General features: G+C 42.9%; 454 protein-coding genes, 1 tRNA gene, 38 pseudogenes and 1 riboswitch (2 of these 494 cut by a window edge). Of the genes and pseudogenes, 236 read left to right on the top strand and 257 right to left on the bottom strand.

The window, feature by feature from the left end; genetic code table 11:
• From ACRQ5D_RS06605 to ACRQ5D_RS06595, 3 genes are all read right to left on the bottom strand, one after another.
• Nucleotides 1-1,395 carry the 5' portion of an outer membrane beta-barrel family protein gene (locus ACRQ5D_RS06605; RefSeq protein ID WP_091167221.1) on the bottom strand. Its footprint begins 1,053 nt before the window's first position, so only the first 1,395 of its 2,448 coding nucleotides appear in the window; it begins with the start codon at nt 1,393-1,395; the stop codon falls past the left edge of the window.
• A gap of 537 nt (nt 1,396-1,932) precedes the next feature.
• Nucleotides 1,933-3,609, bottom strand: a complete 1,677-nt coding sequence (locus tag ACRQ5D_RS06600) for a PspC domain-containing protein (RefSeq protein WP_091167226.1) — start codon at nt 3,607-3,609, stop codon at nt 1,933-1,935.
• Nucleotides 3,610-3,634: 25 nt separating this feature from the next.
• Nucleotides 3,635-3,967, bottom strand: a complete 333-nt coding sequence (locus ACRQ5D_RS06595) for a PadR family transcriptional regulator (RefSeq protein WP_090532189.1) — start codon at nt 3,965-3,967, stop codon at nt 3,635-3,637.
• A 227-nt stretch (nt 3,968-4,194) separates the two neighbouring features.
• Here ACRQ5D_RS06595 and ACRQ5D_RS06590 point away from each other — a divergent pair, with 227 nt between their 5' ends.
• The 4 genes from ACRQ5D_RS06590 to ACRQ5D_RS06575 are packed head-to-tail and all read left to right on the top strand — an operon-like array spanning nt 4,195 to nt 9,738.
• Complete coding sequence (locus tag ACRQ5D_RS06590; RefSeq protein ID WP_431199287.1) at nt 4,195-5,232, top strand: carboxypeptidase-like regulatory domain-containing protein; 1,038 nt, start codon at nt 4,195-4,197, stop codon at nt 5,230-5,232.
• Complete coding sequence (locus ACRQ5D_RS06585) at nt 5,232-7,337, top strand: hypothetical protein (RefSeq protein ID WP_431199286.1); 2,106 nt, start codon at nt 5,232-5,234, stop codon at nt 7,335-7,337. Before ACRQ5D_RS06590 ends, ACRQ5D_RS06585 begins: the two co-directional genes overlap by 1 nt.
• 20 nt (nt 7,338-7,357) lie before the next feature.
• Nucleotides 7,358-8,815, top strand: a complete 1,458-nt coding sequence (locus ACRQ5D_RS06580) for a SusD/RagB family nutrient-binding outer membrane lipoprotein (RefSeq protein WP_432328576.1) — start codon at nt 7,358-7,360, stop codon at nt 8,813-8,815.
• Between the two features lie 17 nt (nt 8,816-8,832).
• Entirely contained in the window at nt 8,833-9,738 is a 906-nt protein-coding gene (locus ACRQ5D_RS06575) for a DUF1735 domain-containing protein (protein WP_432328575.1), read from the top strand.
• Between the two features lie 193 nt (nt 9,739-9,931).
• Here ACRQ5D_RS06575 and ACRQ5D_RS06570 read toward each other — a convergent pair whose 3' ends face one another.
• Nucleotides 9,932-10,339 (bottom strand): DoxX family protein, encoded by a 408-nt coding sequence (locus ACRQ5D_RS06570; RefSeq protein WP_432328574.1) that lies wholly within the window; start codon nt 10,337-10,339, stop codon nt 9,932-9,934.
• Nucleotides 10,340-10,793: 454 nt separating this feature from the next.
• Here ACRQ5D_RS06570 and ACRQ5D_RS06565 point away from each other — a divergent pair, with 454 nt between their 5' ends.
• From ACRQ5D_RS06565 to ACRQ5D_RS06550, 4 genes are all read left to right on the top strand, one after another.
• A complete protein-coding gene (locus ACRQ5D_RS06565; RefSeq protein ID WP_432328573.1) occupies nt 10,794-11,714 on the top strand; it encodes an amidohydrolase in 921 nt (306 codons plus the stop codon).
• Complete coding sequence (locus ACRQ5D_RS06560; RefSeq protein WP_432328572.1) at nt 11,666-11,896, top strand: hypothetical protein; 231 nt, start codon at nt 11,666-11,668, stop codon at nt 11,894-11,896. The genes ACRQ5D_RS06565 and ACRQ5D_RS06560 overlap by 49 nt, the downstream gene beginning before the upstream one ends.
• 322 nt (nt 11,897-12,218) lie before the next feature.
• Nucleotides 12,219-12,662 (top strand): hypothetical protein, encoded by a 444-nt coding sequence (locus ACRQ5D_RS06555; RefSeq protein ID WP_432328571.1) that lies wholly within the window; start codon nt 12,219-12,221, stop codon nt 12,660-12,662.
• Nucleotides 12,663-12,834: 172 nt separating this feature from the next.
• Nucleotides 12,835-13,596 carry a hypothetical protein gene (locus tag ACRQ5D_RS06550; protein WP_432328570.1) on the top strand — a complete coding sequence of 254 codons (762 nt, stop codon included), beginning with the start codon at nt 12,835-12,837 and terminating at the stop codon, nt 13,594-13,596.
• 182 nt (nt 13,597-13,778) lie between these two features.
• Here ACRQ5D_RS06550 and ACRQ5D_RS06545 read toward each other — a convergent pair whose 3' ends face one another.
• Nucleotides 13,779-15,341: a glycoside hydrolase family 10 protein gene (locus tag ACRQ5D_RS06545; protein ID WP_432328569.1), complete on the bottom strand. Its 1,563-nt coding sequence runs from the start codon at nt 15,339-15,341 to the stop codon at nt 13,779-13,781.
• Nucleotides 15,342-15,678: 337 nt separating this feature from the next.
• Here ACRQ5D_RS06545 and ACRQ5D_RS06540 point away from each other — a divergent pair, with 337 nt between their 5' ends.
• On the top strand, nt 15,679-16,596 hold the full coding sequence (locus tag ACRQ5D_RS06540; protein ID WP_129567915.1) for a hypothetical protein: 918 nt from the start codon (nt 15,679-15,681) through the stop codon (nt 16,594-16,596).
• Between the two features lie 309 nt (nt 16,597-16,905).
• Here ACRQ5D_RS06540 and ACRQ5D_RS06535 read toward each other — a convergent pair whose 3' ends face one another.
• From ACRQ5D_RS06535 to ACRQ5D_RS06485, 11 genes and pseudogenes are all read right to left on the bottom strand, one after another.
• Entirely contained in the window at nt 16,906-17,706 is an 801-nt protein-coding gene (locus tag ACRQ5D_RS06535; protein ID WP_129567916.1) for a hypothetical protein, read from the bottom strand.
• 24 nt (nt 17,707-17,730) lie between these two features.
• Complete coding sequence (locus ACRQ5D_RS06530; protein ID WP_112656116.1) at nt 17,731-18,231, bottom strand: heavy-metal-associated domain-containing protein; 501 nt, start codon at nt 18,229-18,231, stop codon at nt 17,731-17,733.
• Between the two features lie 69 nt (nt 18,232-18,300).
• On the bottom strand, nt 18,301-18,690 hold the full coding sequence (locus ACRQ5D_RS06525; protein WP_091167255.1) for an HYC_CC_PP family protein: 390 nt from the start codon (nt 18,688-18,690) through the stop codon (nt 18,301-18,303).
• Nucleotides 18,691-18,860: 170 nt separating this feature from the next.
• A complete protein-coding gene (locus ACRQ5D_RS06520) occupies nt 18,861-19,541 on the bottom strand; it encodes an OmpA family protein (RefSeq protein ID WP_112656120.1) in 681 nt (226 codons plus the stop codon).
• Between the two features lie 256 nt (nt 19,542-19,797).
• The gene (locus ACRQ5D_RS06515) at nt 19,798-21,132 is read right to left on the bottom strand and encodes a sensor histidine kinase (RefSeq protein WP_431199283.1); all 1,335 of its coding nucleotides are present in this window, start codon (nt 21,130-21,132) and stop codon (nt 19,798-19,800) included.
• Nucleotides 21,133-21,136: 4 nt separating this feature from the next.
• The gene (locus tag ACRQ5D_RS06510; RefSeq protein ID WP_432328568.1) at nt 21,137-21,304 is read right to left on the bottom strand and encodes a helix-turn-helix domain-containing protein; all 168 of its coding nucleotides are present in this window, start codon (nt 21,302-21,304) and stop codon (nt 21,137-21,139) included.
• Between the two features lie 38 nt (nt 21,305-21,342).
• Nucleotides 21,343-21,507, bottom strand: coding sequence for a hypothetical protein (locus tag ACRQ5D_RS06505; RefSeq protein WP_432329974.1), 165 nt, complete (start codon nt 21,505-21,507; stop codon nt 21,343-21,345).
• 36 nt (nt 21,508-21,543) lie between these two features.
• Nucleotides 21,544-21,818: pseudogene (locus tag ACRQ5D_RS06500) on the bottom strand (response regulator transcription factor); the annotation flags it as partial.
• Between the two features lie 9 nt (nt 21,819-21,827).
• Nucleotides 21,828-22,688: a hypothetical protein gene (locus tag ACRQ5D_RS06495; protein ID WP_431199282.1), complete on the bottom strand. Its 861-nt coding sequence runs from the start codon at nt 22,686-22,688 to the stop codon at nt 21,828-21,830.
• Nucleotides 22,689-22,858: 170 nt separating this feature from the next.
• On the bottom strand, nt 22,859-23,065 hold the full coding sequence (locus tag ACRQ5D_RS06490; protein WP_431199281.1) for a hypothetical protein: 207 nt from the start codon (nt 23,063-23,065) through the stop codon (nt 22,859-22,861).
• A gap of 186 nt (nt 23,066-23,251) precedes the next feature.
• On the bottom strand, nt 23,252-24,190 hold the full coding sequence (locus ACRQ5D_RS06485) for an FAD:protein FMN transferase (protein ID WP_091167267.1): 939 nt from the start codon (nt 24,188-24,190) through the stop codon (nt 23,252-23,254).
• 728 nt (nt 24,191-24,918) lie between these two features.
• Here ACRQ5D_RS06485 and ACRQ5D_RS06480 point away from each other — a divergent pair.
• On the top strand, nt 24,919-26,046 hold the full coding sequence (locus ACRQ5D_RS06480) for a glycoside hydrolase (RefSeq protein ID WP_432328567.1): 1,128 nt from the start codon (nt 24,919-24,921) through the stop codon (nt 26,044-26,046).
• 132 nt (nt 26,047-26,178) lie between these two features.
• Here the strand turns inward: ACRQ5D_RS06480 and ACRQ5D_RS06475 are convergent, their stop codons facing one another.
• Nucleotides 26,179-26,655, bottom strand: coding sequence for an Lrp/AsnC ligand binding domain-containing protein (locus ACRQ5D_RS06475; protein ID WP_090532141.1), 477 nt, complete (start codon nt 26,653-26,655; stop codon nt 26,179-26,181).
• Nucleotides 26,656-26,806: 151 nt separating this feature from the next.
• Here ACRQ5D_RS06475 and ACRQ5D_RS06470 point away from each other — a divergent pair.
• Together ACRQ5D_RS06470 and ACRQ5D_RS06465 are read left to right on the top strand one after the other, a co-directional pair.
• A tRNA-Asp gene (locus ACRQ5D_RS06470) sits at nt 26,807-26,918 on the top strand.
• 668 nt (nt 26,919-27,586) lie between these two features.
• On the top strand, nt 27,587-30,925 hold the full coding sequence (locus tag ACRQ5D_RS06465) for a ThuA domain-containing protein (RefSeq protein WP_432328566.1): 3,339 nt from the start codon (nt 27,587-27,589) through the stop codon (nt 30,923-30,925).
• 129 nt (nt 30,926-31,054) lie between these two features.
• On the opposite strand, the gene ACRQ5D_RS06460 is transcribed toward ACRQ5D_RS06465, so the two are convergent.
• Nucleotides 31,055-31,627, bottom strand: coding sequence for a porin family protein (locus ACRQ5D_RS06460; protein ID WP_091167635.1), 573 nt, complete (start codon nt 31,625-31,627; stop codon nt 31,055-31,057).
• A 192-nt stretch (nt 31,628-31,819) separates the two neighbouring features.
• Here ACRQ5D_RS06460 and ACRQ5D_RS06455 point away from each other — a divergent pair, with 192 nt between their 5' ends.
• From ACRQ5D_RS06455 to ACRQ5D_RS06435, 5 genes are all read left to right on the top strand, one after another.
• A complete protein-coding gene (locus tag ACRQ5D_RS06455; protein ID WP_090532134.1) occupies nt 31,820-32,035 on the top strand; it encodes a hypothetical protein in 216 nt (71 codons plus the stop codon).
• A gap of 63 nt (nt 32,036-32,098) precedes the next feature.
• The gene (locus ACRQ5D_RS06450) at nt 32,099-33,850 is read left to right on the top strand and encodes a S41 family peptidase (RefSeq protein WP_369596625.1); all 1,752 of its coding nucleotides are present in this window, start codon (nt 32,099-32,101) and stop codon (nt 33,848-33,850) included.
• Between the two features lie 129 nt (nt 33,851-33,979).
• Nucleotides 33,980-34,486 (top strand): hypothetical protein, encoded by a 507-nt coding sequence (locus ACRQ5D_RS06445; RefSeq protein ID WP_091167280.1) that lies wholly within the window; start codon nt 33,980-33,982, stop codon nt 34,484-34,486.
• Between the two features lie 252 nt (nt 34,487-34,738).
• Nucleotides 34,739-35,614 carry an OmpA/MotB family protein gene (locus tag ACRQ5D_RS06440; protein ID WP_091167282.1) on the top strand — a complete coding sequence of 292 codons (876 nt, stop codon included), beginning with the start codon at nt 34,739-34,741 and terminating at the stop codon, nt 35,612-35,614.
• A 376-nt stretch (nt 35,615-35,990) separates the two neighbouring features.
• Entirely contained in the window at nt 35,991-36,533 is a 543-nt protein-coding gene (locus tag ACRQ5D_RS06435; protein WP_091167284.1) for a hypothetical protein, read from the top strand.
• Between the two features lie 87 nt (nt 36,534-36,620).
• Here the strand turns inward: ACRQ5D_RS06435 and ACRQ5D_RS06430 are convergent, their stop codons facing one another.
• Nucleotides 36,621-37,058: a DUF5990 family protein gene (locus ACRQ5D_RS06430; RefSeq protein ID WP_432328565.1), complete on the bottom strand. Its 438-nt coding sequence runs from the start codon at nt 37,056-37,058 to the stop codon at nt 36,621-36,623.
• A 137-nt stretch (nt 37,059-37,195) separates the two neighbouring features.
• Between ACRQ5D_RS06430 and ACRQ5D_RS06425 the strand changes: the two genes are divergently transcribed.
• A complete protein-coding gene (locus ACRQ5D_RS06425) occupies nt 37,196-37,852 on the top strand; it encodes a metal-dependent transcriptional regulator (protein WP_091167289.1) in 657 nt (218 codons plus the stop codon).
• A 113-nt stretch (nt 37,853-37,965) separates the two neighbouring features.
• On the opposite strand, the gene ACRQ5D_RS06420 is transcribed toward ACRQ5D_RS06425, so the two are convergent.
• A complete protein-coding gene (locus ACRQ5D_RS06420; protein WP_091167292.1) occupies nt 37,966-38,466 on the bottom strand; it encodes a hypothetical protein in 501 nt (166 codons plus the stop codon).
• Nucleotides 38,467-38,632: 166 nt separating this feature from the next.
• Nucleotides 38,633-39,617, bottom strand: a pseudogene (locus ACRQ5D_RS06415) (pyruvate dehydrogenase complex E1 component subunit beta).
• 152 nt (nt 39,618-39,769) lie between these two features.
• Between ACRQ5D_RS06415 and ACRQ5D_RS06410 the strand changes: the two are divergent.
• Nucleotides 39,770-40,114 (top strand): hypothetical protein, encoded by a 345-nt coding sequence (locus tag ACRQ5D_RS06410; RefSeq protein ID WP_091167295.1) that lies wholly within the window; start codon nt 39,770-39,772, stop codon nt 40,112-40,114.
• Nucleotides 40,115-40,120: 6 nt separating this feature from the next.
• Here ACRQ5D_RS06410 and ACRQ5D_RS06405 read toward each other — a convergent pair whose 3' ends face one another.
• Both ACRQ5D_RS06405 and pdxA read right to left on the bottom strand, forming a co-directional pair.
• Nucleotides 40,121-41,308, bottom strand: a complete 1,188-nt coding sequence (locus ACRQ5D_RS06405; protein ID WP_091167298.1) for a DUF5009 domain-containing protein — start codon at nt 41,306-41,308, stop codon at nt 40,121-40,123.
• 82 nt (nt 41,309-41,390) lie between these two features.
• Nucleotides 41,391-42,446, bottom strand: coding sequence for a 4-hydroxythreonine-4-phosphate dehydrogenase PdxA (gene pdxA, locus ACRQ5D_RS06400; RefSeq protein ID WP_091167301.1), 1,056 nt, complete (start codon nt 42,444-42,446; stop codon nt 41,391-41,393).
• 271 nt (nt 42,447-42,717) lie between these two features.
• On the opposite strand from pdxA, the pseudogene rsmA reads away from it, so the two are divergent.
• A pseudogene (rsmA, locus tag ACRQ5D_RS06395) lies at nt 42,718-43,495 on the top strand (16S rRNA (adenine(1518)-N(6)/adenine(1519)-N(6))-dimethyltransferase RsmA).
• Nucleotides 43,496-43,600: 105 nt separating this feature from the next.
• Here rsmA and ACRQ5D_RS06390 read toward each other — a convergent pair.
• Nucleotides 43,601-44,452 (bottom strand): DUF4198 domain-containing protein, encoded by an 852-nt coding sequence (locus tag ACRQ5D_RS06390; RefSeq protein ID WP_090532114.1) that lies wholly within the window; start codon nt 44,450-44,452, stop codon nt 43,601-43,603.
• 59 nt (nt 44,453-44,511) lie between these two features.
• Here ACRQ5D_RS06390 and ACRQ5D_RS06385 point away from each other — a divergent pair, with 59 nt between their 5' ends.
• Nucleotides 44,512-46,491 carry an alpha-ketoacid dehydrogenase subunit alpha/beta gene (locus tag ACRQ5D_RS06385; protein WP_091167307.1) on the top strand — a complete coding sequence of 660 codons (1,980 nt, stop codon included), beginning with the start codon at nt 44,512-44,514 and terminating at the stop codon, nt 46,489-46,491.
• A 219-nt stretch (nt 46,492-46,710) separates the two neighbouring features.
• Here ACRQ5D_RS06385 and ACRQ5D_RS06380 read toward each other — a convergent pair whose 3' ends face one another.
• The 6 genes from ACRQ5D_RS06380 to ACRQ5D_RS06355 all read right to left on the bottom strand — a co-directional run bounded on the left by ACRQ5D_RS06380 (nt 46,711) and on the right by ACRQ5D_RS06355 (nt 53,775).
• Nucleotides 46,711-48,321 carry a hypothetical protein gene (locus ACRQ5D_RS06380; RefSeq protein WP_431199276.1) on the bottom strand — a complete coding sequence of 537 codons (1,611 nt, stop codon included), beginning with the start codon at nt 48,319-48,321 and terminating at the stop codon, nt 46,711-46,713.
• Between the two features lie 209 nt (nt 48,322-48,530).
• On the bottom strand, nt 48,531-49,409 hold the full coding sequence (locus tag ACRQ5D_RS06375) for an MFS transporter (RefSeq protein WP_432328564.1): 879 nt from the start codon (nt 49,407-49,409) through the stop codon (nt 48,531-48,533).
• A 23-nt stretch (nt 49,410-49,432) separates the two neighbouring features.
• A complete protein-coding gene (locus ACRQ5D_RS06370) occupies nt 49,433-49,762 on the bottom strand; it encodes an MFS transporter (protein WP_432328563.1) in 330 nt (109 codons plus the stop codon).
• Nucleotides 49,763-49,775: 13 nt separating this feature from the next.
• Nucleotides 49,776-50,609 (bottom strand): ROK family protein, encoded by an 834-nt coding sequence (locus ACRQ5D_RS06365; protein ID WP_431199273.1) that lies wholly within the window; start codon nt 50,607-50,609, stop codon nt 49,776-49,778.
• 109 nt (nt 50,610-50,718) lie between these two features.
• The gene (locus ACRQ5D_RS06360; protein WP_432329724.1) at nt 50,719-52,566 is read right to left on the bottom strand and encodes a glycoside hydrolase family 97 catalytic domain-containing protein; all 1,848 of its coding nucleotides are present in this window, start codon (nt 52,564-52,566) and stop codon (nt 50,719-50,721) included.
• Nucleotides 52,567-53,058: 492 nt separating this feature from the next.
• Complete coding sequence (locus ACRQ5D_RS06355; protein WP_091167317.1) at nt 53,059-53,775, bottom strand: hypothetical protein; 717 nt, start codon at nt 53,773-53,775, stop codon at nt 53,059-53,061.
• Between the two features lie 54 nt (nt 53,776-53,829).
• On the opposite strand from ACRQ5D_RS06355, the gene ACRQ5D_RS06350 reads away from it, so the two are divergent.
• Complete coding sequence (locus ACRQ5D_RS06350; protein ID WP_091167319.1) at nt 53,830-54,546, top strand: SAM-dependent methyltransferase; 717 nt, start codon at nt 53,830-53,832, stop codon at nt 54,544-54,546.
• A complete protein-coding gene (locus tag ACRQ5D_RS06345) occupies nt 54,543-56,072 on the top strand; it encodes an FAD-dependent oxidoreductase (RefSeq protein WP_432328562.1) in 1,530 nt (509 codons plus the stop codon). The genes ACRQ5D_RS06350 and ACRQ5D_RS06345 overlap by 4 nt, the downstream gene beginning before the upstream one ends.
• A 152-nt stretch (nt 56,073-56,224) precedes the next feature.
• Here ACRQ5D_RS06345 and ACRQ5D_RS06340 read toward each other — a convergent pair whose 3' ends face one another.
• From ACRQ5D_RS06340 to ACRQ5D_RS06300, 9 genes are all read right to left on the bottom strand, one after another.
• Nucleotides 56,225-58,051 (bottom strand): gliding motility-associated C-terminal domain-containing protein, encoded by a 1,827-nt coding sequence (locus ACRQ5D_RS06340; protein ID WP_431199268.1) that lies wholly within the window; start codon nt 58,049-58,051, stop codon nt 56,225-56,227.
• 326 nt (nt 58,052-58,377) lie between these two features.
• Nucleotides 58,378-58,515, bottom strand: a complete 138-nt coding sequence (locus ACRQ5D_RS06335; protein ID WP_431199267.1) for a hypothetical protein — start codon at nt 58,513-58,515, stop codon at nt 58,378-58,380.
• An 11-nt stretch (nt 58,516-58,526) separates the two neighbouring features.
• Nucleotides 58,527-59,318, bottom strand: a complete 792-nt coding sequence (locus ACRQ5D_RS06330; RefSeq protein WP_431199266.1) for an acyltransferase family protein — start codon at nt 59,316-59,318, stop codon at nt 58,527-58,529.
• Nucleotides 59,319-59,399: 81 nt separating this feature from the next.
• Complete coding sequence (locus ACRQ5D_RS06325) at nt 59,400-60,101, bottom strand: LytR/AlgR family response regulator transcription factor (RefSeq protein WP_091167329.1); 702 nt, start codon at nt 60,099-60,101, stop codon at nt 59,400-59,402.
• Between the two features lie 376 nt (nt 60,102-60,477).
• Nucleotides 60,478-61,077, bottom strand: coding sequence for a tRNA-(ms[2]io[6]A)-hydroxylase (locus ACRQ5D_RS06320; RefSeq protein ID WP_218134403.1), 600 nt, complete (start codon nt 61,075-61,077; stop codon nt 60,478-60,480).
• 207 nt (nt 61,078-61,284) lie between these two features.
• Nucleotides 61,285-61,740: an FKBP-type peptidyl-prolyl cis-trans isomerase gene (locus ACRQ5D_RS06315; protein ID WP_091167332.1), complete on the bottom strand. Its 456-nt coding sequence runs from the start codon at nt 61,738-61,740 to the stop codon at nt 61,285-61,287.
• Nucleotides 61,741-61,825: 85 nt separating this feature from the next.
• On the bottom strand, nt 61,826-62,242 hold the full coding sequence (locus tag ACRQ5D_RS06310; RefSeq protein WP_432328561.1) for an FKBP-type peptidyl-prolyl cis-trans isomerase: 417 nt from the start codon (nt 62,240-62,242) through the stop codon (nt 61,826-61,828).
• Between the two features lie 110 nt (nt 62,243-62,352).
• Nucleotides 62,353-64,098 carry an aspartate--tRNA ligase gene (gene aspS / locus ACRQ5D_RS06305; RefSeq protein ID WP_091167337.1) on the bottom strand — a complete coding sequence of 582 codons (1,746 nt, stop codon included), beginning with the start codon at nt 64,096-64,098 and terminating at the stop codon, nt 62,353-62,355.
• A 265-nt stretch (nt 64,099-64,363) separates the two neighbouring features.
• Nucleotides 64,364-64,636, bottom strand: a complete 273-nt coding sequence (locus ACRQ5D_RS06300; protein ID WP_432328560.1) for a hypothetical protein — start codon at nt 64,634-64,636, stop codon at nt 64,364-64,366.
• Nucleotides 64,637-65,033: 397 nt separating this feature from the next.
• On the opposite strand from ACRQ5D_RS06300, the gene ACRQ5D_RS06295 reads away from it, so the two are divergent.
• The 3 genes from ACRQ5D_RS06295 (at nt 65,034) to ACRQ5D_RS06285 (ending at nt 69,604) form a co-directional block, all read left to right on the top strand.
• A complete protein-coding gene (locus ACRQ5D_RS06295) occupies nt 65,034-67,487 on the top strand; it encodes a TonB-dependent receptor (protein WP_369596626.1) in 2,454 nt (817 codons plus the stop codon).
• A 69-nt stretch (nt 67,488-67,556) separates the two neighbouring features.
• On the top strand, nt 67,557-68,189 hold the full coding sequence (gene pnuC, locus ACRQ5D_RS06290) for a nicotinamide riboside transporter PnuC (protein WP_431199263.1): 633 nt from the start codon (nt 67,557-67,559) through the stop codon (nt 68,187-68,189).
• A gap of 323 nt (nt 68,190-68,512) precedes the next feature.
• Complete coding sequence (locus ACRQ5D_RS06285) at nt 68,513-69,604, top strand: acyl-CoA dehydrogenase (RefSeq protein WP_431199262.1); 1,092 nt, start codon at nt 68,513-68,515, stop codon at nt 69,602-69,604.
• A gap of 326 nt (nt 69,605-69,930) precedes the next feature.
• On the opposite strand, the gene ACRQ5D_RS06280 is transcribed toward ACRQ5D_RS06285, so the two are convergent.
• The gene (locus tag ACRQ5D_RS06280) at nt 69,931-70,467 is read right to left on the bottom strand and encodes a YfiT family bacillithiol transferase (protein ID WP_090532080.1); all 537 of its coding nucleotides are present in this window, start codon (nt 70,465-70,467) and stop codon (nt 69,931-69,933) included.
• Nucleotides 70,468-70,540: 73 nt separating this feature from the next.
• Between ACRQ5D_RS06280 and ACRQ5D_RS06275 the strand changes: the two genes are divergently transcribed.
• Nucleotides 70,541-72,385, top strand: coding sequence for an FAD-dependent oxidoreductase (locus tag ACRQ5D_RS06275; protein WP_432329723.1), 1,845 nt, complete (start codon nt 70,541-70,543; stop codon nt 72,383-72,385).
• A 152-nt stretch (nt 72,386-72,537) separates the two neighbouring features.
• Here ACRQ5D_RS06275 and dinB read toward each other — a convergent pair.
• From dinB to ACRQ5D_RS06260, 3 genes and pseudogenes are all read right to left on the bottom strand, one after another.
• Nucleotides 72,538-73,657 (bottom strand): annotated as a pseudogene (gene dinB / locus ACRQ5D_RS06270) (DNA polymerase IV).
• A 405-nt stretch (nt 73,658-74,062) separates the two neighbouring features.
• Nucleotides 74,063-74,620, bottom strand: a complete 558-nt coding sequence (locus ACRQ5D_RS06265; protein WP_432328559.1) for a DUF922 domain-containing protein — start codon at nt 74,618-74,620, stop codon at nt 74,063-74,065.
• 25 nt (nt 74,621-74,645) lie between these two features.
• Entirely contained in the window at nt 74,646-75,593 is a 948-nt protein-coding gene (locus tag ACRQ5D_RS06260; protein ID WP_090534803.1) for an SPFH domain-containing protein, read from the bottom strand.
• 94 nt (nt 75,594-75,687) lie between these two features.
• Between ACRQ5D_RS06260 and ACRQ5D_RS06255 the strand changes: the two genes are divergently transcribed.
• Nucleotides 75,688-75,876, top strand: a complete 189-nt coding sequence (locus tag ACRQ5D_RS06255; protein ID WP_090534854.1) for a hypothetical protein — start codon at nt 75,688-75,690, stop codon at nt 75,874-75,876.
• 206 nt (nt 75,877-76,082) lie between these two features.
• On the opposite strand, the gene ACRQ5D_RS06250 is transcribed toward ACRQ5D_RS06255, so the two are convergent.
• Nucleotides 76,083-77,210: a CapA family protein gene (locus tag ACRQ5D_RS06250; RefSeq protein WP_432328558.1), complete on the bottom strand. Its 1,128-nt coding sequence runs from the start codon at nt 77,208-77,210 to the stop codon at nt 76,083-76,085.
• A gap of 61 nt (nt 77,211-77,271) precedes the next feature.
• Nucleotides 77,272-77,877, bottom strand: coding sequence for a C40 family peptidase (locus tag ACRQ5D_RS06245; protein WP_112658808.1), 606 nt, complete (start codon nt 77,875-77,877; stop codon nt 77,272-77,274).
• Nucleotides 77,878-78,344: 467 nt separating this feature from the next.
• Here ACRQ5D_RS06245 and pdhA point away from each other — a divergent pair, with 467 nt between their 5' ends.
• The 8 genes and pseudogenes from pdhA (at nt 78,345) to ACRQ5D_RS06205 (ending at nt 91,173) form a co-directional block, all read left to right on the top strand.
• Nucleotides 78,345-79,340: a pyruvate dehydrogenase (acetyl-transferring) E1 component subunit alpha gene (gene pdhA, locus ACRQ5D_RS06240; protein ID WP_090534807.1), complete on the top strand. Its 996-nt coding sequence runs from the start codon at nt 78,345-78,347 to the stop codon at nt 79,338-79,340.
• Between the two features lie 137 nt (nt 79,341-79,477).
• Nucleotides 79,478-81,133, top strand: a complete 1,656-nt coding sequence (locus tag ACRQ5D_RS06235; RefSeq protein WP_432328557.1) for a 2-oxo acid dehydrogenase subunit E2 — start codon at nt 79,478-79,480, stop codon at nt 81,131-81,133.
• A 299-nt stretch (nt 81,134-81,432) separates the two neighbouring features.
• Nucleotides 81,433-81,858 carry a cytochrome B gene (locus ACRQ5D_RS06230; protein WP_432328556.1) on the top strand — a complete coding sequence of 142 codons (426 nt, stop codon included), beginning with the start codon at nt 81,433-81,435 and terminating at the stop codon, nt 81,856-81,858.
• A 248-nt stretch (nt 81,859-82,106) separates the two neighbouring features.
• Nucleotides 82,107-83,516 (top strand): anthranilate synthase component I family protein, encoded by a 1,410-nt coding sequence (locus tag ACRQ5D_RS06225; protein ID WP_432328555.1) that lies wholly within the window; start codon nt 82,107-82,109, stop codon nt 83,514-83,516.
• Nucleotides 83,517-83,639: 123 nt separating this feature from the next.
• Nucleotides 83,640-84,203, top strand: coding sequence for an anthranilate synthase component II (locus ACRQ5D_RS06220; protein WP_432329721.1), 564 nt, complete (start codon nt 83,640-83,642; stop codon nt 84,201-84,203).
• A 545-nt stretch (nt 84,204-84,748) separates the two neighbouring features.
• Nucleotides 84,749-85,444 (top strand): annotated as a pseudogene (gene trpC, locus ACRQ5D_RS06215) (indole-3-glycerol phosphate synthase TrpC); the annotation flags it as partial.
• A 346-nt stretch (nt 85,445-85,790) separates the two neighbouring features.
• Entirely contained in the window at nt 85,791-88,208 is a 2,418-nt protein-coding gene (locus tag ACRQ5D_RS06210) for an immunoglobulin domain-containing protein (RefSeq protein ID WP_431199258.1), read from the top strand.
• A gap of 325 nt (nt 88,209-88,533) precedes the next feature.
• Complete coding sequence (locus tag ACRQ5D_RS06205; protein ID WP_431199257.1) at nt 88,534-91,173, top strand: PKD-like domain-containing protein; 2,640 nt, start codon at nt 88,534-88,536, stop codon at nt 91,171-91,173.
• 22 nt (nt 91,174-91,195) lie between these two features.
• Here the strand turns inward: ACRQ5D_RS06205 and ACRQ5D_RS06200 are convergent, their stop codons facing one another.
• The 3 genes and pseudogenes from ACRQ5D_RS06200 to ACRQ5D_RS06190 all read right to left on the bottom strand — a co-directional run bounded on the left by ACRQ5D_RS06200 (nt 91,196) and on the right by ACRQ5D_RS06190 (nt 94,863).
• The gene (locus ACRQ5D_RS06200; RefSeq protein WP_432328554.1) at nt 91,196-92,065 is read right to left on the bottom strand and encodes a hypothetical protein; all 870 of its coding nucleotides are present in this window, start codon (nt 92,063-92,065) and stop codon (nt 91,196-91,198) included.
• 11 nt (nt 92,066-92,076) lie between these two features.
• Complete coding sequence (locus ACRQ5D_RS06195) at nt 92,077-92,850, bottom strand: GDSL-type esterase/lipase family protein (RefSeq protein WP_431199254.1); 774 nt, start codon at nt 92,848-92,850, stop codon at nt 92,077-92,079.
• 31 nt (nt 92,851-92,881) lie between these two features.
• Nucleotides 92,882-94,863 (bottom strand): annotated as a pseudogene (locus tag ACRQ5D_RS06190) (prolyl oligopeptidase family serine peptidase).
• A 433-nt stretch (nt 94,864-95,296) separates the two neighbouring features.
• Here ACRQ5D_RS06190 and ACRQ5D_RS06185 point away from each other — a divergent pair.
• Complete coding sequence (locus ACRQ5D_RS06185; protein ID WP_432328553.1) at nt 95,297-95,449, top strand: hypothetical protein; 153 nt, start codon at nt 95,297-95,299, stop codon at nt 95,447-95,449.
• Nucleotides 95,424-96,095, top strand: a complete 672-nt coding sequence (locus ACRQ5D_RS06180; protein ID WP_432328552.1) for a hypothetical protein — start codon at nt 95,424-95,426, stop codon at nt 96,093-96,095. The genes ACRQ5D_RS06185 and ACRQ5D_RS06180 overlap by 26 nt, the downstream gene beginning before the upstream one ends.
• A gap of 123 nt (nt 96,096-96,218) precedes the next feature.
• Here the strand turns inward: ACRQ5D_RS06180 and ACRQ5D_RS06175 are convergent, their stop codons facing one another.
• Nucleotides 96,219-96,566: a hypothetical protein gene (locus tag ACRQ5D_RS06175; RefSeq protein WP_091167380.1), complete on the bottom strand. Its 348-nt coding sequence runs from the start codon at nt 96,564-96,566 to the stop codon at nt 96,219-96,221.
• 11 nt (nt 96,567-96,577) lie between these two features.
• Nucleotides 96,578-96,820, bottom strand: a complete 243-nt coding sequence (locus ACRQ5D_RS06170) for a hypothetical protein (RefSeq protein WP_091167382.1) — start codon at nt 96,818-96,820, stop codon at nt 96,578-96,580.
• A 114-nt stretch (nt 96,821-96,934) separates the two neighbouring features.
• On the opposite strand from ACRQ5D_RS06170, the gene ACRQ5D_RS06165 reads away from it, so the two are divergent.
• Both ACRQ5D_RS06165 and prfA read left to right on the top strand, forming a co-directional pair.
• Nucleotides 96,935-97,681, top strand: a complete 747-nt coding sequence (locus tag ACRQ5D_RS06165; protein WP_091167651.1) for a UDP-2,3-diacylglucosamine diphosphatase — start codon at nt 96,935-96,937, stop codon at nt 97,679-97,681.
• A 329-nt stretch (nt 97,682-98,010) separates the two neighbouring features.
• Entirely contained in the window at nt 98,011-99,084 is a 1,074-nt protein-coding gene (gene prfA / locus ACRQ5D_RS06160) for a peptide chain release factor 1 (RefSeq protein WP_091167385.1), read from the top strand.
• 231 nt (nt 99,085-99,315) lie between these two features.
• On the opposite strand, the gene ACRQ5D_RS06155 is transcribed toward prfA, so the two are convergent.
• From ACRQ5D_RS06155 to ACRQ5D_RS06115, 9 genes are all read right to left on the bottom strand, one after another.
• A complete protein-coding gene (locus tag ACRQ5D_RS06155) occupies nt 99,316-101,589 on the bottom strand; it encodes a Tex family protein (protein WP_129567962.1) in 2,274 nt (757 codons plus the stop codon).
• A 287-nt stretch (nt 101,590-101,876) separates the two neighbouring features.
• On the bottom strand, nt 101,877-103,145 hold the full coding sequence (locus ACRQ5D_RS06150) for a DUF58 domain-containing protein (protein ID WP_432328551.1): 1,269 nt from the start codon (nt 103,143-103,145) through the stop codon (nt 101,877-101,879).
• Between the two features lie 86 nt (nt 103,146-103,231).
• Nucleotides 103,232-104,209, bottom strand: coding sequence for an AAA family ATPase (locus ACRQ5D_RS06145; protein WP_112657134.1), 978 nt, complete (start codon nt 104,207-104,209; stop codon nt 103,232-103,234).
• A 104-nt stretch (nt 104,210-104,313) separates the two neighbouring features.
• The gene (locus ACRQ5D_RS06140) at nt 104,314-104,586 is read right to left on the bottom strand and encodes a hypothetical protein (protein WP_432328550.1); all 273 of its coding nucleotides are present in this window, start codon (nt 104,584-104,586) and stop codon (nt 104,314-104,316) included.
• On the bottom strand, nt 104,564-105,388 hold the full coding sequence (locus tag ACRQ5D_RS06135; protein WP_432328549.1) for a DUF4350 domain-containing protein: 825 nt from the start codon (nt 105,386-105,388) through the stop codon (nt 104,564-104,566). The genes ACRQ5D_RS06140 and ACRQ5D_RS06135 overlap by 23 nt, the downstream gene beginning before the upstream one ends.
• Nucleotides 105,385-106,158: a DUF4129 domain-containing protein gene (locus ACRQ5D_RS06130; protein WP_432328548.1), complete on the bottom strand. Its 774-nt coding sequence runs from the start codon at nt 106,156-106,158 to the stop codon at nt 105,385-105,387. Before ACRQ5D_RS06130 ends, ACRQ5D_RS06135 begins: the two co-directional genes overlap by 4 nt.
• A gap of 7 nt (nt 106,159-106,165) precedes the next feature.
• Nucleotides 106,166-107,011: a hypothetical protein gene (locus ACRQ5D_RS06125; RefSeq protein WP_431199248.1), complete on the bottom strand. Its 846-nt coding sequence runs from the start codon at nt 107,009-107,011 to the stop codon at nt 106,166-106,168.
• A complete protein-coding gene (locus tag ACRQ5D_RS06120) occupies nt 106,995-107,609 on the bottom strand; it encodes a stage II sporulation protein M (protein WP_431200958.1) in 615 nt (204 codons plus the stop codon). Before ACRQ5D_RS06120 ends, ACRQ5D_RS06125 begins: the two co-directional genes overlap by 17 nt.
• Nucleotides 107,610-107,655: 46 nt before the next feature.
• A complete protein-coding gene (locus tag ACRQ5D_RS06115) occupies nt 107,656-107,967 on the bottom strand; it encodes a hypothetical protein (RefSeq protein ID WP_431199247.1) in 312 nt (103 codons plus the stop codon).
• A gap of 87 nt (nt 107,968-108,054) precedes the next feature.
• Here ACRQ5D_RS06115 and ACRQ5D_RS06110 point away from each other — a divergent pair, with 87 nt between their 5' ends.
• The 3 genes from ACRQ5D_RS06110 to ACRQ5D_RS06100 all read left to right on the top strand — a co-directional run bounded on the left by ACRQ5D_RS06110 (nt 108,055) and on the right by ACRQ5D_RS06100 (nt 108,811).
• The gene (locus ACRQ5D_RS06110; RefSeq protein WP_431199246.1) at nt 108,055-108,207 is read left to right on the top strand and encodes a hypothetical protein; all 153 of its coding nucleotides are present in this window, start codon (nt 108,055-108,057) and stop codon (nt 108,205-108,207) included.
• Complete coding sequence (locus tag ACRQ5D_RS06105; RefSeq protein WP_431199245.1) at nt 108,177-108,503, top strand: RDD family protein; 327 nt, start codon at nt 108,177-108,179, stop codon at nt 108,501-108,503. Before ACRQ5D_RS06110 ends, ACRQ5D_RS06105 begins: the two co-directional genes overlap by 31 nt.
• A 128-nt stretch (nt 108,504-108,631) precedes the next feature.
• A complete protein-coding gene (locus ACRQ5D_RS06100; protein WP_431199244.1) occupies nt 108,632-108,811 on the top strand; it encodes a hypothetical protein in 180 nt (59 codons plus the stop codon).
• A gap of 11 nt (nt 108,812-108,822) precedes the next feature.
• On the opposite strand, the gene ACRQ5D_RS06095 is transcribed toward ACRQ5D_RS06100, so the two are convergent.
• Together ACRQ5D_RS06095 and ACRQ5D_RS06090 are read right to left on the bottom strand one after the other, a co-directional pair.
• Nucleotides 108,823-109,119, bottom strand: a complete 297-nt coding sequence (locus ACRQ5D_RS06095) for a DUF2752 domain-containing protein (protein WP_223266082.1) — start codon at nt 109,117-109,119, stop codon at nt 108,823-108,825.
• Nucleotides 109,120-109,154: 35 nt separating this feature from the next.
• Nucleotides 109,155-109,592, bottom strand: a complete 438-nt coding sequence (locus ACRQ5D_RS06090) for a DUF5684 domain-containing protein (protein WP_112657120.1) — start codon at nt 109,590-109,592, stop codon at nt 109,155-109,157.
• Nucleotides 109,593-109,721: 129 nt separating this feature from the next.
• On the opposite strand from ACRQ5D_RS06090, the gene ACRQ5D_RS06085 reads away from it, so the two are divergent.
• Nucleotides 109,722-111,149, top strand: a complete 1,428-nt coding sequence (locus ACRQ5D_RS06085; RefSeq protein ID WP_091167403.1) for an L-serine ammonia-lyase — start codon at nt 109,722-109,724, stop codon at nt 111,147-111,149.
• Nucleotides 111,150-111,153: 4 nt separating this feature from the next.
• Here ACRQ5D_RS06085 and ACRQ5D_RS06080 read toward each other — a convergent pair.
• From ACRQ5D_RS06080 to ACRQ5D_RS06060, 5 genes and pseudogenes are all read right to left on the bottom strand, one after another.
• Nucleotides 111,154-111,504: pseudogene (locus ACRQ5D_RS06080) on the bottom strand (RES family NAD+ phosphorylase); the annotation flags it as partial.
• Nucleotides 111,505-111,610: 106 nt separating this feature from the next.
• Nucleotides 111,611-112,018 (bottom strand): type II RES/Xre toxin-antitoxin system antitoxin, encoded by a 408-nt coding sequence (gene parS / locus ACRQ5D_RS06075; protein ID WP_432328547.1) that lies wholly within the window; start codon nt 112,016-112,018, stop codon nt 111,611-111,613.
• 56 nt (nt 112,019-112,074) lie between these two features.
• Nucleotides 112,075-112,686: an SGNH/GDSL hydrolase family protein gene (locus ACRQ5D_RS06070; RefSeq protein ID WP_432329719.1), complete on the bottom strand. Its 612-nt coding sequence runs from the start codon at nt 112,684-112,686 to the stop codon at nt 112,075-112,077.
• Between the two features lie 107 nt (nt 112,687-112,793).
• Nucleotides 112,794-113,552, bottom strand: a pseudogene (gene lipB, locus ACRQ5D_RS06065) (lipoyl(octanoyl) transferase LipB).
• Between the two features lie 91 nt (nt 113,553-113,643).
• On the bottom strand, nt 113,644-114,189 hold the full coding sequence (locus ACRQ5D_RS06060; protein ID WP_431199240.1) for a 4'-phosphopantetheinyl transferase family protein: 546 nt from the start codon (nt 114,187-114,189) through the stop codon (nt 113,644-113,646).
• Nucleotides 114,190-114,399: 210 nt separating this feature from the next.
• On the opposite strand from ACRQ5D_RS06060, the gene dcd reads away from it, so the two are divergent.
• From dcd to ACRQ5D_RS06045, 3 genes are all read left to right on the top strand, one after another.
• The gene (gene dcd, locus ACRQ5D_RS06055; RefSeq protein WP_090530796.1) at nt 114,400-114,936 is read left to right on the top strand and encodes a dCTP deaminase; all 537 of its coding nucleotides are present in this window, start codon (nt 114,400-114,402) and stop codon (nt 114,934-114,936) included.
• A 159-nt stretch (nt 114,937-115,095) separates the two neighbouring features.
• Nucleotides 115,096-117,813 (top strand): TonB-dependent receptor plug domain-containing protein, encoded by a 2,718-nt coding sequence (locus ACRQ5D_RS06050; protein ID WP_091167413.1) that lies wholly within the window; start codon nt 115,096-115,098, stop codon nt 117,811-117,813.
• A gap of 238 nt (nt 117,814-118,051) precedes the next feature.
• Nucleotides 118,052-120,742 carry a hypothetical protein gene (locus ACRQ5D_RS06045; RefSeq protein WP_431199239.1) on the top strand — a complete coding sequence of 897 codons (2,691 nt, stop codon included), beginning with the start codon at nt 118,052-118,054 and terminating at the stop codon, nt 120,740-120,742.
• An 84-nt stretch (nt 120,743-120,826) separates the two neighbouring features.
• Here ACRQ5D_RS06045 and ACRQ5D_RS06040 read toward each other — a convergent pair whose 3' ends face one another.
• A complete protein-coding gene (locus ACRQ5D_RS06040; protein WP_431199238.1) occupies nt 120,827-121,696 on the bottom strand; it encodes a hypothetical protein in 870 nt (289 codons plus the stop codon).
• Between the two features lie 99 nt (nt 121,697-121,795).
• Between ACRQ5D_RS06040 and ACRQ5D_RS06035 the strand changes: the two genes are divergently transcribed.
• Together ACRQ5D_RS06035 and ACRQ5D_RS06030 are read left to right on the top strand one after the other, a co-directional pair.
• Nucleotides 121,796-122,077, top strand: coding sequence for an ATP-dependent Clp protease adaptor ClpS (locus ACRQ5D_RS06035; RefSeq protein WP_090530789.1), 282 nt, complete (start codon nt 121,796-121,798; stop codon nt 122,075-122,077).
• 208 nt (nt 122,078-122,285) lie between these two features.
• Entirely contained in the window at nt 122,286-122,645 is a 360-nt protein-coding gene (locus ACRQ5D_RS06030; RefSeq protein ID WP_431199237.1) for a hypothetical protein, read from the top strand.
• Between the two features lie 170 nt (nt 122,646-122,815).
• Here the strand turns inward: ACRQ5D_RS06030 and ACRQ5D_RS06025 are convergent, their stop codons facing one another.
• On the bottom strand, nt 122,816-123,886 hold the full coding sequence (locus tag ACRQ5D_RS06025; protein ID WP_431199236.1) for a branched-chain amino acid aminotransferase: 1,071 nt from the start codon (nt 123,884-123,886) through the stop codon (nt 122,816-122,818).
• Between the two features lie 129 nt (nt 123,887-124,015).
• Nucleotides 124,016-124,968, bottom strand: a pseudogene (locus ACRQ5D_RS06020) (tryptophan 2,3-dioxygenase family protein).
• An 84-nt stretch (nt 124,969-125,052) separates the two neighbouring features.
• Here ACRQ5D_RS06020 and ACRQ5D_RS06015 point away from each other — a divergent pair.
• On the top strand, nt 125,053-125,535 hold the full coding sequence (locus ACRQ5D_RS06015; protein WP_176844445.1) for a universal stress protein: 483 nt from the start codon (nt 125,053-125,055) through the stop codon (nt 125,533-125,535).
• Here the strand turns inward: ACRQ5D_RS06015 and ACRQ5D_RS06010 are convergent.
• A pseudogene (locus tag ACRQ5D_RS06010) lies at nt 125,532-126,820 on the bottom strand (HAD-IB family phosphatase). The gene ACRQ5D_RS06015 and the pseudogene ACRQ5D_RS06010 overlap by 4 nt on opposite strands.
• 185 nt (nt 126,821-127,005) lie before the next feature.
• Between ACRQ5D_RS06010 and ACRQ5D_RS06005 the strand changes: the two are divergent.
• Both ACRQ5D_RS06005 and ACRQ5D_RS06000 read left to right on the top strand, forming a co-directional pair.
• Nucleotides 127,006-127,320: a type II toxin-antitoxin system RelE/ParE family toxin gene (locus ACRQ5D_RS06005; RefSeq protein ID WP_431199234.1), complete on the top strand. Its 315-nt coding sequence runs from the start codon at nt 127,006-127,008 to the stop codon at nt 127,318-127,320.
• 30 nt (nt 127,321-127,350) lie between these two features.
• A complete protein-coding gene (locus tag ACRQ5D_RS06000) occupies nt 127,351-127,644 on the top strand; it encodes a HigA family addiction module antitoxin (RefSeq protein WP_188834316.1) in 294 nt (97 codons plus the stop codon).
• A 7-nt stretch (nt 127,645-127,651) separates the two neighbouring features.
• Here ACRQ5D_RS06000 and ACRQ5D_RS05995 read toward each other — a convergent pair whose 3' ends face one another.
• Nucleotides 127,652-128,620 carry an NAD-dependent epimerase/dehydratase family protein gene (locus ACRQ5D_RS05995; RefSeq protein ID WP_431199233.1) on the bottom strand — a complete coding sequence of 323 codons (969 nt, stop codon included), beginning with the start codon at nt 128,618-128,620 and terminating at the stop codon, nt 127,652-127,654.
• Nucleotides 128,621-128,786: 166 nt separating this feature from the next.
• Between ACRQ5D_RS05995 and ACRQ5D_RS05990 the strand changes: the two genes are divergently transcribed.
• The 6 genes from ACRQ5D_RS05990 (at nt 128,787) to ACRQ5D_RS05965 (ending at nt 134,988) form a co-directional block, all read left to right on the top strand.
• Entirely contained in the window at nt 128,787-129,968 is a 1,182-nt protein-coding gene (locus tag ACRQ5D_RS05990) for a formimidoylglutamase (RefSeq protein ID WP_431199232.1), read from the top strand.
• 58 nt (nt 129,969-130,026) lie between these two features.
• On the top strand, nt 130,027-131,214 hold the full coding sequence (locus ACRQ5D_RS05985) for a TlpA disulfide reductase family protein (RefSeq protein ID WP_176625469.1): 1,188 nt from the start codon (nt 130,027-130,029) through the stop codon (nt 131,212-131,214).
• A 102-nt stretch (nt 131,215-131,316) separates the two neighbouring features.
• Nucleotides 131,317-131,838: a DUF4369 domain-containing protein gene (locus ACRQ5D_RS05980; RefSeq protein WP_431199231.1), complete on the top strand. Its 522-nt coding sequence runs from the start codon at nt 131,317-131,319 to the stop codon at nt 131,836-131,838.
• A 95-nt stretch (nt 131,839-131,933) separates the two neighbouring features.
• Nucleotides 131,934-132,446: a peroxiredoxin family protein gene (locus tag ACRQ5D_RS05975; protein WP_431199230.1), complete on the top strand. Its 513-nt coding sequence runs from the start codon at nt 131,934-131,936 to the stop codon at nt 132,444-132,446.
• Nucleotides 132,447-132,908: 462 nt separating this feature from the next.
• Entirely contained in the window at nt 132,909-134,411 is a 1,503-nt protein-coding gene (locus tag ACRQ5D_RS05970; RefSeq protein ID WP_432328546.1) for a TonB-dependent receptor, read from the top strand.
• Nucleotides 134,404-134,988, top strand: a complete 585-nt coding sequence (locus ACRQ5D_RS05965; RefSeq protein WP_432328545.1) for a hypothetical protein — start codon at nt 134,404-134,406, stop codon at nt 134,986-134,988. The genes ACRQ5D_RS05970 and ACRQ5D_RS05965 overlap by 8 nt, the downstream gene beginning before the upstream one ends.
• Before the next feature lie 249 nt (nt 134,989-135,237).
• Here the strand turns inward: ACRQ5D_RS05965 and ACRQ5D_RS05960 are convergent, their stop codons facing one another.
• The 3 genes from ACRQ5D_RS05960 to ACRQ5D_RS05950 all read right to left on the bottom strand — a co-directional run bounded on the left by ACRQ5D_RS05960 (nt 135,238) and on the right by ACRQ5D_RS05950 (nt 138,851).
• Nucleotides 135,238-137,043 (bottom strand): family 20 glycosylhydrolase, encoded by a 1,806-nt coding sequence (locus tag ACRQ5D_RS05960; protein ID WP_431199229.1) that lies wholly within the window; start codon nt 137,041-137,043, stop codon nt 135,238-135,240.
• On the bottom strand, nt 137,019-137,792 hold the full coding sequence (locus tag ACRQ5D_RS05955) for a carbohydate-binding domain-containing protein (RefSeq protein ID WP_431199228.1): 774 nt from the start codon (nt 137,790-137,792) through the stop codon (nt 137,019-137,021). Before ACRQ5D_RS05955 ends, ACRQ5D_RS05960 begins: the two co-directional genes overlap by 25 nt.
• Nucleotides 137,793-137,924: 132 nt before the next feature.
• The gene (locus tag ACRQ5D_RS05950; RefSeq protein WP_091167446.1) at nt 137,925-138,851 is read right to left on the bottom strand and encodes a cobalamin-binding protein; all 927 of its coding nucleotides are present in this window, start codon (nt 138,849-138,851) and stop codon (nt 137,925-137,927) included.
• A gap of 166 nt (nt 138,852-139,017) precedes the next feature.
• Here ACRQ5D_RS05950 and ACRQ5D_RS05945 point away from each other — a divergent pair, with 166 nt between their 5' ends.
• The gene (locus tag ACRQ5D_RS05945; protein ID WP_091167448.1) at nt 139,018-139,641 is read left to right on the top strand and encodes a LysE family transporter; all 624 of its coding nucleotides are present in this window, start codon (nt 139,018-139,020) and stop codon (nt 139,639-139,641) included.
• An 84-nt stretch (nt 139,642-139,725) separates the two neighbouring features.
• Here ACRQ5D_RS05945 and ribF read toward each other — a convergent pair.
• From ribF to ACRQ5D_RS05920, 5 genes and pseudogenes are all read right to left on the bottom strand, one after another.
• Nucleotides 139,726-140,557: pseudogene (gene ribF, locus ACRQ5D_RS05940) on the bottom strand (riboflavin biosynthesis protein RibF); the annotation flags it as partial.
• A gap of 168 nt (nt 140,558-140,725) precedes the next feature.
• Nucleotides 140,726-141,448: a tRNA pseudouridine(55) synthase TruB gene (gene truB / locus ACRQ5D_RS05935; RefSeq protein ID WP_432328544.1), complete on the bottom strand. Its 723-nt coding sequence runs from the start codon at nt 141,446-141,448 to the stop codon at nt 140,726-140,728.
• A 156-nt stretch (nt 141,449-141,604) separates the two neighbouring features.
• Nucleotides 141,605-142,399: an undecaprenyl-diphosphate phosphatase gene (locus tag ACRQ5D_RS05930; RefSeq protein WP_432328543.1), complete on the bottom strand. Its 795-nt coding sequence runs from the start codon at nt 142,397-142,399 to the stop codon at nt 141,605-141,607.
• Between the two features lie 95 nt (nt 142,400-142,494).
• The gene (locus tag ACRQ5D_RS05925) at nt 142,495-142,788 is read right to left on the bottom strand and encodes a DUF3098 domain-containing protein (RefSeq protein ID WP_112657074.1); all 294 of its coding nucleotides are present in this window, start codon (nt 142,786-142,788) and stop codon (nt 142,495-142,497) included.
• Nucleotides 142,789-142,879: 91 nt separating this feature from the next.
• A complete protein-coding gene (locus tag ACRQ5D_RS05920) occupies nt 142,880-143,758 on the bottom strand; it encodes a cell division protein FtsX (protein WP_091167461.1) in 879 nt (292 codons plus the stop codon).
• Between the two features lie 404 nt (nt 143,759-144,162).
• Between ACRQ5D_RS05920 and ACRQ5D_RS05915 the strand changes: the two genes are divergently transcribed.
• Complete coding sequence (locus ACRQ5D_RS05915; RefSeq protein ID WP_432328542.1) at nt 144,163-144,366, top strand: hypothetical protein; 204 nt, start codon at nt 144,163-144,165, stop codon at nt 144,364-144,366.
• 122 nt (nt 144,367-144,488) lie between these two features.
• Here ACRQ5D_RS05915 and ACRQ5D_RS05910 read toward each other — a convergent pair whose 3' ends face one another.
• The 4 genes from ACRQ5D_RS05910 to ACRQ5D_RS05895 all read right to left on the bottom strand — a co-directional run bounded on the left by ACRQ5D_RS05910 (nt 144,489) and on the right by ACRQ5D_RS05895 (nt 147,799).
• Nucleotides 144,489-146,237: an ABC transporter ATP-binding protein gene (locus tag ACRQ5D_RS05910; protein ID WP_432328541.1), complete on the bottom strand. Its 1,749-nt coding sequence runs from the start codon at nt 146,235-146,237 to the stop codon at nt 144,489-144,491.
• Nucleotides 146,238-146,442: 205 nt separating this feature from the next.
• Entirely contained in the window at nt 146,443-146,826 is a 384-nt protein-coding gene (locus tag ACRQ5D_RS05905) for a hypothetical protein (protein WP_432328540.1), read from the bottom strand.
• Between the two features lie 165 nt (nt 146,827-146,991).
• Nucleotides 146,992-147,222 (bottom strand): hypothetical protein, encoded by a 231-nt coding sequence (locus ACRQ5D_RS05900; protein WP_432328539.1) that lies wholly within the window; start codon nt 147,220-147,222, stop codon nt 146,992-146,994.
• A 55-nt stretch (nt 147,223-147,277) separates the two neighbouring features.
• Nucleotides 147,278-147,799, bottom strand: coding sequence for a DUF892 family protein (locus ACRQ5D_RS05895; RefSeq protein WP_432328538.1), 522 nt, complete (start codon nt 147,797-147,799; stop codon nt 147,278-147,280).
• A 129-nt stretch (nt 147,800-147,928) separates the two neighbouring features.
• On the opposite strand from ACRQ5D_RS05895, the gene ACRQ5D_RS05890 reads away from it, so the two are divergent.
• The gene (locus ACRQ5D_RS05890) at nt 147,929-148,396 is read left to right on the top strand and encodes a DUF4293 domain-containing protein (RefSeq protein WP_091167471.1); all 468 of its coding nucleotides are present in this window, start codon (nt 147,929-147,931) and stop codon (nt 148,394-148,396) included.
• A 373-nt stretch (nt 148,397-148,769) separates the two neighbouring features.
• Nucleotides 148,770-150,630, top strand: a pseudogene (locus tag ACRQ5D_RS05885) (DEAD/DEAH box helicase).
• A 236-nt stretch (nt 150,631-150,866) separates the two neighbouring features.
• On the opposite strand, the gene ACRQ5D_RS05880 reads toward ACRQ5D_RS05885, so the two are convergent.
• From ACRQ5D_RS05880 to ACRQ5D_RS05830, 11 genes are all read right to left on the bottom strand, one after another.
• A complete protein-coding gene (locus ACRQ5D_RS05880) occupies nt 150,867-151,187 on the bottom strand; it encodes a hypothetical protein (protein WP_090530718.1) in 321 nt (106 codons plus the stop codon).
• A gap of 234 nt (nt 151,188-151,421) precedes the next feature.
• Nucleotides 151,422-151,544, bottom strand: coding sequence for a hypothetical protein (locus tag ACRQ5D_RS05875; protein ID WP_432328537.1), 123 nt, complete (start codon nt 151,542-151,544; stop codon nt 151,422-151,424).
• Between the two features lie 30 nt (nt 151,545-151,574).
• Complete coding sequence (locus ACRQ5D_RS05870; RefSeq protein ID WP_431199226.1) at nt 151,575-152,516, bottom strand: NAD(P)H-dependent glycerol-3-phosphate dehydrogenase; 942 nt, start codon at nt 152,514-152,516, stop codon at nt 151,575-151,577.
• A gap of 545 nt (nt 152,517-153,061) precedes the next feature.
• Entirely contained in the window at nt 153,062-153,208 is a 147-nt protein-coding gene (locus ACRQ5D_RS05865; protein WP_432328536.1) for a hypothetical protein, read from the bottom strand.
• Nucleotides 153,205-155,217: a DUF2231 domain-containing protein gene (locus ACRQ5D_RS05860; RefSeq protein ID WP_431199224.1), complete on the bottom strand. Its 2,013-nt coding sequence runs from the start codon at nt 155,215-155,217 to the stop codon at nt 153,205-153,207. Before ACRQ5D_RS05860 ends, ACRQ5D_RS05865 begins: the two co-directional genes overlap by 4 nt.
• A 25-nt stretch (nt 155,218-155,242) precedes the next feature.
• The gene (locus ACRQ5D_RS05855; protein ID WP_091167483.1) at nt 155,243-156,268 is read right to left on the bottom strand and encodes a 6-bladed beta-propeller; all 1,026 of its coding nucleotides are present in this window, start codon (nt 156,266-156,268) and stop codon (nt 155,243-155,245) included.
• A gap of 204 nt (nt 156,269-156,472) precedes the next feature.
• Entirely contained in the window at nt 156,473-157,930 is a 1,458-nt protein-coding gene (locus ACRQ5D_RS05850; RefSeq protein ID WP_091167486.1) for a DUF1501 domain-containing protein, read from the bottom strand.
• A 4-nt stretch (nt 157,931-157,934) separates the two neighbouring features.
• On the bottom strand, nt 157,935-160,253 hold the full coding sequence (locus ACRQ5D_RS05845; protein ID WP_091167488.1) for a PSD1 and planctomycete cytochrome C domain-containing protein: 2,319 nt from the start codon (nt 160,251-160,253) through the stop codon (nt 157,935-157,937).
• Between the two features lie 234 nt (nt 160,254-160,487).
• Nucleotides 160,488-160,991, bottom strand: a complete 504-nt coding sequence (locus ACRQ5D_RS05840) for a hypothetical protein (RefSeq protein WP_091167490.1) — start codon at nt 160,989-160,991, stop codon at nt 160,488-160,490.
• Nucleotides 160,992-161,038: 47 nt separating this feature from the next.
• Entirely contained in the window at nt 161,039-161,713 is a 675-nt protein-coding gene (locus ACRQ5D_RS05835) for an energy transducer TonB (RefSeq protein ID WP_091167493.1), read from the bottom strand.
• 198 nt (nt 161,714-161,911) lie between these two features.
• Entirely contained in the window at nt 161,912-162,334 is a 423-nt protein-coding gene (locus tag ACRQ5D_RS05830; RefSeq protein ID WP_091167496.1) for a VOC family protein, read from the bottom strand.
• Nucleotides 162,335-162,511: 177 nt separating this feature from the next.
• On the opposite strand from ACRQ5D_RS05830, the gene bshA reads away from it, so the two are divergent.
• The 3 genes and pseudogenes from bshA to ACRQ5D_RS05815 all read left to right on the top strand — a co-directional run bounded on the left by bshA (nt 162,512) and on the right by ACRQ5D_RS05815 (nt 165,887).
• Nucleotides 162,512-163,666 carry an N-acetyl-alpha-D-glucosaminyl L-malate synthase BshA gene (gene bshA, locus ACRQ5D_RS05825; protein ID WP_090530693.1) on the top strand — a complete coding sequence of 385 codons (1,155 nt, stop codon included), beginning with the start codon at nt 162,512-162,514 and terminating at the stop codon, nt 163,664-163,666.
• A gap of 94 nt (nt 163,667-163,760) precedes the next feature.
• On the top strand, nt 163,761-163,952 hold the full coding sequence (locus ACRQ5D_RS05820) for a hypothetical protein (protein WP_090530691.1): 192 nt from the start codon (nt 163,761-163,763) through the stop codon (nt 163,950-163,952).
• Nucleotides 163,953-164,377: 425 nt separating this feature from the next.
• Nucleotides 164,378-164,442, top strand: a riboswitch (Fluoride riboswitch).
• Nucleotides 164,443-164,475: 33 nt separating this feature from the next.
• Nucleotides 164,476-165,887 (top strand): annotated as a pseudogene (locus ACRQ5D_RS05815) (voltage-gated chloride channel family protein).
• Nucleotides 165,888-165,890: 3 nt separating this feature from the next.
• On the opposite strand, the gene ACRQ5D_RS05810 reads toward ACRQ5D_RS05815, so the two are convergent.
• Nucleotides 165,891-166,637, bottom strand: a complete 747-nt coding sequence (locus ACRQ5D_RS05810) for a class I SAM-dependent methyltransferase (protein ID WP_091167504.1) — start codon at nt 166,635-166,637, stop codon at nt 165,891-165,893.
• A gap of 194 nt (nt 166,638-166,831) precedes the next feature.
• Between ACRQ5D_RS05810 and ACRQ5D_RS05805 the strand changes: the two genes are divergently transcribed.
• From ACRQ5D_RS05805 to ACRQ5D_RS05795, 3 genes are all read left to right on the top strand, one after another.
• The gene (locus ACRQ5D_RS05805) at nt 166,832-167,206 is read left to right on the top strand and encodes a hypothetical protein (protein WP_091167507.1); all 375 of its coding nucleotides are present in this window, start codon (nt 166,832-166,834) and stop codon (nt 167,204-167,206) included.
• 62 nt (nt 167,207-167,268) lie between these two features.
• Entirely contained in the window at nt 167,269-167,700 is a 432-nt protein-coding gene (locus ACRQ5D_RS05800) for a MarR family winged helix-turn-helix transcriptional regulator (RefSeq protein WP_091167509.1), read from the top strand.
• 1 nt (nt 167,701) lies between these two features.
• Nucleotides 167,702-168,673 carry a S41 family peptidase gene (locus ACRQ5D_RS05795; RefSeq protein WP_091167512.1) on the top strand — a complete coding sequence of 324 codons (972 nt, stop codon included), beginning with the start codon at nt 167,702-167,704 and terminating at the stop codon, nt 168,671-168,673.
• A 261-nt stretch (nt 168,674-168,934) separates the two neighbouring features.
• On the opposite strand, the gene ACRQ5D_RS05790 is transcribed toward ACRQ5D_RS05795, so the two are convergent.
• Complete coding sequence (locus tag ACRQ5D_RS05790) at nt 168,935-169,690, bottom strand: IS110 family transposase (RefSeq protein WP_256337409.1); 756 nt, start codon at nt 169,688-169,690, stop codon at nt 168,935-168,937.
• A gap of 276 nt (nt 169,691-169,966) precedes the next feature.
• Here ACRQ5D_RS05790 and ACRQ5D_RS05785 point away from each other — a divergent pair, with 276 nt between their 5' ends.
• The 4 genes from ACRQ5D_RS05785 to ACRQ5D_RS05770 all read left to right on the top strand — a co-directional run bounded on the left by ACRQ5D_RS05785 (nt 169,967) and on the right by ACRQ5D_RS05770 (nt 173,329).
• Nucleotides 169,967-170,476 (top strand): helix-turn-helix domain-containing protein, encoded by a 510-nt coding sequence (locus ACRQ5D_RS05785; RefSeq protein ID WP_091167514.1) that lies wholly within the window; start codon nt 169,967-169,969, stop codon nt 170,474-170,476.
• Between the two features lie 95 nt (nt 170,477-170,571).
• Nucleotides 170,572-171,267, top strand: a complete 696-nt coding sequence (locus ACRQ5D_RS05780; protein WP_091167516.1) for an alpha/beta hydrolase — start codon at nt 170,572-170,574, stop codon at nt 171,265-171,267.
• Nucleotides 171,268-171,371: 104 nt separating this feature from the next.
• Nucleotides 171,372-172,229, top strand: a complete 858-nt coding sequence (locus ACRQ5D_RS05775) for a helix-turn-helix domain-containing protein (RefSeq protein ID WP_432328535.1) — start codon at nt 171,372-171,374, stop codon at nt 172,227-172,229.
• Between the two features lie 305 nt (nt 172,230-172,534).
• The gene (locus ACRQ5D_RS05770; protein ID WP_091167525.1) at nt 172,535-173,329 is read left to right on the top strand and encodes an alpha/beta hydrolase; all 795 of its coding nucleotides are present in this window, start codon (nt 172,535-172,537) and stop codon (nt 173,327-173,329) included.
• An 83-nt stretch (nt 173,330-173,412) separates the two neighbouring features.
• On the opposite strand, the gene ACRQ5D_RS05765 is transcribed toward ACRQ5D_RS05770, so the two are convergent.
• Nucleotides 173,413-174,036: a polysaccharide deacetylase family protein gene (locus ACRQ5D_RS05765; protein ID WP_091167529.1), complete on the bottom strand. Its 624-nt coding sequence runs from the start codon at nt 174,034-174,036 to the stop codon at nt 173,413-173,415.
• A 101-nt stretch (nt 174,037-174,137) separates the two neighbouring features.
• On the opposite strand from ACRQ5D_RS05765, the gene ACRQ5D_RS05760 reads away from it, so the two are divergent.
• Both ACRQ5D_RS05760 and ACRQ5D_RS05755 read left to right on the top strand, forming a co-directional pair.
• A complete protein-coding gene (locus tag ACRQ5D_RS05760; protein ID WP_091167531.1) occupies nt 174,138-175,583 on the top strand; it encodes a TolC family protein in 1,446 nt (481 codons plus the stop codon).
• Nucleotides 175,584-175,619: 36 nt separating this feature from the next.
• Nucleotides 175,620-176,957, top strand: coding sequence for an efflux RND transporter periplasmic adaptor subunit (locus ACRQ5D_RS05755; protein ID WP_090530676.1), 1,338 nt, complete (start codon nt 175,620-175,622; stop codon nt 176,955-176,957).
• A gap of 222 nt (nt 176,958-177,179) precedes the next feature.
• Here ACRQ5D_RS05755 and ACRQ5D_RS05750 read toward each other — a convergent pair whose 3' ends face one another.
• Nucleotides 177,180-177,779 carry an RNA polymerase sigma-70 factor gene (locus tag ACRQ5D_RS05750; protein WP_432328534.1) on the bottom strand — a complete coding sequence of 200 codons (600 nt, stop codon included), beginning with the start codon at nt 177,777-177,779 and terminating at the stop codon, nt 177,180-177,182.
• A gap of 241 nt (nt 177,780-178,020) precedes the next feature.
• On the opposite strand from ACRQ5D_RS05750, the gene ACRQ5D_RS05745 reads away from it, so the two are divergent.
• From ACRQ5D_RS05745 to ACRQ5D_RS05720, 6 genes are all read left to right on the top strand, one after another.
• Nucleotides 178,021-179,085 carry a FecR domain-containing protein gene (locus tag ACRQ5D_RS05745; protein WP_432328533.1) on the top strand — a complete coding sequence of 355 codons (1,065 nt, stop codon included), beginning with the start codon at nt 178,021-178,023 and terminating at the stop codon, nt 179,083-179,085.
• 221 nt (nt 179,086-179,306) lie between these two features.
• Nucleotides 179,307-182,807, top strand: a complete 3,501-nt coding sequence (locus tag ACRQ5D_RS05740) for a TonB-dependent receptor (RefSeq protein ID WP_218134407.1) — start codon at nt 179,307-179,309, stop codon at nt 182,805-182,807.
• A gap of 23 nt (nt 182,808-182,830) precedes the next feature.
• Nucleotides 182,831-184,612: a RagB/SusD family nutrient uptake outer membrane protein gene (locus ACRQ5D_RS05735; protein WP_091167540.1), complete on the top strand. Its 1,782-nt coding sequence runs from the start codon at nt 182,831-182,833 to the stop codon at nt 184,610-184,612.
• Between the two features lie 187 nt (nt 184,613-184,799).
• Entirely contained in the window at nt 184,800-185,930 is a 1,131-nt protein-coding gene (locus ACRQ5D_RS05730) for an acyltransferase family protein (RefSeq protein WP_091167544.1), read from the top strand.
• A gap of 281 nt (nt 185,931-186,211) precedes the next feature.
• Nucleotides 186,212-186,895: a family 20 glycosylhydrolase gene (locus tag ACRQ5D_RS05725; protein ID WP_431199218.1), complete on the top strand. Its 684-nt coding sequence runs from the start codon at nt 186,212-186,214 to the stop codon at nt 186,893-186,895.
• Nucleotides 186,829-188,118: a beta-N-acetylhexosaminidase gene (locus ACRQ5D_RS05720; RefSeq protein WP_431199217.1), complete on the top strand. Its 1,290-nt coding sequence runs from the start codon at nt 186,829-186,831 to the stop codon at nt 188,116-188,118. The genes ACRQ5D_RS05725 and ACRQ5D_RS05720 overlap by 67 nt, the downstream gene beginning before the upstream one ends.
• A gap of 308 nt (nt 188,119-188,426) precedes the next feature.
• Here ACRQ5D_RS05720 and ACRQ5D_RS05715 read toward each other — a convergent pair whose 3' ends face one another.
• The 4 genes from ACRQ5D_RS05715 to ACRQ5D_RS05700 form a co-directional block, all read right to left on the bottom strand.
• Nucleotides 188,427-189,446, bottom strand: a complete 1,020-nt coding sequence (locus tag ACRQ5D_RS05715) for a M24B family metallopeptidase (protein ID WP_091167669.1) — start codon at nt 189,444-189,446, stop codon at nt 188,427-188,429.
• A gap of 50 nt (nt 189,447-189,496) precedes the next feature.
• Nucleotides 189,497-190,042: an aminopeptidase P N-terminal domain-containing protein gene (locus ACRQ5D_RS05710; protein ID WP_431199216.1), complete on the bottom strand. Its 546-nt coding sequence runs from the start codon at nt 190,040-190,042 to the stop codon at nt 189,497-189,499.
• Nucleotides 190,043-190,360: 318 nt separating this feature from the next.
• Nucleotides 190,361-191,356, bottom strand: coding sequence for a glycoside hydrolase family 43 protein (locus tag ACRQ5D_RS05705; protein ID WP_091167549.1), 996 nt, complete (start codon nt 191,354-191,356; stop codon nt 190,361-190,363).
• 185 nt (nt 191,357-191,541) lie between these two features.
• On the bottom strand, nt 191,542-192,771 hold the full coding sequence (locus ACRQ5D_RS05700; protein ID WP_176844447.1) for a DEAD/DEAH box helicase: 1,230 nt from the start codon (nt 192,769-192,771) through the stop codon (nt 191,542-191,544).
• 163 nt (nt 192,772-192,934) lie between these two features.
• Here ACRQ5D_RS05700 and ACRQ5D_RS05695 point away from each other — a divergent pair, with 163 nt between their 5' ends.
• The gene (locus ACRQ5D_RS05695) at nt 192,935-193,465 is read left to right on the top strand and encodes a GNAT family N-acetyltransferase (protein WP_091167552.1); all 531 of its coding nucleotides are present in this window, start codon (nt 192,935-192,937) and stop codon (nt 193,463-193,465) included.
• Between the two features lie 37 nt (nt 193,466-193,502).
• Here ACRQ5D_RS05695 and ACRQ5D_RS05690 read toward each other — a convergent pair whose 3' ends face one another.
• The 6 genes and pseudogenes from ACRQ5D_RS05690 to ACRQ5D_RS05665 all read right to left on the bottom strand — a co-directional run bounded on the left by ACRQ5D_RS05690 (nt 193,503) and on the right by ACRQ5D_RS05665 (nt 198,524).
• The gene (locus ACRQ5D_RS05690) at nt 193,503-193,943 is read right to left on the bottom strand and encodes a low molecular weight protein-tyrosine-phosphatase (RefSeq protein WP_091167554.1); all 441 of its coding nucleotides are present in this window, start codon (nt 193,941-193,943) and stop codon (nt 193,503-193,505) included.
• Nucleotides 193,944-194,028: 85 nt separating this feature from the next.
• Nucleotides 194,029-194,823, bottom strand: a complete 795-nt coding sequence (locus ACRQ5D_RS05685; RefSeq protein ID WP_091167557.1) for a S1/P1 nuclease — start codon at nt 194,821-194,823, stop codon at nt 194,029-194,031.
• Nucleotides 194,823-195,263 carry a hypothetical protein gene (locus ACRQ5D_RS05680; protein ID WP_091167560.1) on the bottom strand — a complete coding sequence of 147 codons (441 nt, stop codon included), beginning with the start codon at nt 195,261-195,263 and terminating at the stop codon, nt 194,823-194,825. Before ACRQ5D_RS05680 ends, ACRQ5D_RS05685 begins: the two co-directional genes overlap by 1 nt.
• Before the next feature lie 193 nt (nt 195,264-195,456).
• Nucleotides 195,457-196,853: pseudogene (gene fumC / locus ACRQ5D_RS05675) on the bottom strand (class II fumarate hydratase).
• A gap of 368 nt (nt 196,854-197,221) precedes the next feature.
• Complete coding sequence (locus tag ACRQ5D_RS05670; protein WP_091167565.1) at nt 197,222-197,881, bottom strand: DUF6624 domain-containing protein; 660 nt, start codon at nt 197,879-197,881, stop codon at nt 197,222-197,224.
• 154 nt (nt 197,882-198,035) lie between these two features.
• Nucleotides 198,036-198,524, bottom strand: coding sequence for a hypothetical protein (locus ACRQ5D_RS05665; protein WP_431199215.1), 489 nt, complete (start codon nt 198,522-198,524; stop codon nt 198,036-198,038).
• Between the two features lie 197 nt (nt 198,525-198,721).
• On the opposite strand from ACRQ5D_RS05665, the gene ACRQ5D_RS05660 reads away from it, so the two are divergent.
• From ACRQ5D_RS05660 to ACRQ5D_RS05630, 7 genes and pseudogenes are all read left to right on the top strand, one after another.
• A complete protein-coding gene (locus tag ACRQ5D_RS05660; RefSeq protein WP_090530637.1) occupies nt 198,722-199,330 on the top strand; it encodes a DUF4142 domain-containing protein in 609 nt (202 codons plus the stop codon).
• A gap of 121 nt (nt 199,331-199,451) precedes the next feature.
• On the top strand, nt 199,452-199,595 hold the full coding sequence (locus tag ACRQ5D_RS05655; RefSeq protein WP_432328532.1) for a hypothetical protein: 144 nt from the start codon (nt 199,452-199,454) through the stop codon (nt 199,593-199,595).
• On the top strand, nt 199,567-200,466 hold the full coding sequence (locus tag ACRQ5D_RS05650) for a Gfo/Idh/MocA family protein (RefSeq protein ID WP_432328531.1): 900 nt from the start codon (nt 199,567-199,569) through the stop codon (nt 200,464-200,466). The genes ACRQ5D_RS05655 and ACRQ5D_RS05650 overlap by 29 nt, the downstream gene beginning before the upstream one ends.
• Nucleotides 200,467-200,505: 39 nt before the next feature.
• The gene (locus ACRQ5D_RS05645) at nt 200,506-200,661 is read left to right on the top strand and encodes a hypothetical protein (protein ID WP_431199212.1); all 156 of its coding nucleotides are present in this window, start codon (nt 200,506-200,508) and stop codon (nt 200,659-200,661) included.
• Nucleotides 200,661-200,993 (top strand): hypothetical protein, encoded by a 333-nt coding sequence (locus ACRQ5D_RS05640; RefSeq protein WP_431199211.1) that lies wholly within the window; start codon nt 200,661-200,663, stop codon nt 200,991-200,993. Before ACRQ5D_RS05645 ends, ACRQ5D_RS05640 begins: the two co-directional genes overlap by 1 nt.
• A gap of 472 nt (nt 200,994-201,465) precedes the next feature.
• Nucleotides 201,466-202,626 carry a glycine cleavage system aminomethyltransferase GcvT gene (gene gcvT / locus ACRQ5D_RS05635; RefSeq protein ID WP_432328530.1) on the top strand — a complete coding sequence of 387 codons (1,161 nt, stop codon included), beginning with the start codon at nt 201,466-201,468 and terminating at the stop codon, nt 202,624-202,626.
• A 28-nt stretch (nt 202,627-202,654) separates the two neighbouring features.
• Nucleotides 202,655-203,356, top strand: a pseudogene (locus ACRQ5D_RS05630) (2-phosphosulfolactate phosphatase); the annotation flags it as partial.
• Between the two features lie 119 nt (nt 203,357-203,475).
• Here ACRQ5D_RS05630 and gltX read toward each other — a convergent pair.
• A pseudogene (gene gltX, locus ACRQ5D_RS05625) lies at nt 203,476-205,006 on the bottom strand (glutamate--tRNA ligase).
• A 214-nt stretch (nt 205,007-205,220) separates the two neighbouring features.
• Between gltX and ACRQ5D_RS05620 the strand changes: the two are divergent.
• Nucleotides 205,221-206,439, top strand: a pseudogene (locus ACRQ5D_RS05620) (sensor histidine kinase).
• Nucleotides 206,414-206,929 carry a DinB family protein gene (locus ACRQ5D_RS05615; RefSeq protein WP_091167586.1) on the top strand — a complete coding sequence of 172 codons (516 nt, stop codon included), beginning with the start codon at nt 206,414-206,416 and terminating at the stop codon, nt 206,927-206,929. Before ACRQ5D_RS05620 ends, ACRQ5D_RS05615 begins: the two are co-directional and overlap by 26 nt.
• 116 nt (nt 206,930-207,045) lie before the next feature.
• Here the strand turns inward: ACRQ5D_RS05615 and ACRQ5D_RS05610 are convergent, their stop codons facing one another.
• Nucleotides 207,046-207,420: a DUF6249 domain-containing protein gene (locus ACRQ5D_RS05610; protein WP_091167589.1), complete on the bottom strand. Its 375-nt coding sequence runs from the start codon at nt 207,418-207,420 to the stop codon at nt 207,046-207,048.
• 171 nt (nt 207,421-207,591) lie between these two features.
• On the opposite strand from ACRQ5D_RS05610, the gene pdeM reads away from it, so the two are divergent.
• The 4 genes from pdeM (at nt 207,592) to ACRQ5D_RS05590 (ending at nt 212,089) form a co-directional block, all read left to right on the top strand.
• Entirely contained in the window at nt 207,592-208,251 is a 660-nt protein-coding gene (gene pdeM, locus ACRQ5D_RS05605; protein WP_091167673.1) for a ligase-associated DNA damage response endonuclease PdeM, read from the top strand.
• A 182-nt stretch (nt 208,252-208,433) separates the two neighbouring features.
• A complete protein-coding gene (locus tag ACRQ5D_RS05600; protein WP_091167592.1) occupies nt 208,434-209,225 on the top strand; it encodes a succinate dehydrogenase cytochrome b subunit in 792 nt (263 codons plus the stop codon).
• 41 nt (nt 209,226-209,266) lie between these two features.
• Nucleotides 209,267-211,201: a fumarate reductase/succinate dehydrogenase flavoprotein subunit gene (locus ACRQ5D_RS05595; RefSeq protein ID WP_091167595.1), complete on the top strand. Its 1,935-nt coding sequence runs from the start codon at nt 209,267-209,269 to the stop codon at nt 211,199-211,201.
• A gap of 102 nt (nt 211,202-211,303) precedes the next feature.
• Nucleotides 211,304-212,089: a succinate dehydrogenase/fumarate reductase iron-sulfur subunit gene (locus ACRQ5D_RS05590; RefSeq protein ID WP_091167597.1), complete on the top strand. Its 786-nt coding sequence runs from the start codon at nt 211,304-211,306 to the stop codon at nt 212,087-212,089.
• A 389-nt stretch (nt 212,090-212,478) separates the two neighbouring features.
• On the opposite strand, the gene ACRQ5D_RS05585 is transcribed toward ACRQ5D_RS05590, so the two are convergent.
• From ACRQ5D_RS05585 to ACRQ5D_RS05555, 7 genes and pseudogenes are all read right to left on the bottom strand, one after another.
• Nucleotides 212,479-212,796, bottom strand: coding sequence for a 2Fe-2S iron-sulfur cluster-binding protein (locus ACRQ5D_RS05585; protein WP_091167599.1), 318 nt, complete (start codon nt 212,794-212,796; stop codon nt 212,479-212,481).
• 2 nt (nt 212,797-212,798) lie between these two features.
• Nucleotides 212,799-213,808 (bottom strand): annotated as a pseudogene (locus ACRQ5D_RS05580) (NAD(P)/FAD-dependent oxidoreductase).
• 77 nt (nt 213,809-213,885) lie between these two features.
• A complete protein-coding gene (locus ACRQ5D_RS05575) occupies nt 213,886-214,380 on the bottom strand; it encodes a LysR substrate-binding domain-containing protein (RefSeq protein WP_432329717.1) in 495 nt (164 codons plus the stop codon).
• Nucleotides 214,359-214,784 (bottom strand): LysR family transcriptional regulator, encoded by a 426-nt coding sequence (locus ACRQ5D_RS05570; protein ID WP_432328529.1) that lies wholly within the window; start codon nt 214,782-214,784, stop codon nt 214,359-214,361. The genes ACRQ5D_RS05575 and ACRQ5D_RS05570 overlap by 22 nt, the downstream gene beginning before the upstream one ends.
• A 151-nt stretch (nt 214,785-214,935) precedes the next feature.
• Nucleotides 214,936-215,475 (bottom strand): DUF4199 domain-containing protein, encoded by a 540-nt coding sequence (locus tag ACRQ5D_RS05565; protein ID WP_091167603.1) that lies wholly within the window; start codon nt 215,473-215,475, stop codon nt 214,936-214,938.
• A 110-nt stretch (nt 215,476-215,585) separates the two neighbouring features.
• Complete coding sequence (locus ACRQ5D_RS05560) at nt 215,586-216,053, bottom strand: response regulator transcription factor (RefSeq protein WP_091167606.1); 468 nt, start codon at nt 216,051-216,053, stop codon at nt 215,586-215,588.
• Nucleotides 216,054-216,364: 311 nt separating this feature from the next.
• On the bottom strand, nt 216,365-216,565 hold the full coding sequence (locus tag ACRQ5D_RS05555; RefSeq protein WP_431199203.1) for a hypothetical protein: 201 nt from the start codon (nt 216,563-216,565) through the stop codon (nt 216,365-216,367).
• A gap of 163 nt (nt 216,566-216,728) precedes the next feature.
• Between ACRQ5D_RS05555 and ACRQ5D_RS05550 the strand changes: the two genes are divergently transcribed.
• The 5 genes from ACRQ5D_RS05550 (at nt 216,729) to ACRQ5D_RS05530 (ending at nt 221,076) form a co-directional block, all read left to right on the top strand.
• Entirely contained in the window at nt 216,729-218,672 is a 1,944-nt protein-coding gene (locus ACRQ5D_RS05550; RefSeq protein ID WP_091167612.1) for a DUF1800 domain-containing protein, read from the top strand.
• A gap of 18 nt (nt 218,673-218,690) precedes the next feature.
• On the top strand, nt 218,691-218,867 hold the full coding sequence (locus tag ACRQ5D_RS05545) for a hypothetical protein (RefSeq protein ID WP_431199202.1): 177 nt from the start codon (nt 218,691-218,693) through the stop codon (nt 218,865-218,867).
• Nucleotides 218,855-219,961: a DUF1501 domain-containing protein gene (locus ACRQ5D_RS05540; protein WP_432328528.1), complete on the top strand. Its 1,107-nt coding sequence runs from the start codon at nt 218,855-218,857 to the stop codon at nt 219,959-219,961. The genes ACRQ5D_RS05545 and ACRQ5D_RS05540 overlap by 13 nt, the downstream gene beginning before the upstream one ends.
• An 87-nt stretch (nt 219,962-220,048) precedes the next feature.
• The gene (locus tag ACRQ5D_RS05535) at nt 220,049-220,243 is read left to right on the top strand and encodes a hypothetical protein (protein ID WP_091167617.1); all 195 of its coding nucleotides are present in this window, start codon (nt 220,049-220,051) and stop codon (nt 220,241-220,243) included.
• 332 nt (nt 220,244-220,575) lie between these two features.
• A complete protein-coding gene (locus ACRQ5D_RS05530) occupies nt 220,576-221,076 on the top strand; it encodes an RICIN domain-containing protein (RefSeq protein ID WP_091167619.1) in 501 nt (166 codons plus the stop codon).
• An 89-nt stretch (nt 221,077-221,165) separates the two neighbouring features.
• Here the strand turns inward: ACRQ5D_RS05530 and ACRQ5D_RS05525 are convergent, their stop codons facing one another.
• Entirely contained in the window at nt 221,166-221,651 is a 486-nt protein-coding gene (locus tag ACRQ5D_RS05525; RefSeq protein WP_432328527.1) for a YceI family protein, read from the bottom strand.
• Between the two features lie 243 nt (nt 221,652-221,894).
• Between ACRQ5D_RS05525 and ACRQ5D_RS05520 the strand changes: the two genes are divergently transcribed.
• The 6 genes from ACRQ5D_RS05520 (at nt 221,895) to ACRQ5D_RS05495 (ending at nt 227,004) form a co-directional block, all read left to right on the top strand.
• Nucleotides 221,895-222,770, top strand: a complete 876-nt coding sequence (locus tag ACRQ5D_RS05520; protein ID WP_256337411.1) for a winged helix-turn-helix domain-containing protein — start codon at nt 221,895-221,897, stop codon at nt 222,768-222,770.
• Nucleotides 222,771-223,100: 330 nt separating this feature from the next.
• Complete coding sequence (locus ACRQ5D_RS05515; protein ID WP_091167627.1) at nt 223,101-223,922, top strand: alpha/beta fold hydrolase; 822 nt, start codon at nt 223,101-223,103, stop codon at nt 223,920-223,922.
• A 143-nt stretch (nt 223,923-224,065) separates the two neighbouring features.
• The gene (locus ACRQ5D_RS05510) at nt 224,066-225,322 is read left to right on the top strand and encodes an IS4 family transposase (RefSeq protein WP_431199200.1); all 1,257 of its coding nucleotides are present in this window, start codon (nt 224,066-224,068) and stop codon (nt 225,320-225,322) included.
• A 132-nt stretch (nt 225,323-225,454) separates the two neighbouring features.
• On the top strand, nt 225,455-225,817 hold the full coding sequence (locus ACRQ5D_RS05505) for a Crp/Fnr family transcriptional regulator (protein WP_432328526.1): 363 nt from the start codon (nt 225,455-225,457) through the stop codon (nt 225,815-225,817).
• The gene (locus tag ACRQ5D_RS05500; protein ID WP_432328525.1) at nt 225,790-226,032 is read left to right on the top strand and encodes a hypothetical protein; all 243 of its coding nucleotides are present in this window, start codon (nt 225,790-225,792) and stop codon (nt 226,030-226,032) included. Before ACRQ5D_RS05505 ends, ACRQ5D_RS05500 begins: the two co-directional genes overlap by 28 nt.
• Nucleotides 226,033-226,107: 75 nt before the next feature.
• On the top strand, nt 226,108-227,004 hold the full coding sequence (locus ACRQ5D_RS05495; protein WP_091171599.1) for an SDR family oxidoreductase: 897 nt from the start codon (nt 226,108-226,110) through the stop codon (nt 227,002-227,004).
• A gap of 158 nt (nt 227,005-227,162) precedes the next feature.
• Here the strand turns inward: ACRQ5D_RS05495 and ACRQ5D_RS05490 are convergent, their stop codons facing one another.
• The 4 genes from ACRQ5D_RS05490 to ACRQ5D_RS05475 all read right to left on the bottom strand — a co-directional run bounded on the left by ACRQ5D_RS05490 (nt 227,163) and on the right by ACRQ5D_RS05475 (nt 229,198).
• Complete coding sequence (locus ACRQ5D_RS05490; RefSeq protein ID WP_091171600.1) at nt 227,163-227,345, bottom strand: LytTR family DNA-binding domain-containing protein; 183 nt, start codon at nt 227,343-227,345, stop codon at nt 227,163-227,165.
• A 310-nt stretch (nt 227,346-227,655) separates the two neighbouring features.
• Entirely contained in the window at nt 227,656-228,162 is a 507-nt protein-coding gene (locus ACRQ5D_RS05485) for a hypothetical protein (protein WP_091171602.1), read from the bottom strand.
• A complete protein-coding gene (locus tag ACRQ5D_RS05480) occupies nt 228,159-228,740 on the bottom strand; it encodes an RNA polymerase sigma factor (protein WP_091171604.1) in 582 nt (193 codons plus the stop codon). Before ACRQ5D_RS05480 ends, ACRQ5D_RS05485 begins: the two co-directional genes overlap by 4 nt.
• Nucleotides 228,741-229,069: 329 nt before the next feature.
• Nucleotides 229,070-229,198, bottom strand: coding sequence for a hypothetical protein (locus tag ACRQ5D_RS05475; protein ID WP_432328524.1), 129 nt, complete (start codon nt 229,196-229,198; stop codon nt 229,070-229,072).
• Between the two features lie 136 nt (nt 229,199-229,334).
• On the opposite strand from ACRQ5D_RS05475, the gene ACRQ5D_RS05470 reads away from it, so the two are divergent.
• The 4 genes from ACRQ5D_RS05470 to ACRQ5D_RS05455 all read left to right on the top strand — a co-directional run bounded on the left by ACRQ5D_RS05470 (nt 229,335) and on the right by ACRQ5D_RS05455 (nt 231,714).
• A complete protein-coding gene (locus ACRQ5D_RS05470; RefSeq protein ID WP_432328523.1) occupies nt 229,335-229,769 on the top strand; it encodes a hypothetical protein in 435 nt (144 codons plus the stop codon).
• A gap of 23 nt (nt 229,770-229,792) precedes the next feature.
• Nucleotides 229,793-230,254 (top strand): hypothetical protein, encoded by a 462-nt coding sequence (locus ACRQ5D_RS05465; protein ID WP_431199196.1) that lies wholly within the window; start codon nt 229,793-229,795, stop codon nt 230,252-230,254.
• A gap of 3 nt (nt 230,255-230,257) precedes the next feature.
• A complete protein-coding gene (locus ACRQ5D_RS05460; protein WP_091171608.1) occupies nt 230,258-231,079 on the top strand; it encodes a TerC family protein in 822 nt (273 codons plus the stop codon).
• Nucleotides 231,080-231,246: 167 nt separating this feature from the next.
• Nucleotides 231,247-231,714, top strand: coding sequence for a phosphatidylglycerophosphatase A family protein (locus tag ACRQ5D_RS05455; RefSeq protein WP_091171610.1), 468 nt, complete (start codon nt 231,247-231,249; stop codon nt 231,712-231,714).
• A 136-nt stretch (nt 231,715-231,850) separates the two neighbouring features.
• On the opposite strand, the gene ACRQ5D_RS05450 is transcribed toward ACRQ5D_RS05455, so the two are convergent.
• The 3 genes and pseudogenes from ACRQ5D_RS05450 to ACRQ5D_RS05440 all read right to left on the bottom strand — a co-directional run bounded on the left by ACRQ5D_RS05450 (nt 231,851) and on the right by ACRQ5D_RS05440 (nt 235,072).
• Nucleotides 231,851-232,543, bottom strand: a complete 693-nt coding sequence (locus ACRQ5D_RS05450; RefSeq protein WP_091171612.1) for a response regulator transcription factor — start codon at nt 232,541-232,543, stop codon at nt 231,851-231,853.
• 128 nt (nt 232,544-232,671) lie between these two features.
• Nucleotides 232,672-234,483 carry a sensor histidine kinase gene (locus tag ACRQ5D_RS05445; RefSeq protein WP_091171615.1) on the bottom strand — a complete coding sequence of 604 codons (1,812 nt, stop codon included), beginning with the start codon at nt 234,481-234,483 and terminating at the stop codon, nt 232,672-232,674.
• A gap of 221 nt (nt 234,484-234,704) precedes the next feature.
• Nucleotides 234,705-235,072: pseudogene (locus ACRQ5D_RS05440) on the bottom strand (DUF3127 domain-containing protein).
• Nucleotides 235,073-235,160: 88 nt separating this feature from the next.
• Here ACRQ5D_RS05440 and ACRQ5D_RS05435 point away from each other — a divergent pair.
• The 5 genes and pseudogenes from ACRQ5D_RS05435 (at nt 235,161) to ACRQ5D_RS05415 (ending at nt 239,371) form a co-directional block, all read left to right on the top strand.
• The gene (locus tag ACRQ5D_RS05435; protein ID WP_091171618.1) at nt 235,161-236,336 is read left to right on the top strand and encodes a THUMP domain-containing class I SAM-dependent RNA methyltransferase; all 1,176 of its coding nucleotides are present in this window, start codon (nt 235,161-235,163) and stop codon (nt 236,334-236,336) included.
• Nucleotides 236,337-236,834 carry a hypothetical protein gene (locus ACRQ5D_RS05430; RefSeq protein ID WP_091171619.1) on the top strand — a complete coding sequence of 166 codons (498 nt, stop codon included), beginning with the start codon at nt 236,337-236,339 and terminating at the stop codon, nt 236,832-236,834. It abuts the gene before it with no gap.
• Nucleotides 236,835-237,083: 249 nt separating this feature from the next.
• Entirely contained in the window at nt 237,084-237,323 is a 240-nt protein-coding gene (locus ACRQ5D_RS05425) for a helix-turn-helix domain-containing protein (protein ID WP_091171621.1), read from the top strand.
• A 53-nt stretch (nt 237,324-237,376) separates the two neighbouring features.
• Nucleotides 237,377-238,027 (top strand): HD domain-containing protein, encoded by a 651-nt coding sequence (locus ACRQ5D_RS05420; RefSeq protein WP_091171622.1) that lies wholly within the window; start codon nt 237,377-237,379, stop codon nt 238,025-238,027.
• 36 nt (nt 238,028-238,063) lie between these two features.
• A pseudogene (locus ACRQ5D_RS05415) lies at nt 238,064-239,371 on the top strand (carbohydrate porin).
• Nucleotides 239,372-239,485: 114 nt separating this feature from the next.
• Here the strand turns inward: ACRQ5D_RS05415 and ACRQ5D_RS05410 are convergent.
• The 4 genes and pseudogenes from ACRQ5D_RS05410 to ACRQ5D_RS05395 all read right to left on the bottom strand — a co-directional run bounded on the left by ACRQ5D_RS05410 (nt 239,486) and on the right by ACRQ5D_RS05395 (nt 243,742).
• Nucleotides 239,486-239,881: an HIT family protein gene (locus ACRQ5D_RS05410; protein WP_091171991.1), complete on the bottom strand. Its 396-nt coding sequence runs from the start codon at nt 239,879-239,881 to the stop codon at nt 239,486-239,488.
• A 126-nt stretch (nt 239,882-240,007) separates the two neighbouring features.
• The gene (gene greA / locus ACRQ5D_RS05405; RefSeq protein WP_090530524.1) at nt 240,008-240,481 is read right to left on the bottom strand and encodes a transcription elongation factor GreA; all 474 of its coding nucleotides are present in this window, start codon (nt 240,479-240,481) and stop codon (nt 240,008-240,010) included.
• A gap of 281 nt (nt 240,482-240,762) precedes the next feature.
• Nucleotides 240,763-242,037 carry a hypothetical protein gene (locus ACRQ5D_RS05400; protein ID WP_091171626.1) on the bottom strand — a complete coding sequence of 425 codons (1,275 nt, stop codon included), beginning with the start codon at nt 242,035-242,037 and terminating at the stop codon, nt 240,763-240,765.
• Between the two features lie 170 nt (nt 242,038-242,207).
• Nucleotides 242,208-243,742, bottom strand: a pseudogene (locus ACRQ5D_RS05395) (carboxylesterase/lipase family protein).
• A gap of 347 nt (nt 243,743-244,089) precedes the next feature.
• Here ACRQ5D_RS05395 and pafA point away from each other — a divergent pair.
• On the top strand, nt 244,090-245,649 hold the full coding sequence (gene pafA / locus ACRQ5D_RS05390) for an alkaline phosphatase PafA (RefSeq protein WP_432328522.1): 1,560 nt from the start codon (nt 244,090-244,092) through the stop codon (nt 245,647-245,649).
• A gap of 119 nt (nt 245,650-245,768) precedes the next feature.
• Complete coding sequence (locus tag ACRQ5D_RS05385; protein WP_091171634.1) at nt 245,769-246,395, top strand: thiamine phosphate synthase; 627 nt, start codon at nt 245,769-245,771, stop codon at nt 246,393-246,395.
• An 8-nt stretch (nt 246,396-246,403) separates the two neighbouring features.
• Here the strand turns inward: ACRQ5D_RS05385 and ACRQ5D_RS05380 are convergent, their stop codons facing one another.
• The gene (locus tag ACRQ5D_RS05380) at nt 246,404-246,817 is read right to left on the bottom strand and encodes a hypothetical protein (protein ID WP_091171635.1); all 414 of its coding nucleotides are present in this window, start codon (nt 246,815-246,817) and stop codon (nt 246,404-246,406) included.
• Nucleotides 246,818-246,971: 154 nt separating this feature from the next.
• On the opposite strand from ACRQ5D_RS05380, the gene ACRQ5D_RS05375 reads away from it, so the two are divergent.
• The 7 genes and pseudogenes from ACRQ5D_RS05375 to ACRQ5D_RS05345 all read left to right on the top strand — a co-directional run bounded on the left by ACRQ5D_RS05375 (nt 246,972) and on the right by ACRQ5D_RS05345 (nt 253,270).
• Nucleotides 246,972-247,544 (top strand): hypothetical protein, encoded by a 573-nt coding sequence (locus ACRQ5D_RS05375; protein WP_091171637.1) that lies wholly within the window; start codon nt 246,972-246,974, stop codon nt 247,542-247,544.
• A gap of 150 nt (nt 247,545-247,694) precedes the next feature.
• Nucleotides 247,695-248,288 carry a hypothetical protein gene (locus ACRQ5D_RS05370; RefSeq protein ID WP_432328521.1) on the top strand — a complete coding sequence of 198 codons (594 nt, stop codon included), beginning with the start codon at nt 247,695-247,697 and terminating at the stop codon, nt 248,286-248,288.
• Nucleotides 248,288-248,812: pseudogene (locus ACRQ5D_RS05365) on the top strand (DUF6515 family protein); the annotation flags it as partial. The gene ACRQ5D_RS05370 and the pseudogene ACRQ5D_RS05365, both read left to right, overlap by 1 nt.
• Nucleotides 248,813-248,968: 156 nt before the next feature.
• Nucleotides 248,969-249,313: a four-helix bundle copper-binding protein gene (locus ACRQ5D_RS05360; RefSeq protein ID WP_091171641.1), complete on the top strand. Its 345-nt coding sequence runs from the start codon at nt 248,969-248,971 to the stop codon at nt 249,311-249,313.
• 290 nt (nt 249,314-249,603) lie between these two features.
• Entirely contained in the window at nt 249,604-250,884 is a 1,281-nt protein-coding gene (locus ACRQ5D_RS05355; protein WP_091171643.1) for a replication-associated recombination protein A, read from the top strand.
• A gap of 192 nt (nt 250,885-251,076) precedes the next feature.
• Nucleotides 251,077-252,552, top strand: a complete 1,476-nt coding sequence (locus ACRQ5D_RS05350; protein ID WP_091171645.1) for a DUF5687 family protein — start codon at nt 251,077-251,079, stop codon at nt 252,550-252,552.
• 40 nt (nt 252,553-252,592) lie between these two features.
• On the top strand, nt 252,593-253,270 hold the full coding sequence (locus tag ACRQ5D_RS05345) for an ATP-binding cassette domain-containing protein (protein WP_431200954.1): 678 nt from the start codon (nt 252,593-252,595) through the stop codon (nt 253,268-253,270).
• A gap of 154 nt (nt 253,271-253,424) precedes the next feature.
• On the opposite strand, the gene ACRQ5D_RS05340 is transcribed toward ACRQ5D_RS05345, so the two are convergent.
• The 3 genes and pseudogenes from ACRQ5D_RS05340 to ACRQ5D_RS05330 form a co-directional block, all read right to left on the bottom strand.
• A complete protein-coding gene (locus ACRQ5D_RS05340; protein WP_431199193.1) occupies nt 253,425-253,751 on the bottom strand; it encodes a peroxiredoxin family protein in 327 nt (108 codons plus the stop codon).
• Nucleotides 253,744-254,631, bottom strand: coding sequence for a peroxiredoxin family protein (locus ACRQ5D_RS05335; protein WP_431199192.1), 888 nt, complete (start codon nt 254,629-254,631; stop codon nt 253,744-253,746). The genes ACRQ5D_RS05340 and ACRQ5D_RS05335 overlap by 8 nt, the downstream gene beginning before the upstream one ends.
• Nucleotides 254,632-254,688: 57 nt before the next feature.
• Nucleotides 254,689-255,827 (bottom strand): annotated as a pseudogene (locus ACRQ5D_RS05330) (acyl-CoA dehydrogenase).
• Between the two features lie 408 nt (nt 255,828-256,235).
• Here ACRQ5D_RS05330 and ACRQ5D_RS05325 point away from each other — a divergent pair.
• Nucleotides 256,236-256,475, top strand: a complete 240-nt coding sequence (locus ACRQ5D_RS05325) for a helix-turn-helix domain-containing protein (RefSeq protein WP_091171651.1) — start codon at nt 256,236-256,238, stop codon at nt 256,473-256,475.
• 88 nt (nt 256,476-256,563) lie between these two features.
• Complete coding sequence (locus tag ACRQ5D_RS05320) at nt 256,564-258,618, top strand: M13 family metallopeptidase (protein WP_091171653.1); 2,055 nt, start codon at nt 256,564-256,566, stop codon at nt 258,616-258,618.
• 214 nt (nt 258,619-258,832) lie between these two features.
• Here ACRQ5D_RS05320 and ACRQ5D_RS05315 read toward each other — a convergent pair whose 3' ends face one another.
• From ACRQ5D_RS05315 to ACRQ5D_RS05290, 6 genes and pseudogenes are all read right to left on the bottom strand, one after another.
• Nucleotides 258,833-260,350 carry an NADP-dependent glyceraldehyde-3-phosphate dehydrogenase gene (locus ACRQ5D_RS05315; RefSeq protein ID WP_431199190.1) on the bottom strand — a complete coding sequence of 506 codons (1,518 nt, stop codon included), beginning with the start codon at nt 260,348-260,350 and terminating at the stop codon, nt 258,833-258,835.
• A gap of 284 nt (nt 260,351-260,634) precedes the next feature.
• The gene (locus ACRQ5D_RS05310; protein WP_091171656.1) at nt 260,635-261,426 is read right to left on the bottom strand and encodes a mechanosensitive ion channel family protein; all 792 of its coding nucleotides are present in this window, start codon (nt 261,424-261,426) and stop codon (nt 260,635-260,637) included.
• Between the two features lie 366 nt (nt 261,427-261,792).
• A pseudogene (gene groL, locus ACRQ5D_RS05305) lies at nt 261,793-263,423 on the bottom strand (chaperonin GroEL).
• Between the two features lie 149 nt (nt 263,424-263,572).
• Complete coding sequence (gene groES, locus ACRQ5D_RS05300) at nt 263,573-263,848, bottom strand: co-chaperone GroES (protein WP_090530466.1); 276 nt, start codon at nt 263,846-263,848, stop codon at nt 263,573-263,575.
• Nucleotides 263,849-264,268: 420 nt separating this feature from the next.
• Nucleotides 264,269-265,030: a hypothetical protein gene (locus tag ACRQ5D_RS05295; RefSeq protein ID WP_091171660.1), complete on the bottom strand. Its 762-nt coding sequence runs from the start codon at nt 265,028-265,030 to the stop codon at nt 264,269-264,271.
• A 173-nt stretch (nt 265,031-265,203) separates the two neighbouring features.
• Nucleotides 265,204-267,941: pseudogene (locus ACRQ5D_RS05290) on the bottom strand (DNA gyrase/topoisomerase IV subunit A).
• A 296-nt stretch (nt 267,942-268,237) separates the two neighbouring features.
• Between ACRQ5D_RS05290 and ACRQ5D_RS05285 the strand changes: the two are divergent.
• Together ACRQ5D_RS05285 and ACRQ5D_RS05280 are read left to right on the top strand one after the other, a co-directional pair.
• The gene (locus ACRQ5D_RS05285) at nt 268,238-268,942 is read left to right on the top strand and encodes a hypothetical protein (RefSeq protein ID WP_091171664.1); all 705 of its coding nucleotides are present in this window, start codon (nt 268,238-268,240) and stop codon (nt 268,940-268,942) included.
• 156 nt (nt 268,943-269,098) lie between these two features.
• A complete protein-coding gene (locus ACRQ5D_RS05280; protein ID WP_090530453.1) occupies nt 269,099-270,997 on the top strand; it encodes a DNA topoisomerase IV subunit B in 1,899 nt (632 codons plus the stop codon).
• Between the two features lie 216 nt (nt 270,998-271,213).
• Here ACRQ5D_RS05280 and ACRQ5D_RS05275 read toward each other — a convergent pair whose 3' ends face one another.
• The gene (locus ACRQ5D_RS05275; protein WP_091171666.1) at nt 271,214-271,675 is read right to left on the bottom strand and encodes a DUF4019 domain-containing protein; all 462 of its coding nucleotides are present in this window, start codon (nt 271,673-271,675) and stop codon (nt 271,214-271,216) included.
• 116 nt (nt 271,676-271,791) lie between these two features.
• Here ACRQ5D_RS05275 and ACRQ5D_RS05270 point away from each other — a divergent pair, with 116 nt between their 5' ends.
• Entirely contained in the window at nt 271,792-272,283 is a 492-nt protein-coding gene (locus tag ACRQ5D_RS05270) for a cytidine deaminase (RefSeq protein ID WP_091171669.1), read from the top strand.
• Between the two features lie 51 nt (nt 272,284-272,334).
• Nucleotides 272,335-272,940: a GDSL-type esterase/lipase family protein gene (locus tag ACRQ5D_RS05265; RefSeq protein WP_431199188.1), complete on the top strand. Its 606-nt coding sequence runs from the start codon at nt 272,335-272,337 to the stop codon at nt 272,938-272,940.
• 68 nt (nt 272,941-273,008) lie between these two features.
• Here ACRQ5D_RS05265 and ACRQ5D_RS05260 read toward each other — a convergent pair whose 3' ends face one another.
• Nucleotides 273,009-273,437 (bottom strand): nuclear transport factor 2 family protein, encoded by a 429-nt coding sequence (locus ACRQ5D_RS05260; RefSeq protein ID WP_167516316.1) that lies wholly within the window; start codon nt 273,435-273,437, stop codon nt 273,009-273,011.
• Nucleotides 273,438-273,610: 173 nt separating this feature from the next.
• On the opposite strand from ACRQ5D_RS05260, the gene ACRQ5D_RS05255 reads away from it, so the two are divergent.
• The 5 genes from ACRQ5D_RS05255 (at nt 273,611) to ACRQ5D_RS05235 (ending at nt 276,681) form a co-directional block, all read left to right on the top strand.
• Nucleotides 273,611-274,144, top strand: coding sequence for a YdeI/OmpD-associated family protein (locus ACRQ5D_RS05255; protein ID WP_432328520.1), 534 nt, complete (start codon nt 273,611-273,613; stop codon nt 274,142-274,144).
• 165 nt (nt 274,145-274,309) lie between these two features.
• Nucleotides 274,310-274,504 carry a winged helix-turn-helix domain-containing protein gene (locus tag ACRQ5D_RS05250; protein ID WP_432328519.1) on the top strand — a complete coding sequence of 65 codons (195 nt, stop codon included), beginning with the start codon at nt 274,310-274,312 and terminating at the stop codon, nt 274,502-274,504.
• 168 nt (nt 274,505-274,672) lie between these two features.
• Nucleotides 274,673-275,161, top strand: coding sequence for a molybdopterin-dependent oxidoreductase (locus tag ACRQ5D_RS05245; RefSeq protein ID WP_091171677.1), 489 nt, complete (start codon nt 274,673-274,675; stop codon nt 275,159-275,161).
• A gap of 28 nt (nt 275,162-275,189) precedes the next feature.
• Entirely contained in the window at nt 275,190-276,158 is a 969-nt protein-coding gene (locus tag ACRQ5D_RS05240; RefSeq protein ID WP_091171679.1) for a hypothetical protein, read from the top strand.
• Nucleotides 276,159-276,231: 73 nt separating this feature from the next.
• Nucleotides 276,232-276,681, top strand: coding sequence for a hypothetical protein (locus ACRQ5D_RS05235; protein ID WP_091171681.1), 450 nt, complete (start codon nt 276,232-276,234; stop codon nt 276,679-276,681).
• Between the two features lie 119 nt (nt 276,682-276,800).
• On the opposite strand, the gene ACRQ5D_RS05230 is transcribed toward ACRQ5D_RS05235, so the two are convergent.
• The 4 genes from ACRQ5D_RS05230 to ACRQ5D_RS05215 all read right to left on the bottom strand — a co-directional run bounded on the left by ACRQ5D_RS05230 (nt 276,801) and on the right by ACRQ5D_RS05215 (nt 279,050).
• The gene (locus tag ACRQ5D_RS05230; protein WP_090530427.1) at nt 276,801-277,103 is read right to left on the bottom strand and encodes a DUF4286 family protein; all 303 of its coding nucleotides are present in this window, start codon (nt 277,101-277,103) and stop codon (nt 276,801-276,803) included.
• Nucleotides 277,104-277,243: 140 nt separating this feature from the next.
• Nucleotides 277,244-277,780 (bottom strand): tetratricopeptide repeat protein, encoded by a 537-nt coding sequence (locus tag ACRQ5D_RS05225; protein ID WP_431199186.1) that lies wholly within the window; start codon nt 277,778-277,780, stop codon nt 277,244-277,246.
• The gene (locus ACRQ5D_RS05220) at nt 277,726-278,745 is read right to left on the bottom strand and encodes a tetratricopeptide repeat protein (RefSeq protein WP_432328518.1); all 1,020 of its coding nucleotides are present in this window, start codon (nt 278,743-278,745) and stop codon (nt 277,726-277,728) included. The genes ACRQ5D_RS05225 and ACRQ5D_RS05220 overlap by 55 nt, the downstream gene beginning before the upstream one ends.
• Nucleotides 278,712-279,050, bottom strand: coding sequence for a tetratricopeptide repeat protein (locus ACRQ5D_RS05215; protein WP_432328517.1), 339 nt, complete (start codon nt 279,048-279,050; stop codon nt 278,712-278,714). Before ACRQ5D_RS05215 ends, ACRQ5D_RS05220 begins: the two co-directional genes overlap by 34 nt.
• A gap of 184 nt (nt 279,051-279,234) precedes the next feature.
• Between ACRQ5D_RS05215 and ACRQ5D_RS05210 the strand changes: the two genes are divergently transcribed.
• From ACRQ5D_RS05210 to ACRQ5D_RS05195, 4 genes are read left to right on the top strand one after another with little or no spacing between them, the layout of a single operon-like run.
• Nucleotides 279,235-280,089 (top strand): hypothetical protein, encoded by an 855-nt coding sequence (locus tag ACRQ5D_RS05210; RefSeq protein ID WP_432328516.1) that lies wholly within the window; start codon nt 279,235-279,237, stop codon nt 280,087-280,089.
• A complete protein-coding gene (locus ACRQ5D_RS05205) occupies nt 280,079-281,098 on the top strand; it encodes an alpha/beta hydrolase family protein (RefSeq protein ID WP_432328515.1) in 1,020 nt (339 codons plus the stop codon). The genes ACRQ5D_RS05210 and ACRQ5D_RS05205 overlap by 11 nt, the downstream gene beginning before the upstream one ends.
• A gap of 6 nt (nt 281,099-281,104) precedes the next feature.
• A complete protein-coding gene (locus tag ACRQ5D_RS05200) occupies nt 281,105-282,751 on the top strand; it encodes a sensor histidine kinase (RefSeq protein ID WP_091171688.1) in 1,647 nt (548 codons plus the stop codon).
• Nucleotides 282,752-282,754: 3 nt separating this feature from the next.
• Nucleotides 282,755-283,447: a response regulator transcription factor gene (locus ACRQ5D_RS05195; RefSeq protein WP_090530416.1), complete on the top strand. Its 693-nt coding sequence runs from the start codon at nt 282,755-282,757 to the stop codon at nt 283,445-283,447.
• Nucleotides 283,448-283,579: 132 nt separating this feature from the next.
• Here ACRQ5D_RS05195 and ACRQ5D_RS05190 read toward each other — a convergent pair whose 3' ends face one another.
• The 7 genes and pseudogenes from ACRQ5D_RS05190 to ACRQ5D_RS05160 form a co-directional block, all read right to left on the bottom strand.
• Nucleotides 283,580-284,203 (bottom strand): class I SAM-dependent methyltransferase, encoded by a 624-nt coding sequence (locus tag ACRQ5D_RS05190; RefSeq protein WP_091171690.1) that lies wholly within the window; start codon nt 284,201-284,203, stop codon nt 283,580-283,582.
• A 3-nt stretch (nt 284,204-284,206) separates the two neighbouring features.
• A complete protein-coding gene (locus tag ACRQ5D_RS05185) occupies nt 284,207-285,097 on the bottom strand; it encodes a hypothetical protein (RefSeq protein ID WP_256337491.1) in 891 nt (296 codons plus the stop codon).
• Nucleotides 285,098-285,130: 33 nt separating this feature from the next.
• Nucleotides 285,131-285,688, bottom strand: a complete 558-nt coding sequence (locus ACRQ5D_RS05180) for a metallophosphoesterase (RefSeq protein WP_431200953.1) — start codon at nt 285,686-285,688, stop codon at nt 285,131-285,133.
• The gene (locus ACRQ5D_RS05175; RefSeq protein WP_432328514.1) at nt 285,613-286,422 is read right to left on the bottom strand and encodes a metallophosphoesterase; all 810 of its coding nucleotides are present in this window, start codon (nt 286,420-286,422) and stop codon (nt 285,613-285,615) included. The genes ACRQ5D_RS05180 and ACRQ5D_RS05175 overlap by 76 nt, the downstream gene beginning before the upstream one ends.
• 15 nt (nt 286,423-286,437) lie before the next feature.
• Nucleotides 286,438-287,943: a sigma 54-interacting transcriptional regulator gene (locus ACRQ5D_RS05170; RefSeq protein WP_091171696.1), complete on the bottom strand. Its 1,506-nt coding sequence runs from the start codon at nt 287,941-287,943 to the stop codon at nt 286,438-286,440.
• A 118-nt stretch (nt 287,944-288,061) separates the two neighbouring features.
• A pseudogene (locus ACRQ5D_RS05165) lies at nt 288,062-289,157 on the bottom strand (vWA domain-containing protein).
• 188 nt (nt 289,158-289,345) lie between these two features.
• The gene (locus ACRQ5D_RS05160; protein ID WP_091171699.1) at nt 289,346-290,224 is read right to left on the bottom strand and encodes a carbohydrate kinase family protein; all 879 of its coding nucleotides are present in this window, start codon (nt 290,222-290,224) and stop codon (nt 289,346-289,348) included.
• 182 nt (nt 290,225-290,406) lie between these two features.
• On the opposite strand from ACRQ5D_RS05160, the gene ACRQ5D_RS05155 reads away from it, so the two are divergent.
• The 3 genes from ACRQ5D_RS05155 to ACRQ5D_RS05145 all read left to right on the top strand — a co-directional run bounded on the left by ACRQ5D_RS05155 (nt 290,407) and on the right by ACRQ5D_RS05145 (nt 291,433).
• Complete coding sequence (locus ACRQ5D_RS05155; protein WP_091171701.1) at nt 290,407-290,826, top strand: YybH family protein; 420 nt, start codon at nt 290,407-290,409, stop codon at nt 290,824-290,826.
• 125 nt (nt 290,827-290,951) lie between these two features.
• Nucleotides 290,952-291,254: an adenylyltransferase/cytidyltransferase family protein gene (locus ACRQ5D_RS05150; protein ID WP_432328513.1), complete on the top strand. Its 303-nt coding sequence runs from the start codon at nt 290,952-290,954 to the stop codon at nt 291,252-291,254.
• Nucleotides 291,251-291,433, top strand: a complete 183-nt coding sequence (locus ACRQ5D_RS05145) for a hypothetical protein (RefSeq protein ID WP_432328512.1) — start codon at nt 291,251-291,253, stop codon at nt 291,431-291,433. Before ACRQ5D_RS05150 ends, ACRQ5D_RS05145 begins: the two co-directional genes overlap by 4 nt.
• Before the next feature lie 39 nt (nt 291,434-291,472).
• Here ACRQ5D_RS05145 and ACRQ5D_RS05140 read toward each other — a convergent pair whose 3' ends face one another.
• Both ACRQ5D_RS05140 and ACRQ5D_RS05135 read right to left on the bottom strand, forming a co-directional pair.
• Nucleotides 291,473-291,787, bottom strand: coding sequence for a helix-turn-helix domain-containing protein (locus ACRQ5D_RS05140; protein WP_431199181.1), 315 nt, complete (start codon nt 291,785-291,787; stop codon nt 291,473-291,475).
• A gap of 14 nt (nt 291,788-291,801) precedes the next feature.
• Entirely contained in the window at nt 291,802-292,323 is a 522-nt protein-coding gene (locus tag ACRQ5D_RS05135; protein ID WP_431199180.1) for a hypothetical protein, read from the bottom strand.
• 126 nt (nt 292,324-292,449) lie between these two features.
• On the opposite strand from ACRQ5D_RS05135, the gene ACRQ5D_RS05130 reads away from it, so the two are divergent.
• Entirely contained in the window at nt 292,450-293,424 is a 975-nt protein-coding gene (locus ACRQ5D_RS05130; RefSeq protein ID WP_091171707.1) for a phytanoyl-CoA dioxygenase family protein, read from the top strand.
• Between the two features lie 102 nt (nt 293,425-293,526).
• Here ACRQ5D_RS05130 and ACRQ5D_RS05125 read toward each other — a convergent pair.
• The 5 genes and pseudogenes from ACRQ5D_RS05125 to ACRQ5D_RS05105 form a co-directional block, all read right to left on the bottom strand.
• A pseudogene (locus ACRQ5D_RS05125) lies at nt 293,527-294,452 on the bottom strand (cupin-like domain-containing protein).
• Between the two features lie 125 nt (nt 294,453-294,577).
• A complete protein-coding gene (locus ACRQ5D_RS05120) occupies nt 294,578-295,456 on the bottom strand; it encodes a cupin-like domain-containing protein (RefSeq protein WP_091171709.1) in 879 nt (292 codons plus the stop codon).
• A 259-nt stretch (nt 295,457-295,715) separates the two neighbouring features.
• Complete coding sequence (locus ACRQ5D_RS05115; RefSeq protein ID WP_091171993.1) at nt 295,716-296,261, bottom strand: fasciclin domain-containing protein; 546 nt, start codon at nt 296,259-296,261, stop codon at nt 295,716-295,718.
• Between the two features lie 100 nt (nt 296,262-296,361).
• Nucleotides 296,362-296,859, bottom strand: a complete 498-nt coding sequence (locus ACRQ5D_RS05110) for a hypothetical protein (protein WP_431199179.1) — start codon at nt 296,857-296,859, stop codon at nt 296,362-296,364.
• Nucleotides 296,852-297,481, bottom strand: a complete 630-nt coding sequence (locus ACRQ5D_RS05105; protein ID WP_431199178.1) for a coproporphyrinogen-III oxidase family protein — start codon at nt 297,479-297,481, stop codon at nt 296,852-296,854. The genes ACRQ5D_RS05110 and ACRQ5D_RS05105 overlap by 8 nt, the downstream gene beginning before the upstream one ends.
• A 184-nt stretch (nt 297,482-297,665) precedes the next feature.
• On the opposite strand from ACRQ5D_RS05105, the gene ACRQ5D_RS05100 reads away from it, so the two are divergent.
• The 18 genes and pseudogenes from ACRQ5D_RS05100 to ACRQ5D_RS05015 all read left to right on the top strand — a co-directional run bounded on the left by ACRQ5D_RS05100 (nt 297,666) and on the right by ACRQ5D_RS05015 (nt 315,147).
• On the top strand, nt 297,666-299,030 hold the full coding sequence (locus tag ACRQ5D_RS05100) for a site-specific integrase (RefSeq protein WP_091171713.1): 1,365 nt from the start codon (nt 297,666-297,668) through the stop codon (nt 299,028-299,030).
• 231 nt (nt 299,031-299,261) lie between these two features.
• Nucleotides 299,262-300,095, top strand: coding sequence for a hypothetical protein (locus ACRQ5D_RS05095; RefSeq protein WP_143020825.1), 834 nt, complete (start codon nt 299,262-299,264; stop codon nt 300,093-300,095).
• Nucleotides 300,096-300,221: 126 nt separating this feature from the next.
• Nucleotides 300,222-300,569: a helix-turn-helix transcriptional regulator gene (locus tag ACRQ5D_RS05090; protein ID WP_143020826.1), complete on the top strand. Its 348-nt coding sequence runs from the start codon at nt 300,222-300,224 to the stop codon at nt 300,567-300,569.
• Nucleotides 300,570-300,730: 161 nt separating this feature from the next.
• Nucleotides 300,731-301,600, top strand: coding sequence for a toprim domain-containing protein (locus ACRQ5D_RS05085; protein ID WP_091171718.1), 870 nt, complete (start codon nt 300,731-300,733; stop codon nt 301,598-301,600).
• A complete protein-coding gene (locus ACRQ5D_RS05080) occupies nt 301,597-302,151 on the top strand; it encodes a plasmid mobilization protein (RefSeq protein WP_256337492.1) in 555 nt (184 codons plus the stop codon). The genes ACRQ5D_RS05085 and ACRQ5D_RS05080 overlap by 4 nt, the downstream gene beginning before the upstream one ends.
• Nucleotides 302,148-303,212 (top strand): relaxase/mobilization nuclease domain-containing protein, encoded by a 1,065-nt coding sequence (locus ACRQ5D_RS05075; RefSeq protein ID WP_091171720.1) that lies wholly within the window; start codon nt 302,148-302,150, stop codon nt 303,210-303,212. Before ACRQ5D_RS05080 ends, ACRQ5D_RS05075 begins: the two co-directional genes overlap by 4 nt.
• A gap of 36 nt (nt 303,213-303,248) precedes the next feature.
• A complete protein-coding gene (locus ACRQ5D_RS05070) occupies nt 303,249-303,734 on the top strand; it encodes a hypothetical protein (RefSeq protein ID WP_091171722.1) in 486 nt (161 codons plus the stop codon).
• A 104-nt stretch (nt 303,735-303,838) separates the two neighbouring features.
• Nucleotides 303,839-304,228, top strand: coding sequence for a hypothetical protein (locus ACRQ5D_RS05065; RefSeq protein ID WP_432328511.1), 390 nt, complete (start codon nt 303,839-303,841; stop codon nt 304,226-304,228).
• A 41-nt stretch (nt 304,229-304,269) separates the two neighbouring features.
• Nucleotides 304,270-305,634: a zeta toxin family protein gene (locus tag ACRQ5D_RS05060; RefSeq protein WP_432328510.1), complete on the top strand. Its 1,365-nt coding sequence runs from the start codon at nt 304,270-304,272 to the stop codon at nt 305,632-305,634.
• 135 nt (nt 305,635-305,769) lie between these two features.
• Nucleotides 305,770-306,740: pseudogene (locus ACRQ5D_RS05055) on the top strand (IS481 family transposase).
• A gap of 1,315 nt (nt 306,741-308,055) precedes the next feature.
• Nucleotides 308,056-309,633, top strand: a complete 1,578-nt coding sequence (locus ACRQ5D_RS05050; RefSeq protein WP_091171730.1) for a cysteine peptidase family C39 domain-containing protein — start codon at nt 308,056-308,058, stop codon at nt 309,631-309,633.
• 142 nt (nt 309,634-309,775) lie between these two features.
• Nucleotides 309,776-309,979 carry a hypothetical protein gene (locus ACRQ5D_RS05045; protein WP_143020827.1) on the top strand — a complete coding sequence of 68 codons (204 nt, stop codon included), beginning with the start codon at nt 309,776-309,778 and terminating at the stop codon, nt 309,977-309,979.
• Nucleotides 309,980-310,066: 87 nt separating this feature from the next.
• Nucleotides 310,067-310,537 (top strand): hypothetical protein, encoded by a 471-nt coding sequence (locus ACRQ5D_RS05040; RefSeq protein WP_431199174.1) that lies wholly within the window; start codon nt 310,067-310,069, stop codon nt 310,535-310,537.
• A 79-nt stretch (nt 310,538-310,616) separates the two neighbouring features.
• Nucleotides 310,617-310,850, top strand: coding sequence for a hypothetical protein (locus tag ACRQ5D_RS05035; protein WP_431199173.1), 234 nt, complete (start codon nt 310,617-310,619; stop codon nt 310,848-310,850).
• A gap of 23 nt (nt 310,851-310,873) precedes the next feature.
• Nucleotides 310,874-311,620: a TlpA family protein disulfide reductase gene (locus tag ACRQ5D_RS05030; protein ID WP_431199172.1), complete on the top strand. Its 747-nt coding sequence runs from the start codon at nt 310,874-310,876 to the stop codon at nt 311,618-311,620.
• A gap of 1 nt (nt 311,621) precedes the next feature.
• A pseudogene (locus ACRQ5D_RS05025) lies at nt 311,622-312,861 on the top strand (cysteine peptidase family C39 domain-containing protein); the annotation flags it as partial.
• An 18-nt stretch (nt 312,862-312,879) separates the two neighbouring features.
• Entirely contained in the window at nt 312,880-313,791 is a 912-nt protein-coding gene (locus tag ACRQ5D_RS05020; RefSeq protein ID WP_432329715.1) for a peptidase domain-containing ABC transporter, read from the top strand.
• 54 nt (nt 313,792-313,845) lie between these two features.
• Nucleotides 313,846-315,147, top strand: coding sequence for an HlyD family secretion protein (locus ACRQ5D_RS05015; protein WP_091171737.1), 1,302 nt, complete (start codon nt 313,846-313,848; stop codon nt 315,145-315,147).
• A 148-nt stretch (nt 315,148-315,295) separates the two neighbouring features.
• Here the strand turns inward: ACRQ5D_RS05015 and ACRQ5D_RS05010 are convergent, their stop codons facing one another.
• The 5 genes from ACRQ5D_RS05010 to ACRQ5D_RS04990 all read right to left on the bottom strand — a co-directional run bounded on the left by ACRQ5D_RS05010 (nt 315,296) and on the right by ACRQ5D_RS04990 (nt 318,148).
• On the bottom strand, nt 315,296-315,862 hold the full coding sequence (locus ACRQ5D_RS05010) for an NmrA family NAD(P)-binding protein (protein WP_218134480.1): 567 nt from the start codon (nt 315,860-315,862) through the stop codon (nt 315,296-315,298).
• A gap of 1 nt (nt 315,863) precedes the next feature.
• Nucleotides 315,864-316,037: an NmrA family NAD(P)-binding protein gene (locus tag ACRQ5D_RS05005; RefSeq protein ID WP_431200951.1), complete on the bottom strand. Its 174-nt coding sequence runs from the start codon at nt 316,035-316,037 to the stop codon at nt 315,864-315,866.
• A gap of 293 nt (nt 316,038-316,330) precedes the next feature.
• Nucleotides 316,331-317,014 (bottom strand): hypothetical protein, encoded by a 684-nt coding sequence (locus ACRQ5D_RS05000; RefSeq protein ID WP_431199170.1) that lies wholly within the window; start codon nt 317,012-317,014, stop codon nt 316,331-316,333.
• The gene (locus ACRQ5D_RS04995; protein WP_432328509.1) at nt 316,945-317,451 is read right to left on the bottom strand and encodes a hypothetical protein; all 507 of its coding nucleotides are present in this window, start codon (nt 317,449-317,451) and stop codon (nt 316,945-316,947) included. The genes ACRQ5D_RS05000 and ACRQ5D_RS04995 overlap by 70 nt, the downstream gene beginning before the upstream one ends.
• Nucleotides 317,452-317,872: 421 nt before the next feature.
• Nucleotides 317,873-318,148, bottom strand: a complete 276-nt coding sequence (locus ACRQ5D_RS04990; RefSeq protein ID WP_369596634.1) for a hypothetical protein — start codon at nt 318,146-318,148, stop codon at nt 317,873-317,875.
• Between the two features lie 531 nt (nt 318,149-318,679).
• Here ACRQ5D_RS04990 and ACRQ5D_RS04985 point away from each other — a divergent pair.
• Genes ACRQ5D_RS04985 through ACRQ5D_RS04970 form a run of 4 tightly spaced genes read left to right on the top strand, consistent with a single transcriptional unit; the run spans nt 318,680 to nt 321,419 of the window.
• A complete protein-coding gene (locus ACRQ5D_RS04985) occupies nt 318,680-319,243 on the top strand; it encodes an ester cyclase (RefSeq protein ID WP_091171743.1) in 564 nt (187 codons plus the stop codon).
• Between the two features lie 49 nt (nt 319,244-319,292).
• Nucleotides 319,293-320,117, top strand: coding sequence for a 4,5-DOPA dioxygenase extradiol (gene ygiD / locus ACRQ5D_RS04980; protein WP_091171746.1), 825 nt, complete (start codon nt 319,293-319,295; stop codon nt 320,115-320,117).
• Between the two features lie 21 nt (nt 320,118-320,138).
• Nucleotides 320,139-320,819, top strand: coding sequence for an alpha/beta hydrolase (locus tag ACRQ5D_RS04975; protein ID WP_091171748.1), 681 nt, complete (start codon nt 320,139-320,141; stop codon nt 320,817-320,819).
• 21 nt (nt 320,820-320,840) lie between these two features.
• Complete coding sequence (locus ACRQ5D_RS04970) at nt 320,841-321,419, top strand: Crp/Fnr family transcriptional regulator (protein ID WP_091171749.1); 579 nt, start codon at nt 320,841-320,843, stop codon at nt 321,417-321,419.
• Nucleotides 321,420-321,568: 149 nt separating this feature from the next.
• Here the strand turns inward: ACRQ5D_RS04970 and ACRQ5D_RS04965 are convergent, their stop codons facing one another.
• The 7 genes from ACRQ5D_RS04965 to ACRQ5D_RS04935 form a co-directional block, all read right to left on the bottom strand.
• The gene (locus ACRQ5D_RS04965; protein WP_091171751.1) at nt 321,569-322,066 is read right to left on the bottom strand and encodes a PPC domain-containing DNA-binding protein; all 498 of its coding nucleotides are present in this window, start codon (nt 322,064-322,066) and stop codon (nt 321,569-321,571) included.
• On the bottom strand, nt 322,054-322,494 hold the full coding sequence (locus tag ACRQ5D_RS04960; RefSeq protein ID WP_432329713.1) for an NADPH-dependent FMN reductase: 441 nt from the start codon (nt 322,492-322,494) through the stop codon (nt 322,054-322,056). Before ACRQ5D_RS04960 ends, ACRQ5D_RS04965 begins: the two co-directional genes overlap by 13 nt.
• 144 nt (nt 322,495-322,638) lie before the next feature.
• Nucleotides 322,639-322,890, bottom strand: a complete 252-nt coding sequence (locus ACRQ5D_RS04955) for a hypothetical protein (RefSeq protein WP_091171755.1) — start codon at nt 322,888-322,890, stop codon at nt 322,639-322,641.
• Between the two features lie 146 nt (nt 322,891-323,036).
• The gene (locus ACRQ5D_RS04950) at nt 323,037-323,420 is read right to left on the bottom strand and encodes an alpha/beta hydrolase (RefSeq protein ID WP_431199169.1); all 384 of its coding nucleotides are present in this window, start codon (nt 323,418-323,420) and stop codon (nt 323,037-323,039) included.
• 175 nt (nt 323,421-323,595) lie between these two features.
• Nucleotides 323,596-324,708 carry an NAD(P)-dependent alcohol dehydrogenase gene (locus ACRQ5D_RS04945; protein ID WP_091171759.1) on the bottom strand — a complete coding sequence of 371 codons (1,113 nt, stop codon included), beginning with the start codon at nt 324,706-324,708 and terminating at the stop codon, nt 323,596-323,598.
• 55 nt (nt 324,709-324,763) lie between these two features.
• Nucleotides 324,764-326,356 carry an MFS transporter gene (locus ACRQ5D_RS04940; RefSeq protein ID WP_431199168.1) on the bottom strand — a complete coding sequence of 531 codons (1,593 nt, stop codon included), beginning with the start codon at nt 326,354-326,356 and terminating at the stop codon, nt 324,764-324,766.
• An 11-nt stretch (nt 326,357-326,367) separates the two neighbouring features.
• On the bottom strand, nt 326,368-327,258 hold the full coding sequence (locus tag ACRQ5D_RS04935) for an HlyD family secretion protein (protein ID WP_432329711.1): 891 nt from the start codon (nt 327,256-327,258) through the stop codon (nt 326,368-326,370).
• On the opposite strand from ACRQ5D_RS04935, the gene ACRQ5D_RS04930 reads away from it, so the two are divergent.
• Nucleotides 327,139-327,468, top strand: coding sequence for a hypothetical protein (locus tag ACRQ5D_RS04930; RefSeq protein ID WP_432328508.1), 330 nt, complete (start codon nt 327,139-327,141; stop codon nt 327,466-327,468). The genes ACRQ5D_RS04935 and ACRQ5D_RS04930 overlap by 120 nt on opposite strands.
• On the opposite strand, the gene ACRQ5D_RS04925 is transcribed toward ACRQ5D_RS04930, so the two are convergent.
• The 4 genes from ACRQ5D_RS04925 to ACRQ5D_RS04910 all read right to left on the bottom strand — a co-directional run bounded on the left by ACRQ5D_RS04925 (nt 327,425) and on the right by ACRQ5D_RS04910 (nt 330,430).
• Entirely contained in the window at nt 327,425-328,786 is a 1,362-nt protein-coding gene (locus ACRQ5D_RS04925; protein ID WP_091171765.1) for a TolC family protein, read from the bottom strand. The genes ACRQ5D_RS04930 and ACRQ5D_RS04925 overlap by 44 nt on opposite strands.
• Complete coding sequence (locus ACRQ5D_RS04920; RefSeq protein ID WP_091171766.1) at nt 328,779-329,417, bottom strand: TetR/AcrR family transcriptional regulator; 639 nt, start codon at nt 329,415-329,417, stop codon at nt 328,779-328,781. Before ACRQ5D_RS04920 ends, ACRQ5D_RS04925 begins: the two co-directional genes overlap by 8 nt.
• A gap of 141 nt (nt 329,418-329,558) precedes the next feature.
• Entirely contained in the window at nt 329,559-329,831 is a 273-nt protein-coding gene (locus tag ACRQ5D_RS04915; protein WP_432328507.1) for a helix-turn-helix domain-containing protein, read from the bottom strand.
• A 218-nt stretch (nt 329,832-330,049) separates the two neighbouring features.
• Nucleotides 330,050-330,430 (bottom strand): hypothetical protein, encoded by a 381-nt coding sequence (locus ACRQ5D_RS04910; RefSeq protein ID WP_431199166.1) that lies wholly within the window; start codon nt 330,428-330,430, stop codon nt 330,050-330,052.
• Between the two features lie 190 nt (nt 330,431-330,620).
• On the opposite strand from ACRQ5D_RS04910, the pseudogene panB reads away from it, so the two are divergent.
• From panB to ACRQ5D_RS04890, 4 genes and pseudogenes are all read left to right on the top strand, one after another.
• Nucleotides 330,621-331,435, top strand: a pseudogene (gene panB / locus ACRQ5D_RS04905) (3-methyl-2-oxobutanoate hydroxymethyltransferase).
• Nucleotides 331,436-331,807, top strand: a complete 372-nt coding sequence (locus ACRQ5D_RS04900; protein WP_432329709.1) for an aspartate 1-decarboxylase — start codon at nt 331,436-331,438, stop codon at nt 331,805-331,807.
• An 11-nt stretch (nt 331,808-331,818) separates the two neighbouring features.
• On the top strand, nt 331,819-331,986 hold the full coding sequence (locus ACRQ5D_RS04895; RefSeq protein ID WP_431199165.1) for an FAD-dependent oxidoreductase: 168 nt from the start codon (nt 331,819-331,821) through the stop codon (nt 331,984-331,986).
• 65 nt (nt 331,987-332,051) lie between these two features.
• Complete coding sequence (locus tag ACRQ5D_RS04890) at nt 332,052-333,002, top strand: NAD(P)/FAD-dependent oxidoreductase (RefSeq protein ID WP_432328506.1); 951 nt, start codon at nt 332,052-332,054, stop codon at nt 333,000-333,002.
• A gap of 143 nt (nt 333,003-333,145) precedes the next feature.
• Here ACRQ5D_RS04890 and ACRQ5D_RS04885 read toward each other — a convergent pair whose 3' ends face one another.
• From ACRQ5D_RS04885 to ACRQ5D_RS04830, 12 genes and pseudogenes are all read right to left on the bottom strand, one after another.
• Nucleotides 333,146-333,403, bottom strand: coding sequence for a response regulator (locus ACRQ5D_RS04885; protein WP_431200950.1), 258 nt, complete (start codon nt 333,401-333,403; stop codon nt 333,146-333,148).
• A 304-nt stretch (nt 333,404-333,707) separates the two neighbouring features.
• Nucleotides 333,708-334,382: an SDR family NAD(P)-dependent oxidoreductase gene (locus tag ACRQ5D_RS04880; RefSeq protein WP_091171778.1), complete on the bottom strand. Its 675-nt coding sequence runs from the start codon at nt 334,380-334,382 to the stop codon at nt 333,708-333,710.
• Nucleotides 334,383-334,441: 59 nt separating this feature from the next.
• Nucleotides 334,442-335,235: pseudogene (locus ACRQ5D_RS04875) on the bottom strand (L-histidine N(alpha)-methyltransferase).
• Between the two features lies 1 nt (nt 335,236).
• Complete coding sequence (locus ACRQ5D_RS04870) at nt 335,237-335,383, bottom strand: L-histidine N(alpha)-methyltransferase (protein WP_432328505.1); 147 nt, start codon at nt 335,381-335,383, stop codon at nt 335,237-335,239.
• Between the two features lie 39 nt (nt 335,384-335,422).
• Nucleotides 335,423-336,106, bottom strand: coding sequence for a hypothetical protein (locus ACRQ5D_RS04865; protein WP_218134482.1), 684 nt, complete (start codon nt 336,104-336,106; stop codon nt 335,423-335,425).
• Nucleotides 336,107-336,120: 14 nt separating this feature from the next.
• On the bottom strand, nt 336,121-337,089 hold the full coding sequence (locus tag ACRQ5D_RS04860; RefSeq protein ID WP_091171784.1) for a zinc-binding alcohol dehydrogenase family protein: 969 nt from the start codon (nt 337,087-337,089) through the stop codon (nt 336,121-336,123).
• A gap of 22 nt (nt 337,090-337,111) precedes the next feature.
• Nucleotides 337,112-337,498 carry a nuclear transport factor 2 family protein gene (locus ACRQ5D_RS04855; RefSeq protein ID WP_091171785.1) on the bottom strand — a complete coding sequence of 129 codons (387 nt, stop codon included), beginning with the start codon at nt 337,496-337,498 and terminating at the stop codon, nt 337,112-337,114.
• 49 nt (nt 337,499-337,547) lie between these two features.
• Nucleotides 337,548-337,712, bottom strand: a complete 165-nt coding sequence (locus ACRQ5D_RS04850) for a hypothetical protein (protein ID WP_432328504.1) — start codon at nt 337,710-337,712, stop codon at nt 337,548-337,550.
• A gap of 64 nt (nt 337,713-337,776) precedes the next feature.
• Nucleotides 337,777-338,433, bottom strand: a complete 657-nt coding sequence (locus tag ACRQ5D_RS04845; protein ID WP_432328503.1) for an alpha/beta fold hydrolase — start codon at nt 338,431-338,433, stop codon at nt 337,777-337,779.
• 35 nt (nt 338,434-338,468) lie between these two features.
• Nucleotides 338,469-339,062, bottom strand: a complete 594-nt coding sequence (locus ACRQ5D_RS04840; RefSeq protein WP_091171789.1) for a PPC domain-containing DNA-binding protein — start codon at nt 339,060-339,062, stop codon at nt 338,469-338,471.
• A gap of 92 nt (nt 339,063-339,154) precedes the next feature.
• On the bottom strand, nt 339,155-339,754 hold the full coding sequence (locus ACRQ5D_RS04835; protein ID WP_256337493.1) for a Crp/Fnr family transcriptional regulator: 600 nt from the start codon (nt 339,752-339,754) through the stop codon (nt 339,155-339,157).
• Nucleotides 339,755-339,770: 16 nt separating this feature from the next.
• The gene (locus ACRQ5D_RS04830; protein ID WP_091171792.1) at nt 339,771-340,634 is read right to left on the bottom strand and encodes an AraC family transcriptional regulator; all 864 of its coding nucleotides are present in this window, start codon (nt 340,632-340,634) and stop codon (nt 339,771-339,773) included.
• A gap of 201 nt (nt 340,635-340,835) precedes the next feature.
• On the opposite strand from ACRQ5D_RS04830, the gene hxlB reads away from it, so the two are divergent.
• The 3 genes from hxlB (at nt 340,836) to ACRQ5D_RS04815 (ending at nt 343,284) form a co-directional block, all read left to right on the top strand.
• Entirely contained in the window at nt 340,836-341,426 is a 591-nt protein-coding gene (gene hxlB / locus ACRQ5D_RS04825) for a 6-phospho-3-hexuloisomerase (protein WP_091171796.1), read from the top strand.
• 44 nt (nt 341,427-341,470) lie between these two features.
• Entirely contained in the window at nt 341,471-342,103 is a 633-nt protein-coding gene (gene hxlA, locus ACRQ5D_RS04820; RefSeq protein ID WP_091171798.1) for a 3-hexulose-6-phosphate synthase, read from the top strand.
• Nucleotides 342,104-342,276: 173 nt separating this feature from the next.
• Nucleotides 342,277-343,284 (top strand): hypothetical protein, encoded by a 1,008-nt coding sequence (locus ACRQ5D_RS04815; RefSeq protein WP_432328502.1) that lies wholly within the window; start codon nt 342,277-342,279, stop codon nt 343,282-343,284.
• A 946-nt stretch (nt 343,285-344,230) separates the two neighbouring features.
• Here ACRQ5D_RS04815 and ACRQ5D_RS04810 read toward each other — a convergent pair.
• Entirely contained in the window at nt 344,231-344,506 is a 276-nt protein-coding gene (locus tag ACRQ5D_RS04810; protein WP_176844527.1) for a hypothetical protein, read from the bottom strand.
• Between the two features lie 883 nt (nt 344,507-345,389).
• Here ACRQ5D_RS04810 and ACRQ5D_RS04805 point away from each other — a divergent pair.
• Nucleotides 345,390-346,055, top strand: coding sequence for a reverse transcriptase domain-containing protein (locus ACRQ5D_RS04805; RefSeq protein WP_256337494.1), 666 nt, complete (start codon nt 345,390-345,392; stop codon nt 346,053-346,055).
• A 64-nt stretch (nt 346,056-346,119) separates the two neighbouring features.
• Here the strand turns inward: ACRQ5D_RS04805 and istB are convergent, their stop codons facing one another.
• Together istB and istA are read right to left on the bottom strand one after the other, a co-directional pair.
• Nucleotides 346,120-346,866, bottom strand: a complete 747-nt coding sequence (istB, locus tag ACRQ5D_RS04800; protein ID WP_091171809.1) for an IS21-like element helper ATPase IstB — start codon at nt 346,864-346,866, stop codon at nt 346,120-346,122.
• A gap of 20 nt (nt 346,867-346,886) precedes the next feature.
• Complete coding sequence (gene istA, locus ACRQ5D_RS04795) at nt 346,887-348,416, bottom strand: IS21 family transposase (protein WP_256337495.1); 1,530 nt, start codon at nt 348,414-348,416, stop codon at nt 346,887-346,889.
• Between the two features lie 537 nt (nt 348,417-348,953).
• On the opposite strand from istA, the gene ACRQ5D_RS04790 reads away from it, so the two are divergent.
• Nucleotides 348,954-349,712, top strand: coding sequence for a metallophosphoesterase (locus ACRQ5D_RS04790; protein ID WP_091171815.1), 759 nt, complete (start codon nt 348,954-348,956; stop codon nt 349,710-349,712).
• A gap of 62 nt (nt 349,713-349,774) precedes the next feature.
• Here ACRQ5D_RS04790 and ACRQ5D_RS04785 read toward each other — a convergent pair whose 3' ends face one another.
• The 4 genes from ACRQ5D_RS04785 to ACRQ5D_RS04770 form a co-directional block, all read right to left on the bottom strand.
• Nucleotides 349,775-351,343, bottom strand: coding sequence for an RNA-binding domain-containing protein (locus ACRQ5D_RS04785; RefSeq protein ID WP_091171817.1), 1,569 nt, complete (start codon nt 351,341-351,343; stop codon nt 349,775-349,777).
• A gap of 528 nt (nt 351,344-351,871) precedes the next feature.
• Nucleotides 351,872-352,000, bottom strand: a complete 129-nt coding sequence (locus tag ACRQ5D_RS04780) for a hypothetical protein (protein ID WP_256337496.1) — start codon at nt 351,998-352,000, stop codon at nt 351,872-351,874.
• 38 nt (nt 352,001-352,038) lie between these two features.
• A complete protein-coding gene (locus tag ACRQ5D_RS04775; protein ID WP_432328501.1) occupies nt 352,039-352,332 on the bottom strand; it encodes a hypothetical protein in 294 nt (97 codons plus the stop codon).
• 38 nt (nt 352,333-352,370) lie between these two features.
• Nucleotides 352,371-352,499: a hypothetical protein gene (locus ACRQ5D_RS04770; RefSeq protein WP_432328499.1), complete on the bottom strand. Its 129-nt coding sequence runs from the start codon at nt 352,497-352,499 to the stop codon at nt 352,371-352,373.
• A gap of 876 nt (nt 352,500-353,375) precedes the next feature.
• On the opposite strand from ACRQ5D_RS04770, the gene ACRQ5D_RS04765 reads away from it, so the two are divergent.
• The 5 genes from ACRQ5D_RS04765 to ACRQ5D_RS04745 are packed head-to-tail and all read left to right on the top strand — an operon-like array spanning nt 353,376 to nt 356,770.
• Complete coding sequence (locus ACRQ5D_RS04765; protein ID WP_431200949.1) at nt 353,376-353,795, top strand: universal stress protein; 420 nt, start codon at nt 353,376-353,378, stop codon at nt 353,793-353,795.
• Complete coding sequence (locus ACRQ5D_RS04760) at nt 353,788-354,099, top strand: hypothetical protein (protein ID WP_432328498.1); 312 nt, start codon at nt 353,788-353,790, stop codon at nt 354,097-354,099. The genes ACRQ5D_RS04765 and ACRQ5D_RS04760 overlap by 8 nt, the downstream gene beginning before the upstream one ends.
• 1 nt (nt 354,100) lies before the next feature.
• On the top strand, nt 354,101-355,963 hold the full coding sequence (locus ACRQ5D_RS04755) for a molybdopterin-dependent oxidoreductase (protein ID WP_432328497.1): 1,863 nt from the start codon (nt 354,101-354,103) through the stop codon (nt 355,961-355,963).
• Nucleotides 355,929-356,228 (top strand): molybdopterin-dependent oxidoreductase, encoded by a 300-nt coding sequence (locus ACRQ5D_RS04750; RefSeq protein WP_432328496.1) that lies wholly within the window; start codon nt 355,929-355,931, stop codon nt 356,226-356,228. The genes ACRQ5D_RS04755 and ACRQ5D_RS04750 overlap by 35 nt, the downstream gene beginning before the upstream one ends.
• A complete protein-coding gene (locus tag ACRQ5D_RS04745) occupies nt 356,153-356,770 on the top strand; it encodes a molybdopterin oxidoreductase family protein (RefSeq protein ID WP_432328495.1) in 618 nt (205 codons plus the stop codon). Before ACRQ5D_RS04750 ends, ACRQ5D_RS04745 begins: the two co-directional genes overlap by 76 nt.
• A 42-nt stretch (nt 356,771-356,812) precedes the next feature.
• On the opposite strand, the gene ACRQ5D_RS04740 is transcribed toward ACRQ5D_RS04745, so the two are convergent.
• On the bottom strand, nt 356,813-357,031 hold the full coding sequence (locus ACRQ5D_RS04740) for a hypothetical protein (RefSeq protein ID WP_091171826.1): 219 nt from the start codon (nt 357,029-357,031) through the stop codon (nt 356,813-356,815).
• A gap of 303 nt (nt 357,032-357,334) precedes the next feature.
• On the opposite strand from ACRQ5D_RS04740, the gene ACRQ5D_RS04735 reads away from it, so the two are divergent.
• The 10 genes from ACRQ5D_RS04735 (at nt 357,335) to ACRQ5D_RS04690 (ending at nt 362,878) form a co-directional block, all read left to right on the top strand.
• Complete coding sequence (locus ACRQ5D_RS04735; RefSeq protein ID WP_091171828.1) at nt 357,335-357,541, top strand: hypothetical protein; 207 nt, start codon at nt 357,335-357,337, stop codon at nt 357,539-357,541.
• 21 nt (nt 357,542-357,562) lie between these two features.
• Nucleotides 357,563-357,763 (top strand): hypothetical protein, encoded by a 201-nt coding sequence (locus ACRQ5D_RS04730; protein ID WP_432328494.1) that lies wholly within the window; start codon nt 357,563-357,565, stop codon nt 357,761-357,763.
• The gene (locus ACRQ5D_RS04725; protein WP_432328493.1) at nt 357,729-358,187 is read left to right on the top strand and encodes a nitroreductase family protein; all 459 of its coding nucleotides are present in this window, start codon (nt 357,729-357,731) and stop codon (nt 358,185-358,187) included. The genes ACRQ5D_RS04730 and ACRQ5D_RS04725 overlap by 35 nt, the downstream gene beginning before the upstream one ends.
• 456 nt (nt 358,188-358,643) lie before the next feature.
• Nucleotides 358,644-359,393 carry an SDR family NAD(P)-dependent oxidoreductase gene (locus ACRQ5D_RS04720; RefSeq protein WP_091171832.1) on the top strand — a complete coding sequence of 250 codons (750 nt, stop codon included), beginning with the start codon at nt 358,644-358,646 and terminating at the stop codon, nt 359,391-359,393.
• Nucleotides 359,394-359,413: 20 nt separating this feature from the next.
• Nucleotides 359,414-360,418, top strand: coding sequence for a lysylphosphatidylglycerol synthase transmembrane domain-containing protein (locus tag ACRQ5D_RS04715; RefSeq protein WP_091171834.1), 1,005 nt, complete (start codon nt 359,414-359,416; stop codon nt 360,416-360,418).
• A gap of 95 nt (nt 360,419-360,513) precedes the next feature.
• The gene (locus tag ACRQ5D_RS04710) at nt 360,514-360,924 is read left to right on the top strand and encodes a universal stress protein (RefSeq protein ID WP_432328492.1); all 411 of its coding nucleotides are present in this window, start codon (nt 360,514-360,516) and stop codon (nt 360,922-360,924) included.
• A gap of 26 nt (nt 360,925-360,950) precedes the next feature.
• Nucleotides 360,951-361,304, top strand: a complete 354-nt coding sequence (locus tag ACRQ5D_RS04705) for a hypothetical protein (protein WP_432328491.1) — start codon at nt 360,951-360,953, stop codon at nt 361,302-361,304.
• Nucleotides 361,305-361,449: 145 nt separating this feature from the next.
• Nucleotides 361,450-362,292 carry a phosphatidate cytidylyltransferase gene (locus ACRQ5D_RS04700; RefSeq protein WP_432328490.1) on the top strand — a complete coding sequence of 281 codons (843 nt, stop codon included), beginning with the start codon at nt 361,450-361,452 and terminating at the stop codon, nt 362,290-362,292.
• Nucleotides 362,289-362,624 (top strand): CDP-alcohol phosphatidyltransferase family protein, encoded by a 336-nt coding sequence (locus ACRQ5D_RS04695; protein ID WP_218134484.1) that lies wholly within the window; start codon nt 362,289-362,291, stop codon nt 362,622-362,624. The genes ACRQ5D_RS04700 and ACRQ5D_RS04695 overlap by 4 nt, the downstream gene beginning before the upstream one ends.
• A complete protein-coding gene (locus ACRQ5D_RS04690; RefSeq protein ID WP_432328489.1) occupies nt 362,603-362,878 on the top strand; it encodes a hypothetical protein in 276 nt (91 codons plus the stop codon). The genes ACRQ5D_RS04695 and ACRQ5D_RS04690 overlap by 22 nt, the downstream gene beginning before the upstream one ends.
• 118 nt (nt 362,879-362,996) lie before the next feature.
• On the opposite strand, the gene ACRQ5D_RS04685 is transcribed toward ACRQ5D_RS04690, so the two are convergent.
• Entirely contained in the window at nt 362,997-363,218 is a 222-nt protein-coding gene (locus ACRQ5D_RS04685) for an SHOCT domain-containing protein (protein WP_091171840.1), read from the bottom strand.
• Nucleotides 363,219-363,236: 18 nt separating this feature from the next.
• Nucleotides 363,237-364,142, bottom strand: a complete 906-nt coding sequence (locus ACRQ5D_RS04680) for a universal stress protein (protein WP_091171842.1) — start codon at nt 364,140-364,142, stop codon at nt 363,237-363,239.
• Between the two features lie 342 nt (nt 364,143-364,484).
• On the opposite strand from ACRQ5D_RS04680, the gene ACRQ5D_RS04675 reads away from it, so the two are divergent.
• From ACRQ5D_RS04675 to ACRQ5D_RS04650, 6 genes are all read left to right on the top strand, one after another.
• Nucleotides 364,485-365,006 (top strand): ferritin-like domain-containing protein, encoded by a 522-nt coding sequence (locus ACRQ5D_RS04675; protein WP_091171846.1) that lies wholly within the window; start codon nt 364,485-364,487, stop codon nt 365,004-365,006.
• Between the two features lie 19 nt (nt 365,007-365,025).
• Nucleotides 365,026-366,129 carry a hypothetical protein gene (locus ACRQ5D_RS04670; protein WP_432328488.1) on the top strand — a complete coding sequence of 368 codons (1,104 nt, stop codon included), beginning with the start codon at nt 365,026-365,028 and terminating at the stop codon, nt 366,127-366,129.
• On the top strand, nt 366,119-366,451 hold the full coding sequence (locus tag ACRQ5D_RS04665) for a hypothetical protein (RefSeq protein ID WP_432328487.1): 333 nt from the start codon (nt 366,119-366,121) through the stop codon (nt 366,449-366,451). Before ACRQ5D_RS04670 ends, ACRQ5D_RS04665 begins: the two co-directional genes overlap by 11 nt.
• Complete coding sequence (locus ACRQ5D_RS04660; protein WP_431199157.1) at nt 366,433-366,669, top strand: Hsp20/alpha crystallin family protein; 237 nt, start codon at nt 366,433-366,435, stop codon at nt 366,667-366,669. The genes ACRQ5D_RS04665 and ACRQ5D_RS04660 overlap by 19 nt, the downstream gene beginning before the upstream one ends.
• A 607-nt stretch (nt 366,670-367,276) precedes the next feature.
• Entirely contained in the window at nt 367,277-367,717 is a 441-nt protein-coding gene (locus ACRQ5D_RS04655) for a hypothetical protein (protein ID WP_432328486.1), read from the top strand.
• Nucleotides 367,663-367,980 (top strand): hypothetical protein, encoded by a 318-nt coding sequence (locus tag ACRQ5D_RS04650; protein ID WP_432328485.1) that lies wholly within the window; start codon nt 367,663-367,665, stop codon nt 367,978-367,980. The genes ACRQ5D_RS04655 and ACRQ5D_RS04650 overlap by 55 nt, the downstream gene beginning before the upstream one ends.
• A 113-nt stretch (nt 367,981-368,093) precedes the next feature.
• Here the strand turns inward: ACRQ5D_RS04650 and ACRQ5D_RS04645 are convergent, their stop codons facing one another.
• Nucleotides 368,094-368,723, bottom strand: a complete 630-nt coding sequence (locus ACRQ5D_RS04645; RefSeq protein ID WP_431199155.1) for a glycoside hydrolase family 97 catalytic domain-containing protein — start codon at nt 368,721-368,723, stop codon at nt 368,094-368,096.
• Nucleotides 368,723-369,970, bottom strand: a complete 1,248-nt coding sequence (locus ACRQ5D_RS04640) for a glycoside hydrolase family 97 N-terminal domain-containing protein (protein ID WP_431199154.1) — start codon at nt 369,968-369,970, stop codon at nt 368,723-368,725. Before ACRQ5D_RS04640 ends, ACRQ5D_RS04645 begins: the two co-directional genes overlap by 1 nt.
• Before the next feature lie 429 nt (nt 369,971-370,399).
• Between ACRQ5D_RS04640 and ACRQ5D_RS04635 the strand changes: the two genes are divergently transcribed.
• From ACRQ5D_RS04635 to ACRQ5D_RS04600, 8 genes and pseudogenes are all read left to right on the top strand, one after another.
• Nucleotides 370,400-371,344 carry a DUF4271 domain-containing protein gene (locus tag ACRQ5D_RS04635; protein WP_091171854.1) on the top strand — a complete coding sequence of 315 codons (945 nt, stop codon included), beginning with the start codon at nt 370,400-370,402 and terminating at the stop codon, nt 371,342-371,344.
• Nucleotides 371,345-371,362: 18 nt separating this feature from the next.
• The gene (locus tag ACRQ5D_RS04630; protein ID WP_090530369.1) at nt 371,363-372,121 is read left to right on the top strand and encodes a uroporphyrinogen-III synthase; all 759 of its coding nucleotides are present in this window, start codon (nt 371,363-371,365) and stop codon (nt 372,119-372,121) included.
• 338 nt (nt 372,122-372,459) lie between these two features.
• Nucleotides 372,460-373,689 carry an SUMF1/EgtB/PvdO family nonheme iron enzyme gene (locus ACRQ5D_RS04625; protein ID WP_432328484.1) on the top strand — a complete coding sequence of 410 codons (1,230 nt, stop codon included), beginning with the start codon at nt 372,460-372,462 and terminating at the stop codon, nt 373,687-373,689.
• A gap of 62 nt (nt 373,690-373,751) precedes the next feature.
• The gene (gldL, locus tag ACRQ5D_RS04620; protein ID WP_091171858.1) at nt 373,752-374,552 is read left to right on the top strand and encodes a gliding motility protein GldL; all 801 of its coding nucleotides are present in this window, start codon (nt 373,752-373,754) and stop codon (nt 374,550-374,552) included.
• A gap of 40 nt (nt 374,553-374,592) precedes the next feature.
• Nucleotides 374,593-376,113 (top strand): gliding motility protein GldM, encoded by a 1,521-nt coding sequence (gene gldM, locus ACRQ5D_RS04615; protein ID WP_091171860.1) that lies wholly within the window; start codon nt 374,593-374,595, stop codon nt 376,111-376,113.
• A gap of 44 nt (nt 376,114-376,157) precedes the next feature.
• Nucleotides 376,158-376,592: a hypothetical protein gene (locus ACRQ5D_RS04610; RefSeq protein ID WP_431199152.1), complete on the top strand. Its 435-nt coding sequence runs from the start codon at nt 376,158-376,160 to the stop codon at nt 376,590-376,592.
• A gap of 35 nt (nt 376,593-376,627) precedes the next feature.
• Nucleotides 376,628-377,095 (top strand): annotated as a pseudogene (gene gldN / locus ACRQ5D_RS04605) (gliding motility protein GldN); the annotation flags it as partial.
• Between the two features lie 412 nt (nt 377,096-377,507).
• Complete coding sequence (locus ACRQ5D_RS04600; protein WP_091171863.1) at nt 377,508-377,903, top strand: hypothetical protein; 396 nt, start codon at nt 377,508-377,510, stop codon at nt 377,901-377,903.
• 83 nt (nt 377,904-377,986) lie between these two features.
• Here ACRQ5D_RS04600 and uvrC read toward each other — a convergent pair whose 3' ends face one another.
• The 6 genes and pseudogenes from uvrC to ACRQ5D_RS04570 all read right to left on the bottom strand — a co-directional run bounded on the left by uvrC (nt 377,987) and on the right by ACRQ5D_RS04570 (nt 385,422).
• Complete coding sequence (gene uvrC / locus ACRQ5D_RS04595; protein WP_091171866.1) at nt 377,987-379,807, bottom strand: excinuclease ABC subunit UvrC; 1,821 nt, start codon at nt 379,805-379,807, stop codon at nt 377,987-377,989.
• 69 nt (nt 379,808-379,876) lie between these two features.
• Complete coding sequence (locus ACRQ5D_RS04590) at nt 379,877-380,260, bottom strand: four helix bundle protein (protein ID WP_091171868.1); 384 nt, start codon at nt 380,258-380,260, stop codon at nt 379,877-379,879.
• 43 nt (nt 380,261-380,303) lie between these two features.
• Complete coding sequence (locus tag ACRQ5D_RS04585; protein ID WP_431200947.1) at nt 380,304-382,094, bottom strand: transglycosylase domain-containing protein; 1,791 nt, start codon at nt 382,092-382,094, stop codon at nt 380,304-380,306.
• Between the two features lie 86 nt (nt 382,095-382,180).
• Nucleotides 382,181-382,450: pseudogene (locus ACRQ5D_RS04580) on the bottom strand (transglycosylase domain-containing protein); the annotation flags it as partial.
• A 120-nt stretch (nt 382,451-382,570) separates the two neighbouring features.
• Nucleotides 382,571-384,907, bottom strand: a complete 2,337-nt coding sequence (locus ACRQ5D_RS04575; protein WP_431199151.1) for a tetratricopeptide repeat protein — start codon at nt 384,905-384,907, stop codon at nt 382,571-382,573.
• A gap of 26 nt (nt 384,908-384,933) precedes the next feature.
• Nucleotides 384,934-385,422 (bottom strand): tetratricopeptide repeat protein, encoded by a 489-nt coding sequence (locus ACRQ5D_RS04570; RefSeq protein WP_431199150.1) that lies wholly within the window; start codon nt 385,420-385,422, stop codon nt 384,934-384,936.
• A 183-nt stretch (nt 385,423-385,605) separates the two neighbouring features.
• On the opposite strand from ACRQ5D_RS04570, the gene ACRQ5D_RS04565 reads away from it, so the two are divergent.
• The 11 genes and pseudogenes from ACRQ5D_RS04565 (at nt 385,606) to ACRQ5D_RS04515 (ending at nt 392,929) form a co-directional block, all read left to right on the top strand.
• Entirely contained in the window at nt 385,606-385,836 is a 231-nt protein-coding gene (locus ACRQ5D_RS04565) for an AtpZ/AtpI family protein (RefSeq protein ID WP_091171873.1), read from the top strand.
• Nucleotides 385,837-385,968: 132 nt separating this feature from the next.
• A complete protein-coding gene (locus ACRQ5D_RS04560) occupies nt 385,969-386,220 on the top strand; it encodes a hypothetical protein (RefSeq protein ID WP_431199149.1) in 252 nt (83 codons plus the stop codon).
• A 14-nt stretch (nt 386,221-386,234) separates the two neighbouring features.
• Nucleotides 386,235-387,317: a F0F1 ATP synthase subunit A gene (gene atpB, locus ACRQ5D_RS04555; RefSeq protein ID WP_091171877.1), complete on the top strand. Its 1,083-nt coding sequence runs from the start codon at nt 386,235-386,237 to the stop codon at nt 387,315-387,317.
• A gap of 46 nt (nt 387,318-387,363) precedes the next feature.
• Nucleotides 387,364-387,573, top strand: coding sequence for an ATP synthase F0 subunit C (gene atpE / locus ACRQ5D_RS04550; RefSeq protein ID WP_091171878.1), 210 nt, complete (start codon nt 387,364-387,366; stop codon nt 387,571-387,573).
• A gap of 97 nt (nt 387,574-387,670) precedes the next feature.
• Nucleotides 387,671-388,165 carry a F0F1 ATP synthase subunit B gene (gene atpF, locus ACRQ5D_RS04545; protein WP_091171880.1) on the top strand — a complete coding sequence of 165 codons (495 nt, stop codon included), beginning with the start codon at nt 387,671-387,673 and terminating at the stop codon, nt 388,163-388,165.
• A 118-nt stretch (nt 388,166-388,283) separates the two neighbouring features.
• Nucleotides 388,284-388,826, top strand: a complete 543-nt coding sequence (atpH, locus tag ACRQ5D_RS04540; protein ID WP_090530328.1) for an ATP synthase F1 subunit delta — start codon at nt 388,284-388,286, stop codon at nt 388,824-388,826.
• A 42-nt stretch (nt 388,827-388,868) separates the two neighbouring features.
• Nucleotides 388,869-390,444, top strand: a pseudogene (gene atpA / locus ACRQ5D_RS04535) (F0F1 ATP synthase subunit alpha).
• 146 nt (nt 390,445-390,590) lie between these two features.
• On the top strand, nt 390,591-391,478 hold the full coding sequence (gene atpG / locus ACRQ5D_RS04530) for an ATP synthase F1 subunit gamma (RefSeq protein ID WP_091171888.1): 888 nt from the start codon (nt 390,591-390,593) through the stop codon (nt 391,476-391,478).
• Nucleotides 391,479-391,622: 144 nt separating this feature from the next.
• Complete coding sequence (locus ACRQ5D_RS04525) at nt 391,623-391,835, top strand: hypothetical protein (RefSeq protein ID WP_431199147.1); 213 nt, start codon at nt 391,623-391,625, stop codon at nt 391,833-391,835.
• Nucleotides 391,777-392,670, top strand: a complete 894-nt coding sequence (locus ACRQ5D_RS04520) for a DUF4349 domain-containing protein (RefSeq protein ID WP_091171890.1) — start codon at nt 391,777-391,779, stop codon at nt 392,668-392,670. Before ACRQ5D_RS04525 ends, ACRQ5D_RS04520 begins: the two co-directional genes overlap by 59 nt.
• 61 nt (nt 392,671-392,731) lie before the next feature.
• Nucleotides 392,732-392,929: a hypothetical protein gene (locus tag ACRQ5D_RS04515; protein ID WP_090530314.1), complete on the top strand. Its 198-nt coding sequence runs from the start codon at nt 392,732-392,734 to the stop codon at nt 392,927-392,929.
• 67 nt (nt 392,930-392,996) lie between these two features.
• Here the strand turns inward: ACRQ5D_RS04515 and gldB are convergent, their stop codons facing one another.
• On the bottom strand, nt 392,997-394,034 hold the full coding sequence (gldB, locus tag ACRQ5D_RS04510) for a gliding motility lipoprotein GldB (RefSeq protein ID WP_091171893.1): 1,038 nt from the start codon (nt 394,032-394,034) through the stop codon (nt 392,997-392,999).
• A 145-nt stretch (nt 394,035-394,179) separates the two neighbouring features.
• Between gldB and ACRQ5D_RS04505 the strand changes: the two genes are divergently transcribed.
• From ACRQ5D_RS04505 to ACRQ5D_RS04495, 3 genes are all read left to right on the top strand, one after another.
• Entirely contained in the window at nt 394,180-395,829 is a 1,650-nt protein-coding gene (locus ACRQ5D_RS04505; protein ID WP_091171896.1) for an NAD+ synthase, read from the top strand.
• A 109-nt stretch (nt 395,830-395,938) separates the two neighbouring features.
• Nucleotides 395,939-398,746 carry a S8 family serine peptidase gene (locus ACRQ5D_RS04500; protein WP_432328483.1) on the top strand — a complete coding sequence of 936 codons (2,808 nt, stop codon included), beginning with the start codon at nt 395,939-395,941 and terminating at the stop codon, nt 398,744-398,746.
• Between the two features lie 14 nt (nt 398,747-398,760).
• The gene (locus tag ACRQ5D_RS04495) at nt 398,761-399,678 is read left to right on the top strand and encodes a T9SS type A sorting domain-containing protein (protein WP_432328482.1); all 918 of its coding nucleotides are present in this window, start codon (nt 398,761-398,763) and stop codon (nt 399,676-399,678) included.
• A gap of 27 nt (nt 399,679-399,705) precedes the next feature.
• Here the strand turns inward: ACRQ5D_RS04495 and ACRQ5D_RS04490 are convergent, their stop codons facing one another.
• Nucleotides 399,706-400,200 carry a hypothetical protein gene (locus tag ACRQ5D_RS04490; RefSeq protein ID WP_091171899.1) on the bottom strand — a complete coding sequence of 165 codons (495 nt, stop codon included), beginning with the start codon at nt 400,198-400,200 and terminating at the stop codon, nt 399,706-399,708.
• A 243-nt stretch (nt 400,201-400,443) separates the two neighbouring features.
• On the opposite strand from ACRQ5D_RS04490, the pseudogene ggt reads away from it, so the two are divergent.
• The 5 genes and pseudogenes from ggt to ACRQ5D_RS04465 all read left to right on the top strand — a co-directional run bounded on the left by ggt (nt 400,444) and on the right by ACRQ5D_RS04465 (nt 404,709).
• Nucleotides 400,444-402,164 (top strand): annotated as a pseudogene (ggt, locus tag ACRQ5D_RS04485) (gamma-glutamyltransferase).
• 195 nt (nt 402,165-402,359) lie between these two features.
• Nucleotides 402,360-402,803, top strand: coding sequence for a MarR family winged helix-turn-helix transcriptional regulator (locus tag ACRQ5D_RS04480; protein ID WP_090530294.1), 444 nt, complete (start codon nt 402,360-402,362; stop codon nt 402,801-402,803).
• A 401-nt stretch (nt 402,804-403,204) separates the two neighbouring features.
• On the top strand, nt 403,205-403,546 hold the full coding sequence (locus tag ACRQ5D_RS04475; protein ID WP_431199143.1) for a hypothetical protein: 342 nt from the start codon (nt 403,205-403,207) through the stop codon (nt 403,544-403,546).
• Entirely contained in the window at nt 403,486-403,710 is a 225-nt protein-coding gene (locus ACRQ5D_RS04470) for an FKBP-type peptidyl-prolyl cis-trans isomerase (RefSeq protein WP_431200946.1), read from the top strand. The genes ACRQ5D_RS04475 and ACRQ5D_RS04470 overlap by 61 nt, the downstream gene beginning before the upstream one ends.
• A 72-nt stretch (nt 403,711-403,782) precedes the next feature.
• Entirely contained in the window at nt 403,783-404,709 is a 927-nt protein-coding gene (locus tag ACRQ5D_RS04465) for an FKBP-type peptidyl-prolyl cis-trans isomerase (protein WP_091171905.1), read from the top strand.
• A gap of 5 nt (nt 404,710-404,714) precedes the next feature.
• Here ACRQ5D_RS04465 and ACRQ5D_RS04460 read toward each other — a convergent pair whose 3' ends face one another.
• From ACRQ5D_RS04460 to trxA, 9 genes are all read right to left on the bottom strand, one after another.
• Entirely contained in the window at nt 404,715-406,028 is a 1,314-nt protein-coding gene (locus tag ACRQ5D_RS04460; RefSeq protein ID WP_091171907.1) for a cryptochrome/photolyase family protein, read from the bottom strand.
• A complete protein-coding gene (locus ACRQ5D_RS04455) occupies nt 406,018-406,926 on the bottom strand; it encodes a TIGR01777 family oxidoreductase (RefSeq protein ID WP_091172005.1) in 909 nt (302 codons plus the stop codon). Before ACRQ5D_RS04455 ends, ACRQ5D_RS04460 begins: the two co-directional genes overlap by 11 nt.
• 44 nt (nt 406,927-406,970) lie before the next feature.
• The gene (locus ACRQ5D_RS04450) at nt 406,971-408,437 is read right to left on the bottom strand and encodes an SDR family oxidoreductase (RefSeq protein ID WP_091171909.1); all 1,467 of its coding nucleotides are present in this window, start codon (nt 408,435-408,437) and stop codon (nt 406,971-406,973) included.
• A 79-nt stretch (nt 408,438-408,516) separates the two neighbouring features.
• The gene (locus ACRQ5D_RS04445; RefSeq protein WP_091171910.1) at nt 408,517-408,831 is read right to left on the bottom strand and encodes a Dabb family protein; all 315 of its coding nucleotides are present in this window, start codon (nt 408,829-408,831) and stop codon (nt 408,517-408,519) included.
• A 42-nt stretch (nt 408,832-408,873) separates the two neighbouring features.
• Nucleotides 408,874-409,266: a hypothetical protein gene (locus ACRQ5D_RS04440; RefSeq protein ID WP_091171912.1), complete on the bottom strand. Its 393-nt coding sequence runs from the start codon at nt 409,264-409,266 to the stop codon at nt 408,874-408,876.
• An 11-nt stretch (nt 409,267-409,277) separates the two neighbouring features.
• A complete protein-coding gene (locus ACRQ5D_RS04435; RefSeq protein ID WP_091171914.1) occupies nt 409,278-409,847 on the bottom strand; it encodes a hypothetical protein in 570 nt (189 codons plus the stop codon).
• An 89-nt stretch (nt 409,848-409,936) separates the two neighbouring features.
• Nucleotides 409,937-411,271 carry an ABC1 kinase family protein gene (locus tag ACRQ5D_RS04430; protein WP_091171916.1) on the bottom strand — a complete coding sequence of 445 codons (1,335 nt, stop codon included), beginning with the start codon at nt 411,269-411,271 and terminating at the stop codon, nt 409,937-409,939.
• Between the two features lie 4 nt (nt 411,272-411,275).
• Nucleotides 411,276-411,929 (bottom strand): TetR family transcriptional regulator C-terminal domain-containing protein, encoded by a 654-nt coding sequence (locus tag ACRQ5D_RS04425; RefSeq protein WP_091171918.1) that lies wholly within the window; start codon nt 411,927-411,929, stop codon nt 411,276-411,278.
• A gap of 106 nt (nt 411,930-412,035) precedes the next feature.
• Entirely contained in the window at nt 412,036-412,332 is a 297-nt protein-coding gene (gene trxA / locus ACRQ5D_RS04420; RefSeq protein ID WP_090530271.1) for a thioredoxin, read from the bottom strand.
• 180 nt (nt 412,333-412,512) lie between these two features.
• Here trxA and ACRQ5D_RS04415 point away from each other — a divergent pair, with 180 nt between their 5' ends.
• A complete protein-coding gene (locus tag ACRQ5D_RS04415; protein WP_431199137.1) occupies nt 412,513-413,412 on the top strand; it encodes an alpha/beta hydrolase in 900 nt (299 codons plus the stop codon).
• A gap of 167 nt (nt 413,413-413,579) precedes the next feature.
• On the opposite strand, the gene ACRQ5D_RS04410 is transcribed toward ACRQ5D_RS04415, so the two are convergent.
• The 3 genes from ACRQ5D_RS04410 to ACRQ5D_RS04400 form a co-directional block, all read right to left on the bottom strand.
• Nucleotides 413,580-414,410 carry a DUF6263 family protein gene (locus ACRQ5D_RS04410; protein WP_091171920.1) on the bottom strand — a complete coding sequence of 277 codons (831 nt, stop codon included), beginning with the start codon at nt 414,408-414,410 and terminating at the stop codon, nt 413,580-413,582.
• Between the two features lie 498 nt (nt 414,411-414,908).
• Nucleotides 414,909-415,778, bottom strand: coding sequence for a hypothetical protein (locus ACRQ5D_RS04405; RefSeq protein ID WP_091171922.1), 870 nt, complete (start codon nt 415,776-415,778; stop codon nt 414,909-414,911).
• Between the two features lie 422 nt (nt 415,779-416,200).
• A complete protein-coding gene (locus ACRQ5D_RS04400) occupies nt 416,201-417,445 on the bottom strand; it encodes an alkaline phosphatase family protein (protein ID WP_091171924.1) in 1,245 nt (414 codons plus the stop codon).
• Nucleotides 417,446-417,595: 150 nt separating this feature from the next.
• Between ACRQ5D_RS04400 and ACRQ5D_RS04395 the strand changes: the two genes are divergently transcribed.
• Nucleotides 417,596-418,828, top strand: coding sequence for a serpin family protein (locus ACRQ5D_RS04395; protein WP_091171926.1), 1,233 nt, complete (start codon nt 417,596-417,598; stop codon nt 418,826-418,828).
• A 37-nt stretch (nt 418,829-418,865) separates the two neighbouring features.
• Here ACRQ5D_RS04395 and ACRQ5D_RS04390 read toward each other — a convergent pair whose 3' ends face one another.
• The gene (locus tag ACRQ5D_RS04390; RefSeq protein ID WP_091171928.1) at nt 418,866-419,720 is read right to left on the bottom strand and encodes a LysR family transcriptional regulator; all 855 of its coding nucleotides are present in this window, start codon (nt 419,718-419,720) and stop codon (nt 418,866-418,868) included.
• A gap of 87 nt (nt 419,721-419,807) precedes the next feature.
• Between ACRQ5D_RS04390 and ACRQ5D_RS04385 the strand changes: the two genes are divergently transcribed.
• On the top strand, nt 419,808-420,779 hold the full coding sequence (locus ACRQ5D_RS04385; protein ID WP_091171930.1) for an alpha/beta fold hydrolase: 972 nt from the start codon (nt 419,808-419,810) through the stop codon (nt 420,777-420,779).
• A gap of 91 nt (nt 420,780-420,870) precedes the next feature.
• Here ACRQ5D_RS04385 and ACRQ5D_RS04380 read toward each other — a convergent pair whose 3' ends face one another.
• The 29 genes and pseudogenes from ACRQ5D_RS04380 to ACRQ5D_RS04240 form a co-directional block, all read right to left on the bottom strand.
• Nucleotides 420,871-421,968, bottom strand: a complete 1,098-nt coding sequence (locus ACRQ5D_RS04380) for a thioredoxin family protein (protein ID WP_091171932.1) — start codon at nt 421,966-421,968, stop codon at nt 420,871-420,873.
• A gap of 2 nt (nt 421,969-421,970) precedes the next feature.
• The gene (locus ACRQ5D_RS04375) at nt 421,971-423,752 is read right to left on the bottom strand and encodes an NRDE family protein (RefSeq protein WP_091171935.1); all 1,782 of its coding nucleotides are present in this window, start codon (nt 423,750-423,752) and stop codon (nt 421,971-421,973) included.
• Nucleotides 423,740-424,189 carry a hypothetical protein gene (locus ACRQ5D_RS04370; RefSeq protein ID WP_432328481.1) on the bottom strand — a complete coding sequence of 150 codons (450 nt, stop codon included), beginning with the start codon at nt 424,187-424,189 and terminating at the stop codon, nt 423,740-423,742. The genes ACRQ5D_RS04375 and ACRQ5D_RS04370 overlap by 13 nt, the downstream gene beginning before the upstream one ends.
• Before the next feature lie 85 nt (nt 424,190-424,274).
• Complete coding sequence (locus ACRQ5D_RS04365) at nt 424,275-424,673, bottom strand: DoxX family protein (protein ID WP_091171939.1); 399 nt, start codon at nt 424,671-424,673, stop codon at nt 424,275-424,277.
• A 30-nt stretch (nt 424,674-424,703) separates the two neighbouring features.
• Nucleotides 424,704-425,300 (bottom strand): phosphopantothenoylcysteine decarboxylase, encoded by a 597-nt coding sequence (locus ACRQ5D_RS04360; RefSeq protein ID WP_432329705.1) that lies wholly within the window; start codon nt 425,298-425,300, stop codon nt 424,704-424,706.
• Nucleotides 425,242-425,388 carry a phosphopantothenoylcysteine decarboxylase gene (locus tag ACRQ5D_RS04355; protein WP_432328480.1) on the bottom strand — a complete coding sequence of 49 codons (147 nt, stop codon included), beginning with the start codon at nt 425,386-425,388 and terminating at the stop codon, nt 425,242-425,244. Before ACRQ5D_RS04355 ends, ACRQ5D_RS04360 begins: the two co-directional genes overlap by 59 nt.
• A 155-nt stretch (nt 425,389-425,543) precedes the next feature.
• Nucleotides 425,544-425,987, bottom strand: a complete 444-nt coding sequence (locus tag ACRQ5D_RS04350; RefSeq protein ID WP_091171942.1) for a YHS domain-containing (seleno)protein — start codon at nt 425,985-425,987, stop codon at nt 425,544-425,546.
• A gap of 44 nt (nt 425,988-426,031) precedes the next feature.
• Nucleotides 426,032-426,502 (bottom strand): YHS domain-containing (seleno)protein, encoded by a 471-nt coding sequence (locus ACRQ5D_RS04345; protein ID WP_091171945.1) that lies wholly within the window; start codon nt 426,500-426,502, stop codon nt 426,032-426,034.
• A gap of 168 nt (nt 426,503-426,670) precedes the next feature.
• The gene (locus ACRQ5D_RS04340; protein WP_091171947.1) at nt 426,671-427,897 is read right to left on the bottom strand and encodes an RNA polymerase sigma factor; all 1,227 of its coding nucleotides are present in this window, start codon (nt 427,895-427,897) and stop codon (nt 426,671-426,673) included.
• Nucleotides 427,898-428,061: 164 nt separating this feature from the next.
• Nucleotides 428,062-428,397, bottom strand: a complete 336-nt coding sequence (locus ACRQ5D_RS04335) for a YciI family protein (RefSeq protein ID WP_432329703.1) — start codon at nt 428,395-428,397, stop codon at nt 428,062-428,064.
• 174 nt (nt 428,398-428,571) lie between these two features.
• On the bottom strand, nt 428,572-428,772 hold the full coding sequence (locus ACRQ5D_RS04330; RefSeq protein ID WP_091171951.1) for a hypothetical protein: 201 nt from the start codon (nt 428,770-428,772) through the stop codon (nt 428,572-428,574).
• A 7-nt stretch (nt 428,773-428,779) separates the two neighbouring features.
• Nucleotides 428,780-429,244, bottom strand: coding sequence for a hypothetical protein (locus ACRQ5D_RS04325; protein WP_432328479.1), 465 nt, complete (start codon nt 429,242-429,244; stop codon nt 428,780-428,782).
• Between the two features lie 22 nt (nt 429,245-429,266).
• Entirely contained in the window at nt 429,267-429,572 is a 306-nt protein-coding gene (rpsJ, locus tag ACRQ5D_RS04320; RefSeq protein WP_022830652.1) for a 30S ribosomal protein S10, read from the bottom strand.
• A 174-nt stretch (nt 429,573-429,746) separates the two neighbouring features.
• Complete coding sequence (gene fusA, locus ACRQ5D_RS04315; RefSeq protein WP_091171954.1) at nt 429,747-431,858, bottom strand: elongation factor G; 2,112 nt, start codon at nt 431,856-431,858, stop codon at nt 429,747-429,749.
• Between the two features lie 109 nt (nt 431,859-431,967).
• Nucleotides 431,968-432,138 (bottom strand): hypothetical protein, encoded by a 171-nt coding sequence (locus tag ACRQ5D_RS04310; RefSeq protein ID WP_432328478.1) that lies wholly within the window; start codon nt 432,136-432,138, stop codon nt 431,968-431,970.
• A 19-nt stretch (nt 432,139-432,157) separates the two neighbouring features.
• Nucleotides 432,158-432,436, bottom strand: a complete 279-nt coding sequence (locus tag ACRQ5D_RS04305) for a hypothetical protein (RefSeq protein ID WP_432328477.1) — start codon at nt 432,434-432,436, stop codon at nt 432,158-432,160.
• A 19-nt stretch (nt 432,437-432,455) separates the two neighbouring features.
• Nucleotides 432,456-432,868, bottom strand: a pseudogene (gene rpsL, locus ACRQ5D_RS04300) (30S ribosomal protein S12).
• Between the two features lie 165 nt (nt 432,869-433,033).
• Nucleotides 433,034-433,426, bottom strand: coding sequence for a hypothetical protein (locus ACRQ5D_RS04295; protein ID WP_432328476.1), 393 nt, complete (start codon nt 433,424-433,426; stop codon nt 433,034-433,036).
• Nucleotides 433,427-433,506: 80 nt separating this feature from the next.
• Nucleotides 433,507-433,758 (bottom strand): hypothetical protein, encoded by a 252-nt coding sequence (locus ACRQ5D_RS04290; RefSeq protein WP_431199132.1) that lies wholly within the window; start codon nt 433,756-433,758, stop codon nt 433,507-433,509.
• Between the two features lie 164 nt (nt 433,759-433,922).
• Nucleotides 433,923-434,612, bottom strand: a complete 690-nt coding sequence (locus tag ACRQ5D_RS04285; protein ID WP_091171959.1) for a hypothetical protein — start codon at nt 434,610-434,612, stop codon at nt 433,923-433,925.
• Nucleotides 434,613-434,861: 249 nt separating this feature from the next.
• Nucleotides 434,862-435,044 carry a hypothetical protein gene (locus ACRQ5D_RS04280; protein WP_090530234.1) on the bottom strand — a complete coding sequence of 61 codons (183 nt, stop codon included), beginning with the start codon at nt 435,042-435,044 and terminating at the stop codon, nt 434,862-434,864.
• 133 nt (nt 435,045-435,177) lie between these two features.
• Nucleotides 435,178-435,384 (bottom strand): cysteine-rich CWC family protein, encoded by a 207-nt coding sequence (locus ACRQ5D_RS04275; RefSeq protein WP_091171961.1) that lies wholly within the window; start codon nt 435,382-435,384, stop codon nt 435,178-435,180.
• A gap of 162 nt (nt 435,385-435,546) precedes the next feature.
• Nucleotides 435,547-437,919: a ribonucleoside-diphosphate reductase subunit alpha gene (locus ACRQ5D_RS04270; protein WP_091171962.1), complete on the bottom strand. Its 2,373-nt coding sequence runs from the start codon at nt 437,917-437,919 to the stop codon at nt 435,547-435,549.
• 146 nt (nt 437,920-438,065) lie between these two features.
• A pseudogene (locus ACRQ5D_RS04265) lies at nt 438,066-438,955 on the bottom strand (ribonucleotide-diphosphate reductase subunit beta).
• A gap of 644 nt (nt 438,956-439,599) precedes the next feature.
• Complete coding sequence (locus tag ACRQ5D_RS04260; protein ID WP_431200945.1) at nt 439,600-440,016, bottom strand: methionine-R-sulfoxide reductase; 417 nt, start codon at nt 440,014-440,016, stop codon at nt 439,600-439,602.
• Nucleotides 440,017-440,205: 189 nt separating this feature from the next.
• On the bottom strand, nt 440,206-440,748 hold the full coding sequence (locus tag ACRQ5D_RS04255; RefSeq protein ID WP_091171967.1) for an RBBP9/YdeN family alpha/beta hydrolase: 543 nt from the start codon (nt 440,746-440,748) through the stop codon (nt 440,206-440,208).
• Nucleotides 440,749-440,812: 64 nt separating this feature from the next.
• Entirely contained in the window at nt 440,813-441,277 is a 465-nt protein-coding gene (locus tag ACRQ5D_RS04250) for an SRPBCC family protein (protein ID WP_091171969.1), read from the bottom strand.
• 98 nt (nt 441,278-441,375) lie between these two features.
• A pseudogene (gene asnS, locus ACRQ5D_RS04245) lies at nt 441,376-442,811 on the bottom strand (asparagine--tRNA ligase).
• Nucleotides 442,812-443,262: 451 nt separating this feature from the next.
• Nucleotides 443,263-443,655 (bottom strand): DUF6252 family protein, encoded by a 393-nt coding sequence (locus ACRQ5D_RS04240; protein ID WP_431199131.1) that lies wholly within the window; start codon nt 443,653-443,655, stop codon nt 443,263-443,265.
• 210 nt (nt 443,656-443,865) lie between these two features.
• Between ACRQ5D_RS04240 and ACRQ5D_RS04235 the strand changes: the two genes are divergently transcribed.
• The 6 genes from ACRQ5D_RS04235 to ACRQ5D_RS04210 all read left to right on the top strand — a co-directional run bounded on the left by ACRQ5D_RS04235 (nt 443,866) and on the right by ACRQ5D_RS04210 (nt 448,512).
• On the top strand, nt 443,866-444,345 hold the full coding sequence (locus ACRQ5D_RS04235) for a DMT family transporter (protein WP_432328475.1): 480 nt from the start codon (nt 443,866-443,868) through the stop codon (nt 444,343-444,345).
• Nucleotides 444,342-444,734, top strand: a complete 393-nt coding sequence (locus ACRQ5D_RS04230) for a DMT family transporter (RefSeq protein WP_432328474.1) — start codon at nt 444,342-444,344, stop codon at nt 444,732-444,734. The genes ACRQ5D_RS04235 and ACRQ5D_RS04230 overlap by 4 nt, the downstream gene beginning before the upstream one ends.
• 388 nt (nt 444,735-445,122) lie before the next feature.
• Nucleotides 445,123-445,806, top strand: a complete 684-nt coding sequence (locus tag ACRQ5D_RS04225; RefSeq protein ID WP_432328473.1) for a DNA primase — start codon at nt 445,123-445,125, stop codon at nt 445,804-445,806.
• A gap of 158 nt (nt 445,807-445,964) precedes the next feature.
• Nucleotides 445,965-447,065 (top strand): toprim domain-containing protein, encoded by a 1,101-nt coding sequence (locus ACRQ5D_RS04220; protein WP_432328472.1) that lies wholly within the window; start codon nt 445,965-445,967, stop codon nt 447,063-447,065.
• A complete protein-coding gene (locus ACRQ5D_RS04215) occupies nt 447,065-447,433 on the top strand; it encodes a YraN family protein (protein ID WP_091171976.1) in 369 nt (122 codons plus the stop codon). The genes ACRQ5D_RS04220 and ACRQ5D_RS04215 overlap by 1 nt, the downstream gene beginning before the upstream one ends.
• Before the next feature lie 5 nt (nt 447,434-447,438).
• Nucleotides 447,439-448,512 carry a glutaminyl-peptide cyclotransferase gene (locus ACRQ5D_RS04210; protein WP_432328471.1) on the top strand — a complete coding sequence of 358 codons (1,074 nt, stop codon included), beginning with the start codon at nt 447,439-447,441 and terminating at the stop codon, nt 448,510-448,512.
• 81 nt (nt 448,513-448,593) lie between these two features.
• Here the strand turns inward: ACRQ5D_RS04210 and tnpA are convergent, their stop codons facing one another.
• Complete coding sequence (gene tnpA / locus ACRQ5D_RS04205; protein ID WP_091171978.1) at nt 448,594-449,028, bottom strand: IS200/IS605 family transposase; 435 nt, start codon at nt 449,026-449,028, stop codon at nt 448,594-448,596.
• A gap of 336 nt (nt 449,029-449,364) precedes the next feature.
• Nucleotides 449,365-451,011 (bottom strand): glucose-6-phosphate isomerase, encoded by a 1,647-nt coding sequence (pgi, locus tag ACRQ5D_RS04200; protein WP_091171980.1) that lies wholly within the window; start codon nt 451,009-451,011, stop codon nt 449,365-449,367.
• Between the two features lie 253 nt (nt 451,012-451,264).
• Here pgi and ACRQ5D_RS04195 point away from each other — a divergent pair, with 253 nt between their 5' ends.
• The 4 genes from ACRQ5D_RS04195 (at nt 451,265) to ACRQ5D_RS04180 (ending at nt 454,551) form a co-directional block, all read left to right on the top strand.
• Nucleotides 451,265-451,702, top strand: coding sequence for a hypothetical protein (locus ACRQ5D_RS04195; protein WP_091171982.1), 438 nt, complete (start codon nt 451,265-451,267; stop codon nt 451,700-451,702).
• A gap of 100 nt (nt 451,703-451,802) precedes the next feature.
• Nucleotides 451,803-452,895 (top strand): peptide chain release factor 2 gene (prfB, locus tag ACRQ5D_RS04190; RefSeq protein ID WP_129571506.1). Its coding sequence is split into 2 segments (ribosomal slippage): nt 451,803-451,862 and nt 451,864-452,895, totalling 1,092 coding nucleotides; the frame shifts between segments, so codons are not numbered across the junction.
• Nucleotides 452,896-453,129: 234 nt separating this feature from the next.
• Nucleotides 453,130-454,017 carry an alpha/beta hydrolase gene (locus ACRQ5D_RS04185; protein WP_431199130.1) on the top strand — a complete coding sequence of 296 codons (888 nt, stop codon included), beginning with the start codon at nt 453,130-453,132 and terminating at the stop codon, nt 454,015-454,017.
• A gap of 105 nt (nt 454,018-454,122) precedes the next feature.
• A complete protein-coding gene (locus ACRQ5D_RS04180) occupies nt 454,123-454,551 on the top strand; it encodes a hypothetical protein (RefSeq protein WP_143020834.1) in 429 nt (142 codons plus the stop codon).
• 574 nt (nt 454,552-455,125) lie between these two features.
• Here the strand turns inward: ACRQ5D_RS04180 and ACRQ5D_RS04175 are convergent.
• The 4 genes from ACRQ5D_RS04175 to ACRQ5D_RS04160 all read right to left on the bottom strand — a co-directional run bounded on the left by ACRQ5D_RS04175 (nt 455,126) and on the right by ACRQ5D_RS04160 (nt 458,798).
• Nucleotides 455,126-455,503 (bottom strand): nuclear transport factor 2 family protein, encoded by a 378-nt coding sequence (locus ACRQ5D_RS04175; protein ID WP_091165001.1) that lies wholly within the window; start codon nt 455,501-455,503, stop codon nt 455,126-455,128.
• A 47-nt stretch (nt 455,504-455,550) separates the two neighbouring features.
• Nucleotides 455,551-456,228 carry a LytR/AlgR family response regulator transcription factor gene (locus tag ACRQ5D_RS04170; RefSeq protein ID WP_223266289.1) on the bottom strand — a complete coding sequence of 226 codons (678 nt, stop codon included), beginning with the start codon at nt 456,226-456,228 and terminating at the stop codon, nt 455,551-455,553.
• Between the two features lie 3 nt (nt 456,229-456,231).
• On the bottom strand, nt 456,232-457,767 hold the full coding sequence (locus tag ACRQ5D_RS04165) for a sensor histidine kinase (protein ID WP_218134392.1): 1,536 nt from the start codon (nt 457,765-457,767) through the stop codon (nt 456,232-456,234).
• A 92-nt stretch (nt 457,768-457,859) separates the two neighbouring features.
• Nucleotides 457,860-458,798, bottom strand: a complete 939-nt coding sequence (locus ACRQ5D_RS04160; protein ID WP_431199129.1) for a transglutaminase family protein — start codon at nt 458,796-458,798, stop codon at nt 457,860-457,862.
• A gap of 44 nt (nt 458,799-458,842) precedes the next feature.
• Between ACRQ5D_RS04160 and ACRQ5D_RS04155 the strand changes: the two genes are divergently transcribed.
• Nucleotides 458,843-459,442: a hypothetical protein gene (locus tag ACRQ5D_RS04155; protein WP_091165003.1), complete on the top strand. Its 600-nt coding sequence runs from the start codon at nt 458,843-458,845 to the stop codon at nt 459,440-459,442.
• A gap of 122 nt (nt 459,443-459,564) precedes the next feature.
• Here the strand turns inward: ACRQ5D_RS04155 and ACRQ5D_RS04150 are convergent, their stop codons facing one another.
• Together ACRQ5D_RS04150 and ACRQ5D_RS04145 are read right to left on the bottom strand one after the other, a co-directional pair.
• On the bottom strand, nt 459,565-460,023 hold the full coding sequence (locus ACRQ5D_RS04150; protein ID WP_432328470.1) for a hypothetical protein: 459 nt from the start codon (nt 460,021-460,023) through the stop codon (nt 459,565-459,567).
• Nucleotides 460,024-460,217: 194 nt separating this feature from the next.
• Nucleotides 460,218-460,226, bottom strand: the final stretch of a protein-coding gene (locus ACRQ5D_RS04145) for a hypothetical protein (protein WP_432328469.1). 465 nt of this gene lie beyond the right edge of the window; only the last 9 of its 474 coding nucleotides appear in the window; its start codon lies beyond the right edge, outside the window; the stop codon is at nt 460,218-460,220.

Genomic DNA, 460,226 nt, shown 5'->3' with positions numbered 1-460,226 from the left:
GAATTTTACCCCGGCTTCCAGTTTGATGGTTTTGGTAAGCGGTTTGGTGTAGTCAGCTTTACCGGTGTAGATGCTTATGGTTGAAGGTGTTTGGTTACGCAGCATTTGTGGTTCATGCTGTATACTTCCATCAGGTAAAAAATAATCGGTATTGTACATGGCATTGGAGTTGTTTTTGAATTTAGAGTAATCCAAATCAATGCTCAGCTCCTGGCCGCTGGTATCAAGCTTAAGCCTGTCGTTAAGGTTAAGGGCGAAGTTTTTATAGGTTTGCCTGATATCTGATGTAGTGTGCAACGAAGAATCGGGCACGCCAAATTGTTTGCCGATAATTGTGCGGTTATCATTCAAGTCTTTTTCGCTGTTTGAATAGCCGCTTACCACAAAACCTATGGTATGTTTCGGGGTTAGGTCATAGTCGGCACCTAAACGATAGTTGTTGTAATGGTTGATGCTTGGCAGGTTTGATTTCTGGTTGAAATAAGTTTTATTGCCAAGCGAATCAGTAATGATACGGTCAATGCCAATATCGTGGCCGCGTTTGTTATCACCCCTGCTTAATGAGGTAAACACATTGAGATTGCCCTGTTTGTGATTAAGGTTTAGGCTGCTGTTATCGCGCCAGTATTTGCTTTTGGCACCGCCCACGGTAATACTGCCGTTTGTGCCCGATTGTGTATTCTTTTTCAATTTAATATTAATGATGCCCGAATTGCCGGCCGCATCATATTTTGCAGATGGGTTGGTAATGATCTCAATAGATTTAATGGTATTGCCATCAGTTGAACGTAATAAAGTAGCCAGCTGCGCTGCCGTAAGATAGGTTAGCTTGTCATTGATCATGACAGTTACGCCCTGTTTACCTTTCAGGCTGATGTTATCGTCCTTATCAACAGTAACGCCCGGTGCACGTTCTAAAATTTCCATGGCGGTATTGCCGGCTGCAAGTACGCTGTTTTCGACGTTCATTACGGTGCGGTCTATTTTACGCTCAATAAGGGGTTTTGTGGCGGTGATGGTAACGGCCTTTAATTCGGTGCTGCCTGTGTGCAGGTTTAAAGCAGGAGCTGTAACATGCGGTGTATTTGCAGGCACGGTGAAGCTTTTGCTTACAGCTTTTTGATAGCCAACAACAGTGGCTTTAATAATATAGTTGCCCGCTTTTATGTTGTCAAAAACATAAACACCGGCATCGTTACTTAATGCTCCTTTAACCACAGTTGAATCGGAGGCGCGTAAAAGGCTTACAGTCGCATAATCAAGTGGTTTGCCCTGCTCGTTAACTAAGGCCCCTGATACCTTGGCGGCAGGCGGAGCCTGCTGGGCAAACGATACACTACAGCTGATAGCAACAAGCAGCAGTGTATAAAATATGTTGTGTATGATAGCTTTCATTTTTAGTTCGGTTTAAAAGTAAGGGCAATACAATGCCGTTAAAGGATTGCTCCTTTTTAAAAATTTGTAAATAAGTGTTTTTAGTTTCCGGGGTGCTTTTTCCGGTTTTTTAGGGTTTAGTAATTATGAGATATAGGCGATTGTTTTCATTGTGTTAATGCTTTTGATTTAAATTTTAGCAAAACAATCCCACCTGGCTTTTAGGCCATTTTTTAACGATTATTAAATTTATGTTGCCGGATTACCCGGAAATGGTAATTGTGTTGCTTTTTATAGTAAGATGCAAAAACAGGGGTGTTGGTTACAGATTATTTTCACTTTTTAATGCAGGCATTAAATTTTTTGCCATATCCTTAATAATCCGGAAGGTAATTGGCATTTCATTTTGGCAGGGGATGGTTGCCTCCCGATTGCTTATCCTGTTGTTTAAAAGCGATTTGCCTCCTGTTTGCAACAGGAAATAAAAAGGAATAATAAGCCCGCTAAAAATTAGCAGGCTTATATATTTAAAAATACTTTTCATAGGGCAGGCGATTTTTAACGCCCAGGTGCGTTGGTAGTATCCGGAACACCTGCATCTTTTGATGCTTTTATCTTCTCCATAATTTTATCCGCTGTTGTATTGGTATCTATTTTACATTCGAGGCCATTGGTGGTCATGATATAAGTGGCGGTTGTAATGCCGTTATTCTTGTCCTGGTCTTTGCACTCATATATATTAAAGTTGATGTTGCGGTCGAGTTTTTCATCAATAACAACTTTAGCATTAAGAGGTACTTTAAGGGTGAGGTGTAATTCCTGCCCGCGCCATAAAAAGCCTTTAGGCATTTCCAGGTGCCGATCGAAATTTAAAACAGAATCTTTTTGCTCAAAACGGTAAGCTGCACTGCGGGCGTTGATCAAGGCTTCTTCAAGATTGCTGCCGCGGGCGCTGAATGTTTCGATGAGCACAGGTTGAGGAACATCACTCTTTTCAATATCAATGGTAACGTTGCGATTTGGCATATCATCGCCATTAAAATCATCATCTAAAATGATCATGCCTTTAAAGCGCTCGTTTATTTTGAGGCGTGTGCTGTCTTCATTACTTAAATACTTAGTGTCGTTCAGCTGCAGGTAATACGTGTTGTTTGTAGTTGGCTTAAGTTTAACTGTTTGCGTAAACTTACCGCCCTCGCGGAAGCCGGCCGCCGTTTTTACGCCATAATATGAAACCGCACCCAGGGATGCTAACCAGATACATAACAAGGTAGTACCAATTGAACGGTTAAATGAAGCTTTTTTAAACAGGAAGCCTATCGTTGATAAAATAATGGCTAATAAAGGTATAGTTAGTACTAAAAAGCCGCTCGCCATGAAAATACCATTGGCCTGGTGATTAGTTATGTTGAACGGAAACAGGTTGTAGATGCCCATATTACCAGCCGCAAATAAAGCGACAAGCGAAACGATTAGCGCTATGGTCATGCCAAGGCAGGCCAATAAAACAGCTGCAGCCAATAGTTTGCCAAGTAAACTGCCCGTACCCCTTAAAAAGGCGCCAAGATGTTCAAAGATATCGCTGATCAGATCGCGAACCTGGTAAATGAACGGTTTGGCTTCATGCTTAAAGTTTTGAAGGTTTTCACGTACGGTACTCAACTCTTCTTCAAAGTTCTTTTTAAAACCCTTCAAGTCCTGCTTTTCGCCTTTCATAGCCATACGGTCGGCGCGGGTAATGGCTTTTGGGACAGCCATCCATAGTATAAAATATATAATAAGGCCCATGGCGGCAAAAGGTACCAGGATAGCGAAGGCCAGCCTTACCCAGGCCGGGTTAATGTCAAAATAATTGGCAATACCAGCACATACACCACTGATGAGGTGATCATCCGGGTCGCGGAAAAGCCTGCGGCGTTCGGTATTGTACTCAAACGGATTGCCACCTGCAGCTTTGGCGTCGGTTTCGGCAGTTTCAAAATCCTGTACGCTGCCCATTTGCTCGGTAACTTCCTTAACGTCGGTCTCAACAATAACTTGTTTGGCGTCTCGTGCCAGGATCTCGTTAAACATTTCGGCAATGCGGTTTTCGATGTCGGTTGTGATCTCCAGGCTATCGGCCGAAGTAGAAAAATGACGCTTTACATCCGTCATATAATTCTTCAGCACTTCGTAGGCATCTTCTTCAATGTGAAAAACCATGCCGTTTATATTTATGATAATTGTTTTGTTCATGATTGTAGTGAGTTTGTAGGTTTTTCTATTTTCTATCGCCGATAGCTGTTTGAACAGCAAATACCAGCTCCTGCCAGGTTTTATCTAATTGTTCAAGTACCGCCCGGCCTTCGTCCGAGAGCACATAGTACTTTCGGGGCGGCCCGGAAATTGACTCTACCCAGTTATAGGTGAGCAGTCCGTTATTTTTTAAACGGGTTAAAAGAGGATACAGAGTACCCTCAACTACAAGCAGTTGGGCTTTCTTAAGTTCAGCAATTATGTCTGATGCATATGTTTCGCCCTTAGCTATGATGGAGAGGATGCAATACTCCAGTATGCCTTTCCTCATTTGGGTTTGGGTGTTTTCGACGATCATAATACAAAGATATATGTTTTAGATTGTATTATGCAATACATAGTACTATAATTATTATTCTTTTAGCTGAAACTTGGTTTTTTGAAAAAAAATGACGTTTTAAAAGAAATTACTTGACTTTTTGATAACGTAACATTACTTTTATGATTAATTAACTATTAACTGATCTTATTATTAACGAAATGAAAAAACTTCTACTCGTAAGTTTGTGCTTACTTGTGTTGTCTATGACGCAAGTATTCGCGCAAAACCGTACAGTTACTGGTACGGTTACGGCCAAAGACGACGGCCTACCCATTCCGGGAGTAACAGTAAAGATTAAGGGTACAACCATAGGTACCCAAACCAGTGCAGCCGGTAAATTCTCTCTCAGCGTACCGGCAAATTCAACGCTCACATTTTCATTCGTTGGTTACACGTCACTTGACAAGACGGTTGGAACTTCATCAATTGTTAATGCAGTTCTTGAACCCTCAGCTAAACAGCTGGGAGAGGTAGTTGTAACTGGTGCTTTGGGCATTAAAAAGGCGGCAAGAGAAACCGGTTACTCATCAACTAAAATTGGTGGTAAAGAACTTACCCAATCAAACGTTATTAACGTTGCTAACGGTTTAACTGCAAAAGTTGCCGGTTTGGCGGTATCAACCATTGATAACAGTATCGACCCTCAGGTGAGGATTACCTTACGTGGTAACAGGTCGGCCCTGGGTAACAACACCGCGCTTATCGTTGTTGATGGTGTGCCAATCCCGGGCGGATCATTATCATCAATCAACCCGAACGACATCGCCGACATTAACATCCTTAAAGGTGCCGGTGCAGCCGCGCTTTATGGTTCGGAGGCAGCAAACGGTGCGATGATCATCACTACTAAAAGAGGTACGGATGCCAAGCCTGTAATTACTTACAGCAATTCGTTCCAGCTTCAGGACGTTGGTTATTTCCCTAAACTACAAAACCAATACGGTATCTACGGGGGTGAAGGCGCTCCTTATGTTGATCCTATCACCGGTTTCTCGCTGTACACTCCTTATGAAAACCAGCAATATGGTCCGCTGTATGACGGTCACATGGTGCAGGTTGGTTACCCTGCAGGCGGTCCTAATGGTCCGGTATTGATGGTTCCATACTCTGCTCAGAAAAAAATCCTATCAAAGCTTTCTTCAACACAGGTATTGTTGAACAAAACAACATTAGCTTCTCTCAGGGCGATTCCAAAAGCTCATTTTATTTTTCTGCTCAGAACGCTTACCAAAAAGGTGTAGTGCCAAGCGATAAAAACAACCGTACGTCGGTGAGTGTGCGTGGCGCTAAAAGTTACGGAAACTTCAAAGCCGATTTCTCGGTTGAATACACCCGTACAGATATCAGCACTTACGGTACAGGCTACAATGGCTCGCTGTTGTTCACCAACCTTATCCAGTGGCCATCATTCCTGAATATTAAAGATTTCAGGGATTCAAACAATGGTACCTTCTCAAATCCAAGCGATTTTTATGATGCTTACGCCATCAACCCATACTGGATCACTGACAATTCAAGGATCAACAAACAAAGGGATGTGTTCTTGTCAAACTTAACCTTGTCATACACCGTGAACAAATGGGTTGATCTGAACTACAGGGTTTCACATAACTTTGGTATCGACCAGGAGAAATACACCCGCCGCGAGGTAAACTTTACGCCTTACAGCATCAGCGATCCGCTGGGTGCAGGTAGTGTACAAAGTACCTTTACTACAGGTAAAGCCCCGGGCCAGGTAAATGATTACTACCAATACGGTGACGGTACCGCCAATGGCGATGGCTATGCGAGGTTACAAGGAGATGCGATAGTGACTATCCATCATAAATTTTTCAATAACGACCTTGGTGTTAACTTACTTTTAGGTAATACCATTACTCAAAAATACCGTAAAGCGATGAGCACAGGTAGCAATAACCTGTTGATCAAAGACTTTTATAATATTAACACAATCGGTGGCATTGCCTCTGCTTCAGAGGGTGAGCAAAAAATTCGCCAGGTTGCATATTATGCGGCTTTAAACTTAAGCTACAAAAATTACCTGTTCCTTGAAGGTACAGTAAGGAATGAGCGTGATTCTCGTTTAAGTACTGCAAACAGGTCGTTTTACTATCCATCAGGTAAAGTGTCGTTCATCCCCACTGATGCCCTCGACTTCCTGAAAAATAACAAAGTTTTAAGCTACTTAAAATTATACGGCGAGGTTAGCCGCGTGGGTAACATCTCAATTGATCCTTACAACTTAACTGATACCTACAGCGTTACCTCTGGTTTCCCTTATGGTTCGTTAGGTGCTTTAACTGCAGGTTCAATTCACTATAACTACGGTTTGAAACCAGAGTCGATCAATGAGATTGAGTTTGGTGCTGAGGCTTCATTCTTTGACGGCCGCGTTAGTGCAAAAGCCACATATTACAAACAAAATAGTAAAAATCAAACCCTTAAAGTTAGTACCTCTGCGGCTACAGGTTATCAGCAAGTATTATTGAATGCTGGTGAAATTGAGTCAAAGGGTGGTGAATTTGAATTAACCGCCGATGTGTTAACCAAAGCTAAAAACAAAGTTGGTTTACGTTTAGGTGGTAACTTATCAATTAACGATTCGAAAGTTATATCGTTATTGCCAGGTATCAACTCGTTACAAATTAATAACAACGTTTTTGCAGTGGTGGGGCAGCCTTTCCCGGTTTACAAAGGTTCAGATCTGTTGCGTGATCCTCAGGGCCGTGTAATTGTAAGCGGTACTACCGGTTTGCCATCGGTTGATCCTACTCAAAGAAACTTTGGCCGTACAACGCCTAAATACATCCTTGGTGTTAATGCCCAGGTTAGTTACGATATCGTAACCTTATCGGGTGTTGGTGAGTTCCGCGGCGGTTACATCATCTACAACGGTGTTGGTTCAACCTTAAACTTTGGCGGTTCATCACAAATTTCAACCGAAGCAGGCCGTTCACGTTTTGTGTATCCTAATTCGGTTATCCAAACTTCGCCGGGTGTTTACACTCCAAATACCAATGTCACTGTTGCCGATGGTAACTATGGTTTCTGGCAAAGTTCTGCTTATAACACCGCAAACGGCCCAAGGGTATCGAGCGCTGCGTTCTGGAAAATCCGTGAAATCGCACTAAATTTTGACCTAACTAAATTTATCCGTACAACAGGATTCATCAAAGGTTTAAGCTTTGCATTAACCGGTCGTAACCTGGCGTTATGGACTCCGAAAAGCAACCCTTGGGGCGATCCTGAGTTCAGTAACTCTGTTGGTAACGATGTTGGTACAAACAGTGCTTCGCAAACGCCTGCAACCCGTGTTTACGGTGCTGATCTTCACGTAACGTTTTAATTAGTTTAAAAGATAAAGAGATGAAAAAATATTTTTATATAATGGTAGGTCTGGTTACCATCGGTTTATCCGGTTGTAAAAAAGACTTCTTAGAACTTTCGGTGAACCCGAATACGCCGTCGGTCACCACTCCGCAATTTACGTTGGCCGGTGCACTTAAAGTAGCGTCGGATATCGTTAATATCAATTACCCTCACTACGGCGTTTGGGCAGGTCAGTTATCACCGAGCGGTAACTACGTGCCGAGCCCGCAGTTGCAGCAATACCAGTTCACTACGGATAACTATCAGGTATTTGCCCCGCTATATGCAAACTTAACCAACTTTAACACGCTGGAAACTATTTCTGCTGATGCTTCATTTGCAAAATTCAGGGCGATTGCCAAAATCATGAAAGCGTATGATTTTGAACAGCTGGTTGATAATTATAACAACGTTCCTTACACAGAGGCATTTAACTCGTCAAAAACGCTGTTCCCCAAATATGATAAAGGAGCTGATATTTATGCCGACCTGATTAAACAAATCGATGCAGCTATCGCATTAATTGACGGTAACGCTTCAGCCACCAGCCCTGACGTTTCAGACATCGTATTTAAGGGTGATATGGCTAAATGGAAATTGTTTGCCAACACTTTAAAATTACGTTTGGCTGTTCGCGGTAAACTAACTGCTACATTACCAGCTTCGGGTGATGCTAACTATCTTAACGCAAGTGTGAAAGCCGCTACTCAACCTGGTTATGCCAATAGCGACGCGGTAGGTGGCCAGCAAAGCCCTTTCTGGAGAAGTTTTGGTTTTGATCAAAACGGTAACCCAACCGGTAACAACGCGTACTTCCGTGCTAATGCATACGAATTAGGTATATTAACGGCTACTAATGATACATTAAGGGCCAGGGCGTTTTATGCTGCAATAGCCAATGATCCGAAGAAAATCAAACGTGTTGGTATCATATTTGGCGATGATTCTGCTGTTCCGAATGCAGGTACAAGCGCTATCGGCCCGGGCTTGTTGAAATCAGCTACACAGGATGGTATCCTGATGTCATCAGCCGAGTCATACTTCCTTCAGGCTGAAGCTGTATTAAACGGAACCATTACCGGTAATGCACAAACACTTTACGAGAGCGGTATAAAAGCTTCATTTGTTGCTTTAGGCCTTAGTGCTGATGATGCTGTTACCTACTATAGCCAGCCGATTGCTAATGTTAGCTGGGCAGCGAGCACTAATAAACTTCAGGCTATCATTACTCAAAAATGGATTTCATTAACCGGTTACGGAAGCCTTGAAGCTTATAACGAGATCAGGAGGACAGGTTACCCTAATGTGCCAAGATCAATTGATTCAAAAGCAATTGGTACAGGTTTACCAACCAGGGTGTTTTATCCAACTTCTGAGTATCAGCAAAACGCCGATAACGTAGGTAAAGAAGGAACCATTGACCCATTCAAATCAAAGATTTTCTGGGCTAAATAATTTAAAACGAGATAGATATGAAAAATTTTATATATTCGAAGCTAACGGGCCTTATCCTGTTGGCGGGTGTAACATTACTTAGCTCGTGCCTTAAAGATGACAGGTACGTAGACTTTGGGGCATCAAAACCTATTGCCGAATTACCGATAAGCGGTTTGACAAATTTTAGTAAAGATGCGTTCACCGAAGCGGGTGATACTATTGTTAGGCAGTTTGCAGTTAATATTGCGTCACCGTCAATCCCGACAACTGATACGAAAGTAACTTTGGCGGTTGATAACTCGGTTATTGCAGCTTACGCGAAAATTGATAACAGCGTTTCTTATGTAGCTATGCCTGCAAACGCTTTTGTGTTTACCGATGTCTCTGTAACTATAGCAAAAGGTACCCGCACAAAAATTGTTTCGGTTACTATTTATAAAAATAAGTTAGATCCGTCTTTAAGTTACATGCTTCCAATTGTAATAAAAGACGCTTCAGGAACCACTATCAGCGGTAACTTCGGGATCCATTATTATCACGTAATTGGTAACCACTTTGCCGGCGTTTATAAATGGGATTATTTACGTTACAATAACAGTTCAGGCACAGGAACTCCATCAACTGATGCAAAAGGACAGTCGGCCACTTTGTCTCCGGTTACTCCAACTCAATTTGAAGTTGCTTCCGGATACCTGGGACTGCGTTACGAAGTTACATTTACTCAAAATGCAGGTGTATATTCCAACTTTGCAGTGGCAATAAACGCTGATGACGCAGCTGCTTTGGCTGATGGAACTTTGGCTGGAGCAAAAATATCGATCAGTTCGCCTGCCGAAATAGTGTCTGTTGATCCAATAGCTCAGAAATTTATTTTCAAGTTTAAGGTTCATAATAATGATACCGGAGCGGATAGATCGCTTCAGGATACTTATTATAAATAAAATTATTTAATGAGATAATAAAAAACAGGTCGCCAATCGGCGACCTGTTTTGCTTTAATAGATATCGGCTTTTACTTTTGCTTTCAATATGAAATTGCAAAAACTATGGATTCAAATTTGCCGGCTTTTTGAGGCGAAAATGATGTCAAATGTTGATAGGGATTTCGGGATATCTTAATATTAAATTATGTAATTATTTTTTATCCACGCTATATTTCCCTGGCCCAATAAATATCAAACCGGCAAACATAACAGCATCTTCTATGGCATGAGCGGCATCGCCCAGACCACCGCCTGTACCTAAATGCATTAAAGCGGCTACTATCATGTTTACAAATAATAGGATACAAACCGGCCGGAAAGCCAACCCGATGATAAGCAGGAAACCGCCAAAACATTCGGTAACAGCTGCAAGCAAACCCCAAACCACCGGCCAGAAATGGATGCCGACATATTTCATGGATGCGCCAAGGTGTTTCCAGCTTTCTGTGCCGCCTATCAATTTAGGATAGCCGTGATAAATGAACATAATACCCAACCCGATACGAATGATCAGTAACCCCAAGTTTTTGTAATTGCCTAAATTGCCTAAAATTGCCATTTAAAGATATTTTGTTGATATGAGGGCTTAAGGTAATAAAAATGTTGGAGGGTATTAAGATATGAGAATAATTCCCCTTTTGAGCGCGCGCGTTGGAATAACGATGGAGCTTCAATATTCACATCGCTGCTAAACACAGTCCTCCCCGCCGACTTCTATGCGAGACCACGCGATTATGCGCTTTTTCTTATTTAAGTTGATGGCCACCCAGCTCCAGTTTGCCGACGATTTAGGTAACCCTATATGTTTATTAAATAATTGATCTTCAATAATTTGTGTTCGTATAATCGAAATTGTGTTAACCCTGTTAACCCCCTTGCTGGCTTAAGTTAACGGCTCTGTTATCTCACGAAAAGAACCACGCTTGCCACTTTTATTGGGGCTCATAGCTATTACTCCCCAATCTATCATATTCAAACTATTGTGCTTATATTACTATCTCCAAACAGCCCGTATGAAAGCAAGCCTTATTTTATCACTATGTGTGTGTTCGCTGCAAGCTATAGCTCAAAAAAATGCCTTACGTACACAGGTAAATACCAAAGCCGATGCCCTGCAGGAACAGGTAATAACCTGGCGGCGTGATTTTCATGAACATCCCGAACTGGGTAACCATGAGGTACGCACTTCGGCCATTATTGCTAAACATCTACAATCATTAGGTATTGAGGTAAAAACCGGCATAGCCACTACCGGTGTGGTTGGGGTGTTGAAAGGCGGGCATCCGGGCCCGGTTGTGGCTTTGAGGGCAGATATGGACGGGTTGCCGGTTATTGAGCGTACACCTGTGCCATTTGCATCTAAAGTAAAAACTACTTATAACGGACAGGAGGTTGGCGTGATGCATGCCTGTGGACACGATTCGCACATGGCCATACTCATGGCGGTTGCGCAGGTGCTATCGTCAATGAAAGCAGACTTGCACGGAACCGTAAAATTCATTTTTCAACCCGCCGAAGAGGGCGTTGAACCCGGTCAAAAAGGCGGGGCAGAGCAAATGGTAAAAGAAGGGGTGTTGGAAAACCCAAAAGTCGACGTGGTTTTTGGCCTGCACATCAATTCGCAAACGGAGGTTGGCAAAATTACCTATCGGCCGGGCGGTACTATGGCGGGGGTTAATGATATGCAGATCATCGTAAAAGGGAGATCCGCACATGGGGCTTATCCATGGTCGAGCGTTGACCCTATCATAACCTCGGCCCAGATCATCAATAACCTGCAAACCATAGTGAGCCGCAATGTCAATATAACCGAAAATCCGGCAGTAGTTACCATTGGTGCCATAAAGGGGGCAATCGCTCAAACATTATCCCCGAATCTGTTGAGATGCTGGGCACGCTCCGCTCCTTTACCCCTGCCGACGAAAAATTACTGATTGCACGGGTAACAGAAATAGCTACCAAAACTGCCGAAGCGCAGGGAGCTATAGCTACGGTAAAGATTCCGTACAGTAACCATTATCCGGTTACTTATAATGATCCTGGGCTTACTCAAAAAATGCTGCCGAGCCTGCAGCAAACTGCCGGTGCCGCTAATGTGCTGTTGCGCCCCCTGTAACGGGCGCCGAAGATTTTAGCTTTTACCAGGAAAAGGTACCGGGCTTGTTCATATTTTTGGGCGGTATGCCAAAGGGGGCGATCCGCTGAAAGCACCATCGCACCATACACCCGATTTTTATATTGATGAAAGCGGCTTTAGTTTAGGTGTAAAAGCCTTGTGTAATATGACCATTGATTACATGAACAACAAGAAATAAGTATTCAGTATCCGATAGTTCTTTTTTATTGCTGCTGAAACAATAGCGATCAAAAAGTATTTTTACAACGGCTTATTCGTATATTGAACGGCTTTAATAGCATAGTGTGAAATCGTTAAGATCATGAAAAAGCATTTACTACCCCTTTTATGCCTGTGCATGTTTATGAGCAGTTTGCCTGGTATTGCAGCTTCGGCAAAAATGATGCTGCCCGCCGATACGGTAGCTAAATTAAAGCCCGAGGTGCGCCAGGTTGTTGAAACGGTAATAAAAGCTTCCGGCACTTTCAGTATCGAAGCAGTATCTGATCTTTACGCTCCTAATGCCGTAGTAGCCGATGAACAGCCTCCCTTTTCGTGGAACGGGCAACTGGCCGGTGTGCAATGGATAAATTCGGTACAAAAAGCGGTTAAGGATTTTAAGATCAGGGATTTTAAAGTCGATTTGCAGCGCATCAAAACTTTTCAGCAAACCGACGAAATAGTTTACCTCATAGCTCCTGTTGAATATACAGGCCTTGTGAATGGCGAACATTTTGAAGAACAGGGGCTTTTTCGTTCGTATTAAGGATAGTGAGCGGCAAATGGCTCATTAAAAGCCAGGCCTGGGTACCGCGCAACGGCATGTAAAACACCAGTCTGTATCATAAGCCGGGCTACTTTTGCAATCTGAATTTAAAATTAAGATTGACAAACTCCCCTTTAGAGATCGCCCCGGTTTTATTTATAACTTAGCTTTTATGAACGCTATCCTGCATATATTAAATGGCGATGCCGCGTTAGATGGTTTTGATCAAACCGGGCTCGACGGCGATGTTATGGTTTGGCGCGAGGTGTTTTCTGAAGGCCCTTTACAGGAAAATATCCTTTCAGGAAGTTTCTGGACCGCGCGCCGCGATTGGATTGAGAGAACATTCGATGCCCCGGCAGATGAATATCAGCATAAAGTGATAGATGAGCTTGGCAAACTAAACAGCCGGTATACCGAGATTAACTTGTGGTTTGAATTTGATTTGCATTGCCAGGTAAACCTGCTGGGCGTATTGGAAATGCTTTCGCTGAAAACCGATATGTCGGCCCCGGCCATTTATCTCATTTGCCTGGCCGATTGTGTTCAGTTTGATAATAAGAAAGGCCTGGGTGAATTAACCGGCGAACAATTTGAAGAATTGTATGATGCCCGCGAACGCCTGAACGAATGGGAGCTCGGTTTGGCCGCCGATGCCTGGAGGCTATATGTTAATAATGACCTCTCGGGGTTAGAAAAATGGCTAAACGAAAATACCTTCTGGGGTGGCCTCCCGCTGCTTAAGCCTGCACTACAGGCACACCTGAAACGGATGCAAACCAATGCGGATGGGTTGAGCTATATCGAACAAAAACTACTGGATATTTATAATGGCGGCGCAAAAACCAAAACGGCCATTTACCACGCTTTTGGAAAAATGAAAGTATTTTTGGCATGGGCGATAGTGAGATCGATATCTACCTCAATAAACTGAAGGACAAAGGGTTGATTGAGGTATAAATTGTGTCATTTCCTGACTGAGCAGAGAGAGGCTGAACATTGGGCGAAAGAGAAATTATATACCCGGCTTAAACGCTTTGCATAGCCGCTTGATATAGTGCATAGGAGATTTCTCACTCGTTCCTCGTTTCGAAATGACAACGGGATATTAACGTATTATGGAACCGTGACCGCTATTGTTGGCGACCTTTCACTCTCATTCTTCATCCTATCTAATGCTGTGACTACATAAAAATAGGTTTTACCCCTAATAACAGTATTATCGTCGTATCCAAGCGTGGGATCATATTTGATTTTGAGAATGTTTTTAGGATTGTCGATGTCTATCTTTTCGCCATCGTTAAAGCGGTAGATCACATAGCCGTAAACCGGCTCTTCGTCTTTAGCTAAAGTTGGAGTAAGCCACCTCACTGCTACACTTTTACCTACGGCTTTGGCCGTAACCTGTTGAGGGGCGTTAGGCGGTATCGAATCGCGCCAAAGCATTACCGGCGGCAGTGCAGGGTATTGGTAATAATTGTCGCGTAGCGAGTCGGTAAAGCCAAGCGGGTTGCTGGTGAGTGAGTTGGAGCTAAAGTAAACACTGCCCTGTACCCTTGGGTTGTTGCGAATAAGTTCTATTTGCTGAGGTAGTTGAGCCGGGTTTCTAAAAGCCTGAACCTTGCGCTCATTGATGCGGTAAGCCGCCTGGCCTACATATAAATGCCTGCCATAAGTATTGTCGCCCCACCAGTCGAGCAGCTTTTGAAAATCGGCAGCACGGTTGCCTATCTGCCAGTAAAGCTGCGGATTGATATAATCTATCCAGCCTTCTTTTACCCACTTGCGGGTATCGGCGTAGTTTTCATAATATGAGGAACCGCCATTGGTTTCGGAACCTTCCTCATTTTGCGCTTTATTAGCCCAGATGCCAAAAGGGCTTACGCCGAATTTCATGTTAGGATCATGCGCATGAACGCTGTCGGCAATCATATGTATCAGCAGGTCCACATTATGACGGCGCCAGTCTTTAATATTATCGTAACCCTCACCGTACTTTCTAAATGTTTCCTCGTCGTTTATTTTTTGACCGGCAATGGGATATGGATAAAAATAATCGTCCATGTGTACGCCGTCTATGTCGTAATTATCCACAACATCCAGTATTACCTGTACAATATAGTCGCGCACTTCGGGCAGGCCGGGGTTAAAAGTTTTAATGCCGCCGTAGGTAAAGAACCATTCAGGCTTTATTTTGGTAATATGCTGCGGACTAAGCGCTGCAAAGTTGCCGTCAAAAGTAGCGCGGTAAGGGTTAAACCAGGCGTGCAGCTCCATGCCGCGTTTATGTGCTTCGGTGATGGCAAATTCAAGCGGGTCATAATTAGGGCTGGGGGCCTGGCCCTGTTTACCGGTTAAATATTTCGACCAGGGCTCACGGCTTTTGGCATAAAATGCATCGGCAGCGGGCCGCACCTGTAGCATAACCGCATTGATCCCGGTTTCCTGGTGCGAGTTCAGTATATCTATAAGCTCTTGTTTCTGCTTTTCTGATGGAGCTTTGGAGTTGGTTGGCCAGTCAATGTTAACCACGGTGGCTATCCATACTCCCCTGAATTCGCGCTTAGGCTGCATTTTTACATCAACCGGTGCCGGTACAAGATCGGCCGGCTGCGCATTAACTGTTAAACTTGTAAACAGGATTATAATCAGGAGTATGAACCGTTGGTATATATGCATCAAATAGAATTAAATTGAAAGTTGCAAAGATATAAACTCATAACGTAGCAGGTTTATTATGAAGTATAAAAATTGAAGCCTTATTGTGTTTTAAACATTTTGTAGTTATTTTAGCTCAACGCCTAAAACAATTGATGTAATAATTTTTTAAAAAATCATATTTTTAGTGTTTTAACGTTCAATATGTTAACCATTAAGGATAAACGCATCTGTATATACTTGCAGGAAAGCGCTTTACATCAATTAACAGTTGATATTTCGTTAAAAACTAAACACTATAGCTAAGCTTTTGTTATACCACTTGCTTAACTATGCTAAAACTTAACATTTAATTGCTATGGAAAACCAATCTGGGCAACAACAACCTAAGAAAAACTCAAACGTCATTTATTTTCTTATTGTAGTAGTGCTTGCTTTATTGGGTACCGATGTGTATCTGTACCTGCAAAAAAACAACTCCGATAAAAAAATAGTTTATCAGCATGATGAGCAAACAAGGCTGCAAACCGAGCTCGACAGTCTTGAATCGCAGGTTGAACAGGTCACTGCAGGCAAAGCCAAAATGACAGCGGCACTAACCGCCAAAAACGATTCGTTAAAATCTACCATTAAAGTCTTGAGGGCTAAACTGGCCAAAGGTAAACTTACCGCACAGGAACTTGCCAAAGTACAGGAGGATGTAAAACAACTCCGTTATTTTGTAACCAAGTATACTGCCGACATTGATGAGCTCAAAAAACAGAACACATCGCTCACCACCGAAAGGGATACTTTAAAAACCAATTTGGCAACGGTTGCCAAAAAGGTGGATACGCTATCCAAACAAAATGAGGATCTTGGTGCTAAGGTGAAAGTAGCCCAGGCGCTCAAGCTTGCAACTTCGGATGTGGTTGCCTATAAAATAAAAGGCAGCGGAAAAGAGGTTGACGTAACCCGTGCAAACCCAGCCAAAAAACTGAAGATCAACTTCACTGTGGCCAGCAATACTTTGGCTACAAAAACTATGCATGATATTTATGTACGCGTGATTGACCCAACCGGAAACCTGATCACGGCACCTGATTCAGGAACTTTCAGCGCCGATGGCCAGGACCTGCAATACACCTACAAAACATCCATTGATTTTAAGGATGATGGCACACAATACACCATCGACTGGATAAACCCAACCCTGCCATTCCAGAAAGGCACTTATACCATTATGCTTTATGCTGATGGTGGTACTATGGGTAAAACAGGTGTAACGCTTAAATAATTATCGGCACTAATTTTTCGATTTAGGTCGGATTTCACGAATTACAAGAAGAGGCCCGGTTTGCGTAGCAAACCGGGCCTCTTCTTGTGTTTGATATTCCAAAAGGACATTATTACAATAAAGATGGAATTATGCATTACTCCAATTCGTGTAATTTGATTTAATTCGAAAAGTTAGTCATCATTAAATTTTCATCAGCGCCGGGCTTATCCTTAAATACACCTCAAATCCAATTGGTGTGCTGTCATAAATGATGTTGGGCAAAAGCCTCAACCAATATCACATACACGATGGTGAACGAAAGCAGGGTTAAAGATTAAAAAAGTTGTACTCCAGCCTGATGAGGTACATATTTTTAGTATTCCGTTGCATATCATTATAGACAGGCGTACGGTACGAGAAATCAAGCCGGCAGGTACTGTTAAAGATCAGTTGCAAAGCGGGTGCAACATCCAGATAACTTTCGCTATGCCCTGGGTTGATTTTGCCCAGCAGTTCACAATACAAGTTTAAATTTACCTGCTTGTAGTCGCGATAATTACGTGGCAAAAGCAAATAGCCGCCAGATAAGGTATAAGCCGCGGCATTACGTACTCTATTGGTTGAAATTTCATAGTTCCCGCTGTTATTAAAAGCCCGCAAATAGCTTGCCGAACCTGAAAGCGCCAGCTTATGCAGCAACTGGGTGAAAACTACACCGCCCTGTGCACCGCTGTTATCACCTTCTAAAGTGATCTCCCGGTTCACTATAGGATTGTTAATACTTGATAGCTTGGCAAAAAATGCGCCCCTGAAATGCTTTTGAACGGTATCGATAGATAGGAACCGATACTTAGCGTACACGCTGCCACCTTCAAAGTGCTGGCTTGAATTATAATAATCAGACATGTAAACCGAGCCATGCACCATCAAATGCCGGCTAACGCCATACATGGCTTCAATAGTACTGCGGTTTTTGTACGATGGCTTAAAATATCCCTGGTTTTCCACGCGAATGCCCAATGAGCCGGTTGCCATATTGCTGGCAGGTTCTGTATTTACATACAGTTCCTGCGCCGATACAGGGCGTGCCATTGCCATAAGGCAAACAGCCAATAATATCCTCTTCATAAAAAATGATGTTAAATGAAGAACTTAGATAGCTAAATGATAAACGCGGCCGCTTGCAGGGGCGGTATCCGTAACCTGGCCAAGGTATTTTTTTGATACCGATTTGGGTGCGAAACCATTGTCAACCACGGTAAAGCTCACATCGCCGGTGAATGATTTATCGGCAGCGTTAAGCAGGCGATAAGTATCGCCCCCGTAGTTAAATGCATTCTCGGCAACTTTGGTATTGGCAAAATTATAAGTGGCTTTTAAACTGTTAACCGAAAATCCAGAACCCTGAACCTTTTTGCTGATCTGCTCAAAATTTACCGGAACGTCATTTTTAAAGGTAATGAGGTAAGTGTTACGGATCAGATCAGTTTTGATTTCGCCAATAAACGGCAGTGTGCGTAATGCTTTTTCGGTTGATTTGGCGCATAGTGCGCAGGTAAGGCCGCTAACCTGGAGTTCGGCTTTGGTAAATTGGGCTTTAGCTGCTGTTACAGAAAGCGCAAATATGATGATGAATATTTTTAAAGTTTTCATGTTGATCGTATAATTAATTGTTAGAGAATAAACTATTGATAAGGTTTACCGGGTTTAACAATTAACAGATCAAATGCGGAAGATACAGTTGCGGATAAATGTGGCGATGCCCTGAACCGATGGATCGGGAGGGCTGCGGTCATAAAATTTGTCGGAAGAGGAAGATGGTAAGGCCGGAAATAAGCTATCGAACGACCAGCTTGGCAGTTCAAAGCCAAACATCTTTGCTAAAAAGGAAGTTGATTCGCCCTGGTGAGCGTCTTTTACTTTTACTTCAACCTGTTTATCCTTGCAGCATTTCATTTTGCCGCCTTTTTGGTCCATTTTGCAGTTAACCGCCGGGGCATCAATTTTTACAGATGCTACATAGTCGCCGCAAATATGGAAATTAAGAGCAAAGCCCAATACCGTAACTGTGTACAGCATAGTGAGTAATATCGCTCCTGATCTTTTTACCATACTGCAAAAGTAGGTGATTAACTTGTTGATTACAAAATGTTTTTATCAGTTGGGATAACACATTGTTTAACAAATGTGCAAATAGTGATTTTGGCATATACCAAAAAGCCCCGGCTTTGCGCCGGGGACTTTCTCTTTAAACTATTAACTGATCTTATTATTACGCTGTATTACTGGGCAGCCTGTTTTGCCTGCTCCTTCATTTTTTCGTTTGCCACAATGGTGATCTCAACCCTGCGGTTTTGTGCGCGGCCATCGGCAGTGGTATTATCGGCAATTGGTTCACTTTCGCCCTTGCCGGTCACTGTCATACGTGATGAGGCTACGTTACCCGCAACTAAATATGATTTTACAGCATCCGCCCTTTTTACTGAAAGTGTTTGATTATAACTGTCAGATCCGGTATTATCGGTATGGCCGATGATGGTAATGTTAGTTTCAGGGTTTTTCTGTAATGAGGCAGCCAGGTTTTGCAGGTTAGTTTCCGCAGCAGGTTTCAAATCTGATTTATTGGTGTCAAATAAAATACCTGAATCAAATTTAACCAAAATGCCTTCACCTTCGCGGGTTACTGTGGCGCCCGGCACTGTTTGTTTAATTTCGGCAGCTTGTCTGTCCATATTACGGCCGATAAAAGCACCTGCGGTACCACCTACAGCACCACCTATAATAGCACCTAATGCGGTATTACCGGCAGCTTTACCAATAAAAGCACCTACTGTACCACCGGCACCCGCGCCAATAGCAGCACCTTTTTGTGTTTTTGTAAGTGAATTACATCCTGAGCCTAATATGCCTGCTGTAGCTAATGCTATACCAAGGGTGGCTACTTTTAATTTAAGCGTTCTCATCGTACTTGTATAATTATGTTATACCGTACTTTTTACAAAGCAGATGCCAAAAAAACCTGATGGCAGTATTATAGACTGCTTCCTTTAAAAGAACACCCTCCATCAATCATAGCAACATTTTTTTAATGATAAGTAAAGTTAATTTCAGTGGAGTAAAGAATGCAGGATTATTGATTTTTACAACACTGCCCGATTTTTAGTACAAAGCAGTAGTAAAATTTTTGCTACAGTACAATTTGGCATGCTTTTTTGAAGTTTAGGAAATTACTATCAACGTGGCCGGGAAAATAAGTTTGAAGGTGCTCCCTTTATCTTTTTCAGAAATTACATTGATTTCAATATCATGAAAGGCCGCTATTGATTTTACAATAGGCAGGCCCAATCCAAAGCTGTCTTGTTTTAATGACTGTCTGAATTTTTTAAAGCGGTTAAAGATCAGTGGGATGGCGGCTTCATCTATACCGACGCCAGTATCAGCTATACTGATCATAAATTTATCATTTACAGCAATACCTGTTACCTTAATGCTGCCGCCCTCATGATTGTATTTAATGGCATTGTTAATAAGATTAAAAAACAGGTTAAAGAGTAAAAATTTATTGACGTTGACAAAATGCCAGTTGTCAGGCATCAACATTTCATAGCTGATGTTTTTATCCTGCAGGCGAATGGAGATCTCGTCATAAACCTCCTGTAATAGTTCGGATACCGATATCTTGTCTTCTTTTAAAAACTGTTCGTTCTCTATCTGCGAAATGAGCAGCAGCGTTTTCGTAATGCTCTTCAACCGGTTCAGGATCTTTTGCATTTCCAATAACTTGCCTTTAAGCTCATCATTGATATCCTCCTCCTCAAACATATTCTCGATTTTTGACTGAAGAATAGAGATAGGTGTCATAAGCTCATGCGATGCGTTGGAAATAAACTCCCGCTCTTTATGAAATTTATCCGCAATGGTTTCAATCATGTTATGGATACTGATATCCAGGTGCTGAAAATCTGATGTGGTAGTACGTACCTGCCGGTAGGTATGAAAATTAGGGAATTTTTGCCCTACAAGCTTGGTTTTAATAATAAGCCGTAAAGGCTTAAGTACATAGGTTGAATATACCTGGTCGGCTAATACGGTCAACAAAATCATTCCCAGCAATACCTGGAAAGCTATGTTTTGCAGCGGGACGCTGGTTTCATCCAAAGTATCTACACTTTTGCCAATTTCCAGCAGGTAATTTTTGTTCTTAACCTTAAAGGTGTGGCTTAGTATGCGATACTCTAATGTATCCCCTTCACTAAAAAGGCGCTTGCCTCTTTTTATAGTATCCAGGAAGTAATCGGGATCAACTTCGTCCAGGCTGATATATTCTTCCTTAAGCGGGAGGTAGCTGCCGTAGCCTTCGCCGTTTTCGATGTAGGTTTCAATGCCCTTGCTTTTTACAATTTGCAGCAGCTTGTTTTTTTGTTTGATAAGCTTGCTGTCGACATAATTACGGCTGATATTTTTGATCAATACAGGAACAAGCAATACAAATAGTATCACGATAACCAGCTTGGAGATGGCGTTAAAAAGGGTAAGTTTTGTTCCTAATTTCAAATACTCAGACGTTGATCTTTATTTTATAACCCAAACCACGTACCGTTTCCAGCCAGTCGGGCGGGGCATAGGCATTTAATTTTTTACGGATATTTTTAATATGCGCGTCAATATAATTGCTGTCATAGTCATTATTCACCACGCTGCCCCAAATATGCTCGCTCAGCTGCATGCGGGTAAGCGTACGGTTTTTATGTAAAATTAAATAGGCTATGAGGTCAAATTCTTTTTGGTAATGGTATTAACAACGCTGTTATAATAGGATATAGTACGTGCGGTAAGGTCGATCAGGAAACCACCCAGTTCAACAATGTTATTTTTAACACCAAACTTACGCCTGATGATTGCCTGCATACGGCTTTGCAGCTCAAGCAACGAAAAAGGCTTAGGCAGATAATCGTCGGCGCCAAGGTCGAGGCCTTTGATCCGGTCGTTGATCTCTGCGCGGGCGGTGAGTATAATACATGCCGCCTCCGAATTAGTTTTTTTGATTCCCTGAGCAGATCAAGGCCGTCATAATCGGGCAGGCCCAGGTCTATCAATATAAAATCATACAGGTTTGTGGCAATTTTTTCGGATGCCGAAGCGCCGTCAAAACAAACCTCGCAGATATAGTTATAGTTTGAAAGAAAAATTTCCAGTTCGTGGGCAAGTGCTGTCTCGTCTTCTATTATTAAAACATTCATGTATTATGACTAATAAAAAACGTAGTAAAAAGTTAAATTATAAAATGATTCGCGCCGGTTAAGCAATACTCCTTCTACGTTAACCGGGATAGAATATTTGTACGAAAATTCAAACGTATAATGCGGCCGGTTATAAGCCACCGGGATTTTGAAGCTGTAATTAAGCATGTTGAACCGGCGGTTACGGCTCGCATAACGCGGGTCATATTGTATAGAAATATTGGCGGCCTCATCCCTGAAATGATGATCAAGTGAATAGCGCTGAACAAAATTCTGCGTGCCCAGGATGAAATTAAAGGAAGGGTTAAAGGAAAGAAAATCCTGGTCGTCAAAAATGCTCCAGCTGCTTTCCCAGTATTTTGAATTGCTTATCGTTAAAAAAATGTCGTTCGATTTGCCGAAAAGATAATCAAGCACGGCACTTGTTTTCAGGTAATGCCAATCGTATGAGTTTTTAAAATTGATATCATTTGAGGAGGCCGACTTGATAACCTGTGCTGCATCCCTGGCAAAAAAGAACCGCGTATAACTTGCTGAGCCGGAAAATGCTTTTGAAAACTTGTAAAAATATCCCCCGCCCAAATCAACCTCATCAACAGGGGCATACCCCAAAACTTTAAAGGCCGAGCCATATAAAAAGATACCCGACTTGGTATTATAAATCAGATCGGCAGTAACAAAAGGATATTTTACCGGGCCGGTACGACCAAAAAACAGCACGTCGCTGCCATAACTTACCCCGGCCGAAATTGACCGCTTACGAATAATAGTATCAGAATCGGCTACTAAAGGGCGCTTACCGGCAAAAATGCGCAAATCAGTATCCGCACCAAATACGGTACCGCTTGCAGCCATAAAAAAAGTAAGCAAAGGTATTTCATCAATATGGTAAATTGTTTAACCGGTTTAACTGCCATTTCTCCTCGGTATTTCGGGCGGGCGCTCCATGCCTTCGGGGCGGCGCTGCCTTTTTGGTTTGGGCTTAGGCGGTACGGCATCTTCGTCAACGGTAGCCGGCTTAGCCTGCCGCTTTGCTTTGGCTATTTCTTTGATTTTTTCTTTTCATCCTCCAGTTGCTTTTTGGTTTTAGTCGTAGTATCAGCCGCTAATAAAGTATACGACAACGCACCCGGTTTTTTGTTACCGGCATGAGCAAGTGCATCAATGTTTTTTGTAAGGGCATTGGCAAATGATATACGTGTTGCAAATATCAATAACAGGACAATATACGCAAACCACTTTATCATTGAGGGGAAGAAAAGGTAAAAATAAGGCTCAAATAAAGGACAATTTAAATGTTTACACCAAAATGAGAAAGGTACAACAAATAACAATTCATTTGCAGGAGCACTTGTAAAAATGCCGATGCAAATGAATTATACCAGATCACAATTATGACGAAAGGTTTATGAGTGTACTTTAATGTTTGAAAGTCAGAGAGCAATATCTTTTGACGGATAAACCCGGTTTTGATCATCAATAATAACGCAGGCCACCTGGTTAAGCTGATTGATCATGTATAAGCCGGCGTTAACACCTATGGTGAGTATTGGTGTGGCCAAAGCGTCGGCAAATTCGGCGGTAGGGCTAAGGATGCTTACGCTTGTAATACCGCTAACCGGAAAACCTTTTTTAGGGTTAAATACGTTGGTGAATTTTTTATTGCTGATACTTGCATATTTTTCGGCGTTAACCGATGTAGCAAAAGCAAGATTACTGATCTCCAAATCAGCAAAGGGTTGGTTTAGCTGGCTAATGTCGGCATCGGCAACAGTCCAGGGCTGCAGGTTTGGCTGTAAGCCCCATGCAAGAAGGTCACCGCCAAAATTGATCACGCCGCTGCTCACACCGTTCATTTGCAATACATATTTAGCCCGATCGGCAGCGTAACCTTTGCCGTTTGCGCCAAAGCCGATGCGCATACCTTTTTCTTTCAGAAAAACAGTTTGTTTTACAGCATCAAGCACTATGTTTTTGTAGCTGGCCAGTGGAAGCGTACGTTTGGCGGTTTTTACCGAAGCGTTTTCGGCTGTGGTTTCGTTAAATGCGTTATCAGCCAGGTAGGTAATATCAAAAGCGCCGTAAGTAAGTTCTGATATTTGCAGTGCCCTGTTAATGAGCCTGAATGTTTCACCATCGGCTTTAACCGGGGCAATACCGGCATTACGGTTTATGTGGTTGATGCTGCTGTCATCGCTAAAAGCCGAAAGCAGTTTTTCAACTCTGTTAATTTCATCAATGGCAATGTCAATTTGCTCATCGGCCAGCAGGGGGTTATTGCCCACTACACTAATCTCAAATTTATCGCCCATTAAACGTATGTTGCGTTTGTAGACTGTTAAATTATCGGTTAAAGTTTTTATAGCCAGCATAATAATAATCTTTTAAGTATCTAAAAATGAACACACAATGCACCGTAAATTACCTTACGCGAGTTTGATCAATTACGCTACATCACTCCTTTACAAAAACTAAAGTAGCGGCGCTTTATGAAATTGAGATGAAAAAGGCTTTTTAATTAATATAATTAACTGGTTTTGACATTTTTTAACACTTAAATGATAAAAAGAGTTAAAGCGGGCAGAAGCGCTAACTTAAGAGGGCAGTGTTGAAGCAACATCGAAATAAAATATCTTTTTTCCTCTGCTTTTATAAATTTTCAGCAGGATATGGTGTTGAATATCCTGAAAGTAATATAGTCCATATAAAACCTGATTATGTCCATTTATCAGCTTGTTTTATTATCGAAAATTACGGACCAATTATCAATCAAAGAAAAGTTTATGAGAAAGAATCAAATCCTTTCAGCGATAGCTGTGACGCTGGCTTGCGCTGTTTTGTCCTGTCGTAAAAATGCTGTCCCTCCTGCACAGCAACGCGTGAATCAGCCAGTTATAAATTCCGTTCAAAGCGGGGGAAGCATAACTGTAGGAATAGGAAGCCCCTCCAGAAGATTGACCTTATAGGGGCGGGCTGCTATTTTTATAGTGGGCACCTGGTAAACGGGATAACTAATTTTACTGATGCAAGCAACTGGCTTTGGCATGACCTTAATGTAAATGTTTTTAAAATTGTACTTAGAGCTGATGGAGTGGAGGATGTGAATGATAATACAGACCCGAATAACACCGATTTTTCTAAATTTAATTTTATCGGCAATTCTAACCTGGTTGACCAGATAACAGCGTTAAAAAAAGCGCAGCTTATAAATCCGGCTATTAAAGTTTGGGCCATTGTATTATCTCCGCCTAAATATTTGAAAACTAACAATAGCGTTAATAATGGAGGAACGCTTAATGCAGGTGTAACAAATGCTTATAGCGAATTCGGCGAATTTTTGTATGCTCATATTAAAAATCTAAAAGACAATGGAATAACAGTTAATTATTTGAGCTTAATGAATGAGCCCGATTACCCGTCTTCGGGTATAGCATACGAATCGGCGGAGTTTACTACAGCGCAAGCCCAAAGTGTATATACAAGCACTGCCGGATGGCTTAAAACTAAATTACAGTCATTGAGTATCTCTGTACCTGTTTTTGCATCTCCGGATTGTATTGATGTAACCCATACCGGATCATATGTTTCGGGGCTTAATGCCTCGGGGAACGTAAGTCTTTTCACCACTCATCAATATTTAAATAGTTCGGCTGCTAACTTTTCATCAGCCTCTTCATCAGCGGGTGCAAAGGGCCTGTATATGACGGAGTGGCACGCTGGCTTTGGTATGGGGACTACACCGGATGAATTAACGGCTGCCCTTGACCTTGTTAATAAATTTCATGATGCCTTTAGGGGCGGAGCCAAAGGCTGGCTGTATTTTGAATGGGGTAATCCTGAAACTAATTTTGGCGGGCTGCTGTATACTCCCTGGGGAGCACCGGCGGTACGAAAGAAAAATTACTACGTTTTTCAACAATATACGGCTAACCTGCTTAACGAAAATTATATTCCGACAACCTTAACCGGCATAACGAACTTTGGAGCGGATAACGTAAGCGCTTTTACAACCTCAAACAAGGCCGATATTCATGTAGTTAACTGGAATACCGATCCCCAAAACAGGGTTAGGCTGTACTTTGGCGGCAATATAAGTACAATAAGGATTTACAGGACCAGTGCAACGGAAAATAACGCGTTGATTTGGAGCCAGGATAATGTGAATCAAAATTATTATGATGTTGATTATGCCGGAAAATCTTTCACTACAGTTAGGGTGACATGGTAATCGGGTCATGAATATTCCCTTTTAACGCTCGATAGTCCGTTTTTTGGTAATCAATTTGAGGTTTTCATAAAACAAACGCCTATAGCCCGGTAAAAACCAGGCTGTAGGCGTTTCAATAATTTGAGTAAAAATTTATTCCAGCGTTATTTGCCTCCTGATACTTTCTTCAAGCGAAATGAAGGTTTCGGTACGTTGAATGCCTCTTACACCCTGGATCTGCTCGTTCAAAACTTCACGCAGGTGAGTGGTATCATGACATACAATTTTAGCAAAAATGCTCCATTCGCCGGTAGTGTAATGCAACTCGACAATTTCTTTAATTGTTTTTAATTGCTTTACAGCTTCATTATACTGTGATCCTTTTTCGAGGTAAATACCCAGGAATGCAGTGATGTCATATCCTAACTTTTGCGGATCTACCTCAAGGCTGGCCCCTTTTATTACACCCATCTCCTCTAACTTTTTCATCCGCACGTGTATGGTTCCGCCAGAAACAATCAACTCTTTAGCTATCTCGGTGTATGGAGTGGTAGCATTTTTCATTAATATTGATAAAATCTGGATGTCAAGATTATCAATTTCTAAATTTTGAGCTTTTCTGTGGGACATAAATTTGAATATCTATATTGAAATACAAGTTTAATTAAAATTCGATTAAAAATAAAATATTTTTGTTGAAATATTTGCAAGAAATAGATAGTCCTATTAAATTTGTATCAAGCAAAAGGGAAATGCTTAATGTTCTTTAAAGTAAAAACAATGTTGGGTGGTGAAATTTTTGGCAGACACACCTCCTTGTCCCGGTGGCGGAGATCATGGAAAACCCGAAGCGGGCTAACCACTCTGTGAAGGTTCGAATCCTTCCCCAACAGCAAGTTTAAGTACAAAGTCAGAAGTCTTAAGTCAAAAGACTTAGAACTTCAGACTAACGACTTAAGACTTACAACACTGTAGGATGGTGAAATTTTTGGCAGACACACCTCCTTGTCGCGGTGGCGGAGAAATTGGGAAACTTTTAGCGATAAAAATAACCACTCCGTGAAGGTTCGACTCCTTCTCCTACAGCTCTTCTCATAATTTAGGTTTATAATTGGTTAGTAAAGGCCCCTGCCCATCAGGGGCTTTGCTGTTTTTACAGCTTTTTTATTTTGCATTCTCCAAAATATTGTAATCAGCCTAAGCCAATTCGCATAACATCATCCGGATAGCTTCACGGGCACCTGCCGAAAAAAGCAGGAAAGGAAATAACCTTTCTATATATGACCGGACGCAGCAAAAACCGTCAAAATCACAGTAAAAAATAATGTGTCATTTTTACACATTGCATATTGTTTCGTAAAGATTTAGTTATAAATTTGGTAGGCACCAATTTATTGCAATCGATTGTGGTATATTGCTGCCTTGAGTCCTGAAACCGATCCGAACACCAATTAACCCAATCTGCAATTAAGTCGATATGAAAAAAATCGTCCTGATGGTTCTTGTGGCATTCAGCTGCATTTACTTATCCTGTAACAAAACACGCCCCAATAAACCGCGCGTGCTTATCTTTTCAAAAACAATGGGCTTTCACCATGCATCCATCGATGCAGGTATAGCCGCTATCAAAAAGCTTGGCGCCGAAAATGGCTTTGAGGTAGACACTACAAAAAACTCGGCAATGTTTAACGAGGATACCCTCAAAAAGTATTCAACTGTTATTTTCTTAAGCACTACTGCCGATGTACTTGATTACAGGCAGGAAGCAGCCTTTGAACGTTATATTCAGGCGGGAGGCGGTTATGTAGGCATTCATGCTGCCGCCGATACAGAATATGACTGGGGGTGGTATGGTCGCCTGGTTGGCGCCTGGTTTTATGACCACCCGGGTATCCATGATAAAAACCCGAATGTACAGCCCGGCACTTATAATATAGTTGATGCCAACAACGATGCAACTAAAGATCTGCCTAAAGTATGGAAACGCACCGATGAGTTTTATAGTTTCCGCAAGCCATTGGCCACAGATGTACATGTACTCATTACCCTTGATGAAAACAGTTACAAAGGAGGGAAGCGTATGGGTAACCACCCTGCCACCTGGTATCATGATTTTGACGGGGGCCGTGCATTTTATACAGCCATGGGCCATACCGACGAAAGTTATAAAGAAACAGGCTACCTGAAAATGCTGCTTGCCGGTATTAAATATGCCATAGGCGAAAATAAGGAATTGGATTACAGCAAGGCTAAAACCCAACTGCCACCCGATGAGGATCGCTTTAAAAAGACACAATTATCAACCGGCGAATTTTTTGAGCCTACCGAAATGACCATATTGCCGAACCTGGATATTATGGTGATCCAGCGCCGCGGCGAGATCATGCTGTACAAACACGATACCCAGAAGGTGAAACAGGTTGGTTTTTTTGATGTGTATTGGAAAGCACATGTGCCCAATGTAAATGCCGAAGAAGGGATGCTTGGACTGGCTAAAGACCCTGAGTTTGAAAAAAACAACTGGATTTATATTTATTATAGTCCTGCCGATAGTTCGGTAAACCGCCTTTCGAGGTTTACGTTTAAAAACGATACCCTGGATAAAAAAACGGAGAAGGTTATTTTGGAGGTGAAAGCCCAGCGTGATATCTGCTGCCACACAGGTGGCTCGATAGCATTCGGTCCGGGGCCTGATAAAACCCTGTTCTTCTCGGCCGGAGATAACTCAACTCCGTTTGACGAAAAAGGACAAAAGTACGTAAGCAGCGGTTATGCACCGCTTGATGACAGGCCGGGTCACCTGCAGTTTGATGCCCGCCGCTCGGCTGGTAATACCAATGACCTTCGCGGTAAAATTATGCGTATCAACCTTAAAGATGACGGCACATATGAAATCCCCGAAGGCAACCTGTTCCCGAAAGGTACGCCAAAAACCCGCCCGGAGATTTATGTAATGGGCGACAGGAACCCATACCGGATTTCGGTAGATCAGAAAAACGGCTACCTGTACTGGGGCGAAGTGGGTCCGGATGCGCACAATGACAGCCTTGACAACCGTGGCCCCATGGGATACGACGAGGTTAACCAGGCTAAAAAAGCGGGTAACTTTGGCTGGCCATATTTTGTAGGCGATAACAAACCGTACCACCTTTATGATTATGCCACAGGCAAATCGGGCCCGGCGTTTGATCCTAAGCACCCGGTTAATAACTCGCGTAATAACACAGGTTTAACCGATCTGCCGCCGGCGCAACCTGCATTTATCTGGTATCCTTATGGCCCATCGGCAGATTTTCCGCAGGTTGGTACCGGCGGTCGTAACGCTATGGCTGGTCCGGTTTATTATACAGATATGTTCCCGGAAGAAACCCGCCTGCCTGATTATTACAACGGCAAGTTTTTAGCATACGATTGGATGCGCGGATGGATAAAGGCCATCACGCTAACTCCTGAAGGTGATTTTGATAAGATGGAACCTTTCTTCCCTAAATTGAAGGTAAACTCCATGATTGATATGGAAGTTGGCCCAGATGGCAGGCTTTATGGTTTGGAGTACGGCAGCGGTTGGTTTTCACATAACCCGGATGCTGGCCTGTTCCGTATTGACTATATTTCAGGCAACCGTCCTCCCGAAATTTCATCTTTCAAAGCTGATAAAACATCTGGCGTACTGCCTTTTACTGTTAAGTTGACTGCCAAAGCCGCTGATCCGGAAAAAGATAATATTTCTTACACCTGGAACCTGGGTAATGGTGTAACTAAAGAAACAACCACCCCATCGCTTAGCTATACTTACACAACAGTTGGCGATTACAAAATTACTGTTGAAGCAAAAGACGATAAAGGTGCAGCAAGTAAAAGCGCGCCGGTTAGTGTTTACGCAGGTAACGAGCAACCAACTGTTAGCATCAATATCAGTGGTGGTAATAAATCGTTCTACCTGCCTGGCGTGCCGTTCAAATATGCGGTTAACGTAACCGATGGACCTGACACCAAAGCGATAGATCCAAAACGTATTTATGTTGGGCTTGATTATATTGAGGGTTTCGACAAGGCGCAATCAGCGGCACAGCACGAGCAAGGCGAACCCGAAAACCGCGGTAAAACACTCATGTTAACTATGGATTGCAAAAGCTGCCATAAGGAAGACGGTAAATCAATAGGCCCGTCATTTGTTCAGGTTGCGGCCAGATACAAAAAAGATCCTAATGCCATGGCCAAACTCACCCAAAAGGTAATTAAAGGTGGTGCCGGTGTTTGGGGTGAAACAGCTATGTCTGCCCATCCAAACATTAAGCAGGGCGACCTTGATCAGATCATTAACTGGGTACTTTCGCTCGATAACAGCAATCAAAAACCTTCTTTAGCTGCATCTGGCACTATTATGCCTGCTCCGCCTGAAAAACAGCAGTCGGCAGCCTTAGTATTATCGGCCAAATACACTGATGATGGCGGTAACGATATTAAGAAATTAACAGGTAGCAGCATTGTATCGTTAAACAGCAGTACTTACCAGTTTAAAGGCACCGAAAAATTCAACGGGTTTACCGCCTTTAAATACAATGGCATTAACCTGATGATCTATCCGGCTACCGACGGTTGGTTTGCATTGGAGAATATCGATTTAACAGGCGTACGCTCCATTAACCTAACCAATTTCTGGCAAGCACCACCTACTGCTCCGCTTAATTTTGAATTAAGGATCGATTCGGAAACAGGAACCCTTGCAGGTAAAGGAAGTATGCCTGTGCCTGCTAAGGATGCTAAAGGCGGCGCTGTTCACCTGGTACTTACGCCGGTAACTGACGGTAAAATGCATAAGCTGTTCTTCATATACAAACCGGCAAGTAAAGCCGCTATGACAGCAGGGGTAACATCAGTTGTGTTTAGTGCGAAGTAGGGGCAAGAGCCCTAAACCACCCGTCATAGCAATTACGCGGGGGAGATAAAAACAAACGGCCCGGCAGGTTAATCTGCCGGGCCGTTTTACATTCCCAAAGTTCGTGTCCCCACGAACTCTCTATAATCTTTAAAAAATCTTAAAGCCCACACTTAGTGCCCAAAGGTTTTGGCGTTTAGCAAAACTGTCGCTCACTTTGGTTAAGCCGCCTTCGTAACGCAAATCGGCAGTGATTGAACCTATATCAACACCGGCCCCGGCCTGGAAACCAATATTGCTTTTGTTAAAATCATTGAATGCATTACCTACGTTATTACTTACGCTGGTGCTTTGATCAAGCGTGTAAGTATAAATAGGCCCTGCCATAATGCGGAAGTTCAGATCTTTTTGGCCAAATGACTTACCTACCAATAATGGCACATTCAGGTTAGTGAACCTTACCTTGCCACTAAATGCGGTATTATTATCATTTGATTCAAATTTACCGCCGGTGCCGCTCAGGTAAAGCTCTGGCTGTAAGTAAACGCCGTTGCCTACGCGGGCAAATAAACCAGCCTGGTAGCCGGTCAGGTTTTTGTCGTTAAAATTATCGGAGCCAATTTTTGAAAAATTGACACCCCCTTTTACGCCTAAAGAAAATTGTGCTTTTGCACTGATGCTTACAGCTATCAGCAATACTGCACTTAATAGATACTTTTTCATGATTTTAGATGTTAAATGTAAAGCCATAAACGCACGTTATCCTTTAAATTGTATACGGCCCTACGCTATTAATTTACTTTGGTTATAACCCGGCCCATATTTGAGCCGTATTACGTATTATCAATACACGAGCCAAACAATTAGCAGTAGCAACTTGGTATTTTTTATATTTTTGCTGAAAATAAATTGAACATGGCTGAAATCAGTATTACCAACAAGGATTGGGAACGCGTAAAAATTAAGATTCAACGTAAATACAACCACCTTACAGACGAGCAGTTAAAATACAGTGAAGGACAGGAAGAAAGCTTGATTACCAAACTGATGGACCTGGTAAACCGCGATCGCAAATATGTGGTTTTTACCCTAAAAAAGGCCCTGGTGAATATTGATACCAACCGACTGTAAAATAGACACTGCGGTTATACAAACTGGATAGCTTTTTTGTATTTTTATTTTTTTCGAGGATAAATGATGAAACAGGGTTTAGTGTTCAAAAAAGAATACAAAAGAGCAGGCTTATTTGCAGGTATTGCCTTGCTGGCCGCGGGTATAGTGGGTTTTAATGACGACCTGTTCCAGATCTCTAAGAACCTTGATGTTTTTGCCTCTGTTTATAAAGAGGTTAATATCAATTATGTTGATGATATCAATTCGGCCAAGCTGGTAAAAACCGGTGTTGATGCCATGCTCGATGGCCTTGACCCTTATACCGAGTTTGTGCCCGAATCGGAAATTGAAGATTATAAGCTGCATTACGTAAGTACCCAGTATGGCGGCATTGGCGCCAGTATTTTTTTGCGTAACGGTAAAGTATTTGTATCGGAAGTGTTTGCGGGCTTCCCAGCCCAAAAAGGAGATGTACACCCCGGCGATCAGCTCCTGAAGATAAACGATGTTGACCTTAACGGCAAGAATAATGACCAGGTGAGCCAACTGCTGAAAGGCTCAAAGGGTGCGGCCATAAAATTGTTCATCAAACGGGATAATACACCTCAGCCATTTGAAAAGAACCTGGTTCGTGACGAGATCAAACAGCCCAATGTATCGTACTTTGGCATGGTTGATGGCAACATGGGGTACATTAAACTGGATAAGTTTCTTGAAAATTCGGCTGCCGAAGTTACCAATGCCCTCGTGGAGCTAAAAAAGAAAAATCCCAGCGGTATCATTCTTGATCTTCGCTCAAACGGCGGCGGTATATTACAGGAAGCTGTAAAAATAGTGAACCTTTTTGTGCAGAAAGATGTGGAAATTGTATCTCAAAAAGGGAAGATAAAGGAAAAGAACTTTACTTACAGCACCATCAGCGCACCGCTCGAACCCGATTTGCCTTTGGTGGTATTGGTAAACAGCCATTCGGCATCGGCAAGTGAAATTGTTGCCGGCGCCCTGCAGGACCTCGACCGCGCGGTGATCATCGGGCAGCGCAGTTATGGCAAAGGCCTGGTACAGCAAACTTTCAATTTACCATACAATAGCCTGGTAAAAATTACCATTGCCAAATACTACGTGCCTTCGGGCCGTTGTATTCAGGAGCTGGATTATACCCACCGTAAGGATGATGGCAGTGTGGTAAAAGTGGCCGATTCGCTGATCCATGAATTTAAAACAAAGAACGGCCGTTCTGTTTATGACGGCAGCGGCATTTACCCAGACCTCTTTATTAAACAGGAAAAATTTGCCAATGTTACCCAGGCATTGGTGGGCAAACTGCTGATATTTGATTATGCCACAGTTTACCACGATAAGCACGCTAAAATTGCCGATGCCCGTTCGTTTACGCTATCTGACGGTGAATACAATGACTTTATAAAATACCTGGCCGATAAAAACTATAGCTACACCACCGCATCCGAAAAATTATTAACCACTTTAAAAGTTGAAGCCACGAAGGATAAACAGTTCAACGATATCCAGGCCGAGTATGAAGGTTTGAAAACCAAACTTATTGCCAGCAAAAAGAACGATCTTGTTCAACATAAAGACGAAATAAAGCAAGTACTTGAAAACGAAATAGCGTCGCGCTATTACTACGAAAAAGGCCGTTACGAAACCAACTTTAAATACGATAAAGAACTTGCGCAGAGCGTAAAAACCATGCAAGACAAAGCCCAGCTGGCATCAATATTAAAAGGCGAAGGCAGCTATAAAGTTATCGGAAAACCTGTATTGGCCATGGCAGCTAAAAAAGCAGCCGATAAAGATGACGACGACGAATAGGTTGAACACCAGTCTGTTTCAATTCAAAACACACATTGTATCCAATTAGTTACCCCTTGCAATAGGTAAGGGAGTTAAACTTTTATGGCCTGTTATTGTCATATACTTACAAACAAACAATAACACCAAATGAAAAAGATAATTTTAACAGCTGCTATATTATTAAGCAGCTTAACCGTAAAAATAGCCAGCGCGCAAATAAGCTTAAATATCAACATAGGCAGCCAACCTGCCTGGGGCCCCGTAGGTTATGACCATGTAGATTATTATTACCTGCCCGATATTGATTCTTATTACGATATCAATGCCCACCAGTATGTTTATTTTGATAATAATGTTTGGGTTCATGGGGCTATGTTGCCGCCACGTTTTGGTAACTATGATGTATATCGCAGCTACAAGGTAGTAGTTAATGAGCGCACCCCTTGGATTAGGAACGATGTTTACAAACGTAAATATGCTTCATACAAAGGCCGTCATGATCAGGTTGTAATTCGTGATAGCCACGATGAAAAATACCGTAACCATTGGGTTGAACGTAAAACCGTGCGCAGGGTTGACGTAAAACAAAAATCAAATGGTAATAAACGCGGACATGATGGTCATGACAATCACGGCAATGACCACCGCGATTAAGTTTTTGTATTGTTATAATTTTGATTGTTTTTATGAAGGACTGTCCCCCAAAAAGGACAGCCCTTTTTTCTTGCAATTCCCCTTATATCTTCCCTTAGGGGCATAGTTGGTCTTCGGCACAAAAGTTGCCCGTTTATGTCACATTTGGGTTAACTTTTATAGTTTGTTTACTTAGGTTTAGCTATAAACAAACATTATATTCGTTACTTAGTTAACCGATTTATTGTTAACCGATTTAAATCAAATTACACCATGAAATACCGAATATCCATTTTGGCACTGCTTGTAGTAGCAGTATTAGGCCAAAGCTGTGTAAGCAGCAAAAAGTACAAAGAACTGGATGCTAATTACACCCAATTACAAAACAGTACCAAAGACCTAAGCATTAAGTACCAAACCAGCGAACAGGCCCTTGCCGTAGCACGTAGCCGTAACAAAAGCCTTGAAGAGCAAATTGAGCAGCAAAAAACAAATGTAACCGCTTTGCAGGATGCTTTGAACAAATGTTTAAACTCAAGCAGTCAGGGCAATGTGAACATATCAAAGCTGGTTGATGAGATCAATGCTTCAAACCGCTACATACAACAACTGGTTAACGCTAAAAACAAAAGCGATTCGCTTAACATGGTGTTGACCAACAATCTTACCCGCTCATTAACTCCGCAGGAAACCCAGGATGTTGATGTAAAGGTTTTGAAAGGAGTTGTGTACATTTCATTATCTGATAACATGTTGTATAAATCGGGCAGTTATGAAATATCTGATAAGGCAGGTGCTACTTTAAGCAAGATAGCCAAGATCATTATGGACTATAGCAATTATGACGTGCTGATTGAAGGTAACACAGATAATGTCCCTATTTCGCAGAAAAATATCCGTAACAACTGGGATTTAAGTGCTTTACGTGCCTCATCAGTAGTGCAGGCCCTGCAAACCACTTACCAGGTTGATCCTAAACGTTTAACTGCCGGTGGCCGCGGTGAGTATAATCCTATCGCGGATAACTCAACCCCGAGTGGTAAAGCACAAAACAGGCGTACTCAAATTATCATAACACCAAAATTGGATCAGTTTATGGACCTGATAGGCAAAGCACCGGCCGATCAGCCCGCGCCGCCTAAACAATAATTGTAGTTTAGCTATCAATATTTCAAGCCACCCGGTTAGGGTGGCTTTTTTTATGCAGCTATTTTCGTATGTTTTTGCAGACAGTATTGCAAAGGCTAAAACAGGGTTACGGGAATCCCGGAAAGCTTTTATTTTCCATATAATTATTAACCGAATGATAACAAAACACAGTTTTTTTAATTTGGAATATTGCTCATTTAATTAAGACGGAAAATAACCAGCATTTGCTGTGTTACAATTAATTGAGCTTGCTTCATTACACTAAGGTTACCATTACAATGGCATTTGTTTTGAATAAATGGGGCAACAGATATTAAGACAGGTTAAACCACGGGCTTTAACTATAGTCATATAAATATAACTTATTACACGCGTTATGAAAAAGATGATTTTATCGGCAGTTATTTTGTTAAGCTGCTTCTCTGCAAAAATAGCTTCTGCACAGGTTAGTATTGGTTTAGGGATCAACATAGGCAGTCAGCCCGATTGGGGGCCTGTAGGCTATGATCATGTTGACTATTATTATATGCCTGATATTGATGCTTACTATGATGTGCCAACCCATAATTATGTTTACTATGAAAACAATGTATGGGTACACCGCAGGTATTTACCTGTAAGGTATCGTAACTACAATGTTTACAATGGCTACAAGGTTGTAATAAATGATCGTAACCCATGGATGCGCAATGCATACTACAGGGATCATTATTCCGGCTATCGCGGCCGTCATGATCAGGTGATTATCCGTAACAGTCGTGATGTAAGATATGCCAATCACTGGCGCGGCGGCGACCGCGGATGGCATGGAGGTAACCCAAACAGAGGCGGATGGCACGGTGGCGGTGATCATGGTCATGGTGGCGGTCACGGTGGTGACGGCGGACATGGTCACGGCGGTGGTCACGGACATCACTAATAAACATTATTATTTAACAAATAGGCTTCCCGAAAAGGAGGCCTATTTTGTTTCCAGGGCGTATCTATAAGTTCATTGAGGCTCAGTTTAAGGCATATTTACCTTCCAGCCTTCAAATGGTTTAACCGTAGCACAAATGGGACTGCCGTCTTTTGTTGTTCCCGGAAAGCTCGTTATAAGGAATGCAGTTGGATGATGGCTAAGCTGGGTTATCATGTCCCAGGTTACTCCGGAAAGTGGAATTTTAACCCTGCGGCTCCAGCCTCCCACCTGGCCTGCATATTCACCCACGTCGATATAAAGGAATTGACTTGCGGGCTTTCCCTGTACAAACGGCCCCGAAAATCGGGGTTCATTAATCTTCTGCGGATCGCTTTTTAATTGAATCGTCAGATTAAATTGGATATCCAGCCCATCGGATCGTTGTGTCTGAATGGTTTCATATCCGGTTCCGCTACCCTTTTGAATTCCGAAATCTACCTCCTCCGGAGGATTTTGAAGGCGAATACAAAGTTGAATATCCATATACAATTATAATACAAACCAATCTTCAAAAGTTTTATCCGGAGTATTTTCTTTTAAGCTGAGGCACTACCTAACGTTCAGGATGTAATAAGCGTTTTACTTTTGCTTATGTTTGTATTTTATCAAATTGAATACTGATGTATACGCTTTCGGAAGAAAACTATTTAAAAGCTATTTATCGCCTTGCATTACAAGGAAAGGATTTTAAAATAACGCCCACCGCCATTGCCGAATCACTCAGCAATAACCCAGCCTCGGTGGTAGATATGATCCGTAAGCTTACCGAAAAACAATTGATAGAATATGATAAAAAGAATGGTGTAAGGTTAACCCAGCAGGGCTTAAAGGATGCTACATTAATTGTACGCCGCCATCGACTCTGGGAAGTTTTTTTACTGGAGAAATTGGGTTATCACTGGGATGAGATCCATGATATTGCCGAAGAACTGGAACACATTAACGATGCCACCCTTGCCGACAGGCTGGATAAATTCCTGGGCTTTCCCGAATATGACCCGCATGGCGACCCTATACCAAAGGCGAACGGTAAAGTGCCCAAATCCTATTCTGTAAGCCTTTCTGAGCTTAAACCTGGTTCCCAAAGCCATGTTGCCGCTGTGCGCGATACCAGCAGTTCATTTTTGCAATACCTTCAACGGCTGAACATAGGTATAGGAACAAAAATTCAGTTGATTGAAAAAATCCCATACGACAGTTCGCTGGTGATAAAAATTGAAAACCGCGGGGACACCACGGTTTCGCAAAAGTTTGGCGAGAATATATTAGTAGATTAAGCTTAAAGCAGAAAGCCGAAGGCTTAAAGCTTTGGAGAAAAATAGCAGAATGCTTAAAGCTAATCTGTAAGTTAAAAAGCTTTTAGCTTTCTGCCTTCGGCTTTCAGCTCAAACTAAGGTTTCCCCGTTACTCTTGATGATTCGGCAAGTTCACCGTCAACGTCTACATCAAAGTAGAGGCGGTAGATCTCCCATTCATTTTTGGGTTTGTAAAACATAAACGTCATGCGGGCCGGTTGGCCTTCGTGTTTAAGCAGATAGCTGTACAGTACCAGGCTGTTTGAAGCCTTGCGTTGCATGATCAGGTCCTTGCCGAGATATTTGCCTATTACACTTCGCATAGAATCTATTTTGACAATAATCCCGGTAAGCCGGGTTGAATCCATCTGCTTGTTGCTTTTAAAAATATCAATCACTGCGCGGGCTGTGCCTTGCTTGTCGTATTCTTTAAAAAACTTATCAATAAAGGTTTGTACCCCGGTTACCGAAGCCGCGGCCGAAGTTGCGGTGGCAGCGGTCGCCTGGGTTTGTGCCAAGGCAACATTGCCGGTGAATACCAGCGCCGATACAATAAAAAATAAGGGTTTAAATGCTTTAAAGTAGGTGTATCGCATGTTCAAAAATGTTAATTTTTAAAAGTAGGCATTTTTTACAAATCCCCCAATAATAGCTATTAAGATGATTGAAATGTGGCAAAGCGGGCAGCTAAAATAAAGTTTCAAAAAATAAAGAGCCCGGTATTCTCATATCGGGCTCTTTACATATTTTATATTAAAACGATTACTTGGTAACGTACATTACTTCTTTAACCGCTTTGATCACCCTTTCAGGGTTTGGCAGGTATTCCTGGATCAAAGTTGGAGCGTAAGGAAGCGGAACGTCACCGCCCATGATACGCAGGATAGGAGCGTCAAGGTAATCAAACGCGTCTTTTTGTACTTTGAAAGCAACCTCGGTAGCAATTGAACCTAACGGCCAGCTTTCTTCAATAATTACCAAACGGTTTGTTTTCTTTACCGATTCGATAACTGTAGCATAATCGATAGGGCGTACAGTACGCAGGTCGATCACTTCAGCGTGGATACCTTCTTTTTCAAGTTCGGCAGCAGCAGCGATAACCACTTTCATGATCTTGCCAAAGCCAACTAAAGTAACGTCAGCACCTTCTTTAACAACTTTTGCTTTACCCAATGGGATATAGTAAGTTTCTTCAGGCACTTCACCTTTATCGCCATACATTAATTCCGACTCCATAAAAATAACCGGATCGGGATCAAGGATAGCTGATTTTAATAAACCTTTAGCATCGTATGGGTTTGATGGTACAACCACTTTTAAGCCAGGGCAGTTGGCATACCAGTTTTCAAAGCACTGGCTGTGCTGTGAGCTAAGCATACCTGCATTACCGGTAGGGCCGCGGAAAACGATTGGAACTGAAAACTGGCCACCGCTCATTGACATCATTTTGGCAGCGCCATTGATGATCTGGTCGATAGCTACCAGTGAAAAGTTGAAAGTCATGAACTCGATGATAGGGCGTAAGCCATTCATTGCCGAGCCGATGCCGATACCGGCGAAACCCAATTCAGAGATGGGCGTATCTATAACACGCTTTGCGCCAAATTCTGTCCAGCATTCCCTGGCTTACCTTGTACGCGCCGTTATATTCGGCAACCTCTTCACCCATCAGGTATATATTCTCGTCGCTGCGCATTTCTTCGACCATGGCCTCTCTTAGCGCTTCTCTGAATTGTATTTCTCTCATTATAGTAAAATGATGTTTTTTTGCGAACGCAAATATAAACACTAATGTGTTAAATGCAATTAACCGTGGTATTGGTTTGATTTTTAATACATATATTTTACATTTAAAATCGAAAAAAAACTGATAGTGTCCATTTAATTCAAAAATTAACAATGGCTTATTCTAAAAATGGCAATCAAATAACGTTTTCCGAGGATAATAGCATCGATTTTGAATATCCAATCGAGGAAATTTTTGAAGTTGACGGTATTTTAGTTGTTACATTGAAAATACCCAACAATGTTCGTGATCGTCGTAATGTTTTTGCCTTTAGCAGAACCGGCGATTTTTTATGGCAGATAAAAGATGTACCGCTCTATCACAACGGCGATTTCTGCCCCTTTATAGGAGCACTTGTCAATAAGCAAAACGAATTTGTATTATTTAACTGGTGCGATACCGCTGTTATCATAGATCCGCAAACCGGTAATGTTATCAGAACATATCAAACAAAGTAGCTTTGTTTATATCTTGATCCGGATATTGATTTTATCCAATAGCCCCGTAAGCCATACCATTACAAAAGCAAATACAATACACTTGATTAAGCCGCCGGTGCCCTGGCTCAGGTATTCGGGGTAGCCTATCCTGCTCATTTCATATATTGGATAAAACAGGAAGGGCACTATGTAACAGGTAAAAGTGTTGGTGCCGGCGGGCTCTATCACCTTAAACCAGTTGTATTTATTTTTAACATCAACCAGGAAAATAAAGAAAGCATACACCACCAAACTAATGCCGGTACAAATGAGCACCCATGAAGGGGTATCGCGCTCTTTGGAAATGCCGCCACTGAAATAGCGCACTATAAAGCCCAGGTTAAACAGGATGATAGCAATCAGGATCATGGCCACCCAAAGCATCTTCATTTCGTTATTGGCCTTGAGGCGCATGTACAATACGGAAATAAATACCCCTGCCATGGTGAACGACTGCATAGCGCCGTTGCCGGCTATCCAGATATAGCCCTGCAGCTTGTCGATAAAATCAAGAAAGCCGAAGTGCACATCCAGGTTAAAGAAAATGAAGAACATCCAGGCCGCCAGCTGTACCCATAAATGCCCGTCGGAATAGTAATAGATAAGCGCGCAAAGCATGTATGACCAGCCTATCAGGCCTAAAATACCCCACCAGGTAAAGTGAAGCCAGGTATGTCCGGGGTCGCTGGTACGATAGAGGGCTGCCATGCCTGCAAGTAACAATATACCGAAGCCCTGCAACATATAGCGTTTAGTTGGTGACGTGTCCTTGCCGTAATCTAAAAAAATGAAGAAGAAACTGAATGTAACCAGGCTTTCCCAAACGGGTTTGGGTAACAGGGTGGTAGCTTCATTATAGGTTTCCATGTTGGCATGAAAAAAACCTATAAAAATGAGCGCGAACGAGCGGCTCACTATTCGTGATAGTAGCTTGAAATTGTCGCCCTGCTTTAACCTGTTTTGAAAAGCAAAGGGAATTGAAAGCCCGACTATAAATAAAAACGCGGGAAAAATAGTATCGGCCAAACCCAGCGCATCAACATTTGAGCCCGCGTGTTTAAGCCATGTTGGGGTATTCGGAATGCCATCCAGGTCATTCACAAATATCATGAGGAACATTGTTACAGCGCGGAATGCATCTATTGAACGTATGCGGCTAAGAAAATTATTCATTCAGTCATGTAAATGCAACAAGCAGCGTAAATGTTTTAATTTAACGGTAATTAAATTGAAACATTACTATTACAAGGCTTTTTTAATCTCTGTCGCGGCTTAGCTTGCTGAATAAAAGTGGATTTTCATTAAGTTCCAGCCCTTCCTTGCGGTTCTTTACAATGTGGATAGCTGTAAACAGCGCTTCGCGGAAGGAGATCTCAGAAGCCTGGTTTTTTCCTGCTATATCATACGCAGTTCCATGATCGGGCGAAGTGCGTACAAAGCTTAACCCGGCTGTAAAATTAACACCCGTTTCAAAGGCAATTTGTTTAAAAGGGATCAGGCCCTGGTCGTGGTACATGGCCAGTACGGCATCAAACTGCAGGTAAGTGCCGTTGGCAAAAAAGCCATCGGCCGAGTACGGGCCAAATGCCAGGATATTGTTTGAACGGGCTTCTTCAATAGCGGGTATGATGATATCTTTTTCTTCGCTGCCGATAAGGCCGTTATCGCCGGCATGCGGGTTAAGCCCCAATACCGCAATTTTTGGCTTGCGCACCCAGAAATCATTTTGCAAGCTTGTGTTCATTAGCTTCAACTTGGCCAATATTTTTTCGGCGGTAATACTTTCGGCAATTTTTGATACCGGGATATGACCTGTAACCACGCCAACACGTAAAGTATCGCTTACTAAAAACATCAGCGATTCGGCAGCACCATCGTATTGCTGTAAATATTCGGTATGGCCGGGAAAGTGGAATTTATCGTTCTGTATATTATCCTTGTTAATAGGAGCCGTTACAAGGGCATCTATATAACCTTCCTTCAGGTCATAAACAGCACGCTCCAATGATTTAAAAGCGTACTTGCCTCCTGCTTCCGTAACCTGCCCTATATCAATCTTCACGTCCTCTTCCCAACAGTTGATCATGTTGGGTTTGCGGAAATGCGTTTGCGAAGGATCATTGATCACCAAAAAATTGAGCTCATTAACCTGGGTTGCGCGACGGTGGAACGAAGCCACCTTGGTATGCCCGTAAACAATAGGCGTACAATAATCATAAATCTTACTATCGGCCAAAGTTTTAATAATTATCTCTAAACCGATGCCGTTTACATCGCCAATGCTGATCCCAATTTTTAATTTATCGCTCATTATTTTTTATGATTTCACCGAGTTTTATGATTTCACCGATTTTTTTAAGCGGTGATTTCAATATTTTAACAGTGATGATTATTAATGGTTTATAAAGCTAAACGACCTTTTGCCTTTTGCCTTTCGCCTTTAACCTTCAACTTAGGCAAACCTTTTGCCTTTAACTTTTCGCCTTTAACCTATCTTTACACCTGCAAATAAAAGATTTTAAGCTTATAGTTCCTGATAAAAGCACAAATATGATTTAATTTGCTCAAATATTTGATTAATAATGACATTGGTAAGGGCAAAAAAACATTTAGGGCAACATTTTCTTACTGATAAAAACATAGCAGCAAAGATAGTGGACAGCCTGAAACCCGAAGGGCGTTTCGGCCATGTGCTTGAGGTGGGGCCGGGCATGGGTGTACTGTCTGATTTTCTGCTGCAAAAAAGCGAGTACGAAACATCACTCATTGATATTGATACCGAATCGTACGATTTTCTGAAAAAAATACCCGCAATTAGGTACCCGCCTTATCAATGCCGATTTTCTGGAGCTTGATTTTAAAAGCATTTTTCCCGAAAACTTTGCCATTATCGGTAATTTTCCCTATAACATCTCATCGCAAATACTTTTTAAGGTGCTTGACAACCGCCAGCAGGTGGTTGAGGTAGTGGGCATGTTCCAGAAAGAGGTTGCTGAACGTTGTGCCGCCAAACCAGGCAGCAAGGAATATGGTATACTCAGCGTGTTTTTACAAGCCTACTATAAAGTGGAATACCTGTTTACGGTGAAGGCCGGTGTATTTAATCCTCCGCCCAAGGTGCTTTCGGCAGTGATCAGGCTTACACGCAACGATAAACAAACACTTGATTGCGACGAGAAGCTATTTTGGCAGATAGTAAAAGCGGGTTTTAATCAGCGCCGCAAAACCCTGCGCAACGCCATATCGTCACTCATCAATAAAGAAAAACTGACTGATGAACCTGTCCTCGATCTGCGTGCGGAAAGATTGAGCGTAGAGGATTTTGTAAAACTTACTAACGCGGTTTCAGCGAGCAGGTAGGTAATCAACGTTCTGCGCCCTCTAAATCTCCCCCAAAAGGGAAGACTTACAATGACGTCTCCATATTTTTAATCCGCTACTAAACCTGCAACTGCCGCTAAAAAATCAATGCTTATTCCCAAATCCAAACTCTCTGTATGAATTTGGTACGTCATCGGTATTGCTGAAGGCAAAGGTGAAAGTAGTACTCCAATTCTCATAGTCGGCTTTTTTATCCTGCGATGGTTCAACATGGGTTGAACTGACCATATATACCCCCTCCCGGCTCAGTTTAAAAAATACCAGGCCATTGCTGTCGCTCAATAATTTTTGCGGAACGATGGTGCCGTTCAAAGTACGCACATATTGCATCACCACAGCATCCTTCATGGGTTTGCCTCTAAAAAGCACCTGAGCGGTAACATCATCGCCATAGCTTGATTTATAGGGATTTTGTTGTATTACAATTTCATATTCCTCACCCAGGGGTTTATCAAAGTCCTTACCGTTAGCTTTATCAACAGAAATAAGGGTTTTGCTTGACTGGTGATACTTTTCAACAAAGTATTGCTGACTGCTGGCCCGGGCTTCTTCGGCCATTTTATCGAGGCCTTCACTTTCAAGTGCTCTGATAAATTTATTCCTTTCCGATTCTGTTTCATCATCCCTTACCAGTTCAAAAAGTGCAAGACCGGAGTTTTGCAGCTCATAGACAAGCAGACTGCTATCGGCAGAGTTACTGACTTTTGAAAGGTCCGTTTTCTTTGAGCCTTCATACAGCATAAATTTAGTTGCCTTTGCTGTGGCAAGTTTAAATTCATTTTCGGGTTTAAACTCGTTGCCGCTCAACAAATGCAGGTTAAGCTTATCGCCTTTGTGAACGTAAAAATTATGTGGCAATAAGAAAAAATCCTGCGAACTGGCCGCAAAGCCTATCATGAGCAGTAATATAATGATGAAAATAGAGGTGCGCTTCATAGTTTTTGGATAGTATCACCAAACATACAAAGTTTTAAAAACTTCAGTAGTTTTACGTTATGATTTTTGACAGGAAAAACCTCGATAATGATACTTTGCTGGAATTTTATAAAAAAATGCTGTTTCCGCGCATGGTTGAAGAGAAGATGCTGATCCTGCTGAGGCAGGGCCGCATTGGCAAATGGTTTTCGGGTATTGGCCAGGAAGCCATAGCAGTTGGCAGCGCCCTTGCTATGAATGCCGACGAATATATTTTGCCTATGCACCGCAACCTCGGTGTTTTTACATCGAGAAATATCCCCTTGTCGCGGTTAATGGCGCAATGGCAGGGCAAACCCTCGGGCTTTACTAAAGGGCGCGACCGCTCCTTCCACTTCGGTACCCAGGAGTATAAGATCATTGGGATGATATCCCATCTCGGTCCGCAGCTTGCCCTGGCCGATGGCATTGCCTTAGCGGATGTATTATCGGGTAAAAGAAAATCAACCCTTGTTTTTACAGGCGAGGGTGCCACCAGTGAAGGGGACTTTCACGAAGCACTTAACATAGCCTCTGTTTGGAAACTGCCGGTAATATTTCTGATCGAAAATAATGGCTATGCCCTTTCAACCCCAACCAACGAACAATATAATTGCCGCGAACTGGTTGATAAAGCCGTAGGCTACGGTATTGAAGGCCGCCGTATTGACGGCAATAACCTGCTTGAAGTTTATAACACCATAACCTCACTTAATAAAGCTATTCGTGAAAATCCGCGCCCTGTTTTGCTGGAATGTATGACCTTCAGGATGCGTGGCCATGAGGAAGCATCAGGCACCAAATATGTTCCCACTAATTTATTTGAGTGGTGGGCAGGAAAGGACCCGGTTACAAACTTTGAAAAGTACCTGATTACCGAAGGGGTTTTGTTTAAAGACATGATCACTATTGTCCGTAAGGAGTTCGCCGCCCTTATTGAAACCGAAATTGAAAAGGCTTATGCCGAAACAGATATTATACCGGATGTGGCCACCGAAGTGCAGGATATGTACAAGCCTTACAGCTTTCCTGCTGTACAGCCAAAATCATCGCCGGTTACCAGTAAGCGCTATATAGATGCCATTAGCGACGGGCTTAAACAAGCTATGCGCAAACACCCCAACCTGGTGATCATGGGGCAGGACATTGCCGAATACGGCGGCGCATTTAAAATTACCCAGGGCTTTGTTGAGGAGTTTGGTAAGGCCCGTGTACGTAACACCCCCATTTGCGAATCAGCAATTGTTGGTGCAGGCATGGGACTTGCGCTTAACGGCTACAAAGCTGTGGTTGAAATGCAATTTGCAGATTTTGTTACCTGCGGCTTTAACCAGGTTATTAACAACCTGGCCAAAACGCATTATCGCTGGGGGCAGGGGGTTGATGTAGTAATACGGATGCCCGCGGGTGCAGGTACCGGGGCAGGCCCCTTCCACTCGCAAAGCAATGAAGCCTGGTTTACCAAAACTCCCGGCTTAAAAGTGGTTTACCCGGCTTTTCCGGCAGATGCCAAGGGACTACTGCTTGCCGCTATTGACGATCCTAACCCGGTAATTTATTTTGAACACAAATACCTGTACCGCAGTATCAGCGCCGATGTGCCTGATAATGATGTAATGATAGAGATAGGCAACGCTAATGTGATTAAGCAAGGCGAAAAGGCCACTATAATTACATTTGGCCTTGGTGTACACTGGGCATTGGAGTATGCAGACAAACATCCCGATCAATCCGTAGAGATCATCGATCTGCGCAGTCTGCAGCCCTGGGATCAGGAAGCGGTGGAAACCAGCGTTAAGAAAACAGGCCGGGTGCTGATTTTGCATGAAGATACGCTTACCAATGGTTTCGGCGCCGAAATTGCAGCCCATTTGGCCGAACATTGCTTTAAATATCTTGATGCTCCTGTAATGCGTTGTGGTAGCCTCGATACGGCTATCCCCATGAATAAAGCCTTGGAAGATCAGTTTTTGGCCAAGGCGCGATTGGAAGAAAGCATGGAAAGGCTGCTGGCTTATTAGGCAGGGCCCCCGAGCTATACTTCTATTCCTTTAGGTTTCATGTCGCGCTGGGCAGCACCATTAAATATTTCGTTAACTCTTGATCTTAACTGATTATTGGCGATCAATTAGGGTATAATAAAAGACTATACTGCTTATCTAATTGCCTTTGGGTTTAAGTGAATCACAATTGAGTTTTTATAACAAGCATAACTATGGTTAATATTTTAAGCGTATAAATTATTTTTCAATAAAAAAGGATTGTTCAACGGGTATTGCTGTTTGCAGTTTAGGCTCACGATTGTTGCCATATTGCCAGGCTACCACGGTAACTTTTACCGGGAAACGGCTTCTCGGCGGAATAGCTGTAATATTTAATGTATTGCCTGATAGCTCCGCCGGGCCTTCTAATACATAAAACCCTACAGGCACCTGTGCATCTGAGCTGGCATCCAATTTTATTCCCTTTGCATGTGCCTTTTGGTTGGGGACCGGTAAAAACGTAATATGCTGTTCCCTCCCTGCTGTATTGTGTGGCGGCACAAGCATCTGTGATTGCTGTACGGCCGGTTTATACTCGGCATCTCCAGAATGGGTAGCAGCAAACCACAACTCATAACTATGCGGGTTCTCCCAAAAACCGGCCTGCGGGCTCAATCTGAAAGTGGAATCATTTAACTTAATAACCGGGCCTGTAATGCGGTTAATGGCAATAGGAGTATTCCCGGCAGCATGCCCTATAGCGGAACCAGCCGGCATGCCAGCCCAAACAGGTAAGCGGGGACTGCCCCCGGGCACCGTATCATAAAATGCAGCATGGAGTTTAAAAGTGATGCCATCGGCCTCTGGTTCAAATTTCAGGTTTACCTGCTGGTGCGTATTACGCTGTTCAACCATTTGGCCATGCTGTACATAACCTATTAACTGGGGTTTTTGATTGTGATGTCTTGCCTGGTAGGTTATTGTTGCCCGAGCTGTTTCTTCATCAAAATACCAGAAAGCTTTTGAAGCATCGCCCTTGTACCTGCCTACAGGTGCTGCATCCGCGGCGGGTAATTCATTATAACGCCATTTATCAACCAGCCAGCCGGTTTTTGTCGGATCGATATCAATCAATTTCGGAACAGTACCCGGAGGTACATTTTTTGGCAAGCGGTACTCCATGGCTTTTTTAATGTAGAAGGCCAGACAGCCGGTTTTTTCAGGCGTGGCAGCGAAATGCCCCTGCGCCGGGTTGGATAGCATACTCAACGGCAGCAGCGGATGTTCCTGTCTTTCTTTTAATCCCTCATCGCCCCAGGTGTTGGCAGCTTCGTATTCGCCCATTGTTTCTAAACAAGGGACATAATCCAGGCTTTGATCTTTACTCCAGATATCGGGAGCAAAAATGTTTCTTACATATGGCCATTGCCCGCTTACTGAGATGCAAGCAAGCGTACGCGAAGGGTTCCAGACACCGAAATAATAAGGCGCACTTGCCGCTGCCGAATGTCCAATAGGGATCACCGGCGCTGTTTTCAATTCGCTATAACCTGAAATATCAGCGAGGTCATTGATCAACGCGTTAAACTGATCTCCGGCTCTTTCGTTAAATAAAAACTTGAGATTGAAAGCTGGGCTAACCCAGATCTCCGCAACACCCAGGTTGCCCATCTCCCCTCTGAATTGAGGATCTTCCAATATGGATTGCTCCTCCATATTGTTTTGAGCGAATATGACGGCCTTCACTTGCTTACAGTTTGGCGATATCCATAAAAAAGCCCTTGACGGATCCCGCTTGGTACCAGCAGGCTTAACCGCCACCGACCATTGCCAAACAGCCGCCTGTGCTACCGGCAGATCCGCCAACATCAGCGAGCTTAAAAAATAAAATAATGACAATACCTTTTCATGATTCTAATTCAATACAATTTTAGTATCGGTGCTTGCCGGCATATTAAAACACCATTGTTTATTGAAACCCTGATTTACCGGCTCGCCTTTTATCGTTACATTATTGAGTGTGATTGTATGGTGGGCAGATAATATGAGGGTTGATATAACTATCCGGGTGCTTTTCATTAATGTTTAACTTTATAAAGTTTAGCGCCGAATAAAAAGATCACCGCGTAGCAGATTATCGGAAGGTAATAAGCGTGAGCCACACTATGATTGGCTATCTGCCCCATTACCATTGGAAATACCGCGCCTCCTACTACTCCCATCGCTATAAAAGATGAAGCCTGTTGTGTATGACTGCCCAGGTTTTTGATCCCCAAGCTAAAAATGGTGGGGAACATAATGCTAAAAAAGAAGTTGATCATCAGCAGGGCGATGTATGATGTCCAGCCCAGGCTCTGTGCAACTATCAGGCACATTAAGATGCTGCCGCAGGCAAATGCCGCTAATAATTTATTGGGCGCTATATAAGTCATTAATGAAGTGCCCACAATACGCCCCAGCGCCATCATCCCCATAAAAATAATCATAAAGTAACCGGCCTTTTCATTACTGAAATGCATAATATCCACACCGTAGTTGATAAAATATGCCCAGGTGCCGGCCTGTGCCGCCACGTTAAAAAACTGTGCCGCAACTGCCCATACAAAATGCGAATGTTGATATAGTTTTTTAGATGGTTCCACGTCCACGTTAACCGCATCAGGATCGATGGCCGAAGTTTCTGCATGCGGATCTGTTAAAACCGGAATTTTTAAAAACATAAAAGCAACCGCTATAAGTATAATCACACAGCCGATAGCTACATACAGCGTTTTTACGGAAGTAAGATCGGTTGAATGTACCGTGTCCGAACCTAAAAGGAAATATGAACCAATGGCCGGACCGATCATGGTACCCACCGCGTTAAAAGTTTGCGCGAAGTTTACACGCTGGTCGCTCCGGCGCTGATCGCCCAGGGCGGCCGCAAAGGGATGCGCAACAGTTTCCAAAGTAGCCATACCGCAGCCCATAATAAATAAGGCTATCCTGAAAAAGTAAATGAGGCCGCGTTGGCTGCAGGGACGAAAAGAAATAAACCCAGGGCAAATAAAATCAACCCCAGGATTACGCCCGGTTTATAACCAAACTTCTTTAAAAAATATCCTGCGGGGATACTCATAATAAAATAAGCCCCAAACACGGAGAACTGGATTAAGCCGGATTGAGATTTGGAGAGATTAAGCACATTTTGAAAATGCTTGTTCAGCACATCGCTCATGGAATGCAGTAAGCCCCACATTAAAAATAGCGAGGTTACAAATACAAAGGTCACGATGAATTTTTTCTCGGTAAAAGCTGGTTTATTGGTCATATTGTTGTTAAAATTAATTACCCGGATGATTGGCATTAAATAAGATATTAAGTCCTCGCCTGCTATCAAAAGCCGCAGCAGCACCCATCAGCGCCGCGTCTTCTCCCAATAAAGCTAATTTTATTTTTAAACTTTCAGCATATGCTGTTAACCTGGCGGTAAGTTCATCCAGAAACATGCCCGATGCTTTTGCAATATTGCCACCGATAACAATTACATCAGAACCTTCGGTTTGGATAATATCCCGGAGGAATAAAGAAAGGTTGACCGCAAACTCATCAAAGATGTTCCTGACCACAGCGCTGTGTTTGGACATTGATATCAGCGAACTCACTCCGGTAACGGACAGCCCGGTTGTTTCATGATATCGCCCTAAGAACCATCTTGTAGAGAAGTAATCATCTGCAATGCTATCTTTATAAGGTTCGCTGCCTAGGTTTAAATCTTTCACAATACCATCAACGCACAAAGCTGAACCAAACCCTGTGCCCAGCGTAAGCCCAAGAACCTTACGGGAGCCGGCGCCAGCTCCCGCCACAACTTCCCCTTGTAAAAATGCTTCGGCATCATTTCGGAACAGGATATCTGCAGCATCTATCCTGAGCTCTTCCGACAGGTATAACTTAATATTTAAACCATAAATGGCCTCATACTTATGCAGGTCTTTGATCAGTGAAATCCCATTTTCATAATCAAATGGGCCAGGCATGGCCAGGGCAACCTGCTGAGCCGGAGATCCGAATTTTTCATAAGCCTGTGTTAATGCTTCCGCCCAGGTTTTAAGTATTTCAGTTGCCGTTCCATGGGAGTCCACAGTTAACCGGGTACGGGTATCTTCAATGATCATCTTTTTTCCAGATCGATGACCGCTGCTGTAATATGCGTACCGCCGATATCTGCACTGATTACATAATTATTTTTACGCTGTTGGCTCATGTATGATATATATATATGGATTATTTTTCCGGAGTGAGGTACACCGCCTCTCCGCCTGATGGCAGCAGGGCAAATTTTAATACTGTTTTACTATTAACACTTTTACTGCTGACCCTAACGTGCGTCTCAGTATTCACCGACGGGTCATCGCTGTAAATAGTCGCTTTATACTTTTTACCGGGTTCTAAAAAACTCAGATCAAGTTTAATTTCACGAGCATCATTGTTGGTGATAGTACCTACAAACCAATCTTTTCTGCTCCTGCGGGCTGTAGAAATGTATTCGCCGGGTATTCCCTGCACTATTTTTGTTTCGTCCCATGTGGTTGGGATCTTGTCCCAAAATTCCAGTTCGGGCTCATTATGCTCCGCCGAAGGCTTATCATACCAATACAGCGTTTGCAGCGGGCTGTAATAAATTGCGGCCAGCGCTAATTGATGGGCATGAGTAGTTTTAATACGTTTATTAAAATAACAGAAGGTATAATCGGCTGCTCCGGCAATATACCGTGTAAAAGGCAGCACGGTATTGTGCGTGGCATCGGGCATTTCCTCGTTACCACGGATCCCTTCGGCCGACATCAGGTTTGGCCAGGTACGCTGCTCGCCTGTTGGCCGCCAGTCGTCATGAATGTTTACCATGATCTGAGCAGCTGCCGCCTGCTGAATCGCCTTTTCCACCCAGGTTGTCCAGCGGTGGGAGCCTTGCTGTACGAAACCAAATTTTACGCCTTTTACACCCCATTTATGATAAACAGCAAATAAACTGTCACTTTGAGCTAATAAACCCTGCTGATTAACATATAACCAAACACCAACACCCTTATCCTTGCCATATTTGATTATACCAGGCAGGTCAAAATCAGGTATAGCAACCTTGGTAGCATCCGAGCTAAAGCTAAAAGCCGGTCCGTACCATTTCCAATCAAACAGAATATATTGCAGGTTATGCTTCACCGCGAAATCAATATTTGTTTTTGCATCATTTGTCGTCATGGCCATTACCCGCATGATTTTACCGGGTTTAATCCAATTGGTGTTGGCTATTGCCGATGGCTCATTAAGATTCAACATCATGTAATTATGTTCAATCAGGTCGCCCGGTTTTTCAGCTATCATGATTGCCCGCCATGGTGTGCCTACCGGCGAGATGAGCTGCGCCCCGCCAAACATAGAGGTTACCAGGGTAGATGGTTTATCGGCACTCAGTTTAAATTTGGTGCGCGCATAATCAATTAGCCTGGCTTCTGCCAGCGCTGCAAAAAGGCCATTAGGCAGTTCGATGGTTAACGGCCGTTCGCTTTCGCCGGGCCAGTTTTTTAGCGGCAGTTTGTAATATGGCGCTTGTGCCCAATTGGCAAACCAGGCTTGGGTGCCTTCAGGCAGGTGAAACTCGGTATTTTCTGCCCTGATGTTGTAGTAGGTTCCTTTAGGGTTTTCGGGGAAATAATAACGGAATGCTACCCCCTCGTTATAAACCCTTACCTGAACCTGCATCACATAAATGGGATTGTCATCCTTTACCAGCGTAATATTCATTGCGTTGTAATGATCACTAATCATAGCCCGCTCTCCGGTAACTGGTGCCCATGTGGTATCATGCCGGGAGGAATCAACGCCCGTGATCAACAGGTTTTCGCACCAGTTTTTATGCTGATCGACCTTCAATGCCATTGCTTTTTCTGAAAGATCATTATCCAGTTGCAGATCGAGGACTGACACCAGAATTACCGGCTTGTTTTTATAATCCAAGCTATAGTGCATCGTACGCTTCCCGGCTTCAGCTTTTTGACGGAACCTGAATATTATATTGTTATCCGGCGACCGAAGGCTAAGTACAGAATCTTTTATTCCCTGTCCCCGAACCACACTGATAAAGCAGCTTAACCACAAACCCGTAATCAATATTATTGCGTTTTTTTCATGTCAGATAGTATTTATCCAGATAAGACAAATAATTTCATGATTTATAATCATATGAAAAGCAATTAGCAGCAATAATTACAAAGAGGATTCGGATCTTACTAAGAGATAGTATGTTACAGATAAGTAAGGGTAGATAAATAGGAGCTAAAAAGTGGGAGCCCGACATGTGCGAACATGTGCCGATTGAACCGGCCACTTTTAACCACCCGTTGGGGCCTTCAAGGTTGAATTTCGGCCAGGGTATGATTCCCCTTCCGGCCGGTTCATAAAACTCTCATCTTAAAATGCCGGGGCTTGTCATAAACTCTTCAACGTTGCAAAGACTTAAGTGGGTGTAACGCTGTTAACTGCCCGGCTTTTATCCTTGCCCGATAGGGAAAGTAATGGACAACGGCACTACCGCTGCTCCCGGAATGAAAATAATTTGATAAGCTCTTACGCAGCATTCGAAATATACTTCACCAGGCTTCTTTTGGCCACCGGCAGCAGCGTTTGTTCAAGCGGAAAAGTGATATCGCTGCGTACATAATAAACCGCAGGATTGGGCATAAACTTGTTACGGTTTATGAGATGCAGTTTAATGCTTTCTGGGGTATTGGTAATACTTTGCTCGTAGGCATCAATAAAAGCTACGTTAATGCCGCGGTATTTATCATCCTTGCCTTCAAAAATAGTGATCTGGTACTCGTAGATCCGGTTGGTGCGTTCCTTGCCATTCTGTAACGAAAAATAACCGTGATAAGGCATTAGAGGGGTAATGCCCACCGGATCGATATTCACATGGCTTTCTACAAAATCATAAATATCCCTGCCGGTTTTTATAGCCGGGTCCATTTTGCCTAAGGCATAGGTAATGATCTGCTCTATCTCCTGCATGCTTTGATCATCCATAATGATCTTTTGATAAGTAAGCTTTACCGCGTCGATATCAGCCTGTGTTAAGCGTTGAGGAAAAGCCTGCTGTAACAGCGATTTATTCTTTTTAAAATCGATGAGGTTGCTGTAATGAAATATCAGGTCGGCCAGGTTGGGATATAACCGGCTGTTATCAAAGTGACTGTTAATCTCCTGAAGGTAACTTAACAGGATATATTTTTTGTATTCAAAATCAATATGACCTTCAATAAACCAGTTTGCGCCTAATTGCCTCATTTTTTCGCCTCCTTTTGATAGCTTAAATTAAACAAAAAACACCAACTTTGCAATATGCCCTATGGAACCCTTTATTTAATTCCTGTACCGCTGGCCGATGACGCGGCTGCAAAATCATTTACACCATACCTTACTGATACCATAAACAGTATCAAAGAGTACATCGTGGAGAATGAAAAAACCGCCCGTCGCTTTTTAAAAGAGGCCGGCTTGAAAACCCCGCAAAGCGAGCTGGTAATCCATGATTATGGCAAGCATAACCGCGACATGGGCAAGGCTGACTTTTTTAAAGGCCTGCAAGCAGGTAATGACGTTGGGCTGATGAGCGAAGCTGGCTGTCCGGGTGTTGCTGATCCCGGTGCTGAAATTGTGGATAAAGCCCACCGCATGGGCATTAAGGTTATACCCCTGGTTGGGCCAAGCTCTATTTTGCTGGCGCTGATGGCTTCGGGCTTCAGCGGACAAAGTTTTGCATTTCACGGCTATTTGCCCATTGATAAGGTGCTTCGTGCTAAAAAGATCAAAGAGCTGGAAAGCACAGCCATAAAGCTTGATCAAACCCAAATGTTTATCGAGACACCTTTCCGCAATAACCCCATGCTTGAGGAGATCCTGAAAGCGGGTAATCCCAAAACCAAGCTTTGCATTGCCTGCGACCTTACCTCCGCAACCGAGTTTGTGCAAACCAAAACCATTGCCGAATGGCAAAAGAAAGTGCCTGATCTGCACAAACGCCCAACAATCTTTTTACTTTATCACGGCAATAAATGACCATAAGCCAGCAGCATACCCCGGTTGTAATAGTGGGCGCCGGTCCGTCAGGTTTGATGATGGCCGCCCAGCTTTTACGCCATGGTGTTCAGCCGGTAATTATTGATAGCAAGCAGGGGCCAACCACGCATTCAAAGGCGCTTGCCGTTCAGGCACGGTCTATGGAGATTTACCGGCAGATGGGCATCATCGATAAAGTGCTCAATGATGGTAAACGGGGAGGAGGTGTACAGTTTAACCAGGACGGTGAAGAGGTTGCCAGTCTTTCGCTTGCCAATGTTGGCGAAATGCAAACGGTTTTTCCATTTATCCAGATGTACCCGCAGAGCAAAAATGAGCGGTTATTATTGGATTTTATTACCCTCAACTGCTGCCCGGTATACTGGAACACATCGCTGCTGTCACTAAGCCAGGATACCGGTAAGGTAACATTGAAGCTGCAAAGCGGCGAGGATAAACAAACCATTACCTGCGATTGGCTGGTTGCGGCAGATGGTGCCCATAGCACTGTGCGCAAGCAACTGAGCATTCCTTTTAATGGCGATACCTACCAACACCAATTTTATTTGGCCGATATAAAAATAGAGGCCGACTTTGGCGATAAGGTTAACCTGTTCCTCTCAAAAAAAGGTTTCGCGGGCTTTTTCCCCATGCCTGATGAACGGAGCTATCGTGTGGTAGGCAACCTGCCCGATGAGTTTGATAAAAAAGACGAGCTTCAAATTGAAGAGGTGTTACCTCATTTGCGGAATGTAACCCAACAACAGATCATTGTTGAACATACCAACTGGTTCACTACCTACCGTCTGCATCACCGCATGGCCGATAAATTCAGGCAGCAGCGCTGCTTTTTAATTGGTGACGCCGCGCATATCCACTCGCCGGTTGGCGGACAGGGGATGAATACCGGCTTGCAGGACGCCAATAACCTGGCCTGGAAACTGGCAGGTGTGGTTAATAACCAGCTTAAGGTATCGGTGTTAGATAGCTATGCGCAGGAAAGGATGCCGGTAGCAAAAGAGCTCCTTAATACTACCGACAGGATCTTTAAAATGATCCTGTCGCGTAACTGGTTCATTAACTTACTGAAGAAATATTTGCTGCCTGTTGTTTTAAAATGGGTATGGAGTAAACCCAACCTTCGCGAAGCCTTTTTTAAACGGGTATCGCAAACCGGTGTCTCCTATCGCGATAGCGCCATAAACCTTAACTTAAGCCATGCCAGCCACATCAAAGCAGGCGACAGGCTACCTTATCTCAAAGTTTTCGACGAAAAACGGGAGGTGGAAACCGATCTGCATGAATGGTGCAATAAACCGGGTTTTACGCTCATCTGTTTAGGCAAGCTCAAAGAGCTCGACCTGTTTACCATCGCCAAATGGATAACCCAAAACTATGGGGCCAGTCTCAACTTTTTTTACCTGCCGCCTTCGACAAAAAATCAACACATTTTCGATGCTTTCGCCATCAAAGAAAACCAAAAAAAGCACTCATCACCCGTCCGGATATGCATATCGGTTTTTTAAATGATGTGGTCGATATTGATATGATGGATAATTATTTACTGAATGTAGTGGGGGTGAAGCCGATCATCGTTCATGGTTCATAGATCATGATTGCCTGCGAATTGTTCCTGCCTGCGTATTTTCGCCATGAACTATGAACCATCAACCATGAACTAATAAACCACCATCACCCAGCCGCTCATTACATTCCCATTCTTTAAATCTATCACATAATAATAAGTTCCTGACGGAATACCCTGGCCGTTAGATCTGCCATCCCAGGCTTCAGGATAGCCTGTGCTTTTAAACAACAGGCCGCCATAGCGGTTAAATACCTGCGTTGTCGAGGTTGGGTAAGTATTCAGCGCCTCTATTGCCCAGGTATCATTAACCCCGTCACCATTGGGTGTAAAAGTATTGGGAATAACTACTTTTTTATAAACACGTACAAATACCTGGTCGGTTGCTTCGTCACCGCAGCCTGAGTTTGATACCACATGCAGGGTGTAGGTGATATCTTCCATTGGTGCAGCTGTAGGCGTAAGTTCAAGGCTGCTGCTCAGGTTATCGGTCGGCGTCCAGTAATAGCTTACGTTGGTTCCTTTGGTGCTGCCGTTAAGTGTTGTTGACTGGCCCTGAGTAATGTACCTGTTGGGCCCGGCATTGGCCATAGGCTTTTTTATAACATCTACTTGTACTGTGGCTGTCGAGGTACAAGTGCCGTTACTTACTGTTACAGTATAAAGTGTATTATCTGTTGGGCTGGCTACCGGGTTAGCGATACTGGCATCTGAAAGGCCCGTTGCCGGCAACCATGAATAGGTTGAGCCTCCGCTGGCGTTTAATGTAACCGAACTCCCCTCGCAAATTGGCTCAACCGCATCAACAGCAGCAACAGGTTGGGCGTTCACTACAACCGGCACGGTTGCTGTGACTTCGCATCCCGAGGATGATTTAACCGTAACCGTGTATGTACCCGCTGCTGCAGCAGTAACGTTATCGATAGTTGGGCTTTGAATGGCCGATGTAAAACCATTTGGCCCTGTCCATTGATAACTCACCCCGGTTGATGCACTTAGCGTTAACGTTGTGCCTGCGCAAACCGGTGTATTGGCCGTTGCTGTTGATTGAGGCGGTGCGCCAACCGTAAGTGTAAGCACATTTGATGCTGACCGGCAAAGTGCCGAATTAATATTACCCGCCTGCGCCGTTACTGCCCGGTAGTAATAAGTACCAGCCACTGACGGCGATGTTATCTGGTAACTTGAACTGGTGCTGTTTGCTCCGGTAAGATCCGTCCAGGCCCCACTGCCGTTTTTGTATTGCCATAAAACGGTATAGCCACTGGGGATGGTTGTGTTGAGTGTATAGGTTTGCGGAACATCTGAACAGGCCGATGCTGTATTGGCTGAGCTTGAAGTGCTGAAGCTGGCCTCTATCACAGGGCCATAAGGCCTGAAAACAATATCATCAATGGCAAGGTCATTGGCAGGGGCACCGCCGGCGCTGTTATTGATCATTTTGATCACGACATCGCCGACACCAGCCGGTAGTGTAAAATTGAACGACTCCTGCACCCATTGATAATTGTTGCTTGTACGGGCAATGGTGCCGGTATTAAAGCTTTGAATAATTGTTCCATCAGTTTTTTCGATGGCGAAAGTGATGTTAGGCGGGCTGATATCATTGCTTCTTAACAAATTCACCACCCAGGCCGAAAACTGGTAGGTGGTATTGGAACATAAACCGGTAATGGCGCGCTTATAAAAATAATCGGTTTTGGATACGCTGGCATTTACCACCATCATATAGCCGCCTGTATTGCCTGTATGGTCTGTGGCCGACCACCAGACATTGCCTGCACCCGCGGTAGTGTTTTCAATGGTATAAGAGCCGTCGCTGGGGAAATTGGCACTGCTATATGTATAACTGGTTGAGCCCGAATCTGCAGGCAAGGCACCAGAATGTGTTGAACTGCCTGAGCCAAAGGTGATGCTCACCACAGGATCGCCGAGGCTTTGCGCGTTTGTTTTACGAACTAATAAAATGAGAAAAAAGCTGATTAGGGGAGTAACTTTTTTGCTTCCAACGGAGTACTGTTTTTAAAAAAGCGCCTGCATGTAACTACTAACACACAGACGCTACTATCGCAACTATTATGAAAAGGGGTACTAATAAACCATTTATGGGGTTATAATTGGTTTATGATATAAATATGGGGGCAAAGCCGGTTTTTATCAATAATGTATCGATGAATAGCGCTTTTGTATTGGTGAATGTAAAAAGGATTGGAAAAAGTTTAAACCGCCTGTAAATAACCAGGTAATCAGTACCTGATCCGTTTGGATAGCTGTAAACAGGGCAGCTCCACCATGCGATAAAACAGGTAAGCAAAACTGATACTCACAGCAATGCCTGTTAAAAACTCAAACGCCCTGAATCCAAATGTTTTTGGCAGGTGCATACCCATAAAAGCTACAAGACTACTCCCAACAACATCATGAGTAAGGTATAGCGAAAAAGAGATTTTGGAAAAAAGGCAATAGCAGGGTGGCGCTTTAAAGGCAGTATTAAAAGGACAAGTGCCAGAAGGCCGGCAACCATAGGAAGCCACCCTGCACTATAAAAACCAATGGCAGTTACAGCTACGCCATATATCAAAACTTCAGTTAACCCTCTTTTACCTGTTAGGTACAGGTAATATAATATCCCAAGAGCAAAAAACGGAAAAACGTTTAACAGTGTTGATCCGGGCACGGGTATAAATAAAGGCAGTAAGCAAATCAGGGGCAGGGAGATGGCGCCCCACTTTTTTATAATAATTGGAAAGAAAACACCGATGAACAGGTAATATTGAAACTCAATCCCCAGCGTCCAGTAAACGGGGTTCAAATAAGGGCGACCAATAAAATTGTTGATATAAGCTAAGTGGGTTAATATGTTACTGATATCGGGCCGGTAATTTGTGTTTAATAAATACCCGGCCAAAATGGTCAATAATATGGAGGCTATGTAAGGGGGCTCAATGCGTGTTATTCTTTTTAAAATGTATTTGGGGAATAAGGCCCAGCTATAATTTTCAGGAATAGCCCAGCAAATTATAAAACCGGATAACAGGAAAAACATCTGCACGCCCAGCCAGCCATAGTGTAAGCCGGGCAATGATTTGCCGCCAAGATGAAACAAAGCTACCGCCAATGAAGCTATTGCCCTGATATAATCAACCTGCTGAATATGTTGCCTTGTTTTATTGTTTGCTAAAGTCATTTATATAAAAGCCAAATGCGTAAAGCTTAAAGCCAATTGATTAATATTATTGATAAGCCGATTAAGAGAATTGCGCTCATTTTACTTCTGTTTTGACCAGTTGCGTGCAAAATCATTGTAGCTTTCGCTTACCGGGAGCTCAACATTTGTAAGCCGCACCTTACGGTTTTGGATAGACCGGATCTTATTAACAGGTACGATATAGCTGCGGTGAATGCGCTGAAATTTGGCGGAGGGCAATTTCTCCAATACCTTTTTCATGGGTATCAGCGTAAGGACGGTTTTATCATTAGTGATATGGATCTTGATATAATCCTCCATACTTTCAATATATTCAATAGTATCCAGGTCTATTTTAACCATGCGGTATTCGGAGTATACATACAGGCTTTCGTCAGTTTCGTCGTCGGCGGGCTTATTTTTGTACTTGTAATAATCAATGGCCTTTTCAACGGCTTTGGTAAAGCGTTTAATATCTATCGGTTTTAAAATATAATCAATCGCTTCCAGTTCAAAACCCTCATACGCAAACTTTTTATAGGCGGTAGTAAATATTACCATGGGTTTTGCCTGCAAAGAGCGCACAAGCTCAATGCCGGTAACATCGGGCATGTTGATATCAACAAAAAGAAGATCTATTGGGGTGTTTTTTAAAAATTCGGCGCCGGTTATAGCATCTTCAAAAGTATTAACCATTTGCAATGCCGGGAAGCGTGATACATATTCGCTTACAAGCCTTAAAGCCAGCGGTTCATCATCAATGGCGATACATTTAAGCACCATAATTTAAGTTTGTAAAGTAAGTTGAACAATATACTCATTATTCAGGCTGCTTATATTTAACAAATGCTTGCCGGAATATAAATATTCCATGCGCTGTTTGATGATGTTTATGCCGATGCCGGTACCCTGGTAATCTCTTTGCCGTACACCAAAGACCCGGTTTTTGCAGTAAAATGAAATATTGCGCTCATTAATATTAATCCTGCTATAAATAGCAGCAGGTTCGCGCTTGCTTACGCCATATTTGTACTGGCCCGGGGGTATTTAAAAAAACAGTGGAAAGGCCATGAACAGTCTTAAGTTAAAAGTCTATGGTTCTAAGTCGCAAGGTAGTATACAGATCAACACTTCAGACTTTCGACTTCTGACTCAAAACTTACCCATGAATAGTTTCACTCTTACCGTAGTTCTGAATTACCTGGGCTTCATATTCCAGAAATTGTTTCCAGCGGGCTTCAACATCAATTTCTTCAGCGTATTTTTTGGCCAGCCGAATAAACATGGAGTAGTGGGTTGCTTCGCTTACCATTAGTTCGTGGTAAAAAGTGGCCAGTTGTTCATCATTAATATTTTCGGACAGCACTTTGAAGCGTTCGCAGCTCCTGGCCTCTATCATGGCCGAAAACAGCAGCCTGTCAATTAGCTGGGCTTCGCGGCCACCGCCGGTGATGATAAATTTTCTGAGCTCGTTCACATAGTTATCCTTCCGCTCGCGGCCGAGGATATAACCGCGTTCCAATATAATATCATGTACGCGTTTAAAATGATCCATTTCTTCCTGCACCAGCAGGGCCATTTCCTGTACCAATTCGCTCAGGTTTGGGTTTTGAACAATAAGGGTAATGGCATTGCTGGCAGCCTTTTGTTCACAAAAAGCATGATCGGTCAAAATTTCTTCAATATTGCTCTCTACCACGTTTTTAACCCAAAGCGGATCGGTAGGCAACTGCAGTTTTAGGATGGTTTTCTCACTCACAGTACAAAGATAGTTTTTGGAGGTGAAAGGTTAAAGGCGAAAGGTAAAAGGTATTTTTACCGTGGAAATAAAAAAATGAAGACCATCTTTATGGGATAGCCTTCGTTATTGGCGCTTGATCCGGTATGAGTACCGGTTGCCGTGTTTAGCACATCATGCCGGCAGTAAAAACCATACCAGCAAGGTTTTTCTATAGCATTAGTTAAATCAACTAAAACTAAGCAGATCAATTGTAAATACCAAAACCGAATTTGCGGGGATGCTTCCGGCCGCACTATTGCCGTAGCCTTCTCTTGAGGGAATCACCAAAATAATCCGACCGCCGGTTTTGACATACGGCAGGCCCGATTGCCAACCCTTAATAAGGCCCTGCAGGCTTTGGTTTATGGTGCCCGAGTCAAATGTAGTTCCATCCAATAGTTTGCCGGTATAGGTTACTTTAACGGTCGAGTTAGTGGTTGGATTTGCACCTGTTCCCTGGGTTACTATCTTGTAATAAACACCAGATCCATCAGCTGTAGCATGAAAAGCAGTGTCGGTACCGACATAAGCTTTAATTGCGGCATCATCCGTGGCTGCCTGTTTTGAGGCATCGAATTTGTCTTTTGAGCACGAGGTTAGGATCACCAATGGGGCGAATACGAATAATAGAAATTTCTTCATTAGTTAATAGTTCTGTTTCTGTTTGGATTAATTTGACGCGCAAAAGCTACAGAACGCTACAATAATTGAAATTATTTTGGGAAGATTAGTTAAATTCTGTTAAATCGACAGTGAACACCAATACCGAATTTTCGGGGATGCGGCCTACGCCATTGGCACCATAGGCAAGGCCCGAGGGTACAATGAGCAATATGGTGCCGCCCGCTTTTACCAACGGGATGCCTATTTGCCAGCCTTTAATCAAACGGTCTAACGAGCTTGAAAAACCGCTTGCTTTATCAACTACCATATCATTTAACAATGCGGCGGTATAATTTACAGTGACCAACGAATTTTCGTTAGGATTCCTCCCCTTACCTTCGGATAAAACCTGGTAATAAATACCGGAGGGGTGTTTCTGCACTTTGATCTGAGGGTTGGCCTTCAGGTAAACGCGTATCAGCGAATCATCTGTTTTGGCTTGTTTAGCACGGTTTAATTTCGCTGAGTTATCACATGACATTATCAGTGTAATAATAACCGCGCTTAGCAATAGAACGTATTTTTTCATGAAGGAGGGCAAATAAAAGCCCCCTTTGCAATAAAGGAGGCTCAGTGTATGTTTTGGGTTGGTTAAACCGTTGTTTTTATTTTTAGTTCGGTCATTTGTGCTTCGGCAATGGTTGATGGTGAATCGATCATCACATCGCGGCCCGAATTATTTTTAGGAAATGCGATCACATCGCGAATTGAATCCAAACCTGCAAATATCGATGCCAAACGATCGAAACCAAATGCTATACCACCATGCGGAGGTGCTCCATATTCAAAAGCATCCATCAAAAAGCCAAACTGTTTTTGTGCTTCCTCCGGCGAGAAACCAAGGTGCTTGAACATCAATGATTGCAAGCCGCGGTCGTGGATCCGGATAGAGCCGCCACCAATTTCGGTACCGTTGATCACCAAATCATAAGCATTGGCACGTACAGCTCCCGGTTCGGTATCCAGCATGGCAATATCCTCTGGTTTGGGTGAAGTGAACGGATGGTGCATGGCATGATAACGGCCGCTTTCTTCGTCCCATTCCAGCAACGGGAAGTCAACAACCCATAGTGGTGCAAAAGTATTTTTATCGCGCAGGCCTAAACGGTTGCCCATTTCCAAACGTAGCTCATTCAGTTGTTTGCGTACTTTATCGGCACCACCGGCCAGGATCAGCATCAAATCGCCTTTTTCGGCATTGAAAGCAGCGGCCCAGTTGGTCAGCTCATCTTCATTATAGAATTTATCGACTGATGACTTCAGAGTACCATCCTCATTGTAACGGCAGTATATCATGCCGGTTACACCGATTTGCGGGCGTTTTAACCACTCGGTAAGCTCATCAACCTGTTTACGGGTATAACCTGCGCAGCCTTTGGCGTTGATGCCAACAACCAGTTCTGCATTGTCAAAAATGCTAAATCCTTTGCCTTTAACAATGTCATTCAGCTCAACAAACTCCATCCCAAAACGCAGGTCGGGTTTGTCAGATCCGTATAAACGCATAGCATCTGAATACAACATGCGCGGCAGTTCAACCAAATCAATACCTTTTACAGTTTTGAACAGGTGACGGGTAAGGCCTTCAAAAATATTCAGGATATCTTCCTGGCTCACAAACGAAAGCTCGCAGTCGATCTGCGTAAACTCTGGCTGGCGGTCGGCACGCAAATCCTCATCCCTGAAACATTTTACTATCTGGAAGTAACGGTCAAAGCCGCTTACCATCAATAATTGCTTAAAAGTTTGGGGCGATTGCGGGAGGGCGTAAAATTCACCTGCGTTCATGCGGCTTGGCACCACAAAGTCACGCGCGCCTTCTGGAGTCGATTTGATCAGTACCGGGGTTTCAACCTCGATAAAATCAAGCTCATCTAAATATTTACGCACTTCCTGCGCCATTTTGTGGCGAAGCACCAGGTTGTTGCGGATAGGGTTACGGCGCAGGTCGAGGTAGCGATATTTGGCACGCAGTTCCTCGCCGCCATCGGTTTCGTCCTCAATCAGAAACGGCGGCAGCTTGGCGGCATTAAGCACTTCAATATCAGTAACGGCAATTTCAATTTCGCCGGTTGGGATTTTGGTATTCTTGCTGGCCCGTTCAATTACATCACCGGTAACTTTGATCACAAACTCACGACCAAGCCCGCGGCTTTTTTCGCGCAAGGTAGCATCTGTATCTGTGTTAAATATCAATTGGGTTAAACCATAACGGTCGCGCACGTCGATGAAAGTGGTACCGCCCAAATCGCGCGATTTTTGTACCCAACCGCATAAAGTAACGGTTTGGCCTAAATGGCTGATATTTAATTCGCCGCAGGTATGAGTTCTAAGCATAACAATGTTTTATAAAAGTCTGCAAAAGTACATTTTTGAGGCGAAAGGAGAAAGGTAAAAGGAGAAAGGTAAGAAAAGAACAGGCCATCATTAATTTTTATTGAAAGGATCGGGATATTTTGGTGTTTGATAGCCCATTCTTTTTTCAATAGCTTTATCCTTTTGAGCCATCTTTTGATATCCGCTGCAAACCTTTCTAAATCAAAGTCATCAAATTTGTATTTGGCAATTATTGCAATTGTTTCAGAAGCAAGACGTTCCGTGATTATTTTTCTCTTTCGTCGTTTTCTATCTTGATAAATTCATTGTAATCAAGCATTATATCCATATAAAGCAATTTCTCTTTTTTTGAATGCCTGATTCGTTGCTTGAAATTAAGTTCCGGATCTCTGCACATGAAAACTACTACAACCCCATTAAGAGAAGTGCCATAATTTCTTTTTTCGAAAAACTCTGTATATCCAAAGTCTGAAAGAGTATGAAGAACTTTATCAACCCTCGTTTCCCAATTAGTATCACTTAACAGGCTAAATTTCATAACTACCGGGGTTGTTTACTATTATAATGTGATTAAGGTTTATCGAAAATAAGTATCTTATCCTATAAATCCGAAGTTCCGCATCCAAAATCCGAAATCAAAACATATCTTTGCCTCAATAATTCTCAAGGGGTGCCTTGCTTTGGTTGCAAAACAAACTGCAGATTGTTCACCAAACTGAAAGACGGGCTGAGATCATACCCAGGGAGTAAGTCAATAAGTACTAAGTTTTAAGCCTTAAGTCAAAGCGACTTTGGACTAACGACTTCCGGCTCACGACTTCCCCCACACCTGATCCGGATAATGCCGGCGGAGGGATAAAGGTAAATAAGTTAAGTGTACTGCCGCGTTACCCTGGCGCGCAGATGGTTTAACTCAATTTTTGTTTTACAACATTTTGAAAAATTTATTTGTGGCTGTTATGGCCCTGTTGTTGCCTGTTATGGCATCGGCCCAGCTTTCCATTTCGGGGAAAGTGACCAATCAATCCGGCGAAGCATTGCCCGGCGCAACTATTACTATTTTAAACCCGCAGCAAAGCACCGTTGCCGACGCTGCAGGTAAGTATAGTTTTAACGATCTGAAAAAAGGCAATTATACCGTTAAAGCCAGCTATATCGGCTATCAACCTTTAACCAAAAGTGTTACACTTGCTGCTAATCAATCAATCAACTTTTTATTGGGCGGCAGTACATTTACTGCTGATGAGGTTACTGTAACGGCTACCCGCGCAGGCAAAAACTCGCCTACAACCTTTACCAATCTCAGCAAAAAAGATCTCGAAAAAAACAACTTCGGCCAGGATCTGCCTTACCTGCTTAACCAAACGCCATCGGTAGTGATCAACTCTGATGCAGGTACAGGTATAGGTTATACGGGGATCCGCATCCGCGGGTCAGACGCATCGCGCATTAACGTAACGGTTAACGGCATTCCTTTAAATGACGCGGAAAGCCAGGGCGCATACTTTGTTGATCTGCCCGACTTCGCATCATCTATCAACACCCTGCAAATCCAGCGTGGTGTGGGTACCTCAACCAATGGAGCAGGTGCCTTTGGCGGTAGTATCAACGTACAAACGGCTACTCGCAGGGATACCGCCTATGCTCAGCTCGATAACTCGGCAGGTTCATACGGTTCACTAAAAAACACCGTAAGCGTAGGGACTGGCCTGCTTGGCGGCAGGTTTAGCATAGATGGTCGCTTATCTCGCATCCGTTCCGACGGGTATATCGCCCGTGCATCATCCCGGTTAAAATCATTTTTTGTAAGCGGTGCTTATTATGGTGATAACAGTACTTTAAGATTAAACGTGTTCTCGGGCCATGAGCGTACTTACCAGGCCTGGAACGGCGTTGCCGATTATGTAATAGGCGATGATACCCGCCCGGATAACCGTACTTATAACGAACTGGGAGATATGGGTAACGGAGCCTTTTATAAAGACCAGGTTGACGATTACCTGCAAAACCATTACCAGTTGCTATACGATAAAAAGTTTTCGGATAAACTGTCGTTCAGCGGGGCCCTGCATTATACTCATGGCGAAGGTTATTACGAAGAGTACAGGAAAGGTGATGCTGTGAGTAATTATGGTTTATCACCTGTCATTTATGGTACCGATACCATTTCAACCACTAATCTTGTTCGCAGGCTTTGGCTTAATAATGATTTTTATGGTGTTACTTATGCCTTAAAATATCAGCCTACTACCAAACTGAACTTCAATCTTGGTGGCGCCTACAATGAATATAAAGGTGCGCATTATGGTAATATTATTTCTGCCGAAGAAAGTATAGGCGTTGGTCCTAACTATCAATACTATCGGGATGATGCAAAAAAGAAAGATTTTAACATTTTTGGCCGCGCCGAATGGCATGTAGACAAATTTTTGTTGTATGCCGATATGCAATACCGTCACATTAATTATTCATTTTACGGTATCGACAAAAACCTTAACAATGCCCAGCAAACAGCGCAGTTAAACTTCTTTAACCCTAAAGCAGGTGTTACTTACCAGTTTAATGAGCACAGTAATGTGTATGCCTCCTTTGCGGTGGGCAACCATGAGCCCAACCGAGATGATTATGTCGACTCGCCTCCGCAAAACCGGCCGAAACCAGAAAACCTGAAAGATTTTGAGGCTGGCTACCGCTTCAGCTCACCTGTTTTTAGTGGGGAGTTGAATGGTTTCTACATGCTATATAAAAATCAGTTGGTATTAACCGGGTCATTGAATGATGTAGGTAGCCCGGTGCGTACCAACGTAAAGGACAGCTACCGCGCGGGTTTGGAATTCAGCGGAAAAGTGAAAATCACTGATCAGTTAAACTGGAGCGCTACCGCAACCCTCAGCACTAACAAGATTAAAAACTATCACCAGTTTTTCTCTAATTATGATGATGGCTCGCTGGTTGAGGAAACATTTGCCAAAACAGATATCGCCTATTCGCCGTCATTTACCGGTTCAAGCGTAATCAGTTACAGCCCTGTTAAAGGCGGAGAAATTGCTTTCATCAGCAAATATGTAGGCAAGCAATACTTAGATAATACCATGAACCGTAATCCCGAAGGTTTTGGCATAGCGCCCGATAATGCGGCTAATCCTTATGCCGCCAACCGTTTGCTGAACAGCTTTTTTGTGAACGATGTGAGGTTGAGGTACAGCTTTAGCGTTCGCTCGGTTAAAAACATAACTGTTGGCCTGCAGGTTAATAATATCTTCAGCGAGAAGTATGAAAACAATGGCGCTACCTACCCGGATATTGAAGGCGGGCATGTAATTAACTATAACTATTACTTCCCGCAGGCGCCGCGAAACTTTATGGCATCGTTGAGTCTGGGATTTTAATGGGCAGCAATTTTATATCGACGCAAATTTTACGAATTTGATCGAATTTCACGAATTGAGGATTAGGATATGAATCATTGGCTCGACCTATTCATTGAACAAATAAAGGAAACTACCTGGCTGCAATGGCTTGCCGTTGCGCTGGGTGTTACCGAGGTGTTGCTGGCCCGCGTAAATAACATATTGTTGTACCCGGCAGGAATATTGGGTACGGCCATCTCGATATTTCTATTGATGGAAGTTCATTTGTATGCCGAATCGGTACTGAACGGCTACTACATTGTCATGAGCGTTTATGGTTGGATCTACTGGGTAAAGAAACGGAACGAGCCGCCAATTAAAATAACCTATTCTACCAAAAATGAATGGATAATAAGCTTAGCTATCAGTATTGTTGGGTGGGTAGTATTTTACTTCCTCATCAAAAACCTTCCTTCTAAGTATTTCACGCCATCAAATGTTCCCGGTTGGGATGCATTAGTGTCATCAACTGCCTGGGCAGGCATGTGGCTGCTGGCACGCCGTAAAATAGAGAACTGGATTTTTTTAAATGTCTCCAACTTCTTCGCGGTACCGCTACAGTTTTATAAAAAATTGCCGCTGTTCGCCATGCTCACCATCTTCCTGTTTATTATAGCGATATGGGGGTATTTTGAGTGGAAGAAACAGGTAGAGGCAGAGCGGTTGGTAGTTGTAGATTAGAGGTTAGAAAAAGTGTTCAATGGCCAGATTGTACCAAGTGTTCAATTTTAAAAAGTGTAAACACCCGGCGTTTTTTGAAAAACAAACATTATTGATAGTCAATACTTTACGAATTGGTTAAAATTCAATTTTAATCAAATTGAACGCCTTGGTTCTGGTAATCAGCACTTTGTGTTTTTAAGGGGCCGAAACGTTGAACACCCGTTTTTCAAAAATTGAACACTGACAAAATACTGTCAGTATCTTTTGTTATCCTGATGGTAAATTGAGTATTGCCTGTTACGCTTTAAGCCTTTTGCTTTCAGCTTTAAGCTAAATAAAAAATGCATCCATCACAAAATTTAAAACCCGAATGGGTTGATATCATACGGAAAGCAGCTCCTGCAGCTGAGCAGGCCGGCAAGCTGCAGCCCGATCAGCTGGCGCTTATTTATGAGCAGGGCTGGTTTAAATTTTTAGTGCCGAAAGTTTATTCCGGTCTGCAATTGGCGTTGCCGCAAATGGTACGGCTGGAAGAAAGTTTGGCCTGGGCCAATGGCAGTTTGGGTTGGGTAGTGACCCTTTGTGCAGGTGCAGGTTGGTTTGGTGGATTTCTGGATCCGGCTTTAGCTGCAGAGATCATGGCCAATCCGCAATTGTGCCTGGCAGGTAGCGGTGCATCAACAGGTACAGCTACCATCAGCGGAGATGGCTATATCGTCAACGGTACCTGGAAGTACGCCAGCGGTGCACATCATGCAACCCACATCACTGCAAATTGTATCATTAAAAAAGGCGATGAAACTGTTTTGAATGATGAGGGCGAACCGCTGATACTTCCTTTTGTTTTCGACAAAAAAGATGTTAGTATTTTTCCGGCCTGGAAATATGTTGGCATGATGGCTACCGGAAGTGATGCCTATGAAGTAAAAGACCTGTACGTTGATAAAAATCGCAGTTTTAAGATCGATCCGCAGTATACGGTTGTAAACGAACCTTTATATCGCTACCCCTTTCTGCAATTAGCCGAAGCAACGCTGGCTGCTAACCTTTCGGGATTAGCCATTCATTTTCTTGACCTGTGCGGACCGGCCTTTGATGAACGGATGAAAAACCCGCGTTTAACCGAGCCGCAAAAAGAATACATTCAACAACTATTGGCCGATCAGATCATTTTACTCAATGAAGTCCGCGCCGAATTTTACCAGGCCGTTGATTGCTCATGGAACAACTTTGACTCGGCCGATAATAACGGCTTGCAGGAAGTAAGTTTAATGAGCCGGAAGCTGGCCAAAGTTTCGCGCGAAAGTGTGGATAAGCTTTATACCTACTGTGGTTTATCTGCCGCCAACCCCGATACGGAAATTAACCAGGTATGGCGGGACCTTCATACCGCTGGTCAGCATTCGCTGTTAACCTTTGAATCGATTGATTAAAAGATATTCATTTAGCTCGTTCGTGACCCCGGAAAAAAATCGGAATGACATTTGAAATTTATTTAAAGATGGTGCATGGGGCTGCGTTAGGGATGGGAGCGGATACCGGCCTGTGGCTAAGGCCTTGTGCAGTATGAGCGTACAGCCCGGGCCGCAGGCAACGCCCATATTTATAAATCAATTAAAAAACGCATCCGATAATCAATAACTTACATTTACGTCATAACGTCCCTTCAGAGCCTCTCGCAGAGAGGCCCTGAGGGAACATAAACTTTATTCCGGTAAAACACACCTTTCGCCTTTTACCTTTATCCTTTCATCTCAAATCAAACCTTCGCAAATTTCTTCACCGTTTCGGTTACATGTGCCAAATGGTGGTTGCTGTGCCATGCGTACAGGGCCAGTCCTTTTTTCAGCGATATCGTTTCGCCCGAGGCCGGATGAACAAAAGTGCGTGCCCATTCGTTTTCGGTGAAACTTTCAAACAGGGCTACAAAATGCTGATGGATGCCTTCCAGCATTTTTAATGATGGCTCAACTGGCAGGCGATAATCTGGTAGTAGCGCCCAGTCGGCCTCTTCATATGGCTTTATAGTTGGATTATTTTCAGTGAGGGCAAGCTTAAAGCGGGTAATGGAATTCATGTGGCTATCGGCCAAATGGTGAATCACCTGGCGCAGTGTCCAGCCGCCGGTGCGGTATGGGGTATCCAGTTCCTGGTAATTAAGGCCGGCAATTGCATGACGCAGCTTCCCCGGCAGGGTAGCAATATCTTCAATCCAGCCGCGCATATCTTCGGTAGTGTATGAAGCCGGGGGCGCAAACTTCCCTATAGGGTATTTCATTTGTTCGTCTGTCATCATAAATGTTAAAAAAATTAAATTAGGCATTATTTTATACTACCACAAGCTTTTGGCCTATTTTAGCGTTCTGTAGATTGTTAATTTAACTAATGAAAAAAAGTTACTGGCCGTACTTTTAGTTTTTAACTGTACGCTATCCTTTGCACAAACCATTAAAACCGATATATTAGTTGTAGGCGGAAGCGCAAGCGGAACAGCGGCCGCCATACAGGGTGCACGAAGCAAACTGAAAACCATGCTGGTTGAACAAGGCCCCTGGCTTGGCGGCAGCATGACAGCTGGCGGGATGAGCATAGTTGAAGGTAACCGCAATTTACCAACAGGCATCTGGGGCGAGTTCAGGCGCAGGGTGCGGGATTTTTATAGCAAAACCCCGGGTTATGATACTGCTTACAATGCTACGCTAAGATTTGAACCCTATACCGGGGCTGCTATCCTCAAAAAAATAACCGATACGGTAAAAAACCTCACCGTAAAACTAAATACCCCATTTACAGGCATTAAAAAAGATGGCACCGGTTGGGATGTAACTATCACCCTCGACGGGAAAACCGCTACCGTAAAAGCTAAAGTAGTTATTGATGCTACCGAAACCGGCGATGTGGCCGCCAAAGCAGGCGAAACCTACGTTTATGGTTTTGAGGCTAAAAAGCAAACTAACGAAGCCCTGGCGCCTGATAATGAATCGACACAGTTGCAGGACCTTAGCTGGATTGCTATTTTGAAAGATTTTGGTGCTGCGGCAGATAAGACCATTGCCAGGCCTGATGGCTATGATGCCGCGGCGTACACTTGCCTTAAGGGTAAGAATATTAAAAAAATGCTTGATGATGGCAGGCTGCCCAATGATAAATACATGATCAAATGGGCCGAATGCGGAAACCAGTTCCTGGTTGCCCCTGATAATTTAAAGCCGGAAAACCGGGAAGCTTTTTATGCCAAAGCACGCTTGCATACTTTAGGATTGATCTACTATCTGCAAACCGAACTGGGCTACAAAAACCTCGGTTTGGGCGAAGGCTTTACTACCCCCGATCATTTGCCATATCTCCCATATTTGCGCGAGGCTGGTCGCGCGACAAAAGGTTTGGTGAGGATGATGCTGGATGATGTGTACAAACCTTACAACCGCGAATCAAAACTTTACCGTACAGCCATTGCCGTTGGCGATGCTTCCCCGGGGCAGCATTATACAGATGCCAATGCTCCGAAAGTTATTTACCCGCCTTTCCCTGCCTATGGTGTGCCGCTGGGGGCTATTGTGCTTAAAGACCTGGATAATTTACTGGTAACGGAAAAAGCCATGTCGGTAACGCACCTGGTAAATGCCAGCACCATGTATCCCTCAGTACAAATGGCTATTGGGCAGGGCGCCGGTGCAACCGCAGCCTATTGCGCCTTTTTTAAAACCACCACCCAAAACTTAAATGTGCGGATAATCCAGGGCGAACTGCTCGACTTTAAAGCCTGGATCATGCCTTTTGCGGATGTTAAACCAACCGATCCGTATTTCAGGGCGATACAACAAATAGGTGCTTCCGGACTATTAAAAGGCGTACAAAAGGCAGATGGCAATACCGCGCGTTTGTTATTTCAGCCTGATTCCTTAGTTGCCACAGCCGAAATCAAACCAACACTGGAAGAGATTTATACCCGGGGCTTTTTATGGTTTAATAAAGAGAAGCCCGGCCCGGTGTTCACGGTAGGAAACCTATTATCGTTTATCAGCGAAACCACGCTAACCGATCCGCATACTTTGGAAATTGCCATGCAAAAGGCCTGGAAAGATCAATATAAATTCAGTTCTGCTTTTGATATGAAACGGCCGGTAACCCGTCGTGAATTTGCTATACTGGCCAACAGGTTTTTTAATCCTTTTGCGCGGTCGGTGGATGTTGCGGGGAGGATGGTGAATTAGAATGTTAAAAACTATGTCATTTCGACCATCGGGAGAAATCTCATACATCAAGTTAGCAAACTGTGCATAGCCGATTGCCGGGCGTAGAAGATTTCTCCTTCGCACCAACACTCAGCCTTCCCTGCTCCATCGAAATGACATTTTTTTGATACCTACAACTCCAACTCCAACTGATCCCCCGGCCCAAGCTCCTTATCATCCCGCTGCTTAACAGGCAATTCGCCAAAGTTTGAAAGCGAAATGCCCAACAGCCGTACTTTTACATCATCAACACCTGTTGCAGCCATCAATTGTTTGGCTGTATGGTTGATCGTTTCAAGTTCGTTTACCGGTGTGGGAAAGGATTGATTGCGGGTGATCTGTTTAAAATCGTGGTATTTTACCTTGAGGGTAATGGTGCGGCCTTTCAATTCATATTTAAGCAGCCGGTTATGAACGGTGACTGCTATTTTATCAAGCTCAGCCTCCATTTCCTCAAGAGTTGTCAGGTCATAAGCGAAAGTATCTTCGGCACCCAGGGATTTAGTTTCGCGGTGGGGTTGGACTTCCCTGTTATCAATGCCGCGCACTATCTGGTAGTAAAACCTGCCCACTTTACCAAAGTGTTTTACAAGGTCACTTTCTTCCAGTCGTTTCAGGTCGGCCCCGGTGTGCAGGCCCATCTGTTTCATTTTTTGAGCGGTTACCTTGCCTACACCAAAGAATTTTTCGACAGGCAGCTGCTCCATAAAATTTTCGATGCTTGATGGCCCGATAAACTTCAGGCCATCGGGCTTATTGATGTCAGATGCTATTTTGGCTACAAATTTATTGATAGACACCCCGGCCGAAGCGGTGAGCTGCAGTCTCGTCTTTAATAGCCTGTTTAATGAGTTTGGCTATTTCTATGGCCGAGCCGATGTCCTTCTTATCGTTGGTTACATCCAGGAAAGCTTCATCTAAAGAGAGCGGTTCTATCAGGTCGGTATAACGGCTAAAGATCTCCCGGATATGCTGTGATACCTCCCGGTATACATTAAACCTTGGCCTTACAAACAATGCATGCGGGCAAAGTTGCAATGCCTTTTTCGATGACATGGCCGACCGGATGCCAAACTTCCGGGCCTCGTAACTGGCGGTGGCCACCACACCTCCCCGACCTTCGGGCAAACCGCCCACCACCAAAGGTTTACCCCGGTACTCCGGAAAATCCCGCTGCTCAACCGACGCGTAAAAAGCATCCATATCAATATGGATAATTTTACGATGGGTATTTGGTGATTGCTCCGTCATTCCGATAAAAGCAAATATAGCTGGGTTGCAGGCCTGCTGCAATTGTTGATAGCAGGCTTAGGCGTTTCTAAACTCAAGTGCTACAGCAAACGCAATGTTATTAAGTTAAGGGATTGACGGGTTGCACCAGAAGTGCAGAAGGTTTGTAGGAATCAAATAAACAGTTTTTAGTGTGCCAGAGGTACACAACCCCGGTGTTCGGTATTAACTTGCGCTCGTTTTTAACGAGTATGTAACTGGGTTTGCGTTTATAACGCACGGGCAATACAATCGCCAAACCATATTAAGCGCTTGTTGCAAACGAGCGCAAGATTGGAAGATTAGTCTTTTACAGTAAGCGCGGACGCTTACCTTTCCTATTATTCAAGCGAAGGACGCTTGAACGTGCAAAAGGAATCTGAAAAATCAACTCTCCGTATCTCCCGGCAAAAATTGAAGTTTTTGTTGAAAATACACATCCCAGCTGTGCTGTTGCTTACGATCTGTCATGTGAGCCGTGTCCTCATCATAATCGGCATTGAGCTGTTTATACTTGGCGTCGATACGGTTAAAAATGGCCATGGCTTCGTAGTTGTAATTATTGCTGAAACGGGTGTTGCTTACTATGCGTAACAGCTCCTGCTGCTCTAAAAACGCAATGGTGTAATGGCCCTGCTCATGTTTCAGTATTTCGCTGAGTTGCTGCGGCGTATTAACCCTGCTTTTATCAAGCCATGATTTATTGTTGTTAAGGATGAGCCTGATGTTAAAATTAAGCCGGTAACCCCTGCCTTCGCGCCGGGCCCGGTACCGGTAATCGATGGTGCAGTTGGTATAAGCTACAACGCCGCCGGCATTAGCCCGCGGCGTTCCCCAAAAATCATTGGCAGTTAACTGGTGAAATGACTGTGCCGAAGCAGGCGCAATCATCATTAAAACGCACATGGCCGCAGGGCCTATCACTTTCACTATATTTCTTTTCATTTAAAAAACTGGCGGTTTCAAACTTTTACTTTTTGACGTTGTCGGTATGTAAAAGGTTTAAGGCCATCATTTCTTTTAATGTATGTTGCATCTGATCGGTTGAGCCATCCAGGAAAATAACATTCCCTTTTGAGTTTTCGGAAAAGTGTTTGATGGATTCTGTCCACATGGTGAACAAAATCACCGAGGTATCCATGTTAGCTTCGGCCATTTCTTTAGCGGCTACAGTCATACCGCGGGCAACTTCCTCGCGGAACAGCGCAATACCCTGGCCACGTAATTGAGCTGCCTCACGCTCGGCCTGGGCCGAAATTTTGATGGCGTTACCCTCTGCCTCGGCAGCTTTGGTTTTGGTGATGAGCAGGGCCTGGCCTTCGTTTTCGGCAGCGGCCTTCAGGTTGTTTGATGCCACCACCTGGCTCATTGATTTCATGATCACATCATCAAAAGTAATATCGTTTAACTGAAGGTCCTGCAGGTGGTAGCCCCAGCCTTCCAGTATCACATCCAGTTGCTCTTTTACGTGTTCCACAATATCGCGGCGTAATATCAGTACCTCGCTCTGGCGTTTGGTGGCTACAAAAGCACGGATGGAGCCTTCAACCGTACGGATCAGGGCCTGCATCAGGTTGCGCTCGTCAACAAATTTAAAAGCTACGTTTTTGATGGTTTCTTCCTGCTGGTCCAATACCGAGTACAGCAGCATGGCCTTAAAATACACATTAGCCTGGTCGTAAGTTACCGCCTGGAACTCCAGCTCAACCGAGCGGTTTTGGATAGAGATTTTGGAGTAAATGTTTTCGATAAAAGGGATCTTGAAATTGAGTCCCGGGGTTAGGATGCGGCGGTATTTGCCAAATACGGTGATAACTACTATAGTGCCCTGTTTTACAGACACAAACGAGGTAAAAATAGTAATAAGGATAACAACAAAAATGATGATTGTTATCAATGATCCAAATGATTCGGGCATGGTTTGGTTTATTATGTTTAAAATAAAAGTAGCATTAATTATTGGTGTGTTATTTGTTTTTTAAAAAATGCTTATAAAAAACAACACACCTGTCATGAACTTAAAACGAACTTTTGGAGCTATATTGAGCGTGCTTGGTATAGTTGGCCTTATTTATACCGGTGTAGCTATTATAAACCATAGCGCGCAAATAACCACCATGGTGGTAATTGGTATTATCTCATTAATATTTTTTACAACGGGTATCAGCCTGGTGCGTAATACTAAGGATGAAGCAGCTTAGATGTGCACATTAGCTGCAAATTGCATAGTTTACTCACCCGGTCTACGCTTCGCTGGACCACCCTCTCTCCGGCTGTGCCGCAAAGAGGGTTGGAAAAATTAAAATCCCCTCTTTGCGCAGCATAGAGGGGTGACGAGCGTAGCGAAGTCGGGGTGAGTCCACACGTTGGCTTAATTTACCCTATGTCTTTTTTATCTGCTGAGATTTTAAATAGCCGGGTTAAGGCTGATCTCGCCCGTGTCGGATATAAGTAATCCCGCATCGGGGAAATCAGCTTCTGTAAGTTCCCTGATCCGGATAGCAGCACGGTTAAGCGAATCAAGTTCAAGCCCTTTATCATGTGCTTGCCTTAGGGATATGATGCGTCCGTTTAAAAACTCCCCCTTTTTGTTCAGCTTTACTTTTAATAATGGCGCCAGGCCGCAAACCCCTGCCACACTTACTGATTTATAAGTACAAAAGTTACCGAGACTGTAAGCGATCAGCCGGTTTTTATAAACCTCCATTGCCCGGCTCACGTGCGGGCCATTGCCCAATATAATATCCGCACCGGCATCAATAGCATTATGGGCAAAGGCATTTACATCGCCACGCTTTTCGCTGATGAATGATTCCATTGCAAAAGGAATATGTTCATAAGCTACACCCTCGCCACCACCATGAAACGATACAATGAGAATATCACACCGTTGTTTCAGTTGGCTTATGATATGGGTAGCGTTCTTTAGGTTGAGAATAGGCAGGGTATTGGCATTGGGGGCAAAAGCGCAAAAACCATATTTAACACCGTTGCGTTCGAACACCGTGGAGGGGTGGCTAAGCAGTCCGCCATAATTAATCCCTATGCTGTCAAGCACATGAGTGGTGCTCATCCGGCCGGTATCGCCAAAATCGCCTATATGGTTATTGGCCAGGCTTAGCAAGTCAAAACCGGCGTCTTTGAAAACGCCTGCATAGGCTGTAGGCATCCTGAACAGATAAGCCTTACTTCGTTGATGCAGTTTATAATGGGCAGGGTTCCCTCCGTCAAGCAAGCTGCCCTCAAGATTGCCAAAGGTTACGTCGGCGTTTCTTAGTTCGTCGGCAATAACATTAAAGCTGTTTTTAGCACTGTCGGGCGGGAGGGTATAATTATTAGGGTAAGAGGTTCCGAGCATCATATCGCCAACAGCGGCAATGGATATGGATGAATCATGCTGAACAACGGCTGTAGTTGTTGTAGCGGCAGTATCGGGTTTAGGTGCAGGGGCCAGGATTTGTTTTTTATTTGGCGGATGGTTACAAGCCTGTAAAAACAGCGCCAGGCAGGCTGCCGTAAGCAATAAAAATTTCATTATAAAAAAATCCCCTCACCGGGATGAAGGGACCAAATTAGTTTATTTATTTCAAAATCGTTTAGTTTTTGCTTTCGTCTACGTCGTCGCCCATATCGTTGCTACCCGTCGATGCCGAACCTTTAAACTCATCCTTAAATGAAGCTAACAACCTGCCGCCTTTATAAAAGAAACGGCTGTAGTAAGCGTCGTCAAGACTACTGATGGCTACACCCCTTGACGAGGCATGAGCAAATTTATTATTACCTAAATAAATACCTACATGCGAAATGCTGCGGCTGTGGATCTTAAAGAAAACCAAATCGCCTTCTTTTAACTCATCCTTACCAACAGGGTTAACCATGCTGAAAATATCGCGTGAGTTACGTTTAATATCAAGGTTAAAAACTTCGCTGTACAATTCTTTGGTGAAGGCTGAGCAGTCAATGCCTCTTCTTGAGCTTCCGCCAAAATGGTAAGGGGTACCAATCCAATCGTAAACAAAGTGAAAAAGTTTCATGTTTGAGGTAGCAGATAAAGCAACTCCCATAATTTGGGAAAAGTATGCTTTACCTAAACTTTCCTGGTCGTCTTTGTTATCATCACTGGTGCTTTGGGCACTTTTGGTTTGAGCTTGTGAAGCTACGACGCTGAAAAGTAAGGCAATAGCCAGGGCAAATTTCTTCATTTAATCAGTTTGTTTGTTGAGTTAGGACAACAAATTGTTTATTAAATCAGACACTATGTCTATCGTGCTCTACAAAACTATTTATATTTTTTAAAATTGCAAATAAATGCAGCTTATTTTTCAAAAAATATAAAAAAGTGCTTTTTATTACACACCCTTTTAATAAACAGGCTTTTGTACGTGTATTAATGTAATTTGGTTGTAATTATTTAAAGGCTTTTTTTAGTCTTTCGCGAAAAACAACCCTTCTAAAACTTCGCAAAACGATAATTTATTGCCTCTTGGTGTGTTTTTTTAAGTTCTATTTTAACCCAATGGGGTATGCCAAACTTATAAACAGCCGGTTTGTTGTGTTTAAATACACTTTAAGGCCACCAAATAAAATTTTGCAACAATTTGCTTGAGGTTTCGATATTTTGCAGGATATAATTAGATTTGCGCTTTACTCCAAAAAGGTTGTTTAATACATGAGTTCAATCGAAATAAACAAGGACACCTACCTGATGTGGTACGAACAGATGCTATTGATGCGCAGGTTCGAAGAAAAAACAGGACAGTTATACGGACAACAAAAGATCAGGGGCTTTTGCCATTTATATATTGGGCAGGAGGCTGTTTTGGCCGGAGCCATGTCTGTAATTAAACCTGAAGACAGTATGATCACCGCATATCGCGATCATGCCCATGCACTTGCTAAAGGTGTAACTCCAAACGCCATTATGGCCGAAATGTATGGTAAAGCTACCGGATGCTCAAAAGGCAAAGGTGGTTCTATGCACATGTTTGATAAAGAAAAACATTTTTATGGTGGTCACGGCATTGTGGGCGGCCAGGTACCGCTGGGTGCCGGGATTGCTTTTGCCGAAAAATATAAAGGTACCGAGTTTGTGAACATTGCCTATATGGGTGATGGTGCCGTACGCCAGGGCGCGCTTACCGAAACCTTTAATATGGCTGCGCTTTGGAAACTGCCTGTAATTTTTGTTTGCGAAAACAATGGTTATGCCATGGGTACTTCTGTTGAGCGTACAACCGCGCAGACTGATATTTATAAATTAGGCCTGCCTTATGGAATCCCTTCATCGCCGGTTGATGGTATGGACCCTGCTGCGGTACACGTAGCAATGGACGAAGCTGTTCAGCGCGCGCGTGCAGGCGAAGGACCAACCTTCCTTGAAATGCGTACTTACCGCTATAAAGGTCACTCCATGTCCGATCCGCAAAAGTATCGTACTAAAGAGGAGTTGGAAAGCTATAAAGCGAAAGACCCTCTTGAGGCTACCAAACAAACTATCCTTGCCGAAAAATATGCTGATGAAGCATGGTTTGACGAAATGGACGCTAAGATCAAAGCTATTGTTGACGAAGCTGTGAAGTTTGCTGAAGAATCGCCATGGCCGGATGCATCTGAATTATATACAGATGTTTACGTTCAAGAAGATTACCCTTATATAAGGGACTAAGTTTTAAGTCGAAAGTACTAAGTCGAAAGCCTATAGTCTTTGCGGTCAAAAAAAGACTTCAGGCTAAAAACTTCAGACTTTAAACTTCACGATAAGAACTAACTATATTTATACTGAATTTATAATACTATTAATATATGGCCGAAGTAGTAAAAATGCCTAAAATGAGCGATACCATGACCGAAGGGGTATTGGCGAAATGGCATAAAAAAGTTGGCGACAAGGTTAAATCGGGCGATGTACTGGCCGAGATTGAAACTGATAAAGCTACCATGGATTTTGAATCGTACCAGGATGGTACATTGCTGTATATAGGTATACAGGAAGGTGCTGCCGCCCCGGTTGATTCTGTAATTGCCATTTTAGGTAAAGAAGGTGAAGATTATAAGTCTTTACTTGACCAGGCTGGCAGTGGCGCTGCCGCAGAGCCTGTTAAGGAAGCGGCACCAGCTGCCGACAAAGCACCTGCCGCTACTCCGGCACCAGCCGCACCTAAGGTTGATTTATCAAGCATTCCGGCTACGGTTATCCGCATGCCATTATTGAGCGACACCATGACCGAAGGTACCATTGAAAAATGGAACTTTAAAGTTGGCGATAAAGTAAAAGCAGATGATTCACTTGCTGATGTGGCAACCGATAAGGCTACCATGGAAGTTGTGGGTTACGAAGCCGGTACCTTGTTATATATAGGTGTTAAAGAAGGTGAAGCCGCTAAAGTAAATGATATCATTGCCATAGTAGGTAAAGAAGGTACCGACATCACCCCGTTATTGCAGGATGGTGGTTCGGCCCCTGCCGCCGCTGAAGCTGCCCCTGCTGCTGAAGCTAAAACAGCTGAAGCTGCCCCTGCTGCCACAACTGAAAGTTCATCTGATGATGATAGCCGCGTAAAAGCATCCCCGCTGGCACGTAAAATAGCTAAAGATAAAGGTATCAACCTTAATGATGTAAAAGGCAGCGCTGAAGGTGGCCGTATCATCAAAAAGGATGTGGAAGAATATACACCGTCGGCTAAACCGGCTGCGGCTCCTGTTACTGAAGCTGCACCTGCTGCCGCTCCGGCTGCTGCTGCAAAAGCACCTATCGTATTGCCAACCTTTACAGGCGAAGAGAAATTCAGCGAAAGGCCGGTTACTCAAATGCGTAAAGCTATCAGCCGCCGCCTAAGCGAAAGCTTGTTTACTGCTCCGCATTTCTATGTAACCATGAGCATTGATATGGATCAGGCTATTGTGGCCCGTACCCGTATGAACGAGATTGCCCCGGTTAAAATTTCATTTAATGATTTTGTTGTTAAAGCCTGCGCTGTTGCCTTAAGGCAGCATCCTGCTATCAACTCATCATTCCTGGGTGATAAGATCCGCACTAATGAGCACGTTCACGTTGGCGTTGCCGTTGCTGTTGACGAAGGTTTATTGGTACCGGTTATCAAATTTGCCGATGGTAAATCATTAAGTCACATTTCGGTTGAAGTGAAAGAGTTTGCAGGCAAAGCAAAATCTAAAAAACTACAGCCAAACGAAATGGAGGGTTCAACCTTCACCATTTCAAACCTTGGTATGTTTGGCGTTGACGAGTTTACTGCCATCATTAACACACCAAACGCATGTATCCTTGCTGTAAGCGGTATTCAGGCTGTTCCTGTTGTTAAAAATGGTGCGGTAGTACCTGGCAACATCATGAAGGTTACCCTGAGCGCCGACCACCGCGTGGTTGACGGTGCTACGGCTGCTGCCTTCCTGCAAACATTAAAGCAATTATTAGAAGAGCCGGTAAGGCTGCTAATATAATTTATTGATTTCGAATATCGGATTTTCGATTTCGGATTTTGAAAAGCGATGGGTTTAGGCTCATCGCTTTTTTTGTTAAAACTATCCCCAAAATATGTCATTGCGAAGATATGAGCGATGAGACGGCGTGGCAATCTCTTAGCTATACACATCGACATGCATTGGCTACGAGATTGCCGCGCTACGCGCGCAATGACATAATTTTACAGTGCAATTTAGCTATGCCTGCAAAAAAATGACATAATGACCTAATGCCATCAATGAGCTATATGTTGTATATTCACAGCAAATTTTGATGTATGACACTTTATAGCTTTTTTAAGGAATTCCATTCCGGTTTCAGGTACATTGTTATTGTACTGGTATTGCTGGCCCTTGTACGTGCCTTTATGGGCTGGCTGGGAAAAAGACCATATGGCGAGGGCAACCGCAAGCTTAACCTGTTTGCCATGATCTCGGTACATACACAATTTTTGCTGGGCATCATCCTGTTTTTTATCAGCCCGATGGTGCAGTTTAGCAAAGAGACCATGAAAAATCCTATCACCCGCTATTTTACGGTTGAGCATTGGGTAATTATGCTTATTGCCATAGCATTAATCACTATCGGTCACAGCAAATCGAAGAAAGCTGCCCTGCCAGAGGCTAAGCATAAAGCCATCGCTATCTTTTATTTGATAGGGATTGTACTTATTTCGGTAGGTATTATGCTTATTCCACAGTAATTCTACGTAGCTAATAGGATTTAGCAAATAAATAATTTCACAAAAAATTTGACAATTCAAATTTCTTTATAAATTTGTGACCGCGATGATTAAAAACACACATAAAAACAGCTGGTGGCACCAATTAAATTGGCAGCCGGCTTGCGCTTTTTGATCAGAGACAACCTAATCAATTGTGAACCTAAATAGGAAACCCGGCGACCCCAATTCGCCGGGTTTTTTTGTTTTAAGATATTTGAAAAATAAACATGAGCACATTTAAAATTACTACAACTTATAAAAAGCTGCTGGCCGATACCACTACACCAGTGAGCATTTACCTTCGCCTGCGCGATGTATTCCCTAACTCACTGCTGCTGGAAAGCTCCGATTATCACAGCCGCGAAAACAGCACCAGCTACATTTGCTGCGAACCGCTCAGCGGCATCGTGCTCAATAACGGTATCCTCAAAAAACAATACCCCGATGGTAGCCAGGAAGTACATGAGGCCGGTACGTTTGATTTGATCGAGCAGCTTAATAGTTTTACCGGCAGCTTTGAAACCGATTCGTTGCCGCTAAAAATGATCACCAATGGTTTGTTTGGTTACTTTACCCACGAGGCCGTTGAACATTATGAAACCATCAAACTTAAGCAAAGCGATGATGCTACACGCCAGATTCCGGTGATGCAGTACCATATTTACAGGTACATCATCGCTATCGACCACTTTAAAAACGAACTTTACATATTTCATAACCAGCCCGAAGATGCACCAACCAATGGCGGTATCGAAAAACTGGAATACCTCATCAAAAACAAAAACTTCCCCGAGTATAGCTTTAAAAGCAATGGCGATGAAAAATCGAACCTTACCGGCGATGAGTTTATTGCCATAGTGGAGAAAATGAAGCAGCACATTTACCGGGGCGATGTTTTCCAGATAGTGCCTTCAAGGGCTTTCTCCCGTACTTTCCTGGGCGATGAGTTTAACGTTTACCGCGCCCTGCGTTCTATCAACCCATCACCATACCTGTTTTATTTTGATTTTGGCGATTTCAGGATCTTTGGCTCATCGCCCGAGGCGCAGATCACCATAAAAAATAATGTGGCTAACATATTCCCGATAGCCGGAACATTTAAACGCAGCGGAGATGATGAGCGCGATGCCGAGCTGGCCCGCAACCTCGAGAACGACCCCAAAGAATCGGCAGAACACGTAATGTTGGTTGACTTGGCCCGCAACGACCTGAGCCGCCATTGCGAAAATGTAACCGTTAAAGCATTTAAAGAGGTTCAGTATTACTCGCACCTGATCCATTTGGTATCACACGTAAGCGGAAAACTGAAGCCCGGTGTATCGGCCTTTAAAGTTGTAGCTGATACTTACCCTGCTGGCACACTGAGCGGCGCTCCAAAATACCGTGCCATGGAGATCATCGATGAAAACGAAAACATTAAACGCAGCTTTTACAGTGGTGCGATAGGTTTTCTGGGTTTTAACGGAGATTTTAACCATGCCATCATGATCCGGTCGTTTTTAAGCAAAAATAACACCCTGTATTATCAGGCAGGTGCCGGCATCGTCGCCGGTTCGATCCCCGAAAGTGAGCTAAGGGAGGTTGATACCAAGATCTCGGCTTTGAGAAGGGCTTTTGAATTAGCGGAGGAGCTGTAACCCCCTACCCCCCAAAGGGGGAACAATAGTGAATAATAATTTTGACAAATATTGAAGATATATAAAACAAAATGAAAGAAAATACAAATACCACGGAAAGCACCCCCTTTAGGGGGCGGGGGGATTCTGATCATAGATAATTACGATTCCTTTACCTATAACCTGGTGCATTTGGTTAACGAGCTCGGCCTGGAATGCGAGGTTTGGAGAAATGATCAGTTTGCTATTGAGGATGTAGATGCTTTTGATAAGATCATCCTATCGCCGGGACCGGGGATTCCTTCAGAGGCTGGTTTACTGCTGGATGTAATAGCAAAGTATGCACCCACCAAAAGCATATTTGGTGTGTGCCTTGGTCAGCAAGCTATTGCCGAAGTATTTGGCGGGAGCCTGTACAATCTTAACCAGCCTATGCACGGTATCGCGACGCCGATAAAAGTGACCGATGGCGATGAAGAATTATTTGCCGGTTTGCCCGAAAGCTTTAAAGTGGGGCGTTACCACTCATGGGTAGTAAGCGGGAATGACCTGCCCGATTCATTGCAGGTTACCGCTATTGATGAAGCCGATAATTCTATCATGGCGCTTAAGCATAAGCAATATGATGTAAGGGGCGTACAATTTCACCCCGAATCAATCCTTACCGATTATGGTAAGGAAATGATGCAAAACTGGCTTAAGGCTTAGTTTTATGAAATAATGATAACTTTGAAAAATTGATATAATGTCCCATCAGGGTCTCTCGCAGAGGACCCTAATGTCTGCGGCCATGCATGCGGTAAGCCGCAGGGGCCTCTGCGAGAGACCCTGCGGAGAGCGGGACACTTAGCGGTGCGCAGTGGCCGCGTTAGGGATTGCAGTGTAAAGCCCACAGCGCGGATGGGGATTGCGGGCCGGAAAGGCGAGGACTTGCATCGAAAAGCCCGGGCCGCAGGCAACGCACAGGATATAAAAATTAATTAAAAATATACTTAATAACCAATAACTTACAACGATGTCAATATAAGGAACAAAGCAATTACCCCCTGTAAATCTCCCACAGAAAGAGAGGCTTCAAATGCATTTAAAATCCTCTCTTCTGGAGCGGGTTGGGTGGGCTAATTGCTTGGTACCTCGCAATAACATAAATATTAGTGCTTCGATCCTATGACGATACTTGATAAAATAGTTGCCAACAAAAAAGAGAGGTTGCTTCGGCAAAAAAACGTACATCATATACCGTACTTGAAGAATCGGATCATTTTCACCGTGAAACATATTCATTCAAAGAATTTCTGCTCGATCCGTCACGTACCGGTATCATAGCCGAGTTTAAGCGTAAATCGCCTTCAAAAGGTATTATTAACGATAAGGTGCGGGTTAGCGCCGTTACAACAGATTATGCAGCTGCCGGCGCTTCGGCACTTTCAGTTTTAACCGACCGTAACTTCTTCATGGGCCGCAAAGCCGATCTGGTGAAAGCGCGTTCGGTAAACAGCATCCCTGTATTGCGCAAGGATTTTATGATAGATGAGTACCAGGTGATAGAAGCCAAGTCATTAGGCGCCGATATTATCCTGCTCATAGCCGCTATACTTACACCTGCCGAAATTGATACCCTGGCCAAACTTGCCAAAAGTATAGGCCTTAACGTATTGCTTGAGGTACATAACCTCGAAGAACTGGAACGTAGCATTAACCCTAACCTGGATGCCATTGGCGTAAATAACCGCAACCTGGCCGATTTTACCGTGTCGGTTGAAACCTCTTACAAATTGGCTAAACATATCCCCGCCGAGTTTATGAAGATTTCGGAAAGCGCCATCAGCGATCCCGAAACTATCAGGCACCTTAAATTGGAAGGTTTCAATGGTTTTCTTATTGGCGAAACTTTCATGAAGCAGCAGGATCCGGGACAGGCTATGCGTGATTTTGTGGCTTTGTTATAAGCCAATCCGGATCTTTAAAGTATTATTACATCGCTGCCGGGGGAAACGCTTACCGGCAGATCCCGTAATTGTATGAGGTACACTATCGTGCCTCTTTTATACCTGGTTGTTTTCCTAACCGGGTATTTTTTTAACCTATAAAATAAATAATTTCACCTGGGTATCATTGTTCATTTTGTTGACGTTTTATCAAACCTATTTTTAGTATTTTACGTAAAAAGGCGCACATCATTGCCGGATTGGTATAACATAACAGTATTGTTTGCCAATCTTAAAACTGTGCTCAATAAGGGGAGTTGTTAAAATGAGCCGCTTGCAGCCACATTTATTGAGTATAAAGAGACTTATGAAGAACATTAATAAGCCGTTGCTTGTACTATTCCTGTTGGTTATTTGTTCATTAGCAGGGTATAGTCAAGTTTGTACATTGAATGTAACCATATCCTCAACAGCTAATACGATATGTTCGGGAAAGAATGTAACGTTAACTGCTAACCTATCGGGTGGTACAGGCCCATTTACCTATATCTGGAACACCGGTGAAAATACGCCATCTATTGATGTAAACAAAGCCGGAACGTATACTGTAACGGTTAGTGATAAAACCCCGGGCTGCCAGCCAAAAGTTGCCAGTATTCCGATTACCGCTGTAGCTTCTCCAAATCCGCCTACGGTAGCCAATCAGGTTGTTTGCCCCAATACTTCGGCAACATTAACAGCAACGGCTCCCGGAGGAACTTACCAGTGGTATGATGCCGGTGGCAATTTCCTGTTTACAGGTAACCCATATGTAACAGGCCCAATTACTCAGGGCACCATTTTTTATGTGGAAACCACTATAGGAAGTTGTACCAGTACACGAAGTTCGGTTGTTGTTAATGTAACAGGCCGGCCAGGCATTCAGGCAGATCCGGTGTGTTATGGTAGCCCCGCAACGTTAATAGCATCGGGTGCCGACAGTTATGCCTGGTATTCAAATTCCGCAGGAACAGGAACTCCATTGAGCAACGATGCAACCTATATAACGCCCCCATTATTTGCAAATACCACTTATTATCTTTTTACAGTAATTAAAGGTTGTACCAGCTCCGGTATACCTGTAGTTGCCCGAATCAATGCGCCACCTGCAGTTCCCGTACTTCCCGCCGGTGGCTACAGCACTTGTTCCGGATCGGCTATTACGCTGCATGCTGATGCCTCGGGGGTAGCTGAGTGGTTTGATGTGCCTTCAGGAGGCACGCCGTTAATTTCAAGTCCGGATTATACAACGCCGGTGCTTACCTCTGCGGTAACTTATTATGTGCAAACACGGGTAGGCGATTGCACAAGCGACCGTATTGCGGTGCCCGTATCTGTAACGCAAATACCGGCCGCGCCACCTTCGCAGTCACCGTCTGCCTGTTATGGCACCGGTATTACCTTAACTGCCGATCCATCGCCTACCGGCACATATAACTGGTATACAGCAGCCACAGGTGGCAGTTCGGTTGGTACCGGCAATACTTTTCAAACCCCGGCTTTAACAAGTAATAAAACTTATTATGTTGAGCATACCACCGGCGGTTGCACAAGCGAACGTACCCCGATAACAATTACTGTTACCCCTGCCCCGGATGCACCGGTGGTGCCCGACGGGCCGGTAATTTGTAATGGGGCAACAGCCTCTTTAACGGCAACATCGGCACAAGGCGGAAGTTTTCAATGGTTTACCGCGGCCACCGGCGGTAACTCTATATTTTCGGGCGATACGTTTACAACTCCCGCTTTAACAGCCACCACAACTTATTATGTTCAAACCACGGTAGGAACATGTATCAGCGAGAGGTCGGCAATTACTGTGACTGTTCTTGATCCGATCCCTGCCCCTGCTGTGCAACCGGTTCCGGCAATATGTGCCGGTACATCGGCCACACTTACAGCAACAGGCTCGCCCGATGACTATGAATGGTATGACCAGGCCACCGGCGGTAACCTGTTGGTAACCGGCAACACCTATGTTACGCCGGAGCTAACTGCAAATACCTCTTATTATGTACAAAGTATAGCTAATGGCTGCAGCAGCCAGCGTACCCCGGTAACCGTACAGGTTACCCCACTGCCTACCGCCCCAACGGTTAACGGTACTGCAACGGTATGTCCCGGAGACCCTGCCAGCTTAAGCGTTCCGGCTTCGGGCGCAACCATTCAATGGTATACTGGTGCTACAGGCGGTACACCGGTGCATACCGGCAACACTTATACTACCGATCCTTTGTTTGCACAAACAACTTTTTATGCCGAGGCCGTTAATGGCACATGTGTTAGTCCGCGTACCGCTTTCACGGTGTCAATAACATCTATTATTGACCCCCAGTTCCGGTATCCTTCGGGCACGATATGTACATCGGGAAGTAATGTAAAGCCTGCTATTCTTAATCCGGCCGGTGGTACTTTTTCGTCATCACCCGGGCTGGTTTTTGTGAGTAACACCACCGGCGAAATCAATGTGGCGGCAAGTATTCCCGGAAAATATACCATTACCTTTACTTATGGAGGTTCATGCGCGGGAACGGCCAGCCAAAGCATCTCCATAGTTACAACACCGGATGCTACTTTTACATATAATACCCCTATCTGTAACGATGTAAAAAACCCGCTGCCGGTTTTCCAGCCGGGGGCAAGTGCCGGCGTTTTCAGCGAACCAACCGGTAATATCGTATTTAAGAATCCCGGCACCGGCGAGATTGACCTGGTGAGAAGCCGCGCCGGGGGCCGTACACCATAACCAATACCATAGCCGCAAGCAGCGGCTGTCCGCAAAGTATTGCTACCAACACTATAACCATTTACAATAGGGTTATCATTGATGCAGGTCCGGATCAAACCGTGAAGCAGGGCGATCCTGTACAATTGGCCGGCAGTTTTGGAGGGGGGCTACATCAGTAAAATGGAAAACAGATGGCGCGGGGACATTCTCCGATGATACAAAGAAGGACGCTGTTTACACCCCTGCCGCAGGAGAAAAAGTTGCAACACTAACTTTAACATCTAATGATCCTGCGGGACCTTGCCTATTAAAGTCAAGTAGTGTTACCATAACTATAAACCCGGTGCCTGCCGCGCCAACGGCCCCTGGTAAATCTGTTTGTACAGGCAGTACAACCACCCTCGTAGCCACAGCGCCGGGCGGAACATACCGCTGGTATAGCGATGTTACCGGTGGAACACCTCTTAAGGTTGGCCCGATATTTACTACCCCGCCAATACTAAACGATATTACTTATTATGTTGCGACAACGGTGGGCGGTATTACCAGTGCGCGTACCCCTGTTTTGGTTAAGGCTATACCCCCTCCGGCAGCACCTACGGTTGGCACCAATAACACAGCGACGGTTTGTGAAGGCCAATCTGCTATACTCACCGCAAGCGGCTCAACGGGTACTTATACCTGGTACAATGTGCCCGTCGGAGGAACTCCTGTACACCAGGGAAACCCTTTTCCTACAGCTCCGTTAACTATCAACAGGACCTATTACGTAGAAACTAAGGTTAACGAATGTATCAGTGAGCGCACTAAAGTTGAGGTAACGGTTACGCCCGCCCCGCAGGTAATAAGCAGCGCCACAGGCGATCCGATATGCAGCGGTACCGCGCTAAATTACGCGATCACCGCCGACCAGCCCGACGCCACTTTTTCATGGGACCGCCCTGCTGTTGCCGGTATCAGTAACCCAGCGGTAACGGGGCAAACATCAAGCACAATTACCGAAACACTGTTAAATAACGATGCAAACGGTGCGGCTATTGACGTGGTATATAAAATAACACCATATTTAAACGGTTGCCCCGGGCCTGTGTTTACATACACAGTAAAGGTAAATGCCACCCCTGTTGTTACAAGCGCTTCGCCAGGCCCGGTTTGTAATGGTACAAGCACCAATTATGAGGTTAAATTTAACACCCCGGCAACAAGCTTTACATGGGGCAGGGAGGCCGTTCCGGGTATCAGTAATGCCGCTGTAGCGGGCCAGGCGTCACCTACCATAAAAGAGGTGCTTTATAATACTACCAATGCGCCCGTTGAAGTTACCTATATGTTTAATTTTAAAACGGGCGACTGTGCGGGAGTTCCGTATCCGCTTAAGGTAACGGTTAACCCGGGAGCGTTAATTACCAATCCGCCGCCGCTGTCGTCTGTTATGTGTAACAACACCCCACTTGGGCTTACTTTAACATCCAATATATCTACGGCTACGTTTTTATGGAGCAGGCCGGCTGTCACCGGCATCAGCAATGCTGCTGTTACCGATCAAACTGCTAACCCTATTAATGAAGCCCTGGTTAATACCACAACAAACCCTATCCAGGTTTCTTATACCATAACGCCTGTAGCATTTGGCTGTCCGGGCACTCCAGTTAAATATACAGTAACTGTAAGGCCCCAGACATTAAAAATAGATGGGCACAGCAACAGCCCCGTTTGCGAAGGCAATGATATTATACTGCAAACCCAGCCTATAGCTGGTGCAAAATATTTGTGGACCGGTCCCAATAATTTCAGACTGGAAACTCAAAGCCCAAGCACAACCATTCCAAACGCCACAGCTGCTAACGCGGGTCCTTATAATTTGTATTTGATAATTAATAACTGCCCGGGCGAGCCAAGTGATCCAATAGACGTTAAAGTTAACCCGCTTCCAATTGTTGATGCCGGCCCCTCGCATAATGTATGTGTTAATGATCCATTTATACAACTTGCCGGCGATGTGATTAGCGTATATAAAACCGGCATTTGGAGTACTAATGGCAGCGGTACTTTCTCTAAACAGGATGAACTGAAAGGACAATATTTTCCATCAACTGCAGATAAGAATGCCGGTTCCGTTACTTTAACCCTTACATCAACAAGTCCTGATGGGTGTTCAGCCGTATCCAAAGATGTGATATTTAAGTTTGCGCCGGATCCTGGTGCCGATGCCGGGCCGCCAAGCATTGATAATGTTTGTAACCAAAACCCTATGGTAGCGTTAAGCGGCCAGCCGCTTTCGGGCACTACGGTTAAATGGACTTCAGCATCGGGCTTAGGTAAATTTATTCCTTCGGATGATGTATACGCTCCAACCTTTCAACCCGACCCGATTGATATTGCCAAAGGCTCGGTTAAATTGATACTTACCGCAACCCAGGCTGATAATTGTCATACGCCTACTGATGATATCACCATCAATTTTGTTCCACCGCCAACAGTACAGGCAGATGCAGCCGGCGATACAAGATATGTATTAAAAGGGCATACCATTACTTTAAACCCGGTAGTAGGCAGCGAAAACGTAACCTATGAATGGACACCGGCCACCGGTCTGGATAACCCTACAGCTAAAAACCCGGTAGTAACAGGTGATCAGGATATCATTTATCAACTGAAAATCACCGATAAGTCAAACGGCTGCGTTAACAAGAGCACTGTTGCGGTTAAGGTTTCGCCGGTAATAAACGTTAGTAACACCTTTACACCAAACGGTGATGGGGTAAATGACTTTTGGGAAATTAAAGGCTTAGTAGCATATGAAAATTCTACCGTTGATGTTTACAACCGCTACGGGCAACTTTTATTTCATTCTGTAGGCTATCCTAAACCCTGGGATGGCACTTACCAGGGAAAACCGCTACCGTCCGGTACTTACTACTATATAGTAAATACAAAGATGAATAACATTGTTATTTCGGGCTATGTAGTGATTTTGAGGTGATGGAATGCGATTAACAAACAATTTAATGAGTTACCGACGCTTGATTGTTAACCAATAAGTTTTCAGCCGCCCTGATACTGCATTTTTGATATTTTACATAAGCCGCAACTGCCCGCTTCCGAATGCTTGATTGCGATTCGTTATTGATATAGCCTGTTATTGCATCATGGAGAGTGTAGGCCTCGGGGCACATGAGCCCGGTTGTTAAAAGCAGGGGATTAGCTTTGGCAGTACTAATAAAATCGCCAAAGTATTTTTTGCTGATACAGGCCAAAATGATGCAATCCCGGGTTTTGCTATCTGCATTTTTAAATTCGTTGGGTAGTTTGAAGTCCATCAGCCCATCATGACCAATATAAGCCAGCAATTGCGCATTGCCATTAATGCCTATAACCCGTCTGTTATAATGTATGGTATCCTTTAATTGGCCCGCGCAACTAAATAAAAAATCTTCGGTAGTTTTTTCAATAGCCTGGCCATCCCAGGCATCGGCTACTAAATAAACCTTTTTTGTGCGATGCCGAAAGATGAGCCTTTCCAATATTATTGGGCCTCTTTTTTGTTTTTTAAGCAATTGCCAGTCTTTACTTTTTTTAAAATAGGTGCGCACACCGTTATCGCTGCCCCAATATAAATTGGTTTCGGGATCCTGACCATTTCCAATTGCGGGCGGCACAGGTACTATTCCCTGATATTTATTATCGCAAAGGGCAACAAAAACATGGATTACTTTAAAAGCGGTATCAGTATAAGCAATGGTTTTAAATTTGGGCACAGCCGCATGGCTGCTACCAGTTTGGGCAGGCTGTTTTACAGATGGTTTGCACGAGCAAATGAATAAACATATCGATACCGTAAAAATCCGGATCTTGATATGTGCTATGTAACCCATCGCCTGTTTATTTAGAAATAACGCTTTATTATTTTATTGATAGCCATACCCCAAAACTGCCCTAAAGCCTCGGCCCCCTTTTTATTGGGGTGAAGATAAAAAGTACCTTGTTTTCCATTCTCCGGGATGAGGTCAGTTAAATGATTTTTTTCGAAGTAGGCGAACGCTTTGGTATCGCCCACAAAAACCTGTTTGGGATTTGTAACTGCATATGCTTTTATAAGCTCATCTATCATCGGCACATAACTCTGCAACCTGCTCAGGCCTTCCTGTAAATATTTGGAGCCATTATAGGTGTTAGGGCTATACCATAACGGGTGCTGGAAAATGATAACCGCTTTTGGAAAATCGGCTAAAAGTTTATCAGCTATGGTCTTTAAATTTTTTTGATAATCTCCGGGTGATACAGGCGCGCCATGCGGCCCTTGTATGGCACTGTCATTTGTACCCAGTTTTATCGAAAATATCAGTAAAGCATCCTTATTGGTAAAGGCGTTAGCAGCTTCTTCAACTCTCGCAAAAGTACCTGTGCCTGGCAAAAAATCGAGCGTAGTGTAGCCACTATGGCCCTGGTTACTGAAGCTTACTGTGCCCAGGTTCTTTTGTTTTTGCAGATAAGCCACTGCCGTGGCTGGCGGCGCTTCAGTTGCCGGATTGGCCAGCTGCACACCCTGGGTTATGCTGTTGCCTATGAATACGATGTTTAAATTTGGTTTTTTATGCTGCGCGAATGTTATTGCCGAGGCAACGAATAACAGAACAATAGCTAACAGGTATTTTTTCATTTATAAATTGAGTATTGAAATTAAAAAATCGTTACCACTTTATCCCCATATTCCAGAACATGAAAGCCCATTTATCAACCTGGCCATTGATGAGCTGGGCTGTACTTTGTCCTGCTCCGTGGCCGGCATTGGTTTCAATGCGGATGAGTGTTGGTGCTGTTCCCTGTTGGTATTCCTGCAGGCGTGCCGCAAATTTAAAGGAATGGGCGGGTACTACACGGTCGTCATGATCGGCGGTAGTAACCATGGTAGCAGGGTAAACGCCCGGTTTAAGGGCATGGTATGGTGAGTAGTTATAAAGATATTTAAACATTTGTTCCGAATCTTCGGCGGTACCATAATCATAGCTCCAGCCGGCCCCGGCAGTAAATTTATTATACCTCAGCATATCCAGCACACCAACAGCAGGGAAAGCTACTTTGAACAAATCGGGGCGCTGGGTTAGCATTGCCCCAATCAGCAGGCCCCCGTTTGAGCCGCCCGAAACGGCAAGATAATCTTTGGAGGTATATTTGTTTTTGATAAGGTATTCGGCCGCGGCAATAAAATCATCAAACACATTTTGTTTTTTAGCTTGATGCCTTTGCGGTGCCAGGTTTCGCCGTACTCGCCGCCGCCCCGCAGGTTAGGCACAGCATAAATACCTCCATGCTCAAGCAATATGATGTTTGATGTACTGAAAGCAGGGGTTAAGCTAACGCCAAAACCACCGTAAGCATACAGCAAGGTTGGGTTTTGCCCGTTAAGTACCGTCCCTTTTTTATAGGTGATGATCATTGGGATCTTTGTTTTATCCTTCGAGGTATAAAACACCTGTTTTGATTCATACTGTTCAGGATCAAACTTTGCCCCCGATTTTTTATAGACAGCGGAGGTACCGGTTTCAATATCCAGCTTAAAAATAGTAGGCGGGTATATATAATTTGTAAAAGTGTAATAGGTAACCTTGTCTTCTTTTTTTGTGCCGAAACCCGATGCGGAGCCTATTGATGGCAACTGGATAGTACGTTCAAGTTTGCCATCCATATTATATTGCTGGATCAGCGAGGTGGCACCCTGCAGGTATTCGGCAAAAATTTTGCCTCCGCCGGTAGTGGCGCTTAACACGTTTTTAGTTTCGGGGATAAGGTTTTTCCAATGGGTGATACCCGGTTCGCCGGCATCAACAGTAACTATTTTAAAATTGGGCGAGTAGATATTGGTGAGGATATAAAGCTTGCTCCCCACATTATCCAAAACGCTGTGCTGGTTATCAAAATTGTTCACAACGTTAATGATCTGGCTGCCGGGTTTACTCAGGTCCCGGATATAAAGCTCGTTGCCGGTTGTTGAAGTGGCGGCTGTGATCACCAAAAAGCGTTCATCCTCGGTAAGGTAAGCGCCTATGTAACGGCGAGGGGTTTTATCACCGCCGAAGATCAGCTTATCGGTACTTTGAGGTGTGCCCAGCTTATGGTAATAAAGTTTATGAAATTGTGTCATACCCGAAAGCTGGCTGCCTTCTGTCGGCTTATCATAGCTGCTGTAATAAAAGCCATCGGTACCATGCCATGCCAGTCCGCTGAATTTTACATCTTTCAGGGTATCACCCACAACGCTTTTATCTTCGGTGTTAATAATGATAACCTTGCGCCAGTCCGAGCCTCCCTCAGAGATCTGGTAGGCTGCCAGCTCACCGTTTTTGCTAAACTCGATGCCTTGTAAAGAGGTAGTACCATCGGCAGAGAATTTATTTGGGTCGAGAAAAACTTCGGGGGCGCCGTTATCGCCTAATTGGCGATATAGCACATTCTGACTTTGTAAGCCGTCGTTTTTATAAAAGTAAATGTATTTACCTTCCTTAACAGGGGCGCTGTACTTTTCGTAGTTCCATAAAAACTCCAGGCGCTTATGAATGTCGGCGCGGTAAGGGATCTGATCGAGATAGTTGAACGTTACCTTATTTTCTTCCTGTACCCAGGCTTTGGTATCATCGGCATGGTCATTCTCCAGCCAGCGGTATGGATCGGGCACCTGTGTGCCAAAATAGGTATCAACAACATCAACTTTTTTGTTTTAGGGTATGGAAGTGTTTTTATAGTCATTTGTGCATGTGTATAGCTGCAAAATAAAACAGCTAATGCTAATAAACAGAACGTTTTTGTCATGGTTGTTTAAATTACAGGCAACTAAAGATAGCCATTCAGGTTACATTGCCGCAAGGCAATAACGGTTCAAAAGGTTAAAAGTTGTTAATTTTACACCCGGTTGCTGTTTAATTGCCCGTGGCAGGCTATATTAGCGGCGTGAAAAAACTGTTGTAAAATAAGGGCAAATTATTAAAAATTACCCCCTTTAACTTTTTGCAGTTGATAACCCGTGTGATTTTTAACCCGGAAGCGGAGCTTGTTATCACCGAAGTATCAATAATAATGCGTTTTTTTACACGTTTGCTTTGCGGTTAAGGATGCAGCGGCAACTAACGGTAATACAGTTACATAATAACAAACATGAAACAAACCCTTACTTTTTTACAGCAGGCCTTTTAATGCTGCTGGCATTTACTTCAAAAGCTCAGGATACCAACGATAAAGATGACGAGAACCAAAGTAAAACTTAAACCTTATGTGGGCTTAGGTATGGGTATTTCTTATCCGTTAAGCGATTTCCAAAAGGTGGATTATAAAAATAATAAATCGGGCTTTGCAAATAAGGGCGTTACCTTCCAGCTTGACGGAGCATATTATATCTACAGAAATTTTGGTATCGGTTATACTTTTTCATACCAGGACCAAAGCAATTTTTCATATGATGACGACCTGATATTATCGCAAGGCTATACAACCGATTTTAAAGCCGACCAGGGAACCGTAACAGCCGATAAACGTTACCGTAGCTTTAACCTGTTAGTAGGCCCGCAATACACCTTTGTATGGCGAAGCCTGTCATTTGATTTAAGAGCATCGGCAGGTGCTATCAAAAGCCAAACATCACCGCAGTTAACCATTAGTGTTACCGGTGTTGACGCGCAAACCGGCAGCATTACCCAGCAAAGTGCTAAAGGCTATGCTTTTGCTTACGGCGGCAGCGCGGCTATCAGGTTTGATATGGGTGCCGGCTGGGGTTTATCGCTTAAAGGTAATTATGTTAAATCGCAGGGATATGATGTAACAACAACCGGGCGTACGCTTAATGTAGGCCGTTTAGTCACCAAACAGCCAATTACCGAAGGACAAATTGTATTTGGCTTGTACAAAGCTTTTTAATTGAAGCTAAAGGCGAAATGCATAAAGCTTAAGGCTAAAAAACCTTAATAAGATTATTCTCTTATAAACAAGAAAAGCAGATCATTGATCTGCTTTTCTTGTTTATAAGGTGTTGATAGTTTGTTAGTTAACCGTGATCTGCTCTGGTTTGTCGGCTACGATTTCGGGCTGACCTTTAAAAAACTCAAATGTGCCGGTTGCGCATACGTGTTTTCCTTTTATCGTAGACAGGTCGAGCTTTATTTTATTGCCCTTTATCGCTATGGTGTATTTTTGCCTTGGGTAAGCCGCGCCTAAGTTTAATAGGGTAAGTGTGTCGCTCACCGCTTTGTACGAGTAAACAGTATCGCACAAAGTGCCTGTTTTGCCTATATTAGCCTTGAAATCAGCCATGGTAAAGCCTTTTGACTGTGCAGATGCCTTACTGGCAAAAACAATCATGATCAATGCCGGCAGTAATATTTTTTTCATTGCTTAATATATCAGTGCTTTGGCGCTTGCTGGTCTTCGTCTTTTTTATCCGGAGCAGGGGCATAGCCATCTTCAAAATTTAAAGTAAACGCTGATTCTGATGCCCTGGAGGCCGCGTTCAGTCCGGCTACATCCGGTTCGCTTTTATCAATTATTTCGTTACCGGTATCCTGGCCTTCATTCTGCTCATATTCATTGCCGGGGTCTTTATCTTCCTGCGCATCGTCAAGATTTGGGTTTTCGGGGATTGCCATAATTTTAATGTTTAATGTATGCTGAATAACCACTAAGATACGGCGTTGTTTGCTGGTTATTGTGTAACAATCTTTATCTTTTCTGTTTGGCTGTTAAAACGTACTTTTGCCGATATGCCGGTTCGCGACAAACTCTATTTTGCTTCTGATGTTCATTTAGGCACAGGCACATATGCCTCAAGCCGCCAACGCGAAGATAAGATAACGCGCTGGCTCGACAGTATTAAGCATGATGCCGCCGAACTATTCCTGGTGGGCGATGTTTTCGACTTCTGGTTTGAATACAAAACCGTAGTGCCCAAAGGCTACATCCGTTTCCTTGGCAAACTTGCCGAACTTGCCGATGCCGGTGTAAAGCTTTACCTGTTTAAAGGCAACCACGATATGTGGATGTTTGATTATTTTGTAAATGAACTGGGCGCAACTATCATCAGCAACGAATTAAAAATTGAGCGCGGCGGAAAGAAATTTTTCATTCATCATGGCGATGGGCTTGGTCCGGGGGATAACTTTTATAAGTTTTTGAAAGGTTTTTTCAGGAGCCGGTTTTGCCAGTGGCTGTTTGCCCGCATTCACCCAAACCTTGGCGTGGGAATCGCCAATAAATGGAGCCGCCACAGCCGGGATACCAATGCAAAGAAAGAAAATCCAAAACCAGGCGAACAGGAATGGCTGGTAAATTTTTGCCGTGAAGAATTAAAGACTAATTTTTACGATTACCTTGTTTTTGGCCATCGCCATATGCCGCTTGATATTCAAATGACCCCTCAAAGCCGTTATATTAACCTTGGCGAATGGATTTCATATTTTTCTTATGCGGTTTTTGATGGTAATGAATTGAGGCTGGAGTATTTTGTTTAGTTCATGGTTAATAGATCATGGTTCATGGTTTTTGATTGGACTAATTGATATTGATAGGGTGGCTTTGCTATGATCCATGAACTATGATCTATAAGCCGAGCTACCTATGGTCCATAAACTATGAACCATTGGCGGGGTGCTCTATGATCTATGAACCATCATCTATAAACTAAGAAAAACAACTTACAATCCGCTGAATTAAAATATGCAGTAAAATGCGTACTTTTGTGCACTTTTTTGCAGTAAGCCTGTAAGCCGCCCGAAACGTTAAATCTTTCATAAGCCGGTTCAATATCAAACAGTTTTAGCTGCATTATTATTTATAAAATATGTTAGATAAATTAGAGCTGATATACGAGCGCTGGAAAAATGTTGAAGGTGAGCTAAGCAATCCTGAGGTAATGCAGGATATGAAGCGTTTTGCCCAGTTGAATAAAGAATATAAAGATCTTGCCAAAATTGTTGATGAGTATCATATATACCGCAACATTATGAGCAATATCGAAACCAATAAAGAGATCCTGGCTACCGAAAAAGATGAAGAGTTTCGTGAGATGGCCAAAATGGAACTTGACGAACTGCTTGCTCAACAGGAAGTAAAGGAGGAAGAAATTCGCCTGATGCTGATTCCTAAAGATCCTGAAGATTCTAAAAATGCTATTGTGGAGATCCGTGGTGGTACCGGTGGTGATGAGGCAGCCCTTTTTGCCGGCGATCTTTACCGCATGTATATGCGCTATTGCGAAAAACGCGGCTGGCGTACCGAGCTGGTGGATTATACCGAAGGCACCAGCGGCGGTTATAAAGAGATTGTATTTAACGTAAACGCCGAAGACGCTTACGGAACCCTTAAATATGAATCGGGCGTACACCGTGTACAACGTGTGCCTGATACAGAAACACAAGGCAGGGTGCACACATCAGCAGCTTCGGTGGTTGTATTGCCCGAAGTTGATGAGTTTGATATCGACCTGCAGGTTAGTGATATCCGTAAAGATTTGTTCTGTGCTTCAGGGCCTGGTGGTCAGTCGGTAAATACTACCTATTCGGCTGTGAGGTTAACCCACATCCCTACAGGTATTGTTGCCCAGTGCCAGGATCAGAAATCACAATTAAAAAACTACGATAAGGCTTTACAGGTACTACGTTCAAGGGTGTACGAAATGGAGCTGCAAAAGCACCTGGAAGAAACATCAAAAAAACGTAAAACCATGGTGTCAACCGGCGACAGGTCGGCCAAGGTACGTACCTATAACTATCCTCAGGGTCGTTTAACTGAACACCGGATCGGTCTAACTATTTACAACCTGCCTGGCGTATTGAACGGCGACCTGCAGGAAATCCTTGAATCGCTTCAGTTTGCAGAGAATGCTGAGAAGCTGAAAGAAGGTACAGTAGCGTAAGTTATAATCAGATATTAAATAGAAATCCCCAGCCGTAAGGTTGGGGATTTTTTGTTTAGGAGAAATCTTTAAGAGCGAATCACTTTAAAGAGAGGGCCTGTCAGTCTGCGCGCGAGTCTTCGACAGGCTCAGACTGACAGGCCCTCTTTTGTTATTTTACCTTCAGAGTCCACGGATTTAAACACTCAGCATGACACCCATTTGAATTGTTGTTGCTGGCACGAACGCATATTACAACTTAAACTTACCCTTCAACGCAGCCAGCTTCAAAGCCATATCGGTTTCCGGTTCTTTTTCAACCCTTTTATTAAAGTTGGGCTTGTTGTTATTCCCTTGTGGGCGGCGGTCATCGTTCCTGCGCTGGTTCGGTTCGCTTTTGTCGTTCTCTTTCATGGATAGGGCAATACGCTTGCGGTTCACATCAACCTCGGTAACAGTTACCTCAACCTTTTGATGTACTTTCAGTACTTCGTTAGGGTCTTTAATGTAGCGGTTGGTGATCTGGCTCAGGTGAACAAGGCCATCCTGGTGAACGCCGATATCAACAAAAGCACCAAAGGCTGTAATATTGGTGACGATGCCCGGCAGCTTCATGCCAACTTTCAGATCGCCGATGGCATTTACACCTTCTGTAAAGCTGAAAGCTTCAAACTGCTCGCGCGGGTCCCTGCCCGGTTTGGCAAGTTCGGCCATGATATCATTCAGGGTTGGCAGGCCAACTGTTTCGGAAACATATTTTTGTAACGGAATGCTTTTGCGCAGGGTTGGGTTGCTCATCAGGTCTTTCACCGTACACTTCATATCAGTAGCCATTTGTTCAAGCAAACCATAACGCTCCGGGTGAACTGCACTGGTGTCTAACGGGTTTTCAGCATTGTGGATCCGGAGGAACCCTGCTGCCTGCTCAAATGCCTTATCGCCCAAACGCGGAACTTTTTTCAGTTGCTCCCGACGTTTAAAAGCGCCATTCTGGTTGCGGTATTCTACAATGTTCTGCGCCAGTTGCGGACCAAGGCCTGATACATAAGCCAGGATCTGTTTTGAGGCTGTGTTTAACTCAACGCCCACGGCGTTCACGGCGCTGATCACCGTGTCATCTAATGAGGTTTGCAGCTTGTTCTGGTCAACATCGTGCTGGTACTGGCCTACACCAATTGATTTTGGGTCGATCTTTACCAGCTCGGCCAATGGGTCCATCAAACGGCGGCCAATAGATACGGCCCCTCTTACGGTTACATCATAATCCGGAAATTCTTCCCTTGCCACTTCAGATGCCGAATAGATAGAAGCACCGCTTTCATTAACCATTACAATAGTCACGCCCGGTAAATTCAGGTTGCGAACAAATACTTCTGTTTCGCGGCCAGCGGTGCCGTTGCCAATAGCAATAGCCTCGATATTATATTTCTGGAACAGGTGCTGTACTGTTTTTTCGGCTTCGCGGGCCTGGCCTGCACCGGTGTGTGGGTAAACGGTGGTATTTTCAAGCAGTTTGCCCTGCTCATCCAAACAAACCAGTTTACAACCGGTACGGAAACCTGGGTCAAGCGCCATTACGCGTTTTTGACCAAGCGGTGCGCTCAGCAATAGCTGGCGGGCATTTTCTGCAAATACGCGGATCGCTTCCTCATCGGCTTTCTTTTTGGTAAGCAGGCGCACCTCTGTTTCCATCGATGGTTTTAACAGGCGTTTGTAGCCATCGGTAATAGCCAGGCGGATTTGTCCGGCAGCTGGGTTGTTTGCTTTGATAACTGAATTTTCCAATATCTCCAGTGCATCATCTTCTTCAGGTTTCAGGTCGAGCCATAGGATCTCTTCCTTTTCGCCGCGGCGCATGGCTAATACGCGGTGCGATGGCGCTGTTTTAACAGGCTCAGTCCATTCAAAATAGTCTTTGTACTTAATGCCTGCCTCTTCTTTGCCTTCAACCACTCTTGATGCAAAAGTGCCTTTTTCAACAAACAGCTCTCGGATTTTGGTACGTATTTCAGCATTTTCGGCTATGGTTTCGGCAATGATATCCCTTGCGCCGGCTAAAGCTTCTTCAACGCTGGCTACGCCTTTTTCATCGCTGATATATTCGGCAGCTATCAGTTCGGGGTCGATATTTTTTTGTTCCAATAAAACATCGGCCAATGGCTGCAGGCCTTTTTCGCGGGCTGTAGTAGCGCGGGTTTTGCGTTTTGGGCGATAAGGAAGATAAAGGTCCTCCAAAGTAACCATCGTTTCGGCCTCGTTGATCTGTTTTTCCAGCTCGGGAGTTAGTTTGCCCATGTCTGTAAGCGATTTCAGGATAGCCTCACGGCGTTTATCCAGTTCCCGCAATTGCTGTACACGATCACGAATAGTGGCAACCTGTACCTCATCCAAACTGCCGGTAAGTTCTTTACGGTAACGGGAAATAAATGGAACGGTAGCTCCTTCATCAAGCAAGCCTACCGTAGCGGTAACCTGTTTCTCAGCTACAGAAAGCTCTGCAGCTATTATTTTATAATGAATACTCATAATCAAAATTCGGACTGCGAAGTTGAGGGAATAGGCTTACAATTCAAAAAAAGATTGCTAACAAAAAGTTGAAAGTTTTTGATTGGGCTGTTGTTGGTAATGTAAATATAGGGTACATTTTGTTATCCGGCAGGTTTAAAATTGTCTCTGCGGCGCGCTAAACCGCCCGATGTTAAAAATGCTGATCTTTTCTTTAAGTTTCAAAATGCAAAGAATGCATGATCCCGATAAGTAACATTAGCGCAATGGGTAATTACGTAATGACAATTCGGGAAATGTATGGTCATTTATATCTTTTGCTTCGCCTTTATTTCCAGGTAGCGGTTTACTGTGTTTATGGTAAGGTTTTGGGGGGATGTCAGTATCGACTGGATGCCGTGGCTGGCCAGCTCTTTTACCATCAATTTTTTATCGTAAGCAAACTTTTCGGCAATGGTTTTTATGTAGATGCCTTCAACATCTTTGGCAGGCTGTTCGCTCAGGGTTTTTAATTCCGTATTTTCAAAGAAGACTACCAACAGCAGGTGAAACTTGGCTATCCGTCGTAAAAAAGGCAACTGCCTTTGTAATGCAGGTAAGCTTTCATAATTAGCGAAGAAAACAACGAGACTTCTTTGTTTTATTACCCTGCGTACAGTAGTATAAAGCGCCTCCATGTTGGTTTCAAGGTAACGGGTTTTTTCCTTATATAAAACCTCCAGGATTTTATTAAGCTGAGTGTATTTGCTATCCGCAGGTATAACAGTCCCAACTTTTTCCGATACAGTGATCAACCCTGCTTTATCTTCTTTTAACAGCGCCACGTTTGATAAAACAAGACTGGCATTTATGGCATAATCAAGCAGGCTCAGGCCTTCAAAAGGCATTTTCATTGAGCGCGACTTGTCAATTACACAATATACATGCTGCGATTTTTCATCAACGTATGAGTTCACCATCAGGTTGCTGTGCCGGGCGGTAGCTTTCCAGTTAATGGTACGATAGTCATCACCTGATACATAGTTTTTCACCTGCTCAAATTCGAGGCTATGCCCAATCCGCCTGATCTTTTTTATGCCAATATCAGTTAAGCGGTTTGAAATAGCCATAAGTTCATACTTCCGCATTTGTAAAAATGAGGGATAAACCGGCAATGTTTCGGTCTGTTCAAAATTGTATCTGCGCGAGATTAACCCCAACGGTGATTTCACAAACACCCTGATCAAACCAAACTCATATTCGCCGCGGCGGGTAGGCCTTAAGAGGTAAAGGATCTGCTTGTGTTCCCTGGGTTTCATCATGGTTTTAAACCAAACGTCACGCTTCTGAAATTGCTCAGGGATCTCGTCAATGATGCCAATATTTATATTAAAAGGGTAAAAGCTCTCTATATAAATACCTAATTCGTTTTCGTCGCCATTGCTTAACCTTTCAGGAGCTATCCGCTTTGCAAATACGCCGTTTGATGTTCTGTAAAGCATCAACAGATCAAGTATTACCAGGAGCACAACTATCCAAAACGCCAGCCTCGGTATGATGCCAAGCCAGGGGAAAAAGAAACCGAATATAAACAGCACTACGCTGCCGGCAAGGCAGGCGAATAGCTTATTATTAAAAAAAGGTTCTTATAAAACAATCCGATCAGCTTTTTCACAGCAGGGTATTAGCGGGGAACTTCTATTTTCTGTATTATTTGTGCAATTACTTCATCAGGGCTTACACCTTCCATCTCCTTATCGGGCGTAAGCATGATGCGGTGCCTTAAAACAGGCGCAGCTACATATATTATGTCTTCGGGGGTTACAAAATCACGCCCTTTAATTGCAGCAAGTGCCTTAGCCGCGTTTATAATAGCTAATGAAGCCCGGGGCGATCCGCCAAGCTGTACCGATTTACTATTGCGGCTTTCATGAATTATTTTGGCTGCAAACTCAAGCAGTTTGGGTTCAACATGTAAAGCACGTACCTGCTGCCTTACCTCGGTAATATCCACAGAAGACAATACCGCGCTGATCTGATTTAGCTGATCGGTAGTTTTTTGCTGATGTTGCTGGGTTACAATGGCTATTTCTTCTTCAAGCGTTGGATATTTGATCTCCACCTTAAATAAAAACCTATCCAGCTGCGCTTCAGGCAAACGGTAGGTGCCTTCCTGCTCAACAGGATTTTGGGTAGCCAGCACTGTAAATGGTTCTTCCATTTTATAGCTGTGCCCATCAATAGTGAGCTGGCGCTCTTCCATCACCTCAAATAATGCCGACTGCGTTTTTGCGGGCGCCCGGTTTATCTCGTCAATAAGGATAATATTGCCGAATATAGGTCCTTTCTTAAATTCAAATTCTGTTGTCTTAGGATTAAAGACCGAAGTTCCCAAAATGTCCGAAGGCATCAGATCGGGTGTGAATTGGATGCGTGAGTAACGGGCATCAATAGCTTTAGCGATAAGTTTAGCGGTAAGGGTTTTGGCAACACCAGGCACACCTTCAATAAGGATATGACCATCTGCCAGCACCCCCGCTATCAATAGGTCAATAGATTCTTGCTGGCCTACTATAATTTGGGCAAGAGTAGCCTTGATTTGTTCAACAGCAGTATGCAGCTTACCCAGATCAGTACGTTGTTCAAAAAGTTCGTTTTCCATGTTTTACCTGGATTGGATATAAAATTGTTCAATAAGTTGGTTCAGTTTAATCAGCTCATGATCTGCAATGTCTTCATGAGTAGTAATAAAATTCAAGGCCGTAGTCAGGTTAGCAGCCAGCGAATGAGGAATGCCATTTTTTTGGCGAGCATATCAGTAAACTCCTCATCAAGGTTATTGGTTCTTAACGAATACTTATCCCTGATATAGCTTAAAAGGTAAAGAGCTTTTTTATGAGCAATATCGGCATTGTCACGTTTCTCATAATATACCTGCCCAACAACGGTAACAAAATCAACAGTAGTATTTTTTAGCGGTTCAACTACTGGTATGATTCGCTGCCGGCGTTTTGCTTCATATACTATAAAAAGTGCCATGCTGAAAAAGGACAAATAAAATGCCCACCGCAAAGAAGGGTTTCGTAAAAATACACGCATGGTTGTTCTCGTCTTCTGGTCGGCCCGGGGTATAATACTGGTCCCATATTAAATTACCATCATTTTTCACAACAGATAGTGCCTTTGCCGCATAATCCATGCCCCCGCTGGTCAATAAACTGTAATTGGTAAACATAAGCGGATTAGCATTCAAAAAAATATGCCCTTTTCCAATGGTATATTTTAAAAAATTGGTTTTGTGCTTTGTGTTTTTTCCGAGTACCAGAGCTTTGGCAGTGTCAATTTTGCTAAAGTACCCGGTATTCATACCCCTTTCTGCACTGTAAAGCTGCGTAGTATCCATTTTGGGATTTGAGAAGCGAATACCGAGCGCATCTTTATTTTCAAATACAACCTGGGTTTGTACTTTAAGGTCCTTTCCCAGTTCTTCACCAAAGTATGATGCGGCTATAAAAACATCATTGCCTTCATTCACAAACTTCCTCAGCTTTATATAATCGTATTCGTTGAGGTTTATCGAGCTGCAAATTATAAGATAAGTTGCGTGCTTTATTCCGTGATCATTTATAACATTATAAAGCGGCTCGCGGTATGTAGTAACATTTGCGGCAGGAAATATATCGTTGATTTGGCTGTACAAAATATAAGTACCAAAAGGGATCTTGTCATTTATATCCAGCGTTTCGTTCCAATTAATGGCTTTTGGCCGGTTATATTGCGCAACCAGGTAAATAAGCATTAAACTGCCCAATGCAATAAGGTAAACCCTTAAACTTTTCATGACAGGCTCTGTTTAAATTCCTGAAAAATGTTATTTATCCGTTGATATGATTGTCCGTCTATCGGGAAATCCCCATACCAAACATATTCAAACTGCCTGGTAACAACTGTAAATTGTTCGCGCTGGCCTGCATTAGTTAATTCGTTAATATAGGCAGTATTGGTTTTTTCAATTTTCCAGTTTATCAGGTTAAGATCACTCAATTGTTTAAGGCTGCGTAAATAAAGCAGCCTTACCGCAAGGCGGTAATTCTTATTTGATAAAGCATCATCTATAGCTTCATCAAAGCTTATTTCATGAATGTTTTCAACAGCTTCTGAGTAGGGAACCGATGCGCTTTTAGCCTGCTTTTTAAAAAGATGGGGGAAACTGATGCCTAACAATTTTATTATACAATAAATGATAGCAAAAGCACCCACACCCAGTATCACATATTTTATAACATTAGCAGAGCTTTTGCCCATATTGGCACTCCCGAATAACTTTTGAAACAATTCGGCAACCCAGTTCCAAAAGCTTGCCCACAAATGCCACACCCAGCTCCAAAAGTGGTCCCACCAGCTTAGGCCTTCTTTTATAACATGGTAGTTAAAGTCTTTATCATTTTTATACTTATCCATTGCCGCTTCATTAAAATGCTTCACAGCAACGTCTACAGTATCAACTTTAATAAAATCAGGGGCGTGTAACGGAGATGCTTTACCGGCAGGTACAACATGCCCACCCATAGCGAGATTTGTTTGATGCAGGATGTTTGATGGTTTAAACATAAGCCGGTTAGTATTGCTCTGTTGAAAACTGATCAGCAGCGGGATCATTTTTACCAAATGATTTGATCCTGTTTACAAGATTGTTTGCTTCCTTATGTTCAGTTAAGCTAAAATAAACCAATGTAATTGATATAACGGGCAGCAACCACAAAAACTGGCAAACATGCTCAATAATAGCCTCAACTATCGCATATGTGGTGTTATAATAGGTGCCTGTTAGCCATTGGCTGCCACCATAAAATATCATTGCCGGGATAAACAATGCCATTACCGTTGCTAAAACAATAATTGACATCAGTAATATAACCCCGAATGTAAACCACCAGTTCTCTTTAATGATTTTGAATGATTTTCTTATCGCAAATTCGACACTCCCGTTCTCTATAATCATTATTGGAGTAACTAACCCAAAAATGGGGGCAAGGTATACCGAAGGGAAAAAGCAAAAGAAAAACGCGATAACCAGGGCAACACTCAATAAAATCTGGGTACCCAGCACCCTGAAAAAATAATATTTAAAATAAGCCCAAACTTCAAGCGTGGTAGGTGGCTGGTTTTCCTTTTGCTGGTATACTGCCAGATAGCTTATCGCCGTTAACACTAAAGCCGAATAGTTAACCTGCTCAAAAAGGATTTTTGCTATTCCCCAAAATGAAAACGCCGAATACTCGCCCTCCTGTGTATGCTGGAAATTAGATAGTATGGTTAACAAAGTGCTGGTTAACAAAAACATACCACATATTGCAAGGTATGATTTAAATAACGGTTTAAAATTTTGCCGTACAATAACAAAAGTATCGCTGATGATATCTCCAAACTCACGTGTTTTACTTAACTCAATATTCTCCTTCATTTGCGATTTCAACAATTTTTAAACGGTGTGACAGGTACGCAGGATAAACTACAACATACCAAATTATAAATAAAAAAGAACCTCCCAAAATCAAGCTACTGAGCCATACCGGCATTTCTGTATGGCGTGTGATGAAGCTTTCAAAAACAGCGGCGGTCACCACAATTGGCGATATTCCAAGCATAATCTTAAGTCCGTTAAGTGCGCCTTTTTTTAACGATACCATACGGCTAAACGTTTTAGGGAATAACAGGCTATTGCCAATTATAAGCCCGGCTGCACCGGCCAGAATAATAGTTGATATCTCGAGCGTACCGTGAATCCAAATCACCAAAACCGACTGTATACCCAAACCTTTGCTAATGAACAAATATTGAAAACAGCCAACCATGAGCCCGTTACGGAATAAATTGATCACCGTTCCGGCCGATAAGGTGATACCCAATACAAAAGTGATTGCGGTTACCGTGAGGTTATTCTTCGCAATCATCCAAAACATCACAAATTCATTCTGACTTTTAAAAACACCAAATGGATCGCCCTTACTGATATTTTCATTAGTCATGTTCACATAATCATCCGACAGAACAAACCTGATGAAGGTGCGGTCATATTTGGCTGATATAATGCCAATTAAAAAAAGGTTATGAAAAAAATAAACGAATACAATATTTGCCTTTGATACTGTTTAAATAGCAACGGTAATTCCGTTTTCCAAAAAACACAAACCGGTTAGCTTTTTCCTTCTTGTTTTTATAAATAGATTGATGGAAGCCTGCTGCTAACCCATTCAAATACAAAGTGGTTTTTGACTTTGGGTAAAATGTTTTTGAATAGGCCAGATCGTCGGTAACGATTATGAAACGCTCGGCAAGTTCATCAGGGTCTTTTGCAGGCTCAGTTTCATAACTTTTCCATTTGGCCGAGTTCTGTTTTATAAATAATGGCTCACGCATGTGAAAGGCTCAGTAATTTTTTGTTAAAATAATAACAATATTTGATGTTGAGATATAAAGAATTAAATTGTTAATTATATTTATTGCATGCAAACAGTAAAGATACACACTTCACAAAATATTGAAATTGATTATGAAGTAGCAGGTTTAGGCGAACGCGTTTTGGCGCGTATTGTTGATATGGGCGTTTTTATGGGAATAGGATATATTTGTTACTTTATAATTATCTTCTTTTTTTAACAACAATACAAAACTTTAAAGGCGATAGCATTCCTGCAGTATTAATAGTAATAGCTATAATATATTCGCTTGCAGCTGTTTTTTACGATCTCGTTGCCGAAGTATTTTTTAACGGCCAAACTATTGGCAAATACGCGGTAAAAATCAAGGTAGTAAGCATCAATGGTTCGCGGCCATCATTTGGGCAGTTTTTGCTTCGCTGGGTGTTCAGGCTTGTTGACTTTGGGATTACGTTTGGGATAGGGGCGCTGATATCTGTAGCAGTATCCGAAAAAAACAACGCATTGGCGATATAGTTGCCGGCACAACGGTCATAAAAACCACACCCAAAGCCCAATTAGGCGACCTGGTTTTTGCTTACCAGGATGATGAATACGAACCCACATTTAGTAACGTAGCTGATTTAAGAGATTCAGACATTACGTTGATACATGAAGTAATAAGTAATTTTAAAAGTACAGGTAACAGCCAAATAGTATATGACATGGCTGTGCGTGTTAAGGAATATATTCATGCGGATATTCCGCAGGGAATGAATGAGTATGACTTTTTGTTAACTGTAATTAAAGATTACAGCCACGTGGTTGCGCGTATGGGCGTTTAAACCGGGCTTTTTTAAAGATTATATAATTTATATAGGTACGCGATCAGTATGATGTTCCCGGTTATCAGGTAAAGCGTTTTTTTTGCGATGTGCTTTTTATCAAATTTTAACCGGCCATCAAGCAATACAAAAACAAAAGTAACGAGCAGGGGAATGGTAGCAGGGTATAACTGTAAGCTATCATGCATATGACCTTTCAATAAGGCAATAACAGAACGCTGAAAGCCGCAACCCGGACAATCATAGCCGGTGAATTTCTTAAAAGGACAGGGTATTAAATGATTTTGCAGCCATTGAATGAATATCAAATGGCTGCAAAATAAATTATAACAATGCATAATAATTATGCTTGCGGATCAAAAGGTTTTTGGTAATCGCCGGAGCCAAAACGATTGTTCATATTGGCTTCTTTGGCTGATGGGCCTAAATATACGGCATCTCCAAAACCCAAAATCATGACAAAAATAGGGTGTAATAATATAAGGCCAACGGTAAAACCTTCGCTTTTGCCAAAACTTTTACTTACCAAATTAGCCACCCATATTACAAATATAAAATTAATACAAGGGCAAATCATTAAAAGGAACCACCAGATAGGTTTACCTACTATTTCACAAAGAACAATGTAGTTATAAATGGGTATCAGGACGGCCCAACCGGGTTTGCCGGCTTTCACAAATACTTTCCAGGCTCCTGCTGCTGTTAAAATAAGTATAGCCAAATAAATTACGATGGCTACAGTGGGAATGCTGCCCAATCCGGGCGAAGGGTAATTTTCCATTTTAAGTGTTTAAGTTGAGGTTTTCGTTTATATAACTTATTGCAAAATATAAATTTTTTTAAATAAAAATTAAAGAGAACGTATTTATTATGGAACCTGTAATTATAATTTATCCTTAATTTTGACTTGATGCAAAGAGAACAGATTTCGGTTTTTGATATGTTTAAGATAGGCATAGGCCCGTCGAGCTCGCATACGCTTGGCCCTTGGCGCGCCGCTCAGCAGTTTGTGCAGTCGCTTGAACAACAGGGGGTACTGCCGATGGTGCAGCAGGTTAAGATCTTATTATATGGCTCATTAGCCAAAACAGGTCATGGGCACGGTACGGATATAGCTATATTATTAGGTTTAAGCGGCGATGACCCGGTTACTTTCGAGGTGGACCAGGTAACACCTAAAATTGAGCAGATCAAAAGTTCGCATCAACTGATCATCGGTGGTATTTTACCATTAAGTTTTTATGCTGAGGATGACCTGCTGTTCCTTTTTAACGAAAGCTTACCTTATCATCCAAACGCGGTAACTTTCCAGGCATTTTTAAGTACCGGAAAGGCAATTTCTGAAACATACTACTCGATAGGAGGTGGTTTTGTGGTGAAGGAAGGTGCTTCAGGGCAATCAAAAGCAGAGGTTGACCTTCCCTTCCCGATTGATACCGCAGCCGATCTGCTGCACTGGTGTATCAAAACAGGTCTTCGGATTTCGGAAGTGGTAGCCGAAAACGAGCTGGCCTGGCGCAGCGAACAGGAAACCCGTACCGGAGCGTTGAATATCTTCAAGGCATTAAAAGAGTGTATTTACCGGGGATGTCACACTACCGGCCAATTGCCTGGCGGGTTAAATGTGGCAAGGCGCGCCGCAAAATTAAACGCAAGGCTCATCGGGAATAATAAATACAGCAATTATGATGAATGGGTTGCGGCCATCAGGAATACAGGCGACAGCTTTAAAAATACTTTAGATTGGGTAAGCTGTTTTGCATTAGCCGTTAATGAGGAGAACGCTTCATTCGGCCGTGTGGTAACCGCGCCAACAAACGGCGCCGCAGGCGTTATTCCTGCGGTGCTCCAATATTACATTGCTTTTTGCGATGGCAATACCGAGCAAAAGATCATCAACTTTTTATTTACTGCCAGCGAGATCGGGAGTATCTTTAAAAAAGGCGCTACCATATCGGCAGCTATGGGCGGCTGCCAGGCCGAAATAGGCGTATCATCGGCTATGGCCGCGGCTGCTTTGACCGAATGTATGGGCGGTACCCAACGCCAGGTACTCATGGCTGCCGAAATAGCCATGGAACATCACCTCGGTCTCACCTGCGATCCTATCGGCGGGCTGGTACAGGTCCCTTGCATTGAACGTAATACCATGGGGGCCATTAAGGCAATAACAGCATCACAATTAGCGCTGCAAAGCAATCCTGAAAAAGCTAAGGTAAGCCTTGATGCCGTGGTAAAAACCATGTGGCAAACCGCGCTCGACATGAACTCGAAATACAAGGAAACAAGTGATGGCGGATTGGCAATCAACATCCCGATTAGTTTGCCCGAGTGTTAATTGCTTACTTATTAAACAGTCTTGAATCAAATTCAAAAAATTCGGTATTAATAATTTTTACGGCTTTAAAATCGGGGTGTAAAGGGTTGAGCAGGTAGTTAAAATCGCCCGCAATAGTGGCCGATGGTACCTGGAGCGCTAAATATTTGTTGGCTTTTACAAAGCCGTCACCAATTTGCTGTGTTGTTTTGATCAGGGGGTTGCTATTCCACTTTTCGGGTAACTGATCAACGCCGGGCTTAAAAACATCTGCATTATCAGGCAGCTCAATCGTCGCCATAAAATAATCAGAAGGCATAAATCCAAGCGGTGTATGTACGGCAACTTCGAGTACAGCCAATGCGCGTGACGAAGAGGTATAAACTACAGCAGTTCCTTTACTGTTCCAACGACCGCCGTTTAGTTCAGCCCCCTGCCGCTCAAGTCATGAATGTAAGCCTGCTTACTTAAGCGATAAACGATCATGCAAGTATGCCATGTTCAATACGCCCCAATTCATCGCGGATCATATTGATTCCAAAGGCTGTATCCAAAAGTTCTTTAGGCCTTACTCCGCCCAGGGGAATGCTTTTATAATCCATCCAGGCGTAAAACTTATTTTCATCGCCAAAAACCTCAATACCCTTTTTATAGAGTAATTCGATCATGATTATCTTTTCAGAATATATGGGATCAAAGGTTTTGTTTTCCTTTTTATAACGTTGAATAGTTCGCTCGGAAAGATGAAGGTACGAAGCCCAGTCATCTATATTAAAATGAATATGTTTTGATAATTTGGTAAGATAGGGGAATGAGATTCCTTCCCTTACCATAAAGGTTAAATTAACCTCGTCATCATCAATAAATTTATAGGGTTTTGGAGCACTCATGGCCTTTGCTGTAAATTGTCAATAAATTTACGACAATTGTCGCCGAAAAGCAAATCTTATTTTTTAGCAAAAACAGCCCCTACTGCCGCCTTCAGTTTATCAACCCACATTCCATACATTTTACCGGATGGATGCAAACCATCGGTCGCCAGTAAGGTAAGATCATTCGCCGCCAACTTAGAAACGCCGGTAATTTCAACATAATTAACCTTTGCATTAGCACTTATTTTACGGTTAATATCATTGAACTGATCTATCTCAGGGCCGATAACGGCATCCTGCCCTTGAGCAAAAGGTGTAACACCATAGTCGGGGATAGACAGCACAAACACATGCTCGCTGATACCGCCAGCAAATTTAATGGCCGTATTTAAAACCTGCTCAAACTTAATGCGGTAATTTTCCTGGCTTAAGCCATCGTATTGATCATTTACACCTATCAGCAGCGTGACTACATCATAAGTATTGCTTTTGATGCTGCTTTGATCAATAGCTTCAATGAGTTGATCGGTTGTCCAGCCGGTGCGGGCTATGATAGTCGGCGTATTTACTTTGAGGCCTTGTAACTGGTTAGCCAGTTGATTAGGAAATGCCTGTTCAGGGGGCACAGACTGGCCTATGGTATAGGAATCGCCGAGGGCAAGGTATGTTAGGGTATCCTTTATCACGGTAACTGGTTTTGACGGGGGATTATAACTAACCGGCGCCGGCGTGTTTTTGCCTGCACAGGCCGATAATGTAATTGCTGTGAGTAAACTGAAAATTATTCCCTTCATTATAATATCTCCATACCAAAAAGTACGGAAATATGATGTATAAGGATTTTTTTACTTCATTAATATCAACCTCATGCCCAAGTTCCTGCTGCATGGAGGTAACAGCCTTATCGTCAATACCGCAGGGCACTATGTTTTTAAAATAGCTCAGATCGGTATTTACATTAAGCGCGAGGCCGTGCATAGTAACCCAGCGACTGCAGCGTACGCCCATGGCGCATATTTTACGGGCTTTGTCATTATCGGCATCAAACCATACGCCGGTATAACCTTCATAACGACCGGCCTGCAAGCCAAAATCGGCGAGGGTAAGGATCACTGCTTCTTCCAGCGTACGCAGGTACAGGTGTATATCAGTAAAAAAATTATCAAGGTCGAGTATCGGGTATGATACAATTTGCCCCGGCCCATGATAGGTAATATCACCGCCCCTGTTTATCGGATAATAAACAGCCTGTTTTTCTTTCAAGCCTGCCTCATCTAACAATAGATGCTCGGGCTTGCCGCTTTTACCAAGGGTATACACGTGCGAGTGCTCGCAAAAAACCAGGTAATTAAAAGTTCTCGTCGGCTTCGATAGTATCGTAGGCTACAGCAGTCCCTGCGTTTTTAGCAGCTGCTTCGTAAGCCGTTTCACGATTACGGTTGTCTATTTTAGTTTTAACCGTTTCACTAAAAAGGGTTTCCTGTTTATCCCAGGCCTGCTGGTAATCAACCAGGCCCCAATCCTGAAAAAATACTTTCTTGTTTTTCATCATTCGCCCTTTACGTAGCCTATCATATAATCTTCATATTGCAGATAGCCTACTGTATAATCAATGGTGGTATCTTTTTTATTTAATTGCGCATTTACCACGCCATGATGCTCAAACTGGAAAGGCTCCAAAAAATGTTATCGGCAAATGAAACCTCTTTTTGCCCGTTACATTTATAAACAGCCTCCTTGGCGCACCAGCAAACATATAGTTGTTCAATTTTTTGCGGGCCATTTATAAATTTCAACTCTTCCTTACGCATAAACTTGTTGGCAATGCGCTCAACTTTTTGCTTAATCTGCTCAATATCAATCCCAACCTTATATGTTTTGCTGATCATCACAGCGGCATAATCAAACGAATGACTTAAGGAGATATGGTAAGGGAGGTTTACCAGGTAAGGCTTGCCATGCTCATCAACTTTACAGTCAATATACTCATCGGTACGGAGCATTTTACGCAGCAGCACGCGGGTACCCAGCCAGTGCAGGTGGCGCTTGCCATTGCTCAGGCTTTCTACAAAATCCTTTTCCTGCTGATCAAGCTGTAACTGGCTGTACAGGTCTGTAGCCTCCTCCTCGATACGCCAGAGTGCAAACTCGGTGTCATCATCAATACGCTGCCTGTATGCTATCGCCATAAAAGTAAAATTGCAAAATAGGTTGCAAACATATGTCAAAAAAATTAAATAATATCAGCGCAGCTACATATTCGTAATCGGCTGAACCATATCAGGTTTAGGAGTTGTTTCTGCGCTATCTGAACGCATTTTGCCGGCCAATATTGTTTATAAAAGCCGGCGCCGATTAGGCTAATTTTCATAATTTAGCGCCAGCAATAACCTGCCTGTATGATACTATCTGATAAGCGCATCCTCGAAGAAATTGAACAAGGCCATATTATTATTGAACCATTTAACCGCGAATACCTGGGCACTAACTCGTACGACGTTCATTTGGGCAAATATTTAGCTACTTACCGTAGCCGGGTGCTTGATGCCAAAGTTCATAATGAGATAGATGGCTTTGAAATTCCGAAGGATGGCTTTGTGCTTCAGCCCAATACCCTTTACCTGGGCGTAACAATGGAGTACACCGAAACACACCGGCATGTTCCGTTTTTAGAGGGCAAATCAAGCACAGGGCGTTTAGGTATCGATATTCACGCAACAGCGGGTAAAGGTGATGTTGGTTTCTGCAATACCTGGACACTTGAAATTTCATGTGCCCAGCCTGTGCGCATTTACGCCGGCATGCCCATTGGTCAGCTTATTTATTTTGTAGTTGAGGGCGAGATTGAAACACTGTACAACAGTAAAGCCAACGCCAAATACAACAACCCTACTACACGCCCTGTTGAAAGCATGATGTGGAAGAATAAGTGGTAGGCTTAAGCAACAAGTATTAAGTTGAGTGTCTCAAGTTGGTAGTCTTAAGTATTCAGTATAGAAAATAAAGTCAGATTTTCGACTAAAGACTTCGAACTTCAGACTTAATACGACTTGGTACTTTTTTGCGTATCTTGGTAGTTCAAGATTTATCTTTCTATGAACCTAAAACGCCTATCAGTTGGAATCCTGATCACCTTAATTGCCGGTGCTACCTTAGCTTTTATAAAACCCGATGATGAACTGGTAACAAAAATCATTGCCCAGCTTGATAAATGGCGTACCGATCATCCGCAGGAAAAAGTTTACCTGCACTTTGATAAGCCCTATTATGCAATTGGCGAGGATATCTGGTTTAAAGCCTATGTTACTATAGGCAGTGAGCATAAGCTTTCGGCTTATAGCGAAACCCTGAATGTTGACCTTATTGATGATAACGATTCGGTAAAACGCAGCCTTAAACTGCCGTTAACAGCTGGCCTGGCCGCGGGCGATTTTGCTTTGGCCGATAGTATGACTGAAGGAAATTACCGCATTCGCGCTTATACCAACTGGATGCGAAACGAAGGAGAGGCCTATTTCTTCAATAAAACCATCACTGTGGTAAACGGAATCAGTAACAAGGTTTTCACCAAAACCGCCTATGCCTACAGCACCTTAAACGACAAACAAAAAGTAACTGCTATTACTACATACACAGACCTCAACGGTATAGCCTATGTTAATAAACCAGTAAGCTATGAAGTTGAAATAAACGGGAAATCAATCGCCCGGGGGAAAGGTGTAACTGATGATAAAGGGAACCTCACAGTCAGCTTCACAACGGGTCAGGCAGTTTCAATAACATCCGGCCATATCAATACCGAGGTTAAATTGGATGAAAAGCATACTATAGCCAAAGCCGTACTTATAAAAACGCTATCAAACAAGGTCGATGTTCAGTTTTTTCCGGAGAGCGGAAATTTAATTAATGGTGTTTTTGAAAAAGTAGCTTTTAAAGCTGTTGGTGCCGACGGGTTAGGGGTTGATATTAAAGGCTTTATTGCCGACGATCAAAACAACCAGGTTGCGCCATTGGGCGAGAGTCATTTTGGCATGGGTACTATTACCTTTGAGCCTGAAAGTGGTAAAAACTATAAAGCGCACATCACTTATGCTGATGGCTCTGAAGGTGTTTTCGATTTGCCCAAAGCAGTTGATAATGGCTATGTATTAAGTGTCAACAGCATGCGCGACGATAAGGTGTTTGTATCCATCGTTCCCGGTAAAAGCACCGGTAACGGCACAGCTTCATTATCGGGTTTAACGCTGATAGCGCAATCTGGCGGCGAGCTTTGTTATGCGGGCAAAAGTAAGGATGGGGCAACATCCTTTTCGGCTGCCATCCCTAAAAATAAATTCCCATCGGGCATTATACAGTTCACGCTGTTTTCGGCAACCGGTGAGCCTTTGAACGAGCGCCTCATCTTTGTTCAAAACTCAGATCAGCTTAAGCTTGCCGTTAGTTCCGAAAAACAGAACTATAAACCCCGCGAAAAAGTTACTATTAATCTCAACGCTAAAAACAGTGAGGATAAACCCGTTGTGGGTAGTTTTTCGGCATCGGTTATTGATGAATCAAAAGTTACTACTGATGAAACAAATGAAAGTTCTATATTTTCAACACTGCTGCTCACCTCCGATCTGAAAGGGTATATTGAAAAACCGAACTATTACTTTACTAATGTAAGTAACGAAACCAAGGACAACCTTGATGCACTGATGCTTACCCAGGGCTACCATCGCTTTGAATGGAAACAACTGCTTGCTGATAAATTTACCCCAATAGTCTTCAAGCCCGAAAAATCTCTGGAAGTAACCGGGCACCTCAAAACTTTTGGTGGCAAGCCTGTACCTAATGGCAAGGTTACCCTTTTTTCAACATCGGGAGGAACTTTTATTATTGATACCGTGGCTGATGCCGAAGGTAAGTTTACTTTTAAAGACCTTGTTTTTAGGGATAGTATCAAGTTTGTGATCCAGGCGCGCACTGCTAAAGACCGCAAAAATCTCGACATCACGCTTGACAATGTCACCCCGCAACCCGTTGGGCCAAATAAAAACGCACCCGATATCCAGGTCAACATCAACGATGGCGCATCGGCCTATCTGTTGAACAGTAAAAAGCTTTATGACGAGCAGGTAAAATACGGTATTGGGAACCACACTATCGTATTAAAGGAAGTAGTGATCCGCGAAAAGCGGGAAAACCCATTTAAAAACTCTTCTAACCTTAATGGACCCGGCAATGCAGATCAAACACTTACCAGCAAAAATCTGATGTACGGGGGTGGAATGCTATCCCAGATTTTACAAGGCAGATTAACCGGTGTGATTTTTCGTAACGGCACGCCTTATTCAACCCGCAGCCCGGGAACTCCCATGCAAATTGTACTTGATGGAACCTATGTAGGAAGCGATTTCCTGGATAACTTAAATGTAAATGATATTGCCACTATTGAAGTTTTACGCAGCATTGGCAACACTGCAATTTATGGCTCAAGGGGAGCTGGCGGCCTTTTGGTTATTACAACCAAGCGCGGCGGTGAAAGTGTTTACAATAAATACGCGCCGGGTATTGTCACCTATGCTCCTAAGGGATATTATAAAGCGCGCGAATTTTATTCGCCTAAATATGATGATCCTAAAACCAATGCCCAAATGCAGGACCTTCGCAGCACCATTTACTGGGCACCAGGCTTATTAACTGATAAGAATGGCAATACATCTATGAGCTTTTTTAACGCCGATGCTAAAGGTACATATCGTGTAATAATTGAAGGTATTGATGCCGATGGCAATTTAGGAAGGCAGGTTTATAGATATAAGGTGGAATAATAAAAATAGAATGAGGGTGTAATTAATCTATTTATATTGTGTAAGTCTAATATTAACTAATATATTAGAATAATAACACTTAAACCTTATGAAACCTTTTCGCATAACCCTTTTTGCTATTTTTTTATTATACAGACTTGCATGTACAGCACAAACTAATACTCTGCTTTTAAACAAGGCTGTTAATTCGCTTAATAAGTGGTCGTCAGCCTATCCAACTGAAAAAGTTTATTTACACTTGAATAAACCTAATTATTTGCCGGGTGATACTATTTGGTTTAAAGCCTATACAGTTATCGGCCCGCAACATCAACTATCTGCATTAAGTAGTGTTTTGTATGTGGAACTTATAAACCCCAAAGATTCTGTAATAAATCGTAAAATATTCAAACTGGCTTCGGGCACAACACGGGGCGAATTCGCATTAGGCAATTCAATCATTGACGGAACTTACCATGTTAGGGCGTATACAAACTGGATGCGAAACGCAGGTACGGACTATTTTTATGATCAATCTTTGCAAATTGGAGGGATCGAAATTTTGACCGGGCAAGCCGCACAGCAGCATTTAATATCGCAACCCGACGTTCAATTCTTTCCGGAAGGCGGATTTCTCATTAATGGCCTTCGTTCAAAAGTAGCCATAAAGGTGTTAAATGCCGCTGGCCTTGGCGAAGATGTAAGTGGTATCATAACAGATAATACGGGAACCGTTGTAACTGAATTTAGCACACAGCATTTAGGGATGGGGGTGTTTGCACTTACACCGCAAAAAGGTAAAAACTATAAAGTACAGATTACTGATAAAAGCGGCACCAAATTTAGTACTGACCTCCCCTTGGCCAAAGATGATGGACTTGTTTTAACTGTCAATAACAGCATGGCCGACTCACTCAGGATAAAGATCACCCCGGGAGCGCCAACATTTGCACAACAACGTGATTCGACGTTTTATTTGATTGGCCAGGTAGCGGGCAAGGTTTATTATACTACTGCCTTTAAATTATCAGAGCAATCGTTTTTAATTAAAGTAGAGAAGAATAGGTTTCCATCCGGCATATTGCAACTTGCTTTATTAGGGCCGGATCATAGTCCAATAAATGAACGTGTAGTTTTTATCCGCGGTAATGACAACCTCAAACTGGCTATAAGTGGTGCCGGCGACAAAGCCCGGGGCCGACAAAAAATGTCTATCGATATTAAAGCTGTAGATATCGATAACAAGGCTGTTGTAGGCTCATTTTCGGTAGCGGTAATTAATGAAAGCAGGGTTAGCTTTAAAGAAGACGCAGAGCCTACAATAATTAACAATCTGTTATTTACTTCAGATATAAAGGGCTTTATTGAAAAGCCTAATTATTATTTCACAAACATCGACGATAAAAAAAATGCCGATCTTGATATATTAATGCTTACCCAGGGGTACCGGAGGTTTGATTGGGCAAATATTTTAGATGAAAAACTGCCTGCTGTTATTTACAAGCCCGAAGATGCACTTACATTAACCGGAACATTGAAATCATCATCAGGAGGGCTTTTATCTAATGGAAAAATAAGCCTCACATCAACTGCTGATAATTTATTTATTGATACCGTAACAGATGCCAACGGTGATTTTAAATTCAGCAACCTTGATCTTTCCGACACTTCAAAAATAGTGCTCAGGGCACGCAAGCAAAACAACGGGAAAAACGTATCCATTTATGTAAAACAGCCTGACTATCCTGTAATAAATAAGTCTAAGCACGCGGGTGATAATAACGATTTGCTTGATCTATCACCGGAGCAAATCGTAATTCTGCGAATGAATGCTACCGAAATCAGGAAAAAACGACAGATAGATTCTCTTAAAAACGGGGTGCAGCTTAAGGAGGTAAAAATAAAAGGTGAAAAAAATAAAAGCTTGGCGGAATTAAACAGATATGGCACAATACAGGACAGAAAACTTGACATGAGTAAGTTAAGAAATAAAAACTTCAGTTCGTTAGGAGACGCATTGTTTTGGACTGAACCACTTTACTTTGGCCAAAAATCAGCTTATATCCGCAAACCAGCAGCGTCTCCTGTTCAAGCTATTCAAGATACCACCAAGGGGATATTAGTGGATGGTATAAGTTACACACCTGATATCTTAAGCAGCCTATTAGCCAGTGAGATTGAAAGCATTCATATAATCGCACCCATTGACCCCAGAGCATCCGCCCCCATCATTGTAATAACTACCAAACGCAAAGCAGGCACAGATACCACCGTACTTAAACAGGTAAATATCACGGCTAAAAGAATTAACAAAAAACCGGACATGAGCTATTCCAAGAACCTGAACGGACCTGGCAATGCTGACCAGGTAATTATGGGTGATAAAATTGGTAGTGGATGCATTCGTTTGTCTGACTGCCTCATTGGGCGCGTTTTTGGTGTTTATTATGATAAAGATGGTAGTCCACGAAATACGAGGGGCGGCGGAAAGATGTCTGTTATTGTTGATGGGAATATCTTAAACGGCTATGCCCTAAATAACGTTAACGCCAATGATATTTATAGTATTGAAGTATTGCGTAGTGGCGCAAGCATAGCGATTTACGGCTCAAGCGTGGGGGCTGGTGCCCTGGTGATCACCACCAAACGCGGGAATAACAATTTTGTAACCAGCGAATCTCCCTCCGGCCTCATAACTTATCCATTTAAAGGATTTTCAAAATCCCGCGTATTTTATTCGCCCAAATACCGGCACACAGCTAATGAAACAGAAGGCACAGATCTGAGAAACGCTATATATTGGCAACCTGGTCTTTTTACAGATAAGGACGGCAAAGCAACGTTTGAATATTTTAATGCAGATACAAAGGGCACTTACCGTATTGTTATTGAAGGCATTGATGTCGATGGTAATTTAGGAAGGCAGGTTTATAGGTATAAGGTGGAATGATATTAAGTCCGCAGTCAGAAAGTCCGAAAGATTTAAGCAATGCTAATGTTTATCTCTTTCGGACTTTATTTTTGGCGAGCAAACTTATTTACTGCTCAAATAATACTTCTCCCAAAAATCAACAGATTTTGATATTTCGCCTGCACCGCCCGCCGCACCGCGGCCCATAGCGCCTCCCATACCACCGCGACCTCCTCTTCCGCCACGGCTGCCACCCATGCCGCCTCCGCCCATTCCACCTCGTCCGCCGCGACCACCGCCGCCGCCAAAGCTGCCACCGTCTTGCTCGCCCCCACCTGTGCCTGCCGGTCGCTGGAAACCGTTGATCTTAAAATTAAAAGCCCACTCATTTTTAAAAGCATCATTACCGGCGTGGAAAAAACTTAAGGGTATGGCCGCTTCATAAACCAAATCGCCATTGGCATCGTAATTTATCGCTGTTTTAATGCCGTAGGTATTTGATGTGGTGATCATATCGCCATCAATATCCTTAAATCCAACAACTTTAATATATCGCAGTTTGGTTATCCGCTCGCGCATCAGCTCGTCACGGTCGGCTTGGGTAATTTCGCCGTTATCATCTTTTGGCTTGGCAAACTCCGGCTTTTCATCCGGGGCTGCCAACTGAAAAGTAAGCATAAAACTATCTTTCTTTTTCCCTTTAGGATCAATGCTCAGTGTAATCCCTGCATTTAACACTTTCATCTTATCAAGCCTGTCGCTAATGCGGATAGCGGCATACAGGTAATCCTTATCATTGGCCAGCGCGTAGTTCAGCTTCTTCTCTTCGTTGTAATAACGCAGGCTGTCGCCCCATTCTTTCAGATCGCCATCAATGTTAATATTAGCGGGCGGGCCCTGTAAGCTGTTTTGAGTACTTTGGGCCGATGAATGATGAGATGCCAAAAGTTGTGCAGTTAATGCTAAAACAAAAGCCGGGGATGCTTTTTTCATGTGAAATTTTTTAGGGGTTTTGTGTAACATGATTTTTAAGACCATGGAACACGATTTTAACTTTTTTATTATTGTTTTTGAGTAAATTTGTAGTTACGTATGCCAACTGAAGTACAGGAAGAAACATTTACCCTCGAAGAGTTACTTGCAGGACTTAAAGAGATGCATCGTTTAATACTCTGGAACGATGATTTTAACACTTTTGACCACGTGATCCACTGCATGATGAAATACCTGGATTACTCTGAACCCCAAGCCGAAAAGATAGCATGGAAAGTACATAACGAAGGCAAATGCGCCGTACTGGAAGGCTCTTTTACCGAAATGGAGATCTACCGGAAGATCCTCCAGCAGGAGGGCTTAACAGTTTCAGTAGAATAACACGCTAAAAAATAACCGACATGCTAAAAAGATCATTTTTATTTTTTTATTAGTCGGTTGGGCAAGCCTGATCGCCTGCGGCCAGGGCAAAAACCTGAAACTGGTATTCATTCGTCATGCCGAAAAGCCCGATATTGGTGATAACCTTTCATGCGCCGGGTTTAACCGCTCGCTTAAACTACCCGAGGTTTTAAAAGCCAAATTCGGTTTGCCCGATCATATTTATGTGCCGGCAATGCACCAGGGTAAATCAACCGCGAGGGTGCGCATGTTCCAAACCATCTCGCCGTTTGCTGCAAAATATAATCTCTCCGTCAACAGTAATTTTGAAGAAGAGGATGATAACGGCGTCGCTAAAGAGCTTACCTCAAAAAAAGGCACCATCCTTATTGTATGGGAACATAATCAAATTAAACCTTTACTGAAAGCTTTAGGCATGAAAGTTAAAGACCTGGAATGGCCCGATAGTGATTTCGACAGTATCTGGATAGTGACTTTCAAAAAAGGCAAACCGTCGTTAACAATGGATAGAGAAGGGATTACGCCGGCTTCGGGGTGTAGTTTTTAAGAATATCACTAAAATCATGTCATTGCGAGCGCAGCGTGGCAATCGCATGCTATACAGAGCGGACTTGCTTACGTGCGATTGCCACGCTGCGCTCGCAATGACATAGAGATTTGTAAATGTAAAACGCCCCGGATTTTCCGGGGCGTTTTGTGTTTTATGTTAACTGATAATTATTCGCTAACCAGGTAATTCCAGTTATGCGTATCCGGAACATTACCATATTTAATGGCATCCAGTGTATCAAATACTTTGTTCGAAAACTCACGTGTTTTCGGATCGCTCAGGAAATACTCCTGGCCTTCGTAGCTGATTGAAGCTACAGGAGCTATAGTTGCGGCAGTACCGGCACCAAAGGCATCGGTAAGTTTGCCATTTTTAGCACCTTCAACAATCTCGGCTACAGAAACTTTGCGTTCTTCAACAGTGATACCCCACTCTTTGGCTAAAGCTATAACGGTATCGCGGGTTACACCATCTAATATCGTATCTTTTGCTTCGGCTGTGATCAGTTTACCATCCAGCAGGAACATCGCGTTAGCAGCGCCCATTTCTTCAATAAACTTATGCTCTTTGGCATCAGTCCAAATCAGTTGATCAAAACCTTCTTCAGTTGCTTTGCGGGCCGGCAGCATGGAGCTTCCGTAGTTACCGGCAGCTTTGGCATAACCCATACCGCCTTCGGCAGCGCGGGTATAGTGTGTTTCAATTTTAACACGCAATGGTTTTGAAAAGTACGGGCCAACGGGGCCAATCAATACCATGTATTTATAAGTTGAAGACGGTGTTACCCCCAGGTACGGATCAGTAGCGAACATGAACGGACGGATATACAAAGCATGGTTTGGCTTTGAAGGTACCCAGTCGCGGTCAAGGTCAACCAGAGTAGCTATACTTTGCAAAAAGATCTCTTCGGGCAGGGTTGGCATGCAAAGGCGCTCGGCCGATTTGTTGAAACGGATAGCATTTTTATCCGGGCGGAAAACGGTAATTTTTCCATCAGCATGTTTATAGGCTTTCAGTCCTTCAAAAAACGCTTGTCCGTAATGAAGTGCTGAAATTGCAGGGCTTAGACCAATTTCGCCGTAGGGAATGACCGAGAGATCTTTCCATTCACCGTCCGCGTAATCGGCCACAAACATGTGGTCAGAAAAAGTTTTTCCAAAAGGTAAGTTGTCAAAGTCCGTTTGCTGCAAACGGGAAGCAGTTGTCCTGCTGATCTTGATGTCCAATGTCTCGGTCATGGCATTAAAAATTAATAAATTATAGAAAATGGCAAGTTAGGCATTTTTATGGCCTGCGCCAAAAATTTGCATAGTTAAATGGTGATTATCACACATAAAAATATCATTTTGACAATATGATTGCCAGGTTCAATTACTACTCAGCACATCATCAACCCAGGCCTTACCCCAGTTCTCTTTTTCCTCTTCGCTCCATACCCAGGGGTAAAAGATTCGCTTTTGAAAACGCGGCGGCAGGTACTTTTGCCAGTTAGTGCCGCCTGTTGCCTTAATATCCTCCGGCTCACGATTAAGGTAACGCACCGCCGATTTATAATGTGAAAGCGGCCAGTTTACATTGACATTGATATCCAGCTGGCGCAATTCGTTACGCAATTCAGGAGTCAGTTCTGATGATGTTTCAAACTTTTTTGCCAGTGTATTAAAATTGTGCTTAACGGCAGCTTTGCCCAGTTCAATAAATGTTTTTGAATATTTTTTTCGAACTGTTTCAGCGTCAAAGTCTTTTTACCGGTGGAAAGTTCGGTAGCGCCAAACTTCCAGTACAGGTATTCAAATTGCGCTTCAATAGTTGCATGCTGCAGTTCCTCACGTTTATCTTTAGCAACCAGGTTTATAAAATCCGTAGCGTAGATCTCGATCATCCGGTACTGGCCCGACTGAAAACCGCTTGCCGGCAGCAACGACATCCTGAATTTCAGGAACTGCTCTTTTTCCATGCCGTCAACCATGATTTCGAACGAGTGGGTTAAGGCACCAAAATACCTGTTGATCCTTTTTAACCGCGCTGTAAAAAACTCGGCTGTCAGCGGCGTTGCTTCGGCAATTTGTTTGCACTCATGCAGGGCCAGCTTAAAATACAATTCAGTTATCTGGTGATAAATGATAAAGATCTCCTCGTCGGGAAAAGGGGTTTTAGGGTTTTGTAAGCTCAACAGGGTATCCAGGTGGATATAATCCCAGTAGGTTAAAAAATCTGCATAAAGCAGGCCATCAAGGTATGAGTTCATATCCTGGCCCATAGCTTCGTACTTTTCCTGCAGTTGATTTAGCCGGTCTTCAATTTCGGTAGAGAAATGCATACTTCAAAGGTAATAAAATAGTATACTGCTAAAACATATCTGTATTAGGTTGTTATAATGGATACAAGCCTTATAAATATTATTATGAAGATCAGGAAGATACTCATCGGTATTGATGAAAGCGAATTTTCACGTTATGCAGCGGCCTACGCTTTTGATATAGCCCATACCTATAGTGCCGAAGTTGGTTTGGTACACATCGTTGAACCCATCATTGTTCCCACCGATACCCAGGACGGTTTATTAGGAGGGATGCCATTTGATCCTAATATAAATTTGCCAGGCACAGAATTAGAAACATTGCAGACCGAGCGCTCTGCCGCATTGCTGGATCAGACGGCAAAAGAATGGGGTGAAGGACTGGAAATAGCTCATTTCACCCAATACGGTTCAACAGCCGAGGGTATTATTGAATGCGGTAAAGAATTTAATGCCGACCTGATAGTTTTAGGCACTCACCGCCGTACCGGTATCGATAAATTCTTTTTAGGCAACGTTGCCGAGCAGGTGGTCAACAAATCATTGATCCCTGTATTGGTTGTGCCTTATATTGAAGCGAAAAATTAATATAAAAGCCTGAACTTAATGGTATGCTCAATCGCTTTTAACTCGTTCAACACTTCAGTATCATAGCCTGTATTAACGTCGGTAATTACATACCCTATTTGCGGGTTGGTAACCAGGAATTCACCCACAATGTTAATATTATGGCGGGCAAATACATCGTTAATTTTAGCCAGTATCCCCGGTACGTTTTTATGGATATGAATTAAACGGTGGGCATTGTTAACACGCGGCGGCTGCAGATCGGGGAAATTGCAACTGGTATGTGTTTTACCTTCATTCATGAAAGCCATCACCCTTTTGGGTAAAAAGTCAGTACTGTGCGGGTTATGCCTTGGGTCGTCAAAAATGATGATCCCGTTTTCGGCAGCAGCATCGGCCAGCTTGCGGTTACATTTGCCAAAAATACCAATCACCTTTAACCTGCCTGCATTTTGAACTTGTTCGGCACTTGGCTGATGTTCTTCGTCGCAAAATAACACACCGGCTTCTTCAAGATATTTTTCTTCAACATCGTCGCGGTGGCGCATGTTGTAACCCTCTTTTTAAGCTGGTCTAAGGCATCCTCATCCACATTGCCCACAACCAAACATTTAATACGGTTTTTAGGGTAGGAGATGGCACGCGGCAGTTTATTCAGATAGAGGAACTCGTCAAAGCTTGGGGTAATATGGTCGGCCTTTTCGGCTACTGATTTACGTTCGATGTTTTCGGTAAAAGCGAAAAACTTTTTGATCATGCCCGATTCCTTTAACTGGAAATCAGAATAACCATCACCGATACCATAAATATCGCCCGGTAACTGAAGCTCTTTCAGCAGCTTTACCTTACCGCCCTCCTGCGAAAGCGGATTTTCGCGGTCGTAACCTATAATATTGCCTTCCTCGTCAAACACGAAAGTGTTGGCGTAGATATTTTCTTTTTTGATATGATACTCGGTAACTACCGGGGTAATGAACTCTTTGAACCCACCGGATACGATCAAAACCTCGTCCTGGTGATTTTTAAAGAAGATAGTATTCCGCGAAAAAGAGGTAGAAACTTTCTTTTTAAGATGGCTGATCAGTTGCTTTAAATGATCGCGATTGGCGTTGAGCAATTTTACCCTGCGCTCTAAACTTTCGGTAAACGATAGTTTACCTTCCATCGATGCATTGGTCAAATCTTCTATCTGTTTGTAGATATCTTCGCGGTCGGGGCGATTTTTTAGAGAGATCCGGGCCAGTTCATCAAGGGCCTCAACCTGTGTAAAGGTGCTATCGAAATCAATAATAAAGTACTGTTCCATCTTGGCTGCAAAGGTGCGAAAAAATTTGCTGAGGAAGTATAGAGAGTTTGTAGTTTAAATAAAATAACCTTTTTTTGGTAATATGGTTTCTTTAAGATATATTTGACATTATTAACAATTCAGTTAATACTCAAAACCTCTCAAATGAAATCTCCTAAATCATTTATATTTAAACAACCATAGCAATGGAAGTAATAATTGAAGATCACTTTCTGGGCGAAGTGGCCAATTACAATAAAGTTGCCGGAAAATCACCTTTTCCGGACGAAGTGATCAAAGCTTTTAGAAAACGACTGTATCAAATCAAACAGGCAAAAAGCACTGCTGATTTGAGGATGATTAAAAGCTTACACTTTGAAAAACTAAAAGGAAAGAAATATGAAGGAAAGTATTCAATACGATTGAATATATCTTACCGTTTAATATTTCGGATTGAAAACAACGAGATCAGCAGGTTAGAGATTATTTGCATTGAAGAGATCAACAACCACTACTCATAAAACTCGGGCCAGGAGCCCTTTATACTTACTATGAATAATCAGGTATTAGATCATAATGGTAAGGAAATTGAAATAGAAGCATTTCATCCGGGCGAATTTTTGCAGGAAGAAATTGAAGAAAGGGCAATCCTTAAAAAGGATGTAGCTAAAGCCCTCCATATTTTGCCGCACCATTTAAGTGAAATTTTTGCGGGCAAAAGAAATATTTCTGCAAAGCTCGCCGTAAGGCTTGAAAAGTTTTTAGGGATCAGTTCCCATTACTGGTTAGGATTGCAAATGGAATATGATTTATTTATTGCCAGAGCAGAAGAGTTATCGGTTTAACCTCTTATTATTTTAACGCCTCACAAATTTCCCCTATCGTTTTACTGATGGGCTTAAACTCAAACCCAATAGCCTTTTTAATTTTTGAATTATCAAACTCGCGGGTTAATGAAGCCGCTTGTGCCGATGTTTTATCTATAGCCGGAACACCACCGGTTATAGCCGAAACAAAAGCGGCCCCGCGCCAGGCCAGTTCCATCATCCAGGGTTTAGCAAAAATAGCGGGTGGCTTGATGCCGAAACCTTTTGCTATCTCGGTAACCATACCTTTATAATCGCGGTTTTCGGCACTGATGATATAACGTTCGGCAGTGATATCACTGTTCATTAAGCCTACCATGAATTTGGCAACATCTTCTACATCAACAAAACCTATAGTGCCCGAAGTATAAAATTTGAGCCCCTTACGTACCGTGTTGAATAAAGCGCCGCTGCCCTGGGTGCCGGCACTCGCGCCAATTATCAAAGAGGGATTAACAATAACAGCGTCCAAACCTTCGGCTATTCCACGCCAAACCTCCATCTCACTCTCTAATTTGGATATGGCATAGCCATCATTTTCTGTTGACTGTTCAAGGTGGTGGTTCTCTGTAATTAACTCCCCTGGTTTTGCGGCACCAATGGCAGCAATTGAGCTTACATGTACCATTCTTATACCGCGCTCGTTGCAAAGGTTAACCAAATTGGCAGTCCCGGTAACATTGGTACTGATCATCGGCTTTTTATCCGCCTGCTTTAATGATACCCAGGCGGCACAATGGTAAACTTGGGTAACGCCATCAAGAGCATCGGCTAATGCAAAAATATCCATTATATCGGCGTCAACCCAGTCGATGTTTCCCTGGTATGGCAACAGTAATCTTGGGATAACTGAACTTGCCCTTTTGGTGCAGCGGATTCGCTGCCCGGTAGTGGTAACCAATAGTTTTGCCAGTTCGGCCCCGAGAAAACCAGTTGCGCCTGTTATTAAGATCATGATGCAAATGTGATTATTTTTTAGCTCAAAGCAGAAAGCCTAAGGCCTAAAGCTTTCTTTTTTAAACTTAAGCAACATGGTAAGAAAAGCTTTCTGCTTTTAGCCTTAAGCTTTAGGCTAAAAAATCTGCACATTTGCACATCTGAAATCTGCACATTAAATAATTATGTCATTAGCTGATTTTTTTACGCCGATTGATCTTAAAAAGATAGCTCCTAAAAAAGGCTATTATACCAGCCAGCTTGGCGATAAAATTGTGCATTATTCTGTCGATTTTCCTGATTTGGAAGAGAAAACTGATATCGCTATTATTGGTGTTATGGATGATCGTAATGCAATTGGCAACCCCGGTTGTTCACTTGGCCCTGATTACATCCGCGAAAAATTATACCAGTTAAACGAAGGCGGCTATTCTGTAAAAATTGCCGACCTGGGCAATATCCGTGCCGGCGAAAAGGTAACAGACACCTACTTCGCTGTTAAAACGGTAGTGAGCGAACTGATCAAAAAAGACATCATCCCCGTTATTTTAGGCGGGGGACAGGATCTTACTTACGCCCAGTACCTGGGTTATGAGGAGCTTGAACAGAAAGTTGACCTGGTGGTAATCGATTCGCATTTTGATTTGGATGAAGATAATCACGGCGAAAGTATTGAAACTACTTCTGCTTCCTATCTCAACAAAATATTCCTGCATGATCCCAATTACCTGTTCAACTTCAGCAACCTTGGCTACCAAACCTATTTTGTAAGCCAGGACAGCCTGCGGGTAATGGACAAACTTTATTTTGATGTACACCGTTTAGGCGAACTGAGCGGCAATATTGCTGTTACTGAACCTGCCATCCGTAATGCCAGCATGGTGAGCTTCGATATCGGTGCTATCCGGGCTGCCGATGCCATGGGGAATGCCAATGCCACGCCAAATGGTTTTTATGGCGAAGAAGCCTGCCAGCTCTGCCGTTACGCGGGTTTTAATGATAAACTTACTTCGATAGGTTTTTATGAATTTAACCCGGCTTTTGACAGTAACGGGCAAACCGCCTGGCAGCTGGCGCAAATGATCTGGTATTTTATTGACGGTTTTTACAATCGCAAGCGCGATTTTCCGCTTAACCCTAAATCCCAATACCTTATTTATAAAACTAGCTTAACCCACGACGACCAGGAAGTAATATTTGTAAAAAGTAAAAAATCCGACCGCTGGTGGATGCAGGTGCCCTACCCGTCGGCAGGTTCTCCAAACGAACGTTTTCATTTGGTACCCTGCAGCTATGCCGATTACAAAACAGCAACATCCGGCGAATTACCGGACCTTTGGTGGCGCACATATCAAAAATTAAACTGATATTCACAATTTTAACCCTTGCTCAGACGTTAGCAGCGTAGAGTTTTTATATATTTTAATGAAGAAATTATTTTTTTACATAGCCGCCATGCTGCCGGTAACTGCGCTTGCACAGGCTACAGACACCTTTGTTATTAATGGTAAATTAGGCAATGTCACCACACCCGCCAAAGTATATTTATCGTACCAACTGGGTGCTAATAATGTTACCGATTCGGCCAATGTGGTTAACGGTGCATTTTCATTTACCGGCACGATATTTAACCCCGTTAATGCCACATTAGCTGTTAACTATAAGGGTTTACCCCTCGAAAAATTTATCGATGGTAACTATAAATATGCCGATAACGGCAGCCTGATTTCAAAGACGGCCGACGACATAGATTTTTTCCTGGAAAAAGGTACCATTACCATCACCAGTAAAGATTCGATAGATAAAGCGCAGATCACAGGTTCGCAACTTAATACAGATAATGTAAAACTCCAGGCTCAGTTAAAAGCCATCAATCAAAAAGGAGAAAAACTGATGGCTGAGGCTAAGGCAGCAACGCCGGAGCAGCAAAAATCGGCAGCTTTCAGGAGTGCCATGCAGGCAAGGTATAAAGCCCTGCAAACAGAGCAAAAAACAACCTTGAAAAGCTTTATTGCAGCTAACCCCGATAGTTATTTGAGCTTACTTGCACTAACCTCGGTAAGTGGTCCTGCTCCCGACCTTAGCGAAGTTGAGCCATTATACAATTCGTTATCTCAAAAAATCAAAGATACCGAAGCCGGTAAAATGATGAAGGTGCAGCTCGACGCCCTAAAAGTTACGGCTATTGGCTCCGAAGCTCCTGATTTTATACAAAACGACGTTAACGGAACACCTGTAAAGCTATCGTCGTTCAGGGGCAAGTATGTGTTACTTGATTTTTGGGCATCATGGTGCGGTCCCTGCCGCCAGGAAAACCCGAACGTGGTACGTAACTATGCAAGGTTCAAAAACAAAAACTTTACGGTAGTTGGGGTTTCGTTGGATAGGCCCGACGGCAAATCGGCATGGCTTGCTGCCATTAAAAGCGACGGATTGGAATGGACGCAATTATCTGATCTTAAATTCTGGAACAACCAGGCAGCGGCGTTATATTCAGTAACATCTATCCCTCAAAACTTCCTGATCGATCCGCAGGGAAAAATCATTGCAAAAAATCTGCGCGGCGAAGATCTTGATGCCAAACTGGAACAGCTATTTGGAAAATACAATTAATTGATAATATGGCCCCTGCCAGGGCAATATTAATTAATATGTCATATTCACCGTTGAATTAGCCGGATATTTAATACCCGGCTAATTTTATTATATTGCGATATGAACTTGACCTCAATTAAAAAAATAGCTTTAACAGCAATTGCAAGCGCCCCTGCTTTAGCTTTTGCCCAGGATGCCCAATATACTGTGCAAGGTAAAATTGGCGACTATAACGCACCGGCGAAAGTCTATGTGCAATATCGTAAAGATGGAAAAACGGTTGTCGATTCGGCAGTATTGAACGGAGGAGCCTTTAAATTTACCGGTAAAACAAGCACAACAACACCTGTAAGCGGTTATATTTTGTTTAACCCCAAAGGTACCGGTCTGCATAGCTCAGAAGATTATCGTTCCATTTACCTTGAACCAGGTACCATCAACGTAAGCGCCCCTGATAAAATTGCTGATGCCAAAATAGAAGGTACCAAAACCAATAACGATAACGAAAAATATAACCTGGCCGAAAAACCGATTAATGATGCCTATGAGGCGCTTTCCGCAAAACGTAAAACCGCCACGCCGGAGCAAATGGCCGAACTAAATGCCGAAGAAAAAAGATCGACGACCAGGACGCGCAGGTAAATAAAAAGTTTATCCAGGAAAACCCCGATTCATACGTAAGCCTTAACGCGCTTGAATCATATGCCTACAGTGCCGATTACGTAGATATTGCCCCATTGTTCAACAGCTTCAGTCCTGCTATTAAAGCAACGGAAGCAGGTAAGAAATTTGCCGAACGCCTGCCAAAATTAAAAGCTGTGGCATTAGGTGCAACCGCACCCGAATTTGCCGAAGCTGATACTGCGGGTAAAATGGTTAGCCTGTCATCATTTCGTGGTAAATATGTACTGATAGATTTTTGGGCATCATGGTGCGGCCCTTGCCGTCGCGAAAACCCTAATGTGGTAAAGGCTTACAACGCTTATAAAGGCAAAAACTTTACCATACTTGGCGTGTCGCTCGACAGGCCGAATGCGAAAGATAAATGGCTGGCAGCTATTCACAAAGATGGCCTCACCTGGAACCATGTATCCGACCTTAAGTTTTGGGACAGTAAAGCAGCCGATCTGTATGCAGTACGCGGAATTCCTCAAAACTTTTTGTTAGATCCTAACGGAAAGATCATAGGAAAAAACCTGCGGGGTGAAGATCTGGAGAATAAGCTCGCGGAGATTTTTGGAAAGATCTAATTATATTATTGAAGTCATTGACTGTAAGGCCTTAGCAAAATCAATTTGTTAAGGCTTTTATGTTTGTTTCTCACCCCTAAGAAGCTGTTTAAATTTGATTCGAATTATTTATGTATCATATTGGAATCATAGCCGTTGGTTTTAACCAACGGAATAATGAGTAATAATAAGGGGGCTTCAGCCAAAATTCTTTTGCACAATTGGGCTAAAGCCAAGACTTTTCAGCTTTTTTTCCGTTGGTTAAAACCAACGGCTATGAATATTTCCCGTTTTTAAACAGTCCCTGAGATTAGGGGACAAAAGTAAAAGGGCGGCATTGACCCAAGCCCAAACTCACGAAGTTTTCAAAACTTCGTAAGTTTCAGCGCCGCCCACTCACAACATCAAGATATTTACAAATCTGCAATATCCTTTTACAAGTATAAACAACTATTTTTGAGGGTCATCCCTGATTGTCAATCTATGCTAAAACGCTTTACTCTTATAACTCTTATACTTGCAGCTTTTACTGTAACCCACGCACAAAATAAGATCAAGCCTAACAGAGATACCACCGAGCTTAAACCGGTGATCATCAAAGGTTACCTGAGCGATCAGCCTGTGATAAGCGTACCGGCGTCGGTAAGTGTGCTTAATGCAGCCCAGCTCAGGATCCAGCCTGATAATTCATTTGTAAACGCCTTAAATACGGTTCCGGGGGTACGTACCGAGGAGCGTTCGCCAGGCAGTTATCGTTTATCCATCAGGGGCAGTTTATTACGTTCGCCTTTTGGCGTGAGGGACGTAAAGATCTATTTTGACGATATCCCGCTTACCGACGCTGGCGGCAACAGTTATTTAAATGCCATTGATATAGCGGCCATACAAAAGGTTGAAATATTAAAGGGCCCGGATGGCAGCTTATTTGGGGCAAACTCAGGCGGGGTAGTCATTCTTAGTCCGCTTAACCGGTATAACGACAGTACCTATATTTCGGCCGGGATAAATGGCGGTTCATACGGGTTGTTTCATGAAAAAGCAGCAGTACAATTAAAAACTACCAATTACCTGCTCAACATTAACCAAAGCTTTCAAACCTATCATGGCTACAGGCAAAACAGCGATACCCACCGCAACTACCTGCAACTGGCCGATAGCTGGAACTACAGCGGCAAAAACACCTTAAAAGCATTGGGCATTTATTCCGATTTGGCCTATCAAACACCGGGTGGCTTAAACCTGGCCCAGTATACCGTCAATCCGAGATTAGCCCGCCAGCCTACGGCAACTTTGCCAGGGGCTATTCAGCAACGCATAGGTATTACTACCAAAATGTATTTAGGCGGCTTAACCAACGAATATCATTTTAACGACCACATCCGCAACGTGCTGGCTGTGTTTGGCAATCACGTTGATTTTGCCAATCCGTTTATCACCAACTATGAACAACGCAGTGAAAATACCTATGGCTTCCGCACCTATTTTGAACTAACCGGCGATAAGAAACCCAATTTAAACTGGAAAGTTGACCTCGGTTTTGAATGGCAGCAAACCAACTCGCACATTGCCAATTATGGTAATAAAAAGGGGGTAAAAGATACCACCCAAACCGTTGATTATATCCACACCAACCAGCATTTTGTATTTGCCCGTTATGCTGCCGATGTGTATAAACGCCTGCATATTGAAGCCGCGGTAAGCTTAAACGATTATGGTTATGATTTTAAAAACCTGTATCCGCTTAATCAAAACAACTTTACTAACCGAAACTTTAGCGCGCAATTGATGCCGAGGCTGGCTTTATCATACCAGTTCATTAACGCATTGGCGTGGCGGGCAAGTGTAAGTCGCGGTTATTCAAGTCCTACAACTGCCGAGGTACGGCCAACTGACAATATTGTAAACACCAGCCTGCAGGCCCAATACGGCTGGAACTACGAAACTGGCTTCCGCCTGCGCAACAGCGACAGAAACTTTTATGCTTGATGCATCTGTTTACTACTATCGCTTAATCAATGCCATAGTACGCCGCCTAAATGCTAATGAAACCGAGCATTACATCAACGCCGGTGGTACCAACCAGTTAGGCACCGAAGCGTCATTATACTATTGGATTATTCGCCCAAACAGGTATAACTTCATTCGCGGGCTACAACTCAACGAATCTTTTACGTACAGTCATTTCCGGTTTAGGGATTATATGGTTACCAATGCCAATTATTCGGGTAACAGGCTAACCGGCGTACCTAAAAACGTATTTGTAAGCAGCCTGCAGATCAGGTTCCCTGAAAGTATTGCATTATTTGTTCAGCATACCTTTACTTCAAAAATTCCGCTGAACGATGCAAGCACCATATATGCGCCAAAATATAACCTGTTGCAGTCCCGCGTTAGCTATCAGCCAACCATTGGCCGTAAAATCCGTTTTGAAATATTTGCTGCCGCGGATAATTTACTGAATCAGAAATATAGCCTTGGTAATGATTTGAATGCTGTAGGTAACCGATATTATAATGCGGCTCCGCTGAGGAATTACTCGGTTGGGATGAATTTTATGTATTAGATGGTTAATAGTTGATGGTTCATAGATCATAGTAAGTAAAGGCCAAAATACGCCGACGCTCGGCTCCAGCCGAGTGTCGATTATTTCCAGGCCTCTGGCCTGTGTTCGCCATGCTTGTTTACGGCGGCCAGAGGCCGTAGAATAGTTGCCACACGGCAGGAGCCGAGCGGCGGCATTTGTAAATAAAAAAGTCCGGTGTTTTACGAAGTAAACACCGGACTTTTTTAGCTTGCGACCTGCAAACTGAAACTACGGATTCAAATTGTTATTACCTCCTTCAGCTATATTGCTTCCCTTGCCTTTCGGATCAAAAGCGCGGAATTTGATAACGCCGCCATTGTAGTTAACAGGGCCAGTGTAAACCTTACTGCCAGCGTCAGGATCTTTACCATTGGTTGTATACCGGATAGTTAAACCCGGGAACTCCACATTGCTCAAGTATTTACCATCCTGCAGGCTGATCCCTGGCTTAGGCACACGATAATCGTAGCCACCGTTGTAATAGGATAAACGTGGCAGTTCTCGTTTGCCCAACACATTCAAAAAGTTTGACCAGGCTACCTGGTATGCCTCTTTGCTTTTTACAGGGTCTTTTTCGGTGGCCCATGCCGGGTCTTGCGCCCAGGCACGTTCAGCCAGGCCAAGCAGCCTCGGGAAAATCATGTAATCCATTCTTTCGGGGCCTTTCACTGTTTCGGCCCATAAGGCACCTTGCAAGCCTACTATATTGCTTTTACCATAATCGGTAAGGCGTTGCTTGCCGATGAAGATATTCCTGTTTATCGGGTTGCCTTGCTTATCAACGTCGGCATTTTTAAAATAATCGTAGGGAATAAATGAGAAGAATTTATCAATGCCTAAAAACGCGCCCCAGTAATAGCCCGGCTCATCAAATGATTTGTAATTGGCCATATCAAAATACAGGTTGGTAACGCAGGTTAGCACTACTTTGTAACCACCATTAGCCAAACGGTAAGCCAAATCTTCCTGCCCTCCGCCTAATACGTTGTTCCAAACATCAACCTGTAGGTGTTCTTTTGTAAAATCCGGATTTGGTACGTAAGCCGGCTGACCGTCGAGGGTTGTTTTACGCAGCGCCATTTCTTCCCAACCCGACAGGCGGATACCTTTCGCTTTCAGGATTTCATTAATCCTTCCGTAGAAATAATACCAAAGATCATTAGTGCTCTGTATTTCGGGATGGGTAGACTTAAGCGCTGCATAAGCAGGTGATTTTTCCCACACATTGGCAGGGACCTCATCGCCACCGAAGTGGATGGTGGGCAGTGGCGCTTCGGCTTCTTTATAAGTGCTGATGAGGTCATTTACAACAGTCTCCACAAAGTTATAGGTTGAAGGGAGCGATACATCAATCACGTTATCGTTCCAGTATTGTACCGAGCGATACTCAGATTTATCATTGGGATCATACAGTAAATATTTTTCAGCTTCAGCCTTTTTGCCTTCGGCCATTAATCGGTCATAGCGAGCGTTCATTGCTTTAATAGCTCCGCGGGCGTGCCCCGGTGTTTCAATTTCAGGTACTACAGTGATATGACGGTCATTGGCGTATTTCAGGATCTCGATATAATCTGCTTTCGTATAATAGCCGGTGCCAAAAGGGTTATTAACCTCCGGGCCAGAGCCGTGCGACGGTGGCAGGTGGCGTTTGCTATCAAGGGTATGCCCGCGTTTCGAGCTGACAGCAGTAAGCTCAGGCAGCGCAGGAATCTCTATTCTCCATCCCTCATCATCCGTTAAATGCAGGTGCAACACATTAAGCTTGTACAGGCTCATCGCTTCCAGTAATTTCAACACCTGCTGTTTTGACTGAAAGTTACGGGCTACATCAAGCATTACGGCACGATACGCAAAACGAGGGGCATCGGTAACTTCAACGCATGGAATTTGTACCAATGATGGCGTTTTAGCTAAAGCGCTCGCCGGGATCAGGCTTTTGAATGATTGAATACCATAATAGATGCCGGTATTTGCAGATGCGCGGATAACCACAGTGGTTGGTTTTACACTTAGCTCGTAAGCTTCATTGCCCAAACCGGCTTTGTATTCAAATGAAATAACTTTACCCGGTTTTCCTGTTTCCTTTTTCCGAAGATGCCGCCAATGTAATTACGTAAAACAGCTGCTTCTTTGCTGAACCGCGCATCGGCAGATGAAACCTGAACACCTGCAGTGAACGAAAAACTGCCGCTGCTTAGGCTATAACTTACCGGTGTAGGGAAAACTTTCAGTAACTGATCGGCAGGAATATCGGCAACCGTTTTATTCCTGTCATAAACAATTTCGGGGGTTATTAAGCCCTGGTAAGTTGGTTTGTACGGCGTAATATCATATGAGCCGAAAGAATAGCCTTTTTCAGGGGCATTATCCCAAACAAGGTATGGCCCTTCAGGTGCATCGGTAATGTTTACCACAGGGTCATCGCACACAAATTCAATGCGGGAGGTTTCGCCGGGTTTCAGGTCTTTGAAGCCTGATGTTGGGGTTATGCTGTATAAGTCGCCGTTGACCTGTTCAATCAGGGCGTTATTGCTAACGGCCGTTTTGGTAAAACCGCGCCCGGAATTAAAGTAGATCTTCCATCCCCCTGCAGGCAAAACCTCACGACTTTTATTGGTAATCACCAGTGCGGTGAGGGCTTGGTTTTTATTTTGATAGTTATTATCCATTACCTGCCAGGTGAGGTGCAGGTTGGTTACGTTCGGTTTTTTATCATCATTAATTTTAAAACCGCTGCATACAAAAACCGCGGCGATAACCACCAGCGTAAAAATTTTGTTCATAATTGATCCTGTGCCTGGGAGAAAACAGACAGGTAAATATATTACTTTTTAAATTATTTTAATAAGTGTTTTTTATAGAGACAGACCACAGGTTACGCTATCGCTAAACCTGCGGCAGTAGTGACTCAAGACTTAAAGGGAAAACTTAATCCACCCTTCCCCTTCATAACCAAATATGAACTGCTTAGGGCGGATGATTTCGGCCAGGATCTCTATTGAGTCGACAATCCTTGGGCCGGGACGATTGAAATACTGGTTGCCATCGACAATATAAAACCTGTCGCTTTTTACTGCTTTGAGTGATGCAAAACCCGGGCGGTCCAAAAGGAGGTTTATCTCACGCATGGTGCGTTCAATACTGAAGCCGCAAGGCATCACCACAATAATTTCCGGGTCCTGCTGCAGGATCTCATCCCACTCAATATAAGGTGAGTGCTTGCCGTCCTGTGCCAAAACAGGCGTTCCGCCGGCTATGTTTACCAGGCCTGGTACCCAGTTGCCGGATATCATTACTGGCTCCAGCCATTCAATACACGCAACGGTGGGTTTGCTGTCTATAAATTTCAGTTTATGCTTAATAATGTCAACCCGTTCCTGCAGGCTTTCAAGCAGTTCGGCACCGGCCGCGGGCACGTTCAGTGCATTGGCAACGGTAACAATGTCCTCAAAAATATCATCGAGACTGTTAGGCTGCAGGGATATAATTTGTGCCTGTTTATCCAGGTAGTTTTCAAGCGCTTCTTCAACATCTTTTAACGATACGGCGCAAACCTCGCACTGGGCTTGTGTTATCACTACATCAGGTGAAAGTGCTTTAATTTGTTCCCGTTTTACGGTATAAACCGAGAGCGCATCGGCCAGGATCTCTTTCACTTTTATATCAATATCGGCGCTGCTCAAACCATCCGGAAAATTAGCTTCAGTACATATGGGTAATTCTTTAACAGATGCCGGAAAATCGCATTCGTGCGAACGCCCCACCAGGTTTTTCTCTAATCCTAAAGCACAAATTATTTCGGTAGCGGCCGGTAGTAACGAAACTATTTTTTTTGTTGGCATGTTAACAAGTTAAAGTTTGCAAATGTAAGGAAGATTCTGAACCGGGATTAAACGGATTTGTCAGATTATTGGATTCTAATGCCGACATCGGACAATACTCAAATCCTATAAATCGTGGCTCAGACAATAATTTGCCAACTCCAATTAACAACCTATCTTTGCTGCAATGATATTTTTGACTTTTTTCATCGGGCTTATAGCTAATTTCATAGGCTATATACCACCCGGCAATATAAACCTAACTTTAGTACAGATCACTATAAACCGTGGCATAAAAGAGGCTGTACGTTTTATTACAGCTTTTTCGGCAGTTGAATTTTTCTTTACCTATTTTATTATGCATGCTGCCCGCTGGCTTTCGGGACAATTGAAACTGGGCACCATCATCGACTGGATCATGGTGGTTTTGTTTGGTGTAATGGGTTATATCACTTGGATTCATCGCAATGCCCCACCTAAAGCCAATTACTCTGAACACGCCAGTATTAAATACGGTATTTTATTAGGCTTTCTAAACCCCATGCAGGTACCCTTCTGGATGGTTACAGGCACATACCTCATTACGCATGAATGGATCCTTGATGGCCGCGTAGCTCTTGTTATTTTTAGTCTGGGTTCGGCAGCAGGTGCTTTTTTATGCCTGTTTATCTATGCCAAATTCGCTAAATACATACAGGAAAGATTTGCGTTAAGCACCAGGCTTATCAATACCAGCATAGCTATATTATTTTTCGCATTTGCAGTGTATCACGTTGTAAAGCAGATTTATCTGTCGTTTTTCAAACACTAAAAATCTTGATTTTCTTGACTTAAGGATTGCCTGATACGATTAATGCCAAATTCAAGGTAATCCTTAAATCAAGCAAATCATGGTTCAATTCATGACTTTCAACACATCAACCTTATCCTGGGCCAGCTGAACTTTCAACTCGTCGAGCGATGAAAACTTAACATCGCTCCGGATGTAGTGGTGAAATTCCATACGGATAGTCTGATTATAGATCTCTTCGTTAAAGTCAAAGATGTTTACTTCGATATTGCGGCTAAGGCCATTGACCGTTGGGCGACTGCCGATGTAGGCCATCCCTTTATATTTCTGATCAGCTATAATTACTGTTACCGCAAAAATACCATCGCATGGAATAAGCTTATATTTTTCTTCAACCACGATATTGGCTGTCGGATAACCAAGCTGACGGCCGATCTGATCGCCGCGGACAACCTTTCCGGTAATAAAGAAAGGATAGCCTAAAAAGGCATTAGCCAAATGAATATCGCCGCTTAACAGGGCGTTGCGGATACGGGTTGAGCTGATGGCCACCTCGTTGATGTCCTGTTCGGGAATTTCTACCACATCAAAACCATACACAGGGCCAAGGCGCTGCAGGTCTTCAAAGCCGCCCTGCCTGTCTTTCCCGAAGCGATGGTCATAGCCTATTACTATTTTTTTGTACCAATTTTGTTAACCAGCACATCACGGATATAGCTTTCGGCGGATTGATTGGAGAAATCTCTTGAAAAAGGGGTTATAATGAGATGGTCAACCCCGATACGTTCCATTAGGTCGGCCTTTTCGGCAATGGTGGTTATCAGTTTCAGGCTTTCATCTTCCGGGTGCAGGATCATACGCGGGTGCGGAAAAAAGTAAGGATTACCGTTTCGCCTCCTGTGCTTTCAGCCAGCTCCTTAATGCCTGAGATAATTTTACGGTGCCCTAAGTGTACCCCATCAAATGTACCGATGGTGACTACTGCATTGTTTACCGCTGTAAATTCGTCGATATTATTGTAAACCCTCATTTATGAGTAAAACACAAAGTTAATTTTTAGTTGATGGGATTAAAAACCGGAATGTTTGAGCTTTGTAAATTTCCTTTACCGCGCTGTATGTACATCTGATACTTTTAATTCCCTCACAGTATTTACCAGTTCCATCACTTCCCAGGCATCCTCAATTCTGAAGCTACCGCTGCGTGTACGTCGTAGTTTTGAAAGATAAGCTCCGTTGCCTAAAGCCGCGCCAAAATCATTAACCAGCGAACGGATGTAAGTGCCCTTACTGCACACCACCCTGAAATCCACCTCGGGCAGCTCAATACGGGTTAGTTCAAACTCCGTTATAGTGACGTTACGCAGCTTCAGTTCCACATCCTCGCCCCGGCGCGCCTTTTCATATAAACGTTCACCATCAACTTTTATGGCCGAGTGCGCCGGCGGATACTGCTGGATATCGCCAATGAACTGTTTGCAGTTGTTACGCAGCATTTCTTCAGTGAGTTGGCTGATGTCGAAACTTTTGTCTGGCTCCGTTTCCATATCGTACGAGGGTGTAGTTGCACCCAATACCATGGTCCCGGTATATTCCTTTTCTTCGGCCTGGAAAGTATCAATCTGCTTGGTCATTTTACCGGTGCAAATGATCAACAGGCCGGTAGCCAATGGATCGAGTGTGCCTGCATGGCCAACCTTCAGCTTAAGCGGCTTAAATGAATTGCGAAGTTTGCCAACCACATCAAAGCTTGTCCATTGGTACGGTTTATTAACCAGCAGTAGCTGACCCTCGGCAAATTCCTCTATTTTAGTGTACGTGTTCTTCAAATCTTTTATTTACACCGGATCAATTTATCCGATTTTTCGCAAAGGTACGATTTTCGGCCCTATTGCCGGACAAGCTATAAATTACTACGCCGGATCAATCTCTTTTGATATGAGAATGATCCGGCGCGGCAAAATTAATGTGATATACTTAAATGCTTAAATCGTTTGTAATTGGTGCCCGCTCAAAATTAATCCTATAATAACAGCTCCAACCACGATACGGTACCAGCCGAAAATCTGGAAGCCACGGCGCTCAAGAAAAGTAATGAATGTTTTAATAGCCAGCATGGCAACAATAAAAGCAATGATATTACCTATGGCCAGTAATTTAATTTCTTCGCCGGTAAATACGTGCCCTTCTTTATGGAAGTCGTATAGTTTTTTTGCAGTCGCGGCAAACATAGTGGGCACCGCCAAAAAGAATGAAAACTCGGCAGCTGCAGTACGGTTTAGTTTTTGCGCCATGCCACCAACAATAGTAGCAGCCGAACGCGATGTACCGGGGATCATGGCTAAACACTGAAAAAAACCTATTTTAAATGCAGTTAAATTGCTGATTTCTTTTTCTTCTTTAATCATAGGCTTGTTGAACCATTTATCAACAAACAATAAAATAATACCGCCAACAAAAAGGGTAATACCAACGGTAAGCGCGCTCTCCAATAAAGCATCTATCTTTTTGCTAAACAATACGCCAAATACCGCTGCAGGTATAAAAGCGATAAACAGTTTTAAATAAAAATTAACCGATTGCAGGAACCTTCTCCAGTACAGGAACACTACCGATAAGATGGCACCCAGTTGTATGGCAATAGTAAAAAGCTTTACAAAAGGATCGGCTGCTATGCCCATTACTGATGAAGCAATGATCATGTGCCCGGTTGATGATACGGGCAAAAATTCAGTTATCCCTTCAATAATTGCAAGGATAATAACATGGATTAAATTCATTGGGGTTTTAAGGGGTTGAGGTAGAGATATACGTTATTACAGTAGATATCTTTCACTAAAACATATCTACTGTAAAATTCAGCATGGTTACTGTATTAATTAGCCGAAGGCTTTTTAAGGATAGCGAAGAAACCCAAAGCAAAACCGGCCAAAACTACTATTGGCGCGATAACTATTTTGGTAGTGCTGTAAATGTCAGTTGTGCCCGACATCAGCACAAAACCGAAGGCCACAACCGCCACGCTGATGATCAGCATACGGTAATTGCTTTTATCAAATATAAATTGTACCGGTTGTGCAGGCGCAGTAGCTTTTGCAGCACCGGTAGCTGTCGGCGATGTTGCAGCAGTTGTTTTTACAGGAGCCGCTGGTTTAAATTTTTGTGCCATATATCTTTTAATTACTGAATTATTGAGTTAATGAATTAGTGGTTGAGAGCTCAGATCAAGCCTTTCAGCATTCACCTTTCGCCTTTAACCTCTACCTGTACAGATCGTATATTTTTAAACGTAAAAACTTGTTAACTGCTAAAAAGGTACTGAAGCCTGATATGAAAATACCCAGGCCAACAACAACTAAAAACACAATGCCAAACTCAGTGTAGTTTTGTAAAAACACCAGGTCGGGTACATTATCATAAGCTACATACAGCGTACCTATCAACAGGATAATAGCAATCAGGCCGCCTAATAAGCCATGCCAGATCCCGTACAGTAAAAAAGGCTTGCGGATAAACCCTTTTGTAGCCCCAACCAGTTGCATTGACTTGATCAGGAAACGCTGCGAATAAATCGCCAACCTGATGGTATTATTAATCAACGCTACCGAAAGCACTACAAAGATTCCGGCGAAGGTAAGGATGATTAAACTGATGGTCGTTACGTTCTGGTTCATCTGGTCAACCAGTGACTGCTGATATTTAACCTCTTTTATTAAGGGGTTTTTCAGCAACTCGGCTTTAAACTTTTCGATATCCTTGTTGTTGGCATAATCCGCTTTCAGGTAAACATCAACTGACTGTGATAGCGGGTTATAACCTAAAAACTTTACAAAGTCTTCGCCAAGATCTTTTTGCAGGTTGCGGGCGGCAAGCTCTTTACTTACGTATTGGGTTTGTTTTACCATTACGTTGCCATCCAACTGTTTTTGAAGTTGCAATACATCGCTTTCGTGGGCGGCATCATCAACAAAAATATTAAGCACGATGTTTTCTTTAACATAGCTCGAAATATTTTTAGCGTATACCAGTATTAAACCCAGCAGCCCTACCATTAACAGCACCATGGCAATACCAAATACAGTTGAAATGTAGATGGTTTTTGTCTTTTTAGAGGATGCGCTTGCTTCAAATTCTTCCATTTACTTTTGTTAGATGTTAGATATTAGACATGAGATTTGAGATCAATATCCCTCTCAAGTTAATATCATATTTCTGCGAAAATAAGAAACCCTCCCTAAAGGTAAAAGTTTATTGCTTATAAATATGTTTAATAACGCTTTAGCTTAACAGATTTAACATTTATTAACAACAGAACCGTTGATCTTTTTGATTTCGCTGATTGCGTTGATTTTTTTGTCTGAAATCAGAATTTACAGGATTTAAGAATTAACAGAATCTTATCCACTTGTGACGATTTGATTACGCTGACAGGTAATTCTGAAAATTTAAAAATTCTGTAAATTCTGATTTCAGACAAATTAAACATCAAATTCTGATCTAAACCTGGAGTTAAACAAAGCACGGTTGCTGTTGTTATTCAATCATGACAAAGCCAGCAAACCAGAAAGATAAACCTTCACCATCAGATACCCCTACCCACAGGCCAGCCGATAATGGGCATAAAAGCAAGGTGCGTAAAGAAGATAAACAATATCACGCCGATAATCCGCATGGAGGCGATATTGCCAAAAAGCATGAGAAAGAAGAACAACCGGTTCATTCGGTGAAGAGTGTACCGAAGAAGTGAGTCGCACAATATTTGTCATTGCGAGGAGGAACGACGAAGCAATCTCGTAGCTATGCATATCGAACATGCATTGGCTACGGGATTGCCACGCTGCGCCTATAATGACATGATTTAATATGTACCTATCTCGCAATCCCCGCCGAGTTAAACTGCAAATCATACAGCTTACGGTAGTGGCCGTTCTCAATTTTAAGCAACTCCTGGTGGGTACCCATTTCCATGATCTCGCCGTGATCAAGTACGATGATCCTGTCGGCGTTTTGAATGGTGGAAAGCCTGTGGGCTATTACTATAGCCGTGCGGCCTTCCATTAATTTATTGATGGCATTCTGGATCAGGATCTCCGTTTCTGTGTCAACAGACGACGTCGCTTCGTCCAAAACTAAAATTGCGGGATTATAAACCAGTGCCCGGATAAAGGAGATCAGCTGCGATTGCCCGGCCGAAAGTGTTGAGCCGCGTTCCATCACATTATAATCGTAGCCACCCGGTAACCGTTCAATAAAATCATGTGCACCAACATCTTTGGCTGCAGCTATGATCTGATCGCGGGTGATAGCGGGATTATTGAGGCTGATATTATTGGCAATGGTATCGCTGAACAAAAAAACATCCTGTATCACAGTTGCTATCTGCGAACGCAGGTAGTTTACATCATAATCATGGATATCATGTCCATCAACCCTTACACAACCTTTGCCAATTTCATAAAAACGGTTCAGGATATTGATGGTTGATGATTTGCCTGCGCCGGTTGCCCCTACCAAAGCTAGGGTTTCGCCGGGTTTAATGTGGAAGCTGATGTTTTTCAGCACCCAGTTTTCATCGTTATAGGCAAACCATACTTTATCAAAGCTGATATCGCCCTGCAGCCTGCCTGTTGTAAGTGTGCCTTTATTTTCGGCCACCTCGTCGGTATCCAATACTTTAAAGATCCTGTCGGCACCCACCATTCCCATTTGCAGGGTATTGAATTTATCGGCCAACTGGCGGATAGGTCTGAACAACATATTCAGCAATACAATAAAGCTGGTGATCAATCCAGGTGTAATTCCCTTGCCAGATGCGGAGATAGTTAGCATTTGACTATCTGACAGCATTCGTTTACATCCGTACCAAACCAGTAAGCCCATACATATGGCAAACAGGATTTCCACCACCGGAAAAAATATCGAGTAATACCAGTTTGAGCGGATATTGGCATCGCGGTACTTTTCGTTCACGGCTTTAAACTTGCGCATTTCCTGATCTTCACGGGCGAAGATTTGGATCACGCTGATACCCGAAATATGCTCGGCCAAAAAGGTATTGAGCCGTGCCACCTGTGTGCGCACCTCCTGGAATGAGGACTTAATAGCCTCTTTAAACACATAAGTTGAAGCAAACAGGAAGGGCATCGGGATGAGCGTAATCAGGGCCAGTTTCCAGTCCTGCCAAAGCATATAGCCAATCACGGCGATTACCAGCAACATATCGCCCATGATAGAGATCAACCCTTCCGAAAAAATATCGGCAATAGTTTCCAGGTCGGACACCGTACGGGTAATAAGCATACCGATAGGCGTACGGTCGAAGTATTTTAATCTTAAACTGGTAATGTGGTTAAAAATATCGATCCTCAAATCGCGGATCACATATTGGCCCAACGCATTGGTTAAATAAGTTTGGTAGTACTGCGCAATAGTTTGAATAATCAATTGAGCTATCATTAGCTCAACCATAAAAACCAACCCATTATAATCATCGTTCAAAATATTAACATCCAATGTACGTTGGATCAGGATTGGCTGCAGCAAAGCATTGGCTGCTATAAAAATGGTGAGGAAAGTAGCTATAACAAAGGTTTTATTATACGGCTTAACGTAATGCATTACCCGGCCGAGTAGCTTCCAGTCGAGGGCCTTTCCGGTTACGCCCCCCGCCCCCTGAAGGGGGTGCTGCCTGTTTAGTTACCTCCCCATTCGTTGATGCGGAAGCTTCCTTCTTATTATCTTGTTTATCTTTAGCCACTATCTCAAAGTTAAAGTATAATTATATATCGTCAAATCTCACCTACTCTCCGCTATAGTTTCCCCTTTAGGAGGTTAGGGGGTACGGATATTTAACCTCGGTCAAATACAACCCGCAAGCCGGTACGCTGGTACCAGCATTTGAGCGGTTCTTACTTTCAATAATTTCACGAATGCCTTCGGGCTCCATTTCCTTTCTGCCAATCATCATTAAGGTACCTACAATCGCACGTACCATGTTGCGCAAAAATCTGTCGGCAGTGATATGAAAAACTATGCCGTTGTCGGTTTTCACCCATTCGGCACGAGTAATTTTACAATTATTGGTTTTAACCTGGGTATTTGATTTACTGAAACAGCTAAAATCAATGTACTCCATCATAATGGCCGCAGCTTGGTTCATCAAATTAATATCAGGCACATCGCGCAGCTGCCATGAATATCCCTGCAAAAAAGGGTCTTTATTAAAGTGAATATGGTATTGATATGAGCGCGATGTGGCATCAAAACGGGCATGCGCATCGGCATGTACCGGGACAATGTTTTTTATGGCGATATCAGGTGGAAGCAGAGCGTTTAGCCCCCCGCCCCCTGAAGGGGGTGCTTTCTAATGCACTTACTCCCCCTTCAGGGGGTAGGGGGCGTCAAAATGCGCAAAAAACTCCTTTGCATGCACGCCTGTATCTGTGCGGCCGCAGCCGGTTGTTTCTATGGGCTGCCGTAAAATTGTGCTTAGTGCCTTGTTCAGCAATTCCTGTACACTTACGGCATTTTGCTGTATTTGCCAGCCGTGATAGGCGGTGCCGTTGTAGGCCAGTTCAATAAAATAACGCTGGTTGTTGCTCACGACGGCAAAGTTAACAATCTGCTGCCTATGCCGGGTTCATAATTTGGTCATAGTATTATGCGGGTTCGGTTATATAGGCCTTATAGATAGCCTCAAACGCCAGTTTATTTTTAACAGCCAGATTAAAAGGCTTATTGATAAAGGTGTTGCTATATCCAATGGCTTTTGCCAGGTTACGCAAAACATCAAAATAGGTTATTTCAATCCCTTCAATGATCTGCACATAAAATACAATGAACACATCACGCTCCATGGCAGTTTTGCCAGTTTTAATGGCCGATATATAAGCTTCAAGCGTCATGGCTTTTATGCCAAGTACCGTCGTTTTTGATGGCGTTTCATTAATGGCGCTGTAAATAGAATCGAGATGGGTAAGCTGCTTTTGGGTAGCTTCATAACATTCCTGTACAGCCTCCTTTAAATAAGCTAAGGATGCAAGCTCTTTTATCTCCTCAAAAAAATCAATCAGGTGTTTTTTACCAAAATAAATACTGTTCAGGTGCTCAAGGAAAATCCTTTTTAAATGGACATTCTCAAATTTAACATCTTCGGGGTTTTGTTCACTAATGGGAGGCATTTGACAATTGTTTAAATACAAATAAATATACATTAAATAATTATCATTCAAAGCAAGCTATATCGCTATTAAATTAGTGCTTCTCCAATAAGCAAAACATTTATATTTGCCTTTATAATTTTTAATATCATGCTGCAACGCATCCAAAGCATTTACCTTTTGTTCGCCAGCCTTGTGCTGTTCGCCCTTTTCTTTTTTCCGCTTGCCCACAACGTCTATATTAATGATAAACCATCCAGCATTATGGTTACCGGTATTTACCAGGATGTGAACGGGGTACAGCAACATACCCAAACATTTGTGGCGCTCACCGCTATAACAGCTATTGTTGCCCTTATTCCGCTGGTCATCATTTTTCTATATAAAAACCGAAAACAGCAAATAGCCTTCTGCTATAGCGCTATACTGGTACTTATTGGCTACAGTTTCTGGATGGCACAAACTGTTAAAGGCGCAGCAGGCAGCATTACCCTTGACACACGCACGATGGGTATTGGCCTGTTCCTTACTTCATTAAGCATCATACTGATCATCTTCGCACAAAAAAGCATCAAAAAAGATGAGAAGCTGGTGAAATCGGCCGATAGGTTGAGGTAACCCAGGTTAGCGTTAAGGCGGCAGTACTAAGTCGGAAGTTAAAGTATGGTTTTTCTTTTTTATACCTGGAGCTTGTGGCTGAAGCCCAAAGGCCGTTTTTTGCAATCCCGGTGTAAAAAACCGGTAATGGATTGATGATTTTCATGCTTACTAAGACCCCTTGTTATCAAAAATCGGGCTTTAAAAACCGGAGAAAAAAGTAATCCTTGTTATGAAATTATTAATTAACTGGTTTTTTTCAGTTAATTAGTTGCTTATTCTCAATAATACGGCCAAACTTCATTTTATCTCAACCCGCCTATTGGAATTATAAAACATTAACACTATCTTTGCGCCCGATTTGGCGATGTTGCCAGATTCGTTATTTAAATTCATGAACAACCCATTTATTGAACTGGGAATCCGTCATGATATTGTTAATGCCATCTCTGAGTTAGGATTTGAGAATCCTACACCAATCCAGGAGCAGTCAATCCCGGTATTGTTAACAGGCAGCAACGATTTTGTCGGATTAGCCCAAACCGGGACCGGAAAAACTGCTGCCTTTGGCCTACCATTGTTGGAACTGCTTGATTTCGAAGAAAATCATCCACAGGCACTTGTTTTATGCCCAACACGCGAACTTTGTTTACAAATCGCGAACGACATTAAGAACTACTCCAAAAAATGAGCAACGTACACGTTGTTGCTGTTTATGGCGGAGCAAGCATTATGGATCAGCTACGCCAGATCAAACGCGGCGTACAGATCGTAGTTGCTACACCAGGGCGTATGCTTGATATCATTAACCGCAAGGCTATTGATTTTTCGGCTGTGAAGTATGTAGTATTGGATGAGGCTGATGAAATGCTCAATATGGGCTTTCAGGAAGACATTGATAGTATCTTATCTACCACACCCGAAGAGAAAAAACCTGGCTATTCTCGGCCACTATGCCTGCTGAAGTTAGGCGGATCGCGAAAAAATACATGACCGATCCTTTCGAGCTTACTATGGGCGCAAAAAACACCGGCAATGCCAATATCGAGCATGAGTACTATATAGTACGTGCCCGTGATAAGTATGCCGCGTTTAAACGTATTGTTGACTTTAATCCTGATATTTTTGGTATTGTATTTTGCCGTACCAAAATTGAAACCCAGGAAATTGCTGAGGCCCTGATCAAAGACGGCTACAATGCTGATTCGTTGCACGGTGACCTTTCACAGCAACAACGCGATAAAGTGATGAAACGCTACCGTGAGCGCAGCCTGCAATTATTAATTGCAACCGATGTTGCCGCGCGTGGTATCGACGTTAACGACGTAACTCACGTTATTAACTATTCATTACCCGACGAAATTGAAAACTACACCCACCGTAGCGGCCGTACAGCCCGTGCAGGTAAAACCGGTGTATCAATCTCTATCGTTAACGCCAAAGAATTAGGCAAAATTCGCCAAATTGAGCGTGTTATTGGTAAAAAATTCGTGAAAGCTGAGATCCCTACAGGTTTTGATGTTTGCGAAAAACAATTATTCTCTATCGTTCACAAGGTACATAACGTAACTGTAAACGAAGAGCAGATTGAGCAATACCTGCCGCGTATTTATGACGAGTTTAAAGATTTCACCAAGGAAGATTTCATCAAACGATTTGCTTCAATTGAGTTTAACCGTTTCCTTGATTATTATAAAAACGCTCCCGACCTGAATGCCAGCGTTGAAGAAGGCCGTAACAGGTTTGAAGATCGCGGCGAACGCGGCAATGGTGTCCGTGGTAACTTTACCCGTTTATTTATAAACTTAGGTTCGGTTGATGAATTTAACCGCGGCGATTTGTTGGGTTACATTTGCAACACAACCAAAATAAGCGGCCGTACCGTAGGTAAAATCGATGTTAAAGGTGTGTACTCTTTCTTTGAAGTACAAAACGAAGATGTTGATAAAGTGATGGCCAGCTTTAAAGAAGCCGAATATAAAGGTCGCCCCGTAAGGATCGAGATCTCTGGCGAGGGCACCAGCGATAACCGTAGCGGCGGCGAACGCCGTGAAGGCGGATACCGCGGTGGTGATCGTCGTGAAGGCGGATACCGTGGCGGAGATCGCCGTGAAGGTGGTTACCGTGGCGGCGAGCGTCGTGAAGGCGGTGGTTACCGTGGCAACGAAAGGCGCGAGCACAGCAATGGCGGTGGTTTCCGCGACTTTTCAGGCAAACCCCGTGAAGATCGCCCTGAGCGCAGAAGGAGATTTTAATTATCCATCATAAAAAAACCACCATGTGCAAAGCATGTGGTGGTTTTCATGAGCTTCCTTTAGTAAGAAGCATTAGTTTTAGTTTAGTTTTGTTAACAAAGCCTTTTTACCGCTGCATACGGGAACAAAGGCTTTTGTTTTATATATAAGCCCGCCTTTTCTGGTCATAAGCAAACTTCAACCCATCCATTAAACTTATGAGCTTTCGGCTTTAGGCATTTAGCTTTCCGCTTACATTAACGGCTAAATTCAACAATATCCGAATCAGGATAACAAAGCGTTAGCTTACTGTCGGTAAGTTCCTTAATAAAAAACTTGGTATAAGGCCTGCTCCCCTGGTATGAGGTATAAATGGTATCATTTTTTACAAAATAATCCTCTTTGCTGGCCTGCCCGTCGTCCATAATAAAATCTTTATCCGTTATCGAAAGCTTGGTAGCACCATCTTTTGATTTCCAGTTACCTTCCAGTTTTTTATTGGCGGCCGGCGGCTGAGAACAAGCGTATATCAATAACATGCCTGCAACTGCAGCAAATATGGGAGCAAACTTTTTCATGACGGATCAGGATTTTTTAGAACGGCTTACGCCTTTGTTGAATTTAATTATTGTGTAGGTTTATCAATCAGTTCAGATTTTTTCAGATAAACCCGGTGGCCTTTTTATTCACATAAAAATAATGCGAATATTTATCAATGTAAATGGTTTCGCCATTAGGGCCAGCCTTGCCGGCATATTTCTTATCAGCTACCGTAGCTGCGCCTTTAGCCGCAATCTCGGATGTTTTATGGCCTATTTTTTTGTGGTTTTGCTGATCTTACCACCGAGGGTTGAATCCTTATGCGTTTGGGCAAAGCCTGGGCTAACCATAAATGTACCGGCAGCAAACAAGGCTATTTTAAACAGATTTTTCATATTGACAGTAATTAAGTTTCTTTAATAAAATCAACTCAATTTTTCGGCCAAATTTCTCATTTCTATCACAGGTGAGCGTTTTTGATATAAAATAGCATAAACAGCTTCGCAGATAGGGATGCTCACGCCGTATTGCTTATTAACTTCATGTAGGCAATTTACTGCATAGTACCCCTCGGCAATCATGTTCATTTCCAGTTGGGCCGATGTTACTGTATATCCCTTGCCTATCATGTTACCAAATGTGCGGTTACGGCTAAATTGCGAGTAGGCCGTAACCAGCAGATCGCCCAGGTAAGCCGACTCTTTAATATCCCTGTCGATAGGATGTACAGCGGCTACAAAACGCTCCAATTCGCGAATGGCGTTTGATATCAGCACCGCCTGGAAATTATCTCCATAGCCCACACCATGGCAAATACCACTGGCAATTGCGTATACATTCTTCAAAACAGCCCCGTATTCTGTACCATAGATATCATCAGAAATGTTTGTTTTGATATACCGGGTATTGATCATTCCCGCAAACTGCGAGGCAAGTTTTGTATCTCCGGAAGCTATAGTTAAATATGATAATTTTTCGAGCGCCACTTCCTCGGCATGGCACGGCCCGCTGATCACCATAAAATCATCAAACGATATATCGTATTTTTGATGGAGGAATTCGGCAATTATCAGGTTTTCATCGGGCACGATACCTTTTATAGCCGATACTATTTTTTTACCTTTCAGATCGGCAGCAGTAATGTCTTTTAGTGCGTCTTTCAAAAAAGCAGCAGGCACATTAAGCAACACAATGTCAGCAGCCGCTATGAGTGGTTTCAGATCGGTAGATATATTTTGTTCGGGAAGTTTGATCTCCACCGAACTCAGGTAATGCGGGTTACGCGCAAACTTTTTCAAATGTTCCACAGCTTCGGCATTACGCATCCACCAAAAAATTTCTTTTGGGGTGGTGTTGTCGATAAGCATTTTGATATTAGCCGTAGCCCAGCTCCCCCGCCAACAACTGTGATCTTGTTTAATTTTTTATCCATCAATAAATAATAGAAATATCGCTGCCTGGTTTTAATTGGCCAAGCAAATTAATGAAATATTATGCAGATTGGCGAATGAGAGAAAAAGTGGGCCTAACTACTTTTTTGAGTCTTTTTGCAAGACAATAACCTGGCTCCGGGCCGATGCTTCCGTTTTTCTTTTCTAAGAAGCTGTTTAAGAATGAAGAATATTAATTGCCGTTGGTTTTAACCAACGGATTAAGAGCCGAAAACTCCTGGCTTTAGCCTAATTATGCAAGCGGATTTGGGCTGAAGCCCTCTTGTTGTGAATGCTTTATTCCGTTGGTTAAAACCAACGGCAATGAAGTTTTATCTACCTGTAAACGATATTTGTCAAAAATAAACAGCTTTTAAGATAAAGAGTTTAAGATAGTTTGCACGCTCCCGGGTTTATTTTGTTGTCGGGATGGTAGGTTAAAGAATAGCAGGGGAGCGCAAGATGCTATTAGTTGTTAAGCATCAATTCAAAAACACCTCATCCAAAAATACCCAGCCCGGTTTGCCTTTGGCCGGATGCCATGCCGGTACACTTTTAAGCGGTTGGGCAACCAGTTTGATGCAGGATATCTTTTGTTCGGATTTTAACTTACATTCCAATGGGGTCAAAGCAAACGGATCGGATTTTTTGGTGCTCCTGTTTTAAGTGTACTTAACAACTTCAAATGGTTTTGATCGGCGCCTCCCCAAATCTCAACCCCGGCGGGTAAAAAGATCTGGGAACCTGTATTGCGCATTACATTGAGACTAACCGAATGCAGATCAATCGGTTTATTAAACCACATGATCACCGCCAGATCCTTTTGCGATGCAACCCATTTTCCGTTGCCAAAATTGTCGCCTCCTAATTCTTTATCGATAATTGTTTTAGCGCCATCGCCTTTGTATTTGTCGTCAGGATATTTGACAAAGCTGATACTATCGGGCGTGTAGGCACATTTATAAACATTGAATTGTACGGTATCGCTGCCAATCCATCCGGCTTTAAATGCCCTTGTCCTGATCACGGTACTTTGGGTAAATACAATGCCGGGTTTGTAAGATGCAGCCTTGATACTATCAGGCACCGAACCATCAGTGGTGTACCGGATATCCGCACCTTTTATAGGGTTGCTAAGTTGCAAAACATAATTCTGCTTAAATATAACTGCCGTATTTTTTAACTGCGGACTGGTGAGCTTAAGCGCCTTACCATCATCCTTAAAGCCGGTTAACAGGCTCAGTTTAGGGTTTTGTTTTTGAAGCAGTTGCAGGTCGGCCGGATTTAGGCCGCTATCCCATACAGCGAGTTCATTGAGGCTTTTTATAGCGATGAGTTGTTTTACATCGGCTATATTAAGTTTAACACCCGTTAATGAAATACTCTTGAGATATTTTAAACCTGCTAATTCCTTTAAGCCTTTGCCCGTAACATCACTGAAGTTAAGGTTTAGCCTGCGAAGGTTTTCAAATTTGGCAATCGTTTTCAGGTCGGCATCCTTTACGGGCATCTTGTTCAGATCGAGCGATACTACCTGTTTTTTTATAGAACTTAACTCATCCAGCACTTTTACATTATAGGTGCTTTTATTGTAAATATTAACCGCCAGCGCCGGCGACTCGCTGGCCAGCGGATAAACCACCCGGTAGTTGTTGTTCAGCTTTTGAATTTCTTTTTCATTGGCTGCCGAAAAGTCATAAACCTCTTCTTCGCTTTCGGCGGGCTTTAAACGGGTGGCGGCTATCATCCGTAATGAATCGTTAGCTGGCAGTTCGATCACTTTTTTGCCGAAGCGTGCTTTGCTTTTTACCCACAGGTAAAGCAGCATTTTTTCATCATCGGTAAGCTGCGTTTTGCCGGTAGGCGGCATGTGTTTCTTTTCGGTTTCGGGCAGGTGCACACGTTGCAGCAGCAGGCTCATGGTTGGATCGCCGGCTATGAATAGTTTGCCGGTTTTGCCGCCTTTCATGATTGCTGCCGAATCAGTAAGCATCAGGCCGCCTTTCTTTTTATCGATATTATGGCAGCTTTGGCATTTAACCTCAAATATGGGGCGGATCACATCGTTATAAACCAGGGCCTGGTCTATCGGTACCACGTTTTTGCTCTTATCCATTACCGGGCCCAAAACAAAATCATTGCCATGGGTAAGGTTGCCGCCAAGGTGCCCGGCAACAATTAAACAGAAAACGGTTATTATAGCTCCGGCTTTAGCGAACCTTACAGTATATTTTGAGGTATGGCGGATAAGGTACACTCCATACCCGGCAAAGGCCACGCTTACGCCAAACCATTTATGCCATTGTAAAGTATCGCCTTCATAGCCCGGCTCCCTTGAAAGGAACAAGCCCATGATCACCGTTATTGATGACAGTAATGCACCCAGCAGCAGCAGGTAACTTGTAAAAGTTTGATACAGTTTTTCGTTAATAAACTCGGCCCGGTAACGGAAAAACTCCATCACCATGGCCAGCATCAGTATCACGATGGGAAAATGCAGGATAAGCGGGTGCATGCGGCCAACGGGTTGCAGCCAGCGGGGCACAACCAGGCTATCGCCGGCTATAAGCAGCACTACAATAAAAATATTAAGGGCAAATAATGTCCCTTCCGCAAAACCTTTGTGGCTGCTTTTCATATACGCCGGGCTGTATGTGTATTAATTAAACCCTTGTGAATTTATAAGGATATACCTTGCCCGATGCCCATTGTGCTACATACAAATTCTCGTCGTTATCCACACAAACATCGTGGGGGTTCAGGAAAATCTTTTCCGCCTGGGCCATTGGTTGCAGCACACCGTCGGTATACACTGGTTCGGTACCGCCAAGGTTGGATACTACTTTGTTGTTCTTATCTAATATGGTAGTAAAGCCGGTATTCTCCTTGCTCAGGTCGGGCGAGCGAAGTACGGCAGCGTACAAATGATCTCCCTTAATTACCGGGCGGCAAACGCATGCTCCCGGCAGTTTGATCACTTCCTGTAGTTTGCCATCCATGCTGAAGCGTTTAAAGCAATTACGGGTACGATCGGTAACCAGTAATGTCGGTGTATCATATCGCCTGTCAATCACGATACCGTGCGCATTATCCAGGTGTTCGTCGCCCTCGCCTTTACCACCGAAGAAACCTTTTAGTTTGCCATCTTTATCATAATGGGTAACGTATTGGGCCCCGTAGCCATCGGCAATAAAAATATCGCCATTGCTGTCGATAGTAGTTTCGGTAGGAACAAATTCTTCGGCTTTTTTGTAAACGCCGGTTTCGAGCGGCACATTAATGGTCATTAAAATACGGCCATCAAGCGTGGTTTTATAAACCTGGTGTTTTACGGTATCGGTTATGAACAGCACCTCGGTACCGTTTTCATTAAACAGGGTGAGGCCATGTGCACCGGGGAAATCATGCCCCCAGGTACTTAGTAGCTTGCCCGATTTATTATAAATGAGTACATTGTTCTTAGTCTCGTTGGTGAGCAGTAAAATGCGGCCTTTTGAATCCTGCACCATCTCGTGGCAATCATTCACCGGGTTTTTCTGCGAATCGGCCTTGCTCCAGTTTTTATCCATGCGGTAGCGCATATTTCCGTGACCGTAAATTAGCCCGTCATCTTTTGCTAACATGTCTTTAGCTATAAAAAAGCCTGCTGATAAAACTGAAGTGTGCTTGATAAATTCTCTTCTTTCCATACCGTTGATTTTTATGATTGCGTTGATTTCGCTGATTATTTCTTTTGATTACACCGATTTTTTGAATCCTTGTTCATCCCGTCATTGCGAGGAACGAAGAAATCGCGAACTTTACAGGGGCGGACTTGCATAGCCCCTCGGCCTCCGTGCGATTGCTTCGTACCTCGCAATGACATAGTTGAATGGGGAGGGTTTAGGTGGGGTTTACGCTATGATCCCCTTCACCACATTCCCCGCTACATCCGTTAATCTATATCTTCTGCCCTGGCTTTTATAAGTTAGTTTTTTATGGTCGATACCCAATTGATTTAAGATGGTGGCATGGAAGTCATGCACGTGTACCGGATCTTTTACAATGTTGTAGCCAAACTCATCTGTTTCGCCGTAAACGATGCCGGGCTTGATACCGCCGCCGGCCATCCAGATACTGAAACAGCGCGGGTGATGGTCGCGGCCATAATTAGCCTTTTCCAGTTTACCCTGGCTATAATTGGTTCGTCCGAATTCTCCGCCCCAGATTACCAGTGTTTCATCCAATAAACCACGTTGTTTCAAATCGGTAACCAGCGCTGCGGATGCCTGGTCTACGTCTTTAGCCTGCCCCGCCATTTCCTGCGGTAGGTTGCTGTGCTGGTCCCAGCCCTGGTGGTAAAGCTGTACAAAGCGTACGCCGTTTTCAGAAAGTTTGCGGGCCAGCAAACAGTTAGCCGCATAAGTGCCGGGAATAAGGCACTCCGGCCCGTACATCTTCACAATATCGTCCGACTCCTTGCTTACGTCCATAATTTCGGGTACCGCGGTTTGCATGCGGTAAGCCATTTCATATTGCTGTACTTTGGTGTTTATCTCCGGGTCGCCAAACTCTTTGTAGTTCATGTCATTGAGCTCGGCCAGTTTATCCAGCATTTTACGGCGCTCGTGACGGTTCAGTCCTTCCGGATCATTCAGGTACAGGATTGGGTCTTCGCCGCTGCTGAACTGTACGCCCTGGTGAATGGAATCTAAAAAGCCATTGCTCCACAGTTTGGAATAAACTCCCTGCCCGTTTCCCTTGCCTTTAGACAGCAATACTGTAAAGGCAGGCAGATTTTTATTCTCGCTGCCAAGACCATAACTTACCCATGAACCCATGCTGGGTCGGTTGCCCTGCTGTGCCCCGGTTTGGAAAAAGGTAAGTGCCGGATCATGATTGATGGCATCGGTGTTAAGCGATTTAATAATGCAGATATCATCGGCAATTTTACCTATATGTGGGAACATATCGCTGATCCAGGCGCGCGACTCGCCATATTGCTTAAAATCATAAAAAGAACCTACCAGCGGGAACGAAGCCTGCTTAGCCGTCATGCCGGTAAGGATCTGGTTGCCGCGCACCGATGCCGGCAGCTCCTGCCCCATCATTTCGCGCAGCTTGGGCTTGTAATCAAATGACTCCAGTTGTGAGGGTGCCCCATCCTGGAAAAGGTAGATTACCCGCTTGGCCTTTGGCGCAAAATTGGGGATGCCGGGGATAAAATCAGCCTCGGCTTCATCTCCCTTGCCGCTAAACAGATCAGGAATGAGTAAAGAACCCAATGCTACGCTGCCAATGCCCAAACTGAGCCTGGAAAGAAACCTGCGCCGGTTGATATTAAGCCTGTTTTCTAAAAAATCTTTTTCCATGTGCTCAGGTTTTTGTTATGGCTTCTTCCAGATTATACATGGTATCAACCACTTTCATCATAGCTGCCAGTGTTATTTTATCCAAATTGGCCGGTACTGGATATTCGCCCACGGTTAGCAGTTTTTCGGCATCCGCCTTTTTCATAGTTTTTAGTTCATCTGTATAGTATGAAGTTAAAATAGCCAGTTCTTTTTGCTCCGGATGGCGGCATAGGATCAACCGGAAAGCTTTGGTGATCTTTGCTGTCGATGTGCTTTTGTCCTGCAAAAGTTTTGCCGCTAAAACCCTCGCGCTTTCCAACACTGTTGGATCGTTCAGCATTACCAGTGCCTGCAATGGGGTATTGGTACGCAGGCGTTTTACTTCGCACTGGTCGCGGTTGCTGGCATCAAAAATACCTAAGGATGCTGGCGGAACGGTACGTTTAATTAGGGTATACATTCCCCTGCGGTACAGGTTTGGCCCGTGCACCTGTTTGTAATTCGCCAAAATCCCCCTGCCCGAGGTGGCATTTTCCCAAAGGCCGGGCGGCTGGTAAGGGTTAACACTCGGGCCGCCAATGGTTGGATTAAGCAGCCCGCTGCTGGCCAGCACCAGGTCACGAACAAATTCGGCAGGTAAACGGCCCCTTGGGCCCCGGGCTAATAAAGTATTATCCGGATCTTCCTTCAGTTTTTCGGGTGTGGCCGCTGCCGATTGCCGATAAGTGGCCGACATTACCATCTGTTTTACCAGCCGTTTAATATTCCAGCCATGATCGCGGAAATCAACAGCCAGCCAGTCCAGCAATTCCGGGTGCGATGGCAGATCGCCCTGCATACCGAAATCGCCAGAGCTTTTTACGATGCCCTTGCCAAAAAACTCCTGCCACATCTGGTTTACAAATACACGGGCGGTAAGCGGGTTGTTTTTGTTGAACAGCCATTCGGCCAAACCCAGGCGGTTTTTTGGGTAGTTATTGGTAAATGGCAAAATGGATTTGGGCGTACCGGCCTGCACCTCATCGCCATGGGCATCGTAGTTACCTCGTTTGAGGATGTAGGTTGGCCGCACCTTGTCACTATCCGTCATTATGGATACGATGAGCTTATCGGTATCGCGCTTATTCACAAAAGTCAGGATCTTTTTAACATCCTCATTGCTGATCTTCATCATGGGGTTTTTAGCGTAGGTTTCAGGCCCGCCCACGGTTGATTGCAAGCCCACTTCTTTCACATTGTTAAAAAAGGCATAAACCTGGTAGTACTCTTTTTGCGAAAAAGGGTCGTATTTATGATCATGACAATGAGCGCATTCCAATGTGACGCCCAATAGTGCTTTGCCGAAGGTATTGGTTCGGTCGGTTACATAACTAACCCGGTATTCCTCATCAATTACGCCTCCTTCTTCGGTTATTTTATGGTTGCGGTTAAAGCCTGTAGCCAGCAACTGCTCCTTAGTGGCGTTGGGTAGTTGATCGCCCGCCAGTTGCCAGGTAATAAACTTATCATAAGGCAGGTTTTCGTTATAGGCATGGATCACCCAGTCGCGCCATGGCCATTGGGTGCGGTAATTATCATCCTGATAACCGTGCGAGTCGGCATAGCGGGCAACATCCAGCCAGTGCAGCGCCATTTTTTCGCCGTATTGCGGAGTTGCCATCAGCTTGTCCACCATTTTTTCGTAAGCATTGGCGCTTTTATCGGCTAAAAACTCATCCATTAAAGCAAGAGATGGCGGCAGACCGGTCAAATCGAGTGAAATGCGTTTCAGCAGGCGTTCTTTATCCGCTTCGGGATTAGGCTCCAGGCTGGCCTGCTCCATTTTTTGCAGTACGAAGTTATCGATAGCATTTTTAGGCCATGCCGCGTTTTTTACCTGCGGAACCGGGTAATTTCGCGGAGCGACAAAAGCCCAGTGCTTTTCATATTTGGCGCCCTGTTTTATCCACTTGTGAATGAGTTGAACTTCATAGGGTGATAACCTCTTTAAATTGGATGACGCCGGCGGCATCTGCTCGGTGGTGTCTTTGGTAGAGATTCGGCGATAAACCTCCGATTGCATAGGATCTCCGGGGACGAGTGCATGCGATGATGGGTTATCTTTTAATGCCTTATAGGCGCTCTCCGGAAGATCAAGCCTAAGGTCGGCTTCACGATGAGAGGCATCAGGGCCGTGGCATTTATAGCACTTGTCTGAAAGTATTGGGCGGATATTAAAGTTGTAGCTGATGGTATCGGGCACCTGTTCTTCGGCTATCCCGCCCGATGAATGGCAGGAATAAAGCGTGTACAGCATGCAGATGGCTATTGTAAGCCACACATAATACAACTTCCGGTACATGGGTTTAAAATTGGTTAAACAGAAATTAAAGTTATATAATTTATAGCACAATTTGCAAATACATATTTATGTATTCAAATTGATTTAGCGGGGGCAATATAGCATGAAAAATGATATGTTCATACATTTTGTACAAATGTTTTAACATACGCGCAAAGGAGGGCATTTTTAAAAGAATAAAAACGGAATAGCCGATGGCCAATAAATTGAATTTGACTGGCTAATATTTGTTTTTTAATATAAAGGAGCAATGTTCTGATTGCTCATCTTTTCCAACTTTTTAATATCCCGGTAAACGATATATAAGGGGATGATCCCAAAAATACCGAAGCAGCAGTCAATGAACCGCCAGTAAACGGGGATACCGCGGATTGGGCCGGCAATAAAGGCCAGCGGGAACACCATTACACAGGCAATCATGCCAAACTCAATTATCCAAATGTTTTTAACCGGGTCTTTCAGCGGGCCAACAAATGCCATAGCAATAACAAGGTGACCGAAAGCCAGCCAGTCGGTACCATAAGCCAGGTAAGGATAGTTTTGATTGGTTGTTTTTACTGCGAGATAAACATTGGTTAGCCAGTTCTGCATAAATCCCGGAGATACGGAGGCATGATTAGCAAGCCAGGCAAGTTCAGTTTCGATAGGGAAAGCGGTTACACCACTTAGTACCAGACCGATGATAAATACAGTTACCCAGGTTTTTATTTTTTTGCGAAGTTCAGGTTCGGTTTTCATAACAAGGGCAAGTTAGGGAATTTGGTGGTATATTCTCCCTTTAGGGGTTAGTGGGCGCAATACTTCTTTATAAAATTATCGGCCTTATCGCTGCCTATGTTGCGGATAAAATTCCAGTCATGACAGGCACCTTCTTTGTCGCCTTGTTTAAATTTTTCGCCGGCCTGGCTTAATACATCGTTTATAAAATCATCGTCGTAGCCAAGTTGTTTTTTTAGGTTAATAATGATAGCCTCTTTGGTGGTATCGGCCTTGCCTTTATATTTATTGCTGTAGTAATTGGTCACTGCGTTTTCCAGTTCCTGCTGAGCTTTATAGCTGGCAATGGCGCTTTGCATATCGCGGATGCTGGCAGGCCCGCAACGTGCGGGATCAGGGTCAAAACGGATGGGTTGAACGATATTAGTTTTAAGATTATACCCCGCCGGAACCACCCACTGGCCCGATGTAAGTTTAATAACCCTCAAAGCTTCATCGTCAAGGTCGATACCGGGGCCATCCTGTACTTTAGCATCATGTACCACACCGTCTTTATCAACCATAAACGAAACATTGATGGTTCCCGAAATACAATTTTGCCGCGAATATTCAGGATAAATGATCTTTGTCTTCAGAAAATTGTTAAACGCCTGCTGTCCACCTTTAAACGCAGGCTGTTGGCCAAGCAAATAGCCCGCTGTAAAAATGATCAACGCGATATGGAGACAAAGGGCTTTAAGCATAGTATAAATATCGACAATAAATTGTGGATTATGTTTAGATAGCCTTAGAAAGAATTATGGTTGAATAACTAAACGGATAGTCATATTTGTTTTCAGTATCCCATTTGCAAGCGGCTTGCCAATCAACTTGCTGTAATTGGCTGACCACCTGTTTTATATGTATAACTAAATCTGAAATTGAAAATCCGAATTCTCAAATCAAAGTACCTGGTTAAACTCCAACCGTTCGCCATCCGGCCCGGTGATGTTGAAATATTTGCAGCCATCTTTCCAGAATTGTAAAAACACGGGCTCTGGTTCGATCACGTTGAAGCCAGCTTCTTTAATAGTTTTAAAGGCGAGGTTGATATCATCAACATCAAAGGCTACGTGATCAATGTGCCCGTTTGATCTTGAACGGATCTCGGCCAGCGAAGCTTCAGGCAATTGGTAAAGCTCCATGATCATATTGCCGCGCTGCATCATAACGCAGGTGCCGGTACCGCCGTTATCGGTAAAAGGGGCTTGCATTACATTGTTAAAGCCCAGTCTGGCGTAAAATTGTTGTGATGCTTCAATATTGGTTACCGGCACACCGATATGTTGTATTCCGTTTATTGCTAAATTTATATGGTTGCTCATGTTGATAATCAGTTGTTTATTATGGATTTAATATATGTTTAAACACTCGGTAACAGATATGGTTGGCAACGCCGGCAAAATAAATATGCAAGTAATTATCATCCATCCATCATTTTACACAAGCTTAACACATTTGATGTAAATTGCAGTTAAACTTGCACCAATTAAAACATATTAATGAAGATCGGAATTGTTTGTTACCCAACCTTTGGCGGAAGCGGGGTTGTTGCCACTGAACTTGGTAAAGCCCTTGCAGACCGTGGTCACCAGGTTCATTTTGTGACCTATAACCAGCCGGCGCGGTTGGATCTCTTTTCCGAAAACCTGTTTTATCACGAAGTTTCGGTTTCCAACTATCCGCTGTTCGATTTTCCGCCCTACGAGCTGGCCCTGGCAAGCAGGCTGGTTGATGTGGTGCGTCATGAACAATTGGATGTACTGCATGTGCATTATGCTATACCCCATGCTTCGGCCGCGTTTATGGCCAAGCAAATATTAATGACCTATGGCATTTACATCCCGGTGGTAACTACGCTGCACGGTACAGATATTACGTTGGTTGGTAAAGACCGCACCTTTAAACCGGTTGTTACTTTTTCCATTAACCAAAGTGATGGTGTAACAGCCGTATCGCAAAACCTTAAAGAGGATACCTATAAGTTTTTTGATATTAAGAAGGATATCCTCGTGATCCCTAACTTTATTGACCTTAGCAGGTTTAGCCTAAAACCTAAAGATCATTTTAAGAAAGCGATTGCACCTTCGGGCGAAAAGATCCTGGTGCATACCTCCAACTTCCGTAAGGTAAAACGTACCGAAGATGTAGTGAAGATTTTTGCTAAAGTAATTAAAAAGATCCCGTCGAAACTGCTGATGGTAGGCGACGGCCCCGAACGTTCCATGTGCGAACAGCTTTGCCGCGATTTGGGCGTTACCGATAACGTGCGTTTTTTAGGTAAACAGGATGCTGTTGAAGAGATCCTTTCAGTATCCGATTTGTTCCTGATGCCATCGCAATCAGAAAGTTTTGGTTTAGCAGCGCTTGAAGCTATGGCTTGTAAAGTGCCGGTGATCAGCAGTAATGCCGGTGGTTTGCCCGAATTAAATATTGATGGCGTAACAGGCTTTTTGAAAGAGCCAGGAGATGTAGAAGGTATGGCAGAAAAAGCAATATTTATTTTGGAGGATGAAGAACGTTTAGCTAAATTTAAAGAAAATGCACTGGCACACGCCAAAGAGTTTGAATTATCTACCATTTTGCCCAAATATGAAAACTTTTACCTTGAGGTAATTGAGCAAAATAAAGCTAAGCTGTTTAACCAACAGTTGTAATAAACCTGATACAATTCAAAAAATATTCTTTAAAAGTTAAATTTTATCGGTTTCGTTAATTAATTTAGTTTTTCACTCCTAAAAGTTAAAACTTATGGCAAAGCACACACTAAAAAGCGGACAACTCCTTAAGTACATCGGAAAGAAATGGAAAAACCTGCACATTGGTCATCCATTAAAATTTATGGGGTACGATGAGAATAGTTTCGCCGACATCTGGGTGGAATACCAGGGTAAATTAATGCTTCTGGCACTTAAGGATGTGGAAACACTAAGCGTTGCTTAAGTAGATAACTTGAGCCGGTCTGTTCAAAAGACAAGGGAAAATAGCCTTACTCATGCATACGTGCTAAGTAAGGCTATTTTATTTTGTAGATTTTAGATCCCCTCTCTTGAGAGTAATAGCCCATCAAGAGCAGATGATGAATTAGACTGGAAATTACAAGCGGTATAGTTGACTCACCCGGTCTACGCTACGCTGGACCACCCTCTCTGCCCTTTGGGCAAAGAGGGTAAAGAAAAATAAAAGAGAAAATCTCCTCTTTACGCTTGCGTAGAGAGGGGTGACGAGTGCAGCGATGTCGGGGTGAGTCGATATGCGCGATGATTTTCATGACTATGCCTTTTTATGGGCTATTACTCTCAAGAGGGGAATCGCACATCCCGAGCTTTTAAAACTTTTGTTTTAGAACAAAAGAAACCTATATTAGCATCACAAAAGGAAATGGTGTCTTCCTACTTAACCGCCCTAAAAAGCTGATGGCGCCTACAGACAATTAACTCACAGGCTTTTATCCTGTGCTAATTTTTTGTGGGTACATAAATATCAGCAACATGCAAAATCAAAACCGACTTTTTCTTCGCAACATTTCGCAATTCTTAAAAACGCCCTCCGGTGGACGGTCATTATCATCCCCATAGCTGTTGTTATTGGCAGCGCGGTTGCCTTATTCTTGTGGTTGTTGAGTTGGGCTATCCATTTTAGGTTTGCACATAACTGGTTATTGTATTTGCTGCCGTTGGCAGGTATCGCGATATTTTTCATTTATAAATTTTTTGGTGGTCCGGCCGAAAAGGGGAATAATTTAATTATTGATGAAATTCATAACCCCGGTGGCGGGGTCCCTAAGCGTATGGCCCCATTGGTGCTGATCACCACCATTATCACTCATTTGTTTGGCGGCTCGGCCGGGCGCGAGGGAACGGCTGTACAAATGGGCGGCAGCTTAGCCCAAATGATAGGCAAATGGCTTAAGCTTAACGAAGCTGATACCCAAACAGTACTTACCGCGGGCATAGCGGCGGGTTTCGGTGCGGTATTTGGTACGCCGTTAACTGGTGCTGTTTTTGCAATGGAGGTGCTGACGATAGGCCGGGTGCAATATAATGCGCTGCTGCCCTGCCTTATTGCGGGCATTGTTGGGGATGTTACTGTAGCTGCATGGGGAGTTCATCACACGCCTTATCATATCGATATTGTCCCGGTTATCCCGCATTGGTTTTCGGGTTATATTTCAACCGATCTGTTGCTTATCATTAAAACCATAGTAGCTTCAATCGCTTTCGGACTGGCCAGTTACCTTTTTGCCAAAATGGTACATGGCATCAAAAGTTTTTTACCCAATACATTAAAACACCCTGGTTGATCCCGTTTATTGGCGGGCTGATCATTATCGCGCTTACTTTTGTTAATGGCAAACCCGATTATCTGAGTTTAGGGGTAGATGCCGAACATGTTGGCGCTGTTACAATCCCTTCGGCTTTTCATGCCGGCGGTGCCGGTACCTGGAGCTGGCTCTGGAAAACCATTTACACTACTGTAACCTTAGGTACCGGTTTTAAAGGCGGCGAGGTAACACCGCTGTTTTATATTGGCGCTACTTTGGGTAACACTTTATCTGGCTTACTTGATGCGCCAGTTAGCCTGTTTGCAGCTTTGGGCTTCATAGCCGTTTTTGCAGGCGCGACTAATACCCCGCTGGCCTGTACTTTTATGGGTATAGAGCTTTTTGGTGGCGAACACGCCCTGTTGTTTGCCGTGGCCTGTTTCACAGCCTATCTTTTCAGCGGGCATACGGGTATATATGGCTCCCAAAGAATTGGAGTTACTAAGTTAACCGGTGGGCCGGCTGATGACAAAACGCTTTCGGAAGCAATGAAAAGGCGCGGATATTTATACCATAAACTGGCGAAATATAGTTTCCTTAAAGCGAGAGAATAAGCACTATTTAGTAGCGGTAACCACAATATAAGGAGATAGCAGCTTTGATTCAACCGGTATGATTTTGGTAAAAACCTTGCCGGCTACCCACACCAGTTTGGTGATCGCTTTAGCTATGGCAGGCTTGTTAGCCTTATCCTCCAGCCAAACCGAAAATTTGCCGTAATAATATGCCTCAACATTTTTTAAGCCAAGTTCCTTGCAATAGCCGGCCAGTAATGGAGGGTTCATACTATTGATGTTGTGTTTTTCGTAGTTATTAAGGTCGTAGTTGCGTTGTACCCATCCGTTAACACCGGTAAAGTTAGGCAGGGTAATAAACAATGTGCCTCCTGGTTTAAGGAAAGAGAGGTGTTTTTCAATAATGCCTTTGGTATCATTAAAATGCTCTATCAATCCGCATGAAAGTACCAGGTCATATTCGGTTTCGGGTTGGTATTTGAACAGGTCGCCTTCAATAACTGCAATGTCCTGATCATTAAGCTGATTGACATCCAGTACTTCCTTTAAAACTTTTGGGTGCACATAAAAATCGAACAGTGTAGTTTTTAACCCGAAATACTTCTTCAAAAAAATGGCAAAATAACCCGGAAAACCTCCAAGCTCAATAGCCGACGCCGGTTTATGGGTATCGATAATCTTTTTTAGCAGCTTGTGAAAAGTATAACTAGCCGGCACATTGAAAGCCAGGTCTTTTTTTGATTCCCAGTAACCAGCCCAAAATGCCTTGTCGGTGAGTTCGTTGCTCATGGGTGCAAAGGAAAGATAATTCGGCAATAGTTCAAAACACTGTTATTTTGTAAAGCATGGATTTGAGATGGTAACATCAACAGGAAATAATTACAATCATCCGGGAATTGTACATAGATATATCATGCGATGAATAAGCAACTTTGTGTAATTAATTAAACAACAGTGTAATAACTGTATTAAATTTAGCATTCATGAGCAATGAACTTATTCCTACAATCAAACTTGATGAAGTAATTGAGCTTGGTTTGCAAGTGGTTGATTATAGAAAAGCGGGCGATCTTCATTTTCTTAAGAGCCCTCACCGCAACGAACATTATCTTTTTGTATTGGTAACGGACGGTAACCTGAAACTCGTAGTTGATTCGCGCGGGATGGTGATACCGGCTCAATCTGTTTATTACATTTTGCCTGGGCAGGTAATGCAGCATTTTGACACCGAAGCCGATGCTTACGTTATTGCTGTGGATGCCTTTTTGCTTAATCAAACTTATAAGTTTATTCTTGATGAAGGTTGTATTCTAGGGCTGGAACATTTCCAAATAATATGTAAAAAACATTTTTATTAATAAGTCGAATTGCTATTTGGATTTAATTGATATATCAATTATAATTGTATCAATTAAATAATATGGAAAAGCTAGATACCATACTTTTTTATTCTCTTGAAAAAGCTATTAAGAGTTACAGGCAATTTGCTCAACGAAACATGATGAAAAATGGCTTTGATTTAACAATAGATCAGTGGCTCGTTTTAAAAGCAGTTAGTGACAATCCAGACTGGACGCAGCAGGAAATAGCTGAGGCTGCTTTCAAAGATTTTGCATCTGTAACGCGCATTGTCGAAATACTGGTAAAGAAACAATATCTCACTAGAGCCATCCATAGTAATGACCGAAGAAGGTTTAACCTTAGTCCGACTGACAAGGCAATAGCAAATTTACAGGCTATGCAGCCTATAACTGAAAGAAACCGAAAACAAGCACTTGATGGAATAAGTAAAGAGGAAGTAGCACATCTTGATAAATATTTAACCAAGATTATAGAAAATTGTAAATCTTAATATGAAAATCTTTAAAACAACATTGTTGCTGATCTCGATTTTTTCAACCGGAATGGTCTGTGCTCAGACAGTAAATCTGACGAAAAAAGTAAAATCCGAAACGGTTGCAAAAATATCCGCAAGCCTTAAAGCAAATTATATCTACTTGGATACAGCTATAAAGATGGGCAGTTTTATTCAGGACCAGCTTAAATCAGGCAGCTACGATACCATTCAAAACCCGGCTGCGTTTGCTGCTAGACTTACTAGTGATCTCTTGTCTGTGTATCGCGACGGCCATTTATCCATTAGTTATGATCCTCTTTTCACGTCTGCTAATGGCAAAACTGATACAATTATGGAAAGAGAAAGAATGCTAAAGTTCAGAAAAAGGGTGAATTTCGGATTTGATAAAGCAGAGATCTTGCCCGGGAATATCGGCTATTTAAAAATTGGTGGGTTTTTTGAGCCGGATTCTACCGCTAAAATAATGACGCTTGCTGCTTTTCGTTTTGTTAGTAATAGCGAATCATTGATTATCGATTTAAGGAACAATATGGGTGGTGATCCACGGATGGTGAGTTTCATTTGTGGTTTATTGTTTAACCAAAAGACGCATTTGAATGATTTGTATTTCAGAAAAGACAAATCCACAACAGCATATTGGGCAATCCCAGATACAATTTTAAAGGGATTTCACAATATGCCTATTTATATTTTAACCAGTAAACGTACCTTTTCAGCTGGTGAAGAGCTAACCTACGACTTACAGACGCAAAAACGGGCTGTTATTATTGGTGAGACTACCGGCGGGGGCGCCCATCCGGTACAACCGTTTACCGTTGGTAACGGATTTGTAGCTAATGTGCCTTTTGCCCGCGCTATTAATCCTATCACAAAATCAGATTGGGAAACAGTGGGCGTAAAACCCGATAAGGCTGTTCCAGCGGATCAAGCACTCGATTTTGCACTTAGGATGGTGAATCATAAATAAAACCGCTGTATGGCATGAAATTGATTTTAAGAGTCTCTTTGATAATTCTCAACGTACATTTCGCCTCTTTTTATTAGCGAGAACATTCTGAGGATTAATTTGAATTTTACGTTGTTTAAAACAACCGGCAGCGTTTGTTTTTTAGTTTTCGATCAGCATTGGCTCTTATTTCTGGATCATGTGTAACAGCCACCTTTGCAGCTAGATTTAATTCTTGTTTAAGATCTCTGTTCGAAAGGATACTTGTTCGCATTTTGCCCTTTATACTAGTTCCCGAAGTATTTTCAAAGGAGCAACCCCAACATATACGGCATATTTTCTGGCATCAGTGAAAGAGTTAAAGTTCTCTGTATATGCAAGTGTCATGCATGCGTTTATTGGACCGATTCCTTTAATGCTTCCCAATATTCGATAGTTAAGAAACAGTGTTTCATTTGACTTTATTAAGGAAATTATTTCGTCCTCTAACTGTTCAATATACTTAAGATTCGATTTTATCTTTTCTGTCGAAATGCGAATAACGGTATCAGACTTATTTATTTTATAATTGTGTTTGCGCTCTTTTATAGTAGCCTTTAGCCCAGCACTTTCCCTTACCAATCTTTTACGAAAGGACAAGAATTGTTTTAATAATAAGATATTAGTATCGATAGGCTGATCAGGCTTTAAACGTTTGATCTTTTCTTCGCCGTATTGACTGATCCGGAAGGAATCGACTTTATCGTTCTTTCCCCTGGTCATACCCATAGATCTTTTAATTTCTAAAGGTGAGATCCGAGAATAGGCAATTGATAATGAATCACAGAATTGAATGAACCGATATTCATAACCGCCAGTGTGTTCCATTACGATGAATGTTTTACAAAGACTAATGGCGTTTACCTTGCACCATTTTTTAAATTCAGCAAAGCCTTTGCTATCATTATTGATTTTCAAGTGCAGACGTAACTCTGCGCAACTGATGTCTAATGTCAATTTTGAAACATCAACACCCAAGATAAAACTGTAGTTTTCCATGTTTGTATTTTTTAGTTAATTGAAATTGTCTTTTGCCAAAAACCTTTGTTGATTCAAGGAAAATATTCTAGCTGGGCCTTAGACAATTATGGGCAGGGGACTTATACAACCGAAAGTTCTATAAAACTATTTTGTACTGTAGTGCACCCCTGTCCTTAATTTAACGTTCTTAACAAACTTCTTAGTTCTTAACACCCCCTTGCAACCCCCACTTCAACAACGGTAAAAAACAACTACGTTGCTTTCTTCAAGAACAAAGGTTTTGTACAAACGCCTGTGGCGATAAACGCAGAAAGGGGCGGGAGGCTAAAATCGGCGATTTCACTGCTGGGCGCTGAAGTGAAAGATGCAAGTGTTAATAGCTGTAAGGAACATATAAAACGGGGATTGATTGATGCTGTAGCAGGCATGTTTGCCGGAGAATACGTTGATAGTACAATAGCTCACGGGAGGAAAGACTCAAGCGCTGTCAGGATCACTACGGCTTTTAAAAGGCTGATTTTTGCAGAATATAAAACATTGAAAAAGCCCTCTTCATATGCTTCGGCTTTAAATATATCTACCCCATATCTTAACGAAGCGGTTAAAGAAATATCCGGACAAACGGTTAGTTACTGGATTCAGAATATGATCATGTTTGAAGCAAAGCGCCTGCTGATTTATACCGATAAAACCATTAAGGCCATTGCTTATGAATTGGGTTACGCCGATTACGTCTATTTTTCGAAGATGTTCATTGGGATGGTAAAGATGTCGCCGGGGGCTTTCCGTAAAAAATACCGCTAATTGTACATGTACTTCCGCTATTACTGCATTGTTTAAGCTTGAAACAGTTTGTTGCTTTGTGATAAATCAAATCATTATAAAACAACAAATTAGCCATGGAAAACTTAAAAAATGTAGTGCTGGTACACGGCGCGTTTGCAGACGGATCTGGCTTTAAAGCACTCTATCAAATCCTTACTAAAAAAGGTTATAACGTATTGGTGGTGCAAAACCCGCTAAGCTCATTGGAAGATGATGTAAAAGCAACCCATGTTGTATTAGACAAGATTAGTGGCCCCGCCATCCTTGCCGGGCACTCGTGGGGTGGCGCTGTAATTACCGAAGCCGGTAATCATCCAAATGTAGCTGCGCTGGTGTATATCGCGGCTTTTCAGCCGGATAACGGCGAATCAGCACTGCAGTGGCTGCAAACCGCACCACCTGCACCGGAAAACGGCGTGTTACCTCCCGATGAAAAAGGCATTGTATACTATGATAAAGACAAGTTTCACGCTGGATTTTGCGCTGACATTGATGCCGATGAAGCCGCTTTTATGTATGCATCACAAGGTGCATTTTACGCAAAAGGTTTTGTTTCGCCGATAACTGACGCGGCCTGGCGTCATAAACCGGCTTATGGTTTAATTGCTACCGAGGATAAAAGTATCAATCCGGATATTCAACATGCTATGTATAATCGATCAAACACTATTGTAACCGAGGTAAAAGGCAGCCATGTGATTTTTATGTCGCAACCAGAGATTGTTGCCGATGTGATTATTGAAGCAGCCAGAAAAGCTTCGGAAGTGTAAAAAAACAGTTTAAATACTGTATGAACATCCGTGTGCATTAAACCGTATGCGGATGTTTTGTTTAAAACCTCATCAATCTGCCTTATCTTTAGCACCAAAAATTAATGAAGTTAATTGTTTCCGACCATAAAACCGGCGGCGATCTGTTACTGATCAGCGGGGAAGAAAATTTTGACCGTTTCTTTTATACCCGTGATAAAACAAAGAAGTACTTTACCATAGCCTGGAATACCGGCGCGAGTCAAATAATCAATATAGATGGTGCAGATCATGTATTTAACGGGAATACGCTGTTACCGCTCATGTTCGACCAAACCTTTACGTTCGAAAGGTCGGCTAATATCATCGCCTGGCAATTTAACAGGGAGTTTTATTGTTTGATAGACCATGATACCGAAGTAAGCTGCGTAGGTTTTCTTTTTGGGATGGGCGATCTGCTGTTCATTCCTCTGGATGATCCCAGCCAATCGAAGCTTAAAGTACTGCTTGATATTTTTACGCAGGAACTGCATATTAAAGATGAAATTCAGAATGACATGCTGATCATGCTGTTAAAGCGGCTGATCATCATGGTAACTCAGATGGCCCGTACAGAATACATTCCCGCAGAAAATAACCAGGATCAAAAACTGGATATCTTCCGGAAATTTAACCTGCTGGTTGAAATGAATTTCAAAAACGAGCATTCGGTTAACTTTTATGCGGGACTGATGAATAAATCGCCCAAAACGCTCTCAAATATTTTCTCCCTTTATAACGACAAAACGCCGCAACAGGTGATCCAGGCGCGTATTATTGTTGAGGCGAGGCGGTTGTTGAGCTACACCACAAAGTCGGTTAAGCAAATTACTTATGAACTGGGTTTTGAAGATCCTGCCTATTTCTGTAATTTTTTCAAACGACATACCAGGCAGTCGCCCGCAGAGTTCAGAAATGGGAAAGCGCAGCCGGTGGCAGCGTAAAAGGAAGCAAATGTGTTGAACTAAAAAGGTAAAAAGTGGGGGAGGTGCGATTCCCTCTCCTGGTAGGGTGTAGGGAGGGGTTTCATAGCCCGATATATCCGTTACATGGCGTACAAACCCCTCCCTGCCACCGCGCAAACCAGCCGCACCCCTCCCCAAGGGAGGGAATTGAAGAACTTTCCCAACTCATTTAAGCCATTCGGGAAGAAATTACAATCTTTCGGGAAGCGGCGACATTTCCCACCTGCCGCATTTGGGGCACTTTTGTATTGTTAAATCAAATACAACATTTAAGATAAAACAATATGAAAACTCCAACATTGAAAAACAGAATTAAAATAGGTCTACTTAGCCTGGCATTAACCTTTGCAGCCGTATTAGGTTTTACTATTTCATCACAGGCCCAGGCCGTAAAAAATGTAGTGCTGGTACACGGCGCATTTGCTGATGGATCTGGCTATAAGGCATTATACAATGAACTTACCAAAAAAGGATATAATGTTACAGTGGTGCAAAACCCACTCTCTTCTTTGGAAGACGATGTTAAAGCTGTAACAATAGCATTGGACAAACAAGACGGACCTGCGGTATTGGTAGGCCATTCATGGGGCGGTACGGTAATTACCGAAGCAGGTAACAACCCAAAAGTAGCAGCCCTTGTTTATATCGCGGCACTGCAGCCAGATAAAGGTGAAACATCTGTTCAATGGTTGCAAACTGCTCCTCCTGCTCCTGAAAATGGTGTTCTGGCACCTGATGATAAAGGCATTGTTTATTATGACAAAGCTAAATTCCATGCCGGTTTTTGTGCCGATATAAGCAAAGAAGATGCTGATTTCATGTATGCTTCACAAGGTGCCTTTTATGCAAAAGGATTTGGCACCCCTATCACTAATGCAGCCTGGAAAACTAAACCTGCTTATGGCATAGTTGCCACTGAAGATAAAAGCATCAATCCTGATATAGAACGTGCTATGTACAAACGTTCAAATACAATAATAACTGAAATAAAAGGAAGCCATGTGGTTTTCATATCGCAACCTAAAGCAGTTGCCGCTGTAATTATAAAAGCAGCCGAAAATGCTTCTGTAAAAAAATAAGCTATCGGTAGCTTTTAAAAACTCAAAAACCGGGTGCCGATATTGGCATCCGGTTTTTTTATTGCCAACTGTTATTTTCCCCTTTAGGGGGTTAGGGGGCTAAAACTATACCCTTCCTTGCTCCAAGCCTCCAATGCCCTGGGCAGTACATACTCCAATCGATCAAAAGCTTTGATGCTGTCATGAAATACTACCATCGATCCTGCTTCGGTATATTTAAGCACTCCTTTTAAGCAATCTTCAGGTTTAAGGGCCGCATCAAAATCGCCGCTGAGCACATCCCACATAAAAATATTCAGATTGGGTTTCGCTGCTTTCAGCGCGCGGGCCTGTGACCTTTTTATCCTTCCGTAAGGGGGCCGAAACAACGATGTATCCAGCAATTTATCGGCCTGTAAAAAATTATCAACATAGGTTTGGGTATCGGTTTTCCATCCTTTAAGGTGATTGAAAGTATGGTTGCCAATGGCATGGCCACCGGCTTTTACCTGTTCAAAAATATCGGGGTGCTTGCGTACATTGTCGCCAATGCAAAAAAAGGTGGCTTTGGCATTGTATTGTTTTAAAATATTTAATACAGCCGGTGTAACAATTGGTATAGGGCCGTCGTCAAAAGTGAGATAAATGCAACGGTCAGTTGATTTTATATCCCAGGTAAGTTGGGGATAAAGCTTTTTCAGCAGCCACGGGGTTTTAACCAGGTACATACAGATGAGGTAGTTTGTGTTTTATCCCTATTAACAACATTTAACAAAAATAAACACTGCAATGTAATGAACAGTTGCTTACCATTGTATAGAAAAACCTTATGAAACTAAAATTATTACTATCAGTTAAAGCAACGCTCATTTGCACAATAATATTTTCGGTTTGCGGCATTAATGCCGGCGCGCAGGAAGTAATAGGCTTGCAAAAGGCGGTAGACCTGGCCCTTGAACGTAACCTTACCATTAAACAGGCCGAATTTACAGCTGCCATCACCAACGAAGATCTTAAACAGTCGAAATATAATCAACTGCCAAATTTAGCCGTAAGCCCACAGGGCTCATTCAACTTTGGCCGTAATATCGACCCTTCAACCAACCAGTTCAGCAACCAGCGCATCCTGGCGGTTAATGGTAACTTTACCTCGCAGGTAACACTGTTTCAGGGCGGGCAATTGCGTAATACAGTAATTCAGAACAAGATTTTGCTTGATGCTGACAAAACCAACGTTGCCAAAGTAAAAAACGACCTGATATTGAACGTGGTTACTACCTACCTGCTGGTGCTAACCAACCAGGATTTGGTAAAGGCTGCGCAACAGCAAATTGATGTATCAAAAATAGCTTTGGACCGCGCCCAGAAAAGCTTTGATGTGGGTAATCAAACCCTTGCCGATCTGTCGCAAGCCAAAGCGCAGCTATCAACCAACGACCTTAACTATACCAATGCCGAAAATCAGCTGGAGCAATCCTTATTGACCCTAAAGCAATATATGGAGATGGATCCCGGCACTGATATTAGAGTTGAAAGGCCCGACATCAGTAAGTTAAACAATGTGAAAACTGTATACGATGCCCAGGAAGTTGTAAAAACCGCTCTTGCAGTAAACCCAGATGTGTTATTGGCTGAGCAACGTCAAAAAGCTGCGGCGCAGGGTGTTAAAATAGCAAGAGGCAACTACTATCCGTCGGTAGTATTATTTGGTGCTGCCGGTTCATACTTTTCTGATGCCAAGAACACGCCATTTGGTGTTACTCCAACAGGCAGATTTGACACTATTGGTTTTGTGCAAAATTCGCAACAGGCGGTTGTAGTGCCTAACTATAAAGTTGGTTATAAAAGCAACCCATTCTTCAGGCAACTGAGCGATAATTTTAACCAATCTGTAGGGGTGAGTTTACAGATCCCGATTTTCAACAGGTTTCTGTCACGCACAGCGGTTAGGAAAGCAAAACTGCAAAATCAAAATGCCGAGGTTACAGCGCAACTGGCCCGCAACAATTTGAGCAAGATTATCTACCAGGCGGTATGGGATTTACAGGCGGCTGATAAGCGTTATGCATCGGCAACGCAAACTTATAACGCAAATAAAGATGCGTTTAATATTATCCAGCAACGCTATACAGTAGGTTTGGTTAACTCGCTTGATTATAATACATCGCTAACCAATCTTAACAAATCGCAGTTTGATATGATTGAGGCGCAATACCAGGTGATTTTCAGAAGCAAAGTCATTGACTATTATTTAGGTAACCCTATAACACTTTAATAAAATCTTAACCGTAAAATATCCAAATTCACCGTCATGGGAAAAACTACTAAATATATTCTGATAGGTCTTGGCGCACTGATTGTCCTGCTGATCATTGCTAAGGTTACGGGCCTGATAGGCAAGCCCGCGCTAACCCAGGTAGCTACCGAAAAGGCCGAAACACGCGAAATAAATGAAACCGTATCGGCCAGCGGAAAGATCAAACCACATGTTGAGGTTAAGATAAGCCCCGAAGTATCGGGTGAGGTGGTTGAGCTGCCAATAAAAGAGGGTGATGTGGTTAAAAAAGGCCAATTGCTTTGTAAGATCAGGCCCGACATTTTAAAGTCAGGTTATGACCGGGCTATCGCGTCATACAATACCCAAAAAGCAAGCGTAGGTAATTCAAGCCAGATGCTTAAACAAGCCGAAGCTACCTATGCTAACCAGGCCGGTATTTACAAGCGCAGTAAAGAGCTTTATGATAAAAAAGTGTTAACGGTTTCGGAATTTGAAAATGCCAAAGCTGCTTATGAAGGCGCTAAAGCATCGCTTGAAGCTGCCAAACAAAATGTGGTAGGCTCGCAATATGGCCTGGCACAATCACAGGCATCGGTTAAGGAAGCACAGGATAACCTCGCGAAAACAACTATTTACTCGCCGGTTGACGGGGTGGTTTCAAAGCTATCTGTTGAAAAAGGTGAGCGTGTTTTGGGTACCCAGCAATTTGCCGGTACCGAGATCATGACTATATCTGATCTGAGCAAAATGGATGTGAATGTTGACGTGAATGAAAACGACATCAACCGCATTTCCCTTGGCGATTCATCAAAAATTGAAGTAGACGCATTTTTAGGCAAGAAATTTACCGGTGTGGTAACTGAAATAGGTAGCTCGGCAAACGTGGTAGGTACATCTGCCGACCAGGTAACAAACTTTACTGTAAAAGTGAGGATCAATGCCGATTCATATGCCGCACTGTTAAAGAAAACAGCCGATAATCCATCACCTTTCCGTCCGGGGTTAACAGCCACTGTTGATATCAGCACTAATTCGGCCAAAGCGCTGTCGGTACCAATCCAATCGGTAACCACCCGCGAGGAAAAGAAAGAAAATAACGGCCCGCCTAAAGCTGATGAGGATAAGAGTAAACCACAAATCAGTCCGGTAGCCAAAGAATACGTATTTGTACTAAACGCAGGTAAGCTTAAACAGGTACAGGTAACTACGGGTATCCAAAACGATAGTTACATCCAGATCTTATCCGGCCTTAAAGGTGGCGAAGAAGTTGTATCAGCTCCATATTCGGCTATTTCAAAAACGCTTAGCGATGGGCAAGCTGTTCAGAAAGTAGATAAGTCAAAATTATTTAACGCCGATAATACTAAATAATTGATTTTAGATGTGCAGATTTCAAATGTGCAGATGATAAATTAGATTTTAGCGCCCGGCGAAGCCGGGCTTTTTTGTGAACGGAATTTCCGATGATTAAAACACTCGTTAAAAAAGAGCGCGAGTTTAAGATGAACTGCTGTCATAGCCTTGTCCTCGAAGCATGGACGGGATGCCTGCGTGCAACCCTTCGACAGGCTCAGGCTAACAGGCCTTCTTTTGTCATTTCACCTTCGCTGTTCGCCGGGTTTTGACCGGCAATTTAAAAAGCATATAACTCACATGCTTCAACACCTGGCGTAATTTTTCGAGGGCGATGCTCATCTGGCGCTCTACTGTTTTAGGGGAGATATTAAGCTGTACGGCAATTTCGCGATATTTCATATCGCTGAAACGGCTCAGTACAAAAATCTCGCGGCATTTTTCGGGAAGGGTAGCTATGGCTGCTTCTATCTGCAGGGCGAGTTCTTTTTCCTCCAGTCCGTTTTCGAGCGTATTGCGCAACTCATCAAACAAGTTGTTTTTTTCGAGGTAATTAACGTAAAGGTTTTCTATTTTCTGGCGCTTAAGGTAGTTAAGGCTCCGGTTTTGCACCATTTTAAAAAGATAGGAACTTACTGATGAGCAGAAATTGACCTCATGCCCGCGCTCCCACAGGTGGGTGAATACATCGGCGGTAATTTCTTCAGCAACGGTTAAATCGTTTACAAAACGATTGGAGAACAAAGTTAAGCGGGTATAGTATAGCCTGAACAGGGTTTCAAACGTTTTCGCGTCACCCTGTGTAAATGAGGTTATAGGTAGTTTGTTTTCCTGGATCATTAATCCCGCCTTTAATTAATCCGAATACTTTTTAAAAAACTTTAACAAGTTACAGAGTTTTTCATTCTGTATCAAATTTAATATGGAAATAATGAAAAGCTAATCACAAACATTCTGTAAAAAAACAGTTACGCGTAATATGAAGGGGACGTTCAGGTTGCTCGCCGAATAAAATTGAAAAATATTTCTTTTCGTTTTGAGGGTATCTGTTTTTTCGATTGTCTTAACGATAATATTACAAATGAATAACGAAGAAGTAAAACTGCTACTGGTAAAATATATAACGGGCGAAGCTACCCCACAGGAGCTTGAGCAGGTTAAACAATGGATAAGTGCGCACCCCGAAAACGAGCAGTATTTTGTACAACTGTATGATACCTGGCATAACATGCTTTACCTGCAACCGGCGGTTGTAAATAAAGACAATGCCTATAATAAACTTTCGACCGGTATGGAACCAGCGGAGCCGTCGCGCTATGCAAGGCTGATCACCTGGGGCAAAGTGGCAGCGACTATTGCTTTACTGGCAGCGGTTACCGTTACCTTATATAACAGGTATTCAAAAAATGTAGAAAGTGTAAGGCAAATAGCCGCTAACCCTGGCGCCATTAAAAAAATTGTTTTGAGCGATGGCACGCAGGTTTGGCTTAATGCAGGCAGCAAGCTTAATTATACGGCCGATTTTGGTAAAACAACCCGTACCGTTTACCTGGAAGGCGAAGCTTTTTTTGATATCGCCCCCGGTAAAAAAGAGGTCCCTTTTATTGTAAATACGAAAAACTATACCATAAGGGATATCGGTACAAAGTTTAATCTTAAGGCCTATGCCTCCGACCCGTTCTTTGAAACCACAGTAGTAAAAGGCGAGGTATCTGTAGAGGGAAATGTAGATAACAACGCGCATGAAATGAGCCGCATTTATGTAAAGCCGCGGCAGGTGCTCCGGATCTATTATCACCCCAAAAAAGAGAATTACAGCTATGCAACCCCCGAGCCCAAAAGCCTGAACGAGATCCAGGTATCAGAGATTGACTCGGCAAAGCTTGATCGTTATGACGGCTGGAAGGAAAACCTGCTGGTATTTGATGGCGCTACCCTTAGCGAGATAGCTAAAGTGCTTGAACGAAGATATAACGTCACTATTAACATGACCGATGCCGAACTGAGCGGCATTCGTTATTCGGGTAGTTTCAAAAACATTCAGAGCATTGAAAAAGTGCTGGCAATTATAAAAGCTAATACCGCTATCAATTATTCGATAAATGGCAATACAGTAAACATTACGCGAAACAACAATAATGATTAACGACTAAAAAAACAAAAAGGAAACTATGATCAAAAACTAACATTCTCTTTTACATAAAAAAACCCGGATGTGCTACCAACACGCCCGGGCCTAAAGCAATCAAAGCTAATACCCTACGCTTGGGGAAGCATCGTATTAACTGATTAACAAACAAATTTATGATTAATTTTTACAGAAAGTCCGCTCTGGCCGTCGGCCCGTGGCAAAAAACGATCAAAATTATGAAGCTGGTAACCGTTCTGCTATTGACGGGCATTATGCAAATACACGCTGCCGCTTATTCACAAAACGTTTACAACTTTAATGTGAACAATATTTCTGTTAAGCAAATGTTTAAGCAGATTGAAAAAAGCAGTAAATACACTGTTTTTTACCGGCTTGACCAGGTTGATGTTGACAGGAAAATAAACGTGGATGTGCAGGACGCGCCTATTGAGTCGGTAATGAAACAGGTGCTTCAAAAACAGCCGCTTACTTTCCAGGTGGTTGATGATATCATCATTATAAAACCTGCCGATGCAAAACCTGTTGTCACGGTAACTGTAACAGGTGTAGTTAAAGATGTGAGCGGTCAGCCCTTACCGGGCGTTAGTGTAAAGCTCAAAGGCAGTAATTTAGGCACAGTTACCGACATTAACGGTAAATATACCCTAACCCTGCCCGACGGTAACGGCTCACTTGAATTTGGCTTTTTAGGCTTTACCACGCAGGTTATTCCGGTAAATGGACAAACCACCATCAACGTAACTTTGCTTGAAGAGTCAAAAGCGCTGAACGAGGTGGTTGTGGTTGGTTATACCACGCAGAAAAAGAAAGACCTTACCGGCGCTGTTGCGGTAGTTAACGTTAAAGACCTTAATAAACAGGCATCGTCATCAGTAAACTCGCAATTGCAAGGCCAGGCATCGGGCGTTACCGTTACCGGGTCAGGACAACCCGGCGAAGAGCCGCAGGTACACATCAGGGGTTTTAATACTTTCGGAAATAATACTCCCTTGTACGTAGTTGACGGTGTGGAAACATACGATGTAAGCACGCTGAACCCTAATGATGTTGAGACCTTCCAGGTATTAAAAGATGCGAGTTCGGCATCAATATATGGTGCAAGGGCTGCAAACGGCGTTATCATCATCACTACCAAACGGGGCAAGGGCAAAGTAAATATTCAATATGATGCCTACTACGGCACGCAAAGGCCCAAAGGCGGCAATGTCTGGAATACCATTACGCCGCAGCAAATGGCCGATCTGAAACTTACCGCTAAGAAAAATTCGGGCGATAACAGCATTAAAGATGCCTTGTACAACCCAACCGGTACAGGCTCGGCTTTTACACTGCCTGATTATATTACCCCGGCAGGTGCTAAAGAAGGTGACCCATCTGTCGATCCATCAAAATACTATGTAAACCCTTTTTATACATCAGCTGCAGACCTGGGTAATTTTTACAGGATAACAAGGGCCAACAAAGCCGGTACCGACTGGTATCATGAGTTGTTTAAATCGGCCCCGATGAATAGCCACAATATATCGTTGAGCGGCAGTACTGATAACGCCAGCTATTTATTCTCGTTAAATTATTTTAACCAGCAAGGTACACTGATTGATACTTATCTTAAACGGTACACGCTGCGCTCAAATACCACCTATAATGTAACTAAACACATCAGAGTGGGCGAAAACCTGGCTTATTCTATAACCAGGCAGCCGCAGGTAAATGACGGAACATCACATTCGCAGGTCAGCACTAATGACCCGGATGGCGTTATTGCACATGCCCTGCGCGAACAGCCCCTTATTCCTGTTTACGACATTAAAGGTAACTATGCGGGAAGTTACGGTACGGGCCTTGGCGATGCCAATAACCCGGTTGCTATACAGCAGCGTACAAAAAACAACCAGTCAACAAGTTATCGTTTGCTTGGTAACGTATTTGCCGAAGCCGACATTATTCCCGGCCTTACCTTACGTACCAGTTTTGGCGGCGATATCATCAACAGCAACAACCATTCGTTTTCGTTCCCTACATATGAAAACGTTGAAAACTCTTCAACCAATACTTACAGCGAAGGATCAGACAATAGCTACACTTATAACTGGACCAATACCCTTAGCTATCAAAAAGTATTTGGCAAACACAATGTTAACATAGTGGTAGGTACCGAGGCCGTTGAAGATCACGACCGTTATGTTGGCGGCAGCATTCAGGGTTTTTACACTTTTGATCCTGATTATGTAAACCTGTCTACCGGTACCACCAATAAAAACACTTACAGCGGCAAATCTAACAACTCATTATTTTCGGAGTTTGCCCGTTTAGATTATACTTATAACGACCGCTACCTGTTTAACGCCACTATCCGTCGCGACGGCTCATCAAAATTCCCGGTTGACCAACGTTATGGCTACTTCCCGGCATTCAGCGCGGGCTGGCGTATCTCGCAGGAAAACTTTATGAAAAATATTACCTGGCTTACCGACCTGAAGCTAAGAGGCGGCTGGGGTATTATGGGTAACCAGATCAATATGGGCAGTAAAGACGCTTACGTTACGTTCAGTAATGATATTGGCCAGTCGTATTATCCTATCGATGGCTCTCTTAACCTAACTCCGGGCTTTTACCAGGATCAAACAGCCAACCCTCACGCGCTTTGGGAAAAAGATATTAACTCCAACTTTGGCTTTGATGCAACCTTATTTGGCGGCAAAATAGCCGTAACTGCCGATTACTACCGCAAAGACATTAAGGATTTGTTATTTAATGCTACCCAGTTAGGTACAGCGGGCAACGGTGCTTTCCCGGCACAAAACGTTGGTAAAATGAAAACCGATGGTCTTGACCTTTCTGTTACCGGCAATTTCAGGGCCAGCAGCGATCTGAGCTTTAATGCGACAGGTACTTTAACCACTTATAATAATAAAGTATTAAAAGTATCTGATGACAGGGACTACTTTCCTGGTTCTGCAACAAGCAGGTTTGATAACCCAATTACCCGCAGCCAGGTAGGTCATTCTTTAGGCGAGTTTTATGGCTACCAGATCGTAGGCTTCTGGAATTCGCAGGCCGAAATTGACGCAGCCGACAAAGGTGTACAAACCCGCACCGGCGATCCGAATGCTTACTACCAATCAGATGTAAAGGTTGGCCGTTTCAGGTATAAAGACGTAAACGGTGATGGTGTCATTACCGATGCCGACCGTACTTTTATCGGTAATCCAAACCCGAAAGTTACTGCCGGCTTAAACCTGGGTGTAAACTATAAAAACTTTGATGCCAGCGTATTCCTTTACGGCTCATTCGGCAATAAACTATGGAACAGCGTTAAATACTGGCGGGATTTCTATGCTTCATTTGGTACAGCAAAAAGCTATACCGCACTTAATGATTCATGGACGCCAACTCATCAAAATGCAAAGGCACCTATCCAGGAACTTGACGCATCAACCAGCAGCGGCGCTACACCAAACTCATACTTTGTTGAAAACGGCACTTACGTGCGCATGCGTAACGCGCAGGTTGGCTACACCTTTAACATTGCAGGGCTTAAAAAGGCGGGGATCCAAAAGTTAAGGATCTATGTATCGGCAACCAACCTGTTTACTTTAACAGGCTACAGCGGTGTTGATCCTGAACTGAGCGGCAACACCAAAGATTTTGGTATTGACGAGGGTAGTTACGCGAGCCCACGCACCTTTATATTCGGAGTTAATTTTTCATTATAACAGCAATATTTAAACGGATTACAATGAAAGCTAAAAAACTTATTTCCATAGCGCTTTTAAGTATACTATCGCTTGGCGCGTGTAAAAAATCATATCTCGATAAACCTATTAACGGCGCCCTCGAGCCTCAATTTCTCGAAACAGAATCAGGAGCTAATGAACTGCTTGTAGGTGCTTATGCAGTGTTGGATGGCCAGCAGGGCGGCGACGCCTCGGTAGGCGGCGGCGGTGCGTGGGAAGCCTCGCCGGATAACTGGGTATATGGCGGTGTAGTAGGCGGAGATGCATCAAAAGGCAGTATAGCCGGCGATCAGCAACCGATAGAACCAATGATGAAATACAACGCCGATGCCAGCAATGGTTTTTTTGACAGCAAATGGCGGGCCGATTACGAGGGGGTATCACGCACAAACAACACCATCAAAATAACCAATAAGGTTACTTCGATATCAGCCTCAAACAAAACCAATATACTTGCACAGGCCCGTTTCTTAAGAGCGCATTATTACTTCGACCTGAAAAAGATGTTTAATAATGTGCCCTATCTTGATGAAACAACAACCGACATTAATCAACCCAACAATACAGATATCTGGCCAAAGATTGAAGCGGATTTCAAATACGCTTACGACAATCTGCCTAATATCCAAACCGAAGTTGGCCGCGCCAATAAATGGGCTGCCGGTGCATACTTAGGTAAAACATACCTGTACGAGCATAAATATGCTGAAGCAAAGGTTGTATTTGATGCGGTTATTGCGCAGGGTGTAACTTCCGACGGTAAAAAGTATGCACTTAACGCTAAATTCAACGACAATTTCAGAACGGCTACCAACAACAGCGCCGAATCTGTTTTTGCCGTTCAGGCTGCTGCCAATACCGATCCTAACGGCCCGTCGCAGGCAAATAACGGCGATATGCTTAACTTTCCGTATGGCAATAGCAGCCCGTTTAGCTGCTGTGGTTTTTACCAGCCATCAATTGACCTTGTAAATCATTTCCGCACCAATTCAACTACCGGCTTACCATATCTTGACGATTATAACAGCCACGCTATAAAAACAGATATGGGCCTGGCATCGGCCGACGATTATACTCCTGACGCAGGTACTATTGACCCGCGCCTTGACTGGACTGCCGGTCGCCGCGGGATCCCTTATCTTGACTGGGGCTTACATCCGGGAGCCGACTGGATCCGAGATCAGCAGTACGGCGGCCCTTATTCGCCTATCAAAAACGTTTACGGCCAGGCCGAGCAGGATGTAAACGGCGATAACACCTCATGGGCGCCAGGCTCAGGCATCAATTATAACATTATTCGTTACGCCGATGTACTGTTAATGGCCGCTGAGGTTGAAGCACAGGTTGGTAGCCTTGATAAAGCCGAAAGCTATGTAAACATGGTGCGTAACCGCGCAGCTAATCCTGAAGGTTTTGTACACAAATACAAAGACAATGATGACCCTACAGCAGGTTTCACCACTCAGGCAGCAGCTAACTATAAAGTGAGCCCTTATCCCGGCGGTGCCTTTGCCAGCAAAGATTTTGCGCTTAAAGCCATTTATTTTGAGCGTAAAATTGAGCTTGCCATGGAAGGTCATCGCTTTTTTGACCTTGTACGCTGGGGCATTGCCGATACCGAGCTTAATGCTTACATAGCATATCAAAGTACGTTGACCAGTGATGTAAAAGGCGGTAAATTTATTAAAGGTAAAAGCGAATATTTCCCGATACCGCTGGTAGAGATTGACTTAAGCGCTAAGGGCGGCACACCGCAATTGAAACAAAATCCGGGCTATCATTAATTAAAGCTGAAAGCAAAATGCGCAAAGCTAAAAGCTAATAAACTGGTGTTCAGTTGGTAACAGGAAAATGCAAAATTATAAATAACCTGACAACTTATCGGGAAAGCATACTTCCCGGTAAGTTTATTATCTTGCCTTAACATCCCTGCTTCTGAAAAGCTGATTATAAACATTTTTAAACCCATTTATGGACAAATCATCATCGCGGTTTTTATCGCTGGATGTATTTCGTGGCATGACTTTATGCTTCATGATCATTGTAAATACGCCGGGCAGCGGAGCAGCCCCTTTTTCGCCACTTGAACATGCCGCATGGCATGGCTTCACCCCCACCGATCTTGTGTTTCCTTCTTTTTTATTTGCAGTAGGCAACGCCATGAGCTTTTCAATGAAACGCTACCAGGAAATGGGCAACTCGGCTGTGCTAAGCAAAGTTTTCAGGCGTACCCTGCTCATATTTTTAATAGGTTACCTCATGTACTGGTTCCCTTTCTTTTCAACAAGCGGCGGGCATTTTCATCTAAAAACAATTACCCATACCCGCATTATGGGTGTTTTGCAACGCATTGCCCTGTGTTATTGCTTTGCCTCGCTCATGATCCATTTCCTGTCCAAACAAACGGTTTTCATTTTATCGGGGTTATTTCTGGTGATCTACTGGATCATCCTGCTGGTGTATGGCAACCCAGCCGACCCTTTGAGCATGACCGGCAATGCAGGCATCTACCTTGATAAATTTTTGTTCGGGCCTGATCATTTATATCACGGCGAGGGTATTCCGTTCGATCCGGAAGGCGTATTAAGCACGTTACCGGCAATTGTTAACGTTGTAGTTGGATACTATGCAGGTAAATTTATCCAGCAAAAAGGTAAGGGATATGATACCACCACCAAATTGCTGTTAACCGGCTGCCTGTTCATCTTCCTGGCCTTATGCTGGAACATGGTTTTCCCGATCAATAAAAAACTGTGGACAAGCTCCTTTGTGCTGGTAACCACCGGGTTGGATTTAGTGATCCTCTCAGCCTTGATATATGCTTTGGAAATTAATAATTGGAATAAAGGCAATTGGGCCCGTTTTTTCACCACCATGGGGAAAAATCCGCTGCCTATATATGTGCTATCCGAAATACTGCTGATCCCGGTAAGTATGATCATGATAAACGGCACAAACGCTGTCGATTGGATCAACACCGCTTTTTACCAGGCTATAGCGCCCGGCCCGATTGGATCATTGCTATTCGCTATCAGTTTTATGATGATTTGCTGGCTGGTTGCCTACATCCTCGACAAGCGGAATATCTATATCAGGGTGTGATTGGAATTTTGGATTTCGAATGTTCGATTTCGGATTTTTTTTGGGGTTTCATCGATTGATTTTTGATTTCACCGATTTTGTCTGAACAGGAATTTTAAGGAATTAAATAATTACAGAACGCTCTGCAAATTCAAAAAAGAATCTAAAAATTCTTTTAAAATTTGAGTTCAGACAATATACTGGTCATCCTCAAATCCTAAAAATCATGGTTCAGAAAATATACTTCTTAATATTATTTAAAAAGTTTAATTTGCGTACATCCAATTAAATAACAATTCTTTATGAAGAAATTATCCTTATTGCTTTGCGGCTGTATGGCACACCTGCTTTCTGCGGCCCAAACAACCAAACCGGCACTCGCGCTTATTCCGCAACCGGTAAAAGTTACCCAAACTACCGGCCAGTTTGTGCTGCCCAAAACAGTAATTGTAGAAGCCGGTTCATCTGCCGATGTGGCAAATGTAACTGCCTATCTTAAAAGAAAACTGTCTACTGCTACGGGTGTATTCATCACCGTAAAAAGTGTAGCGCCGACAGCGCCCATCAGGCTGATTCTAAATAAAACAGCCGATACAGTTCTCAAAACCGAGGGGTATAAATTATCCGTAACCTCTAAAAAAGTAGTGATCCACGCTAATGATGCCGCGGGACTATTTTATGGCGTACAGACGTTTTTCCAGCTGTTGCCTAAAGAAATTGAAGGACTGGAAGTAGCCAAGGGCGTAAAATGGACTGCACCCGCGGTTGAAATTACCGACTATCCAAGGTTTGGATGGAGAGGGTTGATGTTTGATGTATCACGCCACTTTTTTACCAAAGCCGAGGTTAAGCAATACATCGATGCCATGGTTAAGTATAAATTTAACCTGCTGCATTTACACCTTACCGATGATGAAGGTTGGCGCGTGGAGATCAAAAGCCTGCCAAGATTAACCGAAGTAGGATCGCACAACGTAAAAAAGTAGGCCAGTTTGGTACGTTTACTCCACCTACACCTGATGAGCCACGTACCTACGGCGGTTTTTATACCCAGGAAGATATCAAAGAGTTGGTACAATACGCCAAAGACAGGTTTGTGAACATCCTGCCCGAAATTGACGTACCGGGCCATAGCCTCGCTGCGATAGTTGCCTACCCTGAGCTTTCATGCACTCCGGGTGCCGATAAATATGTGGTGAACTCCGGCGAGCCTTTCATGGATTGGAGCGGCCCGCATAACCGCGCTATTGTCGACAATACCCTTTGCCCTGCCAACGAAAACGTTTATACGTTTATGGATAAAGTTATTACCGAAATTGCACAGTTGTTCCCCTTTGGCTATATCCATTTAGGGGGTGATGAGTGCGCCAAAAACTTCTGGGAGCAAAGTGATGCCATCAAAGCATTAATGGCCAAAGAAAACCTGAAAACAATGAGCGAAGTACAGGCTTATTTCGAAAAGCGACTTGAAAAGATTGTAGAATCGAAAGGCAAAAAATTCATGGGTTGGGACGAGATCATTGAGGGCGGTCTGGGCCCTAATGCAGCTGTGATGAGCTGGCGGGGTATTCAGGGAGGTATCACCGCTGCTAAAGCAGGCCATGAGGTGGTCATGAGCCCAACAACGTTCGCTTACCTTGATTACATGCAAAGCGACCGTGTAAACGAAACCAAGATCTATGCCACACTTCGCTTAAACAAAACTTACTCTTGGGAGCCTGTACCTGATAGTGTTGATGCACGCCTCATTAAAGGCGGTCAGGCCAACTTATGGACCGAGCAGGTATACAACATCCGCCAAGCCGAATATATGACCTGGCCACGCGGCATGGCTATTGCCGAGGATGTATGGTCGCCAAAAGGAACTAAAAACTGGGACGGATTTTTTAGCCGGGTTGAGAAACATTTCCCGCGCTTTGATGAAGCCGAAACCAAGATAGCCCCAAGCGCTTACGATCCATCATTTGATGCAGTGTTGAATCCTGACAGCACGTTAAAAATCACACTAACAAATGAGGTAAACGGGCTGGACACTTATTACAGCTTCGACAACTCGTTCCCCGACAGGTTTTATCCAAAATATACAGCGCCGATAGATGCCCCTAAAGATGCAACCACGCTAAGGGTGATCACTTATCGTGGTAAAAAGCCAATAGGCCGTATGGTTACCATGCCATTGGCTGAGTTGAAGAGCAGGATTAAGAAGTAAGAATAATTCATAAATAGAAAGCCCTCCGGATTGAATTTCGGAGGGCTTTCGTGTTTAAGTACGCTTATACTATCGCCAACGCCCGGCTCCAGCCGAGTGTTTACTATTAAGCGGCCTCTGGCCGCCGAAGTTCTGTTATTTTCTTGCGCTCGTTTGCAACGAGCGCTTAATATGGTTCGGCGATTGCATCGCGGATATCGCATTACAAACGAGCGCAAGGTATGTTCGCTTCGGCGGCCAGAGGCCGCTTAATAGTTGCCACTCGGCTGAAGCCGGGCCGCGGCGGGCTTTTTCTATTGGCGTTATTTTTATTTCAGCTCCGGAAATTTGGTAGCCTCAAAAATACTTTTCTCAGTAGCAGCTTTTTCAACATCCTGCCATTTGCGCGGCGCATCTATCGACAGGATTGTGCCCTTGTCTTTACCAATTTGTACGTCATCTTCAATACGTACGCCAATATTCCACCATTTTTTATCGCAGGGGCTGCCGGCAGGGATATAGATCCCCGGCTCAACGGTGATCACCCAGTTCTCTTCCAAATTACCGCGACCGCCTTTGTCATGCACATCAAGCCCTAAATGGTGCGAGCAGCCATGCGGGTAATATTTACGTACTTCTGAAGCATCCTTGATAATACCAAGCTTAATTAATCCGGCCGATAATACTTCTACCGATTTTTGCTCAAGACTTGCATAGGGAACTCCCGCTTTACACAATTTAAAAATCTCTTCCTGCGCATCGTAAACTAATTGGTAAATGGCTTTTTGCTCTTCGGTAAATTTGCCGTTAGCCGGTACAGTGCGGGTAACGTCGGCAGAATAGCCATGATATTCGGCACCAACATCCATGAGTAATAACTGGTTATCAATTTTTGTGGCCGAGTTTTCTTCATAATGCAGGATACAACCATTAGCGCCTGCACCTACAATTGGTGGATAGCCCTCGTCTTCTGCTCCGTATCTTTTATGCACGTAGGTCATGATGCCTTCAACCTCGCGCTCGCTCATATTGGGTTTTACCGATTTCATTACTGCCAGATGGGCAAGGCTTGAGATCTCAACCGCTTTTTTCAATACGGCTATTTCCTCCGGTGTTTTTACGCCGCGGAGTTTTGAAGTAAATTCAGCATATCCGGTGTTACCGCCGTAAGTTGTGCCAATCTTTGCCTTAACATCGGCAAGCGTTGCAGAATCGGGCTTGGCCGCCAATTGTTGTATAAGCGGATTATTCTTGTGATCCTCATCAGCAAACTTATCTTTAAAATAAGTCATGAAACGGGCTAAATTTTGAGGAGTAACCATCCTTGCTATCAAATTAAGATCACTCATAACCTGCCTGTTGGTTTCCGTTATGCCAGCCTTAATTTTAAAAGCTGCGATCAGTTTTTTAGCTCGCCGGTCGATCCATCGCCGGTAACATCTTCGGGCAGTGCATCATAATACACATTGGCAAACTTTTTAAAATCAACCGGGAATTTCGCGAAATCCTCGCTGTTGTAAACCCGCTTAAAACCAAGCTGCGATTTAGCGCCCTCAAGGCCTAAACGCCTGCCTGTCCATTGCTCACGAGCGGCATCCCGGTGACGTACAAACAGCACCTCGTTATAGCTGCTGTCGCCCACAGCCTGCATTTCTTTAAATACCAACAACACTGAATTGGGTTCTTTATATCCTGAAAAATAATACAGATCGGGATTAGGATGATAAACGTAGTTAACATCGTTCGAAAATACCTGTTCAGGGTACGAGAAGATCACCATCACCGAATTGGCGGGCATCAGGTTGCGCAGGGCCTGGCGTCTTCCGGCATGAAACTCTTTGCTTAAATAATCGGTGGGCAGGTTTTCGGCGGTTTGTCCGAAACAGCGGTTGCCGCCGCCCAGGGCAAGTAAAATTACTAATGCCCGAAAAAATGATCGCGTCATAATGATAAAGGAATAATGTCAGTCAAAAAAACGGTTTAAGATACTAAATATCAGGGATTATCATGCTCACCCTTTTAGGGTGAAAAGATTGATGTGCAAATGAAAAGATTTCAGATGTGCAAATTAGCAAGGACAATATCAACGCTGAAACCAATGGCTACAAAAAAACAACTATGTCATTGCGAGGAGCGGCCCGGGTTTGTGTTCCAGGGGCGACGTGGCAATCTCGTCGCATAGACAGCAAACCGGCATGGCGAATAGCATTGGCTATGAGATTGCCACGCTATCGCTCGCAATGACATATTAAATTTGAACGGTCTACTTAATCTTCCTTGCCGTTACACCTTCATTGGTGATTTTCACCGGCAGGATCTTGCCATCCTTGTCAAAGTACATTTTATCGATACAGGTAACGCGGTGGTTGCCATCAGTTTCGGTTAAGGGGCGGCGGTGGTAAACAATATACCATTCATCCTTCCCCGGCACCTGGATCACGGAGTGGTGCCCTGCTCCTGTGGCTATGCTCGGGTCTTGTTTCAATATTGTTCCGATCCGGTTAAACGGACCAAACGGCGAATCGCCGATTGCATACGCCACGCGGTAATCCGGACCAGTCCAGCCGCCTTCGCTCCACATAAAATAATATTTGCCTTTGCGTTTAAACATCACCGGGCCTTCAACATAATCTTTAGGGGTGATCAGTTTGTAGGTTTCACCATCTTTAAACGGTTCGATACCTGTAAAGTCGTTTTTTAGCTTTACGATATTACATTGGCCCCAGCCACCGTAAATCATGTAGTACTGGCCGTCGTCATCTTTAAACACAAATTGATCTATAGGCTGCGCTTTATTGATGATCTGGCCAATGAGTGGTTTGCCCAAAAGGTCTTTGAATGGGCCTTCAGGTTTATCGCCAACGGCAACACCTATACCGCCAACTTCGTTATTGTTCTGAATATCGTTAGCGCCAAAAAAGATATAGTATTTACCGTCTTTTTCAGTTACTGCCGGAGCCCACATAGCACGTTTAGCCCACTTTACAGCGGCAGTATCGATAATGCGGGGATGCTTAGTCCAGTTAACCAGATCGGGCGATGAAAAGGCATCCATAAATACCTGGTCGTTATATTTAGCCGAATAGGTTGGATATACCCAGTATTGTTTATTGAAGATTTTGGCTTCCGGGTCGGCATACCAGCCTTGAACAATAGGATTACCTGATGTTTTCTTCTCCTGTGCTAATGCCTTATTTTCAGATATGATAATTGCCGCACCAAACGTTGCCAGTAAAACCAGTTTTTTAGGAATGATCATTGGGAAATAGATTTTTGGTCTAAGATATTAAAATAGATAAAACGTTTTAGTAATGAGGTGCGAATTTATTCGGATTGAGACGAATTACACAAATTTTTAAATTGTTGAGCTTTAACTGCCAACGATTAATTCGTGTAATTCGATTAAATTAAATCAACACCCAAAATGGTATTCGTGAAAACTTTTTAATTACCCGTATTCTGCTGTTTCGGCTTCTTTTTACCCCAGCGACGGTTAGGTTTCCTTTTGGCATCTCCTTGAGGCTGTTCGGGCTTCAGGGGTTGTATTGTGGCCAGTTCATCCGGCAGTGCCATCAGCTTTATCGGCTTTTCAATCAGTTTCTCAATATTTTTAAGCTTGCGCTCATCGCGGTGGTTAACGAAGGTTATGGCGGTACCGGTGGTAGCGGCGCGGGCCGTACGACCAATACGGTGAATATAATCTTCCGGATCGCCTGGAACATCGTAGTTGATCACCAGGTCGATGCCCTCCACATCAATGCCGCGCGAAAGGGCGTCGGTACCGATGATAACCGGTAATTGCTTGTTTTTGAACTTAAGCAGGATCTCTTCACGCTCTTTCTGCTCCAGGTCGGAGTGGAAAGACATTGCGTTGATCTTGATCGCCTTAAGTTCTTTGTATAGCGCTTTAACAATTTCCTTGCGCGATGCAAAGATGATGATACTTGTAAATGCCGAATCTTTCAGGATATGCTGTACCAACGGCGTTTTTTGTTGATCATGAACCCGGTAAACCTGCTGATCGATACCAACGGCCGGCTGCGAAATAGCGATATTGATCTGCTCCGGATCTTTCAAAATAGCTTTGGCCAATGAACGGATACGGCCTGGCATGGTGGCCGAAAACAACAGCGTTTGCCTCTCTTTTGGCAGGTAGCTGATAATTTTCATGATATCATCAGAAAATCCCATATCCAGCATCCTGTCGGCCTCATCAAGTACCAAATGTGTAAGGTGATTAAGCTTCAGCACGCCTGATGTAAGGTGGGCGATCAGCCGGCCGGGGGTAGCTACAATAATATTTACATTGTTTTGAATGCCGCGGCGCTGTTGTTCGTAAACAATGCCGTCGCCGCCGCCAAAAACAGCAATAGAGCTGATACCGGTAAAATAGGCAAGGCCTTCAACCTGCTGATCTATTTGCTGGGCAAGCTCGCGGGTTGGGGCAAGTATAAGGGCACTGGTATGGTGTTTATTTGTTTTGCTGATGCTGTTTAAAACAGGAAGCAAATAAGCGCCGGTTTTACCGGTACCGGTTTGAGCGCACGCAATCAGATCGCGCCCCTCCATAATGGCTGGGATGGCCATAGATTGTATGGGTGTGGGGTTTACGAAACCCATGCTCTCTACACCTTCAAATAATTGCTCGTTAAAATTAAAATCCTGGAAAGTCACTATATCTTATAAGTAAATTATGCAAGGTATAAAAATTTAACGGCAAATGAGGGTTTTAGCATTAATTGGGCTTCCTTTAAAGAATCAAAATAAATCTGGTCACCTTTTATATGACACTCAACTTACCTGTACAATCAATTCAAAAATATATTTTTGAAAACCTATGAATATTATCACTCAAACACCACGCTTGCTGATCCGTGAATTTACAGCCGAAGATGAAGAACTTGTTACCACAATAGATGCCGATGACCGGCTTACACAATATGTGAAAAAACGTACTCCGCAAGAGAGTAAACAGGTTTTTAAAGATACGCTGAAGGAATACCAGAACGGTTCGGGCCTGGGCAGATGGGGGATTTTTAATATCACAGATAACGATTTTATAGGTGTTTGCGCCCTTAAACCAAGCGATTACGACAAGAGCCGCATTGAGCTGGGCTACCGGCTGCACCTCAAACACTGGGGACAAGGTATAGCTACCGAACTTGCCGAAGCACTGATCAGTTATGGATTCAATGATATAGGGCTAAAAGAGATTTGCGCCGTTACCCATCCGCAAAACGCAGCATCACAAAGGGTGCTGATTAAAGCCGGTTTTGTACGTGAAGGGATTGTGTTTTGGTATGGGGAAGATGTGCCGTTTTTTAGGGTGAAAAACCCCACCCAACCCTCCCCGGAAGGGAGGGCTTAAAGACATTTATTAAAAGTCTCCCCCATCGGGCGGAGATTTAGAGGGGGTGTAACTCTTTAATAATATCCCTACATCCGTTTTCAATCAGCTCAAAAACCGGTTCAAACTGGTTATCGTCGTAATATGGATCGGGGACAACTTTATCACCTAACAGAAGCTTTACTTTAGCAGTCTGTTTTTCGTTGCGGGCCATATCAAGCACATCGCTCAGGTTATTGTGGTCCATCACAAAAATATGGTCAAACTCGTCAAAGTCTGTAAGCTTAAACTGACGGCAAATCTGTTTGCTGATGTCGATACCATGGTTACGGGCTGCGCGAATGGAGCGTCTGTCGGGAGCTTCGCCTATATGCCATCTTCCGGTACCCGCCGAATCAACATCCCAGCCAAGTCCATTTTCATCTGCCAGGTGCTGCATAACCCCCTCCGCCAGCGGCGAACGGCATATATTGCCCAGGCATACCATTAGTATTTTCATTTTTTTGAGGTAAAAGGCGAAAGGATAAAGGCGAAAGGTTTAGGCAGAAAATCTACCTTTTACCTTTCAGCTTTAACCTCAAGAACTATCCAAATATCTGGTTCAGCAAACCGGCCAAACGTACGCCGGCTTTAACCATTTGCTGGTTAAGGGTTGCTATATGGCTAAAGTTGTATTTGTAACCAAGTTTATCACCGGTTTTAGTTTCGGCGTATAGCTTATCAGCCATCTGGTTGCTTTCGTATATCCACTGGCTCATTGGCGCTTTTTGTAACTCTGTGCGTTGAGCGGCTGTGGTGTGGTTTATCATCGCGGTGTACTCGGTGTAGCTTAACTGCTGAAGGTCAATCAGCTCGCTGTCCCAAACCGAATGCAGGTTGCTCTCTTTACCAAACCATTGTACCTTTACATCGTTACCGCCCTTATCACTCAGGTGACCAGTGTGCAGCGGTTGGTGCACATCCTCAACAATATGGATCAGCATGCGCAGGTAAAGCAACTTGTTGGTTTTGGTAGTAGTTTTCTTTTTAAGTTCGGCCACCAGGAAATTCATTTTGGTATAGGCATCGGTAATCGTGTCGGCCTTTAAATAAGCCTGCAGGTCCGGGTAGCTGTAAGCTTTTTCCAGGTTGATAAAATGCCAGTTATACAGGTAATTGTAGGCAGGGTCTGATTTAATAAAATCGGCCCAGTTGCTGGTAATGGCAATCGACTCATTACCTAAAATGGCTTGAATAGCTTTACGGGCTTTGGCGGTTAGGTAGCTATCCGCAACCTGGCCGCAAATGCGGTGCCCATTAGTACCCCAGGCCATGCTTTGCAGGGGGATATAAAATATCGCCACCAGCAGTAAAAGTTTTTTTAAGGTTTGTGTTTTCATTACAATGGTTTTGGAATGCAGCTTGTTCTTTTTATTAAATGCGCGTTAATAGGTATTACGTTGGATGTACTTACAAACCGGATCAGGGAGTCGCTTTGCTTATGAACCTTAAAATATTCTTCATAATCGCCAAATCTGAAACAACCCTGCTCATTTTTATACGAGCCATCAGCATTGCAAAACTGCCCTTTAATGTGGAGTGTGTCCCGCCGTTGCGAATAAGTTCCCCGTATATATTCATCCCAATGGCCTTTGCTCATACACGTATCAGCCCCGTAATTAACCTTGCTAACGGTACTGATCTTCAAAAGAAATGAATCGCAGCTGAACTTAATATTGTATAGCGAATATGTTACCAGGCTTTTTTGCGCAGGTACCGAGTCTTGTTTCCATTCGCCCTGCAAATAACCCTCGCCGGGCGTTTGTTTATCCGGGTTCATGGTACAGGAGGTTATTATGAGGCAAAAGGCGAAAGGTAAAAGGCGAAAGGCTTTTTTAAGCTAAAAGCCGAAAGCGGAAAGCCCAAAGCGAAAGGCTTAAAGCAGAAAGATAAAAAGTGAAAGCTATAGCGTTTTTGCATAAGCGAAAAATAAAAAGGCCCCTCTCCATCCGGAGAGGGGTTTGGGGTGAGGCTTATTTCAAACTGCCTATCATATTTTCGGGGCGTACCCACTCGTCAAACTGTTCGTTGGTTAGTAAGCCTAAACCAATAGCAGCTTCGCGCAGTGAGCTGCCGTTTTTAAGGGCTGTTTTAGCAATTTTTGCCGCGTTTTCATAGCCGATATGCGGGTTAAGCGCAGTTACCAGCATTAATGAGTTTTCGAGGTGTTTTTTGATGCCATCATAATTAGGTTCAATGCCTACAGCGCAATGATCATTGAACGACACGCAGGCATCACCAATTAACCTTGCCGATTGCAGGAAGTTTGCCGCCATAACCGGTTTAAATACATTCAGCTCGTAATGGCCGTTTGAGCCGCCGATGGAAATAGCCACATCATTACCCATAACCTGTGCAGCCACCATGGTAACCGCTTCGTTTTGGGTTGGATTAACTTTACCCGGCATAATTGATGAGCCCGGCTCGTTATCGGGGATATGGATCTCGCCAATACCCGAACGCGGACCAGAAGCCAGCATCCTGATATCGTTAGCAATTTTCATTAATGAAACCGCAATTTGTTTCAGCGCGCCATGACTTTCGACAATGGCATCGTGAGCGGCAAGAGCTTCAAATTTATTTTCGGCTGTGATGAACGGAAAGCCGGTAAACTGGGCAATGTACTCAGCAACTTTTACATCATAACCTTTAGGCGTGTTGATCCCTGTACCTACAGCCGTACCACCAAGGGCCAGTTCAGAAAGGTGATCAAGCGTATTACGCAATGCTTTTAAGCCGTGGTTCAACTGTGAAACATAACCTGAAAACTCCTGGCCTAAGGTAAGCGGGGTAGCATCCATCAAATGGGTACGACCGATTTTTACTACGGATTTGAAAGCCTCAACCTTAGCCTGCAAGGTATCGCGCAGTTTTTCGATACCGGGAATGGTTACATCAATCAGGATCTTGTATGCCGCAATGTGCATAGCTGTTGGGTAAGTATCGTTTGATGATTGTGATTTGTTCACGTCATCATTAGGGTGAATAAAGGTTTTGCCTTCGCCCAGTTTATTGCCTTGTAATACATGTGCACGGTTAGCCACAACCTCGTTCACGTTCATGTTTGATTGCGTGCCCGAGCCTGTTTGCCAAATCACCAGCGGAAACTCCGAAGCCAGTTCGCCGGCCAGGATCTCATCGCACACCTGTGCAATCAGGTCGCGTTTTTCGGCAGGCAATACACCTAAATCGGTATTGGTATAAGCGGCTGCTTTTTTAGATATGCAAAAGCGTCGATAATCTCCTTTGGCATTGATGCCTCCGGACCAATTTTAAAATTGTTGCGTGAGCGTTCGGTTTGCGCTCCCCAGTATTTGTCGGCAGGTACCTGTACCTCGCCCATGGTATCGTGTTCGGTTCTGAAACTCATGGTATTAAATTTTGCAGGGGCAAAGTTATGTTTTTATATGATGCGGGGGAATGCGGGGTGTAAACTTTTTGATAGGGGGCAATTTGTTTCGAATTCTGAATCTATCGGATTGATAAATTAAGCTTGTGGATGGTGTTATAATCGCACCACCCAGAGCTCGACAGTGGTACGGTGATACCATCCTCGCCGTTGTTACCAACAACTCTGCGCCCAATAATTGTTTTACCTTGTTAACAATGAATGACTTAGATCGATAACCATCTTATTCTTTCCGCAATGAAAAGCTTCAGTGATTACAATAACAAATAGTTAAAAGAGTTGTTGGTGACAACACCAACAACGGCGCGAATTTTATCCTACTCATACAGCTACCACTTCACATCCTCAATTTTCACAACCTTGTAATCAAAGCCCAATCTTTTGGCATTCTGTTCAACAGTTTGATCAAAACCAGCTTGCTTACGGCGTTCATTTACACCTGCAGCATCTTTAATAGGCCACACATAATAGCCAATTTTTTGGCCGTTGCGCAATGGCTTTGACGTAGCCTGCGAACCGTAGATTTGCTCTTTACCTTCATACATCAGCTGCCTGTCGAGCATCATGGCGTACAACCTGAAAGGTAATTCTTTGTTTTCGGCAGCCGTTTTTATCGCGGGCAGGTACTTACCTATTTTAGGGGAATGCTGCACTACCGACCACGCAGCTTCATTAGTTGGTTCGCCAACAAGCGTTTTGCCGGGGTAACCGTACTTGTTAAACACATTCTCGATAAAAATCAAATTGGTCGAATCGGCCTGGCTCTGAAGCTTCCAGTAATGGCCTGTTGCTTCTTCCGGTTTAACCGGTAAAGTTTTCAACACCGAATCCTTTTTGCTCGGATCCATCAGATAAGTTAAGATCTCGCGATATTTCTGATCAAGTGCTAATACACTGTCAAGCTGTCTCTTCAAAACAGGGTTAAACTTTTGCTGTGCAGATGCTGTGCTTGCCGTTATCATTAACAAGGCGATGATCAGGTTTTTCATGGTCAATAAGGTTTAAGCAAATAAACGCAAAAACCTGTATCACAAGTATAAACTATCCGCCTTTTCAAACAATTTTTTATTGCATTCGGTGGCACCTAAAGAATAATTGAATCGCGAAAGCGCATACAGCAATGGCAGCTTGGCCGGCGCTATTTCATTTTGCTGCAGATCGTTGAGCCAGTCGGCCCCGCCAAACTCTGCCCTGTATTTTTTTCGAGGCGATCATAGATCCGGTAGGCATCATCATAGCCAAGCCACTCCGGTTTGATGTACAGACCGGTGAGGTCGCCCATTTTTTTCGTTCCTCCGCTTCTGCTGTATCGGCGCTGCCAAATACAAAATAAAAATACAACCACAGGGCCAGGCCAATTGCCCCGATTAACAAAGCGGTTGAATCCCTTTCGCTAAAAAAGAAGATGAAAGCAATAAAGGCTATGATCACCGAAAACATGCGGGCGTAGCCTGCAATGATGCTTTGATGGTTGAGTGGAATATTAAACCCATTGCGGCTTCGCCAGGCCGACCGGGTTACCAGCATGGAGCTGGTTGGGAACAGTGGAATGCCAATAACCACAAATTTGGTCTCTATCCACTGCCCGTTAACCTCATGCACTTTGCCCAAAAACAATGATCCTATTAACATATCAGGTATAATTTAGTCGCGTTATTATAAACCACAACTTATAAAAGTGCTTTTAAACAAATGTTAAATATTTATTAAAAACTAAATATTAACAAACGGCACCCCAATTACCTGTTGTTTTTTATTTTACAAATAAGAAAATCAAACTTAATTAACTAAAAAATGTTAACTGTAAAAACAAATACATAAACACTACTATGAAAAAGTTAAGTTTAATTGCAATGATGGCCCTGGCGGCATTATCATTCCAGGCCTGTAAAGGCGGAGCAAAAAGCGGCAGCGGCGATAGCACAGCAGCTGCAACAACTGACACTGCCGACAGTGCCAACAAAGTAAAAGACACAACTACTACCGGTGCTACAGGCATTGCAGTTACTGCCGATGATGCAAAATTTGCAACCGAAGCGGCCAATGCCGGCTTAGCCGAAGTTGCCGTTGGCCAGTTGGCCAGCGAAAAGGCAACCAATGCCAAAGTAAAAGATTTTGCTAAAATGATGGTTACTGACCACAGCAAAGCAAACGACGAACTAATGGCCATAGCCAAAACCAAAAACATTACCCTGCCATCGGCACCTGATGATGAGCACCAGAAAATGAAAGCCGACCTGGCAGCCAAAACAGGCGCTGATTTTGACAAAGACTATGTTGATGCTATGGTTAAAGGCCATAAAAAAGTTGAATCATTGTTTGAAGATGCTTCAAAAAACTGCAAAGATGCCGACCTTAAAGCCTTTGCAGCTAAAACATTACCTGTTATCCAACACCATTTAGCCGAAATTGAAGCTATTCAAAAAGGCATGAAGTAATCAGCTATTGATTAATTCAAGACAGAAAAAGGGAGATGTAACAATCTCCCTTTTTCTGTTTAATTCCCTTGTACAGGTGTAGCTAAAACGATACTTTTAACACAGCAAAATCTATTTTAATATGTCGAAACCAATAGTAACCGGCCTCATGGCCTATGGAATGTCGGGCAGGATTTTTCATGCCCCGTTTTTAACTACCAATCCGGGCTTTACTTTTAAGGCCGTGGTTGAGCGCCATGAAAAAAACCGGCAAAAAATACCCTGATGTGATCAGCTATGATAGCATCGACCAGCTGCTGAATGACGAGGAAATAGAGCTCATCATTGTTAATACCCCTAACAACACCCACTTTGATTATGCTGTACAAGCTCTAAATGCAGGTAAACATGTACTGATTGAGAAGCCCGCAGCCGTAACTTCAAGCGAGGTAAAAGCGCTGTATGATTTGGGCAAAAAACTTGATTTGAAAGTAATGATCTACCAAAACCGCCGTTATGACAGCGGCTTCCTTTCGGTAAAGGAGGTGATTGAAAGCGGCAGGTTAGGGGAGTTGATCGAGGTTCATTTCAGGCTGGACAGGTACCGCATGGCCATCGGTGCAAAACAATTTAAAGAAACAGCGGGCGTTCCGGGCGGCGGCCTTACCTATGACCTTGGCGCCCATTTGGTTGATAATGCCATCAGTATCTTTGGCAGGCCATTGAGCTATGAAAAAACAACCGCTGCATTCAGGCCAAACTCGCAGGTTGATGATTATTTCAATATCCACCTTAAATATCCTAATCAGCTTAACGTATACCTAACCTCGGGGTTGCTCATTGCCGAGCATACTTATGGCTTTGTGGTACATGGCACATTAGGCAGCTTTGTAAAAATGCGTACCGATGTACAGGAAGCACAGCTTGATGCCGACATGATGCCTACCGACGAAGGTTTTGGCATCGAGCCCGAAGGCAGCGACGGTAAACTGGTGCTTATGGGTGCCGACGGGCAGAAGACCGTGGAATGGATAAAGTCACCCAAAGGTAATTATAATGGCATATTTGATGCCGTATATCATACCGTGCGCGAAAATGCGTTATTCCCGGTAACTGAGGAGCATGTTGCCTGGCAAATTGAATTGCTTGAAAGCTAAAAATGTTGTAACTATGCTTATTAAATGCTAATTAAAATAATGAAGAAACTGTATTTACTGCTTTGTCTGATTATTGCCGCCGGGTGCAGCCAGGCACAAACGCCACCTGCTAATTCCGGCTTGCCGCCATATCACATCCTCACTACAGACAGTGTTTACGTTACTCCTGCCAACCTGAAAAAAACAAACCGGTAATGGTGATCTATTTTTCGCCCGATTGCAGCCATTGCCAGCACCTGATGTATGATCTGAAACCCGAGCTGCCCAAATTAAAAAATGTACAGATAGTGATGATCACTTTTATGCCTATGCTTAAAGGGATCCAAACTTTTCAGCGCGATTTTGACCTGGCCAAATACCATAACATTACTATCGGCACCGAAGGTTATACCTACCTGGTACAAAAATTTTATAGTGTACAAACAACTCCATATATCGCTATTTATGATAAGTATGGTAAATTATTCCAGTCGTACCCAAAAGTGCCAAAAATTCCGGTACTGATGGAAACGCTTAAAAAAGTATAAAGTAGCTAACTTATAGCTCAAGCCGGTTAACGCAACGTTAACCGGCTTTTTTGTTTAACGTCCCCTCATGATCTCTCGCACCCTGAGTTACCCCACAAAACTGTTTTGTCGTTTAATCAGCAAGGTGTGTTGTTTTGCCCGCTGGGGCAAAGGATATTTTTATAACTAACGTCCCATCAGGGTCTCTCGCAGAGGACCCTGATGTATACGCCATGCTGGCTCGTTGTTCTGACTCTTGAACGCGGTAAGCCTCAGGGTCTCTCGCAGAGGACCCTGAGGGGACGTGAGGAGGCTGTTTTTGTTACCTGCTACCAGGGTAATCCTTCAATCCTATAAATCACGGTTCAGAAAAAATCAGTGTAATCGATGAAATCAAAAATCAATCGGTGTAATCCCCAAAAAATCAAACCAATCAACGGGTACCGATTACGCTTCATAATAGTTACCTTTGCGGCCAATATTTAAGTTGACGATGAAGAATACCGCATTAACCGATATCCACGTAAAAGCCGGTGCCAAAATGGTTCCATTTGCCGGTTACAACATGCCCGTTCAATACACAGGCATTAACGCCGAACACGAAACCGTGCGCAAGGCCGTTGGCGTTTTTGACGTAAGCCACATGGGCGAATTCATTTTAAAAGGAGAGAACGCGCTTGATCTGATTCAGCGGGTTACCAGTAACGACGCCTCAAAATTATACGATGGCAAAGTGCAGTACTCATGCCTGCCGAATGAAAACGGCGGTATTGTTGACGATCTGCTGGTTTACCGGATCGACAAAAAAACCTATATGCTGGTGGTTAACGCTTCAAATATTGAAAAAGACTGGGACTGGATCTCCAAATACAATACCAAGGGTGTAGATATGAAAAACATATCCGACCGGACTTCATTGCTGGCTATCCAGGGTCCCAAAGCTGCCGAAGCTTTACAAAGCCTTACCGAGGTAGATTTGGTATCGATGGAATACTACACCTTTAAAAAAGGAACTTTTGCAGGTGTTGACAATGTATTGATATCAGCTACAGGCTATACCGGTGCAGGCGGCTTCGAGATCTATTTTGAAAACCAATATGCGGAGCAGATCTGGGATGCAATTTTCAAAGCCGGCGAGCCTTTTGGTATTAAGCCAATTGGTTTAGGCGCACGTGATACCTTACGTTTGGAAATGGGTTTCTGCCTATATGGTAACGACATTGATGATAACACCTCACCGCTTGAAGCCGGGTTAGGCTGGGTAACCAAATTCAATAAAGAATTTACCAATGCCGAAGCCCTGCAAGCCCAAAAACAAGCTGGTGTAAGCCGCAAACTGGTAGGTTTTGAAATGATTGACCGCGGCATTCCCCGTCATGATTACCTGATTGTTGATGCGGATGGAAATACTATAGGTAAAGTAACTTCAGGCACGCAATCCCCATCGTTGCAAAAAGCTATTGGTATGGGTTATGTGGATACAGCGTTTGCCAAAGAAGGCACTGAGATTTATATCAGCATCAGGGATAATAAAATTAAAGCGCAGATTGTAAAACCTCCGTTTTATAAAGCCCCTAACCCCCTAAAGGGGGAACTACCTTCAAAGTTTTCTAAATTAATTAAACACAAATGTCTGAAAATACAATTACTCTAACTCCCCCTTTAGGGGGCCGGGGGCACACGTTTGCCTAACCCCTGCATTACTGCCACTTTTTAATGTGGAGGATTATATTGTAGTGGTTATTGATATTTTCAGGGCAACATCATCTATATGTTATGGTATTGAAAACGGTGCTGAGGCTATTATACCGGTATCACAAGTTGAGGAGTGTGCCGCGTATAGAGAGAAAGGGCTGGATTACCTTCTTGCCGCCGAGCGCGACGGATCGGTAGTTGATGGTTTTGATTTTGGCAACTCGCCATTTTCATATACTAAAGAAAAGGTTGCCGGTAAAACAATAGTGTTAACCACTACCAACGGCACACATGCACTGCATTTATCGCGCAGCGCTAAAAAGATTGTTATCGGTTCATTCCTGAACCTTTCCGCTTTAAGCAACTGGCTTAATACCCAAAACGAAAATGTGCTGCTGGTGTGTGCCGGCTGGAAAAACAATTTCAATTTGGAGGATACCCTGTTTGCCGGTGCTGTAATTGAGCAGTTAAAAGATAAAGGATTTTTACTGGACGATGCAGCCTTAGCCGCTAACGATCTTTTCCAGGTTGGGAAAAACGATATCAATGCGTATCTCAAGAAAACATCGCACGGCGAACGCCTTAAAAAATTGGGCATCGAAAAAGATATCGAGTTTTGTTTACAGGTTGATTTGACAACTGCCATTCCTGTTTTGGAAGGGGAGAGGTTGGTGAAGTTGGTGGTATAAATATAATATGCCATTGCGAGGAGCGGTCTGGACTAAAGCGTATGGGTCGACGCGGCAATCGCTCGCAATGACATAAATTCTTGAGCTCCCGAAAGAGCCTGTGTAAGTAAGCACCCCCTTTAGGGGGCGGTGGGGGTAAGCTCCACAAGCGCCTTTTCAATCCTGCTGATGGTTTCTTCTTTACCAAGCAGGGCAACAATATCAAATACATGTGGACCAAACTTGCCGCCAACCAGCATAATGCGGAATGGCAGCATTACATCCCCAACTTTTAAACCTTTTTCTTCGGCGAGGGCTTTGAATTTAGCTTCCAGGTCATGAGCTTCAATAGCTGCTTCGTTAGTTAGCAAAGCAATGAACGCGTGATAAAACGCTGTTTTGGCATCTGTCCACTTAGGTTTTACCGCGTTAAGGTCATACTCCCTGGGCTGCTCAAAAAAGAACCCTGCCTGCTGGTAAAAATCAGGAAGTAATACAACGCGATCTTTGATTAAGGTGATAACCTTAGTCAGGTATACATTATCGCTAACAGTAACACCCTTATCAGCAAATACTTTTATAACATCTGATTTCAGACGATCAACTTCAGACTTCTTAATCCACTCGGCGTTGAACCATTTGGCTTTCTCAAAATCAAACTTGGCGCCCGACTTATTAACGCGCTCTATCGAGAATTTTTCTATCAATCTGTCAAGCGTAAAAATCTCCTGCTCGGTACCGTCGTTCCAGCCCAAAGTTGCCAGCAGGTTCAGGAAAGCTTCCGGTAAAAAACCTAATTCACGGAAACCCGGCGTCAACTCGCCTGTTTTTGCATCAAACCAGTTCATGGCATACACCGGGAAACCCAGTCGGGCTCCATCACGTTTGCTCAGTTTACCGTGACCATCCGGTTTCAGGATTAACGGTAAATGCGCCCATTGGGGCATATCGGCCTTCCAGCCCAGATATTCCCAAAGCAGCAAATGTACCGGCGCCGAAGGCAGCCATTCTTCGCCGCGAAAAGCATGCGTGATCTTCATCAGGTAATCATCAACCACAACGGCCAGGTGATAAGTAGGCATGCCATCGGCTTTTAATAACACTTTATCATCAACCAGGCCGGTTTCAAAGCTCACATATCCGCGAATCATATCATTGAAACTCACGGTTTCGCCCTCCGGCATTTTAATGCGGATCACATGCGGCGTACCTGCATCAAGCAAGGCATCAACCTCGTGCTGAGGCAACGAAAGTGAGTTTCTTAGGGTATGGCGATAGGCCAGGCCGTACTGAAAATTGGGGATCTCCTTCCGGTTTTTGTCCAGCTCTTCGGCGGTATCAAAGGCATAATAAGCATGCCCTTCCATAACCAGGCGTTCGGCATATTCGCGGTAAAGTGGTTTACGCTCGCTTTGGCGATATGGCGCGTAAGGGCCACCGGCAACCGGGCTTTCTGTCTGGGTGAAGGCCGCACCATTTAAGACAATCTAAAATATATTCTTCGGCACCTTCCACGTAGCGGGTTTGGTCGGTATCCTCAATTCGCAAAACAAAATCACCGCCATGTTTTTTAGCGTATAAATAGTTAAACAACACGGTGCGCACACCGCCAAGGTGTAAACCACCGGTAGGGCTTGGCGCAAAACGGACTCTTACTTTTTTATCGGTCATGATGGGGGCAAAGATAAGAGGGAAAGTCCATAGTCCATAGTCGATAGTTCATAGTATTATTTAAGCGTGGCTATGGTTATTAGTCGATGGTTGATAGTCCATGGTGATACTTGAAACATACCATGGACTATCGACTATGGGCTATGGACAATCTCTCCACAACAAAAAATTATATTTTACAAAGCAATTTTACGTTATTTGAGCTGTGCCCAGCATGAACCCATATCAACAGAAAAAACGTTGGAAATATTTACTTCTTGCATTTGCCGTGGTAATTGCAATTGGCTCATTGCTTTATACCCGTTACCTGGTAAAAAACATTGAACGTTCGGAACGTACCCGGGCCCAGGTTTGGGCCATAAGTATGCGCCAGATCCTTGCCTCAGATGATAATGACTTTTTAAACTATGTAATAGCCGTGCGCGATAGCCTTACCGTACCCGCCATTGTAACTGATGGAAAAGGCGAAATAGTTTTACAGCGTGGCTTAGACACTACAAAGACTTTTATTAAGCTGGAAGCCGAAAACAACAAGAGGAAAAAATACGATCCGGCTTACTTTAAAGAAGAGCTCGCCTATATGAAGGGTCAGCATCCTCCCATTAAGCTCCAGGTTTTGGGCGAAGAAAACTTTGTTTACTATAAAGATTCGCCGCTGCTTACACAATTACGTTTGTTCCCTTATATTCAGCTTACCGTAATTGCTATATTTTTACTGATGGCCTATACCGCCTTCAGTCTCGTCCCGAAAGTCGGAGCAGGACCAGGTTTGGGTTGGCTTAGCCAAAGAAACAGCCCACCAGCTGGGGACACCTATATCATCGCTAATTGCCTGGATTGAGCTGATGAAGGAGAAGTTTAATGCTGAAGACGATGTACTGATTGCCGAAATGGAAAACGATGTAAAGCGTCTTGAAATAGTGGCCGATCGCTTTTCAAAAATAGGCTCCAAATCTGTATTAGAAGAGCATGGTGTATATGCTGTAGTTAAAGATTTTGTTGATTATTTTAAAGTAAGGGTAAGTAAAAACATCAGTTTTGAACTTATCGGCAACCCTCACCTAAAGGCCGGTCTGAATGTTCCGCTGTTTGATTGGGTGATAGAAAACATATTAAAAAATGCCGTTAACGCTATCGAGGGCAAGGGCAGTATTAAGGTTGAAATCAGCGGCAATAAGGTAAAAAACCAGATTTTTATTGACATTACCGACACCGGTAAAGGCATCCCTCGTTCTAAATTTGATACTGTTTTTCAACCCGGTTATACCACCCGCAAGCGGGGATGGGGACTGGGCCTTTCGCTTACTAAACGTATAGTAGAAAACTATCACAACGGGCAAATCTTTGTAAAAGATTCGGAAGTAGGTAAGGGAACAACATTCAGGATAATATTAAAAAATACGCGCAATGATAACAAAACCAAAACCAGGTGATTATTCGCCATTTGCAGCGGGATATGTGGGCCTTGTTGGCGACAATGACGTAATTAGCATGCTTGAACAGCAAATGGATACCAGCTACCAGCTATTCAGTAATTTAACCGATGAGCAGGGACTGTATACCTATGCACCCGGTAAATGGACGGTTAAGCAGGCATTGGGCCATATGATAGATACCGAACGTACCTTTGCCTATCGTGCCCTCGTGTTTTCGCGCAATCATATCGAACTGCCGGGTTTTGACCAGGATATTTATGTTAACAATACCGATTTCAACAGTCAAAATATAAAAGACCTTGCCGAAGAGTTCCGTGCATTGCGCCAGGCAAGCCTTTATATGATTAAAGCATTCAGCGATGAGCAGCTAAATCGTAACGGTATTGCCAGCAACCATTTGTTTACCGTTGCCGCATTTGTATTTATGCTGGCCGGGCATGAGCGCCACCATTTAAATTTATTTAAAGAGCGGTACGGAATAGGATAAGATATTTATATCGCACATCGTAAGGCCGTTAAATATAAAGACTTACGAAGTTTTTAAACTTCGTAAGTCTGAGCTTCGCGATTTGAGAGGGTAGAAGAGAAGCCGTAGCTGTTTTCTTATTTTTCTTTGTGCAATTCTTCTTTATCCAGTACTTCTCTTTTTTCGATGCGGTATGATAAAAACAATCCTGCCCCTCCAAAAATAGCGATCAATGCTACGTATAAAAAGAAAACATCATCGTCAAAACTATTGAATATGCCACGGTTTAAAACGTAGGCCAAAAATAGCCCGATACCCGAACCAATAAGCAGTAAGCCCCATTTTAAGTTTTGGTAAGGAGCCGATTGCGGTTTATAACTCCTCGGATCCATGTTTCGTTCAATCATAGCTAATTTCTCCCGTTTGTTTAAGTAAACGATCCCGAAGATCATTGCGAATAAGCTGAGGGGTATTATAATTCCTGCTAATACGCCCAATTCACCTGCGCCCATAATATTTGTTTTTTTTAATTAAGTTAATATTGTTTTTTCTCTCTGTAAATACGCCATTGCGGTTTATTTGTAAGCTATGACCACATGTTTTTTAAACAGGTTACACCTTGATTAAAAAAATTATTGCTGCTCCCTTTAGAAGGGCGGAGGGCATTTATTAACTTTGCCTTAATGATAAGTGCGGCTACTCCTTTTAGCCTGCTGGGGCAGGATCTTTTATTATTACCACAAAAAGCTATTTACTGGCAGCAGCAAAGCGCCCTGATAATTGCCGATGTGCATTTGGGCAAAGTGGGCCATTTCCGTAAAGCCGGCATAGCAATACCAAGGGATATGGAGCAAAGCGACCTGGCTGTACTTTCCGATCTTATTTATGAACACAAGCCGGAAAAGTTAATTTTTTTGGGCGATCTGTTCCACAGCGATATGAATAACGATTGGGATTGGTTTATCCTTTGGCGCAGCCAGTTCCCCGCGTTACAGATCATCCTGGTCCGCGGCAATCATGATATCATTGCAGATAAGCATTATCATAACCTGAATATCGAGCTGCACGACGAACTGTTGATCAGCCCCTTCCTCATGATGCATCATCCGCTTGCCAACGACCAGGACGAAAAAGCAGGTTATGTTTTTTGCGGGCATATCCATCCGGGGGTAAACTTAAGCGGCCGGGCACGTCAAAGCATTACATTGCCTTGCTTTGCCTTTGGCAATAAACAGGGAATTTTACCATCCTTCGGAAAATTTACCGGGCGGGTGGCTATCCGTAGTCTTCAAAACGACAGGATCTTTGCTGTATTAAAGGATAAAGTAGTAGCTATCGCTTAATTATCGTGGCTGCACCAACCTTTATTACAACATATTAACTGTCATAGCTGTGTATTTATACCTTAATAGCCAGCCCATTGCTTTAGATTGATTCTAAATAGATTTTTGATCTTCAATAAGCCAAAACCTCTTCTATGTTTTGTTATTTAATAAATACTTTTGCCTAACAAATCCAATTCATAATGAGCGAATTCAAACAAACCTTAAACTCGTCGCTGGGCAAAAAGCTGATCATGGCTTTAACAGGCTTGTTTCTGTGTACCTTTTTAATTGTGCACGTAGGCGGCAACCTGCTGTTGTTTAACAACGATAACGGTTTCAGTTTTAACGTGTATGCCAACTTCCTTACGCATTTTCCGCCTATTGAAGTTATAGCATACCTGTTGTACCTTTCCATTTTAGTGCATGCACTATACGGCTTGATCCTAACTGTCAAAAACCGTAAAGCCCGTCCTGTACGTTATGCAGTAGCGGCAAAATCTGATGCCTCATGGTCATCAAAAAACATGGGCCTTTTAGGTTCAATCATGTTCCTTTTCATCGTTATCCACATGGGCGATTTCTGGTTCCGTTACCACAATGACAAAACCATGGGCTTTAAAGAGTACCGTACCGATCTGGCAACCGGCGAAACCAAAGTTAGCGATTACACCCCGGCCAATGCCGAATTCAGCCACTCGGTATCAACCGAAAACAATGTGGAAGTTGTAAGGGTAAAAGACCTGCACGCGCGTGTTGCTTACAGTTTCAGCAACATTATCTACGTTATATTTTACGTAATAGCCATGGGCGCTGTAGCATTTCACCTGTTACATGGTTTCCAGAGCGCGTTCCGTACGCTGGGCTGGGTACACCGTAAATATACACCGGTAGTTTACTTTATTGGTACATGGCTGTTTGCAGTTATTATTCCGCTGCTTTTTGCCGCCATGCCGGTTTATTATTACTATTTATCAACCCAGGGAGCTCACTAAGTTAGCTGGCCAAAAGCCACAAACATAAATACAAAGAAGAGATGACATTAGATGCTAAAATTCCTCAAGGCCCATTAGCCGAAAAATGGAGCAAGCATAAATTTGATCTGAAGCTGGTTAACCCCGCCAACAAGCGTAAATACGATATCATCATTGTAGGTACCGGTTTGGCAGGCGCTTCGGCAGCTGCCACTTTAGGCGAGCTGGGTTACAACGTTAAGGCATTTTGTTTCCAGGACAGCCCACGCCGTGCACACTCTATTGCTGCACAGGGTGGTATCAATGCCGCTAAAAATTATCAGAATGACGGTGACAGCGTTTTCCGTTTATTTTACGATACTATTAAAGGTGGCGACTACCGCGCCCGCGAAGCCAACGTTCATCGTTTGGCCGAAGTTTCGGTAAACATTATTGATCAGTGCGTTGCTCAAGGTGTACCTTTCGCCCGCGAATACGGCGGCTTGCTGGATAACCGTTCATTCGGAGGTTCGCAAGTGTCGCGTACATTTTACGCGAGGGGCCAGACAGGACAGCAGCTTTTATTGGGTGCTTACTCTGCCCTTAACCGCCAGATCCATGCCGGTAAAGTAAAAATGTATACCCGTCACGAAATGCTTGACGTGGTAACTATAGATGGCCATGCCAAAGGCATTGTTACCCGTAACATGCTTACCGGCGCTATCGATACACATGCCGGTCATGCGGTATTATTATGTACCGGTGGTTACAGCAACGTATTCTATCTGTCAACAAACGCAATCGGCTCAAATGTAACGGCAGCCTGGAGGGCACACAAACGTGGTGCTTTCTTCGGTAACCCTTGTTATACTCAAATTCACCCAACCTGTATCCCGGTAACCGGTGATCACCAGTCTAAGCTTACGTTGATGTCTGAATCACTGCGTAACGACGGTAGGGTATGGGCTCCTAAAACCGCTGAAATTGCTGAGCAGCTACGCAAAGGCACATTAAAAGCAGACCAGGTTAAAGAAGATGACCGCGATTACTTCCTTGAGCGTAAATATCCGGCTTTCGGTAACCTTGTTCCGCGCGACGTGGCCTCACGTAACGCTAAGGAAATGGTTGAAGAGGGCAAAGGTGTAGGCGGCTCTGGCTTCGCGGTATTTCTTGACTTTGCTGACGCGATTAAACGCCTGGGCGAAGAAACCGTTAAAGCCAAATACGGTAACCTGTTTGATATGTACTACCAGATCACCAACGAAAACCCGTATAAGCAACCAATGCGTATTTACCCTGCGGTTCACTATACAATGGGCGGCCTTTGGGTTGACTATAACCTGAGCACAACCGTGCCTGGTTTGTATGCTTTGGGCGAGTGCAACTTCTCCGATCACGGTGCTAACCGTCTTGGTGCATCTGCACTGATGCAGGGTTTATCTGATGGTTACTTTGTGATCCCTTATACACTTGGCGATTACCTGGCTAAGATCGGCCCTAAGAAGGTTGATACCAACCACCCGGCGTTTGAAAAAACCAAGCAGGACGTAATTGCCCACGTAAACAAATTGCTGTCATTAAAAGGAACTAAAACCACTAACGAATACCACCGCGAGCTTGGCCACATTATGTGGGAATATTGCGGTATGGCCCGTACCGAAGAAGGCCTGAAAAAAGCCAAAGGTTTGATCCAGGCATTGAAAGCCGATTTCTGGAAAAACGCTATCGTAACCGGCGAAAACGAAGAAGTAAACGCTTCGTTAGAGAGAGCTGGTCGCGTGGCCGATTTCATTGAACTGGGCGAGCTGATGATCGATGACGCTTTAATGCGTAAAGAATCATGCGGTGGCCACTTCAGGGTTGAATCACAAACACCAGATGGTGAAGCGCTTCGTGATGACGAAAACTTTGCATTTGTTGCAGCCTGGGAGTTTAAAGGGGAAAATCAGCCGGAAGAGTTACATAAAGAACAGCTGACATTTGAAGCAGTTCATTTATCACAACGTAATTACGCATAGTGAATGGTTGATTAGTGATAGGTTATTTAAGTTAAAACCACTCACCCAATCAACTACTCACTCAATCAACAAAAACAACGATAACTCAAATCTAAAACAAAGATGAGTAACGGAAATATGAACCTGACGCTTAAAGTATGGCGTCAAAAAAATGCTCAAACCGCGGGTAAATTCGTAAGCTACAAAGCCGAAAATATTTCGCCCGACATGTCGTTCCTTGAAATGCTCGACGTGGTTAACGAAAGCCTGACCCACAAAGGCGATGAGCCAATTAACTTTGACCACGACTGCCGCGAAGGTATTTGCGGTATGTGTTCATTATATATCAATGGTCACCCGCACGGGCCAAAACGCGGTATCACTACCTGCCAGCTGCACATGCGTACCTTCCACGATGGTGAAACTATCACCATTGAGCCATGGCGCGCTGAAGCATTCCCTATCGTAAAAGATTTAGCGGTTGACCGCTCTGCATTTGACAGGATCCAGCAAGCTGGTGGTTATGTTTCAGTGAACACCGGTGGTGTACCTGATGGTAATGCTATCCCAATCCCTAAAGTTATTGCTGATGAAGCTTTTAACTCGGCTACCTGTATTGGTTGCGGAGCCTGCGTTGCTGCCTGTAAAAATGCCTCGGCTATGTTGTTCGTATCGGCTAAGATCACTCAGTTGGGCTTGTTACCTCAAGGTCAGCCTGAGCGCTATCGCCGTGTACAATCAATGGTTGCCCAGATGGACGAAGAAGGTTTTGGCAGTTGTACCAACACCGGTGCCTGCGAAGCCGAGTGCCCTAAGGAAATTAAATTGACTAACATTGCCCGTATGAACAACGACTATTTTAGCGCGAAACTGTTCAGGGAAGAAGAAGTACATGAGCAAGGTCATTAATTGATCTTTCTGATAGGATATAGTAAACGGCCCGGCTTGTCCGGGCCGTTTTATGTTTTATTCAGTAGCTGTTAAAACGGGTTAAAATAAAGTAGGCAATAAAAACGCTTTTGCGTTTTTTGAGAATAAGCACGCAAATTTTTTTATCCGGCTTAAAACTAAGAAACTGTTTAAATATCGACGCATATCGTTTACAGGTAAATAAAACTTCATTGCCGTTGGTTTTAACCAACGGAATAAAGCATTCACAATAAGAGGGCTTCAGCCCAAATCCGCTTGCATAATTAGGCTAAAGCCAGGGGCTTTCGGCTCTTAATCCGTTGGTTAAAACCAACGGCAATTAATATTCTTCATTCTTAAACAGCTTCTTAGAACTCAAGACTTTCGGCTTATTCTTCTCCCACCAGCTTAAATACCATCCCATCCATATCTTCAGAGATCCTGATCTGGCAGGCCAGTCTGCTTGCAGGTGGAGCGTAGGGTAGCGTATCCAATACATCGAGCTCGGTATCCGTAGCAGTAAAATATTCCTCGGGCCCTTCTATCACCTGTACGTGACAGGTGGCACAAAGCGCCATACCACCGCAGGTGGCCAGTATATCGTACTCAGATGCCTTCAGTACTTCCATCAGGCTCAGGTTTATGCCTTCCGGAATTTCAACGGCCCTGCTGCCTCCGTCGCGGTCAATTATGGTTAAATTTATCATGGCTAAAAAGCGCTTACACCGTAAACGGTGGTGTATTTAAAACTCAGTTTTTGCTCGGGGTAAACATATTTGAAAGCACTTTGGGCCATTAACGCACTTTCATGAAAACCGCAGAGTATCAGCTTAAGCTTACCCGGGTAGGTATTGATATCGCCAATGGCATAAATGCGCTCAATATTGGTGCTATAATCAACTGTATTTACCGCGATGGCTGATCTGTCGATATTCAAACCCCAGTCGGCAATAGGGCCAAGCTTAGGGCTAAGGCCAAATAAAGGAATGAGGTGATCGGCTTCAACATGGCTTACCTGCTGGTCCCGGTCAAGCAGGGTAATCTCCTGCAGGCGGTCATCGCCGGTTAAGGCAACTACGTTTGACTTAAGGACCAGGTCGATCTTGCCTTCCCTGGCCAGTTCAAATACCTTTTCGGCGCTATCAGGTGCTCCGCGAAAAGTATCCCCCGATGGACCAGGGTAACCCGTTCGGCTACGTTGCTCAGAAAAACAGCCCAGTCCAGGGCAGAATCGCCGCCACCTGCAAGCACTACTTTTTTATCACGGAAATGTTCGGGATTCTTCACCATATAGGCTACACCTTTTCCCTCAAAATCCGTAAGTCGGTCAATTTCTGGTTTGCGGGGTTCAAAACAGCCAAGGCCGCCGGCAATTACTACTACCTGGCAATGAACGGTTGTACCGTCGTTGGTTATGATATTATAAGATCCGTCATCATTGCGTTGCAGGTTTTCTACCCGATCGCCCAAACTAAAGGTGGGGTGAAACGGGGCTATCTGCAGCATCAAATTATCCACCAGTTGCTGTGCGGTAACATCAGGATAACCGGGAATATCATAAATAGGTTTATGCGGATAGATTTCGGAAAGCTGGCCGCCAACCTGTGGCAGCACATCAATAAGGTGGCAGCGCATTTTTAGCAGCCCGGCTTCAAAAACAGCAAATAAACCAACAGGTCCCGCGCCTATAATGCAGATATCGGTAGTAATTTTTTCCATGTATGATCGCCTTTGATTCAGCAATCAAATTTGCCGCTAAACTAACTGGCAATCAAATGATATAAAGTAATATGAGATTACTTTAAGTTATAATTGGCAAGGCAAAAACGTTTAAATAACTCTATCAGCTTGCTGTGTTTGCCATGCAATTGTATGAACTGAAAAGTGCGGAAAATCTCTAATCCTTTAACATCAATAATGGTGAGCTCGTTGTATTTTAACTCGCTTACTACCGATTGGATGGAGAGAAATGTTGCTGTTTCTGAGTATAAAAGATATTGTTTTATGGCGATACTGCTCTCCAGTTGAATCTCGATGTTCAGGTCTTTAGGGTTGATTTGCACGGCGGCCAGGGCATTGAAGATAACATCCAGGGTGCCCGATCCGGCTTCCCTTAAAACCAACGGGATAGCGGGTAATTGTTTGGGAGTGATCTCGGTCTTTTTGGATAACTTATTGTTAGCACTGGTTACCAGTACAATTTCATCTTTAATAAAATCGGTATAGGATAATTGCGGCGAATGGGCAGCACCTTCTACAATGGCAATATCTATTTTTTCGGCCAGTACCAGCTGCGAGATCTGATCGGTATTGGCCTGGATAAAATTGAAAGTAACCTTGGGATATGTTTTTTAAACATAGCCAGCAGCTTGGGCAAAATGGTTTGCGCCACGGTGGTACTGGCCCCTATGTGCAGTGTACCGGCTTCCAGGTTGTTAAGCTGTGCCAGTTCAGTTTCCAGGTCGGTATAGGTTTGGAAAATCTTCTCGGCGTATTTTTCAAGGATCTTGCCGGCAGTGGTAAGGGAAATATTATTGCCGTTTCGTTTAAACAACTGTACGCTGAGTTGTTGCTCCAGTTCTTTGATATGTTTGGTGACCGCCGGCTGGGTGATAAATAACTCGGATGCAGCTTTGGTAAAGCTTAACCGTTGTGCAACCGTATAAAAAACCTTCAGCCTGAAATCAAATATCATTGAGCCAATTTAGGAATAAATACTTTTTATTCAGCATGTCACTACGAGCGAAGCGTGGCAACCGCATACCATACAGTGCAAATATGCATTGGCTGCGAGATTGCCATGCTTCGCTTACAACAATGCGATAAATTTATGTCAATGTATCTATTTAATTCGTAGCCAATTGTGGGCTGGCATCCTTGCGTTTCAGGATCAAAGCTGCTATCAGCGCAATCACCAGGCCAACGGGCAGTATCTCCATATAAGTAAGCACAATTACGCCGAAGGGGCTTTTGTACATATTAACATAACCGGCCATGCTTGCTTCCTGTTGCTTAAGTTCGGTAGCCGTAGCACCATTGGCTTTGGCTTCCCTTAAAATATGGGCGACGTATTTGGTCATAAAATCGGGGTAAAAGTTATAGAACTCTATTAACCACACAATCACATAAACTGTTGAGGTGATCAATACAATGTAAAGACCGATCATAAAAGCTTTGCCGAAACTAATTATGCCTTCGTTGTATTTGTCACGGTAATTTTTGATGGCTACAAATATCAGCGAAAACGCCAGCAACATGGAGCCATAGCCCACCCACATGTTGCCCTGAAAGTTGGGGTTGTTATAGCAAAGGGCTCCCGAAATTCCCCCGGTAGCAGCAATGATCAGGCCGGAGATTGATCCAAAAACAAATACATTCTTTTTCATATCGTTTATATTTTGATAGAGCAAATTTGGCTTGTCAGAAACTTTTCGGGCTCATACTTTAGGGTGATTTTGGAAAATATGCTGCCATTAGTACTAAAGTATGAAGCGGGTTAAGGAATAATGCTGAGCCGCTTCCCCATTTCCACGGCCTGGGTGCGGCGTTTAACCTCCATTTTTTCAAACACCTTTGCCGAATGTGTTTTGATGGTATTCAACGATACAAATAAACGCTCTGAAATTTCCTGGTTACTTAATCCTTCGGCCATTAATTGCAAAACATCAAGCTCGCGTTTGCTGAGGCCAAGCTTTTCCACCTCTGTCTGGTTAATGATAAATTTAGGTCCGTTATTTACATAAACCTGTTTTTCTACAACAACCGTTTTGGGTTTGGTAAGTTTAAGTGCCAGCCAAATTCCTAATACGGTAAAAAATACTGCTATGGCACCCATGTAAATTTCATAGGCATTATCAACAATGATCAGTTTAAGCTCAAGCCATTTCAGCAAAAACAACAGCAGTGCAAGTGCTACCGCGTACAGTATGGTATGTTTGTTTTTTGCCAATAAATTTGAAGCCATGTTATGATCACCGATTGATCTTAAAATTAGGATTATTTAAGATAAAGCAGAAAGGCACACAAAACAAAAAAAGCGGAAAACATCCCGCTCTTAAATTTATAATTTGTCAAGTTAATACCTTAACCCTGAAAGCCCTGGCTTCGTTTATTCATCAGCTTTAGCCGCGTCTTTCCTGGCTTTTTTATCGGCTTTTAATTTTGCATAGGCTTTTTGTTGTTCGGGGGTGAAAATCTTGTTTAAGCCGGTGGCAGTGCGTTGTTTAATCTTTTGATCGGCCAGGTGACTGGTTTTTTTATCCTGTTTCAGTTTTTTCAGGCTATCGATACTTGTTGCCTGGGCAAGCAGGATAACATTGACTTTTTTGCCTGGTCGGCAGTAAGTTTTAAGTTTTTTTGCAGGTGCTCGGTTTTGTTGGCCGCTTTTTGAGCAGGCGTTTTTTCAATCTTTTTTTGTGCGTTGGCTGCGTAGTTTAGTCCGCAGGCAAGGGCCAGTAGCATCAATAGTTTTTTCATATTTTTTATTTTTTGCAGATAATTAATTTATTGACAATATAGATGAGTTTTGGTTTAAATGGATATGTGTATAAGTTTCTTTGACAATTAAATTAAACCAAAGGGTTCTTTTATGGTCGTACTAATGCAAAAGTTAAATTTTTAATTTAATAACCCGGATACTATGAAAAAGGCTGTTAAGTACTGGTGTGGCTTTGTTATGTTGTTGTGTTTGTTTACCGTATTTACTGCCTTTTTGCCGGGCTATCCTAATGCAAGTTTAAAATTTCCATATAAGCAGGCGGGTTTAACACCCGAACAGGCCGCGGCTCATTTACTGAGCCGTTTTACTTATGGGGCAACCCCGGGCGAAGTAGAAGAAGTATCCAAAATCGGCCCCGAAAAGTGGTTCGCCCAACAGTTGGATGCCCAACTCCCGGATGATTCCCTTAATCAACTCTTAAATAAATACGATGCCTTAAAACTGAGCAATACAGAAGTTGTTGCCCAATACCCCAAAGGCGCGCAGGTTTTGCGAATGGCTATAAGGGATGGGGTAGTTAACAAAGATTCGGTAAAAACAGATCGCAAAGCTTATCGCGATCAGTTGCAAAACTACATGCAGCAAAACGGATTAAAGCCCGAGCAGGAGCTGTTACGCCAGTTCATCAACCAGAAAATATTAAGAGCGGCTTACAGCAATAATCAATTACAGGAAGTAATGACCAGTTTCTGGTTCAATCATTTCAATGTATCTATAGTAAAAAACGACTGTTCGCAATATATCCCCGCTTATGAGCGCGATGTGATCCGCGCTAATGCCCTTGGCAAATTTAATGATTTGTTATTGGCCTCTGCCAAATCGCCGGCCATGCTATATTACCTGGATAATTTTAGCAGCTCGGGGAATAAGGACAATATGGAGCAAAGTAACAGGCCGATCCGCCGCCGGCTGATGCAGCAAATGCAGGGTACGGATACAGGTCGTTTTGCCAATATGCCCAAAATAAACAAAACAAAAAAAGCACAGGGGCTTAATGAAAATTACGCCCGCGAGGTAATGGAACTGCATACCCTTGGCGTTGACGGCGGCTATACCCAGCAGGATGTTACCCAGGCGGCTAAAGTACTTACCGGCTGGTCGGTTTATCCAATGGGCACTTACGGACAAGCAGGCCAAAAACTCATGAACCGTATTGGGGATGAAAAACTGCAAAGCCGTGGTTTTGTACATGAGGGCGATTTTCTGTTTAACCCGAACAAACATGATAGCGGCGAAAAGACGGTATTAGGCCATCATTTTGCTGCCGGAGGCGGGTACGAGGAGGGTGTGCAACTGCTTAATATGCTGGCACATCAACAAGCTACGGCAAGGTTTATATCAAAGAAAATAGCTGTGCGCTTTGTGAGCGATAACCCGCCGCAAAGCCTTATTGATAAAATGGCCCGTACCTTTATGAATAAGGATGGTGATATTAAACAGGTACTGATCACCATGGTTAATGCGCCTGAATTTTGGAGCGCGGCAGCCGTAAGGGAAAAAACTAAATCACCTTTTGAGCTGGCCATAGGCTCGGTACGTTCATTGCATGCCGATATTACCCAGCCTTACCAGTTGTTTAACTGGATCAATAAAATGGGCGAAAAGATGTACTATTACCAGGCCCCGACCGGCTTCCCCGATAAAGGCCAATACTGGATCAATACCGGCGCGCTGCTTAACCGTATGAATTTTGGTTTGGCACTGGCATCGGGCCGGATCCCCGGCGTAAAGGTTGATCTTGCAGCACTCAATAACCATCACGAACCCGAAAGCGCACAGGCCGCACTTATCACCTATAGTAAAATCATTATGCCGGGCCGTAAGCTTGATGAAACCATCAAACGGCTTACACCTATGCTTAACGATCCCAAACTTATGGAAAAGGTTGGCGAAGCCAGCGCCAAAACTCCTGCAACAACCGCGGTACCAGTGGCTGCTAGTGATGAGATGATGGATCAGCAGGCGGGTTTAAAAGGTAAACGAAAAAATAATTTTATAGCGATGCAAAGTGCCTCCGGCAATAATTCTATGCTGGCGCAGGTGGTTGGCGTTATCATTGGTTCACCCGAATATCAGAGGCGTTAATTGCAGGAGGATTTAAAAATGGTATCAAGAAGAGGCTTTTTAAAATCGGGCGGACTGGCCCTTTTAGGTGTAGGGTTACTGGGCGGTATACCCGGTTTTTTAGCCGAGGCAGCCGCGAGCGAAAAAATCTTATCGCCCTATAAAAAGAAAAAACGCTGGTATGTATCTTTCAGCGGGGAGCTATGGATGGCCTGATGGCCGTTACTCCGTTTACTGATGATTATTTGAAAGCTGCCAGGCCAAACCTGTTCATGTCGGCTGCCAAAAGTGGTACAAATAATCCGCTGATAGACCTGGACGGGCGTTTTGGTTTGCACCCTGCCATGAAGGCCTTTGAACCCATGTTTCGCGAAAAACGTTTGGGCATTGTTCACGGCATAGGCTCGCCTAATAATACCCGCTCGCATTTTGATGCGCAGGATTATATGGAATCGGGCACTCCATTCAATAAAGGGACCTCAAGCGGCTGGCTTAACCGGGCTGTAGGTTTGCTTGGGCATGATGCGCTTACACCATTTACGGCCGTGAGCATGACATCGGCCATGCCACGTTCTTTTTATGGCGACAATCCCTCGGTGGCCATCAGCAATTTGCAGGATTTTGCGATTCAAATGCGGGGCAATCCTGCCGGAGCCAATATCGCGGCCAAAAGTTTTGAAGATCTGTATGATCAAACCGCATCCGGCTTACTGAAGCAAACCGGAAAGGAAAGTTTTGAAGCTATGAAGATGCTGCAGAAAACTGATATTAAAAATTATACGCCTGCCAATGGCGCTGTTTACCCCAGCTCGGCATTGGGCAATTCGCTGAAACAAATAGCCCAACTCATTAAAATGGATGTGGGGCTGGAAGTTGCCTTTGCCGAATCGAACGGTTGGGATACCCACTTTAACCAGGGAACCGAAAACGGCATCTTCGCCCGGAATGTGGCCGACCTAAGCAACAGCATAATGGCCCTGTGGACCGACCTGGGCACCTACCAGGACGATGTTACCATAATGACCATGACCGAGTTTGGCCGTACCGTACATCAAAACGGGACTGGTGGTACCGATCATGGTCGCGCTTCATGTAACTTTATTTTAGGTAATGATGTAAGCGGCGGTTTAGTGTATGGCGATGTAAAGCCGCTCGCCGTTGAAAACCTTGAAGATGGCCGCGACCTTACCGTAACTACCGACTTTAGAAGTGTGTTCAGCTCAGTAGCTGATAAGCATCTTGCGATAAATAATGATCATATACTGTTTCCCGACTGGAAAGGGGATAGGGTGAATGTAATGAAGGGATAAAAGCATACTGCCGCGGTTTTTGCGATAGCATAACCCGTGATTGAATATCCCTGAAGTTTCTAACTTCAGCTCATTCACTGGCTGAAGTTGGGCGATAACGTAAATCGGCCTAAAACCGGGCAAGCACTTTGCCTGCGAAAGCAACAATTTTTAGTCATTAAAAATGGTGGCGCTGTTTTGTCAGTACTTTTTTTCCAAAACCTTCCAGGTTTATTTTTGCTCAAAAAATATCAAAAAATCAGTAGCATAAAAGCCTTCGAAAAAGCACTGTTGAAACATTAACTTTATATTCTCTAAAGTTTTAATAATTGATTATCAATTATTTGGATATGTTTCACTAAAATCGTTAAAGCGTTTATTATCAGAACAGATGACGTTTTAATGTGTTTCGTGTTTCACTCTTAAAATTTGGAACATGATGTTGTTTCAGAAAAAAAGGCCTGGGTGTTTTTCCAATTTTTTATGGGGAATTAAAATTTGGGGACACCACATTTGTTACAATCAATTCGCATGCAACACATCTACCGCTTTGATACATATCGACTAAAAACTGAATCAATTTTGATAACAGCTGTTTGCAGTTTGTATCTAAATTTGTTTAAATCGATATACCTATGAAAAAATTTGCCTGGCTGTTATGCTTCCTGTTACCTGGCCTCGTGGTTTCGGCCCAACAAATTAAAGGGAGCTATGCTATTAAAAATGAGCAAACCGGGATGCTGTTACGGGTTAAAGACGCACATTCAGAAAATGGTACCCCACTGGTTGCTTACTATCCCGAAAACTGGAAATGCATGACCTGGAATTTTAAACATGTTGCAGGGAATACCTATCAGCTTCAGAATTTGCTTACCAATAAAACATTCCAGCCTAAGGGCGATGCTGATGTAAACGTAGCTTTAGAGGAACAACCGCTTAACACGAACAGCGCCAATCAGCAATATGAGTTTGAGGCGATAGATCATGATACTTTCATGATTAAACTGAAAGGGACAGACTTATACATTACGCCATCTGATAAAAAGGGGGCAGTTAACTCACAGATAGTTTTAGCTAAAAAGACAAATACAAAAGACCAGTATTGGGATATTTACGAACAATCGCCTACCATGTGATTCACTATCTGAAGATGCTGTGCTAACCGGTAATATTATAACCAGGCCCTGAAATAGGATTCTGCAACTGTACCCGGCTGCAAAGGGCGTTAATCGGCCGTAAATATAAGATTCAGCGAAACCGCTATCTCGTCGGTAACAACTGTGTTTTTTACGGCCGAAAAGAAATCCCATGCTTCCCGCTTAGGCTGCATATCGATTTTCCACTTGATACGGTCAATTGTGGTATTTGCCTTAGCGCTGATGATCTCGTTCTTTTTAATGATAGTTGCCATAAATTCAATGGGATTGCTGATCCCTTTTATGGTAAGGATGCCGGTCACGTTAAAGTTGGTTGACTGGCCAGCGCGTGTAATTTCTTTAACAACCATAGTTGCTTCCGGGTACCGGCCTACTGCAAAAAAGCCCTCTTTTTTCAACTCTTCATCTACCTTTTTATTCCCGGCCGCATCGGCATGATCGGTACTGTGCATGGTATTCATATTCAGGCTAAAGGCGCCGTTTGTTGGTTCGCCGGCAGCCGTATACCCCAGGCTGCCCGATTTAAAAAGCAGATAGCCGTAATGGCCACCCATAGTTTTGCGGGCATCCCATAAAACTTTACTTTTTTAATATCTAAATGGTAGGTTTGCTGTGCAGAGGCTGGGATCAAGGCCATGGACAGCCACAGGATAATTGCGTATTTTCTTAACATAGTATAAGTGATTTATTTGGTAAACCTACTCAGCTTCAGTGCGTTTGTTATTGCCGATATTGTAAATAAAATTGTAAACTTTGTAAATTAAATCTCCGGGAATATGGCCGGTTCCAAACTACCAATGAATAAGACAACCAAACGCTTGCTGGGGCTTGGTTCCCTGCTGCTCATGACCCTTTTATGTGTTGCTTTCAGTTTTACCGGTAAGGATGACTTTGATATGGCCCGGCAGGAAATTCTGCTCCGGAAAATTGGGCATGAGGTGTTGTTATATTCGGGTGATAGTACATCGCGTGTGATGCCGGTACAAAAGATTGCCGAAAATGAGTACCAGTTACGGTTTGAGAATGAATTTTCTTTTCAGCCCGATTCGCTTGTGAAAGCAATTAGCAGTGCCCTGGCAAAGGACAACCTGGCTAACGACTATATTGTGAATGTTTTAAATTGTGGAGGGAACAGTGTGATATTTGGCTATGCTATATTCAAAAATAAAAAGGACAACATAATGCCCTGCTCGGGGCGGAAACAACCTAAAAGCTGCTATGTGATCAACCTCAAATTTAAAAGCCAGGGATTGAGTATGCCCTCAAAAGGCTATCTAATTGGCGGGATACCTTTATTGGCATTTATCGGGTTTGTAATTTCAATGTCGGGTAAAAGCCGGAAAAATACAGTTGTAAACAGCTCTGCCCCGGATAATAGTTTTAAAATAGGTAATATTATATTTAACCCGGCCAGGCGGCAGCTGCACAGCGCCGGAATGATTACCGAGCTCACCTTAAAAGAAAATAAACTGCTGCTCATCTTTGCCCGGTCGCCAAATGAGATCATTGAAAGGAGCAGGCTTCAAAAAGAGATTTGGGAAGACGAGGGCGTAATTGTTGGCCGGAGCCTTGACATGTTCATATCAAAACTGCGAAAAAAACTGGAGCATGATCCGGCCATTAAACTGGTGAATATACACGGCAAGGGATATAAGCTGGAAATCAACGGATAATTACTTTTGTAACTATAAGCTTCGCTGCATATCTATATAGATAATCCAACTGTCTACATACTATAACGTGGTTTTTATAAATGATTTTTAGCGATAATAAACGTTGTTAAGCTTTCCGTCAAAAAAATAGCCGATTTATCGCATCAAGGTAAATTTCGATACGATTTTGAAAGGCTCTTCCTTAATTCACTATTTTTGAATGCCGGCCAGCTTTATTTGCGGATATAATATATATCTAAAGAAAAACCTAAAGGCATTACTTTGATAATCATTTGCGAAAAATGCCCTGAATCTTCAGCGCTTTATTAATCACCATAATTGAAAAACAAAATGAGTAAAATTACAGTAAAAGACGGAACCGAAATTTATTACAAGGACTGGGGAACCGGGCAACCATTAGTTTTCCATCACGGCTGGCCTTTATCTGCCGATGACTGGGATGCTCAGATGTTCTTTTTCCTTGAACAAGGTTATAGGGTGATAGCCCATGATCGCCGCGGTCATGGACGTTCAAGCCAAACCGCAACAGGTAATGAAATGGATACCTATGCAGCTGACGTTGCCGAGCTTGTTGAGGCGCTTGACCTGAAGGGTGCAATCCACATCGGTCACTCTACAGGTGGTGGAGAGGTTATTCGTTACGCTGCAAAATATGGAAAAGGACGTATCGCCAAAGCTGTGCTGATTAGCGCGGTTCCTCCGGTTATGGTTCAAAGCGAAAGCAATCCTGATGGTGTTCCGATTGCAGTATTTGACGAGATCCGCGAAAGCACTGCAACCCAAAGAAACCAATTTTACCAGGACCTGACTATTCCGTTTTATGGCTATAATCGTGAAGGTGCTAAAATTTCACAAGGCATCAGGGACAACTGGTGGCGCCAGGGTATGATGGGCGGTATAAAAGCACATTACGACTGTGTTAAAGCTTTTTCGGAAACAGATTTTACAGAAGACCTTAAAAGTGTAGATATTCCTGTACTTGTTTTACACGGGGAAGATGACCAGATAGTTCCGTTTGCAAACTCGGCACTAAAATCTATAAAGCATCTGAAAAATGGTAAATTGATCTCCTATCCAGGTTTCCCGCATGGTATGCCTACTACCGAGGCTGCAACCATCAATAAAGATCTTTTAGCTTTTATTAAAGAATAATATTTTTATTAATTACTATTACACAAGGTCGCCTCTTTTGAGACGGCCTTTTTGTTTGTATTGACATGCTAATGATCTATCACTGTTGTCCGGTAAAGATTTTTTAGGGAAAAAGGAAGGGATAGCCGAAAGACTACCCCTTTGTGTTGATATTTGAGTTACCACACTTAAATACACAACATGAGCAAAAGTACTTTTTTACCGGACAGCCGGTCCTGAATCAGTTATTAGGTTTAATAGATCGTAATAATGTTCGATCATTAGCAAGACGTGGGGATCACGATCTCTACTACCGTTACTTTGATACCTATACACATCTTGTAACGATGCTTTACTGCGTTTTTAACAGATGCACCAGCAGCAGAGAAGTAATCAGCGGCATGAAAGCAAGCCTGCATAAGCTTCATCATATCGGTATAAGTAAATGTCCGGCCAGAAGCACCTTATGTGATGCTAATGCCCAGCGTAGCTTTGAAGTATTCGCCCGTATTTATGATAACCTGTATAGGCGACACAAGCAGCTTTTACCGGACAGCCGATTAAAGATCGACCCTAAGCTATTCATTGCCGATTCTTCAACAATTACCTTATTTCAGCAAATATTGAAAGCCCCAAGCCCGGGAAAGGCCAACGGTAAGAGAAAAGGCGGGATCAAAGTTCATACGCTCATTAAGGCAGCAGATGATGTACCGCTGAAAATTAGCTTCACGGCAGCCAGCGCTAACGATATGCCCTTCCTTAAAGAGATCAAACTCGAACCAGGTTCCTTTATCGTTTTCGATAAAGGTTACGTAGACTATTCTGAATATCAAAGAATGACAAATGAAGGCGTATTCTTTGTCACCAGGCAGAAAAAAGATGCCAAATACTCAACAATGTGGCTGAATGAGCTTAGCGAACAAAGCAAGGCACACGGTGTCATCGAAGATAAACTACTCCTCCAGGGCACACGTACTCAAAAAGAGGGTATCCAGTTGGAGATTCGCCTGGTTACTTTCTTTGACAAAGAAACCGAAAGGACATTTGAGTTTTTAACCAATAATTTCTCGTTACCACCTGAAGCTATTGCCGATCTTTATAAGAAACGATGGCTTATTGAAATACTATTTAAGCGGGTAAAGCAAAATTTCCCGCTTAAATACTTCCTGGGGGATAATGAGAATGCAATCAAAATACAGATATGGTGCGCTTTTATTGCCGATCTTCTAATCAAAATTGTCCAGGTACAACTCAAAAGACAATGGTCTTTCTCTAATCTGAGTTCTATTATAAGACTCCATCTGATGAGTTATATCCACCTATTTAACTTTCTGAACGATCCGGAGAAACTGTCCGTCATGTCAACAAATCACTCACGGCAACTAAAATTGGGGGGCTTGGACATCCGCTTTAAAACCTAAATCCTTCTTTTTATATCATAATGCAGTCTTTTTATAACAATAACAAACTTTACCGGACAACAGTGATGATCTATCGGAATCTCATTTTATACGCATCTGAAAACTTGCTATTGAAATGTTTATTATTTTTGGATGATGCATCCGGAATTTGAAACATATCTGCGAAGGAGTGGCCTGGCTGAGGAAGCGGTCCGCAGGGTCAGTGATCTGGCAGTGGCAAGAAAATTGCGCCGTAATGAGCTCCTTTTTAGCGCAGGCGAAATTTGCCGGCACAAGGTATTTGTTGTAAGCGGGCTACTGCACACGTTCAATATCTCGGCGGGAGGTAATCAGCATATTTTGCAATTTGCACCGGAAAACAGCTGGACGCTTGATGTTGAAAGTTATGACCGGCAGATACCCTCACAAGTGAGCATAGGAGCAGTAGAACCCAGCGAGATACTCTGCTGGCAAAAAAGGATTTCGATATGTTGCTGGCAGAGGTGCCCCAACTAAAAAAATTTGCCGAAGGCCTTATTGCCCGTAATATCCATTACAGCCGGAAGCGGATCCTGATTTCATTAAGCGCAACGCCCGAAGAAAAGTATGAAGATTTTATCCAAACCTTCCCGGACTACCTGGCTCGTTTGCCCCTGCGTATGATTGCCGCTTATTTGGGCATCTCCATAAAAACCCTTACCCGTATCCGTCACGCGCAGCTCCTGCGCTAATTGAAATTATGGTCAGCTGACCATCTTTAGCATGATTTTATTGGGGAATTTTGTATCAAATAAAATCATTGACCTATGCGTGTATTTGTAACCGGAGCCTCAGGATTTGTAGGCTCAGCAATAGTAAAAGAACTTTTAGAGGCAGGCCATGAGGTACTTGGCCTCGTCCGTTCAGATAAAGGCGCTGAACAATTGGCATCAACCGGTGCCGAAGTATACCTTGGCGACATCAACGACCTGAAATTTATTCAGCAAGGTGCCGCCGCGTGCGATGCTGTAATCCATACGGCTTTTAATCATGATTTTTCACAGTTTAAGGCCAATTGTGAAGCCGACCGGAAGGTAATTGAAGCCCTGGGCGATGCACTTGTCGGAACAAGTAAACCTTTAGTTATTACCTCCGGAGTAGGGCTTTTGAATTATGGCCGGCTGGTTACAGAAGATGACGCGCCGCCTGCAGGATCAGATGTTATTCCGCGCGTAGCTTCAGAGGAGGCCGCCGCGGCTGCCGCGGCAAAACGTGTAAAAGTTTATACGGTGCGCCTGTCGCCCAGTGTGCATGGTGAGGGCGACCATGGTTTTGTACCGATGATCATTAATATGACCCGGGAAAAAGGAGAATCGGTCTATATAGCTGAAGGGAGCAATCGCTGGCCTGCCGTTCACCGTTCAGATGCCGCAGTTCTATATCGCCTGATTATAGAAAAGCAACCTGGGCTTCGTGTGTTTCACGCCGTAGCTGAAGAAGGTATCGAATTTCGCGAAATTGCCGAAGCAATTGGTCAGGGCCTGCATTTGCCTGTACTGAGCAAAACAGGTGATGAAGCGGCGGCGCATTTTGGATGGTTTTTACACTTTGCATCATTGGGTTGCCCCTCATCCAGCGAAAAAACACGCGCGGCCCTAAATTGGCAGCCTAAAGCTGTCGGGTTAATTGCTGATATGAGAGCTGCCGGTTATTTCCAGCAATAACATTGACCAAAACTTTAAGTTTACTCAAAGAACAAAAGCCGTCGTATACTTTTGCGATGGCTTCTGTTCTTTGGTTATTGGGTAATGAGTATTAAAAAAACCAAGCTTAAGTAACCAAACCACGGATAACTTCATAGTAAGCACCGCTCACCGGCAATTCAATACCTGCTTAATTGCACTGTACGATTTTGTAAGGATTTTATTTTACCTACCGGAACAATATACCTGTGGTGAATGCGCTGAAATTTTGCAGAAGGCAGCTTTTTCAATACCTCTTTTAATGGCATTAGCGTAAGTATGGGCTTGTCATTGGTTAAATGGATCCGGATATAATTTTCCATCGGGGAAATTTTAAATGGAATCTGTTATTGGTTTGAGAGAAGGATCGCCTTTAAAAAATAAAAGCCTCCCAACCTTGCGTCGGGAGACTTTCAACCTAAACCTTATCACAATTAAACCGGTAAGTTTACCAGTTCGTAAATCTTGTCACAATCACTGTGCCAAAAGCGGCGACTTTTTAAATTTTTATTTAATGTATTCTTGTTGATACATTAATCATAGGTTAAAACTGAGATTCCTGTTACAAAAGCCAGGTGTGACCAGTGTCAATATGACACTTTGGATGATTTGGCATATAGAAAACTGAACACTTTATGCCTCTTTTGCAGCTTTTTTTCTACGCAGATAACTATCAGTTAAAAATAGCGCCAAAATTACGTCAAACACGAAAAAACTTTTCATGAAAGCGCTATTGAAAATGGCGTTGGCTGCAGGCAATTTTAAATTTGCAGGTAGTTTAATGTTTACAACACTGAACGGATTTCCAGAAATTTGGACATTTGAAACGGTGATTGCCAGCAGGGCCAATATGCTTAGCACAAAAAAAGCCGCAATACCCAGTATAATCTTTTTATTTATAGTTGATTTTAGAGGTGCCAGTGCCTGATCTGCCCTGATAGCCTCCATTACATTATAGTTAAAGGCCATTGATGGTTCATCAAGTTCCAGGCCGGCAAACTCCTGGTTTAGCACAAGCAGCTCTGTGTACTTTTGTTTGTACAGCTCATCTTCCTCAATAAGCCTGGCAATGGCTTCCTGCTCAGCCGGTGTGCAGGTACCATCAATATAGTTCCAAAGTTTTTCTTCGATGGTGTTCATATCAGTTCTTTCACCTCGTGTTTTAAATTGCGCTCCAGCTTTTCTTTCAAACGCTGGCGTGCCCTAAATAGTTTAACCTTAACGGTATTTGTTTCAATACCCATTGTTTGGGCAATTTCTTCTAACGATTGCTCCCCCTTATAAAACAGGGTAATAATAGTGGCGTCATCGGGCAGTAATTGCTCAATTGCCTGGTTCAGGTAATATGACCGCGATTTGTTTTCTGCGTTGTTGGTATCATATGCCGATTCATGGCTCTCAACCTGTACAAATGTACCTTCATCATCAATCGAATCGGTATCCACCCGTTTCTTTCTTAAAAATGTCATAGCTGTAGTATAAACTATACTATACAGCCAGGTACTGAATTTTGACTGCCCCTGGAACGAAGCCAGCGAGCGGTACGCTTTCACAAAACAATCCTGCGCAATCTCTTCAGCATCTTCCCGGCCCTTTGCAAAACGCAGGGCCAGCGTAAAAACAAAACGCTGGTGCCGCTTAACCAAATCAGCGTACGCGAACTGGTTACCAGCCAGGGTTTGCTCAATAAGTTCGATATCTGAAAGCTTGCTCTGCATTATATAACCCCTGTGACCACACTTTTACAGACCAGGTTACACCTTTATGTAAATATAATTTATTTTGATGGGAATAGATATGGTATTAGGGGATTGCGCGTGGGGCGCGTTAGATTGCAGTGTAAAGCCCGGAGCGCGTAGAGAGGTTGCGGGTAGGAAAGGCGAGGACTTGCAACGAAAAGCCCGGGCCGGAGGCAACGCCATTGTCTGAATCAGAATTTACAGAATTTGATAATTGACCGAATGCTAAACCAATAAAAAATCCTTAGTTCATTTAGCTCAGGTATGATATTAAAAGAAATCCGAATTCGAAAATCCCAACTCCGAAATCAATCATAGCGTTGCCTGCGGCCGGGCATTACGCTCATACGCCTGCAGGCATTACGCTCCCGGCCGGTATCCGCTTCAATCCCTAACGCAAATTTGGGTTCAATTAAAGCGGTGCCCTCTAAGGTCAATAATCCAAATACACACCCGATTCGTAACATACGCCCCAACATTCAATCTCATAATTTTGTATTTTTACATTTATAAAAGGGATATTGTACGTTGATGGATGAAAACAGGCTAAATATTTTAAATAGCTCAAACAGGATGCTCAGCAAGCTTCAACTGCTGTCGGTATTTTTTGAAGATGAACTCATTTATAAGATCTACCTGCGTACCCAGGTTATCCATAAGCTTTTTGAAACCAATCCCGAAATCGATATCAACAAGCTGGAACTTTTTCATGTGCAATTTACCACCAGTCTGGTCGACCTGCTCCGCAAGATCAAGAAGAACAACGAGAACAATGTAAGCCTTGTGCTCGACGAGATCCAGCTTACCCGGGAAATGATTGATAAGATGGATGATAATGTGCTCACCGAGCAGGATTTCAAGATAGACAGACAACGGCAGGCGCTGAAAGTAAACCTTTCGTTGCGGAAGCTTTACCAGGTACTTTCAGATAACTCGGCTGATTATCCTTTCTCCAAAAATATCAATGCCTTCAGCCTGCGCTATGGTTCCGATTTTTTTATAACATAACTCCCGAGCTGTATAATGAACTTGTGCAGCATAACTATAATGATACCTATCATAATAACTACGCTACTATTCAGCGTAAGCTGATGGGGGTATTGTTAAAACGCGAGTTCCGTACAGAGTTTTACTGTGGGTTAAAGGCCGGTAACCTGATACTGGAAGTATATAAATTTATGGATGAAGACAGGCACTTTTTATTTTCGCCTGCCAATAATTTATTCCTATTTTGCGATGTTACAAAGCTTTCGGGCATCGAGCATAATAACAATATGTCAAAAAGGGAAAAACTGATGCATGAGCTGCAGGACAAAATTGATAAGCTGCAAAGCGATGTAGTTACCATGAAAGCTTATATGCCTCCCGAAATAAAAAGCCTATTAGCCGAAAACTACAAAAAAATAGCCGACATCAACTTTTTACAAAGCCTGAGCGATGTGGATGTGCAGGCCAATATTTTAAAAGCAATGCTTAATACCGATATTATATAATTTATGGAGTTTTTACATTACCTGCTTGGCCCCGACCTTAAGGCCGGCCTATTGATTGTCCTAAACCTGATTGTTATTGAGAGCCTCCTATCCGTTGATAATGCTGCCGTACTGGCTACCATGGTACTTGACCTGCCTCCGCATCAGCGTAAAAAAGCACTACGTTATGGTATTATAGGTGCATATGTTTTACGGGGTGTTTGTTTGTTTTTAGCGGCATGGCTGGTATCTGTTTGGTGGCTGAAACCACTTGGAGGCCTTTACCTGATATACCTGAGCTTCAATTATTTTAAAGGCAAACTGAAAAAGGCCGACGGCGATGCTGAAGAAGAAACGGTTGATAAAAACAAGAACTGGCTTTACCGCTCAACCGTTGGTTTGATAGGTAATTTGTGGGCAACTATAGCTTTAGTGGAGCTGATGGACCTTGCCTTCTCTATTGATAACGTTTTTGCAGCTGTTGCATTTACTGACCATAAGATGTTAATTTATATTGGCGTGTTTATCGGGATCCTGGCTATGCGATTTGTTGCCCAGGCTTTTGTGAGGCTGATGGAAAAATTCACTTTCCTGGAAACCGTAGCTTTTATCGTGATTGGTGTACTGGGCATTAAACTGGCCTCATCGTTATTCATCCACCTTTATCCTGAAGCGGGATTTTCAAAATTGATGGAAGGAGAAAGCGCTGATATTTTCACTTCGGTGTTTACGGTAGCGTTATTTATTATCCCGGTACTTACATCATTGCTGTTTAACTTCCCAAAAAGACATACTATTGAACCAGAAGTTGCAGAAGCGGCAGAGGATGTGCTGGATAAGCAGTAGGCATACATTCCTTTATTTGTCATTTCGATAGAGCCGAAGGGTGTACTTTAGCGGGTGAGGACGAAAGAGAAATCTTATACTTTACGCCATGACCGCAGGAAAGGTGTATAAGATTGCTCACTATCGTTCGAAATGACAATTTTTAATTCTTTAACGATACAAATTAAATGTTCCTAAATAAAACAATAGCTTCCATTTTTGGCATCGGTTTTTTAAAAGGCGGGGGTACTTACGCCGCCATTGTTACCTGTGGCTTTATCTGGTTATTGTGGCAAAACCCGGCTTTGCAAAATCCCTGGTACCTGTTGGCTATTACCATATTTGTTACCGCACTTGGCGTATTTGTAGGCAATAAGGTTGAACCCGACTGGGGCGAAGACAGCTCGCGTGTGGTAATTGATGAGGTTGCCGGAATGCTGATAGCTATGCTTTTTATCCCTGCTAACTTATATTTCCTTTTAGCCGGATTGGTATTGTTCCGTTTTTTTGATATTGTGAAACCGCTTGGCGTACGCAAAATGGAAGATCTTGGCGGTGGTTTGGGTGTAATGATGGATGATGTGCTGGCTGGCGTTTACTCCAATATCCTGCTTTGGATTGGATATTTTGTGTGGATGAAATTTGGAGCACATTAGTGAAAGAGCGGGTTTGTGAGATTTCCTCTTCCTAGCCCATAAAATCAAATATGTGGTTACATAGCTAACTTGGTTAAGCCCCCTTGAGGCCTATATCACACAAATAATTTTTTCAACACAAAAATTAACCCTGAGTTCAGTTAATCAGTAGCTTATACCCCCGTCCGTGTACGTTGATGATCTCCACGTTAGGGTCGTCTTTCAGATACTTACGGATCTTGCTCAAAAATACATCCATACTCCGACCGTTAAAATAATTGTCATCATGCCAGATGTTCAGCAGGGCTTCTTCGCGGGTAAGCACCTCGTTTTTATGCACACACAACAGGCGCAGTAATTCGGCCTCTTTGGTAGATAGCTTTTGCTGGTTGTCTGTTGTCATGATCATCTGGGTTGTATAATCAAACGTATATTTCCCAATTTTAAAGGAGGTTTGTTTCTCCTCTTCCTTTTTGCCGATATTATCTGTACGTTTTAACAGCGCATTTATACGAAGCAGTAATTCCTCAATGCGGAAAGGCTTGGTGATATAATCATCTCCCCCCAAATTGAAGGCCTGGGTTTTATCTTCAATCATGCCTTTGGCAGTCGCAAAAATAATAGGCACCTGGGCATTTATCTTACGGATATCCTTACCAAGCGTAAAACCGTCCTTTTTAGGCATCATAACATCCAGTATCAGCAAGTCATATGTTTGTTTGGTAAAGGCGCGTAGGCCTTCTTCGCCATCTTTACATAAAACCACATCAAACTTACCTTTCAATTGCAGGTAGTCTTGCAGTAACAGGCCTAAATTGGCATCATCCTCAACCAGTAGTATTTTCTTCATATATTTTCCAAGTCAGGAAGATTTTTTAGTCCGGAAGTCCGAGGTCGGAAAGTCCGTAAGTCTTTATTTATTAAGTGGCTGAGCTTATCTTACGGACTTTCGGACATCCCGACTTTCCGACTTAACAATTACGCCACTGCAAACTTCAGCTCAAACTCCGAGCCCTTTTCTTTTTCTGATCTCACGCTTATGGTACCGTTCAGGCGTTTTACTATGGTATTAACATAGCTTAAGCCCAACCCAAAACCTTTAACGTTGTGCACGTTGCCGGTAGGGATGCGATAAAATTGTTCAAATATTTTTGATTGCTGGTCGCGGCTCATGCCTATACCTTTATCAGCTACTTTAATAACAATTTGCCCGTTTTTAACAAAAGTACTTATAGTTATATCAGGCGCTTCGTTGCTGTATTTAATGGCGTTATCAACCAGGTTGTATAATACGTTCGAAAAATGCAGCTCATCAGCAATGATATAGGCTTTTTCGGCATCAAGGTGCAGTGTGGTTTTAGCATTGCATTTTTGCAGTTTGAGCGCCATACTGTCAAGCACTATGGTAACCATTTCATTTACATCAACCGGTTTTTTATCCAGTTTAAAATCGTTACGCTCAATGCGGGCAATGTTTAATACACGCTCTATATGGCTGCCCAAGCGGGCGTTCTCTTCAAAAATGATGTTCGCTAAACGGGCTACCCGGTTTTTATCTTCGGCAATTTCATTATCCCTTAAAGCTTCACTGGCAATCATGATGGTTGACACCGGGGTTTTAAACTCGTGGGTCATGTTGTTAATGAAATCGATCTTCATTTCGGAGATCTTTTTCTGCCTCAATATCGAAAATATAGTATAACCGAAGCAAAGGATCAGCACCATGGTAAGGCCGCCGGTTGTAGCCATGGTAGCAGTCATATTGCTTAAGATCAATGAGTTTTTTTGCGGAAACGAAAGCCTGATCTTTCCGGGGTCGTTGATCACCTCTTTGGTAAAAATGGGTGTTTGGTAAGTATTTGCCGCTACAAACACAGGCAGCTTTTCGCCCTGGCTGTCGCTGGCATTTGAAAATATGAGCGAGTCGCTGTTGGCGGTTGTTACTTCGTAGCTGAAAGGCAGAAAAATGCCTTTATTATGCAGCTCAAAACGCAGTAACGAATCTATCCAGAAAGGGTTGATCCGTTTATTCAACGGTTCGCCCGATTTACGGTATTCTTCGGCCAGGTTTTCAATAACTGTGGGCTTATTGCTCAAACTGTTAGCCTTTTCAAGCGAATCGGTCTCCAGCATTTTTTTTATTTGTTGAACCTGCCGTTCCTTTTGCTTACGGGTTTGTTCCTGTACCCATAACGGATTGATACGCGGTACCGAGATCATTTGTTTGCCAAACTGGGGGTCGACGTAGACATACCTCAAGGTATCATACTTATGAAGTTTTTTAGGATGACCTACCCTGCGGGTAATACGCGTATGCACTATCTCGGGTGTAAGTTGCTCATGTACTACGCCAAACTCGTCTGTATATTCTTCTACACGTACTTTAAAATCAACCGTACCTTCTGTTTGTAGTAAGCCGTTAAGCTCATCATCCATTTTTCTGCGCTGGATCATGCGCTGCAAACTATCGCGCAGTAAAGCAATCCGTTTTTCGCGGGCAGATGAATGTTTTTTTGTTTTTGGTATTCCCGCTACTTTTATCGTGCTTATGTCCTGTTCTTCATTATCGGTGCTAATGGTAGCTTGCTGGGTTTTGGTTTTCAAAAAGTTATTCGCATCCTGGCGGGTAACCTTATCTACCACATTGTTCATAGCCTCCCTTACCTGGCGATCGAACGAATCAGACTGCATCTGGTATGATTGCCTCAGAAAATAAAATTGCATAGCCATTACGCCCAGCAACGCAAAGCTCATTAAGCCAATAATTAAACCTATGCTCCTTTTCTTCATTTATTAACAAACAAAATTATCCTAAATCCGCACACAAAAATTGCATTTAACAAAATTTAACAAATGTACATTCAATTTAAAACTCTGCTGCTTAATATTTTATTGTATCAATTATTAAGATGTCTGTTTAAGGCTATGGGTTATAACGGGCAGCGTATAAACAACAAAAGGCCCATTAACAGGGCCTCTTGAAATATTTTACTTATGCTTTTCTTTATTTATTAGAATGGCAGATCATCATCATCGGCCGATGAGCTGATATCAGCTGACGGAGCTGCATATTGCGGTGCAGCAGGCGCGTTGTTAGCAGCAGCCAGCGGGGTAACCCTCCATAACTGCAATGAGTTAAAATAGGTTTTTTACCCATTTTATCTGTCCACGGGCGGCCTTTAAGGTTAAAAGAAACCTCTACATCGTCCCCAACTTTTACGTTATCCAGTAAATTGCAACGATCCTGTATAGCCTCAAACTTTAAATATTCAGGGTATTGAGGGTTCTCAATATATTCAAGTATAAGTTCGCGTTTTTTAAGTGAATCGGTTACTTGCTGGGTAGCCGATACTTCATGTACCTTACCTTTAACTTCCATAATTAGTCTTCAAATAATTTAAAAATGTAAAGTTAATAGTAAGAAATTAAAATAGGGGCTTTTTAATTCTTAATTTTACCGAATTAATATGCAAGTTTTCCACACCGAAAGTAAAATCATAATTACATGTAACAAAAGGCTTTCGCCTTACCTGCAAAGGGAGGTTGAAGCTTTAGGCTATGAGCCGGTCCGCGTTTTCCCTACCGGGGTTGAACTAAAAGGGACCGTTACAGATACTATTCCGCTTAATTTGAACTTGCGCTGCGCAAGCCAGATCCTGTATTCGTTAAAAACTTTTACCGCCCGCGACCCGAAAGAGCTTTACGATGAGCTGGTAACCATTGAGTGGGAAAAGCTGATTGATTTTACCGGCTATTTCTCGGTATCATCAAATGTAAATAACGAGCACATCCTTACCCCGCTGTTTGCCAATGTAAAAGTAAAGGATGCCATTGCCGACAGGATCAAATCCATTAAAGGTATCAGGCCCGATTCGGGCCCGGAGGTTAATAAAACCCTGGTACATCTTTACTGGCAGGATGACCGTGCCGAAATTTTCCTGGATACATCGGGCGAAACCCTGGCCAAGCACAGCTACCGTAAGATACCCGGCAAGGCACCAATGCTTGAGGCTTTGGCCGCATCAACCATTATGGCTACTAAATGGGATATGAAAAGCACATTCATTAACCCTATGTGCGGTTCGGGTACCCTGGCTATTGAAGCAGCATTGCTGGCTACTGATAAATCTCCGGGTTTGTTCAGGATGAATTATGGTTTTATGCACATACTGGGTTACGATGAAACCGTATTTTTTGCCGAACGCCGCAATTTAAAAGATAAAGCAAAAAAGGAAACCGGCTTTAAAATCATTGCCACTGATATCTCTGAAGACGCAGTTGACATCGCCCGTAAAAATGCCAGAACAGCCGGCGTAGAACATTTGATCGATTTTGCCGTTTGTGATTTTGAAGATACTGAGGTTCCGGCAGAAACTGGTGTAGTAATGTTTAACCCCGAATACGGTGAGCGCTTAGGCGTACACACTAAGCTGGAGATCACCTATAAGCGTATGGGTGATTTTATGAAAAAGAAATGCCTCGGGTATAATGGTTACGTTTTTACGGGTAATCCCGACCTGGCCAAAAAGATAGGCCTGAAGGCAGCCCGAAAAATTGAATTTTATAATGGTAAGCTTGATTGCCGCTTGTTTGAGTATGAATTATACCAGGGCAGCAAACGCGAACCGAAAGAAGAAAATTAAATGAAAAAGATCCTGTTATTTATAACACTTATTTTATCATCAGTACTGGTTAAAGCACAAGCGCAATTGGCATTTCCGTTTCAGGGCGGTAGTCCTATTATGAACCGCTTTTTTAAAGACAGTCTTGTTGTATCGCCCGAAATCATTAAAAAGAAAGCAAGCGGAACAGCGGTGTTTAAATTTACCGCTGATGAAAAAGGTTTGATTAAAAAAATAATTGTTTACTATGCCGATGATGCCATACTGGTAGTACCCATCATTGAGGCGCTAAAAAAATCAAATCATAAATGGATCATCCCCGATCATGAAAAACTGCATGATTTTATTTTGCCGTTTTCCATTAACTTTAATGCGCCGACAAATACAAGCAATGCTACTATAAAGGCGGCATTTGATTATTACAGCAAACGCAAGCCAATCATATCTTATAACCAGGTACCGCTTGAAACGGCTACTTTATTGCCCACGGTAATTGTTAGTTACAATTTAAGCGAGTAGTTTTTTAATAAAAAGGAATTTGGAAGCGACAGACTTTGCGGCCTGTCGCTTTTTTTGTCTTTATTATTAATTAATATGGTTGTTAAAACCTATGTATTTATACCGGCTCTTATAAAGGGCTGTTAATTTTTAATTAAAAAAGTATAAAATATCAGCTTTTCAATTGGTTAGCCATTAAAAAAATTGAAAATTTTGAAATCCATAACCCCATTATTTTCGTTATTTATAATCGAACTAATAAGTAAATGGATGAAAGATATGCTAAATTTAAAGATCAAGGCTATAGCTGCTAACATAAGGCATACCAGGGAGGGATTAAATTACACCCAGGAATACCTTGCAGCCAAGCTGGGTATATCACAAAACGCGTATAGCAAAATTGAGTTAGGTTATACAAAAATAACAGTGGAAAGGCTTTTTCAGATTTCCGCTATTTTGGAGATTGAAGTTGCCGAACTTATCGATACAGAAAAAATAGCCGCTGCTTAACGTTTTATACACAACCCCATTGTTCTGTCTTTTGCTTAGTATCTTTGCAAAAGATGGAACATAATAAAATCATTGAAGCCACTGCAAATTTTGTGCGCAATACGCTCAGTGACGCCGAAGGTGGTCACGACTGGTGGCATATTCACCGTGTTTGGACAAACGCGAAGCTCATCAATCAAACAGAAAAAACCGATCAGTTGGTAGTTGAACTTGCTGCCCTGCTACATGACATTGCCGATAGTAAGTTTCATAACGGCGATGAAGAGATTGGCCCGCGTACTGCCGGCAATTACCTGCAAAGCATGAATGTTGATACTGGTGTTACCGAACATGTGCAACAGATCATCAGGCATATGTCGTTCAAGGCCAGCTTTGATAAACCCTCCTTTCATTCGCCCGAACTGGCTGTAGTACAGGATGCCGACAGGCTGGATGCTATTGGCGCCATCGGTATTGCCCGTGCCTTTACCTATGGAGGCTTTAAAGGCCGCGAATTGTACAATCCCGAGATCCCGCCAAACCTTAACATGACCAGGGAAGAATATAAAAACACTACCGCACCAACTATTAATCACTTTTACGAAAAGCTATTACTACTTAAAAATAAAATGAATACGCCTGCCGGTAAGGCACTTGCCGAACAAAGGCACACATTTATGGAGCATTATTTAAAACAGTTTTTTGACGAATGTGGTTCAAGTTAACGTGAAAGCTTACTTTTGCGCCAAAATTGACAGCCCATGAAAAAACTTATACTTACTATAATACCCGTATTAATTACCGCCGTCGCTTTGGGGCAGGATACAGCTAAACGTCAGCGGTTCAACTTCCATTTCCAGCAAACAGTAATTACCCAATACAAACCATCGTTTCATGCCGATTATAACGGCGACAATAGTTTACTTACCAAAGAAGAAACACAAAGCTCAATTACCACTACGCTTTTTGGCGGTGCAAGGCTCTGGAAAGGCGCCGAAGCTTATTTTAATCCCGAACTTTCGGGCGGATCGGGCCTGAGCAAAACGCTGGGTGCGGCAGGTTTCCCTAATGGCGAAACTTTTCGTGTAGGCGGCGCAGAGCCGAAAATCTACATCGCCCGCTTATATTTTACCCAAAACTTTGAATGGGGCAAGGATAAAGACACCATTAGCGATGATGCCAACCAGTTAGCCGGTTTAAAAAGCAAGCGTTACTTTTCGGTTACCGTAGGTAAATTTGGTATGGCCGATTTTTATGACGGCAATGAATTTAGCCATGATCCGCGTACGCAGTTCATGAACTGGAGCTTAATGGATAACGGCGCATGGGATTATCCCGCCAATACCCGCGGATATGTTATGGGGATCCATACCGAATTAGGGCAACCTAACTGGACTTTGCGTTTTGCCTTTACCATGTCAACCACTACCGCCAACGGCGCCATTTGGGATCAAAAAATTGGTAAAGCAAACACCCAGACCTTAGAATATGAAAAACGCTATACACTTAACGGCCAAAAAGGTACCTTCAGGATCTTAGGTTTCCATAATAATGGCAAAATGGGAGATTATCGCCTGGCACTCGCGCAAAGCCCTGTTGCCCCCAATGTTGATACCACACAAGCTTATGGCAGGCACAAATATGGTTTCGGCATCAGCGCCGACCAATATCTGACCAAAGATTTTGGGGTATTTGCCAAAGTGAGTTATAATGATGGTAAAACCCAAACATGGTATTTTACCGAGATTGACCGGTCATTGAGTTTTGGCGGCGTACTTAAAGGAAGTTCATGGAACCGCGGCGATGACAGAACTGGGCCTGGCTTTTGTAGCCAACGGCATCTCAAACGCCCATCGTGATTATCTTGCAGCCGGCGGCTACGGTTTTATTATAGGCGATGGCAAGCTTAATTACGGCACCGAATTTATTGCCGAACTTGATTATAAAATAAACGCATATCAAAAAAGTTCTGGCTTACACCCGGTTACCAGTTTTTACTCAACCCGGCCTATAATAAGGACAGGGGACCGGTAAATGTCTTTTCGCTAAGGGCACATGTGGAGTTTTAAACATAAAAAGGCCTCGTCACTTATATTATGATGAGGCCTTTTTGTTTATATATAAGCTAAAAGCAGCATGAGCAAAACTAATAGCTAATAGCTTGATTAATGTTATCCCAATTGTTAACTGATTGCCTGTCTGATCTTCTCGGCGGTAGTGTTAAATTGTTCGGGGGTGAATTTTTGTTTAGGGAGCGAAAAGTTAATGCTGCTCATATCATTCATCGGTATAAGATGGATATGCGCATGGGGCACATCAAGGCCCATAACTGCTACTCCAACCCGTGGGCAGGGAACAGCCTTTTTTAAACCGAGGGCTACTTTTTTGGCAAATACCTGTAAGCCTATATAAGTATCATCGTCCAAATCAAAAAGATAATCAACCTCCTTCTTTGGGATCACCAGCAGGTGACCTTCCGTAAGCGGAAAAATATCCAAAAAAGCCAGAAATTCATCGTTCTCGGCCACTTTATAAGCGGGGATCTCGCCTGCAACTATTTTTGAAAAGATGGTCATTATTGGTGAGTGGTTGATTATGTTGATTGGATGAGTGTTTCTTTTATAGCGCAAATTATTCAGGTAAGCAGTTAATTATGACAGCTGGATAAAACCCAATCAACATAATAAACCACTCACCTAATTAAATTATCTGCTTATTTCCAGGATCTCGAATTCAATTTTACCTGCAGGTACGGTGATCTCGGTTTTTTCACCAACCTTTTTGCCAAGCAGGCCTTTAGCTATCGGCGACGCTACCGAGATTTTACCGGTTTTAAGATCGGCTTCACTCTCTGATACCAGCTGATAACTCATGGTAGCTCCGTTTTTCAGGTTCTTGATCTTTACTATCGACAATGCAAGTACCTTCGAAACGTCAAGTTTTGATTCATCAAGCAGGCGCGCATTGGCCAATGTTTCCTGCATCTGGGCTATTTTGGCCTCATGTAAGCCCTGAGCTTCTTTAGCCGCATCGTATTCGGCATTTTCCGACAGATCGCCTTTGTCGCGTGCCTCAGCAATAGCTTTTGATATATCGGCACGGCCGGTTGTTTTTAATCTCTGTAGTTCTTCTTTTAATTTCTCTAAACCATCTTTGGTATAGTATGATACCTCTGCCATAACGCAAAAATTAATTAATATTATTACTGTTAATCAACCAAAAAAACCGCCCTTCCCTGTTTTAAGAAAGGACGCAATGCTTATAAAAGCAAACAAGACTATGTAAGCCCTCTGCTTACATAGTCTTGCGTTTTGGTAATTAACGAAGATAAGTGATTTAAGTTTTATTATCCAAATTTTTAAGAAGGGAATTTTTTTGTTACGTTATTACACAATGCCTTGTTATTCATTGGTAAAGTTGGAGCTAAGTATACACAAACAGGATTATCGGAATAATATGGTCAATTATACAGTTTCCGCGTATCCTCATTGCAATCAAACCTGATCTCATTTTTTATTCGCTCACTTAGCACATTATTGTTCTTTAATATTTCAACAACATGTTTCCGGCACATACCGCAGTTGTGTTTATCATAAAGTGCCTCCAATGGCTCCCGGCATTCCGGAGTTTTATTGGCATAATAGATATTAGTAATGTCAATTATCAAACCCTCTAATTCAATGCCTTTATTGCTGTTTGCTATGAGGGTTGTCAACAGTTTATGATCTCCCTTTTTATAATTTTCTTTTAAAAGCTCAACAAATAGTGTTGGCTGTTTACCAATAGCAATTTGTTTTAAAGCGAACTCCCTGATGCTTTTATTTTTAAAAAGACTAAGCGCTTGAATAGCGAATGTCACAACTCTTCTGTTCTTTGCCGGATGTTTACAAGCCCAATCAAAAAGAAATTCTTTGTCAAGAGGAAATGGATGCTTTGTAAAAACTTTAAGTAATTTTTCCCGGTTACTTTTCTTTCGTTCAATTATAAGTTGCTGACCGATTGATTTAAGTTCGGTGCTTTTTAGTTTCCTATTGTAAAACCAAAGTTGGCTTTGTCTCAACAGCGTTTCCTCAACTATATTTTTATAAACGGGTTCCGGTGGTTTTACCTTTGTGGCACGCTGTGCCATGTTTTCCCTCACCGAATCGATGTAGATCTTTATAAAGCGATTTTGTTTGGCACTGATATCCAGTTGCACCCAGGTGTCGGTTTCCGGGTTTTCTTTTTGAAATTGATTAATGAGGTCCTCGTCCTGCCAGTCTCCCGGATCTGCTTCAAGGCGTTTGCCAAATTCTTCAGCAATAAATTTCAAGCCTTCAATACCATCAAGTTGTATAATGTCTGAGGTACCGGCCCAATCCGATCGCCAAATAGGATTGTGAACAAAGGCATCGTAAATGGTTTTCCGGGCTTCTGCATCATCTTGTCGGGCAAACATTTTAGCCAGGCTGAAAAGCTGTGTCAGTGTCCAGGTATCTTTCTGAGGTTTTAGCAGGGCTTTTAATACTGCTTTCTTTATTTTGTCTTTTTTCCCCGAAAGGCCAATAAGTTCAAAAAGATATTCCCCTCTGCTGCCTTCGCATTGTCCATCGTACGAGAAGTTTTTGACACAGGCTTTGATGATCTCTCCCGAAAAATCAATACCGGGATAGCGTTGCAGTAGTAAATACGCTTCGCCGGTTCCCCGTCGGATGGCGCTTTTAAATTTTTGTTTGATAAGGTGGGTTTCTTTCATTAAAATATAGGTAGCACTTTAATTAATCTGGAGTTTCGTATCCTTTTGTTTTATGGTATCCGCTAACATTTCAAGCCTGGCTGTCTCATCAGTTTCTTAAGCGGGGTGTTTAAGACTTCCCTACCTAAATGTATCTGGCAGCGTTTATTATCTGGGTCTTTATCTATGTATTACTTTCCGTTGGCCTTCTTCACCATAAAATCCAAAGCGGCTTTATCCGGCAAAGGTTTTGCGCCCGGCTTCTCACCCAATATCATTATTTTATGATCACTTGTTGTATAAGCCGGCCATGCAGGTACGCCTTTCCCGTTCGGGTTACCGGTTTTAACGAAATTAACCCAGTAAGTGCTCATTGTATTGGCCAGTTGCTGATCGACAGGTCCCCATGGCCGGTTCAGGAATTTGAGGTTATCATAGGCATAAGCAACCTCGCCAGTATGGAAAGCGCCGTATTTTACAAAATCGGCAGTGGCAGGCAGGCGGCGGATAAAACGGTAAACATAGATTTTCGACTTCGCCTTTTTACTTTGCACATTGGCCCAGGTATAATTCTGCATCCCGAAGATCTGATCGCGGTTTATCCGTGTTTGGGAGGTCGCGGCTTCCTGGTCCGAACCCGCCGGATATAGTTTTAAAAATGCATCAGCATCGGCACCATATTGGCTTTTTATCATCTTTTTATACTCTTCAGCAGTTTTTGGCGGACCGACAAAAGCGTCGTCTTCGTTCCAGCCGGTAAGTACAGGCACATCGTTTTGTTTATGCTCATTAAAAATATCAGCGATGGTTGCGGGTAAAACATAGCCGTCAATAACCGGGCGGCTTTGGCCTTTGCCAACCAGTTCGGCAGCGGGTTTACTCCTTAGTTCGGCAATGGTGCTTGCACCCAAGGTAGTCGCTGTTTTTACACCGGCTGCCTCTGCTTCCCGCAACCCGCCTGATCCTTGCTGACTGATAAAACTGGCCCCGCTTTCGGCAATTGCACCACCGAACAACCCTTTACCTAATGGCGATGCCACCAAACAATTTACACTCATGGAACCTGCCGACTGCCCCGCTATGGTAACCTTATCCGGGTCTCCACCGAAAGCCGCGATATTCTTTTTACCCATGTTAATGCAGCCAGCTGATCCATCAAACCATAATTCCCTGATGCATTATGCGGCGATTCCCTGGTTAATTCGGGATGGGCGAAGAAACCAAAAATCCCGACGCGGTAATTAATAACCACAAATATGATCCCTTTTTTAGCCATCGCCTCGCCATCATAAATAGGTACGCCAGCTCCACCACTTACAAATCCACCGCCATAAATATAAACCAGCACAGGGCGTTTTTCTGACGGTGTTTTTGCGGCAGTCCATACATTAAGATACAGGCAGTCTTCGCTGATGGGCTCATAGGGGATCAGGAATTCGCGCGTGTAAACACCAAAGGGGTCTGGTTTACCCCGCATTGGGCTGGCCGCAAAATCAGTGCATTTTTTAACGTCGTCCCAGGGCTTTACCGGCTGTGGTTCCTTCCAGCGTAAATCACCAACCGGTGGCGCTGCAAAGGGAATACCTTTATAAATATGCACATCGCCCGCCTGATTGGTTAAGCCTGATACTTTACCTGCATCAGTAGTAACAACATCAGGGTTTTTATTTTGAGCGACGACAGAGCAAGCCAGCAGCAAAAGCGGCAATAAAAGGATGCGTTTCATTGATTATAGGTTTAATGATTGGTTTGCTAAACTTACAAAGATTTGGGCATTTTGTAAACACGGCCCCACCCAAACCCTCCCCGGAAGAGAGGGCTTTAAAGTCTCCCCTTCCGGGGAGGGTTTGGGTGGGGGTTTCTGTAACAATCCTCTATATTTAACAAAAGCATCACATTGCATTTTAAATGCTTTGCTGATATTTGGCGAAATCAAAAATCTTTTTTCGCGATGAAGTTTAAACATCTGCTGCTTATTTCCCTGTCCTTCGCTACCGTTTCGGTATCGGCCCAAAAAAGAAAACTACAACGGCTGCCCCGGCATCTGCATCAATTCCACGCCCAAAATTAGTTGTGGGTTTGGTGGTTGACCAAATGCGTTGGGATTACCTGTATCGCTATTATGACCGTTACCAAGCCGGTGGCTTTAAGCGCATGCTTAATGAGGGCTTCACCTGCGAAAATACCAATATCGACTATATCCCAACGGTAACAGCTGCCGGCCATACCTGTATCTATACCGGATCCATCCCCGCCATACATGGCATAGTGGGTAACGATTTCATTATCCAGGCTACGGGTAAATCCATGTATTGTACCGACGACAGCACGGTTGTAGCCGTTGGCAGCACTTCAAAAGCAGGACAAATGTCGCCCCGCAACTTGCTGGTTAGCACAGTTACCGATGAATTGAGGCTGGCTACTAACTTTCGCTCAAAGGTTATCGGCATAGCATTAAAAGATCGCGGCGGCATCCTGCCTGCCGGTCACTCGGCCAATGCTGCTTACTGGTTTGATGATGCCAGCGGTAACTGGATCACCAGTACTTATTACATGAATGACCTGCCCGCCTGGGTTAAAACCTTCAACAATCAAAAAATTGCTGAAAAATACCTGAAGCAGGACTGGAACCCGTTATATCCTATTAAGACGTATGTACAAAGCGCACCCGATAACAGCGATCGTTATGAAGGTAAATTTGCCGGTGCCGCTACACCAACCTTACCGGTCAAAACATCCGAACTTTATAAGGGCCATATTGGCATGATCCGTTCTACTCCGTTCGGCAACACCATGACGCTCGACCTGGCTAAAGCTGCTATTGAGGGCGAAAAACTGGGCAAAAACATAGTAACCGACTTTTTAGCCGTTAGCCTTTCATCAACAGATTATGTTGGTCACCAGTTTGGCCCTAACTCTGTTGAGGTTGAAGACACTTATTTAAGGCTTGACCAGGACCTGGCCGCGTTTTTCAATTATTTAGATGCAACTGTAGGTAAAGGCAATTATTCGGTTTTCCTGAGTGCCGACCACGGCGCTGCCCACAACCCTAACTTCTTGAAAGATCATAACATCCCGGCAGGTGTTTGGGACGAGGGAAAAGCTGCAAAAGAAATGAACACGATGATCAGCGATAAATACAAAGTGGATAACCTGATCATCAGTATGGATAATTACCAGGTTAATTTTAATAACGCGGCCCTTGCAAAAGCAGGCGTTAGCGAAGATGCGCTAAAGTTAGATTGCATCGCATACCTGAAGAAACAACCAGGCATTGCCTATGCAATCGACCTGCAAAAAATACAGGAAGCCAATATTCCCGATGAGCTGCGCAGTATGATCATTAACGGTTATAATGCCGAGCATAGCGGTGCTATCCAGATCATCCTGAAACCTGCATGGTATACCGGCCACGGCACAAACGACCGCGGGCCAACCGGTACTACACACGGCACCTGGAATCCTTATGATTCGCATATCCCATTGGTATTTATGGGCTGGGGCATTAAGCATGGCAGCCTTACCCGCCAAACACATATGACCGATATTTCGGCTACTGTAGCATCGCTACTTCATATCCAGGCTCCTGATGGCTGTGTAGGTAAAACGATCAGCGAAGTGCTGAAAAACTAAGTCTGAAGTCAGGAAAGCCGGAAAAGTCCGAAAGTTTACAACACAAAACTTTCGGACTTTTCGGTTAATAATTAAAAACTTTCCGACTTTCGGGTTTGACCAAATTCGGACTTAATAAAATGAAAAAATACATTTCTAAATTTCATTATCTTATAAATGATCTGCCCGGTTTTAGCCACGTACAACAGGTGCAGATGGCTTGCGGTGCGGGCGCAAACTGGGTACAACACCGTTGCCTTACCAAACCCGAAGATGAGCTGATTGATGAGATAAACCAAATAGCCGAAATTTGCGACGACTGGGGTGCAACGCTCATTATCGCTAATCATTACGGCTTGCTTGACCGGGTTGATGCGCAGGGTGTGCACATAGATGATAGTGATGCCGATCTGGCCAGTATCCGCAAGATTATCGGCCCGGATAAAACTCTTGGCGTATCGGCGGCAGGTGCTGATGAATTATTGAAATTACAAAGTACCGGAGTGGTTGATTATTATGTTTACGGGCCATTTGCATCCGCATTAAATGATGTGTCCAGCGTACATAAGGTGCTTGGTTTTAATGGGTATCGTGAACTGGAGAAACTGGGCATCCATATCCCGGTGATAGCAGCAGGCGGCATCCAACCAGATGATGTAGGCCCCTTGCTCCAAACAGGCATCGATGGTATCGCAATATCGTCGGCCATTAATTTGGCTGCAGACCCGGCTGCGAAGTTGAAGGAGTTTTACAGGAAGATGTATTGATTCAGACCCTATCGGTATTTGATCTGCCAATCGACCCTTTTTAATTCATCAAGCGTATAATCGAGTCTTTTTAAATACTTTTTATTTCCAAGCAAATAACTCATATCGGCACCTCCCTTTTGATATTTATTTAAGCTATCGATGTCAAAAAAATAAGCGTACAGAGTTTTGGTTTTCCCTTTATTAATATACTCAAGCCAGGCATTTTTTCCCGACTTTGTTATAAAAGAGGTGTCATTAGGTGCTATCACATGCGATTGATAATATGGAATGCCATTTTCTGTTCGCACAGTTGTATCGTTAACTACCTCCACAGCAACGTGAACCGACGATTTATTAATAACAGATAAACGCCGGTCGTAATAATCCGTGATGCAGCCTGTGAATAATAAAGGCACGAACAATAAAATTTTTGCTTTCATGATGAGGTTTATTTATCATTAATACCCTGCAAATAAAAAGGTGACCTTTTTATATTATTCTACCGTCATAAAACTTTGATTTGGTTTCAGCAATCAATAAAAACCCCATCTTTATATTTTCATTTAATATTCATCTGTTCCATCTACATTAGCAATGTCATCACATCATATAGTTCGCGAAAAACAGGAACCAGCTTTATTAGTTTTAAGCATGGATACTTTTGATGAGGAAATGCTGGGGCAGTTGCTGGAGTGGAGCCCGACCGTGATCTGCTCTACCGGTACCGCCGAAAAGCTGGATGCATCAGGGATTAAAATCGACTGGATAATAAGTGATGGTGATTCGGGTGATTTGCAGTCGGACGTGAAGGTGATGCCTTCGGGAGGTGACAATGCGGCAGGCGCAGCTTTAAAATACTTGGTAACGCATAATTACCAGGCGGTCAATGTAATTACCGATGTGCTGGACCTGAAAGATTTTTTGTTTTATGCTGATAAAATAAACCTGGTGATTTTTAGGGAACGGCAAAAGATCTACCCGGTTAATTCGGGCTTTAGTAAGTGGAAACCCGCAGGTGAGTTCATTGAAGTACTTTCGCATCCGTCGGGCTTACAAATAAGCGGGCTTGAAACTACAGGCAATAACAGGTATAAAACCACCCATGATGGTTTTTTTACCCTGCAGTTTGAGCAACCTTTTTTGTTCATTGCCGAGGATATAGCGTAGCGAAAACAATAGCCGGTACGTATGGATGGTATTGGTTCGCTTTTTGAGTGAAAAATAATTAAAAACGCGTTAAACCGTTTAAACATTTAATAGTCTATATATTTATATCAGCAAAAAATACCATGCTGATCTGTTAAAAAATCTTTCATCATGAAAAGGACATATAAAAATCTATTAACAATTGCATTAGGGGGCTTATTGAGCTTATCCCTGGCATTCAATGCTGATGCACAACGTGGCGGCGGTTCTCGCGGCGGCGGTGGCGGAGGAGGCGGCGGTTCAAGACCGTCAGGCGGTGGTGGCGGAGGCGGTAGTTTTTCCCGTCCTTCTGGTGGTAGTTTTTCCCGCCCCTCAACTTCATTTAATGGTAGCACACGCGGCGCTATCGCGGCTCCGCAACGGAGCTATGGAACTGACTCTCGTGGTAGCATAGGCGCTCCTCAACAACGCAGTTATGGTGGTCGTGATTACGCAATAAGGCCAAATGGCACATCCGTAGCACCCCAGCGTAGCTATGGTAGCACCGGCCGTACCGTATACAATGGTAACCGCAGCTATACTACTGTAGACAGGCGCGTTTATAATGGCGGTCGAGGCACTTATTACAGAGGCGGTTCATACGCATACGGTGGTCGCAGGGTTTATCCTGGTACTTACCATTACGGTGGCCGCGGGGGTATTTTGGCAGCCACTACTATTATCCATACCGTAACTACTATAATTCATTCTATTATCCGCGGTTAGGTTTTAGCATAGGTTTCTTGCCATATGGTTACTATCCTTTCTGGTGGGGCGATTACCAATATTTTTACAGCGATGGTTTGTACTACCGTCAATACAATGACCAGTATACCGTTGTTGAACCGCCGATAGGGGCCGAGATTAAAACCCTGCCTTCAGGTGCCGAATCTATCATGATCAATGGCGAACAGTACTACGAGTTAAATGGTGTTTACTACCAGCCATACACCAAAGATGACGGCTCAACTGTTTACGTGATTGCAGGTAAAGATGGCCAATTAACTACCGATCAGGGCAACGGCGATGGCAGCAGTGTTGACCAGGGCCCGCAAATTGGTGACATTGTAACTCAATTGCCACCGGATTGCCGCAAGATCAAGATCAACGGTGAAAAGCTGTTTGTATCCCCTGATGGTTATTACTACCAGGAAACTCAGGACGACGGCAATAAAGCTTACAAAATTGTAGGCACCCCATCTGATGATCCTGAAAATAACGACAGCGATCAAAACCCTAACCAACAGTAATTAATAAAAATTCAATATATATATATTAGGGCCGCTTCCATTTTGGAAGCGGCCTTTTTTGATTCTTACAGAATCTGAACCGAATAATTCAAATTAATTCAAACTTTTTTTAATTGCAAAGGGTAGTATATTAAGTAATAATTAAAATCTACCATTATGCAAAATCATGATCACCGCGTTATAATTCAAAAATTATTGGATTGCGCTTTAGCTTGCGAACATTGTGCTACTGCATGCCTGCACGAAGAGGATGTTAAAATGATGGCCAACTGCATTAGTCTTGACCGGGACTGCGCTGACATATGTGTCCAGGGAGCCCGCTTATTGCAAAGAGATTCAGTTATTGCCCACCAATACCTGGTTTTATGCGAGGAGATCTGTCGCCTTTGCGCCGCTGAGTGCGGTAAACATCAGCACGACCATTGCCAGGAATGTGCCAAAGCCTGTATCGATTGTGCTGAGGCCTGCCACGCACATCATGAACCTATTACACAGGATTGAGGTATGTTGAGTGATTAAATGCGGTGGCTTTTTGAAGGAGTGATGACAAAAGGAAGGCCTCTCGGTCAGCCCGTCGACGGATAACATGTTGTAGGCCCAGACTTACGAAGTTGCAAAAACTTTGTAAGTCTTCAACCGATTGCTATTTCCCCTTCATAGCGCACCGATTCTAAAATTCAGAAGTACAGGCCTTCCTGAATAATTGTCACCCCTTCGTTTGAACAAACACCAATCTTATAAATTACTAATTTTTTTAGGATTTGGCGTTTTCTTTTCTGAATTTTACTTTTATGAATAACCTCCCGCCATTAGCCGAACGTATGCGCCCCAAATCGCTTGATGATTATGTTGGGCAAAAACACCTTGTTGGGCCGGGAGCAGTGCTGCGTAAAGCTATCGAGTCGGGTTCATTGCCGTCGATGATATTTTGGGGACCGCCGGGAGTGGGTAAAACCACTTTGGCTTATATTATTTCGCAGTCATTGTTTCGTCCGTTTTTTGCTTTGAGTGCTATTAACTCGGGCGTAAAAGACGTAAGGGAGGTGATAGAAAAAGCGTCGTTGTTAAAGAAACAAGGCGAGGTGCTACCGATATTATTTATCGATGAGATCCACCGCTTTTCCAAATCGCAGCAAGATTCATTGTTAGGCGCTGTAGAGCGGGGCATTGTTACGTTAATAGGCGCAACGACTGAAAACCCATCTTTCGAAGTGATCTCGGCTTTGCTGTCGCGTTGCCAGGTGTATATTTTACAGCCGCTATCCGAAACCGATCTGATCGACCTGCTGAACAAGGCTATGAAGGAAGACGTAATCTTAAAGGATAAAAGCATCACCATAAAAGATTACGAAGCTTTGCTGCGCCTTTCGGGAGGCGATGCCCGCAAGCTGCTCAATATTTTTGAGCTGTTGATAAATGCTTTTGACACGCCGGAGATAATATTAACCGATGAGGTTGTATTGGAACATGTACAACAAAACATGGCGTTGTACGATAAAACCGGTGAGCAGCATTACGATATCATTTCAGCTTTTATCAAATCCATGCGGGGCTCTGACCCCAACGGTGCAGTTTACTGGCTGGCGAGAATGATCGTAGGCGGTGAAGACCCTTTGTTTATTGCCCGCCGTATGCTGATCCTGGCATCCGAAGATATTGGCAACGCTAACCCCAATGCCTTGCTGCTTGCACAAAGTTGTTTTGAGGCGGTTAATAAGATTGGTATGCCTGAATCGCAACTGATATTATCGCAGACGGCTATTTACCTGGCAACATCGGCTAAAAGTAATTCGGCTACAACAGCTATTGGTGCGGCCATAGCATTGGTGCGCCAAACCGGCGATTTACCGGTGCCGCTGCACTTACGTAACGCACCAACCAAATTCATGAAAAACATAGGCTACGGCAAGGATTACAAATACGCCCATAGCTACGAAGGTAATTTTACCGATCTTGATTTTCTGCCGGATGCTATCCGCGGAACAAAAATTTACGACCCCGGTAACAACGCGCGTGAAAACGAATCAAAAGAAAAGTTAAGAAAACTTTGGGGCGACAGGTATAAATACTAACTTAAGCTTCGTTTTATTGAGCCTGTTAATTAATATCATATAACAAATTGACCAATATTAATTAATTTATAGCTTTAGGCTTTACGCATCGTGCCTGTCGCTTTTATATAGAACAAATTATAGCTTTGGGCTTTATGCATTTTGCTTTTAGCTTTATAAAACCTATACCTTAACCTTTAACTGTCTATACTTATGATCACTACCTTTCTCGGGCACGAACTTAAAGCTTTCTGGCGGTCAAAAAACACAGGTAAAAGTATTGCTATCCGTGTGGTGATGGGCTTACTTATCCTTTATCTTTTTGGATGTATTTTGCTTGCCGGTTTGTTTTTGAATGAAATTTTGGGCCAGGTTTTTCCGCATGATGACATAGTGGTTTCTTTTTGCGGTATCATCCTGCTTTATTTTTTATTTGACCTGATGATGCGCATGCAATTGCAGGAGCTGCCAACGTTACGGGTGCAACCATATCTTCATTTACCTATAAAAAGGAATAGGGTGGTCGGCTATCTGGCCTTTACGGCCATGCTTTCGGTGTTTAACCTGTGGCCCATTATACTTTTTGTACCTTTTATTTTAAAAGTGATCCTTACCGATTCGGGTGCTTTGCCTGCGCTCGCTTTTATATTGGCTATTATCGGTTTCATGCTTTTCAATAACTACATGGCCTTGTTTATTAAACGCAGGGCCAATCTTAACGGATGGGTCTTCCTGGTTTTCGCAGCGGCTCTCATCCTTATTATTACCGGTGATTTCAGGTTTCACCTCTATTCGGTACGCAATATTTCCTATCTGTATTTTGGCCATTTGCTCAATAAACCGGTGTTGGTATTGCCGCCTGTTGTGCTTGCAGCAGCCATGTATTACATAAATTTTGCCTATTTAAAGCAAAACCTGTATCTCGAAGAGCTGAGTTCGCGCAAGGCATCGGCTTATAAAAGCAGTACGGAGTTTCCGCTGTTAAACAGGTTTGGTAAAGTAGGCGACCTTGCCGCAAACGAGCTGAAACTGATATTCCGTAATAAGCGGCCACGATCGACATTGGTTATGGGGCTGTTCTTTATGTTTTACGGGCTCATATTTTATACCAACAGCCATTACGGACAAACCTGGTACATTTTTGTGGGCATGTTCATGACTGGTATTTTTATTATCAGTTACGGGCAGTTCATGTATAGCTGGCAAGGCGCTCATTTTGATGGCCTGTTGGTAAGCAAGATCAATTTCCGCGATTTTTTAAAGGCAAAATACCTGCTGTTTACCATGGTATCAACCGTGGCTTTTATATTGACTACGCCTTATGCTTATTTTGGCTGGCGCATTGTTTTGGTACATTTTGTAATGTACCTGTGGAACATTGGTATCAACACCACCATTGTACTGTTTTTTGCTAACCGCAATGCCAAACGGATAGATCTGTCAAAAGGCGCGTCGTTTAATTGGGAAGGGGTGGGGGCAACGCAAATGCTTATTTCGTTTCCCTTGATGATTACGCCGTATATTATTTATCTTCCCTTCTCACTGTTCAAACACGCGGACATCGGCCTGGCCATGCTGGCCGGTACCGGGATCATATTTATTTTAACCCGCGATTTTTGGGTTAAAAAACTTGAGGAGGATTTTATACAAAAACGTTATACCGTTGCCGAAGGCTTCAGAAACAAATAACCATGATTGAAGTAAGAAATTTGAAAAAGTTTATAACGGGATTACCGTTGTAGATGTACCCGCCCTGCAAATTAACAAAGGCGAAAGCGTAGGCCTTGTAGGTAATAACGGCGCAGGCAAAACTACGTTGTTCCGGATGGTGCTCGACCTCATTCGCGCCGAAAGTGGCGAAATCCTTTCAAACGGAGAAATTGTAGCCGGTCATGAGAAGTGGAAAGATTACACCGCTGCTTATCTTGATGAAGGTTTCCTGATAGACTACCTTACACCCGAAGAATATTTTTATTTTATAGGAGGGCTGCATGGTCATAACCGCACATATGTTGATGAGGTGTTAGTTAGCCTGACCGATTTTTTTAATGGCGAGATACTGAAGAAAGGGAAGTACATTCGCGACCTGTCAAAAGGTAACCAATGCAAAGTTGGTGTAGCGGCCTGCCTGTTGCAGGAACCTCAATTGCTCATGCTGGACGAGCCCTTTGCCAATATTGACCCAAGTACCCAGTTCAGGCTTAAAAACCTGCTGAAAGATCTGAACAGGAATAAGGGTGTAACTACCATAGTATCCAGCCATGATCTTAACCACATCACTGATGTGTGCGACCGCATCCTGCTGATGGAAAAAGGTGTGATCATTAAAGATATTGCAACCAGCTCATCAACGTTAAATGAGTTGGAAGCGTATTTTGGCGTTGAGGTCGCCCCTTCCGCCCGTTAAAAGGGTGACTACCTTCAAGCTCCCTTTTTAAGCATAAACAAAAAACGCATTGCCGGCAGCAATGCGTTTTTTGTTTAAAATCTTCTTTTGACAAGCGCGTGTGCATACAAGCACTCGCTTTAGGGGGCGGGTGGGGCCTGGATTAGCTCATCCGTCAATTTCTCAAACTCGTTGATAAACTCGGTATAATGCTCCCCGTACCGGGGCCGCTAAAACCTGTATGGATCTTTTGTACGTCGCCGTTTTTATCAATAATGATGGTGGTAGGGAAGCCAACCACTTTTGATAACATAGGCAGGCTTTGGGCGGTTTGTTTTTTATCGCTGGTATAGCCGGTCACCAACAATGGATAAGGTACTTTAAACCTGTCTTTTACCTGCTGCAGCGCTTTCTTTGATTTTTCAAAATCGGTGGTGCGTTCATAAGCCAGACCAATTACTTCAACACCTTTATTGTGATATTTGTTATAGTAGTTAACCATATAAGCAGTTCTCGTCCATACAGTTAGGGCACCATGAGCCCAATATCTGTACAATTACCACTTTGTTTCTGAACCTGGCATCATCAAGCGAGATAGTTTTGCCATCAAGGTCCTTAAAGCTGAAAGTTATTTTTTTATACCCCGGTTTTAATGAAGTGAGTGAATATGCATCGGGAAGTTTGGCGTTTTCATCCTTTACAGCAGTCCATGCCTGCACAGATGAATAGCCGGCGAAAAATTTACCGTCGGTTAAGGTCTTATCATCGCTAATGGTAGCAGTAAAAGTATAGGCATGACCACCGTCGAAAGTAGAGAGGTAAAGTTTATTACCACTTACCGAGCCTTCTAAATAACGGTAATCACCGGTGGTGGTTAAGAAAGTGCCTGTAAGTTTATTGCCCTCCTGCTTAAACTCGCCAACGGTGGTATCGCGGCCCTCGCCCTCACCAAACACCGCCGACCAGCGGCCTCCGATATTAAATGCCGGGTTTTCGGTATTCTTAAAAAAGCGCCATGAAGTGTTAGGTCGGGCGCTGAACGGAACAAGAAGATCATTATCGGCCAGGTGCCTTACCCAGTTGCCGTTAAGGCTATCTCCGTTAAGTTTCAGCTTAAATTCTGAATTGAACAGCGGCATATGGATAAAAACAGAATCGCCTTTGGTAGCAACATCTGTTACTTTAAAATGCTCGGCACCGTTAATGATAGCTAATTGTTGTTTGCTCCCGCTATTGCTGAACTCGAAATTAAAAGGGATTTCGGTGCCTGATTTAGTTTTAAGCGCACCGCGCCACACACCTGTTTTTAGTTTGGTTTGAGCAAAGCCGGTTTGCAGAAATAGTAATCCGCAAATACCGGCTATAATATTTTTGAAAGTCATACTTAAATATATAGTCTACTTAATCTATATACTTTCAAAGGTATAAAAACAGCGCCGTTATTTCAACAATCCGCGCGAAATGACAATTCTTTGAATTTCAGATGTTCCTTCATAAATCTGGGTTATTTTGGCATCCCGCATCAGGCGTTCAACGTGATACTCTTTCACGTAACCGTACCCGCCATGGATCTGTACCGCTTCGGTGGTGGTGCGCATAGCTACTTCAGATGCATAAAGTTTTGCCATTGATGATGCCTGGGCATAGGGTTTTCCATGATCTTTAAACCATGCCGCTTTAAGGCACATCAAACGTGCTGCCTCAATTTCAGTAGCCATATCGGCCAGCTTAAATTGGATAGCCTGGTGATCAGCCAGCGGTTTACCAAAAGTTTTGCGCTCCTTAGCGTATTGCACTGCAAGTTCGTAAGCACCTGAAGCAATACCTAAAGCCTGCGAAGCAATACCTATACGGCCGCCATCCAGTACGTTCATGGCAAACTTAAACCCAAAACCGTCTTCGCCAATGCGGTTCTCTTTAGGCACTTTAACGTCGGCAAACATCAGCGAGTGGGTATCCGAGCCGCGGATGCCCATCTTGTTCTCTTTAGGGCCGACAGTAAAGCCGGGCGTTCCTTTTTCCACAATAAAAGCGTTAATACCATGGTGCTTTTTTCGGCATTGGTTTGTGCTATTACAATATAGGTAGATGCGCTGCCCCCGCTGGTGATCCAGTTCTTAGTACCATTAAGCAGGTAATGATCGCCCATATCAATGGCTGTAGTGCTTTGTGACGTAGCATCAGAGCCGGCCTCTGGCTCCGAAAGACAGAAAGCGCCAATGCATTCACCTTTGGCCAGCGGTGCCAGATATTTTTGCTTTTGTTCTTCGCTGCCATATTTCTCCAATCCATAGCATACCAGCGAATTATTCACAGAAACAACTACTGACGTGGATGCGTCAATCTTTGAAAGTTCCTCCATCACCAGCACATATGATATGGCATCCATGCCAGCGCCGCCATATTGCGGAGATACCATCATGCCCAGGAAACCCAGTTCACCAAGTTTCTTAACCTGTGCGGCAGGGAATTTTTGCTGTTCATCGCGTTCAATAACACCTGGCTTTAATTCTGTTTGCGCAAAATCACGCGCAGCCTGGCGAATCATTTTTTGTTCTTCGGTCAGTTCAAAATACATTGGTATAATTAAAAGCATAAATATATAAAAATTACTATGCATGCATAGTAATTTTTATAAACAAAAAAAGAGAGCTTTTTTTGAAGCTCCCTTTCCCCTAATTAATTTAAACTATTGATTAAACCCAAAACAAAGAACAAAAAATCTCAACTTGGGCGTCTGAGAATTCAATTTAATTTTTCACAGGTAGATGTTACTAAATCTTTTATTTTTTCACAGATGATACAGGGCGAATATCTATATACAAATCCTTTGCCATAATTATAAAATTGTGGCATTAATATTTCATGTTTAAACGTTAGTCGCCCATTTTTATAAAAGAATAATATCTGCATATAAAATGTAATGGTGTTATTTTATATTTAGCTTGCACAAAAAATACAAAGTATCATATTAGCCGATCCAGTCATGCTTTTAACTGATTTTGAATACCTTAACAACACTAATAACGCATTTAAACGCAAAGTTGCCTTGCAGATAAAAACCTTACGCAAACAAAATCAGGTTACGCAGGAGAAGTTTTTTAACGAAACGCACATAAATATTGCTCGGCTCGAATCAGGTATTATTGATATCAGGTTGGAAACACTTCGTAAAATTTGTTATTATTTTAACGTTTCCTTAGCAGGTTTTTTCCAGGAGATATAATAAATTATCATATTTTAAAAAATAAGCTGTCCTAAATTCTATTTTACCATACAGTTGTTGTATTTTAATTCATACACACGCCTAAAAAATGAACAGAAAAACCCAATCCTTATCCATAGTTGCCGCCGCGCTTGGCACCTTACTTAGTGCCTGTAGCCAAACCGACAAAACAAAAGCTTACGAAGCCGGCGACCCAGTGATCCATAATATGGATACCACCGTAAAACCGGGCGATGACTTCTTTAAATATGCCAACGGAACCTGGCTCCGCAAAAATCCTATTCCGGCGGCGTACGCTGCCTGGGGCATCGGCAATGTTGTGCAGGAAGAACTGCGAGACAAGATGAAAAAGATCAACAAGGATGCGCTTAAGGCTAATGCTCCTAAAGGCAGCAACACCCAAAAAATAGGTGATTTTTATTTCAGCGGGATGGATACCGTTAACATCGAAAAACAGGGGCTTGCACCACTGAAAGATGAACTGGATAAAATTGACCGGATAACGGATATCAAAAGCCTGGTTGAGGAGTTTGCACACTTACAAAGGATTGGCGTTACACAGCCTATCGGCGCTTATGTTGGGCAGGATGCTAAGAACAGTGCAAAGATGGCTTTGGGTTTATACCAATCGGGCATTGGTATGCCTAACCGCGATTACTACTTTAATAAAGATGCGCATAGCGTAGCCATCCGTACCGACTATCAAAATAATTACCTGCCCGCCATATTTAAACTGGCAGGCCTGCCTGCTGATAGGGCAACTGCAGCCGCTAAGAAAACTTATTCGCTGGAAACTTTCCTGGCTGATAGCAGCCGGAAACTGGAGGACCTGCGCGATCCTTATCATAACTATAACAAAATGCCACTTGCCGCGCTGAGCAAGCTGGCCCCGGATATTGACTGGAAACCCACTTTTGAAAAGATGGACTACAAAAATGCGGATACCGTAATTGTAGGACAGCCTGAGTATTACAGGGCGCTTAATAAAGCACTAAAAACTTTTACTATAGATGACTGGAAGAATTACCTGCGCAAGAGCCTGGTCACTGCTTTTGGGCCATACCTGAGCAAACCGTTTGATCAGGAGGTGTTTCGGTTTTATGATAAGGTGATTTATGGCAGTACGGCCCAACTCCCACGCTGGAAAAGGGTGCTGGATACTGAAAACGGTTTGATGGGCGAGGTATTAGGGCAAATCTTCGTAAAAGAATATTTCCCCGAAAAGACAAAAGAACGCTATGTAAAACTGGTTGAAGAAATGCGCACCAGCTTTAAAGAGCATATTGAAAAGCTGGATTGGATGAGCCCCGAAACCAAGGAGAAAGCTTACTACAAATTATCAAAAGTTGTCCCTAAAGTTGGTTATCCGGATAAATGGAAGGATTTTTCAACTTTGGAAATTAACCGGGGCCCTTACGCCCTCAACGTATTACGGGCAAACGAATGGTGGCATAATTTCAGTGCAGCTAAATTAGGCAAACCTGTCGACCGTACTGAATGGGATATAACGCCTCAAACCTATAATGCTTACTATAACCCGTCAAACAACGAGATTGTATTGCCTGCCGGCATTTTTACCATTCCCGGCTACAAGGATGAAAATATTGATGATGCCGTCATTTACGGCTATGCTGCTGCCTCAACTATTGGCCACGAAATGACCCACGGTTTTGATGACCAGGGCCGCCAGTTTGATGCTGCCGGAAACCTTAAAGCCTGGTGGAAACCGCAGGATTCGGTAAAATTTAGTCAACGTGCCAAAATGCTTATCGACCAGTTTAATGGTTACAGCATTTATGGTTTGCATGTAAATGGCAAAGCCACTCAGGGTGAGAACATTGCTGACCTTGGCGGCATTGTAATAGGTCTTGACGCGTTCAAAAAAACACAGCAATATAAAGAGGGTAAACTCATTAACGGGTTAACACCATTACAGCGCTATTTTTTAGGATACTCATTAGGCTGGCTTACGCAGGACAGGAAAGAATCACTTTCGAGCCAGATCTTAACCAATGAGCATGCGCCCGGTTTTATGCGTGTTAACGGGCCGTTTACCGATGTGCCTGAATTTTACGAAGCCTTTCATATTAAGAAAGGTGATAAGATGTGGATAGACCCGGATAAACGAGTGAAGATATGGTAGCGTAGCGGTAATGATGTAACTGGCCGTTACATGATCACAATGATAACGTTTAAAACAGACACGAAGCAAATCCAAACCATACAGGGCGACTGTAAATCGGGATTGCTTCGTGTATCATAGTTGCATGACTGTAAGTTGTTAATTGTCATTCGTAATATGTATTGTAGTTTTAGGATTGTCCTGGGGCTACTCCTCATGACGTCCTAACGGTTCCCTACAATATAAACTTCGTGCTCAGGAAATTGGAATCATTGTCATTCACAATTTCGTTGATGATGTTTTTGTTGGTTTCGGTCATTTTAGTGGTAACTAATGAACGGATTGAGAACGACCTTAACGCATCATGTACCGAAAGTGTACCCTCGGCGCTGTCCTTGCGCCCGGTGAACGGAAATACATCCGGACCGCGCTGGCACTGACTGTTAATGTTTACGCGGCTTACTAAATTCACAAAGGGATCGATCAGTGACGAAATTTCCCTGGCATCATTACTGAAAATACTCACCTGCATACCATGTGGCGAATCTATCTGGTAAGCGATAGGCTCCTCAATATCTTCAAACGGAATTACTGGGATCACCGGTCCAAATTGCTCTTCGCGGTACAGTTTCATGTTTTCATTAACCGGGTAAACTATGGCCGGGAAAAAGAACGAAGCCGATGTTTCACCGCCGTTTTCGTTAATCACTTTTGCGCCGTTGGCTAAAGCGTCATTTACAATATCGGTAAGGTAAGCTGGTTTATGAGGTTCGGGGAGCGGGGTAAGTTTTACGTCCTTTTCCCAGGGCAGTCCGAACTTAAGTTTGGCAACGGCCTCGCTCAATAGTTTTAAAAACTCATCAGCAACGGCTTTATGTACAAATATCACTTTAATAGCAGTACAACGCTGGCCGTTAAATGACAGCGAGCCTAAAATGCACTCGCTCACAGCCTGCTGCAGGTCGGCATGTTTGGTGACTATGGCTGCGTTCTTGGCGTCCAGACTTAAAACAGCTCTTAAGCGATTAATTTTAGGGTGACGCTTTTTCAAATCATTTGCTACTTTGCTTGAGCCAATGAAAGCCAGCACATTCACCTTGCCCGATGACATCAGCCCGGGTGTTACCACTGCGCCCCTGCCATAAATGGTGTTCACCACTCCTTTAGGGAATGATTCCTGGAAAGCTTTTAGCAATGGGTAATGCAATAGTGTGCCGTGTTTAGGCGGTTTAAATAAAATGGTGTTCCCCATAATCAGCGCGGGGATCAGCGTAGTGAAAGTTTCGTTTAACGGGTAATTAAACGGCCCCATGCAAAGCACTACCCCCAGGGGCGAACGACGGATCTGGGCCACCAGCCCCTCGGCCATTTCAAAGCGTGACGACTGACGGTCAATATCTTTTAACGCGTCGATGGTGGCATTGATGTATTCAATAGTACGGTCAAATTCTTTAGCCGAATCAGCGTATGATTTACCTATTTCCCACATCAGCAGTTTTACCACCAGCGTACGTTGTTCGCTCATTTTGTAAATAAAGCGCTCCATACATTTAATACGGTCGGCAATGCTCATGGTGGGCCATTCGCCGCGGCCATTGTCATAGGCTTCAAGCGCGGCATCCAGGGCTTCAAAAGCTTCTTTTTCGGTGCAAACCGGGTAGGTGCCTATCAGCTTCCGGGTAAAAGTACCGTCCTCTGCCCAAAAACCAACAGGTGAGTAAACTTCACTTACTTCGCCGTTCCATGGTTTCATTTCGCCACCGCTCAGATATTCGCGCTGGTGTACTTCTTCAATCTGAAATTCGGGGGGATATTATTTTCATCAATAAAAATTGAACTGAGCTGGGTTTTAAAACTCATATTTTTTCAAGGGTTTGATTTCCCTAAGATAAAAAAAGCCTGCTTTAACAAGCAAGCTTTATGTGTTATAATGTTTACTGATTTTTAATAACCGAAGGCATTATTGATGATCCGATCCGCCTTCGTGAAAGAATTATCCTTTTGAAGGGCCTTTGATTCCCGGTTTCCTGCTTCTTATCAAAATCCTGGTTTAGGGAAATTAACGCCACCTGCGGCAAGCTCTTTAAGCATTTGTTCCTGAAGGTTTATTTTAGCATTGAGGAAATCGGCAGGATCAACCCAAACATTAATGGTAAACCTTACACAATCGTTATCCAGGCTAATAACACCCACGCGCGCGGCCGGGTCATGAAGGATATCTTTATTGGCATTTACTACGCCTGTCATGATGGCCTTCGCCTTTTCTATATCATTGTTATAGCCCACCCGCAATTCAAAATCAAGACGGCGGCGGCCTTCGCGCGTTATGTTTACAATAACTTCATTAAACAGCTTTCCGTTAGGGATAATGACGGTTTTGTTATCTGCAGTAATAAGTACGGTATAAAACATCTGTATAGATACCACCTTGCCATCCTGCCCTTGCGCAACAATGCTGTCATCTATCTCAAAAGGTTTTAATAACAAGATCAGCACACCACCTGCAAAGTTTTGAAATGTGCCCGACAGCGCCAAACCGGCTGCTACCGAAAATGCGCCGATAATGGTAGTGAAAATGCTCATTTCAAGCCCTATGATGTTCATTACCCAAATAATGAGTAAAACATATAAAGCTGTAATGGTTAGGCTTAAGAAAAATGGCTGCAGTGACGAATGGATGCCGCGTTTCATCATACGCATGCGCAGCCTTGCACGCAAAAACTTAATAAACCATAACCCAATAAAAAATATGATTAGTCCACCTACATAATTAGGGCCGCGGTTAATAAGCCAATGGTGGAACTCAATGTAAAATTCGTCCAGTTTCATAACTGGGCGCAAAGTTAATAATTATCTATTAACTGTACAGGGAAACGAAGAGCTCGGGGCCCTTAAACAACACCCACTCAACCAGGGTGCTTTGTATTTGTTTTGTTTTTTGAGATAGACGTTTCATGACCTGCATTATTCAAATCCTGTGCCTGATTAGTGCTGTATCAGATTTGTTATGCAAAATTACGTATTACTACGCCCAGAGGATTTGGAAATTAATCAAATGATTAATAAATGACCGTTGAATTACCTTAGGATGACTATAACGGCCTCTTTTAAAGCACAAAACCCTGTATGCTTTTGCATACAGGGTTTTGAAAGTATATAAGTTTCTATACACCCCTTCAGGGGGCTTGGGGGCTCTTACATCATGCCGCCCATGCCACCGCCACCCATTGGTGGGCCAGCTGGAGCATCTTCAGGATCATCAGCCAATACAACTTCAGTTGTTAATAACATTGAAGCGATTGAAGCAGCGTTCTCTAAAGCTACGCGACCTACTTTAGTTGGGTCGATAACACCGGCAGCAATCAGGTTTTCGTATTTATCGGTACGTGCATTGTAACCAAAGTCGGCAGTGCCTTCTTTTACTTTTTGCACAACGATTGAACCTTCGATACCAGCGTTTTCGCAGATCTGACGTAAAGGCTCTTCGATAGCGCGACGGATGATCTGGATACCAGTGTTTTCGTCTTCGTTATCGCCTTTAAGGTCAGCTAAAGAAGCAACAGCACGGATGAAGGCAACACCACCACCAGCTACGATACCTTCTTCAACAGCGGCACGTGTAGCGTGTAAAGCATCGTCAACACGGTCTTTTTCTCTTTCATTTCAACTTCGGTAGCAGCACCTACGTAAAGTACAGCAACACCGCCAGATAATTTGGCTAAGCGCTCTTGTAATTTTTCGCGGTCGTAGTCAGAAGTTGTTGATTCAATTTGTGATTTGATCTGGCTTACGCGGCCTTTGATCTCTTCTGCAGAACCAGCACCATTGATGATAGTAGTATTATCTTTGTCGATAACGATTTTCTCAGCAGTACCTAAGTAGCTAAGATCAGCGTTTTCTAATTTGTAACCTCTTTCTTCAGAGATCAAAGTACCACCGGTAAGGATAGCGATATCCTCTAACATAGCTTTACGACGGTCGCCGAAACCTGGAGCTTTAACAGCAGCAACTTTCAGTGAACCACGGATTTTGTTAACTACCAAAGTAGCTAAAGCTTCACCGTCAAGATCTTCAGCAATGATCAATAATGGTTTGCCGGTTTGTACTTGTTTTTCAAGGATAGGAAGCAATTCCTTCATCGAAGAGATCTTTTTATCATAGATCAGGATGTAAGGATTTTCCAGTTCAGCTTCCATTTTATCAGCATTGGTTACGAAGTAAGGAGAAAGGTAACCACGGTCAAACTGCATACCTTCTACAGTTTTAACTTCAGTTTCAGTACCTTTTGCTTCTTCAACAGTGATAACACCGTCTTTACCAACTTTTTCCATTGCTTCAGCAATTAACGAACCGATAACCTCGTCGTTATTTGCAGAAATAGAAGCGACTTGTTTGATTTTGTTATTGTCTTCACCAACAGTTTGCGACTGGGTTTTCAGGTTTTCAACAACTGCTGCAACCGCTTTATCGATACCGCGTTTCAAATCCATTGGGTTTGCACCGGCAGCCACGTTTTTAATACCTGCAGTTACAATAGCCTGAGCTAAAACAGTAGCAGTAGTAGTACCATCACCTGCAATATCGGCAGTTTTTGAAGCTACTTCTTTAACCATTTGAGCACCCATGTTTTCAAGGGCGTCTTTTAATTCAATTTCTTTAGCAACAGTAACACCGTCTTTAGTGATGGCTGGTGAGCCAAATTTTTTGTCGATGATTACGTTACGGCCTTTAGGACCTAAGGTTACTTTTACTGCGTTAGCAAGGATATCAACACCGCGTTTCAGGGCGTCGCGTGCTTCAACATTGTATTTAACTTGTTTTGCCATGATGTTTTAATTATTGAATTATTGAATTAGCGAATGAGTGATTTGATTTCGCTTTCAATAATCTATTTTTTTAATTTCTTTGATTTTAAACCAGCGGTTTGAACAGGAATAAATTCACTAATTCAATAACTCACTAATTCACTAATTGGTTAAAGAACTGCGTATATGTCTGATTCACGCATAATTAAGTACTCTTTACCTTCATAGGTAATTTCAGTACCTGCATATTTACCATATAAAACCTGGTCACCAACTTGTACGGTTAAAGGCTCATCAACTTTTCCCTGTCCAACAGCAACGATGGTTCCACGTTGAGGTTTTTCTTTGGCAGTATCAGGAATGAAGATACCTGAAGCGGTTTTCTCTTCGGCTGCTGCAGCTTCCACTACAACCCTATCGCCGATCGGTTTAATGTTTAATGACATAGTTATAACTGTTTATTTTTATTTAAGTTTTTCAGCCCAATATGCAACATCAATTATGCCAAGCGGGTATTATGGCAAGTATTGACAGGCTAAACTGTTTTAATGTCAGCAAAAGGTTATTTGCGTTTTGCGGCTTAACAATTTTTTAACCCGATGGTGTCAGGTTGTCAGTATGACTTAGGGATGACGGTAGGGGGATGATGCTTAAAAAAATGTCATTTCGATAGAGCAGGGGGAGGAGTGCGCGGTAGGGCGAAAGAGAAATCTTTTAGGCTTTGCAGAGCGATAATGTATGATTTATACAAGGCGTATAAGATTTCTCCTCACTCCCACGCGTATTCCCTCACTTGTTCGTCGAAATGACAATCAGTTTTTATTGGTCGGGAGCGATTAAGAAAGAATGTTGTATCTGAACGAGTCTTACGCCGTTTTCCTCACCGCTGATAACTTCTTTACTTCATCCTTAGCTTTTGCAAACCATACTTTATTGCTTTTTCGCTCAACAGGGCTTAACTGCGATTGCTCGTTGAGCATATCCGTGAAAATTTGCCAGGCATCGTCATCGCGGCCGGCACGGGTAAGGAACATGCCGTATTCATAGCGGGGCTCAAAATAGGAGTAACGCCCTTTCATCAGTTTAAATTCATTTTCGGCCAACTCTTCCTGGTAAGTAAGCTCAAGCGATTTGGCATACAGGATGTGCGCTTTTGAGCGGGCAAATTGTGGTAGCTTATAAAGTTTTTTAGCAATAGGAATCACCTCGTTATACTGGCCTTTTTCAAAATAAGCTACAATTAGCTGCGCCATTACGTGCTCGTTTTCGGCAAAGGCACCGGTGAGACTGTTTTGATATATTTCGAGTGCTTTATCGGTAAGCCCGGCGTCCAGATAGGCATCTGCCAGTTTAACACGGTTGGCAAAAGTATCGGTAAACCTTACTTCATCTTCAAGGCGTTTAATTTTGGCCCCGGGGTTTATTACCGCTTCAACATTTAGTTTAGGTGCACGGATACCTCGGTTGGATAGTATTTCGCTGTATATATAATACAAGCAGCCAAATACGGGTATTACTATCAGGATCCAAAGCCATTTTTGCTGGGTGCCGCGCCGCAGGCTGTGAATGATACAAAATGCCTCTAATATCAATATAATATAATAATAATTGCCACCGCCGAAGTACATGCCTGTTTATGATATAAGATTTAGTAATATTCAAAAATAACTAAAATACAGCTGTAAACAAGGGGGTATAGCTGTAAAATGATTTTTTTGCTAATTGTTTGAGTATTGGATAAACGGGATTAATCGGCAGGTAAATAAAAAAGCCACCGGCTATTGTTACCGGTGGCTTTGCGTTAAAATAGCCCTAATTGTCCCTGATCGTCCATGTCGATATCGTCGGGGTTAGTGATCTCAAAATCGATCTTTTTAGGTGGCTTTGGCGACTCTTCAGATTGATCGGCTGGTGTTGCCGGCCCGTCTTCCTGAGAAACTACAGGCTCATCTTCATTTGTATCTGTTGATGCAAGAGTAGCTTCTTCGTTAATGTCGGTTTCGGCAGTTTCCGTTGCCTGGTTAATGCCATCACTTATCAGCTCAACTGATTTTACCGGATGTTGTGAAAGGCGGTTGCCCATGGCTTTCATTCCTTTTACATCAATAACATCTGCTAAATTCAGTTCGAGGGTTTCAGGTGTTTGATCTTTGCCTTTCAAGTGTGTCATGCTGATTACCGGCGCGGTGTGACCGATCAACACCATTTTTGATCCGGCTTCTTCACTGATCAGGCTTATCTGCTTACCAACGGCTATGTTTTCAAAAGAGAAACGCTTAACAAGATAGTTTTTGGATTTGCCTTCAATGTGTACTATCGAGAACACTGCCTGCGGCTCATACTTTTCGATAAGGATCATCTTATCATCAAAGTGGTTGTTAAGATCAAAGCTGCTTAATTCATAAACGCCATTGCTGAGCACGGTGAGAATGCGGTCGTCACCATCAAATTCGCCCAGGTATTTGCCGCGGCCATCTGCGTTCAGGCGCTTCAGGATATCATCATACCAGATCTTACGTCCGGCCAGCGTTGACACACCCTTGCTTTTCAGTATGATTTTTTTAACCGGGTATTTGGTAATGATATTACCCATCGAACCGCGGCCTTTGATAGCTATAGATGCGAAATCCTCATCAAACTGTAGTTTTTTAAGTTTGGAGTGAGGTTTAAGCTGTACGTTCACCACTTCGGCCTCGCCGTTAGGGTTGGCGGTAAAGTACAATACTTTTGAGCCTTTGGTGCCTTTGGTAAGGTCGTATTCCTTATCGCGGGTTACACCCACTACCGAGAATCGTTTGATATAACTGATGCCACTCTCGCCGTCTTTATATATCATATTATAAACGGTGCGTTCGTCATTCTTTTTAAATACGGCAACGTGAATGATGTCCTTACCCACAAAAACCTTGTCCTGCACTTTGGTAATCATACAGCGGCCATCGCCCCTAAAAACAATGATCTCGTCAATGTCTGAACAATCGCCAACGTATTCAACCGAGTCATCTTTCTTCAGGCCAGATCCAATAAAGCCGTCGGCCCTGTTAACATATAGTTTGATATTAGCCAATGCTACCTGTGCAGCTTCAACCTTATCAAAGGTGCGCAGTTCGGTTTTGCGCTCTCTGTCCTTACCATATTTATCCTTCAGTTTTTCGAACCAGGCAATGGTATACTCGGTAAGGTGTTTTAGGTGATGTTTTACCTGTTTTATCTCATTTTCGAGCGCCTTCATTTGCTCATCCGCTTTTTTAACATCAAAGCGGGTGATGCTGCTCATAGGTTTATCTATCAGCTTTTTATAATCTTCGGGCTGTATGGTGCGGTAAAACTGCGGAAAGAAAGGCTCAAACAAGCGGTTCAATACTTCCAATACCACTTCAAAATTGCCCGAGTTTTCGTACTCAGGATTTTTATACATCCCTTCCTGGATAAAGATCTTAAGTAATGAACTGAAGAAGATCTTCTCCATTAAATCCTTCAGCCTGATCTCCAACTCCTGTTTTAGCAGGTCTTTGGTGAAGAATGTGCTTTCGGTAAGCATATCGTTCACGCTCATGAAGCGCGGCTTATCATCCTGTATTACGCAGGTGTTTGGTGATATGGATACCTCGCAATCGGTAAAGGCATAAAGAGCGTCGATGGTTACATCGGGCGAGATGCCCGGAGCCAAGTGAATAATGATCTCTACATCCCTGGCGGTATTATCCTCAATTTTTTTGATCTTGATCTTACCTTTATCGTTGGCCGAGATCACGCTGTCAATTAAACTGCCGGTAGTAGTAGTAAATGGTATTTCGGTAATGGCAAGCGTTTTTTTATCGCGCTCAACAATTTTAGCCCTTACCCTCACTTTACCTCCACGCTGACCTTCATTATATAGTGAAGCATCAGCCATGCCCCTGTCGGAAAATCAGGCATGAGGTTAGGGCGTTCACCTTTTAATACGGCTATGGAAGCATCAATTAACTCAATAAAGTTATGAGGTAAGATTTTGGTAGCCAAACCTACCGCAATACCTTCGGCTCCCTGTGCAAGCAGCAAGGGGAACTTTACCGGCAGAGTAATAGGCTCTTTGTTACGGCCGTCATAGCTGGCCTGCCAAACGGTGGTATCCGGGTTAAAAACAACATCAAGCGCAAATTTTGATAAGCGCGCTTCAATATAACGGGGTGCCGCTGCCGAGTCGCCGGTTACCGGGTCGCCCCAGTTTCCCTGGCAATCAATCAACAGGTTTTTCTGACCAATCTGCACCATCGCGTCACCAATAGAAGCATCACCATGAGGGTGATATTTCATGGTGTTACCTATAACATTGGCGGCTTTGTTAAAACGCCCGTCGTCCATTTCCTTCAACGAATGCAGGATGCGGCGTTGTACGGGTTTTAAACCATCGTTGATATGGGGAACAGCCCGGTCGAGAATTACATAGGATGCATAATCAAGAAACCAATTTTCATATAACCCATCGAGTGAGGCAACGGTGTGGAGTTTTTCTTCATTAGGGTTTGGTGTATCGTTTTGATGCAGATCTTCACTCATTATTCAATAAAAACTTTTGGATTGGTAAAGATACGGATTATGTGCTGATGTGCAGATGAAGTGAGCTACATTTTAATGTCTTGTTAATATTGGTTTATAACAAAATTGTTACGTTTAGGTAGGTTTGCAACAATTACTAATCACGTGCGTAAAAATTATTAATGTAACAAATAATTGATTGATATTGTCGTTAAAGCATAGCGGTTATTTGAATGCGAGAGGGTGTTGATTAATTAATTTGTTTATATATTTACCTATGGTGCTTTAACCAGGTTTTTTTCCTGGCTGCCCCTTAAATGAAAACTATTTTGAAGTTAACCCGGCCCTTATTGCTTATGGCTTTGTTGTTGCTGTGCTTTACAAAAAGCATAGCTCAGATAAGTCCAAGGCCGTTATATGCCCAAAATAATAAGAAACATACAACAGCGAAGGTTAAGCCTGGCTACTCAAAGCTCAAAACAGCAGGTACAGATCAGTTTAAAGAATTTACCAAGCTTTTGGCCCAGGCCAATGTAATTTATACCCCACCCAGGGGGTTTAAAGAGATTCCCGCTCCCAATGATGAGGATTTTTCATTTGATTATGCGTTGCAGTTGCCGGGGCAGGATTTTGAAGTATGGTTCCAGGTAAAATCCCAGAAACAGAATTATACCAGTTATGAGCAGGGGCAATATGATATTGACCGGGAAACCGAAAATCCAGATTCGATATATATAAACATGAGCAGGGCGCACGCCATAGCTTTTACCGGCGAAAGGGATAACTTTATGCGGAGCATACCGGTTAACGTTTTAAACAGATATAAAGCTGATGCCGGTAAGTCATACCTGTTAAACCTGCTCGATTTGCCTGCTACCAAGCATTATAAATACGCGCTGCTTATTGCATTACAGCGTAACCATACCGGCACCATTATGGCTGTTTGTTTTACTAATGATAAAGGCCCCGAGTTTTTTAAAAATGTAGACAGGGCAAGTAATTGCTTGAAGTTTAAGCCGTAGAGAGATACAGAAAAGTAATCTCTCTGCTGTGTCATTTCCTTTATATAATTCCCCAATGTTAATAAGTTGATATTTGCTCTCCGTTAATTCAAGCGGGAAGTTTTATTTTTGCAGTTAGGCGCATTTTTACGCTGTTTAATTTTCTACTTTATATACATGGCAGAACCAGTTAATTATAGTGAAGATAGTATCCGCTCCCTTGATTGGAAGGAGCACATCCGTTTACGCCCCGGTATGTATATTGGTAAACTGGGCGATGGCTCTGCTTATGACGATGGTGTATACGTACTGCTTAAAGAGATCATTGATAACTCGATAGACGAGTTTGTAATGGGATCAGGCCGTACCATTGAGGTGAACATGAGCGACCATAAGGTATCGGTGCGCGATTATGGCCGCGGTATCCCTTTGGGTAAAGTGATCGACTGTGTATCCAAAATAAATACAGGCGGTAAATACGATAGCAAGGCCTTTCAAAAATCGGTAGGTTTAAATGGGGTGGGTACCAAAGCGGTTAACGCGCTTTCCAACTCATTTACAGTGCAATCATATCGTGACGGCCGCACCAAACTGGCCGAGTTTGCCAAAGGTGAACTGATTCGTGATGAGAGTGAAAAAGATACCACCCAGCGGAATGGTACTGCTATCAATTTTATACCCGATGATACCATTTTCAGACATTACCGGTTTATCCCGGAGTTTGTAGAAAGTATGATCTGGAACTACGTGTTCCTGAACGCGGGCCTTACTATCAATTTTAACAATCAAAAGTATTTTTCGGAACGCGGCCTATATGATTTGCTTACCCGTAATACGGATGCTGAAACTTTACGGTATCCAATTATCCACCTTAAGGGCGAAGACATTGAGATAGCCATGACCCACGGTCAGCAATACGGCGAGGAATATTACTCATTTGTTAACGGTCAAAATACTACCCAGGGCGGTACGCACCAGGCCGCCTTCCGCGAGGCGGTAGTAAGAACCGTACGCGAGTTTTATAAAAAAGAGTTTGATGCTTCGGATATCAGGGCTTCAATTGTTGCGGCTATTGCCATAAAAGTTCAGGAGCCGGTTTTTGAATCGCAAACCAAAACCAAGCTGGGCTCACAAAACGTTGGTCCGGATGGTCCGTCTGTGCGTGGTTTTATTAATGATTTTGTTAAAAAGGAGCTTGATAATTATCTGCATAAAAACACAGAAGCTGCTGATGGCTTGCTAAAAAGGATCCTGCAATCAGAACGGGAGCGTAAAGATATTGCAGGTATTAAAAAACTGGCCAACGAGCGTGCAAAAAAAGCATCATTGCATAACCGCAAACTGCGCGACTGCAAAGTGCATTTTGACGATACGCACGAACGTAAACAAGATACCACGTTGTTCATTACCGAAGGTGACTCGGCCAGTGGTTCGATCACTAAATCGCGTGATGTGATGACCCAGGCTGTGTTCAGCTTAAAAGGTAAACCCCTTAACTGCTTTGGCCTAACCAAAAAGGTAGTTTACGAAAACGAAGAATTTAACCTGCTGCAGCATGCCCTGAATATAGAGGACGGCCTTGATGCTTTACGTTACAACAACATTGTAATAGCTACCGATGCCGATGTGGACGGTATGCACATCCGCCTGTTGTTGATGACCTTTTTCCTGCAGTTTTTCCCTGATCTGGTAAAGGCCGGTCACGTTTCCATATTGCAAACACCGTTATTTCGCGTACGAAATAAAAAGGAAACCATTTATTGTTACAGCGATGAGGAACGCCGCAACGCCATAGCTAAATTGGGTAATAAACCCGAGATCACTCGGTTTAAAGGTTTAGGTGAAATTTCGCCCGAAGAATTTGGTTTGTTTATTGGTAAAGACATGCGGCTTGACCCTGTAATATTAAGAGATGCCAATGTAAAGGCGCTCCTCGAATATTTTATGGGCAAAAATACTCCAGCCCGCCAAATGCATATCGTTAATAACCTGAGGGTTGAAAAGGATGATGAAACCATCAACCCAACAATAGCTAAAGAAACTGAAGCTGAGGAAGAGTTGCCAGTGGCTGTATAAACCTTGATTTGCCTGATTAGGGGATTTTCCTGAGTTGTGTAACTTAAGAAAATCCCCTAATTTGTTTCAAGCCAGTGGTCAGTGTTTTCACCATACCGCACGATGTGGGATACGATTGCAATAATTGAAATAGCCGCAAAAGTGGTGCGGTGATAACATATACCACGAGCTCAATTTTTTGTAATGCCCTAATTTTTTGTTTTGATTAGGTGCTTTTTATTTAAAGAAGCCGTCGGAGTTGATATTATAGGCGAGGATTTTAATCGAACCATCTTTTTCTTTTACAAGCCTGATCGATTCAACCGCTTTATATTTGCTGTGTTTGGTGTTGTATGCAAAAACATATTCTGCGGATGGGTTAGTACCCACAACCCTGCGTGTTTCCCATTTGTTTACCGTTGTTGAGTCAAGGTCGCCAAGTTTGTTTTCTGTTGCGGTGTATAACTCAAGTAATTTATCCTTTGTTGTAACCGCCCAAAACTGATTACTGTAAAGCTTAAAGGTGTCGTTGTATTTTTTAGCTTTTATAAGCTCAAAAAGTTTATTCGTTACTTTTTCACCGTCCTTTTTATCTTCTTCCCTGTTTATATAAGTATTGTTAAAGCTGCATCCATTTAAAGTAATAGCGGCTGTTAATAGCATTAAGCAAACAAACTTAAATGATTTAATAAATTGCATGAGCGTGAGTGAGTTTAGATAATGGAATAAATGTAAATAAATCTTTTCAAAATTTTAATCCTGTTAAAATTTCCTTATCTTGTTTCCTCCGATTTTTTAACAAGGGTCGATAATATATGATAAGTCACGAAATTAAAATAGCCTTTGACGAATATGAGTCGCTGGCCGATCTTGATAAAGCCGACAGGCAGCTGTGCCTTGAAGCACAGAAAGCATTAAAAAACTCACATTCTCCATATTCCAAATTCCGTGTTGGGGCTGCACTTCGTTTGCAAAGCGGTAAAATTATTTATGGCAGTAACCAGGAAAATGTAGCCTATCCATCGGGTTTATGTGCCGAGCGGGTGGCATTGTTTAACTGGGGCGCCAATCACCCTGATGATCCTATCGAGGCCATGGCAGTAACGGCACATTCAGATGATTTTCCTATTGTAAAACCAATTACCTCTTGCGGATCATGTTTACAGGTATTAGCTGAATGCGAAAAGCAGCAAAATCAATCAATAAAAATTATATTGCATGCCGAAGATGGACCGGTTTGGATCATCAAAGGCATTGAAAACCAATTGCCGTTTTTATTTTTTGAAGAACGTATAGCTACTCCATAATGAAACTGAAGTTTTTTTCTCTTCATAGGTCTTGCATTTAGCATTGATGTATTGGCCCAACAGGGTTTCCCGTTTGATAATGAGATCAGGGCCTTTAAACATCAGGATAGCCTGAGTTTTCCAAAGCCAGGTGGTATTTTATTTATCGGCAGTTCATCTATCCGTAAGTGGACAGATCTCGAGCAGCGGTATGCCGGCAGGCCTATTATAAGGAGGGGAGTAGGCGGTTGCGAATTATGGCAGATAGCAGATTATTACACGCCTTACATCCTGCTCCCATACAAGCCACGCAAAATTTTTGTTTATGCCGGCGAAAACGATATAGCGGCAGGTAAATCGGCCCAGGCGGTTGCCGCTTCATTTGCAAAGCTGTGGGAACTAATCCATCAGAAATTGCCGGGTGCCGAAGTGTATTTCATGTCGATTAAACCGAGCCCGGTGCGCGCTAAATATTATGATGTGGTTTATGCCGCGAATGAGCTGGTGAAAAGCTATCTGAAAGGTAAACCAAAAAGTTATTATGTCGACCTCGTTCCGGCTACTTACAAGCCGGGTACTACAGCCCCGGATTCAAGTTTGTTTAATAACGATTACCTGCACCTTAATAGCAAAGGTTATGATCAATGGAAAAAGGTACTTGATCCGCTGGTGAAATAAAATAAAAAAAGCCCCGCACCAACGGGGCCTTTACCTACTTACATATTAAACACTAAACTAAAACTTACTTATTTAAAAACGCTGTACACGTTTGTAATTTTCCAGCCGCTGCCGGTGTTGGTAACGGTTACATAGTTGCTGCGGGTAAAAGTGCTGTATTTCATATCAACTTTTACTACGGCAAGGTCATTGTTGCTTTCAACAATTGAAGTGCTGGTAATGCAATCCTGCTCGGTATTTTTATTGGCTTTTAATAAGTCAACTACTTCAGTTTTGGTAAAACTTAATACTTTAGTGCCGCGTAACATGCTGAATTTTGCCGATTGATCTACCACTTCGTTAAAGCCCTGCATTTTGCCGCGGGTCATGGCATCTATATAAGTGTTGATGGCGTAGTTTTTGGTTAAATTATCGCCTTCAATTTTATTTGTTGCTTTTGCTGCAGTGCCTATTACTAATAAGGCTAAGCCAAGCATGATTGATTTTAAGGTTTTCATATTGTTGTTGTTTTTTAGGTTTTTAACTTTTAAATTGTTTTTATACTCATAAGACATTGCTACTATGCATTACGTTACAGCCTCTACAACTAAATATGACGATTTAACAAACATTTAACATTTTCGCATATTTTTTAGTGATGATGATAACAATATGCTATTAAATAATACTTATGGTTGATTTTAATGCCATTATTTTACAGTTTGCCGAACAGGGCGAAAAAACCGGGTGGACCTACATCGAAATTCCCGCCGATGTGGCGCAGGAAATGAAGCCTGGTAATAAAAAATCGTTTCGTGTAAAGGGTAAGCTTGATGAGTTTGAGGTGCGTGGTATGGCCCTGATGCCAATGGGAGAGGGGAATTTTATCATGGCCCTGCGCCGGGAAATCTGTAAAGCAATCCATAAACATCGCGGGGCTATGCTCCGGGTACGGCTTGAACCCGATGATGATTTTAAATACATAGTTCCGGATGACTTGCTGGAGTGCTTTGAATATGAACCTGAAGGCGGCGATTTTTTCAATAGTCTTGCCGAAAGTCACCGGGGGTATTTTATAAAATGGATAGAGAGTGCCAAAACCGAAGCTACCCGCGCTAACCGAATAGCCAGCACTGTTAATGCTATGGTGCGCCGCATGGATTACGGGCAAATGCTGCGGGCCCAAAAAAAGCAAGGGAGTAACTGTGTAGTGTATCAGCTGTAATAAATTTGATGATTAACAATTATTAATGGAAATCCCTTCATTTAAACTTAACGGTCGCATCTGGATAGAAATGGACGAGGAAAAGTACTTGGCCATGGCAGGGTCGAGTTACTTGAGCGGATCCATGCGTCGGGCTCCATCAGGCAGGCCGCGCTGCAAATGAAAATGTCATACAAGCAGGCCTGGGATTTAGTTAACCACATGAACGATGGTTTTAAGCAGCCGCTGGTAATTTCAAAAAGAGGGGGAAAGGGTGGTGGAGTAGCCTTGCTTACACCATTTGGGTTGGAAGTTATTGGGGAGTTTAAAGATCTGCAGCAAAAATTCTCTCAATTTTTAGACAGTAATAGCAAAAAGTAAAAGTTTTTTCTGGGTTTAGTATTGAAAATTAAAAAACGGTATTCGTGGTGGATTGATTTGTCGATCCTATTCTGCATTTTTGCGTTATTTTTTTTAAAATATAACGGGATCGCCATATGATATAAACATTTTGCAGATCTGCATCAATCAAAAAAACTGACATAAGCCATGAAAAAATATACCCTTATATTGCTGCTATTGATAGCCGGTTTAACAACACAGGCGCAAACAAAAGAAGCCGTAGTAAAAATAACCGGAGAAGTAACAAATCCACTAACCATTGGCCCTGCCGAGTTGCAGCAATACAAGCAAACGACAGTTACCCGTAAGGACAAGGACGGAAAAGCCCACATCTATTCGGGCGTAATTGTATCCGAAATACTGACTAAAGCAGGTGTTACCCTGGGCGCCGACTTACATGGTAAAAACCTGGCTAAATATCTTTTAGTTGAAGCCGGTGACGGCTACCAGGTACTTTTTGCCCTTGCCGAGCTGGATAAAGGTTTTACCGACCGCGTGATCATTCTTGCTGATAAAATCGATGGCCAGCCCTTGGCCCCTGCCGATGGGCCGTTCCGCATCATTGTTCAGGATGAAAAGAAACCTGCGCGTTGTATAAAGCACGTTACTGGGATGAAGGTGATGTTTGCGAAATAAATCTTGCGTTGTTAATTCATTCTGTTAGATGGAACATAAAAAAATTAGTGCTGGTTTCCTGAAAACCATTTCATGGTTAAATGAAAATATAATCGATTGGGCAAATGCTGGTCAGCAATATAATATCGATGGGAAACAAACGCAGCTTTACCAATATTCTTATGCTTATAGTTTTGATGGAGCTATAACGTCAGTAGGAGGGGAATATGCCTTTATTTATCAAAAGCTTGGTACAAAAGGCTTATTGCTGAAAAATGGTGATTTGCTAAGAGAAATTAACCGGACATATTATTGTGCGAATGTTTACGAATACCCGGCGGCATTTATAACAATGAATGAAGTGACGTATTTAATTCACTGCCCAGCCGAATATTGCCAGCTCGATTTTGAAAATGTTGAAACCGGTGAAATAGTAACCAATATCTCCGGGCGCAAGCCGGACGATTTCTTTCATTCAAGGCTGGAAGTAAGCCCGTCGGGTAAGTTTTTAATGAGTAAAGGGTGGCATTGGCACCCCTTAGACGATGTTTATATTTTCGATATAGAGGAGTGTATAAAACATCCAATCCTTCTTGATAATTCGAAACTACGTCACTGCTCATCTACGGAACTATGTACTGCAAGTTTTATAGATGACTCCAAGGTACTTATTGGCTCTTCTGATGAATTGATTGACGATGACGATGATCATTTTCCCCCAAAGCATATCGCGATTTGGGATATCAGGACTAATAAGATATCTACACCTGTAAAAGTGGATGGGGAGTTCGGCAATCTATTTGCTATTAGTGATGAATTGGCGTGGGATACATTTGAATATCCAAAGATCATCAATGTCAATACCGGCGAAGTTTTGGAAAAAGCAGAATCGGTTAATAGCGGTAGGCAGCGTTCAAGTATCGTGAACAAAAATGAATTGGCGCAAATTGTATTCAATCGCAAAACTAAACAGCTTGCAATAGCTAACGGTGAAAGTATTGAAATACGTAGCCTATAATAATTATGCAGGAATGTTACAGATAAATTGCTGCTGAATGCTATCTTAGTTCGTTAATTAATTTAAACCTTTCATGATTCCATATAGCCAGGCTGTAGAGCAACTTGAAGAAGAGAAACCTAAAATATACACCCTTAACTCAATCAGGGTAGCAACATTTATATTCGGGCCATTAGCCGCGGGGTATTTGGTATCTCAAAACTACAAAGCGTTTAATGAGAAAGATAAATCAACCACAACCTGGATAATTGCCGTTGTCGCATTGATCGCAATTATTGGCCTGGCTGTTATTACTTCAAGTATAGAGCGGTTTCCAAGGTTTATATTTCCATTGGCTTATGCCTGGGGGACTTTCCTACTTGTACAAAAGTTCCAGGGCGAACAAATGAAGGAACATTTTGCCACCGGAGGTAAAACTTTTACTATATGGCGTGCATTGCTTGCCGGTCTGATTTGTCTAATTGTGACAGTGGCAGCCTTATTTTTGATTCTTTTAGTGATACCTGGCGCTCTTGAAGAATAAAACTCGCCATAGGACGGTCAGCACCAGAGGTGCAAAAGTTGTAGAAAATAAATAACTAAATTGTTAGTGTGTGCCAGAGATACGAGACCTCAACGCCACGCATCGCTGGCACAATTAGTTTATTCCACCTCTTCCATCAGGGTATTGAACATCACAAATTTTTCGTTAAATTTTTCCTGGTGGGTAGCCTGAAATTTGTGCAGGTGGTTCATGTAAAACTGCTGAAAATGCTCAATGCTATCAGCATTGTATTGAATACAGTAGGTAACCCCTTCGTTAGGCGAATCAATAACAGTCAGGATGCGGTACGAGCTGAAATGTCCGGTAGCCATGATAGCCGGGATATGGATGGTTTTGATATAGTTAAGCCATTCGTCATGAATGGTTTCGTCAATTATTATGGTGTCGTTGTATACAATCATGTTGTAAAATTAGTTATTTAAGTTGATTGGGTGAATGGTTGATTTAGTGAGTAGTTGATTAGGTGACTGGTTGGCATATTCAGAACAGCAGCAATTTAGACAACCACTCGCCATTTAACCTAATCAACCACTTACCAACTTTAAGACGCATCCGGTTTATCGCCCCTTAATACTCTGAAACGTTTGCGGGCTTCGTTGATCCAGAGGCTGCCGGGATAATCAGTTATGATTTTTTGGTAGTAGTTCCTGGCAGTGGTTTTATCGTTCAACCTGTTTTCATAAATGTCGCCTAACATAAATACGGCATCATCGGCCCAAAGATCGGCGGGGTGCTCTTCGACAATTTTCTTTAATAAAGGTACCGCTCCGGCATAATCCTTCTGCTGGATCAGGATGCGAGATTTTGACATCATGATATCATCATCTAAAGCATTGTTCGGGAACTTTTTGCCAATACTGTCTAATATCATTACTGCCTTTTCGGGATTTTGAGCAAAAATCTGCAAATCGGCCCGGGCGTACACTTTAAGCGCCGCCCCGCTGCTATCGGCAGCAAGATTATCCTGGATCAGCAACAATAGGTTAAGTGCATCGTTTGCTATTAATTGCGATGTAGCAACTTTCAGCACATCCAACTGTCCCTTTGCCCAGGTGAAATCTCCGGTATAATAAGCCATTTTAGCATTTCTGAATAAAGCATCCTGCCCGACGGCAGTAGCGGGAAATCTTTCTCAACCTGGCTGTAAAGCAGGGTGGCTTCCCAGGGTTGGTTGTTAAGTAGGTAAATATCGCCTAAATCAAGCTTGCAATCGGCTAAAAGGTTTGGCCTGATATCATTTAACCTGGTAGTTTCTTCCAATAATTTTTGGGCGTCCTTAAGTTTGTGAAGCTTAAAAGCTTGCAGATTGGCCAGCTTCTGCATGGCAAAGGCGGTACTGCTGTTACGGCCAAATTCGGTGAGCAAGTCGTTATAGTCTTTTTCAAGTCCAAGCAAATCTTCGGGCAGGTATTTGCCCGATGTTACTTTCAGGTTTTTGGTGTTGATCAACTCAATCTTTGAGGGGATGTATAGTGACGATGTTTTCCCTTTGCTGATAATGTATTCATATCCGCGAATGGCTTCGTCATAAGCTTCATTGGCAATGAAGGTACGGCAGAGGTCATAGATGCTGTTACCATCGTCATTTTGTCTGCGGCTCAGGGCCAGTGCCTGGTTAAGGGCCAGATCAAATTCCTTTTGCTGCAGGTACTGCCAGGTAAGCAGATCGGCATAAATGGTTTGCTGCGGATCTTTCTGAATGCGTCTCAGTAAAGCTGTTTTAAGCATATCATAATCAGCGCTACCCTCGTATACATTTGAAAAAGCATTTTCGGCCTGGTTTATAAAATTGGGGTTTTGAGGTAAAAAGTTCAGGTATTCGTCGGTGAGGGATATTTTGTCGCGCTTAAAACGGTAAAGGTTAATAAGCTCATAAGTAAACATGTTATCATTTTTAAGCAGTTTCCGTCCTTGCTGAAAAATTTTGATTGCATAATCAATATTAGCGCTTTGGTAAAACTGGGATGCCAGGGCAGCTATTTCACCCTGGTCGGCCGGGAGGCTTTTGATCAGGTCGTCATAAATAGCGTCAGCTTTGGCCATATTGCCCCCTGTGTATAAATATTACCCAGCATTATAGCATACTGGTGGTCATCAGGATGGCGGCGGATCAGTTTTTTGGTGATGCTTTCGGCTTCATCAAATTTTTTAAGGTTGAGCAGTGTATTTATGTATACACTGTAATAGTTCTCGTTGTTTTGCTTGTATAACTTTTGATAAATTTCGAGTGCTTTTTGCGGTTCGCCGTTAGCATTGTATTGCCTGGCCAGCAGCAGTTCATTGTCCTGTGCAAGCAGCCTGCCGCTAAAGCAAAAAGCAAGAATAATAACAATATATAAAGCCCTCATCTGTTCAAAAATAATCAATTAATAGGATTGCTTAAGCCGGTTTGCCATATTATTTATATAACGGTATATAAGGGTAAAATTGTAGTGACATCTTGATAACATCGAACTTATTTATCTAATTTGAGTACGTGAATAAAATGGGGTATTTGTAGCTATGTTGAGCCGGGTCAGATTTTTTCTTATTGTGAGTTGCATTATCGTCTTCTTTTCCTGCAACAGGAGTAAAGTAAGGCAGATACCTATTATTGACTTTTTTAAAACACCCGAAAGGAGCTTTTACCGAATTTCGCCCGATGGTAAATATGTATCATACCTTAAGCCATTTAAAGATAAGCAAAACATATTTATACAGTCATTAGCCGATGGTAAGGAACGAATGGTTACTCAATTTGAGGACTATTCAATCAGAGGTGATTATTTTTGGACATACAATAACCAGCTTGTTTTTTCGCAGGATCTTATCGCTACCGATTCAGTTAAAATGTATGCTTTTGATGTGGCTACCAATAAAAGCCGGATTATATTATCATTCGGTAATGTGAGGATTGGCCTGGTTAACCGTAACCGGCAGCAGCCAGATATCATCACTATTAAGACCAATGAGCGAGATCCCGGCAATTTTGACGTTTATCGCCTTAATGTGAAAACCGGCGAAATGAAGACTTACCTGCTTAATCCGGGGAATATTACTGAATGGTTTGCAGATGCCGACGGCAGGATCAGGCTTGAAAGGGCATCAGACGGGGTTAACGAAACCATCTTATTCCGCCCCGATGAGGATAAGCCCTTTAAGCCTATAATCGAAAATAATTTTAAGAATGCAGTAAGACCTATAGCATTTACAGGTATAAAAAATTATTTCTATGCGCTATCAAACGTAAACCGCGATAAGATGGCCCTGGTTGAGATTAATGCGGAAGATGGTAAAGAAGAGCGGACAATTTTTAGCTGCAGCAAAGCGGATATCACCAGTTTCGAATATTCAAAAAATAAACACCGGATAGAGTTTACCGGCTGGGACAGAATCAATGCCGCGTAAGCATTTTCTTGCACCTGATGTTGAGCAGATGTACCAAACCATTCAGCAACAGCTTAAGGGTAATGAGATCAGGGTGGTTGACCGCGACAGCTCTGAGAATAAATTTATCCTCAACACTTATACCGACCGTAATCCCGGTTCATACTATCTTTTTGAAAAAAACAGTGGTAAGTTAACCAAGCTAAGCGATATCAACTCAAGCCTTGTACCTGCCGAATTATGCGCCATGAAACCTATATCATACCATGCGCGCGATGGCTTGCTGATTAATGGTTATTTAACCTTACCAAGGGGCGATAAAAATGAAAACTACCCTGTAGTAGTTATGCCGCACGATGGTCCATGGGGGCGTGATACCTGGGGATATGATGACCAGGTGCAGTTTTTAGCCAATCGTGGGTATGCCGTGTTCCAGGTTAATTACCGCGGATCAACAGGCTATGGCAAGGCCTTCCGAAGTGCGGGATATAAACAGGTAGGCGGCAAAATTCAGGATGATATTACCGATGGGGTACACTGGCTTATTGATACTAAAGTTGCAAACCCTAAAAAGATTGCCATTTTTGGCGGGCGTTTTGGCGGTTTTTCAGCGCTTTATGGTGTGTCTTTTCATCCCGAGTTATATAGTTGTGCGGTGGTACAATACGGCCTCATTAACTTTTTTACCTATATCAAGGATGCGCCGCCGTTTGTTAAGCCTTATTTAAAAATGACTTACGAAATGGTTGGCAACCCCGAAACTGACGCAGATCAGTTGAGGGCTATATCGCCTGTTTTTCATACCGACAAAATTAAGGTACCTTTAATCATATTCCAGGGTGCCAAAGATCAGCGGGCTAATATCAGCGAGCTTAACCAGTTTGTACGCGAGCTGCGTAAACGTAACGTTGATGTGAAATATTTTTTAAAACCCAATGAACGTGCATATTTCAGGAGCGAACATAACCGTATGGAAATGTATGCCGAAATAGAGAAGTTTTTGGATAAGAATATGCGGGTTAAACCATAAGCCGACATGGCATTACAGAAAAACGCTTACCGGCAAAACTTTACGCTGATCACCATTTTCCTGGTGTTCATTTCCATAACTTTCGTGGTAGCCCTGTTTATATCTTATAACCTCACCGCAAAGTATGTTGAAAATGAGTTTTCCTCAAAAAAGGTTGAGGTACTGGAACAAACCATTAAACCGTATTATGAGTTTTTTCAGAATAAAATCCCTGAAATAACCTCCTATCAGGGTTTTCTTGATTCGGCATCGGCAGGTAAATATGCGGCCTCTGTTTTTCATGATTATAATTTTGTGCGCCGGGTTATCTTTTATGATGCCCTCATTGGCGGCAAAACTACGATGACCGTACGTAAAAATAATTTGAACATAGCTGCTAAGGCGGTTTATCAGTATTGGCACGTTAATGACAAGGTGTACGGGGCCGAGCAACGGAGAACAGTCAATGAAGATGATTTCAGAGAGATGGCTATTAAATTAAGTAATTATATTGCCTTTTCAGATACATCACGAGTATCAAGTCAGGATGAACTTTTTAAAGCATTTTGGGATGTGAAACCCGACAAGATCAGTTATACCAATGTTCTCAGGCGCGAGGATGTACGTATTTATCGTGACATGCAAATGCTCGGTAACAGCAAAGGGGCTTCATACAAGCAAAACATGATGACCTTTTACCTCGACCCGTATCTGATCAAGGTGAAAAATACGCATCCCGAGCTGTACGAAAATGTATCCATTCAACCCGTAGTATATGACCCTATTGACAGTGAGGGCGATAAACTGATAACCGAGGTGTCATTACCAGTGGCTTTTTCTGATTATAAGCTGTTCTTTAGTTCGGCACAGGGTTATTTAACAGCCGAAATTAACCGCCGCTTTATGCCTATCGGAGCTATTGTATTATTAATGACCCTGTTTTTAATGCTGATAGGCTGGCTTATATACCGTAATCTGAATGTGAACATGAAACTGTTCAAGCTTCAGTATGATTTTATCAACAACTTTACCCACGAGTTTAAAACACCGGTAAGCGTAATCAAAATAGCCGGTTCAAATTTGCGTGGCGATGGCGAACTTACCGAAAGGCAGCGCCGTCATTATGGCAAAATATTGGATGAGGAAGCTGATAAGCTCAACGAGCTCATGAACAAGCTGCTTTCCTTTACGCAGATTGAAAATAAATCCATTACTTTAAAAGAGGAAGAGATTGATATAGAGAATTTTATTAGCCGGTATATTGATACCTTTAAAATAAAGTACGCTGATTTTAATATTAAATTTAAAATCAACAGGGTTGAAACTTTTTATACTGATCCTGTATTATTAGGGAGTGTTTTTCAAAACCTTATCGAAAATGCATACAAGTATTCGCACCCTCAGCAAAAGGAGTTGTTCATCAATATTTCACAGGAAAAGCGCAATATTGTTTTTTCGTTTGCAGACAAGGGGATAGGGATACCAAAAAATGAACTGAATAACGTTTTTAAGAAGTTTTACAGAATAGAAAACCAATACAATCAAAACGGGAGCGTTGGCCTGGGTTTGGCATTTTGTAAAGAACTGGTTAATTTTATGAACGGCGAAATAACCGTTTACAGTAAGGTTAACGAAGGTTCGGAATTTATAGTTACGCTTCCATACGAAAATTAAGATATGAACAAAGAAATTAAAATTGCGCTGGTTGAAGATGACGAGAACCTGCGTTTCCTGGTTTCAGAGCGTTTGCAATCAGAGGGGTACAAGGTACTGGAAGCCGGTAATGGCAATGAAGCCGAAACCATGATATTGGCTGAGCAGCCTGATATTGTACTGTTAGACTGGATGCTGCCCGGCAAACCGGGCTCGGAGGTTTGCGGTAATATCCGCGAAAAAGGGTTCGATAAACTCATCATCATGATGACCGCTAAAGCCCAGGATGTTGACAAGATAGAAGCCTATAACTTTGGGGTATCTGACTATATCACCAAACCATATAACATGGACGTATTGGTGGCGCTGATTGAGAACAAAATCAAGTTTTCTCTTAACAGCGAAAAACCCGAATCGTACCGTTTTGCCAACATGGAACACCTGCCTAACACGCACCTCCTCATCCGCGATGGCCGTAAGATAGAGCTAACTATCCTCGAAAACAGGATCCTGCTTTATTTCCTCAAAAACAAAAACAAGGTTATCAACCGCGAAGAATTAATGATGGAAGTTTGGGGCTACAACGCCGATGTAAATACCCGCACCCTTGATATGCACATCGTTCGCCTGCGTAAAAAGATTGAAACCAATGCCGATTCGCCGCAATACTTACAAACTGTAAGGGGGATAGGGTATAAGTTTGTTTATAATCAGTAGTTTCAATTAAAATATGTCATTGCGAGCGAAGCGTGGCAATCTCGTAGCTATACAGGTCGAACATGCATTGGCCACGGGATTGCCGCGTCGCCCCCGGCACTTTAGCCCATGCCGCTCCTCGCAATGACATGTTTAAGATAATTTTCTATACACCCTCGCCACAATAAAATCTCCAAAAAAGGTTTTATTATCAATTACGCTATACCCGGCAGTGCTAAAACGCTTTTCAATAGCCGGGAGCTTGCTGGCTTCTATCCCGCAAAGCAACCTGAAAAAAATGAACATGCTTCTGAGCATTACATTCTGCCACCATTGGCCGGTTAGTTGAAAGTCGACGTTAAGCCACAATCCTTCTGGTTTGAGCAGGTTATGTAAATGGTTAAAAACGTTGTCTACCGTTTTATCCACAAAGTTATCGAACAGGAAGGGCGTGATAACCACATCAAAGCCGGCAGTAAGTTCAACGTTTTCAACAGCATCGTTAACAAAGGCAACTGTGTTTTGGCCGGTTTGCCTTTTTTGCGAGAGCTCAGTCATATTAGCCGAAATTTCCACATAGGTAATATCTAAACCCGAAGGATGTATTTTGGTGAGTTCTTCCAATATCCAGCCTGTTCCGCCACCTGCGATGAGGATTTTACTTTTTGGTGGAATAAAGCCTAATAAATAAACCTGCGCGTTTATCAAAGCTTTGCCGTAAACTATTCTTGAAAGCCGATCATAAAACCATGCCGAGTTGTTATAATTGGCCGCCATGCTTTAACGAAAAAAGTATTTGAGGGCGTTAAAGGCTACTACAATAACATACTGTAAAATCAGCACCCCATCCATATAAAAAAAGTAATAGTACTCGTTTTTTTCCCAGGCCGATCTGAAGATGAGCCATCCGGTGAGGAACATGGTAAGTGTGAGTGCAAAGAAATCAAGGCTAAAGCCATTTTGCCTGAACAGGAACATAAGTACAATGTAGCCAGTGAGCAATACCTGGCAAAACAGATAAGCACTTTTTTCACCCCAAACTACCGGGATGGTCTTAAGGCCCACTTTACGGTCGTCGAAAAGGTCCCTGATATCGAAAGGTATTGTAAGCGCACCTATAAATAAAAAGCGTTTGGCTATGAGTATAGTAGTATCGCGCATGCTGATATCGGTTAGGTGATTATGCATTGATTCCAATACCGGGAACAGTACACAGCTCATTGTCCATACTAGGGTTATTAAAAACGGTTTTAAACCGGGGATATTTCTTAAACCAAATTTATGATCGCCTACACTAAACAAGGGTAAACCGTAGCCAAATGATAAAACACTGAGAAATATGAGCAGGATCTTTGATTCGGTAGTGATGATAAAGAAAAGCGGGACCAACGATAGTAGCGACACGATGGTAAATGTTACCATAAGCCGATAATGTGCAAAAAACCAGCGTACCCTTTTATAAGGCGACCGTTGTGGTTTAGTTGGACGGGTGATGAGGATACAAAAATTGTAAATGCCCAGGGTTGATGTAAATAACAGGCCTAACACAGGGAATACAGGTTTTGATCCTATTAAATGAAATGTAAGTAAAGCCTGTGCTACAGCACAAAGCGACATGAAAATATTACTGAAGAGCAGAAAATCTAATACAGATTGTAGTAATTTCTTCATCGGTAAAAGGATAGCAGCTTCTGCCTGGATCTTTTAGGAAATTGGTAATGAGGGATCGCGGCCTGCTTTTAATGTAAATATCGTAATCTCCGGCAATATTCCAACCCTGCCGGTTAAACCAACAAAACCAAAACCTACATTTACATATAATTGTTGTTTGTTTTCCTGGTAATGACCAGCCCATTCATTATAAACATATTTTATAGGGCTATATTGAAAATGCGGGGTACGTACGCCAAATTGCATGCCATGGGTATGCCCGGCAAACATAGCATCAATTTGTGGGTATTTAGGTAATACCTCGGCCCGCCAATGCGATGGATCATGCGAGAGCAGGAGCTTTACCGGCAGGTCATCGGTGTTTTTTACGGCCAGGTCCATGCGCCCGTATTTGGGGAAGCGGCTGTATTCGCTCCAGTTTTCAATACCTAAGATCCCTATTTCTTCTCCGTTGATTTTTAGACGACGATTTTCGTTCCTGAGCAGGTTCCAGCCCATGTTTTTATGGGTGGTTATCAGGTCATCATGATTTTTCTTTTTATCTGCCGGGGAGTTCCAGTCGCCATAGTCACCATAATCATGGTTACCCAGGGTTGAAAAAACACCAAGGGGGCTTTTACTTTAGTGAAAATGTCCTGGTAGCTGGTCATTTCCGATGCTTCATCGTTAACCAGATCGCCGGTAAAAAATATCAGGTCAGGTTTTTCTTTCAGAAGCATTTCAACACCCCCGCGCACCGCTTTTTTATTATAAAAGCTGCCTGAATGAATATCCGAGATCTGCCCGATCCTTAAGCCATCAAAGGCCTTTGGCAGATTAGGCAGATACATAGTTTGATACAGTACATGATAATCATATGAACCTTTGGGCATGGCCTTTTTTATAGCGGCCAGGGGAACGGTTGCGGCAAGCAAGCCTGCTTTTAAAAGAAACTCGGAACGGGGAATGGCATCATTAATATTAGTAGCAGCGGCAGGCGCAGTTGGGAGAGTAATTGAGGTATCAGTTTTTTTCCTTTTCAACGCAATTTTTCGCCTGATATCATCGGCAAAAATGAATGGTATAAAGGTAAATTTACAGATGAGCAGGATAAATGTTACCAGCAAACAGGCTGCGCGTACACCCGTACCTGCTATGGTAATATAACCGGCAGTTAAAAGCGCGGCCACACACAAGGCCGAAAAGCCCCAATAAAAAATGGCGAATGCTTTTGATTGAAGCAATCGCCATTTTTTGAACGCGCCACGGATGCCATATAAAACATACCGGTCGGCCAGCAGCTCAATTATGATCCAGAACAATATGCTTAGCGCTTTAAAAATCATATAGCGCCATATATTTTAGTATCGGTCGTCGTCAATATCAAGGTCATCGTCATCGGGCTGCAAGTTAAATAAACTGTTAAACATATCCGAAAACGCGAAGCCATTATCCAGGAAACCTTTGTTCAATTGTGAAAATTCCGACAGGCCGTGAAGTACAAATTCCATCAGCAGCAATTGCTGGCTCTCGCCCAAACGCGGGTGGATCTTTTTTACAAGGTCTTTCAATCCGGCAACCTCTTCCAATGCTTTTTTGTATTCCTGCATGGGCATATCATCAACCAAAGCTACATTGTTGCCATCGCCAAACCAGTTAATGATAGCTGCATATGGGTTAGGGGCTTTGGCTTTCTTAGCCTTTTCCGGGTCAGGGAAAAACGATAGCAGTAAGCTTCTGATGGCTTTGCCTATCAGGATATTGGCCACTTTGCCTGGTCCCTCCAGTTCACCCTCATAAACCAGCTCAATTTTACCGGTGATGGCAGGGATCACACCTAAAAAGTCGGTAATACGTACAAAGGTAGTTTTTTCGTGGTTGATGATCATCCGGCGTTCGGCATTACTGATCAGGTTTTCATAGGCCGAAATGGTTAAACGCGCCGATACACCCGATTTTTTGTCGATATACTCAGAGTTACGGGCTTCAAAAGCAATCTGTTCCACCAGGTTTTTAACCAAACCATCAGCCTCAATAGCGATACGCTGATCATCGGTGAGGGACGCTTCCTGTTGCGTGATCTTGCGTGAAATCTCAACCGAACGCGGGTAATGTGTTAAAATCTGGCTCTCAATGCGGTCTTTAAGCGGTGTTACTATCGAACCACGGTTGGTATAATCTTCAGGGTTGGCGGTAAACACAAACTGGATATCCAGTGGCAAGCGTAATTTAAAACCACGGATCTGGATATCTTTTTCCTGCAGTATGTTGAACAGCGATACCTGGATCCGGGCCTGCAGGTCGGGCAGCTCATTGATCACGAAAATGCCGCGGTGTGCACGTGGGATCAAGCCGAAGTGGATTACACGCTCGTCCGAATAGGTTAATTTTAAGGTGGCAGCTTTGATTGGATCAACATCACCAATTAAATCGGCTACGGTAACGTCAGGGGTGGCCAACTTTTCGGTATAACGCTCAGAGCGGTGGATCCAGCCGATGGGGGTATCATCTCCTTTTTCGGTTATGATGCTATGACCAAACCACGATATGGGGTTGTAAGGGTCATCAAATAATTCTGACCCTTCAATATATGGTATATACTCATCAAGCAGGTTAACCAACAACCGGGCAATACGGGTTTTTGCCTGGCCGCGTAAGCCTAACAGTAAAATATTGTGACGTGACAGGATAGCAGTTTGCAGATCGGGGATAACAGTATCTTCAAATCCGATGATGCCCTCAAAGCCGCCTTCGCGCTTTTTAAGCTGTTCAATAAGGTTAGCACGTAATTCGTCTTTAACCGAACGGCTTTTGTAGCCTGTTTGCTTTAACTGGCCGAGGGTTTTTATATCTAATAATTTACTCATTCGTTTGTTATGATTTCACCGATGAAGATTGATTTCACCGATTTTTTGTTTTGGGGATTCCACAGATTATTTGTGATTTCACCGATTTAACTAACCTCTAATCTCCAACCACTAATCTCTACCTAACAGTCCTTCTTCTGTTTCTGATATAATCCTCAAAAATGTACTCACCAAGACCGTTCAGGGAACTGTAAAAGGCTTTGCCTCCGTTTGTTTCTGTGAATTTACGAACAAACTGCTGCAAATAAGGGTCTTTAGCTATCATAAATGTGGTAATAGGTATTTTTAAGCGCTTACATTGGGCAGCCATGTTAAGGGTTTTGTTAACCACTTTCCTGTCCAAACCAATGCTGTTTTTATAATACCTGGTGCCTTCCTTTAAGCAGGTTGGCTTACCATCCGTAATCATGAAAATCTGCTTATTGTGCGTTTTACGGCGTCGGAGCAGATCGGTAGCCAGTTCTAAACCTGCATAGGTATTGGTATGATATGGGCCAACCTGCAAGTAAGGTAAATCCTGCAAGGTTATTGGCCATGCATCGTTCCCAAAAACAACAATATCCAACGTGTCCTTAGGATATTTGGTGCGGATCAGTTCGGCAAGGGCCATAGCTACTTTTTGGCCGGAGTGATCCTGTCTTCGCCATAAAGGATCATGGAGTGCGAAATATCGATCATGAGCACAGTTGAAGTAAGGGTTTTGTAGTCCATTTCCTCTACTTCAAGATCGCGTTCGGTCATCATGAAATCGCCTATACCGTGATTAACCTGGGCGTTGTGGATAGACTGGGTCATGTCTATCTGATCAAGGCTGTCGCCAAACTCAAACTCGCGGCGTTCGGCATTTTTTTCATCGCCCTGGCCTGATTGCGGCGAGCGGTGGTTGCCTTTGCCTGATTTTTTAGCTTGCCGAAGATCTCTTCCAGAGCAGATTGCCTGATGCTTTGCTCAGTTTTTGCCGTAATTCGGAACTCGCCATTCTCATTATTTTCGTCGAGATAACCCTTTTGCTTTAGTTCATCGATGAAATCGCCCATGCCATAATCATCGTTGGTAAGGTTATATTGTTTATCGAGTTCGTTAAGCCAGGCTAAAGCTTCGCCTGCATCGCCCGATGTATAGTTGAGCAACTCGAGGAATAATTTTAACAATTCGTCAAATCCGCCTTTAGGGATTTGGTTGGGCTTAAATTTGGAAAATCCAAAACCGCGCATATTTTGTCCTTTCTGTACATAAAGGAACGGAATATTTTTAGGAAAAGTTTCGCTGCGGAAGTGATAAAATAAATTGTTAGTTAAGTATGACAATTAGATTTTTGATTTCGGAATTGGGATTTCGGATTAAAAAGTCATTTTCTATCTCCAAAAATAAATCCAAAATCGAACATTCGAAATCCGAATTCCTAAATGTAAGCCAAACTATTCAGGAGCTCAGGCGGGTATACCGGGTTAGCGCCTCGCTGGCTGGCTACGTATGAGCCAACGGAGCACGCTTTATCTACCACCTGCTGCATGGGTTTTCCCGAAAGGAGGCCGGATACAAATGTTGCCAGGAAGGCATCGCCGGCGCCTACCGTGTCGGCAACTTTTACAGGGCAGCCGGGACTATCATAAAATTCATGGTCGTGCCATACCAGTGCACCATGCTCACCGCGGGTTACGCAAATGGTTTGGCTATGATATTTGGAACGGAACTCGCCAATTTGATCGTGCAGGGAAGCACTACTTCCACCGATGAGCAGGTTGGCTTCTTCCTCGTTCATTTTTACTACGTCGGCCCGGGCTACCAATGTTTCAATAGTTGACAGGGTGTAATGCGGCGGGCGAAGATTTACATCAAATATTTTTAGCGCCGGGGTTTCATCAAGCAGGTTTAATAAGGTTTCGCGGGTAGTAGCGGTACGGCAAGCCAAACTGCCAAACACAATGGCCCTGGCTGCCTGGGCTGCTTTAGTGAGTGCAGCCGATGGTTGTATGTTATCCCATGAAACGGGTTGGGGAATAATATAAGTAGCGGTGTTGGTTTCATCAAGCTGTACGGTAACTTCACAGGTTGGAAATTCATCGTCCTGCTGAATCAGGTCCGAATACAGGTCATTGCTTTTTAAAAAGCCTATCAGTGCATCGCCCGAGTTATCCATACCCACAGAGCTCGCAAACGCTGTTTTTACACCTTGCTGTACCAGATGCCGGGCTACGTTCATGGGTGCGCCACCAGCCTTTTTTCCGTCGCCAAAAGCATCCCATAAAACTTCGCCGAAGCTTAATACCTGATTTTCCATAGTTAATTTGTTTTTTTGCTGCCGATGAAAACCAAATATACTGTATTAAGTTGGATTTTATTTTTCGTTTGAACCATGATTTTAGTCATTTTTAGGATTAAAGGATTTACTTTGCCGATATAACAACAGGTAATCGATTAATCAGACAAATCGTGAATCAGAAAATTGTATACCTTTATTATATGAAAATAATATTGCTGGGTTTTGTGTTTATGCTTGCTGCCACATGCTGCTTTGCGCAGAACAGGCAAGCTATTTTGAAAGTAATGCACACACAGGAGGAGGCCTGGAACCGGGGCGATATTGAAGCGTTTATGCAAACTTACTGGAAATCAGACTCGTTGGTTTTTGTAGGAAAAACGGCACCCGCTTACGGCTGGCAAACAACACTTGATCATTACAAACAAACCTATCCCGATAAGGCTGCCATGGGGCAGCTTAGCTTTAAGATCATACAGCTAAAGGTATTGGATGCAACCAATGCTTTTGTTTTGGGAGGATGGAAACTAACCCGTGAAAAAGATACACCAGGCGGCTATTTTACGCTATGGTTTAGGAAAATTAAGGGTGAGTGGAAGATAGTTTGTGACCACACCTCGTAAAAGAGATCAGGGTTGGAGATAAAAGGTTAAGTGGATAAATACGGGGATTTGGAAGCGTGGGAATTAGCGATTCCTCTCTTAAGAGCGGAATTTATAAAGATACCGGATCGCAAAAATACTACTGCATGAAAAGAGGTTTAGTAATTGGGAAGTTTTTGCCGCTCCATATTGGGCATATGGCTTTGATTGGTTACGCGCTTCACCATTGTGATGAGCTTGTAGTGGTTATTGGTGCCAGCGATGATGAGCCCATTGATGGAAATATCAGGCTTGACTGGCTCGAAAAAACTTACGCAGGTAATGACAAGGTTAAGCCTGTATTATTAAGCTACGATGAAGCTATGCTGCCGGGTGCGGGCGACTCGATAGAAAATATGTCGAGACTTTGGGCCAGCTATCTTAAAAGAAGCTGCCGCCTATTAATGTGATATTTGCTTCCGAGGCCTATGGCGCTTATATGGGGCGGTTCCTGGATTGTGAAAGCGTTATTTATGAAGAACCCTGTAAAATTGTACCGGTACCAGCGGCAAACATCAGGGAAGAGCCTGACTTATACCTGCATCTTTTGCCTGATGCGGTTAAGGATTACTATAAAAAATCAGGCTGAATAATTCTGGTGGCAATATTTTACAGGCGTTATTCCCGATCAATCCTTAGCAAACCAGTTCCGCTTAAAATCGGAGGGATTCTTTCCAACTATCTTATTAAAGAGTTTATTAAAATATGATAAGCTTTCAAATCCCACAGCGTAACAGGTTTCAGTAACGTTTTTATCCTGCATGAGCAGGTTTTTGGCTACATCAACACGGTATTGGTTCACGAAATCGGTGAAAGTCATTTTAGTTTGTTTTTTAAAATAGCGGCAAAAAGCCGCTGTAGTAAAGTTCACTTTAGCCGCCACTACATTTACATCGGGTTTAAGATTGTAATTACTGCCGATATATTCATAAATAGCCCCCATCCTGATCTTATCTTTTAAAAAAACTGCAGGTTCGGCTCGTCGTTGTTTAAAATCGTAAATTCTTTTGAACTAGCCAGTATGTTAAAGATCTCCATTAATCCCATTAATTGCTGAAAAGAATCCATCCCCGGTAAAAGTTTCAGTTTTCGCACTACCGTAGTCCTGGTATCTCCATAAAAAGCAATACCGTTGGCGGCCTTTTTAAAAAGCTGCCCGATGGTCGAAAATTCGGGAGCGGTGCCTATTGCCGTTCCCATGAAATCTTCTTTTAGCTGCACCACTATCTGATGGTATTCGCTCCGCAGCCGGTAATCAAAGTTAAGGTGGGGAAGGTTACTGCCAATAAGCACCAGGTCATGCTGGGTGTAACCGGAAATATGTGAACCGACGTGCCTGATCCCAGCATCGGCCTCAACATAAACCAATTCGTATTCGGGGTGATAATGCCACAGAAAAGTGTTGCGAAGCCGGGGCGAAAAGAGTTTGAACGATTTGCCAGGTTCAAAATTAATCTTCTCTAACTGTATCTTATCCATGCTATATTGAGCATAAGGTTTTAGTAAAGATAAATAAAATGATCAATGTAGAGCAAATTTTGGTCATTGTACAGGATAATCCATCTGTCATGCCAACCTAAATTTGAGTTATAAATCAAAAAGAAAATGAAGACCGAAAACGCAGCCATGACCGTGGCAACCACGCCGGCTAATGCACATAAAGAGATCCCCGGTAATCCGTCAACCGCTAAATCAAGCCAGATCCGCCTGAATGAACGTAAAAACAATGAACCGCTGAAAGTGCTTAGCGAGGCCGATTGGCAATTTTGGATAGAGAACGGTTACGTGATCATCAAAAATGCAGTGCCTAAAGTGCAAGTTGAAAAATTAGCTAATTATCTGTGGCAATATGAAGATAAGGATGCTAATGATATCAGCACCTGGTATAAAAAGCCCAACGCGCAAATGCAAATGAGCGAGCTGAATAATACGGGTATGGTTGAAATTTATAATCAGCAGTTTATGTGGGATAACCGGCAACATCCTAAAGTACATGCCGCTTTTTCAGATATCTGGGGCACCGAAAAGCTATGGGTAACTATTGACCGGGCCAATCTGAATTTTCCGCTAAGGCCGGGCTTTGAATATAAAGGTTTTATTCACTGGGATTATGACCCGGAAACCAAACCTCAAAATGTGCAGGGCGTACTGGCCCTTGCCGATCAGACTGATGAAAACATGGGTGGTTTTCAATGTATCCCGGAACTATACCGTACATACGATACCTGGAAATTAACCCAACCCGAAGATAGGGATCATTATAAACCTGATACCACCGGTTTTGAGACTGTGAAAGTGAAACTGGAAGCAGGTGATCTGCTGATATTTAACAGTTTGCAGCCGCATGGCATAAGACCTAATACCAGTGCAGATAAAGTGCGTATAGCGCAGTATATATCCATGATGCCCGCCCAGGAAGACAATGAAGAGCTAAGACAATGGCGCATTAACAGTTGGCAAAGCCGCGAAGCCATGCAGGGCTACGCTTTTCCGGGCGATCCGCTGGAACGGGAAAAGCAAAATCCGGTAGCTGAGCTTAGCGATCTGGGTAAAAAACTTTTGGGCTTGGAGCGTTGGTAGATTGTATCTCATATACACGTTTTCGGGAGCATTTGATAAACAAGCTGGTTGTGAAGACACGGTCGTGGGTATAAAACAAAATAGCGATGGACAAATCCATCGCTACTCAATATCATGCCTTAAGACTAAAAACGTAAGACTTTCGACTTTAAAAGGTTTCCCTGCGGCAAGCTCTCTATTAGCCCATTTAACGGCCAGTCCTTCGCGGTATTTAGCATATTTGCCTTTGAACATCATTTTTAGAGCGCTATCAACACCACCTTTAACGGCCAGGTTGTATAGGCTTGCCGCTTTACGGCTTATGCTGGCATCCCATGCGCGAAGGCTGAGTGAGTATGAACCATCCACATATTTCATCCAGTGCCAGTAGCCGGTTGGCATAAACAGGGTATCGCCATGTTCAAGGAAAACTTCAATACCTTCTACACCGTCAAGCGCCGGGAATTTTTTGACATCAGGATTTAGTACATCATAATCCTCCAGTGCATACGTGGCATTGGGGATACAGTACAGGCGGCGCTTCCACTTGTTTTCAAATAGGATCACATGCTTACGCCCTCCAAAATGGGTATGGAAAATATGCGGAAGGTCAATATCGTAATGTAAAAAAGTAACCGAGTTTGAACCGCCGAAAAACATGGCGGGCATGCTTTCCAAAAAGCCCCCCATCAGGTCCTTAGGTAATATGATATCATCCAAAAGTTGTGGCGCTTGCTTAAATATGTTAAAGAAAAAATCCTTAACTCGGTTGGTTTACTGCGGATAAGGTCGATATATTCATCAAAGGGCATTTCAGTTGCCGACAGATTGATGGGTTTTGAAGGATCGGCCTTTGAATTATCGTACAATGGCACTACTTTATTGCCAACAACCTGCTTTAAATATTCGGGTGTCCATTTTTCGCGGGCAGGCCAGCTTTTGGTAAGCCCTTTGATAACCAGCGGGCGACGAGGGTCTAAATAATTCTTCTTGAAGTCTTCGGGAGAAATATTTTCAACCGTATCGATCGGGTTAAGAATGAAGCACATAATAGTTTATTACTTTAGGGGGATTACGCTTATTTTAAAATAAAGTTACAATATTGTTTCTTACTCGTTTAAAAGCATTCAAAATAACGAAATAAACCCCAAAGTAGTATAAATATATCTTAATATTATGGCCTGCCTGATACAAGGGCATTGTTAGCGCGTTTGATAGCCAGGCTCTCCTTCCAGTCCATATAATCCTTTTTAAAGCGAGCTTTCATCAGGTTGTCAAACTTGCGCTGCACTGTTAAGTTATACAAGCTTTTGGCTTTAATGGCCCATGATTTATCCCAGGCGCGTAACGATATCGAAAATGAACCGGTGAGGTATTTCATCCAGTGCCAGTACCCGGTTGGCATAAACAGGGTATCGCCGTGCTCTAAAATGGCCTCTTGTCCTTCAATGCCGTCAAGTGCCGGAAATTTGGTGAAATCGGGGTTTTCAATATCATAATCTTCCAAAGCATAGGTAGCAAAGGGGATGCAGTACAGACGGTCGGTCCATTTCTGATCAAACAGCATTACATGTTTGCGGCCATTAAAATGTGTATGGAAAATGTGCGCAAGATCGATGTCGTAATGTAAAAATGTTACAGAACCGGCGCCGCCGAAAAACATATTGGGGTATTTATCCAGGAAACCACCCATTAAATCAGATGGCGAACGATAATCTTCCAGCAGTTTTGGGGCATGTTTAATTGGGTCGAAGAGGAAAATTCTTAAATCAGTGGGTTGTTTTTGAATGAGATCGATATAATCGCCAAACTTCATTTCAGTTGCAGATGCATTGATAGCTTTGGAAGGATCGGCCTTTGAGCTGTTATAAAGCGGAACGGTTTTATCTCCAACTACCTCTTTCAAGTATTCAAAAGTCCATTTTTGCAGTGCGGGCCAGCTTTCAGTGGCTTTGCGGATAATAAGCGGTTTACGCGGATTTAAGTAATTGTTAACAAAATCCTCCTTGCTTATATTGTCTACACTATCAATAGGTGTAAGCGTTATACTCATTTTCACAAATTAATTAACGAGCAAAATTAATTCTTTGTAAATAATATGTAAACGATTTGTGCCGATTTTGAAATTGTGTTGACAGTTGCAGTATAAAGTTGCAGTGGCAATACGTAACTGCAGTGGCAGTAGGAAGTTGCCGGTGCAGTTTCATGGAGTGTAATAAAAAGAGTATATTTTGCCTATCTTTCTCTAATCAGTGTACCGCTTGTACAACTGCCGCTGCCAACTGCTTCTGCCATTACAAACTGCAACTAACTTAATTAGGTTTCAAAACTGAATTAACTACCTGGATAACGCCGTTGCTTTGTGCAACATCGGCTATGGTGATGAATGATTTGCCCCCTTTTTCGTCAACAAGGTAAAGTTTTGCACCCTGCGACATCACAGTAAGCGTGCCGCCGCTCAGTGTGTTAAGCTCCAGTTTACCTTTGCCCTCTTTTACTTTGGTTAACAGCTCGGCCGAGGTTAATTTGCCGGGCACCACATGATAAGTAAGCAGTTTAATAAGATTGGCCTTGCTTGCGGGTTTCATCAGGTTGTCAACCGTGCCTGCAGGAAGCTGGGCAAAAGCTTCATTAGTAGGTGCAAAAACAGTATACGGCCCGGCCGCTGATAGGGTAGGCGCCAAACCAGCAGATTTAATGGCGTTTACCAGCGTGGTATGGTCTTTTGAGCCGGATGCGTTTTGTACGATATTTTTAGCGGGCGACATGACGGTACCGCCTACAGTTTTTTGGGCGAAAGCTTTTGGGGCTATGGTAATAGCTATAAACGATAGGGCGATAATGAGTACTTTTTTCATAATTGCAGGCATATAAAACATTGCGATTTGATAAATATAAACAGTTTTTAAAACCATTTTGCTTTGTAACAAAGTACTGACTGTAAAAAACCTCAAAGGTTTAGAAAAATAATCCGACTGCAATATGATCGGCATACAGTTTACCTGTTGCGCTAAGATAAATAACATTATCTTTTTGTATGATCCATTCCCTATCGAAATATTCGGCGGCAGCTTTGAGTAATTCGGCTGATGCGCCTTTGGCTATCTGGTTGAGCTTAACCAGTTCAAGGCCCCAGATTGTGCGTAATGAGGTCATGATATATTCGTTCAGGCGGTTCTCTTCGGTTAGCTCCTCGGTTTCGGCCTGTAGTTTTCCGGTTTCAAGCGCCTGCATATATTTCGCGTTGTTAGCGATGTTCCACTGCCGTGTATCGCCGTTATAAGAATGCGCCGAGGGGCCAATTCCTAAATATTTTACCCCTTTCCAGTAATTTGAATTATGACGGGAGTATTGACCGGGCTTGCAAAAGTTGGAGATTTCGTAATGTTCAAACCCATGTGCCTGCATGGCATCCATCAGCACTATAAATTGCTCTGCGCTTTGTTGCTCATTCATGGGGGGCTGTTTTTTTGCTGATAAAGGCTGCAAGTGCAGTTTGAGGTTCAACCGTCATCGAATAAGTAGACACATGCGGAACATTAAGCTCAAATACCTTATCAAGGTTTTGCTTCCATTTGGTATCGCTAAGCATAGGATAACCGTAAATGAGGTCGACCGTAATATTTTCAAATCCGGCGTCCTGGGCGCGTTTTACTGATGATTCTGCTTCCTGGCCGCGGTGTACACGGTTCATCCAAACCAGGTCCTCGTCAAAAAACGACTGGATCCCTATGCTGAAGCGGTTAACCGGTGTTTGTTTAAGGGCTTTGAGTTTGTCGGGTTTCAGATCATCGGGGTTGGCCTCCAGGGTTATTTCGGCCACGGAAGATACGGTGTGGAGTTCGGTTAGCGTGTTAATGATCCTGCTGATTTCGTCGCCATCCAAAACAGAAGGGGTGCCGCCACCGAAATAAATAGTTTCGATGGTTTCACCGTTGAGGTAACCTTTTTGCAGCTTGATCTCACTGATCAAAGCATGCAGCATTTCATCTTTGTACTTTAACGATGTGCTAAAATGGAAATCGCAATAATGGCAAGCCTGCTTGCAAAAAGGGATATGTATGTAAATGCCTGCCATGCTTTTAAGGGTAAATAATCGAGAGTAAAGTAAAATAAGATAAAGTAGTTATATAGTTCATTTTCAATATTTTATATTAATTTATTCTCTTTTACTTTTTTGCAATTGATCTTATTTTATGTTATTTTTGTTACTGAGATGTTACTTTTCGGCTATTGTGAGTAACAAAAGTAACAAATAAATTATGGTAACGGTCAGATATAAAAAGTTAAGCAGCGGCAAATTTAGTGCTTATCTCGATATTTATTCAAATACCGTAGAGGGCAAAGGTAAGCGCAATTATGAGTTCCTTAAGATTTATGTCGGTAAGGACTATTCTGTTCCGGGCACCCGGATCACTGAGTCAGACAAAGATAATCTTAAGATCATAAATGCACTTCGCAATAAAAGAGAGAACGAATTGAATTTTTCAGACCACGGTTATAAGCAGCCTGTCAAAGTAAATTATAACCTGTTAGACTACTTTGATCAATGTTTGGCCAAGAAATTTAATTATAAATTGGAGTGCCTTATTATTCACCTTAAGAGGTATTTCCCCAAAAGAGAGGTTTTAGTTCAGGACGTAGATGAAGATTTGTTAGACAACTTTCAAAGTTACCTGCTTAACCAGGTCAGTAGAAATACCACTAATGCGTATTTATCCGTTTTTCGGCAACATTTTAATAAGCTGGTAGTTAAAGGCGTGATTACAGCCTCGCCGTTCAGTACATTTAAGATCATTGAAGAAGGCGACACCGAACGCACTACCTTGACCATCGAAGAGGTCAGGACTTTAGCCAATTTTATTCCGAAAAGGGGAAATAGCCAAATTCGGCAGGCGTTTTTATTTTCATGCTTCACCGGTCTACGGTTTTCAGACGTAAAAAAATTAGTTTATAGTGAAATTGAAAATGACCAGATCACTTTCCGGCCAGCTAAAACCACAAAAAAAATTGTTATGGTGCCACTTACCGAGGATGCCAAGTCAATCTTAGAAAATCTCTCAAAGCACCCGATAAATAAAAAAGTTTTCTGGGATTTGCCATCAAGCCAGGTAGTTAATGTCTACCTAAAGTTTTGGGCACTCGAAGCGGGGCTAAAGAAAAATCTGCACTTCCACGCTGCACGACATACATTCGCCACCATCGGACTAACGTTCGGCATGGACATCTACACAGTCAAAGAAATACTTGGACACAGCAAAATTGAAATGACACAGATTTATGCCAAAATAGTCGATCAGAAGAAAAAGTTTGAAATGTTAAAATTTCCACCCCTCATACAAACAGATAATATTATAAACTATATTCTGTCAATAGGTTACCAAAAAAAACAACATCCCAATTTTCCCGATTCTTTTAAATTTGTAAAGTCAATTTCTGATGTATTAATAGCTGTAGTTGAGCTGTTCAATGATGGGAGTTTGCAGTTAATTGGACTGCCTATTGATGTTGAAGATAATGAAGTAACATACTGGAATGAAAGTAAGTCCGTTTTTGATACTGATGTAATTAACCCAACTTTGGATGAATTTAAGATCATAGAAAATACGTTTACTAAAAACAGATAATTCAAATTTGCTTAGTTAGATTTCCGGCTTTAAAAACCGAGATGATAAACGTTTATGCTAAAGTTTTTGATCAAAATAAATAAGTAGAAATGTCAAAGTTTCCGAGTTTGTCAGATGAAAAGGATATTCATTGAAATTATAACTGTCATTATATTTTGCATATTTTACAGTTTATTGCCAACGTTTCGCACGACAATAATAATCTGTAGTATTTTACTTGCGCTATGGATTGTGCCTGTACAATTGATTTTATCTGTTAGTTACAGAAATTGGCTCGATGAACTGGGTGACCGTTATGGAGGTCTTAGTTTTGAAGATAGGCTGGCGCAAATAAGAAATAGCTTTAAAGGCTTGACCGAGGCTGAATGCCAAAAGCTGCGATGGTTCTATATACAGGCCCTGGTGTTTCACTATATTCTATTAGTAGTATATTCTTTATCAATAATAGTCTGTATCTCTTATTTACTGTACTATGGAAATAATAAATCCAGTCCAATAATGGTTACGGAATCAGTTTTAGCAGCGCTGGTTGTTGCCATAGGAGGATATTTTTTCGGGAGTAATATGTTTTCTTTGAAACGAAAAAAGGTACGTGACGAGATTTATTTTCTTCTGATCAGCAAAGACTGGAAAAGGAAATTAAAAATGCCAGATCAATCCGAATTTACGAGTTCATTTGATGAAATTAATGGTATTTCTTTTTACAGTTTCTGGCTACAGGGTAGGACTTTAGAAGAAAGGAAGGAAGCCTTTAATCAGTTCCTGATCAGCCTGAACCTAGGCAGTAAAAATGGTGAACTTTTCCAATTTGATAGCGGAAAAGTTAAGATCGTTTCAGCAGTATATGCCAATGCGGCTAATAAGTCCATCGCAGGTTTTCTTCGGTTCTGTATTGAAGAACACAAGGTGCTTTCCTCAAATATTTTGCATCATAAAAATCGTGAACTTCTACGTGATATTTTTATACTTAATCCCGAAAATGATTTAGTGTTTCTGGAAGGTCAGCGCTATATTACCACCTCGGCAGAATACACAGATGTGTATAAACAAGCGCTCAAAAATTAGGTTAAAATACGAACCTTGATAATACTTAAAGACTTAATATAAATACGGTCATTCGATACCGATCAACCGTTCGTATAGGTTTATTTTATGCTATTTATTTGCTTCCGAAATCAATACGGAATGCAAATGAACATAAATGAAAACACCCGTGTAATAGATCTGAAGGTTTCCGATCTCATTACCATTCTAAAAGAGTCCACTCCAATTCCTGCCGCACCGGTACAGACGTCCGAGGATGACGACGAAATTGGTGGCTACGAAGTGGCAGAAAAAACTACCGGATACGCCCGGCAAACTATCTACCAACTAAAGTCGAAAGGCAAAATTCCCTATATCGCCATGCCCTCTGGCGGTGTCCGTTTTTCCAGAAAGGAAATTCTCAAGTGGCTGATGTCCCATAAAAAACTAACCTATGAGGAAATAACTGCAAAGGCGGATGATTTTGTGTTTAAACGGAGGGCGCGACGTAAATGACAGGTGCTCCATTAGTCGACCATCTCCCGTGCGAATTGCGTCCGGTCCGAATGGCGGCAGTAACCGGCCCGGTCTCCGACACAGGTTCGCTCGCGGTGCACCCGTCGTATTGCCGATGAAAAAAAGCTAATCAACAAATTTTTGAACAAATCTTTAATCCTATGCGCAAAATGAATTGCGACGAAGCAAGGCAAATTTCGATAGTCGATTATCTGGCACAATGCGGGTTCCGGCCACAATATATTAAAGGGGTTAACCATTGGTATCTCTCTCCGATCCGGGAGGAAAATACAGCCTCTTTTAAGGTTAATACCCAACTCAATGCATGGTTTGACCACGGCATGGGGGTCGGTGGGAATTTCATAGACTTGGGTATTCGGCTACATCAATGTACAGTAGAACAATTATTAAGCCGGTTAAGTGCCGGAGATCGCTCTCTTTGTTTTCACCAGCGGGTAAAGGAAACGGAGGCTGAACCAGAGCATAAAATAAAGATCATCCAGGCTGGGGAATTGCAAAACCTGACATTGGTAAAATACCTACATGAGCGTGCAATAGATTATTACACGGCTAAAGCATGGTGCAAGGAAGTACTGTTTACATTGAACGAGCAGCGTTACCTGGCTATCGGCTTTAAAAACAACTCGGGTGGCTACGAACTGCGTAATGCACAGCTTAAATTATCCTCGTCCCCCAAAGATCTGACCTACATCGATCAAGGAGCAGACACGGTTCACGTATTTGAAGGCTTTACAGATTTCCTGTCTTTGCTAACACTAAATGGCCGCGATATGCCTGGCGATTTCCTGGTGTTGAATTCACTCAGCTTTGTGGGCAAAAGTTTGGAGATTTTGCAACAACGTCCTGCTGCCAAATTGTACCTGGATCACGATAAGGCGGCAGCAAAAGAGATGGCTTTCATTAAGCAAACAATTCCGAATGTAGAGGATGCCAGCCGCTTTTATAGCGGCTATAAAGACCTTAATGCCTATCTCAAAATTCAGCAGCAGAGTAGGGGGTTGGGCTTATGAAAGGCATCGGCATGGCAGCATCGGCAATTTCGTTTTTTGCGGAGCCAGCTATGTTTCGGCCCTGCCGAAACTCGCTGGCTCCCCTTCATGCTATCGCATTTGGGGGGATTAGGAAAGAATTTATTAAGACAGATTTATGCTTTATCAGCTTGGATTTTAAAGTAAGTCAAATGGAGAAGGAGACACAGAAAGTAAGAGTAGTAAACAAGGGTGGCCGCCCGAAGGCGCAAATAAAAAGAGATTGCCAGTTGACGGTGATGTGTAATATCATAGAGAAAAAGATGATACAGGCCAATGCCAAACGCGCCAGGACAAACGTATCAATTTATCTCCGTCAAGTAGGATTAAATGGCCGGATAACCGTGAAGACTTTGCCGAAGGAAGTGTTGCAATTTACCGGCACCCTAAATCACATGGCGGCCAATTTAAATCAGATCGCCAGGAAGCGGAACAAGGGTGAAGACTTAAATACGCTCGACAGAGCATTGTTGAACCAGGAAGTCAGAGGCTTGCAGAGTATAGTAAAAGAGGTTAAAAATTATTTGGCATGATCGGGAAAATCACTACAGGTAAAAGTTTTCGCGGCTGCATGAGCTACCTGCATGAAGGCCGGTTGCAGGAGAATGAGAAACAGCAAAAGCTGGAAATGGAAAAGAAGCAGGCGGAGGTCATTTATTACAACCAGTGCTTTGGCAACAAGAAAGAATTGATCCGGCAATTTGTAGAGGTAGCGCAGTTGAACCCAAATGTCAGCAAGCCGGTGTTCCACGCCAGTATCAGTTTTGACCTGGCCGACAATGGTAAACTCAGCATACAGGATAAGATCGATATTGCCGAGGGACTGGCCAAAGAGTTTGATTTTGCAGATAGACAATACGTAGTGATTACCCATGCCGATACCGAGCATGAACACCTGCATATTGTTGCCAACCGGATCGGTTTAGAGGGGCCGACCGCGAGCGACAGTAACAGTTATCGGCGCATGGCTGAATATTGCAGGCGGATGGAACAAGCGTACAATTTGACCAAAGTGCTGAGCCCTAACAAATTCCTGAAACCAGAGCAGCGGGTAGCGCAAAGCCAGCGGGTGGATCAACGCAAGGAACATTTAAAAGCACATTTGGCGAAGGCCGTTAAGCAATGCAAAAGCGTAAAGGAAGTCAAAAGCTACATGGAGCAGAAAGGCTATCAGGTGGAACTTGGGCGAGGTATTGCTTTTACCGATCAGCAGCATGTCAGGTTCAAAGGCAGCCAGGTTGGTTACAGCCTGGCCGACATCGAAAAGAAAATTCGGCAGGAGCAGACACAGCGGCAGGTACAGCAAATGCAGCCTAAAAACCAGGCCCGCGATCAACGTCAAGCTTATGGGCAGGAACAACCCAAAAGTTTGGCCGATCAGTTACGGGAAGTGATTAGCGAGAATGAGCAAAAAGAGCAGAAAACCTATTTGAAGCGGGAACCGGAAACGCATTATTTAAGGGCAGCCCTGGCAGCTGGCGGCGAATTGTTTGCTGGCCTGCTTCAAAATATGCCGGAAGAAGAACCGGAAACGCCAAGCAAAAAGAAGAAGAAAAAGTTAGGCCAGGATCAAAGCTACCACATAAGCAGGTAGGAAAATTGAATTGTAAAACCATTAATTAATGATAATATGAAGAATGAAGCAACAGCAATCGATGAAGTGACTATGACGGATATGCTCAAAAATATTTTCGAGCATGAAGAAAAAATGCAGAAATACATGGAAACCCGGGCAGTAGAGATTAAGGAAAAAGACACCATGATCGAACGATTGTTCACTGAAAGCAAGAAGCAAAAAGAAGAATTTGCAACCAAGCTGGCCAATATGAAAGTGACTGCGCCAGCACCTGATCTGTCCGTGGTAAAGGAAGCCATTACTGCCGGGCTTGCAGGCATCACTAAAAGCATGTCTACAGACTTTGTTGCGATCAGAGAGACGATCAACAGAGGCCCGGCCCCGATCACACGGAAACTTCAGCTATTCTCAGATGCAAAAACGCCTGAGCAATACAAAGCGGTGCTTTCATGGATCGTCTTTGGATTGATTGGGCTGGTAACATCGGTCGGCACCATTATGCTGATCTGGCACTATATGAATTTAACCCACGTCCGTTAATTCAATTCTGCTATGAACCCATTAAATATAGGGCAGCGGTTTTGGCGGCTGCCCTATCAAACAACCAAAAAAATTAGTAAATTTGATTAACGATGGATAAGAGTATGGAAACACAAATTTTGACAGACGAAAGCGGTGAACCGACAAGAGTGGTGATGGATTACCAAACCTACGTTGAAATGTACCGGCAATTAAACCTGCCATTACCCCCTGCTAAAACCGTACAGGCGCGCAATCCGCTCGATTGGTATACCAGAACTGAAAGCGCTAACTCTATATTAAACGGATTGGTAGCACTGGCCTCGCGGGAAAAAATGAAAGAATCTGAAAAGGCCAATCCCGATCAGCAGCGCATCGAGGAATTGCTGGCTTTACGCAAAGAGGCTATTGAGGCGGTAAACAACAATGATAATTTTTCCAGCCTGGAGCGGATGGATCAGGTCATTGAAAAATACGGTCCTATTTTATTAGCGGAGAAAAAAATCCCGATTTAAGTTCAGAGTATGGAGTAGACCGAACCGAGTCCTTAAAGAACTTGTACGCGCGCTCTGAACAACGGTTTGACAAAATTCAACAGATCATTATTGAAGATAACACGGCTATTGCTAAACCATCCGATAGCCCTGTGGTCATTGTCTTAGGTGCCCAGCCTGGTGCGGGCAAAACAGAGTTAGAAAGAATCGCCAGGGCCGAATTGGGCGGTAATATTATTAATTGTAATGCAGACTTGTTCAGAGATTATCACCCTGACGCCCATGAGATCAAATCCCGCTTTGAATCCTACTATCCTTCACTTACTGCCAAATACGCCCAGGATTGGAATAATGGTTTGAGGGCTTACTGCGAAGACAACCGGCTTAACTATATACTGGAAACAACGTTTTCGTCTGGCCCAGAGATGAATAAGACCATCGATGAACTTCAACAAAAGGGCTACCGTGTAGAGATTAAGCTGCTGGCTATCCATCCCCGGCTGAGTTTGTTGGGCACCCACCTGCGCTTTGAGGACATGAAGTCCCAGGAGAAAGGTGACAGAATGGTCGGCAAGGAAGTGCATGACCAAAAATATGAGATGGTTGCGCCCACCCTTTATACTGTACAATCTGCCGCATTGTACAACAGGCTGCAAATGTATGGCCGTAGCGTTGAACCCGTTGAAGGTTCCTTTAAGTTAGGGGTTTATCTGATCGCTACCAATCCGCCCAATCCCTTGCAGCTGTTCCAGGATGAAATTGACCGGAAATGGTCGCCGGAGCTTTCAGCAAGTTTTAACCAGGGTGTTCAACAGGCGGTTCATTTAATGCAGGCCAGGAACGCCGCTGAGCAGGAGATTAAAGGTTTCCTGAAAGACATGCAGAGTGAATATCCCACCCAAAAACAATTGCAGTTGCAAATGGAGCAACAAATAAAGGAGCAGGAATTTGCTGAGCAGCTTAATAAGCGCTTGGCGGGTGAGTTGCCACATATTAATATTAATGGAACAGATTTTACCATAGACCTGCGGTTGGGCGAGTTACGTGAAACAAAAGCACCGGGAAACAGCATCCAATTGCACCAGATGCAGGCCGGGCGTGCAGGCGAAGCCTATCTCTTTTTCTATCATACGCAAAAACATACCGTTTACGATCCCCCGGCCAATATCAAATCACTGCCGAAAAATGTTGTTGTAGTCGAAATTCCCGTTGAAGCAAAGCTCGATCCGGTAGGTACGGCAGAAATACTTGAGGTTGATATTAAAGAATTTGTCAAAGCCCACCCTATTCAAAACGAGTTGACTGCTGTGGTTAAACAGCTTTTTCAATCTGCCTTACCAGAACTGATCCAGCAAAATTTGAGGAAGGAGGAACCAAAAAGGCAAGAACAAGATCAAAAAAAGGCAGGAACCCCGACGAAGATTTAGACCAGGGACTTGACTGGGCTCCTAAAATAGGCCGTTGAAATAAGATGTGTGATTCATAGAGATCCTTTCCATAACTTTATGTTGAAATGATGGAAAAACCGTTGGTTTTACCACATTTCAACATAAATAACAACAATGAACAATGAAGTAAAAAAACGCCTTGAGTGGGTTAAGCTTTACGAATCTATTGGCGTGGCAGGTGTTGTTTGCATGCGTTGCGGTATCAGCCGTCCAACACTTCGAAAATGGATTAAAAGATATAAGGAATTTAGTATTGATGGCCTTAATGAACACAGCAGAAGACCACATAAAATATACACTCAGATAACCTTAGAAGATGAGCAGCGAGTTCTTGATTTAAGAGATAAGCGAAAGCTCGGTCACCGTAGCATTGCCAACGAAATGAAGCGTTTATACGACCGATCTTTGTCTACAGCTACCATTCATAAGATACTTATCAAGAATAATAAACAGTACTTAAAACTAAGACGGAACTACCGCAAACGCTTACATCGGTATAACAGGCCAATACCCGGCGACCGAGTCCAAATGGATGTTTGCAAGATAGCGGGCAAGCTTTATCAATACACTGCTATTGATGATTGCAGCCGTTTTAAGGTTGTTGAACTATTCCCCAGACGAACAGCAACAAATACATTGAAGTTCCTTGAAACAGTAATTGAACAGATGCCTTTCCCTGTACAACGTATTCAAACGGATAGAGGTAACGAGTTTTTCGCCTATTCATTTCAGGAAAGGCTTATGGAGTACGGCATTAAGTTTCGGCCGATAAAACCACGATCTCCCCACCTCAATGGAAAAGTTGAAAGAACCCAAAGAACCGATCTTGATGAATTTTATTCTACCGTTGATATTAAGAATCCAGACCTGCCTAATCTGCTTTCACAATGGCAATTTCACTATAATTGGTTTAGGGCACACAGCTCTTTAAAAGGAAAATCCCCAATACAAGTGATTAATGAACTAGCTGATAAAACACCTGTATGGGATGAGGTTAGTAGCATGTATGATCCTTTGAAAGAAAGAATTAAAGTCCAAAATTATTGGCTTGATTCTAAGCTATATAAGTGAAACGATGTCTGTAAATCTCACAAATAAGATCACTATAACACGAAAGGGTTAATGGCTATTTCAATGAAAGCAAATCACAACGCGCGAAGCGCGTTGTGATTTGCTTTCATTCTTTGAACAACTGATATTTGCAACAACCAAGGCCATCACCATCATTCATGCTGGTTAGTTGTGATTTGCTTTCATTCTTTGAACAACTAAGGTGCAATAATTGCGCTTAATCGAACGATAGGTTGACAAGTTTTTCTGTACTACCGATAAATAAAGTCCGACAAATAGCCATTAACATAAATGTTCATTTCCCCGCTTAACAACTGGATGCAGCAAGCTAAAAAAGGGTCAAGGGTGGTGTCTGCCAAAAAACTAAACACGACACCATTTACAAGCCCTTGACGCTTTTTTAGTGGCGCTAACTTTTGTGGCTTGCGGTGAGATGAAAAGCTAAAACCCAGGTATTGTTTGAAAGTTATAAATCTGGTTTATCCCGCTTTCGCCAAAGAGATTTGATATGCCGGATTAGCTTTGCGATTTGCCTATCTAACCAAAAGTATTGAGTGCTATACATTTTGTAAGCAACAATTAAAATGACTATAAATATTGCCCAATCAGAGATTCCCATACGGCATTAATAGGTAATGCAATATAAGCTGACCAGTAATCTCCTTAAAACATCGGACCTGCTTGGCCGCGCTATCCGACTGTACGGCCTCGGAAAGAGGCCTTTTTCCAAACTTTACACTCACAAAAATAGCTTGCTGAAGAGAGCCCGATCAGCCCGAATAGGAAAACGGAAAATAGCAATTAAGGACATATATTTCTTGATTTTAATTTAAAAGGCTGGTAATATTACATATTGATTTAAATTAAAATAGCTGTAATAATTATTAAATAGATCATGTTGTGTGCATTTAAATAGTAATTGGCATGTTAATTTATTGTATAATAATTAACATAATACACTTGCAAATAAATTTATTATACCTATATTAGAACAAGTAAACTGTAAAGTAATCATATTTGAATACCATCTAAATAAATAAGACCTGAACCGCCATTCTCTTAAACAAATATTATATGGACAATTCTGCTTTTCTATAGTTATATATTTATCAACAAAAATGCTATCATTTAGCATCACTATTATGATAGTAATTGTGAAAGTGGAATTTGCTTCCCACGGCTATTTGCATTATCACGAACTTAAATGGTGAATACCGGTAAGCCCGTATTCTCACATTTTTGTCAAAGTAAATATTCATCCGATCGCTAAAAAAACAGCCATTTGATGACTAATATTTACCCAAATACTTAAACCACCTTATCGACTGCATGAAAAAGGACAATATCACCTTCATAATTTCAAAATTTGCTAACTTATTAAATGTTAAGATAAATACCCAGACCATTTACGAAGAATTGCTAACCCATCCTGATTATCCAAGTTTATTAGCTGTAAGCGACGTTTTGCAAGCTTTGCAGGTTAACAACGCCGCTTATCGTGTGGCTCCCGATCAGCTGTCCTTAGTCCCCTTGCCTTTTATCGCCCATACGAACGGAGATGGCCAGGGCAGTTTTTTAATTGTTCATCAAGTAGATAAAGAAAAAGTAACTATTTCAAACGAAAAATGGAATAAACGTACATTATTGTCAGATGATTTTAAGAAAATGTACGATGGTGTGGTTTTAACGGCTGAGCCGTCTGTAAATAAAATTTCGCCAGGTATTTTCACAAACTTAAACTCATTTAAAACCGTCGCGATTGTCGCCGGTTTGCTGGTTTTATTAGGCGCCTTCCTTAGCTTACATACCGCTTATTTTAGTAATTTAAGCTGGCAATCAGGTTCTCTTACACTTTTTAAAAGCGCCGGCCTTTTTACGTCCGTTCTATTGCTCATTCAGTCCATAGATAGCAGTAATCCGCTGATACAAAAACTTTGCCAGGGAAGCGGTAAAACAAATTGCAATGCCATTCTCTCGTCGAACGCAGCGCAGGTATTTACAGGGCTCACCTGGAGTGAAGTAGGCTTTTTCTATTTCACGGGTACCTGGCTGTTATTCATATTCGGAAACGGATCGGTTGCCATATCGCAGATGCTCTTAGCCTTAAACGTTGTTAGTTTACCTTATACATTTTATTCTATTTATTACCAGTCCTCTGTTGCTAAGCAATGGTGTTTATTGTGTTGCACCATACAGGCTTTGTTATGGCTGGAATTTATACCGCTAATTGCATCTTTTCATAGGCCTGCAGTTATACCATCTTATACAGAATGGATCGACTTGTTCTGCGCGTTATTATTGCCTTTTTTGTTATGGAAACTTTTGAAACCACTATTGCTGCAGGCACAACAGGTACATTCTTTGAAACTTCAGCTACAAAAATTCAAATATAATCCTTCCTTATTTAAAAATCTGCTCACCGATCAACCCAAATATGTGCAGCCTGCCGAAGATTGGAGTATTGTATTAGGAAATGTAGAGGCGGGCAATATCATTACCCTAATCACAAATCCCTATTGTTCACCATGCGGCAAGGCGCATAATCAATTACATGACCTTCTTGAACAGAATCAGAATCTCCAGGCCCGGATTGTCTTTACCGCCAGCAATCATGAAAGTGATATCCGAACACCGGTAAGTCGTCACCTGATGGCGCTTAGCAGCCTGGCAAATAAGGAAATTGTCAAAAGGGCCTTGTTCGATTGGTACCGGCAAAAGCAGAAGAATTATGAAGCATGGGCTAAGAAATACCCTGTAGAACTAAATGAACTCGAATACAATAAAATAAGTAAACAAAAGGCCTGGTGCCGGATGGCGGAGGTTACTGCGACGCCGACAATATTACTGAATGGTTACCGCCTGCCGGATATGTACCAGCTTCCGAATTTGAAATACATGCTTGATTAAGCGTTGCGATACTTTGGCCAAGTAAAGGAACATGCACTTTAAAATACATGTTGCCCAATCGCCGGGGCATGGTTTCGGCACAGTTATTCAATATTACCTCATTACATTTATGTCACAATTCAGTAGATTAACAAGAGCTGAGATGAAAAACGTTTTAGGCGGTACTGCTCCACCGCCGACAGGACAAGGAAGCTGTTCTTATTTCGGATCCTGCGCCACTTGGCCTACCTCAAGTTATGACCCGGACAACACTATTTCTGCTACTATACAACAAACCGTAGCCGACGAATGGTGCGAAGGCCATGACTGCTGCACCAACGTGGATTGCCCAGGTGCTGTAGGGTAAAATTTATAATTAAACTAAGCAGGCTTGGCGATCAGTAAATTGGTCGTCAAGCCTCTTTTTTCTGGTACTGTGAATTAATGTCGTCCTATGAGAATAAATACTGCCCGATACCTGTTTCTAAACCTCTTTCTGCTGCTGTTTTTTTCCAAAGCCTATTCTGCGGATATTATCATCAAGTATATTGTTGAAAAAGACAGCAGCATTCGTTCCACTCACAGCGTAAGTGACTATTTGCTGGGAATCGTAGAAAACAACTATGATAATATTGAACAAAACGCGCAAAAGAATGTGCCATCGGTCAAAAAGATCCTGTTTAATTCAGCTAATGAGGAAATCGTTCTGATTAAATATAAAATCAATAGGTACGGTACGTTTTTTATCACTGACTTTTATGGTCACGAAGTCTTGTTGGATCCTTCAATGACTCATGACACCATTGTACTCAATGTGAACTTAAACAGATTTAAAAAGCAATCGGGTGCAAAAAAATCTTCTTTATTTAAACGATTCGGTAAGCAGCACCAAATTCTATATTATCAAATACCCCCCAAAGTATAAGTACATGGGCTTCTTTGACACTTTAGCTTATTTGCATGGGGACCTGCACAGTGGAGGAGGCCACTATTCTTTTAAGGAAATGAATCATCAGCTTGATAAATACCTTTCAAAGGTTAATGCAGTTTACTTTGACCGGGTTAAGTTTTATAAAAGTTTTATCTCCCAAACCCGAATGCCCGCCAAGCTTAAGTACTATGCTTTGAAAGAAATTCAATATAGCTATTATAATGATTTGCTGGACCCGCTTCTGAACTGGGATGCTTCCCTGCTTGGATCATATCCTGATGCGTTACGGGATACGATAAAAAAATAGGCCGGGGCCTGAATAATAAAGATTTGTTTGAAAATATAGCCGCTTATCGTGGCGTGGTGTTCAGTTATGTTTATTCGGGCCTAATAACACCTCCGTCAAGATCATTTAGGGAGAAGCCGGATAGCGCCTACTTGCTTAACAGGTCCGACTACGCTGTCAGAAACCTCAGAGGCTATTCGCAAGGATATTTATTAGCTTCACTGATGCGGCTTGCTACTCAAATTAATTCAGTAAATACCTTCGAGCTCCTGTACAGGGAATACGACCATGGAAGCTCCTTAGCCGGGGTCAACAGATACACGGACTCATTAAGGACTTTAATTTTAAAGTCCGGAAACTTAGCCCCCACCGAAGTCCTCAATTTGAATTTTGAAACCGCGCAAGGCGAAAACCTTAAACTTCAGACGCTTCTAAATAAAGATCTGATTGTGGTGGATTGCTGGGCAACATGGTGTATTCCATGCAGAAAGCAGGAACCTTTTTTATGGGAGATCGCTACGAAATACAAGGACAGGGTACAATTTATCTCTATTTCAGCCGATCAATTAAAATCAAAATGGGATCACTGGCTGCTCGGTAATAATAGTAATGGCCTATTACAACTCCACGCGGCAGGTGGCTTCGAAAATGTATTTTTTAAAAGGCTAATGATCAATGCGATCCCCAGGTATATATTACTATCCAGGTCGGGGCAACTGCTAAATCTGGCGATGCCGTACCCGCAAGATAAGGATGCTTTTGAAAAGGAGCTCCAACAACACCTAAACTAATATGCGTTTTCAATTTTATAAACAACCGGACCAGATGGACTGCGGGCCGACCTGCCTGCGCATGATTGCCAGGCACTATGGCCGGAATTTTACCGTCCAAACGCTCAGGCGGCTTTGTGAGATCAATAAAGAAGGTGTTTCTTTATTGGGCATCAGCGACGCCGCTGAAAAAATCGGCTTCCGTTCCATGGGGGTTAAACTCAATGCCGCCCAGCTGAAAGATGCAGAGCTGCCCTGTATCCTGCACTGGCGGCAGAATCATTTTGTGGTATTGTACAATATAAAGAAGCATAAGTATTACCTGGCCGATCCCGCTGATGGTATGGTCGTGCTTAATGAAGCCGACTTTAACAGGAACTGGCAAAGTGATGCCGGGAGTGGCATTGTGCTTTTATTATCCCCTACGCCTGATTTTTATGAACAGGAAAATGAAAAAGGTAACGAAGTACGATGGTCGTTCCTATTGCGTTATCTGATCACCTACCGAAAACTGGTCATCCAGTTATTTTTTGGGCTCGGTATAGGAAGTATGTTACAGCTAATCGCTCCATTTCTAACCCAGTCTATTGTCGATATCGGCATCAATACACGCAATCTTAATTTTATATACATCGTTCTTTTCGCGCAAATTGCGCTGATTATTGGCCGCGTCAGTGTGGACTTTATCCGCTCATGGATATTACTGCATATCAGTACCCGTGTCAATATCTCCATCCTTACTGATTTTCTGATCAAATTGATGAAACTGCCCATTGGTTATTTCGATACCAAAATGACCGGTGACATCATGCAGCGGATGAGCGACCAAAAAAATAGAGGGGTTTTTAACCGGCTCTACCTTGAGTACACTATTCTCCATGTTTAACCTGCTTGTTTTTTCGGTCGTGCTGGCATATTACAACGCAACCATATTTTTCGTTTTCGCAGTCAGCAGTACGTTATATACAATATGGATAACCCTATTTTTAAAACGGCGCAGGGCTCTTAATTATAAGAGCTTCGAGGTATCGGCCAAAAATCAGGGCAGTATAGTGCAACTGATCGGTGGTATGCAGGAAATTAAACTAAACAACTGTGAACAACAGAAGCGCTGGGAATGGGAACATATCCAGGCCCGGTTATTTAAGTTCAGTGTAAAATCCCTTGCACTCAGCCAATATCAGCAAGGCGGAGCAACATTCATCAACGAAGGGAAGAACATTTTGATCACTTTTCTAAGTGCGCAGGCAGTGATCAGCGGTAACCTGACCTTAGGGGCTATGGTTGCTGTACAAAGCATTGTAGGCCAGCTCAGCAGCCCTATAGAGCAGTTGTTGGGATTTATACAGGGCTTCCAGGATGCCAAGATCAGCCTGGAGCGCTTGAACGAAATTCACCAGATGGACGATGAGGAGCCTGTAGGTAAAGAATGGAGCCACACTTTGCCGGAAAACAAAAGCTTAACGCTTAATAATCTTACATTCAGCTATCCCGGTGCCGGGAATGAACCGGTACTGGAAAATATTGAATTAGTTATTCCTCATGGTAAAACTACAGCCATTGTAGGTATGAGCGGCAGCGGCAAGACGACTATAATAAAACTGCTCCTGCGCTTCTACGAACCTCAAAAAGGTGATATCAAGGTTGGCGGACAGCAGATTGGTAATATCGCGTTTAAGACCTGGCGTGGTCAATGTGGCGTAGTCATGCAGGATGGTTTTATTTTTTCAGATACCATAGAACGCAATATTGCCGTTGGTGATGACTACCCGGATAAAGCTAAACTAAGGCATGCCGTAAAAGTGGCCAACATACAGGATTTTATAGATGGCCTGCCTTTAGGCCTGAACACCATGATAGGTGCCGAAGGTAATGGTATCAGCCAGGGGCAACGACAACGGATGCTGATCGCCCGTGCCGTTTATAAAGATCCGCACTATATATTTTTCGACGAAGCCACCAATGCACTGGATGCTAACAATGAGCGCGTGATCATGGATAACCTGACCCGTTTTTTTGAAGGGCGCACGGTAGTCATCGTTGCGCATCGCCTAAGCACGGTAAGTAATGCCGATAACATCATTGTTTTGGATAAAGGACGCATTATTGAACAAGGTACCCATAACCAGTTAACTGCCCTGAAAGGCGATTATTATAAATTGGTCCGGAACCAATTGGAACTGGGAACATAACCGTAGGGGGACACAGACAAAAAAACTTTAATTACCGGAATAAAAGCTAAAAGCATGCCAACTACTTACAGCAATAGCAATGGACAAGCCAGGCATACCGATGCCATGCAGGATATTATTACTACCGTACCATCATGGATATTGCGCTGGGGCATTATGCTGTTTGGCGGTGTCCTGATCCTGGTGATTTCTTTGTCGGCTATAATAAAATACCCGGATATCGTCAAAACACAGCTTAAAATAGAATCGCCCAACTCCCCCAAACCGGTTGTCGCTAAAATATCCGGCAAACTGATAAAGTTGTTGGTTAAAGAAAACACGGCTGTTGTAAGCGGACAAGCTTTGGCATACATTGAAAGTACAGCTGATCATGACAAAATATGGAGCCTGGCATTAAATTTAAAAGAACTGCAAAGCCAGGTGCTCCAGGGAGAGCCTGTCAACCAGGTACTTTTTTCACAGTCTGATAATATCCGGTTAGGTGAATTACAGTCTTCGTACCAGGTTTTTTACCAGGAATATTTAAATTATAAATCCGCTATTAATGATGGATTTTATTTAAAAAAGAAAGCTTTCCTGCGAAATGATTTATCAAACCTGGCCGGACAAATACAACAATTAAATCAGCAAAAACAAATTCAGCAACGCAATTTGGTAATTGCGGATGATGATTACCAAATGCATAAAAAACTGGCGCAGGAAAGAGTAGAAACCCCTGCAGAACTAAGGCAACAGGAAAGCAAATACCTGGCCCAGAAATCGCCGCTGGTGCAAACCGGATCGTCCCTGATCGCTGCTAACACCAATTATTCAGCTAAACAAAAAGAGATCCTTGAGCTGGATAACCAGATCAGGGAAGAAAAGGCTAAATTTTTACAGGCGCTCAATAGTTTAATTAGTCAGGCTGAAGACTGGAAAAGTAAATACATTCTAACCGCATCACAGGCCGGGAGGCTCTCCTATGCCGGAATTGTACAGGAAAATCAAGTAGTTAATACAGGGCAGGAAATTTTTAATATTAATCCAGGGAATGAAGCCTTCTTTGGTCAAATGGCCATTCCCCAGGATAACATGGGTAAGGTCAGGGAGGGGCAGGAAGTATTGATCAAGCTTAAAAGCTATCACTTTGAGGAATACGGGATGATCCGGGGAAAGATAAGCTACATTGCAGATGTTCCTTTTAAAGACAGCGTGTTTGTTTCAAGGGTAGATTTCAAAATTAAAAATGGCTCGGATATGAAAAAAACAGTCCATCTTAAGCAGGGGATGGTTGCGGATGCGGAGGTCATTACACAGGACGCAACGATCCTGCAAAGGATCATCTGGAATGTTTTTAAAGTAATGAATAGTAAATAGTGATAAAATTGATCGATTGGGGCATGGCATAATGCAGCAACGCTTTAAGAAAAAGATAAGCTTAATCTTTCCGCATAGATAAAAAGCAGGACTTTTATTCCCTATTAAAAGACCTGCCAATATCAGCCAGGTAAAAGGGGTAGGCAGATCAGAAGGACAGCCTTTGACCCTGCCATTGTGTTGTGCGCAGGAACTGTTCCCAATTGAGCGCGTCCGGGTTAATTTGCCTGCTCCAGGTCAGGTCCCGGTCTTTTTGGAAATATCCATATTCGACGGCATAGGCTACCATCCCTAAAATCTCCCGTACAAGCCCTTCATTTGAACTGAACTCCGGGAAATGCTGTAGCAGCCCCTCCCGTGTAAAAGCAGTTTCATATATAGCCTTTTTGCCCGTTACCCTTGTAAAGGTATCTACCATCTCCCCGGGTGTGATCATTTCGCCGACAACAGGTAATGATTTTCTTGCATATAGATCAGGGTGAGAAAAAATCTCTAGGATCGCAGGGCCTGTAGCCGTGAGGGGATCAACAAAAGGGGCCCGAAAATCTTTGGGTGAGTAAATCGGGAATACCAGCGTATCGTTTTTAATAACGGGTGTATAAAATTCAATGAGGTTGGTGTAAAAGAAAGCCATATAAATAAATGAGCTTTTAACCGGTAACGTACGAATATATTCTTCGATCCTGGCTTTATCTGTAAAGTGCGGAGCAAACATTTTACCACCTTGTAATCTTATCTACATTTTCAAGGCTGCTGAAGATAATATGCGGTACCCCGGCTTCAACGGCAGCATCGGCTAATTGCTTGCCTAACGCTAACTCATGAGTGGCCAGTGGAATAATGCCCGGTGTCATCAGAAACACACCTTCTGAACCACGAAATGCTTCAATAAATTCTTTCTTGTATTAAGCACTTTTTAAGACATTATACAATCCAGCGCGGTCAAATCAACGAAGAAGATAAAGAGTACAAAGAATTGAAGAAAAAATACGATAAGTTCATTAAAACCGAACAATTCATCGATCTGACGTTAACCTACGATTTTGAGTAACCTCCTCAATTTTTTGTTATACATGAAGTTAACGAACTTAGTGAACGGATGATAACAGTGCCTTTTGAAGCACGCAAGGCAAAGTTTTAATTTAAGGCGATAAAATTTTAAAATTCTTGTAATAGTTTTTGTTCACTTAACTATTGGCCATATACTGGAACGATACCCTGTCGAGCCGTCTTCTGGCAACGGAGTTCGGCCATTAAAATCATACTCCGGTATAAATACAGCTTCCCGCTGTAAAATATAGTTAACTAAATCGTAGGACAATTGCAACTTCATAGCCCGTCTAATGGCAATAATCAAGTATCCGATGTCAATCATATCAGTAAACCAGCCAGTCAATTCCTCGAGAGTAACAGTGAGAGAAGGCGGATCGAAATGCATTAGATGATTACGTAAACTGCGCAACCTGTTACAGGCTGGTAGATACAATTCTGCACTTAATGTATTTCCTGAAATCTGATAAATCCATTTTAGCTTATCCTGGAACCGACGGCCGTGGCGCACTCCTAAACGCCCTGGGTCAAATTTCCAACCGGGTAAAGGATCATACTCCGCTTTAATATAGACTTGGTTTAACGTGATTTCAACAGCAGAAATTACATCGCTGACGAGCGCTCTAAAGTCGAGAAAGTAATCAGGCGTCAATGATAGATTGGAGTTGTTGATCAAACTTTTTCGGGTGCGAATGATCCTTTTCAACATGATTGGCAGCATCGTACTAAACGAACGACCTTCTCTATCTAGCCTTGGCTTGATCGGATAATTTGGCCCATAAAATTGCTGCGGTGTGCCATCCACAATCTGAAGCACGCGGTCCTCTTTTTTGCACCACGAAATTGCACGTTAAAAGACATATCCAATGTAAAATCCATCCATTGGCACTCCATGGCAAGCAAACCGAAACGATAAGGGTCAAAATCACCATGTTCGCGTATCGACGCCGCTACTTTGAGATAATTGAATTGTCCCGAAATGTGTAATGCGTTTTTATCATCTACCTGAGAAACTGTAAAAAGTCGTTGTTCTTTTCTCCACTTATTTCTGGGTTGATAATCCTTGAAAAAATGTTCTATAATCATAAAGGCGGCTTCAGTAACAGCTCCCGGACGAGAATTCTCGGAAAATTGTATATAATGGTGTTGATTATCATCAGGAATTTCGGAATCGTAATGCCTAAGTCGGTCTTCTACCGTGAATTTTAGTTTTTTCCCTTCAGAATCAATACTTGTTGTCGCCGAGCCTTTCATTACCATAAATTTTTAATTACGTACCCTAACCCGCCACCTCAATCGTTATCTCAATAATACCCATTATTAACTTAAAGAAAGCTATATAGGCTTAGGTTTCTTTTGCTACTTTTCTTTGAAAAGAAAAGTAGTCCGGGAAACTCGGTTCAAGCCCAATGTTAGTAAGCAAGAGCAGTTGTATATAAAAAGTTCAAAGGTCGACGACATTAATGTCGTTGACCTTTTTCTTAGCTGGAGAGTCGTTTCAAATCATCCAAAAAAGCTTTTCGGTATTTGTCCTTTACGGGCTAAATTTTGCTTCGAAAACATGTATTGGCTCAGCGAAGAAAGGAATCGAACCTCTACAGTTTTTAAGAACCGTGAAAATAAAAAGTCGTTTGCCTAACTGGCAAACGACTTTTCGGGAATAGTGTAATAAGATTCATAAGAATTGTCCAGTGGCTGTCTTTGCCAATCCTGTTATCATACCAGAAGTTCTGCCAGCTGTAGAAACAGCAGAGCTGATGCCAGAGGTTGAGATAATCCAAGTAGAGATGCTCGGAACTGTGAACATACATATTGCACCTATAAGAAAAGTAATAATTACTGTACCAAAGGAAAGAATACCATTGCCTGCAAATACGGCTAATTCAGCCATCTTGTTAGCCGTACCGCTACCGTGCAAAACAAGCTGATATCTGCTAATTTCGGCAGTCATGGCGTATTGCTGTATATAAGCACATAGCCACATTATAAGATAAGCGATTGCACTATATAAATTAACGGAAACGAACCGGGCTATCCAAGTAGTAAAACTATCTCTAAATGCCGGTAAAATACTTACTGCGACCGAAAAAGGGCCCAGGATAATCAATATTGAAGAATATATTGCCTGTATTAAGAATACAAAGTATGTACCGATACAAAAAGTAATCAGATGTTGATTATCAGTAAGTTATGAAATTTTAGTACCAAATTAAAAGCAAACTTTTTGACCTAAATTTAGGCCATTTTTAATACTGTCCTGTTACCCTAAGGTGTGGATAACTTGGCAATAATAGGAGTTATTTTTCAATGTTAGCAGCAAATCAGTAATAATGGCAATGGACTTTTAATCTTAATTCCATCAAACACTCCGGACATCGATAGGCAGATATTCTTAACATAGATTAAGATAATTTCTTACCACACGTCAAGTGTTTCCCAATTACGATACCGCAACTTTGTATTGTAATTAAATACTTATAAAATGAAAAATTTCACAAAAATAGCCATCGCGCTTTTGGCCTTTATCGGCACCAGTACCTTATCTACAAAAGCACAAACCAAACAAGAGGTTGCTAAAATGCAGGCTCAATTAAAACAATTGACAGCAGCCGATGCCCTGGTACAGAAACACCTGAAAACTTTTGACACCTTAGACTATACAGTATTCAGCGGCCAACAATGGGCCCGCTTTCATGAAAGCCACGGTAAATACATCAAAGTATTCTGGCCCGATGGGCACATCACTACGGGTTTGGCCAAACATATCGAAGACATGAAAGCCTTATTTGTTTATGCGCCTGATACCCGTATCAAACAGCATCCCATCCGTTTCGGATCTGGTAACTTTACAGCTGTTACAGGTGTATTCCAGGGCACATTTACTAAGCCAATGCCAATTGGCAATGGTAAATTTATCCAGCCAACCGGCAAAAAATTCGATTTCCCAATGGCTACTATTGGAATCTGGAAAGATGGTGTTATGATTGAAGAACACTTGTTTTGGGATAACAAGACCTTTATGGACCAAATCGGTTTAGGTAAATAATATTAACAATTGCAGGCATACATCAGGTATGCCTGCTTAAAAGAATACAATGAAACTGCAGGAATTGGCGAATATCGCCGGAACTTTCCCGCTAAGGGAGAAAACGATGCCGATGCTGTTTATTGGCCACGGCCACCCCATGAATGCATTATGGGATAATGATTTTACCCAAACGTTGACCAAATTAGGCAGGACAATCGATAAACCGAGCGCAGTATTGGTCATATCGGCGCATTGGGAAACCATAGGCACCTATGTTAGTGTGAACCCAATGCCTCGTACGATCCATGACTTTGGCGGATTTGCCAAAGAATTGTTTGAGGTAAGATATGAACCAAAGGGACATCCAGAACTGGCGCGTGAATTGAAATCGATGGTTTCCATTACCGATGTAATAGAAGATCACGAAATGGGCCTCGATCATGGCGCCTGGACGGTGTTGAAATTTATCTGGCCGGATGCCGATGTGCCGGTTTTTGAAATGAGCATGGACTATTCCAAGCCAGCGGCATTTCATTATCAATTGGGAGAACAGTTAAAAGAACTGCGCCGCAAAGGCGTACTGATCCTCTGCAGCGGCAATATTGTCCACAACCTGCGGATGATCGACTGGCGCGAGATTAACGCCAAACCGTACGACTGGAATGTAGAATTTGACCAGTTTGTTAAAAATCAGTTAGAAAACAGGAATTTCGAAGCGCTGATCAATTACGAAAAAGCCGGAACTGCAGCAAGGCTCTCTGTTCCGACGAATGACCACTACCTGCCGCTCATGTATGCGTTGGGATTGATCGGCAAGAAGGATGAGATCAAACCGATTTATGAAGGCTACCAGTTTGGCAGTTTAAGTATGCGCTGTTTTCAGGCCGGATAACAATTATTAAAGAAAAACACAATGGAAAATAAAACAAACGCTCTTAAGGGTGAAGAGCTCATGCTCATTTATAAAGCACATCAACCGGTAAAATCAGCAAAAAAACCGGGTTTGATCCTGTTGCTGCATGGCATTGGCAGTAATGAAGATGATCTTTTTAGGTTGGCTGGTGAATTTCCGGCTGGTTTTGTTATTGTTTCGGCCAGAGCGCCTTACACGGTTTCGCCCGGCAAATACACTTGGTTTGAGTTAGGTTTTAGCAATGGAGAGCGGGTAATTAACCCTGAGCAGGCAGAAAAAAGCCGCCTGGTAATTAACACCTTTATCAGCCAGCTAATTGACAAATATGAACTTGACGCTGATAAAGTATTCCTGGGTGGTTTTAGCCAGGGCGGCATCATGTCTTACAGTGTCGGCCTCACCTTCCCTAAGAAGGTAAACGGCATATTCATTTTAAGCAGCAGGCTGTTGCCCGAGGTAAAGCCATTGATCCGATCAAAAGAAGAATTAGAAAGTTTGCAGATATTTATTGCACACGGAACAAACGACCAGGTTTTGCCTATCCAATATGCCCATGACGCGCTATCTTACCTGCGCCCATTGTCTGATCATATTACTTATCATGAGTATGCGATGCCGCATACGGTTGGTAACCAGGAACTGGAAGACGTTAGTAATTGGATACTGGCTAAATCTCACTAACTTTCGGAAATTATTCCGAAAATGTTATCTGTTCAATTGTTTCATAATTTCAATAAATACGCCAGGATCACGGAAGCTGATTTTGGACTGATAGAACAGGTCCTCAGCAAGAAATTCGTTAAGAAGAGAAGGACACTCTTATCCGAAGGGGATAAAAGCCGGTATATTTATTTTGTTGAAAAAGGAGCACTGCGTTCTTTTACTGTTGACAAGGACGGTGTGGAACATGTGATCCAATTGGCTATAGAGGAACACTGGATAGCGGATCTTTATAGTTTTGTCACAAAGGCGGCGGGTAATATTAACATAGAAGCAATTGAAGATAGCGAAGTCTGGTTATTGCCACATCACGAACTCGAACTACTCTACGAGCAGATCCCTGCCCTGGAACGGTATTTTCGCCAATTGTTTCAACGGGCTTATGTGAGCCTGCAGCAGAGACTAAATCTGACCGTGAGTTCCAATGCAGAAGACCGTTATCGGCAGCTTCTGCAGGATTTTCCGCAAATCGCTGCAAGGATACCCCTTATTTATATCGCGTCCTTTTTGGGGATAACACCGGAAAGCTTAAGCCGGATCAGAAAACAACTTTTTCAATAATGCCCTACCAGGCAACAACCTCAATAACTTAACTGGTACATTTTTAATTACCAAAAGAAAATCGGCTACATACACATCTTAAAGCCCATATCCACTTTGTGGGTATGGGTTTGTCCATGTAATACAATCGTGTCATCTGATCTCTCGTATTACAGATCATAATCAATCATCGTTGCGTTAAATTCCGGATTCAGTTTTTTGTTCAGTAATGTTGGTTCAACCGTTACTATCACTTCTACAGTTGGCCCGACATTCATAGTCAATAAATGCCCTCCTTTTACCAAACCACCTCGTTCTGAAGCTGTGGCATGTGCATGTACTACCGGTTTGTCCTGATACCAAGTAATGTTTCCGTTTAAGGATGTTACTTCTGCAATGCCAACCTTAATTACTTCATATTCAAGGCGATCAAAGTCGAACCAACCCAGTTCAACGCTGAATGCACTACCGATACCTTGAAAGTGGGCGCTTTTTACGCCATATTCCAAAGCGAACCCTGCTAAACCGGATACCACTTCGTCGCCCTTAAAAAAACTGATTATATAAGTTGTAGCATTTGCCGCAGCGCTTAACAATTTTACTTTCATAGCTGGAGCGTTTCCCGCTTCGGCATGTGAAGCTGCCGATCTATATTCTAATTTTTCCATCTTTTAAATATTTTTTTGTTAAACCATTCCACGTACGCATTTACTGCCTTCTGCAAAAAGTCTTTGGTGCTTCCTTCTTTTAAATTACCACTTTCATCAAACAGCTCGTTTACTTTCGGCAAATAAACCTCGGGCTGTTGCATGGTTGGAACATTCAAAAATACCAGGCTTTGCCTTAAATGGTGATTAGCCCCAAAAGCAGATAGGTTGCTGGGCGAGTTGCTAAAAACGGCTGCAGGCTTGGCGTTCCATACACTTTTGCCATAAGGTCTTGAGCCTACATCCAAAGCATTTTTTAAGACGGCAGGCACTGACCGGTTATATTCGGGCGTAATAAAAATAATCCCATCCACCTGTTCCATTTCTTTTCTAAAAGCCGTTACAGCTTTGGGAACCCCAGGATGATCGTCAAAATCCTGATTATAGATGGGAATATCAGCCAGTGATATGATTCGAAACTCTAGTTCTGTCAGGCGCCATGCTCAATAAAGCATTCGCTAATTTTTTAGAGTAAGACTCTCTACGCAGGCTGCCTGCGAGAATGCCGATTACATTTTTCATTTGTTATAATGTTAATTTGATGAATTGATCTGATAACCAAGAAAACCGAGCCAGTCGGAAAACCGGTCCATCCAGTAGTCTACCGGAAGGTGTTGTATTTTTGTACCGAATCCATGACTGCCTTTGGCATAAATATGAAGTTCAGCACTGTTTGATTTGTTTTTCCAATCTTTATAGAACAAAAGGCAGTCCTGGTCAAGTTTGAACGTATCGTCTTGGGCCACCGCAATAAATAATGGTGCCGCGCCGGAGGGCGCTTCCATGCCGGTGAAAGGATGGAGATAAGGATAAAGCGTAGCGACGAAGGCCGCATGGTCATTTTCATTTTTCGAGTAGGCAACCCTGCGGCAACTGTTCCACCGGCCGAGAACCCAATGATGCCGACTTTAGACGGATCAATGTTATAATTCTATGCATGATCTTTAACAAATGCCATAGCCGCCTTGCCGTCACCGATAGCAAGTGGCACATCCGCATCCATGACCGATACAAACTTTTTGAAATCTTTCATCTTTTCTTCCATTCCGGCAAATGGATCCTTGGGATCCAGCTGTAATATCCTATACTTAAGCACAAAGGCGGTAAAGCCTTTTTCTGCTAAAATTTTTGCAACCCGGTATCCTTCATTATCCATATCCAGCACATGGAACGCGCCGCCTGGGCAAATGATGACCGCACTCCCGTTATTATGCGCCGGATTCGGACGATAAACCGTTAACGTTGGATCACTCACGTTGATAACGGTGCGATTCCCGGTTGAAGGATCCGTTAAGGTTTTTCCTCCCACTTCCATTGCTCGGAACCGGGAGCTTTCCCATTATAAAGTTTAATTACTTCCTGGGCGTATCCTTTTACGGTATTCATCATTGACAACACCATTATAATTCTTAACACTTTCATTTATCGTTTACTTTTTATCAAGCTAAGAATATATCCAACCAAAAAGTATATATTCTTAGCTTGTTCAATTAGTACTCTTGATTGCCGATGATCAGGACAGATTTAATCGTTCTGCCTTTTTCCGAATCCTCAACTGCCTCATTAATATCCTGGAAAGCGTATTTCTTGATGAGTTTGTCAAAAGGAAACTGGCCAAGCTGATACATGTGGATCAGTTTTGGAATGAATTCCTGCGGAACACTGTCTCCCTGGTTGATCCATCTGATTTTATAACCTTTCGTCAGAAAGATATTGGTTTCTAACTCTAATGGCTTACGCGCAACACCGATGCAAACCATCTCGCCAACAGGAGCCAGGCTCGACAACACATTATTGATCACTTCGTTTCTTCCGGTTGTATCAATTCCATATTGTACACCGTTAGGCAGGATCTCCCGAATGCGTTTTTGCACATCTTCGGTCAAACTGTTGATGGTATGCGTTGCACCCAGTTCCCTGGAAAAGTTCAAACGTTCTTCGTTGATGTCAACCGCAATAATTACGGTGGCTGAAGAAGCCTTTGCTGCCATTAAAGCAGCTAAACCTACTGCACCGGTACCGGTAATGACGATAGAACTACCGATCTTTACCTTCAAGGAATTGATCACAGCCCCTGCACCGGTTTGTATACCACAGCCTAAAGGACCTAAAATTTCCAGCGGCGCGTCTTTAGGTACTGCGATCACATTATTCTTATGGGCAATTGCATAGGTAGCAAAGGATGATTGTGAAAAGAAGTTATCATTGATCACTTTGCCATCAGGGTAATGGTGGTTATGCGTTCCGTCTATACGGGCACCTGAGAAGTTCCGGGGAAAGAATTCATAACAGTATGCCGGGGTGCCCGAGCGACAGATCTCGCATTCCCCGCAATAACCGTAAGTAAGTACCACGTGGTCACCCACATTTAGGTGATGCACATCATCGCCAATACTTTCAATAACGCCTGAGCCTTCGTGGCCCAGGATCACAGGAAAGTTGGGTGAACCCATTACAAAATCTCGCGCGACCATATCGGTATGGCAAATGCCGGTCGCTATAATTCTGACCAATACTTCGTCGGACTTTGGCTGGTCTAAAATTACTTTAGTTAGTTCAAAATTGCTGCCTTGTGCTTTAACGACAGCTGCTGTGATTTTCATAATGATTAAATTTAAATAATGTGATTAATTGATTTCCTGTAAATATCTAAATGTGCTATAGATTACCAGATGGCACCACCATGCGCCGATTCCAGTGTAAGAAAGTTTTATTAATGGCCGGTATCATTAGGATGAGCATCGCCACACCAAAAAGCAGTAAGGCAATGGTTAGGAATACAGCCCGATTAGTGAGCAACTGCGTTTGCTGGGCAAGGCTCTGACCGAGCGCGCCATTAGCCAGCGCCGAAGCCTGATCTGCTGAAAATCCTTTAGCTATATATAACGCTTTGTAATCTTTGATTCGGTCCGCGGTAATTACATTATCAGCGGTCAGGTAGCCAATAAAGCCTTCCTTAAAGTGCTGGTTGAAATATAACTGCAGATTATAATAGCCAGCAACTGAATTAGAGGATGCTGTAAAGCGGGCGTAAGCGGCGACCACCAGCCCGGTCGTACCTGTTTCCGCAGGTAAAGAAGATACCGTGAAAATGATAATGGGTACAAACAAAAATCCGGAAGCGGCTCCTTGTAGCGTAACCGGAAACAGCAGGTCTGTAAAGGACAGGTCAGGGGTCATTATAAAACACATCCAAAGATTGTATCCAACCATCAGCAGAAAGCCAATCACCAGAAAGCCCTTGGTAGAATGGCGTTTGGCCAAAGTGAGTTGTGTGGAGACGATCAGTGAAATTACTATCGCGCCTACATTACACAACCCTAAAGTGATCACTTGTAAGGCGCTCCATTTCAGGATACCTCCGGCATAATTATAAACCAGATTAATACTGTCTTTACTCCCGTAGTAAATGGCCAGCAGGCATAGTCCAATCAAAAAATTGGGGTATTTAAAGGCTTTTATATGAATCAACGGCCTTTTAATAATTGCCTGGCGGTAGAAAAATAGTACTGCACCGCACACAGCAATCAAGGTGCTCAGCCCTATTCGCGGGTCTGCGAACCAATAATATTTTGAACCGTAAACGATGGTATAGACAAAAGCTACGGCTGTGCAGGAGAATATCGTAAATCCGGCCCAATCAATCTGGTATAAGGGATAGGGTTTATGCCCTGACGTAGCGCGTAGGGCGAATAGACAGATCAGGAGTGTGAGGATCTGAAAACCAATCAAGTAATAATAACTAACTTTCCAATCGGCTGAGATCACTACTGCGGCCGCAACTAATCCTATCAATACAGTATTAGCGAGGATAGTGCCGTAAAACACCGCCGACCCTACGGCCTGTGCGCGTTCGCTTTCCAAACGGGTAAAAATCAGAATGAGGGCACAAGCAGCTGTATTACCAACTAAAATACCCTGCAAAAACCGAATGATAAAAAAGATATGGATGTCCTGACAATTCAAACATAAGCAGTTCAGCAGGATGGCCAGCAAGATATTAGTGATCAAATAGCTCCTTGTTTCAAAATACTTCAAGAACCGAAATTGAACCGGCAGTATCGAGATGATACCCGCGTAGCACAATAGGAGCGCAAATGAAATATCTTCAGGCTGTGCACCCAGGTAAGCGACCATATAATTCTGGGTAAGCGAAAACATCCCGAACTGCATGAGCGAAACCAGCAAAATGAGGAATAAGGCGATCCGAACGCCCCATTGCCAGTCATTGATCCAATCCTTGAAATACATGGGCTTCCTCATCACGCTTTCTTTTTAACTGATACGGTCACATTCATTCCTGATATAAACTGATTGGTGTCCTTAATATCAAAGACAATCTTTACAGGCACCCGTTGAATGATCTTAACAAAATTCCCGGTCGAATTATCAGCCGGTAAAAGGGAGAACCGGGAGCCTGTCGAACCGGCTATCGCCTCGATCCTTCCTTTAAATACTTTGCCGCCTATGGCGTCAACCCTGATGTCGACCGGCTGACCGACATACATGCCCTCGACCTGCGTTTCCTTATAATTTGCGGTAATCCATTTGTGATCTTCGTTGATAATGCTGACTAGGGGTTGTCCGGGTTGGATCTGCTGGCCTTCCAAAATATTTTTCCGGCCCAACCTTCCTGAGTAAGGAGCCCTGATGATCGTGTAGGATAAATTTAACCTTGCCAGATCCAGCGCAGCCTGTTTGCGTTTGATGTCCGCTTTAACCAGAGCAAAATGTGTTTTTAATTCGGCCACCCGTGCCTGATTTGTCCTCAAGCTGTTTTGTGCAGCGCTGTAATCACTGGCCGCAACGTCGTAACGAGCCTGAACCTGTTCCAGGTCAGAACCCGTAGCAGCTTCTTCTTTGACCAGGTTTTTATATCGCCTGATATCCTGCTTTTGCTGCACGTACCTGGCCTGAGCGCCTTTGATCTGGTCCTTATTGACGTCAGTGCTCAATTCAGATGAATGAATGCCGGCTGATAAAACCGTAAGCTGCGCTTGTGCATCTTCCATTGCGGCCTCAGCTGCATCCAGTTGCGCTTTGTATTCCCGGTCATCCAGAATGACCAGGGTGTCGCCCCGCTTAACCAGTTGATGCTCCTCGAACTTAACATGTTCTATGTAGCCACCTGCCCGAGCGGATACAGGGTTGATGTAAGAATCTACTTGGGCATCGTTGGTTTCTTCGTAATGCTGGCTAAACCCCCGATATTGAACGAAATAAAATATGCCGGTGAGAACGACGAAGATGGCAATGATCGTGATAACGATATTTCCCGGATGGATCTTTTGATTTTCTTTTTCATGTCAAAGGCGTTAATTACAAATTGCCGCTGGTATATAAAAGGTGATAGTAAATGGTGAGTGCGTCTGTTTGGGCCTTGATAAGATTGAACCTTGATTCCTGAAGCAGGTTATCGGCATCGAGGAGATCTGTGAGCAAAGCAAGTTGATTGAAATATTTAGCGGTAACGATGCGGTAATTGACCTGTGATTGTTCCACAGAACGCTGATTGACCGAAATGCGGTTGAGCGCCTCTATATATTTGATGTAGTACGATTTGACATCGGTGGTAATATTATCCGCGGTTGCCTGCTGCTGCAGCTCCAGTTCTCTAACCCTTAGTTTGCCAGCAGCGATTTTGCTCTTATTGTGGTAAAGTGAGGAAATACTATATTGTGCTTTAAGCCCGACAAAACCCACTGCATACGCCTGATTGACAGAAGGAAAAAACAAGTAATTTGGGTAATTCAAGCCATAAGCGGTGTAGAAAGCCAGAGATGGCATATTGGCACTCTGAATGCCGCTAACCCTTGCACGCTGTATTTCCACATTCTCGGCCGCCTTACGTACACTGAAAGAAGATATACCGGCCCGTTCGATCAATTGCAGCAAAGATTCAGGTCTGGGCTTCGGCATGGCGGCAGAATCGGTGGGATTTAAACGAACGCTGTCCGGCACATTCATCATTACGTCCAGCCGTTGATTGGCGATGCTGATATTATTTTCGGTTTGTTGGAGGGAAAGTTCAACGTTGGAAAGCATAACCTCGGCCCGTAATACATCGCTTTTTGTAACCTTTTGATTTTTGTAAAGTGTATTGATATTCTTTAGTCGTGTTTGTGCCCTTTTTAACTGATCCTGGATATATTTCCTCAGGTCAGCCAGCCGGACCAGATCAAGGTATTGACCTGCAGTTTGCAGCGCGATATTTCCGGACTGGTCATCGGCATTCAGTTTAGCCAGATCCAGCCGCGAAGACTGTTCTTTTTGGAAAGCGCGCTGACGTCCGCCACTATAAATATTAAATAAGGCATCTACCCCCAATGCAGCAGCATTTGGCGTCGGTTTTCGCGGACCGGTTGTGGAATGACTGAGACCTTCGGTAAATAAGGTAAGATCAGAGAAACGCTGGTAAGAACCGCTCACATTAACTGTTGGCAGCGCCGCACGGTAAGCGTCCTTTCTGTCTTCGCCAGTCGCACTTTCTTCGATCCGGGCCGCCTGTACATTTTTATTCTGACTTTTCGCAAACTGAACCGCTTCGGACAACGACAAGTTGAAACCCGACCCCCCGGTTACCTGTGCAAATAGTTGCTGTGTGTGTGCTGTCAATATAATGAACACCACGAAAACAGCGGTCAGAAAAGTATTTTTAGAGTAATAGCGGCACTTAAGCATGGCATGAATTATTTAAAGCAAATTTTTCAGGTATGACCATTAATAGGATGTGATCGATCATTCGCCCGGTGATGTCATTCCTGACCGGCTCATTCAAATGCATTAATGAAGACAGGTTGCCCGTATAGACAGGAGGGATGAATGAAAGGATGTTGAGCGCAAAGATTTCCGCATCTATACTTTTAAATTGGCCTGTTTGAATGCCACTACTGATAATTTTGAGCAGGAACTGGTAGATATGGACGCGGGCTTCCGTTACCATGGCAATAACGGCCGGATGACGATGTGTAGCCAGTTGATTATACAGCAGGCGATGAAAATTTTCGTTTGAAGAGATCCTTTTGATGTAGATGAGCAAATAACCTCTTAATTTTTCTTCGGCATCCAATTCAAACCGATCAAACTCGCTGATCTCTGCCGTAATTTGAATTAGCCTGTTCTTAAATATTTCAAGATACAGGGCCTCCTTCGATCCGAAGTAGTAACTGATCATGCCGGAATTAATATCCAGTTTCTTTGCAATCAGCCTGATGGAAGTTCCGTCAAAGCCATATCTTGCAAATAGCTCTTCAGCGCCTTCTAATAAGAGTTGCTTGCTAACTTGGGATGAATGGTCTGTTTGCTGGGTCATGTCCTGTTCAATGATTTATTGATAGGACAAATTTCCGCTTAAAACAGGCTATAAGATTGCCAAAACAACCTCAATATTTGTCGAAATGGCTTATTGGAATAAGTTTATCCGTATAATGGTGACTTTTTAAATTGTAACACTTTATAGGAGCTTTTTACGATAAGCCACAGGTGACATGCCAGTATTAGCACTGAAAAACTTGCTGAACACGGATTGATTTGAAAAATTAAGAATTCCACTGATCTGAGAGACCGTAAGCGTTTGGTTTTGTAGCAGCACTTTAGCTTCAAGGGCAATCGTTTCGTCGATCCATTTGCCGGCAGATCTGCCAGTATGTTTTTTAATCGCGGCAGAAAGTGACTTTGGCATCACATGAAGATGGTCGGCATAAAATTCCAGTTTACGCTCATGCATAAAATTGCGATTGAGCAATTGTTTAAATCTCGAAAAAAGCGTATAACCGGTTAGTGAAGAGGGAAGAATTGTGCTATGTTGCCGATGATGCGCGTCAATTTCGTATATAACGGCGAAAACAAGGTTACGGATAATTTGGGCTTGGTGGTAGTTAGCCGTCGACTGGGTTAAAAGAATGAGCTCAAAAAAACTACGGAATTTAACGTGATATACATCATTTAAGCTAAGTGTATGCAAATCTGCGTTTTCGAAAAAAATGTAGTTATTAAAAAAAGAATATCGGCATGTTTTTCCAGCAAAAAGGTGTCTTTGAAAAATATGATATCCATTTTTAAAAGTTCGCTCCTTTTACGAAAACTGCGAATGACGGAAGGCCCGAGCGTAATGATACAAGGCGCATTAATTTCGTAGTTGTTAAGGCCTGCTTGTAAAAAAATATTTCCTTCTTTCAGGTAAGCTATGGCATAGCTCTCAGCCCGGTAGGGTTCTTCCAGATAGGGATGCCCGGCAGCTTGGATAAACAAATATTCCTTGCTCGTATCCGGTACTGCGAAAAGGCGACTATGTCTTGAAAGCGAAAAGGTCTTAATTTCCTTCATTAATGTGAAATTACAATATAGAATCTAAAAGTTTTTGTATTTGAACTTCTTAAAGCAAGCTTTTTACCACACGCTATATAAACAAATTATCAAGCCATAACGACAAAAGAGGTATTTAGCTGAGCTGTAATATTGCATTAATAAAAATCGGCAATGGTTTGATCCGATTTCTACAGCAAAAACGATAAGAATGTCAGTTCAATTAACAAGTACCAAAATTACCAGTAAAGTTCTTCAGGACATGAAAAATGCTGGAGAAAAGATTAGTATGCTGACCGCGTATGATTTTTCCATGGCCCGGATCTTTGATGAGGCAGGAATTGATGCTCTGCTGGTCGGCGATTCGGCTGCCAACGTTATGGCCGGCTACGATACGACCTTGCCAATTACGCTTGATCACATGATCTATCATACGCAAAGCGTAGCCAGAGCGGTTAAAAGAGCTATGGTCATTACAGACCTTCCGTTCGGTACTTACCAGGGCGACAGCAAACAAGCGCTTAGTTCAGGCATACGACTCATGAAGGAAGCCGGTGCTCATGCGCTTAAATTAGAGGGTGGAGAGGAAATTATTGAATCGGTCACCCGGCTTATTCAAGCGGGTATACCGGTGATGGGGCATCTTGGGCTCACCCCTCAGTCTATTTACAAATTTGGCAGTTATACGGTTCGTGCTAAAGAAGAGAGCGAGGCAAAAACACTATTACGCAATGCGCAGGTCTTGCAGGATGCCGGCTGTTTTAGTATCGTGCTGGAAAAGATCCCGGCGACTTTAGGAAAAAAGTAGCGGAAACTTTATCCATACCCATTATCGGTATAGGCGCAGGAAAACATGTTGACGGACAGGTGCTTGTGATGCATGACCTGTTAGGCATCTCCAAGGATTTTTCCCCGCGGTTCCTGCGCAGGTATTTAGACCTGTATAGCCAGATTTCCAACGCAACCAATGCCTATGTTTCAGACGTTAAATCCCGAAAAATTCCCAGTGATAAGGAACAATACTAAATATTTATATCATGGATCTTTCTGTCATCTATCCTCAAATCTGAAATACAACATATCCGTATCAGCAAGGTATATCCTAACGGCGAAGATTACCTGTTGCTTGACGAAGAAATTTTAGAGGCTGCAAAAATATCGGAGAATGAAAAGGTATTGATCTTTAATCATAATAACGGGGCAAGTTTTGAAACTTATGTGCTTAAGGCGGGCAAAGGCAGCCATGCTTGTTTTCTCTGCGGCCCGGCAACGAGACTTGTCCATGCCGGCGACCACATCAATATTTTGAGTTATGCCAGATGGCTTACCGGTCATGTTCCTGCTGTTTACCCGATCATCATTGTTCCATTCATAGATTTTCCACAACCACACCATTAATTTAAATTATCATGACACCATATGGAAATAATATCGTCATTATCGGCGGCGGATTTGCCGGCATTAATGTCGCTCAAACTCTTTTGAAAAACGATAAGAACCTGCACGTTACCTTAGTCGACCGGAATAATTACAACTTCTTCCCCCGTTATTGTACCAGATTGCTACCGGCTTTTTAGACGTATCCAATATCAGTTACCCATACCGGAGGTTGTTCAGAGATCATCCCAATTTCACTTTCCGCATGGGCGAACTACTGGAGATCAAACCAGATGAGAACTTGGTCTTGTTAACGTCGGGAGCATTGCGCTACACCAAATTGGTATTAGCTACAGGTACAGAGAGTAATTTCTTTGGAAACGAAAACGTCCGGAAATATGCCTTGCCTATGAAAACAGTGGCTGATGCGCTATTGTTAAAAAACACTTTACTAACCCGTTTCGAGCAGGCTGCCTATTCCAATGATCCGTTGGAACAAAAGAGGCTAACCAGTGTGGTTATAGCGGGTGGCGGACCTACAGGTGTTGAGATCGCGGGTATGCTCTCTGAATTAAAACAGAATGTTTTCAAAAAAGACTATCCTGAACTGGCAACCCTCCCGTTTGATATTTATGTATTGGACGGTTTACCTACCCTGCTGGCACCGATGACGAAAAAATCCCAGGACTACGCGTTGAAATCGCTGAAATCATTAGGTGCGATTGTTAGCTTAAATCAATTGGTAAAAGACTATGACGGAGAAAGCGTATTGCTTGGCGATGGTTCAAGTATAGAAACTAAAAACCTCATCTGGACTGCCGGGGTGACTGGCCAGATCTTTGCCGGCCTGCCAACTGAGTTTTACGGACGCGGTAAACGGCTGCTGGTGGATGCCTGTAATAAAGTAAAAGGCTCAGCTAATATATTTGCGATAGGTGACGGATGCCTGCAGACGCTGGATAAAAGTTTCCCAAACGGGCACCCGCAATTGGCTCAGGTCGCCATACAGCAGGGAGTAAATCTTGCTAATAATATTCACGCAGAACAAAAAGGTCGGCCGCTTAAACCTTTCCGATATCATGATAAAGGATCAATGGCCATCATCGGCAGGAATAAAGCTGTCACAGATCTACCAAAACCGGTTCTTCATTTTCAGGGCTTTTTTGCATGGTTAATGTGGTTATCTCGTCCACTTATTATCGTTGGTCAACTTTAGAAACAAGTTAAAAACGCTGACAAACTGGAGCGCAGCTTATATTTCAAAGGATCAATATTTACGGATGATCATCAGACCTGCCAAAAAGGATACGGACTATTAAGTTTGAGGTCCCTTTAATGTATTACGACTAGACAAGGCGATCACTGATTAATTTCCCTGAATGGTGTCCGGATAAGAGATTTAACAATTCTTACTAATTCATCTATGTCAAATGGTTTGGCGATAAAAGCATCTGCACGGCATTTCGCTGCAACGGCTGGCAGTTGGAATACAGCAGATATCAGCACGATAGGGAGTGTATGGCAAGGATCGATGTTTCTTAAATCTTGACAGATCTGACTTCCTTTTACTCCATTCAGCCACTCATCAAGTAAGATAAGATTGGGCTTTAATGAGATAATCTCAAGTGGTTATAACGACGACGAAAATGTTATCACATCAATATTTTCTTCTTGAAAAATGAACTTGACCAAAGAAAGCAATTCCTCATCAATAAAAAGAATTTTTTTCTTTGCATAAATATTAATAGCGTAAAAATTTAGAATAAGGTTTTCTTTAATGAAATAGCTGGATTAAACCATTTTTTAAGAGATTACTACTTGATATGCAAAATGGCGGTCATTCCAAATGCCCGCCATTTTGCGATAATATGTTAAACGTTTAGCTCGATCTTGAAAAGGTTGCGTTATTAAACCAGTGCAGTTAATAATCTTCGAGCGTATCCAGTTCAATATTCCAGAATTTACCAGTTTCAGTATTTTCTGTAATCGCTTTAAAAATCCCGTTTACTGATCTCTCGACTGTAACAGGTGCAGTATCACCACCCATCCTGGTTTGTACCCAGCCCGGATGAAGTGGAGTTACCCTGATTTTTCTTTCAGCAAGCCTTTGGCTTAGCATAACTGCGTACATATTCAAAGCCGCCTTTGACATGCGGTATGCCGGCGCATTCGGCGCAGCATTGCGTAGCAAAGCCATTGCAGTAGATAAAAATACGATCTGACCGCCGTCATTTAAGCTGTTTAACAAAGCTTCCGTAAACAAAACTGTACCTGTAGTATTGGTGGCAAAGGTGGCATTCAAAAGATCCGCAGTCGGAACTTCGTCACCAAGATCAAGCCCGACGCCTGCATTGTTAACCAGTACATCCAGCTTAATGCCCGCTTCTTCTAATTGTTGAGCAACTTTTTCAATGCTTTCTGCATTACTGATATCTCCCTGATAAACTTTGAGATTAGGGTGGCTGTATTCACCAACTTTTCCTGTACGTGTAACCGCTATTACTTCAGCACCTTCGGCCAATAATTTTTTTGTAAGATCGAAACCGATCCCATTGCTTGCACCGGTAACCAGCACTTTTTTAATTGAATTAGTCATTTTATTTATTTTATATAGTTTATTTCAACTCCAAATGGGTTGAAATCGTTGTATGATTTTTATACTACTTCCCAGCAAACATCCGCAAACCAGCCTTTTGAATCTATCCAGTACCCACCAGCCCGAAAACCGCAGCGTTGAGCTATAACAGCAATTTCTTCAATACTGTATTTCTGCGATACTTCCATGTAAATCGTTTCATTTATGGCGAAAGCAACAATTTGCCCCTTAATGCTAATATGCTGTTCTTGCAGACTCACGAGATAACTTTTACTGGCCCCGGTTTCCGGATCATATGTCTGGTAGTGTTCAAAACGTTCCAAATCAAAATCGCTGTCAAGTTCGCGATTGATCCTGGCCAGTAAATTAAGATTGAATTTTGACGTTATTTTCCCCTGGTCATCATAAGCGTTCAAAATGATGCGGGGATGTTTCTTCAGGTCAAACCCGATCAGTAGCAAGTCGCCTGGAGATAAGTTACTGCGAAGCGTGTGACAAAAGTCAATAGCTTGGTCCTTATCCATATTTCCAATGTTTGCACCTAAAAAAAGATGACTTTCCGGTTTGCACTTTCCTGAGTTGCAACCTTAAGCATTTCAAAATATTCTCCGGCCAATGGTTGTACAACTAATTGGGGTAAAGATTTGTTAAACCTTGCCTTTAATTCCTGCAATATATTATCTGATATATCGATGGGCAGATACTTAAAATCTACATTTGATCGTACCAGAAAATCCAGCAAGTATTCCGATTTTGTCGCGTCGCCCGCACCAAGTTCTATCAGGTCAAAGGATTGACCCGGCCGGCAGATCCTCTCTGCTAATGCTGATGACTGTTTGCTGAAAACTTCCAATTCACAATCTCGTCAGGTAATATTCCGGGCAGGCCATGATCTGCTGGAAAAGAATATCGCCTGTTTCATCATAAAAATATTTGGATTGCAGCCTTTTGGGCATTTGCATCAGGCCATCTAAAACATCTTGTTCAAACAGGCTTGACACACCTATTTCAGGTAAATCAGATAAGTTCTGTCTTCATATTTATTTGTCTGCTGGTAATACTCTTAAGTCACGAAAAAATCCTTCCGTACCCACGTCTACCCATAATCCGATCCCACCTGGTTGATCACTTCTCAGCTTTAGATCATTGACTACAAATGCCGGAAATTTGCTGTCATTAATATAAAGTCGGGCTTTATTTCCAACTACACTTATTTTTAACTTTATCCATTCATTTAAACCCATATCTGCATAGGTTTCGTATTGTTCAGGACTTTCTTTTCTTAATCTCGAGTATGGAAAGTCAGGATAGGAGAAGTATTGTACCGTATGATTTCTGCGGATCTGATCATCAGCACGGCCGTTAGTAGGCCTGATATATATTGCTTCGAAGCGGGAATTGTCATCTTTGATGTGGAATGCCAAACCAATAAATCCCCGATTGTCTTTTTGAGCCGTGGGCAGTAACCGACTCAACACCTTGACTTCTATTACACCATTCTTGAAATTAACACTGTCCAATTTCACAAAAGTTGGTTGATCGACCGTTTTTACAGAAGAGTCTTTAGTAACCCTCATAACTTTCCTCCCGTCGATGATCTGAAATGACATGGATACCTGCACAGGTTTGTGACTTTTCGCGTCGAGGCGAATGTTTTGCGCCTGCATTGTTGAAGAAAGTGACAAATAGCCATATATGATCAGTAAAAAAATATAATTCTTCATTTAGTTTTCAGAGCTTAAATAAGAACTACGATTTTACCTCCTGCGGCATTACTATCCATCATCTGATGTGCCAACGCTATTTCATTCAGTTTAAATATACGCCCTATAGGGAGTTTAACTTTCCCTGCTTCCACATCACTTATGAAATTTTGAAAATTATGTGCGTCAACCCTAATCTGCCCGCTGTCATAAACGGTCAGGCTAACTGTTGCCGGGATATAATCCATAGGTGCGAATTCTTTAAATGACCATTGCTCTGCCAGCATACCCGCCATACAAACGATGCCACCCGGAGCTGCGCAGCTGAGGGAGTCTCTAAGTGTAGATGTGCCAACCAATTCTAAAACTTTATTTACGCCAGCAGGAAAAATATCATTAATCTGGGCCGTTAAATTACCGTCTTCAATCAAAACATGATCCGCCCGGTTTTTTAGCAGCATTTCTTTTTTGTCCGGGTTTCTCGTTGTCGCTATCACCGTTAGGCCACTGTTTTTTGCAAGTTGGGTGGCCAGCATACCTATGGAAGATGTACCGCCGCGGATCAAAATGGTTTCTCCCGGCTGGACTTTCAGAGAAAGATGCAATGACCCGTATACCGTTTGAAACATTTCAGGCATGGCACCCAACTGTTCCCAGGGAAGCTCACTTTCAAATGATCTGAGTACGGACTTGGGCAATAAAGCATATTCCGCATAACTGCCGTTGAAAAGCCTACCCATACCACCCATAAAGGCGGATACTTTTTGTCCCGGTTTAAATTCCGCTGAAGGATCATCTGCCACTTCGCCAACACATTCAATACCCAGCACCCGCGGAAAAACAACGTCAGGTGAATAGCCTTTCCGGGTCATTAGTTCTGACCTGTTAAGGCCGAAAGCCTTGACTTTAACCAATACCCAACCTTCTTTCGGCCTTGGTACATTGATATCCTCCAAAACGAAATTTTCCGGGCCACCCGGGTGGTAAATTAATGCTGCTTTCATGATTTTGGCTGGTTATAGAATATTAATCCCGTAATTTATTGAACAGGTACCTATAGATCTTCCAAGCTGTACCATCTTTCCTTAACACGAAAAAGTCCCTGCTGTTCTTGCTTATCTCTTTGCCGCCACTGCTGGTGGTTATAGACCTGGCGGTGGCATCAATAAATGCAAATTCATTTCCTACGGTCACATTTTGTATATTGTAGTTAATCTTAAAATTTCTACCCTTCAGAAACTTGCCGCCTGCCGCATCCAGATCCTTTTTCGTCAATGTCTTAAAACCATCCGGCATAAATAAGCCATCAAAAGCGTAGAAAGAAGAAATCGATGGGCTATCTGCCTCGTTTAATACTTCGGCATAGCAATGAAGCAATTGCACTGCGGCTTGTTGTTCGTTTGTTGTGTTCATATGTCCTTAAAATTTAAATGTTATACCAATTTATAATTTAACACACCTATTATTGCTGCAGGAAAGGAACTATATCAGCCCATACTGATGGAAAATTCACTTGAAAGGCAGGATGAGGGGCGTTCGGTATGATGGCCAGTTGTACTTGCGGAAACATATAATATGCTGCAATCACCGTTTTTAGCGTTGCATTCTGATCGAGTTCACCTGCCATCAGCAACACCGGGCAATGGACTTTGGCAAATACTTCTTTACTGATATTGACATTATTATAATATTTATTGATCGATACCAGCCATCTCGTCGAATTTCTCCGGATGAGGATTTAAGGCCAGCTGCTGTTTCCAGTACAGGCTATCCAGTCCAAAAGCATCTTTACGGGTGATGTTAAATGGTCGTGCTCCTTTCAGCCATTCTCCTGCGCCGATAGTGATCAACTTCTTCACCTTATCCGGGAAGAGGCCAGCAAGATAATAGCCGGTATAACCACCATCACTGAATCCTAAAACAATAGCGCTGTCTTTTGTAACGGCGCTCACAATGGCATTCACATCATTGGCCTTCTGCTCATAGGTGGGTTCAGTGGTTCCCATTTCCGATTTTCCATGACCACGCGTCGAAATGGCAATCACCTGGTAGTTTTTAGAAAGACTATCTATGAACCTTCCCATTTCATAGGTAGAGCCAAAAACTCCGCCGTGCAAAATCACAAAGGGCTTGCCCTTACCGTAAAGTTCGTAATAGACACGGGCATTACCTGTGTTCAGATAGTGGCCCGCTTTAAGATTATTTCCATAAGGAATTGCACCGGCAGGTGTCGGAGCGGATTGCATAAAACTTCTCAGGTGTTTCAGATCCTGAGCATTTGTTACCAGCGAACATATCAGCGAAATAATGACAACCATCATCCCTGATCTTTTAATGAATAATTTCATTTTATAATTTATTTAAGATATCCCATTTAGCATTACTATTTTTCGAGATCTGGATCTACGACCAATGCATTAAACTCCGGACTGATTTTTTTATAAACTGCGGTAGGTTCAACAGTGATGTAGAATTCAAATGTTGGCCCTACATTTAATTCCAGCAAATGGCCTCCGTGACAAATGCCGTCACTTGTTGCTACACTGGCGTGGGAATGGGCGAAAGGTTTACCATTATATAGTGAGATGTCGCCCACTAAACCAGTCACTTCTGAAGGTTCACTGACATTTGCCAGTTTAAACATTTTGCGATCTTTATCAAACCAGCCAAATTTGGCCGAGGTGGCATCGCCAAATGCGGTATAGTGCGCATTCTTTACCTGATATTTTTGAGCGAACTCTTCTATACCCGAAGTTACTTCATCACCTGTCGCCAGCACCAATAGATAAGTCCTGGTTTCCCCGTTCATACTTAAAAGCTTTACTTTTGCACCAGGAGCTCTGCCGGGTTTTGCCGGGTTGGTTAATGATACATATTCCTGCGCACTTGCTGCAAAAGCTGCGCCTAAAACAAAGACTACCGTTAAGGCTCCGTTTCTGATCTTTTTGGAAATTGTTATGATTTCTGATCCTTTCATCGTTCTCGTTGTTTAACGATGCAAAGGTGAGCAGGATAGCGTTCACCGGCCAATAAACTTAGTTAAGAAATAATCTTAAACAAGTTTAAGAATCAGGCCGGGCGAACAATCTTCTTCCGCACTTTGCTCAGGAATTCCGGTGTAATACCCAGGTAAGATGCTATTTGAATATTAGGTAAACGGTAGGCCAGATTGGGATACCGGGTCATAAAATTTGAATACCTGTTTTCTGCGGTGACACTAATGTTCTGCATTACCCGGTTCTGGAGATCAATATATTTCTTTTCTACGATAATTCGAAAATTGCGGTCGAACTTATGATAATGCGTATATAGATATAATAAGTCTTCATGTTTGATCTGCAATATCACGGATGGTTCCAGCGCCTCGACGTAAGTATTACTTGCCGTTTCCGAATAAAAACTGCACAGATCGGTGATCCAGTCATTCTCGATAGCAAATTGTAAGTTATATTCCTTACCAGTTTCATCGATCACGTATTGCCTGAAACAACCGGACACCACAAAGGTAAAATATTTAGCTACATCGCCTTGCTGCAAGATAAAACCTCGTCGTTTGACACTACGTTCGGTAAACCTGGCCGCCACCTCTTTACGTTCTGCCATATTAAGCGGAAAGTATTGTTCGAAGAATTTTATTAATGCCGCAACGGGTAAGTTTTGGGTATTCACGTTCAGTAGTTTACGGTTAAATTAGTGTATTAGCTTTTAATTTCAAATGTTTTCGAGCTTGTTTCTGAAATTCATCAGGCGTTTGCGCTGTTTGTTTCTTAAAAAACCTGCTGAAATAGGGACGGTCAGAAAATCCAAGTTCAAAAGATATTTCTTTGATCGTATGCGCGCTGTGTATGATCAGCCTTTTGGCTTCCAGTATGATACGGTCATGAATGATCTGTGTTCCGGTTTTGTTCAATTTTTCTTTAAGGATCTGGTTTAACCGCTTGGAGCTGATATCCAGTTTGCCGGCATAAAAGTCAATATTTCTGACCTGCAGATAATTCCCTTCCAGCAACATCAGAAACTCATAAACCCTTTTCTGGTGAATATCGTGTGTAGTGAACTCCTCTTCTCTAACTTTGATCAGTTTCAACAAAAACACTTTCAGCAAAGTTTTCAGTATCATCAGGTCCCCCGATGATTTTTGATATTCACCGATTAATAAATTGTAAATGCCGCCAAGGTCATCTGCTGCAGCTTTATCCAATCTTAGGCAGGAAAATTCACCCTGCACATTAAATATTTTGAAAATATCAAGTAAAAACTCCTTGTCTTCTTCCTCCAGTATCTCTCTTTTAAAAGATATCAATTCTCCGTTTTTTCCCGCCTTGTTTAGCTGATGTACACGGTAAGGCGGGATCAGGTAGATCCAGTCTCCTTTGACCTCAAAATCATTGGCTTTTAAGGCGTGCAATGGGTCTTCATTTTTCAACCATACGATCTCGAAAAAGTCTTTTCTCCCGGGATCATTCAAATAACTCGGCGGGCAGTTATTTAAATTCCTGATGTAGATCATCTCACTTTCCAGGCGACTTTCCTTTATATCACTTGTCATAATGTAAAGATATGTACTACGACATTAAGATGGTGGACAATCAGATAATTTGGGTGGACTATTCAGAAATAGAGACACCATTGACGAATCTTAATGACTTTCAGCTGATCTTATTTCCAGATAGTCCACCCAATCTGGCTATTTGTATAACCAATTCCGTTAGTACAGACGATACTTTTGCCGAAGAATTAAACGACTAAAATGGAATCAACAAACCAATCTAATAGAAACAACGGTGCTGCAATCAAAGCACATTTGGTAAAGATCATTCAGGAGAACTCGCTGCTGGCAGAGGCAATCGATTACCATTATTTCGGAGAACTGATCAGGAATATCAACAAGGCATCTGCCATCTTCCTGATCGCTTCGGGCCGCTCCGGCTTTGCCATGCGTTCGGTCGCTATGCGCCTGATGCATCTGGGGTTACGGGTTTATTTTGTCGGCGAAACTACCACCCCAGCTATTCAAAAAGGAGATCTCTTGTGGGCCGCCTCTGGATCAGGTACAACGAGCACTATCGTTAAAGCCGCCCAAAAAGCTAAACAAGTGGGTGCGCGTGTAATAGCAATGACCACTAACGTATCCTCTTCGCTGGCCGGGTTGGCAGATGTTCACATGCTGATACCGGCAGCAGAAAAGAAAGATCATAACGGCGCTAAATCAATACAATACGCGGGAAGCCTTTTTGAACAGGCTGTGCTGTTACTAGGAGATGCAATATTTACGGAATTATGGAAGTTATACGGAACACCTGCCGAAGAGCTTTGGAAGCGTCACGCGAACATGGAATAACTAATAATTAATCATATCATTTTTTTAAACTAATTAATAACACAATGGCAAAATTACAAGTAGCAATAGACTTATTGACAACAGAGGAAGCATTAGCGCTTGCAGCAAAAGTTGCACCGTATGTAGACATTATTGAACTAGGTACTCCCCTGATCAAAAACATGGGTTCAACCGTGATCACTGCAATGAAGCAGGCACATCCTGATAAATTAGTTTTTGCTGATCTAAAAACAGCTGATGCAGGTGAGTTGGAAGCTGACATCGCTTTCACAGCAGGCGCCGACCTGATTACCGTTATGGGCGCTGCCGGAAATGCGACCATTATTGGCGCTGTTAAAGCGGCTAAAGCTCATGGTAAAGGTGTAGTAGTAGATACCATCGGTTATCCTGACCGCGTAAAACGTGCCCAGGAAGTAACTGAATTAGGTGTTGAATTTGTTGAACTGCACGCCGGATTAGACGAGCAGTGGACAGCAGGTTATTCAATACAGTTACTCATCGACGAAGCAGCGAGAGCCGGTGTACCCGTTTCGATAGCAGGTGGTGTGAACCTGAAAAACATCGCGGCTGTTATTAAAGCCGGCGCTCAGGTAGCGGTTGCTGGTGCAGCCATCTATGGTGCAGAGGATCCTGCTGCTGCAGCAAAAGCATTACGCGAAGCGATTGAAGCTGCGTAATATTTTAGCTTTCCATCAATTAGCAGGAACATTGGTTATCATTAAAACGTGTGCCCCGTTCTTCGGGGGACATGTTTATAAAAGTTAGCGTTTGTCGATAACTTAAACTATGTTAAGTGTATTTCTTAACCTTGTTCATTGTTGTGATTGAAGCAATCATTTTAGATTTAAAAATGAAAATAAAATTACACCACTTCATCGCAGCCATCCTGGTATTTACCTATTCGGTATCTTCAGCGCAGAAAATCGCTACCCTTCCAGCCGATGGATACCTATTTATTAACCCCGAAAAAGGCAGCGACCATAATGCCGGATCAAAAGACAATCCGCTAAAAACGCTCTTTGAAGCAGCCAGAAGAATTAATGATGCAAATGGCAAAGGCGCGCTTAACGTAATTTTGGCCGAAGGTATCTACGGACTGGATGCTACGGTTACCTTTCATCCGTATAACTGGCATTTTAGCAAATCCGAAAGGCTTACTATCCGCGCGGAGTCTTTACCAGACGATGCAGACTGGAACCCAGGTAAAATGCCCGTGATCATTTCAACCATGCCGCTGAATTTTAAGCCGATGGGCGAGCCTGATCCGGGAACTTCGTATGGTATACAAATCGAAATGAGCTATGTGACCATCCAGGGATTGCGGGTTTTAGGAACACCCGTGCATGAAACCCCAAAAATAGGCGATGTTAAAAGAAATTATCCCATCGTAAGAGAAGGGCTTGACCTTGACGACCTCAGGATCACCCAATGCTTATTTGTAGGTGACCGTGTTGCTATTCCTAATCACCTTGCCATATTAGCAAGTGGGCAGGGTGTAGTTGTGGATCATTGTGTATTTTATAAAGTAAAGGATGCTGTAGTTTTTTTCTTGTCTAATAAACCTGCTGAAAGATGTGAAATGCATCATAACCTAATCATTGATAATTATGGCGGTGCTGTATGGTCATGGTCTGCAGCAGAGGATTTTAAATACTACAATAACGTAGTAAGCGGTACCAATATATTCTGGATCCTTAATAAGGATGGAAAAAATGCATTTAAGGTAAATAACTCTATGATCATCGGTTATAATGAACTGGTAAAAAAGGTGGTGGTGCAAAGGATTTCGGGGAAAAAGCCGACCCGTCTAAAGTTAAATTCGGGAATGATGTCATTATTAAAAAGACTGGAAAGATAGAAATAGATCAAGATCAGACGAGTCGTAATTATTTACAAATTAAGCCAGGCACGTTAGGTTCAAATATTGGGGCAGGACTATTTACTAAATAAAAAAGCACCCTAGATACCAATCAGCTACAGTAGATGGAGAAGTTCAATTGATTAGGTCGCATCAGCAACCAAGCTAAAGACTAAATTAAAATGGCTTCTAAAAACTACTGTAGCTAATATAGAATTTTCGCTTTTAATAAATCACAGAAATAAGATGGCGAAATATTAAGGTAGGAGGCAATTTTTCACCGTGTATTAATAGGGGCTTTCAAATATGCTGATGTACACACGAAGTCATTTCTTTGCCGGCATGCCCGTTGTTAGTAAAGATGATAAGTTTTGATGCAGCCTCTTTTATTAATCTCAGTACCGAAAGAGTCAAAATAAACTTTGGGTAAAAAAGTTATCTCGCATATTTCTGCAAAGGTGTGGATCCTAATATCGCAAATAAAAACGCCTCATAGTTTTAAACCTTTTTTGTACCAAAAGTGATTGCAGCGGCTCCCGCTTATAAATTTCTTTTTGGCCAGCGTCGATGATATGGATCGCAAAAGGTTGCCCAATCTTCTTTGTAAGATGGTATAAAGTCAGGAGTTCTGCCAGGTCTTCATGCCAGCTGGCTGTTCCATAAAGAGATACGAATGATGTGTGATCAAGCGCCTGGTAAACAAGCGGCGCGTCTTTAATCGCTATGATCTTTCCTCTTTTAAACCGTGTACTATTTAGAAGAGTTCCCTGTACTTGCTTTCAAATGTAGCTCGCTCCTCCCAAACTCCGGATGTAAAAGGATTGTTGCTAACGGCTTTTTTAGCTCCCCCGGAGAAAGACCGCCAGGCGTGATTCCCAAGGCTCCATCTACCACATGCGTAGACTCATGTAGCAATACGTACACCAGGGCATTCATAGATCCGCCGTCAAACGGCGATGTTAAATTTCCCGCCTGTCGTATCAAAACAGCTCGTCTCTTTCTCCGTCAACCATTCTGATATACTCGGTTTGAGAATGGCTGCCCTTATGGCAATGTGATATTTCCTACTAGAATCGCGGGAATTGAGCGTTACCGTCAGTGCTGTATTGGGCATATCATCGAGAACGCTGATACTTTTGAGGTGAATTTTCAATGTGCGCTGATGAAGCGGCGGAAGCAGCACGAAAGCTTTCTGGACAATGACCTTCTCTTGATCGGTCAATATATGGGCTTTTGGCGACTTGTATACCCTAATCAACCATTTTCTAACTTATATTTTCGCCCTGCATATTTCACCGTTCATTATTTCTATATTAGATAAAGCGGCACATTTTGTTATTTTTTTTAATTTTGAGCATACTCTACATACTAACTTATGAATACTACCGACACACCAAAGAATGTCCATCAAGGCCGCAACGTTAAACGTTTTCGAGAAATGCGAGGTGCGCCCGTAAAGGCGCTTTGATAAATATACTTTAGCAAGTATTGGGCATGTGTTCCAAAGCCCATCATCAACCGACCTATCCTTGAGGGAAACCAATAACGGAGAAGAAGCATGTCGGTAAACGTATAAGTCAGGTAGCTATTAAACTTGCGACTGAATGCGGAGATGAAACAATAGATATAAGGATAAAACCCAAACTGGTTCAACGATAGTCCAAGTGGGGGCCTCGCATCAGTGGCGTAAGATAGCTGAATCGTCATTCTGTTACACCGACATGACACCCTCGCAGCCATGACGGCAGGAACAAGTTACAGCACAGCTGCAATCAGCAGAAAAGGACGGAAATCGTATCCGGCAATCTATTACGCTATGTTATCAAAGTGCTAAACGGGGATTGCCTAAATCGGAGCGCCACTGGCGTGGCTATTAAGCTTCTGGCTCATGAATATCCGACATGGCAACGGAGTTTCCATAGTAGTCCGGGCAAGGGAAAGCCTTGTACATGGCGAAGGGGAACAGCGGTATCGCCTAACATTACTAATGGAAAATGTGAGAGACATTGAGACATCCGGCAATAATATTAGGCAGTCTATGGAAACACTGTCGATCCTCGGAGTATAAGTTTGAAAGGCTTTATCGGGTACTGTTCAATCAGGAAATGTACTATGCTGCCTATCAACGTATCAATGCCAAAGTAGGGAACATGACGCCAGGTACTGACGGTACCACCATTGATAGCATGAGTTTAACCCGTATCGACAAACTCATAGGCGCACTCAAAGACGAAACTTATCAACCTCAACCGGCCAAGCGGGTCTACATCCCCAAGAAAAATGGTAAAAAAAGGCCATTGGGTATCCCATCTGTAGATGACAAACTGGTACAAGAGGTCATCCGAATGCTACTGGAAGCCATATTTGAGGGTCAGTTTGAAAACGGTTCTCATGGTTTCCGGCCAAGCAGAAGCTGCCATACTGCATTAATGCAGGTCCAGAACCGGTTCACCGGCGCTAAGTGGTTCATTGAGGGCGACATCAAAGGGTTCTTTGATAATATCCAACACAACGTTTTGATCGAAGTCCTTAGAAAAAGGATCAGTGATGAGCGTTTCCTGCGCCTCATCCGAAAGTTTCTAAACGCAGGATATATTGAAGACTGGACATTTCATAAAACGTTTAGCGGGACACCCCAAGGCGGGCTAATCAGTCCCATACTCGCGAACATATATCTTGACCAGTTGGACAAGTATATTGAACAATATATTGTATGTTATGGAGATGTTGACCACCCTGTTCCGGGCCAAATTGACCACCGGGTTAGCTGACTTTTGAGTTGCAGCAAATGCTATAAAAGCATGTACAAAAGTAGTTATTTAAAAGGTAATTCCATTAGTGGCTGTTTTCCGGTTCAACACTACGTTTTCTTCTCATAGATTCTCCCTTCAGTTCGATACGGTGTGCATCATGAACGATCCTGTCCAGGATCGCATCAGCAATCGTTTTTTCACCAATTACTTCAAACCATTTACTGACCGGCAATTGTGAGGTGATGATCAGCGATGTCTTTCCATGCCGGTCCTCAATGATCTCCATCAGGGCAGCTCTGCTTTGTGCATCAAAAGGCTGTATACCGAAGTCATCCAGTATCAGTAGTTGCTGCCGTTCGAGTTTGGCGATCTCCTTGATATAAGAGCCATCTGCCTTTGCCATCTTCAGTTTAGCGAACAGTTTGGGCGTACTGGTATATAATACCCGGTAACCCAATATGCAGGCCTGGTGGCCTATAGCAGAAGCCACGTAGCTTTTACCGATACCTGTGCTGCCAGTGATCAGCAGGTTCTCGAAGCGGTCAATAAACGTACAGTCCGCCAGGCGCATGATCTGGTTGCGGTCGATGCTTCGGTCGGCATGATAATGAACGTCTTCTATAGCCGCTTTATAGCGGAACTTGGCATAAAGGATCGTGCGTTCGATACGCCTGTTTTGCCGGTCATCCCATTCGGCTTCTACCAGGTGGGCCAACAGTTCGTCCGCTGTATAATCATTCGTTTTACCGGTTTCCATGCTGCTTTTAAAGGCATGGAACATGCCGAAGAACTTCATCTTCCGCAGTTTGTCTAAGGTGCTTGTATTCATGTTATTGTTGTTTTAAATGGTTATTTGTAATAGTCTTCTCCCCGGATATTACCGTGATCTGGCATTGGCAACTCATTGGCAAATAAGCTTTCCTCATAGTTATCCATCTTGTTTTCGAGTATGGTTTGTATCGTTTTATAGTTATAGACGCCATAACTCAATGCCCGCTGACAGGCCACTGTTAATCGTTCATTCCCTGCTTTTTTAGCAAAGCCAAGTACCCCCAGGCAGGACTTGTAAGCCTGTTCCGGGTGTTGTTTACGCTCCAGTATTTGGAGGATATACAGCCTTACATCCTCGTGAATGGAGGCTGCCCAATCCAGGAACATATCTGGTGTCCAGTCACTTTTAAAGCGGTGGGTGCTGGCCATGTGCTCTTTGTCTGTGGTATAGCCATAAGGGTTTTTATTGCGCTTGTGCAAGGCGATACGCTCATAATTGGAGTAGATCTCTACGGTAGTGCGGGAGTATAACAGTTTGACCCGCTTGCCGATATAGCGATAAGGGACGCTGTAATAATGCTTGTCCGGGCCGAGGTTAACGTGGCCATTCTTAATTACCCTGGCCTGGAACTGCTTTTTGAACTGGTAGCGCAGGACAGGCAGTGGTGCCAGGGTTTGGCGCTCTATCTCTTCAAACTGTAGCCTGCGGCTATAGTTGCGGCCCTTGAGCATCTGTGTGTTGTGAACCTCCAGGGCCTGCCAGATCGCTGTATTGAGTTCTGTTAAAGAGTGGTAAACATGCTTGTTTAAAGGTGCATAGATCTTGGTATAAATGATCTTAACGGCACCTTCTACCAACGCTTTGTCACGCGGGCGGTACGCCCGCGCTGGTAGAATAGTTGTGCCATAATGGTCTGCAAAGTCTTCAAATGTTTCATTCAGTGTAGGTTCATAGCGGCTGCTTTTGGTTACTGCAGCCTTCAGGTTATCCGGTACAATGGCGGCAGGAACGCCGCCGATAAAGTGCAGGGTATTCTCGCAGGCCGCTATAAAGTCTTCCTTTTGCTGGCTCATAACGGCCTCTACATACGTTAACTGGCTGGCACCCGGAATAGCTACAAAAACCTCTACAGCCATGATCTCACCGGTTTCCTTGTCCGTATAGCTCATCTTTTCACCGGCAAAATCAACATATAGTTTATCACCGACCTTGTGGTCCATGTGCATGGTCGGGTTTACCCTGGCCTTCCATTGGTTATAATAAAAGCAAAACTGGCTGTATTGGTAGCCGTCAGGAAACTCTTTAAAGTAAGCTTCCCATAGCATCTGCCGGTTAACGCCAGTTCGTTTGAGTTCTTTATCGACGTGGGGAAAGCAGCGCGGCATGGACTGCATACGTGCGTTAGGCGGGTGTTCTTTGCTCTTGCCGAACAAATCTTCCAGCTCTTTGTCGTTCAGTGCGTTAACCTCTTCAAAGGTAAAGCCGCTGTCATTAAAAGCTGCGATGTACTTTTTTACTGTGTTTCTTGATGCATCGGCCTGGGCAGCTATGGTCATTAGGGGCCGCTGCTGGCTGTACATCCTTAGTATCTTTCTGATCTTACTCATGCTGATTGTTAAGTTGGCCATGCTTTACGAAGGTGTCTTTGCCCTCAAAAGATGGTTACTTCTACAGCATTTGCTACGCGTTTGGGGTGGTCAATTTCCCCCGGAATGCACTGGTCAGTTTCGCCCGGAATGGGTGGTCAGCTTGCGCCGGAATGGAGTGGTCACATTCATCAGAATCTCCACAACAAAAATCAAGGGGTTAATTGAGGCAAATTATTGAAAAAATTGCTTCGGTGTCAGGTCACGAAACAATACAGAAGACAAAGTTCCGGGATGATCACAGCCGATCTTTTCTGTAAGGCCCAAAAACAAACTTTACTAAGTTTATCATCTTGCGAGCAGCAAATTATATTGCAAATATAATATATTCAGTCAATAGAAACGCTGAATAATTGCTGTAATGGTAATTTTATGTTAATTTATTTTAATATCGCTCCAATTTAAAAGCAATATAAATAAGTGAATTTAAAAAGTTAAATCAGATAATTGTCCTGAATAATGACTTTAAAGCGCCCTTTTTTCTAATTTTGAAACGCCATGATTTTACAGTACTGCTCCGATCTTCATTTAGAATTTTCCCAAAATGAAGCCTATGTAAAAGCTAACCCCATTAAGCCCATAGGCGACATTTTGATATTGGCTGGCGATGTTACTTTGTTTACCAGGATAGATAGACATAGGGACTTTTTTGATTATATCAGTGATCACTTTGAAGCAACTTATTGGATACCAGGAAATCACGAGTACTATCAAAGTGATATTTCAAATAGATCGGGTTCATTTGAAGAAAAGATCAGAAATAATGTGTCACTGATAAATAACGTGGTTAAAAAAATTGGCGCGCATCAGTTACTATTTTCCACATTGTGGTCGTCCATCAGTCTTTTAAATGGCTGGCGGATAGAACGTGGCCTGAATGATTTTTATCAAATTAGTTATGATGGAAAGCGCTTTCAAATTCCCGACTATAATTATTTTCACGCAAATAGCCTTACGTTTCTACGCTCAGCTTTAGAAGAAGATACACCAGGTAAAAAAGTAGTGATCACACATCACGTTCCAACTTTTAAAAACTACCCTCCGGAATATAAAGGAGACTACCTGAACGAGGCATTTGCAACGATATTAGATGATTTGATTTTAGATACCACACCGGATTATTGGATTTACGGACATCACCATCAAAATATTCCTGAGTTTAAAATAGGTCATACAAAATTGCTGACAAATCAGCTTGGCTACGTTCAGCGCAACGAGCATTTACTCTATCATACCGATAAATGCATTGAACTTTAGCATATGATGGCACTATTGTAAATCCTTTCAACTGACGGCAAATAAATTTTATTACAAGAATTTCAGGTAGTGGGAGCGGTATTGCTGGTTTGATACTTTTGATATTTACTGGAAAGTTTATCAGGTTCGGTAAGAGTGATATAGCCAGCTTGTATTAGTGGTAAAATATGCAGGCGGTAATTTTTAGGCTGATTCGAAATGCCAAGGTGATTGAATATATCTACCCGGCTTTGGGGGATTTGACAAAAGTTTAATATTTCCTTTTGTTTCGGGGATAGCAAAATAACATCTCTATTACCATCCCTATTACCATCTCTATTACCTTCCTTATTACTTGCCACTTCCTTTTGGGCATCATCTATAAGAACAACATCGTTTTTAAAAGCAGGATGACAAAATATTTCTACTTCGAAAAAGGTACGTTCATCATCTGTGCGAAAAGATGGTTCAGGAGAGCCATTACGTTCCAAAACACGTTTAATAGTGGGAATGCCTGTGGCACGGCCTTCCGTTAAATCGAGTTCCTTTAAAAAATCTCCTAACCGGCGGTTGCGGTAACGGCGCGGCCTTATCCTGCCGCTGATAAAATCTTCCTGACGGATAGAGCGATCAGGGCCACCATAATTAAGCAGCACGATGGATTCCGGTGAAACCCGGATTTCAACCTGCTCCCTCAGTTGATAATCACGATGAAATAATGCATTCGCCACAGCTTCTTCCAGTGCAGCGTAAGGGTAATTCCAAATACGGATTGCTTCGGCCTTGTCAGCTTGCTTAATGACTTTTTCCTTTAAAAAGTTTGTTTTTAATAAGTCCAGTGTCTTTCTGATTAAAGTAGGTACGGGGCCTGTAATACGCGGGTATTCGAGAAATTCCGATTCTCCTTCACCCATTGGAAAATACACGACATCCACCCAGGTGGCCGGGAAGAATTTTTCCGGGTGTTCATTAAACATCATCAATGCCACATTCCGGGGAAAGCGGTGTTCGGGCGGGCCATCAACCAGGAGCATCTGTTCTAATACTTCCGTTTTGGCATGCTGATCGGAAGCTTCCATCAATTTACTGCCTATCAGGCGCAAATGATCCTGAATGAGTACCATTGAAATATCATCTATGCTGGCATATTGATTAGAGCGGTCATCAAAGGGAATTTGGTTGGCCAGACTAATCAGTTCTTGCTGAGTTTCCATATCTGCAACAGCAGAACTGGCATACCTACGTACATAATAAGAGTATCTTTTTTGTTTGGCCGTAATTTGTTCAGGCACTTCATAAGGGCGGTTAGAACCACCGGGCACCCAAATAACTAAAATTTGCTGGCCATCCACAGTTTCAATAAAGAGTTTAGGATGGTAAACGGGGTTAATCAGGTTATTATACCCGATCATCTCTTTTTGAATAGAGGCAATCTTGGAGGCACTTAAACCTACAACGGGCCGCTTGGCAATCCCGCTTTCTTCTTCCACGCCAATCAGAATATAGCCACCACCCACATTTTCAAAATCATTCGCAAAAGCACAAATTGAACGGTATATGGCATCAGGATTCCATCCCTCTTTAAATTCGAGCCGTTCCGATTCAACAGAACGGGCGTTTAATAAATCTTCAATATTGACGTGTAATGGCATGTTGTAAAAATAAGGAGGAATGTCATAGTATCGAATTAAAATTTAATTCTCCATTTTAAAGCCCCCGCGATAAATTTTCTATCGCAGTGTTACTTATTTGTTACTTTTTGAATGTAACTAATTGTAATACAGTTATAAATTCAATTCCTGCCATTTGGCAAATGTAAGCGCAATTACGGGTTTCTGAATATTTATATTGACAAGGAATATTTTGTTCCGGGCACCCGGGTCACTGAGTCAGACAAAGATAATCTTAAGATCATGCACTTTGCAGTAAAAGAGAGAACGAATTAAATTTTTCAGGCCACGGTTATAAGCAGCCTGTCAAAGTAAATTATAACCTGTTAGACTACTTTGATCAATATTTGGTCAAGAATTTAATTATAAATTGAAGTGCTTTATTATTAACCTTAAGCGATATTTTCCCAAAGAGATGGCTTTAGTTCATGACATAGATGAAGATTTGTTAGACAAACTATATGATAAGGACAAGTGGGTATTTCTTGACCTCAGGCTTTATCCGGTTTCCTATTGAATTACTTGTTGTTTTACCATGTCTTTAAGGATCAGTTGCCCGTATTCATGGCCAAGGGCCTCTGAATCAGATGGATTAAAAGACTGTGTTTGTACAGAGTAGATCAATTGTTGGGTGTCCATTTCATAGAGGTTACTTTCCCAAAAGTACCGGGTATTTGTCACATAGTAACCGGGCTCATAAATGCGGCGGGATATTGCTGTATGGTACCCCAGAAATGATTGTAATAATAGCTATAGGGTGAATAGTAATAAATATGGCCCGGGACATAGCTTTTTTCTTTCTCCTTATCGAGCATTACGATAGTGATAACAGCGTCAATTCCGTCATTTTTAATTTTGCTCATTGCCGTTTGCTCGTCCATTTTGTCGAAGGCTTTGGGGCCATATTCCTGCATTGATGCTACAGCATTATAACCCCGGGCCTTTAAATCGCCCGCCATATGGTTTTCCATGTTCTCTTGAAGAGTCCGGTCTGCGGCCCGGACAAGTCCTAATACCAGTATCTTATTATATTTATGGGGGCAGCATTTTTGGCTTTCCATGAGCTTGTAATTTTGGATGTGGCGCATCCGGCCACGATCAGTAACAGGGCTATGCCCGTCAATTTTATTCTTTTCATAACTTACAGCTTTAAATAAACCACTGTAAATTATAAGTATTTATTGTGATGCAAAATGATTGCGGTTATACTATGAAATGATAAAAATTACATTACAAACCTCGATGTGAATTTGGTATGGCAGTCATTTTTGCTGAGCAAGCGCAAAAATATGAAGCGGTTAATCACCGGTGCTTTTTACGATTCAAGTTGAGTTTTTAAATTTTTGGCCCGCGGAGGTCTTCCCTCGCGCACGTAAGGTATAAGATGCATTAGGTATGCCGTACATTTAAAGATAGTAAAATAAGGCCGGGCAGTTGATTTGGTGGGGAGCATTTTAAAAATACTCTTACACCCGAACTTAGCATGAAATTGACTTCCCGGTTATGACGATTTTTTTGCCAGGACTATGCGTACGGCCGATAGCTTATTGGCAATCGCAGCAAAACCGGGTGCCAATGTGGTGCTGGTAAATGCTTGTTTCATAGCCCTAAACCATTTCCCGGGCAACAACGATAGCGATTTTACGGTGAGTAACAAATGTTGAAAACGAAATGCTTTTATGGCCACGAGCTTTAAATAAAAAAAGGGTAGCCTGAAATTCTTTGTTTTACGAAATTGAGAAAACAAGTAAGGAATTATAATTGCTTTAGGAAGGCGTCTGTTATACAGCGCCTCATTATGCTCTAAAAATGAAATTTGGTGGTTAATCAAAATCCATCGCGTATTATTCAATATTTAAAAGAATGATTATTATCATTCTTTTGTAATTAACTTCAGAATATCTTTATAAAAGGGCTAACACAACTTAATTGATATAATTTATAGCTCTTTCATTTCGGGCCTATTGTAAGCACCAATTTAAATAAGGCATAACCATATGAGCGATTTTAAAAAATATTAATAGCAACAGATGATGGCCCGACATCTGAAATTGTTGCACTAAAAGGATTTCAATTAGGAAAGAAACTCAATGCGGAAATCGCATTAGTAAGCGTTGTTGACACAACAGTTTTAGTAAGCGAAACCGGGGCAACAAGTCAGGAATTGGCAGAAATTATTAAAAGTAACCATGTTGATAATCAACAAATATTAATTGAAAAAGTATTTGGTGATTTTAAAATTTGGTCATTTGTGGAACAAGGAAATCCTTATGAGGCTATTCTGAGAGTTGCAAAAGAATGGGAAGCTGATTTAGTAGTACTCGGAACACATGGCAGAACCGGGTTATCCAGTTTATTGGTAGGTAGTGTATCGGAAAAAGTGATCAGGCATTCAACAATACCCATATTTATTGTACCGACAAAACATGATTGAAAAACTATTTCCCGGTACTCATCACGCAGAAGAAACTGTCCGCAGGTCTATTGTAAAAGCTATCAGTTATAGGGCCGCCATTTTAATTCTTGATTTCGCAGCCATCTATCTGTTTACCGGACAAATAAAAGTTGCGGTTGGTTTTATGATAGTCAGTAACGTTTACACCACTATCGGTTATTTTTTTATGAAAGAATTTGGGATAAAATTAGATGGGGTAAAATTATTTATAAAACAACAGATCAATAATGGGGGTATAGTGCCTGTAGTTTTACCACCTATTTACCCGTATACAATGCTTTGATATGTATAGTGTCATCATTAATAATAAAGAGCATCACGGCGAAGCAGGTCAGACTATTCTGAACCTGCTTCATCGCATTGGCGTTGATGTGCCGGCTCTTTGCTATGATGAGCGCCTGCATCCTTTTTCTGTTTGTCGTTCATGCTTGGTGAAGGTAAAAGGCCAGGACCAATTGCAACCGGCCTGCCGCACCCTCCTTACTGATAAAATGGTAGTGGAAACACATACTTCTGAAATTGAGGATTATAGGAAAGGCATATTGCAAATGTTGGCAAGGGATTATCCTTTTTCTGAGGTAACAAGATTCCCGCAAAAGGAATTTCATCAATGGCTAAAACATTACGGCATAACAGAAGAAACTAAAAATACAACCACCCCGGTTATTGATAGTTCACATCCCTATATGCAAGTGGATATGGGACGTTGCATTAACTGTTCGAGATGCGTAAAGATATGTGATGAGCTACAGGGACAATTTGTATGGCATATCATAAACCGTGGCGATAAGACTAAAATTATTTCCGATTCTAAGAGTTTGTTCGCCGAAAGCTCATGCGTAAGTTGCGGCGCATGTGCTGATGCATGCCCTACTGGGGCCATTGAAGACAAGCAGGCGATCAAATTGGGTACGCCCGACGATATAACAAGATCAGTTTGTGCTTATTGCGGGGTGGGATGCGAAATAGAAATTGGAGTAAAAGAGCAGAAAATTGTAGGGGTACATCCTGCCAAAAATGCCCTGGTTAATAAGGGACATCTTTGTGTTAAAGGTCGTTATGCATGGGAATACATGTATGCCGGCGACCGGATCACACAACCTATGATACGATGCGCCGGTAAATGGAAGAAAGCATCATGGGATGAAGCCATTAAGTATTGCGCGGAAAGATTAACATCGATCTCCAAAAAGCACGGAGCTGACAGCATAAGCATCATCGGCTCGGCAAGAGCTACTAATGAAGACAATTACTGTATACAAAAATTTGCGCGGGCTGTTATCGGGACAAATAATGTGGATAATTGCGCCAGGGTTTGTCACCAGCCTACAGCCAAAGCCATGAGCATGGTTTTGGGCACGGGCGCGTCCACAAATTCTTTTGATGACATTGAAAGGGCAAAAACAATACTGGTTGCAGGAGCTGATACCACCGAGAGCCATCCGGTAGTAGGTGCAAGAATTAAGCAAGCTGCAATTAAAGGCGCTAATCTCATCGTGATAGATCCACGGAGAACAGAACTGGCAGAATATGCCACCTTTCACCTTCAGTTAAAGCCGGGAACCAATATCCCTTTATTTCATGCAATGGCCCACGTTATCGTATCCGAAAAGTTGCATAACGAAGAATTTATTATAAACAGAACCGAAGGATGGGATGAGTTTAAAAAATTTATAGCAGAATGGACACCGGAAAGAGCAGCGAAAATCTGCGGTGTTCATCCACGCCTGATAAGAGAATCGGCCCGCCTGTTTGCGCAAAAATCCCCGTCCATGTGTTTTCACGGTCTTGGGTTAACGGAACATACGCAAGGGACGGAGAATGTTATGGCGCTCATAACAATTGCACTGCTTACCGGGAATATAGGTAAAGAAGGTGCTGGCATAAACCCTTTACGCGGGCAAAATAATGTGCAGGGATCGGCTGTTATGGGCTGCGACCCTGCGGTATATACCGGGATGGCCTCCGTAAAAACAGAACGAAAAAGATTTGAGGAGCTATGGAAGACAGATCTTCCAGCCACCCGGGGATTAACTCTCCCTGAAATGCTTGATGCCGCTGTAGCGGGAGATTTAAAGGCAATGTGGATCATAGGGTATGATGTTTTTTACTATGCCCAACTCAAAGCATACCAAAGAAGCTTTTGATATGCTTGATTTTATTATTGTTCAGGATATGTTTATGAACGAAACGGCGAAAAAGTTTGCCGATGTTTTTTTACCCTGCGCTTCTTCTTTTGAAAAAGAGGGAACCTTCATGAATACGGAAAGAAGGATTCAAAAAGTAAGAGCTGCAGTATCCCGGCCACAAGAAGTGAAAGCAGATTGGGAGGTTGTTTGCATTATGGCGGCTGCGATGAAAAAAAGGAACTATTTAACTTCTCATCTGCACAGGACATATGGAATGAAATAAGAGATACCTGGAGTGCAGCCTATGGTATAACTTATGAGCGGTTGGATAATAATGGTATCCAATGGCCCTGTCCAACTACAGATCACCCCGGAACAACCATTCTTCATACCGAAACTTTTCCACGAGAAGGCGGCAGGGCAAAATTATCAATAATTGAATTTTGCCCTACTCCTGAACAGGTAACACCCGCATATCCGTTTATCCTGATAACCGGCAGGACGCTTTATCATTTTAACGCAGGTAACATGACCTACAGAACAGCCAACAAAGATATTTGCCGTGCAGATTTGCTTCACTTAAACCCAAAAGATGCAAATATCATCGGCTTGCAAGATGGAGATACTGCAAGAGTGGTCAGCAAATATGGCGAAGCCTCTCTGACGGTATGTATTGATAACTCGTTAAATAAAGGTGAGGCATTCAGTACATTTAATGATGCCCGGGTTTTTATCAATAAAATAACCAGTTCGCTGCGTGACAAATATGTGCAAACACCCGAATACAAAATCACAGCGGTTAGAATCGAAAAATGGTCGGCGTGAAGCACGTATGCAGGAGAAAGGGGCGAATATATACTACCTTTTCTAATAAAATGATCTTTCTGCCTCATTCATGTTGCGTTCAAAAGATTCTACCTGCCCGATCGTAAAGCTGTAATGCGGACTGTTATTGATCCCCTTGCCCAAGGCGGGCGTAAAAACTTTTTTGAATGCTGTATCTTTTGCAAAGGTGCTTTTGAAGTATAAGTTAACCTTCTCCTTGTTAACGGCCTCCAGTCTTTCCACCGCTTTGCGGTTTAACATGGTCATTTAAAGGTCTTCCGTACTCTTGTCCATCAAGGGCGAAAGGATCACATATAGCAAGATAATGCCGTAACCACAACCCAATTGAATGCAGGTTTGATTTAACAGTTTTTGGGGGTGCCGGCTGATCGGGTTTTTATAATTCAAAGATGGTCTGCATTCCGTCCGCAGAAAATGCGGTGGCGTCTTTAAAATATGATCTTAAACGAGTTCCGGGATCGATGACAAGCATCATTTGAGATTCTGATATTGATCATTTATAAACTGTGTGCTATTCAGGTACTTTGTTAATAAAATTCACCGATGAAAAATAAAAGAAACGATAGCAGGCCTGTACCGCCGGAAGCTCCCTCGGTGCCGCCACAACCGGAAGTAAAACCTTCTGCTGAACCCGTAGCGCCCGTCTCCCCGGCCGAAGCTCCTGCTACAAAGCGCCAAGAACTGCCTCAGGAACCATCGCCCTATGATTTTCCCCCTCCTGGAGAAGGCCTTTTTCCGGAACTATTTTGAAAAAGTTTGAACCCAGCGATCATGAAGATAGCAACAGACAACGAAACCTTGAAAACGATCTTTAAAAGAAGAGCGGTGCGGCAATATCTGCAGGATATGCCCGATGATGATATCCTGGAAAAGGTAATAGATGCCGGACGAGATGGCCCCTTCTGCCATGAACGGGCAACCCTGGAAGTTCTATATCGTGACCCACAGGGATACCATCACATCATTTTCTAAGGCGATTGGCAAGGTTGCGTTAAAAGCAGTTGCACATGCTGCGGTTAAACATCCAGTGAAAACGCTCAAAACACTGTTGCATTTTTCACCAGGGCCTATTGGCCTGGAATCCGACGATCCGATCTTTCATGGCGCGCCGGTCGTTGTATTTATCACCTCGCCCAAAGGGAATGAATGGGCGGGCCTGGATATCGGTATGTGTGCGCAAAACATGATGCTGGCCGCCAAATCGCTGGGCCTGGATAGCTGCCCTGTAGGGTTTGGTAAATACATTGAACAAACACCGGTTTATCATAAGCTTGGGATACCATCCGCAGAAGAAGTTGAGTTGGCGATCATTTTCGGTTACGGCAATGAAAAACCCGATCCGCACCCGCGGGCGAAAAATAATGCCATCTTTATTGACCGGATGGAATGCTGCTGAGGCCCCGGTTATCAGGCGGGTAACGTATACCTTTCCAATATTGCATTAAATATATCGCTTCGTGACGCAATAGCGTTGAGCCCTGCATTCTCTATAATTTCCGCGCACAGCGTAATACAGTTACTTAATTGCATGATGGAGGCCGTTTTTTGACCGGGGATTTTCAGCGGCCTTTGAACGCCATCAGTTACCGCTTTGCGGATACTTTTTCAGTATATGCCGAACCAGGCTATTTCGCGTTAAAAGGTCATTATAAAAGGGAAGCGATATCGGAACGTATCCTTATTTTACGTTGTCCATACGTTACAGCGTGGATCTCTGACGTTATGCCGCTCTTCAAAATTGTGATCAGGGTCATAAGGATTCATGACTAAAGACATGGGCGTTTTCGCTGCTTCCTGTATCTTTATCTTATACAAAAGAAGGTTTAATCAACAATAATTTAGATTGATAGTTATGAACAATTTAGCAAACAAGGTGGCTATTGTTACTGGCGCCGGTTCAGGAATTGGCAAGGCAATCGCCGTTTTGTACGCCTCGGAGGGCGCTAAAGTTGTGGTTTCCGATATCGATGAAAAAGGAGGAAAGGAAACACTTGCAACGATCAAAGCAAAAGGCGGAGATGCCATTTTTGTTAAAGCGGATACCTCTGTTCCGGATGAGCATAAAAAGCTGGTTGAACAAACTGTCCAGCAATTCGGTGGCCTTCATATCGCGGTTAACAACGCCGGGATCGGCGGTCCGTTAAATACTGTTAGTGAGTATCCGCTCGATGGCTGGGACAAAGTTATTTCAATTAACTTATCCGGCGTCTTTTATGGGATGCACTACCAGATCCCGGCCATGGCCCATTCTGGGGGAGGAAGCATTGTGAATATGGCTTCTATTTTGGGCAAGGTAGGTACCAAAAGTTCGCCGGCTTATGTGGCCGCTAAACATGGCGTGATCGGCTTAACAGAGGCCGCAGCATTGGAATACGCTGATCAGGGAATACGCATCAATGCTGTTGGTCCGGGCTATATTCAAACCCCGTTGCTCGATGTCCTGGACGATACAACCATCAACCTGCTTAAGGGATTGCACCCGATGGGCCGGCTGGGTAAGCCTGAAGAAGTGGCCGAACTGGCGCTTTGGCTTAATTCTGACAAAGCGTCCTTCGTTACCGGGTCTTACTATAATGTCGACGGAGGTTATTTAGCGCAATGATCTGATCAGATAAAACGATCATGGCTGGCCCGAAAAAACAACAACTGTTCAGCCCTGCGCGTATCTTGTTTTACACGCTGTCCGTCGTGGTATTTTATCTTGTCATTCATTATATCGGTAAGCTGAGGGACATTCGCACGCTATTGCTGCAGATGAGCATGGTCTGGCTTTTGCTGGCCCTGGCGGCTCAACTAACAACATATCTGTTCAATGTACTGATTCTCCGCACACTTCTGAACGGTCAAACCGGGGACGCTGATATTCTGACCCTATTTAAGCTGTCAGTAGTGATCATGTTTGTTAACCAGGCGTTACCGACAGGGGGAATAAGCGGCAATAGCTACATATTCGGCCAGCTGGTCAAAAGAAAGGTTCCGGCATTGGCCGCATTTAAGGCCCTGGTCCTGGAGTCTATTTGCTATTATATGGCTATTTTGGTGCTGTTAGCTGCTTTTTATGGCTGGTACGCCTTTCATACCGTAAGAGTAAACCGTGTTATCAGTTATACGGTGGGCACCGGGATTGTATTTTTTACAGCGTTGAGCATACTGATGCTTATCGTCGCCGACAGGCGAGCACTCTCTTTTATCTTCCGGAAACTGAAACGGTATAAATGGCTTAGGCGGCATATTGCAAAAGCCAGTCTTTTGTCTTCAAGAAAAGGCGAACAAACCAACTGGCGGGCCTTATTCAAAAACAACGGCTCTGTCACCACTGCGGTCATGCTACAAATGGCTATCCTCACATTTGATGCCCTAACCGTCTTTGCAATCCTGCAGGGCTTTCATGTAACACTTGAGGGCTCCAAAATTATGCTCGGGTTACTTTTGACCCTGGTTATCGGTTCATTACCCATTTCGCCAGGTGCGCTAATCGCTTACGAAAGCGCGATGACCTTCTTTTTTACGCTGCTGGGGGTACCGGTACACGCAGCGCTGGTCTTAACCCTGCTTTTTCGCTTTTTCACGTTCTGGCTGCCTATCCCGGTGGGGCTGTTCCTTTACCGGGACCTCCAACGCGGCTAAACCTGGCCCAGGATCATATTCCAATGTGCGCTCCGTCATTTACCAGCCACTCAACAATTGGTATTTTGCAGTAGTCATTAGTTGATATACTATTTATGAAAAGCATACTTGTATTGACAGACCTTTCAAAAAACGCTGCGCACGCGGCCGAATCTGCGGCCTGGCTCGCCGATCAACTGCATGCCGGGCTGGTGTTATGGCATTGTGAACCGAAGATTCCGGTCATGCCGGGCTACGCCGGGGGAGCCATGATCGCCCGCGCAATACTTGGACCCGATGAGGGCAAAGAAGCCGTTCACGATGCTTTATCGAAACTGAAAGACCATATTTCCGGCACGGGCGGCAAATATAAACCACAGCTCAGTGCCCGTTACTGTGAAGGTAGCCTTCAGGAAGAACTGCGGAAGGAAATTGCCGGACAAGCATTTGAGATGATAGTGATAGGTGCCTCCACCGATTGTGCGGCCGATCATGTTTTTTTGGTAGTGATACCTGGAAGGTTATAGAAACGGCAAATTGCCCGGTACTCGTCGTGCCACCGAAAGCTGGCCTGGACCAGCTATCTAAAATCGTTTTTGCCACCGATTTTGAACCTGAGGACTTGAAGGCGATCCTTTACCTGGAGGAATTAAGCAAAACCCTGGATTTCCAAAGTGAGATCGTTCACGTTACCCTGAACGGTGAGAACGATGTAGGAAAGATCGAAAAGGAAAATGCGTTCAGCCGTCAGTTGGTGGAGCTAAAACGCCCTGTTTCCATTAAAGAGATCAGGGGAAAGGAAGTGGTCGTTCGTTTGAATCGGCTCTGCGTGCAAACCCGCGCGGATCTGCTGGGCATGACCCATCATCAGTACACTTTTTTAAACGGCTGTTCAGTGACAGCGTAGCGAAAAAGAACTCGCACATCAGAAGATACCGTTGTTGGTGTTCCCGGTTTATCAAAAAAATCATGATCGTCATTGTATTTGGACTTTTTCTATAAAAAACCGCTGAAGAATGCAGTCGGACACGGGAAAATACCCCTATTGATCTGTGCTGAAAATTCACTTCGCCATGACAGAATTTAGCCGTCGTACCTTTACCGGCACAGGCCTGGTTATAGTAATCATGTCTGCCACTTGGTGTGGCCCTTATAGTTTTATGACGCTGTTGTTGCTGATCGACCTGCTCAGCCTCATGGAATTTTACCGCCTGCTGGAAATACCTGGTGCAAAGACTTCGAAGATAGGCGCCGCTTTGTTGTCTATGGTCCTGATGCTTTCAGGCTTTGGCGCCATAACCCATTTAACCAGTTGGAAATGGACGCTCATGGTGATACCCGTCGCTTTCAGCATTTTTGTCGCAGCGCTTTACCGCCACACCAAAAAGCCTTTCCAGGGGTTGGCCATTACCTTTTTAGGTGTCATTATAATCACGTTACCCCTTTGTTGCTTCGCCGCGATTCCATTTTTAGCCAGGCCGCACGGCAGCTACCATTTCGCGCTGCCCGCGGGTTGTTTTTTGTTGTTATGGGCTAATGATACAGCAGCCTACCTGTCCGGACGCTGGCTGGGCAGGCATCCGCTGTTTTTGCGGATATCTCCAAAAAAAACCTGGGAGGGCAGTGTGGGTGGCCTGGCCGCGGCCTTAACCGTAGCATGTGTGCTTGCTCAGTTTTTCACGCTTTTAAGTCCAACGGAATTAGCTATATTGTCGGTCACGATCGTCATCACCGGCACTTTTGGCGACCTTGTTAAATCGCTGCTTAAACGAAGCCTGGATATCAAAGATTCCGGTACGATCCTGCCGGGCCATGGCGGGATGCTGGACCGGTTCGACAGCCTGTTAGGTTCGGCACCATTTATTTTTGCTTATTTAATCTTGTTGGCATGGTGAGCAGCAAAGTCTACCGGGTGGTTAACCTGATCACTTTTTACCGACTGGTTGCCGCACCGCTGTTGTTGTTCTTGCTCCTGACAGGACAGTTCACTGTTTTTAAATGGTTGTTGGCCCTGAGCTTTTTTACAGATGCCATCGATGGCTGGCTGGCCCGCAGTTTTAAAGTGATTAGCCTGCTGGGAGCGCGCATCGATTCAGTTGCCGACGACCTGACCATACTGGTGGCGATCCTGGGTATCCTCCTGTATCGGCCCGGCTTTTTGCGCGGCGAATGGCTACTGGTTGGGGGCATGACCCGCTCTATGCTATGCAGAACTGCATGGCACTGATCCGTTATGGTAAACTGACCAGTTTTCATACTTACGCTGCAAAGGTCGCCTCTGTACTGCAGGGGGTATTCCTGGTTCTGGTCTTTTTCCTGCCCGAACCTGTGCCGTTCCTGTTTTACCTCACCGCCGGCTTAACTATCATTGACCTCGCCGAAGAAATCCTGCTCGTATTGATACTGCCGCAATGGCAAGCTAATGTCAAAGGCCTATACTGGATGCTCAGGCAGATTAAAAAGCGCGGCTCTGGAAGATAAAATGGAACACGATGAAGATCAGGGCCAGGATCACGGCCACCAGGAGCAGGAAGGGATACGGATTTATGTCTCCATTTACTTTTCGTGTTTTCAATAAACGTTTCATGACCGTTTTATATCATTCATTTTCCAATATCTTCTTTCTTTCCCTGTATTCCTCTTCGGTTATTTCGCCCGAGGCAAAGCGCTTCTTCAGGATATCAAGGGGCGAATCCTTTCTTTTCCGTTGACCTGGAAGATCATAGGGCGTTGCAAATATCCCAAATAATATAACTAACCAAAGGAGCCACCATAACAAGTGCATTCCCCAAAAATGATAACCGTGATAAAAATAAAACATGGGTCGAAATTTTTTAATTTATAGTAAAGGCGTTTTGCGTAAGTTCCGCGGCGGAGGCTGGTTGCCAGGTTGTCCGTCATATTTAAGACCGGGCGGAAAAACTAAAATTGCCAATTGCTGACCGGAGATCATTGCCTGTGATTCACTATGACCAAAGAACCTGGAAATAAAGGAGTGTTGCCCATGGGTCATGGCTAAAATACTGGCGCCGTTTTTAATACAGTAATTCTGTAGCCCTTTATGGATGTCATCCGCTTGCACATGGTTATAGTTGAGCCCGTGATGATCAAGGTATTTACGGAAGGCGACCTCGGCGCCGATATGGGTAACTACTTCTCCAGGTTGGATGATATGGACAATGTCAAGGCCAAAACTCATACGTGGCAACAGCTCTTGCAGGCAACTTATTGCGGCTATATCGGCGATGCCGAAGTCCGTGGCAAAAACAATTTTTCCAGAAAGGTTTATAGCTGCATCAGGAGGAATGATCAGTACCGGTTTGCGGGCTTTCCGGATGACCGCCGTTGTGTCGCTGCCGCCGAGCAGATGCTCCAGTGCGTCGCCAGACCTGCCACCCATGATCACCATTTCAATATCCGGCGCTGCAGTAAGTTCACCGATGACGTCGCCCAGGATTCCTTCGCCGTTTCTTTCCCCTATGTCCACATGGAAGCCCCGTGTCATGACGGCAGTCTCCCTGAGTTTGTCGGCCTCTTGTATCAGGCGTTCTTTGCTGTCTTCAAAGAGCATCCCGGCTGTTTCGGTCACATAGGGGCCGCCGCCATTGCCCGGTATCAACGGGACATAAGGTAGGGTATGATATAAGAGGATGCCATCGCCCAGTTTGCGGGCCATATCCAGCGCTGCCACTTCGGCATGAGCCGCATTAGCTGAAAAATCGGTGAGTACAAGCAACTTTTTCATTTACATTTCTTTTTTAATGCGCGCCATAATTTTAGTGCTTCAGCTTGCAGTTTCCGCATCCTTTCCATGCATTGCGCCTGCTCGTCTTTTTCGCAGATCGGAAAATCCGTTTTTAGCAGATCCGCATCGGTTAGAGTAGTCGGCTTATTGCTTTTTTGGCCATTATACTGAATTTGAAATCAAAGTTACCCGGCGGGCCGGTACCGAAGAATGACTGCCGACACTGCAATGCCTGATCTCAAGCACTTTAAATCGCCAAGGTGATGAATATCAATTACCGACATGACAACCATCATCGCTATCCCGCTACCATAAGGGTAGTTTTGACCCATAAACTTTGCAATGGAAACGATGTCAACCACTTCCTCTCTCCGCCAACTCCTGTATGAGGATGTCAGCCGGATGATCAGTGCAGAAATGCTCTTGAAAAGCAGCGTACTCGGGTGGATAAACAAAGGTAACTCGGCCTCCCTGAAAATGCTGATGCTGGGCTATCAGGATCTTGTTGAAAAACATATCCGGCAATTGGGAGCATTCCGCCGGGAAGAACAGATCACCGCCTGCATACCGGGCAACGGTGTAATGAGCGCTTTTATCGCGGATGTGGATGACAGGCTTTCCGCATGTACCCGCCCCGAGGTAAGAGATGTTTGCCTGCTGTCGGCCATACAAAGCATTAATCATTTCAAGATCAGTGTTTATGGTACGATGGCTGCGTTTGCCGGGGCTGTCAGACTGGAAAAGGCCGGCCTGATGTTTCACCAGGCGGAGCTGGATGAGAAAGAAATTGACGAGCGGCTTTCATACCTGGCCGAACATGAACTAAATCGGAAGGCTATGTCGCCGGCCGCAGCGACCGAATAGGATATTAAGAAAAAGAACCATGAAAACTCAACTTAGCCCGGATATCATTGAAGTGCTGAATGCCCTACATTACCGTCCTGCTTTATCGCTGATCCTGCCAATGGATGCGCAGGTTAGCCTTAAGGCAGAAATAGCACATAAGCTAAAGATAGCAGCCGATAACGCTGCGCGGGAATTGCGCCGCGATTATCCAGAAGAGCAATGTGCGCTCCTGACCAAAAAGCTGCAAAGCCTGTTGGAGGGGCTGATCCTGCCCGCTGACAAGAAAGGAATTGCTATTTATGTGTCGCCGGTATTTGAAAAGGTGCTGTACACTGATTGTTCCGTAACCGAAAAGCTGGTGATCGACGAATCTTTCGAGATCCGTGATCTGCTGTACGACGCCAAACAGCACCATAAAGTTCTTTTGCTGGTGCTAAGCGGTCAGGAAACCAAGATTTTTCTCGGAGATCGCGGCACTTTGCAGCCATTGCCTTCTAACATACCACGGTCAATTTATGATTATGTGCCGGATGGCCCGGAAAGGGTTGGAAATTTTTCAGACGTCAGCGAGCATAAGCAGGTAGTTGTCGACAATTTTCTACGCCATATAGACGAGGAGCTGGGCAATTTGATCCATGAGTATTCTTTACCTGTTCTGCTGCTTGGTGCTGAAAGGATACTCGGCCATTTTGGAAAAATCAGCAAACATACTTCCGCGATCATCGGTCAGGAAGCGGGTAATTATGAACATGCTACCCTAACTGAATTACAGGAGGTGATTGCACCTTGCCTGGCCAGCCTGCAAAAGCAACGCGAATGCGAATTATTGGTACGGCTGGACGAGGCCGCGGGCCGGCAGCGGCTGGCTAAAGGGGTTTACGATGTGTGGCGGGCCGCCGCCGAAGGCAAAGGCCAGTTGCTGGTCGTGGAAAGGAATTATAGTTTTCCGGCCATGCATAGCGCTGAACCCGGGATGATTGAAGCGCTGACCGAACCCTATGATCATTTTTCGTACATCCGCGACGCAGTCGACGATGCGCTGGAAAAGGTGTTGAAGGGTGGCGGCGACGCAGAATTCGTGGCCGACGGCGTGCTTGGAGATTTTGGCCATGTCGCCCTGGTCAAATACTATGCGCCATGAATTCCTGATTCGGGTCATTTTTGGGGATGACCGGGATCCTATTTCTGGTGGCAAGCCGCCTTTAGATTTGAAAATTATTAATCACTTAAAATTTAATGTCATGAAAACACAAGTGGTAAGCAAATTTACCGACAAGGTACCCGCCTTATTTGAGGATATTTTCAAGCCCTGGACCGAATTATTCGATGGCGGTTTTTTAAGGAAGGAACTGCACGTCCCGGCAGTCAACATTATCGACCATAAGGGCCAATATGTCTTATCGATGTCGGCACCGGGGCTAAAAAAGAGGATTTTAAGATCGATGTGGATGGCGACGTTCTAACGATTAGCAGCGAAAAGGAAGAAAGTAAGGAAGAAAAAGAGGAAAAGTATACCCGCAAAGAGTACAATTATTCTTCCTTTAGCCGCAGCTTCACACTTCCGGAAGGAACCGATAAGGAAAAGGTAGTCGCCAAATATGAAGACGGCGTGCTGAAAATTACGGTTCCGCATAATCACCAGATTAAAAGCCCTTCCGCGAAACATATCGCGGTAAATTAAACCTGATATTTAAAAATGGCTTGTGCCCCGCCCAAAGGTGGCGGGGGCTATTTATCCGGTACCCCTGGTAGGTACAGAGAGAATTTACCACTTTGAGGTATCATTTCTTCGATGAATGTATGTAAATTGGCTTTAACAGCATTCTGCAGATTATCACACAACTTATAAAACGCCAGGGCGGCTGGCTTGTAGCGTTAGGGCAATTTCACTTATACCAATGCTACATCGACGAGATAACATGTTCAACGATCCTGCCAAGGTGGGAATTTACATAACATTTAGCAGGTGATATCTCGTTTTTACGTTCAAACTGATAACTGACTATTGATTAGAATATTCCCCCGTCTATATTTTAAAATCAATAGCAAAAGCGCAAATCGAAGGGTAAATGACATTCGGATCATCCCTTTTTAAATTCGGGCGTTCAGATTCAACAGAACCGGCGTTTAATAAATTTTCTGTATTAACGTGTAATAGCTTGTTAGTTAGTTATACATTCTATTACGTCCATGCGGCAAAGGTAGCGCAATTATTTTGGGCCAACACGAATATTAATGCAATAAGGTTTTACACTTTCTGCTATCTTTAGTTACCAACTATCCTAATAATGAACTTTAAATACGCTATGCTTTTTATCATTCTGTTATCCAGTGCTATGGCCAGTAGTCAGGTGGGTAATAAAGTTATCCAGATCAATATCAGTAAACTTTTAAACGCCCGTCCTGTAACTACAGTTGCCGGTGGTAAACTACAAAGTTGGGTAACCGGTATTGATGGCGGTGGTAAAGGGGATGGTTACCTTACCATGGCGGCTGCATTATTAAACGGGGACAAAGCTGTACTTGCCTTGCCCGATGATCCATTAATTGCAGCAAATTCGGCTCACCCGGCTATACTGCTCCATTATAAAAACGGAAAGAAAGATAATCAAGCCCGCTGTATTGCGGGTGCTGATAGTTTTAGCTTTGATGTGCCTCAAAAAAATATTCGGGTTTGTATCTTAGCCTTACCAGTTCCGAAGGGCCTTCGCAACTACATATTACACTAACTTATAGCGATGGTAGCGAGTTTAAAGGTTTTAAATTGCCCGATTATTATAATGATATACCTGAAGGTAACTCAAACCTGAGCTACTTAGTACATGGCCTGGCTAAATGGGACCCGGGAAATAAGATAACAGAAAATGATCATCATAATATTGATGTATTGAATATTCATCCTGATCCCGGACGCATCCTTAAAAAGGTCACTGTAAGTAAAGATAAAGCCGGATACCTTGTTTTTTGGGCTGCTACAGGCGTTACGGAATAACATACATATTAATTGATCATGTGTTTTGTGTTGATTTCGCATCGTTATACAAAACAAGTGCTTAACTGGCTTGGCTTGTGCCCGTGCGCGCCATATGCCATATAACGCCTTGTTTACTGTAACATAGCTGCAAAGCCGCCTCCCGGCGATAGCTTCATAGTAATCGTATCTTTGGGACTAAGTAATCTTTCTTCGCGGTGAATAGATGCGTTGGTATCTGCTCCATCATATATCAATGTCCCTTTTGTTGAGTGCTGCAGAAAGTTTAGCGGAACCTTGATTTCGCGTGCATCGGCACCATTCATTACGCCAACCCACCAGGTGTTTCCTTTTTTGCGCGCATAAGCAACAATTTCACCCATTCGGGTACAGCTTAAAACTTTTGTCTCATCCCAGGTTGTGGGTATCTTCTGAAATAAATCAAACATTGGGCTCTCCAGGTAAAATTTATATTCGTCCGCGAAGTGTGTAATAGGAGAAAGATATACAATGGATTGAGCAAATTCATGGGCCCAGGTGAATTTTTGCGATGTAAGTTGCTCCGGGTTGAGTATTACCGGAGTAAAATCTGCAGCACCGGCTGTAAAACGCGTAAATGGCACAGATACGTCATGGTCTAACGGCGCTGTCCTTTTATACCGGGTCATGTGATATTCGTTACCCCTAACTGCTTCTCTTGTAATATCCATGGGATAGGTTCTTGTCAATCCCGTTGGCTTAACACTTCCGTGAAAATTAAGCATCAGCTTAAGGTCTGCGCAATCCTGCATGGTACCCATGTACCATTGCATAATAGATGACGTTGCAGGGGGATGAAATCTATTTTAATACCCGCTGCTCCCAGATCTTTGATTCGCTTTAGATAAGAATAGCGTGCCGCTGCAGATCGCATTTCTTTAGAGTCAACCCAAACAATTGATTTTACGCCAATACTTTTTCCATATGCTATTACATCTCCCAAAAGCTGCCACTGATCTTTACCCGGCTCGCTCCAATTTCGCCATCCATCATCTACTAAATAATATTCCCATTTTAATTTAGCTGCCGCATCATACCAATTTCTTTGTTCGGCAAACCGGGGAGCCCCAACGCTCCACCATTGCCATAAGCAACGCCCGGGCATTACCCAACTAAAATCGCTACCCTTTTGTGGTGCCGGGCAAAGGTTAGTGAGTAGGTCTGAGTTTACAAGTTCTGTTAAATTTTTAGTTATGATGGTTGTCCTCCAGGGAGATACTTTTTGATTTTCATAAATGCCTTTAAGTACAGAATGTTCGGTATCGCTATCCGATTGTACATCCCAACCGTTGGGTGAAAAGGGGAAGTTTGCTTTGAAAGAATTATCATGACGTATAAAAGATATGTCTGAAAAGTCTTCGCAATCAGCTTCGGAAACCGAGGCAAAAATCCCGTTTACATTAAAAGTTAAGGGCCCCATTATTGGTGTATTTTGTGGAACTGATGGCAATGGAGTTACATGACTTAGGCCCTCATAACCTTCGTTATAACCCGACCAGGCAACCTGCGTTACTTTTCCGGCAAACTCCCATGAGGTCGAGTCGGCATTGATTTTTTTGGTATCGTAAGGTAATGTGTAACGTACAGCAATGCCGTCATTATAGGCACGCACAATCAAGTTGAATTTCTTCTCTGCTGTTAGCAAAGGAATTATAATTTCATTCGCTTCGTTACGTGCCGTTTTGTGAGCGCCGTTGATAGTATAGGTTTCTTTTATCCTTTTATTTGAAGTAGTACCTGCAAATTTGGTTTCAACTCCCAGATCGATACCATCAACAGTTAAACCCAGCCGCGATGGTGCTATTAACATTGTATTATTAACTGCTGCGTTGTATAATAATTTGCCTTTGATGATGAATATGTGGGCATTGATTTGTTTGTCGGGGCTGCTAATTGTGATGGTCTTTTGCTGGGCGTATCCATTGTAATACAAACACAGTACAAGTAGTAATAAGCAGGTATTTATTTTCATAATTAGCGCTTTTGGCATTTAAATAAACAGTGCAAAGAATTTAAATATTCCAGATTGGTATTTAGCTTATTTGTTTAATTATCGGTGTAATGTCGGCGTTGAGCTGTTTGACTAATGGTTTGGCAAATAATTTACATAACTGCTTAATATTGCTAAATTTTCAGCCATCCCTTAAGCAGTTAACCACCCTGGCTTATTCTGAAACAAATATATTTTACCACCTTTTAACCAGATTGTATTAATTAGACTTTTCTTTATAAGAATCCGACTTTTTAATGAATAGCAAGTTTTTAAGGTTCAAATAAATTCAAAAAAATATTAATTGATAAAATTCTGGTTCAGATAATTACCCTACTTTTGCAAAAAATAATAAGCCCTTTTTAAGCTTTGAGGATCTGTTTGGTTATTTGGTGTTGCCTGCTGTTTTTATTGAATTGTACTGCTGCCTTTGCGCAACAGGATTCAATAGTGGCTGATACGCCTGTAAAATCACCAACACACGCTTTTCGTCCCGGCAATTCGGTGCTTGATTCGGTAGCTTATGCCATGCAAAACAGAGATAAATTTATTGCAGACTCTATTGCTATGCGTTACCTCAGGGTGCCTGATGCGGCCATGCGTGCCCAATATGCCGATAGCGTTTTTGCCCACGAATTATATCATGGCTACGGATTTCTTGATCTCCATTCCAGGTCAAAGAGCAGGGTAATGGAGGGGCATAACCGCCCTTCGCGTGATCCCTGGGTTATTGTGCTCATTATTGCCATGCTGTTGTATACAGCTATTCTTAACCTTGCCCTGGGCAAAGATGTAAGCAATGTATTTGCCTCTTTTTACAGCAAACGCGTACTTTCGATAGCCGGTAAAGAAGAGAGTCCGGTTAGTTCGTGGGCTTTCCTGGGCTTGTTTTTGTTATTTTGTGCTACGTTCGGTTTGTTTTTATATCAACTGGCTGCATACAAAGGCGTTTACTATAAAATAGCAGGAAGCGGCCTGTTTACTTTTCTTACCATAGTCATTATTGTTTTATTTTCGCTCAAGTTTTTAATACTCAAGTTTTTAGGATTTGTGTTTGATATTAATAAACTGGTGAGCGAATATCTTAATATTCTGCATCTTACCTATTTTAATATCGCGTTTGTTTTTTTGCCTGTGGTTATTTGTTTTAGCCTTCTTGGTGCACAATACATTCCTGTATTACTTACAGTTACGCTCATTATCATCATTATAATTTTTATATGGCAATACATCAGGAGCAGCGTAAATATAATTTCTACCTTTCGATTTCATAAGTTTTATTTATTTACGTATCTTTGTGCCCTCGAAATTTGCCCTGTTTTGATTTTAATAAAGGCATTGAATATTAAAATTTAGGTTATTAAAAGCACTGAATTGGAAGATAGAAAGAAAAAGGTTAAAAGCATACTGGTTACTTTGCCTAAGCCCGAAAATGATAAAAATCCTTATGCCGAGCTGGCTAAAAAGCTTAACCTGAAAATTGATTTCAGATCATTTATTCATGTTGAGGGTGTGCCCGCAAAGGATTTCAGAAAAGAGAAGATCAACTTAGCTGATTTTAGCGCAGTGATCTTTACCAGTCGTAATTCTGCCGATCATTTTTTTCGCATATGCGAGGAGATGCGCTTTGAGGTGCCTGTTGAAATGAAATACTTTTGCCTTTCAGAAACCATAGCGCTTTACCTTCAAAAGTACATTCAGTACCGTAAACGTAAGATCTTTTTTGGCAAGCAAACCGCTGCTGACCTGGCAGAGGTTTTGAAAAAGCATTCGTCGGAAAAATTCCTTTACCCATGCTCGGATGTTGCTGCCGAAGAAACGCAGCGTTTTTTGCTGGAGAACGGTTATAACTTTACCCCAGCGGTGCTTTTCCGCACGGTTTGCAGCGATCTTTCTGACCTCGCCGATGTGTTTTATGATGTTATAGCATTTTTTAGCCCGTCAAGTATACAATCGCTGTATAAAAACTTTCCCGATTTTAAGCAAAACAATACACGCATCGCCGCTTTTGGGGCGACTACTCATAAGGCAGTGCTTGAGGCTGGCTTAATTTTGGATATACCAGCTCCAACCCCCGGCGCGCCGTCAATGACAATGGCTATTGAGCAGTATGTTAAGCTTGTAAACAAATAAACTGGAAATTTATTTAACCAGGCTGCAACTTTTTACCATATTTACCCGTATAACCGCTAACTAATTGTCATGTTAACAATTGGTTAGCGGTTTGTTAATTATATAGCGTTTTGTGTGGCATTGAGAAGATAAGTGCACAGTTTATCGGTTCAAGAAGCCAAATTATCGTTTTTTATAGCTTACATTGAGTAAAATGTAATATATTCGGACGTTGCATTGTGTTATAGTTATATAACTGATTTTGATTGTAAAATGAAGCAGATCTACTTTTTAATAATTGTTTTAGCAGGTGGTGTATTAAGTGGTTGTGGCCGCGGAGGCGGTGACCGGGGGAAGTTGTGGGAGTTCCTGCAAGATCATTCAGGGCCGAGGTGCCTTACGGAATGGTTTATATTCCGGGTGGTAGTTTCCTTATGGGGCAAACTGATCAGGATGTAACCTTTGCCCAGATAGCCCAAACTAAACAGGTTACTGTTTCTCCGTTTTTTATGGATCAAACCGAAACCAGCAACAGTCAGTACAAAATGTTTGTAAACTGGGTGCGCGATTCAATAGCCATTACCAATTATATCAACGATAATAAGTATTTCATTCAGCCCAAAGGTGGCGCCAGTAATAATAATGGCGGTAAAAAATTCATCAACTGGGAGTTTGTAAAGAAAAACCCTATCTGGAGCAGTAAAGGCAACCAGGCAAACAATACTCAAAAACTGCAGGGTATGTATTACCAGGGTGATGACCGTGTGTTTGACCGTAATGAGGTTGACGTGCGCTTACTTAAATATAACTACGCTTTGTTTACCCTGCGCGATGCTGCAGATCATCATAACGATAAAACAAAACATCGTTCCGACTTCATTGTTCGTGATACCGTAGCGGTATACCCTGATACGCTTGTTTGGTTAAGCGATTTTTCATATGCCGCTAACGAGCCTATGGTTGAAAGTTATTTTTCACATCCTGCATTCCGTAATTACCCTGTTGTAGGGGTAACCTGGAGGCAGGCCAGAGCTTACAGTGTATGGCGTACACGCTATAATGACGCTTATAAAGATAAACGCCATTTACCGCACCGTGCACCTTACAGCTTACCTACGGAAGCCGAGTTTGAGTACGCGGCACGTGGCGGCAGGATAGGTACCGATTATCCGTGGGGAGGGCCTTACATTAAAAATGCAAAAGGTTGTTTACTGGCTAACTTTAAGCCGGGGCGTGGTAATTATACCGATGACGGCGGCGCGTATACTGTGCCGGTACGTTCATACTTCCCTAATGATTATGGTTTATACAATATGGCAGGTAACGTAGCTGAATGGACATTATCTGCTTTTGACAGATCAGCGTCAACATTTGTGCATGATCTTGCACCAACATTCAATTACGAAGCTAAGTCTACCGACCCCGAAATATTGAAGCGTAAAGTTGTACGCGGGGGCTCATGGAAAGATATTGGATACTTTCTTCAAAACTCAACCCGGACCTACGAATACCAGGACACTGCTAAATCATATATCGGTTTCCGCTGCGTCACCAAATATTTAGGGCGCGACATTACAGATAAACGCTAATCAAGAGTTAGTTAAACGCAAGCAAATCAAATTAAAAAATAAAAGTTTACTTCTGAATTATTATGGCTGGAAAGAAAAAACCTTACGGAATAGGCAACATCGTATCATGGGGTGCTACTGTGGTGATTATAGGGTTAATGTTTAAGATTTTGCATTGGCCCGGTGCCACTTACTGGATAGCAGGGGGACTTATAACTGAGGCTATACTGTTTTTTATATTAGGATTTCAGAGAGAAGACAAAGAAATTAACTGGGCACGTGTGTATCCCGAATTAAATGAAGACTTTCAGGGAGAGCTTCCGAAAGCCACTGTAAGGGGCGGTGGTAATACAAGCCCTTCAACAACTGCTGCGCTGGATAAAATGATGGAAGACGCAAAAATTGGCCCTGAGCTGGTGCGCAGCCTTGGTGATGGTTTACGTACATTTGGCGATAAGGTAGCCGCTATATCACGTGTTACCGATGCAGGGGAAGCTACTATAGCTTTCACAAGCAAAGTTAAAGAGGCTACTGCAAGTTATGAAAAACTAAGTGTGTCATTTGACAAGGCATCGGCCAATTTGACCGAAATGGCAAACTCCAATGTTGATTCAAAGGCATATCACGATCAGGTTAACCAATTGGCTAAAAACTTATCGGCACTTAATGCGGTTTACGAGCTGGAATTGCAAGATTCAAGCGCGCACTTAAAATCAATGAATAAATTTTACCAGAACCTTTCGCTTACCATGAACAACTTTAATGAATCAATGGATGATTCAAAACAGTTTAAGGAAGAGGTAGGGCGATTGGCTAAGAACCTGGCATCATTAAACGCAATTTATGGTAACATGCTCACAGCTATGAACCAGCCGCGTGTTTAATATAATTAATTAATTGATTACCAGAAAAGATTTATAATAAATGGCCGGAGGTAAGGAAACCCCAAGACAGCGAATGATAGGTATACTATACCTGGTACTATTGGGCCTCATTGCCCTTAACGTACCGGATAGCCTGTTGGACGCGTTTAAGAATATTACGAATAGTTTGGATGCATCAACCAGGAATGTTAATACTGGTTTGCAAAACACATACAGCGCTTTTGAGGCTACAAAATTGAAAGAACAGGCTGAACGGGCGAAACCAATTTATGATAAGGCTAAACAGGCAAGTGCTATAGCTGCAGAATTGAATACCTACGTTGAACAGTTGAAAGCAAAGCTGATTCAGGAAGGCGGCGGCATTAACCCGGAGATTGATGACGTTGACGCACGGGATAACCTGGATATATCGCCCCGTATCATGATCAATCAAAAAAATGGGGAGAAACTGAAAGCTAAAATTGATGAAACCCGCCAAAGGTTAATGGTAGCTTTAGGTAAGGACAGTGTAGGCGTACAGTTTTCACTAAATACCGTAGCGCCTAAACCGCATGGGGATGTTAGAAAATCATGGCAGGAAGCTAACTTTGGTGATGGCATACCTTTAGGCGCGGCCCTCACTACTTTAGCCAAAATTGAAGCTGATAGCAAAAATGCCGAAAACGAAGTAGTTAAAAAATTATTAGGCAAAATTGACCAGGCACAGGTTACGCTTGATAAGTTCAGTGCAGTGGTGGTAGCGCCAAGCAGCTATGTTATAGCCGGACAACCCTATACTGCCCAGATCTTTTTAACTGCTTACGATTCAAAATCAAACCCTGATATTACCGTTAACGGTAGCAGGGTATCTGTTACAGATGGTAAGGGTAATTATACTATTACTGCAAGCGGCGAAGGAAAACATACCGTGGAAGGTTTTATCACGGTTAAAAACAATACTACCGGCAAAAATGATTCTTATCCTTTTAAGCAGGAGTATACAGTTGCAAGACCTTCGGCAGTTATTTCTCCTGATAAAATGAACGTGCTTTATATTGGCGTTCCGAATCCTATTTCGGTATCCGCGCCTGGTGTAGCAGCAAGCGACTTAAACGTGCATTTTAGCGGCGCCGGTTCGCTTAGCGGTTCGGGCGGGCATTATACAGCTACGGTAAGCAGTATAGGCAGAGCTACGATTTCTGTTAGCGGTGCAAAAGGAGCGGTATTAGGTTCAACGGAGTTCCGTATCAAAAGGATCCCTGACCCTAAGCCACAGTTTGCAGGTAAAAGTGGTGGTAACACCAGTTCGGCTAATATCAGGGCACAAGACAGGCTTTTTGCCCAGTTGGATAACTTTGACTTTGATGCTAAATTTAACGTAACGCACTTTACTATGCTGGTTGTAAAACCGCGCCAGGATGCCATTATTTTATCAGGCTCTGGTGGTGAATTAACCGGCGCTATGCATAGTGCTTTGAATACGGTTACACCAGGAACTACTGTTATATTTAAGGATATCGTTGCGGTAGGCCCTGACCATTCACCGAGGTCACTTGACCCGATTGTATTATCCGCAAATTAAACGCGTATGAAAAAGAGAATTTTAGTTGTTATCCTGTGCCTGGCTTGTGTAAGTGCTTATGCGCAAAAAAACGCACCAAGAGGCCGCCGGCAAAAAAGACAACTACCGCCAGGCAAACAACTCAGAAACCTGTACAGGTTCAGCCGGATAATGTTACCAGCCAGCAACCCCTTGATACTGCAAGTAAAATTGCTGCAAAACCTTTTGACAGGCCGCTTGACGGCTATTACAAAAAGAACAATATTTTAAACGCCAAGGTTACACCGTATCCTAACTTGCGTGAAAATGATGTAGCATTTGCCAAACGCGTTTGGCGCGAAATTGATGTACGCGAAAAGATGAACCAGTACCTGGCTTCACCCAAAGGCCGTTTAATTGATGTATTGCTTGACGCTATAGCCAAAGGCGAGCTTACCGCGTACGACCCAACTCCGGGAAAAAGGATGATCCCAATGGCGATGGTTTTACTACTCCCTTAACAGGTGCACAAGCCCGCGGCCGTTTAGCATCTGACAGTAGTGTGGTTGAAAAGCGCGATAAGGATAATAATGTTATATCATCCACGCTTGTTGCAGGTGAGTTTAATCCCGATAGCGTACTTAAATTCCGCATTAAGGAAGATTGGATCTTTGATAAGCAGCGCTCTGTATTTGAGCCCCGGATTATAGGTATTGCTCCCTTGGTTAAACCTAAAGGTACAGGTACACTTGACATTGATTTTCAGCCTGCTTTTTGGATCTATTTTCCTGAAGCACGTGCAGTACTTGCAACTAAAGAAGTGGTTAGCCGTAACAGTGATGCCACAGGCTTGAGCTTTGACGACGTATTTATAAAACGCATCTTTACCAGTTATATCGTTAAAGAAAGTAACGACAAAGATGAGCGTATAAAAGATTATGCTCAGGGCATTGATAAGCTTTACGAATCAGAAAGGGTTAAGAAGTCCCTTCTTGACTGGGAGCTTAATCTTTGGCAGTACTAATACATTAAGATTAAACAAGATTTTACAAAACAGGCGATGAATTTTCATCGCCTGTTTTGTTTTAAAGAACTGTTTTCTTGTAAAGGGGAGTAAGATTTCGTCGCGCTTCTTGCATACTTATTTAGCCGGTAAACATTTAAGAGGATAACAATTGCTTATCTCTTTTCATATGCGATTTTCACCCCAGGCCTGACCAATCGCTTACTCCTTTCTACCAACTCCCCCAAAATTCCGACCAACGCCTGAAATAGGGATAAATAAGGCGTTTTTCGGGTTTGCCGAGTGCTTTTGAGATTTTGTCTATATATCTCTACAGCTGGTATAACACTTTTTAGCGATCAAAATATATGTTGTTCATTTGATCATTGAAAACAACAACACAACATATTTAAAACATTAAAACCTTACGATCATGAAAACCTCAATAAAATTATCAGCCTTATTTGTATTATTAACCGCAGGAGTATTTGCTACTACAACAGCCAAAGCCTTTGTTGATCCTAACGATGTTACCCCTAAAGCAAAAGAAGTTGTAAGCTTTAAATCCCTTGATCATGATCGCGGTTTGACAGTAAACTTTGCAAAATCTGAAAGCGGGAAATCAATGGTGAAAGTTTACAACAAGGACAATGAACTTTTGTTGAAAGACATTGTGCCGAGCAAAACTGATGTAAGTAAAGGTTATGTGTTAACCGGTTTGGCAGATGGTGAATACACCATGGAAATCTACACCAATAACCAGGTTGTTAAAAAATCAATCCATGTTTACCAGGATGGCGACCAAAAATCATTTTATATAGCTCAGTAATAAAAATCACAAACATCAATATATAAAGAAGTCCTGGTTGATTGAACCAGGACTTTGTTGTTTTAGGTGTAGTAATCCGGGAGCTATCCTTGCCCAATTTCTGCTCCTGTATTAAAATAAGCCAATATGGCTTTGGCTTGTTTAAGATTTACCACTTCGAGCAGCATTTCCTCATTAGCTTCGCGGATCTTCTTTACCGATTTAAAGTATTTAAGCAGCTTTTCGGCTGTAGTTTTGCCTATGCCCTCTATCAACTCAAGTTCTGTTGCCAATGTGCCCTTATCGCGCTTTTTGCGGTGAAAAGTGATCCCAAAACGGTGTGCTTCATCTCGCAGGTGCTGGATTACTTTAAGTGTTTCCGATTTTTTGTCGAGATACATAGGGTACTGATCGTTAGGGTAATAAAGCTCCTCCAGGCGTTTGGCAATGCCTATTACTGTTACTTTTTTATCTATGCCTAATAATTTGAGGCTATGCATTGCCGAGGATAATTGCCCCTTGCCACCGTCAATCACAATCAGTTGCGGTAGTTCTGTGCCTTCATCCAGCATCCGGCGATAACGGCGGTGTACGGCTTCTTCCATAGTGGCAAAGTCGTTAGGGCCCTCAACGGTTTTAACATTGAAGTGGCGGTAATCTTTTTTAGAGGGCTTTCCATCTTTAAATACCACAATGGCCGATACCGGGTACTTGCCCTGAAAGTTGGAGTTATCAAAGCATTCAATATGGCGCGGAAGTTGGTTCATGCGCAGGTCTTTCATCATTTGCGTAAGCAACCGTTCGGTGCGGATCTCGGGGTTCAGTTTCTCGTACTGGTCAATCTTTTCCTTTTTAAAGAACTGTACATTCTTTTGCGAAAGGTCAAGCAATTTGCGTTTTTCGCCCAGTTTAGGTACCGTGAATTTAATGTTCGGATGATCCTCAAGATCGATATCAAACGGTACGATGATTTCCTTGCTGTCGCTGCTGTAACGGCTTCTGAACTCGGATATGGCCAGCGTAAGCAATTCCTCGTCGCTTTCGTCAAGGCGTTTTTTTAGTTCGATGGTTTGCGTTTGGATAATGGTACCATTCATCACCTTCAGAAAGTTAACGAAAGCCAGTTTTTCTTCAGATGCTATGCTGAACACATCCACATCAGTAATAGATGAGTTAACAACAGTGGATTTGCTTTGGTAATTTTCAAGCAGTTCGAACTTGCGTTTGAGCCGGTGCGCCAGCTCAAAATTCATTTCTATGGCCGCTGCTTCCATCTCATTTTTTAAGCGGCGAAGAACTGCACCTATCTTGCCATTGAGGATATCCTTGATTTCCTCAATGCTGTTATCGTAGTCTTCTTCTGTTTGGTAGTTTTGGCAGGGGCCTTTGCAGTTGCCCAACTGGTACTCCAAACAAACTTTAAACTTTCCTTTGTCGATATTTTCGCGGGTGAGCTGTAAGTTACAGGTACGTAAAGGGTAAGTTTCCTTGATAAGTCCCAAAATGTTGTGCATCATGCTCACCGATGCATAGGGCCCAAGATATTTAGAGCCGTCTTTTATTATACGGCGGGTCCAGAAGATGCGTGGGTAATTCTCGTTTTTAATGATGATCCATGGGTAGGTTTTATCATCCTTCAGCATTACGTTGTAGCGGGGCTGATGCTTTTTGATCATGCTGTTCTCCAGCAGCCAGGCATCAACCTCTGTATCAACTATGGTAAAAGTAATAGCACGAATCTTGGATACCAGTACCCGTGTTTTAGCATTAATATGAATATCCTGGTTAAAGTACGACCCAACACGATTACGCAAGTCCTTGGCCTTACCAATATATATCAGTTCCTGCTCACTATCCCAGTATTGGTAAACCCCGGGTTTGTGAGGAATGTTTTTTAAAGCTGCCCTGTAATCGAATTGGTTCATTAGTTCAATGGTTCATTAGTTCATTGGTCTGCTTGGCGGTTGTTTTACCAATGAAACATAGCTTATTGTTTATTGGTCTCCTTTATTGCCCTCGCGTTTGCCAATAAACTTTAGGTATGAATTTAATTTGATATGGATGACCTGTAATTTTTCAAACAGATCATTGAATTGCTCATCAGTTATCAGGTTTCTTTTCTTTGATTTCTGAAGCCAGCCTTTGGTTTCCAAAATTGAACCCCGACTAAAATAACAGAAATTGCGGTTTTCCTTGTAATGGTATCTTCCATAGCCTTCTGCAATATTCGCGCTAATTGAATCGGCAGAACGTACTATTTGTTTACCAACGGTATCCTTGGTAAAATAGTCCCACTCACTTACTATAAACCAAATTTCATCGCTGAAAGTATCAGCCAATCTGTATACCTCTAAATCTTCGAGCGAGTGATGGCTCATGCTATTAAACTACTTACCAATGAACAAGTGAACGAATGAACTATCAGAATCCCAATTTCTTATCTACCTCAGTAGTTCCCTGCTGTTGCTGGTTATAGGCCCCGCAATCCAATATGATGCTAACTCCATTCGCTGGGGCATCAAAATCAACATTCTTTTTGATGCCTAAAGCTGCATTGGCATATACCTTTTTCATGTACAGCGCAAATATCGGCAGGGCACTGTTGGCACCTTCGCCCAAACGGGTGCTCTGGAAGGCAATGTCACGATCTTCGCAACCTGTCCATAAGCCGGTAACCAGTTGTGGGGTTATACCTATAAACCAACCGTCGGAGTTATTTTGAGTTGTACCGGTTTTACCACCGATAGGGTTGCGTAAACCATATTTATAGGTTAATCTTGAACCGGTACCATCTTCAATAACTCCTTTAAGCATATAGGTCATCACATAAGCCGTTTGCGGGTTCATGGCTTGCACCACGCGCGGAGTATGGGTGTACAACACGTTGCCGTTTTTATCTTCAATGCGTAAAATATAAGTAGGCTCTGTCCACAGGCCGTGGTTGGCGAAAGCGGAGTAAGCGGCCGTCATTTCAAAAACAGAGGCATCAAACGTACCCAGGCAAATTGAAGGATAAGGCGGAACATTGGTTGTAATACCCATTTTTTTGATCAGATCAACAACAGGTTCTGGTTTAACCTCGCCCATAACGTGGGCCGTAACCCAGTTTTGTGAGTGTGCTAATGCCTGCCTTAAAGTAATAAAGCCCGGCAAAGTTTCGGATGGCGACGAGCGCGGGCACCACGGCGCGCCATAACCACGGATAGTATCAGGCACGTTATTGATTTTCATACATGGAGAGTAGCCGTTGTCGATAGCCACAGCATAAGTAAATGGTTTGGCTGTTGAACCTACCTGGCGGGTGCCATTCTTTACCTGGTCGTATTTAAAATGTTCAAAGTTGGTGCCGCCAACCCATGCCTTAACATAGCCGGTTGTGGGATCCATACTCATGAGAGCATTACGCAAAAGCATTTTACAGTAGATAATGCTGTCAATTGGCCTCATCATGGTATCGATATTGCCGTGCCAGGTAAACAGGTTAAGCATGGTTTTGGTCTTGAAGTTTTCTTCAATCTCCTCGTCAGATTTTTCCTGTTGTTTAAGTTGTTTGTACCTGTCAGATTTTTGCATGCCCTGGTCAAGCAAAAATTTGAAGTTGTGGATGCTTTTGTAAAGGTTACGGCCGCGCCAGTGGTCATTGAACTGTGCCTGCAAATCTTTCATATAATCACGCTGCGCATCCTCCGCATATTGCTGCATGGTGGCATCAATGGTGGTATATATTTTTAAGCCGTCGCGGTCAAGATCGTAAGGGGTGCCATCAGGGCGGTTAATATTCTGTTCTTTAAAGATCTTTTGAAGCTCTTTCTTCAATACCGAACGGAAGTATGGAGCCAGTCCGTCAAAATGATTGTTTTGGTGAAAATCAAGGCCAAGTGGCTTGCGTTTATATTCTTCAACCTGGCCTTCACTCAGGTAATTTTGTTCGGCCATACGGTTTAGTACCAGGTTGCGCCTTTTAAGTGCATTATCCGGGTGACGGATAGGCGAATAAATGCCCGGGCCGTTAACCATGCCTATTAACAGGGCAGCCTGATCGGGTGTTAGTTTATCTGGCGTAGTGTTAAAATAAGTGCGCGCGGCCGATTTGATGCCATAAGTGTTATAAGCACCAAAGTCGACCGTGTTGAGGTACATGGTGAGGATCTCTTCTTTGGTGTAATGACGTTCAAGCTTAACAGCTGTAACCCACTCCTGTAGTTTTTGAATGATCCGCTTAAATGGATTGGCAGATCGTTCTGAAAAAGGTTAAGCGCCAGCTGTTGTGTTATGGTACTGCCACCCTGCTTTTGCCCAATAAGCAAATGCGCGAAAATGGTAAAGCTTCGGCCAAAATCAATACCTGAATGGTCATAAAATCGTTTATCTTCGGTAGCAACCAAAGCGTTAATTACGTTTGGTGACAGTTCGCGGTAAGTAACGTTGGAACGGTTTTGAATATAGTAAGTCCCCAATACCTGTTTGTCGGACGAGATGATCTCTGTAGCCTGGTTGCTCTTGGGGTTTTCGAGGTCGCGGAACGAAGGCAGCTGACCAAACACATCAAAAATAGTGAGTGTTATCATCATAACAACAAAAGCAAAAAGGCCAAGCACAATTCGCCATATGTACCAGTTGTATCTTCTTATATCTGCAGGCTGGAGTTGATTTTTCGAGTTAAACCTTGTGTTAGTGGTTCTCATTTTCTAATAAAATTTCTGATAGTAGTCAAAATAACTATCCAATATACTTTGGGTTGCTAATTTATCCAGATTTTCTTTGGTAATGATAAAAATGCTGTATTTATCCTTTGGAACCTTCATAATATCGGGTAGCAGAGGTACAATGGTACGTGCATAATCTTTAGCATCGGCAAGGCTGTAAAAACGGCCAACGTATATCAGCTGGTTATTTTCGCCAACGCTTTTAACGTGGTGGATTACTTCGCTGCGGGTGTATCGTGTACGGTTAAACTGCCCTACTCCAAAACGTGTAGAAGCCAGATTAGTTGTACCACTGGATACATTTATCACAAAGTAATAGTTGCTGCTGTCGCGCTTGCTGAATATGTAGTTTACCGCTGGTGTATTGTTAATGGCGGCCGGGTGAACCGTAGCCACAGTATCTTTTTGTTTAGGTGCCTGCTGCGTGGCTATATCCCTTGAAGTATCCGGCATTTGGTGTTGCGGTAAAGGGATCTGGCCTACGGCAAGTTGTTTTGGTTGTTGAATTGCAGCCTGCTGAATTTGTGGTGCCGATGTTTTAGCTCCGGCTATTATACGCGTGTCCCGTTCGGGCAGGCGCTCCTGGGGAGTTACATTTTGTGCCGATGGGGTATATGGCGGACGGTATTCTGTTTGTTTTTGATATGCTACTGGTGGGGTAAAAGGGATCTCGTTAGGATCATCATTAAATAATACCACCGGACGCGCAGCTATTTCGACCTTGTTCGAATCGATATAGGCCAGGTGTTGGTTTACCAGTGGGGCGATGAGCTTATCCTGCGGATATTTTGCGGCGATTAACTGCAGATCGGCCTGAAATGGCGGCAACTTTTCCATATGCCCGGCAGCAATAGCTTTCAGATAGTATAACTGCGCTGCATACCGGTTGTCAGGATATTTGTTAAGCAAATCATTTGCTTTCTCAATCACTTTTGCGTATTGCTTTTGAGCATACTGATCGTACACTTCGTTATAAAAGCCGTTAAATACAGCATCTACATCTGCCAGCTTGCGTGCATAATCCGGATCGAGAATTACTTTAGCAAATACACTTTCCGGATACTCTTTAAGCAGCCTGTTTTTGTAATCGTTTGACTTTGCAGCGTCTATATCGGCATAAAGCCTGTACAGGTTATAATAAACTGAAGGCTTATCGTTGCTTTGAGGGAAACGCGCAAGCAGGGTTTCGTAAGTGGCAATAGCTTCCTTTTTATCTTCCAATACATCGCGATAAAAATTAGCCATTTCAAAATAGGCGTTATAAACCCTGAAATTTGATTGCTGCAGTAGGGCGGGAGTCAGAGGCAGGTTTTTAACCAGGTCCTGTCTAAAAGTGCCTGCCGATACATTGGCAGTATTATAAGCTGCGCTGCCAACAGGCGCATCCGGATCATTAACCTGTGAGCCAATGCCGGTATTGGCTGTAGGAATACCAGTATTTGAACGCCTGCTGCGGCGCCAGTTATCGTCCAGCTTACGGTTGCCCCATAAACGCTTAAAGTCATTATAACCCTGGCTTATGGCGCTGTTATTGTAAAAGTAAAACGTACTGCCGCTGTTTTTATTGGAGGAAGATGAATTATTGTTCCTGTCGAGCGTATTTGACATAGTGCCGTTATTGACATTGGCAGCGGCACCGGTGGTTTCCAAAGCGGCTTGTTGCTGCTGGCGTGTTTTGCGGGCTACCATTTCATCTATATGGGCATCACGGGCTTTTTCATCCAAAGCGGCAAGCATTTGCAGAGTATCTTCGCGCGAGATGGTTTCAAGCAGGCGGGTAAGAATCTGCAGGTTATCGGCCTTTTTGCGGATGAGCTGATAACCGGGATAATTTGTCGACAGGTTATTGAGCGTACTGTCATAATAAAGCCTGGCGTTTGCGTAATCGGCCTTGTTTTTAAAGTTGATATCGGCAATGCGCAGGTATGACAGCCCTTTTTGGTTTTGGTTTTTGGTGCTAACCCGTACCGATTGCTTGTAACTTTTCAGCGCGTTGTCGATTTCGCCGGCTTTGAACTGTTGTTCACCAATCTGGTAATAGATCTGGTCGTAAAAATCGGCATTGTCTTCATTCTTAAGCAGGGCACGTAATAGGTCGATCTTACTGGCTTTAACACCGTTTTGATTGTCGCGTATGCGGATCCTGTTAAGGTTGGCATTAAATGCCATTTCAAAACTGGCGTTGCTTTTAACTATGCGGGTATAGCTTTCATAGGCATCGGCCGGCTTGAGGTTGACTTCCTGTAATTGGCCCAGGATAAATATCCAGCGGAGTTTGAGATTGCTGATATAACTGTATTTAATGGCCAGTTTAGCCATCTCTTGGGCTTCGGCATAGTTTTGGGTTAAGATATCATATTGCAGCTTGGTGGCGTAAACATCGGCAGTAATATTTTTTTAGGGTTGATATCCTGTATGGCCGAATCAATTACCAGTTTAGCTAAAGGTAACTGGTTAAGGTACATAAGCCCGCGGGCTTTCCATACCAAAGCCTCCTGCTTTAGATTGGCTTGTTTGCCAAATGAACGGGTTACATAATTACAATACTCAACAGCATCAAAATAATTAGCCTCCAGGTACCGGGATTTGCCCAGTACCAGGTAAGCATCACCTAAATAATGGCTTTGCTCCTTAATACTGATGATCTTGTTGGCTTTTACAATGGCTTCTTCCAGGTCCTTATCAGGCGTACCTGTTTGTGCGGTGGTATCGGGGTAAACATTTAATAGTTCACTATAGGCATCGGGAAAAGATGCTGCATAGCTTTCCTGCTTGAGCCTTAAAATTTCGTTAGCATTAAATAATATGTTGTAGTGGGCAGTGAGGTTTTGCATGGTGCGGTTAAACCCGCTTTGTTTTTCAAGCGAACAACCTGCCGCTACCAGTATAACTGCAAACAGAAAAAAAAGTGGGTGTTTGATTTATAGGATGATGATAATCGCCTCAATGCTATATGGTAGTTAAAAAAGCATTGCTAAAATACTAAAGATTATGCAATAGGTTTAATAAATTTGCGCATGCCCGAAAATGACGAAAATAACAAAGATGAGGTAGGTAAGGAGGTTAGCAGCTATGCTAAGTTTTCCGGTATCGCGTTCCAGATGATCGTGGTCATCGGTATTTGCGCCTTCGTTGGTTATAAAATTGACGAGAGCGCCCGGCATGCTGTAAAGTGGGTTACTGCCGCACTTTCGCTTACCGGGGTGTTCATTGCATTATTCCTTGTTATTCGATCTGTAAAAAATTGACAAAATTGGCGCGCGTTATCCTATCCTTTTTCCTGTTCGTAATTATCACGGCAATCCCTCCTGTTTTGCTTATTTATACCGGCCATGCCAACTGGCTCGTACCGCGCTTTTGGCTCATCTTTTTTTATATCGATGCTTACATTTATCACCGTTTTTTTGGTGAATTTTGTGGGTAAGATCAACTACTCGCTGTACACTCAAACCTTTCTTGCTGCTACTACTGTCAAGATTTTAGCGGCAATGTTCTTCGCCCTGTTTTTTCTGATGAAGATAAAACCAAACAACGGGATTTTCCTGGTCAATTTTTTTTACGTTTATTTCTTAAACATAGCCTTTGAAATTTACGGTTTGTTGTGTACCTTGCGCAACCAAAAATTAAAGTAAAAAACTCTCTGCTAATGGATTTTAGGCCTGTTTTGAACTCAAAAAAAATCACCTTAGGTATCGTTTTAAGCGTTTTTTCGCTGTTTGTATCTGTAAAAGCACTCGCTTTACAAGAAAAAAATCCCGCTGAGCCCGCCACCGAAACAAAGGAAGAAGCCAAATTTGATCCGACTGAAACCATTATGGAGCACATTTCGGATTCCCATTATTTCCACATAGGTGGAAAACTTGCTATGCCGCTTCCGGTAATACTTTACACTGATAAAGGACTTGAAGTTTTCATGTCGTCAGTGTTTGAAGAGGGTGAAAAAATTCACGGGGGTAAATACTATAAATACGCCCTTGTGCATGATAAAATAAAAGCAGTAACCGGCGAAGATAAAACAGAAGATACTGCGGCCAAAGTTTTCGATCTGTCTATCACCAAAAATGTAGCTTCAATGCTGATGTCAGTTTTTGCATTGCTTCTTATTTTTCTTAGTGTGGCATCAGCCTATCGGAAGCGTATTGGTAAAGCTCCAAAGGGCTTGCAGTCGTTCCTTGAGCCCGTTATTTTATTTGTGCGCGATGAGATCGCGTTGCCAAATATCGGTTATAAATATGCGCGTTTTATGCCGTTATTGTTGACCGTGTTTTTCTTTATCCTGATTAATAACCTGATTGGTTTAGTGCCGTTCTTTCCGGGTGGTTCAAACCTTACCGGTAATATCGCTGTGACTATGGTGCTTGCAGTGATAACCCTGCTGGTAGTTAATTTTAATGGTAACAAACACTATTGGGCGCACATTTTTGTACCAAGCTCAGTGCCGGTTTGGTTGTGGCCATTATGGTGGGTTGTTGAGATATTGGGGATCTTTTCAAAGCCATTCGCATTAATGATTCGTTTGTTCGCAAACATTACAGCGGGTCACATTATTGTACTTAGCTTAATATCACTGATATTCGTGTTTAAGTCTGTGGCTATCGCGCCAGTATCTGTAGCTTTCGTGGTGTTTATGGATGTGCTTGAATTATTGGTTGCCATGTTACAGGCGTTCATTTTTACACTGCTTACCGCCTTGTTTATTGGTACTGCGATTGAGGAGCACCATCATTAATTAGTAAATAACTATAAATATATATTAACATTTTAAATTTAAAATCATGATTGGAAGTATTGCTGCATTAGGTGCAGGTTTAGCGGTAATCGGTGCTGGTATCGGTATCGGTCAGGTTGGTGGTAAAGCCATGGAAGGTATATCACGTCAGCCAGAAGCTGCTTCAAAAATCCAAACTGCCATGATCATCGCTGCAGCTCTTATCGAAGGTGCTGCTTTGTTCGGTGTGGTAGTATCATTCCTGGGCTTACGTTAATCAGCTCAAAAAATTAGGAACCGCGGCCGGCGCGATTGGCACCGGAGCGGTTCTTATTAAAATGTTTTATTAAAGTAGAAAAAGAGATCAATATAAAATGAATCCATTAGTTGTCCCAGATTTAGGTTTAGTTGTTTGGACCACAGTAGCCTTCGCTTTTCTGTTTTTTATTTTAGCTAAGTTTGCCTGGAAACCGATCATGGCAGCCATTGGCGAGCGTGAACGTTCAATTGAAGATGCGTTATTAAAAGCAGAAGCTGCTAAAGAAGAAATGAGCCGTTTAACTAACGAGAACGAATCGTTAATTAAACAAGCCCGTGCAGAGCGCGACCTGATCTTGTCTGAAGCACGTAAAGCTAAAGATCAGATCGTATCTGATGCTAAAGAGGTTGCACACAAAGAAGGTGCACGTATGATTGAGCTTGCCCGTGTTGAAATTAACAACCAAAAAGCAATTGCTTTAGCTGATGTTAAAAACCAGGTAGCTACTTTATCTTTGGAGATTGCCGAGAAGATCCTTCGTAAGCAATTTGAAGATCAGCAGCAACAAGACGAATTGGTTAGCCAATTATTGAAAGAAGTGAAGTTATAAGATTTCGGATTTGGGGCGTAGAATTTCGGATTTAATCCGGTACTCGCTGACCTATTCAAAACCGAAATTCAAATTGAAAATTCCGAAATCGAAAATTCGAAATCCGAAATAAAAAAACATGTCAGAAATCACGGTAGCAACCAGGTACGCCAAATCGATCATTGATCTTGCACAGGAACAAGGAATTGTTGCAGAGGTCAAAGCCGATATGGACCTTTTCTTAAAAACCCTGAAGGGCAGCCCCGAACTGGTAGCAGTATTGGCTAATCCTATTATATCTCATTCAAAAAAGATCAAGATCCTTGACGAGATATTTTTAAATAAGGTTAGCAAAACTACTATCGCTTTCTTTAAGCTGATGGTTAACAAAGGGCGCGGCGAAGTATTATATTTTACCGCCGGCGAGTACATTAACCTGTACAATGTTAAAAACCATATCACCAAAGCTAAGGTAACATCAGCTACTGCGCTTTCTGAAGCTAATAAGAAAACATTGGTTGCCGAATTGCAACAATCAGTTGGCGGTACAGTAGTGCTGGAAACTAAAGTTGACCCGGCTTTGATAGGCGGTTTTGTGTTAACTATAGGTGACAGGCAGGTTGATACCAGTATTGCCGCAAGCCTGAGGAAAATGAAAAAGGAATTTGCTGTAAAGGCGTAATTAGTAAGTATTAAAAGTAAAACTCTAAATAAATTTTAAACAATGGTAGAGGTAAGACCAGACGAAGTATCAGCAATTTTGCGTCAGCAGTTGGCCGGCTTCAAGTCAGAATCTGAATTAGAAGAAGTGGGTACTGTACTCCAGGTGGGTGACGGTATCGCACGCGTTTATGGATTAACTAAAGTACAGTCGGGTGAGTTGGTTGAGTTTGGCACAGGATTGCAAGGCATCGTACTTAACCTTGAAGAAGATAACGTGGGTGTGGTATTGTTAGGTAAATCTGACGATATTAAAGAAGGTGATACCGTTAAACGTACCAACAGGATTGCATCAATCAACGTAGGCGAAGGCATGCTTGGCCGTGTTGTTGATACCTTGGGTGCCCCTATTGATGGTAAAGGCCCAATCACCGGTCAAACTTACGAGATGCCGCTTGAGCGTAAAGCGCCAGGTGTAATCTATCGTCAGCCTGTAACCGAGCCATTACAAACTGGTATCAAAGCTATCGACGCGATGATCCCTATCGGTCGTGGCCAGCGTGAGTTGGTTATCGGTGACCGTCAAACCGGTAAAACTGCGGTTTGTATCGATACCATCATCAACCAAAAAGAATTTTATGATGCAGGTAAACCTGTAATCTGTATATATGTAGCTTGCGGACAAAAAGCATCAACTGTTGCTAACATTGTTCGTACGCTTGAAGAGAACGGCGCTATGCCTTACTCTATCGTAGTTGCTGCTAACGCTTCAGACTCTGCTACCATGCAGTTCTTTGCTCCGTTTGCAGGTGCAGCTATCGGCGAGTACTTCCGTGATACAGGCCGTCCGGCTTTGATCATCTATGATGACTTGTCAAAACAAGCTGTTGCTTACCGTGAGGTTTCATTGTTGTTACGTCGTCCACCGGGCCGTGAGGCTTACCCGGGTGATGTATTTTACCTGCACAGCCGTTTATTAGAGCGTGCCGCTAAAATCAACTCAAATGATTCTATCGCGCAGCAAATGAACGACCTTCCTGAGTCAATCAAAGGCATCGTTAAAGGTGGTGGTTCATTAACAGCTCTTCCAATCATTGAAACACAAGCTGGTGACGTATCTGCATACATCCCAACCAACGTAATCTCTATCACCGACGGTCAGATCTTCCTTGAATCTAACTTGTTCAACGCAGGTGTTCTGTCCGGCTATCAACGTAGGTATCTCTGTATCACGTGTAGGTGGTAACGCACAGATCAAATCAATGAAGAAAGTTGCCGGTACTTTGAAACTTGACCAGGCTCAGTTCCGTGAGCTTGAGGCATTCTCAAAATTCGGTTCTGACCTTGACGCTTCAACCAAAAACGTGTTAGATAAAGGTATCCGTAACGTAGAGATCTTGAAACAAGGTCAATACTCACCGGTGACTGTAGAAAAACAAGTTGCTATCATTTACTTAGGTACAAAAAACTTAATGCGTAACGTACCGGTAAATAAGGTAAGGGAATTCGAAACCGAATTTACCGATCAGTTAGAAGCTCGTCACCCAGAAGTTTTAGCTGCCCTTAAAGCAGGTAAATTTGACGACCAGCTTACCGGCGTACTGGAAACAGTAGCTAAAGAACTGTCAGCAAGGTATTAATTTTTAGATTTGAGATGTTAGATGTGAGATATGAGACTGGTCTCTTCCACATCTGACGTCTTTATATAAATTAGATAAACAGATTGAAAGTGCAGATGTGAGGCTATCTCAAATCTCATATCTCAAATCTCACATCTCAATAAAGAATGGCTAATTTAAAAGAAGTAAGAAACAGGATCAAATCTGTATCATCAACCCAGCAGATCACCAAGGCTATGAAAATGGTTTCGGCTGCTAAGTTGAAACGTGCTACCAACGCTATTATTCAGCTGCGCCCTTACGCAAGTAAGTTGAAGGACCTGCTGGCTAACTTATCTGCAAGTTTGGAGGATAACACTTCTCCATACCTTCAGGAGCGTGAGCCGGTACGTGTATTGGTAGTTGTGGTATCATCAAACCGTGGTTTGGCCGGTGCTTTCAACGCTAACGTTATTAAAACAGCCAATAACCTTATTGCCGAAAAATATCCTAAACAGCTTTCTGCCGGTAACGTATCTATTGTTGCTATCGGTAAAAAAGCCCAGGAGTTTTACCAAAGGCGTAAGTACAACGTAATTGGTAATAACAACGACCTGTACTCGGATCTTAATTTCGAGAATGCTTCAAAAATTACCGAAGCGATTATGCAGGGCTTTGTTAACGGCGACTACGACCGTGTGGAACTGGTGTATAACCACTTCCGTAATGCCGCGGTACAATACCTGATTGCTGAACAGTTATTACCGGTGCCAAAGGCCGAGAAGAAAGAGGAAATAAAGGCAGCTAATGTTGATTACATCCTTGAGCCATCACAACAGGAAATTGTTGAGCAACTGATCCCTAAAAACATCAAGATCCAACTGTACCGTGCTGTATTGGATTCAAACGCTTCTGAACACGGTGCCCGTATGACAGCGATGGACAAAGCAACCGAAAATGCCGGCGAGCTTTTGAAATCATTAAAACTTTCGTACAACCAGGCCCGTCAGGCAGCCATCACTACCGAGCTTACCGAGATCGTGAGTGGCGCGGCAGCCCTTTCAGGCGGTAACTAAGTTTAAGAGTACTTTTATATAGAAAAGGCTTTCCGGAAGGAAGGCCTTTTTTTGAACCTTGATTTTTGGGATTGGAGGATTGTCTTGATACCCCGTTACCCAAACGCTGATTAAAGTTACGCTATCGCTAAACTCAACCAGTACTTGCAAAAAAGCAAATCCCCAAATCAGTTTAATCCAAAAAATCCTGGTTCAGACGAAATCAGCGAAATCACCATAATCATAACAAAAATCAGCCGTCTGGGTTGCCTCTTGCCACTCTTCGGTATCAATGTATACCAAAGAAAATTAAACAGTTATGAAAACAAAGTTATTCCTGGCGTTACTGGCGGGCGTGTTGCTGCTGGGCGCTTGTAAGGGCTCAAATTATGAAGCCATCCGCGATGACAAAGCTTCTTCATCGAGTGCGGATACGGTGGCTAAAATGACCGACACATCAAAGGTGGATATCCCGACAACCAAACTGGTAAAAACTGCCGACATGCGTTTTAAAGTAAAAAGTGTTCAGCAAACGGGCGATGCCATAGCGGCGCTTACCGCCCGCAACGGTGGCATGGTAGTGCATCATCAAATGCAGGCCTATGTAGAGCGATCAGAAGATATCCGTGTGAGTAATGATTCGGTTAAACGAGTATCGGCGCTAAGAACTGATGCCGACATGACGCTTAAACTTCCTTCAGAGAAGCTTGAAAGCTTTATGACGGAAGTGGCACACATGGGTATGTATGTTACGCTGCGCAAAATGGATATTGAAGACCGTACGCTTGACTATCTTTCCGAAAAACTGAAATTGAAAAACCGTCAGGATTTGGTAGAGCAGCAAAAGAAAGGCAAAATTGTAATCAAAAATCCCGTAAATGTGATGTTATTGAAGGACGATATGGTTGATCAGCAAATTGGCAATATGCGCACAGATGAAGCGGTAAAATACAGCATTGTTAACCTTAGCTTTTACCAAAGCAATTTTATAAATCAGGAAATGATAGCCAACGACGATCCTTCTGCCTATCAGTTGCCATTTGTTAACAGGCTGATGATAGCTTTGAGCAATGGCCGGCAACTTTTTGTTGAACTGATCCTGGGCCTCGCTAACTTATGGGTATTTATAATTTGGGGCATAGGTTTGTGGGCAATATACCGCTATTACAAACGTAAACACCCAACCTGGTTTGCCGGCGGCATAAAATCATAAAAACTTTGTCGCTTTTTCGGTAAACATTTCTATTTTTGCGCAAACATTAAAAATCGGTACCATGGAATCAATGGAAAATGCTAACGCAGAAGGTCATTACAAATTATTAACTGTAGCTATTGTTATCGGTATAGTAGGCGTGTTCCTGCGTTTTGCCGGCGATGCCAACACAGGCTTCATGTTTACTTCTATATCAAATATTATTTTGATCATTGGTATCCTAATCGCTTTGAAATGCGTTTTCGCAATTATGAAGTAACAAACCTGTAAAAGGGAAATGATATAAAAAAAGCGCCTTCATTTTGAAGACGCTTTTTTTGTGCCTTTTATTTGGGGTGATATCCCGATTCGTTCAGGAGTTTTTGGGCATCTTTATCGGCCATCAGCTGTGGTAGCGTTACATCAGGGTGCTTATCCATATATTTCCTTACTATCTGCCAGCCCGTCCACACAGCAAGTTTCGGTGCCGATTCATTCTTTTCGCCAAGGCCGGGAGTGAAGGGGGCTTCTGTAAGATATTTTTGGATTTTTTGATAATCAGTTTCGTAAAGCAGGTTTTGTTCTAAAAAGTATCCCCAGATTTTACTTTCAAATTCATGGCACCATTTCAATTGTTCTGTACTATAACGGATCTTGGTGCTATCGGCCATATCCGGCAGTATCTTGTCCATAAAGTACATGATCTTGCCGTTATAGATCATTTTATTAAGCAAGGCTTTATCATTGTCATCTTCCGGGAACATGTCCTCACGTGCTATGCCTTCAACCACTCGGGGCGTAATGTTATCAGGCGTAAACCACCTGGAAAGATAATGTGGAAAAGCATTGGTAAGCGAAGGATAAAAACGCGAATCCGCACCCAGAAACAAATCTATCCCGACGCCGAAATAGCCATCGCCAATGGTAGTTTGGGCCTGGAAACCGGAAATATAAGCATATACCCGCGGGAGCGGTTTTTGAGGGTAATAATATTTAATGTATTTAAAAGCCTCGGTAAGGCTGGCGTTCTGCCGGTCCATATTAGGGAAGGCGGCATCGGCGTCGTGCTTGAGGTCGTTATAGGCTTTGCCCGCGAACACCTGGCGAAGGGCTTTAAAATAGGTGGTATCCTTAGTACTGCCAACCTGTAAAATGCGTTCAATAAAATCAGGGTAAAAACTGCCGTATTGTTTTTGCAGGTAGGAAGCTTGTAAGGCCATCGGCTTGTTGTGCATGGCATCAAAATCATGGTCGAACCGTTCAATTTTGACATTAACGTTGATATTGCTTACATCAATTTTTTTGTTGCGGGTACAGCTGCTTAATATCAGGCCGATGGAAAAAATTAAGTAAATTTGCTTTGCTATATACCGGGTAGGGTTCATCTTTATCCTTTAAGGCAAAAGTAAATTTATTTGCATTAATGTTGCTACTATTGTTAAGTCAATAGTCGGTAGTCCTAAATCGAAAGTCTTATTTTTTGACTTTATACTGAAGACTTGCGACTTAAGACTAAAATATACATATACTATGAAAATCGCGTTAGCCCAGCTCAACTATCACGTAGGTAATTTTGAATCGAACACCAATAAAATCATTAATCATATTATCAAGGCGAAAAATAACGGGGCTGACCTGGTTGTATTTGCCGAGCTATGTGTTTGCGGTTATCCTTCGCGCGATTTTTTAGAGTTTGATGAATTTATAGGTCTTTGCGACGAAGCAGCTAAAAAGATTGCTGAAGTATGTGTGGATATAGCCTGCATCATTGGCTTGCCAACACCTAACCATAAAACAGAGGGTAAGGACCTCAGTAATTCGGCGTATTTTATTGAGAATGGCGAGGTGAAAGCAGTGGTAAACAAAGCCTTGCTGCCTAATTACGATGTATTTGATGAATACCGTTACTTTGAGCCTTCAACCGAGTTTAATTGTATTGAGTTTAAGGGCAAGCGAATAGCGCTGACTATTTGCGAGGATCTGTGGAATACCATCGAAAACCCGCTGTATGTTACCCGACCGATGGATACCCTCATACACCAGACTCCGCATGTAATGATTAACATTGCGGCATCACCTTTTGCCTATAATCACGATGAAGAACGAATCGAGATATTGAGTGATAACGCCAGCCGTTATAAGTTGCCTCTGTTATATGTTAACCATGTTGGCGCGCAAACAGAGTTGATATTTGATGGAGGTTCGCTGGTGTTTGATAATACAGGTAAGCTAATTGATGAGATGCCTTATTTTGATGAAAGCATGGCTTACTATACATTGAATGAGGATAACACGTTGAGCTTTGATCATCCAACAACGATAAAAACCGAACGTCCGGGAGATATTGAGCAAATTTACCAGGCAGTAATCCTCGGCATCCGTGATTATTTTTATAAATCGGGCTTTAAGCAGGCAATTTTAGGCTTATCAGGCGGGATAGATTCGGCTGTGGTATGTGCTTTGGCTGCAGAGGCGCTGGGGCCGCAAAATGTGATGGCTGTATTACTGCCTTCACGCTTTTCAACAGATCATTCATTAAAAGATGCTCAGGATTTGGTTGATAACCTTGGTTGCAAACACGAAATAGTGCCCATTAAAAGCATTACAGAGGCCTTTGAAACAGCATTAAACCCACAGTTTGATGGTTTGCCTTTTAATATCGCGGAGGAAAATATCCAATCGCGCAGCAGGGCTGTTTTATTAATGGCGATGTGCAATAAGTTTGGCTATATTTTGCTAAATACCAGTAACAAGAGCGAGGCAGCTGTTGGCTACGGTACTTTGTATGGTGATATGTGCGGTGGTATTTCGGTTATTGGCGATGTTTATAAAACCCAGGTTTTTGAGCTGGCGCGATATATTAACCGTGATAAGGAGATCATCCCGATCAATTCAATCGTTAAACCGCCATCGGCCGAGTTAAGGCCCGATCAAAAAGATACCGATTCACTGCCCGAATATGATGTCCTTGACAAGATCCTGGCCGAGTATATCGAAAATCGCTGCTCATCGGCCGAGATCATCAGAATGGGGTATGACGAGGCAACCGTTCGCCGGGTTATCAAGCTTACTAATTCGGCCGAGCATAAGCGTTATCAAACGCCCCCTATTTTAAGGGTGTCGCCAAAAGCATTTGGTATGGGCCGCAGGATGCCTATTGTGGGTAAATACCTGTCGTAACAGCTAAAATTTCACTCTTTAATTGTCAAGTTTACGAATATTGTAAAGCGTTGGTTGTTTTGTTTTAGTTGAGGTTGATTTTTCTTAAAATTGCCTATCTTTCAAACCAATGATCAAACTTTACACAATTGTTTCCTTTTGCTTTTTGCTGTTGTTTTCAGTAAGCGACGCTATGGCCCAACAGTCATTGATCAGCGAAAAGAACAGGCTTCAGCTTAACGATATTTCACAGCAATCGCTCACAAACTATAAAGCATCTCACGACAAGGCAGTGTCATTAGCGGCCACGCATGGATGGACATTATCCCGCCGTACAAAAAACGGCAACCTGGTTACCTTACAGGGAGTTAATAAATTAGGGTTCCCTATATATCTTATTACGCATAATAATACCACCGCGGCAGCCACCACAGGTACTAATACCCTGCAGCCCGGAGGTTCATTAGGTTTGAACTTGTCAGGATCGTCAGATTTTTTGACCAACAAGCTGGCCATATGGGATGGCGGCGCGGTTTACAAAGCGCACCAGGAATTTGCAGGTAAAACCATCACACTAAAAACAACCGAACCGGTAAATGACCATTCATCACACGTGGCAGGTACCATGATTGCCAAAGGCATTTATGCACCGGCTAAGGGCATGTCGTTTGGGGCAACAACGCTTCAGTCGTATGATTTTAATAATGATGAAACCACCATGAGTGCCGCTGCTGCCAATCTTCTACTTTCCAATCACTCATACGGGGTAGTAACGGGTTGGGATTATAATGATTCGGCCGGCCGCTGGGAATGGAATGGTTTACCAGGCGACACGGTAGATTATAACTTTGGTTTCTACGACTCAAAAACAGCCAACTGGGATAAGATAGCTTATAATGCCCCATATTACCTCATTGTTGAATCGGCGGGTAATGAGCGTTCAAGTAATGGCCCTGCGGTAGGCGAAACCTACTATGGTTACAAAAGTAAAACCGATCAAACTTTTGTGAACAAAGGCGCCCGCCCTGCCGGGATCAGCAATAATGATAGTTATGATATTATCAGCACCAGCGGTAATGCCAAAAACATACTTACTGTAGGTGCAGTTTACCCGCTATTGTATGGGCCAAAAAACCGAAGTGATGTAGCCATAGCGCCTTTCAGTAGCTGGGGCCCAACGGACGATGGCCGTATCAAACCCGATATTGTAGGCGATGGTGTTAACGTACTTTCGGTAGGGGTTGATAACACTACCTCATACGCTACTTTATCAGGCACCTCAATGGCTGCCCCTAATGTTACGGGCTCGCTTTATTTGCTGCAGGAATACTATGCTAAACAAAATGGAGGAACATTTATGCGGTCGGCCACATTGAAAGGGTTGGTTTGCCATACTGCCTTTGATGCCGGTAATATAGGGCCTGATTATATTTATGGCTGGGGATTGCTTAATATGACCGAGGCTGCACAAGCAATAACCAATAATGGTGGTAAAAGCATGGTAAGCGAAAAAACGCTTACACAGGGACAAACACAAACCTATAACGTAATAGCATCCGGTAACCGCTTACTGGCCGCAACCATATCATGGACCGATCTGCAAGGTACGCCAACTACCGAGGGGGTGATCAACAGCCGAACTCCTAAATTGGTGAATGACCTCGATATCAGGGTAAGCGACGGCACAACAACTTTTACCCCCTGGGTGCTTGACCCTAATAAGCCCGGATTTTCTGCAACTAAAGGGGACAATATCAGGGATAACATTGAACAGGTATATATCCCTAATTCGGTTCCCGGCAGGGCTTATACTATTACAGTATCGCATAAAGGAAGCTTGTCATCCGGGTCGCAGGCATACTCGCTTATTGTTACCGGGGTTGGGGGAACTGCTTACTGTGCTTCGGCTCCGCTTTCAAATGCCGACTCAAAGATTGATAATTTAAAACTCGCTAATATTGATAATACCGCGGCTGCAGGTTGCACGGGCTACTCGGACTATACCAACCTTACCGTACAGCTTGAGCAGGCTAAAACGTATCCTTTGAGCATCACCCTTGGTACTTGCGGCAACAATTTTAATAAAGCTGCAAAAGTGTTTATAGACTGGAATGCTAACGGTGTGTTTGAAGATAATGAACTGGCAGCAACAACCGGGATCATTAATGGAACCGGTACCTATAATACCAACATTACCGTGCCGGGAACAGTAACTGCCGGGGCTTATAGCCTGATGCGGGTTGTGCTTACTGAAACCGGCGATGCATCAACCATTAAAGCTTGCGGCAGCTATACCAAAGGCGAAACCCAGGATTACCGGGTGCAATTTCTGCAAACCAGTATTGACGCAGGCGTTATTTCCATTGTTAGCCCTGGCAGCAGTGGTTCGTGCTCGGCGAGTACACCTGTTACGGTGAGGCTTAAAAATTTTGGCAACGCAGCTATAAACAATATCCCGATAACAGTTACCATTACCAATGCCAATAATGTTACAACTACTTACAACGAGATCTATAAGGCATCATTGCCAGCATTGGCCGAGGATAACTTTACCTTTAGCCAGGAGTTTAATGCGGTTGCAGGAGCATCCTATACTATTACCGCTACCAGTAAACTTACCGGCGATCCGGTTAGCAGCAATAATTCGGTTACAGCCAATATTACCATTAATTCGCCGGCAACTATTGGCGATCTGAGTGCTTATTATTGTACCACTACCAATCAATACGAGTTATTTGGCACCGGTGACGGTACTGTACTATGGTATCAGAATGCAACTGATGAATTGCCCATAGCCGCCGGAAGCGAAGCGTTAACAACTCAGGCGCCGGTTAATAATACTTACTATGCAGGCGTTAATGATTTTAGCGGAACAATTGGTCCTGCTACTAAAAGAGTATTTACGGCTGGGGGTATAACCAGTTTACCCCTTATGTAACTGTAAACACTAAGGTGCCGGTATTAATTAAAAGCGCGCGTCTTTACATTGGCAATTCGGGGAAAATAACATTTAATGTATCCAATGCTAACGGGCAAATTGTATCGTCGGTTACTATAAATGCTGTTGCAACCCGTACCACCCCTCTGGCAGGCGCACAGCCCGATGACCCTAACGATCAGGGACAGGTGTATGATTTAAACCTGTCGTTACCAGGTGCCGGCAATTACCAGATATCGGTTGATTTTGCTGACCAGGCTACAATATATCGTAACAACGGAGGGGTAACAGGTTATCCGTTTAAGATCGGTAATATATTTAGCATTACCGGTAACAGCGCCACTGCAACCAATGGCGATACTACCGCCTACAAAGGGTACTACTATTATTTTTACGATATGAAGGTGCAAAGCCTGGGCTGTGCATCGGCCACGCGTAAAGCGGTAACGTTGAGCAGACCGTTTATTACCCAAACCAATAACACCCTTAACTCAAACTTTACCGATGGTAACCAGTGGCTGTTAAATGGCACTGTAATAAGCGGGGCCACCGCTGCAACTTACAACCCTGTACAAAGTGGAAAATACCAGGTGCAGGTTACACTGGCCAATGGCTGTGTGGCGCAATCAGATAATTATGTTTACGCACGCGAAGGCAGGGCCGGAAATAAAAATGAAATTGGGTTGAGCGTGTTCCCGGTACCGGTAAGCACTGATTTAAACGTGGTATTTGCGGCCAAAGAAGCCACCACTATGAAATTATCTCTCATTAATGCTTTAGGTGAAGCGGTTTACCAGGGTGGGCAGCAAAATATTGATCATGGTAATTACAGCACTATTTTGAATGTGAGCAGGCAAACGCCTGGGGTATATGTGCTTAGGGTATTGCTTGGACAGAAGGTCTATTCGCAAAAAGTTATCATCACCCGTTAGGCAGGTGATGATAATCTCTTTTATTTTTTAGAAGGTATACTTTAATCCCAGTCCGGGTGCGATATCGAAAAATGGCCCTCTTGCCAGTTCAAGTCGTGGATTAAGGTCAAGGCTGATTGCAATTGGCGCATTAGGGATAACATATTCCAAACCGATAACAGCATCGGCACCTATCAGGATGTGTTTGCCGTTGTAGTATTCGTCGTCGCCGCCAAAACGTTTGTAGTAGCCATTGCCTACCGAACCAAGGTGGCCGCCAAAGCCATAATAAAAGCTCAGTTTATCAACATTAAAAGCTTGCTGGTTTAATTCATACAAGCCGGTTAATACCGCACCGTGATCGCGGATACCCAGGATGCCTTCAAGCGCGGTGCCTTTATCCATAAAATATTTAACAGAGGGGCCAACCTCGTATGCGCCAAATTTTAAACCTACTGCTGTTTTATAGTCTTGGGCCTGTGAGTTTTTGCTGATCAATAAAAAGAATACGGAAAATAATAAAAGGTACGTTAGTTTTTTCATGCAGATGAATTTAATGATTGACAATAATGTAGCTGTAACAAAAAAGTGACCAGCTTGTTTAGCTTAATTTTGAGCTTTTTATTTCATGCAAATAAACGCCAGAATTGCTTTTTTATGCTATATGTGTTTAAAAAACATTGTGCTTTGATTGGTATTGGATTGGTTTTCAATAGAAAAGAATGGTTTCGGATTGTTAAATAAAGCACCCAAATAAGTTATTTTAGTGAAAATTAAATTGCTGTAATGACTATAAACCGCCTTGAAATAAATAATCCGAAATTCCAGATACTGTTTTTATCCGTAATATTTTTTGTTTTGTCGGGATGTGCACCGGGGCAGCTCGGGCTCAATAACAGCGGTCAGTACCGTAACGGAATGGTAGTTTGCGCATATCCCGATGCCGCACAGGTGGGGCTTGATATATTGAAGAAAGGAGGTAATGCAGTTGATGCCGCCGTAGCGGTGCAATTTGCTTTGGCAGTCACTTTGCCCGAAGCCGGCAACATAGGTGGCGGCGGTTTCATGGTTTACCGTGCCGGTAACGGTAAAACAAGCACACTTGATTTTAGGGAAAAAGGCCCGGGTGCAGCTAATGTTAATATGTATCTTGATTCGGCCGGTAATGTAATCCCCAATATGAGTTTGTATACCCACAAAGCATCGGGCGTGCCAGGATCAGTTGATGGAATGGTTGAGGCTCATCGTAAGTACGGCAAACTGAAATGGGCCGATTTGATTGAACCTGCCATTAAACTTGCCCGCAACGGTTTTAAAATAACGAAACATTTGGCCAGCGATCTTAACCATACCGCCGGACAATTTAGAAAATTAAACCCGGGTAAAAATTATTTGGTAAAAGAAGGGGAATGGAAGGAAGGCGATTTATTGATACAGGAAGATCTGGCCAAAACATTTGAACAGATCCGGGATAAAGGGCGTGACGGTTTTTATGACGGGCCTGTTGCGGATTTGATTGTTGATGAAATGAAACTTGGTAATGGCCTTATCACGAAAGCTGATCTCAAAAACTATCATGCTGTTTGGCGTGATGCACTTGTTGGTAAATACAAGGATTACAAGATCATTACCATGCCGCCGCCTTCAAGCGGGGGATTGCTTTATTGCAATTGCTGAAATCGGTTGAGCCTTATCCGCTTAAAAGATGGGGCTTCAATCAGGATTCTACCATGAGGCTTATCGTGGAAGCGGAGCGCCGGGTATACGCAGACCGTTCTAAATACCTTGGCGACCCGGACTTTTATAACGTGCCGGTTGATAGCCTGCTCCAGCCGGCTTATATTACATCGCGCATGAAAAGCTTTAACTGGGACGCTGCTACGCCAAGTGCCAGTATCCAGCCAGGGTCATTTGTTGGTTATGAAAGCGACCAAACCACGCATTATTCCATTGTGGACAGAGAGGGCAACGCGGTATCTGTTACCACCACATTGAATGATAGTTTTGGCTCAAAGATATTTGTAGGCGGGGCGGGCTTTTTGCTGAATAATGAAATGGATGATTTTAGCTCCAAGCCCGGTGTGCCAAACATGTACGGGTTGGTTGGTGGCAAGGCTAACAGCATCCAGCCCGGGAAGCGGATGTTATCATCCATGACACCCACTATTGTTGAAAAGGACGGCAGATTGTTTATGGTGGTAGGAACTCCCGGCGGTTCAACTATTATTACCTCTGTTTTCCAAACCATACTCAATGTAATTGAATTTAATCAGAACATGCAGCAGGCTGTTGCATCAAAACGTTTCCACAGCCAGTGGCTGCCCGACGAAGTAACTATTGAGAAGGACGGTGTTGACAGTACTACAGTTGGCAAGCTACAAAGCAAAGGATATAAGATTGTAACCACCAAATCCATTGGCCGTGTTGACGCTATCCTCAAAACTAAATGGGGCTATTACGAAGGCGGGGCCGACCCGAGAGGGGATGATACTAAGATGGGTTTTTAGTAGCAATAGCATTTTTTAGTGGCAGTTATAATAGGCAGCAGCAGCAGCAATTTTTAGTTGAAGGATAAATATCCAAAAGCATAATCGAAGCCTATAGTAAGAAGTCTCAATTATTACTGTCACTACAACCGCTACTATTAGTGCTGCTGCAACTAAATTTGCGTAATCAATAAGCATTTCTTACGTTTGGTATGCATGCATAATAATGTAAAACACCAGGAAACTATCGACTATTTTATAAAGATAGTGTGGCAAACCATGGCTAACCGTTACAACCAGTTGGTGACGGAGTTTGGTTTTACACAATCAATAGGTTACCTGCTCATTAATATCGACGAAAAGGAAGGTACTACCGTATCGCAGGCTGCTGCCTTGCTGGGGCTTAAATCAACCAGTCTGTCGCGCATGCTTAGTCAGCTGGAAACTACCGGGCTGATATATCGCGAAAGCAATGAGGGTGATAAGCGTTCGGTTAAAATTTACCTTACTGCATTAGGTAAAGAAAAACGACATCAGGCCCGTGTAATAGTACGCCAGTTCAATAATTACCTTGATGCTAACATCAGCGAAGCCGATAAACAACACCTCATCGAAACTCTTAAAAAGCTGAACAAGCTTACCGTTAACTATAAACCCTGATTGGTCATTTTGCTTCGCGTCATTGCGCTGCGCTGTCATTATGCTGCGCAGTCATTGGTCATTATGCTTCGCGTCATTGCGCTGCGCTGTCATTGGGTCATTATGTTGCGCGTTATTATGCTACGCTGTCATTTTGCTTTGCAGTCATCGAGGCATTTACTTCGTGTCATTAGTCATTATGCTTGGAGCCGTTGAGTTATCGACAGTATGCCAGGCAATGACTTAATGACCAAATGATAAAATGACCGCGCAGCGCCCACACTTTTACTTAAAATCGAGCGTTTTACCTTCGAAATATCCCTTATCGGGTGTTTTAAACGGTGCCTGCTTTTTATTAATTGTTAAAAAGTGTTAAGCTGCCGTTTTTCTATTTTAAAAGAATAAATTTGCCTTTTGAATTGATGAACAGGATACTGATAGTTTTATTGCTTTTAGGCGTTATTGCAGGTGGTTGCGTAAAATCATCCGTCAGCCCCTTAGTTCAATACAACAAGCAAAAGGAAATTGACGACAAGATCATAAGTGATTATGTGGCTGCCAACGGCTTAGTAGATAAGGCTAAAAAGGTGTATGATACAACAGGTGTTTATTACATAGTAAACGATGGAGAAGGGGGAACAGGTAATGTGCTTTACACCAGTTCGACACAGGTTACAGTTGGTTATACCGGTAAAATACTAACATCGGGCGTTGTATTTGCCCAAACGGATCAGTTTCATCCTACCTATATATTGGGGGGGTAATTAAAGGCTGGCAGTTAGGTATCCCGCAGATCAAACCGGGAGGTAAGGTTCGGTTGCTGATTCCATCGCGTTATGCCTATGGGCCATATGCGCAGGATTCGATACATTTGCCAGCAAACTCGGTACTTGATTTTCAAATTCAGCTGTATAACGTAACCAATTGATAAAGCCAGATAAAAGGGACATATAGCCAGCGAGCAAAAGCTTTAGGCGGTTAAAAAGACAAATTATAATAAATGAAACAAACTATTTTTACGCTCTTAGTACTTATCTCTATAGGCCTTATATCATGCCGGAAAGACAGGAACGATCCGGACATTAAGCAATATGACGACACCCAGATCAAGAATTATATAGCGGCAAACAGCATCACAGGCATGTTACGTGATACCACCGACGGTGATACCACCGGTATTTACTACAAGATCCTTTCACAAGGCCGCGGCACACCGATGGATTATTCAGATCAGATCTCATTTGTATTTACCGTTCGCACGCTCGATGGTAAGTTTGTATCTGTTGACTCGCTTAACGCGAACCATTTTTACGGTTATTTGGGACATGTTAGCAACTCACTGCCCAAAGGTTTACAGACAGCTATCCACAACCTCATAAAATATAAAGGTACGGCGGCAAGGGTGATCATCCCATCACATTTGGCTTATGGCGTTAACGGTTACGGATCGGGTAGCTCAAGTAATGCAAATACTCATATCGGCGGTAACCAAAGTTTGGATTATTATATTAATGTGGTTTCAAACCAGGAGCTGTATGATGACGCTGTAATTAAAAATTATATTAAAACTAAAGGGCTTACCGGATTTACCAAAACGGCTGACGGAGTATATATAAAAGTAGCTACACCTGGTACCGGTTCTGATTTAATAGGCCTCGATTCATATATAACATGTACCTATTCGGGCAAATATTTAAATGATACAGTGTTTGACAGTACCTCTCTGCAAGGGACAACCTCTTCATCTTTTACAGTTAGCGGTTTGGTTAAAGGTGCCCAGGAAGGTTTAACCGGGCAAACAGCCGGATCTGCAGTATCTATCATAATACCTTCGAGATTTGGTTATGGCAACACTGGCAGTGGTTCATCAATAGCTGCAAATGTGGTGTTGTATTTTGACTTTACAGTAGCTACGGTTACTAATTGATGTAATTATTTAGCCAGCGCCTTTTTAAACGCTGCTAAACAACGGTCGCGGGCTTTGCTGTGATCAACAATGGGTTTTGGATATTTGCTGAAGTCGGCATATTCCGGAACCCATTTTTTTATGTATTTAAGTTCGGGGTCAAACTTTTTGGTTTGAGCATCGGGGTTAAAGATCCTGAAGTACGGCGCCGCATCGGTACCTGAACCTGCAGCCCATTGCCAGCCACCTACATTGCTGGCCATTTCATAATCCAGCAGCTTACGGGCAAAATAGCGTTCTCCCCAGCGCCAGTCAATCAGCAGGTCTTTGCTTAAAAAGCTGGCCACTATCATACGCACGCGATTGTGCATAAAGCCGGTTGTATTCAGTTCGCGCATCCCTGCATCAATGATTGGGAAACCGGTTTCGCCTTTGCACCAGGCATCAAACTGTTTTTCATCGTTTATCCAATGGATGCGGTCATATTCCGGCCTGAAAGCATGGTCCATCGTATGAGGGAAATGATGTAATATCATCATATAAAATTCGCGCCAGATGAGCTCATTAAGCCAGGTTTTATCATCATGACTGTAGGCTGTAGCTGCCAACTCCCGGATGCTTACGGTACCAAAGCGTAAATGCATGCCAATATGTGAGGTGCCTTTAATGGCCGGAAAATCACGCTGCTCTTTATAATCTTTAATTACACCTTCATAACTTTTGTCGGGCAGGGGTATATTGCTTTTTTCAAAGCCCATTTCTTTTAACGATGGGATAGGAAATGCTTCGGTTTGATAAAGATTTTTAAGATATTTTTTTGTTGGATAGGCCTTTAAATAAAATGGTTTTAGCGTACTGTACCATTTACGCTGGTATGGAGTGTAAACGGTGTAAGGCTTGCCATCGTCTTTTATAACTTCATCCTTTTCAAAAATTACCTGGTCTTTATAGGTTTTAAAGGGGATGCCATGCTCTTCAAGTTTTGCGCGTACCCTATCATCGCGTTTAGTGGCGTAGGGTTCATAGTCGTGATTGGTGTAAACCGCGGCAATGTTATGGTCTTTGATGAGCTTATCCCAGGCGTGTATTGCTTTATCATAAAGTATCAACATAGTGCTGCCATGCTTATGCAATGCTATACTTAAGCTTTCAATAGTTTGATAGATGAACGTAACGCGGGCATCGTCCTTATCTTGAAGCTTGTCAAGAATTTCTCTATCAAAAATAAATACGGGTAAAACAGGATTGCCGCTTTTAAGGGCATAATAAAGGCCTGCATTATCATCAAGCCGTAAATCGCGGCGGAACCAGAATATGCTAACCGGTGTTTTATGATCCATAAATTTCACTTAATGCTGTATCTATATCAGCAAATTTAAATTTGAAACCGGCGTCTTCAATTTTTTGTGCCGATACTTTGGTACTGCCCAGTACTATACTGCTCATCTCGCCCAATAGAAGTTTGAGCACAAAGCCCGGCACATTTGGCGCCCACAGTGGTTTATGTAATTGTTTGGCAACGGCCTGGGTTAATTGCTTATTGGTGACAGGATTTGGTGCAACCATATTGTAAACGCCGCTAAGGTTCTTATTTTCGATCCCTAAAAAGTACATATCCACAACATCCTGCCAATGGATCCAGGGCACCCATTGTTTACCGCTGCCAATGGGCGAGCCAACATATAGTTTTATAGGTTTTGCAAGGGTTGGTAATGCACCGCCATCTTTATCCAGTACTACACCGGTACGGAATTTCAAAATTCGAATCCCAAACTTTTGGCCCTCATCAACGGCAGCTTCCCACAGTACACAGCATTGGGATATAAAATCCCTGGCCGGAGCGCTTGTTTCATACATCAGTTCATCCCCACGGTCGCTGTAATAACCAATGCCTGATGCGGAGATAACTGAAGTAACCTGATGCTGTTTGCGTTTCAGCAGATCATACACCAGCTCAATTGATTTTACGCGACTATCGATCAGGTCTTTTTTACGGGCATCGGTCCAGTGCTTTTCAGCAATGCCCGAGCCGGCCAGATGCACGATGGTATCAATCCCGTCGATACAATGCTCATCAATGATGCCTTTGTTGATATCCCATATAAATGTCTTTACCTGCGGATTGTTACCGGCTTTTCTGCTTAAATGACTTACGGTATAACCCTTAGCCAATAGTGCTTTAGTGAGATGTGTTCCCAGTAATCCTGATCCGCCGGTTAGTAGTATACTTTTGTCCATAATTTTGTCCATAGTGTTTTTACCTGATACGCTATTGCTATGGACTATGGTCTATCGACTATGATCCCGGCTTTTTCTTTATAATTAACAATCTCCCTTGCCATACCGTTAAATATAAACAGGTGAAAAGGCCACATGGCATACCAGTACAAGCGGCCCCACAGACCATTGGGCCTAAAGGTAGCTACCTGACTTAAACTTTGCTTACCATGGCGTTCAATTATTTTAAATTCAAGCCATGCTTCGCCCGGTAATTTCATTTCAGCGTACAGGAGCAGGCGTTTGTTTTCGCGGTCGGCCAGCAAAACCCGCCAAAAATCAATTACATCACCCGGACTTATATTGATATTGCTTGTGCGCCCCCGGCGCGAGCCAACACCACCAAAGATCTTATCCAGGAAACCGCGGATGTTCCAAATCCAGTCCCAATAATACCAGCCCCGGTTGCCGCCTATAGAAAGCACGTTGGTAAACACTTCGTTGGCCGGGCGTTCAAAAGGCATTTTTACTTTGTATTCCTGCGTGCCGTTTTGAGGTACCTTGATCTGGTCCATAAAACCGGGATTAAGGTAACCCTGGTTAAAAGCATCTTTCCAGCTGGAAACGATGGAGTTTTGCTCAATTTTAACAAAGGCAAGCTCAAGGCATTCTTTATAAGTAAGGCATTTACGTGGCACAACCTCATCAATGCCATGATCATGCATAATGGTTTCGTTCTTCATGCTGTTTACAAGGCTTTGAGCAAGTGTAAAGCTTGTAGAAGTAACAAAATACAGCCAATACGATGATATTTTAGGAGATAGGAAGGGTATGGTTATAATATACCTTTTCAGCTTACGTACCTCAGCATAAGTAAGCATCATCTGCCTGAAAGAAAGGATATCCGGCCCGCCTATATCAAAGGCCCGGTTGTAAGATTTTTCATTTAGCATTACACCTTCCAGATAACCAAGTACATCACGGATGCCGATGGGTTGGGATTTTGTATTGACCCAACGAGGAACGGTCATCACAGGAAGCTTTTCGGTAAGGTCACGAATGATCTCGAACGAGGCACTACCCGAACCGATGATAATAGCCGCCCGCAAAACGGTTAAGGCTGCTTTGCCTTCTTTCAGTACATCTTCCACATGCCGTCGTGATTCCAGGTGACGCGAAAGATGTTGATCGTTGGTTATCCCGCTTAAAAATATGGTTTGTTTGCACCTGGTTTTATCGAGTGCCTTTACAAAGTTATGGGCCGAAAGAGCCTCGAGTGCGGCAAAATCATGAGTTTGCGCCATGGAGTGCACCAGGTAATAAGCTGCATCAAGATCTTCAGGAAATGCTTCGATATTTGACTCTTTAAGCAGATCGCCGGTAATGAGGGTGACTTTACCGCTAAAATCGCTATGCTCGTGAAAACGACGTTTATCACGTACCAGGCAAACTACATCATGGCCTTTCTCCAGTAAAACCGGGATAAGCCGTGTACCTATATAGCCGTTAGCGCCAGCAAGCAAAACCTTCATGCATAATGAAACAACAAAAAAGGCAGGCTGTTTTAAGCTAAACGCCTGCCTTCATAATAAATTAATAAATAGTTATATCCTATATGTTTACACTATCTGTCACCACTACTTTGCTGCACAGTGGCTTAGCATATTCTTCGGCAAATATCACATGGGTAGGGTCAACCTGGTAAGCTTCCTGCGCTTCGGCGGTATCAAATAAAATCAACAGTGATACATCATAAGAGCGGTCAATTACATCGCGATTGGTATCGGCCGGCACGCCGATATGTATATCGCGGATATGTGGAATAGGCAGAAGGATATTAAGCCCTTCAATCAGTTTATCTTTATCGGCTTTGTTTTTTAACCAGAAGTGTACGTGGTGTACAAAAGTGTTTTGGAGTAGAGGCATAAGGATATGTTGTTAGTTTTTTCTTTTGAAAAGTTTTGTGACCTAATTTGAATTAAAAGGTTTATTTAAAACGATGTTTAAATACGCCTGAAAATTCTGATAGCCGTTTTTTGATGAATTTCCAAGGTCGATCATATCACCAAGCCCTGTATCAAATATTTGCCAGTTATTTTTTATGGCGAGATCTATCAGTGGATAAATAGCAGATTCACCATATAAATTGAGCATTAAAGTACTTGAAGGCTCACCATCATCAAAATAATCTATCGTAAAATCATCTTCTTTTATTTCGTGGTGGTCACCATCTGTAATTATATTTTTGAAATACTTTTTAAAAGCCTTGGAAAATGAGACAGGGAGTAGTTGTTTTTCATCCACATCTGCCAGGTCAGTAATTTTTTGCCTCGAATTAAATAGTACTACATCCCAACTCATATAAGATGAAATTAATGCATACAGCCTACATAAACTCTTCCCTTAAAAACAAAGGCCGTTTTAACCTTATCAATAACTTGTAAGGCGCTATCTGCACTGTTTTTGTTTTCATAAATTCCGGCTACTAAAGCAATCGTTTTTGGGCTTGTATCAAATTGGTAGTTCTCAAGATATTCAAGGCTTAACGTTTTGGATGGAAATCTCCGTGGATAATATTCGCCCGCATAAATCTCATCTTCATCCTTATCGGATAATGCAATGAGGTCTTTAGCTTTATTATATCCCCGTTCCATCGTATCAATAGGGATACCGGATAATTTATTCAAGGCAAACATTCTATTCCTGAGCGTATAATAATTGATACCTGTATCGGCAATTAAAATATAGTAATTTGCATAAGCAGGTTCACTATCCGTATTAGATGTATCAATACCTGCTGCCTTAATCTTGATTGTGTTTTTATAGGATGAAGCCAAAACCTTAACATGTTTTACTTTAAGAGAATGGGCATCTTTATCAGAAGGTTTCGATTTGCAGGCAGCAAATAAGCATACTATTATAAGCAGAAAATGAACTTTCATATGAGGGTATAGGTTATCCAAATATAATTGAATTTCAATTTGAAAGGCAAATGCGTGCTGTCCATTGTGAACTCAAAACTGCCAAGTGCTTAATATTCCAATACCACATGCGGTTTAAAAGTATCCGTTTTAACTTTTGCCTTTAGCTCATGTAAAATATTATACAACCCAAAATTGGTGCGGTTTACGTAGATAAAATGTTTAACGCCTCGGGCTTGTTTAAATTCCGGCATTTTTGATATGCGCTCGCCAAAACCGTATAACTGATCAAAAAATTCGGTCTGGCCAAAATCAAATGTATCGGTAATATATGGTTGGGCAAACAGGCTTATCATTTCCTTATACTGGGTATAATAAAACTCGATCTGCGCCGGGGTATCTCCTTTATGGATCATATCCAGCTGGCGGAATGCCTTGATGGTTTCTTCCTTGTTATCCAGTAAATTGGTTGATGTAAGCGAAAAGAACGGATAATAAAAGTCCTCCGGCATTTCCTTAATGCAGCCAAAGTCAATAACCCCAAGTTTGCCTTCTGGCGTGATCATAAAATTACCGGGATGCGGGTCGGCATGTACGGCGCGGAGCTCATGTTGTTGAAAGTTGTAAAAATCCCACAAAGCCTGACCTATCTGGTTGCGAAGATCCTGCGATGGATTGGTGGCCAAAAACTCTTTCAGGTGTTTGCCTTCCAGCCAGTCCATCGTAATGATACGCTTGCTGCTTAGCTCAGGGTAATATTTAGGGAAAACAACATTATTAAGATTGGCACAGGCATTGGAAAACTCAACAGACCGGCGAACTTCAAGCTCGTAATCGGTTTCCTCGAGCAGGCGTTCTTCAACCTCTTTCATGTAAACATCCAGTTCCTTCTCGCTCATGCCCAGCATCCTGAAGGCAAAAGGCTTAACAAGTTTCAGGTCAGACGAGATAGAATCGCCTACACCAGGGTACTGGATCTTAACTGCAAGCTTTTTGCCATTTAGCTCGGCCTGGTGAACCTGGCCTATCGAAGCTGCATTGGTTGATCGGATATTGAACTTATCAAAAATCTGATCGGGGTTTTTGCCAAAATACTTCCTGAATGTTTGCACAATAAGAGGTCCGGAAAGCGGCGGAGCATTATATTGCGATTGGGTAAACTTATCAACATAAGCTTGCGGCAGCAGGTTTTTATCCATGCTGAGCATTTGCGCTACCTTGAGCGCGCTACCTTTAAGCTCACTTAATGATTGATAGATATCAGCGGCATTATCCTCGTTCAACTCCGATTTATCCAGATCAGGGTTGAATAGCTTTTTGGAGTAATGCTTAATATAGTTGCCGCCAATTTTAATACCTGTTTTTACAAATTTGGCCGACCGCTGTACTTTGGTAATAGGTATGCTATTTTGTTCGGGAGTGGCTCCCGGAGTTTCATCTGCCATAGTTTTAAAATCCCATCTTATCCTTTATCCCGCCATTTTGCACCAAAAACTTACCGTATTCAAAAAGGTTGTCGATAGGTGAGCGTTGAAAAAGATCAAAAGTGACATTAATGCCTTTTTCGATGGCCTCATCGGTTTTCTCAAAGCCGACCGAGTTATCGTTGATCCAAAAGTTAAGTACGAAGACAAACTGGATCCATAAGGCGTCTTTATACTTTTTTGAGAAGTATTTACGATCGCTTAGTTCGGTGCTTTCAATTCCTTCCTTCAAAATCTCATCTGCAAAGGCCTCAAAAAGGTCTTTCAGCGGGCTGAATACCCTGGGCGTAGTAAAACCTTTAGGCTGCTTTTTAATGCTGTAAACCGCGAAGCTGCGGCTGCTTTTCAACAACTCAAAAAAACCGTAAAAAAATGATAAAGCTTTTTCACGTGCCGTATAGCCTTCCCAAACTTCCTGGGCACGGATCTCGGCCAGTGTTTTGGTGGCAAAACCAGCCCAAATGCCCTGTTCAACCGCTTCAAATGAGCCATAGAACTGGTAAAATTCGGCTTCGCTCATTTCATTTTGTTTTGCGAAGATATAAACCGATTTAGGCTGTTCGCCTTCGGTTAACACATAATCGATATAGGCGTTCTGGATGTTTTCGATAGTTGCCATGTTAAACCTTTCCTCAATCCTCTCCAAAGGAGAGCACTTTTTTAAGTTGTTATATTTAAATCAAACTCTATAAACTTCCTCTCCTTTGGAGAGGGTTGGGGCGAGGTTACAAAAACTGCTCAACCACCTGTTGCAGCTGCCTGGCCTGCACCACGCCGCTTTGGCGCCATTTGCTTTGCCCTTTTTGAAAAATCATGAGGGTTGGTACGCTTTGTATGCGGTAAGCACTGGCTGCAGCAGGATTTTTGTCAATATCTATTTTGATGATCTTTACCTTATCACCTAACGCTGTTTTAACATCGTGCAGTATAGGCGGCATCATTTTACAAGGCCCGCACCATTCGGCCGAAAAATCGACCAGCACCGGTGTTTCTGATGCTATTATTTCCTGGAAATTTGCCATAAGTATTTTATTAATTGTTCATGGTTCATGGATGATGGTTCATAGTACGGGCATTATAGTGATGCCTGTTTTCTGTAGATAAGCTAATTGCTATGAACTATGATCCATAAACTATATGCTATTCAAATTTAACCATTTACCCGCGAAAAAGTTTAGTGTTTTAATATCAAAGCATCGGCTATGAAGTATATTTACTTTATGCAAACAAAACTAAGCACTTACCTATTCCTGGCGGTCCTTGTATTGCCTTTTTCGGGTGTGGCCCAGGGCACTGTTATACCGCTTTGGCCAAACGGAGCGCCGGGATTTGAAAACCGCCGCAATGAGCCCGAACAGGCTAAAGACTATTGGGTTAAAAATATTCACAATCCATCACTTACTGTTTTTGCGCCGCCGAAGGATAAAGCCAATGGTGCCGCGGTGGTGATATGCCCCGGCGGCGGGCATCGCTTGCTGGTGTATACTGCCGAGGGTGTTGACCCTGCAAAATATCTTAATACGTTGGGTGTTACGGTTTTTGTGCTGAAATATCGTTTAGGCAGAGATACACTATCGCCATACAAAATTGATGTACACGCCAAACAGGATGGCTATAGGGCCATGCGGCTGGTACGCAGCATAGCAACTCAATACGGCTTGGATACAAACCGTATTGGGATGATGGGTTTTTCGGCAGGCGGCGAGGTGGTTGATATGGTTGCTTATGGCGAAGGTAAAGGTGACCCCGGGGCTCCCGATCCTGTCGACAGGTTAAATGCCCGTCCCTCGTTTTTGATCCAGATTTATCCGGGGCCTCTTTATATTCCCGATAAACTACCTTATGACGCCCCGCCGGCGTTTTTGTTAGCCGCCAATGATGATGTTTGTTGCTCGCCATCGGTAGTAAAACTATTGCAGCGTTACCGGGAAGCAAAAATACCGGTTGAGGTACATATTTATACCCAGGGCGATCATGGCTTTAATATGGGGTACCGGTCAAAGCTGCAAAGCATCAGCACGTGGCCCCAACGCATGGCCGACTGGCTGAGTGATAATAATTACCTGCACCCGGCAACAGCCAAAAGGATGAAACTTCATTAAGTACGGTAAAAAAATAGGATTATAAAAGAGAGGCATATGCATGACTGAACAGCATAGCCTCTTCTTTTAACAATAGCCCTATTGTACCCCTACGTTCGGGACTAATGTATCTTGTAACAGCTTTCGGTAAAAGCTGTGCGTTTTGTAATGAATCTCCCCGGTTCGTATTAATTCATTTTTATACAATTTTCCACTACTTCGGTACGCCGGCCAAATGAATAAGTGGCGTCATTGACAAATTTGTAACTCAGCGTAGCTGTTTTTACTGTTGAAACCAATATCACGTCTGAAGCATTATCAACCACAAGTACACCATTCGTATTACTGTTTTGTTCAGGTGCTGATGATGTACTGGTAAGCATCACGTTAGTATACTTGTCAGGCTGTGTTGATTGGCTTACTGTATAAGTAGTGTTTATCTTCTCATTACCCGAAGATATATTGCTCACCCAGCTTGCACCCGTTTTTAATGCTTCCGAGTTATCGGCAACCAGGTTTAAGCGTGTGCCGGTTATAAACTGATCCTGTTTAAAACCTGCGAATAATAACAGCGTGTCGGTAGCGTATCGCTCATCCGGATCATTTACATCGGTTATGATCCCATTTTTATCGATGCTGAGCGTTACCGATTTGCCTATAAGACTTTGCAATGCCATCTGGATATATGAGCTGGTATCGGCAGGCCTGTCTGAGCTGTATTCCATTTTTTTACCAAAGGCATCCATTGTATCGTTGATGTGACTTGTGGTAACGGTTAAAACAAACCCGCTACGGGTAATACCTGTAACCTTATAGGTTTTTGATATTGATGATGTTGTATTGATATTGAATGTTTGCTTCCCCCGCTGCAATATACTTGCCGCACTTATATAGGTTGTTTTATTGTACTCATCGCCCTGCTTAAACGTAAGTTCGCGGCGTTGAGCTTTGCTGAAGCAGGCTGTGAACAGCAATAAAGCCATTAATGCCGTTTTTATATTGAAGAGGTGTGTTTTCATTTTTTTAATCGATTTATATTATCCCCTGTTGGATTGAAAAAGCTAAATATAGATCACTGTTTACTAATGGCTTGGCATATGGGTCGGTGGCGGCATATGCGTTGGCGGTGGCATATGCGTAGGCGGCGGCATATGAGTAGGCGGCGGCATATGAGTAGGCGGCGGCATATGGGTTGGCGGTGGCATATGTGGCCCCGGTCCCGGTGGTGGCGGAGTGGGCGGAATGTTAGGTGGTTTAATCGGTGGCACTGGTATTACCGGTTTATACGGCGGTGGAGGTAGTGGCGGCACTGTGGGTGGCGGAATTACCGGTGGTGGTGGCGTATAAGGAGGTAGCGGTGGTGGTACATTCCAATCTGATTGATTGTTTCTGCTTTGGGCAGAAGTCTGCTTAATGCTTATAACTAAAGTTGCGGACACGACTAATGCTGCTATGATTATCTTTTTCATAGATCTTATATGTTTTAATGAAATAATTAATTTTTTGCTGAGAAAGAATTATCGTCGGTTTAGGGAGAGGGGGTAACCGATGGAGAATACCATATTGGCTTTATTATTGGTATACCGGGTAAGGTTTGCAACCCCTACTGCTAAACTTAAAGGCACCGGGAGCGGTCGGATCCCCGCCGAGATACCGAGGTTCATGCCGGTCCATTCGGCATTTACGTTTACATGCTGTATAAGTTCGTAGGATACGCTGCCAAATACTGCCGTACCGTGTTTTCCTCTGCCGGCAGCAATATCTTTGGGGCTTTTTTCGTAAAACCGGCCACTGCCTATGCCTATTGTATAACTAAGCCTTGAGCAGCCCGGGGTTAATGATTTAATGGTTTGTATAGCATGGGTTACGGCAAGATAATAGGTTGAGCCGGAAGCGTCTGATTGCCTTGCATTGGCAAACATCTGCAATGCCCCGGCCGAGATACTTGTACCTGCAAATAGCTTACGGCTTATTATGAAGTTTCCTGAAAAATCCCTGAACCTGTGCACATCCGTCATGTTTAAACTGGCGGCAAAGTTTATTGCTTTTACAGGATTACCAACGCATGCCCCTGCAGAGGCGATCAGATCGGCTTTGTTGTCTCTGTACACTTCAGGGTAGGTAGCGCCAAGGCCTCCAAACAGATAGGTGCCGTATCCCCCAAAGCCCGATGGAATTAATATGCCGCCTGGGGCATCGCTTGGGTAAAGCTCATTTTGTGCTGATATTGTTTGCTGGTTGGTTTGAGGAACAGGAGCCAGAAAGTTGTCTATCTTTTGCGTAAGTTCCTTTTCAAACTGGTTTTGGCTATAAACAGTTTGTGTACTCAAACAAAATGCGCCGGTAACACAGCAAATAATTGCCCATATTTTGGTTTTACAGATCATTTTAGTAAACGGATTAGGTGTGTTTTGATGATTGTGATGAACAGATCAACGCCAGCAGGCAATGATCTAATGTATGCAATTTACCTGCAAAAAAGCAACCGGTAATTTTTTGTTTTTGGGATAAAACGGCTGGTTTATTAACGGAGCTGCGGGGCTTGTCATAATAAAATTTAACGTGCTGCTGTTAGCAGGCGTTACACCAGGGGTACATGATTGTGGCTTTTTCATTGTGATTTGGATTGTTTTTATATCACAAGTTTACGGAGACCGGGGAGGGCACACAATACAAAGTAGTTTGTATTTTGAGCTGATTGGGTTGAGTAAGCTTAACCGGGATGTTTTTACAAGAGATACAAAGCAATAACGCCTCCTTACATTTAGTGCAGGGAGGCGTTATGAAAATTTCTAAATAATGAGCCAGGTTACTTCTTCTCATCAAGTACAACCCATCTGTTCGCTGTATTATTCAATCCTTCAATAACAACCTTATAAAATTTAGAGGGCATATTTTTAACATCAACCAGCACATGCTCATTAGTAACCGGTACAGTAGCTAACAGCTTATAATCATCGGCCTTACCTTCTTTAAAAGTATTATCGGCTGCTACCCATACCTTAACACTGCCTTTGGGGTCAAGCGCTTTCCATGTGATATCCAATGAGCCCTGCACATAATTAGCGGCAGGCTCTGCCACTGATAGCGGACCGATAAGCGAGATCCCATCCATCTCACGTTGTTGTGCTTCGGGTACTTTTACATTTAAAAAACTATTGATAGAGGGCGTTATATCAACAATACCCGGGGTATAGAATTTAGCATAGTTATTAAGCGGGCGGTAACTGGTAACCATCCAGGTTGAGCGCTGGCGGGTGCTTTGACCACCGTGGTTTTTACCGGTTGCTTCGTCGCGGCCATGATCTGTTGTGATAAAAATCAGCCAGTCTTCTTTAAAATGTTGCTTCCGGTATTGTATTGCTGCCCAGATCTTGCCTACCTGTGCATCCATTTTTTCAATAGCATCATAATATTGCGGGCTATCGCCGTATTTATGCCCCATATCGTCGGTATATTCCAGGTATACCCATGAAAGGTCGGGAGCTTTATCTTTAACACAATCCGCTGCCGCTGCTGCTACCTGCTCATCTATCAGGTGCATATAGTTCCCGGCCTTGTCATGCGGAAATTTAACCGTATCCAGTTCATAACCATCATAAGCAAAATCAGGATGGATGTTACCTGCTGCGGATAACCGGTCCCCAATTAGCTTGGTGCGGTTATCTGTCCAACTGCTAAATACGGCTGTCTTTTTGTTGGGATAAGCATTTTTAAACATCCGGAATATATTCCAGTAATTATAGTTTGGAGCCTTGATGTCGTTGCCCCAAACGTTGTGTTTGTTAACCCAGGTAGCTGTAAGTAAGCTGTTGTAGCCATTGGCAGATATGGTTGGCGTTTGCGAATAACCACCTTTTTCGCCGCCAACATGCGCACGAAGGTAGGTACCCTGTTTAGCTATCAGTTTCAGGTTAGGTGTATTCAATTTTTCAATAACATCTGCTGGGATGCCATCAGCAATAATAAAGACTGCTTTGCGGGTTTGGGCGGTGGTATTTAGCCCTGCCGATATCAGGAGGACAGAAGCTGCGGCTTTAAGTAGATTTCGCATCGATATAAGTAAATGTTTTAAAGGACTAAATTACGGTGTTTTAAAAGTACAGGCGTTAAAAAATTGTTATGCTTTTGGGGCTGTTATATTTTTAACGTGCTGTAGCGTAAATGATTTACAAGGCGTAATATAATTATAAACCTATCAGCCATGATGCGCAAACTAACCTTACTTTGTTTTGGGATTTTAGCTATAACCGCCTGTAAAAAGGGAGGTATCAGCCCAGTTAATAAAGATCCGGGTAAAGATCTGGTGCTTTCCGCAACCGAACAGCAACAGATTGGGCCTGGTAATGCTTTTACCTTAAAGCTTTTCAGCGCGAATGTTAATAGCCTTGACGCGGATAAAAACGTCATCATTTCGCCATTAAGCGTAAGCTTTGCCATAAGTATGACCAGTAATGGCGCCAGCGGGCAAACCCTTACAGATATCCGCAAAACCATGGAGTTTAGCAGTTTTACCGAAGAACAGGTTAACAGTTACTATCATAACCTCATCACAAACCTCCCCGATCTCGATCCAAATACTACGCTTAAAATAGCCAATTCCATTTGGTACGCTCATAATTTTACGGTGCTGCCGGCATTCCTGAAAATCAATACCGATTTTTATAATGCCGAGGTGAAAACCCTCGATTTTAGCAATGAATCAGCATCCCTAACTACTATTAATGATTGGGTAAGCCAGCAAACTAACAGCAAGATTCCAAAGATCCTCGATAAAATTTCGGATGGGGCCCGGATGTACCTCATCAATGCCATTTATTTTAAAAGCATATGGAAAACCCGTTTTGATGCAAAAGCAACTTTCAAGGCGCCATTTAGTTTGTCAAATGGAGGCACTGTACAAGCTGATTTTATGACCAATAGCCATGCTGAACTTAAAAGCGCGTATTATAACGGTACAAACGTGGTTGAACTGCCTTATAGCAACAGTAAATACAGCATGATATTGATGATGCCTGATGGAGATATAAAAAGCTTTGCACAGGGCCTCGATTCAAGTAAATGGAATTTACTGATGGGTAAACTCACCGCCGGCAAATCGGATATTACCATGCCCAGGTTTAAATTTAGCTATGACATTACGCTGAATGATATTTTAAAATCATTAGGGATGAGCATTGCCTTTAGCGATATGGCTGATTTTAGTCGCATTAACGCGGGTGGTGGCCTTAGTATATCCGAGGTGAAACACAAAGCTTATATTGATGTGAATGAAGACGGTACCGAAGCCGCGGCAGTAACATCTGTTGGCATAGTGACTACGGCAGCTCCACCGACTCATGTTTTTAATAAACCTTTCATTTTTGCAATACGGGAAATGAAAACCGGGCTGATACTATTTGCAGGGATAGTGAGGAACCCGGCGCTGAGTGAATAAAATGCTCTCCGGGTTTATGCCAGGACCACAGCACTGCTCAATACATTTCTACAAAAGCCTTCAAAGGTCTTGATTGAGGAATGTTTTTACGATAGATGAGCACCGTAGACATAGTGCCCAGTTCTTTGTTTAAGGTATGTGTTTTTAGTTTGCGGCCTGCGTAGTATTGCTCAATCAGTTCGGCAGGAAGGATGCTGATCCCCAAACCCGCTTCCACAAAGTTAATGATCCCTTCCAGTGAGTTCAGTACAATACTTTTATATTGGATAATACCTTTTGAATTTAACCATGCTTCTAATCGGGCCCGAAATACGCAGCCTTGGTCAAACACAATGATCTTGAGTGGCGAGGTAATAAGGAATTCTTTAAGTTCCAGGCCTTGTGCGGGGGCGAGGATCACCAGTTGTTCTTCTTTGATATGTACCTGTTCCAGTTCGGGCGAGTTGATAGGGGCTGATACAAAGGCTGCATCGAGTTTGTAATTGATTACATCGCTAATGAGGTCACTGCGCATTTGCGACCTAAATTCCAGGTCGACATCGGGATAAGTATCGGTAAAGCGGGTGAGGATATCCGGTACTTTAAAAGCCATGGTGGTCTCAATGCATCCTATTTTAAGGCTGCCGCTTACCCGGCTGAATTTTTTAATGTCCTGTTTGGCTTCATGCACTAAGTGATCTATCCGCTTGCTGTATTGCAACAGTGTTTCGCCGGCACTGGTTAGCGTTACTTTGCGCGATGTGCGGGTAAACAAATCGGCACCAAACTCTTCTTCCAGGTTTTTAATACGTGCCGTAACGTTAGACTGTACGGTAAACATCGCTTCGGCCGCTTTAGTAAAACTTCCGTTGGTAGCTACTGCTTCAAAAATCTTCAGATCGTTAGTATTCATAAATCGTTATTTATGATTTTATATATCGTTATTAATCGTTTTTAATAATCAAATGTCGATATTAATTTTGACTCATCAAACACAAAAATGAAAACTAAAAATCTCATACTAAGCGCAATTATAGCTACTGTAATTACCAACGGGGCCAATGCACAATCAAAACCGAATTCAACTTTAAAAATTCAAACCATGGAAAAAAATCAAATTCATTACCGTAATATCAAAGCCAGGGGCTTAAATATTTTTTATCGCGAAGCAGGGCCTGAAGACGCCCCAACAATATTGTTATTGCACGGCTATCCTACATCTTCACACATGTTCAGGAACCTGATCCCGACGTTAAGCACAAAGTATCATGTACTGGCGCCCGACCTGCCCGGTTTTGGATATTCTGACGCGCCCGATCATACCCAATTTCAATATACTTTTGATAACCTGGCTAATACCATGCAATCGTTTATTGATGAACTTGGGCTTAAACGTTTTGCCATTTATATATTTGATTATGGTGCCCCTACCGGTTTAAGGCTGGCTGTAGCTAACCCCGAAAAAATAACCGGCATCATATCTCAAAATGGTAATGCATACGAAGAAGGCCTGAGCACAGGCTGGAATCCTATTCAAAAATATTGGCAATACCCAACCCAGGAAAACAGGGATGCATTGCAGGACTTCGTAACCGAAAAAGTAACTAAATTTCAATACTTTGAAGGCGTATCCGATCCGTCGCTGATAGCCCCTGAGTCATACGGCTTAGACCAGCACTTCCTCGATCGCCCGGGAAACGTGGAGATCCAGCTTGACCTGATGCTTGATTACCGTACCAACGTGGCTTTATATCCTAAATTCCAGGCTTATTTCCGCGAATATAAACCAAAGCTCTTAGCTGTCTGGGGTAACAAAGATCCTTTCTTTTTACCTGCCGGAGCCGAAGCCTACAAACGAGATAACCCCAATGCTACCGTTAAATTTTATAATACAGGCCACTTTGCGTTGGAAACACATGCCAGAGAAATAGGCCTGGATGTGCTGGGCTTTTTGGATGGATTGCCTAAGTAATTGAATAATCAATGGCCTCACCCAACCCTCTCCATTGGAGAGGGTTGAAAAAGTTTCTTAAAGTAGTCCTTCCGGGAAGATTTAGAAGAGCCTATTGCTTTGTCAACGTCCCTTTCTCCGCCAACAAAAAATCGGCAGTAGTAAAACCTTCCAGCTTTTTGGCCAGCGAACCATCGGCGTTGAAAAAGAACAGGGTAGGAGTGGCCCTAATAGGATATTGCTCCTTTAACTTTTTACCGTCCCCGCTATCTATATCAATAGCTACATTAACTAAACTTGGGTTATAAGCTTTACCTAATTCTTGTTTAATCAATACTTCCTGCTCCATTTGTTTACAGGTTGGGCACCATGACGCATGGGCAAATACAAACAGCGGTTTGTTTTCGGCTTTGGCCAATGCCTGCGCATCTGCAAGAGAAATAGTTTTAAAATTGATACCCTGCTGTGAGCTAAGTCTTGGTTTGTACCTGGGGGTGCATGATGCAAGGCCAATTACCAAAGGAGCCAAAAACACCAATAATATTTGAGCTGATTTTTTCATTTGATTTCTATTTAGTTGTATTTGTGCTGCAATGAGTTTATAGGCCTGTACCAGGCCTGTCATTAATAGAGTTAATCCTAATATCCAATTGATGAGGTTATGCTGTGCTTTAAGTATATTCATGAGGTAATTACCCACAACACCATAGATAATAAAAGAGAGCAGTGTTCCTGTGCCAATGGCAATTATAAAAATATTGTAATCGCGGGTTTCATTGCTTAACACTTTGCGGTTTTTTAAAACGGCTGTCCAGCCCATCCAAAAAGGTAAATGAAGCGGGTTGAGCAAGCTTAGCAATAAACCCGAATAAAAAGGGTTTATCCTTGCAAAGGGCAGTACATCCCGGAAATTGTGCATGTGGAACGCGGCCCAGAGGGTTTTATAGGCCAGCATGAGTATAGCGATGCAAAATACTATACTTAATATTTTGAACAGTTTTTTTAAACGAACCAGGTGGTCAACCACCACAAGGCCAATGCGAACGATCACTACCTCAACCAAAATAGCGGCAAAGGCAAACCAGGCAGCCCCCGCAACATCATTGTTGAGGGCGAAGTTGGCTATGCTGGTATTTAATGTACCAATGGGCAGCGCACCAACAAAACTAATGCTGAATGCCACCCAAAATAGTTTTAATTGCTTTGTCATGGTCACGATACCAGCTTTAAGTATTCGGTGTTATTTTTAAGCATGGTAATGCCTTGCTTATGAGTCATGTAATTAATGCTTTTTTGTTGTTTATTAAGTTTGCTTACGCGATAAAGGAGCTTCCAATGCCTGATGATCTCGTACCAGGCGAAGAATATTGAATGTTTGGGATCGTAAATATGAGTTGGTTCGCTGCCGGCACCGTTCAGTTCTATGATGGATAGATTTTTGCCGCGGCATAGCTCATCCCAGGTGTTATACATTACATCCAGCCGGCCAAAATAAAATCCGGGGATCTGGCGGCATATGTCATCTATCGCATCCGTCAATTCATCGGTAATAAGATGACTAAGGTCAATGAATTTAGCACCCCGGGCATGGTTACCATAAGGCACCAGCGTTTTTGATTTGCCAATAGGTAAAACCTGTTTCAGTTCATCACCATAGGTGTCTATCAATACAGGCAGTTGCAGCAGGTAGCGGGGCTCTTTGATAATGAGCTCCATCATGGTATGTTTGCCATCGCCGGTTAGGGCTAAAAACTCCTTGCCAACTATACCGGTTACCTGGCCTTTGGCTTCGCCCGGTAAGCGGTAGTAAAATATGCCTACTTCGCTTTTGTACTTAATATATTCCTGCACCAGGAAATCAACCCTGATTTGTTGGGTATATTCCAGCAATTCTACTTCGTTATGCACCAGTTTGACCTGTACACCCCTGCCTCCAATATCCGGTTTGGCGATTAAGGGGAAGTCGAAATTTTTATCCTTTATGACCGATTTGATCTGCCTAAAGTCTGTTTTTGTTTTAAAGAGGATGGTTTTTGGATAATATTGTTGGGGGATGAGGTTATAAATACTGGCTTTGCTTTCCAATGTAAAACCACCATTTTCGATCAGTGGATTAGCCGTGCTGAAAAAGAAAAATGAACGAGCCTTAAAACTCAACCAGAACCAATAAAACATAACAGGTGCGTAAAACATATTGAGCGACCAGTATTCCCAATTAAAAAGCCTGATTAAAAATCTTCTTAAGCCAAAAAAACGGGGCAATACAACAGGTCTGTTGCTATCAGCTTCTATAGCAAGATCATGCACATATTCATTGCCATCTCTCAAATCATGATAGGTCATGGTAATGTTTTGCAGACTGACGTTGATGTTGGTAACACTTACCGTTTTCATTTTACCGCTACGGTTTATTACCAATGCGTCGGTATCATCACCTTCGCCAGCATGGTGATGAAAATACATGATATCTTCCACCTGATCCGGATTGGCTGATTTACACCAGTTATTAAACCAATTGACACGTTTGGCGGCTGCCACCTCATCATACAAAGTAGCCGACGACCAGATATGTGCGTCCTTGCCATCCAGCAATTTAATATGTTTCCGCTCGCCGTCCCAGCGGCACTCATATAAACTGCCTTGTGCATAAAGCACTAAAGTGAAGGGCTCAACAGCTATAAGATCAATGTCCTGATAAAAAAGGAAAGGGTTCTGTGCATTGATAATATCCATTAGTACCAGCCCACGGCTGGTTTTATAGGGAGGTACGGCCGTATGTTTTACAAAAGCTCCATTTAACAATACAACAGTGTCGCCATTGTTTTTGGTGGCTATCCAGCTGCCGTTGCGGTCGGCGTCTTTTGGGTACAATAGGGTGTAATTGCCATTTTGATATTTGCGTGGTGCTATGGCCTGCTTGCGGTTAACGTTTTCATCGCGGTTGGAGGTAAGCTGGAACCCGCTTTTTGTAGGGATATAGGTTACTGTGCACATGCCTTACGGTACTTAAGTGTTGACGCGGCAACGCCAAATTCATCAGGAATAACCACATCCGATACCGCGTTTACGCCAATACGGATCAGGGCCATATGATGAACGGTATGTTCCAGGTTATAAACCAGCTCGCGGTAGTAATTTGAAAATACCTGTGCCGAATGTGCTTCGCCTTCGCCGTATTCGGCTTGTAGCAATAATTGTTTATCAGGCTTTTGAACGTTTGCTTCTACCTGGCGAATGGTTGTGACGGCGAAATCTTTATCAGCTTCAATGGCTTTATTGCGGACGCGTTTATCATAATCAACCATGCCGGTTTCGTAACCTTTATTCAATTCAATAAAGAACTCAAGAATATGACGGGTATGCTGGCCGATACTTGATTGCGACAGCAGTTTTACCGGTTGGGTGTATTGTAAAGGACTTAATCTCGTCAATTACATATTGTAGCTGCTCCAGCAGGTTGGAGATAGGTTCTTTCAATTGCATGATGCTAATTATTAGCAGTGGTTTTTAATTTTATTAATGAAGAAGAGGGATGAGGTTTAAAACCTCTTTCCTGAAAATGTAAAGCAGTATGGCTGATGTTGCGAACACGATAGTTGCCAGTATAAAAAGCTGACCGCCATCGCCCTGTACTACGATTCCCAGTTTGGTAAGATGAAAAAATATGGCACCGGCCATTAACCCTACAGCTATCAAAGCGCCTATGCCGGTAGTGCGGGGGATAATGATCAGTATGGCGGCTACCAGTTCCATGCTGCCAATGCCAATCCTGCCCCAGGGTTCCATACCCAGTTTGGTAAATATGTAAACCGACTCGGGGGCAGCGGTGAATTTGAAGAACAAGGTTTGTAACATGATGATGGCTGCTACAAGGCGCAGGGCCCAAACAAGTATGTTAAATTGTGTGTAAGTCATGATATTGAGTGGTGTGTTTGCTGAAAATATTTATGCTTGTACAGGCGCTTGCAGTCTTTGGCTCACTTTGATGGCGGCCATAACAATATCCCGGGCTACCTCTGCTTTGCTTTTAAGCGGGTATGCCTGGAACAGGAAATCGCGGTTGATGACCGTGATCTTGTTTGTGTCGTACCCAAATGTTGCGCCTTCGTCCTGTACAGAATTGAGCACCACCAAATCGAGATTTTTACTGTATAGTTTTTTGAGCGCGTTTTGCTCCTCATCGTTAGTTTCAAGAGCGAAGCCGATTGATACCTGATCCTTGCGCTTGATCTTACCGAACTCAAAGGCGATGTCGACATTTTTAACCATTTGCAGGCTAAACTCCTGGGTCGATTTTTTCATTTTTTGAGCGTATATCTGTGCCGGTTTATAATCGGCCACTGCTGCGGCGAAGATTGCTATCCGGGCTACGGGGAAATATTGTTGACAGGCCGCATACATTTCATCAGCCGAATCAACATGGATAACTCTGAGGCTGCTGTGAGATAAACTGATATTTACCGGCCCCGAAACTAAAATCACCTCAAAGCCCTGATCTAAAAAAGCCCCGGCAATGGCATAACCCATTTTGCCCGACGAGATGGTTGCTAATGAAACGTACCGGATCGATAGCTTCGCGGGTGGGGCCGGCGGTGATTAACACTATGGGTTTGTTGTGTGTGGTTTTCATATTGTTTGGTGGTGTTTCTTGAAAGCATGGGCTTGCATGATTCCCCTCTTGAGAGGGGCGGAGGGGGGCAGCCTTGAAAAGCGTACTGCATAAACACCCCCTTCCGTCGCACCTTGCCTTCGCGCCGCCTCTCAAGAAGGGATTTTGAATTGCTTTTACTTTTGCCCCTTTACCTCGGGCCATTTTTCATCGGCCACTTTAATGAGGTTTGCCTGGTCTTTGGTCCACAGTTCTTTTACCTTATCGTTGTAGTTGAAATAAAGCTTATCGTTCAGTACCGTCCAGGTATCAGTTTGGGTAGGGGCTTTGTGACCTTGTGAAGTGCCATAAGCGCAGTAACCGCCGTACTGTGGGGCATACTTTTCAGGGTCGGCTTTAAACGCTTCGAGGTTTTCATTGCTGGAGAAGAGCCAGGTAGCTTCTTTCCATTTGTATTGAAATTTGTCTGAGCCTTTTACCGGTTTCGATTCTTTGAAAAATGCAACCGGATCATAGCCTTTAATAGCCTTGCCGCCCGGAGCAAATATTTCTGATTGCTGGGCATAGGTTTGAACTGCGGTAACAAATGCGAGTGCCGCGATAATTAATAAACGTTTCATTTTTTTGATTTTAGATTGATTTATAATTGATTATTAAAAGCTGTTTATCGGATGGTTTTAGCCCAGTTGGCATCGGCTTTGGTTTTGAGGTTAGCCTCGTCCTTATCCCAGGATTTTTTTGTATTATTAAAAAACTTGTTGTAAAACAGGTACAGCTTGTTATTAACGAGTTTGAAGGTCTTGGGATCTATCTCTACTTTTTCGCCTTTAGCGCCCATGGCATAAGCGCACCAGCCGCCGTATTGTGGTTCGTATTTAGCAGGATCGACTTTAAATAAGTCCCTGTCCTGAGTGGAAGCGAAGTAATAAATAACGCCATCGTTTGCAAGGGAGATTTCTTTTTTGCCCTCTACGGCTTTTTGCTGAGTGAAGTAAGCTACAGGATCATAGCCTTCGAGCGCCAAGTCTGTTTTATCTAAATTGAACTGCTTTTTACGAACGTTTGTCTGGCTTTGTGCCGAAGCCATGCTTACAACAAATACAGTAGCTAAGAATAAATTGAATAATTTTTTCATGATTGTGTTAAACTTGATGTTTGGTTTTTCCTCCTTTGTCGGGGCGGACTATCAAACCTTACAGCGAATCAGAAAAATATTTAAACAGGGGAGCGAAGCGATTTATAAAGGAAATGAAATAGGTTTAAATTTTGTTTATCGGTCGTTTTTTGCTGATCTGGGCTGGTGTTAATTCTGAAGTTTATCTATTTTGCTTTGAATAAGGGTGTTATCAGCAGGCGTTTTTATCAGCGTTAGTGCTTGCTCAAAGTTTAGTTTTGCCCGTTCATTGTCAATGCCGGTGTATAGTTCGCCAAGCAGGGTATAGTAAAACTGGTTTCCGGTGAGTTTCAATTTTTCTGCCTCACTAATGGCTTCTTCGGGGCTGTTGGCTCTGGCAAGCGCAAAGGTGCGGTTGAGTGCCGCTATAGGTGAGTAGGCTATTTGCAGCAGGCGATTATAAAGCTGCAATATGTTTTCCCATTTTTGTTTGGAATCGGTTTTTTGGGTATGCCAATAGGCTATACTGGCTTCAATGTGATATTTTGATAATTGAGTGCCGGTGGTGGCTAGGTTTAAATAAAAGGCACCTTTGGCTATAAGGTCATAGTTCCAGAGGTTGGTGTCCTGATCTTCATATAAAATTAGTCCGCCGTTTTGATCTGTGCGGGCTTCAAACCTCGAGGCATGAAAATACATGAGCGAAAGCAATGCGTTAACCGGCGGTTTGTTGGTGCCTTCGTTTTCAATAAGCATGTGGCAAAGGCGCATGGCCTCAAAGCAAAGGTCTTTACGCAGAACCTGGTTATCACTAACAGAATAATAACCCTCGCTAAACAACAGATAAATAGTGGTGAGCACGTTTTCGAGCCGGTTATCAATTTCAGCCGGACCAGGCATTTGGATTTCTATTTTTTCATTGCGGATTTTTTCCTTAGCCCTGAACAGGCGTTTGTTAATGGTTTCTTTATTGGTCAGGAATGCTTCGGCTACTTCATCAATTCCGAAACCGCAAAGTATGCGTAACGAAAGTCCGATCTGTGCCTCGGGAGGGATAGCAGGATGACAGATTGCAAACATCATTTGCAACTGGCTGTCGGTGATGTTTTGGAGCGAAAGATCGATTTCCGGTTCATAGGTCTCCGCGGTTTGAATTTCCGTGGATATTTTGTTTTCAAAAATGCTATTACGTTGTAAATGATTTTTCGCCTTGTTTTTGGCTACGCTATAAAGCCAGGCGGTTGGGTTAGGCGGGATGCCTTTATAACTCCAGGCCTGGGCTGCGGTAAGGAAGGTATCGCTGGCGATGTCTTCGGCAGTTTCCATCTGATCAAACCCAAAGCGGCGGCACAGCACCGATACTATTTTGCGGTACTCGGTGCGGAATAGATGGGGAATGATTTCGGGGTTTTGCATGGGGCAAATGGAAAAATGTCATTGCGAGTGATAGCGCGGCAATCTCGTAGCTGTGCTTCGCCGCTTTGCATATCTCGCAGGCATAACTACGGGATTGCCACGTTGCGCCGGATACTCTTTTGCCCGAGCTGCTCCCCGCAATGACATGATTTATAAAATTATTCTTAATGCACCCCGTCATTTTTGGCAACCTTCCGTACTTCAACGGTATTACCATCGCCCTGCAAAACAGGGCAGCCTTTGGCAAACTCCACAGCTTCTTCAACAGATTCGGCTTTTACAGTGATTAAGCCGCCGATCGTTTCTTTGATCTCGCCAAAAGGACCGTTGGTAACTACGCCACCGTGACCTACAATTTTGGCATCGGCAAAAGGCAAACCAGTGCCACTCACAAATTTGTTTTGAGCAGCTATGCCGCCAATCCAGTCCATAGTTTGTTTCATCCAGATTTGGATCTGTTCGGGAGAAGCCACTTTGGTGCCGTCCTCGTGCCTGAAAATTAAAACGAATTCTGTCCATCTTTTTAAATTTTAAAGGTTAATAAATATATGAATTACACCTCTATATCAAATGGAAATGGCTAAATAGGACAGGGCGGGTAATATTTATTTTGAATTTGAGATGTTCAATTTCGGAGTTTTTCTGAACCCGGGTAATTTCAAAAATCAGAAAGTTTATGTGATAGATAATCGCTTTTTAAATTCCAGGAAACAAACAGTTCGCCCTTCGGCAATATCTGTCTGACTTTTAGCAATCCTTTCCAAAACCCACAATGGTAAAATCTCATCTGATTTATAGTCAAGCTGCTTGGCATCAGGAGACGATGCCTGGGCTTTATTTTCTTTACCTATTATATTTGTTGTGTCAGCTTTCATCGCTTTATTATTTGATTTTAGCAATTATACCATAACATGTTTTCTTGATTGTACAATCGTATTTGAGATCGCCAATTGCTCCTGTTACTCCATCGGTTTCATAGGGACTTACAAGTACAGAATCGGAAGGGACAGTATTTTGAGTATAACACGGACCGCCTATGCGGATTGTATCGGTTTTATTAACAATGATTATGGTGTTGGCATGTATATGAACATATCCGCAATATCCCTTTGTATGTAATATAACTAGTCCTTTTATGGGTTGGGTTAATTTGAAGTATTGCCACTTTGCTTTACATTTATCAACAGTTTTTGCCATTTTGTGTATTTTACGCTGTGTTGAGCAGCTAAAACTTAATAGCATAATTGCCAATAAAAAAGGAAACTTCGCATAACTAAATGTAAAATTTATAAACCAAAAAAGACCATCCGCGTATGCAAATGGTCTTTTTATTTTTTGATCCCACACCTTTCAGTGGGCCGGTCGTCTATCAAACTTTGATCTCAACCTCAACACCGCTTGGCAATTCAAGCTTCATCAGGGCATCTACAGTTTTTGAGTTAGAGCTGTAAATGTCTAATAAGCGCTTGTATGAGCAAAGTTGGAATTGCTCACGTGCTTTTTTGTTTACGTGTGGTGAACGTAATACGGTGAAGATTTTCTTTTCGGTTGGTAACGGAAGTGGTCCGCTAACTACAGCGCCTGTTGGCTTTACTGTTTTTACGATTTTCTCGGCAGATTTGTCTACCAGGTTGTAATCGTAAGATTTCAATTTGATCCTAATTCTTTGGCTCATTGTTAATTAATTTTTGTGATTTCACCGATTAAAGTGATTTCACTGATTTGATTTGACCAACCATAAGAGCTATTTATTATGGCTGATCGGGTTATTATTATTTGAAAATTTGAAGATGAGGCAATTTGATAACGTAATTTTCAAATTATCAAATCGCCCAATCTTCAAATTAAATTAGTCGATAGCAACTTGTTTGCGGCCTTTTGATTTGGCAACAACTTCGTCCTGTACGTTACGAGGTGCATCAGAGTAGTGGTCAAACTCCATAGTTGAAGTTGCACGGCCTGAAGTGATAGTACGTAATTGAGTTACATAACCAAACATTTCAGAAAGTGGTACCATAGCTTTGATTACCTGTGAGCCGTTACGGGTGTCCATACCTTGCAGCTGGCCACGACGACGGTTCATGTCACCGATAACGTCACCCATGTTTTCTTCAGGGGTTAGGATTTCGATTTTCATGATTGGCTCAAGCAATACCGGTTTACATTTTGGCAATGCTTCGCGGTAAGCAGAACGTGCAGCAATCTCGAATGATAACGCGTCCGAATCGACTGCGTGGAATGAACCATCAATCAAACGAACTTTTAAGCTTGTAAGTGGGTAGCCTGCAAGTACACCATTGTCCATAGCGGCTTTGAAACCTTTTTCTACAGATGGGATAAACTCACGTGGGATTGAACCACCAACAATCTCGTTAACAAACTGCAAGCCTTCTTTGTTATCGTCGGCTGGAGAGATAACAACCTGAATATCCGCGAATTTACCACGACCACCAGTTTGTTTCTTGTAAGTTTCACGGTGTTGGATAGTGCCGGTGATAGCTTCTTTGTAAGCTACCTGAGGAGCACCCTGGTTAACTTCCACTTTAAACTCGCGTTTTAAGCGGTCCATCAAAATATCCAGGTGTAACTCACCCATACCAGAGATAACTGTTTGACCAGTATCTTGATCTGTTTGTACCCGGAAAGTTGGATCCTCTTCTGCCAGTTTACCTAAAGCGATACCTAATTTATCAACGTCGGCCTGAGTTTTAGGCTCAATTGCCAAACCGATAACCGGCTCAGGGAATACCATCGACTCAAGAACCAACTGATGTTTCTCGTCGCAAAGGGTATCACCTGTTTTGATATCTTTAAAGCCTACTACCGCAGCAATATCACCTGCACCCACGTTAGGGATAGGGTTTTGCTTGTTAGCATGCATCTGGAAGATACGGCTGATACGCTCTTTGCTTTCTGAACGCATGTTGTACACGTATGAACCAGCATCAAGGTTACCAGAGTAAACACGGATGAAGCATAAACGACCTACAAACGGGTCGGTAGCAATTTTAAATGCTAATGCTGCAAATGGTTCTTTTACATCTGGTTTAACCAAAATTTCGGCACCCGTATCAGGGTTAGTACCAACAACACCTTTTGAATCAAGAGGTGAAGGCATTAACTCCATTACATAGTCAAGCATGGTTTGTACACCTTTGTTTTTGAAAGATGAACCGCAAGTCATCGGAACGATTTTGCCGGCCAAAGTAGCCTGACGTAAAGCGTCTAATACTTCGCGCTCAGTGATGGTTGTAGGATCTTCAAAGAATTTCTCCATTAAAGAGTCATCAAACTCAGCAACTGCTTCCAATAATTTCTCTCTCCACTCTGTAGCTTCGTCAAGCATATCGGCAGGGATTGGAACTTCGGTAAAGGTCATACCTTTATCATGTTCATTCCAAACAATACCACGGAAGTTGATCAAATCAACCACACCTTTAAACTGGTCTTCAGCACCGATAGGCAACTGCAATGGGATAGCAACGCTGCCCAACATTTCTTTAACCTGTTTTACCACATTAAGGAAATCGGCACCAGAGCGGTCCATTTTGTTAACGAAACCAATACGCGGAACGTTGTAGTTGTTAGCCAAACGCCAGTTAGTTTCTGACTGAGGCTCAACACCATCAACCGCGCTGAATAAGAACACCAAACCATCAAGTACACGTAATGAACGGTTTACCTCCACGGTAAAGTCCACGTGACCCGGGGTATCAATGATGTTCATGTGATAGTTATGGTTACGATATTTCCAGTTTACGGTTGTTGCAGCCGAAGTGATGGTGATACCACGTTCCTGCTCCTGGGCCATCCAGTCCATGGTAGCGGCACCTTCGTGTACCTCACCAATTTTGTGGCTTACACCAGCATAGTAAAGGATACGCTCGGTAGTGGTAGTTTTACCAGCATCAATGTGAGCGGCAATACCAATGTTTCTTGTATATTTTAGATCTCTTGACATTTTATTTGTTTTGTGATTTCACCTGATCCGTTAATAATTACACCGATTAAAAAGTGTAAACGTAAATAATCGGTGTAATCTTATTATTAAATCGGTGTAATCTAAATTTTTAGAACCTGAAGTGTGAGAACGCTTTGTTAGCCTCAGCCATTTTGTGCGTATCTTCTTTCTTCTTAACAGCGGCACCTTCGCCTTTTGCAGCAGAGATGATTTCGCCTGCTAATTTCTCCATCATGGTTTTTTCACCACGACGACGTGCATAGCTGATTAACCATTTCATACCCAAAGCTATTTTACGCTCAGGACAGAACCTCTGTAGGTACCTGGAAGTTAGCACCACCTACACGGCGGCTTTTTACTTCAACAGCAGGCATTACATTGTTTAAAGCTTTTTTCCAGGTTTCTAAGCCGTTTTCGCTTGTTTTTTTCTCAACAATTTCAACAGCGTTGTAAAAAATAGAGTATGCGGTTGATTTTTTACCATCATACATCATGTTGTTTACAAACCTTGTTACCAAAGTATCATTGAACTTTGGATCAGGAAGGATAATTCTCTTTTTTGGTTTTGACTTTCTCATTGCTTTCTATCCTCCTTAATTATTTCTTTTTACCTTTTGTTGGCGCTGCTGCTACCTGACCTGGTTTAGGACGTTTGGTACCATATTTTGAACGACGTTGGTTACGGCCAGCTACACCTGATGTATCCAGTGCACCACGGATGATGTGGTAACGTACACCCGGTAAGTCTTTAACACGACCACCACGGATCAAAACGATAGAGTGCTCCTGTAAGTTGTGACCTTCACCTGGGATGTAAGCGTTTACTTCTTTACCGTTGGTTAAGCGCACACGGGCAACTTTACGCATTGCTGAGTTTGGTTTTTAGGGGTAGTGGTGTACACACGGGTGCACACGCCTCTTCGCTGTGGACAGCTGTCCAACGCTGGTGACTTACTCTTGTCAACCAGAGCTACTCTACCTTTTCTAACTAATTGCTGAATAGTAGGCATTTCTTGCTTTTTTGTCTAATTATTTTATCCCGCATTTCGGGACTGCAAAAGTACGAACATTATTTTTGATTTTCAAGTAGTTGTGTGAAAGTTTTTTTGAGGGGAAGAAGTTGAGGGTGTGGTGGTTGGAATTTTGTTTTTGCTATATAGCAAGCCGGGTGTATATTAGTCAATAGGCGGCGGGGGAAGTAACGTGACACTAATATTACTTGGTTCTAATCCGAAAAACTTATCGCCTCTTGTAAAGATCATGTCAGGACACTGATCAAGCAGCCTGTTGAAAAGCGCATTGTGTACTCTGGTTTTATCAGTATAATTATCATGTGTGTACAAGCCTTCAATTGAACATTGCGTTATATAAAAAGGGACAAATTTGTGACCCGGAAATTGCTCTTGTATTGATTTCATTATAAAGTTGAACCCGGTTTCAAATTCCTGATAAGGGGAAGCCGTTACCACATTAATGGCGCTATAGTCAATTTCCCTTTGAAACCTGTCGTCATAGGCAGGTACCGAAGTTTCGTCAATCCCAAAAATTGAAAACAGAGGAGCAAGCATGCTTATTGAAAAAACTAACTTTTTTGTATGATTAAACGATTTATAGTTATTGCGTTGAATGATCATCTCGCCGCTGAATGCTATTTCATGGGGCAAGGCAGTATTGTGGATTTTTTTGTTGTGTCAGTTTTTAGCTTTTTTAAAAAATCAGTCCAAGGTTTAAATGATTTTTTATAGTTGGTCATATTCTCTTCTACAATTTTTGTTAGTTCAATGATTCCGGGGTATTCTGCATAAACAGGATCAAGATTGTTAACTCCGATTGGATAATACTTTTTAATAACCCCGGAGATTTCGGCAACCAGTTTATTAGGAGAGTTTGTATCTAACACGAAATTATTCAACATAAAGTGCTTGGGTTAACATTAATAACGAGGTACATGAAGTTGATGAATATATTGAACTGCCCCAAAAAAGGGCCGGACACCGATGTAACCAGGTTTAGGTGACAGCGGGCCGGCCCGTAATACTTTATATATTGAATTAATAAGGGAGTTTATTCTTTTACCTTATTCCAGGTGTCGCGGTTAAAAGCCAATACTTTAGTAGGGTTACCGCTTGCATCTTTGGTGAATTTTAACGGGAAGCCAAAAGCTTGATTTAAAAATAACACTTCAGACAAGGGTTTAAAATTGATTTCCTTGCCATCCCATGATTGTTTGAGCGTTAATCCGTCGGGTATCGCGGTTATAGTCAGAAAAAGATCAGCCCTCTCATCCGATTGATATTTGCCCGCCAAAACTTTTATTTGTTCGGGTTTCAGTTGTACCTCTTTAGGTGGAGTATAGCTGTTTATCTTTGCCCATATTTGCCTGCCACCTAAAGTGATCTGGTTTATTTCGCCGGCTTCATTCTTTGAAAATACAACAGGGATCTTTTCATCGCCGTCATCATCTAAAAGTTCAAATTCCAGGTCTGATTTGCGGGTTAAAGTTAGTTTTTGATCTCCGCCAAGCTGTTGGGCAATTAGTTTATCACCATCTGCTGTTACTTTATATACTCTATACTCGTTATCCTTTTGCTGATAAATGCCTTCAAAAGCTTTGAGCTGGGTATCTGCAATAATTATTGTTGGGGACTTTGCCACTTTTGCGATAACCGGTGCAATGCCCGGGCCGGTTAAAGCAACTACAGCTATAAATGCAAACCTGCATATATAGCCCGTGATAATTTTAATGCTGGTCATTTTTGATAGGTTTATAATGTTGAACCAAATCTACGAAAAATGATTTTGGAAAATCAAATTTTACAGAATTAAATTTTGGTGATATTTATTTTTATTGTTTTAAATTCTGATTTTTATCTATTTTTCATTTTAAACCATAATAAAATTCTGCGCTGAATAAATCAGATGAGCATAAAAAGAGCGCCGGTAAAACCAGCGCCCTCTTTCATCACTCACTAAACTACTTATGGAAAACTTAAATTAAAAACATTAATAACCGCGGTCGTGATAATGACCGTGATCGTCACCGTCATGGTAGCCATTATTATACCCGTTGTTATAGCCGTTACGGTACCTGTGATGGTGACCATAATCTTCACGAACAACGCAACCTGAGGTTACAGATACTACTGCTGATATTAATAGTGCCAAAGCAACAAATTTCCTTTTCATGGTATAAAATCTTTAATCATCATCTATATTGAAGATGTACACATATATGACTGATGGAAATGGAAAAGGATTAATCGGGGATTAATTTGGAGAGAAGAGAACTATTTGTTGTCAATGATGCTGGTTATAATCATCAAACCAACCCCATGCTTTCTCTATACTCTTGCTGAATAATGAGCAGGCAATTGGCGCACAAACACCCGTCATACAGCTCGCTCACATATTGTACCTCGTTAATAGTAAGCTGCACAGTACTGCACTGGCACTTGGTGAATGAATTGGCTTTACATTCAAAAGGTGTTTTGCAGCGTTCGCAACGGATGATTTCGTGTTTGGGCATCTCTTTAGTCCATAGCTAATGGTCCATAGACCATAGAAAAGGTTTGCTAAAATATGGAATGTAGCAGTGACTTATTAAATATAACTGTCATTAAATAAAAAGTCCATGAACTATAGCTTTGTAGCTATGGTCCATGGACTATCATCTATCGACTAAAAAAACTTATGCAGAGCAAGTCACGCAGCCTTCTTCCATTGAGCAGGTTGGGCCTGCCGGAATTTCGTCGGCAACGGCGTCAACAACGGCCGGGATAACCGGATCCATGTTTTTACCGCCCTGGTTTTCAACTGTAAATTTAACTGCTTGTGATGCTGCTTGTGTACGCAGGTAGTACATGCCTGTTTTCAAGCCTTTTTTCCATGCGTAGAAATGCATTGAAGTAAGTTTAGAAGCGTTTGGTGAGTTGATGAACAGGTTCAATGATTGCGACTGGCAAATGTACGCGCCCCTGTCGGCAGCCATATCAATAATGCTGCGCATTTTGATCTCCCAAACAGTTTTGTACAATGCTTTGATATCAGCAGGAATCTCAGCTATTTCCTGGATTGAACCGTTTGCGCTGATGATCTTATCTTTCATGCTGGTGCTCCACAAACCAAGGTTTACTAAGTCACGCAGCAAATATTTGTTTACTACAATGAATTCACCACTTAATACACGGCGGGTGTAAATGTTTGAAGTATAGGGTTCAAAGCATTCGTTGTTACCTAAAATCTGTGATGTTGAAGCAGTTGGCATCGGTGCAACTAATAATGAGTTGCGTACGCCGTGGTTCATTACATCTAAACGCAGGTTTTCCCAATCCCACCTGCCGCTTTCTGGTTTTACACCCCACAGATCGAACTGGAATTTACCTTGTGACAATGGTGAGCCTTTGAATGTTTCATAAGCACCATCTTTTATAGCCATATCTTTTGAAGCTGTCATTGCTGCAAAGTAGATGGTTTCGAAGATCTCGATGTTTAGTTTTTTAGCTTCATCGCTTTCAAACGGCATACGCAGTTGAATGAAAGTATCAGCCAAGCCCTGTACACCTAAACCAATAGGACGGTGACGCAGGTTTGAGTATTCAGCTTCTTTAACCGGGTAGTAGTTACCATCAATGATCCTGTTAAGGTTGATAGTTGCCTGGTAAGTTACTTCGTACAGTTTATCATGATCAAAAGCACCATTGTTGATGTAACGTGGTAATGCTAATGAAGCCAGGTTACAAACAGCTACCTCGTTTGCATCGGTATACTCGATGATCTCGGTGCAAAGGTTTGAGCTTTTAATGGTACCCAGGTTTTGCTGGTTTGATTTACCGTTAGCCGCATCTTTATATAATAAGTATGGCGTACCGGTTTCAACCTGTGCATCAAGCACTGCAAACCAAAGTTCCTGTGCTTTTACTGTACGACGCTGACGGCCTTCTTTTTCGTATTTAATGTACAGCTCTTCAAATTCTTTGCCCCAGCAATCGGCTAAGCCTGGTGCTTCGTGCGGGCAAAATAAGCTCCAATCCTCATTGGCTTCAACGCGCTGCATGAACAGGTCTGATACCCAAAGGGCATAGAACAAGTCGCGGGCACGCATTTCTTCTTTACCGTGGTTTTTACGCAGATCAAGGAATTCAAAGATATCGGCATGCCATGGCTCTAAGTAAACGGCGAAAGCGCCTTTACGTTTACCACCGCCCTGATCAACATAACGTGCGGTATCATTAAATACACGCAGCATTGGGATAATACCATTGCTGGTACCGTTAGTGCCGCTGATGTATGAACCTGTAGCCCTTACGTTGTGGATACTTAAACCGATACCACCCGCGCTTTGCGAAATTTTAGCAGTTTGTTTTAATGTATCATAGATACCCTCAATGCTATCATCTTTCATGGTTAACAAAAAGCATGATGACATTTGAGGTTTTGGTGTACCTGCATTAAACAAAGTTGGTGTAGCATGGGTAAACCAACGCTCGCTCATTAAATGGTAGGTTTTGATAGCGCTCTCGATATCGTTTTTGTGGATACCTACAGATACACGCATAAATAAATGCTGCGGGCGCTCGGCAATTTTACCGTCGATCTTTAACAGGTATGATTTTTCGAGGGTTTTGAAACCGAAGTAATCAAAGCCAAAGTCGCGGTCATAAATGATGGTGCTGTCAAGCAGTTCCGCGTTTTCTTTAATCACTTCATAAACGTCGTCAGCGATAAGCGAGGCATCTTTACCTGTTTTCTTGTCAACATACTCATGCAGGAGGCGCATGGTTTCCGAAAACGATTTGATGGTGTTTTTGTGCAGGTTTGATACCGCGATACGCGAAGCCAGCAAAGCATAATCAGGGTGCTTGGTGGTTAATGACGCGGCGGTTTCGGCAGCCAGGTTATCCAGCTCGGAGGTGGTTACGCCATCAAATAAACCTTCAATTACCTTTTTAGCCACATCAATGGGGTCAACTAATTGAAACCCATAGCACAGTTTTTCAATACGTGCGGTGATCTTGTCAAATTTTACGGATTCTCTTCTTCCGTCTCTTTTTACTACGAACATTTTGCCCCTCCTTTTGCCCCGTTAAAAGCGAAGCTTTTTTAGTTAATATTATTGTGATTTGATTATTTTCTGAACCTTGATTTTTTTGATTTTGGGATTGGCCTGAGACTACCTAACCTCTAATCACCAATCTCTAACCTCTTCAATTAAAAATCATCATCAAGCGAAAAGCTTTTGCTTTCGGCCGATGCATTCAGTACACCACTTTTTTGATAATCGCCTACACGCTTTTCAAAAAAGTTGGTTTTGCCCTGTAACGAGATCATTTCCATGAAATCGAACGGATTGGTTGCGTTATAGAATTTATCGTACCCAAGTTCGCTCAGCCACCTGTCGGCCACAAACTCAATGTACTGGCTCATTAGCTTGGCATTCATTCCTATCAGGTTAACCGGTAATGCCTCGGTTATAAATTCTTTTTCTATCTCTACCGCATCGGTAATGATCTTGGTAACCTGTTCCTGCGGTAGTTTGTTTTCAAGCATGCCATATAATAAGCAGGCAAATTCGCAGTGCGAACCTTCATCGCGCGAGATCAGCTCATTGCTGAAAGTTAAGCCCGGCATCAGGCCGCGTTTTTTAAGCCAGAATATGGAGCAAAAGCTGCCTGAAAAGAAGATCCCTTCAACCGCCGCGAATGCAACCAAACGCTCGGCAAAGTTGCCGTTGTTGATCCATTTTAGCGCCCATTCGGCTTTTTTGCCAACACATGGTACGGTTTCAATAGCATGGAAAAGGCGATCTTTCTCGGTCGGATCTTTTACGTAGGTGTCTATCAGCAGGGCATAGGTTTCAGAGTGGATGTTTTCCATCATGATCTGGAAACCGTAAAAGCAGCGTGCTTCGGGCAATTGTACTTCGCTCATGAAGTTTACCGCCAGGTTCTCGTTCACGATACCATCGCTTGCGGCAAAAAAGCGAGTACATGCGAGATAAAATGTTTCTCGCCCGAATTAAGACTTTCCCAATGTTTGATATCGTCCGATAGGTCGATTTCCTCGGCGGTCCAGAAGCTGGCCTCCGCTTTTTTATACATCTCCCAAATTGCGGGATACTTAATGGGAAGGATAACAAACCGGTCCTTGTTTTCCCGTAGTAATAATTCGTTTTCCAAACTCATTGGTGTCTACTTTTTTAGTTTCTTTCTTTAATCAGGTATTCAGACACGAAAGCAAGCCCTACTTTTCAATAAAGCTTTAAATTTTGATGCCTTCGGGTTTACTCCTTAGCAACTGTATTGTGTAACTTTCTGACAGCCAGTTATTTAATTAGAAGTTGACGAGTGCTTCTGGCTGCCGGCTGAATGCCTTTTTTATTACCTTGCTGAGCAAAGTTAATGTTTGAGTTGTGTAGTTGTGAATGATAGTTTTTCACAAACCCCCGAGTTATCCACACTTTATCGGCACTTGTTATATTGATGAAAAATTAATGGACTTGAAAACAGCCGATTAAAAATTTGATTGAAATTAGCATGCCTTGATACTTGCGGATTACGATAATTTAACATTATAAATTACTTGACTTAACACCGACAATTATTGCCAATAATGAAATGCTTTTGCTTGCAGCAGGTATCAATATTAAAATGCGAAGTTAAAAGGTTGTTGCAAGCCGGTATGTGGAAAACAATTACGCCCGTTAGCCATGAACCAACGGGCGTATTCCTAAAAGTTTTACGAATTATTTTGCGTCCTCAACCGGAACAAATTTCATCGACACTGAATTTACACAATGGCGGGTGTTTTTTGGCGTCATATATTCACCTTCAAACACATGGCCCAGGTGTGCGCCGCAATTTGCACACAGGATTTCTACCCTGCGGCCATCGGCGTCTACTTCGCGGCGAACAGCTCCTTCAATCTCATCGTCAAAACTCGGCCAGCCGCAAAACGACTCAAACTTATCTTCCGATCGATACAGCGGCGCATCACAGCGTTTGCAAACGTATAAACCTTGTGCCTTATTGTTCAGTAACGAGCCGGTGAACGGCCTTTCGGTGCCTTTGTATAATATTACCCTTTCTTCTTCGGGCGTTAATTGATTGTACTCCATATTTTTTGTTGGGGTTACACAAATTTTTTTGATGATTTCACCGATTGGGAAACTCCATCCGGTGTTTTGATCTACTATAAAGATACGACAATTTAGGCCGACATAATGCTTTGCAGGCTGATGTTTACACTGGTTTGACGGGGAGTGGCAGATGTGTTGATGTGCAGATTTCAGATGTGCAGATTGCTGAAAATATATAGCTACCAGGACCACTGAAAGCCTGCGGCAGAAGGTTTAATATCCCGCATCCAGTTTTTTTAACAGTTCGAGGCCTTCATTCCACTCTCCGTAACCCGCTGATACATTGATATGGCCGGCATCGCCAATATTCACAATTTCACTTCCCCAACTGTCTGCAAATAATGAGGCCCGTTCCCTGCTTACATAGAAATCATTGTTACTAAATACGGTTATTGATTTGAATGGTAGCTTGCCTAATGGCATCGGGGTAAAACCACTTGTGCCGGTTGGATAACTATCTGCTTCAGTATCGCTCGGCGCAACCAGTAATACACCCTTTATTGCAATGTTATATTGTTTTGCCCACGAGGCTATGGCTGCACAAGCCAGGCTGTGGCCAACTAAGATTACGTTTTCCGGGTCATAGCGGTTTACATAATCATTTATAGTTTTTATCCAATCGCTGCAAACCGAGGTTTCCCAATCCTGTTGTTCAATACGGGTAAAATTGAACTGTTTTTCCCAAATGCTTTGCCAATGTTGTTGATCTGAATTACCCAATCCCGCGTGTATAAGAATATCAGCGTTGAAAACCATAGTTTCGGTAAGATGTTAAATAACTTAATAATTGAAAGCTCAAGATAGGGATTTTAATCCTCGGTCATGAGTTTGAACGACCTTCAGCCACCTGTTTAATCACTTTATTCCTCTTTACCAACAATTGTGTCATATAGTTAGACAGGAACAGAAAGTTTACCGCTTCTCCCAATATTCCGCCCGGCGATTCGAACGTGAAAATATCCCGCATCATGGTTTGGTTAAGGATAGGATAAAAATAATGCTCATGCGTAAAGTTTTTGAAAGCACCCTCAACCTGGATATCGGTAAAGTAATTTGGATATTCCATTTCAGTGATCTTTGAGGTAAGGTTTTGCCATATGCCGAAATGCTTTGCCCGCCAGGTAACAGTTTCGCCGAGTTCAATCAAGCCGGTTGTACGCCCGGCAATAGCTCGTTCGCCAGTATGTTTTGTTGACTCTACATGTACATCAATGTTACGGGCAATGTCAAACACTCTTTCAACAGGCGCATTAATATGGGTAGCAAGCAGAATTTGTGATGGCATATAGTATAAAAAAGGCTGTCGTTTAGCGACAGCCCAAATATAGTGTTACGCATTACAAATAATCAGCGTAATCATCAAAATAAAAAAACAATCAACGGTTAAAATTCCGCATTCTTGGGGAATCTCGGGAAGGGGATTACATCGCGGATGTTGCCCATGCCGGTAACAAACAGCACCAACCGCTCAAAGCCTAAACCAAAGCCGGCATGCGGACAAGAGCCGAAACGGCGGGTATCCAAATACCACCAAAGTTCTTCGGTAGGGATGCCCATTTCGTTCATGCGCTGCTCAAGCTTGTCTAAACGTTCTTCACGCTGTGAACCACCTACAATTTCGCCAATGCCCGGGAACAGGATGTCCATGGCGCGCACAGTTTTGCCATCGTCGTTCTGGCGCATGTAAAACGCTTTGATCTCCTTTGGATAATCGGTCAGGATCACCGGCTTTTTAAAATGTTTTTCAACCAGGTAGCGCTCGTGCTCACTTTGCAGGTCGGTACCCCAGCCTTCAACAGGATAAACAAACTTTTTCTTTTTGTTTGGGGTAGATTCTTTCAGGATGTCAATCGCCTCGGTATAGGTTAGGCGCTCGAAATCGTTATTTAAGCAAAACTGCAGTTTTTCAAGCAGCGTCATTTCTGAGCGCTCGTTTTGCGGCTTGGTTTTTCCTCTTCAGTTAAGCGCTGGGTTAAAAATTCAATGTCATCGGCATTTTTATCCAACGCGTATTTGATCACATATTTCAGCATGTCCTCGGCAAGGTCCATGTTGTCAACCAGATCGTTAAAGGCTACTTCCGGCTCAATCATCCAAAACTCGGCCAGGTGGCGTGTGGTGTTTGAATTTTCGGCACGGAAAGTTGGGCCGAAGGTATAAATATCACTCAGGGCCATAGCGCCAAGCTCACCTTCCAACTGACCGGATACGGTTAAGTTAGTGGCACGACCAAAAAAATCCTGTTTGAAATCAATCTCGCCGGTATCAGTTTTCGGAATGTTATCCAGGTCGAAGTTGGTAACGTGAAAAGTCTCGCCCGCGCCTTCAGCATCTGAAGCCGTAATTACAGGGGTATGCAGGTAAACAAAACCCCGTTCCTGGAAAAACTGGTGCACCGCGAATGCCAGGCTGTTACGCACCCTGAAAATAGCGCCAAACGTACTGGTACGGAAACGCAGGTGGGCGTTTTCCCTCAAAAACTCAAGGCTATGCTTTTTAGGCTGGATAGGATATTTTTCAGGATCGCTGTCACCTAAAATCTCAATCTCAGTTGCAACAACCTCAACTGTTTGGCCTTTACCTAAAGATGCTATCAATTTACCCTGAACACTAAGTGCTGCACCAACGGTAATGCGTTTAAGTAATGCCGGGTCGGTATTTTCAAAATCAACAACTACCTGGATGTTATTATTAGTTGAGCCATCATTCAAAGCAATAAAGCGATTTGAACGGAATGCACGCACCCATCCTTTAACTGTTACATCAATTTCGGTTTGCTGGCTTTGCAGCAATGCTTTGATCTTAGTTCGCTGACTCATATCATGTATAATTTTTAGAGTCGCAAAAATACAATTAATTATGAAAGCGCACTTTGAAACATGAGCTAAAAAACATTAGCATGTTAACACGGAAAGATATATCAGGAGAAAAGGGGAAAAGGAAACCAGCGACTAAAAATGTAGCCGGGAACATGAAGTATCCCGGCTATTTCTTTTTGACGCTTACTTGTTTGTAACCATGATTGTGTCACGGAGTAACGTGTTTGTCGTCGCGCCGCCTACCATAATAGTGTCTTTGCTTTTATTCAATGACTGGTTGGTAATGCTTTTTTTGCACTAACACTGTCTTGTTTTGGGGCTACGCCATTTTTTTGGCAGCCAGCAAATAACAGAAGTGATACTGAGGCGGTTAATAATAGAGCTTTTTTCATAAAACAAATTTACAACTAATACGAATGATAATTAAGCTTAGTTACAATTAATATAAAAGTTAATATTTGAGCTTAGCTTTAAACTTGCCCTCGCTAAAAGTAACCTTGTCCGGATGACTTTCGGTTTGGCTATCAATTACTTTCAGAAAACGTAATTCGAACAATCCCTGCAGTATTTTATCGGCCTGGTTGTATGAAATTATAGTTACCGAACTAAGATGGGTAGGGTCAGGTTTGTATCCGGCTAACGGGGAGCCGTTTTTTGTAATGTGGTAATAGTTTTCGTTTGCTTTGAGGGTATAATACCCAACACCATCAAACACAATTTTAAAACCTACCTGCTCTTCTTCACCTCCAATGGTGCTTTTTGCTGATATGGTAATGGTATCACCCATTATATTCGAACCGGAAGGATTAGCCTCCCATTTGATGTTGTTTTTTTGCGCAAGCATAAAATCGGGTATGACCGGAAAATTACAGCAGTCCTTTTTTTGCAGGCCGAAAAAAGCAGGGCCACGGCTATGGCTAATATCAAACAGGGATATTTCATTGCTTTACTGATGACAGGTTAATAAATTGTACAGGAAATATAAAGATATTTAAAAGTAAAGCATATTATACGTGGTTTCAGTAAGTTTGCCGCTCATTTTGTTTTATCGCCCATGAATCCCAAATTGAGCCTCGTTATTGGCATTCTATGCATTTCTTTTTCGCCGATATTTGTAAAGCTTGCCGGGGTATCACCAATTGGTTCGGCATTTTACCGGGTGTTTATAGCCTGGATTTGTCTTGCCCCATTTTGTGTATTTAGGCAAAAACTTAAAATAAATAAAAAGCAATTGCTTATTTCCATAGCTGCGGGCATGGTTTTCGCCCTTGATATTGCGGTATGGAATATTTCGCTGTTAAAGATCAGCGCCACTGTATCAACCCTTATTGCCAACCTGGCCCCGGTTTGGGTAGGCCTGATGAGCTTCCTGTTTTTAAGAAAAGGATCAGGTCGGCTATTTTGGATAGGTACGCTCATTGCCATCGCCGGTATGGTTGTTTTGGTAGGTTATGAACATATTTTGCACATGGAACTTAATGCCGGCATACTGCTGGCTATACTCGCCAGTTTTTTTATGCTACTTATATCATGATCACCAAAAATATTATGGCCGGTATTGATGTGTTTAGTTTTATGTTTTACAGTATGCTGAGCGCCAGTATTTTTTTGCTGGTAGTCAATGGATCTATGCATAACGATATTGTTCATCTTTCTTTAAAAGTTTGGCTTTGCTTTATAGGTATGGGGCTTATTTGCCAGTTAGCAGGCTGGCTAACCATCAATTACTCGTTACGTTATCTGGAACCAACCAGGGTTTCCATTGCCTTATTAAGCCAAACGGTTTTTGCCGGGCTGCTGGCTGCTTTTTTACTGCATGAACGTTTAGGTTTTAATGAGATTGTTGGCAGTATAATTGTATTGGCCGGGATAGCAGTGACCTTTTTAAAACCACGAAATCGAAAAGCGAATACCTTGGTTTAAACGGGTTTAAGCGCAGTACAAATGAAGCTGTATCATATCATGATGTTAATATCTTCAGTTCGCTTCGGTCGCAACGATCGAAGTACGATTGTATAATTTTATTACTTTTTTAATACTTTAGTGGTATTTAATGTAACCCCATTGCTTTATTAAGTAGTTGATTATAAGTTTGCTGTGTTTAAATTATGGAATTTATGTTAACCCTGTTAACCCCTGTCATCGCAGTAATTAAATTGGTATATATCTCAGGATCTTAACTCAAAGCGTTAAACGGTAACTTGTCTCTTAAGGAGATTGAATTTTAAACAGCTCGTTATCAAACAAAACCGTATTTTAACGTTTTCGAATTACGGGCAACGATCTATCTTCCCTACATTTGCTTTAACTCATGATTCAAAAATCCACTATCGACCGTATTATGGAAGCCACCGACATTGTGGAGGTGATAGGGGAATTTGTGCAGTTAAAAAAGCGCGGGGCTAACTACGTAGGCCTTTCGCCTTTCGCGAATGAGCGTACCCCTTCGTTCACGGTATCCCCGGCAAAAGGTATTTTTAAAGATTTCTCAACAGGAAAAGGCGGTTCGGCTGTTACGTTTTTAATGGAGCTGGAAAAGTTCAGCTATCCCGAGGCCTTGAAATGGCTCGCTAAAAAGTACGGCATCGAGGTTGAAGAAACTGTTGAAGTTCCCGAAAACCGCGAGGAGGATCTGCGCCGGGAAAGCCTTATGATCGTATCGGCATTTGCTGCTAAGTTTTTTCACGAGGCCATGCTCGAAACGGAGGAAGGGCAAAGCATCGGTCTCAGTTATTTTAAAGAACGCGGCTTTACTGCCGAAACCATCAAGAAGTTTGAATTGGGTTACTCGCCCGATCAATGGGAAGCTTTTACAGGTGCCGCTATCAGGAACGGCTATAAAGAGCAGTTTCTGGTCGAGAGCGGTCTGTCGGTAAAGCGGGATAACGGGGCCTTGTTCGACAGGTACCGCGGTCGGGTAATGTTCCCGATCCATAGTTTTACCGGCAGGGTAATTGGTTTTGGCGGCCGTACACTAAAAAAGATAAAAACGTAGCCAAGTATGTTAACTCGCCCGAGTCGGAGATCTACCATAAATCAAATGTACTTTACGGCCTCTACTTCGCTAAAAAGGCTATTCGTGAGCAGGATAACTGTTACCTGGTAGAAGGCTATGCCGATGTACTTTCGGTACACCAGGCGGGGGTTGAAAACGTGGTGGCTTCATCAGGCACATCGCTCACTACTGAGCAGATTAAGCTCATTGCCCGTTTTACTAAAAACATCACCATATTATATGATGGCGACGCAGCCGGGATCAAAGCTTCACTGCGTGGTTTGGATATGATCCTGGAGGAAGGGCTTAATGTAAAAGTAGTGCTGTTTCCGGATGGACATGATCCTGATTCATTTGTACAATCGAAAGGGTCAAGTGCTTTTAAAAAGCACATCGAGGAAAATAAGAAGGACTTTATCCTGTATAAAACCCAGATCCTGCTTAAAGAAGTTGGTAACGACCCGATAAAAAAGGCTGATGTGATCCGTGAGGTTGTTGAAAGTATCGCCAAGATCCCGGATAGCATCAAGGCGTCGGTATTTATAAAGGAGTGTAGCGGCTTATTGCAGATAGACGAGCGCGCCCTTTTATCCGAGCTCAATAAAATGCGCACTGCCAAAGCCAAAAAGGAGGAGCAGCAGCGTCAGCAGCAAAACAACAGGTTTGCCGAAATGCCCGACGAACCCCACTTCTTTGATGAGCCTGTTGAACTTGAGCCACATGTTGCTAAAGACGATGCTTTTCAGGAAAAGGAAATTGTGCGTTTATTGCTGCATTATGGAAGCCGTATGATTGACTGGGACGGTATTGCCAATACCTATATAGGCCCGTTCATTATAGCCGAGTTGAGTGATGTTAGTTTTGATCATCCGGTTTGTAAGCAGATTACCGAAATTTACCGTCGCGAAGTAGAAAACGGTGTACTGCCGGATGAGGCTTATTTTATTCACCATAAGGATAAAGCTATAGTTGATTTAACTATTAACATGTTAGCCAGTAAATATTCGCTCAGTGAAAACTGGTACGAAATGCATAGGATCACGGTGAACGATGAGCAGGTTAATATGAAGGCAACTATTCTTGGTGCGATATTTCACCTTAAAAAGCATAAGGTTGGTAAAATGCTGGAAGACCTGCGAACTCAGCTTCAAAAAGCCGATACCGAGGCCGACCAGGAAATACTGCTTAATCAGTATATGCGTATGAAAAAGGTAGAAAAATCAATATCTGACTTTTTGGGCTCCGTAATCATAAAATAATGGCCCAACACCTTGAACTTGGCCGCACCGGCGAAGCATTAGCCAAAACCCACCTCGAAAAAGCAGGCTACGAAATTCTTGATGAAAACTGGACTTACGGAAAAGCTGAGATAGATATAATTGCTTATAAAGACAAGGTTATTATATTTACCGAAGTAAAAACCCGCACGGGCAATGGCTTTGGAGAACCCGAAGATTTTGTAGATAACCGTAAGCAAAAACTGCTGGCCGAAGCCGCCGATGAATACATCTACCTCATGAACCACCAGGGCGAAGTGCGGTTTGATATCATCGCTATTTTGTTTGACCGCAGTGGAAATTATATACTAAACCATATAGAAGATGCGTTTTGGCCTTCGGCCACATAACACTTATGAATAATAAACTAAAGCTATTTTTTGCCGCCCTTGCCCTAATGGCCTTCGGCTGCAGCTGTAACCATAAACCTGATAGCTCGGCTACAGATTATACTATCACCCCCGACGCCGGTGCAAACTACAAAGCCGGCGATAAGATCGACATCAAAGTAGGCTATCGTACAGGCAGTAAAGTTGATTCGGTAGTTTACCTGCTCGATTCCGTAAAGTTCGCATCCAGTAAGGATACTGCAGGTATCAGTCTTAAAACGGATACCATTGGCCTGGGCATCAGGATAATCACGGCTAAGGTTTATGAAGGCGGTAAAAGCAATGAGGTATCAACCAATGTCTTGTTATTAGCAGCAAAAGCCCCTGCCAGGTACACTTATAAAGTTGAAAAAGTTTTCCCTCATGATACCGCTGCATATACCGAAGGCCTGCAGTATGTTGATGGTGTTTTATACGAAAGTACCGGAGACTATAAACACTCATCCATCCGCAAGGTTGATTTGAATACAGGTAAGGTTTTACAGGAAACCAAGCTTGATGAGAAATATTTTGGTGAAGGCCTCTCGGCTATTGGTGATAAAGTAGTGCAGCTTACCTGGAAGGAAAAGGTAGGGTTTGTGTACGATAAAAATACATTGAAGTTGCTTAACAACTTCACCAACAACGTTGGCCCCGAAGGTTGGGGGATGTGCTATGACGGAACAAAATTATACATGGATGATAGCACCAACCGGATCTGGTTCCTTGACAAGAATGATTATCACCAGATAGGCCACATTGATGTGTGTGACGATAAACAACAGATAGATTCGATAAACGAACTGGAATACATCAACGGTAAGATCTATGCCAACGTTTATCAAACCGATAACATATTGGTGGTCAATCCTAAAACTGGTGCGGTGGAGCAGATAATAGATATGAAAGAGATTTACCCGGTGGCAAGCCGTCCGCAGGACAGGGACTGGAATAATAACGTGCTAAACGGAATTGCCTGGGATGCCAAAGGTCAACGCCTGTTTGTTACCGGTAAAAAATGGCCGCATTTGTACCAGGTTAAGTTTGTGCCGGTTCCGTAAGCCTTGGCCCCTAACAGAACCATAGCTTGAATTAGTATTTTTATAAAGCGAAACGCCCGGATTATCCGGGCGTTTCGTGTTTTAGTTATTGAGCAGTTGCCAGCCATATCGGTTCATAAATTCTTCAACCTCATCACTGAATGATTTCTTTTGATGATGATTTTCCTGATTGTTAATATAGCTAATGACTGTTGATACCTGTGATTCACTTACCGATACTGCAAAGTAGTCGTCCTGCCAACCGAATTGTTGTTTTATTAGTTTGTTCTTATTTATCCAAAGAGATGATTCTCCTTTAATTAGCTGGCTTATTTTGGCAATATTTTGATCTTTTCCTAAAGAAATAAGGCAATGGATATGATCGGTATAGCCATTAATCGCTTGTAAGAATATCCCTTTCTCTTTGCAGTTCTCTATGATGTATTTATGTATCTGGTATCTTATGTTTTGAGTAAGCAAGGGTTGTCTGTCTTTAGTTGCAAATACCAAATGGGTCCAGATTTTTACAAATGACATGGTTTGTCCTAAATGTATGGTTATTTTGGCTAAAGCCACTTAGCACCTGGCAACTTTATCCGTTGGTTAAAACCAACGGTAATGAAAACAAGATTTCGAAAAGGCTTCTTTCAACCAATAAATAGGAAATTGCTCGACTGCGTTAATTCTCTATAAAAAGAAAATTCATTGCCGTTGGTTTTAACCAACGGAACAAAAAAAGCAACATGAGGCGGCTTTAGCCGAAATCGCCAGAAAAGGTTCTACTAAGCACTCAGTTTTTTAACAACACCCCCCGGAAAATCCGGTGGGGTGTTGTTAAAATATAAAACTTCCCCCTTTAGGAGGCTGGGGAGATTACCTCCACGCTTTATATTGATTGATTAGTCCATTAGTTGATGAATCATGGCTGCTGATCTCAGCGTTATCTTTTAGTTCAGGAAGGATTTTGCCGGCAAGTTGTTTACCAAGCTCAACACCCCACTGATCAAAGCTGTATATGTTCCAAATGATGCCCTGGGTAAAAATTTTATGCTCATACATGGCAATCAGCGCGCCTAAAGTGTATGGTGTGATCTTTTTAATCAGGAACGAGTTTGTTGGACGGTTGCCTTCAAATACCTTGAACGGAGCTATTTTAGCTATTTCCTCGTCAGATTTTCCGGCAGCTTTTAGTTCTTCAATAACTACCTCTTCGGTTTTACCGTTCATTAAAGCTTCGGTTTGAGCAAAATAGTTTGACAGCAGCATGTTGTGATGTTCGCCCAGTGGATTGTGAGATTGTGCCGGGGCGATAAAATCGGCAGGGATCAGTTTAGTGCCCTGGTGAATCAATTGATAAAAAGCGTGCTGACCGTTTGTACCAGGTTCGCCCCAAATGATCGGACCGGTAGAGTAGTCAACATCTTTACCATTACGGTCAACATGTTTGCCATTACTTTCCATATCGCCTTGTTGGAAATAAGCAGAGAAACGGTGCAGGTATTGGTCGTAAGGTAAGATAACATTGGTTTCGGCCTCAAAGAAGTTGTTATACCAGATACCGATCAGTCCCATAATAACCGGGATGTTTTGGTCAAATTCGGCAGTTTTGAAATGATTGTCAGTCGCGTGGGCACCGGCAAGCAAATCGGCAAAGTTTTCAAAACCAATGCTTAGGGCAATTGACAAACCGATAGCGCTCCATAAAGAGTAACGGCCACCAACCCAGTCCCAAAATTCAAACATGTTTTTAGTATCGATGCCAAATTTTTCAACAGCTGCTGCATTGGTTGAAAGAGCGGCGAAGTGTTTAGCTACATCGGCCTCAGTAGCACCGCTGGCCAGGAACCAGTCGCGGGCGCTGTGGGCGTTGCCCATAGTTTCCTGGGTAGTGAAAGTTTTTGAAGCCACCAGGAACAGCGTAGTTTCAGGATCAACTGCTTTCAGGGTTTCAACTATATGAGTACCATCCACGTTACTTACAAAGTGGAGGTTCAAATGATTTTTGTATGCTTTTAAAGCTTCAGTAACCATTACCGGGCCAAGGTCTGAGCCGCCGATACCAATATTAACCACATCGGTAATAGCTTTGCCGGTATAACCTTTCCACTCGCCCGAAATGATGGCTTCACTGAAGGCTTTCATTTGGTCAAGCACTTTATTTACATCGGGCATAACATCTTTACCATCAACATAAATAGGAGTGTTGCTGCGGTTACGTAATGCGATGTGTAATACCGGACGGCCTTCCGTAACGTTAATTTTTTCGCCGGAATACATGGCGTCTATCGCCTCTTTTAATGAACATTCTTTGGCCAGCTGTATCAATAAAGCAATGGTTTCATCATCGATACGGTTCTTTGAATAATCAAGCAGGATATCCTCAAACTGGATCGAGAACTTATTAAAACGCTGGTCGTCAGCATCAAACATTTCTTTCAGGTTTTTTGATACAATATCAATGTAATGATCTGTAAGATATTTGTAAGCCTGGGTTGTTGTAAAATCAGTAGTTGGCAGCATAATTGTGTTGTTTTTCAACAAAAGTAAAAAGTTAATTGTTAGATAGTCATTAAATAAATTATTAGCCTGTCTTAGTGTTGTTTAAACACGGCCGGCATAGTGTTGATTTTACACTTGAAAATTATGAGAATTACAAAAGAATTACAAATATATTTTGAAGTTTAAAATTTTTATTTAATATATTTGTGTCGATGGTAATCAAATGAGGTATTTATCATCAATTTGTAAATTTACTTTAAAAACACGTATTACTATGTTCGAAAAACTGTTTTTGCTTGTAAAAGATAACGCCGGGACGGCTGTTATCAACAACCCGGTGATTCCTGCTAAATATCATGAAGCAGTGATCAATGAAGCTTCAAGTTCAATCATTGAAGTTTTAAAAGGCCAGCTTGAAAGCGGCAAGGTGAAGGAACTTATTAAATACTTTCAGTTCTCGGGTAGTTACAACAATTCATTAGTATCGAGCATAACCAACCGCTTTGCAAATAAGCTTAACACTTTTTACAGTATTGACCCGGCACATGCGTTAACAGTTGCAAAGGCTCTGATCCCAACTGTAATGAATGAACTGATTAAGGAAACAAAAAGCGGCGAAGCCAAAGAGTTTGCTTTGGGTACTATGTTAACTAAACTGAACGGTAACCGTACCGATCTGAACCCGCTTGTGAACAACCTGATGGTTGCCTAACATACTATTACATCTGCCTAATGAACAGGCCTGCCGATTGTTAAACAATTTGCAGGCCTTTTTATTTATAGCAATTTTTCAAATTATATATATTTGCCGCATGACTAAAGAACAAGTTCAGGATTTAAGGGATAGAGTAACTTCCCTGAGGAGGCATCTTTGACATTGATAAGAAGCTGGAACTATTACATGAAGAACAGGAAATAACCATCGGCCCGCATTTTTGGGATCATCCTAAAGAGGCCGAAAAAGTACTGGCGTCCATCAAAGTTAAAAAAGTATGGACGGATGCTTTTCAGAAGGTGGTATCGGTTGTTGATGACGCCGGCGTGCTTTTTGAATTTTACCAGGGCGGTGATGCTACCGAGGCCGAAATGCAGGAACAATATAATGCGGCTTTAAAAGCCGTTGAAGAGCTTGAGTTTAAAAATATGCTCTCGGCCGAAGAAGATCAACTAAATGCGGTGCTTCAGATCACGGCGGGTGCCGGTGGTACCGAAAGCTGCGACTGGGCCGGCATGCTCATGCGTATGTACATTATGTGGGGCGAAAAGAACGGTTATAAAGTAACCGAGCAGGATTACCAGGAAGGCGACGTGGCCGGCGTAAAAACCGTTACCCTGCAGTTGGAAGGCGAGTTTGCCTATGGCTATCTGAAAGGTGAAAATGGGGTACACCGCCTGGTGCGCGTATCGCCTTTTGATGCTAATGCCAAACGTCACACCTCTTTTGCCTCTGTATATGTTTATCCCCTGGTTGATGATACCATTGAGATTGAAGTAAATCCGGCCGATATCGAATTTGAAACTTTCCGCTCGGGTGGTGCCGGTGGTCAGAACGTGAATAAGGTAGAAACTGCCGTGCGTTTATATCACAAGCCATCGGGCATCATCATCAAAAACCAGGAATCGCGTTCGCAATTGCAAAATAAAGATAACGCCATCCGCTTGCTTAAATCACAGTTATACGAAATTGAGATGCGCAAACGTATGGAACTAACCAATGCTATTGAGGGCAATAAAAAGAAGATAGAGTGGGGCTCACAGATCCGTAACTATGTTTTACATCCATATAAACTGGTAAAAGACCTCCGTACCGATCACGAAACTTCCAACGCTGCGGCAGTGCTCGATGGTGATCTGAATGATTTCCTGAAAGCCTACCTGATGGAATTTGGCGGGCCAAAGAGTTAAAAATAAGAAAGTAAGGTCATGCCGAATTTATTTCGGTACCCCACATGCCGTATACCGTCCGTATGGCGTAGGCCAGGTAAGTGGGGGCCTGAAACAAGTTCAGGATGACGGTATAGTATAAAAAACGGAGTATCATTTCTGATACTCCGTTTTGTTTTTGGAAGATTAATTGTATTTTGGACACATCCAATTTGCCTTTTAAAAAATATGAAAACCTTCTTATCTGCCTTAGTCTTGACAGTTATAACATTTGTATCCTTCGCACAGGAAAAACCGATGCTGCTTTATCCTAAAGGTGTTCCCAATTCAAAAAAAGCCCCGGCAACTTATGTTGAAAAAACAGACAACAGGAGCTGGATCACCATGGTAACTGAGCCAACGCTAACGCCTTACCTGCCCGAAAAAGGTAAAGCTAACGGCGCTGCCATTGTTGTTTGCCCTGGCGGTGGCTATTCAGGACTGGCTTCAGATCATGAAGGTAAAGCCGTAGCACAAGCCTTCGCTCAAATTGGCGTAACCGCTTTTGTATTAAAATATCGTTTACCAAGTGATGATATTATGGCTGATAAATCTATCGGTCCGTTACAGGATGCGCAAATGGCCATATACACCGTACGTAAAAATGCCGCAGAATGGAATATCAACCCATCTAAAATAGGAATTATCGGTTTTTCGGCAGGGGGCCACCTGGTATCAACGGAAGGAACTCATTTTGATAAACCGGTTATTGAAGATAAAGAAAACATCAGCGTACGCCCTGATTTTATGATGCTGATCTATCCTGTAATTTCTTTTGGTGAATATGCCCATGTTGGCTCGAGGGAAAACCTAATAGGTAAAAACCCATCAGCAGCGCAGTTAGATCTGTATTCGAACGAAAAACAGGTTACTGCCAATACCCCGCCAACATTTTTAGTGCACGCCGAGGATGATAACGTAGTACCAGTACAAAACAGTCTGTTATTTTATGATGCCCTGTTAAAAAACAAAGTAAAGGCCGAAATGCATCTTTTCCAGGAAGGCGGTCATGGTTTCGGCATGAACAATTCTAAAAATAAAGGCAAATGGTTTGAATGGGCTGCCGCGTGGCTGGAGGAGAATGGCTTTTTGAGCGGGAAGTGATCCGGGACAACTAATTTCTTCTTCTGTAAAACAGTAGGCTAATTTTATTGTTGAGGTAAACAGTCTTTTTTTGAAAGCTTGAAGTTCGACCTTAATGATGATTTTATGTTGAAAAGAATACTGTTAGCAGCGTTGCTTGTTGCCGGTGCCTGCTTTAATGTTATCGCCCAATCCATCAAATACAAAAGCGTATCCAACCAGGATCTTACTTACGTTTTAAATAACCTGCAAAAGCGCTATGTATATACCGATCATAAAACGCTGAGCATTGCGGTGTACCTTGTCGCCGATCAGCAAGGTGACGTTGATGCTCCGGCCGATTGCAAAACGCCCGGTTCTATTTATATAGCGGTATCGGAAGTTAAGCCTCAGCCTCAACAGTATGTTTATAAACTGAACCCGGTTTGCGACCCGAAGTTTGTAAATTGGATCAAATCAAAAAAGATGTACAAGATTGCTTTCAGCTATGGCGCAGCGGCTAAAAGGAAAACAGCTACTATTGGAATTACATTGAAGAAGCTGATGGTAGAGTAAAACGTTGATGTTTAAAAATGGGTGTCATCCTGAGTGATTTAAATCCGGTGGCCTCTGAAGGTAAAATGACATCTGCGTCACGTCATTGCTGTAAGGAATGAAGCAACCCCCGACAGGCTGGTAACGGGCTTCATTAGTATTTGACTTACATCGTCGCGCTCCTGGCCGCGCGGGGCCAATTACTTTTGTCGCCACAAAAGTAACCAAAAAGGCTTGCAGCAGAGAGGCTTCTTTGCGCACAATCTGGCCCCATAGCCATCGGCGCGGCCTTCACCCTGCAAAACGAACAGAACCACGGGCTGCAATTATTTTGCCCCGATTCGCACGCAATGCCTCCGCTTCTGCAAAAACTTGCCATGCCCCTGCAGCCGCACCGCCCAGCATCGTTCTGCTCGTTTTCACCCGAAGCTGATCTGCTGCGAAAAACCACATTTTTTATCTTGTCATGGGTAGCCCGTAGGAGCATAGTGGGTAGGGCCACTGCGCTCAAGTCTTCGACAGGCTCAAACTGACAGGCTTCTTTTGTAGTCACATCTTCATGTCCGCCGGACTTTCAAACTTAGCATGAGTTTTATCAACTAATATCCATTATCCCAACAATTTTATCTCCGTCAAAAGTGAAAATTGAATGCCCTTTCAGATTTAACTCATCACCTTTCTTTAATCCATTTGGCAGGTCGGCGGCTAAAATTGCGTTATAGTCAATAGCTATTTCGGTTTTGTTGCCGGTGTGTTTAAAAGACCGGATAATTTGCTCGCGGCGTTCAAAAAGCTCAGTTGCCTGTTCGGCCTGGCTCCTGAATGCTGCTATACCATCTAGCTCCATATCCACATCACCGTTTGATATGTTTTGAAATTTAACGGATGGTGCGAGGTTTTTAAGCATGTCTTCAACATCAAAGTTGTTATAGGCCTTTACATAATTGCTGATGATAAGTTCACGTTGCTGCATAAGCTAAAGATAATGATTATGCCAGCGTATAAACGATCTGTAAGGGATTATTTAATCATTCCCAAATTCGGCACATAAGCGCCGCCTACAGGCAGCAAAAATCCATTTACTGTTACCTGATGGCGTTCTATCTTATCAATTTTATTTACAGCGGCAATAAACGACCGATGGATCCTGACAAACTTCTCAGCCGGCAGTAGCGCCTCAACTTCAGTGATGGTCATGCGGGTAAGCACTTTGCTATCCTTTAATATAAAATTTACATAATTACCTGTGGCTTCTAAATGATAAATGTCGTCGAAGTTAACGCGCACCTGCTCATAGCCGGTTTTCAGGAAAATGTAATCCTTAACCTCGGCCGTGTTCCTGAAACTATAAAGTTCATAGGCTTTGTTGCAGGCTTTTATGAACCGGGTAAGCGCGAAGGGTTTCAATAAATAATCTACCGCGTCCAGTTCAAAGCTGGTAACAGCGTGTTCGGTGTAGGCGGTGGTAAATATCACCAGCGGTTTTTTATTGAGACATGTTAACAGATCGATGCCCGAAATATCGGGCATCTTAATATCCAGGAACAACAGATCCACAGGTTCGCGCTGCAGATAATCCATCGCTTTAAAGGCATCGGTAAACTCGGCTTTGAGGTCAACAAAAGGCACTTTTGCAGCATGCGAGCGGATCACATCAAGTGCTATGGGTTCGTCATCAATGGCTATGGCAGTAATCAAAGCTTATTGCAGTTGTATAGTTAAATGTATAAAAAAATCTTTGGCACTTTCGCGGATCACCAATTCGTGTTTGTCAGGATATAAAAGTGCCAGCCGTTGTTTAACATTCTCCAGCCCTATACCATTGTTATATTTTTCGGTATCGTTAACTACTTTGGGATGGATGCTGTTATGCACATCAAAGTAAAGTGTATTTTCCTTGGTTTGCAGGCTGATATTGATATGTGAAGGTTCGCGCAGGCTGATGCCGTGTTTAAATGCGTTTTCAATAAAGGGGATCAGCAGCATTGGGGCAATTTGCAGGGCATTAACATGCTCTTCAATTTGAAGTACAATAGTAATATCGGGCGATGTTTGGGTACGGAGTTTTTGCAGGGCGATATAGTTATTAAGATAATCGATCTCGCGTACCAGCAGTATTTTTTCCTGCATGTTTTCTTGTAGCATAAAACGCATCATATCGCCCAGTCGTTGCACACCTTCGGCGGTACGTTCGGCATCTTCCTGTAAAGCTGTTCCGTAAAGTGTATTTAATGCGTTAAACAGGAAATGCGGGTTAATTTGTGAGCGAAGGAAATCCAGATCGGCAGTGGAGCGGCCGAGGGCCGTTTTGAGATGTACAATCTCCTGTTTTCCGGCAAGATTACGCTTATAAATCATCCAGCTTATAGGAGCAACCAATAATATCTGGATGCCACAGTTAAAGGCACCTATGATAAACACAGGTTCTATATTTACCTTGTTAAAAATAACTGCTGTTAAAAATCCTATCGGCACACTGATCACCAGCATTATGCCTGTAACCTTAAACAGGTAGTTAAAGAAACCCCTATTTTTGGCAAATGTTGCTGGTATAAGGCTATAGAACGAAAAACTAACATTCCCAATGCCTGTCAGCGCTATAATCACAAACGTAACTATCAATTCATACTGGGCTTCGGAAAGCGCCAGCAAGAATGTTGTGATCATACAAATAACCAGGGCTATAACACAGCCACGGGTAATTACCTGGTATTTGGCGTTTATTTTATCAACGTTACTCAATAAAAACCGGGTAGCAAATTTGACCATGCTATAAAAAGTAAGCATCATTATTACCCACAAAGCGTATAATACATTTGTTTTAAAAACGATGTTATACACATAATCGGCCGATTTATGGTAAAATAGATATCCCTTAAGCCAGGTATCGGTAATGCCGAATAGGCCCCAAAGGGCAACAAGCAAGGCCAAACCCAAAATGATATGCCATGCTACCCGCCTTTTTTGTGCTAAGGCCGGTACTATAATAAAATTCCAGAGCAGGTAGGCGCCGTAATAACCAGTGTACCTAAACACCTGCGGGAAAAAGAAATATTTAGAGTAGGAGTAGTGCAGGTGGTAATTGTTGAACATGTACCGGTATGGGGTCCATATTTCATTATCGACACTGTTAGACACTTTGGCTAACAGAAGGAGCAGGCCAAAAACATAAATAGTGGTTGCGGCCCAAAATTCAATTTTGCCAAGGTTAAGGTTTTTTTTCAGGAGATCGTTCATCGTGTTTTGAATTATGCCCGCAAGGTATAATTCACAATACTACTGAATAAATAAATGGGATGAAACACAGTATCGGTGTGATGAAGGGCTCCCTAACCCCCTAAAGGGGGAACAAATAGCAGGTGAAAAGATGAAATCCTGCAAATCAAAAGCACCCCCTTTAGGGGGCGGGGGGCTTCCATGATATTTAGCAGCTCATTCAACTCCCTCACCTTTTCTGCCGAACCCAGATTTTCGTAGGCACTGATGAGGTTGCGAAGCACACGCTTAATAATATCAGTGTTGGAGCAGGGTTCGTAAAACTGCTTATCAAATTTAAGTTTAAGCTGTTTCAGGAACATATCCACATCGCGCCTGCCGAACAGGAAGCCTTTGTTAAAGGCGTTGATATAAAACAGGATCCCGCTTTCAAACTCGCTTTGCATACTCTCGTCAAGATAGGCGAGGATAAAATGCTGGGGAAGATTTACGCCGTAAACAGGGATATCCAGCTTTTGTGCAATGATAGAGTAGATAATCGCCAATGAGATCTGGTTGCCTTTTTTAGTTTCCAATACCTGGCTCAGATAGCTGTTTTGCGGATCGAGGTGATTGGCGGTATTACCGCTGAAACCGTAGATGTTGTAAAACACATGGTTGATCAACTTAACCTGCTCTTTCGGGCTGGCCTCGTTCATCATCTGGATCCAGATATCTCGTTTAATAGCTTCTATCTGGTTAATTACCTTTTGCTCATCAAGGTCGGGATATTGGTATCGGTTAATGATGAGGATGCCCTGCAACAAGTCGAACGCGCCGCTTTGGTTCCAAAGTTTTAAATCGTTTTTAAGATTACTGAACTGAATTTCATGTACCAGGTTGGCAATGCGTTCTTGTTGAATAGGGTCAAAAGCCTGTTCAAAGGCCGACTCGAGATAAGTAATAGCCTCTGCTCCATATGAAAACAATTTGTTATACACATGCTCAAAGATCTCGCTGTCCGGATCATCCAGCAGGCGGATCAATGAATTTACTTCAGTTGGATTTATCATACGCTGTAATGCTAAAATACTAAACCTTTTCTATTTTTACAGCAATGTATAATATAAGGTATGGGCTTAATTACCTGCGGCACCGTTTTTTGGCCAACAACAGGCACGGCATACACTCTCCATTTGTTTACAAGCTGATTGATACGGTTATCTACGATTACAGAGGCCAAAAAGTGTACCGCGATATTAAAAAAATCGCCCAAAAACAACATTCTGACAAGGGTGTGATAAATACACTGCCGTTAAAATTTTACCATCTACTTTATAGGTTTTGTGTTTACCTTAAGCCCCAAACGATATTGTTAGCTGATGCGGAGGATTACATCACCGAATTTGTTATTAAACAATCTAACCCCGAGGTTCAAAGTGTTTCATCAACAACATCAGGCATTCGCCAGGTTGACATGATACTGGCAGATGCCTTAAAACAAAGACCTGTCAGTTATCTTGAAAAGATTATTCCGTCTATCCATGATGACAGCGTTATCATATTTACAAATATCTATCGCAATGCATCCACCAGGCAATCATGGGAGCAGCTTAAACTAAACCAGCAGGTTAGGGTAACTATTGATCTCTTTTATATCGGCCTGGTATTTTTTAAGCCAGGAATGAGTAAGGAAGATTTTAGGGTGAGGTATTAACCGTTGGTTCGTTCATGGTTAATAGATCATAGTTCATGGCCGAAGTGTGGTTGTATTAAATCACTCAATCCATTTACGATAATTTGCTATGAACTATGATCCGTCAAATATGAACTTAAAGATCAAAACGACTGTCCCAATGCAATATAAAAACCGGTTAATCTTTTTTCGTTCGGGATCTTCTGGCCTACGCCATAGTCAATACGTACGGCAAGCCCTTTTTCTACATCAAAAAAGTAACGGATGCCGCCGCCATAGTTTGGTTTTAGTTCGGATGTGCTGAAGCTGCTTTTAAAAACTTCGCCCCCGCCAACAAAGCCGGCAAACCCAATGCGGTCGCTTAAGCGGTAGCGTAGTTCGGCCTGGCCGGCAATCATGTTACGGTCACGGAAACGGCCATTGTAATAACCGCGCATCAGTTCGTCGCTTCCCAGGCCGGGTAGTAAATAAAATGGCGAAGTGCTGCCGGTAAGGCTTTGTTCCTGCACATCGAGGCCGAGTACCCATTTAGGTGCCAGCAAAAAAAACTGCGAGTATTCGATATTAAAGAATCCGCCTTTATAGTCATTATTGCCAAACATGCCGTGTATAGCCTGGAAATAGGCGTTTACGATGAGCCCTTTGGTGGTGTATGTATTATTGTTCCTGTTATCGAATGTGATGGTTGGTCCTATATAGGCGCTTGGACCACCGCCATGGTCTTCAACGCGAGGATCGGTATAAAATATACCTGTCTTATCATCGTCTCTGAATTTGTAATCCCAGGCACCGCCTGTTATGCCGG

The sequence above is a fragment of the Mucilaginibacter sp. P25 genome (assembly GCF_050859465.1).
In the GTDB taxonomy this organism is placed as follows: Bacteria; Bacteroidota; Bacteroidia; order Sphingobacteriales; family Sphingobacteriaceae; genus Mucilaginibacter; species Mucilaginibacter gossypii.
The sequence above is the reverse complement of the archived record's forward strand: the minus strand, read 5'-3'. Positions and strand labels throughout refer to the sequence as shown.

What these genes read in the sequence shown, in the direction of transcription:
- ACRQ5D_RS06600 (WP_091167226.1), bottom strand. Translation starts at nt 3,609, where the DNA reads ATGAACAAAACAATTATCATAAATATAAACGGCATGGTTTTTCACATT.
- ACRQ5D_RS06595 (WP_090532189.1), bottom strand. Translation starts at nt 3,967, where the DNA reads ATGATCGTCGAAAACACCCAAACCCAAATGAGGAAAGGCATACTGGAG.
- ACRQ5D_RS06590 (WP_431199287.1), top strand. Translation starts at nt 4,195, where the DNA reads ATGACGCAAGTATTCGCGCAAAACCGTACAGTTACTGGTACGGTTACG.
- ACRQ5D_RS06580 (WP_432328576.1), top strand. Translation starts at nt 7,358, where the DNA reads ATGAAAAAATATTTTTATATAATGGTAGGTCTGGTTACCATCGGTTTA.
- ACRQ5D_RS06575 (WP_432328575.1), top strand. Translation starts at nt 8,833, where the DNA reads ATGAAAAATTTTATATATTCGAAGCTAACGGGCCTTATCCTGTTGGCG.
- ACRQ5D_RS06570 (WP_432328574.1), bottom strand. Translation starts at nt 10,339, where the DNA reads ATGGCAATTTTAGGCAATTTAGGCAATTACAAAAACTTGGGGTTACTG.
- ACRQ5D_RS06565 (WP_432328573.1), top strand. Translation starts at nt 10,794, where the DNA reads ATGAAAGCAAGCCTTATTTTATCACTATGTGTGTGTTCGCTGCAAGCT.
- ACRQ5D_RS06560 (WP_432328572.1), top strand. Translation starts at nt 11,666, where the DNA reads ATGCTGGGCACGCTCCGCTCCTTTACCCCTGCCGACGAAAAATTACTG.
- ACRQ5D_RS06555 (WP_432328571.1), top strand. Translation starts at nt 12,219, where the DNA reads ATGAAAAAGCATTTACTACCCCTTTTATGCCTGTGCATGTTTATGAGC.
- ACRQ5D_RS06550 (WP_432328570.1), top strand. Translation starts at nt 12,835, where the DNA reads ATGAACGCTATCCTGCATATATTAAATGGCGATGCCGCGTTAGATGGT.
- ACRQ5D_RS06545 (WP_432328569.1), bottom strand. Translation starts at nt 15,341, where the DNA reads ATGCATATATACCAACGGTTCATACTCCTGATTATAATCCTGTTTACA.
- ACRQ5D_RS06540 (WP_129567915.1), top strand. Translation starts at nt 15,679, where the DNA reads ATGGAAAACCAATCTGGGCAACAACAACCTAAGAAAAACTCAAACGTC.
- ACRQ5D_RS06535 (WP_129567916.1), bottom strand. Translation starts at nt 17,706, where the DNA reads ATGAAGAGGATATTATTGGCTGTTTGCCTTATGGCAATGGCACGCCCT.
- ACRQ5D_RS06530 (WP_112656116.1), bottom strand. Translation starts at nt 18,231, where the DNA reads ATGAAAACTTTAAAAATATTCATCATCATATTTGCGCTTTCTGTAACA.
- ACRQ5D_RS06525 (WP_091167255.1), bottom strand. Translation starts at nt 18,690, where the DNA reads ATGGTAAAAAGATCAGGAGCGATATTACTCACTATGCTGTACACAGTT.
- ACRQ5D_RS06520 (WP_112656120.1), bottom strand. Translation starts at nt 19,541, where the DNA reads ATGAGAACGCTTAAATTAAAAGTAGCCACCCTTGGTATAGCATTAGCT.
- ACRQ5D_RS06510 (WP_432328568.1), bottom strand. Translation starts at nt 21,304, where the DNA reads ATGCAGCTGAGCGAGCATATTTGGGGCAGCGTGGTGAATAATGACTAT.
- ACRQ5D_RS06490 (WP_431199281.1), bottom strand. Translation starts at nt 23,065, where the DNA reads ATGATAAAGTGGTTTGCGTATATTGTCCTGTTATTGATATTTGCAACA.
- ACRQ5D_RS06485 (WP_091167267.1), bottom strand. Translation starts at nt 24,190, where the DNA reads ATGCTGGCTATAAAAACTTTAACCGATAATTTAACAGTCTACAAACGC.
- ACRQ5D_RS06475 (WP_090532141.1), bottom strand. Translation starts at nt 26,655, where the DNA reads ATGTCCCACAGAAAAGCTCAAAATTTAGAAATTGATAATCTTGACATC.
- ACRQ5D_RS06460 (WP_091167635.1), bottom strand. Translation starts at nt 31,627, where the DNA reads ATGAAAAAGTATCTATTAAGTGCAGTATTGCTGATAGCTGTAAGCATC.
- ACRQ5D_RS06455 (WP_090532134.1), top strand. Translation starts at nt 31,820, where the DNA reads ATGGCTGAAATCAGTATTACCAACAAGGATTGGGAACGCGTAAAAATT.
- ACRQ5D_RS06450 (WP_369596625.1), top strand. Translation starts at nt 32,099, where the DNA reads ATGATGAAACAGGGTTTAGTGTTCAAAAAAGAATACAAAAGAGCAGGC.
- ACRQ5D_RS06445 (WP_091167280.1), top strand. Translation starts at nt 33,980, where the DNA reads ATGAAAAAGATAATTTTAACAGCTGCTATATTATTAAGCAGCTTAACC.
- ACRQ5D_RS06440 (WP_091167282.1), top strand. Translation starts at nt 34,739, where the DNA reads ATGAAATACCGAATATCCATTTTGGCACTGCTTGTAGTAGCAGTATTA.
- ACRQ5D_RS06435 (WP_091167284.1), top strand. Translation starts at nt 35,991, where the DNA reads ATGAAAAAGATGATTTTATCGGCAGTTATTTTGTTAAGCTGCTTCTCT.
- ACRQ5D_RS06430 (WP_432328565.1), bottom strand. Translation starts at nt 37,058, where the DNA reads ATGGATATTCAACTTTGTATTCGCCTTCAAAATCCTCCGGAGGAGGTA.
- ACRQ5D_RS06425 (WP_091167289.1), top strand. Translation starts at nt 37,196, where the DNA reads ATGTATACGCTTTCGGAAGAAAACTATTTAAAAGCTATTTATCGCCTT.
- ACRQ5D_RS06420 (WP_091167292.1), bottom strand. Translation starts at nt 38,466, where the DNA reads ATGCGATACACCTACTTTAAAGCATTTAAACCCTTATTTTTTATTGTA.
- ACRQ5D_RS06410 (WP_091167295.1), top strand. Translation starts at nt 39,770, where the DNA reads ATGGCTTATTCTAAAAATGGCAATCAAATAACGTTTTCCGAGGATAAT.
- ACRQ5D_RS06405 (WP_091167298.1), bottom strand. Translation starts at nt 41,308, where the DNA reads ATGAATAATTTTCTTAGCCGCATACGTTCAATAGATGCATTCCGCGCT.
- pdxA (WP_091167301.1), bottom strand. Translation starts at nt 42,446, where the DNA reads ATGAGCGATAAATTAAAAATTGGGATCAGCATTGGCGATGTAAACGGC.
- ACRQ5D_RS06390 (WP_090532114.1), bottom strand. Translation starts at nt 44,452, where the DNA reads ATGAAGCGCACCTCTATTTTCATCATTATATTACTGCTCATGATAGGC.
- ACRQ5D_RS06385 (WP_091167307.1), top strand. Translation starts at nt 44,512, where the DNA reads ATGATTTTTGACAGGAAAAACCTCGATAATGATACTTTGCTGGAATTT.
- ACRQ5D_RS06380 (WP_431199276.1), bottom strand. Translation starts at nt 48,321, where the DNA reads ATGTTGGCGGATCTGCCGGTAGCACAGGCGGCTGTTTGGCAATGGTCG.
- ACRQ5D_RS06375 (WP_432328564.1), bottom strand. Translation starts at nt 49,409, where the DNA reads ATGGCTACTTTGGAAACTGTTGCGCATCCCTTTGCGGCCGCCCTGGGC.
- ACRQ5D_RS06370 (WP_432328563.1), bottom strand. Translation starts at nt 49,762, where the DNA reads ATGACCAATAAACCAGCTTTTACCGAGAAAAAATTCATCGTGACCTTT.
- ACRQ5D_RS06365 (WP_431199273.1), bottom strand. Translation starts at nt 50,609, where the DNA reads ATGATCATTGAAGATACCCGTACCCGGTTAACTGTGGACTCCCATGGA.
- ACRQ5D_RS06355 (WP_091167317.1), bottom strand. Translation starts at nt 53,775, where the DNA reads ATGAGGCAATTAGGCGCAAACTGGTTTATTGAAGGTCATATTGATTTT.
- ACRQ5D_RS06350 (WP_091167319.1), top strand. Translation starts at nt 53,830, where the DNA reads ATGCCCTATGGAACCCTTTATTTAATTCCTGTACCGCTGGCCGATGAC.
- ACRQ5D_RS06345 (WP_432328562.1), top strand. Translation starts at nt 54,543, where the DNA reads ATGACCATAAGCCAGCAGCATACCCCGGTTGTAATAGTGGGCGCCGGT.
- ACRQ5D_RS06335 (WP_431199267.1), bottom strand. Translation starts at nt 58,515, where the DNA reads ATGCACCTGCCAAAAACATTTGGATTCAGGGCGTTTGAGTTTTTAACA.
- ACRQ5D_RS06330 (WP_431199266.1), bottom strand. Translation starts at nt 59,318, where the DNA reads ATGACTTTAGCAAACAATAAAACAAGGCAACATATTCAGCAGGTTGAT.
- ACRQ5D_RS06325 (WP_091167329.1), bottom strand. Translation starts at nt 60,101, where the DNA reads ATGGTGCTTAAATGTATCGCCATTGATGATGAACCGCTGGCTTTAAGG.
- ACRQ5D_RS06315 (WP_091167332.1), bottom strand. Translation starts at nt 61,740, where the DNA reads ATGAAGAAATTTCTATTATTCGTATTCGCCCCATTGGTGATCCTAACC.
- ACRQ5D_RS06310 (WP_432328561.1), bottom strand. Translation starts at nt 62,242, where the DNA reads ATGTCATGTGATAACTCAGCGAAATTAAACCGTGCTAAACAAGCCAAA.
- aspS (WP_091167337.1), bottom strand. Translation starts at nt 64,098, where the DNA reads ATGCTTAGAACTCATACCTGCGGCGAATTAAATATCAGCCATTTAGGC.
- ACRQ5D_RS06300 (WP_432328560.1), bottom strand. Translation starts at nt 64,636, where the DNA reads ATGAAATTTAGCCTGTTAAGTGATACTAATTGGGAAACGAGGGTTGAT.
- pnuC (WP_431199263.1), top strand. Translation starts at nt 67,557, where the DNA reads ATGAATCATTGGCTCGACCTATTCATTGAACAAATAAAGGAAACTACC.
- ACRQ5D_RS06285 (WP_431199262.1), top strand. Translation starts at nt 68,513, where the DNA reads ATGCATCCATCACAAAATTTAAAACCCGAATGGGTTGATATCATACGG.
- ACRQ5D_RS06280 (WP_090532080.1), bottom strand. Translation starts at nt 70,467, where the DNA reads ATGATGACAGACGAACAAATGAAATACCCTATAGGGAAGTTTGCGCCC.
- ACRQ5D_RS06265 (WP_432328559.1), bottom strand. Translation starts at nt 74,620, where the DNA reads ATGAAAAGAAATATAGTGAAAGTGATAGGCCCTGCGGCCATGTGCGTT.
- ACRQ5D_RS06260 (WP_090534803.1), bottom strand. Translation starts at nt 75,593, where the DNA reads ATGCCCGAATCATTTGGATCATTGATAACAATCATCATTTTTGTTGTT.
- ACRQ5D_RS06255 (WP_090534854.1), top strand. Translation starts at nt 75,688, where the DNA reads ATGAACTTAAAACGAACTTTTGGAGCTATATTGAGCGTGCTTGGTATA.
- ACRQ5D_RS06250 (WP_432328558.1), bottom strand. Translation starts at nt 77,210, where the DNA reads ATGAAATTTTTATTGCTTACGGCAGCCTGCCTGGCGCTGTTTTTACAG.
- ACRQ5D_RS06245 (WP_112658808.1), bottom strand. Translation starts at nt 77,877, where the DNA reads ATGAAGAAATTTGCCCTGGCTATTGCCTTACTTTTCAGCGTCGTAGCT.
- pdhA (WP_090534807.1), top strand. Translation starts at nt 78,345, where the DNA reads ATGAGTTCAATCGAAATAAACAAGGACACCTACCTGATGTGGTACGAA.
- ACRQ5D_RS06235 (WP_432328557.1), top strand. Translation starts at nt 79,478, where the DNA reads ATGGCCGAAGTAGTAAAAATGCCTAAAATGAGCGATACCATGACCGAA.
- ACRQ5D_RS06230 (WP_432328556.1), top strand. Translation starts at nt 81,433, where the DNA reads ATGACACTTTATAGCTTTTTTAAGGAATTCCATTCCGGTTTCAGGTAC.
- ACRQ5D_RS06225 (WP_432328555.1), top strand. Translation starts at nt 82,107, where the DNA reads ATGAGCACATTTAAAATTACTACAACTTATAAAAAGCTGCTGGCCGAT.
- ACRQ5D_RS06210 (WP_431199258.1), top strand. Translation starts at nt 85,791, where the DNA reads ATGAAGAACATTAATAAGCCGTTGCTTGTACTATTCCTGTTGGTTATT.
- ACRQ5D_RS06200 (WP_432328554.1), bottom strand. Translation starts at nt 92,065, where the DNA reads ATGGGTTACATAGCACATATCAAGATCCGGATTTTTACGGTATCGATA.
- ACRQ5D_RS06195 (WP_431199254.1), bottom strand. Translation starts at nt 92,850, where the DNA reads ATGAAAAAATACCTGTTAGCTATTGTTCTGTTATTCGTTGCCTCGGCA.
- ACRQ5D_RS06185 (WP_432328553.1), top strand. Translation starts at nt 95,297, where the DNA reads ATGCAGCGGCAACTAACGGTAATACAGTTACATAATAACAAACATGAA.
- ACRQ5D_RS06180 (WP_432328552.1), top strand. Translation starts at nt 95,424, where the DNA reads ATGACGAGAACCAAAGTAAAACTTAAACCTTATGTGGGCTTAGGTATG.
- ACRQ5D_RS06175 (WP_091167380.1), bottom strand. Translation starts at nt 96,566, where the DNA reads ATGAAAAAAATATTACTGCCGGCATTGATCATGATTGTTTTTGCCAGT.
- ACRQ5D_RS06170 (WP_091167382.1), bottom strand. Translation starts at nt 96,820, where the DNA reads ATGGCAATCCCCGAAAACCCAAATCTTGACGATGCGCAGGAAGATAAA.
- ACRQ5D_RS06165 (WP_091167651.1), top strand. Translation starts at nt 96,935, where the DNA reads ATGCCGGTTCGCGACAAACTCTATTTTGCTTCTGATGTTCATTTAGGC.
- prfA (WP_091167385.1), top strand. Translation starts at nt 98,011, where the DNA reads ATGTTAGATAAATTAGAGCTGATATACGAGCGCTGGAAAAATGTTGAA.
- ACRQ5D_RS06155 (WP_129567962.1), bottom strand. Translation starts at nt 101,589, where the DNA reads ATGAGTATTCATTATAAAATAATAGCTGCAGAGCTTTCTGTAGCTGAG.
- ACRQ5D_RS06145 (WP_112657134.1), bottom strand. Translation starts at nt 104,209, where the DNA reads ATGGAAAACGAACTTTTTGAACAACGTACTGATCTGGGTAAGCTGCAT.
- ACRQ5D_RS06140 (WP_432328550.1), bottom strand. Translation starts at nt 104,586, where the DNA reads ATGGCACTTTTTATAGTATATGAAGCAAAACGCCGGCAGCGAATCATA.
- ACRQ5D_RS06135 (WP_432328549.1), bottom strand. Translation starts at nt 105,388, where the DNA reads ATGAAAAGTTTAAGGGTTTACCTTATTGCATTGGGCAGTTTAATGCTT.
- ACRQ5D_RS06130 (WP_432328548.1), bottom strand. Translation starts at nt 106,158, where the DNA reads ATGTTTAAACCATCAAACATCCTGCATCAAACAAATCTCGCTATGGGT.
- ACRQ5D_RS06125 (WP_431199248.1), bottom strand. Translation starts at nt 107,011, where the DNA reads ATGAAGGAGAATATTGAGTTAAGTAAAACACGTGAGTTTGGAGATATC.
- ACRQ5D_RS06115 (WP_431199247.1), bottom strand. Translation starts at nt 107,967, where the DNA reads ATGCGTGAGCCATTATTTATAAAACAGAACTCGGCCAAATGGAAAAGT.
- ACRQ5D_RS06110 (WP_431199246.1), top strand. Translation starts at nt 108,055, where the DNA reads ATGCAAACAGTAAAGATACACACTTCACAAAATATTGAAATTGATTAT.
- ACRQ5D_RS06090 (WP_112657120.1), bottom strand. Translation starts at nt 109,592, where the DNA reads ATGGAAAATTACCCTTCGCCCGGATTGGGCAGCATTCCCACTGTAGCC.
- ACRQ5D_RS06085 (WP_091167403.1), top strand. Translation starts at nt 109,722, where the DNA reads ATGCAAAGAGAACAGATTTCGGTTTTTGATATGTTTAAGATAGGCATA.
- parS (WP_432328547.1), bottom strand. Translation starts at nt 112,018, where the DNA reads ATGAGTGCTCCAAAACCCTATAAATTTATTGATGATGACGAGGTTAAT.
- ACRQ5D_RS06060 (WP_431199240.1), bottom strand. Translation starts at nt 114,189, where the DNA reads ATGGCGATAGCATACAGGCAGCGTATTGATGATGACACCGAGTTTGCA.
- dcd (WP_090530796.1), top strand. Translation starts at nt 114,400, where the DNA reads ATGATACTATCTGATAAGCGCATCCTCGAAGAAATTGAACAAGGCCAT.
- ACRQ5D_RS06050 (WP_091167413.1), top strand. Translation starts at nt 115,096, where the DNA reads ATGAACCTAAAACGCCTATCAGTTGGAATCCTGATCACCTTAATTGCC.
- ACRQ5D_RS06040 (WP_431199238.1), bottom strand. Translation starts at nt 121,696, where the DNA reads ATGAAAAAAGCATCCCCGGCTTTTGTTTTAGCATTAACTGCACAACTT.
- ACRQ5D_RS06035 (WP_090530789.1), top strand. Translation starts at nt 121,796, where the DNA reads ATGCCAACTGAAGTACAGGAAGAAACATTTACCCTCGAAGAGTTACTT.
- ACRQ5D_RS06025 (WP_431199236.1), bottom strand. Translation starts at nt 123,886, where the DNA reads ATGACCGAGACATTGGACATCAAGATCAGCAGGACAACTGCTTCCCGT.
- ACRQ5D_RS06015 (WP_176844445.1), top strand. Translation starts at nt 125,053, where the DNA reads ATGAAGATCAGGAAGATACTCATCGGTATTGATGAAAGCGAATTTTCA.
- ACRQ5D_RS06005 (WP_431199234.1), top strand. Translation starts at nt 127,006, where the DNA reads ATGGAAGTAATAATTGAAGATCACTTTCTGGGCGAAGTGGCCAATTAC.
- ACRQ5D_RS06000 (WP_188834316.1), top strand. Translation starts at nt 127,351, where the DNA reads ATGAATAATCAGGTATTAGATCATAATGGTAAGGAAATTGAAATAGAA.
- ACRQ5D_RS05995 (WP_431199233.1), bottom strand. Translation starts at nt 128,620, where the DNA reads ATGATCTTAATAACAGGCGCAACTGGTTTTCTCGGGGCCGAACTGGCA.
- ACRQ5D_RS05990 (WP_431199232.1), top strand. Translation starts at nt 128,787, where the DNA reads ATGTCATTAGCTGATTTTTTTACGCCGATTGATCTTAAAAAGATAGCT.
- ACRQ5D_RS05985 (WP_176625469.1), top strand. Translation starts at nt 130,027, where the DNA reads ATGAAGAAATTATTTTTTTACATAGCCGCCATGCTGCCGGTAACTGCG.
- ACRQ5D_RS05980 (WP_431199231.1), top strand. Translation starts at nt 131,317, where the DNA reads ATGAACTTGACCTCAATTAAAAAAATAGCTTTAACAGCAATTGCAAGC.
- ACRQ5D_RS05970 (WP_432328546.1), top strand. Translation starts at nt 132,909, where the DNA reads ATGCTAAAACGCTTTACTCTTATAACTCTTATACTTGCAGCTTTTACT.
- ACRQ5D_RS05965 (WP_432328545.1), top strand. Translation starts at nt 134,404, where the DNA reads ATGCTTGATGCATCTGTTTACTACTATCGCTTAATCAATGCCATAGTA.
- ACRQ5D_RS05955 (WP_431199228.1), bottom strand. Translation starts at nt 137,792, where the DNA reads ATGAACAAAATTTTTACGCTGGTGGTTATCGCCGCGGTTTTTGTATGC.
- ACRQ5D_RS05950 (WP_091167446.1), bottom strand. Translation starts at nt 138,851, where the DNA reads ATGCCAACAAAAAAAATAGTTTCGTTACTACCGGCCGCTACCGAAATA.
- ACRQ5D_RS05945 (WP_091167448.1), top strand. Translation starts at nt 139,018, where the DNA reads ATGATATTTTTGACTTTTTTCATCGGGCTTATAGCTAATTTCATAGGC.
- ACRQ5D_RS05930 (WP_432328543.1), bottom strand. Translation starts at nt 142,399, where the DNA reads ATGAATTTAATCCATGTTATTATCCTTGCAATTATTGAAGGGATAACT.
- ACRQ5D_RS05925 (WP_112657074.1), bottom strand. Translation starts at nt 142,788, where the DNA reads ATGGCACAAAAATTTAAACCAGCGGCTCCTGTAAAAACAACTGCTGCA.
- ACRQ5D_RS05920 (WP_091167461.1), bottom strand. Translation starts at nt 143,758, where the DNA reads ATGGAAGAATTTGAAGCAAGCGCATCCTCTAAAAAGACAAAAACCATC.
- ACRQ5D_RS05915 (WP_432328542.1), top strand. Translation starts at nt 144,163, where the DNA reads ATGACAAAGCCAGCAAACCAGAAAGATAAACCTTCACCATCAGATACC.
- ACRQ5D_RS05910 (WP_432328541.1), bottom strand. Translation starts at nt 146,237, where the DNA reads ATGCATTACGTTAAGCCGTATAATAAAACCTTTGTTATAGCTACTTTC.
- ACRQ5D_RS05895 (WP_432328538.1), bottom strand. Translation starts at nt 147,799, where the DNA reads ATGCCTCCCATTAGTGAACAAAACCCCGAAGATGTTAAATTTGAGAAT.
- ACRQ5D_RS05890 (WP_091167471.1), top strand. Translation starts at nt 147,929, where the DNA reads ATGCTGCAACGCATCCAAAGCATTTACCTTTTGTTCGCCAGCCTTGTG.
- ACRQ5D_RS05880 (WP_090530718.1), bottom strand. Translation starts at nt 151,187, where the DNA reads ATGAAAAAGTTTGCTCCCATATTTGCTGCAGTTGCAGGCATGTTATTG.
- ACRQ5D_RS05875 (WP_432328537.1), bottom strand. Translation starts at nt 151,544, where the DNA reads ATGAAAAATCTGTTTAAAATAGCCTTGTTTGCTGCCGGTACATTTATG.
- ACRQ5D_RS05870 (WP_431199226.1), bottom strand. Translation starts at nt 152,516, where the DNA reads ATGCTTATCGACAACACCACCCCAAAAGAAATTTTTTGGTGGATGCGT.
- ACRQ5D_RS05860 (WP_431199224.1), bottom strand. Translation starts at nt 155,217, where the DNA reads ATGAAAAGCAGCCACAAAGGTTTTGCGGAAGGGACATTATTTGCCCTT.
- ACRQ5D_RS05855 (WP_091167483.1), bottom strand. Translation starts at nt 156,268, where the DNA reads ATGGAAAGAAGAGAATTTATCAAGCACACTTCAGTTTTATCAGCAGGC.
- ACRQ5D_RS05850 (WP_091167486.1), bottom strand. Translation starts at nt 157,930, where the DNA reads ATGGAAAAAGATTTTTTAGAAAACAGGCTTAATATCAACCGGCGCAGG.
- ACRQ5D_RS05845 (WP_091167488.1), bottom strand. Translation starts at nt 160,253, where the DNA reads ATGTACCGGAAGTTGTATTATGTGTGGCTTACAATAGCCATCTGCATG.
- ACRQ5D_RS05840 (WP_091167490.1), bottom strand. Translation starts at nt 160,991, where the DNA reads ATGAAAACCGAACCTGAACTTCGCAAAAAAATAAAAACCTGGGTAACT.
- ACRQ5D_RS05835 (WP_091167493.1), bottom strand. Translation starts at nt 161,713, where the DNA reads ATGCTTAAAGCCCTTTGTCTCCATATCGCGTTGATCATTTTTACAGCG.
- ACRQ5D_RS05830 (WP_091167496.1), bottom strand. Translation starts at nt 162,334, where the DNA reads ATGAGCAACCATATAAATTTAGCAATAAACGGAATACAACATATCGGT.
- bshA (WP_090530693.1), top strand. Translation starts at nt 162,512, where the DNA reads ATGAAGATCGGAATTGTTTGTTACCCAACCTTTGGCGGAAGCGGGGTT.
- ACRQ5D_RS05820 (WP_090530691.1), top strand. Translation starts at nt 163,761, where the DNA reads ATGGCAAAGCACACACTAAAAAGCGGACAACTCCTTAAGTACATCGGA.
- ACRQ5D_RS05810 (WP_091167504.1), bottom strand. Translation starts at nt 166,637, where the DNA reads ATGAGCAACGAACTCACCGACAAGGCATTTTGGGCTGGTTACTGGGAA.
- ACRQ5D_RS05805 (WP_091167507.1), top strand. Translation starts at nt 166,832, where the DNA reads ATGAGCAATGAACTTATTCCTACAATCAAACTTGATGAAGTAATTGAG.
- ACRQ5D_RS05800 (WP_091167509.1), top strand. Translation starts at nt 167,269, where the DNA reads ATGGAAAAGCTAGATACCATACTTTTTTATTCTCTTGAAAAAGCTATT.
- ACRQ5D_RS05795 (WP_091167512.1), top strand. Translation starts at nt 167,702, where the DNA reads ATGAAAATCTTTAAAACAACATTGTTGCTGATCTCGATTTTTTCAACC.
- ACRQ5D_RS05790 (WP_256337409.1), bottom strand. Translation starts at nt 169,690, where the DNA reads ATGGAAAACTACAGTTTTATCTTGGGTGTTGATGTTTCAAAATTGACA.
- ACRQ5D_RS05780 (WP_091167516.1), top strand. Translation starts at nt 170,572, where the DNA reads ATGGAAAACTTAAAAAATGTAGTGCTGGTACACGGCGCGTTTGCAGAC.
- ACRQ5D_RS05775 (WP_432328535.1), top strand. Translation starts at nt 171,372, where the DNA reads ATGAAGTTAATTGTTTCCGACCATAAAACCGGCGGCGATCTGTTACTG.
- ACRQ5D_RS05770 (WP_091167525.1), top strand. Translation starts at nt 172,535, where the DNA reads ATGAAAACTCCAACATTGAAAAACAGAATTAAAATAGGTCTACTTAGC.
- ACRQ5D_RS05765 (WP_091167529.1), bottom strand. Translation starts at nt 174,036, where the DNA reads ATGTACCTGGTTAAAACCCCGTGGCTGCTGAAAAAGCTTTATCCCCAA.
- ACRQ5D_RS05760 (WP_091167531.1), top strand. Translation starts at nt 174,138, where the DNA reads ATGAAACTAAAATTATTACTATCAGTTAAAGCAACGCTCATTTGCACA.
- ACRQ5D_RS05755 (WP_090530676.1), top strand. Translation starts at nt 175,620, where the DNA reads ATGGGAAAAACTACTAAATATATTCTGATAGGTCTTGGCGCACTGATT.
- ACRQ5D_RS05750 (WP_432328534.1), bottom strand. Translation starts at nt 177,779, where the DNA reads ATGATCCAGGAAAACAAACTACCTATAACCTCATTTACACAGGGTGAC.
- ACRQ5D_RS05745 (WP_432328533.1), top strand. Translation starts at nt 178,021, where the DNA reads ATGAATAACGAAGAAGTAAAACTGCTACTGGTAAAATATATAACGGGC.
- ACRQ5D_RS05740 (WP_218134407.1), top strand. Translation starts at nt 179,307, where the DNA reads ATGAAGCTGGTAACCGTTCTGCTATTGACGGGCATTATGCAAATACAC.
- ACRQ5D_RS05735 (WP_091167540.1), top strand. Translation starts at nt 182,831, where the DNA reads ATGAAAGCTAAAAAACTTATTTCCATAGCGCTTTTAAGTATACTATCG.
- ACRQ5D_RS05730 (WP_091167544.1), top strand. Translation starts at nt 184,800, where the DNA reads ATGGACAAATCATCATCGCGGTTTTTATCGCTGGATGTATTTCGTGGC.
- ACRQ5D_RS05725 (WP_431199218.1), top strand. Translation starts at nt 186,212, where the DNA reads ATGAAGAAATTATCCTTATTGCTTTGCGGCTGTATGGCACACCTGCTT.
- ACRQ5D_RS05715 (WP_091167669.1), bottom strand. Translation starts at nt 189,446, where the DNA reads ATGAGTGATCTTAATTTGATAGCAAGGATGGTTACTCCTCAAAATTTA.
- ACRQ5D_RS05710 (WP_431199216.1), bottom strand. Translation starts at nt 190,042, where the DNA reads ATGACGCGATCATTTTTTCGGGCATTAGTAATTTTACTTGCCCTGGGC.
- ACRQ5D_RS05705 (WP_091167549.1), bottom strand. Translation starts at nt 191,356, where the DNA reads ATGATCATTCCTAAAAAACTGGTTTTACTGGCAACGTTTGGTGCGGCA.
- ACRQ5D_RS05695 (WP_091167552.1), top strand. Translation starts at nt 192,935, where the DNA reads ATGAATATTATCACTCAAACACCACGCTTGCTGATCCGTGAATTTACA.
- ACRQ5D_RS05690 (WP_091167554.1), bottom strand. Translation starts at nt 193,943, where the DNA reads ATGAAAATACTAATGGTATGCCTGGGCAATATATGCCGTTCGCCGCTG.
- ACRQ5D_RS05685 (WP_091167557.1), bottom strand. Translation starts at nt 194,823, where the DNA reads ATGAAAACACAAACCTTAAAAAAACTTTTACTGCTGGTGGCGATATTT.
- ACRQ5D_RS05680 (WP_091167560.1), bottom strand. Translation starts at nt 195,263, where the DNA reads ATGAACCCGGATAAACAAACGCCCGGCGAGGGTTATTTGCAGGGCGAA.
- ACRQ5D_RS05670 (WP_091167565.1), bottom strand. Translation starts at nt 197,881, where the DNA reads ATGAAAAACCTGATCATCGCCTTGTTAATGATAACGGCAAGCACAGCA.
- ACRQ5D_RS05665 (WP_431199215.1), bottom strand. Translation starts at nt 198,524, where the DNA reads ATGTTAATAGGATCATTGTTTTTGGGCAAAGTGCATGAGGTTAACGGG.
- ACRQ5D_RS05660 (WP_090530637.1), top strand. Translation starts at nt 198,722, where the DNA reads ATGAAAAAGTTAAGTTTAATTGCAATGATGGCCCTGGCGGCATTATCA.
- ACRQ5D_RS05655 (WP_432328532.1), top strand. Translation starts at nt 199,452, where the DNA reads ATGTCGAAACCAATAGTAACCGGCCTCATGGCCTATGGAATGTCGGGC.
- ACRQ5D_RS05650 (WP_432328531.1), top strand. Translation starts at nt 199,567, where the DNA reads ATGAAAAAAACCGGCAAAAAATACCCTGATGTGATCAGCTATGATAGC.
- ACRQ5D_RS05645 (WP_431199212.1), top strand. Translation starts at nt 200,506, where the DNA reads ATGAAGAAACTGTATTTACTGCTTTGTCTGATTATTGCCGCCGGGTGC.
- ACRQ5D_RS05640 (WP_431199211.1), top strand. Translation starts at nt 200,661, where the DNA reads ATGGTGATCTATTTTTCGCCCGATTGCAGCCATTGCCAGCACCTGATG.
- gcvT (WP_432328530.1), top strand. Translation starts at nt 201,466, where the DNA reads ATGAAGAATACCGCATTAACCGATATCCACGTAAAAGCCGGTGCCAAA.
- ACRQ5D_RS05615 (WP_091167586.1), top strand. Translation starts at nt 206,414, where the DNA reads ATGATAACAAAACCAAAACCAGGTGATTATTCGCCATTTGCAGCGGGA.
- ACRQ5D_RS05610 (WP_091167589.1), bottom strand. Translation starts at nt 207,420, where the DNA reads ATGGGCGCAGGTGAATTGGGCGTATTAGCAGGAATTATAATACCCCTC.
- pdeM (WP_091167673.1), top strand. Translation starts at nt 207,592, where the DNA reads ATGATAAGTGCGGCTACTCCTTTTAGCCTGCTGGGGCAGGATCTTTTA.
- ACRQ5D_RS05600 (WP_091167592.1), top strand. Translation starts at nt 208,434, where the DNA reads ATGAGCGAATTCAAACAAACCTTAAACTCGTCGCTGGGCAAAAAGCTG.
- ACRQ5D_RS05595 (WP_091167595.1), top strand. Translation starts at nt 209,267, where the DNA reads ATGACATTAGATGCTAAAATTCCTCAAGGCCCATTAGCCGAAAAATGG.
- ACRQ5D_RS05590 (WP_091167597.1), top strand. Translation starts at nt 211,304, where the DNA reads ATGAGTAACGGAAATATGAACCTGACGCTTAAAGTATGGCGTCAAAAA.
- ACRQ5D_RS05585 (WP_091167599.1), bottom strand. Translation starts at nt 212,796, where the DNA reads ATGATAAATTTAACCATAATTGACCGCGACGGAGGCAGCAGGGCCGTT.
- ACRQ5D_RS05570 (WP_432328529.1), bottom strand. Translation starts at nt 214,784, where the DNA reads ATGATATTTGATTTCAGGCTGAAGGTTTTTTATACGGTTGCACAACGG.
- ACRQ5D_RS05565 (WP_091167603.1), bottom strand. Translation starts at nt 215,475, where the DNA reads ATGAAAAAGAATGTATTTGTTTTTGGATCAATCTCCGGCCTGATCATT.
- ACRQ5D_RS05560 (WP_091167606.1), bottom strand. Translation starts at nt 216,053, where the DNA reads ATGGCTTCAAATTTATTGGCAAAAAACAAACATACCATACTGTACGCG.
- ACRQ5D_RS05555 (WP_431199203.1), bottom strand. Translation starts at nt 216,565, where the DNA reads ATGAAAAAACTATTGATGCTACTGGCCCTTGCCTGCGGACTAAACTAC.
- ACRQ5D_RS05550 (WP_091167612.1), top strand. Translation starts at nt 216,729, where the DNA reads ATGAAAAAGGCTGTTAAGTACTGGTGTGGCTTTGTTATGTTGTTGTGT.
- ACRQ5D_RS05545 (WP_431199202.1), top strand. Translation starts at nt 218,691, where the DNA reads ATGGTATCAAGAAGAGGCTTTTTAAAATCGGGCGGACTGGCCCTTTTA.
- ACRQ5D_RS05540 (WP_432328528.1), top strand. Translation starts at nt 218,855, where the DNA reads ATGGATGGCCTGATGGCCGTTACTCCGTTTACTGATGATTATTTGAAA.
- ACRQ5D_RS05530 (WP_091167619.1), top strand. Translation starts at nt 220,576, where the DNA reads ATGAAAAAATTTGCCTGGCTGTTATGCTTCCTGTTACCTGGCCTCGTG.
- ACRQ5D_RS05525 (WP_432328527.1), bottom strand. Translation starts at nt 221,651, where the DNA reads ATGGGTGGCCATTACGGCTATCTGCTTTTTAAATCGGGCAGCCTGGGG.
- ACRQ5D_RS05520 (WP_256337411.1), top strand. Translation starts at nt 221,895, where the DNA reads ATGAATAAGACAACCAAACGCTTGCTGGGGCTTGGTTCCCTGCTGCTC.
- ACRQ5D_RS05515 (WP_091167627.1), top strand. Translation starts at nt 223,101, where the DNA reads ATGAGTAAAATTACAGTAAAAGACGGAACCGAAATTTATTACAAGGAC.
- ACRQ5D_RS05505 (WP_432328526.1), top strand. Translation starts at nt 225,455, where the DNA reads ATGATGCATCCGGAATTTGAAACATATCTGCGAAGGAGTGGCCTGGCT.
- ACRQ5D_RS05500 (WP_432328525.1), top strand. Translation starts at nt 225,790, where the DNA reads ATGTTGCTGGCAGAGGTGCCCCAACTAAAAAAATTTGCCGAAGGCCTT.
- ACRQ5D_RS05495 (WP_091171599.1), top strand. Translation starts at nt 226,108, where the DNA reads ATGCGTGTATTTGTAACCGGAGCCTCAGGATTTGTAGGCTCAGCAATA.
- ACRQ5D_RS05490 (WP_091171600.1), bottom strand. Translation starts at nt 227,345, where the DNA reads ATGGAAAATTATATCCGGATCCATTTAACCAATGACAAGCCCATACTT.
- ACRQ5D_RS05485 (WP_091171602.1), bottom strand. Translation starts at nt 228,162, where the DNA reads ATGAACACCATCGAAGAAAAACTTTGGAACTATATTGATGGTACCTGC.
- ACRQ5D_RS05480 (WP_091171604.1), bottom strand. Translation starts at nt 228,740, where the DNA reads ATGCAGAGCAAGCTTTCAGATATCGAACTTATTGAGCAAACCCTGGCT.
- ACRQ5D_RS05470 (WP_432328523.1), top strand. Translation starts at nt 229,335, where the DNA reads ATGCTCAGCAAGCTTCAACTGCTGTCGGTATTTTTTGAAGATGAACTC.
- ACRQ5D_RS05460 (WP_091171608.1), top strand. Translation starts at nt 230,258, where the DNA reads ATGGAGTTTTTACATTACCTGCTTGGCCCCGACCTTAAGGCCGGCCTA.
- ACRQ5D_RS05455 (WP_091171610.1), top strand. Translation starts at nt 231,247, where the DNA reads ATGTTCCTAAATAAAACAATAGCTTCCATTTTTGGCATCGGTTTTTTA.
- ACRQ5D_RS05450 (WP_091171612.1), bottom strand. Translation starts at nt 232,543, where the DNA reads ATGAAGAAAATACTACTGGTTGAGGATGATGCCAATTTAGGCCTGTTA.
- ACRQ5D_RS05445 (WP_091171615.1), bottom strand. Translation starts at nt 234,483, where the DNA reads ATGAAGAAAAGGAGCATAGGTTTAATTATTGGCTTAATGAGCTTTGCG.
- ACRQ5D_RS05435 (WP_091171618.1), top strand. Translation starts at nt 235,161, where the DNA reads ATGCAAGTTTTCCACACCGAAAGTAAAATCATAATTACATGTAACAAA.
- ACRQ5D_RS05430 (WP_091171619.1), top strand. Translation starts at nt 236,337, where the DNA reads ATGAAAAAGATCCTGTTATTTATAACACTTATTTTATCATCAGTACTG.
- ACRQ5D_RS05425 (WP_091171621.1), top strand. Translation starts at nt 237,084, where the DNA reads ATGAAAGATATGCTAAATTTAAAGATCAAGGCTATAGCTGCTAACATA.
- ACRQ5D_RS05420 (WP_091171622.1), top strand. Translation starts at nt 237,377, where the DNA reads ATGGAACATAATAAAATCATTGAAGCCACTGCAAATTTTGTGCGCAAT.
- greA (WP_090530524.1), bottom strand. Translation starts at nt 240,481, where the DNA reads ATGGCAGAGGTATCATACTATACCAAAGATGGTTTAGAGAAATTAAAA.
- ACRQ5D_RS05400 (WP_091171626.1), bottom strand. Translation starts at nt 242,037, where the DNA reads ATGAAAGAAACCCACCTTATCAAACAAAAATTTAAAAGCGCCATCCGA.
- ACRQ5D_RS05385 (WP_091171634.1), top strand. Translation starts at nt 245,769, where the DNA reads ATGAAAAAATACATTTCTAAATTTCATTATCTTATAAATGATCTGCCC.
- ACRQ5D_RS05380 (WP_091171635.1), bottom strand. Translation starts at nt 246,817, where the DNA reads ATGAAAGCAAAAATTTTATTGTTCGTGCCTTTATTATTCACAGGCTGC.
- ACRQ5D_RS05375 (WP_091171637.1), top strand. Translation starts at nt 246,972, where the DNA reads ATGTCATCACATCATATAGTTCGCGAAAAACAGGAACCAGCTTTATTA.
- ACRQ5D_RS05370 (WP_432328521.1), top strand. Translation starts at nt 247,695, where the DNA reads ATGAAAAGGACATATAAAAATCTATTAACAATTGCATTAGGGGGCTTA.
- ACRQ5D_RS05360 (WP_091171641.1), top strand. Translation starts at nt 248,969, where the DNA reads ATGCAAAATCATGATCACCGCGTTATAATTCAAAAATTATTGGATTGC.
- ACRQ5D_RS05355 (WP_091171643.1), top strand. Translation starts at nt 249,604, where the DNA reads ATGAATAACCTCCCGCCATTAGCCGAACGTATGCGCCCCAAATCGCTT.
- ACRQ5D_RS05350 (WP_091171645.1), top strand. Translation starts at nt 251,077, where the DNA reads ATGATCACTACCTTTCTCGGGCACGAACTTAAAGCTTTCTGGCGGTCA.
- ACRQ5D_RS05340 (WP_431199193.1), bottom strand. Translation starts at nt 253,751, where the DNA reads ATGGTTAACTACTATAACAAATATCACAATAAAGGTGTTGAAGTAATT.
- ACRQ5D_RS05335 (WP_431199192.1), bottom strand. Translation starts at nt 254,631, where the DNA reads ATGACTTTCAAAAATATTATAGCCGGTATTTGCGGATTACTATTTCTG.
- ACRQ5D_RS05325 (WP_091171651.1), top strand. Translation starts at nt 256,236, where the DNA reads ATGCTTTTAACTGATTTTGAATACCTTAACAACACTAATAACGCATTT.
- ACRQ5D_RS05320 (WP_091171653.1), top strand. Translation starts at nt 256,564, where the DNA reads ATGAACAGAAAAACCCAATCCTTATCCATAGTTGCCGCCGCGCTTGGC.
- ACRQ5D_RS05315 (WP_431199190.1), bottom strand. Translation starts at nt 260,350, where the DNA reads ATGAAACCATGGAACGGCGAAGTAAGTGAAGTTTACTCACCTGTTGGT.
- ACRQ5D_RS05310 (WP_091171656.1), bottom strand. Translation starts at nt 261,426, where the DNA reads ATGAAACTGGACGAATTTTACATTGAGTTCCACCATTGGCTTATTAAC.
- groES (WP_090530466.1), bottom strand. Translation starts at nt 263,848, where the DNA reads ATGTCATTAAACATTAAACCGATCGGCGATAGGGTTGTAGTGGAAGCT.
- ACRQ5D_RS05295 (WP_091171660.1), bottom strand. Translation starts at nt 265,030, where the DNA reads ATGTACTTCGGCGGTGGCAATTATTATTATATTATATTGATATTAGAG.
- ACRQ5D_RS05285 (WP_091171664.1), top strand. Translation starts at nt 268,238, where the DNA reads ATGAAAACTATTTTGAAGTTAACCCGGCCCTTATTGCTTATGGCTTTG.
- ACRQ5D_RS05280 (WP_090530453.1), top strand. Translation starts at nt 269,099, where the DNA reads ATGGCAGAACCAGTTAATTATAGTGAAGATAGTATCCGCTCCCTTGAT.
- ACRQ5D_RS05275 (WP_091171666.1), bottom strand. Translation starts at nt 271,675, where the DNA reads ATGCAATTTATTAAATCATTTAAGTTTGTTTGCTTAATGCTATTAACA.
- ACRQ5D_RS05270 (WP_091171669.1), top strand. Translation starts at nt 271,792, where the DNA reads ATGATAAGTCACGAAATTAAAATAGCCTTTGACGAATATGAGTCGCTG.
- ACRQ5D_RS05260 (WP_167516316.1), bottom strand. Translation starts at nt 273,437, where the DNA reads ATGAAAACCTTAAAATCAATCATGCTTGGCTTAGCCTTATTAGTAATA.
- ACRQ5D_RS05255 (WP_432328520.1), top strand. Translation starts at nt 273,611, where the DNA reads ATGGTTGATTTTAATGCCATTATTTTACAGTTTGCCGAACAGGGCGAA.
- ACRQ5D_RS05250 (WP_432328519.1), top strand. Translation starts at nt 274,310, where the DNA reads ATGTCATACAAGCAGGCCTGGGATTTAGTTAACCACATGAACGATGGT.
- ACRQ5D_RS05245 (WP_091171677.1), top strand. Translation starts at nt 274,673, where the DNA reads ATGAAAAAATATACCCTTATATTGCTGCTATTGATAGCCGGTTTAACA.
- ACRQ5D_RS05240 (WP_091171679.1), top strand. Translation starts at nt 275,190, where the DNA reads ATGGAACATAAAAAAATTAGTGCTGGTTTCCTGAAAACCATTTCATGG.
- ACRQ5D_RS05235 (WP_091171681.1), top strand. Translation starts at nt 276,232, where the DNA reads ATGATTCCATATAGCCAGGCTGTAGAGCAACTTGAAGAAGAGAAACCT.
- ACRQ5D_RS05230 (WP_090530427.1), bottom strand. Translation starts at nt 277,103, where the DNA reads ATGATTGTATACAACGACACCATAATAATTGACGAAACCATTCATGAC.
- ACRQ5D_RS05225 (WP_431199186.1), bottom strand. Translation starts at nt 277,780, where the DNA reads ATGGCTTATTATACCGGAGATTTCACCTGGGCAAAGGGACAGTTGGAT.
- ACRQ5D_RS05220 (WP_432328518.1), bottom strand. Translation starts at nt 278,745, where the DNA reads ATGGCCAAAGCTGACGCTATTTATGACGACCTGATCAAAAGCCTCCCG.
- ACRQ5D_RS05215 (WP_432328517.1), bottom strand. Translation starts at nt 279,050, where the DNA reads ATGAGGGCTTTATATATTGTTATTATTCTTGCTTTTTGCTTTAGCGGC.
- ACRQ5D_RS05205 (WP_432328515.1), top strand. Translation starts at nt 280,079, where the DNA reads ATGCCGCGTAAGCATTTTCTTGCACCTGATGTTGAGCAGATGTACCAA.
- ACRQ5D_RS05200 (WP_091171688.1), top strand. Translation starts at nt 281,105, where the DNA reads ATGGCATTACAGAAAAACGCTTACCGGCAAAACTTTACGCTGATCACC.
- ACRQ5D_RS05195 (WP_090530416.1), top strand. Translation starts at nt 282,755, where the DNA reads ATGAACAAAGAAATTAAAATTGCGCTGGTTGAAGATGACGAGAACCTG.
- ACRQ5D_RS05190 (WP_091171690.1), bottom strand. Translation starts at nt 284,203, where the DNA reads ATGGCGGCCAATTATAACAACTCGGCATGGTTTTATGATCGGCTTTCA.
- ACRQ5D_RS05185 (WP_256337491.1), bottom strand. Translation starts at nt 285,097, where the DNA reads ATGAAGAAATTACTACAATCTGTATTAGATTTTCTGCTCTTCAGTAAT.
- ACRQ5D_RS05175 (WP_432328514.1), bottom strand. Translation starts at nt 286,422, where the DNA reads ATGATTTTTAAAGCGCTAAGCATATTGTTCTGGATCATAATTGAGCTG.
- ACRQ5D_RS05170 (WP_091171696.1), bottom strand. Translation starts at nt 287,943, where the DNA reads ATGAGTAAATTATTAGATATAAAAACCCTCGGCCAGTTAAAGCAAACA.
- ACRQ5D_RS05160 (WP_091171699.1), bottom strand. Translation starts at nt 290,224, where the DNA reads ATGGAAAATCAGGTATTAAGCTTCGGCGAAGTTTTATGGGATGCTTTT.
- ACRQ5D_RS05155 (WP_091171701.1), top strand. Translation starts at nt 290,407, where the DNA reads ATGAAAATAATATTGCTGGGTTTTGTGTTTATGCTTGCTGCCACATGC.
- ACRQ5D_RS05150 (WP_432328513.1), top strand. Translation starts at nt 290,952, where the DNA reads ATGAAAAGAGGTTTAGTAATTGGGAAGTTTTTGCCGCTCCATATTGGG.
- ACRQ5D_RS05140 (WP_431199181.1), bottom strand. Translation starts at nt 291,787, where the DNA reads ATGGGGGCTATTTATGAATATATCGGCAGTAATTACAATCTTAAACCC.
- ACRQ5D_RS05135 (WP_431199180.1), bottom strand. Translation starts at nt 292,323, where the DNA reads ATGGATAAGATACAGTTAGAGAAGATTAATTTTGAACCTGGCAAATCG.
- ACRQ5D_RS05130 (WP_091171707.1), top strand. Translation starts at nt 292,450, where the DNA reads ATGAAGACCGAAAACGCAGCCATGACCGTGGCAACCACGCCGGCTAAT.
- ACRQ5D_RS05120 (WP_091171709.1), bottom strand. Translation starts at nt 295,456, where the DNA reads ATGAGTATAACGCTTACACCTATTGATAGTGTAGACAATATAAGCAAG.
- ACRQ5D_RS05115 (WP_091171993.1), bottom strand. Translation starts at nt 296,261, where the DNA reads ATGAAAAAAGTACTCATTATCGCCCTATCGTTTATAGCTATTACCATA.
- ACRQ5D_RS05110 (WP_431199179.1), bottom strand. Translation starts at nt 296,859, where the DNA reads ATGAATGAGCAACAAAGCGCAGAGCAATTTATAGTGCTGATGGATGCC.
- ACRQ5D_RS05105 (WP_431199178.1), bottom strand. Translation starts at nt 297,481, where the DNA reads ATGGCAGGCATTTACATACATATCCCTTTTTGCAAGCAGGCTTGCCAT.
- ACRQ5D_RS05100 (WP_091171713.1), top strand. Translation starts at nt 297,666, where the DNA reads ATGGTAACGGTCAGATATAAAAAGTTAAGCAGCGGCAAATTTAGTGCT.
- ACRQ5D_RS05090 (WP_143020826.1), top strand. Translation starts at nt 300,222, where the DNA reads ATGAACATAAATGAAAACACCCGTGTAATAGATCTGAAGGTTTCCGAT.
- ACRQ5D_RS05085 (WP_091171718.1), top strand. Translation starts at nt 300,731, where the DNA reads ATGCGCAAAATGAATTGCGACGAAGCAAGGCAAATTTCGATAGTCGAT.
- ACRQ5D_RS05080 (WP_256337492.1), top strand. Translation starts at nt 301,597, where the DNA reads ATGAAAGGCATCGGCATGGCAGCATCGGCAATTTCGTTTTTTGCGGAG.
- ACRQ5D_RS05075 (WP_091171720.1), top strand. Translation starts at nt 302,148, where the DNA reads ATGATCGGGAAAATCACTACAGGTAAAAGTTTTCGCGGCTGCATGAGC.
- ACRQ5D_RS05070 (WP_091171722.1), top strand. Translation starts at nt 303,249, where the DNA reads ATGAAGAATGAAGCAACAGCAATCGATGAAGTGACTATGACGGATATG.
- ACRQ5D_RS05065 (WP_432328511.1), top strand. Translation starts at nt 303,839, where the DNA reads ATGGAAACACAAATTTTGACAGACGAAAGCGGTGAACCGACAAGAGTG.
- ACRQ5D_RS05050 (WP_091171730.1), top strand. Translation starts at nt 308,056, where the DNA reads ATGAAAAAGGACAATATCACCTTCATAATTTCAAAATTTGCTAACTTA.
- ACRQ5D_RS05045 (WP_143020827.1), top strand. Translation starts at nt 309,776, where the DNA reads ATGAAAAACGTTTTAGGCGGTACTGCTCCACCGCCGACAGGACAAGGA.
- ACRQ5D_RS05040 (WP_431199174.1), top strand. Translation starts at nt 310,067, where the DNA reads ATGAGAATAAATACTGCCCGATACCTGTTTCTAAACCTCTTTCTGCTG.
- ACRQ5D_RS05035 (WP_431199173.1), top strand. Translation starts at nt 310,617, where the DNA reads ATGAATCATCAGCTTGATAAATACCTTTCAAAGGTTAATGCAGTTTAC.
- ACRQ5D_RS05020 (WP_432329715.1), top strand. Translation starts at nt 312,880, where the DNA reads ATGGTTGCTGTACAAAGCATTGTAGGCCAGCTCAGCAGCCCTATAGAG.
- ACRQ5D_RS05015 (WP_091171737.1), top strand. Translation starts at nt 313,846, where the DNA reads ATGCCAACTACTTACAGCAATAGCAATGGACAAGCCAGGCATACCGAT.
- ACRQ5D_RS05010 (WP_218134480.1), bottom strand. Translation starts at nt 315,862, where the DNA reads ATGTTTGCTCCGCACTTTACAGATAAAGCCAGGATCGAAGAATATATT.
- ACRQ5D_RS04995 (WP_432328509.1), bottom strand. Translation starts at nt 317,451, where the DNA reads ATGAAAGGCTCGGCGACAACAAGTATTGATTCTGAAGGGAAAAAACTA.
- ACRQ5D_RS04990 (WP_369596634.1), bottom strand. Translation starts at nt 318,148, where the DNA reads ATGACTGCCGAAATTAGCAGATATCAGCTTGTTTTGCACGGTAGCGGT.
- ACRQ5D_RS04985 (WP_091171743.1), top strand. Translation starts at nt 318,680, where the DNA reads ATGAAAAATTTCACAAAAATAGCCATCGCGCTTTTGGCCTTTATCGGC.
- ygiD (WP_091171746.1), top strand. Translation starts at nt 319,293, where the DNA reads ATGAAACTGCAGGAATTGGCGAATATCGCCGGAACTTTCCCGCTAAGG.
- ACRQ5D_RS04975 (WP_091171748.1), top strand. Translation starts at nt 320,139, where the DNA reads ATGGAAAATAAAACAAACGCTCTTAAGGGTGAAGAGCTCATGCTCATT.
- ACRQ5D_RS04970 (WP_091171749.1), top strand. Translation starts at nt 320,841, where the DNA reads ATGTTATCTGTTCAATTGTTTCATAATTTCAATAAATACGCCAGGATC.
- ACRQ5D_RS04965 (WP_091171751.1), bottom strand. Translation starts at nt 322,066, where the DNA reads ATGGAAAAATTAGAATATAGATCGGCAGCTTCACATGCCGAAGCGGGA.
- ACRQ5D_RS04955 (WP_091171755.1), bottom strand. Translation starts at nt 322,890, where the DNA reads ATGGAAGCGCCCTCCGGCGCGGCACCATTATTTATTGCGGTGGCCCAA.
- ACRQ5D_RS04950 (WP_431199169.1), bottom strand. Translation starts at nt 323,420, where the DNA reads ATGGAAGTGGGAGGAAAAACCTTAACGGATCCTTCAACCGGGAATCGC.
- ACRQ5D_RS04945 (WP_091171759.1), bottom strand. Translation starts at nt 324,708, where the DNA reads ATGAAAATCACAGCAGCTGTCGTTAAAGCACAAGGCAGCAATTTTGAA.
- ACRQ5D_RS04940 (WP_431199168.1), bottom strand. Translation starts at nt 326,356, where the DNA reads ATGTATTTCAAGGATTGGATCAATGACTGGCAATGGGGCGTTCGGATC.
- ACRQ5D_RS04925 (WP_091171765.1), bottom strand. Translation starts at nt 328,786, where the DNA reads ATGCTTAAGTGCCGCTATTACTCTAAAAATACTTTTCTGACCGCTGTT.
- ACRQ5D_RS04920 (WP_091171766.1), bottom strand. Translation starts at nt 329,417, where the DNA reads ATGACCCAGCAAACAGACCATTCATCCCAAGTTAGCAAGCAACTCTTA.
- ACRQ5D_RS04915 (WP_432328507.1), bottom strand. Translation starts at nt 329,831, where the DNA reads ATGCATGAGCGTAAACTGGAATTTTATGCCGACCATCTTCATGTGATG.
- ACRQ5D_RS04910 (WP_431199166.1), bottom strand. Translation starts at nt 330,430, where the DNA reads ATGAAGGAAATTAAGACCTTTTCGCTTTCAAGACATAGTCGCCTTTTC.
- ACRQ5D_RS04895 (WP_431199165.1), top strand. Translation starts at nt 331,819, where the DNA reads ATGACACCATATGGAAATAATATCGTCATTATCGGCGGCGGATTTGCC.
- ACRQ5D_RS04890 (WP_432328506.1), top strand. Translation starts at nt 332,052, where the DNA reads ATGGGCGAACTACTGGAGATCAAACCAGATGAGAACTTGGTCTTGTTA.
- ACRQ5D_RS04880 (WP_091171778.1), bottom strand. Translation starts at nt 334,382, where the DNA reads ATGACTAATTCAATTAAAAAAGTGCTGGTTACCGGTGCAAGCAATGGG.
- ACRQ5D_RS04865 (WP_218134482.1), bottom strand. Translation starts at nt 336,106, where the DNA reads ATGAAGAATTATATTTTTTTACTGATCATATATGGCTATTTGTCACTT.
- ACRQ5D_RS04860 (WP_091171784.1), bottom strand. Translation starts at nt 337,089, where the DNA reads ATGAAAGCAGCATTAATTTACCACCCGGGTGGCCCGGAAAATTTCGTT.
- ACRQ5D_RS04855 (WP_091171785.1), bottom strand. Translation starts at nt 337,498, where the DNA reads ATGAACACAACAAACGAACAACAAGCCGCAGTGCAATTGCTTCATTGC.
- ACRQ5D_RS04850 (WP_432328504.1), bottom strand. Translation starts at nt 337,712, where the DNA reads ATGGCAGGTGAACTCGATCAGAATGCAACGCTAAAAACGGTGATTGCA.
- ACRQ5D_RS04845 (WP_432328503.1), bottom strand. Translation starts at nt 338,433, where the DNA reads ATGAAATTATTCATTAAAAGATCAGGGATGATGGTTGTCATTATTTCG.
- ACRQ5D_RS04840 (WP_091171789.1), bottom strand. Translation starts at nt 339,062, where the DNA reads ATGAAAGGATCAGAAATCATAACAATTTCCAAAAAGATCAGAAACGGA.
- ACRQ5D_RS04830 (WP_091171792.1), bottom strand. Translation starts at nt 340,634, where the DNA reads ATGACAAGTGATATAAAGGAAAGTCGCCTGGAAAGTGAGATGATCTAC.
- hxlB (WP_091171796.1), top strand. Translation starts at nt 340,836, where the DNA reads ATGGAATCAACAAACCAATCTAATAGAAACAACGGTGCTGCAATCAAA.
- hxlA (WP_091171798.1), top strand. Translation starts at nt 341,471, where the DNA reads ATGGCAAAATTACAAGTAGCAATAGACTTATTGACAACAGAGGAAGCA.
- ACRQ5D_RS04815 (WP_432328502.1), top strand. Translation starts at nt 342,277, where the DNA reads ATGAAAATAAAATTACACCACTTCATCGCAGCCATCCTGGTATTTACC.
- ACRQ5D_RS04805 (WP_256337494.1), top strand. Translation starts at nt 345,390, where the DNA reads ATGTACTATGCTGCCTATCAACGTATCAATGCCAAAGTAGGGAACATG.
- istB (WP_091171809.1), bottom strand. Translation starts at nt 346,866, where the DNA reads ATGAATACAAGCACCTTAGACAAACTGCGGAAGATGAAGTTCTTCGGC.
- istA (WP_256337495.1), bottom strand. Translation starts at nt 348,416, where the DNA reads ATGAGTAAGATCAGAAAGATACTAAGGATGTACAGCCAGCAGCGGCCC.
- ACRQ5D_RS04790 (WP_091171815.1), top strand. Translation starts at nt 348,954, where the DNA reads ATGATTTTACAGTACTGCTCCGATCTTCATTTAGAATTTTCCCAAAAT.
- ACRQ5D_RS04785 (WP_091171817.1), bottom strand. Translation starts at nt 351,343, where the DNA reads ATGCCATTACACGTCAATATTGAAGATTTATTAAACGCCCGTTCTGTT.
- ACRQ5D_RS04780 (WP_256337496.1), bottom strand. Translation starts at nt 352,000, where the DNA reads ATGGACACCCAACAATTGATCTACTCTGTACAAACACAGTCTTTTAAT.
- ACRQ5D_RS04775 (WP_432328501.1), bottom strand. Translation starts at nt 352,332, where the DNA reads ATGGAAAACCATATGGCGGGCGATTTAAAGGCCCGGGGTTATAATGCT.
- ACRQ5D_RS04770 (WP_432328499.1), bottom strand. Translation starts at nt 352,499, where the DNA reads ATGAAAAGAATAAAATTGACGGGCATAGCCCTGTTACTGATCGTGGCC.
- ACRQ5D_RS04760 (WP_432328498.1), top strand. Translation starts at nt 353,788, where the DNA reads ATGATTGAAAAACTATTTCCCGGTACTCATCACGCAGAAGAAACTGTC.
- ACRQ5D_RS04755 (WP_432328497.1), top strand. Translation starts at nt 354,101, where the DNA reads ATGTATAGTGTCATCATTAATAATAAAGAGCATCACGGCGAAGCAGGT.
- ACRQ5D_RS04750 (WP_432328496.1), top strand. Translation starts at nt 355,929, where the DNA reads ATGCCCAACTCAAAGCATACCAAAGAAGCTTTTGATATGCTTGATTTT.
- ACRQ5D_RS04740 (WP_091171826.1), bottom strand. Translation starts at nt 357,031, where the DNA reads ATGTTAAACCGCAAAGCGGTGGAAAGACTGGAGGCCGTTAACAAGGAG.
- ACRQ5D_RS04735 (WP_091171828.1), top strand. Translation starts at nt 357,335, where the DNA reads ATGAAAAATAAAAGAAACGATAGCAGGCCTGTACCGCCGGAAGCTCCC.
- ACRQ5D_RS04730 (WP_432328494.1), top strand. Translation starts at nt 357,563, where the DNA reads ATGAAGATAGCAACAGACAACGAAACCTTGAAAACGATCTTTAAAAGA.
- ACRQ5D_RS04720 (WP_091171832.1), top strand. Translation starts at nt 358,644, where the DNA reads ATGAACAATTTAGCAAACAAGGTGGCTATTGTTACTGGCGCCGGTTCA.
- ACRQ5D_RS04715 (WP_091171834.1), top strand. Translation starts at nt 359,414, where the DNA reads ATGGCTGGCCCGAAAAAACAACAACTGTTCAGCCCTGCGCGTATCTTG.
- ACRQ5D_RS04710 (WP_432328492.1), top strand. Translation starts at nt 360,514, where the DNA reads ATGAAAAGCATACTTGTATTGACAGACCTTTCAAAAAACGCTGCGCAC.
- ACRQ5D_RS04690 (WP_432328489.1), top strand. Translation starts at nt 362,603, where the DNA reads ATGCAGAACTGCATGGCACTGATCCGTTATGGTAAACTGACCAGTTTT.
- ACRQ5D_RS04685 (WP_091171840.1), bottom strand. Translation starts at nt 363,218, where the DNA reads ATGTTTTATTTTTATCACGGTTATCATTTTTGGGGAATGCACTTGTTA.
- ACRQ5D_RS04680 (WP_091171842.1), bottom strand. Translation starts at nt 364,142, where the DNA reads ATGAAAAAGTTGCTTGTACTCACCGATTTTTCAGCTAATGCGGCTCAT.
- ACRQ5D_RS04675 (WP_091171846.1), top strand. Translation starts at nt 364,485, where the DNA reads ATGGAAACGATGTCAACCACTTCCTCTCTCCGCCAACTCCTGTATGAG.
- ACRQ5D_RS04670 (WP_432328488.1), top strand. Translation starts at nt 365,026, where the DNA reads ATGAAAACTCAACTTAGCCCGGATATCATTGAAGTGCTGAATGCCCTA.
- ACRQ5D_RS04665 (WP_432328487.1), top strand. Translation starts at nt 366,119, where the DNA reads ATGCGCCATGAATTCCTGATTCGGGTCATTTTTGGGGATGACCGGGAT.
- ACRQ5D_RS04655 (WP_432328486.1), top strand. Translation starts at nt 367,277, where the DNA reads ATGAACTTTAAATACGCTATGCTTTTTATCATTCTGTTATCCAGTGCT.
- ACRQ5D_RS04645 (WP_431199155.1), bottom strand. Translation starts at nt 368,723, where the DNA reads ATGCTTAATTTTCACGGAAGTGTTAAGCCAACGGGATTGACAAGAACC.
- ACRQ5D_RS04640 (WP_431199154.1), bottom strand. Translation starts at nt 369,970, where the DNA reads ATGAAAATAAATACCTGCTTATTACTACTTGTACTGTGTTTGTATTAC.
- gldL (WP_091171858.1), top strand. Translation starts at nt 373,752, where the DNA reads ATGGCTGGAAAGAAAAAACCTTACGGAATAGGCAACATCGTATCATGG.
- gldM (WP_091171860.1), top strand. Translation starts at nt 374,593, where the DNA reads ATGGCCGGAGGTAAGGAAACCCCAAGACAGCGAATGATAGGTATACTA.
- ACRQ5D_RS04600 (WP_091171863.1), top strand. Translation starts at nt 377,508, where the DNA reads ATGAAAACCTCAATAAAATTATCAGCCTTATTTGTATTATTAACCGCA.
- uvrC (WP_091171866.1), bottom strand. Translation starts at nt 379,807, where the DNA reads ATGAACCAATTCGATTACAGGGCAGCTTTAAAAAACATTCCTCACAAA.
- ACRQ5D_RS04590 (WP_091171868.1), bottom strand. Translation starts at nt 380,260, where the DNA reads ATGAGCCATCACTCGCTCGAAGATTTAGAGGTATACAGATTGGCTGAT.
- ACRQ5D_RS04575 (WP_431199151.1), bottom strand. Translation starts at nt 384,907, where the DNA reads ATGGCTAAACTGGCCATTAAATACAGTTATATCAGCAATCTCAAACTC.
- ACRQ5D_RS04570 (WP_431199150.1), bottom strand. Translation starts at nt 385,422, where the DNA reads ATGCAAAACCTCACTGCCCACTACAACATATTATTTAATGCTAACGAA.
- ACRQ5D_RS04565 (WP_091171873.1), top strand. Translation starts at nt 385,606, where the DNA reads ATGCCCGAAAATGACGAAAATAACAAAGATGAGGTAGGTAAGGAGGTT.
- ACRQ5D_RS04560 (WP_431199149.1), top strand. Translation starts at nt 385,969, where the DNA reads ATGCTTACATTTATCACCGTTTTTTTGGTGAATTTTGTGGGTAAGATC.
- atpB (WP_091171877.1), top strand. Translation starts at nt 386,235, where the DNA reads ATGGATTTTAGGCCTGTTTTGAACTCAAAAAAAATCACCTTAGGTATC.
- atpE (WP_091171878.1), top strand. Translation starts at nt 387,364, where the DNA reads ATGATTGGAAGTATTGCTGCATTAGGTGCAGGTTTAGCGGTAATCGGT.
- atpF (WP_091171880.1), top strand. Translation starts at nt 387,671, where the DNA reads ATGAATCCATTAGTTGTCCCAGATTTAGGTTTAGTTGTTTGGACCACA.
- atpH (WP_090530328.1), top strand. Translation starts at nt 388,284, where the DNA reads ATGTCAGAAATCACGGTAGCAACCAGGTACGCCAAATCGATCATTGAT.
- atpG (WP_091171888.1), top strand. Translation starts at nt 390,591, where the DNA reads ATGGCTAATTTAAAAGAAGTAAGAAACAGGATCAAATCTGTATCATCA.
- ACRQ5D_RS04520 (WP_091171890.1), top strand. Translation starts at nt 391,777, where the DNA reads ATGAAAACAAAGTTATTCCTGGCGTTACTGGCGGGCGTGTTGCTGCTG.
- ACRQ5D_RS04515 (WP_090530314.1), top strand. Translation starts at nt 392,732, where the DNA reads ATGGAATCAATGGAAAATGCTAACGCAGAAGGTCATTACAAATTATTA.
- gldB (WP_091171893.1), bottom strand. Translation starts at nt 394,034, where the DNA reads ATGAACCCTACCCGGTATATAGCAAAGCAAATTTACTTAATTTTTTCC.
- ACRQ5D_RS04505 (WP_091171896.1), top strand. Translation starts at nt 394,180, where the DNA reads ATGAAAATCGCGTTAGCCCAGCTCAACTATCACGTAGGTAATTTTGAA.
- ACRQ5D_RS04500 (WP_432328483.1), top strand. Translation starts at nt 395,939, where the DNA reads ATGATCAAACTTTACACAATTGTTTCCTTTTGCTTTTTGCTGTTGTTT.
- ACRQ5D_RS04490 (WP_091171899.1), bottom strand. Translation starts at nt 400,200, where the DNA reads ATGAAAAAACTAACGTACCTTTTATTATTTTCCGTATTCTTTTTATTG.
- ACRQ5D_RS04480 (WP_090530294.1), top strand. Translation starts at nt 402,360, where the DNA reads ATGCATAATAATGTAAAACACCAGGAAACTATCGACTATTTTATAAAG.
- ACRQ5D_RS04475 (WP_431199143.1), top strand. Translation starts at nt 403,205, where the DNA reads ATGAACAGGATACTGATAGTTTTATTGCTTTTAGGCGTTATTGCAGGT.
- ACRQ5D_RS04465 (WP_091171905.1), top strand. Translation starts at nt 403,783, where the DNA reads ATGAAACAAACTATTTTTACGCTCTTAGTACTTATCTCTATAGGCCTT.
- ACRQ5D_RS04460 (WP_091171907.1), bottom strand. Translation starts at nt 406,028, where the DNA reads ATGGATCATAAAACACCGGTTAGCATATTCTGGTTCCGCCGCGATTTA.
- ACRQ5D_RS04455 (WP_091172005.1), bottom strand. Translation starts at nt 406,926, where the DNA reads ATGGACAAAAGTATACTACTAACCGGCGGATCAGGATTACTGGGAACA.
- ACRQ5D_RS04450 (WP_091171909.1), bottom strand. Translation starts at nt 408,437, where the DNA reads ATGAAGGTTTTGCTTGCTGGCGCTAACGGCTATATAGGTACACGGCTT.
- ACRQ5D_RS04445 (WP_091171910.1), bottom strand. Translation starts at nt 408,831, where the DNA reads ATGCCTCTACTCCAAAACACTTTTGTACACCACGTACACTTCTGGTTA.
- ACRQ5D_RS04440 (WP_091171912.1), bottom strand. Translation starts at nt 409,266, where the DNA reads ATGAGTTGGGATGTAGTACTATTTAATTCGAGGCAAAAAATTACTGAC.
- ACRQ5D_RS04435 (WP_091171914.1), bottom strand. Translation starts at nt 409,847, where the DNA reads ATGAAAGTTCATTTTCTGCTTATAATAGTATGCTTATTTGCTGCCTGC.
- ACRQ5D_RS04430 (WP_091171916.1), bottom strand. Translation starts at nt 411,271, where the DNA reads ATGGCAGATGAAACTCCGGGAGCCACTCCCGAACAAAATAGCATACCT.
- ACRQ5D_RS04425 (WP_091171918.1), bottom strand. Translation starts at nt 411,929, where the DNA reads ATGGCAACTATCGAAAACATCCAGAACGCCTATATCGATTATGTGTTA.
- trxA (WP_090530271.1), bottom strand. Translation starts at nt 412,332, where the DNA reads ATGGCAAATTTCCAGGAAATAATAGCATCAGAAACACCGGTGCTGGTC.
- ACRQ5D_RS04415 (WP_431199137.1), top strand. Translation starts at nt 412,513, where the DNA reads ATGAAGTATATTTACTTTATGCAAACAAAACTAAGCACTTACCTATTC.
- ACRQ5D_RS04410 (WP_091171920.1), bottom strand. Translation starts at nt 414,410, where the DNA reads ATGAAAACACACCTCTTCAATATAAAAACGGCATTAATGGCTTTATTG.
- ACRQ5D_RS04405 (WP_091171922.1), bottom strand. Translation starts at nt 415,778, where the DNA reads ATGATCTGTAAAACCAAAATATGGGCAATTATTTGCTGTGTTACCGGC.
- ACRQ5D_RS04400 (WP_091171924.1), bottom strand. Translation starts at nt 417,445, where the DNA reads ATGCGAAATCTACTTAAAGCCGCAGCTTCTGTCCTCCTGATATCGGCA.
- ACRQ5D_RS04395 (WP_091171926.1), top strand. Translation starts at nt 417,596, where the DNA reads ATGATGCGCAAACTAACCTTACTTTGTTTTGGGATTTTAGCTATAACC.
- ACRQ5D_RS04390 (WP_091171928.1), bottom strand. Translation starts at nt 419,720, where the DNA reads ATGAATACTAACGATCTGAAGATTTTTGAAGCAGTAGCTACCAACGGA.
- ACRQ5D_RS04385 (WP_091171930.1), top strand. Translation starts at nt 419,808, where the DNA reads ATGAAAACTAAAAATCTCATACTAAGCGCAATTATAGCTACTGTAATT.
- ACRQ5D_RS04380 (WP_091171932.1), bottom strand. Translation starts at nt 421,968, where the DNA reads ATGACAAAGCAATTAAAACTATTTTGGGTGGCATTCAGCATTAGTTTT.
- ACRQ5D_RS04375 (WP_091171935.1), bottom strand. Translation starts at nt 423,752, where the DNA reads ATGTGCACAGTAACCTATATCCCTACAAAAAGCGGGTTCCAGCTTACC.
- ACRQ5D_RS04365 (WP_091171939.1), bottom strand. Translation starts at nt 424,673, where the DNA reads ATGACTTACACACAATTTAACATACTTGTTTGGGCCCTGCGCCTTGTA.
- ACRQ5D_RS04355 (WP_432328480.1), bottom strand. Translation starts at nt 425,388, where the DNA reads ATGAAAACCACACACAACAAACCCATAGTGTTAATCACCGCCGGCCCC.
- ACRQ5D_RS04350 (WP_091171942.1), bottom strand. Translation starts at nt 425,987, where the DNA reads ATGAAACGTTTATTAATTATCGCGGCACTCGCATTTGTTACCGCAGTT.
- ACRQ5D_RS04345 (WP_091171945.1), bottom strand. Translation starts at nt 426,502, where the DNA reads ATGAAAAAATTATTCAATTTATTCTTAGCTACTGTATTTGTTGTAAGC.
- ACRQ5D_RS04340 (WP_091171947.1), bottom strand. Translation starts at nt 427,897, where the DNA reads ATGCAAAACCCCGAAATCATTCCCCATCTATTCCGCACCGAGTACCGC.
- ACRQ5D_RS04330 (WP_091171951.1), bottom strand. Translation starts at nt 428,772, where the DNA reads ATGAAAGCTGACACAACAAATATAATAGGTAAAGAAAATAAAGCCCAG.
- rpsJ (WP_022830652.1), bottom strand. Translation starts at nt 429,572, where the DNA reads ATGAGCCAAAGAATTAGGATCAAATTGAAATCTTACGATTACAACCTG.
- fusA (WP_091171954.1), bottom strand. Translation starts at nt 431,858, where the DNA reads ATGTCAAGAGATCTAAAATATACAAGAAACATTGGTATTGCCGCTCAC.
- ACRQ5D_RS04310 (WP_432328478.1), bottom strand. Translation starts at nt 432,138, where the DNA reads ATGAAATGGTTAATCAGCTATGCACGTCGTCGTGGTGAAAAAACCATG.
- ACRQ5D_RS04305 (WP_432328477.1), bottom strand. Translation starts at nt 432,436, where the DNA reads ATGAGAAAGTCAAAACCAAAAAAGAGAATTATCCTTCCTGATCCAAAG.
- ACRQ5D_RS04295 (WP_432328476.1), bottom strand. Translation starts at nt 433,426, where the DNA reads ATGCTTGCTCCTCTGTTTTCAATTTTTGGGATTGACGAAACTTCGGTA.
- ACRQ5D_RS04285 (WP_091171959.1), bottom strand. Translation starts at nt 434,612, where the DNA reads ATGACCAGCATTAAAATTATCACGGGCTATATATGCAGGTTTGCATTT.
- ACRQ5D_RS04280 (WP_090530234.1), bottom strand. Translation starts at nt 435,044, where the DNA reads ATGAAAAGGAAATTTGTTGCTTTGGCACTATTAATATCAGCAGTAGTA.
- ACRQ5D_RS04275 (WP_091171961.1), bottom strand. Translation starts at nt 435,384, where the DNA reads ATGCCCAAACACGAAATCATCCGTTGCGAACGCTGCAAAACACCTTTT.
- ACRQ5D_RS04270 (WP_091171962.1), bottom strand. Translation starts at nt 437,919, where the DNA reads ATGTTCGTAGTAAAAAGAGACGGAAGAAGAGAATCCGTAAAATTTGAC.
- ACRQ5D_RS04255 (WP_091171967.1), bottom strand. Translation starts at nt 440,748, where the DNA reads ATGGTTTTCAACGCTGATATTCTTATACACGCGGGATTGGGTAATTCA.
- ACRQ5D_RS04250 (WP_091171969.1), bottom strand. Translation starts at nt 441,277, where the DNA reads ATGCCATCACAAATTCTGCTTGCTACCCATATTAATGCGCCTGTTGAA.
- ACRQ5D_RS04240 (WP_431199131.1), bottom strand. Translation starts at nt 443,655, where the DNA reads ATGCTTGCGCAAAAAAACAACATCAAATGGGAGGCTAATCCTTCCGGT.
- ACRQ5D_RS04235 (WP_432328475.1), top strand. Translation starts at nt 443,866, where the DNA reads ATGAATCCCAAATTGAGCCTCGTTATTGGCATTCTATGCATTTCTTTT.
- ACRQ5D_RS04230 (WP_432328474.1), top strand. Translation starts at nt 444,342, where the DNA reads ATGATCACCAAAAATATTATGGCCGGTATTGATGTGTTTAGTTTTATG.
- ACRQ5D_RS04225 (WP_432328473.1), top strand. Translation starts at nt 445,123, where the DNA reads ATGATTCAAAAATCCACTATCGACCGTATTATGGAAGCCACCGACATT.
- ACRQ5D_RS04215 (WP_091171976.1), top strand. Translation starts at nt 447,065, where the DNA reads ATGGCCCAACACCTTGAACTTGGCCGCACCGGCGAAGCATTAGCCAAA.
- ACRQ5D_RS04210 (WP_432328471.1), top strand. Translation starts at nt 447,439, where the DNA reads ATGAATAATAAACTAAAGCTATTTTTTGCCGCCCTTGCCCTAATGGCC.
- tnpA (WP_091171978.1), bottom strand. Translation starts at nt 449,028, where the DNA reads ATGTCATTTGTAAAAATCTGGACCCATTTGGTATTTGCAACTAAAGAC.
- pgi (WP_091171980.1), bottom strand. Translation starts at nt 451,011, where the DNA reads ATGCTGCCAACTACTGATTTTACAACAACCCAGGCTTACAAATATCTT.
- ACRQ5D_RS04195 (WP_091171982.1), top strand. Translation starts at nt 451,265, where the DNA reads ATGTTCGAAAAACTGTTTTTGCTTGTAAAAGATAACGCCGGGACGGCT.
- ACRQ5D_RS04180 (WP_143020834.1), top strand. Translation starts at nt 454,123, where the DNA reads ATGTTGAAAAGAATACTGTTAGCAGCGTTGCTTGTTGCCGGTGCCTGC.
- ACRQ5D_RS04175 (WP_091165001.1), bottom strand. Translation starts at nt 455,503, where the DNA reads ATGCAGCAACGTGAACTTATCATCAGCAATTATGTAAAGGCCTATAAC.
- ACRQ5D_RS04165 (WP_218134392.1), bottom strand. Translation starts at nt 457,767, where the DNA reads ATGAACGATCTCCTGAAAAAAAACCTTAACCTTGGCAAAATTGAATTT.
- ACRQ5D_RS04160 (WP_431199129.1), bottom strand. Translation starts at nt 458,798, where the DNA reads ATGATAAATCCAACTGAAGTAAATTCATTGATCCGCCTGCTGGATGAT.
- ACRQ5D_RS04155 (WP_091165003.1), top strand. Translation starts at nt 458,843, where the DNA reads ATGTATAATATAAGGTATGGGCTTAATTACCTGCGGCACCGTTTTTTG.
- ACRQ5D_RS04150 (WP_432328470.1), bottom strand. Translation starts at nt 460,023, where the DNA reads ATGTTTGGCAATAATGACTATAAAGGCGGATTCTTTAATATCGAATAC.